Source organism: Pseudomonas costantinii, assembly GCF_001870435.1.
In the GTDB taxonomy this organism is placed as follows: domain Bacteria; phylum Pseudomonadota; class Gammaproteobacteria; order Pseudomonadales; family Pseudomonadaceae; genus Aquipseudomonas; species Aquipseudomonas costantinii.
On sequence record NZ_MDDR01000034.1, the window covers coordinates 1 to 452,488 of the forward strand.

At 59.8% G+C, this 452,488-nt stretch carries 422 protein-coding genes, 3 tRNA genes, 3 rRNA genes, 1 other RNA gene, 1 pseudogene and 1 riboswitch (1 of these 431 cut by a window edge); of the genes and pseudogenes, 209 read left to right on the plus strand and 221 right to left on the minus strand.

The features are described 5' to 3' along the window. Positions 1 to 9: 9 nt before the first annotated feature. The 6 genes from rrf to tyrS all read right to left on the minus strand — a co-directional run bounded on the left by rrf (position 10) and on the right by tyrS (position 6,984). A 5S ribosomal RNA gene (gene rrf, locus BFL40_RS15430) occupies positions 10 to 125 on the minus strand. A gap of 163 nt (positions 126 to 288) precedes the next feature. Next, positions 289 to 3,180 (minus strand): 23S ribosomal RNA (locus BFL40_RS15435). A 249-nt stretch (positions 3,181 to 3,429) separates the two neighbouring features. Continuing rightward, positions 3,430 to 3,505: transfer RNA gene (locus tag BFL40_RS15440), tRNA-Ala, on the minus strand. 30 nt (positions 3,506 to 3,535) lie between these two features. Next, positions 3,536 to 3,612 (minus strand) — tRNA-Ile (locus BFL40_RS15445). 82 nt (positions 3,613 to 3,694) lie between these two features. Then, a 16S ribosomal RNA gene (locus tag BFL40_RS15450) occupies positions 3,695 to 5,231 on the minus strand. The 16S, 23S and 5S rRNA genes sit together here with 2 tRNA genes alongside, the layout of an rRNA operon. 553 nt (positions 5,232 to 5,784) lie before the next feature. After that, positions 5,785 to 6,984, minus strand: coding sequence for a tyrosine--tRNA ligase (tyrS, locus tag BFL40_RS15455; RefSeq protein ID WP_071484814.1), 1,200 nt, complete (start codon positions 6,982 to 6,984; stop codon positions 5,785 to 5,787). Between the two features lie 208 nt (positions 6,985 to 7,192). On the opposite strand from tyrS, the gene BFL40_RS15460 reads away from it, so the two are divergent. Beyond that, positions 7,193 to 8,605 (plus strand): peptidoglycan DD-metalloendopeptidase family protein, encoded by a 1,413-nt coding sequence (locus BFL40_RS15460; RefSeq protein ID WP_071484815.1) that lies wholly within the window; start codon positions 7,193 to 7,195, stop codon positions 8,603 to 8,605. 3 nt (positions 8,606 to 8,608) lie between these two features. Further along, a complete protein-coding gene (locus BFL40_RS15465) occupies positions 8,609 to 9,700 on the plus strand; it encodes an anhydro-N-acetylmuramic acid kinase (RefSeq protein WP_071484816.1) in 1,092 nt (363 codons plus the stop codon). Positions 9,701 to 9,790: 90 nt separating this feature from the next. Here the strand turns inward: BFL40_RS15465 and erpA are convergent, their stop codons facing one another. Together erpA and argC are read right to left on the minus strand one after the other, a co-directional pair. Further along, the gene (gene erpA / locus BFL40_RS15470) at positions 9,791 to 10,141 is read right to left on the minus strand and encodes an iron-sulfur cluster insertion protein ErpA (RefSeq protein ID WP_003176443.1); all 351 of its coding nucleotides are present in this window, start codon (positions 10,139 to 10,141) and stop codon (positions 9,791 to 9,793) included. A gap of 165 nt (positions 10,142 to 10,306) precedes the next feature. After that, on the minus strand, positions 10,307 to 11,341 hold the full coding sequence (gene argC, locus BFL40_RS15475) for an N-acetyl-gamma-glutamyl-phosphate reductase (protein WP_017138092.1): 1,035 nt from the start codon (positions 11,339 to 11,341) through the stop codon (positions 10,307 to 10,309). A gap of 135 nt (positions 11,342 to 11,476) precedes the next feature. On the opposite strand from argC, the gene hemJ reads away from it, so the two are divergent. The 6 genes from hemJ to coq7 all read left to right on the plus strand — a co-directional run bounded on the left by hemJ (position 11,477) and on the right by coq7 (position 15,922). Beyond that, positions 11,477 to 11,905 carry a protoporphyrinogen oxidase HemJ gene (gene hemJ, locus BFL40_RS15480; RefSeq protein ID WP_071484817.1) on the plus strand — a complete coding sequence of 143 codons (429 nt, stop codon included), beginning with the start codon at positions 11,477 to 11,479 and terminating at the stop codon, positions 11,903 to 11,905. 24 nt (positions 11,906 to 11,929) lie between these two features. Then, a complete protein-coding gene (locus BFL40_RS15485) occupies positions 11,930 to 12,892 on the plus strand; it encodes an NAD(P)H-dependent flavin oxidoreductase (RefSeq protein WP_071484818.1) in 963 nt (320 codons plus the stop codon). A 60-nt stretch (positions 12,893 to 12,952) separates the two neighbouring features. Continuing rightward, entirely contained in the window at positions 12,953 to 13,918 is a 966-nt protein-coding gene (locus BFL40_RS15490) for a DUF805 domain-containing protein (RefSeq protein ID WP_071484819.1), read from the plus strand. 64 nt (positions 13,919 to 13,982) lie between these two features. Next, positions 13,983 to 14,771, plus strand: a complete 789-nt coding sequence (locus tag BFL40_RS15495) for an SDR family NAD(P)-dependent oxidoreductase (protein WP_071484820.1) — start codon at positions 13,983 to 13,985, stop codon at positions 14,769 to 14,771. A gap of 46 nt (positions 14,772 to 14,817) precedes the next feature. Continuing rightward, positions 14,818 to 15,156, plus strand: a complete 339-nt coding sequence (locus BFL40_RS15500) for a histidine triad nucleotide-binding protein (protein WP_071484821.1) — start codon at positions 14,818 to 14,820, stop codon at positions 15,154 to 15,156. Between the two features lie 118 nt (positions 15,157 to 15,274). Next, positions 15,275 to 15,922, plus strand: coding sequence for a 2-polyprenyl-3-methyl-6-methoxy-1,4-benzoquinone monooxygenase (coq7, locus tag BFL40_RS15505; protein WP_071484822.1), 648 nt, complete (start codon positions 15,275 to 15,277; stop codon positions 15,920 to 15,922). A 64-nt stretch (positions 15,923 to 15,986) separates the two neighbouring features. On the opposite strand, the gene BFL40_RS15510 is transcribed toward coq7, so the two are convergent. Continuing rightward, positions 15,987 to 16,409 (minus strand): OsmC family protein, encoded by a 423-nt coding sequence (locus tag BFL40_RS15510; protein ID WP_005792019.1) that lies wholly within the window; start codon positions 16,407 to 16,409, stop codon positions 15,987 to 15,989. 247 nt (positions 16,410 to 16,656) lie between these two features. Between BFL40_RS15510 and crp the strand changes: the two genes are divergently transcribed. Next, positions 16,657 to 17,301 (plus strand): cAMP-activated global transcriptional regulator CRP, encoded by a 645-nt coding sequence (gene crp / locus BFL40_RS15515; RefSeq protein WP_071484823.1) that lies wholly within the window; start codon positions 16,657 to 16,659, stop codon positions 17,299 to 17,301. Here the strand turns inward: crp and BFL40_RS15520 are convergent. From BFL40_RS15520 to BFL40_RS15585, 14 genes are all read right to left on the minus strand, one after another. Continuing rightward, a complete protein-coding gene (locus BFL40_RS15520; protein WP_071484824.1) occupies positions 17,298 to 17,993 on the minus strand; it encodes a lipoate--protein ligase family protein in 696 nt (231 codons plus the stop codon). The two genes, crp and BFL40_RS15520, sit on opposite strands and share 4 nt — an antisense overlap. Before the next feature lie 79 nt (positions 17,994 to 18,072). Further along, on the minus strand, positions 18,073 to 18,909 hold the full coding sequence (gene trpC, locus BFL40_RS15525) for an indole-3-glycerol phosphate synthase TrpC (RefSeq protein WP_071484825.1): 837 nt from the start codon (positions 18,907 to 18,909) through the stop codon (positions 18,073 to 18,075). Continuing rightward, complete coding sequence (gene trpD, locus BFL40_RS15530; protein WP_071484826.1) at positions 18,906 to 19,955, minus strand: anthranilate phosphoribosyltransferase; 1,050 nt, start codon at positions 19,953 to 19,955, stop codon at positions 18,906 to 18,908. Before trpD ends, trpC begins: the two co-directional genes overlap by 4 nt. A 9-nt stretch (positions 19,956 to 19,964) precedes the next feature. After that, entirely contained in the window at positions 19,965 to 20,558 is a 594-nt protein-coding gene (locus BFL40_RS15535; RefSeq protein WP_071484827.1) for an aminodeoxychorismate/anthranilate synthase component II, read from the minus strand. Positions 20,559 to 20,567: 9 nt separating this feature from the next. Then, the gene (gene trpE, locus BFL40_RS15540; protein WP_071484828.1) at positions 20,568 to 22,049 is read right to left on the minus strand and encodes an anthranilate synthase component I; all 1,482 of its coding nucleotides are present in this window, start codon (positions 22,047 to 22,049) and stop codon (positions 20,568 to 20,570) included. Between the two features lie 70 nt (positions 22,050 to 22,119). After that, positions 22,120 to 22,938, minus strand: coding sequence for a phosphoglycolate phosphatase (locus BFL40_RS15545; RefSeq protein ID WP_071484829.1), 819 nt, complete (start codon positions 22,936 to 22,938; stop codon positions 22,120 to 22,122). Then, complete coding sequence (gene rpe / locus BFL40_RS15550) at positions 22,935 to 23,609, minus strand: ribulose-phosphate 3-epimerase (protein ID WP_071484830.1); 675 nt, start codon at positions 23,607 to 23,609, stop codon at positions 22,935 to 22,937. Before rpe ends, BFL40_RS15545 begins: the two co-directional genes overlap by 4 nt. A gap of 83 nt (positions 23,610 to 23,692) precedes the next feature. After that, on the minus strand, positions 23,693 to 24,841 hold the full coding sequence (locus BFL40_RS15555) for an iron-containing alcohol dehydrogenase (RefSeq protein WP_071484831.1): 1,149 nt from the start codon (positions 24,839 to 24,841) through the stop codon (positions 23,693 to 23,695). Between the two features lie 108 nt (positions 24,842 to 24,949). After that, the gene (locus tag BFL40_RS15560; protein ID WP_071484832.1) at positions 24,950 to 25,774 is read right to left on the minus strand and encodes an ABC transporter permease; all 825 of its coding nucleotides are present in this window, start codon (positions 25,772 to 25,774) and stop codon (positions 24,950 to 24,952) included. A gap of 12 nt (positions 25,775 to 25,786) precedes the next feature. After that, entirely contained in the window at positions 25,787 to 27,034 is a 1,248-nt protein-coding gene (locus tag BFL40_RS15565; RefSeq protein ID WP_071484833.1) for an ABC transporter permease, read from the minus strand. 205 nt (positions 27,035 to 27,239) lie between these two features. Beyond that, positions 27,240 to 28,280 carry an ABC transporter substrate-binding protein gene (locus tag BFL40_RS15570; protein WP_071484834.1) on the minus strand — a complete coding sequence of 347 codons (1,041 nt, stop codon included), beginning with the start codon at positions 28,278 to 28,280 and terminating at the stop codon, positions 27,240 to 27,242. Between the two features lie 44 nt (positions 28,281 to 28,324). After that, positions 28,325 to 29,437 (minus strand): ABC transporter ATP-binding protein, encoded by a 1,113-nt coding sequence (locus BFL40_RS15575; protein WP_071484835.1) that lies wholly within the window; start codon positions 29,435 to 29,437, stop codon positions 28,325 to 28,327. A 247-nt stretch (positions 29,438 to 29,684) separates the two neighbouring features. Beyond that, entirely contained in the window at positions 29,685 to 30,314 is a 630-nt protein-coding gene (locus BFL40_RS15580; RefSeq protein ID WP_071484836.1) for a response regulator, read from the minus strand. 18 nt (positions 30,315 to 30,332) lie between these two features. Continuing rightward, positions 30,333 to 32,723 (minus strand): PAS domain-containing sensor histidine kinase, encoded by a 2,391-nt coding sequence (locus BFL40_RS15585; protein WP_071484837.1) that lies wholly within the window; start codon positions 32,721 to 32,723, stop codon positions 30,333 to 30,335. 77 nt (positions 32,724 to 32,800) lie between these two features. On the opposite strand from BFL40_RS15585, the gene BFL40_RS15590 reads away from it, so the two are divergent. Then, complete coding sequence (locus tag BFL40_RS15590) at positions 32,801 to 33,775, plus strand: alpha/beta hydrolase family protein (protein ID WP_071484838.1); 975 nt, start codon at positions 32,801 to 32,803, stop codon at positions 33,773 to 33,775. 85 nt (positions 33,776 to 33,860) lie between these two features. On the opposite strand, the gene BFL40_RS15595 is transcribed toward BFL40_RS15590, so the two are convergent. From BFL40_RS15595 to BFL40_RS15605, 3 genes are read right to left on the minus strand one after another with little or no spacing between them, the layout of a single operon-like run. Further along, positions 33,861 to 34,628: a TerB family tellurite resistance protein gene (locus BFL40_RS15595; protein WP_071484839.1), complete on the minus strand. Its 768-nt coding sequence runs from the start codon at positions 34,626 to 34,628 to the stop codon at positions 33,861 to 33,863. A 1-nt stretch (position 34,629) separates the two neighbouring features. Further along, positions 34,630 to 35,304: an N-acetylmuramate alpha-1-phosphate uridylyltransferase MurU gene (gene murU / locus BFL40_RS15600; protein ID WP_071484840.1), complete on the minus strand. Its 675-nt coding sequence runs from the start codon at positions 35,302 to 35,304 to the stop codon at positions 34,630 to 34,632. Beyond that, positions 35,301 to 36,326, minus strand: coding sequence for an aminoglycoside phosphotransferase family protein (locus tag BFL40_RS15605; RefSeq protein WP_071484841.1), 1,026 nt, complete (start codon positions 36,324 to 36,326; stop codon positions 35,301 to 35,303). Before BFL40_RS15605 ends, murU begins: the two co-directional genes overlap by 4 nt. Before the next feature lie 130 nt (positions 36,327 to 36,456). On the opposite strand from BFL40_RS15605, the gene BFL40_RS15610 reads away from it, so the two are divergent. From BFL40_RS15610 to BFL40_RS15660, 11 genes are all read left to right on the plus strand, one after another. Continuing rightward, the gene (locus BFL40_RS15610) at positions 36,457 to 39,267 is read left to right on the plus strand and encodes an LPS-assembly protein LptD (RefSeq protein ID WP_071484842.1); all 2,811 of its coding nucleotides are present in this window, start codon (positions 36,457 to 36,459) and stop codon (positions 39,265 to 39,267) included. Beyond that, complete coding sequence (locus tag BFL40_RS15615; protein ID WP_071484843.1) at positions 39,242 to 40,582, plus strand: peptidylprolyl isomerase; 1,341 nt, start codon at positions 39,242 to 39,244, stop codon at positions 40,580 to 40,582. The genes BFL40_RS15610 and BFL40_RS15615 overlap by 26 nt, the downstream gene beginning before the upstream one ends. After that, positions 40,579 to 41,568: a 4-hydroxythreonine-4-phosphate dehydrogenase PdxA gene (pdxA, locus tag BFL40_RS15620; protein ID WP_071484844.1), complete on the plus strand. Its 990-nt coding sequence runs from the start codon at positions 40,579 to 40,581 to the stop codon at positions 41,566 to 41,568. The genes BFL40_RS15615 and pdxA overlap by 4 nt, the downstream gene beginning before the upstream one ends. Further along, positions 41,565 to 42,377: a 16S rRNA (adenine(1518)-N(6)/adenine(1519)-N(6))-dimethyltransferase RsmA gene (gene rsmA, locus BFL40_RS15625; RefSeq protein ID WP_071484845.1), complete on the plus strand. Its 813-nt coding sequence runs from the start codon at positions 41,565 to 41,567 to the stop codon at positions 42,375 to 42,377. The genes pdxA and rsmA overlap by 4 nt, the downstream gene beginning before the upstream one ends. Before the next feature lie 105 nt (positions 42,378 to 42,482). Next, positions 42,483 to 42,863: a Co2+/Mg2+ efflux facilitator ApaG/CorD gene (apaG, locus tag BFL40_RS15630; RefSeq protein ID WP_071484846.1), complete on the plus strand. Its 381-nt coding sequence runs from the start codon at positions 42,483 to 42,485 to the stop codon at positions 42,861 to 42,863. Next, entirely contained in the window at positions 42,863 to 43,714 is an 852-nt protein-coding gene (locus tag BFL40_RS15635; RefSeq protein WP_071484847.1) for a symmetrical bis(5'-nucleosyl)-tetraphosphatase, read from the plus strand. Before apaG ends, BFL40_RS15635 begins: the two co-directional genes overlap by 1 nt. 31 nt (positions 43,715 to 43,745) lie before the next feature. Next, the gene (gene glpE, locus BFL40_RS15640) at positions 43,746 to 44,075 is read left to right on the plus strand and encodes a thiosulfate sulfurtransferase GlpE (protein ID WP_071484848.1); all 330 of its coding nucleotides are present in this window, start codon (positions 43,746 to 43,748) and stop codon (positions 44,073 to 44,075) included. Positions 44,076 to 44,360: 285 nt separating this feature from the next. Further along, positions 44,361 to 46,283 (plus strand): PrkA family serine protein kinase, encoded by a 1,923-nt coding sequence (locus tag BFL40_RS15645; RefSeq protein WP_071485344.1) that lies wholly within the window; start codon positions 44,361 to 44,363, stop codon positions 46,281 to 46,283. 114 nt (positions 46,284 to 46,397) lie between these two features. Next, positions 46,398 to 47,669 (plus strand): YeaH/YhbH family protein, encoded by a 1,272-nt coding sequence (locus BFL40_RS15650; RefSeq protein ID WP_071484849.1) that lies wholly within the window; start codon positions 46,398 to 46,400, stop codon positions 47,667 to 47,669. Then, on the plus strand, positions 47,666 to 49,228 hold the full coding sequence (locus tag BFL40_RS15655) for a SpoVR family protein (protein ID WP_071484850.1): 1,563 nt from the start codon (positions 47,666 to 47,668) through the stop codon (positions 49,226 to 49,228). The genes BFL40_RS15650 and BFL40_RS15655 overlap by 4 nt, the downstream gene beginning before the upstream one ends. A gap of 63 nt (positions 49,229 to 49,291) precedes the next feature. Continuing rightward, the gene (locus tag BFL40_RS15660) at positions 49,292 to 50,521 is read left to right on the plus strand and encodes a multifunctional CCA addition/repair protein (RefSeq protein WP_071484851.1); all 1,230 of its coding nucleotides are present in this window, start codon (positions 49,292 to 49,294) and stop codon (positions 50,519 to 50,521) included. Here BFL40_RS15660 and folK read toward each other — a convergent pair. Both folK and folB read right to left on the minus strand, forming a co-directional pair. Further along, positions 50,516 to 51,034 (minus strand): 2-amino-4-hydroxy-6-hydroxymethyldihydropteridine diphosphokinase, encoded by a 519-nt coding sequence (gene folK / locus BFL40_RS15665; protein ID WP_071484852.1) that lies wholly within the window; start codon positions 51,032 to 51,034, stop codon positions 50,516 to 50,518. The genes BFL40_RS15660 and folK overlap by 6 nt on opposite strands. Further along, the gene (gene folB / locus BFL40_RS15670; protein ID WP_026140135.1) at positions 51,025 to 51,378 is read right to left on the minus strand and encodes a dihydroneopterin aldolase; all 354 of its coding nucleotides are present in this window, start codon (positions 51,376 to 51,378) and stop codon (positions 51,025 to 51,027) included. Before folB ends, folK begins: the two co-directional genes overlap by 10 nt. Positions 51,379 to 51,452: 74 nt before the next feature. On the opposite strand from folB, the gene plsY reads away from it, so the two are divergent. Beyond that, positions 51,453 to 52,022 carry a glycerol-3-phosphate 1-O-acyltransferase PlsY gene (plsY, locus tag BFL40_RS15675; protein WP_025857033.1) on the plus strand — a complete coding sequence of 190 codons (570 nt, stop codon included), beginning with the start codon at positions 51,453 to 51,455 and terminating at the stop codon, positions 52,020 to 52,022. Between the two features lie 33 nt (positions 52,023 to 52,055). Here plsY and tsaD read toward each other — a convergent pair whose 3' ends face one another. After that, positions 52,056 to 53,081, minus strand: a complete 1,026-nt coding sequence (gene tsaD, locus BFL40_RS15680) for a tRNA (adenosine(37)-N6)-threonylcarbamoyltransferase complex transferase subunit TsaD (RefSeq protein WP_071484853.1) — start codon at positions 53,079 to 53,081, stop codon at positions 52,056 to 52,058. Between the two features lie 202 nt (positions 53,082 to 53,283). Between tsaD and rpsU the strand changes: the two genes are divergently transcribed. From rpsU to BFL40_RS15705, 5 genes are all read left to right on the plus strand, one after another. Continuing rightward, positions 53,284 to 53,499, plus strand: a complete 216-nt coding sequence (gene rpsU / locus BFL40_RS33050; RefSeq protein ID WP_002551877.1) for a 30S ribosomal protein S21 — start codon at positions 53,284 to 53,286, stop codon at positions 53,497 to 53,499. A 442-nt stretch (positions 53,500 to 53,941) separates the two neighbouring features. Next, positions 53,942 to 55,912, plus strand: coding sequence for a DNA primase (gene dnaG / locus BFL40_RS15690; RefSeq protein ID WP_071484855.1), 1,971 nt, complete (start codon positions 53,942 to 53,944; stop codon positions 55,910 to 55,912). Positions 55,913 to 55,979: 67 nt separating this feature from the next. Next, positions 55,980 to 57,830 carry an RNA polymerase sigma factor RpoD gene (rpoD, locus tag BFL40_RS15695; protein WP_071484856.1) on the plus strand — a complete coding sequence of 617 codons (1,851 nt, stop codon included), beginning with the start codon at positions 55,980 to 55,982 and terminating at the stop codon, positions 57,828 to 57,830. A gap of 135 nt (positions 57,831 to 57,965) precedes the next feature. Then, positions 57,966 to 61,709, plus strand: coding sequence for a bifunctional diguanylate cyclase/phosphodiesterase (locus tag BFL40_RS15700; RefSeq protein ID WP_071484857.1), 3,744 nt, complete (start codon positions 57,966 to 57,968; stop codon positions 61,707 to 61,709). A 15-nt stretch (positions 61,710 to 61,724) separates the two neighbouring features. Continuing rightward, positions 61,725 to 61,801 (plus strand) — tRNA-Ile (locus tag BFL40_RS15705). 102 nt (positions 61,802 to 61,903) lie between these two features. On the opposite strand, the gene BFL40_RS15710 is transcribed toward BFL40_RS15705, so the two are convergent. Together BFL40_RS15710 and BFL40_RS15715 are read right to left on the minus strand one after the other, a co-directional pair. Next, complete coding sequence (locus BFL40_RS15710; RefSeq protein WP_159440220.1) at positions 61,904 to 62,803, minus strand: SH3 domain-containing protein; 900 nt, start codon at positions 62,801 to 62,803, stop codon at positions 61,904 to 61,906. Between the two features lie 34 nt (positions 62,804 to 62,837). Then, the gene (locus BFL40_RS15715; protein WP_439896725.1) at positions 62,838 to 63,680 is read right to left on the minus strand and encodes a phage integrase; all 843 of its coding nucleotides are present in this window, start codon (positions 63,678 to 63,680) and stop codon (positions 62,838 to 62,840) included. A 50-nt stretch (positions 63,681 to 63,730) separates the two neighbouring features. On the opposite strand from BFL40_RS15715, the pseudogene BFL40_RS15720 reads away from it, so the two are divergent. Together BFL40_RS15720 and BFL40_RS15725 are read left to right on the plus strand one after the other, a co-directional pair. Continuing rightward, positions 63,731 to 64,174: pseudogene (locus BFL40_RS15720) on the plus strand (hypothetical protein); the annotation flags it as partial. A 53-nt stretch (positions 64,175 to 64,227) separates the two neighbouring features. Next, a complete protein-coding gene (locus BFL40_RS15725; protein WP_071484859.1) occupies positions 64,228 to 64,998 on the plus strand; it encodes a hypothetical protein in 771 nt (256 codons plus the stop codon). Positions 64,999 to 65,063: 65 nt separating this feature from the next. On the opposite strand, the gene BFL40_RS15730 is transcribed toward BFL40_RS15725, so the two are convergent. Beyond that, the gene (locus BFL40_RS15730; protein WP_071484860.1) at positions 65,064 to 66,302 is read right to left on the minus strand and encodes a hypothetical protein; all 1,239 of its coding nucleotides are present in this window, start codon (positions 66,300 to 66,302) and stop codon (positions 65,064 to 65,066) included. Between the two features lie 603 nt (positions 66,303 to 66,905). On the opposite strand from BFL40_RS15730, the gene BFL40_RS15735 reads away from it, so the two are divergent. The 9 genes from BFL40_RS15735 to pqqE all read left to right on the plus strand — a co-directional run bounded on the left by BFL40_RS15735 (position 66,906) and on the right by pqqE (position 75,797). Further along, positions 66,906 to 67,352, plus strand: a complete 447-nt coding sequence (locus tag BFL40_RS15735; RefSeq protein WP_071484861.1) for an Lrp/AsnC family transcriptional regulator — start codon at positions 66,906 to 66,908, stop codon at positions 67,350 to 67,352. Positions 67,353 to 67,498: 146 nt separating this feature from the next. Next, on the plus strand, positions 67,499 to 69,190 hold the full coding sequence (locus tag BFL40_RS15740; RefSeq protein WP_071484862.1) for a flavin monoamine oxidase family protein: 1,692 nt from the start codon (positions 67,499 to 67,501) through the stop codon (positions 69,188 to 69,190). A gap of 10 nt (positions 69,191 to 69,200) precedes the next feature. Beyond that, positions 69,201 to 69,995, plus strand: coding sequence for a carbon-nitrogen hydrolase family protein (locus tag BFL40_RS15745; protein WP_071484863.1), 795 nt, complete (start codon positions 69,201 to 69,203; stop codon positions 69,993 to 69,995). A gap of 48 nt (positions 69,996 to 70,043) precedes the next feature. Then, positions 70,044 to 72,422 (plus strand): pyrroloquinoline quinone biosynthesis protein PqqF, encoded by a 2,379-nt coding sequence (gene pqqF, locus BFL40_RS15750; RefSeq protein ID WP_071484864.1) that lies wholly within the window; start codon positions 70,044 to 70,046, stop codon positions 72,420 to 72,422. A gap of 158 nt (positions 72,423 to 72,580) precedes the next feature. Continuing rightward, positions 72,581 to 72,655, plus strand: a complete 75-nt coding sequence (pqqA, locus tag BFL40_RS15755) for a pyrroloquinoline quinone precursor peptide PqqA (RefSeq protein ID WP_003194766.1) — start codon at positions 72,581 to 72,583, stop codon at positions 72,653 to 72,655. A 71-nt stretch (positions 72,656 to 72,726) separates the two neighbouring features. After that, complete coding sequence (gene pqqB, locus BFL40_RS15760) at positions 72,727 to 73,638, plus strand: pyrroloquinoline quinone biosynthesis protein PqqB (protein ID WP_071484865.1); 912 nt, start codon at positions 72,727 to 72,729, stop codon at positions 73,636 to 73,638. Positions 73,639 to 73,649: 11 nt separating this feature from the next. Continuing rightward, positions 73,650 to 74,402, plus strand: a complete 753-nt coding sequence (gene pqqC, locus BFL40_RS15765; RefSeq protein ID WP_071484866.1) for a pyrroloquinoline-quinone synthase PqqC — start codon at positions 73,650 to 73,652, stop codon at positions 74,400 to 74,402. Beyond that, positions 74,399 to 74,674, plus strand: a complete 276-nt coding sequence (gene pqqD, locus BFL40_RS15770) for a pyrroloquinoline quinone biosynthesis peptide chaperone PqqD (protein WP_046069808.1) — start codon at positions 74,399 to 74,401, stop codon at positions 74,672 to 74,674. The genes pqqC and pqqD overlap by 4 nt, the downstream gene beginning before the upstream one ends. Continuing rightward, positions 74,667 to 75,797, plus strand: a complete 1,131-nt coding sequence (pqqE, locus tag BFL40_RS15775; protein ID WP_071484867.1) for a pyrroloquinoline quinone biosynthesis protein PqqE — start codon at positions 74,667 to 74,669, stop codon at positions 75,795 to 75,797. Before pqqD ends, pqqE begins: the two co-directional genes overlap by 8 nt. A gap of 5 nt (positions 75,798 to 75,802) precedes the next feature. On the opposite strand, the gene BFL40_RS15780 is transcribed toward pqqE, so the two are convergent. Together BFL40_RS15780 and BFL40_RS15785 are read right to left on the minus strand one after the other, a co-directional pair. Beyond that, on the minus strand, positions 75,803 to 75,961 hold the full coding sequence (locus BFL40_RS15780) for a YqaE/Pmp3 family membrane protein (RefSeq protein ID WP_010207008.1): 159 nt from the start codon (positions 75,959 to 75,961) through the stop codon (positions 75,803 to 75,805). Between the two features lie 182 nt (positions 75,962 to 76,143). Further along, entirely contained in the window at positions 76,144 to 77,406 is a 1,263-nt protein-coding gene (locus BFL40_RS15785; protein ID WP_071484868.1) for an aspartate aminotransferase family protein, read from the minus strand. A 209-nt stretch (positions 77,407 to 77,615) separates the two neighbouring features. Between BFL40_RS15785 and BFL40_RS15790 the strand changes: the two genes are divergently transcribed. After that, a complete protein-coding gene (locus tag BFL40_RS15790; protein ID WP_071484869.1) occupies positions 77,616 to 78,515 on the plus strand; it encodes a LysR family transcriptional regulator in 900 nt (299 codons plus the stop codon). A 241-nt stretch (positions 78,516 to 78,756) separates the two neighbouring features. Here BFL40_RS15790 and BFL40_RS15795 read toward each other — a convergent pair whose 3' ends face one another. The 10 genes from BFL40_RS15795 to bioB all read right to left on the minus strand — a co-directional run bounded on the left by BFL40_RS15795 (position 78,757) and on the right by bioB (position 91,076). Continuing rightward, complete coding sequence (locus BFL40_RS15795) at positions 78,757 to 80,535, minus strand: acyl-CoA dehydrogenase C-terminal domain-containing protein (RefSeq protein WP_071484870.1); 1,779 nt, start codon at positions 80,533 to 80,535, stop codon at positions 78,757 to 78,759. Positions 80,536 to 80,654: 119 nt separating this feature from the next. After that, entirely contained in the window at positions 80,655 to 82,430 is a 1,776-nt protein-coding gene (locus tag BFL40_RS15800; protein ID WP_071484871.1) for an acyl-CoA dehydrogenase C-terminal domain-containing protein, read from the minus strand. A 90-nt stretch (positions 82,431 to 82,520) separates the two neighbouring features. Then, complete coding sequence (locus tag BFL40_RS15805; RefSeq protein WP_071484872.1) at positions 82,521 to 83,813, minus strand: GGDEF domain-containing protein; 1,293 nt, start codon at positions 83,811 to 83,813, stop codon at positions 82,521 to 82,523. Between the two features lie 209 nt (positions 83,814 to 84,022). Then, positions 84,023 to 85,828: a phenylacyl-CoA dehydrogenase gene (locus BFL40_RS15810; protein ID WP_071484873.1), complete on the minus strand. Its 1,806-nt coding sequence runs from the start codon at positions 85,826 to 85,828 to the stop codon at positions 84,023 to 84,025. 258 nt (positions 85,829 to 86,086) lie between these two features. Then, positions 86,087 to 86,368, minus strand: coding sequence for a hypothetical protein (locus BFL40_RS15815; RefSeq protein ID WP_033898084.1), 282 nt, complete (start codon positions 86,366 to 86,368; stop codon positions 86,087 to 86,089). Positions 86,369 to 86,474: 106 nt separating this feature from the next. Then, on the minus strand, positions 86,475 to 87,155 hold the full coding sequence (gene bioD / locus BFL40_RS15820) for a dethiobiotin synthase (protein ID WP_071484874.1): 681 nt from the start codon (positions 87,153 to 87,155) through the stop codon (positions 86,475 to 86,477). Then, positions 87,152 to 87,964: a malonyl-ACP O-methyltransferase BioC gene (bioC, locus tag BFL40_RS15825; protein ID WP_071484875.1), complete on the minus strand. Its 813-nt coding sequence runs from the start codon at positions 87,962 to 87,964 to the stop codon at positions 87,152 to 87,154. The genes bioD and bioC overlap by 4 nt, the downstream gene beginning before the upstream one ends. Next, positions 87,957 to 88,688, minus strand: coding sequence for an alpha/beta fold hydrolase (locus BFL40_RS15830; RefSeq protein WP_071484876.1), 732 nt, complete (start codon positions 88,686 to 88,688; stop codon positions 87,957 to 87,959). Before BFL40_RS15830 ends, bioC begins: the two co-directional genes overlap by 8 nt. After that, a complete protein-coding gene (bioF, locus tag BFL40_RS15835) occupies positions 88,681 to 89,862 on the minus strand; it encodes an 8-amino-7-oxononanoate synthase (protein WP_071484877.1) in 1,182 nt (393 codons plus the stop codon). The genes BFL40_RS15830 and bioF overlap by 8 nt, the downstream gene beginning before the upstream one ends. Positions 89,863 to 90,020: 158 nt before the next feature. Further along, positions 90,021 to 91,076: a biotin synthase BioB gene (bioB, locus tag BFL40_RS15840; protein WP_046035002.1), complete on the minus strand. Its 1,056-nt coding sequence runs from the start codon at positions 91,074 to 91,076 to the stop codon at positions 90,021 to 90,023. Positions 91,077 to 91,168: 92 nt separating this feature from the next. Here bioB and BFL40_RS15845 point away from each other — a divergent pair, with 92 nt between their 5' ends. The 5 genes from BFL40_RS15845 to rarD all read left to right on the plus strand — a co-directional run bounded on the left by BFL40_RS15845 (position 91,169) and on the right by rarD (position 96,916). Then, a complete protein-coding gene (locus BFL40_RS15845; protein WP_071484878.1) occupies positions 91,169 to 91,906 on the plus strand; it encodes a ComFC family protein in 738 nt (245 codons plus the stop codon). Positions 91,907 to 91,963: 57 nt separating this feature from the next. Next, a complete protein-coding gene (locus BFL40_RS15850) occupies positions 91,964 to 92,728 on the plus strand; it encodes a TOBE domain-containing protein (RefSeq protein WP_071484879.1) in 765 nt (254 codons plus the stop codon). 79 nt (positions 92,729 to 92,807) lie between these two features. Continuing rightward, entirely contained in the window at positions 92,808 to 94,706 is a 1,899-nt protein-coding gene (locus tag BFL40_RS15855) for a PhoX family protein (protein WP_071484880.1), read from the plus strand. A gap of 187 nt (positions 94,707 to 94,893) precedes the next feature. After that, a complete protein-coding gene (locus BFL40_RS15860; RefSeq protein ID WP_017138020.1) occupies positions 94,894 to 95,868 on the plus strand; it encodes a serine/threonine protein kinase in 975 nt (324 codons plus the stop codon). Positions 95,869 to 96,031: 163 nt separating this feature from the next. After that, positions 96,032 to 96,916 (plus strand): EamA family transporter RarD, encoded by an 885-nt coding sequence (gene rarD, locus BFL40_RS15865; protein WP_071484881.1) that lies wholly within the window; start codon positions 96,032 to 96,034, stop codon positions 96,914 to 96,916. A 223-nt stretch (positions 96,917 to 97,139) separates the two neighbouring features. On the opposite strand, the gene BFL40_RS15870 is transcribed toward rarD, so the two are convergent. Then, complete coding sequence (locus BFL40_RS15870; protein ID WP_071484882.1) at positions 97,140 to 97,652, minus strand: glycine cleavage system transcriptional repressor; 513 nt, start codon at positions 97,650 to 97,652, stop codon at positions 97,140 to 97,142. A 388-nt stretch (positions 97,653 to 98,040) separates the two neighbouring features. Here BFL40_RS15870 and BFL40_RS15875 point away from each other — a divergent pair, with 388 nt between their 5' ends. Beyond that, on the plus strand, positions 98,041 to 100,218 hold the full coding sequence (locus BFL40_RS15875; RefSeq protein WP_071484883.1) for a malate synthase G: 2,178 nt from the start codon (positions 98,041 to 98,043) through the stop codon (positions 100,216 to 100,218). Positions 100,219 to 100,288: 70 nt separating this feature from the next. Here BFL40_RS15875 and BFL40_RS15880 read toward each other — a convergent pair whose 3' ends face one another. Continuing rightward, positions 100,289 to 100,699 carry a hypothetical protein gene (locus BFL40_RS15880; RefSeq protein WP_071484884.1) on the minus strand — a complete coding sequence of 137 codons (411 nt, stop codon included), beginning with the start codon at positions 100,697 to 100,699 and terminating at the stop codon, positions 100,289 to 100,291. A 120-nt stretch (positions 100,700 to 100,819) separates the two neighbouring features. Beyond that, entirely contained in the window at positions 100,820 to 101,266 is a 447-nt protein-coding gene (locus tag BFL40_RS15885; RefSeq protein WP_071484885.1) for a response regulator, read from the minus strand. A gap of 246 nt (positions 101,267 to 101,512) precedes the next feature. Between BFL40_RS15885 and BFL40_RS15890 the strand changes: the two genes are divergently transcribed. The 8 genes from BFL40_RS15890 to BFL40_RS15920 all read left to right on the plus strand — a co-directional run bounded on the left by BFL40_RS15890 (position 101,513) and on the right by BFL40_RS15920 (position 110,418). Next, positions 101,513 to 103,435, plus strand: coding sequence for a putative nucleotidyltransferase substrate binding domain-containing protein (locus BFL40_RS15890; protein WP_071484886.1), 1,923 nt, complete (start codon positions 101,513 to 101,515; stop codon positions 103,433 to 103,435). Then, complete coding sequence (locus BFL40_RS15895) at positions 103,432 to 104,139, plus strand: 3'-5' exonuclease (RefSeq protein WP_071484887.1); 708 nt, start codon at positions 103,432 to 103,434, stop codon at positions 104,137 to 104,139. The genes BFL40_RS15890 and BFL40_RS15895 overlap by 4 nt, the downstream gene beginning before the upstream one ends. Positions 104,140 to 104,283: 144 nt before the next feature. After that, complete coding sequence (locus BFL40_RS15900; RefSeq protein WP_071484888.1) at positions 104,284 to 104,802, plus strand: RNA polymerase sigma factor; 519 nt, start codon at positions 104,284 to 104,286, stop codon at positions 104,800 to 104,802. After that, positions 104,799 to 105,779: a FecR domain-containing protein gene (locus BFL40_RS15905; protein ID WP_071484889.1), complete on the plus strand. Its 981-nt coding sequence runs from the start codon at positions 104,799 to 104,801 to the stop codon at positions 105,777 to 105,779. Before BFL40_RS15900 ends, BFL40_RS15905 begins: the two co-directional genes overlap by 4 nt. Before the next feature lie 206 nt (positions 105,780 to 105,985). Beyond that, positions 105,986 to 108,415, plus strand: a complete 2,430-nt coding sequence (locus BFL40_RS15910) for a TonB-dependent siderophore receptor (RefSeq protein WP_071484890.1) — start codon at positions 105,986 to 105,988, stop codon at positions 108,413 to 108,415. Between the two features lie 62 nt (positions 108,416 to 108,477). Next, a complete protein-coding gene (locus BFL40_RS15915; RefSeq protein ID WP_071484891.1) occupies positions 108,478 to 109,581 on the plus strand; it encodes a PepSY-associated TM helix domain-containing protein in 1,104 nt (367 codons plus the stop codon). Continuing rightward, the gene (locus BFL40_RS33780; RefSeq protein WP_139213508.1) at positions 109,578 to 109,754 is read left to right on the plus strand and encodes a DUF4175 domain-containing protein; all 177 of its coding nucleotides are present in this window, start codon (positions 109,578 to 109,580) and stop codon (positions 109,752 to 109,754) included. The genes BFL40_RS15915 and BFL40_RS33780 overlap by 4 nt, the downstream gene beginning before the upstream one ends. Positions 109,755 to 109,788: 34 nt before the next feature. Next, positions 109,789 to 110,418 carry a glutathione S-transferase gene (locus BFL40_RS15920; protein ID WP_071484892.1) on the plus strand — a complete coding sequence of 210 codons (630 nt, stop codon included), beginning with the start codon at positions 109,789 to 109,791 and terminating at the stop codon, positions 110,416 to 110,418. A gap of 124 nt (positions 110,419 to 110,542) precedes the next feature. On the opposite strand, the gene creD is transcribed toward BFL40_RS15920, so the two are convergent. From creD to rloA2, 4 genes are read right to left on the minus strand one after another with little or no spacing between them, the layout of a single operon-like run. Continuing rightward, positions 110,543 to 111,916 carry a cell envelope integrity protein CreD gene (creD, locus tag BFL40_RS15925; RefSeq protein WP_071484893.1) on the minus strand — a complete coding sequence of 458 codons (1,374 nt, stop codon included), beginning with the start codon at positions 111,914 to 111,916 and terminating at the stop codon, positions 110,543 to 110,545. A 51-nt stretch (positions 111,917 to 111,967) separates the two neighbouring features. Further along, positions 111,968 to 113,407, minus strand: a complete 1,440-nt coding sequence (creC, locus tag BFL40_RS15930; protein ID WP_071484894.1) for a two-component system sensor histidine kinase CreC — start codon at positions 113,405 to 113,407, stop codon at positions 111,968 to 111,970. Further along, on the minus strand, positions 113,407 to 114,075 hold the full coding sequence (creB, locus tag BFL40_RS15935; RefSeq protein ID WP_071484895.1) for a two-component system response regulator CreB: 669 nt from the start codon (positions 114,073 to 114,075) through the stop codon (positions 113,407 to 113,409). Before creB ends, creC begins: the two co-directional genes overlap by 1 nt. 8 nt (positions 114,076 to 114,083) lie before the next feature. Beyond that, complete coding sequence (rloA2, locus tag BFL40_RS15940) at positions 114,084 to 114,584, minus strand: retropepsin-like aspartic peptidase RloA2 (protein WP_071484896.1); 501 nt, start codon at positions 114,582 to 114,584, stop codon at positions 114,084 to 114,086. Between the two features lie 292 nt (positions 114,585 to 114,876). On the opposite strand from rloA2, the gene yihG reads away from it, so the two are divergent. Continuing rightward, positions 114,877 to 115,764, plus strand: a complete 888-nt coding sequence (gene yihG, locus BFL40_RS15945) for a 1-acylglycerol-3-phosphate O-acyltransferase, YihG family (protein WP_071484897.1) — start codon at positions 114,877 to 114,879, stop codon at positions 115,762 to 115,764. On the opposite strand, the gene BFL40_RS15950 is transcribed toward yihG, so the two are convergent. Continuing rightward, entirely contained in the window at positions 115,761 to 116,330 is a 570-nt protein-coding gene (locus BFL40_RS15950; RefSeq protein ID WP_071484898.1) for a DUF2780 domain-containing protein, read from the minus strand. The genes yihG and BFL40_RS15950 overlap by 4 nt on opposite strands. Before the next feature lie 152 nt (positions 116,331 to 116,482). Here BFL40_RS15950 and BFL40_RS15955 point away from each other — a divergent pair, with 152 nt between their 5' ends. The 6 genes from BFL40_RS15955 to BFL40_RS15980 all read left to right on the plus strand — a co-directional run bounded on the left by BFL40_RS15955 (position 116,483) and on the right by BFL40_RS15980 (position 120,409). Continuing rightward, entirely contained in the window at positions 116,483 to 117,109 is a 627-nt protein-coding gene (locus BFL40_RS15955; RefSeq protein WP_083374567.1) for a sigma-70 family RNA polymerase sigma factor, read from the plus strand. Continuing rightward, a complete protein-coding gene (locus BFL40_RS15960; RefSeq protein WP_071484899.1) occupies positions 117,106 to 117,783 on the plus strand; it encodes an anti-sigma factor in 678 nt (225 codons plus the stop codon). The genes BFL40_RS15955 and BFL40_RS15960 overlap by 4 nt, the downstream gene beginning before the upstream one ends. 398 nt (positions 117,784 to 118,181) lie before the next feature. Beyond that, on the plus strand, positions 118,182 to 118,442 hold the full coding sequence (locus BFL40_RS15965; protein ID WP_235864698.1) for a hypothetical protein: 261 nt from the start codon (positions 118,182 to 118,184) through the stop codon (positions 118,440 to 118,442). 136 nt (positions 118,443 to 118,578) lie between these two features. Further along, positions 118,579 to 118,944 carry a hypothetical protein gene (locus tag BFL40_RS15970; protein ID WP_071484901.1) on the plus strand — a complete coding sequence of 122 codons (366 nt, stop codon included), beginning with the start codon at positions 118,579 to 118,581 and terminating at the stop codon, positions 118,942 to 118,944. A gap of 130 nt (positions 118,945 to 119,074) precedes the next feature. Further along, positions 119,075 to 120,049: a hypothetical protein gene (locus BFL40_RS15975; protein ID WP_071484902.1), complete on the plus strand. Its 975-nt coding sequence runs from the start codon at positions 119,075 to 119,077 to the stop codon at positions 120,047 to 120,049. Continuing rightward, on the plus strand, positions 120,050 to 120,409 hold the full coding sequence (locus BFL40_RS15980; RefSeq protein ID WP_071484903.1) for a hypothetical protein: 360 nt from the start codon (positions 120,050 to 120,052) through the stop codon (positions 120,407 to 120,409). It begins immediately after the preceding gene. A gap of 46 nt (positions 120,410 to 120,455) precedes the next feature. On the opposite strand, the gene fdhA is transcribed toward BFL40_RS15980, so the two are convergent. From fdhA to BFL40_RS16020, 8 genes are all read right to left on the minus strand, one after another. After that, positions 120,456 to 121,655, minus strand: a complete 1,200-nt coding sequence (gene fdhA / locus BFL40_RS15985) for a formaldehyde dehydrogenase, glutathione-independent (protein ID WP_071484904.1) — start codon at positions 121,653 to 121,655, stop codon at positions 120,456 to 120,458. Positions 121,656 to 121,786: 131 nt separating this feature from the next. Further along, positions 121,787 to 122,644 (minus strand): formyltetrahydrofolate deformylase, encoded by an 858-nt coding sequence (gene purU, locus BFL40_RS15990; RefSeq protein WP_005792124.1) that lies wholly within the window; start codon positions 122,642 to 122,644, stop codon positions 121,787 to 121,789. A gap of 126 nt (positions 122,645 to 122,770) precedes the next feature. Continuing rightward, positions 122,771 to 123,403 carry a sarcosine oxidase subunit gamma gene (locus BFL40_RS15995; RefSeq protein ID WP_071484905.1) on the minus strand — a complete coding sequence of 211 codons (633 nt, stop codon included), beginning with the start codon at positions 123,401 to 123,403 and terminating at the stop codon, positions 122,771 to 122,773. Positions 123,404 to 123,481: 78 nt separating this feature from the next. Then, the gene (locus tag BFL40_RS16000) at positions 123,482 to 126,499 is read right to left on the minus strand and encodes a sarcosine oxidase subunit alpha (protein ID WP_071484906.1); all 3,018 of its coding nucleotides are present in this window, start codon (positions 126,497 to 126,499) and stop codon (positions 123,482 to 123,484) included. Beyond that, positions 126,496 to 126,798 (minus strand): sarcosine oxidase subunit delta, encoded by a 303-nt coding sequence (locus BFL40_RS16005; RefSeq protein WP_071484907.1) that lies wholly within the window; start codon positions 126,796 to 126,798, stop codon positions 126,496 to 126,498. The genes BFL40_RS16000 and BFL40_RS16005 overlap by 4 nt, the downstream gene beginning before the upstream one ends. A gap of 15 nt (positions 126,799 to 126,813) precedes the next feature. Further along, positions 126,814 to 128,064, minus strand: coding sequence for a sarcosine oxidase subunit beta (locus BFL40_RS16010; RefSeq protein ID WP_010207084.1), 1,251 nt, complete (start codon positions 128,062 to 128,064; stop codon positions 126,814 to 126,816). A 22-nt stretch (positions 128,065 to 128,086) separates the two neighbouring features. Then, the gene (gene glyA / locus BFL40_RS16015) at positions 128,087 to 129,340 is read right to left on the minus strand and encodes a serine hydroxymethyltransferase (RefSeq protein ID WP_071484908.1); all 1,254 of its coding nucleotides are present in this window, start codon (positions 129,338 to 129,340) and stop codon (positions 128,087 to 128,089) included. Between the two features lie 250 nt (positions 129,341 to 129,590). Further along, on the minus strand, positions 129,591 to 130,319 hold the full coding sequence (locus BFL40_RS16020) for a TraX family protein (RefSeq protein WP_071484909.1): 729 nt from the start codon (positions 130,317 to 130,319) through the stop codon (positions 129,591 to 129,593). A 90-nt stretch (positions 130,320 to 130,409) separates the two neighbouring features. Here BFL40_RS16020 and BFL40_RS16025 point away from each other — a divergent pair, with 90 nt between their 5' ends. From BFL40_RS16025 to BFL40_RS16035, 3 genes are all read left to right on the plus strand, one after another. Beyond that, positions 130,410 to 131,450: a threonine aldolase family protein gene (locus BFL40_RS16025; RefSeq protein WP_071484910.1), complete on the plus strand. Its 1,041-nt coding sequence runs from the start codon at positions 130,410 to 130,412 to the stop codon at positions 131,448 to 131,450. Between the two features lie 184 nt (positions 131,451 to 131,634). Next, a complete protein-coding gene (locus BFL40_RS16030) occupies positions 131,635 to 131,835 on the plus strand; it encodes a hypothetical protein (RefSeq protein WP_071484911.1) in 201 nt (66 codons plus the stop codon). 89 nt (positions 131,836 to 131,924) lie between these two features. Then, on the plus strand, positions 131,925 to 132,458 hold the full coding sequence (locus BFL40_RS16035) for an REP-associated tyrosine transposase (RefSeq protein ID WP_071484912.1): 534 nt from the start codon (positions 131,925 to 131,927) through the stop codon (positions 132,456 to 132,458). 601 nt (positions 132,459 to 133,059) lie between these two features. Here the strand turns inward: BFL40_RS16035 and gbcB are convergent. After that, positions 133,060 to 134,160 carry a glycine betaine monooxygenase reductase subunit gene (gbcB, locus tag BFL40_RS16040; protein WP_071484913.1) on the minus strand — a complete coding sequence of 367 codons (1,101 nt, stop codon included), beginning with the start codon at positions 134,158 to 134,160 and terminating at the stop codon, positions 133,060 to 133,062. 284 nt (positions 134,161 to 134,444) lie between these two features. Between gbcB and gbca the strand changes: the two genes are divergently transcribed. Next, the gene (gbca, locus tag BFL40_RS16045; RefSeq protein WP_071484914.1) at positions 134,445 to 135,740 is read left to right on the plus strand and encodes a glycine betaine monooxygenase oxygenase subunit; all 1,296 of its coding nucleotides are present in this window, start codon (positions 134,445 to 134,447) and stop codon (positions 135,738 to 135,740) included. A 661-nt stretch (positions 135,741 to 136,401) separates the two neighbouring features. On the opposite strand, the gene etfB is transcribed toward gbca, so the two are convergent. The 6 genes from etfB to BFL40_RS16075 form a co-directional block, all read right to left on the minus strand. Continuing rightward, entirely contained in the window at positions 136,402 to 137,172 is a 771-nt protein-coding gene (gene etfB, locus BFL40_RS16050) for an electron transfer flavoprotein subunit beta (RefSeq protein WP_071484915.1), read from the minus strand. A gap of 15 nt (positions 137,173 to 137,187) precedes the next feature. Continuing rightward, positions 137,188 to 138,408 carry an electron transfer flavoprotein subunit alpha gene (etfA, locus tag BFL40_RS16055; RefSeq protein WP_071484916.1) on the minus strand — a complete coding sequence of 407 codons (1,221 nt, stop codon included), beginning with the start codon at positions 138,406 to 138,408 and terminating at the stop codon, positions 137,188 to 137,190. Then, positions 138,408 to 140,366 carry a dimethylglycine demethylation protein DgcB gene (gene dgcB, locus BFL40_RS16060; RefSeq protein ID WP_071484917.1) on the minus strand — a complete coding sequence of 653 codons (1,959 nt, stop codon included), beginning with the start codon at positions 140,364 to 140,366 and terminating at the stop codon, positions 138,408 to 138,410. The genes etfA and dgcB overlap by 1 nt, the downstream gene beginning before the upstream one ends. 137 nt (positions 140,367 to 140,503) lie before the next feature. Next, positions 140,504 to 142,564 carry a dimethylglycine demethylation protein DgcA gene (gene dgcA / locus BFL40_RS16065; RefSeq protein WP_071484918.1) on the minus strand — a complete coding sequence of 687 codons (2,061 nt, stop codon included), beginning with the start codon at positions 142,562 to 142,564 and terminating at the stop codon, positions 140,504 to 140,506. Positions 142,565 to 142,579: 15 nt separating this feature from the next. Then, positions 142,580 to 143,110: a DUF5943 domain-containing protein gene (locus BFL40_RS16070; protein ID WP_016972865.1), complete on the minus strand. Its 531-nt coding sequence runs from the start codon at positions 143,108 to 143,110 to the stop codon at positions 142,580 to 142,582. A gap of 162 nt (positions 143,111 to 143,272) precedes the next feature. Further along, positions 143,273 to 144,250 (minus strand): dipeptidase, encoded by a 978-nt coding sequence (locus BFL40_RS16075; protein WP_003176573.1) that lies wholly within the window; start codon positions 144,248 to 144,250, stop codon positions 143,273 to 143,275. Positions 144,251 to 144,468: 218 nt separating this feature from the next. Between BFL40_RS16075 and BFL40_RS16080 the strand changes: the two genes are divergently transcribed. Both BFL40_RS16080 and BFL40_RS16085 read left to right on the plus strand, forming a co-directional pair. Further along, positions 144,469 to 144,870, plus strand: coding sequence for a lysozyme inhibitor LprI family protein (locus BFL40_RS16080; RefSeq protein ID WP_071484919.1), 402 nt, complete (start codon positions 144,469 to 144,471; stop codon positions 144,868 to 144,870). A gap of 40 nt (positions 144,871 to 144,910) precedes the next feature. Next, positions 144,911 to 145,327 carry a DUF3010 family protein gene (locus BFL40_RS16085; protein ID WP_071484920.1) on the plus strand — a complete coding sequence of 139 codons (417 nt, stop codon included), beginning with the start codon at positions 144,911 to 144,913 and terminating at the stop codon, positions 145,325 to 145,327. A gap of 62 nt (positions 145,328 to 145,389) precedes the next feature. Here the strand turns inward: BFL40_RS16085 and BFL40_RS16090 are convergent, their stop codons facing one another. Together BFL40_RS16090 and BFL40_RS16095 are read right to left on the minus strand one after the other, a co-directional pair. Continuing rightward, positions 145,390 to 146,568: an AAA family ATPase gene (locus BFL40_RS16090; RefSeq protein WP_071484921.1), complete on the minus strand. Its 1,179-nt coding sequence runs from the start codon at positions 146,566 to 146,568 to the stop codon at positions 145,390 to 145,392. A 68-nt stretch (positions 146,569 to 146,636) separates the two neighbouring features. After that, positions 146,637 to 147,581, minus strand: a complete 945-nt coding sequence (locus BFL40_RS16095) for a GlxA family transcriptional regulator (RefSeq protein WP_071485346.1) — start codon at positions 147,579 to 147,581, stop codon at positions 146,637 to 146,639. Positions 147,582 to 147,774: 193 nt separating this feature from the next. Here BFL40_RS16095 and BFL40_RS16100 point away from each other — a divergent pair, with 193 nt between their 5' ends. The 6 genes from BFL40_RS16100 (at position 147,775) to BFL40_RS16125 (ending at position 153,023) form a co-directional block, all read left to right on the plus strand. Further along, complete coding sequence (locus BFL40_RS16100; protein WP_071484922.1) at positions 147,775 to 148,719, plus strand: choline ABC transporter substrate-binding protein; 945 nt, start codon at positions 147,775 to 147,777, stop codon at positions 148,717 to 148,719. A 78-nt stretch (positions 148,720 to 148,797) separates the two neighbouring features. Continuing rightward, complete coding sequence (gene cdhC, locus BFL40_RS16105; protein WP_071484923.1) at positions 148,798 to 149,685, plus strand: 3-dehydrocarnitine:acetyl-CoA trimethylamine transferase CdhC; 888 nt, start codon at positions 148,798 to 148,800, stop codon at positions 149,683 to 149,685. Between the two features lie 144 nt (positions 149,686 to 149,829). Continuing rightward, complete coding sequence (locus tag BFL40_RS16110) at positions 149,830 to 150,795, plus strand: L-carnitine dehydrogenase (RefSeq protein WP_071484924.1); 966 nt, start codon at positions 149,830 to 149,832, stop codon at positions 150,793 to 150,795. A 64-nt stretch (positions 150,796 to 150,859) separates the two neighbouring features. Further along, positions 150,860 to 151,336, plus strand: a complete 477-nt coding sequence (locus tag BFL40_RS16115; RefSeq protein WP_071484925.1) for a thioesterase family protein — start codon at positions 150,860 to 150,862, stop codon at positions 151,334 to 151,336. 12 nt (positions 151,337 to 151,348) lie between these two features. Continuing rightward, on the plus strand, positions 151,349 to 152,509 hold the full coding sequence (locus tag BFL40_RS16120; protein ID WP_071484926.1) for a gamma-butyrobetaine dioxygenase: 1,161 nt from the start codon (positions 151,349 to 151,351) through the stop codon (positions 152,507 to 152,509). A gap of 250 nt (positions 152,510 to 152,759) precedes the next feature. Continuing rightward, positions 152,760 to 153,023: a hypothetical protein gene (locus BFL40_RS16125; protein ID WP_071484927.1), complete on the plus strand. Its 264-nt coding sequence runs from the start codon at positions 152,760 to 152,762 to the stop codon at positions 153,021 to 153,023. Positions 153,024 to 153,064: 41 nt separating this feature from the next. Here the strand turns inward: BFL40_RS16125 and gbdR are convergent, their stop codons facing one another. Continuing rightward, positions 153,065 to 154,168, minus strand: a complete 1,104-nt coding sequence (gene gbdR / locus BFL40_RS16130) for a choline metabolism transcriptional regulator GbdR (RefSeq protein WP_071484928.1) — start codon at positions 154,166 to 154,168, stop codon at positions 153,065 to 153,067. Positions 154,169 to 154,720: 552 nt separating this feature from the next. Further along, positions 154,721 to 156,097 carry an L-serine ammonia-lyase gene (locus BFL40_RS16135; protein WP_071484929.1) on the minus strand — a complete coding sequence of 459 codons (1,377 nt, stop codon included), beginning with the start codon at positions 156,095 to 156,097 and terminating at the stop codon, positions 154,721 to 154,723. A gap of 418 nt (positions 156,098 to 156,515) precedes the next feature. Here BFL40_RS16135 and BFL40_RS16140 point away from each other — a divergent pair, with 418 nt between their 5' ends. From BFL40_RS16140 to choV, 3 genes are all read left to right on the plus strand, one after another. Beyond that, positions 156,516 to 157,463: a choline ABC transporter substrate-binding protein gene (locus BFL40_RS16140; protein WP_071484930.1), complete on the plus strand. Its 948-nt coding sequence runs from the start codon at positions 156,516 to 156,518 to the stop codon at positions 157,461 to 157,463. A 66-nt stretch (positions 157,464 to 157,529) separates the two neighbouring features. Next, positions 157,530 to 158,375, plus strand: a complete 846-nt coding sequence (gene choW, locus BFL40_RS16145; protein WP_017139374.1) for a choline ABC transporter permease subunit — start codon at positions 157,530 to 157,532, stop codon at positions 158,373 to 158,375. Then, the gene (gene choV, locus BFL40_RS16150) at positions 158,372 to 159,550 is read left to right on the plus strand and encodes a choline ABC transporter ATP-binding protein (protein WP_071484931.1); all 1,179 of its coding nucleotides are present in this window, start codon (positions 158,372 to 158,374) and stop codon (positions 159,548 to 159,550) included. Before choW ends, choV begins: the two co-directional genes overlap by 4 nt. Positions 159,551 to 159,676: 126 nt before the next feature. On the opposite strand, the gene BFL40_RS16155 is transcribed toward choV, so the two are convergent. Then, entirely contained in the window at positions 159,677 to 161,611 is a 1,935-nt protein-coding gene (locus BFL40_RS16155) for a BCCT family transporter (protein ID WP_235864777.1), read from the minus strand. 391 nt (positions 161,612 to 162,002) lie between these two features. Between BFL40_RS16155 and betI the strand changes: the two genes are divergently transcribed. From betI to yccS, 10 genes are all read left to right on the plus strand, one after another. Further along, the gene (gene betI, locus BFL40_RS16160) at positions 162,003 to 162,596 is read left to right on the plus strand and encodes a transcriptional regulator BetI (RefSeq protein WP_071484933.1); all 594 of its coding nucleotides are present in this window, start codon (positions 162,003 to 162,005) and stop codon (positions 162,594 to 162,596) included. A gap of 111 nt (positions 162,597 to 162,707) precedes the next feature. Next, positions 162,708 to 164,180 (plus strand): betaine-aldehyde dehydrogenase, encoded by a 1,473-nt coding sequence (betB, locus tag BFL40_RS16165; protein ID WP_071484934.1) that lies wholly within the window; start codon positions 162,708 to 162,710, stop codon positions 164,178 to 164,180. Positions 164,181 to 164,315: 135 nt separating this feature from the next. Then, positions 164,316 to 166,019: a choline dehydrogenase gene (gene betA / locus BFL40_RS16170; protein WP_071484935.1), complete on the plus strand. Its 1,704-nt coding sequence runs from the start codon at positions 164,316 to 164,318 to the stop codon at positions 166,017 to 166,019. Positions 166,020 to 166,175: 156 nt separating this feature from the next. Further along, positions 166,176 to 167,618 carry a TldD/PmbA family protein gene (locus BFL40_RS16175; protein WP_071484936.1) on the plus strand — a complete coding sequence of 481 codons (1,443 nt, stop codon included), beginning with the start codon at positions 166,176 to 166,178 and terminating at the stop codon, positions 167,616 to 167,618. Next, positions 167,618 to 168,934, plus strand: a complete 1,317-nt coding sequence (locus tag BFL40_RS16180; protein WP_071484937.1) for a TldD/PmbA family protein — start codon at positions 167,618 to 167,620, stop codon at positions 168,932 to 168,934. The genes BFL40_RS16175 and BFL40_RS16180 overlap by 1 nt, the downstream gene beginning before the upstream one ends. Positions 168,935 to 169,287: 353 nt before the next feature. Next, positions 169,288 to 170,178 carry an alpha/beta fold hydrolase gene (locus BFL40_RS16185; protein WP_071484938.1) on the plus strand — a complete coding sequence of 297 codons (891 nt, stop codon included), beginning with the start codon at positions 169,288 to 169,290 and terminating at the stop codon, positions 170,176 to 170,178. Between the two features lie 35 nt (positions 170,179 to 170,213). After that, a complete protein-coding gene (gene mdtD / locus BFL40_RS16190; protein WP_071484939.1) occupies positions 170,214 to 171,641 on the plus strand; it encodes a multidrug transporter subunit MdtD in 1,428 nt (475 codons plus the stop codon). Between the two features lie 130 nt (positions 171,642 to 171,771). Further along, a complete protein-coding gene (dbpA, locus tag BFL40_RS16195) occupies positions 171,772 to 173,109 on the plus strand; it encodes an ATP-dependent RNA helicase DbpA (RefSeq protein WP_231501119.1) in 1,338 nt (445 codons plus the stop codon). Positions 173,110 to 173,241: 132 nt separating this feature from the next. Further along, complete coding sequence (locus tag BFL40_RS16200; protein ID WP_071484940.1) at positions 173,242 to 174,420, plus strand: BaiN/RdsA family NAD(P)/FAD-dependent oxidoreductase; 1,179 nt, start codon at positions 173,242 to 173,244, stop codon at positions 174,418 to 174,420. A 203-nt stretch (positions 174,421 to 174,623) separates the two neighbouring features. Further along, on the plus strand, positions 174,624 to 176,807 hold the full coding sequence (gene yccS / locus BFL40_RS16205; protein WP_071484941.1) for a YccS family putative transporter: 2,184 nt from the start codon (positions 174,624 to 174,626) through the stop codon (positions 176,805 to 176,807). A gap of 17 nt (positions 176,808 to 176,824) precedes the next feature. Here yccS and BFL40_RS16210 read toward each other — a convergent pair whose 3' ends face one another. Beyond that, a complete protein-coding gene (locus BFL40_RS16210; RefSeq protein WP_071484942.1) occupies positions 176,825 to 177,562 on the minus strand; it encodes a substrate-binding periplasmic protein in 738 nt (245 codons plus the stop codon). A gap of 198 nt (positions 177,563 to 177,760) precedes the next feature. Between BFL40_RS16210 and BFL40_RS16215 the strand changes: the two genes are divergently transcribed. Further along, the gene (locus BFL40_RS16215; protein ID WP_071484943.1) at positions 177,761 to 178,213 is read left to right on the plus strand and encodes a GNAT family N-acetyltransferase; all 453 of its coding nucleotides are present in this window, start codon (positions 177,761 to 177,763) and stop codon (positions 178,211 to 178,213) included. Positions 178,214 to 178,338: 125 nt separating this feature from the next. Here BFL40_RS16215 and BFL40_RS16220 read toward each other — a convergent pair whose 3' ends face one another. The 3 genes from BFL40_RS16220 to BFL40_RS16230 are packed head-to-tail and all read right to left on the minus strand — an operon-like array spanning position 178,339 to position 181,303. Then, positions 178,339 to 178,635 carry a winged helix-turn-helix domain-containing protein gene (locus BFL40_RS16220; protein WP_071484944.1) on the minus strand — a complete coding sequence of 99 codons (297 nt, stop codon included), beginning with the start codon at positions 178,633 to 178,635 and terminating at the stop codon, positions 178,339 to 178,341. Between the two features lie 19 nt (positions 178,636 to 178,654). Beyond that, on the minus strand, positions 178,655 to 179,155 hold the full coding sequence (locus BFL40_RS16225) for a M48 metallopeptidase family protein (RefSeq protein WP_071484945.1): 501 nt from the start codon (positions 179,153 to 179,155) through the stop codon (positions 178,655 to 178,657). Between the two features lie 42 nt (positions 179,156 to 179,197). Further along, positions 179,198 to 181,303 (minus strand): putative bifunctional diguanylate cyclase/phosphodiesterase, encoded by a 2,106-nt coding sequence (locus BFL40_RS16230; RefSeq protein WP_071484946.1) that lies wholly within the window; start codon positions 181,301 to 181,303, stop codon positions 179,198 to 179,200. Positions 181,304 to 181,614: 311 nt separating this feature from the next. Between BFL40_RS16230 and BFL40_RS16235 the strand changes: the two genes are divergently transcribed. Beyond that, the gene (locus BFL40_RS16235) at positions 181,615 to 182,280 is read left to right on the plus strand and encodes a polysaccharide lyase family 7 protein (RefSeq protein WP_071484947.1); all 666 of its coding nucleotides are present in this window, start codon (positions 181,615 to 181,617) and stop codon (positions 182,278 to 182,280) included. A gap of 68 nt (positions 182,281 to 182,348) precedes the next feature. Here BFL40_RS16235 and fba read toward each other — a convergent pair whose 3' ends face one another. From fba to tkt, 6 genes are all read right to left on the minus strand, one after another. Continuing rightward, positions 182,349 to 183,413, minus strand: coding sequence for a class II fructose-bisphosphate aldolase (gene fba, locus BFL40_RS16240; protein ID WP_003177554.1), 1,065 nt, complete (start codon positions 183,411 to 183,413; stop codon positions 182,349 to 182,351). A gap of 124 nt (positions 183,414 to 183,537) precedes the next feature. Then, positions 183,538 to 183,870, minus strand: coding sequence for an MliC family protein (locus tag BFL40_RS16245; RefSeq protein ID WP_071484948.1), 333 nt, complete (start codon positions 183,868 to 183,870; stop codon positions 183,538 to 183,540). Positions 183,871 to 183,931: 61 nt separating this feature from the next. Beyond that, positions 183,932 to 184,159, minus strand: a complete 228-nt coding sequence (locus tag BFL40_RS16250) for a hypothetical protein (protein WP_071484949.1) — start codon at positions 184,157 to 184,159, stop codon at positions 183,932 to 183,934. A gap of 29 nt (positions 184,160 to 184,188) precedes the next feature. Further along, positions 184,189 to 185,352: a phosphoglycerate kinase gene (locus tag BFL40_RS16255; protein ID WP_071484950.1), complete on the minus strand. Its 1,164-nt coding sequence runs from the start codon at positions 185,350 to 185,352 to the stop codon at positions 184,189 to 184,191. A 17-nt stretch (positions 185,353 to 185,369) separates the two neighbouring features. Further along, the gene (epd, locus tag BFL40_RS16260; RefSeq protein ID WP_071484951.1) at positions 185,370 to 186,425 is read right to left on the minus strand and encodes an erythrose-4-phosphate dehydrogenase; all 1,056 of its coding nucleotides are present in this window, start codon (positions 186,423 to 186,425) and stop codon (positions 185,370 to 185,372) included. A 138-nt stretch (positions 186,426 to 186,563) separates the two neighbouring features. Then, positions 186,564 to 188,561 (minus strand): transketolase, encoded by a 1,998-nt coding sequence (gene tkt / locus BFL40_RS16265; RefSeq protein ID WP_071484952.1) that lies wholly within the window; start codon positions 188,559 to 188,561, stop codon positions 186,564 to 186,566. A gap of 259 nt (positions 188,562 to 188,820) precedes the next feature. Between tkt and BFL40_RS16270 the strand changes: the two genes are divergently transcribed. From BFL40_RS16270 to BFL40_RS16290, 5 genes are all read left to right on the plus strand, one after another. Further along, positions 188,821 to 189,816, plus strand: a complete 996-nt coding sequence (locus BFL40_RS16270; RefSeq protein ID WP_071484953.1) for an ArsR/SmtB family transcription factor — start codon at positions 188,821 to 188,823, stop codon at positions 189,814 to 189,816. Between the two features lie 19 nt (positions 189,817 to 189,835). Then, positions 189,836 to 191,026 carry a methionine adenosyltransferase gene (gene metK / locus BFL40_RS16275; RefSeq protein ID WP_071484954.1) on the plus strand — a complete coding sequence of 397 codons (1,191 nt, stop codon included), beginning with the start codon at positions 189,836 to 189,838 and terminating at the stop codon, positions 191,024 to 191,026. Between the two features lie 221 nt (positions 191,027 to 191,247). Next, positions 191,248 to 191,595, plus strand: a complete 348-nt coding sequence (locus tag BFL40_RS16280; protein WP_071484955.1) for a hypothetical protein — start codon at positions 191,248 to 191,250, stop codon at positions 191,593 to 191,595. Positions 191,596 to 191,690: 95 nt separating this feature from the next. Further along, positions 191,691 to 193,355 carry an NAD-dependent DNA ligase LigB gene (gene ligB, locus BFL40_RS16285; protein WP_071484956.1) on the plus strand — a complete coding sequence of 555 codons (1,665 nt, stop codon included), beginning with the start codon at positions 191,691 to 191,693 and terminating at the stop codon, positions 193,353 to 193,355. Positions 193,356 to 193,426: 71 nt separating this feature from the next. After that, the gene (locus tag BFL40_RS16290; protein ID WP_071484957.1) at positions 193,427 to 193,822 is read left to right on the plus strand and encodes a DUF1090 domain-containing protein; all 396 of its coding nucleotides are present in this window, start codon (positions 193,427 to 193,429) and stop codon (positions 193,820 to 193,822) included. 6 nt (positions 193,823 to 193,828) lie between these two features. Here the strand turns inward: BFL40_RS16290 and BFL40_RS16295 are convergent, their stop codons facing one another. Then, positions 193,829 to 194,278 carry a c-type cytochrome gene (locus BFL40_RS16295; RefSeq protein ID WP_071484958.1) on the minus strand — a complete coding sequence of 150 codons (450 nt, stop codon included), beginning with the start codon at positions 194,276 to 194,278 and terminating at the stop codon, positions 193,829 to 193,831. A gap of 129 nt (positions 194,279 to 194,407) precedes the next feature. Between BFL40_RS16295 and mltA the strand changes: the two genes are divergently transcribed. After that, on the plus strand, positions 194,408 to 195,592 hold the full coding sequence (gene mltA / locus BFL40_RS16300) for a murein transglycosylase A (protein ID WP_071484959.1): 1,185 nt from the start codon (positions 194,408 to 194,410) through the stop codon (positions 195,590 to 195,592). A 64-nt stretch (positions 195,593 to 195,656) separates the two neighbouring features. On the opposite strand, the gene BFL40_RS16305 is transcribed toward mltA, so the two are convergent. Next, the gene (locus tag BFL40_RS16305) at positions 195,657 to 196,043 is read right to left on the minus strand and encodes an MAPEG family protein (RefSeq protein WP_071484960.1); all 387 of its coding nucleotides are present in this window, start codon (positions 196,041 to 196,043) and stop codon (positions 195,657 to 195,659) included. 197 nt (positions 196,044 to 196,240) lie between these two features. On the opposite strand from BFL40_RS16305, the gene BFL40_RS16310 reads away from it, so the two are divergent. After that, on the plus strand, positions 196,241 to 197,506 hold the full coding sequence (locus BFL40_RS16310) for a cation:proton antiporter (RefSeq protein ID WP_071484961.1): 1,266 nt from the start codon (positions 196,241 to 196,243) through the stop codon (positions 197,504 to 197,506). A gap of 42 nt (positions 197,507 to 197,548) precedes the next feature. Here the strand turns inward: BFL40_RS16310 and BFL40_RS16315 are convergent, their stop codons facing one another. Further along, entirely contained in the window at positions 197,549 to 199,411 is a 1,863-nt protein-coding gene (locus tag BFL40_RS16315) for a DUF3857 domain-containing transglutaminase family protein (protein ID WP_071484962.1), read from the minus strand. 303 nt (positions 199,412 to 199,714) lie between these two features. Between BFL40_RS16315 and BFL40_RS33065 the strand changes: the two genes are divergently transcribed. From BFL40_RS33065 to BFL40_RS16330, 3 genes are read left to right on the plus strand one after another with little or no spacing between them, the layout of a single operon-like run. Next, positions 199,715 to 200,074, plus strand: a complete 360-nt coding sequence (locus tag BFL40_RS33065; protein ID WP_074851626.1) for a GtrA family protein — start codon at positions 199,715 to 199,717, stop codon at positions 200,072 to 200,074. Further along, entirely contained in the window at positions 200,055 to 201,041 is a 987-nt protein-coding gene (locus tag BFL40_RS16325; RefSeq protein WP_074851628.1) for a glycosyltransferase family 2 protein, read from the plus strand. Before BFL40_RS33065 ends, BFL40_RS16325 begins: the two co-directional genes overlap by 20 nt. Continuing rightward, complete coding sequence (locus tag BFL40_RS16330; protein WP_071484964.1) at positions 201,041 to 202,456, plus strand: ArnT family glycosyltransferase; 1,416 nt, start codon at positions 201,041 to 201,043, stop codon at positions 202,454 to 202,456. Before BFL40_RS16325 ends, BFL40_RS16330 begins: the two co-directional genes overlap by 1 nt. Positions 202,457 to 202,495: 39 nt before the next feature. On the opposite strand, the gene BFL40_RS16335 is transcribed toward BFL40_RS16330, so the two are convergent. Together BFL40_RS16335 and BFL40_RS16340 are read right to left on the minus strand one after the other, a co-directional pair. Further along, positions 202,496 to 204,403 carry a patatin-like phospholipase family protein gene (locus BFL40_RS16335; protein WP_071484965.1) on the minus strand — a complete coding sequence of 636 codons (1,908 nt, stop codon included), beginning with the start codon at positions 204,401 to 204,403 and terminating at the stop codon, positions 202,496 to 202,498. A 99-nt stretch (positions 204,404 to 204,502) separates the two neighbouring features. Then, positions 204,503 to 204,895: an acyl-CoA thioesterase gene (locus tag BFL40_RS16340; protein WP_016977737.1), complete on the minus strand. Its 393-nt coding sequence runs from the start codon at positions 204,893 to 204,895 to the stop codon at positions 204,503 to 204,505. A gap of 198 nt (positions 204,896 to 205,093) precedes the next feature. Next, a riboswitch (S-adenosyl-L-homocysteine riboswitch) is annotated at positions 205,094 to 205,201 on the plus strand. Between the two features lie 21 nt (positions 205,202 to 205,222). Between BFL40_RS16340 and ahcY the strand changes: the two genes are divergently transcribed. The 9 genes from ahcY to BFL40_RS16385 all read left to right on the plus strand — a co-directional run bounded on the left by ahcY (position 205,223) and on the right by BFL40_RS16385 (position 215,499). Then, entirely contained in the window at positions 205,223 to 206,632 is a 1,410-nt protein-coding gene (ahcY, locus tag BFL40_RS16345) for an adenosylhomocysteinase (RefSeq protein ID WP_071484966.1), read from the plus strand. A 69-nt stretch (positions 206,633 to 206,701) separates the two neighbouring features. Continuing rightward, the gene (gene metF, locus BFL40_RS16350; protein ID WP_071484967.1) at positions 206,702 to 207,547 is read left to right on the plus strand and encodes a methylenetetrahydrofolate reductase [NAD(P)H]; all 846 of its coding nucleotides are present in this window, start codon (positions 206,702 to 206,704) and stop codon (positions 207,545 to 207,547) included. A gap of 120 nt (positions 207,548 to 207,667) precedes the next feature. Beyond that, a complete protein-coding gene (locus tag BFL40_RS16355) occupies positions 207,668 to 208,459 on the plus strand; it encodes a substrate-binding periplasmic protein (protein ID WP_071484968.1) in 792 nt (263 codons plus the stop codon). A 222-nt stretch (positions 208,460 to 208,681) separates the two neighbouring features. Further along, a complete protein-coding gene (gene rhlE2 / locus BFL40_RS16360) occupies positions 208,682 to 210,574 on the plus strand; it encodes an RNA helicase RhlE2 (protein ID WP_071484969.1) in 1,893 nt (630 codons plus the stop codon). Between the two features lie 222 nt (positions 210,575 to 210,796). Beyond that, positions 210,797 to 211,780 (plus strand): AraC family transcriptional regulator, encoded by a 984-nt coding sequence (locus BFL40_RS16365; protein WP_071484970.1) that lies wholly within the window; start codon positions 210,797 to 210,799, stop codon positions 211,778 to 211,780. A gap of 167 nt (positions 211,781 to 211,947) precedes the next feature. Further along, the gene (locus BFL40_RS16370; protein WP_071484971.1) at positions 211,948 to 212,982 is read left to right on the plus strand and encodes a DUF1254 domain-containing protein; all 1,035 of its coding nucleotides are present in this window, start codon (positions 211,948 to 211,950) and stop codon (positions 212,980 to 212,982) included. Between the two features lie 72 nt (positions 212,983 to 213,054). Further along, positions 213,055 to 213,897, plus strand: coding sequence for a MipA/OmpV family protein (locus BFL40_RS16375; protein WP_071484972.1), 843 nt, complete (start codon positions 213,055 to 213,057; stop codon positions 213,895 to 213,897). A 14-nt stretch (positions 213,898 to 213,911) separates the two neighbouring features. Further along, positions 213,912 to 214,727: an acid phosphatase gene (locus BFL40_RS16380; RefSeq protein WP_071484973.1), complete on the plus strand. Its 816-nt coding sequence runs from the start codon at positions 213,912 to 213,914 to the stop codon at positions 214,725 to 214,727. Positions 214,728 to 214,740: 13 nt separating this feature from the next. After that, complete coding sequence (locus BFL40_RS16385; RefSeq protein ID WP_071484974.1) at positions 214,741 to 215,499, plus strand: hypothetical protein; 759 nt, start codon at positions 214,741 to 214,743, stop codon at positions 215,497 to 215,499. Positions 215,500 to 215,565: 66 nt separating this feature from the next. Here the strand turns inward: BFL40_RS16385 and BFL40_RS16390 are convergent, their stop codons facing one another. Both BFL40_RS16390 and BFL40_RS16395 read right to left on the minus strand, forming a co-directional pair. Continuing rightward, positions 215,566 to 216,162 carry a YceI family protein gene (locus BFL40_RS16390; RefSeq protein WP_071484975.1) on the minus strand — a complete coding sequence of 199 codons (597 nt, stop codon included), beginning with the start codon at positions 216,160 to 216,162 and terminating at the stop codon, positions 215,566 to 215,568. Positions 216,163 to 216,194: 32 nt separating this feature from the next. After that, positions 216,195 to 216,746 (minus strand): cytochrome b, encoded by a 552-nt coding sequence (locus tag BFL40_RS16395; protein ID WP_071484976.1) that lies wholly within the window; start codon positions 216,744 to 216,746, stop codon positions 216,195 to 216,197. 272 nt (positions 216,747 to 217,018) lie between these two features. Here BFL40_RS16395 and BFL40_RS16400 point away from each other — a divergent pair, with 272 nt between their 5' ends. After that, a complete protein-coding gene (locus BFL40_RS16400; RefSeq protein WP_071484977.1) occupies positions 217,019 to 218,425 on the plus strand; it encodes an adenosylmethionine--8-amino-7-oxononanoate transaminase in 1,407 nt (468 codons plus the stop codon). 36 nt (positions 218,426 to 218,461) lie between these two features. Next, positions 218,462 to 219,181: a 16S rRNA (uracil(1498)-N(3))-methyltransferase gene (locus tag BFL40_RS16405; protein WP_071484978.1), complete on the plus strand. Its 720-nt coding sequence runs from the start codon at positions 218,462 to 218,464 to the stop codon at positions 219,179 to 219,181. Between the two features lie 85 nt (positions 219,182 to 219,266). On the opposite strand, the gene BFL40_RS16410 is transcribed toward BFL40_RS16405, so the two are convergent. The 3 genes from BFL40_RS16410 to BFL40_RS16420 are packed head-to-tail and all read right to left on the minus strand — an operon-like array spanning position 219,267 to position 221,796. Further along, on the minus strand, positions 219,267 to 220,169 hold the full coding sequence (locus BFL40_RS16410; RefSeq protein WP_071484979.1) for a transporter substrate-binding domain-containing protein: 903 nt from the start codon (positions 220,167 to 220,169) through the stop codon (positions 219,267 to 219,269). A gap of 24 nt (positions 220,170 to 220,193) precedes the next feature. Next, positions 220,194 to 220,544, minus strand: coding sequence for a RidA family protein (locus BFL40_RS16415; RefSeq protein ID WP_071484980.1), 351 nt, complete (start codon positions 220,542 to 220,544; stop codon positions 220,194 to 220,196). A 10-nt stretch (positions 220,545 to 220,554) separates the two neighbouring features. Continuing rightward, positions 220,555 to 221,796 carry a D-amino acid dehydrogenase gene (locus tag BFL40_RS16420; protein WP_071484981.1) on the minus strand — a complete coding sequence of 414 codons (1,242 nt, stop codon included), beginning with the start codon at positions 221,794 to 221,796 and terminating at the stop codon, positions 220,555 to 220,557. Positions 221,797 to 221,904: 108 nt separating this feature from the next. Between BFL40_RS16420 and BFL40_RS16425 the strand changes: the two genes are divergently transcribed. Then, on the plus strand, positions 221,905 to 222,807 hold the full coding sequence (locus tag BFL40_RS16425) for a LysR family transcriptional regulator (protein WP_071484982.1): 903 nt from the start codon (positions 221,905 to 221,907) through the stop codon (positions 222,805 to 222,807). Between the two features lie 21 nt (positions 222,808 to 222,828). Here the strand turns inward: BFL40_RS16425 and trhA are convergent, their stop codons facing one another. Beyond that, positions 222,829 to 223,446 (minus strand): PAQR family membrane homeostasis protein TrhA, encoded by a 618-nt coding sequence (trhA, locus tag BFL40_RS16430; RefSeq protein ID WP_071484983.1) that lies wholly within the window; start codon positions 223,444 to 223,446, stop codon positions 222,829 to 222,831. 153 nt (positions 223,447 to 223,599) lie between these two features. On the opposite strand from trhA, the gene BFL40_RS16435 reads away from it, so the two are divergent. Genes BFL40_RS16435 through BFL40_RS16445 form a run of 3 tightly spaced genes read left to right on the plus strand, consistent with a single transcriptional unit; the run spans position 223,600 to position 225,666 of the window. Further along, the gene (locus tag BFL40_RS16435) at positions 223,600 to 224,166 is read left to right on the plus strand and encodes a chromate transporter (RefSeq protein WP_071484984.1); all 567 of its coding nucleotides are present in this window, start codon (positions 223,600 to 223,602) and stop codon (positions 224,164 to 224,166) included. Next, positions 224,166 to 224,708, plus strand: a complete 543-nt coding sequence (locus BFL40_RS16440; RefSeq protein WP_071484985.1) for a chromate transporter — start codon at positions 224,166 to 224,168, stop codon at positions 224,706 to 224,708. Before BFL40_RS16435 ends, BFL40_RS16440 begins: the two co-directional genes overlap by 1 nt. 37 nt (positions 224,709 to 224,745) lie before the next feature. Further along, positions 224,746 to 225,666, plus strand: coding sequence for a LysR family transcriptional regulator (locus BFL40_RS16445; protein WP_071484986.1), 921 nt, complete (start codon positions 224,746 to 224,748; stop codon positions 225,664 to 225,666). A 115-nt stretch (positions 225,667 to 225,781) separates the two neighbouring features. Here the strand turns inward: BFL40_RS16445 and madM are convergent, their stop codons facing one another. The 18 genes from madM to pilG form a co-directional block, all read right to left on the minus strand. Further along, positions 225,782 to 226,546, minus strand: a complete 765-nt coding sequence (gene madM, locus BFL40_RS16450; protein WP_071484987.1) for a malonate transporter subunit MadM — start codon at positions 226,544 to 226,546, stop codon at positions 225,782 to 225,784. 1 nt (position 226,547) lies between these two features. Continuing rightward, entirely contained in the window at positions 226,548 to 226,961 is a 414-nt protein-coding gene (gene madL / locus BFL40_RS16455) for a malonate transporter subunit MadL (RefSeq protein WP_071484988.1), read from the minus strand. A gap of 67 nt (positions 226,962 to 227,028) precedes the next feature. After that, positions 227,029 to 227,928 carry a malonate decarboxylase subunit epsilon gene (gene mdcH / locus BFL40_RS16460; protein WP_071484989.1) on the minus strand — a complete coding sequence of 300 codons (900 nt, stop codon included), beginning with the start codon at positions 227,926 to 227,928 and terminating at the stop codon, positions 227,029 to 227,031. Then, positions 227,925 to 228,521 carry a malonate decarboxylase holo-ACP synthase gene (locus BFL40_RS16465; protein ID WP_071484990.1) on the minus strand — a complete coding sequence of 199 codons (597 nt, stop codon included), beginning with the start codon at positions 228,519 to 228,521 and terminating at the stop codon, positions 227,925 to 227,927. The genes mdcH and BFL40_RS16465 overlap by 4 nt, the downstream gene beginning before the upstream one ends. Then, entirely contained in the window at positions 228,515 to 229,291 is a 777-nt protein-coding gene (gene mdcE / locus BFL40_RS16470; RefSeq protein WP_071484991.1) for a biotin-independent malonate decarboxylase subunit gamma, read from the minus strand. The genes BFL40_RS16465 and mdcE overlap by 7 nt, the downstream gene beginning before the upstream one ends. Next, on the minus strand, positions 229,288 to 230,130 hold the full coding sequence (locus BFL40_RS16475) for a biotin-independent malonate decarboxylase subunit beta (RefSeq protein WP_071484992.1): 843 nt from the start codon (positions 230,128 to 230,130) through the stop codon (positions 229,288 to 229,290). The genes mdcE and BFL40_RS16475 overlap by 4 nt, the downstream gene beginning before the upstream one ends. Further along, a complete protein-coding gene (locus BFL40_RS16480; protein WP_071484993.1) occupies positions 230,123 to 230,422 on the minus strand; it encodes a malonate decarboxylase subunit delta in 300 nt (99 codons plus the stop codon). Before BFL40_RS16480 ends, BFL40_RS16475 begins: the two co-directional genes overlap by 8 nt. Continuing rightward, positions 230,422 to 231,270 (minus strand): triphosphoribosyl-dephospho-CoA synthase, encoded by an 849-nt coding sequence (locus BFL40_RS16485; protein WP_071484994.1) that lies wholly within the window; start codon positions 231,268 to 231,270, stop codon positions 230,422 to 230,424. The genes BFL40_RS16480 and BFL40_RS16485 overlap by 1 nt, the downstream gene beginning before the upstream one ends. After that, positions 231,271 to 232,941, minus strand: a complete 1,671-nt coding sequence (mdcA, locus tag BFL40_RS16490) for a malonate decarboxylase subunit alpha (RefSeq protein ID WP_071484995.1) — start codon at positions 232,939 to 232,941, stop codon at positions 231,271 to 231,273. Positions 232,942 to 233,280: 339 nt separating this feature from the next. Further along, a complete protein-coding gene (locus BFL40_RS16495; protein ID WP_071485348.1) occupies positions 233,281 to 233,502 on the minus strand; it encodes a DUF6124 family protein in 222 nt (73 codons plus the stop codon). Between the two features lie 113 nt (positions 233,503 to 233,615). Beyond that, a complete protein-coding gene (locus tag BFL40_RS16500; RefSeq protein WP_071484996.1) occupies positions 233,616 to 234,035 on the minus strand; it encodes a hypothetical protein in 420 nt (139 codons plus the stop codon). Further along, positions 234,013 to 234,396 carry a polymorphic toxin type 44 domain-containing protein gene (locus tag BFL40_RS33070; RefSeq protein ID WP_083374569.1) on the minus strand — a complete coding sequence of 128 codons (384 nt, stop codon included), beginning with the start codon at positions 234,394 to 234,396 and terminating at the stop codon, positions 234,013 to 234,015. Before BFL40_RS33070 ends, BFL40_RS16500 begins: the two co-directional genes overlap by 23 nt. A 228-nt stretch (positions 234,397 to 234,624) precedes the next feature. After that, positions 234,625 to 235,080 carry a chemotaxis protein CheW gene (locus BFL40_RS16505; RefSeq protein ID WP_071484997.1) on the minus strand — a complete coding sequence of 152 codons (456 nt, stop codon included), beginning with the start codon at positions 235,078 to 235,080 and terminating at the stop codon, positions 234,625 to 234,627. Continuing rightward, positions 235,073 to 240,892 (minus strand): Hpt domain-containing protein, encoded by a 5,820-nt coding sequence (locus BFL40_RS16510; protein WP_071484998.1) that lies wholly within the window; start codon positions 240,890 to 240,892, stop codon positions 235,073 to 235,075. The genes BFL40_RS16505 and BFL40_RS16510 overlap by 8 nt, the downstream gene beginning before the upstream one ends. A 115-nt stretch (positions 240,893 to 241,007) precedes the next feature. Then, on the minus strand, positions 241,008 to 243,059 hold the full coding sequence (locus BFL40_RS16515) for a methyl-accepting chemotaxis protein (protein WP_071484999.1): 2,052 nt from the start codon (positions 243,057 to 243,059) through the stop codon (positions 241,008 to 241,010). Beyond that, entirely contained in the window at positions 243,056 to 243,580 is a 525-nt protein-coding gene (locus BFL40_RS16520) for a chemotaxis protein CheW (protein WP_071485000.1), read from the minus strand. Before BFL40_RS16520 ends, BFL40_RS16515 begins: the two co-directional genes overlap by 4 nt. Before the next feature lie 12 nt (positions 243,581 to 243,592). Then, on the minus strand, positions 243,593 to 243,958 hold the full coding sequence (pilH, locus tag BFL40_RS16525) for a twitching motility response regulator PilH (RefSeq protein ID WP_014720320.1): 366 nt from the start codon (positions 243,956 to 243,958) through the stop codon (positions 243,593 to 243,595). A 46-nt stretch (positions 243,959 to 244,004) separates the two neighbouring features. Beyond that, complete coding sequence (pilG, locus tag BFL40_RS16530; RefSeq protein WP_003176671.1) at positions 244,005 to 244,412, minus strand: twitching motility response regulator PilG; 408 nt, start codon at positions 244,410 to 244,412, stop codon at positions 244,005 to 244,007. Between the two features lie 238 nt (positions 244,413 to 244,650). On the opposite strand from pilG, the gene gshB reads away from it, so the two are divergent. The 7 genes from gshB to BFL40_RS16565 all read left to right on the plus strand — a co-directional run bounded on the left by gshB (position 244,651) and on the right by BFL40_RS16565 (position 250,702). Then, a complete protein-coding gene (gene gshB, locus BFL40_RS16535; protein WP_071485001.1) occupies positions 244,651 to 245,604 on the plus strand; it encodes a glutathione synthase in 954 nt (317 codons plus the stop codon). Between the two features lie 77 nt (positions 245,605 to 245,681). Next, positions 245,682 to 246,587, plus strand: a complete 906-nt coding sequence (locus tag BFL40_RS16540; RefSeq protein ID WP_071485002.1) for an energy transducer TonB — start codon at positions 245,682 to 245,684, stop codon at positions 246,585 to 246,587. Between the two features lie 222 nt (positions 246,588 to 246,809). Continuing rightward, positions 246,810 to 247,379 carry a YqgE/AlgH family protein gene (locus BFL40_RS16545; RefSeq protein ID WP_071485003.1) on the plus strand — a complete coding sequence of 190 codons (570 nt, stop codon included), beginning with the start codon at positions 246,810 to 246,812 and terminating at the stop codon, positions 247,377 to 247,379. Continuing rightward, positions 247,379 to 247,816 (plus strand): Holliday junction resolvase RuvX, encoded by a 438-nt coding sequence (ruvX, locus tag BFL40_RS16550; RefSeq protein WP_071485004.1) that lies wholly within the window; start codon positions 247,379 to 247,381, stop codon positions 247,814 to 247,816. Before BFL40_RS16545 ends, ruvX begins: the two co-directional genes overlap by 1 nt. An 82-nt stretch (positions 247,817 to 247,898) precedes the next feature. Continuing rightward, positions 247,899 to 248,405, plus strand: coding sequence for a bifunctional pyr operon transcriptional regulator/uracil phosphoribosyltransferase PyrR (gene pyrR / locus BFL40_RS16555; protein ID WP_071485005.1), 507 nt, complete (start codon positions 247,899 to 247,901; stop codon positions 248,403 to 248,405). Positions 248,406 to 248,429: 24 nt separating this feature from the next. Continuing rightward, the gene (locus BFL40_RS16560) at positions 248,430 to 249,434 is read left to right on the plus strand and encodes an aspartate carbamoyltransferase catalytic subunit (RefSeq protein WP_071485006.1); all 1,005 of its coding nucleotides are present in this window, start codon (positions 248,430 to 248,432) and stop codon (positions 249,432 to 249,434) included. Then, positions 249,431 to 250,702: a dihydroorotase gene (locus BFL40_RS16565; protein WP_071485007.1), complete on the plus strand. Its 1,272-nt coding sequence runs from the start codon at positions 249,431 to 249,433 to the stop codon at positions 250,700 to 250,702. The genes BFL40_RS16560 and BFL40_RS16565 overlap by 4 nt, the downstream gene beginning before the upstream one ends. A 132-nt stretch (positions 250,703 to 250,834) precedes the next feature. Here the strand turns inward: BFL40_RS16565 and BFL40_RS16570 are convergent, their stop codons facing one another. Beyond that, positions 250,835 to 251,263, minus strand: a complete 429-nt coding sequence (locus BFL40_RS16570) for an NINE protein (RefSeq protein ID WP_071485008.1) — start codon at positions 251,261 to 251,263, stop codon at positions 250,835 to 250,837. A 249-nt stretch (positions 251,264 to 251,512) separates the two neighbouring features. On the opposite strand from BFL40_RS16570, the gene BFL40_RS16575 reads away from it, so the two are divergent. Beyond that, positions 251,513 to 252,151 carry a C40 family peptidase gene (locus BFL40_RS16575; protein WP_071485009.1) on the plus strand — a complete coding sequence of 213 codons (639 nt, stop codon included), beginning with the start codon at positions 251,513 to 251,515 and terminating at the stop codon, positions 252,149 to 252,151. A gap of 85 nt (positions 252,152 to 252,236) precedes the next feature. Here BFL40_RS16575 and BFL40_RS16580 read toward each other — a convergent pair whose 3' ends face one another. Next, complete coding sequence (locus BFL40_RS16580) at positions 252,237 to 253,271, minus strand: type IV pilus twitching motility protein PilT (RefSeq protein WP_071485010.1); 1,035 nt, start codon at positions 253,269 to 253,271, stop codon at positions 252,237 to 252,239. A gap of 57 nt (positions 253,272 to 253,328) precedes the next feature. On the opposite strand from BFL40_RS16580, the gene BFL40_RS16585 reads away from it, so the two are divergent. The 9 genes from BFL40_RS16585 to BFL40_RS16625 all read left to right on the plus strand — a co-directional run bounded on the left by BFL40_RS16585 (position 253,329) and on the right by BFL40_RS16625 (position 259,961). Then, positions 253,329 to 254,015 (plus strand): YggS family pyridoxal phosphate-dependent enzyme, encoded by a 687-nt coding sequence (locus BFL40_RS16585; protein WP_071485011.1) that lies wholly within the window; start codon positions 253,329 to 253,331, stop codon positions 254,013 to 254,015. A gap of 33 nt (positions 254,016 to 254,048) precedes the next feature. Further along, entirely contained in the window at positions 254,049 to 254,867 is an 819-nt protein-coding gene (proC, locus tag BFL40_RS16590) for a pyrroline-5-carboxylate reductase (RefSeq protein ID WP_071485012.1), read from the plus strand. A 24-nt stretch (positions 254,868 to 254,891) separates the two neighbouring features. Next, entirely contained in the window at positions 254,892 to 255,479 is a 588-nt protein-coding gene (locus tag BFL40_RS16595; RefSeq protein WP_071485013.1) for a YggT family protein, read from the plus strand. Between the two features lie 125 nt (positions 255,480 to 255,604). Then, on the plus strand, positions 255,605 to 256,744 hold the full coding sequence (metX, locus tag BFL40_RS16600) for a homoserine O-succinyltransferase MetX (protein WP_071485014.1): 1,140 nt from the start codon (positions 255,605 to 255,607) through the stop codon (positions 256,742 to 256,744). 7 nt (positions 256,745 to 256,751) lie between these two features. Then, positions 256,752 to 257,372: a methionine biosynthesis protein MetW gene (gene metW, locus BFL40_RS16605; protein WP_071485015.1), complete on the plus strand. Its 621-nt coding sequence runs from the start codon at positions 256,752 to 256,754 to the stop codon at positions 257,370 to 257,372. A gap of 21 nt (positions 257,373 to 257,393) precedes the next feature. Beyond that, entirely contained in the window at positions 257,394 to 257,828 is a 435-nt protein-coding gene (locus BFL40_RS16610) for a DUF4426 domain-containing protein (RefSeq protein ID WP_071485016.1), read from the plus strand. Continuing rightward, positions 257,825 to 258,421, plus strand: coding sequence for an RdgB/HAM1 family non-canonical purine NTP pyrophosphatase (rdgB, locus tag BFL40_RS16615; RefSeq protein WP_065871952.1), 597 nt, complete (start codon positions 257,825 to 257,827; stop codon positions 258,419 to 258,421). The genes BFL40_RS16610 and rdgB overlap by 4 nt, the downstream gene beginning before the upstream one ends. Continuing rightward, a complete protein-coding gene (gene hemW / locus BFL40_RS16620) occupies positions 258,418 to 259,620 on the plus strand; it encodes a radical SAM family heme chaperone HemW (protein WP_071485017.1) in 1,203 nt (400 codons plus the stop codon). Before rdgB ends, hemW begins: the two co-directional genes overlap by 4 nt. Positions 259,621 to 259,637: 17 nt before the next feature. After that, the gene (locus BFL40_RS16625; protein ID WP_010207241.1) at positions 259,638 to 259,961 is read left to right on the plus strand and encodes a DUF3392 domain-containing protein; all 324 of its coding nucleotides are present in this window, start codon (positions 259,638 to 259,640) and stop codon (positions 259,959 to 259,961) included. A 139-nt stretch (positions 259,962 to 260,100) separates the two neighbouring features. Here the strand turns inward: BFL40_RS16625 and trmB are convergent, their stop codons facing one another. The 4 genes from trmB to BFL40_RS16645 all read right to left on the minus strand — a co-directional run bounded on the left by trmB (position 260,101) and on the right by BFL40_RS16645 (position 262,366). After that, positions 260,101 to 260,826 (minus strand): tRNA (guanosine(46)-N7)-methyltransferase TrmB, encoded by a 726-nt coding sequence (trmB, locus tag BFL40_RS16630; RefSeq protein WP_065923853.1) that lies wholly within the window; start codon positions 260,824 to 260,826, stop codon positions 260,101 to 260,103. Between the two features lie 9 nt (positions 260,827 to 260,835). Beyond that, positions 260,836 to 261,630, minus strand: coding sequence for a thiazole synthase (locus tag BFL40_RS16635; protein WP_071485018.1), 795 nt, complete (start codon positions 261,628 to 261,630; stop codon positions 260,836 to 260,838). A 67-nt stretch (positions 261,631 to 261,697) separates the two neighbouring features. After that, positions 261,698 to 261,898 (minus strand): sulfur carrier protein ThiS, encoded by a 201-nt coding sequence (gene thiS, locus BFL40_RS16640; protein WP_015886354.1) that lies wholly within the window; start codon positions 261,896 to 261,898, stop codon positions 261,698 to 261,700. Between the two features lie 90 nt (positions 261,899 to 261,988). Further along, complete coding sequence (locus BFL40_RS16645; protein ID WP_071485019.1) at positions 261,989 to 262,366, minus strand: DUF423 domain-containing protein; 378 nt, start codon at positions 262,364 to 262,366, stop codon at positions 261,989 to 261,991. 74 nt (positions 262,367 to 262,440) lie between these two features. Here BFL40_RS16645 and mtgA point away from each other — a divergent pair, with 74 nt between their 5' ends. Continuing rightward, the gene (gene mtgA, locus BFL40_RS16650) at positions 262,441 to 263,163 is read left to right on the plus strand and encodes a monofunctional biosynthetic peptidoglycan transglycosylase (protein WP_071485020.1); all 723 of its coding nucleotides are present in this window, start codon (positions 262,441 to 262,443) and stop codon (positions 263,161 to 263,163) included. 100 nt (positions 263,164 to 263,263) lie between these two features. Here the strand turns inward: mtgA and rpoH are convergent, their stop codons facing one another. From rpoH to ftsY, 4 genes are all read right to left on the minus strand, one after another. Continuing rightward, positions 263,264 to 264,118 carry an RNA polymerase sigma factor RpoH gene (gene rpoH / locus BFL40_RS16655; RefSeq protein ID WP_003176698.1) on the minus strand — a complete coding sequence of 285 codons (855 nt, stop codon included), beginning with the start codon at positions 264,116 to 264,118 and terminating at the stop codon, positions 263,264 to 263,266. A gap of 129 nt (positions 264,119 to 264,247) precedes the next feature. Next, positions 264,248 to 265,270: a permease-like cell division protein FtsX gene (ftsX, locus tag BFL40_RS16660; protein WP_071485021.1), complete on the minus strand. Its 1,023-nt coding sequence runs from the start codon at positions 265,268 to 265,270 to the stop codon at positions 264,248 to 264,250. Next, the gene (gene ftsE / locus BFL40_RS16665; RefSeq protein ID WP_003213784.1) at positions 265,267 to 265,938 is read right to left on the minus strand and encodes a cell division ATP-binding protein FtsE; all 672 of its coding nucleotides are present in this window, start codon (positions 265,936 to 265,938) and stop codon (positions 265,267 to 265,269) included. Before ftsE ends, ftsX begins: the two co-directional genes overlap by 4 nt. Continuing rightward, on the minus strand, positions 265,935 to 267,356 hold the full coding sequence (gene ftsY / locus BFL40_RS16670) for a signal recognition particle-docking protein FtsY (RefSeq protein WP_071485022.1): 1,422 nt from the start codon (positions 267,354 to 267,356) through the stop codon (positions 265,935 to 265,937). Before ftsY ends, ftsE begins: the two co-directional genes overlap by 4 nt. A 338-nt stretch (positions 267,357 to 267,694) precedes the next feature. Here ftsY and BFL40_RS16675 point away from each other — a divergent pair, with 338 nt between their 5' ends. From BFL40_RS16675 to BFL40_RS16690, 4 genes are read left to right on the plus strand one after another with little or no spacing between them, the layout of a single operon-like run. After that, positions 267,695 to 269,050: a M16 family metallopeptidase gene (locus BFL40_RS16675; RefSeq protein WP_071485023.1), complete on the plus strand. Its 1,356-nt coding sequence runs from the start codon at positions 267,695 to 267,697 to the stop codon at positions 269,048 to 269,050. Next, positions 269,043 to 270,533 (plus strand): M16 family metallopeptidase, encoded by a 1,491-nt coding sequence (locus tag BFL40_RS16680; RefSeq protein WP_071485024.1) that lies wholly within the window; start codon positions 269,043 to 269,045, stop codon positions 270,531 to 270,533. The genes BFL40_RS16675 and BFL40_RS16680 overlap by 8 nt, the downstream gene beginning before the upstream one ends. Beyond that, the gene (gene rsmD / locus BFL40_RS16685) at positions 270,533 to 271,144 is read left to right on the plus strand and encodes a 16S rRNA (guanine(966)-N(2))-methyltransferase RsmD (RefSeq protein ID WP_071485025.1); all 612 of its coding nucleotides are present in this window, start codon (positions 270,533 to 270,535) and stop codon (positions 271,142 to 271,144) included. Before BFL40_RS16680 ends, rsmD begins: the two co-directional genes overlap by 1 nt. A gap of 26 nt (positions 271,145 to 271,170) precedes the next feature. Beyond that, entirely contained in the window at positions 271,171 to 272,166 is a 996-nt protein-coding gene (locus BFL40_RS16690; protein WP_071485349.1) for a hydrolase, read from the plus strand. Positions 272,167 to 272,223: 57 nt separating this feature from the next. Here the strand turns inward: BFL40_RS16690 and BFL40_RS16695 are convergent, their stop codons facing one another. Together BFL40_RS16695 and BFL40_RS16700 are read right to left on the minus strand one after the other, a co-directional pair. Continuing rightward, positions 272,224 to 273,078 carry a sulfurtransferase gene (locus BFL40_RS16695; protein WP_071485026.1) on the minus strand — a complete coding sequence of 285 codons (855 nt, stop codon included), beginning with the start codon at positions 273,076 to 273,078 and terminating at the stop codon, positions 272,224 to 272,226. A gap of 33 nt (positions 273,079 to 273,111) precedes the next feature. After that, the gene (locus tag BFL40_RS16700; RefSeq protein ID WP_071485027.1) at positions 273,112 to 273,783 is read right to left on the minus strand and encodes a TetR/AcrR family transcriptional regulator; all 672 of its coding nucleotides are present in this window, start codon (positions 273,781 to 273,783) and stop codon (positions 273,112 to 273,114) included. Positions 273,784 to 273,930: 147 nt separating this feature from the next. Here BFL40_RS16700 and BFL40_RS16705 point away from each other — a divergent pair, with 147 nt between their 5' ends. From BFL40_RS16705 to BFL40_RS16725, 5 genes are all read left to right on the plus strand, one after another. Continuing rightward, a complete protein-coding gene (locus tag BFL40_RS16705) occupies positions 273,931 to 275,358 on the plus strand; it encodes a coniferyl aldehyde dehydrogenase (protein WP_071485028.1) in 1,428 nt (475 codons plus the stop codon). A 28-nt stretch (positions 275,359 to 275,386) separates the two neighbouring features. Then, positions 275,387 to 275,932 carry a twin-arginine translocation pathway signal protein gene (locus BFL40_RS16710; protein WP_071485029.1) on the plus strand — a complete coding sequence of 182 codons (546 nt, stop codon included), beginning with the start codon at positions 275,387 to 275,389 and terminating at the stop codon, positions 275,930 to 275,932. Between the two features lie 85 nt (positions 275,933 to 276,017). Then, complete coding sequence (locus tag BFL40_RS16715; RefSeq protein ID WP_071485030.1) at positions 276,018 to 277,613, plus strand: GMC family oxidoreductase; 1,596 nt, start codon at positions 276,018 to 276,020, stop codon at positions 277,611 to 277,613. 113 nt (positions 277,614 to 277,726) lie between these two features. Further along, positions 277,727 to 278,206, plus strand: coding sequence for a pantetheine-phosphate adenylyltransferase (gene coaD, locus BFL40_RS16720; RefSeq protein ID WP_003176711.1), 480 nt, complete (start codon positions 277,727 to 277,729; stop codon positions 278,204 to 278,206). 102 nt (positions 278,207 to 278,308) lie between these two features. Next, positions 278,309 to 278,560: a YfhL family 4Fe-4S dicluster ferredoxin gene (locus tag BFL40_RS16725; protein ID WP_008364838.1), complete on the plus strand. Its 252-nt coding sequence runs from the start codon at positions 278,309 to 278,311 to the stop codon at positions 278,558 to 278,560. Positions 278,561 to 278,693: 133 nt separating this feature from the next. On the opposite strand, the gene mutM is transcribed toward BFL40_RS16725, so the two are convergent. Next, the gene (mutM, locus tag BFL40_RS16730; RefSeq protein ID WP_071485031.1) at positions 278,694 to 279,506 is read right to left on the minus strand and encodes a bifunctional DNA-formamidopyrimidine glycosylase/DNA-(apurinic or apyrimidinic site) lyase; all 813 of its coding nucleotides are present in this window, start codon (positions 279,504 to 279,506) and stop codon (positions 278,694 to 278,696) included. 21 nt (positions 279,507 to 279,527) lie between these two features. Further along, complete coding sequence (locus tag BFL40_RS16735) at positions 279,528 to 280,340, minus strand: HDOD domain-containing protein (RefSeq protein WP_174555601.1); 813 nt, start codon at positions 280,338 to 280,340, stop codon at positions 279,528 to 279,530. Between the two features lie 294 nt (positions 280,341 to 280,634). On the opposite strand from BFL40_RS16735, the gene BFL40_RS16740 reads away from it, so the two are divergent. The 3 genes from BFL40_RS16740 to ilvD all read left to right on the plus strand — a co-directional run bounded on the left by BFL40_RS16740 (position 280,635) and on the right by ilvD (position 285,269). Continuing rightward, positions 280,635 to 281,831: a class I SAM-dependent rRNA methyltransferase gene (locus BFL40_RS16740; RefSeq protein WP_071485033.1), complete on the plus strand. Its 1,197-nt coding sequence runs from the start codon at positions 280,635 to 280,637 to the stop codon at positions 281,829 to 281,831. 149 nt (positions 281,832 to 281,980) lie between these two features. Then, complete coding sequence (locus BFL40_RS16745; RefSeq protein ID WP_071485034.1) at positions 281,981 to 283,180, plus strand: MFS transporter; 1,200 nt, start codon at positions 281,981 to 281,983, stop codon at positions 283,178 to 283,180. A gap of 247 nt (positions 283,181 to 283,427) precedes the next feature. Further along, the gene (gene ilvD / locus BFL40_RS16750; RefSeq protein ID WP_071485035.1) at positions 283,428 to 285,269 is read left to right on the plus strand and encodes a dihydroxy-acid dehydratase; all 1,842 of its coding nucleotides are present in this window, start codon (positions 283,428 to 283,430) and stop codon (positions 285,267 to 285,269) included. 185 nt (positions 285,270 to 285,454) lie between these two features. On the opposite strand, the gene BFL40_RS16755 is transcribed toward ilvD, so the two are convergent. Next, complete coding sequence (locus BFL40_RS16755; protein ID WP_071485036.1) at positions 285,455 to 286,513, minus strand: HAD family hydrolase; 1,059 nt, start codon at positions 286,511 to 286,513, stop codon at positions 285,455 to 285,457. A gap of 241 nt (positions 286,514 to 286,754) precedes the next feature. On the opposite strand from BFL40_RS16755, the gene BFL40_RS16760 reads away from it, so the two are divergent. Continuing rightward, positions 286,755 to 288,146 carry an L-cystine transporter gene (locus BFL40_RS16760; RefSeq protein WP_071485037.1) on the plus strand — a complete coding sequence of 464 codons (1,392 nt, stop codon included), beginning with the start codon at positions 286,755 to 286,757 and terminating at the stop codon, positions 288,144 to 288,146. A gap of 53 nt (positions 288,147 to 288,199) precedes the next feature. On the opposite strand, the gene BFL40_RS16765 is transcribed toward BFL40_RS16760, so the two are convergent. Further along, complete coding sequence (locus BFL40_RS16765; protein ID WP_071485038.1) at positions 288,200 to 288,712, minus strand: dihydrofolate reductase; 513 nt, start codon at positions 288,710 to 288,712, stop codon at positions 288,200 to 288,202. A gap of 90 nt (positions 288,713 to 288,802) precedes the next feature. Here BFL40_RS16765 and BFL40_RS16770 point away from each other — a divergent pair, with 90 nt between their 5' ends. Both BFL40_RS16770 and BFL40_RS16775 read left to right on the plus strand, forming a co-directional pair. After that, positions 288,803 to 290,182: a DUF2868 domain-containing protein gene (locus BFL40_RS16770; protein WP_071485039.1), complete on the plus strand. Its 1,380-nt coding sequence runs from the start codon at positions 288,803 to 288,805 to the stop codon at positions 290,180 to 290,182. Continuing rightward, the gene (locus tag BFL40_RS16775) at positions 290,175 to 291,542 is read left to right on the plus strand and encodes a DUF3482 domain-containing protein (RefSeq protein WP_071485040.1); all 1,368 of its coding nucleotides are present in this window, start codon (positions 290,175 to 290,177) and stop codon (positions 291,540 to 291,542) included. The genes BFL40_RS16770 and BFL40_RS16775 overlap by 8 nt, the downstream gene beginning before the upstream one ends. Here BFL40_RS16775 and BFL40_RS16780 read toward each other — a convergent pair. From BFL40_RS16780 to BFL40_RS16810, 7 genes are all read right to left on the minus strand, one after another. After that, on the minus strand, positions 291,539 to 292,093 hold the full coding sequence (locus BFL40_RS16780; RefSeq protein WP_071485041.1) for a phosphonate degradation HD-domain oxygenase: 555 nt from the start codon (positions 292,091 to 292,093) through the stop codon (positions 291,539 to 291,541). The genes BFL40_RS16775 and BFL40_RS16780 overlap by 4 nt on opposite strands. After that, entirely contained in the window at positions 292,090 to 293,220 is a 1,131-nt protein-coding gene (locus BFL40_RS16785) for a TIGR03364 family FAD-dependent oxidoreductase (protein WP_071485042.1), read from the minus strand. Before BFL40_RS16785 ends, BFL40_RS16780 begins: the two co-directional genes overlap by 4 nt. 124 nt (positions 293,221 to 293,344) lie before the next feature. Continuing rightward, on the minus strand, positions 293,345 to 294,361 hold the full coding sequence (locus BFL40_RS16790) for a putative 2-aminoethylphosphonate ABC transporter substrate-binding protein (protein ID WP_071485043.1): 1,017 nt from the start codon (positions 294,359 to 294,361) through the stop codon (positions 293,345 to 293,347). A gap of 24 nt (positions 294,362 to 294,385) precedes the next feature. Beyond that, complete coding sequence (locus BFL40_RS16795; RefSeq protein WP_071485044.1) at positions 294,386 to 296,110, minus strand: putative 2-aminoethylphosphonate ABC transporter permease subunit; 1,725 nt, start codon at positions 296,108 to 296,110, stop codon at positions 294,386 to 294,388. A 1-nt stretch (position 296,111) separates the two neighbouring features. Beyond that, positions 296,112 to 297,176: a putative 2-aminoethylphosphonate ABC transporter ATP-binding protein gene (locus BFL40_RS16800; protein WP_071485045.1), complete on the minus strand. Its 1,065-nt coding sequence runs from the start codon at positions 297,174 to 297,176 to the stop codon at positions 296,112 to 296,114. Positions 297,177 to 297,415: 239 nt separating this feature from the next. Beyond that, positions 297,416 to 298,279: a LysR family transcriptional regulator gene (locus tag BFL40_RS16805; RefSeq protein ID WP_071485046.1), complete on the minus strand. Its 864-nt coding sequence runs from the start codon at positions 298,277 to 298,279 to the stop codon at positions 297,416 to 297,418. A gap of 16 nt (positions 298,280 to 298,295) precedes the next feature. After that, positions 298,296 to 300,584 (minus strand): heavy metal translocating P-type ATPase, encoded by a 2,289-nt coding sequence (locus BFL40_RS16810; RefSeq protein WP_071485047.1) that lies wholly within the window; start codon positions 300,582 to 300,584, stop codon positions 298,296 to 298,298. A gap of 84 nt (positions 300,585 to 300,668) precedes the next feature. Between BFL40_RS16810 and cadR the strand changes: the two genes are divergently transcribed. Continuing rightward, on the plus strand, positions 300,669 to 301,118 hold the full coding sequence (gene cadR, locus BFL40_RS16815) for a Cd(II)/Pb(II)-responsive transcriptional regulator (protein ID WP_071485048.1): 450 nt from the start codon (positions 300,669 to 300,671) through the stop codon (positions 301,116 to 301,118). Here cadR and BFL40_RS16820 read toward each other — a convergent pair whose 3' ends face one another. Next, positions 301,119 to 301,952, minus strand: coding sequence for a thymidylate synthase (locus BFL40_RS16820; protein ID WP_071485350.1), 834 nt, complete (start codon positions 301,950 to 301,952; stop codon positions 301,119 to 301,121). 51 nt (positions 301,953 to 302,003) lie between these two features. Then, positions 302,004 to 302,816 carry a prolipoprotein diacylglyceryl transferase gene (lgt, locus tag BFL40_RS16825; RefSeq protein ID WP_071485049.1) on the minus strand — a complete coding sequence of 271 codons (813 nt, stop codon included), beginning with the start codon at positions 302,814 to 302,816 and terminating at the stop codon, positions 302,004 to 302,006. Between the two features lie 215 nt (positions 302,817 to 303,031). Between lgt and BFL40_RS16830 the strand changes: the two genes are divergently transcribed. Next, positions 303,032 to 303,778: an NRDE family protein gene (locus BFL40_RS16830; protein WP_071485050.1), complete on the plus strand. Its 747-nt coding sequence runs from the start codon at positions 303,032 to 303,034 to the stop codon at positions 303,776 to 303,778. Between the two features lie 109 nt (positions 303,779 to 303,887). Here the strand turns inward: BFL40_RS16830 and ptsP are convergent, their stop codons facing one another. After that, positions 303,888 to 306,167 (minus strand): phosphoenolpyruvate--protein phosphotransferase, encoded by a 2,280-nt coding sequence (gene ptsP / locus BFL40_RS16835; RefSeq protein WP_071485051.1) that lies wholly within the window; start codon positions 306,165 to 306,167, stop codon positions 303,888 to 303,890. 22 nt (positions 306,168 to 306,189) lie between these two features. Continuing rightward, positions 306,190 to 306,669, minus strand: a complete 480-nt coding sequence (locus BFL40_RS16840; RefSeq protein WP_003176750.1) for an RNA pyrophosphohydrolase — start codon at positions 306,667 to 306,669, stop codon at positions 306,190 to 306,192. Between the two features lie 143 nt (positions 306,670 to 306,812). Here BFL40_RS16840 and BFL40_RS16845 point away from each other — a divergent pair, with 143 nt between their 5' ends. Further along, positions 306,813 to 307,469 (plus strand): histidinol-phosphatase, encoded by a 657-nt coding sequence (locus BFL40_RS16845; RefSeq protein ID WP_071485052.1) that lies wholly within the window; start codon positions 306,813 to 306,815, stop codon positions 307,467 to 307,469. Between the two features lie 93 nt (positions 307,470 to 307,562). On the opposite strand, the gene BFL40_RS16850 is transcribed toward BFL40_RS16845, so the two are convergent. The 4 genes from BFL40_RS16850 to ilvA are packed head-to-tail and all read right to left on the minus strand — an operon-like array spanning position 307,563 to position 311,252. Further along, positions 307,563 to 308,030 (minus strand): DUF2269 family protein, encoded by a 468-nt coding sequence (locus BFL40_RS16850; protein WP_071485053.1) that lies wholly within the window; start codon positions 308,028 to 308,030, stop codon positions 307,563 to 307,565. Continuing rightward, positions 308,027 to 309,274, minus strand: coding sequence for an SDR family oxidoreductase (locus BFL40_RS16855; protein WP_071485054.1), 1,248 nt, complete (start codon positions 309,272 to 309,274; stop codon positions 308,027 to 308,029). The genes BFL40_RS16850 and BFL40_RS16855 overlap by 4 nt, the downstream gene beginning before the upstream one ends. 9 nt (positions 309,275 to 309,283) lie before the next feature. Beyond that, complete coding sequence (locus BFL40_RS16860; RefSeq protein WP_071485055.1) at positions 309,284 to 309,697, minus strand: DUF2269 family protein; 414 nt, start codon at positions 309,695 to 309,697, stop codon at positions 309,284 to 309,286. Positions 309,698 to 309,737: 40 nt separating this feature from the next. Beyond that, on the minus strand, positions 309,738 to 311,252 hold the full coding sequence (gene ilvA, locus BFL40_RS16865) for a threonine ammonia-lyase, biosynthetic (protein WP_071485056.1): 1,515 nt from the start codon (positions 311,250 to 311,252) through the stop codon (positions 309,738 to 309,740). A 136-nt stretch (positions 311,253 to 311,388) separates the two neighbouring features. Between ilvA and rpiA the strand changes: the two genes are divergently transcribed. After that, positions 311,389 to 312,060, plus strand: coding sequence for a ribose-5-phosphate isomerase RpiA (gene rpiA / locus BFL40_RS16870; RefSeq protein WP_071485057.1), 672 nt, complete (start codon positions 311,389 to 311,391; stop codon positions 312,058 to 312,060). Here the strand turns inward: rpiA and BFL40_RS16875 are convergent. The 4 genes from BFL40_RS16875 to BFL40_RS16890 form a co-directional block, all read right to left on the minus strand. After that, complete coding sequence (locus tag BFL40_RS16875) at positions 312,050 to 312,967, minus strand: SdiA-regulated domain-containing protein (RefSeq protein ID WP_071485058.1); 918 nt, start codon at positions 312,965 to 312,967, stop codon at positions 312,050 to 312,052. The genes rpiA and BFL40_RS16875 overlap by 11 nt on opposite strands. A gap of 119 nt (positions 312,968 to 313,086) precedes the next feature. After that, positions 313,087 to 314,010 carry an SdiA-regulated domain-containing protein gene (locus tag BFL40_RS16880; protein WP_071485059.1) on the minus strand — a complete coding sequence of 308 codons (924 nt, stop codon included), beginning with the start codon at positions 314,008 to 314,010 and terminating at the stop codon, positions 313,087 to 313,089. Positions 314,011 to 314,227: 217 nt separating this feature from the next. After that, a complete protein-coding gene (locus tag BFL40_RS16885; RefSeq protein ID WP_071485060.1) occupies positions 314,228 to 314,893 on the minus strand; it encodes a fumarylacetoacetate hydrolase family protein in 666 nt (221 codons plus the stop codon). 22 nt (positions 314,894 to 314,915) lie between these two features. Then, positions 314,916 to 316,310 (minus strand): D-2-hydroxyglutarate dehydrogenase, encoded by a 1,395-nt coding sequence (locus tag BFL40_RS16890; RefSeq protein ID WP_071485061.1) that lies wholly within the window; start codon positions 316,308 to 316,310, stop codon positions 314,916 to 314,918. 205 nt (positions 316,311 to 316,515) lie between these two features. Here BFL40_RS16890 and serA point away from each other — a divergent pair, with 205 nt between their 5' ends. Then, positions 316,516 to 317,745 (plus strand): phosphoglycerate dehydrogenase, encoded by a 1,230-nt coding sequence (serA, locus tag BFL40_RS16895; protein ID WP_003176761.1) that lies wholly within the window; start codon positions 316,516 to 316,518, stop codon positions 317,743 to 317,745. A 67-nt stretch (positions 317,746 to 317,812) separates the two neighbouring features. Here the strand turns inward: serA and BFL40_RS16900 are convergent, their stop codons facing one another. Beyond that, a complete protein-coding gene (locus tag BFL40_RS16900) occupies positions 317,813 to 318,253 on the minus strand; it encodes a DUF4399 domain-containing protein (protein WP_071485062.1) in 441 nt (146 codons plus the stop codon). 134 nt (positions 318,254 to 318,387) lie between these two features. On the opposite strand from BFL40_RS16900, the gene BFL40_RS16905 reads away from it, so the two are divergent. Continuing rightward, positions 318,388 to 318,879, plus strand: coding sequence for a transporter substrate-binding domain-containing protein (locus BFL40_RS16905; protein ID WP_071485063.1), 492 nt, complete (start codon positions 318,388 to 318,390; stop codon positions 318,877 to 318,879). A gap of 3 nt (positions 318,880 to 318,882) precedes the next feature. On the opposite strand, the gene BFL40_RS16910 is transcribed toward BFL40_RS16905, so the two are convergent. Together BFL40_RS16910 and BFL40_RS16915 are read right to left on the minus strand one after the other, a co-directional pair. Beyond that, positions 318,883 to 319,371, minus strand: a complete 489-nt coding sequence (locus BFL40_RS16910) for a 2-thiouracil desulfurase family protein (protein ID WP_071485064.1) — start codon at positions 319,369 to 319,371, stop codon at positions 318,883 to 318,885. A 2-nt stretch (positions 319,372 to 319,373) separates the two neighbouring features. Further along, positions 319,374 to 320,006, minus strand: coding sequence for a 2OG-Fe(II) oxygenase (locus BFL40_RS16915; RefSeq protein WP_071485065.1), 633 nt, complete (start codon positions 320,004 to 320,006; stop codon positions 319,374 to 319,376). 131 nt (positions 320,007 to 320,137) lie between these two features. On the opposite strand from BFL40_RS16915, the gene BFL40_RS16920 reads away from it, so the two are divergent. Beyond that, positions 320,138 to 320,890, plus strand: coding sequence for a DUF2059 domain-containing protein (locus BFL40_RS16920; RefSeq protein ID WP_071485066.1), 753 nt, complete (start codon positions 320,138 to 320,140; stop codon positions 320,888 to 320,890). Between the two features lie 16 nt (positions 320,891 to 320,906). Here the strand turns inward: BFL40_RS16920 and bipL are convergent, their stop codons facing one another. Then, the gene (bipL, locus tag BFL40_RS16925; protein WP_071485067.1) at positions 320,907 to 321,848 is read right to left on the minus strand and encodes a phospholipase BipL; all 942 of its coding nucleotides are present in this window, start codon (positions 321,846 to 321,848) and stop codon (positions 320,907 to 320,909) included. Positions 321,849 to 321,959: 111 nt separating this feature from the next. On the opposite strand from bipL, the gene BFL40_RS16930 reads away from it, so the two are divergent. The 4 genes from BFL40_RS16930 to BFL40_RS16945 all read left to right on the plus strand — a co-directional run bounded on the left by BFL40_RS16930 (position 321,960) and on the right by BFL40_RS16945 (position 324,637). Then, on the plus strand, positions 321,960 to 322,538 hold the full coding sequence (locus BFL40_RS16930; protein ID WP_071485068.1) for a DUF6436 domain-containing protein: 579 nt from the start codon (positions 321,960 to 321,962) through the stop codon (positions 322,536 to 322,538). 97 nt (positions 322,539 to 322,635) lie between these two features. Then, on the plus strand, positions 322,636 to 322,992 hold the full coding sequence (locus BFL40_RS16935) for an EamA family transporter (protein WP_071485069.1): 357 nt from the start codon (positions 322,636 to 322,638) through the stop codon (positions 322,990 to 322,992). Next, complete coding sequence (locus BFL40_RS16940; protein WP_071485070.1) at positions 322,992 to 323,402, plus strand: DMT family transporter; 411 nt, start codon at positions 322,992 to 322,994, stop codon at positions 323,400 to 323,402. The genes BFL40_RS16935 and BFL40_RS16940 overlap by 1 nt, the downstream gene beginning before the upstream one ends. Beyond that, positions 323,402 to 324,637: a DegT/DnrJ/EryC1/StrS family aminotransferase gene (locus BFL40_RS16945; RefSeq protein WP_071485071.1), complete on the plus strand. Its 1,236-nt coding sequence runs from the start codon at positions 323,402 to 323,404 to the stop codon at positions 324,635 to 324,637. Before BFL40_RS16940 ends, BFL40_RS16945 begins: the two co-directional genes overlap by 1 nt. On the opposite strand, the gene BFL40_RS16950 is transcribed toward BFL40_RS16945, so the two are convergent. Together BFL40_RS16950 and BFL40_RS16955 are read right to left on the minus strand one after the other, a co-directional pair. Further along, positions 324,634 to 325,518: a hypothetical protein gene (locus BFL40_RS16950; RefSeq protein ID WP_071485072.1), complete on the minus strand. Its 885-nt coding sequence runs from the start codon at positions 325,516 to 325,518 to the stop codon at positions 324,634 to 324,636. The two genes, BFL40_RS16945 and BFL40_RS16950, sit on opposite strands and share 4 nt — an antisense overlap. Beyond that, positions 325,515 to 326,600, minus strand: coding sequence for a GNAT family N-acetyltransferase (locus BFL40_RS16955; RefSeq protein WP_071485073.1), 1,086 nt, complete (start codon positions 326,598 to 326,600; stop codon positions 325,515 to 325,517). Before BFL40_RS16955 ends, BFL40_RS16950 begins: the two co-directional genes overlap by 4 nt. A 220-nt stretch (positions 326,601 to 326,820) precedes the next feature. Between BFL40_RS16955 and BFL40_RS16960 the strand changes: the two genes are divergently transcribed. After that, on the plus strand, positions 326,821 to 329,184 hold the full coding sequence (locus tag BFL40_RS16960) for a penicillin acylase family protein (RefSeq protein ID WP_071485074.1): 2,364 nt from the start codon (positions 326,821 to 326,823) through the stop codon (positions 329,182 to 329,184). 3 nt (positions 329,185 to 329,187) lie between these two features. Here BFL40_RS16960 and BFL40_RS16965 read toward each other — a convergent pair whose 3' ends face one another. Further along, entirely contained in the window at positions 329,188 to 330,153 is a 966-nt protein-coding gene (locus tag BFL40_RS16965) for a GlxA family transcriptional regulator (RefSeq protein ID WP_071485075.1), read from the minus strand. A gap of 263 nt (positions 330,154 to 330,416) precedes the next feature. On the opposite strand from BFL40_RS16965, the gene BFL40_RS16970 reads away from it, so the two are divergent. Continuing rightward, the gene (locus tag BFL40_RS16970) at positions 330,417 to 331,058 is read left to right on the plus strand and encodes an HD domain-containing protein (protein WP_071485076.1); all 642 of its coding nucleotides are present in this window, start codon (positions 330,417 to 330,419) and stop codon (positions 331,056 to 331,058) included. A gap of 45 nt (positions 331,059 to 331,103) precedes the next feature. Here the strand turns inward: BFL40_RS16970 and BFL40_RS16975 are convergent, their stop codons facing one another. The 8 genes from BFL40_RS16975 to BFL40_RS17010 all read right to left on the minus strand — a co-directional run bounded on the left by BFL40_RS16975 (position 331,104) and on the right by BFL40_RS17010 (position 340,256). After that, positions 331,104 to 331,988 carry an ABC transporter permease subunit gene (locus BFL40_RS16975; protein ID WP_071485077.1) on the minus strand — a complete coding sequence of 295 codons (885 nt, stop codon included), beginning with the start codon at positions 331,986 to 331,988 and terminating at the stop codon, positions 331,104 to 331,106. Continuing rightward, on the minus strand, positions 331,985 to 332,905 hold the full coding sequence (locus BFL40_RS16980) for an ABC transporter permease subunit (protein ID WP_071485078.1): 921 nt from the start codon (positions 332,903 to 332,905) through the stop codon (positions 331,985 to 331,987). Before BFL40_RS16980 ends, BFL40_RS16975 begins: the two co-directional genes overlap by 4 nt. Next, positions 332,902 to 334,044 (minus strand): ABC transporter ATP-binding protein, encoded by a 1,143-nt coding sequence (locus BFL40_RS16985; RefSeq protein WP_071485079.1) that lies wholly within the window; start codon positions 334,042 to 334,044, stop codon positions 332,902 to 332,904. The genes BFL40_RS16980 and BFL40_RS16985 overlap by 4 nt, the downstream gene beginning before the upstream one ends. A 72-nt stretch (positions 334,045 to 334,116) precedes the next feature. Then, the gene (locus tag BFL40_RS16990) at positions 334,117 to 335,211 is read right to left on the minus strand and encodes a polyamine ABC transporter substrate-binding protein (RefSeq protein ID WP_071485080.1); all 1,095 of its coding nucleotides are present in this window, start codon (positions 335,209 to 335,211) and stop codon (positions 334,117 to 334,119) included. 152 nt (positions 335,212 to 335,363) lie between these two features. After that, the gene (locus BFL40_RS16995) at positions 335,364 to 336,458 is read right to left on the minus strand and encodes a polyamine ABC transporter substrate-binding protein (protein WP_071485351.1); all 1,095 of its coding nucleotides are present in this window, start codon (positions 336,456 to 336,458) and stop codon (positions 335,364 to 335,366) included. Positions 336,459 to 336,655: 197 nt separating this feature from the next. Continuing rightward, on the minus strand, positions 336,656 to 338,020 hold the full coding sequence (locus BFL40_RS17000) for an aspartate aminotransferase family protein (protein WP_071485081.1): 1,365 nt from the start codon (positions 338,018 to 338,020) through the stop codon (positions 336,656 to 336,658). A gap of 58 nt (positions 338,021 to 338,078) precedes the next feature. Further along, on the minus strand, positions 338,079 to 339,437 hold the full coding sequence (locus BFL40_RS17005; RefSeq protein WP_071485082.1) for a glutamine synthetase family protein: 1,359 nt from the start codon (positions 339,435 to 339,437) through the stop codon (positions 338,079 to 338,081). 39 nt (positions 339,438 to 339,476) lie between these two features. Then, complete coding sequence (locus BFL40_RS17010) at positions 339,477 to 340,256, minus strand: gamma-glutamyl-gamma-aminobutyrate hydrolase family protein (RefSeq protein ID WP_071485083.1); 780 nt, start codon at positions 340,254 to 340,256, stop codon at positions 339,477 to 339,479. Between the two features lie 278 nt (positions 340,257 to 340,534). Here BFL40_RS17010 and BFL40_RS17015 point away from each other — a divergent pair, with 278 nt between their 5' ends. Beyond that, positions 340,535 to 341,911 carry a glutamine synthetase family protein gene (locus tag BFL40_RS17015; protein WP_003213894.1) on the plus strand — a complete coding sequence of 459 codons (1,377 nt, stop codon included), beginning with the start codon at positions 340,535 to 340,537 and terminating at the stop codon, positions 341,909 to 341,911. A gap of 209 nt (positions 341,912 to 342,120) precedes the next feature. Next, positions 342,121 to 342,756 (plus strand): TetR/AcrR family transcriptional regulator, encoded by a 636-nt coding sequence (locus BFL40_RS17020; protein ID WP_071485084.1) that lies wholly within the window; start codon positions 342,121 to 342,123, stop codon positions 342,754 to 342,756. A gap of 40 nt (positions 342,757 to 342,796) precedes the next feature. On the opposite strand, the gene BFL40_RS17025 is transcribed toward BFL40_RS17020, so the two are convergent. The 8 genes from BFL40_RS17025 to BFL40_RS17060 all read right to left on the minus strand — a co-directional run bounded on the left by BFL40_RS17025 (position 342,797) and on the right by BFL40_RS17060 (position 349,935). Next, positions 342,797 to 343,012 carry a TOBE domain-containing protein gene (locus tag BFL40_RS17025; RefSeq protein WP_003213899.1) on the minus strand — a complete coding sequence of 72 codons (216 nt, stop codon included), beginning with the start codon at positions 343,010 to 343,012 and terminating at the stop codon, positions 342,797 to 342,799. A 27-nt stretch (positions 343,013 to 343,039) separates the two neighbouring features. Then, complete coding sequence (gene ssuB, locus BFL40_RS17030; RefSeq protein ID WP_071485085.1) at positions 343,040 to 343,846, minus strand: aliphatic sulfonates ABC transporter ATP-binding protein; 807 nt, start codon at positions 343,844 to 343,846, stop codon at positions 343,040 to 343,042. Beyond that, complete coding sequence (ssuC, locus tag BFL40_RS17035; protein ID WP_071485086.1) at positions 343,843 to 344,631, minus strand: aliphatic sulfonate ABC transporter permease SsuC; 789 nt, start codon at positions 344,629 to 344,631, stop codon at positions 343,843 to 343,845. Before ssuC ends, ssuB begins: the two co-directional genes overlap by 4 nt. A gap of 9 nt (positions 344,632 to 344,640) precedes the next feature. After that, complete coding sequence (gene ssuD / locus BFL40_RS17040) at positions 344,641 to 345,789, minus strand: FMNH2-dependent alkanesulfonate monooxygenase (RefSeq protein WP_071485087.1); 1,149 nt, start codon at positions 345,787 to 345,789, stop codon at positions 344,641 to 344,643. Positions 345,790 to 345,814: 25 nt separating this feature from the next. After that, positions 345,815 to 346,783: a sulfonate ABC transporter substrate-binding protein gene (locus tag BFL40_RS17045; protein ID WP_071485088.1), complete on the minus strand. Its 969-nt coding sequence runs from the start codon at positions 346,781 to 346,783 to the stop codon at positions 345,815 to 345,817. Positions 346,784 to 346,877: 94 nt separating this feature from the next. Beyond that, positions 346,878 to 347,471: an NADPH-dependent FMN reductase gene (ssuE, locus tag BFL40_RS17050; protein WP_071485089.1), complete on the minus strand. Its 594-nt coding sequence runs from the start codon at positions 347,469 to 347,471 to the stop codon at positions 346,878 to 346,880. 209 nt (positions 347,472 to 347,680) lie between these two features. Continuing rightward, positions 347,681 to 348,319 (minus strand): peroxiredoxin, encoded by a 639-nt coding sequence (locus BFL40_RS17055; RefSeq protein ID WP_071485090.1) that lies wholly within the window; start codon positions 348,317 to 348,319, stop codon positions 347,681 to 347,683. Positions 348,320 to 348,591: 272 nt separating this feature from the next. Further along, positions 348,592 to 349,935 (minus strand): OprD family porin, encoded by a 1,344-nt coding sequence (locus tag BFL40_RS17060; RefSeq protein ID WP_071485091.1) that lies wholly within the window; start codon positions 349,933 to 349,935, stop codon positions 348,592 to 348,594. Between the two features lie 370 nt (positions 349,936 to 350,305). Here BFL40_RS17060 and tauA point away from each other — a divergent pair, with 370 nt between their 5' ends. Next, positions 350,306 to 351,292 (plus strand): taurine ABC transporter substrate-binding protein, encoded by a 987-nt coding sequence (gene tauA, locus BFL40_RS17065; RefSeq protein WP_071485092.1) that lies wholly within the window; start codon positions 350,306 to 350,308, stop codon positions 351,290 to 351,292. 64 nt (positions 351,293 to 351,356) lie between these two features. Here the strand turns inward: tauA and argA are convergent, their stop codons facing one another. Further along, positions 351,357 to 352,655: an amino-acid N-acetyltransferase gene (gene argA, locus BFL40_RS17070; RefSeq protein WP_071485093.1), complete on the minus strand. Its 1,299-nt coding sequence runs from the start codon at positions 352,653 to 352,655 to the stop codon at positions 351,357 to 351,359. A 135-nt stretch (positions 352,656 to 352,790) separates the two neighbouring features. Continuing rightward, positions 352,791 to 353,939 carry an acetylornithine deacetylase gene (gene argE / locus BFL40_RS17075; RefSeq protein ID WP_071485094.1) on the minus strand — a complete coding sequence of 383 codons (1,149 nt, stop codon included), beginning with the start codon at positions 353,937 to 353,939 and terminating at the stop codon, positions 352,791 to 352,793. A 158-nt stretch (positions 353,940 to 354,097) separates the two neighbouring features. Here argE and BFL40_RS17080 point away from each other — a divergent pair, with 158 nt between their 5' ends. Next, positions 354,098 to 355,465 carry a CYTH domain-containing protein gene (locus tag BFL40_RS17080; protein ID WP_071485095.1) on the plus strand — a complete coding sequence of 456 codons (1,368 nt, stop codon included), beginning with the start codon at positions 354,098 to 354,100 and terminating at the stop codon, positions 355,463 to 355,465. Between the two features lie 28 nt (positions 355,466 to 355,493). On the opposite strand, the gene BFL40_RS17085 is transcribed toward BFL40_RS17080, so the two are convergent. Continuing rightward, positions 355,494 to 355,964, minus strand: coding sequence for an Lrp/AsnC family transcriptional regulator (locus BFL40_RS17085; RefSeq protein WP_010207358.1), 471 nt, complete (start codon positions 355,962 to 355,964; stop codon positions 355,494 to 355,496). Positions 355,965 to 356,091: 127 nt separating this feature from the next. Between BFL40_RS17085 and BFL40_RS17090 the strand changes: the two genes are divergently transcribed. The 6 genes from BFL40_RS17090 to BFL40_RS17115 all read left to right on the plus strand — a co-directional run bounded on the left by BFL40_RS17090 (position 356,092) and on the right by BFL40_RS17115 (position 361,344). After that, positions 356,092 to 356,430: an ACT-like domain-containing protein gene (locus BFL40_RS17090; protein WP_071485096.1), complete on the plus strand. Its 339-nt coding sequence runs from the start codon at positions 356,092 to 356,094 to the stop codon at positions 356,428 to 356,430. A 70-nt stretch (positions 356,431 to 356,500) separates the two neighbouring features. After that, positions 356,501 to 358,204: a GspE/PulE family protein gene (locus BFL40_RS17095; RefSeq protein WP_408003978.1), complete on the plus strand. Its 1,704-nt coding sequence runs from the start codon at positions 356,501 to 356,503 to the stop codon at positions 358,202 to 358,204. A gap of 77 nt (positions 358,205 to 358,281) precedes the next feature. After that, the gene (locus tag BFL40_RS17100; RefSeq protein WP_071485098.1) at positions 358,282 to 359,202 is read left to right on the plus strand and encodes an SPFH domain-containing protein; all 921 of its coding nucleotides are present in this window, start codon (positions 358,282 to 358,284) and stop codon (positions 359,200 to 359,202) included. Positions 359,203 to 359,212: 10 nt separating this feature from the next. Further along, positions 359,213 to 359,659: an NfeD family protein gene (locus BFL40_RS17105; RefSeq protein WP_071485099.1), complete on the plus strand. Its 447-nt coding sequence runs from the start codon at positions 359,213 to 359,215 to the stop codon at positions 359,657 to 359,659. Positions 359,660 to 359,727: 68 nt separating this feature from the next. Beyond that, positions 359,728 to 360,042, plus strand: a complete 315-nt coding sequence (locus BFL40_RS17110) for a DUF2388 domain-containing protein (protein WP_071485100.1) — start codon at positions 359,728 to 359,730, stop codon at positions 360,040 to 360,042. 162 nt (positions 360,043 to 360,204) lie between these two features. Further along, positions 360,205 to 361,344, plus strand: a complete 1,140-nt coding sequence (locus BFL40_RS17115; protein WP_071485101.1) for a DegT/DnrJ/EryC1/StrS family aminotransferase — start codon at positions 360,205 to 360,207, stop codon at positions 361,342 to 361,344. 41 nt (positions 361,345 to 361,385) lie between these two features. Here the strand turns inward: BFL40_RS17115 and gcvH are convergent, their stop codons facing one another. The 9 genes from gcvH to BFL40_RS17160 form a co-directional block, all read right to left on the minus strand. Continuing rightward, positions 361,386 to 361,769: a glycine cleavage system protein GcvH gene (gcvH, locus tag BFL40_RS17120; RefSeq protein ID WP_071485102.1), complete on the minus strand. Its 384-nt coding sequence runs from the start codon at positions 361,767 to 361,769 to the stop codon at positions 361,386 to 361,388. Positions 361,770 to 361,821: 52 nt separating this feature from the next. After that, entirely contained in the window at positions 361,822 to 362,904 is a 1,083-nt protein-coding gene (gene gcvT / locus BFL40_RS17125; RefSeq protein WP_071485103.1) for a glycine cleavage system aminomethyltransferase GcvT, read from the minus strand. Positions 362,905 to 363,061: 157 nt separating this feature from the next. Next, positions 363,062 to 364,678, minus strand: coding sequence for an ABC transporter permease (locus BFL40_RS17130; RefSeq protein ID WP_071485104.1), 1,617 nt, complete (start codon positions 364,676 to 364,678; stop codon positions 363,062 to 363,064). A 180-nt stretch (positions 364,679 to 364,858) separates the two neighbouring features. Beyond that, the gene (locus BFL40_RS17135) at positions 364,859 to 365,863 is read right to left on the minus strand and encodes an extracellular solute-binding protein (RefSeq protein ID WP_071485105.1); all 1,005 of its coding nucleotides are present in this window, start codon (positions 365,861 to 365,863) and stop codon (positions 364,859 to 364,861) included. 97 nt (positions 365,864 to 365,960) lie between these two features. Further along, entirely contained in the window at positions 365,961 to 367,178 is a 1,218-nt protein-coding gene (locus tag BFL40_RS17140; protein ID WP_162843050.1) for a 2-octaprenyl-3-methyl-6-methoxy-1,4-benzoquinol hydroxylase, read from the minus strand. A gap of 9 nt (positions 367,179 to 367,187) precedes the next feature. Then, positions 367,188 to 367,673: a DUF4442 domain-containing protein gene (locus BFL40_RS17145; protein ID WP_071485107.1), complete on the minus strand. Its 486-nt coding sequence runs from the start codon at positions 367,671 to 367,673 to the stop codon at positions 367,188 to 367,190. Beyond that, positions 367,666 to 368,853, minus strand: coding sequence for a 2-octaprenyl-6-methoxyphenyl hydroxylase (ubiH, locus tag BFL40_RS17150; RefSeq protein ID WP_071485108.1), 1,188 nt, complete (start codon positions 368,851 to 368,853; stop codon positions 367,666 to 367,668). The genes BFL40_RS17145 and ubiH overlap by 8 nt, the downstream gene beginning before the upstream one ends. Next, the gene (gene pepP, locus BFL40_RS17155; RefSeq protein ID WP_071485109.1) at positions 368,850 to 370,172 is read right to left on the minus strand and encodes a Xaa-Pro aminopeptidase; all 1,323 of its coding nucleotides are present in this window, start codon (positions 370,170 to 370,172) and stop codon (positions 368,850 to 368,852) included. Before pepP ends, ubiH begins: the two co-directional genes overlap by 4 nt. Before the next feature lie 20 nt (positions 370,173 to 370,192). After that, positions 370,193 to 370,750, minus strand: coding sequence for a YecA/YgfB family protein (locus BFL40_RS17160; RefSeq protein WP_017739071.1), 558 nt, complete (start codon positions 370,748 to 370,750; stop codon positions 370,193 to 370,195). A gap of 138 nt (positions 370,751 to 370,888) precedes the next feature. On the opposite strand from BFL40_RS17160, the gene BFL40_RS17165 reads away from it, so the two are divergent. From BFL40_RS17165 to BFL40_RS17180, 4 genes are all read left to right on the plus strand, one after another. Beyond that, a complete protein-coding gene (locus tag BFL40_RS17165; RefSeq protein ID WP_003177365.1) occupies positions 370,889 to 371,098 on the plus strand; it encodes a TIGR02449 family protein in 210 nt (69 codons plus the stop codon). After that, positions 371,095 to 371,412 (plus strand): cell division protein ZapA, encoded by a 318-nt coding sequence (locus BFL40_RS17170; protein WP_057723387.1) that lies wholly within the window; start codon positions 371,095 to 371,097, stop codon positions 371,410 to 371,412. The genes BFL40_RS17165 and BFL40_RS17170 overlap by 4 nt, the downstream gene beginning before the upstream one ends. Positions 371,413 to 371,442: 30 nt before the next feature. Continuing rightward, positions 371,443 to 371,621: non-coding RNA, 6S RNA (gene ssrS, locus BFL40_RS17175), on the plus strand. 57 nt (positions 371,622 to 371,678) lie between these two features. After that, entirely contained in the window at positions 371,679 to 372,308 is a 630-nt protein-coding gene (locus BFL40_RS17180) for a 5-formyltetrahydrofolate cyclo-ligase (RefSeq protein WP_071485110.1), read from the plus strand. Positions 372,309 to 372,314: 6 nt separating this feature from the next. Here the strand turns inward: BFL40_RS17180 and BFL40_RS34110 are convergent, their stop codons facing one another. After that, positions 372,315 to 372,464 (minus strand): hypothetical protein, encoded by a 150-nt coding sequence (locus BFL40_RS34110; protein WP_010207387.1) that lies wholly within the window; start codon positions 372,462 to 372,464, stop codon positions 372,315 to 372,317. Between the two features lie 195 nt (positions 372,465 to 372,659). On the opposite strand from BFL40_RS34110, the gene BFL40_RS17185 reads away from it, so the two are divergent. The 4 genes from BFL40_RS17185 to BFL40_RS17200 all read left to right on the plus strand — a co-directional run bounded on the left by BFL40_RS17185 (position 372,660) and on the right by BFL40_RS17200 (position 378,047). Continuing rightward, a complete protein-coding gene (locus BFL40_RS17185; RefSeq protein ID WP_071485111.1) occupies positions 372,660 to 373,109 on the plus strand; it encodes an EVE domain-containing protein in 450 nt (149 codons plus the stop codon). 140 nt (positions 373,110 to 373,249) lie between these two features. Beyond that, complete coding sequence (locus tag BFL40_RS17190) at positions 373,250 to 374,215, plus strand: HlyD family secretion protein (protein WP_071485112.1); 966 nt, start codon at positions 373,250 to 373,252, stop codon at positions 374,213 to 374,215. Further along, positions 374,212 to 376,929: a ribosome-associated ATPase/putative transporter RbbA gene (rbbA, locus tag BFL40_RS17195; protein ID WP_071485113.1), complete on the plus strand. Its 2,718-nt coding sequence runs from the start codon at positions 374,212 to 374,214 to the stop codon at positions 376,927 to 376,929. Before BFL40_RS17190 ends, rbbA begins: the two co-directional genes overlap by 4 nt. Further along, entirely contained in the window at positions 376,929 to 378,047 is a 1,119-nt protein-coding gene (locus BFL40_RS17200) for an ABC transporter permease (RefSeq protein ID WP_071485114.1), read from the plus strand. Before rbbA ends, BFL40_RS17200 begins: the two co-directional genes overlap by 1 nt. Before the next feature lie 132 nt (positions 378,048 to 378,179). Here the strand turns inward: BFL40_RS17200 and BFL40_RS17205 are convergent, their stop codons facing one another. After that, positions 378,180 to 378,587: a flagellar basal body-associated protein FliL gene (locus tag BFL40_RS17205; RefSeq protein ID WP_016973073.1), complete on the minus strand. Its 408-nt coding sequence runs from the start codon at positions 378,585 to 378,587 to the stop codon at positions 378,180 to 378,182. Positions 378,588 to 378,737: 150 nt separating this feature from the next. Between BFL40_RS17205 and BFL40_RS17210 the strand changes: the two genes are divergently transcribed. The 3 genes from BFL40_RS17210 (at position 378,738) to glpT (ending at position 381,912) form a co-directional block, all read left to right on the plus strand. Continuing rightward, positions 378,738 to 379,715 carry an NADPH:quinone oxidoreductase family protein gene (locus BFL40_RS17210; RefSeq protein WP_071485115.1) on the plus strand — a complete coding sequence of 326 codons (978 nt, stop codon included), beginning with the start codon at positions 378,738 to 378,740 and terminating at the stop codon, positions 379,713 to 379,715. Between the two features lie 76 nt (positions 379,716 to 379,791). Beyond that, positions 379,792 to 380,403 carry a flagellar basal body-associated protein FliL gene (locus BFL40_RS17215; RefSeq protein WP_071485116.1) on the plus strand — a complete coding sequence of 204 codons (612 nt, stop codon included), beginning with the start codon at positions 379,792 to 379,794 and terminating at the stop codon, positions 380,401 to 380,403. A gap of 171 nt (positions 380,404 to 380,574) precedes the next feature. Further along, the gene (gene glpT / locus BFL40_RS17220; protein ID WP_053258586.1) at positions 380,575 to 381,912 is read left to right on the plus strand and encodes a glycerol-3-phosphate transporter; all 1,338 of its coding nucleotides are present in this window, start codon (positions 380,575 to 380,577) and stop codon (positions 381,910 to 381,912) included. Here glpT and BFL40_RS17225 read toward each other — a convergent pair. Beyond that, complete coding sequence (locus tag BFL40_RS17225) at positions 381,909 to 382,565, minus strand: gamma-glutamylcyclotransferase (protein ID WP_071485117.1); 657 nt, start codon at positions 382,563 to 382,565, stop codon at positions 381,909 to 381,911. The two genes, glpT and BFL40_RS17225, sit on opposite strands and share 4 nt — an antisense overlap. 41 nt (positions 382,566 to 382,606) lie before the next feature. Continuing rightward, a complete protein-coding gene (locus BFL40_RS17230; protein WP_071485118.1) occupies positions 382,607 to 384,994 on the minus strand; it encodes a TonB-dependent receptor plug domain-containing protein in 2,388 nt (795 codons plus the stop codon). A 327-nt stretch (positions 384,995 to 385,321) separates the two neighbouring features. On the opposite strand from BFL40_RS17230, the gene BFL40_RS17235 reads away from it, so the two are divergent. Then, a complete protein-coding gene (locus tag BFL40_RS17235; protein WP_071485119.1) occupies positions 385,322 to 385,804 on the plus strand; it encodes a sn-glycerol-3-phosphate transporter in 483 nt (160 codons plus the stop codon). Here the strand turns inward: BFL40_RS17235 and BFL40_RS17240 are convergent. From BFL40_RS17240 to BFL40_RS17260, 5 genes are all read right to left on the minus strand, one after another. Further along, positions 385,801 to 386,769, minus strand: coding sequence for a CDP-6-deoxy-delta-3,4-glucoseen reductase (locus tag BFL40_RS17240; RefSeq protein ID WP_071485120.1), 969 nt, complete (start codon positions 386,767 to 386,769; stop codon positions 385,801 to 385,803). The two genes, BFL40_RS17235 and BFL40_RS17240, sit on opposite strands and share 4 nt — an antisense overlap. After that, positions 386,769 to 388,235: a 4-hydroxy-3-polyprenylbenzoate decarboxylase gene (gene ubiD, locus BFL40_RS17245; RefSeq protein WP_053258591.1), complete on the minus strand. Its 1,467-nt coding sequence runs from the start codon at positions 388,233 to 388,235 to the stop codon at positions 386,769 to 386,771. Before ubiD ends, BFL40_RS17240 begins: the two co-directional genes overlap by 1 nt. Before the next feature lie 156 nt (positions 388,236 to 388,391). Continuing rightward, positions 388,392 to 389,651 carry a transcription termination factor Rho gene (gene rho / locus BFL40_RS17250; RefSeq protein ID WP_003176825.1) on the minus strand — a complete coding sequence of 420 codons (1,260 nt, stop codon included), beginning with the start codon at positions 389,649 to 389,651 and terminating at the stop codon, positions 388,392 to 388,394. 234 nt (positions 389,652 to 389,885) lie between these two features. Beyond that, positions 389,886 to 390,215 carry a thioredoxin TrxA gene (gene trxA, locus BFL40_RS17255; protein ID WP_015886460.1) on the minus strand — a complete coding sequence of 110 codons (330 nt, stop codon included), beginning with the start codon at positions 390,213 to 390,215 and terminating at the stop codon, positions 389,886 to 389,888. A 121-nt stretch (positions 390,216 to 390,336) separates the two neighbouring features. Next, on the minus strand, positions 390,337 to 391,032 hold the full coding sequence (locus BFL40_RS17260; protein WP_071485121.1) for a FadR/GntR family transcriptional regulator: 696 nt from the start codon (positions 391,030 to 391,032) through the stop codon (positions 390,337 to 390,339). Positions 391,033 to 391,287: 255 nt separating this feature from the next. Here BFL40_RS17260 and BFL40_RS17265 point away from each other — a divergent pair, with 255 nt between their 5' ends. The 4 genes from BFL40_RS17265 to BFL40_RS17280 are packed head-to-tail and all read left to right on the plus strand — an operon-like array spanning position 391,288 to position 394,130. Next, positions 391,288 to 392,073, plus strand: coding sequence for a transporter substrate-binding domain-containing protein (locus BFL40_RS17265; protein ID WP_071485122.1), 786 nt, complete (start codon positions 391,288 to 391,290; stop codon positions 392,071 to 392,073). Between the two features lie 17 nt (positions 392,074 to 392,090). Continuing rightward, complete coding sequence (locus BFL40_RS17270) at positions 392,091 to 392,759, plus strand: amino acid ABC transporter permease (RefSeq protein WP_071485123.1); 669 nt, start codon at positions 392,091 to 392,093, stop codon at positions 392,757 to 392,759. Continuing rightward, positions 392,756 to 393,406 (plus strand): amino acid ABC transporter permease, encoded by a 651-nt coding sequence (locus tag BFL40_RS17275; RefSeq protein ID WP_071485124.1) that lies wholly within the window; start codon positions 392,756 to 392,758, stop codon positions 393,404 to 393,406. The genes BFL40_RS17270 and BFL40_RS17275 overlap by 4 nt, the downstream gene beginning before the upstream one ends. Then, the gene (locus BFL40_RS17280) at positions 393,393 to 394,130 is read left to right on the plus strand and encodes an amino acid ABC transporter ATP-binding protein (RefSeq protein WP_071485125.1); all 738 of its coding nucleotides are present in this window, start codon (positions 393,393 to 393,395) and stop codon (positions 394,128 to 394,130) included. The genes BFL40_RS17275 and BFL40_RS17280 overlap by 14 nt, the downstream gene beginning before the upstream one ends. Here the strand turns inward: BFL40_RS17280 and BFL40_RS17285 are convergent. The 4 genes from BFL40_RS17285 to BFL40_RS17300 all read right to left on the minus strand — a co-directional run bounded on the left by BFL40_RS17285 (position 394,102) and on the right by BFL40_RS17300 (position 398,621). Then, positions 394,102 to 394,653, minus strand: coding sequence for a DUF1120 domain-containing protein (locus BFL40_RS17285; RefSeq protein WP_071485126.1), 552 nt, complete (start codon positions 394,651 to 394,653; stop codon positions 394,102 to 394,104). The genes BFL40_RS17280 and BFL40_RS17285 overlap by 29 nt on opposite strands. Then, positions 394,643 to 397,081, minus strand: a complete 2,439-nt coding sequence (locus BFL40_RS17290; RefSeq protein ID WP_071485127.1) for a fimbria/pilus outer membrane usher protein — start codon at positions 397,079 to 397,081, stop codon at positions 394,643 to 394,645. Before BFL40_RS17290 ends, BFL40_RS17285 begins: the two co-directional genes overlap by 11 nt. Positions 397,082 to 397,151: 70 nt before the next feature. Next, a complete protein-coding gene (locus BFL40_RS17295) occupies positions 397,152 to 397,868 on the minus strand; it encodes a fimbria/pilus chaperone family protein (protein ID WP_408003958.1) in 717 nt (238 codons plus the stop codon). A gap of 105 nt (positions 397,869 to 397,973) precedes the next feature. Continuing rightward, the gene (locus BFL40_RS17300; protein ID WP_071485128.1) at positions 397,974 to 398,621 is read right to left on the minus strand and encodes a DUF1120 domain-containing protein; all 648 of its coding nucleotides are present in this window, start codon (positions 398,619 to 398,621) and stop codon (positions 397,974 to 397,976) included. A gap of 482 nt (positions 398,622 to 399,103) precedes the next feature. Between BFL40_RS17300 and ppx the strand changes: the two genes are divergently transcribed. After that, the gene (ppx, locus tag BFL40_RS17305) at positions 399,104 to 400,606 is read left to right on the plus strand and encodes an exopolyphosphatase (protein WP_071485129.1); all 1,503 of its coding nucleotides are present in this window, start codon (positions 399,104 to 399,106) and stop codon (positions 400,604 to 400,606) included. Between the two features lie 81 nt (positions 400,607 to 400,687). On the opposite strand, the gene ppk1 is transcribed toward ppx, so the two are convergent. Then, positions 400,688 to 402,910, minus strand: coding sequence for a polyphosphate kinase 1 (ppk1, locus tag BFL40_RS17310; RefSeq protein ID WP_071485130.1), 2,223 nt, complete (start codon positions 402,908 to 402,910; stop codon positions 400,688 to 400,690). Between the two features lie 18 nt (positions 402,911 to 402,928). Then, positions 402,929 to 403,942, minus strand: coding sequence for a porphobilinogen synthase (hemB, locus tag BFL40_RS17315; protein WP_071485131.1), 1,014 nt, complete (start codon positions 403,940 to 403,942; stop codon positions 402,929 to 402,931). Between the two features lie 208 nt (positions 403,943 to 404,150). Between hemB and BFL40_RS17320 the strand changes: the two genes are divergently transcribed. After that, the gene (locus tag BFL40_RS17320) at positions 404,151 to 404,786 is read left to right on the plus strand and encodes a DedA family protein (RefSeq protein WP_071485132.1); all 636 of its coding nucleotides are present in this window, start codon (positions 404,151 to 404,153) and stop codon (positions 404,784 to 404,786) included. Here the strand turns inward: BFL40_RS17320 and BFL40_RS17325 are convergent. Next, on the minus strand, positions 404,767 to 406,002 hold the full coding sequence (locus BFL40_RS17325) for a sterol desaturase family protein (protein WP_071485133.1): 1,236 nt from the start codon (positions 406,000 to 406,002) through the stop codon (positions 404,767 to 404,769). The two genes, BFL40_RS17320 and BFL40_RS17325, sit on opposite strands and share 20 nt — an antisense overlap. Before the next feature lie 116 nt (positions 406,003 to 406,118). On the opposite strand from BFL40_RS17325, the gene elbB reads away from it, so the two are divergent. Then, positions 406,119 to 406,784 (plus strand): isoprenoid biosynthesis glyoxalase ElbB, encoded by a 666-nt coding sequence (gene elbB / locus BFL40_RS17330; RefSeq protein ID WP_071485134.1) that lies wholly within the window; start codon positions 406,119 to 406,121, stop codon positions 406,782 to 406,784. A 54-nt stretch (positions 406,785 to 406,838) separates the two neighbouring features. On the opposite strand, the gene BFL40_RS17335 is transcribed toward elbB, so the two are convergent. Continuing rightward, positions 406,839 to 408,734, minus strand: a complete 1,896-nt coding sequence (locus tag BFL40_RS17335; protein ID WP_071485135.1) for an FTR1 family protein — start codon at positions 408,732 to 408,734, stop codon at positions 406,839 to 406,841. A 255-nt stretch (positions 408,735 to 408,989) separates the two neighbouring features. On the opposite strand from BFL40_RS17335, the gene BFL40_RS17340 reads away from it, so the two are divergent. Genes BFL40_RS17340 through BFL40_RS17355 form a run of 4 tightly spaced genes read left to right on the plus strand, consistent with a single transcriptional unit; the run spans position 408,990 to position 412,134 of the window. Beyond that, positions 408,990 to 410,384, plus strand: a complete 1,395-nt coding sequence (locus tag BFL40_RS17340) for a COG3014 family protein (RefSeq protein WP_071485136.1) — start codon at positions 408,990 to 408,992, stop codon at positions 410,382 to 410,384. Positions 410,385 to 410,395: 11 nt separating this feature from the next. Next, positions 410,396 to 410,767, plus strand: coding sequence for a YcfL family putative periplasmic lipoprotein (locus tag BFL40_RS17345; protein WP_071485137.1), 372 nt, complete (start codon positions 410,396 to 410,398; stop codon positions 410,765 to 410,767). Between the two features lie 35 nt (positions 410,768 to 410,802). Then, positions 410,803 to 411,390 (plus strand): penicillin-binding protein activator LpoB, encoded by a 588-nt coding sequence (lpoB, locus tag BFL40_RS17350; protein WP_071485138.1) that lies wholly within the window; start codon positions 410,803 to 410,805, stop codon positions 411,388 to 411,390. A 3-nt stretch (positions 411,391 to 411,393) separates the two neighbouring features. Further along, positions 411,394 to 412,134 carry a penicillin-binding protein activator LpoB gene (locus BFL40_RS17355; RefSeq protein WP_071485139.1) on the plus strand — a complete coding sequence of 247 codons (741 nt, stop codon included), beginning with the start codon at positions 411,394 to 411,396 and terminating at the stop codon, positions 412,132 to 412,134. 78 nt (positions 412,135 to 412,212) lie between these two features. Here the strand turns inward: BFL40_RS17355 and BFL40_RS17360 are convergent, their stop codons facing one another. The 3 genes from BFL40_RS17360 to BFL40_RS17370 all read right to left on the minus strand — a co-directional run bounded on the left by BFL40_RS17360 (position 412,213) and on the right by BFL40_RS17370 (position 415,416). After that, complete coding sequence (locus BFL40_RS17360) at positions 412,213 to 412,845, minus strand: LysE family transporter (protein WP_071485140.1); 633 nt, start codon at positions 412,843 to 412,845, stop codon at positions 412,213 to 412,215. 88 nt (positions 412,846 to 412,933) lie between these two features. Next, positions 412,934 to 413,506, minus strand: coding sequence for a mechanosensitive ion channel family protein (locus BFL40_RS17365; RefSeq protein ID WP_071485141.1), 573 nt, complete (start codon positions 413,504 to 413,506; stop codon positions 412,934 to 412,936). Then, entirely contained in the window at positions 413,506 to 415,416 is a 1,911-nt protein-coding gene (locus BFL40_RS17370) for an ATP-binding cassette domain-containing protein (protein ID WP_071485142.1), read from the minus strand. The genes BFL40_RS17365 and BFL40_RS17370 overlap by 1 nt, the downstream gene beginning before the upstream one ends. 50 nt (positions 415,417 to 415,466) lie before the next feature. Here BFL40_RS17370 and BFL40_RS17375 point away from each other — a divergent pair, with 50 nt between their 5' ends. After that, entirely contained in the window at positions 415,467 to 415,931 is a 465-nt protein-coding gene (locus BFL40_RS17375; RefSeq protein WP_071485143.1) for a TIGR02444 family protein, read from the plus strand. Here the strand turns inward: BFL40_RS17375 and BFL40_RS33100 are convergent. Continuing rightward, complete coding sequence (locus BFL40_RS33100) at positions 415,928 to 417,076, minus strand: AlgP family protein (RefSeq protein WP_074851638.1); 1,149 nt, start codon at positions 417,074 to 417,076, stop codon at positions 415,928 to 415,930. The genes BFL40_RS17375 and BFL40_RS33100 overlap by 4 nt on opposite strands. Positions 417,077 to 417,268: 192 nt before the next feature. Between BFL40_RS33100 and BFL40_RS17390 the strand changes: the two genes are divergently transcribed. Continuing rightward, positions 417,269 to 417,946: an FKBP-type peptidyl-prolyl cis-trans isomerase gene (locus BFL40_RS17390; RefSeq protein ID WP_071485146.1), complete on the plus strand. Its 678-nt coding sequence runs from the start codon at positions 417,269 to 417,271 to the stop codon at positions 417,944 to 417,946. A gap of 53 nt (positions 417,947 to 417,999) precedes the next feature. On the opposite strand, the gene BFL40_RS17395 is transcribed toward BFL40_RS17390, so the two are convergent. The 7 genes from BFL40_RS17395 to BFL40_RS17425 form a co-directional block, all read right to left on the minus strand. Further along, entirely contained in the window at positions 418,000 to 418,458 is a 459-nt protein-coding gene (locus BFL40_RS17395) for an Rsd/AlgQ family anti-sigma factor (protein ID WP_071485147.1), read from the minus strand. Positions 418,459 to 418,666: 208 nt separating this feature from the next. After that, positions 418,667 to 419,188 carry a disulfide bond formation protein B gene (locus BFL40_RS17400; protein WP_071485148.1) on the minus strand — a complete coding sequence of 174 codons (522 nt, stop codon included), beginning with the start codon at positions 419,186 to 419,188 and terminating at the stop codon, positions 418,667 to 418,669. Between the two features lie 236 nt (positions 419,189 to 419,424). Continuing rightward, complete coding sequence (locus BFL40_RS17405) at positions 419,425 to 420,666, minus strand: heme biosynthesis protein HemY (protein ID WP_071485149.1); 1,242 nt, start codon at positions 420,664 to 420,666, stop codon at positions 419,425 to 419,427. 5 nt (positions 420,667 to 420,671) lie between these two features. Further along, positions 420,672 to 421,787 (minus strand): uroporphyrinogen-III C-methyltransferase, encoded by a 1,116-nt coding sequence (locus tag BFL40_RS17410; protein WP_071485150.1) that lies wholly within the window; start codon positions 421,785 to 421,787, stop codon positions 420,672 to 420,674. A gap of 40 nt (positions 421,788 to 421,827) precedes the next feature. Then, complete coding sequence (locus BFL40_RS17415) at positions 421,828 to 422,577, minus strand: uroporphyrinogen-III synthase (RefSeq protein WP_071485151.1); 750 nt, start codon at positions 422,575 to 422,577, stop codon at positions 421,828 to 421,830. Further along, positions 422,574 to 423,515 (minus strand): hydroxymethylbilane synthase, encoded by a 942-nt coding sequence (gene hemC, locus BFL40_RS17420; protein WP_071485152.1) that lies wholly within the window; start codon positions 423,513 to 423,515, stop codon positions 422,574 to 422,576. Before hemC ends, BFL40_RS17415 begins: the two co-directional genes overlap by 4 nt. 138 nt (positions 423,516 to 423,653) lie before the next feature. Further along, positions 423,654 to 424,400 (minus strand): LytR/AlgR family response regulator transcription factor, encoded by a 747-nt coding sequence (locus BFL40_RS17425; RefSeq protein WP_071485153.1) that lies wholly within the window; start codon positions 424,398 to 424,400, stop codon positions 423,654 to 423,656. Between the two features lie 544 nt (positions 424,401 to 424,944). Between BFL40_RS17425 and argH the strand changes: the two genes are divergently transcribed. Continuing rightward, a complete protein-coding gene (gene argH / locus BFL40_RS17430) occupies positions 424,945 to 426,339 on the plus strand; it encodes an argininosuccinate lyase (RefSeq protein ID WP_071485154.1) in 1,395 nt (464 codons plus the stop codon). A gap of 111 nt (positions 426,340 to 426,450) precedes the next feature. On the opposite strand, the gene BFL40_RS17435 is transcribed toward argH, so the two are convergent. After that, entirely contained in the window at positions 426,451 to 427,110 is a 660-nt protein-coding gene (locus BFL40_RS17435; protein WP_071485155.1) for a glutathione S-transferase family protein, read from the minus strand. 126 nt (positions 427,111 to 427,236) lie between these two features. Between BFL40_RS17435 and BFL40_RS17440 the strand changes: the two genes are divergently transcribed. From BFL40_RS17440 to BFL40_RS17450, 3 genes are all read left to right on the plus strand, one after another. Further along, positions 427,237 to 427,521, plus strand: coding sequence for a hypothetical protein (locus tag BFL40_RS17440; protein ID WP_071485156.1), 285 nt, complete (start codon positions 427,237 to 427,239; stop codon positions 427,519 to 427,521). A 152-nt stretch (positions 427,522 to 427,673) separates the two neighbouring features. Beyond that, the gene (locus tag BFL40_RS17445) at positions 427,674 to 427,928 is read left to right on the plus strand and encodes a TIGR02647 family protein (RefSeq protein ID WP_014720451.1); all 255 of its coding nucleotides are present in this window, start codon (positions 427,674 to 427,676) and stop codon (positions 427,926 to 427,928) included. Between the two features lie 167 nt (positions 427,929 to 428,095). Beyond that, positions 428,096 to 430,936, plus strand: a complete 2,841-nt coding sequence (locus BFL40_RS17450; RefSeq protein WP_071485157.1) for a class I adenylate cyclase — start codon at positions 428,096 to 428,098, stop codon at positions 430,934 to 430,936. A gap of 21 nt (positions 430,937 to 430,957) precedes the next feature. Here BFL40_RS17450 and rnk read toward each other — a convergent pair whose 3' ends face one another. The 3 genes from rnk to cyaY all read right to left on the minus strand — a co-directional run bounded on the left by rnk (position 430,958) and on the right by cyaY (position 432,071). Beyond that, entirely contained in the window at positions 430,958 to 431,371 is a 414-nt protein-coding gene (rnk, locus tag BFL40_RS17455; protein ID WP_071485158.1) for a nucleoside diphosphate kinase regulator, read from the minus strand. A 131-nt stretch (positions 431,372 to 431,502) separates the two neighbouring features. Further along, positions 431,503 to 431,721, minus strand: a complete 219-nt coding sequence (locus BFL40_RS33105) for a DUF1289 domain-containing protein (RefSeq protein ID WP_074851640.1) — start codon at positions 431,719 to 431,721, stop codon at positions 431,503 to 431,505. 2 nt (positions 431,722 to 431,723) lie between these two features. Then, positions 431,724 to 432,071 (minus strand): iron donor protein CyaY, encoded by a 348-nt coding sequence (gene cyaY / locus BFL40_RS17460; RefSeq protein ID WP_071485159.1) that lies wholly within the window; start codon positions 432,069 to 432,071, stop codon positions 431,724 to 431,726. A 237-nt stretch (positions 432,072 to 432,308) separates the two neighbouring features. Here cyaY and lptM point away from each other — a divergent pair, with 237 nt between their 5' ends. The 6 genes from lptM to BFL40_RS17485 are packed head-to-tail and all read left to right on the plus strand — an operon-like array spanning position 432,309 to position 436,889. Continuing rightward, the gene (lptM, locus tag BFL40_RS33115) at positions 432,309 to 432,470 is read left to right on the plus strand and encodes an LPS translocon maturation chaperone LptM (protein WP_074851643.1); all 162 of its coding nucleotides are present in this window, start codon (positions 432,309 to 432,311) and stop codon (positions 432,468 to 432,470) included. Between the two features lie 13 nt (positions 432,471 to 432,483). After that, on the plus strand, positions 432,484 to 433,731 hold the full coding sequence (lysA, locus tag BFL40_RS17465; RefSeq protein WP_071485160.1) for a diaminopimelate decarboxylase: 1,248 nt from the start codon (positions 432,484 to 432,486) through the stop codon (positions 433,729 to 433,731). Positions 433,732 to 433,734: 3 nt separating this feature from the next. Next, a complete protein-coding gene (gene dapF, locus BFL40_RS17470) occupies positions 433,735 to 434,565 on the plus strand; it encodes a diaminopimelate epimerase (RefSeq protein WP_071485161.1) in 831 nt (276 codons plus the stop codon). Positions 434,566 to 434,578: 13 nt separating this feature from the next. Further along, entirely contained in the window at positions 434,579 to 435,295 is a 717-nt protein-coding gene (locus BFL40_RS17475; RefSeq protein ID WP_071485162.1) for a DUF484 family protein, read from the plus strand. A 2-nt stretch (positions 435,296 to 435,297) separates the two neighbouring features. Beyond that, positions 435,298 to 436,197 carry a tyrosine recombinase XerC gene (xerC, locus tag BFL40_RS17480; protein WP_071485163.1) on the plus strand — a complete coding sequence of 300 codons (900 nt, stop codon included), beginning with the start codon at positions 435,298 to 435,300 and terminating at the stop codon, positions 436,195 to 436,197. Then, a complete protein-coding gene (locus BFL40_RS17485; protein WP_071485164.1) occupies positions 436,194 to 436,889 on the plus strand; it encodes an HAD family hydrolase in 696 nt (231 codons plus the stop codon). Before xerC ends, BFL40_RS17485 begins: the two co-directional genes overlap by 4 nt. Positions 436,890 to 436,997: 108 nt before the next feature. Here BFL40_RS17485 and sutA read toward each other — a convergent pair whose 3' ends face one another. The 4 genes from sutA to glnK form a co-directional block, all read right to left on the minus strand. Beyond that, entirely contained in the window at positions 436,998 to 437,330 is a 333-nt protein-coding gene (sutA, locus tag BFL40_RS17490) for a dormancy-specific transcriptional regulator SutA (RefSeq protein ID WP_071485165.1), read from the minus strand. 103 nt (positions 437,331 to 437,433) lie between these two features. Then, positions 437,434 to 437,859, minus strand: a complete 426-nt coding sequence (locus tag BFL40_RS17495) for a secondary thiamine-phosphate synthase enzyme YjbQ (RefSeq protein WP_071485166.1) — start codon at positions 437,857 to 437,859, stop codon at positions 437,434 to 437,436. A 212-nt stretch (positions 437,860 to 438,071) separates the two neighbouring features. Next, positions 438,072 to 439,412 carry an ammonium transporter gene (locus BFL40_RS17500; protein WP_071485167.1) on the minus strand — a complete coding sequence of 447 codons (1,341 nt, stop codon included), beginning with the start codon at positions 439,410 to 439,412 and terminating at the stop codon, positions 438,072 to 438,074. 34 nt (positions 439,413 to 439,446) lie between these two features. Then, complete coding sequence (gene glnK, locus BFL40_RS17505; protein ID WP_002555808.1) at positions 439,447 to 439,785, minus strand: P-II family nitrogen regulator; 339 nt, start codon at positions 439,783 to 439,785, stop codon at positions 439,447 to 439,449. Between the two features lie 420 nt (positions 439,786 to 440,205). Here glnK and BFL40_RS17510 point away from each other — a divergent pair, with 420 nt between their 5' ends. Both BFL40_RS17510 and BFL40_RS17515 read left to right on the plus strand, forming a co-directional pair. Beyond that, entirely contained in the window at positions 440,206 to 440,466 is a 261-nt protein-coding gene (locus BFL40_RS17510) for an accessory factor UbiK family protein (protein WP_038843546.1), read from the plus strand. A 155-nt stretch (positions 440,467 to 440,621) separates the two neighbouring features. Next, the gene (locus tag BFL40_RS17515; RefSeq protein WP_071485168.1) at positions 440,622 to 442,118 is read left to right on the plus strand and encodes a YifB family Mg chelatase-like AAA ATPase; all 1,497 of its coding nucleotides are present in this window, start codon (positions 440,622 to 440,624) and stop codon (positions 442,116 to 442,118) included. Here the strand turns inward: BFL40_RS17515 and BFL40_RS17520 are convergent. After that, positions 442,115 to 442,699 carry a TetR/AcrR family transcriptional regulator gene (locus BFL40_RS17520; RefSeq protein WP_071485169.1) on the minus strand — a complete coding sequence of 195 codons (585 nt, stop codon included), beginning with the start codon at positions 442,697 to 442,699 and terminating at the stop codon, positions 442,115 to 442,117. The two genes, BFL40_RS17515 and BFL40_RS17520, sit on opposite strands and share 4 nt — an antisense overlap. Positions 442,700 to 442,811: 112 nt before the next feature. On the opposite strand from BFL40_RS17520, the gene BFL40_RS17525 reads away from it, so the two are divergent. Continuing rightward, complete coding sequence (locus tag BFL40_RS17525; protein ID WP_174555577.1) at positions 442,812 to 443,726, plus strand: ABC transporter six-transmembrane domain-containing protein; 915 nt, start codon at positions 442,812 to 442,814, stop codon at positions 443,724 to 443,726. A gap of 3 nt (positions 443,727 to 443,729) precedes the next feature. Here BFL40_RS17525 and BFL40_RS17530 read toward each other — a convergent pair whose 3' ends face one another. Both BFL40_RS17530 and BFL40_RS17535 read right to left on the minus strand, forming a co-directional pair. Continuing rightward, positions 443,730 to 445,706 (minus strand): methyl-accepting chemotaxis protein, encoded by a 1,977-nt coding sequence (locus BFL40_RS17530; RefSeq protein ID WP_071485170.1) that lies wholly within the window; start codon positions 445,704 to 445,706, stop codon positions 443,730 to 443,732. 177 nt (positions 445,707 to 445,883) lie between these two features. Continuing rightward, positions 445,884 to 446,804, minus strand: a complete 921-nt coding sequence (locus tag BFL40_RS17535; protein ID WP_071485171.1) for a LysR substrate-binding domain-containing protein — start codon at positions 446,802 to 446,804, stop codon at positions 445,884 to 445,886. A 150-nt stretch (positions 446,805 to 446,954) separates the two neighbouring features. On the opposite strand from BFL40_RS17535, the gene BFL40_RS17540 reads away from it, so the two are divergent. After that, positions 446,955 to 448,358, plus strand: a complete 1,404-nt coding sequence (locus BFL40_RS17540) for a NorM family multidrug efflux MATE transporter (protein ID WP_071485172.1) — start codon at positions 446,955 to 446,957, stop codon at positions 448,356 to 448,358. A gap of 74 nt (positions 448,359 to 448,432) precedes the next feature. Here BFL40_RS17540 and BFL40_RS17545 read toward each other — a convergent pair whose 3' ends face one another. After that, the gene (locus BFL40_RS17545; RefSeq protein ID WP_071485173.1) at positions 448,433 to 450,097 is read right to left on the minus strand and encodes a putative bifunctional diguanylate cyclase/phosphodiesterase; all 1,665 of its coding nucleotides are present in this window, start codon (positions 450,095 to 450,097) and stop codon (positions 448,433 to 448,435) included. 269 nt (positions 450,098 to 450,366) lie between these two features. On the opposite strand from BFL40_RS17545, the gene rep reads away from it, so the two are divergent. Both rep and BFL40_RS17555 read left to right on the plus strand, forming a co-directional pair. Further along, complete coding sequence (gene rep, locus BFL40_RS17550; RefSeq protein ID WP_071485174.1) at positions 450,367 to 452,376, plus strand: DNA helicase Rep; 2,010 nt, start codon at positions 450,367 to 450,369, stop codon at positions 452,374 to 452,376. A gap of 57 nt (positions 452,377 to 452,433) precedes the next feature. Then, positions 452,434 to 452,488, plus strand: partial view of a xanthine phosphoribosyltransferase gene (locus BFL40_RS17555; protein ID WP_071485175.1) — the beginning only. 518 nt of this gene lie beyond the right edge of the window; 55 of the gene's 573 nt are visible here — the first part of the coding sequence; its start codon is at positions 452,434 to 452,436; its stop codon lies beyond the right edge, outside the window.

Genomic DNA, 452,488 nt, shown 5'->3' on the forward strand with positions numbered 1-452,488 from the left:
GGAATTTAATCTTGACGATGACCTACTCTCACATGGGGAAACCCCACACTACCATCGGCGATGCATCGTTTCACTACTGAGTTCGGGATGGGATCAGGTGGTTCCAATGCTCTATGGTCGTCAAGAAATTCGGGTACTGAGTCGTGACAAGAATGCCTCGCTTCAGCAAATTGGGTATGTGACAGCTTTCGGTGTTTTGTGAGATTCGAACTTTCGGTTCTATCGTCTTCACACACCGCAATCTGCTGCTCTGTATTAAAGAGCCGACGCAAATTGCTTGGGTGTTATATGGTCAAGCCTCACGGGCAATTAGTATTGGTTAGCTCAACGCCTCACAGCGCTTACACACCCAACCTATCAACGTCGTAGTCTTCGACGGCCCTTCAGGGAACTCAAGGTTCCAGTGAGATCTCATCTTGAGGCTAGTTTCCCGCTTAGATGCTTTCAGCGGTTATCTATTCCGAACATAGCTACCCGGCAATGCCACTGGCGTGACAACCGGAACACCAGAGGTTCGTCCACTCCGGTCCTCTCGTACTAGGAGCAGCCCCTCTCAAATCTCAAACGTCCACGGCAGATAGGGACCGAACTGTCTCACGACGTTCTAAACCCAGCTCGCGTACCACTTTAAATGGCGAACAGCCATACCCTTGGGACCGGCTTCAGCCCCAGGATGTGATGAGCCGACATCGAGGTGCCAAACACCGCCGTCGATATGAACTCTTGGGCGGTATCAGCCTGTTATCCCCGGAGTACCTTTTATCCGTTGAGCGATGGCCCTTCCATACAGAACCACCGGATCACTAAGACCTACTTTCGTACCTGCTCGACGTGTCTGTCTCGCAGTCAAGCGCGCTTTTGCCTTTATACTCTACGACCGATTTCCGACCGGTCTGAGCGCACCTTCGTACTCCTCCGTTACTCTTTAGGAGGAGACCGCCCCAGTCAAACTACCCACCATACACTGTCCTCGATCCGGATAACGGACCTGAGTTAGAACCTCAAAGTTGCCAGGGTGGTATTTCAAGGTTGGCTCCACGCAGACTGGCGTCCACGCTTCAAAGCCTCCCACCTATCCTACACAAGCAAATTCAAAGTCCAGTGCAAAGCTATAGTAAAGGTTCACGGGGTCTTTCCGTCTAGCCGCGGATACACTGCATCTTCACAGCGATTTCAATTTCACTGAGTCTCGGGTGGAGACAGCGCCGCCATCGTTACGCCATTCGTGCAGGTCGGAACTTACCCGACAAGGAATTTCGCTACCTTAGGACCGTTATAGTTACGGCCGCCGTTTACCGGGGCTTCGATCAAGAGCTTCGCGTTAGCTAACCCCATCAATTAACCTTCCGGCACCGGGCAGGCGTCACACCCTATACGTCCACTTTCGTGTTTGCAGAGTGCTGTGTTTTTAATAAACAGTCGCAGCGGCCTGGTATCTTCGACCGGCATGAGCTTACGGAGCAAGTCCTTCACCCTCACCGGCGCACCTTCTCCCGAAGTTACGGTGCCATTTTGCCTAGTTCCTTCACCCGAGTTCTCTCAAGCGCCTTGGTATTCTCTACCCAACCACCTGTGTCGGTTTGGGGTACGGTTCCTGGTTACCTGAAGCTTAGAAGCTTTTCTTGGAAGCATGGCATCAACCACTTCGCTAACTAAAAGTTAGCTCGTCATCAGCTCTCGGCCTTAGAATCCCGGATTTACCTAAGATTCCAGCCTACCACCTTAAACTTGGACAACCAACGCCAAGCTGGCCTAGCCTTCTCCGTCCCTCCATCGCAATAACCAGAAGTACAGGAATATTAACCTGTTTTCCATCGACTACGCTTTTCAGCCTCGCCTTAGGGACCGACTAACCCTGCGTCGATTAACGTTGCGCAGGAAACCTTGGTCTTTCGGCGTGGGTGTTTTTCACACCCATTGTCGTTACTCATGTCAGCATTCGCACTTCTGATACCTCCAGCAAGCTTCTCAACTCACCTTCACAGGCTTACAGAACGCTCCTCTACCGCATCACTTACGTGATACCCGTAGCTTCGGTGTATGGTTTGAGCCCCGTTACATCTTCCGCGCAGGCCGACTCGACTAGTGAGCTATTACGCTTTCTTTAAAGGGTGGCTGCTTCTAAGCCAACCTCCTAGCTGTCTAAGCCTTCCCACATCGTTTCCCACTTAACCATAACTTTGGGACCTTAGCTGACGGTCTGGGTTGTTTCCCTTTTCACGACGGACGTTAGCACCCGCCGTGTGTCTCCCATGCTCGGCACTTGTAGGTATTCGGAGTTTGCATCGGTTTGGTAAGTCGGGATGACCCCCTAGCCGAAACAGTGCTCTACCCCCTACAGTGATACATGAGGCGCTACCTAAATAGCTTTCGAGGAGAACCAGCTATCTCCGAGCTTGATTAGCCTTTCACTCCGATCCACAGGTCATCCGCTAACTTTTCAACGGTAGTCGGTTCGGTCCTCCAGTTAGTGTTACCCAACCTTCAACCTGCCCATGGATAGATCGCCCGGTTTCGGGTCTATTCCCAGCGACTAGACGCCCTATTAAGACTCGCTTTCGCTACGCCTCCCCTATTCGGTTAAGCTCGCCACTGAAAATAAGTCGCTGACCCATTATACAAAAGGTACGCAGTCACCCAACAAAGTGGGCTCCCACTGCTTGTACGCATACGGTTTCAGGATCTATTTCACTCCCCTCTCCGGGGTTCTTTTCGCCTTTCCCTCACGGTACTAGTTCACTATCGGTCAGTCAGTAGTATTTAGCCTTGGAGGATGGTCCCCCCATATTCAGACAAAGTTTCTCGTGCTCCGTCCTACTCGATTTCATGACTAAGAGATTTTCGCGTACAGGGCTATCACCCACTATGGCCGCACTTTCCAGAGCGTTCCGCTAATCTCAAAGCCACTTAAGGGCTAGTCCCCGTTCGCTCGCCACTACTAAGGGAATCTCGGTTGATTTCTTTTCCTCAGGGTACTTAGATGTTTCAGTTCCCCTGGTTCGCCTCTTACGCCTATGTATTCAGCGTAAGATAACCATCTTATGATGGCTGGGTTCCCCCATTCAGACATCTCCGGATCAAAGTCTGTTTGCCGACTCCCCGAAGCTTTTCGCAGGCTACCACGTCTTTCATCGCCTCTGACTGCCAAGGCATCCACCGTATGCGCTTCTTCACTTGACCATATAACCCCAAGCAATCTGGTTATACTGTGAAGACAACATTCGCCGAAAATTCGATAATACTCAAAACTGAGTAACTCACAAATTTTACCTTAGCCTGATCCGTTACCAGTGAAAGTAACGTTCAGTCTATCTTTCTATCACATACCCAAATTTTTAAAGAACGATCTAATCAAAGACTAGAAATCAACATTCACCATCAACCTGATGGAATGCTCATTTCTAAGCTTTCATAACGTAGAAGCAGTAGTGGTGGAGCCAAACGGGATCGAACCGTTGACCTCCTGCGTGCAAGGCAGGCGCTCTCCCAGCTGAGCTATGGCCCCGTATTTCTACAGGCGTTTCCCACACAAAATTGGTGGGTCTGGGCAGATTCGAACTGCCGACCTCACCCTTATCAGGGGTGCGCTCTAACCAACTGAGCTACAGACCCAATTTCGGGCTGCTTCTTATCGTCTTCTTCAATGAATCAAGCAATTCGTGTGGGAACTTATGGAGCAGCTGATGTCGTCGATTAAGGAGGTGATCCAGCCGCAGGTTCCCCTACGGCTACCTTGTTACGACTTCACCCCAGTCATGAATCACACCGTGGTAACCGTCCTCCCGAAGGTTAGACTAGCTACTTCTGGTGCAACCCACTCCCATGGTGTGACGGGCGGTGTGTACAAGGCCCGGGAACGTATTCACCGCGACATTCTGATTCGCGATTACTAGCGATTCCGACTTCACGCAGTCGAGTTGCAGACTGCGATCCGGACTACGATCGGTTTTATGGGATTAGCTCCACCTCGCGGTTTGGCAACCCTCTGTACCGACCATTGTAGCACGTGTGTAGCCCAGGCCGTAAGGGCCATGATGACTTGACGTCATCCCCACCTTCCTCCGGTTTGTCACCGGCAGTCTCCTTAGAGTGCCCACCATTACGTGCTGGTAACTAAGGACAAGGGTTGCGCTCGTTACGGGACTTAACCCAACATCTCACGACACGAGCTGACGACAGCCATGCAGCACCTGTCTCAATGTTCCCGAAGGCACCAATCTATCTCTAGAAAGTTCATTGGATGTCAAGGCCTGGTAAGGTTCTTCGCGTTGCTTCGAATTAAACCACATGCTCCACCGCTTGTGCGGGCCCCCGTCAATTCATTTGAGTTTTAACCTTGCGGCCGTACTCCCCAGGCGGTCAACTTAATGCGTTAGCTGCGCCACTAAAAGCTCAAGGCTTCCAACGGCTAGTTGACATCGTTTACGGCGTGGACTACCAGGGTATCTAATCCTGTTTGCTCCCCACGCTTTCGCACCTCAGTGTCAGTATTAGTCCAGGTGGTCGCCTTCGCCACTGGTGTTCCTTCCTATATCTACGCATTTCACCGCTACACAGGAAATTCCACCACCCTCTACCATACTCTAGTCAGTCAGTTTTGAATGCAGTTCCCAGGTTGAGCCCGGGGATTTCACATCCAACTTAACAAACCACCTACGCGCGCTTTACGCCCAGTAATTCCGATTAACGCTTGCACCCTCTGTATTACCGCGGCTGCTGGCACAGAGTTAGCCGGTGCTTATTCTGTCGGTAACGTCAAAACAGTTACGTATTAGGCAACTGCCCTTCCTCCCAACTTAAAGTGCTTTACAATCCGAAGACCTTCTTCACACACGCGGCATGGCTGGATCAGGCTTTCGCCCATTGTCCAATATTCCCCACTGCTGCCTCCCGTAGGAGTCTGGACCGTGTCTCAGTTCCAGTGTGACTGATCATCCTCTCAGACCAGTTACGGATCGTCGCCTTGGTGAGCCATTACCTCACCAACTAGCTAATCCGACCTAGGCTCATCTGATAGCGCAAGGCCCGAAGGTCCCCTGCTTTCTCCCGTAGGACGTATGCGGTATTAGCGTCCGTTTCCGAACGTTATCCCCCACTACCAGGCAGATTCCTAGGCATTACTCACCCGTCCGCCGCTCTCAAGAGAAGCAAGCTTCTCTCTACCGCTCGACTTGCATGTGTTAGGCCTGCCGCCAGCGTTCAATCTGAGCCATGATCAAACTCTTCAGTTCAAACATCTTTGGGTTTTTAAGAAACCCTAAACTTGGCTCAGCAATCGTTGGTTACATCTTTGATTTCTCGCGGAGTAACTTGTGATGCTGATAATCTTGTTGACTATCAGTCTGACTCCACAAGCACCCACACGAATTGCTTGATTCAGTTGTTAAAGAGCGGTTGGTTAAGATCTTTCGTCTCAACCGAGGCGCGCATTCTACAGCAGCCTCATTTGCTGTCAAGTGATTATTTTCAGAAGCTTTCGAAGATTTCTTCAACAACTTCAACCACTTGCGCCTCCGATCTCTCGTTAGCGGGAGGCGAATTCTACAGCGTTACACGCTGCTGTCAACACCTCTTTTTCTCCGCTTTCGACCGAGAGGATCGAAACGTTAATAGAGCCAAACTACATTGCTCTACCAACTCCTTCTGGGCCTCGATGAACTGAAGCAACTCGCTATCGAAACCTACATAACTCTTTGTTTACCAAGGAGTTTTCCGTTTCGACTGCGCCGGAAGTGGGGCGAATTATAGACAGATATAAATCGCCGTCAACACCTAATTTCAGTCTTATTCGGATTTGAGCGTAATACGCGCAAATGCCTTCTTCCCAGCCTGGCAAACATGGGTCGCGCCCAGTTCGTATATAAAGGTGCGATCCACAACCTCACCATCTATACGCACACCACCGGAACTCAGCAGGTCACGCGCCACCGCCGAGTTCTTCACCAGGCCCGCCTTATTAAGGACAGCAGCGATCGGCATTGCCTCTGCAGCGGACAACTCGATCTCCGGCAGATCATCCGGCAACTCGCCATCCTTCATACGGTTACCCGCAGCGCGATGAGCATTGGCCGCAGCCTCTTCACCATGGAAGCGCGCAACAATCTCTTCAGCCAGCTTGATCTTTACGTCACGCGGATTGGCACCCGCCTCGACGTCAGCACGCAGTGCATTGATCTCGTCCATCGAGCGGAAGCTCAACAGTTCAAAGTAACGCCACATCAGCGCATCAGGAATAGAAACCAGCTTGCCGTACATCACACCGGGCGCTTCCTGTATGCCTACATAGTTACCCAAGGACTTGGACATCTTCTTGACGCCGTCCAACCCCTCCAGCAACGGCATGGTCAGAATGCACTGAGCCTCCTGCCCATACGCACGCTGCAGCTCACGCCCCATCAGCAGGTTGAACTTCTGATCGGTGCCGCCCAACTCAACGTCAGCACGCAACGCCACCGAGTCATACCCTTGAACCAGCGGGTAGAGGAACTCGTGAATAGCAATTGGCTGATTGGTGGAGTAGCGCTTATCGAAGTCATCACGCTCGAGCATGCGCGCGACGGTGTACTGGGAGGTCAGGCGGATAAAGTCAGCCGGCCCCATCTGATCCATCCAAGTGGAGTTGAACGCCACTTCGGTCTTGGCCGGATCGAGAATCTTGAATACCTGAGTCTTGTAGGTCTCGGCATTATCGAGAACCTGCTCACGGGTCAGTGGCGGACGCGTTGCGCTCTTACCACTCGGATCACCGATCATCCCGGTGAAGTCACCTATAAGGAAGATGACCTGATGCCCCAGCTCCTGGAACTGGCGCAGCTTATTAATAAGCACGGTATGGCCCAGGTGAAGATCCGGCGCCGTCGGATCAAAGCCAGCCTTGATACGCAGGGGTTGGCCACGCTTGAGCTTTTCGATCAGCTCGGCCTCGACCAACAGTTCTTCCGCACCACGTTTTATCAGCGCTAGCTGCTCTTCAACCGACTTCATAACAGACCCGCAAGGCTCAGATTCAAAAGGGAACCAACCATACAAGATCAGGGACTAATTACAAGTTTTGCCCTGCGCACGGACACCGTTCAGCAAGCCCAGCGTTCGCGAGCTTGCGCCACAGATGATTTGGTTATATTTTATACAGTTATTTCATCTTCATCATGTCATTCATCTTTTCCATTTCATCTTCAAAGTCAAATTACTTATGACCACAGAACCGTCTAAAGCGCCGCCGCTTTACCCGAAGACCCACCTGCTCGCTGCAAGTGGTATCGCCGCTCTTCTCAGCCTGGCACTCCTGGTATTCCCTTCCAGTGACGTAGAAGCCAAACGAACATCCCTGAGCCTTGACCTGGAAAGCCCAGTTGAACAACTGACACAAGATCAAGACGCCTCCGACGCGCAACAAGCCACAAATGCCCCCATTGACTCCCCCTTTGCACAGATAGAAAGCACTCCCGAAGACACTCAACAAGCCACCCAAAAGCAGCCTTCGGCAGTCGCCACCAAGAATCCCCAGCACCGCGAAGTGATCGTAGCTAAAGGCGATACGCTATCAACGCTGTTCGAAAAAGTCGGCCTGCCCGCCGCCACTGTGAATGAGGTGCTGGCCAGTGATAAACAAGCCAAGCAATTCACCCAGCTCAAACACGGCCAAAAGCTTGAGTTCGAATTGGCACCCAACGGCCAATTGAACAACCTGCACAGCAGTATCAGCGACCTCGAAAGTATCACCCTGACCAAGGGCGCCAAAGGCTTTGCGTTCAACCGCATCACTACCAAGCCCGTGATGCGCTCCGCCTACGTACACGGCGTGATCAACAGCTCACTATCACAATCGGCAGCGCGCGCAGGCCTGTCCCACAGCATGACCATGGACATGGCCAGCGTGTTTGGCTACGACATCGACTTCGCCCAGGACATTCGCCAAGGCGACGAATTCGATGTGATCTATGAGCAGAAAGTCGCCAACGGCAAAGTGGTCGGCACCGGCAGCATTCTCTCCGCTCGCTTCACCAACCGTGGCAAGACTTACACCGCCGTTCGCTACACCAACAAACAAGGCAACAGCAGCTACTACACCGCCGACGGCAATAGCATGCGCAAGGCCTTCATCCGTACACCGGTGGACTTCGCTCGTATTAGCTCGCGTTTCTCCATGGGTCGCAAGCATCCAATTCTGAACAAAATTCGCGCGCACAAAGGTGTCGACTATGCTGCACCACGTGGCACGCCTATCAAGGCGGCCGGTGACGGCAAGGTGCTGCTGGCCGGGCGTCGCGGAGGTTACGGCAATACCGTGATCATCCAGCACGGCAATACCTACCGCACGCTGTATGGCCACATGCAAGGGTTCGCCAAAGGCGTATCGACAGGCAGCAACGTGAAGCAAGGCCAGGTGATCGGCTATATCGGCACCACCGGCCTCTCCACTGGACCGCACTTACACTATGAGTTCCAAGTCAACGGCGTCCACGTCGACCCGTTGGGCCAGAAGCTGCCCATGGCTGATCCGATTGCCAAAGCCGAACGCGCGCGCTTCCTGCAACAAAGCCAGCCGCTGATGGCACGCATGGACCAGGAGCGCTCCACACTTCTGGCTTCGGCGAAGCGTTAAGGTATGCCGTTCTATATAGGAGTGATGTCCGGGACCAGCCTTGATGGCTTGGATATCGCCCTGATTGAACAAGGCTCGGCGATCAACTTGATCGCCACCCACTACATCCCGATGCCTGACAGCCTACGCGCCGAGTTACTAAGCCTGTGCGCCAGCGGCCCAGACGAGATCGCCCGCTCGGCCATCGCCCAACAACACTGGGTAACACTCGCCGCCCAGGGCATCCATGCTTTGCTGGGCCAACAGAGCCTCAAACCTCAAGACATTCGTGCAATTGGCAGCCACGGGCAGACCGTCCGCCACGAACCCGCACGCGGCTTTACCGTACAGATCGGTAATCCTGCGCTGCTCACTGAGCTGACAGGCATCACCGTGGTCAGCGACTTCCGTAGCCGCGACGTAGCCGCCGGCGGCCAGGGCGCCCCTTTGGTGCCTGCCTTTCATGAGGCGTTGTTTGGTGAGCGTATCGGTAACCGCGCCGTATTGAATGTCGGCGGGTTCAGTAACCTCAGTCTGATCGAGACAGGAAAGCCTGTAGCCGGCTTCGACTGCGGCCCAGGAAACGTCTTGTTGGACGCTTGGATCCACCAACAACGCGGTGAGCTCTTTGATCGCGACGGTCAGTGGGCCGCCAGTGGCAAGGTCACACCTCTGCTACTCAACGCCCTGCTCAGCGACCCATTCTTTGTGACCAAAGGCCCAAAAAGCACCGGACGCGAAGTCTTCAACCTGGGATGGCTGCAACAACACCTTGGAAAACTGCCTACCCTCCAGTCTCAGGACGTACAAGCCACTCTGCTTGAACTGACCGCCCTGACCATCGTTGAGTCCCTGCAAACTGCACAATCCGAAACCGAAACGCTGTTGGTCTGCGGCGGCGGCGCCCACAACACCACGCTGATGAATCGCTTGGCGGCGCTTCTACCGTCCACACACGTCGGCAGCACCGCCACTTACGGCGTGGATCCTGACTGGGTCGAGGCCATGGCCTTCGCCTGGCTGGCTCATTGCTGTCTGGAAGGTATTGCCTCCAACCGCCCTAGCGTCACAGGGGCACGCGGGCTTCGGGTACTGGGCGCGATCTACCCTGCCTGACTGCCCCCCAGAATCCGCAGACAGCAAAACGCCGCTTGGCCTATGAAAGCCAAGCGGCGTTTTCTTATCCGCTGTGAATCAGGCTGTCGATCAGATCGAGAACGAAGACCCGCAACCACAGGTAGTGGTGGCATTAGGGTTCTTGATCACGAAGCGCGAGCCTTCCAGACCTTCTTGGTAATCCACCTCGGCGCCTGCCAAGTATTGGAAACTCATCGGATCTACGACCAGGCTCACGCCCTCGCGCTCGACGATGGTGTCGTCATCGGCCACATCTTCATCGAAGGTAAAACCGTACTGAAACCCTGAACAACCGCCGCCCGTAACAAATACGCGCAGCTTCAAGCGATCATTACCCTCTTCATCGACCAGGCTCTTCACCTTGTGCGCAGCACCGTGGGTGAATTGCAAAGCCGTGGGGGTGAAGGATTCAACGCTCATGCTGATAATCTCCCGGCGTACCGCCGCCATATGCGTAATGGGCGGCATTATCCGCTTCTCCTAGAAAAGCGGTCAACTATTGTTACGGTATATCAATCTGCACTGCTGCCATTAAAAACACAAAAGGCCCGATCAACGGGCCTTTTGCGTCACCACTAAACAGCCTTAAGGCAGCATACCTGCGTGGGACAGGCCCAGCTTCTCATCCAGGCCGAACAAGATGTTCAGGTTCTGCACCGCTTGCCCCGACGCGCCCTTGACCAAGTTATCGATCACCGACAGTACCACCACCAGGTCGCCATCCTGCGGACGGTGCACGGCAATACGGCACACGTTGGCGCCACGCACGCTGCGGGTTTCCGGGTGGCTGCCGGCAGGCATCACGTCGACGAACGGTTCGTTGGCGTAGCGCTTTTCAAACAATGCTTGCAGGTCTACGGAACGATCGACCACGGTGGCGTACAACGTGGAGTGAATACCCCGGATCATCGGCGTCAGGTGCGGCACGAAGGTCAGGCCCACATCCTTACCGGCGGCACGACGCAAGCCTTGACGGATTTCCGGCAGATGGCGATGCCCTTTTACCGCATAGGCTTTCATGCTTTCCGACGTCTCGGAGTACAGCGAACCTACCGCGGCACCACGACCGGCGCCACTGACGCCCGACTTGCAGTCGGCGATCAAACGCGAAGTGTCCGCCAGTCCGGCTTCGAGCAACGGCAAGAAACCCAACTGTGTGGCCGTCGGATAGCAACCCGGCACGGCAATCAGGCGTGCTTGCTTGATCTGCTCACGATTGACTTCCGGCAGGCCATACACCGCCTCTTCCAACAATTCAGGAGCGCCGTGTGGCTGGCCGTACCACTTGGCCCACTCATCAGCGTCCTGCAGGCGGAAGTCGGCCGACAGGTCAATAACCTTGGTGCCGGCAGCCAGCAGTTCGCCAGCTAGCGCATGGGCAACACCGTGAGGCGTGGCAAAGAACACCACATCACAAGCGCCAAGGGTCTTGATGTCCGGAACGCTGAACGCCAGGCCGTCATAGTGGCCTCGCAGGTTCGGGTACATATCGGCAACGGCCAGCCCGGCCTCGGATCGGGAAGTGATGACCACCACCTCAGCTTGCGGATGTTGAGCCAACAAACGCAGCAATTCGACACCGGTGTAACCCGTGCCGCCGACGATACCGACCTTGACCATAAACCTGCCCTCAACGAACCCACTGGAAAGCCGTCGATAATAGGGGCCGTATCGTCCTGCGACAACCGTCAACGTGACGTACGGGCGCATGAGCCACTACTATCTTCGTCACCGTGAACCTGGGAATAACTAAAAATGCTTTATCTATGGGTCAAAGCCTTCCATATCGTCAGCATCGTCTGCTGGTTTGCCGGGCTGTTCTACTTGCCACGCCTGTTCGTCTACCACGCCCAAAGTGAGGACACCGTCAGCAAAGAACGCTTCAGCGTCATGGAGCGCAAGCTGTATCGCGGCATCATGGGCCCGGCGATGATCGCCACGCTGGTATTCGGCATCTGGCTGATCTACCTGAACCCCAGCATTTTTCAGTCCGGCGCCTGGATCCACGCCAAGCTGACCCTGGTGGTGCTGCTCATCGGCTACCACCATATGTGCGGCGCACAGGTAAAACGCTTTGCCCGTGGCGAAAACACCCGCAGCCATGTCTTTTATCGCTGGTTCAACGAAGTACCAGTTCTGATATTGCTGGCTATCGTAATTTTGGTCGTGGTCAAACCGTTCTAACTTCAATCACACGGGGTACCTCCAATGTCGCTGCCCGCTTTGCTTGAACAACGTCTGCGCCTGCCCGTGGTGGCTGCGCCGATGTTTCTGATTTCCAATCCGCAACTGGTCCTGGCGTGCTGCCGTAATGGGGTGGTCGGGAGTTTTCCGGCGCTCAACCAGCGTGAAAGCAGCGGCTTCAAGGCCTGGCTGGAGGAAATCGAAGCGGGCCTGGCGCAACTGGACAACCCCGCGCCGTATGCCGTCAATTTGATCGTGCACAACAGCAACCCACGGCTGGAAGCTGATTTGGCGATCTGCGTCGAGCACAAAGTCCCGATCGTCATTACCAGCCTGGGTGCGGTGAAGGAGTTGGTAGATGCTGTTCACAGCTACGGTGGCCTGGTGTTTCACGATGTCACCACCCGGCGCCACGCAGAGAAAGCCGCCGAAGCCGGTGTCGACGGTCTGATCGCCGTGGCCGCCGGCGCCGGGGGCCATGCCGGTACCTGGAGTCCGTTCTCGTTGATCGCCGAGATCCGCCAATTTTTCGATAAAACCCTGCTGCTGGCTGGTTGCCTCAACCACGGGCACGAGATTCTCGCCGCTCAAGTGCTCGGAGCAGACCTGGCGTATTTCGGCACGCGCTTTATCGGTACCACTGAAAGCCACGCCCCGGATGCCTATAAGGAGATGCTGCTCACATCGCGCGCCGCCGATATCGTGCACACTCCTGCGGTCTCCGGCGTACCCGCCAGCTTTATGCGCCAGAGCCTGGAAAACGCTGGTTTCGACCTCGCAGCCCTGCAGGGCAAAGGTGAAGTCAACTTCGGCTCCAAGCTCAAGCCGCTAAGCGATGAGGCCAAGGCCTGGAAAACAGTATGGTCAGCCGGCCAGGGCGTCGGTGAAATTGATGACTTGCCGAGCGTCGATGAACTCATTGCCCGACTGGATGCCGAATATCGCAAGGCACGCGAGCAGGCGACACAGTTACAATGGCCGCGCTGACAACCGCCAGGCCCGCAGCTGGCCTGCACTCCCCCCTGATTAAGTGACAAGGACGCCCGCATGAGCGACAACCGTTTCAAGATTGTGTTTGATGGGGCCTTGCTCCCGGGTGTCGAAAGCACCACTGCCAAGCTCAACCTCGCTGAACTGTTCAAAAGCGATGTGGCAGCCATTGAGAAGCTCTTTACCGGTCGCCCGGTTGCGCTCAAGCGCGACCTTTCCCGCGCCGATGCCGAAACCTACCTCACCGCGCTGAAAAACGCCGGGGTCGATGCACGTATCGAAGCTGAACAGCCCGTGGCCTTCAGCTTGGCAGAAGCTCACGAGACCGATTCCAATGCCTCTGACTTCTCGCGCCCTGCCGCTTCGCCCTATGCTCCGCCGCGTGCGGCCGTAGGGGACCACACTGAAGAGCACTCAACGCTCAAGATCTTCACGATCCACGGGCGCATCGGCCGCCTACGGTATCTCGCCTGGACGCTGGTGTTGACCCTCGCGATGCTCGTAGCTGGGGGCATCATCAGCACCGTTAGCTTTGCCGTAGCCACCGCGTCACCGACGGCAGGCGCCATCCTCGGCGTGCTGCTGGGTCTAGCGTTGTGCGTGGCAATTGTCTGGGTCAGCGTGCAAATCGGCGTGCAACGTCTGCATGACCTTGGTTGGTCGGGCTGGTTGTGGTTCCTGCACTTGGTGCCGCTGGTAAACAGCGTCTTCCCGATCCTGCTGCTGGTGTTGCCGGGTAATGCAGGCGCCAACCAATATGGCGCGCCACCTCCGCGCAACTCCACTGCAGTAAAAGTGTTGGCGGCCCTGTGGCTGGCGTTTATTCCAGTCGTGCTAGCCATCGTGGTGACGCTGGGTATGAACGGCTATCTGAACCAACTCGAAGCCAATATGGACAGCAGCTACGAAAGCAGCTCCATTACCTCCGATGACGCCACCGATCAAAGCGTCATCGTTGATGAAGAAGAAGGCCCGCAAAGTGCTGACGACGCAGCCGAACCTGTAGACTCTCCAAAACAGTGAAGAAACGCCCGCCCGCCTGTGATGCCTCTGTCACAGGCCCGGCGGCGTTGCGATGGAGAAAGGCATGACCCGTTACGCTCTGATCACCGGTGCCTCCAGCGGCATCGGCCTGGCCTTGGCCGAAGCCCTGGCCCGTCGCGGCCGCAGCTTGATTCTGGTGGCCCGCCAGCGTGATCAGTTGGAAAGCATTGCAATCGAATTGACTCAACGCTTCGGCGTCGAGGTGCTGTTTCGTGCCTGTGACCTGGGCGAACCACTGCGTCTGTCCGGGTTTCTGCTGGAGCTTGAAGAAGGCGAGCGGCAGATCGATCTGCTGGTCAACTGCGCCGGCATGGGTACCAGCGGGCCGTTCCTGGCCCAGGATTGGATGACCGAACAGGACCTGATCGAGATCAACATCCTGGCCCTGACCCGCATGTGCCATGCCCTTGGTAACGCCATGGCACTGCATGGCGGCGGGCAGATTCTCAACGTTGCCTCGGTTGCCGCCTTTCAGCCTGGCCCCTGGATGAGCAGCTATTACGCCAGCAAGGCTTATGTGCTGCACTTCTCCGAAGGCTTGCGCGAAGAGTTGAAGACCTGCGGCATCAAGGTCTCGGTCCTGTGCCCCGGCCCTACGCGCACCACCTTCTACCGCACCGCGCAAATGGACACTGCCAAGCTCGATCGCAGCGACAAGCTGATGAGTCCGGAAGAAGTCGCGCTCTACACCGTACGCGCCCTGGAAAAAAACAAAGCCATCATCATCCCCGGGCGGCGCAACCGCTGGATTGCCTTCAGCCCGCGTTTTAGCCCTCGTTGGCTGACCCGCAAGATTGCCGGTGCCATCAACAAGGCCTATTGCCCGCGCTGACCGCCTGAGTACACTCACCCTGCACTTTCATAATGGAGAAACAGCTGTGGATACTCTGTTCACCAAGATCATCAACAGAGAAATACCCGCGGATATCATCTACGAGGACGACCAGGTCCTGGCGTTCAAGGATATCTACCCAGCGGCCCCCGTGCATTTCCTGGTAATTCCGAAGAAACACATCCCCACCCTCAATGACCTGACTGAAGAAGATAAAGCTCTGGCCGGACATATCTTGTTCACCGCTCAGCGCCTGGCGCTCGAGCAAGGTTGTGAAGAAGGCTTTCGCCTGGTGATGAACTGCAATCCAAAAGGCGGGCAGACCGTTTATCACATCCATATGCACGTTTTGGGTCAGCGTCAGATGAACTGGCCGCCGGGCTGATGTAGCCTGCTGCACCGGGTCGCGCCCCAAGGCTGCGACCTAATGCCCTTGGCTCAGCGCAAACGCGTCACCCTCTCTTGCGGTAAACTGGCCGCCGAGATTCTTCCCGGAGGTCAGCATGACTACCCAACGTCACTACTCGCCGATTGACCGTCTGTTGCTGCAAGCCGACATGGCCATGCGCACGTTGTTGCCGTTCAGCGGCCAACCGTACCGTCCGTCGCCCGCCATCGTGCAGCCTGACGCACAAATGAGTGAGACCGACACCCGCCACGTCGCCGGTCTGATGCGCATCAACCATACCGGCGAAGTCTGTGCCCAGGCGCTGTATCAGGGCCAGGCGCTGACCGCCAAACTGCCGCAAGTGCGAGCAGCGATGGAGCATGCGGCTGAGGAAGAAATCGATCACCTGGCCTGGTGCGAGCAACGCATTCGCCAGTTGGGCAGCCACCCCAGCGTGCTGAACCCACTATTTTATGGTTTGTCGTTCGGCATCGGTGCCGCTGCCGGCTTGATCAGCGACAAGGTCAGCCTCGGTTTTGTCGCGGCGACGGAACACCAGGTTTGCAAACACCTGGATGAGCACCTGGAACAACTGCCGGCCGAAGATGAAAAGTCCCGGGCCATTCTTGAGCAGATGCGCATTGATGAAGAACACCACGCAGAAAGCGCGCTGGATGCCGGTGGCTTCCGCTTCCCGGCGCCGGTGCGGTTTGGCATGAGCCTGATGGCTAAGGTCATGACCAAAAGCACCTATCGAATCTGAGTGCATTGAATCTGATCCACAAAAAAGGGCGCTATCAAAGCGCCCTTTTCTTTTGCCGTGTGCGTCAACCCAACTCGATGATTTCGTAGTCATGGGTGATTGCAACACCCGCAGCACCGAGCATGATCGACGCCGAGCAATACTTCTCAGCCGACAACTCGATGGCACGCTTGACCTGGGCTTCTTTCAGGGCCCGGCCCTTCACCACGAAATGCATGTGGATCTTGGTAAATACCTTGGGATCTTCAGTCGCGCGCTCGGCTTCCAAGAAGGCTTCGCAGCTTTCCACGGCCTGACGGGATTTCTTCAGGATGCTGACCACATCGAAATTGCTGCAACCGCCTACACCCAGCAGGAGCATTTCCATCGGGCGTACGCCCAGGTTACGGCCACCGGCTTCCGGCGGGCCATCCATGACCACTACATGGCCACTGCCCGACTCACCGAGGAACATGGCCTCGCCCGCCCATTGGATGCGTGCCTTCATCGCCCAGACTCCACTGCTTAAAAAGGGTCGCCAGCTTAGCACAGGGCCTTGGAGCAACAGCGCCCTACATGAAAGCGATCAATGACAGCCTTTGCCAGATAAATACCTCAATCGAGGCAGAATGTGTCTGTTAAGCTGGCGCCAAATCAATGGCGCATTGCCATCCTTTGTACGGCGTGTATCAATGCCGACACCGCTTGGAAAAAATAAATCCAACCACACCGTGCAGTCTTTTCGGGATACAACCATGGTTGCTCTTACTCCCACACCCAAGATCAAGAATCTCGACAAGCTGTTGATGCACTGCCAACGTCGGCGTCACCCGGCCAAGCACAACATCATTTGCGCAGGCGAACGCTCCGAAACACTGTTCTTCATTATCAAGGGTTCGGTGACCATCCTGATCGAAGATGAAGACGGCCGCGAGATGATCATCGCGTACCTCAATACCGGGGATTTCTTTGGGGAACTGGGGCTGTTTGAACAAGCAGGCAAAGAACAGGAACGCAGCGCCTGGGTGCGGTCCAAGGTCGAATGCGAAGTGGCTGAGATCAGCTATACGAAATTTCGCGAATTAGCCCAGCACGATCCCGACATCCTCTATGCCCTGAGCGGGCAGATTGCCCAGCGCTTACGGGACACAACACGCAAGGTCGGTGACCTGGCGTTCTTTGATGTCACCGGCCGCGTCGCTCGCTGCTTACTGGAATTGTGCAAGCAACCCGACGCCATGACTCACCCCGACGGCATGCAAATCAAGGTCACGCGCCAGGAAATCGGACGCATTGTCGGCTGCTCACGGGAAATGGTCGGTCGCGTGCTCAAGGACCTGGAAGAGCGCAATCTGGTACACGTCAAAGGCAAGACGATGGTGGTGTTCGGTACGCGTTAAACCGGCAGAAAACTCGCCAGCATCTGACGGTACAACGTATCGAGTCGGGTGATCGCATCAGGGGCGGGGAAGGCTTCGTGCAGGGCGATATGGCTGTCGGCACGCACTCGTTGCTCAAGGCCACAGGCCTCATTGAAGCGATTGACCGCTGCAATTAATTCCTCACGGTCGTTCTCCAGTAGCAAAGCACCGTGCACCAAACCCACCGGGCGACCACCGCTTTGCCGCCAGCGCTGGGCGGTGCCCACCATCTTGCGACCGTTAAGGTTGACGTTGTAGCGACCATCGCAAAACGCGCCGTCGATTTCACCGACCGAGGCATCGCCACCCAGCTCGATCAACACGTCGCAGATCGGCTGGCACAAGCGCTGGTAACCGGTTTCGATCCGTCCCTGATCGCCTTCGCTACGCGGCGGTGCGTAAACCAGGGCGATGTTGACGGTAGCGGCGGATTGCGGCACTGGCTCACCGCCGGTTTCCCGCAACAACACCGGCCAACCAGCATCTGCCGAAACTTGGCTGGCAGCGTCGAATGCCGGCAACCGGCTCAAACGGCGCGGCATCACTAACGCTTGATCGTTGGGTTGCCAGAACAGCAGGCCGAATTCCTGCTCACCCGCGCAAACGGCAGCCAGCAGCGCCTGTTCGGCAGCAAGGCCAGCCTCAACAGTCATCGACACCGGCTTAACCATCAATACCTACCTATCTGAACAAACACAGGACCAAATGTGGGAGCTGACTGGCCAGCCCTCACACTGACCGTATTTCAAATCAATCTAATGTCGAACCGCTGACTGCACCGCCGCGCTCAGGGAAGAACAGACGCTGCAGTTCCGCCCCCGGGTTCTCAGCGCGCATGAAGGTCTCGCCCACCAGGAACGAATACACCCCGCTGATTTCCATCAACTCCACGTCGGCGCGGTTGACGATACCGCTTTCAGTGATCACCAAACGGTCTCGCGGAATACGCGGCAGCAGGTCAAGAGTGTTTTCCAGGCTGACTTCGAAGGTATGCAGGTTACGGTTGTTGACCCCCACCAGCGGCGTGTCGAGGGTTTTCAGTGCACGTTCCAACTCGTCACCGTCGTGCACTTCTACCAGCACATCCAGGCCGACGCTTTTGGCCACGGCTGCCAACTCGGCCATCTTCACGTCATCTAGAGCAGAAACGATCAACAACACGCAGTCGGCGCCCAGGGCGCGGGCTTCGACGATCTGATATGGGTCAACCATGAAATCCTTGCGGATCACCGGCAACTTGCACGCGGCGCGAGCTTGTTGCAGGAACAGGTCGGAACCCTGGAAGTAGTCGATATCGGTCAGCACGGACAGGCAGGTCGCCCCGCCCTTCTCATAGCTGACGGCGATGTCGGACGGCACGAAGTGCTCGCGAATCACACCCTTGCTCGGCGAGGCCTTCTTGACCTCGGCGATCACCGCTGGCTGCTTGAGCTTGGCTTGGGCAATCAAAGCCTTGGCAAAGCCGCGCGGCGCATCGGCGATCTTCGCCTGGTTTTCCAGTTCAGCCAGGCTCACGCGCGCACGGCGCTCGGCGACTTCTTCAGCCTTGCGGGCCAGGATCTTTTCCAGAACGGTCGGCACACTCATCCTTCATTCTCCATCTTGAATACGGCGGTGAATGCTCCCAGCTCTTCGAGCTTCTCGCGAGCCAGACCGGTGTGCAGCGCATCGTGGGCCAAGGCGACACCTTCCTTCAAACTATAGGCGTGGTCTGCCGCGTAAAGTGCCGCGCCAGCATTCAAAACAATCATTTCCGCAGCTTTTTGACCGTTTTCGGTCTTACGGCGACCCAGTGCATCACGAATCAACTCAAGCGAAGCCGCCGGGCTTTCCACCGACAGGCCATGCAGGCTCTGGCTTTTCATGCCGAGGTCTTCGGGTTCGACCCAATATTCAGTGACCTGATCATTTTTCAGCTCCGCCACAAACGTCGGTGCCGCCAGGCTGAATTCGTCCAGGCCATCTTTCGAATGCACCACCAGCACATGCTTGCTGCCCAGGCGCTGCAACACTTCGACCAATGGCCGGCACAGTGCCTGGCTGAACACGCCGACTACCTGGTGTTTCACACCGGCCGGATTCGTAAGCGGGCCGAGCATGTTGAACAGGGTGCGCAGACCGAGGTCCTTGCGCGGGCCGGCGGCGTATTTCATCGCGCCGTGATGGGACTGGGCAAACATGAAACCAATGCCGACGCTGTCGATGCAACGTGCCACTTGTACCGGCGTCAGGTTCAAATAGATCCCGGCGGCCTCCAACAAATCGGCACTGCCGCTGTTGCCGGACACCGCACGGTTGCCGTGCTTGGCCACGGTGCAACCGGCAGCCGCGACCACAAAAGAAGAAGCCGTCGACACGTTGAAAATATTCGCACCGTCACCGCCGGTGCCGACCACGTCGACGACGCCGTCGAGGGTCTTGAGCTCAACCTTGTCCGCCAGCTCACGCATCACCGATACAGCACCGACAATCTCGTCGATGCTCTCGCTCTTCATGCGCATCGCCATCATGAAGGCGCCGATCTGCGCGTCAGTGCATTGACCGGTCATGATCTCGCGCATCACATCGCTCATTTCAGCGGTGCTCAGGTCCAGATGGCCGACGATACGGCTCAGGGCAGTCTTGATATCCATGGAGAGTCCTTAGCGCGTGCCGCCGCTCTGCTTGAGAAAGTTGGCGAACAGCTCGTAGCCCTGCTCGGTCAGGATCGATTCAGGGTGAAATTGCACCCCTTCGATATTCAGTGTCTTGTGGCGCAGGCCCATGATCTCGTCGACCGAGCCGTCTTCCAGCTGGGTCCAGGCGGTCAGCTCCAGGCAATCGGGCAGGGTTTCGCGCTTGACCACCAACGAGTGGTAGCGGGTTACCGTCACCGGCAGGTTCAGCCCGTGAAATACGCCCACATCATTATGGAACACCGGGCTGGTCTTGCCGTGCATCACCTGGCGCGCACGCACCACGTCACCGCCAAACGCTTGGCCGATGGACTGGTGGCCCAGGCATACGCCCAGGATCGGCAATTTACCGGCGAAATACTTGATGGCCTCAAGGGAGATGCCCGCCTCGGTCGGCGTGCAAGGACCAGGCGAAACCACTATGCGCTCCGGGTTCAGGGCGGCAATTTCAGCCACGGTCAGTTCGTCGTTGCGCACCACCTTGACCTCGGCACCCAACTCGCCCAAGTACTGCACAACGTTGTAGGTAAAGGAATCGTAGTTATCAATCATCAGCAACATGGTGAAACCTCAAGAATTGGGGGTCTGTTCAGCCAGCGCAACAGCGCGGAACATCGCGCGACGCTTGTTCAGGGTTTCTTCCCATTCGAGGGCCGGCACCGAGTCGGCGACAATCCCACCACCCGCCTGCACATGCAGCTCGCCGTCCTTGATCACCGCCGTGCGGATCGCAATGGCCGTGTCCATGTTGCCGTTCCAGGCGAAATAGCCCACGGCGCCGCCATACACGCCACGCTTGACCGGCTCCAGTTCGTCGATGATTTCCATCGCGCGAATTTTCGGTGCCCCGGACAAAGTGCCCGCCGGCAGAATCGCCCGCAGCGCATCCATCGCGGTCAAACCGGCTTTCAACTCACCGGTGACGTTGGACACGATGTGCATCACGTTGGAATAACGCTCGATGACCATCTTCTCGGTGAGCTTCACTGAGCCGATTTCCGAGACACGCCCGGTGTCATTGCGGCCCAGGTCGATCAGCATCAGGTGCTCGGCGATTTCCTTATCGTCGCTCAACAGGTCTTCTTCCAGCGCCAGATCCGCCTCTTCGGTCGCGCCACGCGGGCGAGTACCGGCGATCGGGCGCACGGTGATCAGATTGTCTTCGACGCGCACCAGCACTTCCGGCGAACTGCCCACCACGTGGAAGTCACCAAAGTTGAAGAAGTACATGTACGGCGTCGGGTTGAAGCAGCGCAGCGCGCGATACAGATCGATCGGCGCGGCCTTGAAGTCGATGGACATCCGTTGTGACGGCACCACTTGCATGCAGTCACCGGCGAGGATGTATTCCTTGATGGTATCGACCGCGCGCTCGTAGTCATTCTGGGTAAAGCTGGAGCGGAACACCGGATCGGCAGCCGGCGGACGGCTGAGGTCCAGGCCGCGACGTGGGGTGATCGGCTGGCGCAGCTTTTCCAGCAGGGCTTCAAGGCTGGCCAGGCCTTGCTCAAACGCGTCCGCCTGAGACGGGTCGGCGAGGACAATCGCGTGCATCTTGCCGGCGAGGTTGTCGAACACCACCACCGCGTCGGAGACCATCAGCAAAATGTCCGGCACGCCCAGTGGGTCCGGGTTAGGGCATTTGCCCAGGCGCTTTTCCACGTAGCGCACGCAGTCGTAACCAAAGTAACCCACCAGGCCGCCGTTAAAACGCGGCAAGCCAGGAATGGTCGGCACGTTGTAGCGCGCCTTGAAGGCCTCAACGAAGGCCAGCGGGTCTTCTACATCGTGGCTTTCGATCTCGACGCCGTCATGGGTAATGCTCACATGGTGGTCGTGAACACGCATGACCGTGCGGCACGGCAGGCCGATGATCGAATAACGGCCCCACTTCTCACCGCCCTGTACCGATTCGAGCAGATAGGAGTTGGGCTCGTCGGCCAGTTTCAGGTAGATCGACAACGGCGTATCGAAGTCGGCCAGGGTTTCGCAGGCCAGGGGGATACGGTTATAGCCGGCAGCGGCCAAACGCAGGAATTCTTCGCGGATCATGAGGTGCCTCGTGGCTTGAGGGTCTAACAGTCAGGTATGCAAACGTGCCGCAGAGCGCGGCCAGGATCAGTCAGGCGCGCCAACGCCAGCGGGCCAGGGCCTTGATGACTTTCATCCAGAGTTTGCGAGTGACCACCACGATGGAATTTCCAGAAGGGGACGGATCGGTATCGGGCAACGTTATCTCAGCGCCCGCTCCCAAGCAACCGGGGATTAGCAGTCGCAGGTCATCAATGACCAGTGCCGGAGACTCTTCGGCGATCGGCCGACCATGGTTATAGCCGTAACTCAAGGCTACGCACTGCACGCCAGCCGCTTTTGCCGCCAGCACATCACTGCGCGAATCGCCGACAAACAACGACTGGGAGGCCGGGATATTGGCCATTTTCATCACAAAGAACAGCGCCGCCGGGTCGGGTTTCTTCTGCGGCAAGGTATCGCCACCGATGATCCAGCGAAAATAACGGCCGATTTTCATATGGTCCAACAGCGGCGCGACGAAGCGCTCCGGCTTGTTGGTGATCAAGGCCATTTCCACGCCTTGCTTGTGCAACCACTTGAGTGTGTCGCGCACGCCGGGGTAAACCACGGTCAGTTCGTGGCCGTCTTCATAGGCGGCATTGAACAACTCAAGGGCGTGTTCAGCCTCGACTTCATCGACACCTTCGGCGTCGATGTGATTGGCCAAGGCCCGGCGCACCAACATATGCACGCCGTTACCCACCCACTCACGCACCGACTCGATCCCCGCAGGCTTGCGCCCCAGCTTGAGCAGCATCTCGTCCACCGCTGCTGCCAGATCCGGCACCGAGTCGATCAAGGTACCGTCCAGATCGAACATCACCAGCCGTGGCAGTTTGCCGGGGAACAGCTGCTCAAAGCCGCTCATGGACGCGCCAGCGCCAGTTCGGCACGCATCTTGTCGATGACTTCCTGGTAGTCCGGGGCGTTGAAGATCGCCGAACCGGCCACGAAGGTGTCAGCGCCAGCCGCTGCGATTTCGCGGATATTGTTGACGTTGACCCCACCGTCGATTTCCAGGCGGATATCACGACCCGAGGCATCGATCAGCGCGCGGGCTTCGCGCAACTTATTGAGGGTGCCGGGGATGAATTTCTGCCCGCCGAAGCCTGGGTTGACGCTCATCAGCAAGATCATATCGACCTTGTCCATCACGTACTCGAGCACGCTCAGCGGGGTGGCCGGGTTGAACACCAGGCCCGCTTTGCAGCCGCCTTCGCGGATCAATTGCAGGGTGCGGTCAACGTGCAGCGTGGCTTCCGGGTGGAAGGTGATGTAGGTCGCGCCGGCTTCGATGAAGTCACCGACGATGCGGTCTACCGGGCTGACCATCAGGTGCGCATCAATCGGCGCGGTGACGCCGTACTTGCGCAGTGCCGCGCACACCATCGGGCCGATGGTCAGGTTGGGCACGTAGTGGTTGTCCATGACATCGAAGTGCACGAAGTCGGCACCGGCGGCCAATACCTTGTCCACTTCTTCACCCAGGCGGGCGAAGTCGGCGGAGAGAATCGATGGAGCAATGACGAAGGGCTGCATGACGCACCTTTTTGAGCTAAATCACGATGGCGCGCATTGTATACCTCATGCTTTGCTACGCGCACCGTGACCTCACTCAACGGTTAGTAAGCGGCCCGGTAGATTTTTTCGATATCCGCCGCACTGAGCTTGCGTGGGTTGTTGCGCATCAGGCGCTCGATACCCGCGGCTTCCGTGGCCATGGCCGGGATCGCGTCCTCTGGAACCCCGAAGCTGCGCAGCCCCGCCGGGATCTCGACTGCGGCACACAGTCGCGTCATCGCCTCGACGGCCTGGTCGGCGGCATCATTGACGCTCAAACCCGTGACATTCACGCCCATGGCCTGGGCAATGTCCTGCATGCGCTCGACACAGGCCAGCTTGTTCCAATGCATCACATAGGGCAGCAACAGCGCATTGCTCACGCCGTGGGCGATATTGAATCGCCCGCCCAACGGGTACGCCAACGCATGCACCGCCCCCACTCCGGCGTTACCGAAGGCCATACCGGCCATCAGGCTGGCGGTGGCCATGTCATCGCGGGCCTGCAGATTGGCCGGGTTGGCGTAGGCCTTGGGCAGTGCATTGGCGATCAGCTTGATCGCCCCAATGGCCAACGCATCGGTGATCGGCGAAGCATTCAGCGACAGATAGGACTCGATGGCATGCACCAGCGCATCCACGCCACTGGCGGCGGTGACACTGCGCGGGCAAGTCAGGGTCATTTGCGGGCTGATCAGCGCGACATCCGGCAGCAGGTAGTCGCTGACAATGCCTTTTTTCAGTTGCGCGACCTTGTCGGAAAGGATCGCCACATTGGTCACCTCCGAGCCGGTGCCGGCCGTGGTCGGGATCGCGATCAACGGCGGGCCCTTGCGCGGCACCTGGTCGACGCCAAACAGATCCGCCAGGGCGCCGTGGTAACCGGCATACGCGGCGACACTCTTGGCAATGTCGATTGCACTGCCGCCGCCCACACCGATCAGGCCATCATGTCCGCCTTCGCGGTACACGCGCATGCAGTCTTCGACGATGGCAATTTCCGGGTCGGGCAGCACGCGGTCGAAGATTTCGTAAGTACGCTCACCCAGGTGTTCGAGCGCCAGCGCCACGGTACCGGACTTGACCAGCGCGGCGTCGGTGACGATCAGCGGGTTATCCACATCCAGGCGCGTCAATTCGGCGGCCAGTTGTTCAATGGCGCCGGAGCCGGTGAGCAGTTTGTGGGCGATCTTGAATGAGGAGGTACTCATGTGCGCGGCCTCTTGTTAATGATGGGCTGGCACAAGAGTAGCTGGGGATTTCAAGTTGCCTACCATTCATACACTGAATGGCTCCCACATTTGATCCAGTTTCAGGCTTTAGACCTGGGCGGTACGCAGTTTTTCGCTGCGCCCACGCAGCCATTCCAGAGTCAGCAACAGCAACACCGAGAAGGCAATCAACAAGGTCGCGGCAGCGGCAATCGTCGGGCTGAGGTTCTCACGAATACCGCTGAACATCTGACGCGGCAGGGTCGCTTGCTCGGGGCCGGCGAGGAACAGCGTCACCACCACTTCATCGAACGAGGTGGCAAAAGCAAACAGCGCCCCGGAAATCACCCCGGGTGCAATCAGCGGCAAGGTCACCCGGCGAAACGCGGTCAACGGCGAAGCGCCCAGGCTGGCCGCCGCCCGTACCAGGTTATGGTTGAAACCCTGCAAAGTGGCCGACACGGTGATGATCACAAACGGTACACCCAGCACCGCATGCACCACGATCAACGAGAAGAAGCTGTTGCCCAGACCCAGCGGCGCAAAGAACAAGTAACTCGCCACGCCGATGATCACCACCGGCACCACCATCGGCGAAATCACCAAGGCCATCACCAACGCCTTGCCGGGAAAATTCCCACGGGTCAGGCCAATTGCCGCCAAGGTGCCAAACACCATGGCCAACACCGTGGCCGCCGGGGCGACGATGATGCTGTTCTTCAGGGCCCGCATCCACTCGGCCGAGCCGAAGAAGTCCTGATACCAGTGCAGCGAGAAACCTTGCAGCGGATACACCAGGAAACTGCCGCTGTTGAACGACAACGGGATGATCACCAACACGGGCAATATCAGGAACAGCAGGATCAAGCCGCAGAGAATCCGCAAACTGTAGAACCACACCCGTTCGATGGGCGACATATAAGGGCTCAGCATCGCAAGGTCTCCTCAGCTCAGGCGCAGGCGGCTGGCGCCCACCAGCCGGTTATAGATCAGGTACAGCAACACGGTCGCCAGCAGCAGCAAGCCGCCCAACGCCGTCGCCATGCCCCAGTTGATGCTGGTGTTGGTATAGAAGGCCACGAAGTAGCTGACCATCTGATCGTTCGGGCTGCCCAGCAACGCCGGGGTAATGTAGTAACCAATCGCCAGGATGAACACCAACAGGCAACCAGCGCCCACACCGGCATAGGTTTGCGGGAAATACACGCGCCAGAAGCTGGCAAACGGGTGACAACCCAGGGAAATCGCCGCGCGCATGTAGGTCGGCGAGATACCTTTCATTACGCTGTAGATCGGCAAAATCATGAACGGCAGCAGGATGTGCACCATGGAGATGTAGACCCCGGTGCGGTTGAACACCAACTCCATGGGTTTATCGATCAAACCCATGCCCATCAGCGCGCTGTTGATCAGGCCACCGGATTGCAGCAACACAATCCACGCCGCCACCCGTACCAGAATCGAGGTCCAGAACGGCAACAGCACCAGAATCATCAGCAAGTTACTTTTGCGCGCCGGCAAGTTGGCCAGCAGGTAGGCCAGGGGATACGCCAGCAGCAGGCAGATAAACGTGATGACCAAGCCCATCCAGAAAGTACGGGCGAAGATATCCAGGTAGATCGCCTGATCCGGGGTAGCCGGGGCCACTTCGCCCAGGTCGTCGATACGGTGATCGACGGCCGCCAGCAGGTAGTAGGGCGTGAGGTTACTGGTATTACGCCGGATCGCCTGCCAATACGCCGGGTCGCCCCAGCGTTCGTCGAGGGTTTCCAACGCTTCTTTATAAGAGGCAGGCGCTTCGGTAAACGGCAGCGCCCGCGCGGTTTTGGTCAGCAGGCTGCGATAGCCGGCCAGTTCCATGTTCAAGCGCTTGGACAGATCGCCCAAGGTCTGATTCTTGCGAGCCTCGCCCAGGTCCTCGCTAAGGGCCTGATACACCGGCTCACCCGGCAAACCACGACCGTCCCAGGCCTTTACCGCCACCACGGTACGCGGCAAACCGCCCACCACTTCCGGGTTGCCGACGCTCTTGTAGAGCAGCGCAACAATCGGCACCAGGAACACCAGCAGCAAGAACAGCACCAGCGGCGCAATCAAGGCCTGGGCCTTCCAGCGATTGAGCCGCTCGGCACGCGCCAGGCGCTGCTTGAGGGTGGGGCTGTTGACCTCGTTCGAGGGAACGGCGATGGCCATGGCTAACTCCGGAATACTAAAAATAACGACATTTTTGCGATGTACAGCAAACCCTGTGGCGAGTGGGCTTGCCCCGCGTTGGGGTGCGAAGCAGCCCCATTAAATCCACCGCGCTCTGTCAGCCAGAACGCGGTGCCTGGTTTTAGGGCCGCTACGCAGCCCAACGCGGGGCAAGCCCGCTCGCCACAACAACCTCGCACGCTGGTTACTTGGCAGCCCAGGAGTTGAAACGCTGCTCCAGTTGCTCACCGTTATCCGCCCAGAAGCTCACGTCGATCTGCACCTGGTTGGCGATGTTTTCCGGGGTGGTCGGCATGTCCTTGAGGATGTCCTTGGCCAGCAACGGTACGGCTTGGGTGTTGGCCGGGCCGTAGGCGATGTTTTCCGAATAGGTCTTCTGCTGCTGCGGCTGTACCGAGAAGGCGATGAATTTCTTCGCCGCTTCGGCGCGGTCCTTGGCGAGGCCTTTAGGGATGGCCCAGGCGTCGAAATCGTAGATGCCGCCGTTCCATACCACTTTCAGGTTGCTTTCTTTTTGCACGGCAGCGATGCGGCCGTTGTAGGCCGAGCTCATGACCACGTCACCAGAAGCGAGGTATTGCGGCGGTTGGGCACCCGCTTCCCACCACTGAATGTACGGCTTGAGCTCATCGAGTTTCTTGAAGGCGCGGTCCTGGCCATCTTTACCGGCCAGCACTTTGTAGACATCCTTCGGCGCCACGCCGTCGGCCATCAGAGCGAATTCCAGGGTGTACTTGGCGCCTTTGCGCAGGCCGCGTTTACCCGGGAATTTTTTCACGTCCCAGAAATCTGCCCAGCCCCCAGGTGGCGCCTTGAGTTTGTCGGCGTTGTACGCCAGCACGGTCGACCATACAAAGAAGCCCACGCCGCATGGCTGGATCGCGCCCTTCACGTAGTTCGCGTTATCGCCAAACAGTTTCGGGTCCAGCGGCTCAAACATGTCTTCGTCGCAGCCACGGGACAGCTCCGGCGATTCCACTTCCACCAGGTCCCAGGACACGCTCTTGGTGTCGACCATGGCTTTGACCTTGGCCATTTCACCGTTGTACTCACCCGCGATGATTTTGCCGTTACCTGCGCTTTCCCACGGTGCGTAGAAGGCCTTGACCTGTGCCGCCTTGTTCGCACCACCAAAGGACACGACCGTCAGGTCCGGGCCTGCCATGGCCTGTGTCGCGCCCATCAAGCTGATAGCCAGGGCGGAATATTTAAGGGATCTCAACATTGTTGTTCTCTCCACGTGCAGGGTTGGTGAAGCCATGGGGGCGATTAATTCGCCTCTAGAAGTGGGTCGAGTGCGCGAACGTGCTCGACTTGCCAGCCAATCGGTACCACGTCGCCGACCGCCAACGCTGGGTCCAGCTCGGCAATCGGTTGTTTCACAAAAAAATCGGCCTTGCCGCAGACTTCCAGGCGCACGCGCACGTGGTCGCCCAGGTAGATAAATTCCGCCACCCGCCCAGAGAAGCGGTTGACGCAGCTTTCGCTGGAACCATTGAGGCTGACGCGCTCCGGGCGCACCGACAGCGTCACCGGGCCGCCGACCTGACCGACATTCACCGCCAGCGCCTCGACTTTCTCGCCCCGTGCCAGTTCCACCACGCAGCGCTCGCCGGTATGGCTGTGCAGACGCCCATTGAGGCGGTTGTTCTCGCCGATGAAGTTGGCGACAAAGGTGTTCTTCGGCTCTTCGTACAAGGTGCGCGGCGCGGCAATCTGCTGGATCTCGCCCTGGTGGAACACCGCCACGCGGTCGGACATAGTCAAGGCTTCGCCCTGGTCGTGGGTCACATACACCACCGTCACGCCGAGGCGCTGGTGCAGGTGTTTGATCTCCATCTGCATGTGCTCACGCAGTTGTTTGTCGAGCGCACCGAGGGGTTCGTCCATCAACACCAACTGCGGCTCGAACACCAACGCCCGAGCCAGCGCAACGCGCTGTTGCTGGCCGCCGGACAGCTGCGCCGGGTAGCGCTGGGCGAAGGCGTCGAGCTGGACCATGCTCAACACGCGTTTGACCCGCTCGCTGATATCGGTCTTGCTCAAGCCCCGTACTGAGAGCGGGAACGCCAGGTTCTCAGCAACAGTCATGTGCGGGAACAGCGCGTAATTCTGGAACACCATGCCGATGTCACGCTTGTGCGGCGGCACGTTGTTGATGGAGCGCCCGGCCAGCAGGATTTCACCCGCGGTCGGCGTTTCAAAGCCGGCGAGCATCATCAAGCTGGTGGTCTTGCCCGAACCGGACGGCCCGAGCAGGGTGAGGAACTCGCCCTTGCGGATTTCCAGGTTGAGGTCTTTGACGATCAGGTTCTCGCCGTCGTAGCTCTTCTGCACGCCACGAAAGCTGACCAGCACATCATTTGAATCCACCTCGCTCATACCCGCACCTTTGTGTTTTGGACTGCTGTGGCACAAGCGTAGTCCAGGCCGGATCCCCCGGAAATCGGGGGCCGGGAGAGAATTGCATCAGCCGGTTGGAAGGTTTGGGGTAGGGATTGCCCTACAGCGATGGCGGGGATGGAACAGTGCGCCAACAGCGGGCGCCTGAAATGGGTTCAGCGTCTGTAAAACAGGTCGCAAACAGACATGATCGTTCCCACGCTCCGCGTGGGAACGATCTATGCGGTTAGAGGAGTTTGTGTTCCATCGCGTACTTCACCAGTTCAGCCAAGGAGGTGATATTGAGCTTTTGCATCAACCGCGCCTTATGGGTGCTGATGGTCTTGCTGCTCAGCGCCAGTTGCTGGGCGATGTCGTTGACGTTGGCCCCCTGGGCCAGGCGCTCGAACACCGAGAACTCGCGCTCCGACAGCAGCGAATGCAACGGCCGCGCATCAGTCAGGCCGACTTCGAAGACCATGCGATCCGCCAAGTCCGGGTCGATATAACGCCCTCCCGCCGCCACCTTGCGAATCGCCGTCAGCAACAGGGCCGGATCGCTGTCCTTGGTGGCATACCCCGCCGCACCGACCTTCAAGGCGCGAGCGGCCATTTGCGCTTCATCGTGCATCGACAGCACCAGGATCGCCGGAGGGTTGCTCAGCGCCCGTATCCGCGCGATGGCTTCCAGACCGTTGACGCCAGGCATCGAGATATCCAGTAACACCACCTCACACTGCACATGGCGCAAGGTTTCCAGCAACTGCTCGCCATTGGCAGCCTCGCCGACCACCAGCAGGTCTTTGGCCAGGCCGATCAATTGCTTGATGCCTTCGCGGACGATGGCGTGGTCTTCGGCTACCAATACGCGAATCACAAGGGCTTCCTCTTATCGTTATGCATCCAACGGCACCGTGACACTCAAGGTAGTGCCCTCCCCCAACTCGCTGTCCAGGCTCAACTGCCCGCCCATGATCAGCACGCGTTCGCGCATGCCGACCAGACCAAACGACACCGGACGCCCCTGGGCCTGGATGAAACCGACGCCGTCATCGCTGATGGTCAGCCGCAGGTTGGTGCCCTCCATCGCCAGCGTCAGCTCGACAGTATGCGCCTGGGCATGGCGCATCACATTGGTCAGCGCCTCCTGCAAAATACGGAACAGGCCGATGGCCTTGGCATCGCTCAGGGCCGGCAGGTTATCCGGTACTTGCACCAGACAGGGGATTTGCGTGCGGGCTTCGAAGCGACGGGCTTGCCATTCGATGGCCGAGGCGATCCCAGCGTCAAGAATCGGCGGGCGCAACGCCGTGGCTACGTCGCGAACCAACTGGAACAACTGGGCAATCAGGCGCTTCATGCTGTTCAAGCGTTCATGCAACCCAGGGTCGAGTTGTGCATAGGCCAACTCGCACATCGAGGTTTCCAGTTTGAGCACGGTGAGCATCTGCCCCAGCTCATCGTGTACTTCCCGGGCAATGCGCGCCTTCTCCTCTTCACGCACGGTTTCAAGGTGGGCCGACAGTTCGCGCAATTGCGCACGAGAGGCATCCAGCTCCAACTCGATACGCTTGCTCTCGCTGATGTCCCAGACAATCCCGTCCCAAACCACCGTGCCGTCTTCCAGGCGGCGGGTCACGGCCTTGATATCGGCCCACCGCTGCTGGCCAAGCCGAGTGAGAATGCGGCCTTGCCACGACCAATTGCTTTCAGTCTCGATGGCTTGGTCCTGGGTGCGGTGATAACTGGCGCGGTCATCGGGATGCACCAGGCTGCGAATACCGATGGCCGGGTCACTGAGCACCGCAGGCGAATAGCCCACCAGCCCCTCGCTGCCCTGGCTGATGTAAGCGAACTCGATGGCTTCACTGCGAGGCAAGCGCTCCAGGCGAAACACCAGCCCCGGCACATTAGCGGCGATGCCCTGCAACCGCGCCTCACTTTCCTGCAACGCGGCCAAGGCACGGCGCCGCTCGGTGACGTCGTTGAGGTAAACCACCAAGTACTCACCGCCGCCATAACGCAAAAAGCTCAAGGACACATCGGCGGGCAGAATGCTGCCATCGGCGCGCAGGCAATTGGTGGCAAAACTCTGCGGTCCGTCTTCGCTGGCGCGAGCGCGCTTCCACAGGTTGAGCCAGCGGTCCATGGTGAGGGTTGGGTCGAACTCGATCAGCGGGCGCTCAATCAACGCGCCAGGCTCGTAACCCAGCATGGTTTCGGCGGCGAGGTTGGCGTAGCGAACGTGGCTGTCCCAGTTGACCCAAAGAATGCCGACGGTGCTTTGATCAATCGAAAACTGCGTCAAGCGCAGTGCTTCAGCACCGGCAGCGCGGGCAGCACTCTCTTCCCGGGCGGCCAGCAGGTTGTGTTCCAGCACTCTTTGCTGGCGGCGCTGCCAGAACACCACTGCCAGGCTGGCAAGCAGAAACAGGCCCAGCAGCAGACAGAGGTTTTGCCACAGCCCCGGGGATTCCGAGAGCCGTGGATACTTGGGTTGCAGCCATCGGCCGTGCAGTTGATCGAGGTCGCGAGCGGGTATTGCACGCAAGGCACTTTGCATGATGGTCGCCAATTCCGGCCATTCCCGACGCGTAGCCACCCGCAACAATTGCGGCAGGCCGATGTCGCCGACTACCGCCAACCCGGCAAACTCAGCCTCGCCTGACAGCCGGCTCAACTGCGCCTCATCCACCACGGCGTAACGCGCCTGCTGACTCACCAACAACTGCAAAGCCTGGCGTTCCATAGGTACGCCTTGCAGGTTCAGATTGGGATAGGTACTACGCAAGTAATCAGCCACGGCGCTGGGCATGCGCACAGCGACGCGGGATTGCTCATCGAGTTTTTCCAGCTCTACCGCGCCACCGCCTTCGCGGATACCGACAATATGCTGGGGCACGCGCATATAAGGGTCGGTGAACAACCACAGGCGCAAGCCGGCCGGGGTTTGTTGCAAGCCAGGGGCAATGTCGACCTCGCCGTCGCGCACGGCAGCTTCCAACTGCTCCTGGTTGGGAAAGTTGCGCCACAGAAGCTCAATGTTCAGTGCCTTGGCCAACCACTGCATCAACTCGACATTAGCCCCGGACAACCGCTGCAGGCGTCGATCGTATTGCGCGTAAGGCGCCTGCAATACCAAACCCACGCGTAATTCCGGATGCTGGGCCAGCCACTCACGCTGCTGCGCATTGAGCTGCGCCTGCGGTGCAACAGGCGCAGGCGCGGCACTCGCCATCAAGGCAAAGCACAAACAGCCGATAACCAGCAGACAGCGAAAACCCATGATCCACGTCTCACATCACTGACAAATACTGATCAACCCATTAGGCTGCCGGAATCACTTCTGGCCGGAAATTAACGATGCCACATCGAAACCGTTCGGCACTGCCAGCATTGTGCCTGTCGCTGCTATTTACCAGCGCCTTTTCTGTTCAGGCCGCTGACACCCCCGCACCCGCCGCCGAAAAACCCGTTGAACGCCAGGCCCTGCCCGAACGCAGCCAGGAGGAAGCCAACGCCCTCGAACGGCAGATTCCGCAACACGAACAGCAACAACTGCAAGCCGGCAGCGACTCATTCCTGGCCCTGTGGAAACCGGGCAACAGCGCCGAACCCGAAGGCGTGGTGATTATCGTACCGGGCGCCGGGGAAAGTGCTGACTGGCCGCAAGCAATCGCACCGTTGCGAAGCAAATTACCGGACGCCGACTGGGGCACCCTCAGCCTGTCGTTGCCGGACATGAGCATGGACACGTTGCCGCCTCGCGTTATCGAAGCGCCCAAGGCCGCCGTCGACACCAGCAGCAAAAACGGCAGCACAGCCGCCAAACCCATCGAACAAGCCGCGAGCGCCGAAGGCGAAGGCACTGACCCGGCGGTGGTGCCAGGTGCGGATGAACAGGACAAGACCGACGCCAAGCGCATTTTCAGCCGTATCGACGCTGCCGTCGCCTTCGCCCAGACCCAGAGCGCCCGCAGCGTGGTGCTACTCGGCCATGGCACTGGCGCCTGGTGGGCCGCACGCTACCTGAGCGAGAAACAACCGGCTCAGGTACAAAAGTTGGTGATGGTGGCTGGCAAGACGCCTGCGGGTCGACAGCCGGACCTGCAACAACTGGCTCCGACACTGAAAGTGCCTACGGCGGATGTCTTCTACCAAGACAGCGCCCTAGACCGCAAAAACGCACTGGCGCGCGTCCAGGCTGCCAAGCGTGCGAAGAATGACGGCTATAAACAGGTGTCACTCAAGACCTTGCCCGGCAATAGTTCAGCCGAGCAGGAGCAGTTGTATCGTCGGGTTCGCGGCTGGTTGAGCCCGCAGGCCGCGGCCGACTGACTTGAAGTTGATAAACCGATCAAATGTGGGAGCTGGCTTGCCTGCTCCCACATTTGATCGGGTTATCACTGTCAGATTGTGACTACTAACGAAAATCCCGGTGCTCGCGAATCAACGCATAGGCGTTGTGCAGCTCGCGTGTTCGCTCGGTCGCCTCACGCACCTGCGCGGGGCTGGCGCCACTGCCGGCAACCTTGTCCGGGTGGTGGCGACTGAGCAGCCGACGATAAGCACGCTTGATCACTGACGGCTCGGTGGTGGACGTGACCCCCAGAATCCGCAACGCTTCCTGATAGGCGCCGCCGCGGCTGGCCAGCGGCTTGCGCTCCGGCGCGTAGTCGGCGGCTAATGCCTGGAGCTGGTGCGGCGTCCAGCCGAGCCACTTCCCCCACAAATTGATCAAATCACGCTCGGCGTCATCCGCCCTGCCGTCCGCCCAGGCCATGCGCCAGCACGCACGCAACACCCCTTCCGCCGCATGGGGTTGAGCCTTGAGCACCCGCAGATAGGTGCGCACCCGGTCGGAACCGGATTTGCCCCGATTGAATGCCGAGATAGCACGACGCTGGGCCGACTCGGTCATGTCCAACGAGCGCATCTCTTGCCGCGCCTGCTGGATATGCCCATCCACGACCCGACCATTACTTTTGGCCAGACGCCCCAACAGCACAAACAACAGTTCGTCATTGCGCAATGCCGGACGCCCGCCAAGGCGTTCGCGCAACTGCGCCCAACTTTGCAACTGAAGGCGGCGGTCCAGCGCCTGTCCCAACAATGCACCCAACAATGCCCCCGGAATACTGGCAATGGCAAAGCCAACTCCGGCGCCGATCAGCGTCCCTGGCCACAACATCCTACTGCCCCGCTGACAGCAAGGTTTCGACCTGCGCCAGACGCTCCAGCGTGCCGACATCAATCCAGCGTCCTGTCATGTGTTCCCCCGTTACCAGACCTTTCGCCATGGCCGCCCGTAACAGCGGCGCGAGCTTGAAGGCACCGGCACTGCAACCCGCGAACAATTGGGGGTCGAGCACTGAAATGCCACTGAAGGTCAGGTTATCGGCGCCGGGCGCGGCATCATGAAGAAAACCGTTACTCAGATAAAAGTCGCCACCGGTCGGCGCATGCTCAGGCATGTCGACCATGACCAAATGGGCAAGCCCTTCCAACGGCTTATTGAGACTGGCGAAGTCGTAGTCAGTCCAGATGTCGCCATTGACCAGCAGGAACGGTTCGTCCCCCAACAACGGCAACGCCTTGAAAATCCCACCACCGGTTTCCAGTGGCTCGCCCTCGGGCGAATACTGGATACGCAAGCCAAATTGCGAACCGTCACCCAGGTAGCTTTCGATCTGTTGGCCAAGCCAGGCATGGTTGATAACGATATCGGTGAAGCCGGCCTTCGCCAGCGCTTCAAGGTGATATTCGATCAGCCGCTTGCCGCCGGCCTGCACCAGGGGCTTGGGCGTGTGCAGGGTGAGCGGGCGCATCCGCTCACCTTTGCCCGCCGCCAGGATCATGACTTTCATACGCCCGCCTCGACAGGTTGGCGCAAGCTGGTGAGCAATTCACCCAGCTCGCGAAGCTCAGGCCGGTTGGCGAGTACCGCTTCTATATAAGTAAAGAAGCGCGGCACGTCCGCCAGATAACGTGGTTTACCGTCGCGATGACAGATGCGCGCAAAGATGCCGATCACCTTGAGGTGACGCTGCACGCCCATCAGGTCGCCGGCACGCAGGAATTCTTCGAAGTCAGCCTGCACCGGGATGCCCAGTTGCGCGGCGCGCTGCCAATAACCGAGTTGCCACTCACGCACGCGAGCCTGGGGCCAACTGAGGAACGCATCCTTGAACAGGCAAGTGATGTCGTAGGTTACCGGACCGTAGACCGCATCCTGAAAATCCAGCACGCCGGGGTTCGGCTCGCTGATCATCAGGTTGCGTGGCATGTAGTCACGATGCACCAGCACTTTGGGCTGGGCCAATGCGCTGTCGATCAGATGGTCGCTGACGCGCTGCCAGAGGGCCTGCTGCTGAGCATCGAGTTCGATGCCCAAATGCCGGCGAACGTACCACTCCGGAAACAATTCCAGCTCACGGCGCAACAAGGCGACGTCATAGCTGGGCAACGGCGCGTGCATCGGCAATTGCTGAAATGCCAGCAACGCGTCGATGGCATCGGCAAACAATTGATCGGCGTTTTGCTCGTCAATCACGTCCAGATAGGTTTTTCTGCCCAGGTCATTGAGCAAAAGAAAGCCGCGAGGCAAATCTTCTGCATAAATTTTTGGCACATTAATTCCCGATTTCGCGAGTAAATCGGCGATATCGACGAAAGGTTTGCAGTTTTCCTGGGGTGGGGGCGCGTCCATGACGACGAAAGATTGACCGCCTCCCTCCCACCGGAAGTAACGCCTGAAACTCGCGTCGCTGCTGGCCGCGGTCAACGTGGCCGGGGGGACGACACCCCAGCCTTGAGCGTTGAAAAGGATCGGTAACTGCTCATCCAGCCAGACTTGCAGCTGTTGTAAACGTAGATCTTGCTCGGGCATTACAAGGGTCTCCGACGGCGCTAGCCGTCAAGCGGGTCATGCTTTATTATCACGCATCTTTTTCAGACCATCGAGAGGCGTGCGGCCCACACCGCGGGCAGATGGCACGCAGGAAGCCCGGACTAATAAGATGGCATTGAAATCCCCCGCGTTTCGTAGAAAATTTCCGTTGCTGGTAACTGGCAGTCTGCTGGCCATGCAACCTTTCGCCACCTCATTCGTGGTCGCCGCGGAACAGTATGACTGCTCAGTCTCTGCTTCGGGTGCCTGGAATTGCGCGCCGAAAACCGCCGCCGCCCCATTGCCACCGCGCCCGGTGCATGATGGCTCTGCCGTCAGCTCAGCCAATGGCACGCCGCAAGGCGAAGCCGGCAGCGCCGAGGCCGTGCCGCAGACCGCGCTGGTTACCGAAACCAAGGGCCGCGGCCTGCGTTCGCGCAGCGCCGACTACAGCCACTTGGACTGGGTGCCTCGCGAGAAGCTGACCGCAGCCCAACTGGCCGAAACCGGTCCTTATTGCTCCGGCGCGTACATCGAGCCGACTCGTCCTGGCATGAACGACAAGACGGACAAGAGCGATGCACCGACCTTCATCGGTGCCAAGGCCTCTCGTTATGAGCAGGAACAACAAATCGCGACCCTGGCCGGTGACGTTGTCATGCGCCAAGGCAGCATGCAGCTGGAGGCTCAGGAAGCCAGCCTGTATCAGGCCGAGAACCGTGGCGAGTTGAACGGCAACGTTCGTCTGCGTGACAACGGTGCCCTGATCGTGGGTGACCATGCCCAGGTCCAGCTCGATACCGGCGCCGCCCAGATCGACAACGCCGAATACGTGCTGCACAAGTCGCGCATTCGCGGTAACGCGCTGTACGCCAAGCGTGCCGAAAACGCGATCATCCGTCTCAAGGACGGTACGTACACCACCTGCGAGCCAGACAGCAACGCCTGGCAGCTCAAGGGCAACAACATCACGCTGAACCCGGCCACCGGTTTCGGTACGGCGACCAACGCGACGTTGCGGATCAAGAACATCCCGATCCTCTACACCCCGTACATCTATTTCCCGATCGACGACCGTCGTCAATCCGGCTTCTTGCCGCCGAGCTTCAGCACCGCCAGCAAAACCGGCTTTACGCTTGTCACCCCGTACTACTTCAACCTGGCGCCGAACTACGACGCCACGTTGTACCCGCAATACATGACCAAGCGCGGCATGATGATGGAAGGCGAGTTCCGCTACCTCACCAAGTCCAGCGAGGGCCAGTTCGGCGGCGCTTACCTGAACGACGACAGCGACGAGCGTAAAGGTCAGAGCGACTACGAAAAAACCCGCTACATGCTCAATTGGCAGCACAAAGGCGGGTTGGATTCGCGGGTGTCGACCCAAGTTGACTACACCAAGATCAGCGATCCTTACTTCTTCCAGGATCTCAAGACTTTCGAGGAAGGTGTTCAACCCCGGGACTTCGTCAACCAACAGGGCTCCGTTACCTATCGCGGCGACTCCTACCAGGCGCGCCTGAACCTTCAGGCCTACCAACTGGCGACGATTTCCCAGATCACCCCGTATGACCGGCTGCCGCAGATCACCTTCAACGGGATGCTGCCGTACCATCCGGGTGGCTTGAACTTTACCTACGAGACTGAAGCTGTTCGGTTTGAACGCAGTCTGGAAAACGGCACGTTTACTGATGAGAACGGCCTCGTGTCACCGCGTCTGGACACCTACGTTACAGGCCTGACCCGTGCAAACGGTACTCGCTTGAACGTTGCGCCAGCGGTCGAGTACCCAATGAACTGGACCTACGGCTTTGTTACGCCGAAGCTCAAGTATGTTTACACCAAGTACGATCTGGACCTTGACGGTACAGGTAAAGACCAGATCGTTGCGGCTCAAGCGGCGGCTGCCACAGCGGGCACTCAATATGCAGGCGGGGAGTTCAAAAGCTCCCAAGACCGTGCAATTCCAATCGCCAGCATCGACAGCGGCCTGTACTTCGACCGCACTACCAACTGGTTCGGCAAAGACTATAACCAGACACTGGAACCGCGTGCCTACTATCTCTATGTGCCTAACAAGGACCAGAGTGATATCCCGGTATTCGACTCCAGCGAATACACATTCAGCTACGCCTCTCTGTTCCGTGACAACCGCTTCAGCGGCTCCGACCGGATCGGCGACGAGAACAAGCTGTCCCTGGGCGTAACCAGCCGCTGGATCGAAGACAATGGCTTTGAGCGTCAACGTGTCAGTGTCGGCCAAGCGTTGTACTTCAAAGATCGCGAAGTTCAGCTTCCAGGCATTCTGGCCAGCCAACGCGCAGACGCACAATCCAATGTCTCGCCGATCGCTTTGGACTACGAGTTCCGCTTCAACCGCGACTGGCGCGCTACTGCTGACTACAACTGGGACACCGAGAGCCACAGCCCTCGTTCCGGCAGCGCGATGTTCCACTACCAACCGGAAGACAACCCGAACAAGGTCGTTAACGTCGGTTACCGCTATCGCAACGACCAAGTGGTGTACAACCAGCTGACTGGCCAATGGCAGTTTGGTGGTGACTATGGCACTGCGGGTCAACCGAACTTCGTGAAGGATTACTACAAAATCCAGCAACACGACTTCTCGATGATGTGGCCGATCGTTCCCCAGTGGAACCTGATCACCCGCTGGCAGTATGACTATGCCCGCAACCGCACCCTGGAAGCCTTCGGTGGTTTCGAATACGACAACTGCTGCTGGAAACTGCGCGTGATCAACCGTTATTGGGTTTCCAACGACGAATATACCCAGATCGCCCCGTTGAACGAAAAGGGTGACCACGGGCTCTTCTTCCAGATCGTCCTCAAAGGACTCGGCGGCCTGACCGGCGCCAAGGTAGAGAGCTTCCTCGACAAAGGCATTCAAGGTTATCGTGAACGTGAAGATCAAGCTTTCTGATTGTCTGCGCCCGCTAGTGCTGGGCGCGCTGTTCCTGGGGACCGCATCGGCACACGCTGCAGTTCAACAGCTGGATAAAGTGGCGGCCATCGTCGATAACGACGTGATCATGCAGAGCCAACTGGACCAACGGGTCAAGGAAGTTCAGCAAACCATCGCCAAGCGCGGTGGTGGCGTGCCCCCTACCAGCGTGCTGGAACCACAGGTTCTGGAGCGCCTGATCGTCGAAAACCTGCAACTGCAGATCGGCGAGCGCTCCGGCATCCGTATTTCGGACGAAGAGCTGAACCAGGCCGTTGGCACCATCGCTCAACGCAACAACATGAGCATTGATCAGTTCCGCGCGGCCCTGGCCCACGACGGCCTGTCCTATGAGGACGCCCGTGACCAGATCAAGCGTGAAATGATCATCAGCCGTGTGCGTCAGCGCCGTGTGGCCGAGCGGGTTCAGGTGTCCGAGCAAGAAGTGAAGAACTTCCTGGCTTCTGATCTGGGCAAGATGCAGCTCTCCGAAGAACTGCACCTGGCCAATATCCTGATCGCAACACCGGACAGCGCCAGCGCTGAGCAGCTCAATGCAGCCGCCGCGAAAACCCAGGCTGTTTATGACCGCCTGAAAGCCGGTGCCGACTTCGCCCAGACGGCGATTGCCGTTTCCGGCAGTGACAACGCCTTGGACGGCGGCGATATGGGCTGGCGTAAAGCCGCTCAACTGCCGCCTCCGTTTGACCGTGAGTTGAGTGCAATGGAAGTGGGTGGCATTACTCAGCCGGCCCGCACCCCAGGTGGCTTCATCATCCTCAAGTTGCTGGGCAAACGCGGTGGCGAGACCTCGCTGAAAGACGAAGTGCATGTTCGTCACATTCTGGTCAAACCAAGCGAAATCCGCACCGAAGCGCAAACCAAGGAACTGGCCCAGAAGATCTATGACCGCATCGAAGGCGGTGAAGATTTCGCCACGTTGGCCAAGAGTTTCTCGGAAGACCCGGGCTCGGCCCTCAACGGCGGCGACCTGAACTGGATCGACCCGAAAGCGTTGGTACCGGAGTTCCAGGATGTCATGGCCAAGACCCCGCAAGGCGTGCTGTCCAAGCCATTCAAGACTCAATATGGCTGGCACGTGTTGGAAGTTCTTGGTCGCCGCGCGACCGACAACACCACCCAAGCCCGTGAACAACAAGCACTGACCGTATTGCGTAACCGCAAGTACGACGAAGAGCTGCAAACCTGGTTGCGTCAGATCCGTGACGAAGCCTACGTGGAAAACAAGCTGCCAGCCGCCGAGCAAACAGGCGCTAATCAGGCAGCCCAGTGAAACCCCAGCGTTTCGCGGTGACACCCGGCGAGCCAGCCGGCATTGGTCCAGACCTGTGCCTGCTACTCGCCTCGCAACCCCAGCCACACCCCCTGATTGCCATTACCAGCCGCGACCTGCTCCTAGAGCGGGCCGCGCAACTGGGCGTGGCCGTCAACCTGCTGGACGTGGCACCGGGCAACTGGCCCGACCTGCCGGCACCAGCAGGCAGCCTGTATGTGTGGGATACCCCGCTGCAAGCCAAGGTAGTCGCCGGGCAACTGAACAAGGCGAATGCGGCGTTTGTACTGGAAACCCTGACCCGCGCAGGGCAAGGCTGCATCGACGGCGATTTCGCCGGCATGATCACGGCCCCGGTGCACAAGGGCGTGATCAACGAATCCGGTATCGCCTTTTCCGGCCATACCGAATTTCTCGCCGAGCTGACCAACACCCCGCAAGTCGTGATGATGCTGGCGACACGCGGCCTGCGCGTTGCCCTGGTGACCACGCACCTGCCGCTACGCGATATCGCCGATGCCATCACCGCCGAGCGCGTGGAGCGCGTCACGCGCATCCTGTACACCGACCTGCAACAGAAATTCGGCATTGCCCACCCACGCATCCTGGTCTGCGGGCTTAACCCACACGCCGGTGAAGGCGGCCACCTGGGCCATGAAGAAATCGACATCATTGAACCGACATTAGAGCGTCTGCGCCAAGAAGGCATGGACCTGCGTGGCCCACTGCCTGCGGACACTCTGTTTACCCCCAAATATCTGGAGCACTGCGACGCAGTGCTGGCGATGTACCATGACCAGGGGCTGCCCGTGCTGAAATACAAAGGTTTCGGCGCCGCAGTCAACGTGACACTGGGCCTGCCGATCATCCGCACCTCCGTCGACCATGGCACTGCCCTGGACCTGGCGGGCAGCGGCAAGATCGATACCGGCAGCCTGCACGTGGCCCTGGAAACCGCCTATCAGATGGCCGAGACCCGTATATGACTGAGCATTACCAACACCGGGCGCGCAAGCGCTTCGGGCAAAACTTCCTGCACGACGCTGGCGTGATCGACCGCATCCTGCGCTCTATTCATGCCAAGCCCGAAGACCGCTTGCTGGAAATCGGCCCAGGCCAGGGCGCACTGACCCAAGGCCTGCTCAACAGCGGCGGGCAACTGGACGTAGTTGAACTGGACAAGGACCTGATCCCGATCCTCAACCAGCAGTTCGCCGACAAGCCCAATTTCAACCTGCACCAGGGCGACGCACTGAAGTTCGACTTCAACAGCCTCAATGCCGCGCCTAACAGCCTGCGGGTGGTAGGCAACCTGCCGTACAACATCTCCACGCCGCTGATTTTCCACCTGCTGAACAACGCAGGGATCATTCGCGACATGCACTTCATGCTGCAAAAAGAGGTGGTTGAGCGTTTAGCGGCGGGTCCTGGCGGTGGTGATTGGGGTCGCCTGTCGATCATGGTTCAGTACCATTGCCGCGTGGAACACTTGTTCAACGTTGGCCCTGGCGCGTTTAATCCGCCACCCAAGGTCGACTCGGCCATCGTGCGACTAGTGCCGCATGCCGTACTGCCTCACCCGGCCAAGGATCACAAGTTGCTGGAGCGCGTGGTACGTGAAGCGTTCAACCAACGCCGCAAGACCCTGCGCAATACGCTCAAGGCACTGCTGAGCAACGCTGAAATCGAAGCCGCCGGCGTCGATGGCAGCCTGCGCCCTGAGCAACTGGACCTGGCCGCGTTCGTGCGCCTGGCCGACCAACTTGCCATCCAGCCTGCACCAGTCGCGGACTGAAGCCTGCCGCGCCAGGCCAGACAGCATGTCTGGCCTAGCGCCCACCTCATGGCCTAGACTGATCCGCATCTGCTGTCCCCCGCTTTTGCTTTTAAGGCCTCTTGCATGTCAGATCCTCGCTACCAGATCGACGTCAGCGTCGTCACCCGCTTCCTCGCGGACCAATCGCAACCTGAACAGAACCGTTTCGCCTTTGCCTACACCGTCACGGTGAAGAATAACGGGCTGGTGCCGGCCAAGCTGCTGTCGCGCCACTGGGTGATCACTGACGGTGACGGCCAGGTCGAGGAAGTGCGCGGCGCCGGCGTGGTAGGTCAGCAACCCTTGATCGACATCGGCGCCAGCCATACCTACAGCAGCGGTACAGTGATGACCTCTAAAGTCGGCACCATGCAGGGCTCATATCAGATGAAGGCCACCGATGGTCAACTGTTCGACGCCATCATCGCGCCCTTCCGCCTCGCTGTGCCTGGAGCCTTGCACTGATGGCGACGTACGCGGTCGGCGACCTGCAAGGCTGCCTGGAACCCCTAAAGTGCTTGCTGGAGCGGGTTGCCTTCGACCCGGCAAGCGACCGCCTATGGTTAGTGGGTGACCTGGTCAATCGTGGCCCTGAGTCCCTGGAAACCCTGCGCTTCCTTTATAGCCTGCGCGATTCCCTGGTCTGCGTGCTGGGCAACCATGATCTGCACCTGCTGGCGGCCGGCAATAACATTGAGCGCCTGAAAAAGACCGACACCCTGCGGGAAATTCTTGAAGCGCCCGATCGTGCAGAGTTGCTGGACTGGCTGCGCCGACAAAAGATCATGCATTACGACGAAGGCCGAAACATGGCGTTGGTCCATGCTGGCATCCCGCCCCAGTGGACACTGAAAAAGGCCCTCAAGTGTGCCGCCGAAGTTGAGAGTGCCCTGGCCGATGACAACCTGTACACCGCCTACCTGGATGGTATGTACGGTAACGAGCCAGTGAAGTGGGACAACGACCTCACCGGCGTAACCCGCCTGCGCGTCATCACCAACTACTTCACACGCATGCGCTTCTGCACCGCCGAGGGCAAGCTGGACCTCAAGAGCAAGGAAGGCGCCGACACCGCGCTGCCCGGCTACAAGCCGTGGTTCGCCCACAAGGAGCGCAAGACCCGCGACACGAAGATCATCTTCGGTCACTGGGCGGCCCTGGAAGGCAAATGCGAAGAACCTGGCGTGTTTGCCCTCGACACCGGTTGCGTGTGGGGCGGTACCATGACACTGATGAACATCGACACAGGTGAGCGCCTGAGCTGCCAGTGCGATTCCCCCCTTTCCGCCACACTGCCGGTTGCCGCCAAGCGCTAGACGCAGCAGCAGCCATGCCCAAGGAGCCGCCATGAGCGAATTCAAACGTATCCCTCCCGAACAAGCCCAGGCCCTGCGCGAGCAAGGAGCCGTGGTAGTCGACATCCGCGATCAGCCTACTTATGTTGCCGCTCATATCAGCGGCGCCCGGCATGTGGACAACCACAATATCGCCGACTTCATCCGCGCTGCCGACCTTGACGCGCCAGTGATCGTGGCCTGCTACCACGGCAATTCCAGCCAGAGCGCGGCAGCCTATCTGATCAGCCAGGGCTTCTCCGACGTCTATAGCCTGGACGGTGGCTTTGAGCTGTGGCGTACGACCTATCCCGCAGAAATTGCCTCCGGCGATTCGCAATAATTTTTTTCACACCCCGCTACCCCGCGTGACGCTTGGGCTCGCGCCGTTTCTGACGAACGGCGCAGCCAAACTAATTGCGCATCGCGCCTTGACCTCCCGGATTCCGAACTATCCTTAAGCGCAGGCCATCCAAATCAGGGGAGAGCCGGTACACCGGCGTGCGGGTCATCGGTAGCGTTTGAGGGTGTTCTGGGGGGAAAACGGCCATTGGCGATCACCAATGACTGCCAGCATCGACTGATTGATCCGGCGTCGGCTCCACGTATCGAGCGAGGTGACGACGTCATGAGTATCTTTAGCCACTTCCAACAACGCTTCGAGTCCACACAGCACGAAGAACTCTCGCTGCAAGAGTATCTGGACCTGTGCAAAAAGGACCGCAGTACCTACGCGTCTGCCGCCGAACGTCTGCTATTGGCGATTGGCGAGCCGGAGCTGGTGGAAACTGCCAACAATTCGCGCCTGTCGCGAATATTTTCCAACAAGGTGATCCGCCGCTACCCGGCCTTTGAAGACTTCCACGGCATGGAAGAATGCATTGACCAGATCGTCTCCTACTTCCGCCATGCCGCCCAAGGCCTGGAAGAGAAGAAACAGATCCTCTACCTGCTCGGCCCCGTCGGCGGCGGTAAGTCGTCCCTGGCTGAAAAACTCAAACAACTGATCGAGAAGGTGCCCTTCTACGCCATCAAGGGCTCACCGGTCTTCGAGTCGCCCTTGGGGCTGTTCAACGCCACGGAAGATGGCGCAATTCTCGAAGAAGACTTCGGTATCCCACGGCGCTACCTCAACACCATCATGTCGCCCTGGGCCACCAAGCGCCTGGGCGAGTTTGGCGGCGACATCAGCCAATTTCGCGTGGTGAAGCTCTACCCGTCGATCCTCAACCAAATCGGCGTAGCGAAAACCGAACCCGGTGACGAGAACAACCAGGACATTTCAGCCCTGGTGGGTAAGGTCGATATCCGCAAACTCGAAGAATTCCCACAGAACGACGCCGACGCCTACAGCTACTCGGGGGCACTGTGCCGGGCCAACCAAGGCCTGATGGAATTCGTGGAGATGTTCAAGGCACCGATCAAGGTGCTGCACCCACTGCTGACCGCGACCCAGGAAGGTAACTACAACAGTACCGAAGGCCTGGGCGCGATTCCGTTCACCGGGATTCTGCTGGCCCACTCCAACGAATCGGAATGGCACACCTTCCGCAACAACAAGAACAACGAGGCCTTCATCGACCGGATCTACATCGTCAAGGTGCCGTACTGCCTGCGAGTCAGCGATGAGATCAAGATTTACGACAAGCTCCTGTTCAACAGCTCGCTGGCCAAGGCCCATTGCGCACCCGATACGCTGAAAATGCTTGCGCAGTTCACCGTGCTGTCACGCCTCAAAGAGCCGGAAAACTCGAACATCTACTCGAAGATGCGCGTGTACGACGGCGAAAACCTCAAGGACACCGACCCCAAGGCCAAGTCGATCCAGGAATACCGCGATACGGCGGGCGTGGATGAGGGCATGAACGGTCTGTCGACACGCTTTGCGTTCAAGATTCTCTCCAAAGTCTTCAACTTTGACCCCCACGAAATCGCCGCCAACCCGGTGCACCTGCTCTATGTGCTGGAACAGCAGATCGAACAGGAGCAGTTCCAGGCCGAAACCCGCGAACGCTACCTGCGCTTCCTCAAGGAGTACCTGGCGCCGCGCTACATTGAGTTTATCGGCAAGGAAATCCAGACCGCATACCTGGAGTCCTACAGCGAGTACGGCCAGAACATCTTCGACCGCTACGTGCTGTACGCCGACTTCTGGATCCAGGACCAGGAATACCGCGACCCGGAAACCGGCGAAATCCTCAACCGCGTGGCCCTTAACGAGGAACTGGAGAAGATCGAAAAACCCGCCGGCATCAGCAATCCGAAGGATTTCCGCAACGAGATCGTCAACTTCGTACTGCGCGCTCGGGCCAACAACAATGGCAAGAACCCTACCTGGCTCAGCTACGAGAAGCTGCGGGTGGTCATCGAGAAGAAAATGTTCTCCAACACCGAGGATCTGCTGCCGGTCATCAGCTTCAACGCCAAGGCCAGCAAGGAGGATCAGCAAAAACACAACGACTTCGTTACCCGAATGGTCGAGCGTGGCTACACCGACAAACAGGTACGCCTGCTTTCCGAATGGTACCTGCGGGTTCGTAAATCACAGTAAGGCAGCGACAGGCGTGCACTGCCGGGCCCCAGGCCTGGCAGTTGACCGCTTGTCTCTAAGCTTCCAGCTCGCAGCTTGAAGCTTGTAACGTGAAGCTGCCCGGAGGGCTCCCCCATGAGCTATGTGATCGACCGACGCCTCAATGGCAAGAACAAGAGCACGGTAAACCGCCAGCGTTTCCTGCGGCGTTACCGTGACCACATCAAAAAGGCCGTTGAAGAGGCCGTCAGCCGCCGCTCCATCACCGACATGGAGCATGGCGAGCAAATCAGCATTCCCGGACGGGACATCGACGAGCCGGTGCTGCACCACGGCCGGGGCGGCAAACAGACCGTCGTGCACCCAGGCAACAAAGAGTTCACCACCGGCGAGCATATTCAGCGTCCGCAGGGTGGCGGTGGAGGCAAAGGACCGGGCAAGGCCGGTAACTCCGGCGAAGGCATGGACGAGTTCGTGTTCCAGATCACCCAGGAAGAATTCCTCGAATTCATGTTCGAGGACCTGGAATTGCCCAACCTGGTCAAACGCAACCTGACCGGCACCGACACCTTCAAGACCGTACGCGCGGGCATCAGCAACGAGGGTAACCCGTCGCGTATCAATATCATCCGAACCCTGCGTTCGGCCCATGCCCGGCGTATTGCTCTGTCGGGCAGCAGCCGTGCCAAATTGAAACTAGCCAAGGAAGAACTGGCGCGCCTGAAACGCGAAGAGCCGGACAACTTCGGCGATATTCAGGAAATCGAGGCCGAAATCGAGAAACTCAGTGCGCGTATTCACCGCGTGCCGTTCCTTGACACCTTTGACTTGAAATACAACCTGCTGGTCAAACAGCCCAACCCCAGCTCAAAGGCGGTGATGTTCTGCCTGATGGACGTTTCCGGCTCGATGACCCAGGCCACCAAGGACATTGCCAAGCGCTTCTTCATCTTGCTGTACCTGTTTCTGAAACGGAACTACGACAAGATTGACGTCGTATTCATCCGCCATCACACCAGCGCCCGGGAAGTAGACGAGGAAGAGTTCTTCTATTCGCGGGAAACCGGCGGCACCATCGTGTCCAGTGCCTTGAAGCTGATGCAAGAGATCATGGCCGAGCGCTACCCGGCCAATGAGTGGAATATCTATGCCGCCCAGGCCTCCGACGGCGACAACTGGAACGACGACTCACCGATCTGCCGCGACATCCTGATCAATCAGATCATGCCGTTCGTGCAGTACTACACTTATGTAGAGATCACCCCCCGTGAGCACCAGGCCCTATGGTTCGAATACGAACGCATCGGCGAAGCCTTTGCCGATACTTTCGCTCAGCAGCAACTGGTCTCGGCCGGCGATATCTACCCGGTCTTCCGTGAACTCTTCCAGCGCAGGTTAGTGACATGACTGCCAAAGCGCATAAGCGCCAGCCCATTTCCACGGGGTCCGAGTGGACCTTTGAACTGATCCAGGCCTATGACCGGGAAATCAGCCGTATTGCGGCGGGTTATGCCCTGGACACCTACCCCAACCAGATCGAAGTGATCACCGCCGAACAGATGATGGACGCCTATGCCTCCGTCGGCATGCCCTTGGGCTATCACCATTGGTCCTATGGCAAACACTTCCTCAGCACTGAAAAGTCCTATACCCGCGGCCAGATGGGCCTGGCCTACGAGATCGTCATCAACTCCGACCCCTGCATCGCCTACCTGATGGAAGAGAACACCATCTGCATGCAGGCATTGGTGGTAGCTCATGCGTGCTACGGACACAACAGCTTCTTCAAGGGCAATTACCTGTTCCGCACCTGGACCGATGCCAGCTCGATCATCGACTACCTGGTATTCGCCAAGCAGTACATCATGCAGTGCGAGGAACGCCATGGCATCGACGCGGTGGAGGACTTGCTCGATTCCTGCCACGCCCTGATGAATTACGGGGTCGATCGCTACAAACGTCCGTATCCGATTTCCGCCGAAGAAGAACGCCTGCGCCAGAAGGAGCGTGAAGAGCATCTGCAGAAACAGATCAACGACCTGTGGCGCACTATTCCAAAACGCGCCGGCAAGAACAGCGACAAAGACAATGCTCGCTTCCCCGCCGAACCTCAGGAAAACATCCTGTATTTCCTGGAAAAACACGCGCCGCTACTAGAGCCTTGGCAACGGGAAATCGTGCGTATCGTGCGCAAGATCGCTCAGTACTTTTATCCACAGCGCCAGACCCAGGTGATGAACGAAGGTTGGGCGACGTTCTGGCACTACACCTTGATGAATGACCTGTATGACGAGGGCCTGGTCACCGACGGTTTCATGATGGAGTTCCTCACCTCCCATACCAGCGTGGTGTTCCAACCGGGCTTCGACAGCCCGTATTACAGCGGTATCAACCCCTACGCGCTGGGCTTTGCCATGTACCGCGACATCCGACGCATGTGCGAACACCCAACCGAAGAAGACCGCCGCTGGTTCCCGGAAATTGCCGGCAGCGATTGGCTGTCGACCATCAAGTTCGCCATGAGTAGCTTCAAGGACGAGAGCTTCATCCTGCAGTACCTGTCACCTCAAGTGATTCGGGACCTCAAACTGTTCAGCATCCTGGATGACGACCTCAAGGACGATCTGGTGGTACCGGCCATCCATGACGAACCCGGCTACCGCACCATCCGCGAAACCCTGGCGGCGCAGTACAACTTGGGCAACCGTGAACCTAACGTTCAGATCTACAGTATCGATGTACGCGGTGACCGCTCGCTGACCCTGCGTCACCAGCAGCACGATCGCAAACCCCTGGGTGAATCCACCGAGGAAGTGCTCAAACACCTGCATCGGTTGTGGGGGTTCGACATTCACCTGGAAACCCTGCAGGGCGATCAAGTGATGAAGACCCACCATGTTCCACCGCGCAGCGATCACAACGACAACGACTACGGCCGCCTGGACCTGGCCGTCGTTCATCTCTGAAACAGCAAAGCCTCCATTGGTCAGGCACAGGCGGTATCCTGTGCCGCTAATGGAGGCTTTTTCATGAAAATCTACAAAGTCGGCGGTGCCGTGCGTGACCGCTTGCTGGGCATCAAGGTCACCGACATTGATCGCGTCGTCGTCGGTGCGACCACCGAAGAGATGCTCGCCAAGGGCTTCAAGCCGGTCGGAGCTGACTTCCCTGTGTTCCTGGACCCGAAAAATGGCGACGAGTACGCCCTCGCCCGTACCGAGCGCAAGAGTGGCCGGGGTTATGGCGGCTTTGTGTTTCACGCAAGCCCCGAAGTCACGCTGGAAGAAGACCTGGTTCGCCGCGACCTGACCATCAACGCCATGGCGGAAGACGATGACGGCAATCTGACCGACCCCTATCACGGCCAGAGCGATCTGGAGGCGCGTATTTTACGCCACGTTTCCCCCGCGTTCGCCGAAGATCCCTTACGAGTACTGCGCGTAGCGCGCTTTGCCGCGCGTTACGCTCACCTAAGCTTTACAGTCGCACCAGAAACATTGGAGCTGATGCGCCAGCTCAGCGAATCCGGTGAACTGGAGGCCCTGACCCCAGAGCGCAGTTGGAAAGAAATCTCCCGGGCCCTGATGGAAGACCAGCCCCAGGTGTTTATCCAAGTGCTGCGGGACTGTGACGCGCTGAAAACCTTGATGCCGGAAGTGAATGCGCTGTTCGGCGTACCGCAGCCCGAAGCTCACCACCCCGAAATCGACACCGGCATACACACCTTGAGCGTGCTGGAACAGGCCGCCCTGTACGCCCAGCCGCTGACCGTTCGCTGGGCCTGTCTGCTGCATGACCTGGGCAAGGGCCTGACACCTGTGGATAAGTTGCCGCAGCATATTGCCCACGAACACACCGGCTTGAAGCTGATCAAGGCAATCAATGAACGGTTCAAAGTGCCACGGGATTGCCAGGAACTGGCATTGCTGGTGGGCCAATATCACACCCACGGCCATCGCGCGCGGGAGCTCAAAGCTTCGACGTTGCTGGAGTTGCTACAGAGTTTTGACGTTTATCGTCGGCCGCAGCGCTTTGAAGAGTTTGTGGTGGCGTGTGAAATGGATGCACGGGGCCGCAAGGGCTTTGAACAACGAAGTTATCCACAGGCCGATTATTTACGCGGGGCGGCACAGGTGGCGCGTGAAGTGGCAGTGGCGCCACTGCTGGAACAAGGTTTCAAAGGCCCTGAGTTGGGCGAGGCACTCAAGCGCGAACGGCTCAAGGCGCTGAAAGCCTACAAAGAACAACGCGCCCTATAGGAGCGCGTCCGGAGTGAGTTGCTGGCCCTGCCACTCAAAGCCGACAGGCGCCAGCACTTGATCGATCTGCGCATCGCGCCACAGCTCAGCCAGGGTCTTGCCCACCTCAGGGTGCACACGATCCGGCGCCATCAACGACAGCGGCCACAGTACGAAGGCGTTTTTCAGGATCTCTGCTCGTGGCAGGATCAAACCGTCGAAATTCCCCACCAGTTCGCCGTAGAGCAACACATCAATATCCAACGGCAGGCCTTTGCGATCAGGGGCATAGCGGCCATTGTCGGCCTCGATGAACTTCAATCGGCGATCCAGCTCCATCAACGGCAGGTCGGTGCAAGCCGACACCACTAGGTTGAAGAACGGCCCGCTCTTGATGCCCACCGGCTGACTTTCGAACACCGCCGAGCAGCGCACATCGGTCAAAAAACTCGCCAGCGCATCCAGGCCGGCGCGCAAATGGGTCTCGCGCTCGATATTGCTGCCAAGGCCAAGGTAAACCTGAGTTAGCGACATCCGCGCTCGATCTCCACGCCCACGCCCTTGGCGGCCGGTACAGCGCCTGGCTTGGTCAACTTGAGGTGCAGCCAGGGAATCTGGAATTCGCTCATTAACACTTCAGCCAAGCGTTCGGCGAAAGTTTCCACCAGTTGGTACTGGGACTGCTCGGCAAAGGCCTGAATACGCGCGGACACGCTGGCATAATCCAGCGCCAGAGTCAGGTCATCACCGGCCGCGGCCGGGCGATTATCCCAGGCGAAACTCAGGTCCAGGCGCAGGCATTGCTTGATGCCGCGCTCCCAGTCGTAGGCCCCAATCACGGTGTCGACTTCCAGGCCTTCGATAAACACTCTGTCCAAGCACTCTTCTCCGCAGCACGACAAGGGCGCGATGCCCCGTTAGAATCAGGGCGTCCTCGCCCGGAATAGTTAGCATGTTTTGGTCACTGGCGATTCTCGCCTACCTGCTCGGCTCGCTGTCCTTCGCCATTTTGCTCAGCCGCCTGACGGGAAATCCCGACCCGCGAATGAGTGGTTCAGGCAATGCCGGCGCCACCAATATGCTGCGCCTGGCCGGCAAGAAACTTGCCGTGCTGACGTTGCTGGGCGATGTGTGCAAGGGCCTGTTGCCCGTGCTGATCGCCAGCCTCGCCGGCCTTACCCTGCAACAACAGGCTTGGATCGGCGTATGTGCCGTCCTCGGCCATCTGTTTCCACTGTACTTCCGCTTTCGCGGTGGCAAAGGCGTCGCCACGGCAGCCGGCATGTTGCTGGGGATTTACCCTCCAGCAGCGTTGCTGGCCGTGCTGGCCTGGCTGCTGACGTTCTACCTGACCCGCACCAGCTCGCTGGCCGCGCTAATCGCCACACCGCTCACCCTGCCGTTGCTGGCCTGGCAGGAGCCAGCAGCGCTATTGCCGATGAGCGTGCTGACGCTACTGATCGTCTGGCGCCACCGTGGCAATTTACGCGACCTGTTTGCCGGGCGCGAACGGCATTTTTAAATACGCTCTATGAACCCAGCTCACGCCAGAGCGCTACAACGGTGACAACTGCTCCATCGGCCAGCGTGCCTGCACGCTGATCGCCAGGCTTTCATGTTGCCCAGCCTGTAATCGCTGGCAACCGGCATAGGCGATCATTGCGCCGTTGTCGGTGCAGAACTCGGGGCGCGCATAGAACACATCGCCCTTCATATCACCGAGCATTTTTTCCAATGACGTACGCAAGGCCTTGTTGGCGCTGACGCCACCCGCGATCACCAGACGCTTCATACCCGCCTGCTTCAGGGCCCGCTTGCACTTGATGGTCAAAGTCTCCACCACGGCCTGCTGGAACGCCAGCGCGATGTCGCAACGGGCTTGCTCACTGTCGTCCCCGGCGCTGACGCTCTGCTGCCAGGTATTCAACGCGGAGGTCTTCAGACCGCTGAAGCTGAACATCAGGCCCGGGCGATCGCACATCGGGCGCGGAAACGTATAGCGGCCTTGAACGCCCTTCTCGGCAAGACGCGCAATTTCCGGGCCGCCAGGGTAATTGAGGCCCATCATCTTCGCGGTTTTGTCGAAAGCTTCGCCTGCGGCGTCATCCAGGGACTCACCCAGAAGAGTGTATTGGCCGATTCCATCGACCTGAACCAACTGCGTATGGCCACCCGAAACCAACAAAGCGACGAACGGGAACTCTGGCGGTGTTTTTTCCAACATAGGCGCCAACAAATGGCCTTCCATATGGTGAACACCGAGCGCCGGGATACCCCAGGCAAAGGCCAGCGCCTGGGCGCAAGAGGCCCCAACCAGCAGGGCTCCGACCAATCCGGGGCCTGCGGTGTAGGCAATCGCATCGATCTCGGTCGGTACGCAGCCGGCCTCGTCCAGAACCTGGCGAATCAATGGCAGCATGCGCTTGACGTGATCACGGCTGGCCAGCTCCGGCACTACGCCGCCATAGGCACGGTGCAGGTCGATCTGACTGAACAGCGCATCGGCCAAAAGCCCGCGTTCACTGTCGTAAAGTGCGACACCGGTTTCGTCGCAGGAGGTTTCAAGTCCCAGTACTAGCATGGGTTTGCGCCTTGTAGAGGCTGAATTCGAAGGCGCGCATAATAGTCGCCACTCCCCCTCCCGACTAGCGGTTTTCGATCAGAGGCTTTGCATTCCGGCCAATGAGGGGTTAACATCCGCAACCCTTAAAAACCGACGACCTCAGCCGCGAATTTTTTGCGACGAGAACGTTGATCCCGGTAATGAAAGAAGGTAGCTCTGGATGCCAGCCGTCAAAGTTAAAGAGAACGAACCCTTCGACGTAGCTCTGCGTCGTTTCAAGCGCTCCTGCGAAAAAGCCGGTGTACTGGCTGAAGTTCGTAGCCGCGAATTTTACGAGAAGCCAACTTCTGAGCGTAAGCGTAAAGCAGCAGCCGCTGTTAAGCGTCACGCTAAGAAAGTTCAGCGCGAACAGCGCCGCGCCGTTCGTCTGTACTAATACACAGACGTTCGTAGCAAGCTTCTGCCAAGCCCGGCCCTCAGCCGGGCTATTGGCATTTGCGGACATCGCTTGATGCTTCATCGTCGACGCCGCACACGCGACCGAGACAACTGCTTCACACGTCAGGACTGGCTCTTTTGCCAGCGGTGCACGTCTCTTCTGACGAGCCTAACAAGGCTACTGACGAGCACACTTATTCCTTAGCAGACGATCACCGTGTCGGCTGTGCCCATCGATGAACTTCCGAGACCTGCATGGGTCAACCCCGGAGGCCAGGGCAACATTTCTACACCGAACACTGAGAGAAACTAACGTCAGTGAATATTCGGCAGATACACTTCCTGACAGCCCAAGCAGACGATTGATGGTCGAGCCACTCGATACGTGCGCTTGAGCACTTCACGGGCCCTCATTTACACGCAGTGATGACGAGAACGCCATGGCCGGGCTGATTCCCCAGAGCTTTATTGACGACCTTCTGAACCGCACCGACATCGTCGATGTTGTCAGCTCGCGCGTGCAATTGAAAAAAGCCGGCAAAAACTACACCGCCTGCTGCCCGTTCCATAAAGAAAAGACCCCATCGTTCAGCGTCAGTCCCGACAAGCAGTTCTATTACTGCTTCGGCTGCGGCGCGGGCGGCAATGCCCTCGGCTTCCTGATGGACCACGACAACCTGGACTTCCCCCAGGCCGTCGAAGACCTGGCGAAAGCCGCCGGCATGGAAATCCCCCGCGAAGAAAGTGGTCGCCCGCACAAACCGCGACAACCCACCGATTCGCCGCTGTACCCGCTGCTGACTGCAGCTGCCGACTTTTACCGTCAGGCACTTAAAAGTCATCCACAGCGCAAGGCCGCCGTCGACTACCTCAAAGGCCGAGGCCTTACGGGTGAGATCGCCCGAGACTTTGGGCTCGGCTTCGCGCCGCCTGGCTGGGACAACCTGTACAAGCACCTGAGTAGTGACACACTTCAGCAAAAGGCCATGATCGACGCCGGCCTGCTGGTGGAAAATGCCGAAACCGGCAAGCGTTATGACCGCTTCCGTGACCGCGTGATGTTCCCGATCCGCGACAGCCGCGGACGGATCATCGCCTTTGGCGGACGGGTATTGGGAGACGACAAACCCAAGTACCTGAACTCCCCGGAAACCCCGGTATTTCACAAAGGCCAGGAACTCTACGGCCTGTTCGAAGCGCGCAAAAACAACCGAAACCTCGATGAGATCATCGTGGTCGAAGGCTATATGGACGTGATCGCTCTCGCCCAACAGGGTTTGCGCAACGCCGTGGCAACCCTCGGCACAGCCACCAGCGAAGAACACTTGAAGCGCCTGTTTCGCGTAGTGCCCAGCGTGCTGTTTTGCTTCGACGGCGACCAAGCCGGCCGCAATGCCGCCTGGCGCGCGCTCGAAGCCACGCTGTCGAGCCTGCAGGATGGGCGCCGCGCACGCTTTCTGTTCCTGCCCGAAGGTGAGGACCCGGACACCCTGGTGCGCTCCGAAGGCACCGACGCGTTCCGCGCACGCATCAACCAACATGCGCAGCCGTTGGCGGATTATTTCTTCCAGCAATTGACCGAAGAAGCCGACCCGCGCTCCCTCGAAGGCAAGGCCCATATGGCCACCCTCGCGGCACCGCTGATTGACAAGGTCCCAGGTGCCAACCTGCGCACCCTGATGCGCCAACGACTACTGGAAATCACAGGCTTGAGCGGTGAGGCCGTCAGCCAACTGGTGCACAGCGCACCGCAAGACGCACCACCCGCCTATGACCCAGGCATGGATTACGACGCCATGCCGGACTACGCCGACTTCCACCAACCGCAAGACGCCTACGCACCCCAGCAGGAATGGACACCGAAGAAACCCGGCGCCGGCGGCAAGAAATGGGACAAGAAACCCTGGAGCAAGAACGGAAAGCGCGGTGACCGCGATGAAGCCTACGCACCGCGAACGCCTGTCGCCGTAGAAGCCCCAACACTCATTGCGCTACGAACGCTTATCCACCACCCGCAGCTGGCGGGCAAGGTTGAGAGCGCCGACCATTTTGCCAACGAGAGCAACACCTACGCCCAGGTGCTGATCGCCCTGATCGAGGCGGTACAAAAAAATCCTAAGCTAAACTCAATTCAATTGATGGCTCGTTGGCATGGCACCGAACAAGGGCGCCTCCTGAAAGCACTCGCGGAAAAGGAGTGGCTAATTGACGGCGATAACCTTGAACAACAGTTTTTAGACACCATTACTAGGTTATCTGCGGGTCAGCACACGCAGACCCTCGATGAACTCATCAAACGAGCAAAGCAGCCGGGATTATCGGCTGAAGAGCAAATTCAGATAGCAAAACAGATGCGCGACCTCTTAAAACAGAACGTTTGCGTATCAAACCCGACCTCAGCTGGCGTGTGAGGTCATAGCTCGGGTATAATCCTCGGCTTGTTTTTTGCCCGCCAAGACCTTCAGTGGATAGGGTGTTATGTCCGGAAAAGCGCAACAGCAGTCTCGTATCAAAGAGTTGATCGTTCTCGGTCGTGAGCAGGGTTACCTGACTTACGCGGAGGTCAACGACCACCTGCCTGAGGATATTTCAGATCCAGAGCAGGTGGAAGACATCATCCGCATGATTAACGACATGGGGATCAACGTATTCGAAGCTGCGCCAGATAAGGATTCCCTTATGCTGGCGGACGCCGATACCGACGAGGCTGCCGCTGAAGAAGCTGCTGCCGCGCTGGCTGCTGTGGAGACCGATATCGGTCGTACCACCGACCCTGTGCGCATGTATATGCGTGAAATGGGTACCGTCGAGCTACTGACACGCGAAGGCGAAATTGAAATCGCCAAGCGTATCGAAGAGGGTATCCGTGAAGTGATGGGCGCAATCGCGCACTTCCCTGGCACGGTTGACCATATTCTCTCCGAGTACACCCGCGTCACCACCGAAGGTGGCCGCCTGTCCGACGTTCTGAGCGGTTATATCGACCCAGACGATGGCATTGCGCCGCCTGCTGCCGAAGTACCGCCGCCTGTCGATGCGAAAGCCGCGAAAGCGGACGATGACTCGGAAGACGACGACGCTGAAGCCAGCGGCGACGACGAAGATGAAGTCGAAAGCGGTCCAGACCCGATCATCGCTGCCCAGCGTTTCGGTGCGGTTTCCGATCAAATGGAAATCACCCGCAAGGCACTGAAAAAGCACGGTCGCGCTAACAAGCAGGCAATTGCCGAGCTGGTGGCCCTGGCTGAGCTGTTCATGCCGATCAAGCTGGTCCCGAAGCAATTCGAAGGCCTGGTTGAGCGCGTTCGCAGTGCCCTTGAGCGTCTGCGCGCCCAAGAGCGGGCAATCATGCAGCTCTGTGTGCGTGATGCACGCATGCCGCGTGCTGACTTCCTGCGCCAGTTCCCGGGCAACGAAGTTGACGAAAGCTGGTCCGACGGCCTCGCCAAAGGTAAAGGCAAATACGCCGAAGCCATTGGTCGCCTGCAACCGGACATCCTTCGTTGCCAGCAAAAGCTGATCGCACTGCAAACCGAGACCGGTTTGACGATTGCCGAGATCAAGGACATCAACCGTCGTATGTCGATCGGTGAGGCCAAGGCCCGCCGCGCGAAGAAAGAGATGGTTGAAGCGAACTTGCGTCTGGTGATCTCCATCGCCAAGAAGTACACCAACCGTGGCCTGCAATTCCTCGACCTGATCCAGGAAGGCAACATCGGCTTGATGAAGGCTGTGGACAAGTTCGAATACCGTCGCGGCTACAAGTTCTCGACTTATGCCACCTGGTGGATCCGTCAGGCGATCACTCGCTCGATCGCCGACCAGGCTCGCACCATCCGTATTCCGGTGCACATGATCGAGACGATCAACAAGCTCAACCGTATTTCCCGGCAGATGTTGCAGGAAATGGGTCGTGAACCGACCCCGGAAGAGCTGGGCGAACGCATGGAAATGCCTGAGGATAAAATCCGTAAGGTATTGAAGATCGCTAAAGAGCCGATCTCCATGGAAACCCCGATTGGTGATGACGAAGACTCCCATCTGGGTGACTTCATCGAAGACTCGACCATGCAGTCGCCAATCGATGTCGCCACTGTTGAGAGCCTTAAGGAAGCGACTCGCGACGTACTGTCCGGCCTCACTGCCCGTGAAGCCAAGGTACTGCGCATGCGCTTCGGCATCGACATGAATACCGACCACACCCTTGAGGAAGTCGGTAAGCAGTTTGACGTGACCCGTGAGCGGATCCGTCAGATCGAAGCCAAGGCGCTGCGCAAGTTGCGCCACCCGACGCGAAGCGAGCATCTGCGCTCCTTCCTCGACGAGTGATACCAGAACCCCCGGCCCAGGCCGGGGGTTTTGCTTTCTACAGATTACTTTCTATAGATTAAATGCCTCGCAACACCCCTCCCCCGTAATGCCCGTCTACACTCGAAACATTCCCCGTGCCATAACGAGACCGTTATGCCCAGACTGCCGACCGTGATACTGCTGTCGTTGCTGACCTGGACCGCAACGGCTCGCGCGTTGACTCTTACTGATGATGAGCGTGGCTGGTTGACGGACCATCAGGAACTGCGCCTGGGGGTGGATGCCTCTTGGCCACCCTTCGAATACCGTGACGAAAATGGTCGTTATCAAGGCCTGGCCGCCGACTATGTGCGCCTGATTCAGGACCGCCTGGGCGTCAAGATAAAGCTGATCGAGCCCGTTAACTGGACCGCCGTACTCGAGCAAGCCAAAAACAATCAGTTGGACCTGCTGCCCGGCATCATGTCCACACCGGAGCGTCAAAGCTTTTTGGCCTTCACGCGCCCGTATCTCGACTTCCCCATCGTCATCCTCGCCCATGAAGGCGGCGCCAAACCGCGCAACCTCAAAGACTTGTATGGGCTCAAGATTGCCGTGGTAGAAAACTACGCCCCCCACGAATTGCTGCGCACCCATCACCCCGACCTCAACCTGGTGGCCATGCCCAACGTCAGCTCGACGTTGCAGGCCCTGGCTACGGACGAAGTGGATGCGGTGGTCGGTGACCTGGCCTCCAGCGTCTGGAGCCTGCGCCAGCTCAAACTCGATGGTTTGTACGTCAGCGGCGAAACGCCCTACCGCTATCAGTTGGCAATGGGTGTACCGCGGGATGAGAAAATACTGGTGGGAATTCTGGACAAGGTTCTCGCTGACCTCAGCCCAGATGAAACCGACGCTATCCAGCAACACTGGGTAGGCAGCCTCTCCGATCACCGTACGTTTTGGGCCGACTTGTTGACGTACGGCCTGCCAGCGGTACTACTGCTGAGCACCGTGCTGGTCATCGTGATTCGAATCAACCGTCGACTCAGTTCGGAAATTTCCCGTCGGGTCGCACTTGAGCAAGAGCTGCGCAGCAGCGAATACCACTATCGCGGCCTGGTGGAAAGTCTATCCGCCATCGCCTGGGAAGCCAGCATCAGCGATTTCACCTACAGCTACGTGTCGCCCCACGCCGAAGACCTGCTGGGCTACCCTCGCGCCCACTGGCTGATTCCCGGCTTCTGGCGCAACATCATCCACCCCGCCGACCTGGCGCGAGCCGAGGCCTACTCCTATCAGGAAACCCGCGCCAACCGCGATTACAGCCTCGATTATCGGGTAATCACCGCCGACGGCCGCTGCTTGTGGGTGCGCGACATTGTCAGTCTGATCGAGCACGGCCATGAGCCGGTGCTACGCGGCTTGATGATCGATATCAGTGAAACCAAACGTACCGAAGAAGCACTACAGCTTTCCGAGCAGAAATTTGCCTCGGTGTTCCAGCAATGCCCGGACATTCTGGTGATCGCCCGGTTGTCAGATGGCTGCCTGCTTGAAGTCAACAAGGCATTCGAGGACCAGATTGGCCTGACCGCCGAAGAGGTCGTGGGTAAAACCGCCACCGAACTGAATATCTGGGGGATTCAAGGCGTCGGCCCCGAGCTGCTACAACAGGTACAAACCACCAGCATCCGCAACCTGGAAATGCCTTTTCTGCGCAGCAATGGGCAAGCGTTCACCGGACTGATTTCAGCGGAGCCGTTCCAACTCGATACCACCGAGGCCCTGGTAGTGGTCGTTCGTGATATCACCCAACTCAAGAAAACCCAACAACAGTTGCAAACTTCCGAAGAGAAATTCGCCAAGGCCTTCCATGCCTCACCCGACGGTTTGCTATTGAGCCGTCAGCGCGATGGGCTGCTGATTGAAGTGAACGAGGGCTTCAGCCGTCTGACCGGATACCCCAGCGCAGCGTCCCTCGACCAATCGACCTTGGACCTGGGTATCTGGGTCGACCTCAACGAACGCAAACACATGCTGGAACTGATGCAGCGCGACGGCTTTGTCTGCGACTTCATCTGCCATATCCGCCGCGCCGATGGCCTGATTCGCCTCTGCGAGCTGTCCAGCCGTCCACTGCCCATCGGCGAAGAAGATTGCATGCTGACCATTGCCCGGGACATCACCGAGCGCCAGATGATGCAGGAAAAGCTCCAACAAGCCGCCACCGTGTTCGAAAGCACCGCCGAAGGCGTGTTGATCACCGACACCCGGCAGAACATCAGCGCCGTTAACCGCGCGTTCAGTGAGATCACCGGTTACAGCGAAGCCGAAGCCCTCGGCCACACCCCTCGCCTGCTCGCCTCTGGCCTGCACGACAGCGCGTTCTACGCAGCGATGTGGCATCAACTGACGGCCCAAGGTCATTGGCAGGGTGAGATTTCAAACCGCCGCAAGAACGGCGAGTTGTATCCCAGTTGGCTGACCATCAGCGCCGTGCGCAACCGCGACCAACTGATCACGCACTTTGTCGCCGTGTTTGCCGACATCTCCAGTCTCAAGCACGCGCAGGCACGCCTTGATTACCAGGCGCACCACGACCCGCTCACTGGCCTGCCCAACCGCACCCTGTTTGAAAACCGACTGCTGGCAGCTCTAAACAACCAACGGGAAACCGGCAACCAAGGCGCCGTGCTGTTTCTCGACCTGGACCGCTTCAAACACATCAATGACAGCCTGGGTCACCCGATCGGCGACCTGCTGCTCAAGGACATCGCCGTACGCCTCAAGGAACAACTGCGTGATATCGACACCGTTGCACGCCTGGGTGGCGACGAATTCATCATCCTGCTACCCGGCCTTCAACAAGCCAGCGATGCCCAGCACCTGGCCAATAAACTGCTCGCGTGTTTCACCCCTCCCTTTCAGGCGGGCGAGCACGAGTTCTTTATCAGCGCCAGCATCGGCACCAGCTTGTACCCCCAAGACGGCACCGACGTCGCCACCCTGGTCAAAAATGCCGACGCCGCGATGTACCGCTCCAAGGCCAAAGGCCGCAACCGGGTTGAAAGCTACACCCGGGACCTCACGGCCCAGGCCAACGAACGCGTGGCACTGGAACACGAACTGCGTCGCGCCATTGAGCGTGAAGAGTTGAGCCTCTTTTACCAACCGAAACTGAGTCTGCTGACACAAGAGCTGATTGGCGCCGAAGCGCTGATCCGCTGGCATCACCCGACCTTTGGAGACGTTCCGCCCGAGCACTTCATCGCGTTGGCCGAAGAGAATGGCATGATCCTGCAGATTGGCGACTGGGTACTGGAGCAGGCGTGCCGACAAATGAATATATGGAAAGACGCCTTCGATGACTTCGGACCGCTGTCGGTGAACCTTGCCGGAGCACAACTGCGTCACCCCAATCTGCTGACGCGCATCAAACAGTTGCTACGCGATTACGCTCTCGAGCCAGGCAGCCTGCAACTGGAGATCACCGAAAACTTCATCATGAGCCAGGCCGAAGAGGCGCTGGAGGTGCTGCATCAGCTGAAACGCCTGGGCGTCCAACTGGCGATTGATGATTTCGGCACCGGCTATTCATCCCTCAGCTACCTCAAGCGTCTGCCGTTGGATTTCCTCAAGATCGACCAGTCCTTCGTCCGCGGCCTGCCCGACGACCCTCACGATGCCGCCATCGTGCGCGCCATCATCGCCCTGGGCCACAGCATGCAATTCACCATCATCGCCGAAGGCGTGGAAAACTCGGCGCAGCAAGCCTTCCTCGCCGCAGAGGGCTGTGAACAGATGCAAGGCTACATCGTCAGCCTGCCCCTACCACCGGAGCTTTTTGCCGCAACCTTCCTTCACATGCGTGTTTCAGACTTTTCGGATAGCACAGCGGAGAAACCATCGCTATAATCCGCGACCTACTGAGGGCCTATAGCTCAGTTGGTCAGAGCAGAGGACTCATAATCCTTTGGTCCACGGTTCAAGTCCGTGTGGGCCCACCAACTCCAAAGCCGCGCATTGCGCGGCTTTTGTCGTTTCTGGCGGCTGAGAAAATTGATCAATCAGATTGCAAAAAGCGGACTCCGTCCACAAGACGTCCACAGTCATTTTTTATCGGGTTTTTTGAACGCTACAAATTTCTTATAGATCCACCCTTGCATTCGCACGCCATCCAGCTCCAGGGACACCTTTATCCAACCGTTGTTTTCAGGGTCATCAAGCGGGGTGAAGGTCTGTAAAGGCTGTACTTTACCCAACGATTCTGAGCTAGAGGCAGGCTCAGCCCGAAGGTTAACGTTCGCACTTTTAACCAGCCACACACCGTCTTGGGCAATATCCTGACCTTTCTGCGCCCTACATAAAGATGTATAGACACTCCACCCCTTAGGCTCAGGAGGCAAAACTCTACAGACGACTCCAACTAAGCCGTCAAGAGCAACAGCCTTCTCCGCAATATAAAAACCCTTTACAAGCAAAGAAGAAGCATTACTACCAGCCAAAGTTAAAAGTAAGCCGAATATGCGTAAAGCCACCTGTAGATTACTTAAGCCTAAATGTTCTCTATCTCTTACCAGCTTAAGGATTTTCTTTTTTAAAGGACCTGACGCCGTGGAGCTTACCCTACCAGAAAACAGTATCTCCACATCAATCGTATCAGAGTAGTTATGAACATCTGCCACTTCAACAACTGAGATATCCGAGGTCAGCATTCTAAACTGAGGAGACTCCTTGAACGCTCTAAATGTTTTAAAGGAACCTGTTAAGTTGTCAAAGGCGCGGGGCAGCGTTACGAGCAGATTGCTGCCCTCTATCATGGAACTCCATTTTTCCGCTACCGCCCTAAGTTCATCGCTAGACGCCAATTTATGCCACTCTTCTTGATTCAACTCCAACTCAAGAAGAGATGCACCCAATATACTCAATGGGACAGCCTCTAAAACCTTACGCAATGGCACTTTCAGTTTGATCTTTTCTGAAGCTTGCGAAGGCGCAATGGAGTCCATAAGAAATGACTTCCTTATCCAATTACTTTCTGACTTATCCCCCATCACTACTCCTTAGAAATTTATTAGCCATAGGATTCAGCCTTACAACCTCAGCCATGTGGCCAGGGCTAAAATGAGCGTACTTTTGCGTCATTGCCAATGTCGCATGCCCCAACACCCTTTGTAATGTCAGGATATCTCCACCATTCATCATGTAATGGCTAGCAAAAGTGTGGCGGAGGACATGAGTCATTTGACCATCGGGCAGCTCTAGACCTATCGCGTCAACCGAGCGACGAAACGTATTGTAGGCAGGCGTAAATGGGAGCCTTTCCCTCAACCGCTTTTCAAGGTCGCTCGAAATAGGCACAGACCTGTTTTTACTGGATTTGGTTTTGTTGTAATGAATTAATCCGTGGCGCACCTGACGCGCCAGCAAACTTTCAGCCTCACCCCACCTTGCACCAGTCGCCAAACATATCTGCGCGATGAGACAAGCATCGGAGTCGCGTTGATGAAGATCTCCCAAGAGGGCAACTATTTGGTCGTCCAATAGATAGACCATCTCAGTTTCGTCAAATTTAAGCTTACGGACTTTGGCTAGCGGGTTATCGGTTTCCCATTCACCGAGACGTCCCAACTCATTAAACATAGCCCTTAGGTACACCAACTCATGATTGAGCATGTTGGCGCTGGTCGGCTTGGCGTCCTCACCGTCCTTTGCAAATCCTCTGCCAGGAGTTTGTCGCGAGTGCCGCCCTTCTGCACGCTCTGCACGGTACTGAGCAAAGTCGGCAGCGTTAAATGACGAAGCCTTCGGATTACCCATTCGCAAAATCATGTTGCGTAGCAACGACAACCGTTGCTCATCCGTCTTCAAGTTCTGGCCATGCACCGTGTACCAACGCTCAGCCAAGTCTAATAATTTACGGGTATCGTGCTTGGGTGGACGACCATTCTACAGAGTCAGTGGGTGGGATCAAGACGATCGAGGCGCTGGGCGCGCTCAAGCTGCTGTCTGGCGGATCTGCGAGCCTGGCGGCGGTGGATGATCTGCACCAGGCGACTGGGCGGGATTTGAACCTGGTGGTGGGGCAGAAGCATAACGCCACGGTGGGTGGGGATATGGAGGAAAGGATTCAGGGGATGCGAGAGAGCGTGGCGGCGGTCGGTCAGCGTCTAGTCGCGCCCAAGACCTGGTTGGGGGCCGAGGGCGTGAACGTTCTACAGGTGCTATGTGAATTGCTCGACCTAGTACAGCAGATGAATGTCCAGTTGGCGAACCATGTTCATGGTCCAACTCCTGTACCAAATAGCTCAGGTGATTTTATTAAGGTAGGAGCAGAGGTGGTAAAAATTTCGGAGAAGTTGAAAGCAATCACCTTGTGAAGATATAGTCGTTGGTGCGATTGAAAAACACGGATCTAATCCTGGAGTGACAAATGGATCTTTATGGGGTGAAGGATTATCTTGAGCGTGCAAAAAAACTATTGAATGATTCAGGTCAGCATTCATTTAAGTATGCTTGTCTTGAGCTTAGGTTTTGCCTGGAAATTATAGCTTATCGGCAACTTGAGCAGTTCGGAGATGAAATTCCAGGAAGTATTGTTGGGCAATGGAAGCCAGATCAAATTATTAGGAAGCTTGCTTCGTTTAGCCCTGAGTCGGAGTTTGATGGGGTGCTAAGTATTGGATCTTCTAATTCTGTTGATACCCTCCCTGATGAGTGGGAGGAGGCCGCAGAAAGTAAGGCGATTAGGTGGAGGGTATTCAGAAAGCATTATAATAAGCTTGGCTCGTATTTGCATGCGCCCATGAAGTTTAAGGACGGGGAGCGCCATGTTCCTTCTGGAAATTTGGATGAGATTATATCTGACATAGAACATGTGTTGTCTGCGACTGTTATTTTGGCCGTGAAAAGCATAATTAACGCGGTCTGTGAGTGTGGCGAGGCCGTTTGTATTGGGCAGTTTGAATTTGAGGATGATGAGTTAGTTAGATGTAATAATAAGTCGTGTGGCCTGTTTTGGAAAAAAGTAACGCGTGAAGATGGTGGGCAGGTATTGCAACATGCTAAGGCAGTGGTGTTCAGATGCGGTTGTGAAGCAACAATGTCTGTTCCTGTTGATAGGGTATGGGATCGTTTTAGTTGTAGGGGGTGTCACGCTACCTATCGACTGAATTTGGGATTATCAAAGGTAGTACGATTGTAGAGTTACTAAAGCCGTCATCTGACGGCTTTCAATAATGTTCGGAGGGTCTAGGGTTTTAAGGCGTATTAAGACCTGTGTCGTGTCAGGCTGATTGGTAGTCCGTCCATAATGGTTCCATGTTTTAATTGGTATTCAAGCATTGAAAGTTTTTCAATTTTGTTGGTTTCATAATTTATTAAGAAATAAATTGGAAGTTCAAGGTTTGTAGTTATTGAATTGCTTGCTAGTAGTACTTTGTGTGTCCCTGCCCCATACAGTTTTGCGTTAAAATATATATCCCTTCCGCCGAGGGTGGAAGGGATAGCCATTAGCATTGCACAATGGCATTTTTCCGGGGTATTGCCGAACAAGTCTGAAATGGTTTTTTCTGTATTCTCGCCAAAAGAAGAAAATGGTAGTTCTGGAAGTCCTGTTAATATAGAACTTTTAACTTGGTCAAATTCTGCATAGCTTGCTGCCATTACTCCGAATGTATGAATGAAAAGGTTTAGGCCTATCTTGGCAATGGCGCGTTCAGACTCGGGTATGTCCACAGTCATTTCTATTTGTACTAATGGGTTGTTGATGGTATTTGGTTGAGCATCAATATGTTTGTTTTGGATGCTCGGGAGCGTTCTTCTCATGCTTCTTAGGAGTGTGGCGTGAGTTTCGCTGTTTTGCGTTTTTAGTACTACTTGTCCTTTGAGTCTTTGGAAGAATCTAGATTCATAATTTTTGCTTTTGTCCGACGGCGTTGCTGACCATATTCCTGTGGATGGCGGCTTGTTGAGAGTTTCTTGCTTGGATAAGTTGTATTTGTCATCTTTCCACTCATACGTAGTAATTTCGAATGTTTTGGGATCGATCTTTTTGATTATGTTTGTTATTGGGCTGTTTAAGGAGGTTTCGAGGGCCTTATATAGTTTTAATAAGTGTGGGGAGTCCTGCGCGACATAGTGTATTTTTCCACCTTCGAATATGCATTGGGCTAATATCGTCTCTATTCCATGTTTGTCGTCTTCGGCTTCTAGCAGCCTTCCTGATTCGTCTATGATGAAGTGATTTCTAGTTTCAATCGTTGGCTTGGATGTATGTGCGCCTCTTTCTCTTGTTTTTGACTGCATGAATTTTCTACCGAGACCTGTCGGTGATCTTCGCATTAACGAAAGCTCAAGGCCTGAAAAGACTTTTGTGTTGCAGTTGGCACATACTGAATCAATAAGGATGAAGTTGTTATCGTCTCCACCCATGCCTGCGGGAAATACATGCTCGTCGGAAAATGGGCCGAGGCTAGCGCAGTAAACACACTTCTTTTTATCGTCCACTTTGAACTCCATTCTGCGCAGTTGTTTTTTAGGTGTATCACACTTTAGTTTGATTCAGATCTGTCTCGGTTTGTACGTCTGAGGTTGATGGTACTAAAGTAATCATTGTTATCAATACAATCCTTTTGTGATCAACTCGCTGGCGGCTATCGGCTAAAAGCTGGACCAACAGAAAAATCTCTGTGAAAAAGCACTTATCCCCCTCCCGCCGACGGGCTTTGCGTTGGCTTTTTGTGCAAACCATCAAGGTGATGCAATCAGGGCTCCAGACTAGGCCGGCCGTGGGACGTCATGGGGAATGGTGATTGCACGATGTGAGAGGTTTTGCAAAGGGGAGCAACGGATGTTGCAGAAGGCCGTCCACAAAGCGTCCACACTAGCCGTAAATCTATTCGGCACATATGAACAAAAACACAATAAAATCTACGATTTACGGGTTTTCCCCAATAGGGATTGGGCTTTTATTCGGGCTCATAATCCTTTGGTCCACGGTTCAAGTCCGTGTGGGCCCACCAATTCGAAAGCCGCGCATTGCGCGGCTTTTGTGTGTCTGGAAGTCTGTAACATGTAGCCCCTCTTGCCGCCCGCACTGGAGCTCTCCCTTTGCCAGTCCTAGATGAAATCGACCGCCAACTGATCGCCGCCCTGCAGATCAACGCCCGCGAAAGCGTGGCCATGCTTGCTCGGCAGTTGGGTATCGCACGCACCACGGTGACGTCGCGCCTGGCACGCCTGGAGAAAACCCAGGTGATTACCGGTTATGGCGTGCGTCTCGGCCAACGTATCGTCGATGGGGGGTTGCAGGCCTATGTGGGGATCACGGTGCAAGCGCGCTCGGGCAAGGAAGTACTGCGCAAGCTGAGTGCCATGGCTCAAGTTCAACAACTGTGCGCCGTGAGTGGCGAGTTCGATTACGTGGCGTGGCTACGCACTGACTCACCGGAACAACTTGATCAGTTGTTGGACCAGATCGGCAGCGTCGACGGTGTGGAGAAAACCACCACTTCGATCATCCTCAGCAGCAAACTGGATCGCGGCCAACCAATCTGACCACAAACCTCGTCATTTTGGCTTAAAACAATCCAATTCGACGACACTTTGCGTCTTATTAACGAACGCAACGCCCCCTAAACTGGCTGCCATCTTTTCCTATACTCTGCGGGACGTGCCCCGCCGAGTTGCCAGCCAGGTCAGCCATGAACGCATTCAACAAAAACAATCGCCACCCTGCAGACGGTAAAAAACCCATCACCATCTTCGGCCCGGATTTTCCGTTTGCCTTTGATGACTGGATCGAACACCCGGCAGGCCTGGGCAGTATCCCGGCCGCCAACCATGGTGCCGAAGTGGCGGTTGTCGGTGCCGGGATTGCTGGCCTGGTTGCCGCCTACGAACTGATGAAACTTGGCCTCAAACCCGTGGTGTACGAAGCCTCGAAGATGGGCGGTCGCTTGCGCTCCCAGGCGTTTGAAGGCGCCGAGGGCATCATCGCCGAGCTGGGTGGCATGCGTTTCCCCGTGTCGTCTACAGCGTTCTACCACTATGTAGACAAGCTGGGCCTGGAGACCAAACCGTTCCCCAACCCGCTGACCCCGGCCTCCGGCAGCACGGTGATCGACCTGGAAGGCCAGACTCATTACGCACAAAAACTCTCCGACTTGCCGGTGTTGTTCCAGGAAGTCGCCGATGCCTGGGCTGATGCCCTGGAAGCCGGTTCGCAGTTCGGCGATATCCAGCAAGCCATCCGCGACCGCGATGTGCCACGCCTGAAGGAACTCTGGAACAAACTGGTGCCGTTGTGGGACGACCGCACGTTCTATGACTTCGTCGCCACCTCCAAGGCCTTCGCCAAGTTGTCCTTCCTGCACCGCGAAGTGTTTGGCCAGGTGGGTTTCGGCACTGGCGGCTGGGACTCGGATTTCCCCAACTCCATGCTGGAAATCTTCCGTGTGGTGATGACCAACTGCGACGATCACCAGCACTTGGTAGTCGGCGGCGTGGCGCAAGTGCCCATGGGCATTTGGCGCCACGTGCCGGAGCGCTGCGCCCACTGGCCGGCAGGCACTAGCCTCAGTTCATTGCACCGAGGTGCGCCACGGGCGGGCGTGAAGCGCATCGCCCACGCACCGGGTGGCCGTTTCGCGGTGACCGACAACTACGGCGACACCCGCGAATACGCCGCCGTGCTGACCACCTGCCAGAGCTGGCTGCTGACCACCCAGATCGAATGCGACGAATCCCTGTTCTCGCAAAAGATGTGGATGGCCCTGGACCGCACCCGCTACATGCAATCGTCGAAGACCTTCGTGATGGTCGACCGCCCGTTCTGGAAAGACAAAGACCCGGAAACCGGCCGCGACCTGATGAGCATGACCCTCACCGATCGCCTGACCCGCGGCACTTACCTGTTCGATAACGGCGACGATAAACCGGGCGTGATCTGCCTGTCGTACTCGTGGATGAGCGACGCGCTGAAAATGCTGCCGCAGCCCATCGATAAGCGCGTGAAGCTGGCCCTCGACGCGCTGAAAAAGATCTACCCGAAAGTCGACATCAAGGCACGCATCATCGGCGATCCGATCACCGTGTCCTGGGAAGCCGACCCGCATTTCCTCGGGGCCTTCAAAGGCGCGCTACCCGGCCACTATCGCTACAACCAGCGGATGTATGCGCACTTTATGCAGAAGGACATGCCCGCCGAACAACGTGGGATTTTTATCGCTGGGGACGACGTTTCCTGGACTCCTGCCTGGGTGGAGGGCGCGGTGCAAACCTCACTGAACGCCGTGTGGGGCATCATGACCCACTTCGGCGGTGGCACTCACCCTGAGAACCCGGGGCCGGGTGATGTGTTTGACGAAATCGGGCCAATCGCCCTGGCCGATTAAGGAGTTGAGCATGCGTGTCGCCCTGTACCAATGCCCACCACTGCCGCTGGATGTCGCCGGTAACCTCAAGCGCCTGCACCAGCTCGCGCATGAGGCATCGGGTGCCGATGTGCTGGTGCTGCCGGAGATGTTCCTCACTGGTTACAACATCGGCGCCGCAGCTGTCGGCGCTCTGGCCGAAGCGCAAGACGGGCCATCAGCACTGGCAATTGCCGAACTGGCAATAAGCGCCGGGCTGGCGATTGTGTACGGTTATCCGGAGCGGGCCGAGGACGGGCAGATCTACAACGCGGTGCAGTTGATCGATGCCCATGGCCAGCGCCTGTGCAACTACCGCAAGACTCATTTGTTTGGCGATCTGGACCACTCAATGTTCAGTGCCGGCGAGGGTGATTTCCCGTTGGTGGAATTGAACGGCTGGAAACTGGGATTCCTGATCTGCTACGACCTGGAGTTCCCGGAAAACACCCGTCGCCTGGCCTTGGCCGGTGCCGAGCTGATCCTGGTGCCCACCGCCAATATGGTGCCGTTCGACTTTGTCGCCGACGTAACCGTGCGGGCGCGGGCCTTTGAAAATCAATGTTACGTGGCCTACGCCAACTACTGCGGGCATGAAGGCGCGATTCAATACTGTGGGCAAAGCAGCATTGCCGCGCCGGATGGTCAGCGCATCGCGCAAGCGGGCCTGGATGAAGCCTTGATCGTCGGCACGCTGAATCGCCAATCGATCATCGATGCCCGCGCCGCCAATCACTACCTGCAAGACCGCCGCCCTGAGTTGTACGGCGCGCTGTACAAGCCCTGACCCGGCGGGTTTGCTAGCATAGGCACTTCCTACGTTTCGGAAGTGCCCATGCCTGCGCCGGCCCACCCTCATCACCTTCACCTGACCCTGGCCAATGGCCTGCGTGTTTCCTTGCGCCATGCGCCGCGGTTGAAGCGTTGCGCCGCCGTGTTACGGGTTGCCGCCGGCAGCCATGACGTGCCTTTGGCGTGGCCAGGACTGGCGCACTTTCTGGAACATCTTCTGTTTCTCGGTACCGAGCGGTTTCCCACGAGCGAAGGGTTAATGGCGTACGTACAGCGCCAGGGTGGGCAGGTGAATGCCAGCACCCGTGAGCGCACCACAGACTTCTTCTTTGAACTGCCGGTTTCCACCTTTGCGGATGGGATGGAACGGTTGGCGAACATGCTGACCCATCCGCGCCTGACGGTCGAAGACCAACTGCGTGAACGTGAAGTACTGCACGCAGAGTTTGTCGCCTGGTCCCAAGATGCCACGGCGCAGCAGCAGGTTGCACTGCTGGAAGGTCTGGCGGCTGATCATCCGCTGCGAGGCTTTCATGCGGGCAACCGCGACAGTCTGCCGGTTGAGCGTGAGGCATTTCAGCTAGCATTGCGGGATTTCCATCTGCAGTTTTACCAGAGCGGGCAGATGACCTTGAGCCTTGCTGGCCCGCAGCCGCTGGAAGAACTGGAGGCCTTGGCACTGCAATTCAGCGAAGCCTTGATCTCTGGGCCCCACCGCCCACAGACCGCGCCACCTGCACTGATGCAAGGCCAGGCACGGGGTTATCAACACCACGCCAATCACCATCTGCATCACGTCATTACCTGTGATGTGCCCCGTGAAGCGCTGGACTTCCTTTGCATCTGGCTCAACGCCTCAGCACCCGGCGGGTTGCTGGCTGAATTGAAAACACAGCAGTTGGTCACCGACCTGCAAGCCACTGTGCTGTACCACTTCGCCGGGCAGGCGGTACTGGATATCGACTTTACGCTCAGCCCCCAAAGCCAATCGGCGACGCAGATCGAGACGCTGCTGCACGACTGGCTGAGCTTTTTTGCACGCAGTGATTGGACTTCACTGCGGGAAGAGTTCGCCCTGCTGGCTGCTCGTCAACAACACATCCAAGGCGCCTTGGCGTTGGCTCGACATGACAGCAAAGAGCTTTCAGAACAGGACGTCGCTGCCCTCCAGGCCCTGCTTGATTCACTGCACCTGCCGCCGTCCGAACATCTGTGGCAACTACCACCGAACAACCCGTTCCTGCGCCCACCGATTAAAGAAGAACGCGCCGGCCTTATTCGCGGTCAGACCAGCGCCCACCGGGGTTTGCGAACCTTTGCCCAGGATCGCTCTCGGGGACGGCGGGAGGTGTCGGCGCTGACATTCAGCCAGGCATTGGCGGATGACACCGATGAAGGCGCGCTGTACCTGCAATGGCGGTTTGATTCAGCCGTACCCGCCGGGCTCGAGAACACGTTACAGCCGTTGGCCGAAAATGCCCGTCAGGCGGGCGTCGAGTTGTCCTTCGAAATCACCACCCACGACTGGCTGGTAAAAATGGTCGGTCTTCACGAGACCATTCCGGCAGTGCTCGAAGAGCTTGCGCGTAGTCTGAGCCTATCCGGTGAACGCCAGCCACCATCCACTTCGGCGCCGATGATCGCGATCCGAGAACTGCTTAAGGCGTTGCCGGTTTGCTGTGCCGGCGTTCATTCCGAGTCCCGTGAGGCACCAGAGCCGTGGACCACTGCACGCTGGCAAGGGCTGGGGACAGGTTTGCCTGCCGCGTGTGAAGCGGCTATCAAAACCGCAGCAGCGCGGCTGCCTGGGCAGCCAGCAAATATCGAATACAAGCCCCAAGCCCTCGACGACGGCCAGCACCGCTGGCACGAGGTGAAAACCGATTCCAGCGAAGCCGCCCTGCTCCTGTTTTGCCCAACCCCGACTCAATCCTTGGCCGACGAGGCAGCATGGCGCCTGCTCGGGCATTTGCTCCAAGGACCGTTCTACCAACGTCTGCGCGTTGAACTGCAACTCGGCTACGCCGTATTCAGCGGTATCCGACAGATCAACGGGCAAACCGGCTTACTGTTTGGCGTACAGTCTCCCAGCGTTTCCCTGACCGGGATCGTCGATCACCTGCAAACCTTTCTACGGCAACTGCCGTCGTTGATCGAGAGCACTGCCGACTTGGGCAACCAAACCCTGGCCCAGCAATTCACGGCCCAGGTACTGCCTATCGCCCAAGCCGCCGATCTGCTTTGGCACGCACAGTTGGCCGGTCATCCGTCGGGCTATCTGGGTCAACTTCAACAGTTGATCCAAACCCGCACACGCGAGGATTTGCAGCGTGCAGCCCAGAAACTGAACGACGCCACAGGTGGCTGGCGCTGCGTGGCCAATAGCCCGCGTATCACCGATACCTGGCAAACGACAGGCTGATCGTTGCCAACCCTGCAATAGGCTTTTTCCACCAAGACAGCGCTAACTTGGAAAGAATTGAGTAATATTCCTGCGTACCATCTGAACATCTCCGACTGGAGGTGGACTATATGTATTACTTGGTAGTGAAAGCCCCATCCCTTGGTAGGAGTATGAATATGACCTGGTCCAAACCTGCTTACACTGATCTGCGCATCGGTTTCGAAGTCACCATGTACTTCGCCAGCCGCTGATTGGCTGAGTAATACAACGCCTCGGCTTGCCCGGGGCGTTTTTGTTTTGAGCTTTGCTTGATGGAGCGACCATGTTTGTCCAGATTCTAGGTTCCGCCGCCGGCGGTGGCTTCCCGCAGTGGAACTGCAACTGCGTGAACTGCGCAGGCTTTCGCGACGGCAGCCTGCGGGCCCAGGCGCGTACCCAGTCGTCCATCGCGATCTCCGACGATGGTGTTAACTGGGTGCTGTGCAATGCTTCGCCGGATATTCGCGCGCAACTACAGGGCTTCGCCCCGATGCAACCCGGCCGCGCGCTGCGTGATACCGGCATTAGCGCAATCATCCTGATGGACAGCCAGATCGACCACACCACTGGCCTCTTGAGCCTGCGCGAAGGCTGCCCGCACCAGGTGTGGTGCACCGACATGGTCCATGAAGACCTGAGCACCGGCTTCCCGCTATTCACCATGCTCACGCACTGGAATGGCGGCCTGGCCTGGAACCGCATCGAGCTGGACGCCAGTTTCACCATCCCGGCCTGTCCGAACCTGCGCTTCACCCCTCTGCCGTTGCGCAGTGCAGCGCCGCCCTACTCGCCGCACCGCTTCGACCCGCACCCGGGCGATAACATCGGCCTGATCGTCGAAGACCTGCGTACCGGCGGCAAACTGTTCTACGCCCCAGGCCTGGGCAAGGTCGACGCGCCGCTGCTGGAAATCATGGCCGGCAGCGATTGCCTGCTGGTCGACGGCACGATGTGGGATGACGACGAAATGCAGCGCCGTGGCGTCGGCACCCGCACCGGCCGAGAGATGGGCCACCTGGCGCAGAACGGCCCCGGCGGCATGCTTGAAGTGCTCGAACAGTTGCCGGAGCAACGCAAGGTGCTTATCCACATCAACAACACCAACCCAATCCTCGATGAAGATTCCCCCGAGCGAGCGGACCTGGTGCGGCGCAATGTCGAAGTGGCTTACGACGGCATGAGCATTGAATTGTAGGAGCAGACGAAGTGACTGACACACCGCTGACCACCACCGAATTCGAAGCAGCCTTGCGGGCCAAGGGCGCCTTCTACCATATCCATCACCCGTACCACGTGGCGATGTACGACGGTCGCGCCACCCGCGAGCAGATCCAGGGCTGGGTCGCCAACCGTTTCTACTATCAGGTGAACATCCCCCTGAAAGATGCCGCGATCCTGGCCAACTGCCTGGATCGGGAAATCCGCCGCGAGTGGATTCAGCGTCTGCTCGACCATGACGGTGCGCCCGGTGAAGACGGCGGTATCGAAGCCTGGTTGCGTCTGGGCCAGGCCGTCGGCCTAGACCCCGACCAGTTGCGCTCCCAGGAACTGGTGCTGCCCGGTGTGCGGTTTGCGGTGGATGCCTACGTCAACTTCGCCCGTCGCGCCAGTTGGCAGGAAGCCGCCAGCAGCTCTTTAACCGAGCTGTTCGCCCCGCAAATCCACCAGTCGCGCCTCGACAGCTGGCCTCAGCATTACCCGTGGATCGACCCGGCCGGGTATGAATATTTCCGCACCCGCCTGGGCCAGGCCCGCCGCGATGTGGAGCACGGTTTGGCGATCACACTGCAGCACTACACCACCCGTGAGGGCCAGGAACGCATGCTGGAAATTCTCCAGTTCAAACTGGACATTCTGTGGAGCATGCTGGATGCCATGAGCATGGCCTATGAACTGAACCGCCCGCCCTATCACAGCGTGACCGAGCAGCGGGTCTGGCATAAAGGGATCACCCTATGAGCTTTGATCGCAGCAAAAAACCGACCTGGCGCCAGGGCTACCGCTACCAGTACGAGCCCGCGCAAAAAGGCCATGTGTTGCTCTACCCTGAAGGCATGATCAAGCTCAACGACAGCGCCGCGTTGATCGGTGGTCTGATCGACGGCGAGCGCGACGTCGCAGCGATTATCGCCGAGTTGGATAAGCAGTTCCCCGGCGTGCCTGAACTCGGTGAAGACATCGAGCAATTCATGGAGGTCGCCCGTGCTGAGCACTGGATCACCCTTGCCTGAAAAACCGGCCATCGGCCTGCCGCTGTGGCTGCTCGCCGAGCTGACCTACCGCTGCCCGCTGCAGTGCCCGTATTGCTCCAACCCGCTGGATTTCGTCGAGCAGGGCAAGGAGCTGAGCACCGAGCAGTGGATCAAGGTATTTCGCGAAGCACGGGAAATGGGCGCCGCACAGTTGGGCTTTTCCGGCGGTGAGCCGCTGGTGCGCCAGGACCTTGCCGAACTGATCGCCGAGGCGCGCAAGTTGGGTTTCTACACCAACCTGATCACCTCCGGCATCGGCCTGACCGAGCAGAAGATCAGCGACTTCAAGAAGGCCGGGCTGGACCATATCCAGATCAGCTTCCAGGCCAGCGACGAGCAGGTGAACAACCTGCTGGCCGGCTCGAAAAAAGCCTTTGCACAAAAGCTGGAAATGGCCCGCGCGGTGAAGGCGCATGGTTATCCGATGGTGCTGAACTTCGTCACCCATCGGCACAATATCGACAAGATCGACCGCATTATCGAGCTGTGTATTGCCTTGGAGGCAGACTTCGTCGAGCTCGCCACCTGCCAGTTCTACGGCTGGGCACAGCTCAATCGTGTGGGGCTGTTGCCGACTCAGGAACAACTGGTGCGCGCCGAACGCATCACCAACGAATACCGCGCCAAGCTCGAAGCCGAAGGCCACCCGTGCAAGCTGATCTTCGTTACCCCGGATTACTATGAAGAGCGCCCAAAAGCCTGCATGAATGGCTGGGGCAGCATTTTTCTCACAGTGACACCGGACGGCACCGCCCTGCCCTGTCACGGCGCCCGACAGATGCCGGTGCAATTTCCCAATGTGCGCGACCACAGCATGCAGCACATCTGGTACGACTCGTTCGGTTTCAATCGCTTTCGCGGCTACGACTGGATGCCCGAGCCGTGCCGCTCATGCGATGAAAAAGAAAAGGACTTCGGCGGCTGCCGCTGCCAGGCGTTCATGCTGACGGGGGACGCGAGCAATGCCGACCCGGTGTGCAGCAAGTCCGAGCAGCACGGCATCATCCTTCAAGCACGGGAAGACGCCGAACACGCCACTCAGACCATCGAGCAGTTGGCCTTTCGCAACGAGCGCAACTCACGGCTCATCGCAAAAAGCTAAGGGCCTCAGCGCTTGGCAATGATGTACACCGCGTGGATGATGCCCGGAAAGTAACCGCACAAGGTCAACAGGATATTCAGCCAGAACGCACCGGCGAAGCCGACTTGCAGAAACACGCCCAGTGGCGGCAGCAGAATGGCGATGATGATACGAATGATATCCATGGGTCAGCTCCAAAAATCGGCTCGTGTGAGCCGTGTAGTTAATCGACCTTGGTGGTTCGTGTGGGTTCAGTGAAATATGGGCACTGCTCCATCCTTTTATCCACAGACAAAAAAACGCCTCCAGCCAAAAAAATCAGGCTGGAGGCGCCGCGTATGCCGCGAGACGGTTCAGGAAATTGGGGTTAAACGGCGATGCCTTTGCGACAGTGCAGTTGGGCAGTGCGTACACGGGAAAAGGCGCGGGCAAGACGTAGGAGCATTTCGTCGATGTGGTTTTTGCTGACGTTCAGGGCAGGAGTAAAGCGCAAGCAATTGGGCTGTGGGGCGCTGAGGATCAAGCCTTCGTGTAGCGCGGCCTTTACCACAGCATCCGCAGAATCGTCGGACAGTGTCAGGCCCCACATCAGTCCATTGCCACGCAGTTGCCCGTGGTCGTAACGGTAGGCCTGGCGCGCAAGACCTTCTCCCAGGTACAGGCCTGATTCGCGTATCTGTTCAAGAAAGCCGCTTTCCAACACCGCGTCGAGTACTGCGACACCGGCCGCTGCCATCAGCGCATTGCCGTGATGCGAGCCTTCCAGCTCACCTACTTCGAAGCAACAGGCCTTGCCGCGCGCCAGCAGCGCTGCCAAGGGCACGCCGCCGCCCAGGCCTTTGCCGAGGGTGATGATGTCAGCGCGCACGCCGTATTGTTCTTCCACAAGCAAGGTGCCACACCGACCGATGCCCGTTTGCACTTCATCAAAGATCAGCAGGATGCCCAGTTCACGGCACAGGCGTTCAACGCCTTTGAGGTAGTGCTCGGTCGCTGGGATCACGCCGGCGGCACCCTGGATCGGCTCCAGCAGGATGGCGACCGTGTGTGCATCGACGGCGGCGTGCAAGGCAGGAAGATCGTTGAAAGGTACGTGGCTGAAGCCCGGCATTTGCGGCTCAAACCGATTCTCACAGGTACCCGCCGACGCGGCCATCGCGGCAAAACTGCGACCATGGCAGCCACCACTGGCCGTAATGATGTGGTGAGCGCCGCCGCGATGCAGTTGGCCCCATTTTCGCGCCAGCTTGATCGCCGCCTCACAGGCTTCCGCGCCACTGTTGAGCAGGTACGCCTGGTCGCTTGCGGTGCGATGGCACAGACGGTCGACAAGATTGAGTTGAGCCCGGTTGTACAAGCCAATCCCAGGATTGATCACCGCTTGCATCTGCTCGGCCAAGGCATTGAGCAATACCTGCGGGCTGTGCCCGAGGCTATTGGCGCCGCCGCCTTGACTAAAGTCCAGGTAGGCACGGTCGTCACTGTCCGAAAGCCAGGAGCCCTGACCTCGAACGAAGACTTGAGGTGGACGCGCCACCGTGGGCATCAGGCATTCGCTGGAAAGATCATCACGCGGTGCATCAAGGACCAGATCGTCCAGGCTTGGCGCGGGGCGACGGAATAGATTCACAGCTCACCCCCGATGGCAACCGGACCTTGGTCGGTAAACCCTGCAAAGCCTGACGGGAGGTTTTTTGCCTTGCCTATGTAAATGCCATCAACATAAACGCTATTCATTGCCCGATCCGGCCCTGTAAGCCCTGCGAATAGGCGCTAGACTAGGCGCCTCTGGGGCCACCGGCCATTTCGATTTTCCAGCTTTTTCGATAAGTAAGTCTTATGGATTTCAAGCAACTGCGTTATTTCGTCGCGGTGTATGAGGAAGGCCACGTGGGCCGTGCTGCCGAGCGCCTTTCGATCTCCCAACCGGCCTTGTCGCAACAGATTCGCCAGTTGGAGCAGAACCTGGATGTCAGCTTGTTCGAGCGCAGCAGCAAGCGCCTGTTACCCACGTTGGCGGCCCATACCTTATACAACCACGCGTTGCCGTTGATTGATGGCATGCAGCAAGCCGTCGAAGCCTTGCGCAACTTCAAGGGCCAGGCGATGCGCACCTTGGCCATTGGCGTGCTGCAAACCGTGCACACCAGCCTGGTGCCGCAAATGCTGGAACGCGTGCGCAAGGCCCAGCCACATTTGGTGGTGCAGATCTACGAATTGACGGGGCTGGAAATTGAACGACGACTGCTCAACGGCTCGCTGGATATCGGTATCAGCTACCTGCCACCCCGTCAGCCGGGGTTACACGGCGTACTGCTGTATGAGGATGAGTTGAAGGTGGTCATCCCCGAGGACCATCCTCTGCGGGAATTCAAGAAGGTCTCGCTGAAACAGGCGGCCGAGTTGCCGATGCTGTTGCTGGGGGAAGAGTTTCAAGTACGGCAGATCTGGCAAGGCCAGTTGTCCAACCTGGGTCGGCGTCCGCAGGTGCAAGCGGAGCTGAATACCATGGTGGGGATTCTCGACAGCCTGCCCCACACCAAACTGGCAACGGTGCTGCCCGGGCGCTCCCAAGACGAGCACAACAGCAAGGCATTGCTGTGGAAACCCTTGAGTGAACCCAGGGTGCCGCTGAAAGTGGGGCTGGTATGCCGCGATGTGCAGCGCCAGCAGGCGACGGTGGCGTTGCTGCGCACGTTGCTGGAAGACGTGATGAATGCCCCTCAGGCACAGCCCTGAGTTTCAGTGCCCTGACTTTTTCGCAGGCAAAAGAAAACCCCGCCGAAGCGGGGCTTTGCAGACTGTTTCCCTGACATCCATTTCACTCCGCCATCCTGGCAGAATCCTACGTGTCCCTGTTGTTGCTTTGCGCTTCCTGCGCGACGTCCATGTGAAGTAGATTATCCGTGGATCCAATTCGGCGATAGAGGACGAATAGCAGCACGTCACGTAAGAGAATGCTTACACGTCCTCATCGTCCTTAAAACAGTGCCTCATCCAGCAAAAACAGCGATTCGCTACCGGCTTTTACCGAAGCACTCAGCGAATGAATACGCGGCAGCAGGCGGGCAAAGTAGAAGCGTGCAGTACCCAGTTTGCTGGCGTAGAAGTCTTCCTCAGCCTCCTTGCCCAGTGCCGCCTTGGCCATACGCGCCCACATATAGGCGTAGGCCATGTAGCCAAAGGCGTGCAGATACTCCACGGAAGCCGCGCCGATTTCATTCGGGTTGGTCTTCGCGCGGTCCAGTACCCAGGCCGTCAACTCATCCAGGTTATCCACCGCCGCGCTGAGCGGTTGAGTGAATTCGCCCAATTCGGCGCCTGCCGAGGCAATGAACGCGCGGATCTCGTCAGCGAACAAGGTGTAGAACGCGCCGCCGCTGCCGACGATCTTGCGCCCCATCAAGTCCAAGGCCTGAATGCCGTTGGTACCTTCGTAGATCTGAGTGATGCGTACATCACGCACCAGCTGTTCCTGGCCCCACTCGCGAATGTAGCCGTGGCCGCCGAACACTTGCTGGCCCAATACGGTGGTTTCCAGGCCCAGGTCGGTCAGGAACGCCTTGGCGACTGGGGTCAGCAATGCCACCAGGTTGTCGGCTCGCTCGCGGGCAACGGCATCTTCGCTGAACTTGGCAATGTCCAATTGCGTGGCCACATAGGTGGAGAATGCACGGCCGCCTTCGTTCGCCGCCTTCATGGTCAGCAGCATGCGGCGCACGTCCGGGTGCACGATGATCGGGTCAGCGACTTTGTCTTTGGCCTGGGCACCGGTCGGGGAACGGCTCTGCAGGCGATCCCGCGCGTATTCAATTGCGTTCTGGTAGGAGCGCTCGCCGGACGCCAAACCCTGGATACCCACGCCAAGACGCTCGTAGTTCATCATGGTGAACATCGCCGCCAAACCACGGTTAGGCTCGCCCACCAAGTAGCCCACGGCTTCGTCGAAGTTCATCACGCACGTAGCAGATGCCTGAATACCCATCTTGTGTTCGATCGAACCGCAGGTCACCGGGTTACGCGCGCCCAGGCTACCGTCGGCATTGACCATGAACTTCGGCACCAGGAACAACGAAATGCCCTTGGGCCCGGCCGGCGCGTCCGGCAGCTTGGCCAGTACCAAGTGAATGATGTTTTCAGTGAGGTCGTGCTCACCGCCGGTGATAAAAATCTTGGTGCCGCTGACCTTGTAGGCCCCGTCCGCCTGAGGCTCGGCCTTGGTGCGAATCATCCCCAGGTCGGTACCGGCATGCGACTCGGTCAGGCACATGGAACCGGCCCACACACCCGAGTACATATTCGGCAGGTAGGTGGCTTTGAGTGCTTCACTGGCGTGAGTGTTGATCGACACACAGGCGCCGGAGGTCAGCATCGGGTACAGGCCGAACGCCAGGCTCGACGAGTTGATCATCTCTTCAACCTGAGCCGACACCGCCTTGGGCATGCCCATGCCACCGAAAATCGGATCACCGCCTACACCCACCCAGCCGCCTTCGGCGTAGGTTTTGTAGGCCTGTGGAAAACCGTCCGGCGTGCTCACCGCACCGCCTGCCCAATGGCAGCCTTGTTCATCGCCGCCGCGGCTGAGCGGAGCGATGGATTTGGCGGTGACTTTGCCGGCCTCTTCGAGAATTGCCTCAACGGTTTCGGCGTCAACGGTGTCTGCCAATGCCGGCAATTGGGCCCAAGTTTTGGCGACCTCAAATACTTCGTTGAGGACGAAGCGCATATCACGCAGCGGCGCTTTGTAATCAGCCATGGCAAACCTCGTGAGAACGTGAAAAGTGATTCGATAGGATCGGTTTTACAGACTCCGAGTGTACCCGAACAACTTTTCAGACACATAGGGTCCACTTGTGACTAGTTGGTATTTTTAAGTCACAGTAGCGCAAACGCCTCCGCAGGCAGACTCATCAGGCACTCACTGCCCGCTTCGACAGCGGCCCGGTGGGTCGCGGTGCGCGGCAGCAAGCGCTTGAAGTAGAAGTCACAGGTAGCAAGCTTGGCCTTGGCAAACTCGGCGTCATCGACCTGCGCCTGAGCTGCGATCGCCATGCGCAGCCACAGGTAGGCCAGGATGATGTAACCGCTGTACATCAAATAATCCACCGCCGCTGCGCCCACTTCATCGGGATTTTTCATCGCCGCCATGCCGACCTTTAGCGTCAACTCGCCCCATTGCTGGTTCAGTTGATTAAGCTGCTCCACATGGGCCATGAGCTGCGGATGTTCGGCGTTCGCCGCGCAGAACTTATGCACAATCCTGGTAAACCCACGCAGTAGCTTGCCTTGGCTACCGAGCACTTTGCGACCCAGCAGGTCGAGGGCCTGGATGCCATTGGTGCCTTCATAGATCGGCGCAATCCGGCAATCACGCACCAACTGTTCCATGCCCCACTCGCGAATAAAACCATGGCCGCCAAACACCTGCATGCCGTGATTGGTCACCTCAAGCCCAGTCTCGGTCATGAAGGCTTTGCAGATGGGCGTAAGGAACGCCAACAGGTCTTCGGCTTCCTGGCGCTGAGCGGCGTCGCTGCTCAGGTGCGCGGTGTCGAGCAATTGCGCAGTGAAATAGGTCAGCGCGCGGTTGCCCTCGTTGAAGGCTTTCATGGTCAGCAACATGCGGCGCACATCGGGGTGCACGATAATCGGGTCGGCGGCTTTATCCGGAGCCTTGGCACCGGTCAACGAGCGCATTTGCAGGCGGTCGTTGGCGTATTTGATCGCCCCCTGGAAACTCGCCTCCCCATTGCACAGCCCCTGCATCCCCGTGCCCAGGCGTGCATGGTTCATCATGGTGAACATGCAGTTGAGGCCTTTGTTCGCCTCACCAATCAGGAAGCCCTTGGCGCCGTCGAAGTTCAGCACACACGTCGCCGAAGCCTTGATGCCCATTTTGTGTTCAATGGAGCCGCAGTGCACCGCGTTGCGCGCGCCGGTATCCGCATGGAACTTGGGCACGATAAACAGTGAAATCCCCTTGGTGCCCGCGGGTGCGTCCGGCAGCTTGGCCAGCACCAGGTGGATGATATTGGCGCTCATGTCATGCTCGCCGGCCGAGATAAAAATCTTGCTGCCGGTGACCGCATAGCTTCCATCCGCCTGGGGCACAGCGCGGGTCTTGATCAGCCCCAGGTCGGTGCCGCAGTGGGCTTCGGTCAGGCACATGGTGCCGGTCCACTCACCGGCGGTGAGCTTGTTGAGGTAGGTGGTTTTCTGCTCTTCAGTGCCGTGGGCGTGGATCGCCGACATCGCACCGTGCGTCAGGCCCGGATACATGCCCCACGAGGTGTTGCTGGAACCGATCATTTCGCTCAGCACCAAGCCCAGGGAGAGTGGTAAGCCCTGGCCACCGTAGGCCGGGTCCGCCGCCACGCCATGCCAGCCACCTTCCACGTACTGGGCGAAGGCTTCCTTGAAACCCTTGGGCGTGGTGACCACGCCGTTGTCGAAATGGCAGCCTTCTTCATCGCCGCTGCGATTGAGCGGCGAGAGCACGTTCTCGCAGAATTTCGCGCCTTCCTCAAGGATCGCACTGACCATGTCCGGGCTGGCATCGGTCGCGCCCAGGGCAGCGTAGTGGCCGTGGAAATCAAACACGTTGTCGATCAGAAAGCGCATGTCGCGCAGGGGAGCTTTGTACTCAGGCATGGCAATGTCTCCGGCAGCAGATGGTTTCAACCTACTGCCGGTCACGGCCTCAAACAATCACTGTAGAACCGCTGAATACACCACCATCACTCAACCGGCAGCGCTCTCCATCCGCACTGCGCCACGGCGGGTTTGCCCGGCGGCGACCACACAGTTACGCCCCGCGCCCTTGGCGGCGTACAGCGCCTGGTCGGCGGATTTGAGCACTTCTTCAGCGGTGCGCTGCTCGGCCTGGCGCTCGGCTACGCCGATGCTGACGGTCACCGACACACTCGATGCACCGCTGCCCGCCCGGCGTTGACGGCCCTGATGATCGTCCTGGGGTCGACTGTCCAAGTTGCGCAACTTGATGTCGTAGTTGGCGATGATTTCGCGGATCTCTTCCAGGTGCGGCATGCATTCATCGAGGGTCTTGCCGGCAAACACCACTGCAAATTCTTCACCGCCATAACGGTATGCCCGGCCGCCGCCATTAACCTTGGACAGCTTGCTCGCCACCAGCCGCAACACCTGGTCGCCCACGTCGTGACCGTGCGTGTCGTTAAAGCGTTTGAAGTGGTCGACATCACTCATCGCCAGTACATAGTTGCGCCCCAGGCGCTGCATACGCTCGTTGAGCGCACGCCGCCCCGGCAAGCCGGTCAGCTCGTCGCGGAACGCCATTTGATAGGCCTCGTGGGCAACGCCGGCAGCGATCATCAGCATTACCTGGCTGCACATGATGTTCAGGGTGAACGGCAGGATGAAGGTTTGCGGCAACATCCAGAACAACCCCAGCAGACCAACCAGTTGCGCGGCATGCAGCGGGCGCGGCTGGTACCAGTACTGGGCGGCCAGGGTCAGGAAGCCAATCAGGAACATTGGGTATGAGAGCTGGATCAGGCTCATCCAGCGGCCATGCAGCGCCGGCCAACGAATCTCCGCCAACCAGTTAAGCACGGCCTGGGGAAAACTCTGCTCCAGGGCCAGTGCTACGCTGCCCACCGCGAGCAATACCGCGCAACGCGCGACAAAATCGCGGAACAGATGGGTTTTTTCCTGCCACAGCGCATAGATGCTGAACAGTAGCGGTAGCAGCAGGCAGCACAGGTGGAACACCACGGCCGCGTCTTCGCGCACGCGGCCATTGTCGCGGTAGAAATCGGTCTGGGTATCCAGCAGGAAGTAGACGATATACACCGTGATCATCAGAAACAGTTCACGCTGGCGCCGATAAACCGCGCAGTACGAACCGCCGAGCAACAGCACCAAGGTCGGCAGCACGTTGAACAGCGAAGTAAAGAATACGTTGAGGTCCTTGACGTACGCAGCCGAGAGCCCGGCCAGCAACAGCAGTAATGAGGGGAGAAAATGACTGAAACGTACAGCGGACACGCGTGACAAGGGTAAAACTCCGACCCGCAAAAAAGATGATGGCACTATGCCTCTTCGCGGACAGTTAAGCACAACCTGCCTGCCATGTATCACATTGCCATCACTTTAACGGCAGCCGCCGGCAATCCCTGAGCGCTTTACTGTGGTTTTTTATCGCGCACAAAAAAGCCGCCACTCCGGTAAGGGAGCGGCGGCTCTTGAGGTGAACCCGGTAAGGCTTAGTAACCCAGGCCGAAGTCTTCCTCTTTCATGTCCATCAGGTTGTTGGCGCCCGACAGCATAGTGGCCACGTGGGTACGGGTACGCGGCAGGATGCGCTGGAAGTAGAAGCGCGCGGTCTGCAGCTTGGCGGTGTAGAACGCCTCTTCGGTGGTGCCGGCAGCCAGTTTCTCAGCAGCCAGGCGTGCCATGTCGGCCCAGAAATAAGCCAGGCAGGCGTAGCCGGAGTACATCAGGTAGTCCACCGAGGCGGCACCGACTTCTTCACGGTCCTTCATGGCAGCCATGCCGACCTTCATGGTCAACTCGCCCCACTCTTTGTTCAGTGCAGCCAGCGGTGCAACGAACTCTTTGACGCCGTCATTGCCTTCGTTGGCCTGGCAGAACTTGTGGACGATCTTGGTGAAGCCCTTGAGCGCTTCGCCCTGGGTCATCAGCACTTTACGGCCGAGCAGGTCCAGCGCCTGGATGCCGGTGGTGCCTTCGTACAGCATCGAAATGCGGCTGTCGCGAACGTTCTGCTCCATGCCCCACTCGGCGATGAAACCGTGGCCGCCGTAGATTTGCACGCCGTGGTTGGCGGATTCAAAACCCACTTCGGTCATGAACGCCTTGGCGATCGGCGTCATGAACGCCAGCAGCCCGTCAGCCTGTTTCTTGGCCTCGTCGTCGGTGCCGTACTTGACGATGTCCACTTGCTTGGCGGTGAAGTACACCATCGCACGGTTGCCTTCGGCGAAGGCTTTCATGGTCAGCAGCATGCGGCGTACGTCGGGGTGCACGATAATCGGGTCGGCAGCCTTGTCCGGCGCTTTCGGGCCAGTCAGGGAGCGCATTTGCAGGCGGTCACGCGCGTATTTCAGGCCACCCTGGAAGCCGATTTCAGCGTGGGACAGGCCTTGCAGCGCAGTGCCCAGGCGAGCGGTGTTCATAAAGGTGAACATGCAGTTCAGGCCTTTGTTCGCCGGGCCGATCAGGAAACCGGTGGCCGCGTCGAAGTTCATCACGCAAGTGGCGTTACCGTGGATGCCCATCTTGTGTTCCAGAGAGCCACAGGTCACGGCGTTGCGCTCACCCACCGAACCGTCGGCGTTTGGCAGGAACTTGGGCACGATAAACAGCGAGATGCCTTTGGTACCGGCCGGTGCATCCGGCAGGCGTGCCAGCACGATGTGGACGATGTTGTCGGCCATGTCGTGTTCGCCGGCCGAGATGAAGATCTTGGTGCCGGAGACTTTGTAGGAACCATCAGCCTGAGGTTCGGCCTTGGTACGCAGCATGCCCAGGTCGGTGCCGCAGTGAGGCTCGGTCAGGCACATGGTGCCGGTCCACTCGCCCGACACCAACTTGGTCAGGTAAGCCTCTTGCTGCTCGGGGGTGCCGTGCTCGGAAATGGTGTTCATCGCGCCATGGGACAGGCCCGGGTACATGCCCCACGACCAGTTGGCTTCGCCGACCATTTCGCTGACGGCCAGGCCCAGGGACTCCGGCAAGCCTTGGCCGCCGTGCGCCACGTCGTGGGCCAGGCTTGGCCAGCCACCTTCGACGAATTGTTTGTAGGCTTCTTTGAAACCAGTAGGGGTCTTAACGCCTGACTCACTCCAGGTACACCCTTCGATGTCACCCACGCGGTTCAACGGTGCCAGCACTTGCTCACAAAACTTGGCGCCTTCTTCGAGAATGGCGTCAACCATGTCCGGGGTAGCGTCCTGGCAAGCCGGCAGGCTCTGATAGTGCGCTTCATAGCCGAGCAGTTCGTCACGAACGAAGCGAATATCACGCAAGGGGGCCTTGTAGTCAGGCATAGCGATAAACCTCTGCTGATGTATCTGGGATGAACAACCGCGTGGATTTGTTGTGGCGGTCAAACAGGTGTTTGAAACATACGTTTACGACCTTGGGTTGTCAAGCATCGTCCAGACGCCATTTGTCCTGACACGAATCAACACCAGGCACAGCAAGGCCTGCGGCAAGACGCCACGTGATTTGAGAAGTGTAGAAGTTCAAGAGGACGACACAGGCCAGCTCCCACAGGAGAGCCGGCATGCAGGGTAGAAAGGGGGTTAAGCGTAGGTGTCGATCAAGGTGCCGAGCATTTCATCCGAAGCTTTGGCGACTTTTGCCCCCAGCTCCACTTGAAACTTGCCTTGGGCCATTTCGACCATATTGCTGGCCGAGTTTGAAGGCTGAGCGCGATCATTGGCTTGCAGACGGTCGCTCTGGGCGTCCGAGGGCTGGGTAGTCGCGGCGCTGGCGATCTTGCCGGCGGCCTGGTCGACGCGGCTCTGCCCGGTCTGAATACTGCTCAGGCCCGAATAAAACGCGCTGCTTCCAGAGATTTCCATGGCGTAAGCCTGCCTTTAGAGAATCGTGAGGCTGAATTGAAGCAGACATCCTGGCAAAAGGCCCGTCAAAAACACTAATGGCATATTGCCTTAGTGATAGCCAAAATCAGTCAAGCAGGTCCAACACCAAGTACTCGGCCACCGCTTCGGCCCCGGCATGCTTGAGTTTCGGCACGCGTCCAAGGCACGGCGCCGGCAAGCGTTCAGCCAGGGTGGCGAGGTTTTCTTCCAGACGAGAGGTCTTGGGGTCGATGATATTCGCTACCCAACCGGCCAACGGCAAACCGTCGCGCGCGATGGCTTCTGCCGTCAACAGCGCATGGCTGATGCAGCCCAAACGCACGCCCACCACCAGGATCACCGGCAACTTGAGCGCCATGGCCAGGTCCGACAGATTGTCCTGATCGGCCAATGGCACACGCCAGCCGCCCGCACCTTCGATCAAAGTGAAGTCCGCCTGCCGCGCCAGAATCTGCTGCATGGGTTTCAACAGCGATTGCACCGTCAACGCAACGCCTGCCTCCCGCGCCGCCAAGTGAGGCGCAATGGCGGGCTCAAACGCTACCGGGTTGACCTCGGCATACGTCAACGGCAACGAACACTCAGCCAATAGCGCCAAGGCATCACTGTTGCGTAACCCCTTGGGCGTTACCTGGCACCCCGAGGCCACCGGTTTTCCGGCGGCGGTGCTTTTACCCGAGAGCCTTGCGGCATGCAGCAGGCCGGCGGCGATGGTGGTTTTGCCGACATCGGTATCGGTGCCGGTGATGAAATAAGCGGCGCTCATAGAGGTTTCTCCAGTACGGCGTACACCACTTGATAAGTGGCTGGCAGGCCCTGGGCCTGACGGAACTGCTCGTATGCGTCCACCAGTGCAACAATCCGCGCGCGGCCCGTCAACCCTCCCGGGCGACCCGGGTTGAGGTTGTGTGCACCCAATGCTTTCAGTTCGTGGGTCAGGCTGCGCACATCCGGGTAATGCAGCACATGCGGACGCCGCTCCAGGCTCACCACTCGCAAGCCGCTGGCCGCACACAGCTGTTGATATGTTTCGAACGTGCGAAAGCGGTTGACGTGAACCAAGCCATCCGCAGCGCGCCAGCTTTCGCGCAACTCGTCCAGAGTACCCACGCACAGGCTCGCGAACGCCAATACACCACCGGGTTGCAGCACGCGATAAGCCTCGCTCAGCACTGCGTCGAAATTCGCACACCATTGCACCGCCAGGCTGGAGAAAATCAGCCCGCAGCTATCACCCTGCAACGGAAGACGCTCGGCATCACCGGCGATAAAATGCTCGGCTCCGCCCAATGGCCGCGCGTGATTGAGCATGCCTTCGGCAATATCCAGCGCCACGCCCTGACTGGCCGGTAACCGCTCACTCAGCACACGGCTGAAAAAACCCGTGCCACAGCCCAAGTCCAGCCAGCGTTGCGGCGCGATGGCCACCGGCAAACGAGCCAGCAGCTCATTACCCACTGCGCGCTGTAAATCGGCCACGCTGTCGTAACTGGCAGCAGCGCGGGAAAAGGACGCCGCCACCTGACGCTTGTCCGGCAAGGCGCCCGGCAATGAAGGGTGGGATAAATCAGTCATCAACGTACTCATGCAAAAAAGCCTGGATGGCCCCCGCTACACCGTGAGGGTCTTCCAGAAGAAAAGCGTGACCAGCCTGTTCAATCAGGCCGATTTCTACATCGGGCAGCAGGGTCAGTAAACCAGCGGCAGCTTCGGCGGGCACCAGCCCATCCATGCCGGCGAATAGATGCAGTTGCGGGCCGCGATAGGCGAGCAAGGCTTCGCGTGTATCGAGCTGGGCGAGCAGCTCAAGGCCAGGCATCAACACGCTGGAAGGTGCATTCGGCGCACCGCTGACCAGCAAACGCGACAACCCACGGGGGTCTTCGGCGCCCTTGGCACACAGCAGGCCAAAACGTTTGAGAGTGACTTGCGAATCAGCGTGACAACCCGCAAGAAACGCATCGAATGTTTCGGCAGGCATCGCACTCGGCCAGCCGTCATGGGCGACAAAACAGGGGTTACTGGCCAAGGTCAGCAGACCGCAGCACCGCTCACCGCGCCGCGCCGCCAGCTCAGAGGCGAGCATGCCACCCAGGGACCAGCCGCCCAGCCAGGCGTTGTCCGGCAGCGTGGCGTCGAGTTCATCGAGCCATTCATCCAGGTCACTGGAGTCCAGCGCCGGCAGCGGCTCGATCTGCACCTGCAAGTGTTCGTCGAGGCCCTGCAATGCAGCGGCCAAAGGCTCCAGCGGTGACACGCCGAGGCCCCAGCCGGGCAGCAATATCAGTCGATCACGCATGGTCGGGCTCCGTGGCGCCTAACAAGCGGAAACACTCTTCCAATGCGTTTAACAATAGCTGCACCTGCGCCTCGCTGTGGGCCGCCGTTAATGTCACGCGCAAACGCGCACTGCCGGCAGGTACGGTGGGTGGGCGGATCGCGGTGACCATCAGGCCGCGCGCGCGCAGCATCTGCGACAACCGCACGGCCTTGGCGCTGTCGCCAATCAGGATTGGTTGAATCGGCGTGAAACTGTCCATCAGGTTCAGGCCGAGCTGCTCGGCACCCTGGCGGAACTGGCGGATCAAGCCATTGAGGTGCTCGCGACGCCAATGTTCGGTGCGCAGCAACTCCAGGCTTTTCAAGGTGGCGCAGGCCAGCGCAGGCGGTTGGCTGGTGGTGTAGATATACGGCCGGGCGAATTGGATCAGGCTTTCGACCAGCTCTTCACTGCCAGCCACAAACGCCCCGGCGGTGCCGAATGCTTTGCCCAGGGTGCCGACCAATACCGGCACATCCTCCTGGCTCAAGCCAAAATGCTCGACGATCCCACCACCGTTGGCACCCAACGGGCCAAAGCCATGGGCGTCATCCACCATCAGCCAGGCGCCTTTGGCCTTGGCTTCGCGGGCCAGCGCAGGCAAATCGGCAAGGTCGCCGTCCATGCTGAATACACCGTCGGTGACCACCAACGTATTGCCGGTAGCCTTCTCTAAACGTTTGGCCAGGCTGTCGGCGTCGTTGTGCAGATAGCGGTTGAAACGCGCGCCGGACAGCAGGCCCGCATCCAATAGCGACGCATGATTAAGGCGATCTTCCAGCACCGTATCTCCCTGCCCCACCAACGCCGTGACCGCGCCGAGGTTGGCCATGTAGCCGGTGGTAAACAGCAGCGCACGCGGGCGACCGGTGAGGTCAGCCAGGGCTTCTTCCAGTTCATGGTGCGGCGTGGCATGCCCGACCACCAAGTGCGAAGCACCACCGCCCACGCCCCAACGGGAAGCGCCGGCGCGCCAGGCTTCGATCACTTGCGGGTGATTGGCCAAGCCCAGGTAATCGTTGTTGCAGAACGCCAACAACGGCTGGCCGTCCACCACCACTTCCGGGCCTTGGGGGCTGTCCAGCAAAGGGCGTTGGCGATAGAGGTGTTCGGCACGGCGGGCAGCGAGACGCGCGGCGAGATCAAAAGACATGCAGGCCTCGGATTAGCAGATTCAACTCGGTCAAACATGTGGGAGCGGGCTTGCTCGCGAATGCGGTGGGTCAGTCAGCACATGCATCAACTGAAAGACCGCCTTCGCGAGCAAGCCCGCTCCCTCATTTGGACCGCATTCCAATAGAGAGATAGACGTCAAACAGCAGCGTTATAGAACTGCTCGCTACTCTTCTGCTCCACCAGCGCCTGTTCAATCGCCGCCTGATGCACTTCATCAGCGTGCTCTTCACGGGCTTCCGGCAAGATCCCCAGGCGCGAGAACAGTTGCATGTCCTTGTCAGCCTGCGGGTTGGCGGTGGTCAGCAGTTTGTCGCCGTAGAAAATCGAGTTGGCGCCAGCGAAAAACGCCAGGGCCTGCATCTGTTCATTCATCGCCTCACGGCCCGCCGACAGGCGCACGTGGGATTGCGGCATCAGGATGCGCGCCACGGCCAGCATGCGGATGAAGTCGAACGGGTCGATGTCTTCGGCGTTCTCCAGCGGTGTACCGGCGACTTTCACCAGCATGTTGATCGGCACCGACTCGGGGTGCTCCGGCAAGTTGGCCAGCTGGATCAGCAGGTTGGCGCGGTCATCGAGGGACTCGCCCATGCCGAGGATGCCGCCCGAACAGATCTTCATGCCCGAGTCACGCACGTAAGCCAGGGTTTGCAGGCGCTCGCCATAGGTGCGAGTGGTGATGATCGAGCCGTAGAACTCCGGCGAGGTGTCGAGGTTGTGGTTGTAGTAATCAAGCCCGGCTTGGGCCAGGGCTTCAGTCTGGTCCTGGTCAAGGCGACCGAGGGTCATGCAGGTTTCCAGGCCCATGGCCTTCACGCCTTTGACCATCTGCAACACGTAGGGCATGTCTTTGGCCGACGGATGCTTCCAGGCGGCGCCCATGCAGAATCGGGTAGACCCGATGGCCTTGGCGCGAGCAGCCTCTTCGAGGACCTTCTGCACTTCCATCAGCTTTTCTTTTTCCAGGCCAGTGTTGTAGTGGCCCGACTGCGGACAATATTTGCAATCTTCCGGGCAGGCGCCGGTTTTGATCGACAGCAAGGTCGACACCTGCACGCGGTTGGCATCGAAATGCGCGCGGTGCACGGTCTGCGCCTGGAACAACAGGTCATTGAAAGGCTGCACAAACAGCGCTTTGACTTCGGCTAAGGACCAATCGTGACGCAGGGTGGCAGTGGTGCTGGCGCTCATGGGCGATTCCTTGATTATGCTTGGGCAAACGCTGCGGGAAGGGCAATACCCACAGACACGACACGGATGCTCGGCATATTTAAGGAAGATTCATGCACTGTCAACCAAGACACAAACACAAGGTTTACATCTGGTTAAAAAGCAACCAAGCCTGTTTAGTCTGCGATGAAGCCACCGAATCAGCCGATTCTGTGTGCAACGTCTGCGAAACCGAACTGCCTTGGCTGATGGCGCAATGCGACGTGTGCGCCCTCCCGTTGCCGATGGACGGTTTGATCTGCGGCCAATGCCAGAAACAACCGCCGGCCTTTAAACAAGTGATCGCACCCTGGACCTACAGCTTTCCTATCGACACATTGATCAGCCGCTTCAAGCACCAAGCGCGCTGGCCGCTCGGTCATATGCTGGCGCGCCTGCTGGAGCAACACCTGCAACATCGTTTCGATAACGCCGAACTCACCCGCCCCGACTTCCTGCTGCCTGTGCCGATGGCACGTAAGCGTCTACAGGAGCGCGGCTTTAACCAGGCGATGATGTTGGCTCGCTGGCTCAGTGAAAACCTCAATATCCCCCACGATGAACACCTGTTGTTACGCCCCCATGAAACCGTCGCGCAACAAGCCCTCGACGCCAAGACACGCAAGCGCAACCTGCTCGCTGCATTTGCCCTGGCACCCGGCGCCCAAGTGCAAGGCCAGCACCTGGCACTGGTGGACGACGTCCTCACCACCGGTGCCACCGCCCACAGCCTGGCCCGCCTGTTGATGGACGCCGGGGCGCGCCAGGTCGACGTCTACTGCCTGGCCCGCACACCAAAACCTGGCACATGACTTGACTCCCTTGCGTCACGCCTGCAACGTCCGCTGACCTTATCGAAGCGTATCCCCATGTCTCTGCCGACCTCTCTCAGCCAACACATCATCCGCCGCCCCCAGCGCATCGCCTTGCTGGCACACATCGCCGAACAGGGCTCGATCACCCGCGCCGCGAAAAGCGCCGGTTTGAGTTACAAGGCCGCCTGGGACGCCATTGATGAGCTGAACAACCTCGCACAAAAGCCGCTGGTGGAGCGCAGTGTCGGCGGCAAAGGCGGCGGCGGCGCCAAGCTGACGGCCGAAGGTGAGCGCGTGCTACGCCTCTACCAGCGCCTGCAAGTGGTACAGGCCCAAGTGCTGGGTTCGGATGAAGCGGCCAGCGACTTCAACCTGCTGGGCCGCTTGATGCTGCGCACCAGCGCACGCAACCAACTGCACGGCCAGGTCATTGCAATCGAACAACACGGTCGTAACGACTTGATTCGCCTGCAACTGGCCGGCGGCTTGACCCTGGATGCGCAAATCACCCACGACAGTACGCAGCGACTGGAACTTGAGATGGGCGTCGAAGTGGTCGCCTTGATCAAGGCTGGTTGGCTGGAATTGCTCGCCATCGAGCAAGCTGCAACACCTGGACACAATTGCATGAGCGGTGTCATCGAGACGATTCTCGACGCCGATGACGGCCCCAGCGAGGTGCGCATCACCCTGCCCAACGGCCAGGTTTTATGCGCCCTGGCGCAGCCTGCCGCGCTCACGGCTCTGGGCGCCGAAGAAGGCCTGCCGATACAGGTACAGTTTTCCGCCAGCAATGTGCTGCTCGGCACACCGGTGTAGCCGGCGCCCGCCTTCTAACTGCAACAATTTCGTCACGCGTGCTCCTTAAGGTGTCTGCAAAAACCGCAGGGAGCCTGAAATGAGCCTATTAGAAGAAAACCAAGCCACCGACCTTGAGCAGATGGTCGGCCTCACCCGTCGCCGTTTTATCGGTGCCGGTGCCCTGTGCGGTGCCGCAATGTTCCTGGGCGGCAACCTGCTGACCCGCAGCGCCCTGGCCGTCAACGCCGCCTCCGCCAGCCCGTTGCTGGGCTTCGCCAGCATCGCCGCCGCCACCAGCGACGCCATCACCCTGCCGCCCGGTTATAGCGCCTCGGTGCTGATCAGTTGGGGCCAACCGTTGCAAAAAAATGCCCCGGCCTTCGACCCGTCCGGCAACGGCACGGCCAAGGCCCAGGAGCAGCAGTTCGGTGACAACAACGACGGCATGAGCCTGTTCGCCTTTCCCGGCGACGACAACCGCGCGCTGATGGCGATCAACAACGAGTACACCAACTACCGCTACCTTTTCGCCCACGGCGGCGCGCCGCAATCGGCCGAAGACGTGCGCAAGGCCCAGGCCAGCGAAGGCGTGTCGGTGATCGAAGTACGCCGCAAGGGTGATACCTGGCAGTTCGTCCAGGACTCGCGCTACAACCGCCGCATCCACGGTAACTCGCCAATCCGCCTGAGCGGCCCGGCGGCTGGCCACGAGTGGCTGAAAACCAGCGCGGACAAGTCCGGCAAAAAAGCCCTCGGCACCTTCCAGAACTGCGCCAACGGCAAGACGCCGTGGGGCACTTATCTGACCTGCGAAGAGAACTTCACTGACTGCTTTGGCAGCAGTAACCCACAGCAAAGCTTCGATGCCGGGCAGAAACGCTACGGCGTAGTGGCGGCCAGCAAAGACATCAACTGGCATCAGCACGACCCGCGCTTCGACATGGCCAAGAACCCCAACGAGCTCAATCGCCATGGCTGGGTGGTGGAAATCGACCCGTTCGACCCGCAATCCACTCCGGCCAAACGCACGGCCCTGGGCCGCTTCAAACACGAAAACGCCGCCCTCGCTGAAACCCGTGACGGCCGCGCGGTGGTGTACATGGGCGACGACGAGCGCGGGGAGTTCATCTACAAGTTCGTCAGCCGCGACAAGATCAACCACAAGAACCCCAAGGCCAACAAAGACCTGCTTGACCACGGCACGTTGTTTGTCGCGATCTTCGACGCAGGCGACGGCAACGTCGACCATCCCAAGGGCAAGGGTCAATGGGTCGAACTGACCCATGGCAAAAACGGCATCGACGCCAACAGCGGTTTCGCCAACCAGGCCGAAGTGCTGATCCACGCACGCCTGGCCGCCAGCGTGGTGAAAGCCACGCGCATGGACCGCCCGGAATGGATCGTGGTCAGCCCCACCGACGGCCAGGTTTACTGCACCCTCACCAACAACGCCAAGCGCGGCGAAGACGGCCAGCCGGTGGGTGGCCCCAACCCTCGCGAGAAGAACGTCTACGGCCAGATTCTGCGCTGGAAAGCCAACGCCGATGACCATGGCGCTTCGGATTTCAGTTGGGACCTGTTTGTAGTGGCCGGCAACCCGGGCGTGCATGCCGGTACGCCGAAAGGCGGCTCGTCGAATATCAACCCACAGAACATGTTCAACAGCCCCGACGGCTTGGGTTTCGACAAGGCCGGGCGCCTGTGGATTCTTACCGACGGCGACTACAGCAACGCGGGCGACTTCGCCGGCATGGGCAATAACCAGATGCTGTGTGCTGACCCAAGCACCGGGGAAATCCGTCGTTTCATGGTTGGGCCGGTGGCGTGCGAGGTGACGGGCATCAGCTTCTCGCCGGATCAGAAGACACTGTTTGTGGGGATTCAGCATCCGGGCGAAACCGGTGGTTCGACCTGGCCGGAGCACCTGCCGAATGGCAAGCCGCGCTCGTCGGTGATGGCGATTCGACGGGATGACGGCGGCATCGTCGGCGCCTGATAAAATCAGACGGTTCTACACGCCGTAGCAGCTGTCGAGCTTAAGCGAGGCTGCGGCGGGCGCGCCGCCGATCCAGGCCTGACGCAGCCTCGCTTAAGCTCGACAGCTGCTACGAGCAAGTTATCTCGGCGCGTGTGCGTTACCATACCGGGCCGGACGCGGCGCCCTGCTGCGCGCAGGAGTTCGCATGGCCCATCCGTTTGAAACACTCACCCCCGACTTGGTACTCGACGCCGTCGAAAGCATCGGTTTCCTCAGCGATGCTCGCGTTCTGGCGCTCAACAGTTACGAAAACCGCGTCTATCAGGTGGGCATCGAAGACTCCGAGCCGCTGATCGCCAAGTTCTACCGGCCGCAGCGCTGGACCAACGAAGCGATCCTCGAAGAACACCGCTTCACCTTCGAGTTGGCCGAATGCGAAGTGCCGGTGGTCGCCCCGATGATTCACAACGGCGAAAGCCTGTTTGAACACGCAGGCTTCCGCTTCACCCTATTCCCTCGCCGTGGTGGCCGTGCGCCGGAGCCGGGCAATCTTGACCAGCTCTATCGCCTTGGGCAGTTGCTCGGCCGTTTGCATGCGGTGGGCTCCACACGCCCGTTCGAACACCGCGAAGCCTTGGGGGTAAAGAACTTCGGTCACGATTCCCTGAATACCTTGCTGGAGGGCAACTTCATTCCCAAAAGCCTGCTGCCCGCCTACGAGTCGGTGGCCCGCGACCTGCTCAAGCGTGTGGAAGAGGTGTACAAGGCCACGCCGCACAAGAACATCCGCATGCACGGCGATTGCCATCCCGGCAACATGATGTGCCGTGACGAGATGTTCCATATCGTCGACCTGGACGACTGCCGCATGGGCCCTGCGGTGCAGGATCTGTGGATGATGCTCGCCGGTGATCGTCAGGAATGCCTCGGCCAGCTGTCGGAACTGATGGACGGCTACCAGGAGTTCCATGACTTCGACCCACGCGAACTGGCGCTGATCGAACCCTTGCGCGCACTGCGCCTGATGCACTACAGCGCCTGGCTGGCACGGCGCTGGGATGACCCGGCGTTCCCCCACAGCTTCCCGTGGTTTGGCAGCGAGCGGTATTGGGGCGATCAGGTGTTGGCGCTGCGTGAGCAACTCTCCGCGCTCAATGAAGAACCCCTGAAACTCTTTTAACTGCTTTGATCGTTCCCACGCTCCGCGTGGGAATACATCCTGTGACGCTCCGCGTCACGCGGCCAAGAGCGTCCAAAAGCGGCATTCCCACTCCGAGCGTGGGAACGATCAATAAACCCATCTACAATCGCGCTTTGTTAGCTGCCTAAGCAAGGATTCCGCAATGCAAGCCGCCAACCCCCGCAAGGGGTACATTCTGGGCCTGAGCGCCTATGTCATCTGGGGTCTGTTCCCGCTCTACTTCAAAGCCATCGCCAGCGTCCCGGCCGCCGAAATCATCGTGCACCGTGTGTTGTGGTCAGCGCTGTTTGGCGGCTTGCTGTTGACGGTCTGGAAGCACCCGGGCTGGTTTCGCGAACTGCGTGACAACCCCAAGCGCCTGGCGATTCTGGCACTCAGTGGTTCGTTGATTGCGGGTAACTGGCTAACGTACGTATGGTCGGTGAACAGCGGCCGCATGCTGGAAGCGAGCCTGGGTTACTACATCAACCCGCTGGTGAATGTGCTGCTGGGCATGCTAATCCTCGGCGAACGCCTGCGCCGCCTGCAATGGGTGGCCGTCGTGCTGGCGGCGGTCGGTGTGGCGCAACAGGTTTGGCAAGTCGGCAGTTTGCCGTGGGTGTCGCTGGTGCTGGCGCTGACCTTCGGCTTCTACGGTTTGATCCGCAAGCAAGCGCCGGTCAAGGCGCTGCCGGGGCTGGTGGTGGAAACCTGGATGCTGGTGCCGATCGCCGTGGCGTGGTTGCTGTTCAACCCCTCGGCCCACAGTGCGCAGCTGGAATTTTGGAGCACGTCCGAAGCCTGGTGGCTGGTGGCGGCAGGCCCGGTGACGTTGATCCCGCTGGTGTGTTTCAACGCCGCCGCGCGGCATTTACCGTACACCGCCCTGGGCTTTTTGCAGTACGTAGCGCCAACCCTGGTACTGCTGGAAGCCGTGCTGCTGTTCGGCGAACACCTGGCGCCGAGTACGCTGATCGCCTTCGCGTTTATCTGGGCGGGGCTGGTGGTCTACAGCCTGGATGCCTGGCTGACCGTGCGAAAACGCTGATCAAATAATGTACAAACCTCTGCAAGCCACGACCACTGTGGCTTGCAGACATCCACCCCAAGGTTATCCACAACCTGATCCCCGCCATTTGTGCACAAGCCTTTGAAACTGCTCGTTTTTTGCTCAGCTTGCGGAGAAGTCCGGCCGACGTGGCCTGGCGCCGGGTCTCTACAGGTTATCCACAGGCCCATGCAAGATTTCCATGCATAACCTGTGTGGGCCGTTATTCCTCGTGGTGCAACTCCACCATCAAGTCATCGGCCAGGGTTTCCAGGGACAGTTGCAAGGTATCCAGGGATAACGCTGCCGGCACCTGCAACACTGCCTCGGCGGTAAACAACGGATCACCGCTCATGGGCGCCGGGCGCACATCCGTGCTCAGGCTTTCCAGGTTCACGCCCTGTTTGCTCAACAGCGCCGTAATCTCGCGCACGATGCCCGAGCGGTCGTTGCCCACCAGCGTCATAAGGATCGCCTTGGACGCTGCGGCCTGCCCCGTGCTGCCCTCGCCCACCAGCACGCGGATGCCGTGTGTGGATAAATCTTCCAGCGCGTCCACTAAGGCCTGACGGCTTTCTGTAGGAACACTGACGCGCAATATCCCGGCAAACTGCCCGGCCATGTGCGCCATGCGGCTTTCCAGCCAGTTGCCACCGTGGGCGGCAATATTCTGCGCAATGCGTTCAACCAAGCCGGGTTTGTCGGCAGCGATAATAGTGAGTACAAGATGGTCCATGGCGAAGCCCTCTGAATTCAATCTACAAGGTGGACTCGGGAGCCCTCGAAAACAAATCGTGTACCATTTTTATATTTATCTGGAACAATCTGATAGTTTTTTGAGAACATCCCATTCCCCACTGTGACCGAATGTCACAGGAGGGTCGCTAAACGACGTATTTAGTCAAATTTTCACAACCGCAAGTCATCATGTAGTATGCCCAATCGCGCACTACATAACGTTAGGTCGATGTCTGCCAAGGCACCAACGTATCGCGATAACCCGCCAGCCCAGCCGCCTGCATGGCATGTACTGGGGGATCGGGTTCGTGGTTTAAATGGCCAGAGGCTTCATTGGTAAATTGAAAAGCTGAAAAGCGCATAAGCTCCGCAGAGTGAGGCAAGAGATGACTGAACACGTTCAAGTCGGTGGCCTGCAGGTCGCCAAAGTCCTGTTCGACTTCGTGAACAACGAAGCCATTCCCGGTACCGGCATTACTGCCGACCAGTTCTGGGCCGGCGCCGACAAGGTCATCCATGACCTGGCACCGAAGAACAAAGCCCTACTCGCCAAACGCGACGATTTCCAAGCGCGGATCGACACCTGGCACCAGACCCACGCCGGCCAGGCTCACGACCCGGTGGCCTACAAAGCCTTTCTGCAAGATATCGGATACCTGCTGCCAGAAGCCGCAGATTTCCAGGCCTCGACCCAAAACGTCGATGACGAAATTGCCCGCATGGCTGGCCCACAGCTGGTCGTTCCGGTGATGAACGCCCGTTTCGCCCTCAACGCCTCCAATGCGCGCTGGGGCTCGCTGTATGACGCGCTGTATGGCACCGATGCCATCAGCGAAGCCGACGGCGCCGAAAAGGGCAAAGGCTACAACAAGGTGCGTGGCGACAAAGTCATCGCCTTCGCTCGCGCCTTCCTCGACGAAGCCGCGCCGTTGGCAGCCGGTAGCCACGTCGACTCCACCGGCTACAAAATCGTTGATGGCAAGCTGGTTGTCAGCCTCAAGGGCGGCAGCAACAGCGGCCTGCGCAGCGATGCGCAACTGATCGGCTACCAGGGCGAAGCCGCCCAGCCGACCGCGATCCTGCTCAAGCACAACGGCTTGCACTTCGAAATCCAGATCGACGCCAGCACCCCGGTCGGCCAGACCGACGCCGCCGGCGTCAAAGACGTGCTGATGGAAGCCGCACTGACCACCATCATGGACTGCGAAGACTCCGTCGCCGCCGTCGATGCCGATGACAAAGTGGTGATCTACCGCAACTGGCTCGGCCTGATGAAGGGCGACCTGGCCGAAGAAGTGGCCAAGGGCGGCAAGACCTTTACCCGAACCATGAACGCCGACCGCGTTTACACCGGTGTGAATGGCAAGGACGTGACGCTGCACGGCCGTTCGCTGCTGTTCGTGCGCAACGTTGGCCACTTGATGACCATCGACGCGATCCTCGATAAAGACGGTAACGAAGTGCCGGAAGGTATTCTCGACGGCCTGCTCACTAGCCTGGCGGCGATCCACAGCCTCAACGGTAAAAGCAGCCGCAAGAACAGCCGCACCGGTTCGGTGTACATCGTGAAACCGAAGATGCATGGCCCCGAAGAAGCCGCGTTCACCAACGAGCTGTTCGGCCGCATCGAAGACGTGCTGAACCTGCCACGCAACACCCTCAAAGTCGGGATCATGGATGAGGAGCGCCGCACCACGGTCAACCTCAAGGCCTGCATCAAGGCGGCCAGCGAGCGCGTGGTGTTTATCAACACCGGCTTCCTCGACCGCACCGGCGATGAAATCCACACCTCCATGGAAGCCGGCGCGATGGTGCGCAAGGCGGCTATGAAGGCAGAGAAATGGATCGGCGCCTACGAGAGCTGGAACGTCGATATCGGCCTGAGCACCGGCCTGCAAGGTCGCGCGCAGATCGGTAAAGGCATGTGGGCAATGCCCGATCTGATGGCGGCGATGCTCGAACAGAAAATCGCCCACCCACTGGCTGGCGCCAACACTGCCTGGGTTCCATCGCCTACGGCGGCGGCTCTGCACGCGCTGCACTACCACAAGGTTGATGTATTCGCTCGCCAGGCCGAATTGGCCAAGCGCGAACGTGCGTCGGTGGACGATATCCTGACGATTCCTCTGGCCACTAACACCGATTGGTCCGACGAAGAAATCCGCAACGAGCTGGACAACAACGCCCAGGGCATCCTTGGCTACGTGGTCCGCTGGATCGACCAGGGCGTTGGGTGCTCGAAAGTGCCGGACATCAACGACGTCGGCCTGATGGAAGACCGCGCCACCCTGCGCATCTCCAGCCAGCACATCGCCAACTGGTTGCGCCACGGTATCGTCAACGAAGCCCAAGTGATGGAAAGCCTCAAGCGCATGGCGCCGGTGGTAGACCGTCAAAACGCCGGTGACGCTCTGTATCGCCCACTGGCTCCGGACTTCGACAGCAACATCGCCTTCCAGGCAGCGGTGGAGTTGGTGATTGAAGGGACCAAGCAGCCTAACGGCTACACCGAGCCGGTGTTGCACCGCAGGCGTCGTGAGTTCAAGGCCAAGAATGGCCTGTAATTAGCGGCTGAAACGCAAAAAGGCTCCTGGATGCGAATCCAGGAGCCTTTTTTATGCCGTAGGGCACAAGCTACTGCGCGAATGTAATGTTGAAGCCGCCATTGAGCAAAACCGTATTTTCGCCCTGCCCGAGGACCACCCCGGTCAGATCGCCTTGATGATTGAGCCCCGTGGCCGTAACGATAAACTGCCCAAAACTTGCACCACTGAAGACCTCGCCGCTGGACGTGGTGTAGGTAATTTCAGTGCCAACGTTTTTTTGGGAATAGATGAAAGCACCCGCCTCTGTATCCGGTGGAAATGCATAGCTGAATTCGAGTTTTTCGCCCTTATCACTCAGCACTTCAAACCCGGAAGACGGCCCATTTACGCCGGCAACCATGAGCGAATCGGCATCGCCTTTATCAGGCAGCTTCACTAAAAAGAAGGTTTGATTTGGGTCGAACGTATTTGGCGACTTGGTTGCTTTTGCAGTACTCATAAATGGGCTCCTGTTCCAGAGTTATGAGCCACTGGCAAAGGTCCAGAACGCTCCAACCCAGTACACCGTCTTCCCATTTTCCTGCCTACTGTCAACGTTGACAGGCTCGACCAGCGGTCGCTACTGCGCCATCCCCAACTCACGCTTGACCATCTTCGCCAACTTCACGCTATCGATCGGCTTGAGCAGAAAATCAACCACACTCAAATGCATCGCATCAATCACATCCGGCGCCTCCGCGTCACCCGACATAACAATGATCGGTAACGCCGCGCGGGTAGAGCCACGCACCTGGCGAATCAACTCCAGGCCGTTGCTCGGCGCCATGCGCAGGTCAGTGATCAGCAAGCCAATGGAACTGCTGGAGTTCAACAAGTCCCACGCTGACTCGCCGCTGTCGGCGGTCATGCAGCGAATGCCGTCCAGGCCCAGGATTTCCGCCAGTAACTCGCGCGCGTCCTTGTCGTCATCGACAATCAACACGCGCTGTGGCGGTAAATCGGGCTCCAGCATCACGGCGCTCAGCGCCTCGCGCTCGGCATCACTCAAAATATCGTGGTCGGACATACGTTTCTCAGCAGTTCTCATCAATCTCCCAGCACACTCGTCAGACATCTGCAGAAGGGCGAACAATGTGCACTTCGTCGGAAAGTTTGCCTAGTGGGCGTTCTACGGGGTTTGGACGATGGTCATATAAGGTTTTTCCCTAGCCATGAATCGTTTTAGCGCTACCTAGACTTACGTCCAATGGGCACCCGGCGCAGGGGGGTCGACCATGAAGGACGATAACGACAAGAAACTGCGGTCACTGTTATGAGTAAAGCTGATGCTTTCGCGCAGGCGGGGAAAACCGCCGTGTTACAGAACATTCACGGCACCCTGCAATTCCTGCAACGCTTCCCACCGTTCAACCAGATGGAAAACGCACACCTGGCGTTTCTGGTGGAGCAGTGCCAACTGCGCTTCTATGGCCCCGGCGACAGCATCCTCAAGCCGTCGGGCGGACCGGTAGAGCACTTTTACATCGTCAAGCAGGGCCGCGTGATCGGCCAACGCCCGGATTCGGCCGAAACCACCTTCGAAATCACCACCGGCGAGTGCTTCCCCCTCGCCGCGCTGCTGGGTGAACGCGCGACCCGCACCGAGCACAAGGCCGCCGAAGATACGTTCTGCCTGCAACTGAACAAGCCGGCCTTTATCAAGCTGTTCGCCCTTTCCAACCCGTTTCGTGATTTCGCCCTGCGCGGCGTCAGCAGCCTGCTGGACCAGGTTAACCATCAGGTGCAGCAAAAAGCCGTGGAAACCCTCGGCACCCAATACTCGCTGAACACCCGCCTCGGCGAATTGGCCATGCGCCATCCAGTCACCTGCAGCCCGCACACGCCGCTGCGCGAGGCGGTGACGCTGATGCATGAGCAGCAAGTGGGCAGCATTGTGATTGTTGACCCGGACAAAGCGCCCTTAGGGATTTTCACCCTGCGTGACCTGCGCCAGGTGGTGGCGGATGGCACCAGTGATTTCAATCAGGTCATCGAAAGCCATATGACCCAGGCACCGTTTTTTCTGACGCCGGACCACAGCGCCTTCGATGCCGCCATCGCCATGACCGAGCGGCATATCGCCCATGTGTGCCTGGTCAAGGATCAGCGCCTGTGTGGCGTGGTGTCGGAACGCGATCTGTTTTCCCTGCAACGGGTCGACTTGGTGCACCTGGCCCGCACCATCCGCAACGCGCCACGGGTGGAAAACCTGGTGGCGATCCGCGGTGAGATCGGCCAATTGGTGGAGCGCATGTTGGCCCATGGCGCGTCGTCCACCCAGATCACCCACATTATTACGCTGCTCAACGATCACACCGTGTGCCGAGTGATCGAGCTGACCCTGGCCGATAAAGGCGACCCCGGCGTGCCGTTCAGTTGGCTGTGTTTCGGCAGCGAAGGCCGCCGCGAGCAAACACTGTTTACCGACCAAGACAACGGCATCCTGTTCGACGCCAAGGATGCCGCCGACGCCGCCGATATTCGTGGCCGGTTGTTGCCGCTGGCGCAGCAGATCAACCAGAGCCTGGCGCTGTGTGGGTTCAGCCTGTGCAAGGGCAATATCATGGCGGGCAACCCCGAGCTGTGCCTGTCGCGGGCCGAATGGGCACGGCGTTTCGGGGCGTTTATCCGCGAGGCGACGCCGGAGAACCTGCTGGGTTCGAGCATCTATTTCGATTTGCGGGTGGTGTGGGGCGACGAACAGGGCTGCGAACAACTGCGCCAGGGCATTCTCGATCAAGTGGCGGATAACCGGCTATTTCAACGCATGCTGGCCGAGAACGCCTTGCGCCAGCGCCCGCCTGTAGGGCGCTTCCGCGAATTCGTGCTGACGCGCAAAGGTGGAGAAAAGGCCACCCTCGACCTCAAGGTGCAAGGCCTCACACCCTTTGTTGACGGCGCGCGCCTGCTGGCCCTGGCTAATGGCATCCACGCCAACAACACCCTGGAGCGCTTGCGCCAGTTGGTAGCCAAGGAAGTGATTGAACCCCTGGACGGTGCCGCCTATGAAGAGGCGTACCACTTTATCCAGCAAACCCGCATGCAGCAGCACCAGTTGCAAACCCGCGAGAACCAGCCGTATTCCAACCGCGTCGATCCCGACAGCCTCAACCATCTTGACCGGCGGATCCTGCGTGAGTCCCTGCGCCAGGCCCAGCGCCTGCAAAGCAGCCTGACCTTGCGGTATCAGTTATGAGCTTGTTCAGTTGGTTGCGAGCGAAAAAACCCGGGCTCAACTCGGCGCAACAGCAACGCCTGGAGCAACTGCCAAAACCCGCAGCGCTGGGGGGCAGTGCCTTGCGCAGCCAGCGCTGGGTAGTGGTGGACCTGGAAACCAGCGGTCTGAACCTCAACCGTGACCAGGTGTTGTCTATCGGCGCCGTGGTGATAGAGGACGGCGCCGTGGATTTCTCACAAATGTTCGAACGCACCCTGCAACGGTCCGAAACAAAACTCAGCCCCAGCGTGCTGATTCACGGCTTGGGCCCCAGTGCGATCGCCGCCGGCAGTGACCCGGTCGAGGCGCTGTTGGACTTTATGGAGTTTGTCGGCGACAGCCCGCTGTTGGCATTCCATGCGCCGTTCGATCAACACATGCTGTGCCGGGCGCTCAAGGACAGCCTGGGTTATCGCTTGGCCCATGCGTTTCTCGACGTCGCCGACATTGCCCCGCTGCTGTGCCCCGACGCGAATATCCGTGAAGCGGGCCTCGACGACTGGATCACCTACTTCAAGCTGCATGTAGGCGAGCGCCATCACGCCAGCGCCGATGCACTGGCCACGGCGGAGCTGATGCTCATCCTGTTTAGCCGTGCAAGCCGGCAGCAAATCGATAGCCCTCAAGCACTGCAAGAGCGCTTGAGCCAATGGAACCGGCGCAAACAAGCGCCCTCTTTCTAGCGGACGCAGAGCGTCCAGAGAGGCATTCCCACGCAGAGCATGGGAACGATCGCCCGACAGACGCCAATTGCGCACACCCGACGCCTCTGACACAATCGCGAATAATTCTCGTTAGTTTAAACTTCTAGTTTATTTGGTGATGCCTTGTCGTCGGTCCAGAACCCACACAGTGAGCTTGTTGGCGCGTTGTATCGCGACCATCGTGGCTGGCTGTTGGCGTGGCTGCGACGCAATGTGGCCTGCCCAAGCCGCGCCGAAGACCTGAGCCAGGACACGTTCGTGCGCCTGCTGGGCCGTGACGAGTTGCGCGAACCCCGCGAGCCCCGGGCGTTTCTGGTGGCGATCGCCAAAGGGCTGTTGTTCGACTATTTCCGTCGCGCGGCACTGGAACAGGCCTACCTCACCGAGTTGATGCTGATCCCGGAAAGCGAACACCCCTCACCGGAAGAACAGCAACTGATCCTCGAAGACCTCAAGGCCATCGATCGCCTGCTTGGCAAGCTGTCGAGCAAAGCCCGCGCCGCTTTCCTCTATAACCGTCTCGACGGTATGGGCCACGCACAAATCGCACAGCGCCTCGGTGTATCGGTGCCGCGCGTGCGCCAATACCTGGCCCAGGGCATTCGCCAGTGCTACATCGCCCTGTATGGCGAGCCGCAGTGAGCGTGATCAGCGCCAAGCCGGTGTCGGCTCGCGTATTGGATGCCGCGATTGCCTGGCAGCTGTCCCTCGATTCGGGCGACGGCAGCGCGGTGGAACAGGAAGAATTCGCCAAATGGCTGGCCAGCGATGAAGAACACGCCCGTGCCTGGCGCCAACTGGGCATGCTCGACCAGCGTTTCAGCGTGGCCTGCGGCCCCGCGCGGGCGGCGTTGTTGCAGTCACGCGAAGGCATTCGCCAGCGTGTGCGTAAGCTGGGCAGCGGCTTGGCGAGTATTGCGCTGGTATGCGGCCTGGCGTTGTTTGCCGGCGAGCGTTACGTGCCGATCCACTACTGGCTGGCTGACCAACGTACCGCCACGGGCGAACAGCGCACGCTGAAACTGTCGGACGGCACCTTGATCAACCTCAATACCCACAGCGCCATCGATGTGCGCTTTGATGAAAAGCGCCGGCTGATCGTGTTGCAGGAAGGCGAAATCCTCATCGAAACCGGCCATAACGATGCGCGGCCGTTCTACGTGCAAACCCGCGACGGCAGCCTGAGAGCGTTGGGCACACGGTTTATCGTCAAGCGCGAAGACGACGCCACCCGCCTGAGCGTGCTGCAGTCCGCCGTGGCCGCCCAGCCTGAGGCATCGCACCAGGAGCAGATTTTCAAGGAAGGCCAGCAAGTGCTGATGCGCAGCGACGGCCTCGGCCCTGCGCTTGCCGTCACCCCCGCCACCGACGCCTGGACGCGCGGCATGCTGGTAGTCGACAACGCCCGCCTGGGCGATGTGGTCGAGGAGTTGAGCCGTTATCGCACCGGTTATTTGGGTGTGGATAAAACCGTGGCCGACCTGCGCATCACCGGCAGCTTCCCGCTGCACGACACCACCCTGGCGCTCAATGCCCTGTTGCCGACATTACCGGTGCAGATTGAGCAGCACACGCCGTGGTGGGTGACGGTGGTCGCAAAAACACATACCTCTCCGTAGCAGCTGTCGAGCGCCAGCCAGGCTGCGTCGGGCGCACTCGGCTCAGGATATGTGTCGCGACTGACGCAGCCTCGCTGACGCTCGACAGCTGCTACGTCAGAGGTATTTGTGCTGACAAAGAATTTATTTTCACCCAGCCCTATCACTTTTCGATTCTCGTCCGGCACCTAGGCAATTGAGAAATATTTTCATTCAGGAGCCGCCCTATGTCCCGCACGCTAGACACCTTGTTGCGCCCCAGTCTGTTAGCCATGGCCATCGCCCTCAGCGCGCCGCTGACGAGTACCGCGCTGATCGCCGCTGAACAGGCCTCCAGCGTGCGCGCCTACAACCTGCCCGCCGCGCCGTTGGCCACCACCCTCAATCAGATCGCCAGCCAAGCCGGCCTGGCGCTGACCCTGAGCCCTGCGCTGGCGTCGGGCAAGACCTCGGCACCGGTCAAGGGTCAGTTCGATGCACAAGGTGCGTTGCGTGAGGCGTTGCGTGGGACCGGGTTGCAGTTGGAGCAGAGCAGTGCGGGGACTTACACGTTGGTGGCCATTCCGGAAGGCGTGGTGGCTTTGCCGCAGACCAATATCGTTGCTCAAGGCAACGCAGAAAGTGCATGGGGCCCGGTGACAGGCTATCTGGCGACGCGTACCGCCGCCGGCACCAAAACCGACACCGCACTGGTCGAAGCGCCACGCTCGATTTCCGTCGCCACCCGCGAGCAAATGCAGGACCGCAACGTCCAGAACCTCGACGATGCAGTCAAGTACATGCCGGGTATCGTGTCCGCCAGTTACGGCAGCGACACCCGTTACGATTGGATGCGTGTGCGCGGTTTTGAACCGACTCAATTCCTCGACGGTTTGCCTCTGCCTCGCGGCGTGTACGCCAACCCGAAAGCCGAAACCTGGAACCTCGACCGTCTCGCTTTGCTGCGTGGCCCGGCCTCGTCGGTCTACGGCCAAACCCCACCGGGTGGTCTACTGGACATGGTCAGCCGCCGTCCCAGTGCAGAGTCGAGCAATGCCATCCAGGTGCAATACGGCAGTGACAATTATCGCCAGATCAACTTCGCCAGCACCGGCAAAATCGATGATGAAGGTCAGTTCCTCTATGGCCTCAGCGGCGTGGTGCGGGATGCTGGCACTCAGGTCGATCACATCGACAACAAGCGCTACAACATCGCTCCCAGCCTGACCTGGAACATCGACACCGACACCAAGCTGACGCTGCTCTCGCAGTTCACCCGTGACGATACCGGTGCTACCAGCCAGTTCCTGCCGATCGTGGGCACCAAAATCAAATCGCCGTTGGGCGAGGTGTCCCACCACAAGAACCTGGGCGATCCGAACTACGAGTACTACGACCGTACCTACTACGCACTGGGCTATGCCTTCGAACATCGCTTCAACGATACCTGGCAGTTCAAGCAGAACCTGCGTTACACCAAGTCGGAGCTGGCCTTCCAGCAACTGACCGTGGGCTCCTATGCCTTCGCTCCAGTGGACGCTGCCGGCAATATCAGCCGCTCGTCTACCAACGTCGACGAAAACATCGGCCAGTTCGCGGTCGACAACAATTTCCAGGCCGACTTCGCCACAGGCGACATCACCCACACCGTGTTGCTCGGCCTGGACCATCAGCGCACTGACACCTCCTATCTGTCGATCTTCGGTGGCGCCGGGACGGTGAACATCTTCAACCCGGTCAACACCCAGCCGGTTGTGCGCCCGGCGCGCTCCACGGCTTACTACGACTACAACCAGAAAACCATCCAGACCGGTCTCTATGCCCAGGATCAGATGGCTCTGGATAAGTGGCGCCTGACCCTGGGCGGCCGTGAAGACTGGGTGCACCAAGGCACTACTTACTTCAACAAGAACGATGCGACCAATACCGACCGCAGCAAGAACTTCAGTGGCAACGCGGCGCTAAGTTATGTGTTCGACTCGGGCTTTGTGCCGTACCTGTCCTACGCCGAGTCGTTCCAACCCGCGAGCAACGCCAGTGCCTCGCCAACCCAGTCGTATAAACCCACCGAAGGCAAGCAGTGGGAGTTGGGGGTCAAGTACCAACCACCCGGCTCCAACACCCTGTTGAGTGCGGCGGTCTACGACCTGACCCAGAAAAACGTGCTGGTCACCAGCTTCCAGTCCGGTGGCGTGTCGGTCACCGACCAGACCGGCGAAGTGAAGGTTAAGGGCCTTGAATTGGAAGCGGTGTCTGACGTGACCGAGAACCTCAAGGTCATCGCCGCCTACACCCTGGCCAAGTCCGAGGTGCAAACGGGCCAATACAAAGGCAACCGCCTGCAACTGATGCCCGAGCAGCAAGCCTCGCTGTGGACGGACTACACCTGGCATGCCGGTGTGCTCGACGGTTTCGGCATTGGCTTCGGAGCCCGCTACACCGGCAACACCTACGGCGACCAGGCTAATACCTGGCTGGGCAAAGCCAATGCCTACACCGTGTTCGACGGTGCCATACATTACGACCTTGGTCGCCTGAACAACAGCCTCAAAGGTGCGTCGGTAAAACTCAACGCGACCAACCTGTTCAACAAGGACTACATCTCCACCTGTGATGGGTCCTACTGCTACTTCGGCGACCAACGCAGCGTAGTCGCCAGTGCCACCTATCAGTGGTAATCCGCTGAGTTAACAACCAGGCCGTCCTCCGGGGCGGCTTTGGTGTGTCTGAAGGCTAGAAAATGAAAAGCAAAACCATCCGCCGCTGGTCCTTCATCCATACCTGGACCAGCCTGATCTGCACGGTATTCCTGCTGCTGCTCGCCCTCACCGGCCTGCCGCTGGTGTTTCACCACGAGATCGATCATCTGCTGGGCAACGAGCCCGAGCTTGCGCAGATGCCCGCCGACACGCCGCAGCTCAACCTTGAGCAACTGGTCAACGCCGCCCAAGCCCATCGCCCCGGCGAAGCCATGCAATACCTGGCGTGGGACGAAGACGACAAGAACGGCGTGATCGCAATCATGGCCGCCACCGCCGGCACCGAACCCAACTCATCACACACCTTCATGCTCGATGCGCGTACTGGTGAAGCTGTGGAAACCCCGGCGGCCAACGGCGGATTGACGCTGTTCCTGCTGCGCCTGCATGTGGATATGTTCGCCGGCCTGCCGGGCAAGTTGCTGCTGGCGTTCATGGGGATTTTGTTTGTGGTGGCGATTGTCTCGGGCACGGTGCTCTACCTTCCGTTTATGCGCCGCTTGAATTTCGCCACCGTGCGCACAGACAAATCCACCCGCCTGCGCTGGCTCGACCTGCATAACCTGATCGGCGTGGTCACGCTGACCTGGGCGCTGGTGGTGGGCGTGACCGGGGTGATCAGCGCCTGCGCCGACCTGATCATTGCCGCCTGGCGCCAGGACAGCCTCAGCGCGATGATCGAGCCGTACAAAAATGCGCCGCCGCTGACCCTGCGCGCGCCGGCTACCGACCTGCTGACCATTGCCGCCAAGGCCGCACCCGGCATGCAGCCGGACTTTATCGCCTTCCCCGGCACGCGCTTTTCCAGCGAACACCATTACGCAGTGTTCATGAAGGGCAGCACCCACCTGACTTCGCACCTGCTCACCCCGGTGTTGATCGACGCCAGTACCCTGGCCGTCACCGCCATCGCCGAACGACCGTGGTACATGGACGCGATGGGCATGTCCCAGCCGTTGCACTTTGGCGACTACGGCGGCATGCCGATGAAGATCCTGTGGGCGGTGCTGGATGTGCTGACCATCATCGTGCTGGGCAGCGGGGTTTACCTGTGGATAGTTAGGCGTAAGGCGAACAAGGTATGAAGCCGCGCCAGTCGAATTTCTGGAAGGTGTTTGGCATTCCGCTGGGGATTGGCTTGCTCAGCGCGGCCGGCTTGTTTGCGGCGCTGCTGGGGGATGGAGTGTGGGATTCGTTGAGTTGGGTCGGGTTAGGAATTCCCGCTGCAATGGGTACTTGGGCGTTGTTCAAACGGTGAGATAGATTAGCGCAGCCCTTTCAGAGGAATCCCCATGTCCGCTCCCAGCATGACCTTGTTCCACAACCCTGCCTCACCCTTCGTGCGCAAAGTCCGCGTGCTGCTGGCCGAAACCGGCCAGCAGGATCGCGTAATCCTGCAAGGCTGCATGCCGACGCCGGTCAATCCCGATGCGCAACTGGTGCAAGACAACCCGGTGGGCAAGATCCCGGCCCTGCGCTTGGCCGACGGCAGCGTGCTGCATGACAGCCGGGTGATCCTCGATTACTTCGACCACCAGCATGTCGGCAACCCACTGATACCCCGCGACGGCTCGGCGCGCTGGCGCCGCCTGACCCTGGCCTCGATGGCCGACGGCATCATGGATGCCGCCGTGCTGGTGCGTTACGAGACGGCCATGCGCCCGGCGGATAAACAGTGGGACCAATGGATCGACGAGCAGCGCAACAAGATCCGTCGCACCCTCGCCGAGCTGGAACAGGACGCCATCGCCGAACTGACCAGCCATTTCGACATCGCGGCCATCAGCGTGGCCTGTGCCTTGGGCTACCTCGACTTCCGCCATCCTGACCTGCAATGGCGCTCGGCCAACCCCAAGCTTGCACAGTGGTATGCCGAGGTCAGTCAGCGACCTTCGATGCTGCAGACCCAACCGCCTGTCTAACCTGCTGAACACGGTACCCTTGTGGCGAGTGGGCTTGCCACAGGGAGCCGATTCGCCACGAAAAATAGCGCATTAATCCTCGCCACCAATTGCGTCCTCACTTGCTGATCTTCCCGTAACCCGATCATTGCACCGCCTCCAGGTCAAACTGCAGCGGCTCGGTCGCCTTGCGCTTGCCCACGCCATACCAATCCAATTTGCGCGTCAGCACCATCACCGTACCCAACAGGCCAAACAACAACAGCGAGCCCATCAGCAGCGCGTAATCCTCGGCGCTCAATAGCCCATACAACAAGCCATACAACGCCGCCAACCCTGCAGAAAAACCCAGGCCATGGCTGATGCTGCGCAGCACATGGCACACGTAGAAACCGATCAACAACACGCAGGCACTGGCGGAGATGAGGTAGGCCATGGCAAACCCTATGTGCTCGGACAACGACAACAACAGCAGGTAGAAGAACGCCAAGGCAACCCCGACCAACGCATATTGGATCGGGTGCACCGCCAGGCTCTTGAGCACTTCGAACAGGAAGAAGCCGGCAAAGGTCAGGGCGATAAACAGCAGTGCGTATTTGATCGCGCGGTCAGCCTTGAGGTACTGGTCCACAGGGTCGATAAAGTTCACACCGAAGCTTCGGTTGTTGAAGTCGTTACAGCCCTGCCCGTCCAGACAGGTTTGCAGGGCTTGTTCGAGGTTGGTGGAGAAGAATGAGGTCTGCCAGTTGGCGGTAAACCCCTTGTCAGTGACTTCTCGCTGAGCTGGCAAGAAATTGCCGATAAAGCTTGGGTGCGGCCAGTTGGAGGCGAGCGATACCTGGCTGGTCTTGCCCACCGGCACCACTTGCAGTTGTTCAGTGCCTTGCAGGCGCAGGTCGAAGGCGAAATCCACCACGTACGGCTTTTTGCTGTCCTGCTCCGGCAGCGCCACGTGTACACCCTCACCCAACCAATCCACTTGGGAACCCGGTTCGAACTCCAGACGCTGGCTGCCCAGTTCAAGCTTCAGTGCGTTTTCGATGCCACGAATATCACTGATACCCACCGCCAGAAACGCCGGCTCAAAACGGTAATCGGCAAAGTCCTCCGTGATACCCAACTGCGCAGGCATCTCGAAACGCCCACTGATGCGGTTGTCGGCATGGAACAGCCGCGCCTGGTAAATGCCTCGTGCGCGCAGTTCGGTCTGCACCTTGCCGTCGAGTTCAAAACGGTCCGGCAGGAAATACAGACGACCGCGCTCTTCACGGGTTTGCTCGTAGCGTTTGTTGAGCTTTTCATTGAGCTTCCACTCGCGGACGGTCTTGCGATACGGCACCACCATCACCGGGCCGGTGAGGCGCTGGCTGTAGCTGGAGCTGCGGGCGATATCCATCAAGACGCCGTCACGCAGTTGCTGGCGGTCGCTGATGATGCCGTTGATCATCAGCAACGGAATCAGCAACAGCAGGATCAGCAGCGCAATCGCGCCAAGTTTGAAAAGCAAGCTGCGGTTCATGGGTCTCTCCCTGTTTTGATGGGCAGAGAGTGAGCCGCGCTTATGGGAGATTTATGTGGGTAATGTGGAGACTGTGTGGAGTTGCAGCACCACTTGCACGCCGCCGGGCACGTTGCCGATCTGCAACGCGCCGCCGTGCAGCTTCATCACTTCTTCGACAAAGTTGAGGCCCAGGCCAGTGCTTTTGCGGCCGCTGGCCGGACGTGGCAGGGAATAGAAACGCTCGCTCAGGCGCGGCAGAGCGTAGTCGGGAATCGGCGCAGCCTGGTTGAACAGGCTGACCTGCACATCGTTGTGCCGCGTTTGTGCACTAAATTTCAACGCCCCACCGGGTGGCGTGAAGTCCAAGGCGTTATCCAGCAGATTGCCCAAGGCCTGGCGCAGCAGGAAGGGTTCGCCGAACACCTTCACATCGGCAGCAATCGTCTGCTCGACGTGCAAGCCGGCGCCTTCAATTCGCGCGCATTGCGCCTTGAGCACATCGTCAACCATGGCCGCCAGCGAGATGCTCGCCTGCTCTTCCAAGCCCTGGCGTTGCTCCACTTGCGCCAGGTTCAGCAGACGCTCGATCAACTGCTGCAAGCGCGCACTTTCACTGTCGATATTGCCGACAAACCGCTGCTGCTGCTCGCGGGTCATATCGCCCTGCAACAGCTCCGCCGCGCCGCGAATCGCCGCCAGTGGGCTTTTCAATTCATGGGTCAGGGTGTGTACGTAATGCTCAACGTAGGCCTTGCCCTCCAGTTGCGTGCGCATGTGCTCCACGGCAGTGGACAGTTGCTTGAGTTCGCCGCCACGGTAGTGCGGCAACTCGGCACGCCGACCTTCGCTGACGGCCTCGGCGTAGGCCGTCAACCGACGCAGGGCAACGCTCAGCCACCACGACAACAGCGCGCCCAACAACAAGCCCAGAATCACCAGCCCGGAGCCATACCACAGCAGGCGGCGCTCGGTACGGTCGACATAGGGCTGCAACGAACTGTTGGGCTTGGCCACGGTGACCACGCCGATGATCTGGCCGTTATCGCGAATCGGCGCACCCACGTGCATCACCGACGAAGCGGGGTCATTCAGTTCATTGCGAGTAGAACGGGCACCGTATTCGCCGCGCAAGGTCAGGTAGACGTCGTTCCACTTGGAGTAATCCTGGCCCACCGCTTCGCCCGTGGAATCGAGCAACACGATGCCCTTGGCGTCGGTCACGTAGATGCGGTGGTTGACCTGGTTTTTCGGCAAGCCCCAAATGCTCGCGCCGGGCTGGCGATTGCCGTAAGCCTTGAGCCACTCGGGCCAGTTACTCTGGCCAAGGGTGCCGTTCTTCACGTCATCGCGCAGGATTTCGGCCAAAAGATTGGCCGTGTCCACCAAGGTTTCTTCAGTGGACTGCCGCACGCCGGGGCGGATTTCCTTCATCACCGTGTTGAGTACAAAGTAACCGGTCAGGCCGATAAACAGCGCATACACCAGGAAGATCCGCAGCCCCAGGCGCATCAGCTGTTGCTCGGGCTGTAGCTGTAGCCGAGGCCGCGATGGGTCTGGATAGGCTCGGCATCGGCGGCCACGCCTCGTAACTTGCTGCGCAGGCTTTTGATATGGCTGTCGATATTGCGCTCGTAACCCGCATCGGCAGGAACGCCCACCGCATCGAGCAATTGCTCACGGCTGAACACCCGCTCGGGTTGCTCCAGCAGGCTTTGCAGCAGGCGGAACTCATGGCGGGTCAGGCTCAAAGGCTGAGCGCGATAGTGGATCTGCATGCGTTCCAGGTCCACCTGAAACACGGCGGGCGCAACGCCGGGGCTGACGCGCTTGAGGATCGCCCTGACCCGTGCCGCCACTTCCCGTGGGCTGAACGGCTTGACCACATAATCGTCAGCGCCGATCTCCAACCCCACCACCCGGTCGATTTCACCGTCCCGAGCGCTGAGAAACATCACCGGCACGTCGCTGAACCGCCGCAGTTGCTTGCAGGTTTCAAAGCCAGTGATATCCGGCAGGCCAATGTCGAGGATGATCAGGTCGGCCGGCGTCTGGCGCTGATGGGCCAGCGCCTCCTGGCCGAGGCTCAGCCAGGTGGTGGTAAAGCCCTCGCCTTGCAGGGCGAATATCAGCGTGTCGGCTATCGCCGCTTCGTCTTCGACAATCAGGATATGCGGCATGGGTTCAATCAGCAGTCCGGTTTATCAGCGGTGTAGCGACGGGCCGGATTTACCGCCGCGCCGAATTCACGCAGGGCCTTGGCGCCGATCAGCAAAGGGTAGTTAAAGCTGCTGCGATCGGTGAGGTTGACCTCGACCGTGCGCTTGATGTTGCCCAGGCACATTTCCAAATCGATCACCGGACGCTTGGCCACCGTGGCTTCGTCCTTGTCGTCGTCTTCGTCGGCGCGGCTCTTGATCTTGCTGATGCGCGACACCTTGTGCTCAAAGACTTTGTCGCTCGCATCCTTGCCGCCAAGACGGAAGCGCACCCAATCGTCGCCGTCACGCTGGAAGGTTTCGATGTTACGGGCCGACAGCGACGCGGTCAGCGCGCCGGTGTCCATCTTGGCCTTGAAGGTTTGGCCGATCTCCGGCAATTGGATGTATTCGTAGCGACCGTAGAGGGTCGGCTCGGCGGCCATGACCGGCAGGGCAACCAGGGCGAACGCGGCAAGGAGCAGTTTCACGACGTGATTTCCTCGAAAGAAGTAGGCGGATTCTAGACCGCAAAAGCCGCACTTAGTTAGTTCGCCGAGCATTTAGATCGTTCCCACGCTCTGCGTGGGAATGCAGCCCTGGACGCTCCGCGTCCACTCTAAAAGCATGACGCAGAGCGTCACAGGAGGCATTCCCACGCAGAGCGTGGGAACGATCAAGCCTACGGGGCACATTGTGAAACATTCGTGCGGCAAATTGCGATTTGGCCTCTAGACTCAGCTCTCTTATCATGGCCCGCCCACAAGATCCCAAGAGTTGCTTATGCGCCGCCTGCTCACCGGCTGTTTTGTCACCCTGCTGCTATTGCTCAATACCTTGGTGCTGTTCGGGCCATTGATGGTCTTTGCCCTGCTCAAGCTCGTGGCCCCCGGGCGCTTTCGCGACTACGCCTCCTGGGCGGTGATGTGGATCGCCGAAACCTGGGCCGAGATCGACAAACTTATATTCTCGCTGTGCATCCCGACTCAATGGGATATTCGCGGCGGCGGCGACCTGCGCGGTGACACCTCCTACCTCGTCATCAGCAACCACCAATCCTGGGTGGATATTCCGGCGCTGATCCAGACGCTTAACCGGCGTACACCGTTTTTCAAATTCTTCCTGAAAAAAGAGCTGATCTGGGTGCCCTTCCTGGGCCTTGCCTGGTGGGCATTGGACTACCCGTTCATGAAGCGCTACACCAAGGCCTTCCTGGCCAAGCACCCGGAACTGGCGGGGCAGGATTTGAAGATCACCCAGCAAGCGTGCGAACTGTTCAAGCGCCAGCCGGTGACGGTGGTCAATTACCTGGAAGGCACGCGGTTCAATGAGACAAAACGCAAGCAGCAGGACTCGCCGTTTGCGCGGCTGCTAAAGCCCAAGGCGGGCGGCGTGGCGTTTGTGCTGGCGGCGATGGGCGAACAGCTGGACGCGATCCTCGACGTGACCGTGGTCTATCCGCAGCAAAAGATTCCGGGGTTCTGGGACTTGATCAGCGGCGCGGTGCCGAAAGTGATCATTGATATCCGCACCCGTGAGCTGGATCCGGCGTTGTGGCAGGGGGATTACGAAAACGATCCGGTGTTTCGCCAGACCGTCCAGAACTGGGTAAACCAGCTCTGGATGGAGAAAGATGCGCGCATCGAACAACTGCGCGCAGGCAGTCGTTAGCCGCCAGTACCCCAGGCCTGGGCCAGCTTGCCCAGTACCGAACTGCTAGCGCCCTGGCCACCCAGGTATTGCAGGATCACCGGGGCAAATTTGCCCACCATACTGTTGTCCATGCCCAGGGCACCGAACGCCGTGTTCAGGTCGCCGGTGTTCTTCACGTTACCCAATAGGCCGTCCAGGCCACTGGTCTTGCTGCCGCCGCTCTGGCCGAGCATCCCGCTCAAGGCGCCGAGGCTCCCCAGGGAGTTGCTTCCCGACAGTTTATCCAGGCCGGGCACGCTCTTGCCCAGTTGCGAATAGTCAGTACCGCTCAATTGGTTCTTGGCCAGGCCCAGCATGGCGCCTGTACCGCCGACGGCTTGCTCTGGGGTGACGTTCAGTTGCGAAGTCAAGGCGCTCAGCAGGCCGGCAGTCTGGGAGCTCGGCGCTGCGGCAGCGGCCTTGTTGTTGCCCTGGGCGCCGGAAACGGCATTGGTCACGTCATCGAGGCTGAAACCTGCGGCAAACACCGGGCTGGCGGCCACGGTCATCAGGCAGGACAGGGCAAAACCGCGTGAAATCTTCATCAAGACAACCTCTGATATGTAGGAGCTAAAAGCAGGCGTTTGACTGACAGTCCCGAAGGATTGTTCCCCTCTACAGATTAGTTCAGATAACACCGCATCCAAATGACCTGCCCCAGCGTATATCAGGCATGCACCGCCCGGAGTTGGATGGAATGAATGCCCAAGCTGGACTACCCTCTGCCTACCGTGCGCAGTCCCGCCGCCCTCGTTTGAGCGCTTGGAGAAGCCCTATTTCCATCAACGATGCTGACCCGTTGCGGCCCCTGTTAGCCCAATGCGCCCTGGGCAACCGCCAGGCATTCGAAACCCTCTACCGTAGCGTTTCACCACGGCTGCACGGTGTTGCATTCCGATTCATGGGGCGCTCGGACCTGGCCGAAGAGGTGTTGCAGGAAGCCTTCGTACGCATCTGGTACAACGCCTCGCGCTACGAGGCGCACCTGGCGGCACCGATGACCTGGATGGTCAACATCACGCGCAACCTGGCCATCGACCAATTGCGCAAACATCGTGAACAACCGTTGGCCGACGGCCAGCAAGACGCCCTGCTCGACGACAGCCCCAGCGCCCACGAGCAACTCGACAACGAGCGCGAAGCCCGCGCCCTCAATCGCTGCCTTGAAACCCTCGACGGCATGCAGCGCCAATCAATCACCGTGGCTTACTTCCAGGGCCTGTCGTGCTCGGAACTGGCCAACCACTTGGCGGCGCCGCTGGGCTCAGTCAAATCCTGGATTCGCCGCGGCATGGAACGCCTGCGCAGGTGCCTTGAATCATGAACTACCAAACCACCGCCCTGCGCCGCGCCCTGGCCGCCGACTACGCCATCGGGTTGATGCCCACCACCGCCCGTCGGCGCTTTGAAAGCCTGCTGCTGGATGATGCCGCGCTGCGCGTCGAACTCGGTCATTGGCAAGATGCCCTCGCCAGCCTGACCGGCGCCTTGCCTGAGCGGCCGGTGCCGGACTACGTATGGGCGGGCATCAAGGCCCGCATCGAACCGCAAGTGCTGCATGTGCCGGAGAAGAAGCCGTTCTGGATGAATTTCCGACTGCTGGCAGCCGCATGTGCTGTCGTCGTCGCAGTGCTGGTGGGCGTGCTTTATCAGCGTGATATCGGCGCCGAGTACAACGCCACGCTGGTTGCCGCCAACCAGCAACCGGCGTTGCAGATCCAGGCCTTTGCCGATTACCTGCAAGTCGAGCCGCTGACGCTGGCGGCGCTGGAACCGACGCGCGTCCTGGAATTGTGGGCCATTCCCGCTGGAGGCAAACCGATCTCACTGGGCTTGGTGCCTAGCGCCGGTAAGGGTCGGATTCAGTTGAGCAAAGCACAACAGGCGTTGCTGACCGCACCTCTGACGCTCGCCGTCAGCCTGGAGCCGCAAGGTGGTTCGCCGACCGGGCAGCCGACAGGGCCAGTGTTGTATCAAGGCGCACTGGCTTCTCGCTGACACCGATACCTGTGGGAGCTGGCTTGCCTGCGATGGCGGCGGGTCAGCCAAGGAAAGGTTGACTGGCCCACCGCCATCGCAGGCAAGCCAGCTCCCACATTGATCTCCATTGGCTGAGCGACTTGCTCCCGGCGCAGGATGACGCTTATAGTTCGGCGGTCGTCCACATGGCGACACGGGTTTGGCGACCCGATAGAAATAATGCATGCAAAAGCACCTGCTCCTTTGCAGGTTTTTTTGCACGCGTAAAGCTGCTCTATGGCGGCTGTGCGCGGGAGACCTTCGGGTCTGCCGGCCTTTGCTTTATTTCACCGGTTCGCCAACCTGCGTACAGCTGCCACCCATTCGTTTGGCGACGTGTGAGTGGTAGCCCCATTCTCTGAAATGAAGGTTAAAACATGAACCGATACATGCCGCTCACCGGCCACGACAGCACCACCCCGTCCTTGCTCATCGACACCCAAGTCCCGCTTGACGTCCTCCACGACGCCGCCGTCTACCGCATCCGCGCGGTCACTCAGGTCATGGAAAACCTTGCGTTCCGCGAAGGCCTGAACACCGACACCCTCGTCCTCCAGGACTTCGCCCTGCTCTGCGCCATTCCGTTGCGCGATGGGTGCGACTTGCTGGATGTGATCAGCCGGCGCTTGCAGGCTTAATCCGCAGAGGCAAAAGGGCGACTCCGTGTCGCCCTTTCCCATTCCTGAAATACCCGAGTCCTCGGAACCCTGGCGTCATTACAGCCCACCCAAGACTGCCTCTATCAGGCATACCCACTCAGGAGCTGTAACCCTCATGATCGGATTGATCCCCAGCGTTTCTTCTGTATTCAGCGCTATCAGCAGCCAGCAACCCCGCACACAAGCCGTCGATATTGGCCAATGCCCTGCCCCCCGCGATATCCAATCCAAAGCCTACACAGACCCTGACCTACCCCCGCCGTACGGTGAGGGTTATCAATACACCGCCTCTGCCAACGGCAAGACATGGACCGGGCAAACCGCCGCAACCAGCGACGACTACCTGGCCCCGGAGTACGAACTCAAGGCGGAGGAAATCAACGAACGAGATGGCAAAGTCCATTGTGACTACGGTGGCAAGCGCTTGATAAAAAATGGTGAGGTGGCTGATCCCTACCTGCGGCTCACCGCACTTAAGTGACCCACATTGTCAGGAGGATACGAAACTTGCGTAGTCCATTTCTGAAACATTAATAACGCCCCTGCACGCGTCTTACCCCGCCTGTAGCGCCTTCTTATAGTCGAGCGCCACAGACTTGGAGTCAGACGTGATGCAGGGACCCTACGCGTTTATCAACGACCGCCCACGACCTTATCCGCAGCTAAAATTGAGCCTTTCGCTCAGCCCTCACACACAAACAAAGTTCGACACCCTCAACCAGCACATCCGCAACGTCGTGGTACTGCCAGGGCAGTTGGTGATCATCGGCGATAGCCGCACGGCATCCTGTACTGCTGAAGAAGCGCAATTGATGCGCTCGGCGGCGAACATCAAACAGGCGTTGCTGGCGCATTCAGCAGCCGATCAATTCCTGATCAAAAACTATGATCAATTGCAGGCCATCATGGCCAACGCCTCTATCGGTATCGGGAGTGCCAGTAGCGCCTGGAGCAAGCACCTGGAGGCCATCGAAAAAAACCTCAAGGAAATCGACGATTTGCATAAGCAGTACTTGAGCAAAGGCACTACGGCTGCAAGGGATGAGTTTCTGGTCAAACGCCGGGTGCTGTTTGCGAGGCTGGATGGGCAGCTGTCTGGCATGGCGCGTTCTGGTACAGGCCTGAAAAATGAGGGTTCGATTAAGAAAATGCTGGGCATTTCCAGCAAAAGTTACTGGCAGCACGGGGAAATTCGAGGGTATGAAGAGACCGTCAAACGGGTAGCCAAGGCTTCGCAGATGTTGAAGAAGGGGACCTATATTGGTATCGCGCTGGATGTTGGAGCGACGGCGCTGGAAATAACCGAAGCGTGCTCCACAGGGCGTGAACAGGAGTGTACGAAAGCGAAATATGTTGAAGGAGTCAAGCTGGTGGGTGCCGTTGGTGGCTCATATTGGGGAGGGAAAGCTGGGACCGCTATCGGGACGGGCGCTTGCGTGGTTGTTTTTGGTGTACCGACGGCAGGTATCGGAGTTTTGGCATGCGCCATCGTCGGCGGTGCAGCAGGCGGGCTTGCCGGGGGCGCGCTGGGAAGTGGGCTAGCCGAATACGCAGGCAACTTTATCTACAAGACGGTGAGTAATTAAATGTTCTGGGGCTACCTTGGCATGGGCTCACTCGCCTTGATGTTGCTCAGTATTCCACTCACCTATTGCGCCATGTACAAAAAACTTGATGCAGCAGAACGGTATGTGCAGTACAGCGTCTTCCTGGTCATGAACAAACATATATTTCGTAATACCCATTTTGAGGGAAGACCACAACGCGTCTTCGCCATGGGCACCATCATTCTTATCCCGAAAGTGCTCCAATGGAGGCGCTTGGTACTTGTTGAGGACGTTGAAAAAATCCCCCTGCACCTCAAGTGCTGGATGGTCGTACCCACACTCGCCACCTACATATCTTTTACCGTCATGTTTATTAGTTGGCTTTTTATAAAAGACTAATCCTTGATAAAACAAGGGCGACCCCTGGGTCGCCCTTATCTAACAACTACGCCGCACTAAACAACTTATGCGGATCAATCACAAACTTCTTCGGCACACCCGCATCAAACTCGCCATACCCACGCGGCGCGTCATCCAGGCTGATCACTTCCACCCCGACGATGTCAGCAATGTGGATACGGTCCCACATGATCGCCTGCATCAACTGGCGGTTGTACTTCATCACGGGGGTTTGCCCAGTGTGGAAGCTGTGGGATTTAGCCCAGCCCAAACCGAAGCGAATGCTCAGGCTGCCCATTTTCGCGGCCGCATCGACGGCACCTGGATCTTCGGTGACGTACAGGCCCGGGATACCGATCTTGCCCGCCACACGCACCACGCCCATCAGCGAGTTGAGCACGGTGGCCGGGGCTTCCGCCTTGACACCTTCATGGCCATGGCCGCGCGCTTCGAAGCCCACGCAGTCAACAGCGCAATCCACTTCCGGCTCGCCCAGCAGTGCAGCGATCTGTTCGTGCAGCGGGGTGTCTTTGGACAGGTCGGCAATTTCAAACCCTTGAGCCTTGGCGTGGGCCAGGCGGATCGGGTTGACGTCGCCGATGATCACTACCGCAGCGCCCAGCAGGCGTGCGGAGGCGGCAGCGGCCAGGCCGACAGGGCCGGCGCCAGCGATGTACACCGTGCTGCCCGGCCCAACACCCGCAGTGACGGCGCCGTGGTAGCCGGTCGGCAGGATGTCGGAGAGGCACGTCAGGTCGCGGATTTTCTCCATGGCCTTGTCGCGGTCCGGCAATTTCAGCAGGTTGAAGTCGGCGTAAGGCACCAGCACGTATTCGGCTTGGCCGCCGGTCCAGTCGCCCATGTCCACGTAGCCGTAGGCACCACCGGCGCGGGCCGGGTTGACGGTCAGGCACACGCCGGTGTGTTGTTCTTTACAGGAGCGGCAGAGGCCGCAGGCTACGTTGAACGGTACGGAGACCAGGTCGCCGATTTTCAGGTTTTCGACGCCGCTGCCCTTCTCGATCACTTCGCCGGTGATCTCATGACCGAGCACCAGGCCGGTCTGGGCGGTGGTGCGGCCGCGCACCATGTGTTGGTCGGAGCCGCAGATGTTGGTGGAGACCACGCGCAGGATGACGCCGTGTTCAATCTTCCTGCCACGGGGGTCCTGCATTTTGGGATAGTCGATTTTCTGTACTTCGACCTTGCCGCTGCCGAGATACACGACACCACGATTACCAGACATGCTTTCACCTCGCTGTTGTTTTTATGAAACCGCGTTGCCCAGGCAGGCAGCGCGTAAAGTGCTCGGGTACAGATGCTGTTTTTACGTTGTTTGTAAGGGCCTCACCGCAGGCAAGCCAGCGATGGCGGCCGTCAGAGCACCACCGTCCGATTAGCGTTCAAAAACACCCGGCGCTCAATGTGATACCCCACCGCGCGAGCCAATGTCAGCCCTTCAATATCCCGCCCCTTGGCAATCAAATCCTCGGGATAGTGGCTGTGATCCACCACCTCCACGCCTTGGGCGATGATCGGGCCTTCATCCAGGTCGTTGTTGATGTAATGCGCCGTGGCGCCAACCAATTTCACGCCCTTGTTGTAGGCCTGGTGATACGGCTTGGCGCCCTTGAACCCCGGCAGCAACGAGTGGTGAATGTTGATGGCTTTACCATCCAACTTGCGGCACAGCTCCGGCGACAACACCTGCATGTAGCGCGCAAGAATCACCAATTCGGCACCGGTGTCTTCCACCACTTGCCACACCTGACGCTCCTGGGACGGCTTATCGTTGGGGTCGAGGGGGAAATGGTAGTAGGGAATCTGGTGCCAGTCGGCCAACGGCTTCAGATCAGGGTGGTTGGAGACCACCGCGACCACGTCCATCGACAGTTGGCCGATGCGCTGGCGATACAGCAGGTCGTTGAGGCAGTGATCGGCCTTGGAGACCATGATCACCACTTTTGGCCGGTAGTTCGGCGCCGTCAGCTCGAAAATCATGCCAAATGCTTCACCGCGTGTGGCCAGGCCATCGCGGAAGGCTTGTTCGTCGAAACCGTCGGGCTGACGGAATTCCACGCGGATAAAGAACCGGCCCGAAAGCCGGTCATCGAACGAGTGGTGCTCGGTAACGTAGCAACCCTGTTCGAACAGATAGCGGGTGACCGCGTCCACCGTGCCGAGCACGCTGGGGCAGTCGGCGGTCAAAATCCATGTATCGGGTGCGCGGCTCATTGTACGTAACTCCTAGATCGTTCCCGCGCTCTGCGTGGGAATGCCGCCATGGACGCTCTGCGTCCGCTCTTGGGACGCGGAGCGTCCCGGGATGCATTCCCACGCTGAGCGTGGGAACGATCATCTTCAGGCTTGGACACTCAGGCCGAATTCGGCCGAGGCATCTTGCAACCACAACCACCAGTAGTCCGAGAAGCTGCGACGGATCAGCAGTTCCCAGGTGTCTTCAGCCGTGTGGCGGATCACCAGTTGGGACTTGGCGAACACCGTGCCCACCGCCTTGCCCACCGGGAAATTGTTAGGGTGCACGTCATAGCTGGTGGACTTCATCAGCACATCGCGCACATTCGGACCGCTGAGCTCAAGGATCTGCTGACCGCCGCTGACGTTGACGATCTGGATATGCAGGTCGCCCAGAGCCACACGCAGGTTTTGCTCGGCGACGAACTCTTCACCGCTTGGCACGATCAGCAACCACTCATCCGGGCCGAGCCATTGCAGGCTGGTTTCACCTTTGATGATGACTTGCAGGGCGCCGGGCAATTCGATGCCCAAGGCTTTGTGCACACCGGCAGCGAAGGCTGCGTCATGACCATCGCCACGAATGGTCAGGTGGCCGAGGAGTTTCTTTTCACGCACGGTTACGCCGGCGTTCTTGCGGCCCTTGCCGACCAGGCTGGCGAGGTCGGCATGGTGCAGCGACGACTCGGCCTTGGCCCCGGTGGTTGGGCGTTGTTGGTAAACATTGGCTGCTGTCATAAAGCACCTGTTCTGAATTGATCGTTCCCACGCTTTGCGTGGGAATGCCGCCATGGACGCTCTGCGTCCGATCGGGTGTCAGATGTTCTGGCGATCGCCTTTGGGGTCAAAGAACACCGAAGACACAATTTCCGCCTCGATCACGCTGCCATCCGCTTGCGGCGAAAACACCCGCTCGCCGATGCGCTTCAAGCCGCCCTTCACCACCGCCATCGCGAACGAATAGCCGAGGGAGTTATGGGCATAACTTGAGGTGACGTGGCCGACCATCTTCATCGGAATCGTCTGCTTCGGATCCAGCACCAACTGCGCGCCTTCCGGCAGCCATACGGTCGGGTCGATCGGTTTAAGCCCGACAAGCTGCTTACGCTCTTCACGCACGCAGTCTTCACGGTTCATCCCGCGCCAGCCGATCCACGAGAACGGTTTGGTACGGCCGACACACCAGCCCATATTCAGGTCGTCCGGGGTCATCGAGCCGTCGGTGTCCTGGCCGACGATGATGAAGCCCTTCTCGGCCCGCAGTACGTGCATGGTTTCGGTGCCGTACGGGGTCAAGTTGTACTTCTTGCCCGCCGCGACGATCTGCTCCAACACACCCATGGCGTAGTCGGCCTGCACGTTGACTTCGTACGACAGCTCACCGGTAAACGAGATCCGGAATACCCGCGCCGGCACGCCGCCGACCAGGCCTTCTTTCCAGGTCATGAACGGGAAGCCGTCCTTGTCCAGGTCGATGTCGGTGACCTCACTCAGCAGCTTGCGGCTGTTGGGGCCGGACAGGGTCATGGTCGCCCAGTGGTCGGTGACCGAGGTGAAGTACACCTTAAGGTCTGGCCATTCGGTCTGTTGGTAGATTTCCAGCCACTGCAGCACACGGGCGGCGCCGCCAGTGGTGGTGGTCATCAGGAAGTGGTTGTCGGCGATGCAGGCGGTCACGCCGTCGTCGAAGACCATGCCGTCTTCTTTGCACATCAGGCCGTAACGCGCCTTGCCCACGTCGAGCTTGGTCCAGGCGTTGCTGTAGATGCGGTTGAGGAACTCGCGCGCATCCGGGCCCTGAATGTCGATCTTGCCGAGGGTGGACGCATCCAACAGGCCGACGCTGTCGCGCACGGCCAGGCATTCGCGTTTCACCGCCGCGTGCAGGTCTTCACCGTTGCGCGGGAAATACCATGGGCGCTTCCATTGGCCGACGTCTTCAAACTCGGCGCCGTTTTTCACGTGCCAGGCTTGCAGTGCGGTGTAGCGAACGGGTTCGAAGATGTGCCCACAGTGACGGCCCGCGACAGCGCCGAAAGTCACCGGCGTGTAGTTGGGACGGAACATGGTGGTGCCCATCTGCGGGATGGTCACGTTCAGGGAGCGAGCGGCAATGGCCAGGCCGTTGACGTTACCCAGCTTGCCCTGGTCGGTACCGAAGCCCAGCGCGGTGTAGCGTTTGACGTGCTCGACCGACTCGAAACCTTCGCGGGTCGCCAGTTCGATGGCGGCGGCAGTCACGTCGTTTTGCAGGTCGACAAATTGCTTCGGCGCCCGTGCAGTGGCTTTTTCGTGAGGCACCTGGAACAGCGCCAACGTCGGCTCTTCCAAACGGCTCAGGGCTTTGGGCAGTGTGCCTTCCACTGGCGCAAAACCGGCTTCGCTGGCTGCGCGCACGCCGCCTTCAAAACCGTCCGCCAGGGAATCGCCGAGGCCATAGACGCCGTTGATGCCGCCGACGCACACGCGTTTTTGCGGTGCTTCGCCCGGTACGAAACCGAGGATGTCTTCACGCCAGGTCGGCTTGCCGCCCAGGTGCGAGGCCAAGTGAACCACCGGGCTGTAGCCGCCGGAACTGGCGACCAGATCGCAATCCAGCCACTCGCCGGGGCTGGTGACTTTGTGGGCTTTGACGTCAATCGCCGCCACACGGGCGCCGGTCACGTGCTTGCTGCCACGGGCCTCGATCACGGCACTGCCGGTGAGGATACGGATGCCTTTGGCGCGAGCTTCTTCAACCAGAGCACCGCGTGGGTTGTGCCGTGCATCGGCCACGGCCACCACGTTGAGGCCTGCATCGAACCAGTCCAACGCGACGCGGTAGGCGTGGTCGTTGTTGGTCGACAGCACCAGTTTTTTACCCGGGGCCACGCCGTAGCGACGCACGTAAGTAGACACTGCACCGGCGAGCATGTTGCCCGGCACGTCGTTGTTGCCGTACACCAGCGGACGCTCGCATGCACCGGTCGCCAGCACCACGCGCTTGGCGCGCACACGATGAATACGCTGACGCACCACGCCAATCGGCGCACGGTCACCGAGGTGGTCGGTGAGGCGTTCGTGAATGGTCAGGAAGTTATGGTCGTGGTAGCCGTTGACGGTGGCGCGGGGCAGCAGCACCACGTCCGGCAGGGCTTTGAGTTCAGCAATCACACTGGCGACCCATTCGGTGGCCGGCTTGCCGTCGAGGCTTTCGCGGGAGTCCAGCAAGGACCCGCCGAACTCTTCCTGCTCGTCAGCGATGATCACCCGAGCGCCACTGCGCGCAGCCGCCAAGGCAGCCGACAGACCGGCTGGGCCTGCGCCAACAATCAGCACGTCACAATGACGGTTGAAGTTGTCGTAGGTGTCCGGGTCGTTCTCGGTCGGCGAGCGGCCAAGACCTGCGGCCTTACGAATGTACTTCTCGTACGTCATCCAGAACGATTGCGGGTACATGAAGGTTTTGTAGTAGAAACCCGGCGGCATCAGCTTGCCGCCGACCTTGCCGAGAATGCCCATCACGTCATTGTTGACGTTCGGCCAGCCGTTGGTGCTGGTGGCGACCAGCCCTTGGTACAACGCCTGTTGCGTGGCGCGCACGTTAGGAATCTGGGTAGCTTCGGTAGCGCCGATCTGCAACACCGCGTTCGGCTCTTCCGCACCGGCGGCAAAGATGCCGCGCGGGCGCGAGTATTTGAAGCTGCGGCCGATGATGTCGACACCGTTGGCCAGCAGGGCTGCGGCCAGGGTGTCGCCTTCAAAGCCTTTGTAGCTCTGGCCGTTGAAGGTAAACGTCAGGACTTTATTACGGTCGATGCGGCCACCGTTGGACAGGCGATTGATCTGGCTCATACCTTCTCTCCAGAAGCCTTGGCGGTGAATTGCGGCTTGGTACCGATCTTGTAGGTTTCAAGAATTTCGTAGGTCAGGGTGTCGCGCGTCGCGTTGAAGTACTGGCGGCAACCGGCGGCGTGAATCCACAGTTCGTGGTGCAGGCCACGCGGGTTATCGCGGAAGAACATGTAATCGCCCCACTCTTCATCGGTGCAGGCGTTCGGGTCCAGCGGGCGCGGGATGTGCGCTTGGCCGGACGCGTGGAATTCCTCTTCGGAGCGCAGTTCGCCACAGTGAGGACAGAAGATATGCAACATAGGGAATTTCTCCTGTTAGTGGGCGACGGCCGCAGCGCCGTGTTCGTCGATCAACGCACCGTTGTGGAAACGGTCGATGGAGAAAGGTGCCGCCAACGGGTGCATTTCACCCTTGGCGAGGCTGGCGGCAAACACGTTGCCTGAGCCCGGGGTAGCCTTGAAGCCACCGGTGCCCCAACCGCAGTTGAAGAACATGTTCGGCACCGGGGTCTTGGAGATGATCGGGCAGGCATCCGGCGTGGTGTCGACGATGCCGCCCCACTGACGGTTCATGCGCACACGCGACAGCACCGGGAACATCTCGACGATGGCCTGGATGGTGTGTTCGATCACCGGGTACGAGCCGCGCTGGCCGTAGCCGTTGTAGCCGTCGATACCGGCGCCGATCACCAGGTCGCCCTTGTCGGACTGGCTGATGTAACCGTGCACGGCGTTAGACATGATCACGCTGTCGATAATCGGCTTGATCGGCTCCGACACCAGCGCTTGCAGCGGGTGGGATTCGATCGGCAGGCGGAAGCCCGCGAGCGAGGCCATGTGCCCGGAGTTACCGGCGGTCACCACGCCGACGCGCTTGGCGCCGATAAAGCCTTTGTTGGTTTCGACGCCGATGCACACACCGTTTTCCTTGCGGAAGCCGATCACTTCGGTCTGCTGGATCAAGTCCACGCCGAGTGCGTCGGCGGCGCGGGCAAAGCCCCAGGCCACGGCATCGTGACGGGCCACGCCGCCGCGACGTTGCACGGTGGCGCCGAGCACCGGGTAGCGGGTGTTTTTCGAGCAGTCGAGGTACGGGATCTCGTCAGCCACTTGTTTGGCGTTGAGCAGTTCGCCGTCCACGCCGTTGAGGCGGTTGGCGCTGACACGGCGCTCGGAATCACGGATGTCTTGCAGGGTGTGGCACAGGTTGTACACACCGCGCTGGGAGAACATCACGTTGTAGTTCAGGTCCTGGGACAGGCCTTCCCACAGTTTCATCGCGTGTTCGTACAGGTGCGCCGACTCGTCCCACAGGTAGTTGGAGCGCACGATGGTGGTGTTGCGCGCGGTGTTACCGCCGCCCAGCCAGCCTTTCTCGACCACAGCCACATTGGTGATGCCATGTTCTTTAGCCAGGTAGTAGGCGGTCGCCAGACCATGCCCGCCGCCGCCGACGATGACCACGTCGTAGACCTTTTTAGGGGTCGGCGTGCGCCACATCTTCTGCCAGTTTTCGTGGTGGCTGAGTGAGTGCTTGAAGAGGCCGAAGCCCGAGTAGCGTTGCATAGTCATTACTCCAAAACCGCGCTCAGCGATAAACCGGGAAATCAGCGCACAGGGCAGACACGTGCTCTGCCACGTTAGCCTCGACATCGGCGTCACCGAGGTTGTCGAGGATGTCGCAGATCCAGCCGGCCAGTTCGATGCACTGCCCCACTTTGAAACCGCGCGTGGTCACCGCCGGGGTGCCGATGCGCAGGCCCGAGGTCACGAACGGCGATTGCGGGTCGTTCGGCACGGCGTTCTTGTTGACGGTGATGTGGGCGCGACCGAGGGCGGCGTCCGCCTCTTTGCCGGTGAGGCCCTGACGGATCAGGCTGACCAGGAACAGGTGGTTGTCAGTGCCGCCGGACACTACATCGTAGCCGCGTTTGATAAACACGCCGGCCATGGCCTGGGCGTTGTCGATCACTTGCTGCTGGTAAACCTTGAAGCCTGGCTCCTGGGCTTCCTTGAAGCACACGGCCTTGCCGGCGATGACGTGCATCAGCGGGCCGCCTTGAGCACCGGGGAACACGGCAGCATTGAGTTTCTTTTCAATTTCTTCGTTGGACTTGGCCAGGATCAGGCCGCCACGTGGACCGCGCAGGGTCTTGTGGGTGGTGGTGGTCACCACGTCGGCATAAGGCAGCGGGTTCGGGTACAGGCCAGCGGCAACCAGGCCGGCAACGTGGGCCATGTCGACGAACAGCAGCGCACCCACCTTGTCGGCGATTGCACGAAAGCGTGGGAAATCCAGGGTCTTGGAGTAGGCGGAGAAACCGGCCACCACCATCTTCGGCTTGTGCTCAACGGCCAGGCGCTCGACTTCGTCGTAGTCGATCAAGCCGGTGTCGGTGTTGATGCCGTACTGCACGGCGTTGTACAGCTTGCCCGAGGACGACACTTTGGCGCCGTGGGTCAGGTGACCGCCATGGGCCAGGCTCATGCCCAGGATGGTGTCACCGGCGTTCAACAGGGCCAAGTACACGGCGCTGTTGGCGGAGGACCCGGAGTGCGGCTGCACGTTGGCGTAATCGGCGCCGAACAGCTGCTTGGCGCGCTCGATGGCCAGGGCTTCGACCTTGTCCACGTGCTCGCAGCCACCGTAGTAGCGCTTGCCCGGGTAGCCTTCGGCGTATTTGTTGGTCAGGCCGCTGCCTTGAGCTTCCATCACGCGTTTGCTGGTGTAGTTCTCTGACGCGATCAGCTCGATATGATCTTCCTGACGCTGCTCCTCGGCATTCATGGCCGCCAGCAGTGCGTCGTCATATCCCTGGATCTGGTCTTTTTTGCTGAACATCGCGTCTCTCCCAGCCTTTCGTATTGTTAAGGCCCGTGCAGGGCCCTTTGATGCGATGGTAGGGCTGGCGCAGAGAGGTCAAATGCCTACGGACGCCACGCAAAGGTGCGTTTACGACATGGCGCGAACAACACCGAAACAAATGTGGGAGTGGGCCTCTGTAGGAGCCGGCTTGCCGGCGATGACATCACTGCGGTTCTGTTGGTAGACCGAGGTGCCTGGATCGCCGGCAAGCCAGCGCCTACAAGGGTTAGGTGGCGATCTGGCGGATGAGTAGCAGCAGCAGGAAATGCAGGGGGTAGAGGGCGTAGGCCCAGCGGCGCATAGCCGGGGGTGAGGCGGTTTTGGCGTGTCGCAACAGGACCAATCCCGCCAATGGCGCGATCAGACATGTTGCCAGTCCCAATAGCGCCACGGGCGTGCCGCTATCGAGCAAAATCTGCCATTGGTTGGCCGCTAAACAGACCACCCCCGGCAACACGCTGAAATACCAAGGACGACGAAATACCAACAACATCGCCAGCGGCAATAACACACCGAAAAAACCGAACATCAGCTGCGCGGAAAACACAGCGGCTATTGTGAGCGCGATCAGCGCCAATCCTCGATCAAAAATCGCCTTCTGCTGCCATCCTCTGGCAACCAGCAAGCCCAGCGCCAAGGTCGGCAGCACGTTCAACGTATCGGCATCGTCGATAAACAGTCGGTAGGGCACTTCGCTGATCACGCTGAACAACAGCAGCCAACCCAAATAACGCCATTGGCCCGTCACCGGTGCGTGTCGGGCCCGGTGCAAATTGGCCGCAATCGCCAGGCAAAACCACGGGAACGCCAAGCGTCCCGGCACATACAGGCCATCCAGGCTCAAACCGACATACCGCAGGTGATCCAGCACCATACTCAATAGCGCCAGCCACTTGAGCAAATCCAAAGCGCCGTCGCGGACGCGCCCGACAGGAATCGTTTCAGTACCGTGCATAATTCCCCAGTGACTTTGCATTTACAGTGCGTGCGCACCCCAGACAATCTTGGTTACAGTGCGCACCAACATCGACCACAGGAATGGGCCATGACCGACAAGAGCCAACAATTCGCCAGCGACAACTATTCCGGTATCTGCCCGGAAGCCTGGGCCGCCATGGAACAAGCCAACCATGGCCATCAACGCGCCTACGGCGATGATGAGTGGACCCACCGCGCCTCCGACGGTTTCCGTAACTTGTTCGAAACCGACTGCGAAGTGTTCTTCGCCTTCAACGGTACCGCGGCCAACTCCCTGGCACTGTCTTCGCTGTGCCAGAGCTACCATAGCGTGATTTGCTCGGAAACCGCCCACGTCGAAACCGACGAATGCGGCGCGCCGGAGTTTTTCTCCAACGGCTCCAAGCTGCTCACCGCGCGCACCGAAAACGGCAAGCTGACCCCGGAATCGATCCGCGAGATCGCGCTCAAGCGCCAAGACATTCACTACCCGAAACCGCGCGTGGTCACCCTGACCCAAGCCACGGAAGTCGGCAGCGTGTATACCCCGGATGAAATCCGCGCCATCAGCGTCACCTGCAAGGAACTGGGCCTGAACCTGCACATGGACGGCGCGCGCTTTTCCAATGCCTGCGCGTTCCTCGGCTGCTCGCCTGCGGACCTGACCTGGAAAGCCGGTGTGGACGTACTGTGTTTTGGCGGCACCAAAAACGGCATGGCCGTAGGAGAGGCAATCCTGTTCTTCAACCACAAGCTGGCTGAAGACTTTGACTATCGCTGCAAACAGGCGGGCCAGTTGGCGTCGAAAATGCGCTTCCTCTCCGCCCCCTGGGTAGGTCTGCTGGAAAACGACGCCTGGCTCAAACACGCACGCCACGCCAACAGCTGCGCGCAACTGCTGAGCAGTTTGGTAGCGGATATTCCGGGGGTGGAATTGATGTTCCCGGTGCAGGCCAACGGCGTGTTCCTGCAACTCTCGGAATCGGCCATCGCCGCGTTGACGGCCAAGGGCTGGCGCTTCTACACCTTCATCGGCAAAGGCGGCGCGCGGTTTATGTGTGCGTGGGATACCGATGAAGAGCGTGTAAGAGAATTGGCGGCAGATATTCGGGAAGTGATGGGCGCTTAAGCGTGACGAATAATGGCGGATTGCCGAGACTGTTATTGGGTGTTTCCGACAGCCTATAGCTTCATTTTCATCGACTAGCCTCTTGGAACCCGAAAGGAAAAGGCCGCTGCAGAGGCCTCCTTTCGGGAACAACTGCCTGCCGAATATTCGGCCGGAAACGGAAATCCAGCAGAGGGCTACACCCATGGAATACTTGAGCAACGGCAACAGCCTGCGAAGCGGCGGCATTGACAGCACCACCGTCATCGACTGGGATGAGTTCAGGAAGTACGCAAAAATCGGCGACACCATCCAAGAGCCATCAAGGACGCTGAAGATCTACGATAAAGTCTATGAATTGACAACATCAGGCCAGCACTTCGTCGTTCACATCTACGCCCAATAACCCTTCATCCGATCATTCCCACGCTCTGCGTGGGAATGCCTCCTCGGACGCTCCGCGTCCAAGCCGCACCCCGATTCAAGGATGAACACGTGGGCAGAAGCCGCTACACCATCACCGAGCCCGAAAAGCCGCACTTCCTGACTTGCACTGTCATGGAGTGGCTACCGTTATTTACCCGCGACTACATCGTTGGTCATCTTTTAGAGTGCTGGCGCTATCAGCAACGCCACGAAGCGCTGAGTCTCTACGGCTATGTCGTCCTGGAAAACCACTTGCACTTCGTCGCCCAGGCGCCAGATCTGGGCAAATGCGTTAGCCAATTCAAATCCTTCACTGCCCGCACGATTATCGATGACTTGCAGAGCAAAGCTGCGGAGCGGGTGTTGCAACGCCTGCGTTTCAGCAAACGCGCACACAAGTCGGATCGGGTGTACCAACTTTGGCAAGAGGGTTCACATGCCGAGTTGGTATACAGCGAGGCAGTGATGCGCCAGAAACTCGATTACATCCACCACAACCCGGTGAAACGGGGTTACGTGGATCTAGCCGAACACTGGCGTTACTCAAGCGCTCGCAACTATGCAGGAATGGATGGACTCATCGAAATACAGCGCTGGTCCTAAAGATCGTTCCCACGCTCTGCGTGGGAATGCAGCCCGTGAAGCTCCGACTCACAACATGCGCAAGGCATAAGTCGTGCGTGAAAGCGGGACGCGGAGCGTCCCAGGAGGCATTCCCACGCGGAGCGTGGGAACGAGCAATCCACCTACCCGATCGTTCCCACGCTCTGCGTGGGAATGCAGCCCGTGACGCTCCGCGTCACAACATACGCAAGGCATAAGTCGTGCGTGAAAGCGGGACGCGGAGCGTCCCAGGAGGCATTCCCACGCGGAGCGTGGGAACGAGCGAGGCACCGCAAACCTTATCGTTCCCACGCTCTGCGTGGGCATGCAGCCCGTGACGCTCTGCGTCACAACATACGCAAGGCACAAGTCGTGCGTGAAAGCGGGACGCGGAGCGTCCCAGGAGGCATTCCCACGCGGAGCGTGGGGACGAGCAATCCACCTACCCGATCGTTCCCACGCTCTGCGTGGGCATGCAGCCCGTGACGCTCTGCGTCACAACATACGCAAGGCACAAGTCGTGCGTGAAAGCGGGACGCGGAGCGTCCCAGGAGGCATTCCCACGCGGTGCGTGGGAACGATCGGTCATCGGGTGAGAAGGTTAGAATTCGATGCGCACGTCACCCTTGGGCACGCTGCAGCACGACAGGATGTAACCCTCGGCTTCATCTTCCTCGGTAATCCCGCCGTTGTGATCCATCACAACCTCGCCACCCAGCTTCATCACCTTGCACGTCCCGCAAATGCCCATGCCGCAGGCTTTCGGGATCAACAAGCCAAGCTTGGCCGCCGCTGCGTGCACGGTTTCGCCCGGCGCCACACGAATGCTTTTGCCCGACGCAATAAACTCCACCTGGTGCAGATCCGCCAGGTCGACTTCCGGCGCGTCGGCAGCTTGTTCGGCTTGCTCCACCGCATCGGCACGCGCTTCCGGCGGCGTAGCGCCAAAGGATTCCTCGTGATACCGCGCCATGTCGAAACCGGCCGCTTCCAGCAAGCGCTTCACCGCGCTCATATACGGCGTAGGACCGCAGCAGAACACCTCGCGCTCGAGGAAGTCCGGCACCATCAATTCCAGCATTTTGTGGTTCAGGTAGCCGCGATACCCCGCCCAAGGCTCGCCCAGACCGTGCTTCTCGCAAATCAGGTGCAGGCTGAAGTTGTCGATCCGCGACGCCATATGCTCCAGTTCGCGGTGATAGATGATGTCTTTCGGCGAACGGGCGCTGTGGATAAAAGTCATGTCGACATTGGCGTTGGTGTCATAGAACCAACGCGCCATGGACATCACCGGCGTGATCCCCACGCCGCCGCTGAGGTACAGCACTTTCGGGCTAGGGAAGTCGATGGCATTAAACAGCCCGACCGGCCCGTGCACCGCCAGCTCCTGCCCCTCGTGCAGCGTGTCGTGCAGCCAATTGGAAACCTTGCCACCCGGTACGCGCTTGATGGTCACCGAGAAGCTGTAAGGCACCGACGGCGAGCTGGAAATGGTGTAAGACCGCATGATCGGCTGGCCTTCGATTTCCAGCTCCAGGGTGACGAACTGCCCAGGCTTGAAAAAGAACATGATCGGCTGGTCGGCCATGAAGCAGAAGGTGCGCACGTCCCAGGTTTCCTGGATGACTTTGACGCAACGGACGATGTGCCGACCATTGGCCCAGGTCTGGGTGGTTACCGGGTTCAGGAAATTGTTGGACATGCTTGTTCTCCGTAGCCGTAGGTCGGCCTTATGGTGGCGATTCTGCGTAACGCGAGAACCGCCCATTTACCTATCTGCGACATTCACATACTTATCGCGACCAGCCCCCATACCACGGGGGTTGCGCGTCGGGATCAGAGTGGGCCATGTCGCTAATGGACAAGGTTCTGGCCTTTGCCGGGCCCACACTCGCACCCAACGAAGACACCTTCTTTACGCCTTGCTGCAAAACCTGATCAGCCACTATTCGCCGGCCACACAGAATGGCCATGAGGACACACACGATGGACGTCACCGCAACCTTAAGCTTGGGCGATCCGCTGGAACCCGCACGCAAGGCCACCGCGCAAATGCTGCAAGAGCGCGAGCGCACCTTTTCGCTGCCGCAGCCGTTTTACTCTGATGAGCGGCTGTTTGATATCGACATGCAGGAGATCTTCCAGAAAGAGTGGTTGATCGCCGGTATGACCTGCGAGATCCCTGCCAAGGGCAACTACATCACCCTGCAAATCGGCAAAAACCCGATCATCGTGATCCGTGGCGCCGACGGTGTGGTGCATGCCTTCCACAACGTGTGCCGCCACCGTGGTTCGCGCTTGTGCACCAGCGACAAGGGCAAGGTCGCCAAACTGGTCTGCCACTACCACCAGTGGACCTACGAGCTGGACGGCCGCCTGCTGTTCGCCGGTACCGAGATGGGTGCCGACTTCGACATGAAGCAGTACGGTCTCAAGCCTGTGAACGTGAAGACCGCAGGCGGCTACATCTTCATCAGCCTGGCCGAAAATCCGCCGGCCATCGATGACTTCCTGTCGACGCTGAACCATTACATGGAACCGTACGACATGGAGAACACCAAGGTGGCGATTACCACCACCTTGTTCGAAAAAGCCAACTGGAAGTTGGTGCTGGAAAACAACCGCGAGTGCTACCACTGCAACGCGTCGCACCCGGAACTGCTGAAAACCCTGCTGGAATGGGACGACGTCACCGACCCGCGCGCCGACCAGGCCTTCAAAGACCATGTGGCCGCCTCGGCTGCTGCCTGGGACGCTGAAAAGATCCCTTACGCCCACGCCAGCTTTGGCCTGCGTAACCGCATCGTACGGATGCCGCTGCTCAAAGGCACCGTGTCGATGACCCTGGACGGCAAACAAGGCTGTGCCAAGCTGATGGGCCGCATCAAGAACCCGGACCTGGGCTCGATGCGCATCCTGCACTTGCCGCACTCGTGGAACCACTGCATGGGCGACCACATCATCGTGTTCACCGTGTGGCCGATCAGCGCCCAGGAAACCATGGTCACTACCAAGTGGATCGTGCACAAGGATGCTGTAGAAGGTGTGGACTACGACGTAGAACGCATGCGCCAGGTGTGGGACGCCACCAATGACCAGGACCGTCGCCTGGCCGAAGAGAACCAGCGCGGGATCAACTCCACCGCTTACCAACCAGGCCCGTACTCCAAGACCTATGAGTTTGGCGTGGTGAACTTTGTGGATTGGTACAGCGAGCGTCTGCTGAGCAACTTGGGTGCCGCGCCGGCGCCTTATCTCAAAGGCGTAGCCGTACACGAGTAACGCGTTGATCGTCAGGGTTCTGGGCTGTACAAAAAACACCCAGAACCCTGCCCCCCCTTTGCCACCCTGCCCTCCAGCCTTTACCCAACAACTTATCCACAAGTCCACCCACAGCAATTGTGGGCAAGTACATCCCCCGCCCAAAATTAGCTGAAGGAAATCCGTGACTTATTCAAATTTCCGGGTTTCACCAGCATCTGATCACTTATTAACCAACCCTTCGAAAGCCATGGTTTACGTGACCTGTAGCGGTACGCGAACACCTTATCCACAGAAGCACCAACAGACTTTGGGGGCAACTTCAGCAGCGCTGTGGAAAACCACGTCAAACCTTCATAAACCGGGGTATTCAGGGATTTAAGTCGGCAAATAGCACGAATTGATCATATTTCAACCAACTCACTGAAAGCCTTTGTTTATATGGTCTGTAGCCGATAGCGAACATCTTATCCACAGAAGCGCCAACAGACTTTGGGGGCAAGTCTGCGCAGGGGATTGTAGTTATTCGTGGAAAAAACCAAGGAAAAACCGTCAGTTAGCCTGGTTGTTTTTCGTACAGGGGGCTGCAGGGCTTGATATACAAGGGATGTGGACAGCCGCGAACAGGTTATCCACAGGCGGATCAACAGGGATTGTGGGTAATCCACAATCCCACATTGGGTTAGCGCACCACTCCTTCTTCGATGAGTAGCTTGAGAATGGCTTCAGCACCGGCTTCCGGGCTGAGGCCCTTGAGCACCTGCCCACCGCCGCCACTGGCTTTGGCGGTGGCGGCCTTCATGCGATCAGCCCCGCTTTTGGCCTTGATCACCTTGAGACGCTTGGGTCGAGGCTTGGCGGGTTGCAGCACCGCACCTGTGAATAACTCGTCTTGTTCAGTCTCAACTTCATGGGCCGCCAGCTCACCACGTTGCGCCGGGCCGTAGGCACTTTGCCGAGGCTTGGGCGCAGCGTTATCCACTGTCGCCAGAAACGGCAAACGCACCTTCAAGCGCCGTCGCTGACCGCGCGGCAAGGCTTGCAGCACATGGGCCACACCGCCGTCGATGGACTCTACTTGCGCCAGCCCGACAATCAGCGGCCAGCCCAGTTGCTCGGCCAGCAGGAACGGCAACATGCCCGAGCCTTCGCCGGTTTCCGCCTGGCTACCAGTGAGCACCACCTGGGCGCCGGCTTCGCGTAAATAATCACTGAGCACCGGCAAGGCATCAGCACCTGCCGGTTGTTCCAGCACATGCAATTGCGGCAAGCCCATGCCCAGGTAGCTACGCAAGGTCGGTTCGGCGATGTTGCCGGCGTGTAGCACCTGCAACTTATCCCCAGCCATTTGCAGGCCCAACTCGACGGCGCGTGCATCCTGCTCGGCGCGACGCGGGCGTCCGGAGGTGGGGTGGGCGCCGATGGAAACCAGGCTGATTACGTGGGTGTTCATGGCCATTTCCTTTGCTTAAGCCGCATCGCGCTTGGCGCCGTTGCGGTAGGCCTCGACCGCAACGATCAAGGCTTGCAGAATCGCGGCGCTTTCGCCGATCACCGACAGGTCGGCACGCTTGATCATGTCGCAGCCCGGGTCGAGGTTGATTGCCACCACCTTGTCGCAGGCACCGATGCCTTGCAGGTGCTGGATGGCCCCGGAGATTCCCACGGCCACATAGACCCGCGCCGTAACCCAGGTGCCGCTGGCGCCGACCTGGCGATCACGCGCCATGAAGCCGTCGTCCACCGCCACTCGAGAGGCGCCCTCTGTAGCGCCCAAGGCGGCCGCGGTCTGGTGGAACAGCGCCCAGTCCTTCACGCCGTTACCACCCGAGAAAATGAACTCGGCTTCGGCCATGGGAATCGCCGCCGGGTCCACCGCCACCGCACCGAGGTCTTCGATACGCGGCAAGCTGCGGGCCAGAGGTGTGGATAACTCCACGGGCAACACTTCGTGACGGGTTTCGCTCACCGGTTCGGCGCATTCCACTGCGGCGAGAATCAGGCGTGGCAGTGGTCGGGCCAAATCCTCCTGACCCGCACCCGCGCGGCCAATGCACTCCTCGCCCTTGATCTGCCACACCCGTGTGGCCGGACGCTCCTTGAGGCTCGCGGCAAAACGTCGCCCCAGCTCGCCACCACCGCTGCGGCTGTCCGGCAGTAACCAATGACGCGGGTTGAACTGGTTATCCACAGCCCGCAGGCCCTGGACGCGTTGCTCCGGTGAATAACCGTCGAACGCGTGCCCCTCCAGCACCAGCAGGCGATCGACGCCCGCCGTCGCAAAGGCACTTTCTTTGTGTTCGCCAAACACCACCGCCAGCACCGCGCCGTCGCTGCCCGCGAGTTGCCGCGCCAGGCCGAGCAAGTCACGGTCGTGGCTGCTCAGGCGGCCACCGACCATGTCCGGCACCACGTTGATGTAGAACGCAGGTGCTAGAACCTGATGCAGCGGCAATTGCACTTCCACTGCCGCCGTGCGCTTAGCCGCGCCGCCCTGCTGGGCGCCGCTGCGGTCGATACGCTTGATGCCGTTGGGGCCGATAAAACCGACGCCATGTACGTTTTTTCGAATGACGCCGTTTGGCCCCATCCAACTGTGGAGCGCCGGTTGCATCGCTGCGTGCAGTGGATGCAGGCGGTTACGGGCGATCCATTCGGCCCGTGGGTCACGGCGGATAATGTCGCTCATCAATGCACCTCCGCAGGTTCACGTTTGATAGGTGCTCTGGCCGGTGCGGCGTCTTCGAGCAAGGCGTCAGCCACCAGTTCGGCGATGTCCTTGATCAATGGGCGCGGTTCGACCACGCCCTCCAGCATCGCGGTGCACTGTGGGCAACCTACGGCCACCAGCTCGGCGCCGGTTTCGCGGATGTCTTCCATGCGCATGTCCGGGATACGTTGCTTGCCGGGAATATCGGTGATCGGCGCGCCGCCACCGCCACCGCAGCAGCGCGAGCGGAAACCGGAGCGTTGCATTTCCTTGACCTCGATACCCAGCGCTCGCAGCACTTGGCGCGGCGCCTCGTATTCGCCGTTGTAGCGGCCCAGGTAACAAGGGTCGTGATAAGTCACGCTATTGCCCTTGTGCTGGCCCAGGTTCAGCGCGCCATCGTCGATCAGTTCGGCCATGAAAGTGCTGTGATGCTGCACGAGGTAGTTGCCGTTGAAGGCGCCGTACTCGTTTTTCAGCACATGGAAACTGTGCGGATCGCAGGTGACGATGCGCTTGAAATTGTACTTGGCCAGGGTCTGGATATTGCGCGAGGCCAGCAGTTGGAAGGTGGCTTCATCACCCAGGCGGCGGGCGACGTCGCCGCTGTCGCGCTCCTCCAGGCCGAGCACGGCGAAATCAACCTTGGCAGCTTTCAGCACTTTGACGAACGCGCGCAGGGTGCGCTGGTTACGCATGTCGAAGGCACCGTCGCCAACCCAGAACAACACGTCGGTGGTGCCCGTGTCACTGAGCAACGGCAGGTTCAAATCCGCCGCCCAGTTCAGGCGACCACCGGGCGCGAAGCCGCCAGGGTTGTCGGTGGCTATCAGGTTTTCCAGGACTTCGGCGCCCTTGTTCGGGGTCGCGCCCTTTTCCAGGGTGAGGTGGCGGCGCATGTCGACGATGGCGTCCACGTGCTCGATCATCATCGGGCACTCTTCCACGCAGGCGCGGCAGGTGGTGCAGGACCATAGGGTTTCGGCGTCCACCAGACCGTTGACGATCGGCTGGTGCGGGTTGCCGCTGTGTTCGCCAATGGGTTTGCCCCCGCCATTAATTGATGGATAGGGGCTGCCGGCGAACTTGGCATCAGTACCGCCTGCCAGGCCGACCACCATGTCCTGAATCAGCTTTTTCGGGTTCAGCGGCTGGCCGGCGGCGAACGCCGGGCACGCGGCTTCGCACTTGCCACACTGCACACAAGCATCAAAGCCCAGCAGTTGGTTCCAGGTGAAGTCCTTGGGTTTTTCCACGCCCAATGGCGCGGTTTTATCGCTGAGGTCCAACGGTTTCAAACCGGTGGAGCGGCCGCCGCCAAAGCGCTCGGCGCGGCGGTGCCAGGCCAGGTGCAAGGCACCGGCGAAGGCGTGTTTCATCGGGCCGCCCCAGGTCATGCCGAAGAACATCTCGGACACGCCCCACAGCACGCCCACGCTCAGCAGCGCGGCCAACAACCAGCCGCCGAAGTCAGCAGGCAGAATCCCCGCCACCGGCAACGTCACCAAGAAGAAGCTCACCGAGAATGCCATCAGGCTTTTCGGCAGCCGCATCCACGGGCCTTTCGACAGGCGTGATGGCGGGTTGCGGCGACGCAGGTAGACAAAGGTGGCGCCGACAAACATCAATACCGAAGCCAGCAACAAGGCGTAGCCGAGGATACGGTTGTGCAGGCCGAAACCGTGCACCAGGATTGCCAGCAACGCCGACAACACAAAGCCCAACGCGGTGGCGACGTGGGTGTTGGCGATGTATTTGTCACGGGCGACCACGTGGTGCAGGTCGACCATGTAGCGCTTGGGCATGGCCAACAGGCCGCCGAGCAAGTCGACTTTGGAGGCACGGCCACGGCGCCACATGTTCACCCGGCGCAACGCGCCGAGTACAGCTAGGCCCAGTGCCGCAAACAATAGAATAGGAAGCAGGGTGTTCAACATGGTGAAGCTCCCACAATGATCGTTCCCACGCTCTGCGTGGGAATGCATCCTGTGACGCTCTGCGTCACGACCTTAAGAGCGGACGCAGAGCGTCCAGGGCAGCATTCCCACGCAGAGCGTGGGAACGATCAGATGCATCAGAAATCCTTGCACAGACGCAGGGCGTCATAGATCGCAGCGTGAGTATTACGCTGCGCCACGCAGTCACCGATGCGGAACAGCAAGTACCCGTCGCCCGCCTCGCTCAGGCAAGGTTGTGGCTTGATCGCGAACAGTGCCTCGACGTCGATTTGGCCCTTGTTACGCGAGCCTTCCTTGAGGGCGTAGTAGATGGCTTCATCCGGGCGCACGCCGTTCTCGACGACCACCTGGTCCACCACCCGCTCCTCTTTGGCGCCGGTGTATTCGTTCTCCAGCACCGCCACCAACTTGTCGCCTTCGCGGTAGACCTTTTCCAGCATCATGTCGCCGGTCATGATCACTTCTTTGGGGTACATGCTGCGGTAGTAAGTCGGGAATGACGTACCGCCAATGGCCACGCCTGGCTTGATATCGTCGGTGACGATTTCGACCTGGCTGCCCTTGTCCGCAAGGAAATCCGCCACCGACATGCCGGTAAATTCGCAAATGGTGTCGTACACCAACACGTTCTTGCCCGGTGCCACCTTGCCGTCGAGTATGTCCCAGCTGCTGACGATCAAGCCTTCGGCCGCGCCCCAGTGTTCGTTCTGCTCGACGTTCGGATTGCCGCCCACTGCCAGCACGACCACGTCCGGACGCAGGTCCAGGATCGTGTCGGCATCGGCCGCCACGCCCAGGCGCAGGTCGACTTTCAAGCGTGCCAATTCCAATTGGAACCAGCGGGTGATGCCCGCGATCTGGTCGCGTTGTGGGGCTTTGGAAGCCGTAGTGATCTGCCCGCCGATAAACTCTTTCTTCTCGAACAGCGTCACGTCGTGACCCCGTTCAGCAGCCACGCGCGCGGCTTCCATCCCGGCTGGGCCGGCACCCACCACCACAACTTTGCGTTTTGGTCCGGTGGATTTTTCGATGATGTGCGGCACGCCCATGTATTCACGGGAGGTCGCGGCGTTCTGGATGCACAGCACGTCCAGCCCTTGGTACTGGCGGTCGATGCAGTAGTTGGCGCCGACGCACTGTTTGATCTGGTCGATCTGGCCCATCTTGATCTTGGCGATCAGGTGCGGGTCTGCGATGTGCGCACGGGTCATGCCGACCATGTCCACATAACCGCCTTCCAGAATGCGCGTGGCCTGGTTCGGGTCCTTGATGTTCTGCGCGTGCAGCACCGGAACCTTGACCACTTCCTTGATACCGGCCGCCAGGTGCAAAAACGGCTCCGGCGGATAGCTCATGTTGGGAATCACGTTGGCCAGGGTGTTGTGCGTGTCGCACCCCGAACCCACCACGCCGATGAAATCGAGCATGCCGGTGTCGTCGTAATACTTGGCGATCTGCTTCATGTCCTCGTGGGACAGGCCGTCCGGGTGGAACTCGTCACCGCACAGGCGCATGCCCACACAGAAATCGTCGCCCACTTCGGCGCGCACAGCCTTCAACACTTCCAGGCCGAATTTCATGCGACCTTCAAAGGTGCCGCCCCATTCGTCGGTACGCTTGTTGACGCGCGGGCTCCAGAACTGGTCGATCATGTGCTGGTGCACGGCAGACAGTTCCACGCCGTCCAGGCCACCGGCCTTGGCGCGTTTGGCGGCGCTGGCGTAGTTGCCGATCACGCGCCAGATTTCTTCCGGCTCGATGGTTTTGCAGGTGGCACGGTGCACCGGCTCACGCACGCCCGAAGGCGACATCAGGGTGGGCCAGTTGAAGCCGTCCCAACGCGAGCGACGGCCCATGTGGGTAATCTGGATCATGATCTTGGCGCCATGCTTGTGCATGGCGTCGGCCAGATTCTGAAAGTGCGGGATGATGCGATCGGTGGACAGGTTCACCGAACTCCACCATTCCTGCGGGCTGTCGATGGCCACCACGGAGGAACCACCGCAGATCGCCAGGCCGATACCGCCCTTGGCTTTCTCTTCGTAATACTTCACGTAGCGGTCAGTGGTCATGCCGCCGTCGGTGGCATACACCTCGGCGTGGGCGGTACTGAGCACGCGGTTGCGAATGGTCAGTTTGCCGATCTGGATCGGCTGGAACATTGCTTCGAAAGCCATGGCACGGTCCTCGGCTTACAACGGCTTGACGGTGAACAGGCCGTCATCGTGGCCCTCTTCGGAGCCTCCGTAGACTTGTTCGGCGACAGTGCGGATCTTGCTGCCACGCGCTTGCAGAATCTGGTCCATGGCACCGGCAAACCAGCCGGTGAACATGTAGTCGACTTTACGCCCGACCTTGCCGTACACGTAGACGAATGCCGAGTGTTCGAGCTTGACGCTGGCGGTGCCTTTGTCGAGGTCGATGTCCTGGATCTTGAACAGGCCCCAGCCGCGTTGCGACAGGCGCTTCATGTAGTGTTCGAACACCGCGACGCCTTCAAGGCCGTGGCATTCAGCTTCTTTTTCACACCAGTGCCAGGCGGACTTGTAGCCGGCCTTGTAGAGGATTTCGGCGTACGCATCAGCGCCCAGAACTTCTTCGATACCGATGTGGTTGTTGACGAAGAAATGGCGCGGCACGTACAGCATCGGCAGGGCGTCGGAAGTCCAGACACCGGTTTCGCTGTCGACTTCGATAGGCAATTGCGGGGCGATTTTGGCCATGGAAACTTAACTCCAGAAAATTCGTTGTGTTGTTCGTTCCGTAGCAGCTGTCGAGCTCCAGCGAGGCTGCGTCGGGCGCGCCACTGATCCAGAACCGATTCACGCCTGACGCAGCCTCGCTTAAGCTCGGCAACTGCTACGGGATCGTTGTTGAGAGGTGGCTTATTCGCCCCAGACGTCTTTCAAGACGTTGACCCAGTTCTCGCCCATGATCTTGCGCACCACGCGCTCACTGTGGCCGCGCTTGAGCAGGGTCTCGGTGAGGTTGGGGAACTCGCCCACGGTGCGGATGCCCAGCGGATTGATGATCTTGCCGAAGCTGGTCAGGCGGCGGGCGTAGCCCTTGTCATGGGTCAGCATTTCGAAGAAATCCTGGCCATGGCCCTGGGTGAAGTCGGTGCCGATGCCGATGGCGTCTTCGCCGACGATGTTCATGGTGTATTCGATGGCTTCGGCATAATCGTCGATGGTCGAATCGATGCCCTTGGCCAGGAACGGCGCAAACATGGTCACGCCGACAAAACCGCCGTGGTCGGCGATGAACTTGAGTTCTTCATCGGACTTGTTACGCGGGTGCTCTTTAAGCCCGGACGGCAGGCAGTGGGAGTAGCACACCGGCTTTTTCGATTCGAGGATGACTTCTTCAGAGGTTTTGGAACCGACGTGGGACAGGTCACACATGATGCCGACACGGTTCATCTCGCCGACGATCTCGCGACCGAAGCCCGACAGGCCACCATCACGCTCGTAGCAACCGGTGCCGACCAGGTTCTGGGTGTTGTAGCACATCTGCACCACACCCACGCCGAGCTGCTTGAAGATCTCGACGTAGCCCAATTGGTCTTCAAACGCATGGGCGTTCTGGAAGCCGAAGATGATGCCGGTCTTGCCCAGTTCTTTAGCGCGGCGGATATCGGCGGTGGTTTTCACCGGGATCACCAGGTCGCTGTTCTCACGGATCAGGGTCTGGCTGGCCACGATGTTATTGATAGTGGCCTGGAACCCTTCCCACACCGACACGGTGCAGTTGGCGGCGGTCAGGCCCCCTTTGCGCATGTCCTCGAACAGGTCACGGTTCCACTTGGCAATGATCAGCCCGTCGATAACGATGCTGTCGGCGTGCAATTCGGCTGGGCTCATCAGGCGTCCCCTTATTGGCGATTCATGCGCCGAATCGTCTGCCGGCGCTTTGGGGCCAGCATATGCCCAGGGGCAGACAGAGCCGGGTGCAAAAACGACAAGGGAATTGCCGAAAGCGTCAATCCGCGACAAAGGGCATCAAGACACGTCTGACTGGCGGCTGTTCTTTGTCTTACGCTTGAGCCAGAATTCCGCATCACCTGATATGAGACGGCGCAATGAAATCGATTTTCCTGGCTTTGGCACTCATCGCAACCGGCGTCCACGCGGCCGAAGACACCGACAACACGCCGTGCGATGGCATCGAAAACGACAAACAAACCCTGGAATGCGCCACCTACAACAAAACCACCGCCGAGCAATTGCTCAAAGATAACTATCAGGGCCTGCTGGAACGCATGGGTTCGACCTATGGCAGCAACAAGTCGCAACTGGCGGACATTACCGCTCGTCTGAAGGATGCCCAGCAGAAGTGGGAAAAATTGCGTGACGCCGATTGCGCGGTGGATACCTTCCCGGCGGTGACTGGCACCAAGCCCTATGCCATTGAGCAGAATGATTGCTTGGCGCGGATGAGTGATGAGCGGTCGGAGTTTTTGGAGTCGATTGGGCAGGAATAAGCGACAATCCCTACCCCTTTCATCTGAAACAAGGCCATTCATGACCATCTGCGGCATCGAAATCAAAGGCAGCGAAGCCATCATCGCCGTCGCCTCCCTGGACACCCAGGCGCTGACCCATGTCGCCCTGGCCACCAAGAAAATTGCCCTTGAAGACGACGATGAAGCCGCCAACGTCAAAGCTTTCGCCGCCCAGGTGAAGGCGTTCGTGCAGGCAAACGCCATTACCCGAATCGCGATCAAGAAGCGCAGCAAGAAAGGCGAATTCGCCGGCGGCCCGACCACGTTCAAGATTGAAGGGATATTTCAGCTGCTGGACGAAGTTGAGGTGACGCTGCTGTCGCCGCAGACGATTAATGCGCAGAGCAAGAAGCACAATTTTGAATTGCCGGGGACGCTGAACAAGTATCAGCATGAGGCGTACAAAGCGGCGTGTTCGGCGCTGGTAAAGAAATAAGCAGCACTGTAGTTCAATGTGGGAGCTGGCTTGCCTGCCCCCACAGTTGATCTGTGTTGTATTCAGTTGGGCGTACGGCGCTTGTGCTGCAGCCAATCGCCAAACGATTTGTCTTCCAGTGCATAACCACCCCGGCCGGACTTCCACACCAATTCCTTGTCTCGCAGCGCATCAATACAAGCCTGAATGGTCTGGGTTCCCGGTATCACGTCGCTGCCCATGTCTTCCAGCGCCTTACTGACCGCCGTAAGGGTACTGTCGGTAAACGGCGCGAAAGGCTCGTTGCCTTGCGAACGCTCCACAATCACTTCCAGCACGGCACGCTGGGGGATGGTCAGGGCGTTCCAGGCGCTTTCGAATTCAGTCCATACGCCCGCACGCAACAATTCAGCACGACTGTGCAGCAGTTGGCCCAGGTTACTGGCCTCGCCCAACTCCAACGCGACTTCGCCGATGATGGTCCGCAGCATCTCGGGGCGACGGCCCACCAGTTCGAATGCCTCGTCGATATCCGCCGCGCTGAACTGATTGTCTTTGGCCAAGTGCGCATTGAGATGCCCGGTATAGGCCTGGGTGAACTCTTTGCCCAGCAACGGAAACGGCGTGATGCTGGAGCCGAAAAACGGCTGGCTTTTGCCCAACACCAAATGGGCCAGCTTGTCTCGATTGGAGCCGGTGAACACGAGATGCAAGCCGCTGCCTTCCTCGTCACGGCCTTGGTTGAGCTGATCCCGGGCAGCCTTCAACGCAAACATCGCATTGATACCTGATTCGCTAGTTAATGCGTGCTGCGCTTCGTCAATCACCAGCACTACGGGTTTGTCCGCTGCGCTGTGGAGCAACTCCAAGGCTTGGGTCAACGTCGCACCGACGGGCAATTGTGGCTTGCTAAAGTCCCAGGACAGGGTACGCAGAAAACTCAGTTTCTCGATTCCAATGTTCTTGGCCAGTTTGCGAATGCCCTTTTCATAGGGAACCAGAGCAGCCGCAATAGCGCTGGCGATCAACTCCGCGGGATCTTTCTCTTTGTCGGCCCACAGATCGACATACACGGTCAGCCAACCCCGTAGTTGACACTCCGGGATCAGGTCTTCGCGCAAAAAGGTGCTTTTGCCGGTGCGCCGAGGCGCTGCGAGAAACAGGCCGGAGGTGAAATCCTGAATACCGGCCCCCACCAAACCGTCGGCAATACTGCTTGCCAGGGCGGGGCGACGGAACACAAAGCCGCTGTTCTTGGACATGGGTTTATACTCAATTATTGAAATCACTATAAATTATAGCTACGAGTATAATTAACTATAATTGGCTGTCAAACCACCTCCCGTCGCCGATCCTCCCTCGGACACTTCGCAAACCGTGCTCTATAGCTGCGGGTGAAATACGACGGTGATTCAAACCCGCACGCGATGCTCACCTCCAGCACGCTCAAATCACTCTGACGCAAGAGCTGACGGGCTTTTTCCAGGCGCAGGCCGAGGTAGAAGTTACTCGGCGTGTCGTTCAGGTGCAGACGAAACAGCCGCTCCAACTGACGCCGCGTGACCTTGATCGCTTCAGCCAGAGCCAGGGTGCTCAGCGGCGGTTCAGTGTGTTGCTCCATCTCACCGATCACCTGCACCAACTTCTTGTTGTTGATGCCGTAGCGCGTGGCGATTTGCATGCGCTGGTGGTCTTTGCGCGGGCGAATACGGCCGAGTACGAACTGTTCGGAAACCTGGATCGCCAAGTCCGCGCCGTGGGCCTGGGCGATCAGGTCGAGCATCAGGTCAATGGACGCGGTACCGCCGGCGCAGGTGATACGGCGGCGGTCGATCTCGAACAGTTCCTGGGTCACGCTGAGGTGCGGATACGATTCCTTGAAGGCGTCGATGGCTTCCCAATGTAGCGTGAGGCGGTGGCCGTCGAGCAGCCCTGCTTCGGCAAGCACGCAGGCGCCGGTGTCGATGGCGCCCAAGGTTACACCGTCGTGGTCAAGGCGGCGCAGCCAGTGTTCCAGGGCGGGCGTGGCGAACTTCAACGGTTCGAAGCCTGCGACCACCATCAGCGTCGCCCCTTTTTTCAGCGGCTCCAGCGCGGCGTCGGCGTTGACCGACATGCCATTGCTCGCCAACACCGCGCCGCCATCGGCGCTCAACACGTGCCAGCGGTACAACTCGCCACGAAAGCGGTTGGCCACCCGCAGCGGTTCAAGGGCGGAGATAAAGCCGATGGCCGAGAACCCCGGCATCAGCAAAAAGTAGAAATCCTGGGACATGGTGGCGCTCTCGTAGGACGGGCAGCGTGGCACTGTGATACGCCAGTTCAATCCGTCATTCAAGAGGACAGGTCGCTGCAGTGCAAGAGCTGGTCGCCGCCGTGCGTTTTGCCGCAACCCAAGCTGCGTAACTTGGCCTCACGGCGCACAAAGACGCCGGCCCCCACAATAACGACCTGCCGAGGGATCCACCATGAACCGACTGATCAGCCGCTGCGTGCTCACACTCAGCGCCAGCGCCATTTTGAGCACCAACGTCATGGCAGCGGATGCCGCATCTTGCCAAAACGTGCGCATGGGCGTGGTGAACTGGACCGACGTAATCGCCACCAGCGCCATGACCCAAGTGTTGCTCGACGGCCTCGGCTACAAGACCAAACAAACCAGCGCGTCCCAGCAAATCATCTTCGCCGGTATCCGCGACCAGCGCCTGGACTTGTTCCTCGGCTACTGGAACCCGCTGATGACCCAGACCATCACGCCGTTTGTCGATGCCAAGCAAGTCAAAGTCCTCGAAAAACCGAGCCTGGAAGACGCCCGCGCGACCCTCGCCGTGCCGACTTACCTGGCGGATAAGGGCCTGAAAACCTTCGCCGATATCGCCAAATTCGAGAAAGAGCTGGGCGGCAAGATCTACGGCATCGAACCGGGTTCGGGCGCCAACACCCAGATCAAGGCAATGATCACCAAGAACCAATTCGGCCTGGGCAAATTCCAGCTGGTGGAATCCAGCGAAGCCGGCATGCTCGCCGCCGTCGACCGCGCGGTACGCCGTAAGGAAGCCGTGGTGTTCTTCGGCTGGGCGCCGCACCCGATGAACGTCAACGTTGCGATGACCTACCTCACCGGCAGCGACGACGCCCTGGGCCCGAACGAAGGCATGGCCACCGTGTGGAGCGTCACCTCGCCGACCTACGCCGAGCAGTGCCCCAACATCCACAAGCTGCTGACCAACCTGACCTTCACCGCCGCCGACGAGAGCCGAATGATGCAGCCGTTGCTGGATCACAAGGACGCCATCGAGTCCGCCAAGCAGTGGCTCAAGGATCATCCCCAAGACCAGCAGCGCTGGCTGGAAGGCGTGACCACCTTCGACGGCAAACCCGCTGCAGCCAACCTGCAATTGACCAGCAAATAACCTGATTCGAATCACCGTTTCGCAGCCGCCCCTGGCTGCGAACGGCACCACTACGCCCGCCCGTAAGGAACCTGCCTCATGAACCACGACGTCATCATCACCTGCGCACTCACCGGTGCTGGCGACACGACCAGCCGAAGCCCACACGTGCCGGTCACTCCCAAGCAAATCGCCGCAGCGGCCGTGGAAGCCGCCAAGGCCGGCGCCACGGTTGTGCATTGCCACGTGCGTGACCCTGAAACCGGCAAATTCAGCCGCGACGTGGCCCTGTACCGCGAAGTGATGGAGCGCATTCGTGAGGCCGACGTCGACATCATCGTCAACCTCACCGCCGGCATGGGCGGTGACCTGGAGATCGGCGGCGGCGAGAACCCAATGGAGTTCGGCCCCAACACCGACCTGGTGGGCCCGTTGACCCGCCTGGCCCACGTGGAAGAGTTGTTGCCGGAAATTTGCACCCTGGACTGCGGCACCCTGAACTTCGGCGATGGCGACACCATTTACGTGTCCACCCCGGCGCAACTTCGTGCTGGCGCCAAACGTATTCAAGAACTGGGCGTAAAAGCCGAGCTGGAAATTTTCGACACCGGCCATCTGTGGTTCGCCAAGCAGATGATCAAGGAAGGCCTGCTCGACAACCCGCTGTTCCAACTGTGCCTGGGCATTCCGTGGGGCGCACCGGCCGACACCACCACCATGAAAGCCATGGTCGACAACCTGCCCGCCGACGCGGTGTGGGCCGGTTTCGGCATCGGTCGCATGCAAATGCCGATGGCAGCGCAAGCGGTGCTGCTGGGCGGCAACGTGCGGGTGGGTTTGGAAGACAACCTGTGGCTGGACAAAGGCGTGCTCGCCACCAATGGCCAACTGGTGGAGCGTGCCAGTGAAATCCTCAGCCGTCTGGGCGCGCGGGTCATGACCCCTGCCGAAGGCCGCGTGAAGATGGGCCTCACCAAACGCGGATAACTTTCTGGAACACCACTGAACCCTGTGGGAGCCGGACTTGCCCGCGATGGCGGTGTGTCAGCTGATACCTCTGGTGACTGATCCACCGCCATCGCAGGCAAGCCAGTTCCCACAGGTGATTACCGAACTCTTTAGGAATTTGCCATGAGCTTTATCACCGAAATCAAAACCTTCGCCGCCCTGGGCAGCGGTGTTATCGGCAGCGGTTGGGTGTCCCGCGCCCTGGCCCACGGCCTGGACGTAGTCGCCTGGGACCCGGCGCCTGGCGCCGAAGCTGCCTTGCGCAAACGCGTCGCCAATGCCTGGGGTGCCCTGGAGAAACAAGGCCTGGCGCCGGGTGCGTCCCAAGATCGCCTGCGCTTTGTCAGCACCATCGAGGAGTGCGTGAAGGACGCCGACTTCATCCAGGAAAGCGCCCCGGAACGCCTGGAACTGAAGCTGGAGTTGCACAGCAAAATCAGCGCGGCGGCCAAGCCCAATGCGTTGATTGGTTCAAGTACTTCGGGCCTGCTGCCGAGTGAGTTCTACGAGGGTTCGACCCACCCGGAACGTTGTGTGGTCGGCCACCCGTTCAACCCGGTTTACCTGCTGCCGCTGGTGGAAGTGGTGGGCGGCAAAAACACGGCGCCGGAAGCGATTCAAGCGGCGATCAAGGTGTATGAATCCCTTGGGATGCGCCCGCTACATGTGCGTAAGGAAGTGCCTGGTTTTATCGCCGACCGCTTGCTCGAAGCGCTGTGGCGCGAGGCGCTGCACCTGGTGAATGACGGTGTGGCGACGACTGGCGAGATCGATGATGCGATTCGATTTGGCGCGGGGTTGCGCTGGTCGTTCATGGGCACCTTCCTGACCTACACCTTGGCGGGCGGTGATGCCGGGATGCGGCATTTCATGGCGCAGTTTGGTCCGGCGCTGCAGTTGCCGTGGACGTACTTGCCGGCGCCGGAGCTGACGGACAAGTTGATCGATGACGTGGTGGACGGCACCAGCGATCAGTTAGGCAAGCACAGCATTTCGGCGCTGGAGCGCTATCGTGATGATTGCCTGCTGGCGGTGCTGGAGGCGGTGAAAACCACCAAGGCCAAGCACGGCATGAGCTTCGCTGAATAACCCTGTGGGAGCTGGCTTGCCAGCTCCCACATTTTTGACCGAGTACCGATCCGGAATTTATGTGATGCCTGTATTGACTACTTACACCACCACAATCCAGCCCGACTGGGTGGACTACAACGGCCACCTGCGCGATGCGTTCTACCTGCTGATCTTCAGCTACGCCACCGACGCGCTGATGGACACCCTGGGCCTCGATAGCGAAAACCGCGAAGCCAGCGGCCATTCGCTGTTCACCCTGGAGCTGCACCTGAACTATCTGCACGAAGTAAAACTGGGTGCTGAGGTCCAGGTGCACACCCAACTGATCGCCCACGATGCCAAGCGCCTGCACCTCTATCACAGCCTGCACCTGGCGGGCGATGAGAAGGAACTGGCAGGCAATGAACAAATGCTGCTGCACGTCGACCTTGCCGGCCCGCATTCGGCACCGTTTACCGAGGCCACGCAGGAAAAACTCATCGCCATCACTGCCGAGCAGGCAGACCTGCCCAGGCCCGCCCTCCTCGGCCGAGTGATTGGACTGCCACCCAAAAAATAACAAGGAGCCGCCATGCAAACCGCCGCCGCTGTAGCCGATTTTCGTACTTACCCGTTGATCAGCGCCCTCGCCGGCGTGCAGGTTTTGGAGGATCAGATTCGTGTGCGATGGGCCGATGGCCGGGTCAGCCCGTTTCATCATCAGTGGCTGCGGGATAACTGCCCCTGCCCGGAATGCGTGTACAACGTGACCCGCGAGCAGGTATTGGAGATCGTCGATGTGGACGAAAATCTAAGGGCTATCAGCGCGCGTATTGATCAGGGTTTTCTGAGTGTGGAATGGAGCGGCGGCCATCACAGCCAATACGACCCCGGCTGGTTGAGGGCTCACGCCTACGATGATGATTCCCGTGCCGAACGCAAGTCGGCAAAACCTAAATCCAAGCTTTGGGACAACCGTTTTGAGCTGCCGGTGTTTGACTACGCGGCGGTAATGGAAGACCCAAAAGCCCTGCTGAAATGGCTGCTGGCGTTGCGTGACTCCGGCCTCACACAAATCCGTGGCGTGCCCACCGAACCCGGCTCCCTGGCACTGATCGCCAAGCGCATTTCCTTTATCCGCGAGAGCAACTTTGGCGTGCTGTTCAACGTGCAATCCAAGGCCAATGCCGACAGCAATGCCTACACCGCATTCAACCTGCCGTTGCACAGTGATTTGCCGACACGGGAGCTGCAACCGGGGCTGCAATTCCTGCATTGCCTGGTGAACGACGCCGACGGTGGCGAGAGTATTTTTGTCGATGGGTTTGCCATCGCCAATGCGCTGCGCACAGAAGACCCGGAGGCGTTTCGCGCCCTGTGTGAAATCCCGGTGGAGTTTCGTAATAAAGACCGTCACAGCGACTATCGCCGCCTCGCACCGATCATTGCGCTGGATGCCTTGGGGGAAGTGGCGGAGATCCGCATGGCCAACTTTTTGCGCGGCCCGTTCGAGGCGCCGGTGGAGCAGATGCCGTTGCTGTATCGCGCTTACCGACGCTTTATCGCGATGACGCGGGAAGATCGTTTCCGCCTGGTCAAACGCCTGAATCCGGGCGAGCTGTGGTGCTTCGATAACCGCCGCACTTTGCATGCACGTAATGCTTTCGACCCCACTTCCGGCGCGCGACATTTCCAGGGCTGCTACATCGACCGTGATGAATTGTTGTCGCGGATTCTGGTGCTCCAGCGCTAAAAAAAAGCCCCGATCAAGCCGTGACAAGATCGGGGCAGAGTGCTTTGTGTGAGCGTTACATCCCGAGGGTGACCAAACCTTCAAGTTGCTTGCTTGGCATTCAGTGTGCCTATTACTTCTGTCGGTAAATGGCCCGAAAACGACCTGCTCATAGCCATCTGAGCCATTCGCTGATTCCGCCCTTGCCGATCGGCCGATGGCCTACCAGAATCGAAGTCAACCCCCCGCTCCCTACACCAGGATAAACGTCATGATGCACGCGGATTTGATTGACCAGGATGACCTGCTGGGCCAACTGCGCTCACTGGGTTTTGAGGTCTCCAGCGGTGCCACCGCCGAGCAAGCCTGCGAGTGCGCGGTACGCGGTTTGAGCCCCGCGCGGGCCAAGGCACTCAAGGGTATGGTCGAACAGATGTACACCGGCAGCGCGACCATTTTGCCGGCCGTGCGTCAGGCGATCGATAAACAGTTGTTGCCGGCTTTGGTGCAGTTCAGGCAGAGCTCTGGCGCCTGATACGCCCCGTGGCGAGCGGGCAAGCCCGCTCGCCACAAGGTCTAGAGCCTTACACTGGCGAACGTCGACTCATTACGCGCCTGACTCAACGCCGACAGCGGCCCGGACAACGGTGACAGCACCAGCGCTTGCGGAATCGGCATCATCGCCACTTGCTGCGCGGTGTTGGAGCCTACGCGCTCATCCCGTGGCGGAATGCCAAAGTATTCGCGGTAACACTTGGAGAAATGCGGCGTGGACACAAACCCGCACACCGACGCAACTTCGATGATCGACATCGGCGTTTGCTTGAGCAACTGCCGCGCACGGATCAGGCGCAACTTGAGGTAGTAACGCGATGGAGAGCAATGCAGGTACTTCTGGAACAACCGCTCCAACTGGCGACGCGACACGGCGACGTACACCGCCAGCTCGTCCAGGTCGATCGGTTCTTCCAGGTTGGCTTCCATCAGCGCGACGATTTCCTGCAGCTTCGGCTGGTTGGTACCGAGCATGTGCTTGAGCGGCACACGTTGGTGATCCTGTTCGTTGCGGATGCGCTCGTACACAAACATCTCGGAGATCGCCGCCGACAATTCACGGCCGTGGTCGCGGCTGATCAGGTGCAGCATCATGTCCAGTGGCGCAGTGCCGCCGGAGCTGGTGAAACGGTTACGGTCGAGGGTGAACAGGCGTGTGCTCATGACCACTCGCGGGAAAGCTTCCTGCATCGACGCCAGGCATTCCCAGTGCACGCTGCAATCAAACCCATCCAGCAGACCGGCGCAAGCCAAGGCCCAACTGCCAGTGCACACCGCGCCGAGGCGACGGGACTGGCGCGCCTGGCTTTGCAGCCACGACACGTGTTCACGGGTGACGGTGCGCTGGATACCCACGCCGCCGCACACAATCACAGTGTCCAGGGCCGGGGCTTTGTGCATGGAGGCATCGGGGGTGATTTGCAGACCGTCGCTGGCCCACACCTGGTTTCCGTCGACACTCAAGGTCGTCCAGCGGTACAGCTCACGGCCGGACAGCTGGTTGGCCATGCGCAACGGTTCCACGGCCGACGCCAGGGAAATCAGCGTGAAATTGTCCAGCAGCAAAAAGCCGATGGATTGAGGCGCACGGTTCTGGGGTTGGGCCCCGGAGTTGAACGACGTCATCGCGGTATCTCCTCACACAAAGCGGGTGATGGCCTCAGGCGAGGCTCTTGTTATTGCGCTCTTCATCCAGCGTGGAGAGAGGCTTTGAATTGATAGAGCAAATGCCATGCCTAAAGTTGAATGGCCGTCCAATAACTCCTGAAAACGACCTGATGACGCGTCTATATAAGCCCACGTGGGAAGTGCGGGATATGGCTTGAAAAGGATGCATGGACAGCCCTGCTCAAGGGGTGTGAGCAGATCGGTAGCACTTGTGGGAAGGCGCTTTGAGGCTATGGGAAAAGTCTGTCACCGCTCGCACGGGTGACGGGTGGTCAAACGGGAAATCGTTTGGGAGCTACTTATCTGTTTGCGACGCGCTAAAAGGTGGCGCGTTTGGATCCGGGTGTTCACTTTATGAGCAATTCTGATCGTTCCCACGCTCTGCGTGGGAATGCATTCCGTGACGCTCCGCGTCACCACTGCGCAGGACTCAAGCCCTACATCGCTACTTGGACGCGGAGCGTCCGGGGCGGCATTCCCACGCAGAGCGTGGGAACGATCATCACTGACTCAACACTCCACGGCACTCACCGCCAACCCGCCACGCGATGTTTCCTTGTACTTGTCATGCATATCCGCCCCGGTATCACGCATGGTGCGGATCACTCGGTCCAGGGAGATAAAGTGCTGGCCGTCACCCCGAAGCGCCATCTGCGCCGCGTTGATCGCCTTCACCGCCGCAATCGCATTACGTTCAATGCACGGCACTTGCACCAGCCCGCCCACGGGGTCGCAGGTCAGGCCGAGGTTGTGCTCCAGGCCGATTTCGGCGGCGTTGCACAGTTGCTCCGGCGTGGCGCCGAGGATCTCAGCCAGGCCGGCGGCAGCCATGGCACATGCGGAACCGACTTCGCCCTGGCAGCCGACTTCGGCGCCGGATATCGACGCGTTCTTTTTACACAGAATCCCCACCGCCGCCGCACCCAGCAGGTAATCGACCACGTTGGCTTCAGTCACCTCTTCACTGAACTTCATAAAGTAGTGCAATACCGCCGGGATAATCCCCGCCGCGCCATTGGTAGGCGCCGTGACCATACGACCACCGGCAGCGTTTTCTTCATTCACCGCGAGGGCGAACAGGTTCACCCACTCCATGGCGCTCAAGGTAGAGCCGATCACATTGGGCTTGTTCAATTCCTGCAAGCTGCGGTGCAACTTGGCGGCGCGGCGGCGCACGTTCAAACCGCCAGGCAGGATGCCTTCGTGCTTGAGGCCCTGCTCCACACACGCTTGCATCGCATGCCAGAGTTTCATCAGGCCGCTGCGAATTTCCTCTTCAGAGCGCCAGACCTTTTCATTGGCCAGCATCAATTCGGCCACGCGCAGGTTATGGGTCTTGCACAGCTGCAACAGCTCAACCGCGCTGGAAAAGTCGTAGGGCAACTCGGTGCGGTCCATATCGGCCACCCCGCTTTGCGCCTGGGCTTCATCCACCACAAAACCGCCGCCGACTGAATAGTAGGTGTCGCGGTGCAACTCGCCGTCATCGCCATACACCACCAACGTCATCGCGTTGGGGTGGAACGGCAGGTTTTCATCGAGCAGGCGCATGTCGCGCGCCCATATGAATGGCACTGGAAAGCGTCCGTCCAACAGCAAGGTGTCGGTTTCGCGCAGGGTATGAATACGGATACCGATTTGCGACGGGTCGATTGCGTCCGGCCACTCCCCCATCAACCCCATGATGGTGGCGGTGTCGCTGCCGTGGCCGATGCCGGTGGCGGACAACGAGCCATACAGCTGTACTTCGACGCGCCGCACGTGTTCCAACACATCACGCTCACGCAGTGCCTGGACGAACAACGCCGCGGCGCGCATGGGGCCGACGGTGTGAGAACTCGAAGGCCCAATGCCGATCTTGAACAGGTCGAAAACGCTGATAGCCATAGCCTTGAAACTCCGCAGGTGAACAGGCCAGGCACCAACAAGCTGCTACGCTCAGTTCGCCCAGATGGCGGCATCATCAAGCTTTTACCTGCCTTCGCGGCGTCTCACACCGACGCACCCATGCTCACCAGCGTCGCTCCCGTGCGATCGGGCGTTTTGGCCGTTTTTAGCGGTGCAGATCGGTAAAAACTGCAGTTTGGCCTTTGAAAAAATCTGTAAACGACGTCACCAACACTGGATACGACCATCCCTGTACTGGATACGACGCCCCCTGTAGGCGTCAGATTTTCACTGGTACATGATCAGTCTCGACTCGTTTGCAAGGCACCGTGCCAGAGCTGTCGTCGCACGCTCCAACCGCAACACTTAATAAAGCGCGGCGAATGCCGCCAGAAAAAACACACAGGAGTCTACCCCCATGAAAGGTTCACCCTCGTTGTTGTTGGCCGCCATGCTGAGTCTGCCAGTCCTGGCGCACGCTGCAGAACCGGCACAATGTCAGACCGTCAACTTCTCCGATGTCGGCTGGACCGACATCACCGTCACGACCGCAACCACCAGCGAAGTCCTCAAGGGTCTGGGCTACAAGCCGCGCACCACGATGATTTCGGTACCGGTGACCTACAAGTCGCTGGCTGACGGCAAGAACATGGACATCTTCCTCGGCAACTGGATGCCGACCATGGAAAACGACATCAAGCAGTACCGTGATGCCGGCACCGTGGAAACCGTGCGCGCCAACCTGGAGAACGCCAAGTACACCCTGGCGGTGCCCGAGGCGCTGTACAACAAAGGCCTTAAAGACTTCGCCGATATCGCCAAATTCAAGGACGAACTGGGCGGCAAGATCTACGGTATCGAGCCGGGTAACGACGGCAACCGCACCATCCAGACCCTCATCGACAAAGATGCCTTCGGCCTGAAGACCGCAGGTTTCAAAGTGGTCGAGTCCAGCGAAGCCGGGATGCTCTCGCAAGTGGAACGCGCCTCCAAGCGCGACCAGGCCATCGTGTTCCTCGGCTGGGAACCGCACCCGATGAACACCCGCTTCAAGATGAAGTACCTGACCGGGGGTGACGATTCGTTCGGCCCCAACTACGGCCAGGCCACCATCTACACCAACGTCCGCAAGGGCTACACCCAGGAATGCAGCAACGTTGGCCAGTTGCTGAAAAACCTGTCGTTCACGCTGAACATGGAAAGCACCCTGATGGGTAAAGTCCTGGACGACAAACAGAAGCCGGATGTAGCGGCCAAGGCTTGGCTCAAAGCCAACCCGCAAGTGCTCGACACCTGGCTCGCCGGTGTCACCACCGTTGATGGCAAACCAGGTCTGGAGGCCGTAAAAGCTTATCTCGCCAAGTAATCGCTGACCCCGGGCCGGTGCGCTGGCCCGGGATGTTTTCCCCTTCGCATGTGGACATTCACTACCATGCTGACTGAACAGAAAATCCCACTAGGCCAGTACATCGCTGCCTTCGTCGAATGGTTGACCAAACATGGTGCCAACTACTTCGACGCAATCGCATCGACTCTGGAAACGATGATCCACGGCGTGACATTCGCGCTGACCTGGTTCAATCCGCTGGCATTGATCGGTCTGATTGCGCTGCTGGCTCACTTTATTCAACGTAAATGGGGCCTGACTGTTTTTGTCATCGCCTCCTTCCTGCTGATCCTGAACCTGGGGTACTGGCAGGAAACCATGGAGACCCTCGCGCAGGTGCTGTTCGCCACCCTGGTCTGCGTGGTCATCGGTGTGCCGCTGGGCATTGTTGCCGCGCACAAACCGTTGTTCTACACCATGATGCGGCCGGTGCTCGATCTGATGCAGACCGTACCGACCTTCGTCTACCTCATCCCTACCCTGACCCTCTTCGGGCTGGGTGTGGTGCCTGGGCTGATTTCCACGGTGGTGTTCGCGATTGCCGCGCCCATCCGTCTGACCTACCTGGGTATCCGAGACGTTCCGCAAGAGTTGATGGACGCCGGCAAGGCCTTTGGCTGCTCGCGCCGTCAGTTGCTCTCGCGCATTGAACTGCCCCACGCCATGCCGAGCATTGCTGCCGGCATTACCCAATGCATCATGCTGTCGTTGTCGATGGTGGTGATCGCGGCCCTGGTGGGTGCCGACGGCCTCGGCAAGCCGGTGGTCAACGCACTGAACACCGCCGACATCGCCCTGGGCTTTGAAGCCGGCCTGGCAATCGTGTTGCTGGCCATCATGCTCGACCGCATCTGCAAACAACCCGACGCTAAAGTAGGGGGTGATGCATGAGCATTATCCGATTCGACAAGGTCGACGTGATCTTTTCCAAAGACCCACGCGAAGCGCTCAAGCTGCTGGACCAGGGCATGAGCCGTAACGAGATCCTGAAACAGACCGGGCAGATTGTCGGCGTTGAAAAAGCCAGCCTGGACATTGAGAAAGGCGAGATCTGCGTGCTGATGGGCCTGTCGGGCTCCGGCAAGTCGAGCTTGCTGCGCTGCATCAACGGCCTCAACACCGTGAGCCGTGGCCAGCTGTTTGTGGAGCATGAAGGTCGCCAGATCGACATCGCATCCTGCACCCCCGCCGAACTGAAAATGATGCGCACCAAGCGCATCGCCATGGTGTTCCAGAAGTTCGCGTTGATGCCGTGGCTGACCGTGCGCGAGAACATCAGCTTTGGCCTTGAGATGCAGGGCCGCCCTGAGAAAGAACGACGCAAGCTGGTGGACGACAAGCTGGAGTTAGTGGGTTTGTCACAGTGGCGCAATAAAAAGCCGGACGAACTGTCCGGCGGCATGCAGCAGCGCGTCGGCCTGGCCCGTGCGTTGGCGATGGACGCCGATATCTTGCTGATGGACGAGCCCTTCTCCGCCCTCGACCCACTGATTCGCCAAGGCCTGCAAGATGAGCTGCTGGAGCTGCAACGCAAGCTGAGCAAGACCATCGTGTTCGTGAGCCACGACCTCGACGAGGCGCTGAAGCTGGGCAGCCGTATCGCAATCATGAAAGACGGCAAGATCATCCAGTACAGCGTGCCGGAAGAGATCGTGCTGAACCCTGCGGATGACTATGTGCGCACATTCGTCGCCCATACCAACCCGCTGAACGTACTGTGCGGTCGCAGCCTGATGCGCACCCTGGACAACTGCAAGCGCATCAACGGTTCGGTGTGCCTTGATCCAGGTGGTGATTCGTGGCTGGACCTGGCCGAAGGCAACACCATCAAGGGTGCCCGACAGAATGGTTCGGTGCTGAACCTGCAGAACTGGGCGCCAGGGCAAGCGGTTGAAGGTTTGGGCCGGGTACCGACGCTGGTGGATTCCAATATCGGCATGCGTGATGCGTTGCAGATTCGGTATCAGACCGGGAATAAGCTGGTGTTGCATGACAACAACAAGGTGGTGGGGATCTTGGGGGACAGCGAGCTCTACCATGCCCTGCTGGGCAAGAACCTGGGCTAGCGCTGATCGTTCCCACGCTCCGCGTGGGAATGCATCCTGTGACGCTCCGCGTCACGACTTCAAGAGCAGACGCAGAGCGTCCGGGGCGGCATTCCCACGCAGAGCGTGGGAACGATCATTCAGCGACTAGCTATAGACACGGCCAAGGAGCTGCCGATGGCTTTCAAACTGATCGAGCACGTCCCGGGTGATCTGTTCCTGGGCAAAGCCCATCAGGTCGTATTCCTGAGGCCCGTTGTGCAGGTAAACCTCGGCACGGTAGTAACGCGTACGCTCTTCTTCAGGCAAGTCATTCGGTGCCGACGAGTAAGCATCCAGGCTCACTTCGTAGACAAACGGATTGCCCTCTTCCATCTCGATCCGCACACCAATGCAGCGCTTGGACTTACCGAGCAAGGTCTGCACTTCCAGCCCCTGATCACGCAGCGCAATCGCCGCTTCTTCCAGCGCAGGCGTTACATGCTTGTCCATAAACCGTTGCACGGTGCCTTGGCTCGGTTGCAGGTCCAGCGCGGTCAAGCGCTCGCTGAAACCACGGCGGCCACGCTCAGCCAATTGCGCCTGCTCCTGCTCGATCGCCACATCTTGGCGCATGGCCTTGTGCAAACCGAACATGAACAAAATCAACACCACCGAGAACGGCAGTCCCGCCAACACCACCATGGTTTGCATGGCTTCGAAGTTACCGGCGAACAGCAAGCCGATAGTCACCAGGGTGATCACCGCCGACCAGAAGATCCGCAACCAGTGCGGCGCATCCTCGTCCACGTTGCCGCCTTTGCAGGAAAGGTTGGCCATCATCACCGCGCCGGAATCCGCCGGGGTCAGGAACAACACAAAGCCCACGAAGATCGACACGCCGATAACAATTTTCGACGCTGGGTAATGTTCAAGCAGTTGGTAGATGGCCATGGACGGTTGTTCCAGCGCCGTCTTGCCCAACTCCACCGCACCGTGATTCAGCACCAGGTCCAATGCCGAGTTACCGAAGATCGACAACCACGCCAAGGTGAAGCCCAGCGGGATCAGCAGTACGCCGGCCACCAGTTCACGCACCGTGCGACCACGGGAAATACGCGCGATGAACATGCCCACGAATGGGGCCCAGGAAATCCACCACGCCCAGTAGAACAGAGTCCACAGGCCCATCCAGCGCTCGGTCTTGTCGGCGTCGCCTTCGTACACGTAGAGGTCGAAGGTTTTCAGCACGATGCCGTTCAGGTAATCGCCGGTGTTTTGCACCAAGCCATTGAGCAGGTGCAGGGTCGGGCCGAACAGCAGCACAAAAATCAGCAAGCCGCTGAACAGCACGATGTTGAGGTTGGACAGGCGGCGAATGCCGTTTTCCACACCCGACACGGCGGCGATGGTCGCCACGGTGCTCATCACGATGATCACGATCAGCAGGTTGGTATTGCTGTGCGCCATGCCGAACAGGTTTTCCAGGCCGGACGACACTTGCATCGAACCGATACCCAGGTTGGTCACCAGGCCCAGCAGGGTCACGAACATGCCGAAACCGTCCACCGCGTGGCCGGCCGCGCCTTTCACCCAACGCTCGCCCACCAGCGGGTACAGCGCCGAACGCAAGGCCAGCGGCTGGTTATGGCGGTACGCGAAGTACGCCACGGCCAGGCCGACCAAGGCGTAAATTGCCCAGCCGTGCAGGCCCCAGTGCAGGAACGTCAGTTGCAACGCCTGGCGTGCCGCGCCATTGCTGGCGGCCGCACCTTCAGGCGGGTTGAAGTAGTGGTCCAGCGGCTCGGACGCGCCGAAGTACAGCAGCGAGATGCCGATGCCCGACGAGAACAACATACCGGCCCAGGCGCCGTAGCTGAAGTCCGGGGTGTCGTCCTTGCTGCCCAGTTTCAACTTGCCGTAGGACGAAAACGCCAGGCCGACCACAAACACGAGGTAGGCGGCGATGACCACCATGTAGTACCAGCCAAAGCTTTTGGAAAGCCAGGCCTGCGCTACGCCGAGCATGCGCCCGGCCTCCTGCGGGGCGATGATCAGAATGGCGGTCAACAACAGAATCAGCGCGGTGGAGGTGTAGAACACCCAACCGTTGACCCGTACCTTTTCCGGCGGGGTCTTTATAAGAGAGGCAGAACTCATGGCGCAGATGCTCCAGGCAGTGCGAGAGAGAAACACAAGGCAACGGTTATCCCGGAACATCGATTTTTCGGCAGTCGACGGACGGGTGTTATAAAGACACCCCGAAAATTCTTGAGCCCCGCCGAAGCGATGGCCAGGCCCTGATATGGCCTGTTTCAAGGGTTTTTGCAGGTGTCAGATGTCACAGCTCGCAGGTAGGAAATATCTGTAGGCAGCGACCATTTGTCGCAGATCTTATTCTTTGTTGATTGAACGTTCAATCAAAACAAAATAGACTGGCCCTCAAGCCGACGGACGTTTATCGCCCATCGGCAGGCCTAAGGAGAGGTGCTACATGCCCAAGGTCGGTATGCAACCCATACGCCGTCAGCAGTTGATCGAAGCCACGTTAACGGCCATCGATCAGGTCGGGATGGGAGATGCCAGCATTGCGCTGATCGCCCGTTTGGCCGGCGTCTCGAACGGCATCATCAGTCACTACTTTCAGGACAAGAACGGCCTGATCGCAGCGACGATGCGTTACTTGATGAACGCGCTGATCGACAACGTCCACGAACGCAGGCGTGCCCTGAAGGATGACAGCCCACGGGCGCACCTCCAGGTGATTATCGAAGGCAACTTCGACGCCAGCCAGGTCAACGGCCCGGCAATGAAAACCTGGTTGGCCTTCTGGGCCGCCAGCATGCACCACCCGTCATTGCACAGGTTGCAGCGGATCAACGATCAACGTCTGTATTCCAACCTGTGCTGCCAGTTTCGCCGAGTGCTGCCGCTGCCGCGCGCACGCAAAGCAGCCCGAGGCCTGGCGGCCCTGATCGACGGTTTGTGGTTGCGCGGCGCCCTGTCGGGAGACGCTTTCGACACGGAGCAGGCGCAACGGATCGCTTACGAATACATGGATTTCCAATTGGCCAAGCAGGTGAGTTAGAGCACACACAACCGCTCAACCCCTGAACTGCTGTCGATCAGTGTTGCCAGAACCTTATGGCCTCATTTTTCGGCGGTTAACGCCAACCACTTATGCACTTGCGAGGACTTTATGGCCCGTTTCGAACTGCAAAAACTCTACATTGACGGCGGCTACAGCGACGCTGGCAGCGATGCCACCTTCGAAGCCATCAACCCGGCTAACGGTGAAGTTCTCGCCAAAGTGCAACGTGCGACCAAAGAAGACGTTGAGCGCGCGGTTGTCAGCGCCGAAAAAGGCCAGAAAATCTGGGCCGCGATGACCGCCATGGAGCGTTCGCGCATCTTGCGTCGTGCCGTTGAAATCCTGCGCGAGCGCAACGACGAACTGGCCGCCCTGGAAACCCTGGACACTGGTAAAGCCTTCTCCGAAACCAAATACGTCGACATCGTCACCGGCGCTGACGTGCTGGAATACTACGCAGGCCTGGTACCCGCCATCGAAGGCGAGCAGATCCCGCTGCGCACCACGTCTTTCGTCTACACCCGCCGCGAGCCGCTGGGCGTTGTGGCCGGTATCGGCGCGTGGAACTACCCGATCCAGATCGCCCTGTGGAAATCCGCTCCTGCCCTGGCGGCCGGTAACGCGATGATTTTCAAACCGAGCGAAGTCACCTCGCTGACCACCCTGAAACTGGCCGAGATCTACACCGAAGCCGGCGTTCCAGACGGTGTGTTCAACGTCCTGACCGGCAGCGGCCGTGAAGTCGGCACCTGGCTGACCGAGCACCCACGCATCGAAAAAATCTCCTTCACCGGCGGCACCGACACCGGCAAGAAGGTGATGGCCAGCGCTTCCAGCTCCTCGCTGAAAGACGTGACCATGGAACTGGGCGGCAAGTCCCCGCTGATCATTTTCGACGACGCCGACCTCGATCGCGCCGCCGACACCGCGATGATGGCCAACTTCTACAGTTCCGGCCAGGTCTGCACCAACGGCACTCGCGTGTTCGTTCCAAAGCACCTGCAAGCCGCCTTCGAAGCCAAGATCGTTGAGCGCGTTGCACGCATTCGCGTCGGCAACCCGGAAGACGAAAACACCAACTTCGGCCCGCTGGTCAGCTTCGCCCACATGGAAAGCGTGCTGGGTTACATCGCCAAAGGTAAAGAAGAAGGCGCCCGCCTGCTGTGCGGCGGCGACCGTCTGACCGATGGCGACTTCGCCAAAGGCGCGTTCGTGGCACCCACCGTGTTCACCGACTGCACCGACGAGATGACTATTGTCCGCGAAGAAATCTTTGGCCCAGTGATGAGCATCCTCACCTACGAGACCGAAGAAGAAGTGATCCGCCGCGCCAACGACACCGACTTCGGCCTGGCCGCGGGCCTGGTGACCAAGGACCTGAACCGCGCCCACCGCGTGATTCATCAGTTGGAAGCCGGTATCTGCTGGATCAACGCCTGGGGCGAGTCCGACGCAAAAATGCCGGTCGGTGGCTACAAGCAATCCGGTGTTGGCCGTGAAAATGGCATCAGCTCGCTGAACAACTTCACCCGCATCAAATCGGTACAGGTTGAGCTGGGCGACTACGCCTCGGTGTTCTAAGCAACCCCACTCACCCCCCGTAGCAGCTGCCGAGCGCAAGCGAGGCTGCGTAGCGATCTCAAGGTCTGCTACGCAGCCCAACGCAGCCTCGTTCCTCGGCAGCTGCTACGACCAACTTTTACGAGGGTGCATTTCATGTCCCAAGAATACGACTACATCATTGTGGGTGCCGGCTCCGCCGGTAACACCCTGGCGACCCGTCTGACTGAAGACGAAGGCGTCACCGTCCTGCTGCTGGAAGCCGGCGGCCCAGACTATCGTTTTGACTTCCGCACCCAAATGCCGGCCGCCCTGGCGTTCCCGCTGCAAGGCCGCCGCTACAACTGGGCCTACGAAACCGATCCGGAGCCACACATGGACGGCCGCCGGATGGAATGCGGTCGTGGCAAGGGCCTGGGTGGCTCTTCCCTGATCAACGGCATGTGCTACATCCGTGGCAACGCCATGGACTACGACAACTGGTCGAAGCTGCCGGGCCTGGAAAGCTGGACTTACCTGGACTGCCTACCGTATTTCCGCAAAGCCGAAACCCGCGACATCGGCCCGAACGATTGGCACGGCGGCGATGGCCCGGTCAGCGTGACCACGCCAAAGGCCGGCAACAACCCACTGTTCCACGCCATGGTTGAAGCGGGCGTGCAAGCCGGTTACCCGCGCACCGTCGACCTGAACGGTTACCAGCAAGAAGGCTTCGGCCCGATGGACCGTACCGTCACGCCTAAAGGCCGTCGCGCCAGCACCGCGCGCGGTTACCTGGACACCGCCAAGAAGCGTTCCACGCTGACCATCGTCACCCACGCCCTCAGCGATAAAGTGCTGTTTGAAGGCAAGCGTGCCGTTGGTGTGCGTTACCTGATCGGTGCCGCCGAAGAGCGCGTTGAAGCCCGTGCGCGCAAAGAAGTCATCGTGTGCAGTGGCGCAATCGGTTCGCCGCAGCTGCTGCAACGCTCGGGTGTAGGCCCGTCGCAACTGCTGGAAAGCCTCGACATCCCGGTAGTCCACGACCTCCCTGGCGTTGGCGAAAACCTGCAGGATCACCTTGAGCTGTACCTGCAATACGCGTGCACTCAACCGGTGTCGCTGTACCCGTCGCTGCTCTGGTACAACCAGCCGGCCATTGGTGCCGAGTGGCTGTTCAACGGTACCGGCATCGGCGCCAGCAACCAGTTCGAAGCGGGCGGTTTTATCCGTACCCGTGAAGAATTCGAATGGCCGAACATCCAGTACCACTTCCTGCCGGTCGCGATTAACTACAACGGCAGCAACGGGGTGAAAGAGCACGGCTTCCAGGCGCACATGGGTTCCATGCGTTCGCCGAGCCGTGGTCGTATCCAGCTCAAGTCGAAGAACCCACGGGACTACCCGAGCATCCTCTTCAACTACATGGCCACCGAGCAAGACTGGCAGGAGTTCCGCGATGGCATCCGCCTGACCCGTGAAATCATGCAGCAGCCGGCACTGGACCAATACCGTGGCCGTGAAATCAGCCCAGGCATCGACGTGCAAACCGATGAGCAACTGGACAAGTTCATCCGCGAACACGCCGAAACTGCGTTCCACCCGTCCTGCTCGTGCAAGATGGGCACCGACGACATGGCGGTTGTGGATAGCGAGGGCCGTGTACATGGCATGCAAGGCCTGCGTGTGGTTGATGCGTCGATCATGCCGATCATCACCACCGGTAACCTGAACGCGCCGACGATCATGATCGCCGAGAAAATCGCCGACAAGATCCGTGGCCGCAAGCCGCTGCCGCGCAGTACTGCGGATTACTACGTAGCGGGCGATGCGCCGGTGCGTGGCAAGCCGTTGCGTGAAGTAGGGCCTACCGCGCAGTAACCGAAACCGATCATTCCCACGCTCCGCGTGGGAATGCATCCTGTGACGCTCCGCGTCACAACCTTCAAGAGCGTCCAGGACGGCATTCCCACGCAGAGCGTCGGAACGATCACCTATGCTAGCCTCTGAGGCTGCGCTGCGCTCACGGAGGTCCCAATGTTCGACGCCCACCCCATTCTCAAACAGCATTTCAGTGCCCTGCGCACCGCTGCCGAATTCTTCTCGCTGCGCTATGTACGCGAATCCGGCCAGTACCTGTCGGTCCGCAAGAACGTCGCCGAACCGCCACACCTGAACCACGACGAGGGCGTCATGCTCACCGTGCGTCTCAACGGGGTGGAGGCCTACGCCGCGACCAACGACATTTCCCTTTCAGGCCTGCAAGCCGCGCTGGGGCGCGCCGAGCAACAAGCCCGCCTGATCAAGCCCCATGCCTTGCTCGATCTGCGCGACCAACACGTCTCCAGTGACGTCGCCGACTACCTGTCGCCCGACCTCGACCAACCCTTCCCATCCCTGAGCGACTGCTACCAATTACTCGGCAGTGAGTCGGCTGCCGTGCCGAAAGACGAGCGCCTGGTGAATTGGGAAGTCAGCCTCGGCCTGACCCACGTCGAGCAGATCTACCTCAACAGTGCCGGCGCCGAACTGCGCCAGGCCCAGCGCTTCGTGTTCCCAGGGGTCAATGTCACGGCCTACGACAACAACGACAGCCAGACCCGCACCCTCGGCGGCAGCAACTTCGGCCAACAAGGCGGCTTTGACGTGATTCGCCGCTTCGGCCTGATCGGTGCTGCGCCACGGGTCGCCGACGAAGCCCTGCAATTGCTGCTCGCACCGAACACACCCCAAGGCCCGCGCGACCTGCTGTTGATGCCTGACCAGATGATCCTGCAGATCCACGAATCCATCGGCCACCCGCTGGAACTGGACCGCATCCTGGGCGATGAGCGCAATTACGCCGGTACCAGTTTTGTGAAGGCCAGCGATTTCGGTCACCTGCAATACGGCTCACCGTTGCTCAACGTGACCTTCGACCCGGATATCCCCGAACAGCTCGCCAGCTACGGCCATGACGACGAAGGAACCGCCGCCCGCAAACAATTCCTGATCCGCGAAGGGCTGCTGCTCAAACCGCTGGGTGGCGCGCTGTCGCAATACCGTTCGGGTATGAGCGGCGTGGCCAACAGCCGTGCCAGCAGTTGGAACCGACCGCCGATCGATCGCATGGCCAACCTGAATATCGAGGCGGGTGACAAGAGCCTCGCGCAGCTGATTGGCGGCATCGAGAACGGCATCCTGATGTCGACCAACCGTTCGTGGTCTATCGATGATGCGCGCAACAAGTTCCAGTTCGGCTGCGAATGGGGCCAGTTGATTGAAAATGGCGAGCTCAAGGGCGTGGTGAAAAACCCCAACTACCGCGCAATTTCCGCGCAGTTCTGGCGCAACCTCAGCGCCGTCGGCGATGCCAGTACCTTCAAGGTCCTGGGCACACCGAACTGCGGCAAAGGCGAACCCAACCAGGTGATCCGCGTCGGCCACGCCTCGCCGGCCTGCGTGTTCAGTAACGTCGATGTATTTGGGGGAGATGCCTGATGAACAACTTCAAGGCATTGGTGAATTGGCTCAAGCACGCCATCACCGACAAGGAACAATTTCACCTGGGCTACGCGGATGAATCCTCAGAGTTCGTGCGTTTCAACCACGCACAGGTGCGTCAGGCGGGCCAGGTGCAACAAGCCAGCCTCAATCTGAAACTGATCAACGATGGGCGCCATGCCGACCTGGGCATCACCCTCTCCGGCGAGCCGGAACTGGATCGCCAGCGCCTCGCCGATGGCTTGCAGCAGTTGCGTGAAACCTTGCCGCTGCTACCGCCGGACCCGTATCTGCTGCTGAACCACAACGCCTGGCAAAGCAACAATGAACAAACGCAGCCACTGCCGGAACTGGCCCAGGTTCTGGAAGACATCAGCCAGGCTGCAGACGGCGTGGACCTGGTGGGTTTCTACGCTGCCGGTCCCATCAGTCGTGGCTTTGCCAGTTCGAACGGAGCGTTTGGCTGGCATCAAGCCAACAGTTTCAACTTCGATTTCAGCCTGTTCCACGCCAATGGCGAAGCAGTGAAAGCCAGCTACGCCGGGCACACCTGGAACAGCGCCGAATTCACCACGCGCTTGCAGCAGGCTCGCGAACAGTTGGAGTTCCTCGGTCGCCCACTGCACAAACTGGCACCCGGGCAATACCGCGCCTACCTCGCCCCGGCAGCGCTGGAAGAAATCATCAGCATCATCACCTGGGGTGGTTTTTCCGCCCAGGCCATCGCCAGTAAAAGCAGCTCGCTGCAACGCCTGTACGCCGCAGAGCAGTCGCTGAGCCCACTGGTAACTCTCGATGAGCGAATCAGCGGATCCCTGAGCCAAGCGTTTTCCACCGAAGGCTACCCGCGCGGTGATGTCACGCTGATCAACGCGGGAGAGGCCGAAGGCCAACTGATCAATTCACGCAGCGCCGCCGAATACGGCCTGAGCACCAACGGCGCGAGCAGCGATGAATCCCCCAGTGCCTTGCAGATGGCGGCGGGCACCCTGGCCCAGGCCGATATCCTCAAGCAGTTGGGCACCGGGCTGTACATCAGCAACCTGTGGTACCTGAACTACTCCGACCTGCCGGCCGCGCGCCTGACCGGCATGACGCGCTTCGCCACATTCTGGGTGGAAGACGGCGAGATCAAGGCGCCGGTCAGCACCATGCGTTTTGATGACAGCGTCTATAACCTGCTCGGTTCCCAGCTCGAAGCCCTGACCGCTGATCGGGAACTGCTGCTATCGGCCAGCACTTACAGCCAGCGCAATACCGCTTCCAATCTATTGCCGGGGGCCTTGGTCAAACGCCTGACTTTGACCCTGTAAATATTGCGACGTAGCAGCGATCGAGTAGAACGAGGCTGCGTTCGACTGCTCAGCCGTTGTAAACCTGGCACCTCTTGGTGTCAGGCAGACCGCAACGCAGCCTCGCCAAGGCTCGACAGCTGCTACGCAATACTCCCTCCTACAGGGGAATACCCTGCGCTGCGACGAACCTTCCCTTCCTCCACGATTTGGCCGTTCGGCCTGTTGTTCCTCCGCAGATTCCTCGTTATAACAGTGAGTGGCACCTAGCCACGTCCGTGCGGTAACAATAATTCCTACCCCGCCGCCCTTAACCCACTTGAGACCAAGTGATGCATGACCTTGCCCGGGAAAGGGCAAGCTGGAGCGTTGACATGAACCATGGAAGTTTTGTCATTGAGAAGCTGTACAAGCACTACAACGTTCACATAGAGCAGTTGGGTAACGATCCGCAAAAGAAAACCGTCCTGATGGTCAATGGGGCGCTGTCCACCACCCGCTCGTTTGCGCGCACCAGCAAATGCCTGTCGGAACACTTCAATGTGCTGCTGTTCGACCTGCCGTTCTCCGGCTACTCGCGCGAACACAACACCGACCTGGACCTGGTGACCAAGGACGACGAGGTGCAAATCCTGCGCGCCCTGGTGGAGCGCTTCCAGGTCAACCATCTGGTGTCAGCTTCCTGGGGTGGCATTTCCACACTGCTGACCCTGGCCGACAACCCGCCCTCAATCGAAAGCTCGGTGGTAATGGCCCTGGCGCCTAACCTCAACCAGGCGATGCTCGACTATGTGGAGCGCGTGCGGGTGCTGATCGAGGCCGATGACAAGTCCGCCGTCGGACACTTGCTCAACGAAACGGTCGGCAAATACCTGTCGCCCCGCCTCAAGCGCAATAACCATCGGCACCTGTCGACCATGGCCACCACCGAGTACCGCCAGGCGCGCTTTCATATCCACCAAGTACTGGCGCTGGGCGATGGCAACTACCTGCCGGCACTCACCCAAATTGAAACGCCGGTGCATTTCCTCAACGGCACGCTAGACGAATACACCCCAGCCGCCGAGGCACTGTTGTTCAAGAAATACGTGGGGCGCAGCAGCTTTGCCGTCGCCGAACACACCGGCCATTTGCTGGACTTGGAGTCCCGCGAGGCTGCGTTGGCGGTGCACCGTGCGTTGTTGGATTTCCTGGTCGGCAAGGACGCGGCGTTGTCAGATATAGACGAACCGCCAGTGGGAAAAGGAGCGACGAATGGCGCATAATCGCCAACACATAGCCTGCTAACAAAAGGGTTCACATGCCGAATCGCGCCCCTCTCGATGCCAAGACCGCCCGCTGGCTCCCCTGGGTGGTCGCGATTGCCTTCTTCATGCAGTCGCTGGATGGGACGATTCTCAACACAGCACTGCCGGCCATGGCCCGGGACCTCGCGGAAAACCCGCTGCGCATGCAAGGGGTGGTGATCGCCTACATGCTCACCGTCGCCTTGCTGATCCCCGCATCGGGCTGGGTTGCCGACCGCTTCGGCACCAAGAAAATCTTCTTTGGCGCAATCATGCTGTTCAGCATCGGCTCGCTGCTGTGCGCCCTGTCCAGCAGCTTGACCATGCTGGTGGGCGCCCGGGTGATCCAGGGTTTGGGCGGCGCGCTGATGCTGCCGGTCGGGCGGCTTGTGGTGTTACGCGCTTATCCCCGATCCGAGCTGGTGCGGATCATGGGCTTCATTACCATCCCCGGCCTGCTCGGCCCGTTGCTTGGCCCGACCATGGGCGGATGGATGGTGCAATACCTGACCTGGCACTGGATCTTCCTGATCAACCTGCCGGTGGGCATGGTCGGCTGCTACGCCGTGTGGAAACTCATCCCTGACCTGCGCGGCAGCGAGCGCACGCGCTTTGATAGCGTGGGTTTCTTGCTGTTTGGCGCGGCGATGGTACTGATCACCATCGCCATGGAAGGCCTGGGCGAGTTGCACCTGCCGCACCTGCGGGTGATGTTGTTGCTGTTCGGCGGGCTGGCGTGTCTGGCGGCGTACTGGCTGCGCGCGGCTCATATCGATAACCCGCTGTTCTCGCCGGTGCTGTTCAAGACCCGGACCTTTGCCGTCGGCATTCTCGGCAACCTGTTCGCGCGGTTGGGCAGCGGCGCCTTGCCCTTCCTGGTGCCGCTGCTGTTGCAGGTAGCGTTGGGTTATTCGCCCTCGGAAGCCGGGATGAGCATGCTACCGCTGGCGGCGGCGGCAATGTTTGCCAAGTCCATCGCCCGCACCTTGATTGAGCGCCTGGGCTATCGCATCGTGCTGACCGGTAACACCTTGTTCCTTGGGATCATGCTGGCCAGCATGGGCCTGGTCAGCGAGCACACGCCCTACCCGCTGCTGCTGTGCATGCTGGCGGTCCTGGGGGCGATCAACTCCCTGCAATTTACCGCGATGAACACCGTCACCCTGATTGACCTCGACGACGCCCAGGCCAGCAGCGGCAACAGTTTGCTGTCGGTAGTGGCGCAACTGTCCTTGAGCCTGGGGGTGGCCTGCGCCGGTGCGCTGCTCGGCGGGTTTACCCTGGAGACCGGCAACGATGGGGTGGAAAGCGTGCTGGGCGCCTTCCAGTTGACCTTCCTCACGGTCGGCATCATGGCAATGCTGGCGGCGGCGATCTTCCTGCAACTGTCGCCCACCGACGGCAAAAGTGTGGTCAGCCGCGAGCACGATATCGAGCATTAACAGGCTTCCCGTCTAGAACTTGCAGGGAAAATCCTTCGAGACTGGTACACTGCGCAACATTTTGTTTTGCAGAGCCAGTCCCGTGACTACCATCGCCACCGCTTTTAATACTTTGCCGCTGTCCGCCGCCATGCTGGCTAACCTCGACTCGCTGGGTTATGTCGAGATGACGCAGATCCAGGCGCAAAGCTTGCCGGTGATCCTCAAAGGGCTGGACCTGATTGCCCAGGCCAAGACCGGCAGCGGCAAGACTGCCGCGTTCGGCATCGGCCTGTTGAACCCGATCAACCCGCGCTACTTCGGCTGCCAGGCCCTGGTGATGTGCCCGACGCGTGAACTGGCCGACCAGGTTGCCAAGGAAATCCGTCGCCTGGCCCGTGCCGAAGACAACATCAAGGTGCTGACCCTGTGCGGCGGCGTGTCCCTCGGGCCGCAGATCGCTTCCCTGGAACATGGCGCCCACGTCATCGTCGGCACCCCGGGCCGTATCCAGCAGCACCTGCGCAAAGGTTCGCTGGTACTGGACGGCTTGAACACGCTGATCCTCGACGAAGCGGATCGCATGCTCGACATGGGCTTCTACGACGCCATCGAAGACATCATCAGCAAGACTCCGCCGCGCCGCCAGACCCTACTGTTCTCGGCCACCTACCCGGTGAGCATCAAGCAGTTGGCCTCCAAGTTCATGCGTGCGCCGCAACAGGTGAAGGCCGAAGCGTTCCACTCCGATGACCAGATCGAGCAGCGTTTCTACGAGATCTCGCCAGAAGAGCGCATGGACGCCGTGACCAAAGTGTTGGCGCATTTCCGTCCGGCCTCGTGCGTAGCGTTCTGCTTTACCAAGCAGCAAGTACAGGAAACCGTCGACCACCTGACCTCCAAGGGCATTTCCGCCGTCGGCCTGCATGGCGACCTGGAACAGCGCGACCGTGACCAGGTACTGGCGATGTTCGCCAACCGCAGTACTTCGGTGCTGGTGGCTACCGACGTCGCAGCCCGTGGCTTGGACATTGACTCGCTGGACATGGTGATCAACGTCGAACTGGCCCGCGACTCGGAAATCCACATCCACCGTGTAGGCCGTACCGGCCGCGCGGGTGAAACAGGCATCGCTATCAGCCTGGTGGCACCGTCCGAAGCGCACCGTGCCCAGGCCATCGAACAGTTGCAGAAATCGCCGCTGAACTGGGACCAGTTGGACAACCTCAAGCCGCAGAGCGGTGGCCCGCTGCTGCCGCAGATGAGCACCCTGTGCATCGCCGCCGGGCGTAAAGACAAGGTTCGCCCAGGCGACATCCTCGGCGCGTTGACCGGTGAAGCCGGCATCCCGGGTGCCCAGGTCGGCAAGATCGCGATCTTTGACTTCCAGGCGTTCGTGGCCGTGGAGCGCGGGATCGCCAAGCAGGCGTTGCAGCGTTTGAATGACGGCAAGATCAAAGGCCGTTCGTTGCGCGTGCGTATCCTCTGAACCTGATCGTTCCCACGCTCTGCGTGGGAATGCATCCCGTGACGCTCCGCGTCACAAAGCGGACGCTGAGCGTCCATTGCGGTATTCCCACGCAGAGCGTGGGAACGATCTGATTAATGTGAGGATGTTGCTGTGCGCTCGACCGAAGTTGTGATCATTGGCGCCGGCGCCGCAGGCTTGATGTGCGCACTGACTGCCGCCGGGCGTGGGCGCAAGGTGATGTTGATCGACCATGCGAACAAGGCCGGTAAAAAGATCCTGATGTCGGGCGGTGGCCGCTGCAATTTCACCAATATGTACACCGAGCCTGCCAACTTCCTCTCGCACAACGCGCACTTCTGCAAGTCCGCCTTGGCCCGTTACACCCAGTGGGACTTCATTGGGCTGGTGGCCAAGCACGGCGTGCCGTACCACGAGAAGAAGCTCGGCCAGCTGTTCTGCGATAACAAGTCCAGCGACATCCTTGGCATGCTGCTGGACGAGTGCATCCAGACAGGCGTGAGCCTGCACCTGGACACCTCGATCGAGGAAATCGCCAAACTCGACAGCGGCTACCATCTGCAAACCACCCTGGGTGAGCTGCGTTGCGAATCCCTGGTAATTGCCACCGGCGGTCTGTCGATTCCGACCTTGGGCGCCACCGGTTTTGGTTATCAGGTTGCCAAGCAATTCGGCCATGAACTGCTGCCGACCCGCGCCGGGCTGGTGCCATTCACCATCACCGACCAGCTCAAGGATTTGTGCGGCGAGTTGTCCGGCACCTCCGTAGATTGCCTGGTCAGCTGCAACGACCAGAGCTTTCGCGAGAACATCCTGTTTACCCACCGTGGCCTGAGCGGGCCGGCGATCCTGCAGATTTCTTCGTACTGGGAATCCGGTGACACGGTTGAAATCAACCTGCTGCCCGACCACGACGCCCACACCTGGCTGCAACAGCAACAGGTCGAGCGCCCCAACAGCGAGCTGAAAACTCTGCTGGGCGAGATCTTCACCAAGAAAATGGCCAACCTGCTGGCCGAGACCTGGTTCGCGTCCAAGCCGATGAAGCAGTACACCCACGCTGAAATCGCCGACATCGCGCAAAAACTCGGCAGTTGGCAGTTGGTGCCTGCGGGCACCGAAGGCTATCGCACCGCCGAAGTGACGCTGGGCGGGGTTGATACTCGGGAAGTGTCGTCCAAGACCATGGAATCGCTGAAAAGCCCGGGCTTGTACTTTATCGGCGAAGTACTGGATGTGACCGGCCACCTGGGCGGGTTCAACTTCCAGTGGGCGTGGGCCTCAGGCTACGCCGCTGCGCAATACGCCTGACACACTCGGATTGATCGTTCCCACGCTCCGCGTGGGCATGCATCCCGGGACGCTCCGCGGCCCAAGAGCGGACGCAGAGCGTCCATGGCGGCATTCCCACGCAGAGCGTGGGAACGATCATCCAGTATTTGTGATTCCCAGGCTTGCCGTGACGTCACTGATGGCTCAATTTAGCGGCATCGTCCCGGAAGACACCAGACTTCATGTCATCGACCTCGTTCAAGCAGTCCATGCGGCGCCTGTGGGCGCTGGATAAATTCAGCTACAGCGTACGGGTATTCATCGCCCTCACCGGCAGTATGGCGTTGTGTTGGTATCAGGATGAAATGACGCTGCTGATCCCGCTGTTCCTGGGGATTATCGCCAGCGCCCTGGCCGAGACCGATGACAGCTGGCAAGGCCGCCTCAATGCCCTGGCGGTGACGCTGGTGTGTTTCAGCATCGCCGCGCTGTCGGTGGAGCTGCTGTTCCCCTACCCCTGGATTTTCGCGATCGCCCTGGCCCTGGCCAGTTTCTGCCTGACCATGCTCGGCGCCCTTGGCGAGCGCTACGGGGCGATTGCTTCGGCGACGCTGATTCTGTCGGTCTACACCATGATCGGCGTGGACCAGCGCGGTGGCGCCGTCACTGATTTCTGGCATGAGCCGCTGCTGCTGGTGGCCGGTGCCGCGTGGTATGGCGCGTTATCGGTGTTGTGGCAGGCGCTGTTTTCCAACCAGCCGGTGCAGCAGAGCCTGGCGCGCTTGTTCCGTGAATTGGGGCGTTACCTCAAACTCAAATCATCACTGTTCGAACCGATCCGCCAATTGGACGTAGAAGCGCGCCGCTTGGAGCTGGCCCAGCAAAATGGGCGTGTCGTTGCAGCGCTGAATGCGGCGAAAGAAATCATCCTGCACCGCGTCGGCAATGGTCGGCCGGGGTCGAAGGTCAGCCGTTACCTGAAGCTGTACTTCCTAGCCCAAGACATCCACGAACGCGCCAGCTCGTCCCACTACCCCTACAACGCCCTGGCCGAAGCCTTCTTCCACAGTGATGTGTTGTTCCGCTGCCAGCGCCTGCTGCGCCAGCAAGGCAAGGCTTGCCAAGCCCTGGCCGAATCGATCCAACTGCGCCAGCCATTCATTTATGACGACAGTTTCGCCGAAGCCCTGGGCGACCTGAACGCCTCGCTGGAACACCTGCGCATCCAGAGCAACCCGGCCTGGCGCGGCCTGCTGCGTTCGTTGCGCGCCCTGGCCGCCAACCTGTCGACCCTCGACCGCCTGCTCGGCGACGCCAGCAACCCCGACTCCCTGGCCGATGCGACCGACAGCAGCCTGCTGGACCGTGCACCGCGCAATCTCAAGGAAATGTGGACACGCCTGCGCACCCAACTGACCCCGACTTCATTGCTGTTCCGCCACGCCCTGCGCCTGCCGCTGGCGCTGAGTATCGGTTACGGCATGGTGCACCTGATCCACCCGTCCCAAGGCTACTGGATCATCCTCACCACCCTGTTCGTCTGCCAGCCGAACTACGGCGCCACGCGGCGCAAGCTCGGCCAGCGGATCATCGGCACCGCCATCGGCTTGACCGTGGCCTGGGCGCTGTTCGACCTGTTCCCAAGCCCGTTGGTGCAATCGCTGTTCGCTATCGCCGCAGGCCTGGTGTTCTTTATCAACCGCACCACCCGCTACACCTTGGCGACGGCCGCGATCACGCTGATGGTGTTGTTCTGCTTCAACCAGGTCGGCGACGGCTACGGGCTGTTCCTGCCACGCTTGTTCGACACCTTGCTCGGCAGCTTGATTGCGGGCCTGGCGGTATTCCTGTTCCTGCCGGACTGGCAAGGCCGACGCCTGAACAAGGTGCTGGCCAACACCCTGACCTGCAACAGCATTTATCTGCGGCAAATCATGCAGCAATACGCTGCCGGCAAGAGCGACGACCTAGCTTACCGCCTGGCCCGGCGCAATGCGCACAACGCCGATGCGGCGCTGTCCACCACCCTGGCCAATATGCTGATGGAGCCGGGGCACTTTCGCAAAGAGGCGGATGTGGGCTTCCGCTTCCTGGTGCTGTCGCACACCTTGCTCAGCTACCTGTCGGGGCTCGGGGCACATCGCGAAACGCAGCTACCGGCGGAAGTACGCGAGCATTTGATCGACGGCGCCGGCAATACTTTGGCGGCGAGCATCGACGAAATAGCCACAGGGCTGGCCAACAAGCAGCCGATCGCGATTCAGAGCGATGCCGAGGAAGCGATGGCTGCGGAACTGGAGCAGATGCCGGATGAGATCGATGAAGGGCAGCGGTTGGTGCAGACACAGCTGGCGCTGATCTGTCGGCAGTTGGGGCCGTTGCGCACGTTAGCTGCGCATCTGATCAAAGATACCAGCGAGGCTTAAATCGCCATCGCAGGCCGCTACATCCCGTGCTCTTTCATCAATCGTGCATAACTGCCATCAACCTTCATCTTGGCAATCTCCCGGTCGAAACCAGCGACGATCTGCGCATGCTCGGGGTTCTTCAGGCTGACCAGGATATGCAGGCTGTTCTCACTCAACGGCTTATCCAGAAACTCCACCGCGTTACGCACCCGGGGTGACTCGCGCGCCAAGTAGTAGCGGGCGACATACTCATCTTCCAACGTCAGCCTTACGCGCCGCGCCGCGAGCATGCGCACGGCCATGGCGAAGTTATGCACAGGCACTTTCTCCAACTGTGCATCCTGGTCGAACGCCGCCGAATAGGCATACCCGCGCACCACGGCGATGGGCTCGCCGTGCAGTTGTTCCAGGTTCTGATAATCGAGGGTGTCGTCACGGCGCTTGATAAAACGCACACGGTTCAGCAGGTATTCGCCGGAGAACTGCCCCAACTGCGTACGGGAATCGTCGTACCAGGCGTTGATCAGCACGTCGTAGCGGCCATCGCCTACGCCCATCAGCGCGCGCGCCCAGGGCACCTGCTCGAAATCGGTGGCGTAGCCCGCGCGGGCCAAAGCCGTGGTGACGATATCAGTGGCCAATCCACCATTGACCAAGGTCGCATCAGTAAAGGGTGGCCAGGCATCCGCCACCAGGCGCAGGCGCTGTGCGAACGCCGGTTGGGCCAGCAACAACACTGCGATCAAAGCAACGGCACGAGAAAATCGCGGCATGCTCAAGGTCCTTGGCGGGCAGGCGATGGCCTGATAACAGTAGCTCATCAATGAGTCTGCATTGCAGATTACACAAAGAAGCCGGCGGCGATCACACTCAATGATGGCAAATTGACGCCATTCACAAAAATGCCGAATTTAGACAGCGGTGCCCGTCGCGCTTACTATCCGGAACAGACATTAATAAGAGAACTCACCATGACAGTTGATTGGGTCTGCAAACATCACGATGACCTCGGCAAGGAGCAGTTGTACGCGATCCTGCGCCTGCGCAGCGACGTCTTTGTCGTCGAGCAGAAGTGCGCTTATCCGGACCTCGATGGGCAGGATCTTTCAGGTGATACCCACCACTTGATGGCCTGGCAGAACGATGAGCTGGTGGCTTACCTGCGCCTGCTGGACCCGGAGTCCCAAGGCGGCGACGTGGTGATTGGCCGGGTCATCGTTGCGCCGGTGGCGCGCGGCACCGGGCTGGGGCATCAGATGATGGAAGAGGCCCTCAAGGAGATTGGCGATATCTGGCCCGAGACGCCGATCTTTCTGTCAGCCCAGGCACATTTGCAGGGGTATTACGCGCGGTATGGGTTTGTGGTGACGGGTGAGGAATATCTGGAGGATGACATTCCTCACATCGGTATGCGTCGAGCTTAAATTTCGTAGCAGTTGTCGAGCTTTAGCGAGGCTGCGTCGGTAGCACCGCCTGATTGAGTCAGGCTCAGTACCGAGCGCGCCCAACGCAGCCTCGCTGGCGCTCGACAGCGGCTACGGGATAGGTATCAGGGGTAATCCAATACTTGCTTGATCTGACTGAGATTGGCCTCAATCCACCCCCGATCAATCGCCCCCCAACTGTGAATCCGATAGTGCCCGGCATGATTGCGGGCACCGTCTTCCTGCTCGAACACGCACACGATATCCAGGTCGGCCAACGCCGCAATCGTGTCCTGCGCCGTGCGCCGGGGCATGCCGGTGGCCTCGGTCAACGCCGGGACGCTGCTGGCCTGTCGGCTGTCGATCAGGTACGCCACGTACAGGCGGCGATAGAAACTGCTTTTGGTCTTGCTCACGTCCATGGTCGATCGCCTGGTGAGGTTAGGGCTTGCCCTGCAAGTCGCGATACGTGAGGTACACCCGCAGGTCGAATTCCACCTGATGGTAGCCCGGCATCATGTATTCACAGAGTTTGTAGAACGCCTTGTTGTGATCCGACTCCTTGAAGTGCGCCAGTTCGTGCACCACGATCATGCGTAGAAATTCCGGTGCGGCCTCCTTGAACAACGAGGCAATGCGGATCTCTTTCTTGGATTTCAGATTGCCGCCCTGCACGCGTGAAATCGTGGTGTGCAAACCCAAGGCACGATGGGTCAGGTCCAGGCGGTTATCGAACAACACTTTGTCGATGGCCGGCGCGTTGCGCAGGTGTTCCTGCTTCAAGGCCAGAGCGTAGCCGTACAACGCCTTGTCACTCTGCACCGTGTGGCGCTCGGGGTAACGCTGCTCCAGGTAGGCGCTCAACTGGTCCTTGGCGATCAATTGGCGCACTTGCTCCTGGAGAGCTGCGGGGTAAGCCTGGAGGTATTTCAGCGCGGTCATGGGGTCTGCAACAGGGTTCGAATGGGCGCCAGTGTAGCGAATTCAAAGCAGGCGGGGGTGGGCCCAGGCCGTCATTTCCTCGGCCATCAGCGGCTGCGCCGCCCACGGCCCCTGGATAAACGCGCAACCATTGGCCTTGAGCCACTGGGACTGTTTCAGCGTTTCCACGCCCTCAGCGATCACCACCACATCGAAATGCCCGCACAGCTGAATGATGCTGCGGGCCATCGCCGCGTCCCGCACCGAGCCCGGCAGGCGGGCCACCAGCTGTGGGTCCAACTTGAGCGTATCGAACTCAAGGTCTCGCAGATGCGCCAAGGAGCAATGACCGGAACCAAAGTCATCCAGGGCGATACGTATACCGATTTGGCGCAACAACTTGAGCTGCTTGGTCGACTCTTCAAGGTTACTCATCAGACTGTCCTCGCTGATTTCCACCTCCAACTGCTGGCCCTGCAACCCATGTCGTTCAAGTACCTGCTGCAGTTGGCTTGCAAGGTTTGGCATATTGAACTGACTACTGCTCAGGCTCACGCTCAGCACCAGCGCCTCATCGAAAGTGGTTTGCCAGGCTTGGCGCTGGGCCGCGACTTGCTGGTAGATCCAGGCACTCAGTTGGCTGATCAGCCGCGCTTCTTCCAGCAACGGCAAAAACAAACCCGGCGGCACATCGCCAACGCTTGGGTGCTGCCAACGCAACAGCGCCTCGACGCCACGCAAGCGTCCATCCTCCAGTGACACTTGGGGCTGGTACACCAGTGTGAAATCCTTGTTCTTGATGGCGGTACGCACACTGTCTTCGAGCATCAGCCGCGAACGGGCGCGACCGTTCATTTCCTGATCGTAATAGCGATACTGCTGACGCCCTGCACGCTTGGCTTCGTACATGGCGATATCCGCCGCCCGCAGCAGACCGTTCAAATCCGAGCCACATTCCGGGAAGGTCGCAATGCCGATGCTGACCCCCAACATCACATCCAAACCGTCGACCTGCTGACACACAGACACCCGTTCGATGAGTTTTTCCGCAATTTTTGCAGCCTGCTCCGGAAACTCCAACTCCAGCAACGCGGTGAACTCATCCCCGCCCATACGTCCCAGAGTGTCGGAGGAACGTAAACATGTCTGCATTTGCTCCGACACCCAGCGCAGTACCCGATCCCCCGCATCGTGGCCCAGCGAGTCGTTGACCCGCTTGAAACCATCAAGATCCAGGTACAACAACACCAGCGACTGCTCGTTACGCTCGCTGCGCAGCAGGGTGTTCTCCACCACCTGATGGAAACCACGCCGATTCAACAACCCGGTCAGTGGGTCGGTAACGGCCTGGAACTCCAGCTGCTGATGCAAATGGCGCACCTCGGACATGTCCAGCACCGTCACGACCATGGCCTTCTGCTCAGCGGGCAAAGGTGCGCAGGACAAGGCCACCGGCACCTGTTGGCCGCGACCCGTGCGCAAAATGGCATCGTGCTGGCGCCACGTATCACCCTTGCGGTACGCCTCGTACATCGGGAAACCCAACCAGGCGGGCACATGGGGTTTTTGCAGGAAACTCAAGAAACTCTCACCCTGCAACTCAGCCATCGTCGCGTTAAGCAGCCGCGAAATAGCCGGGTTGGCGTACTGAATCACACTGCTCTCGCCCACCACCAGAATGCCCTCGGCGGCGTTGTCCAGCACCGAGGCATTAAAGGCCCGAGCGGACTCCAGGTCCTGGCTAAGGCGCTGCAAAGCCCGGCGATTACGTTGGTGCTCCAGCAGAGCCTGGACCTTGGGCTTGAGGATATGCGGGTCAAAGGGCTTGAACAGGTAATCAATTCCGCCGCTGGCATAACCTTCCAGCACCGCGGCGGGCGATTGAGCATTAGCCGTGAGAAAGATAATGGGCGTCATGCACGTACGCTGGCTGCCACGCATCAGGCGTGCCACTTCAAAGCCATCCATGCCAGGCATCCGCACATCCAGCAATACCAGGTCGACCTCGTGTGCGAGCAGTAATTCCAAAGCTTCCAGCCCGGAACCTGCGGTCATCACCCGCCAGTCTTCACACTGCAAAAGCGCACGCATGCTGATGAGGTTTTCCGGGTAGTCATCGACCACCAGAAGAACCGAAATACCGTCGCCGGGGTGTGGAGCGCAATCCATGCTACGTCTCTTCCTTAAGGAGTTGCACCGGTCACTTCTGATAGAAAAACCGGACAAACATTGAGGCCTCACTCTAGCCCCGGTTCAAAAAAATCAGAAGTAACGTGGCTGCCATCATTGCGCCAAAGCCCAGGAAGCCGACTAACGGTCAGGCCCTACAGCCCACGGTTCATGGGAAACATGGCTTTTTGGCATTCCTCTGACGCCAATAAATTGCCAGCGACTCGTTAACAACCCAGCGAGCACCGCCTATAAAGAACCTGTGCAGCCCTCGGGCTAAAGCCTTCACCCTCTGTAAAAAGGCCAACACCATGATCGACCTTTCCACCTGGAACCTGAGCATCCCTGTCGGCTCGCCACCTGCGACCATCGACACGCCGAAGCTGCTGAGCGGCTTCAAGGATCAATATTTCCAGGCCAAAGGCAGCAACGTGCAATTCTGGACACCGGTCACCGGCACCCGCACCGAAAACGCCATCTACCCCCGCAGTGAACTGCGCGAGACCTATGCCGATGGGCGTCTGCGCAACTGGACCTATCCCGACGCCGACAACTTCCTGCGCGCTACCTTGGCGGTGAATCAAGTGCCCTCCAGCGGCAAAGTCGTCATCGGGCAAATTCACGCCTATGACAGCCAAAAGCCGCTGATCAAGCTGGAGTATCAATTCAAGGAAAAGACTCAGAGCGGCAACATCGTCGCCAAGGTCCGCATGCGCCCGGATGACGGCGAAGGCCGCGTGATAACCATCGCGTCAGATGTACCGCTGGAGAAAAGCTTTACCTACGTGATCAACCTCAATAAGGCCGGGCTACTGAGCGTGTACGCCGCAGACGGTGAATGGAACGAGCGCATTGGCGCAGCGTGGGGCGCCAAGCAGCTGTATTTCAAGGCTGGGGTGTACGTGCAGGACAACAGTGGGAACAGCAAGGAAGGCGCCCGGGTGACGTTTGCGAAGTTGGATATTGATCACGACTGACACAGCCTGATCAAATCCCAGCCACAAAAAAGCCCGCATCACTGCGGGCTTTTTTAAACGACCGAGGCTTAGTTCACCTTAGCGTTCAACTCACCTTTCAAATAACGCTGGTACATCGCTTCCAACGAGATCGGCTTGATCTTCGAAGCATTACCCGCAGTACCAAACGCTTCATAACGCGCGATACACACATCACGCATCGCCGTCACGGTGGCGCCGAAGAATTTACGTGGGTCAAATTCGCTCGGGTTGGTGGCCATCAGGCGACGCATCGCACCGGTGGACGCCAGACGCAGGTCGGTGTCGATGTTGACCTTGCGCACGCCGTACTTGATGCCTTCAACGATTTCTTCAACCGGCACGCCGTAGGTTTCTTTGATGTCGCCGCCGTACTGGTTGATGATCGCCAGCCACTCTTGCGGTACCGAGGAAGAACCGTGCATCACCAGGTGGGTGTTCGGGATGCGTTTGTGGATTTCCTTGATGCGGTCGATGGCCAGCACGTCGCCGGTAGGCGGCTTGGTGAACTTGTAGGCGCCGTGGCTGGTGCCGATGGCGATGGCCAGGGCGTCAACTTGGGTCTTCTTCACAAAGTCAGCGGCTTCTTCCGGGTCGGTCAGCATCTGGCTGTGATCCAGCACGCCTTCAGCGCCGATGCCGTCTTCTTCGCCGGCCATACCGGTTTCCAGCGAACCCAGGCAGCCCAGCTCGCCTTCAACCGACACACCACAGGCGTGAGCCATGGCGACAGTTTGTTGGGTAACGCGGACGTTGTACTCGTAGTCAGTCGGGGTCTTGCCGTCTTCGCCGAGGGAACCGTCCATCATCACCGAGCTGAAGCCCAGTTGGATGGAGCGCTGGCACACGTCAGGGCTGGTGCCGTGGTCCTGGTGCATGCACACCGGGATGTGTGGGAACTCTTCGATCGCGGCGAGGATCAGGTGACGCAGGAATGGGGCACCGGCGTATTTGCGGGCACCGGCCGAAGCCTGGACGATCACTGGGGAGTCGGTCTTGTCAGCGGCTTCCATGATGGCGCGCATCTGCTCAAGGTTGTTGACGTTAAAGGCTGGGACGCCGTAGCCGAACTCGGCTGCGTGGTCCAGCATTTGACGCATGCTGATAAGTGCCATTGTGTTGTCTCTCCCGATCGAGGGTCGTTAATCGTGCAAGCCTGCCGTAGCGGCGGCTGCTATTCAAGTTATTGCAGATCAAGGGGTTGAGCCTTGTGCTGCTGAATCGTTATTGCTGTCAGGCTTACGGCGCTTTGCAGCCACGCCCAATCAAATCGTCGGTGGCGACCCAGTAAATCAGGCCTTCCTCACCTTTTGTGTGAAACGCTAGCTGGTCGTTGCTATACAGCACACCCGAGGCAGCAACGTCCTGCTTGAGGCGGTAAACCTGGTCCGATCCGCCGAGGCGTACATCCACCTCGGAACGGGCCGCGTTGGCAAAGCGCCAGTTGACCTGGGCCTTGCTGTCGCAGGTCCAAGTGGTCCACTTGTCAGCAGGCTCTGCCTTGTTGAACATGTTCATGCTGCTGCATCCGGCCAACAAGGCCAGGGCTGCCAGGGCGAAAACGCCTTTCATTGCCAATCCTCGAACGACAGCCCAAGGGCCGCCACTGCTGTCGGTTAGTTGATCAGACCCATCAAGGGCAACCCTGTTCCTGACCGTTGGGCGCGGCGTCGTATTTCTCCAGCCGCTCGTTGCCGATGCGCTTGTTGATCACCGGCATGGTCTCGGCTTGCCAGTCAGCCTGGTAGCAGCTTTTTTTCTGCGCAGGCCCAGACTTTTCAGCCTCGGACACCGCGTTAGGCGTGCTGCCGCAGCCGGCCAACAGGCCCGCTGCGATCACCAGTGCCAACGACTTGATCATGGGAATGCTCCTTTTCCTGATCGCGAGCCTCAGCCCTTGGCTCGGGTTTCCAGGACTTCAACGGCCGGCAGAACTTTGCCTTCGACGAATTCAAGGAATGCGCCACCACCGGTAGAAATGTAGGAGATCTGGTCAGCAACGCCATATTTATCGATGGCCGCCAGGGTGTCGCCGCCGCCGGCAATGGAGAATGCCGAACTTTCTGCGATGGCCTTGGCCAACACTTTGGTGCCGTTGCCGAACTGGTCGAACTCAAACACGCCGACCGGGCCGTTCCACAGGATGGTCTTGGACGACTTCAGCAGTTCAGCGAAGTTGGCGGCAGTTTGTGGGCCGATATCCAGGATCATGTCGTCAGCAGCCACGTCAGCAATGAGCTTGACGGTGGCTGCGGCGCTTTCAGCGAATTCCTTGGCGACGACCACGTCCACCGGCAGCGGCACACTGACCTTCGCGGCAATGGCGCGGGCGGTGTCCAGCAGATCGGGTTCATACAGGGACTTGCCTACCGGATGGCCAGCAGCCGCCAGGAAGGTGTTGGCAATGCCGCCGCCGACGATCAGTTGGTTGCAGATCTGGCTCAGGCTGTTGAGCACGTCCAGCTTGGTGGAGACTTTGGAGCCGGCAACGATGGCAGCCATCGGTTGGGCCGGTGCGCCCAGGGCCTTGCCCAGCGCATCCAATTCAGCAGCCAGCAGCGGGCCAGCAGCAGCAACCTTGGCGAACTTGGCCACGCCGTGGGTCGAACCTTCGGCGCGGTGAGCAGTGCCAAAAGCGTCCATCACGAACACGTCGCACAGGGCCGCGTATTGCTGGGCCAGTTCGTCGCTGTTCTTTTTCTCGCCTTTGTTGAAGCGCACGTTTTCGAACAACACGATGTCGCCAGCTGCAACAAAGACGCCACCCAGGTAATCAGCCACCAGCGGCACATCACGGCCCAGGGCCTTGCTCAGGTAATCGGCAACAGGCTTGAGGCTGTTTTCGGCGGAGAACTCACCTTCGGTCGGACGACCCAGGTGGGAGCAGACCATCACGGCCGCGCCTTTTTCCAGGGCCAGCTTGATGGTCGGCAGCGAGGCCAGGATTCGCGCATCGCTGGTGACAACACCGTCCTTGACTGGGACGTTGAGGTCTTCGCGAATCAGTACGCGCTTACCTTGCAGATCGAGGTCGGTCATCTTCAACACGGTCATGGGTCGCAGTTCCTGAATTACTGTTGAGGTTGTTTAGAAGCGATGTGCAGATAATGTTCCGCAACATCCAGCATTCGGTTGGCAAAACCCCATTCGTTATCGAACCAGGCCAGGATGTTCACCAGCCTGGGGCCGGAAACGCGGGTCTGGCTGGCATCGACAATCGCCGAATGCGGGTCATGGTTGAAATCACAGCTGGCGTGCGGCAACTCGGTGTAGGCCAGCAAACCTTTGAGCGGGCCGCTGGTGGCGGCGTCGCGCAGGATCCGGTTGACCTCAGAGGCATCGGTGTCGCTGACGGTTTGCATGGTGATGTCCAGGCAGGACACGTTCACCGTCGGCACCCGTACGGCTTTGGCCTGAATTCGCCCGGCAAGTTCCGGCAACAGTCGCTCGATGCCCCGGGCCAGGCCGGTCGATACCGGAATCACCGACTGGAAGGCCGAACGCGTACGGCGCAGGTCTTCGTGGTGATAGGCGTCAATTACCGGCTGGTCGTTCATGGCCGAGTGAATCGTGGTGATCGACACATAATCCAGGCCGATCGCCTGATCCAGCAGGCGCAACAACGGCACGCTGCAGTTGGTGGTGCAGGAAGCGTTGGACACCAGCAGCTCATTGCCAGTCAGGCAATCCTGGTTGATGCCGTAGACGATGGTGGCGTCGACATCCGCCTCGCTGGCCATCGGCTGGGAAAACAGCACACGCGGTGCACCGGCGTCGAGAAAACGCTGGCCATCGGCACGAGTGTGATAGACACCAGAACATTCCAGCACCAGGTCGACGCCCAATGCTTTCCAGTCGATGCCTTCGGGGGTGGCACTGCGCAAGACCTGCACGCAATTGCCATTGATATGCAGACAGTCGCCATCGACCCGCACCTCACCGGGGAACCGGCCATGGGTGGAGTCAAAGCGCGTCAGGTATTCGATGCTGGCCATGTCGGCCAAATCGTTAATTGCAACAATTTCAAACCCGGCCGCCGCCCCTCGCTCGAACAGAGCACGCAAGACGCAACGACCAATGCGGCCGTAGCCGTTGAGTGCAACTTTGTAGGGACGCGGTTGAGGCATGGGGTTCTCGATCAATGTTAGTTCGGTGTTGAATGTTCTGACGCCATCGCGGGCAAGCCCGCTCCCACATTTAGACCGCGATCCAATGTGGAAGCGGGCTTGCCCGCGATAGCGCCAGTACAGACAACGCAGACTGACTTAGTCTTCCAGCAGCTCTTCAGCCTGACCCAGGATATTTTCCAGGGTGAAACCGAACTCTTCGAACAACGCCGGCGCCGGCGCCGACTCACCGTAGGTGGTCATGCCGATCACGCGGCCTTCCAGGCCCACGTACTTGTACCAGTAGTCGGCGTGAGCGGCTTCGATGGCGATACGCGCGCTGACTTGCAACGGCAGAACCGATTGCTTGTAACCGGCGTCCTGAGCTTCGAACACGCTGGTGCATGGGATCGAAACCACACGCACCTTGCGACCTTGCTCGGTCAGCTTGTCGTAGGCCTGAACGGTCAGGCCGACTTCGGAACCGGTGGAGATCAGGATCAGCTCCGGCTCGCCGGCGCAGTCTTTCAGCACATAACCGCCACGGGCGATGTCGGCGATCTGCGCGTCGCTACGCACTTGGTGCTGCAGGTTCTGACGCGAGAAGATCAGCGCCGAAGGGCCGTCCTTACGCTCGATGGCATGCTTCCAGGCCACTGCAGATTCCACCGCGTCGGCTGGGCGCCAGGTATCCAGGTTCGGCGTGGTACGCAGGCTGGTCAGTTGCTCGACCGGCTGGTGCGTCGGGCCGTCTTCGCCCAGGCCGATGGAGTCGTGAGTGTAGACATGGATCACACGCTTCTTCATCAGCGCAGCCATACGCACGGCGTTACGCGCGTATTCCATGAACATCAGGAAGGTCGCACCGTAAGGCACCAGGCCGCCGTGCAGGGACACACCGTTCATGATGGCGCTCATACCGAACTCGCGCACGCCGTAGTACATGTAGTTGCCGCTGGCGTCTTCAGCCGAGACACCTTTGCAACCTTTCCACAGGGTCAGGTTGGAACCGGCCAGGTCAGCCGAGCCGCCAAGAATCTCAGGCAGCAGCGGGCCGAAGGCGTTCAGGGCGTTCTGGCTGGCTTTACGGCTAGCGATGGTCTCGCCCTTGGCCGCAACTTCGGCGATGTAGGCCGAGGCTTTCTCCGAGAAGTCGGCAGGCAGGTCACCGGCGAGGCGACGAACCAGTTCGTTGGCAAGCGTCGGGAACTCGGCGGAGTAGGCAGCAAAACGCTGGTCCCACTCGGCTTCGGTTGCCAGGCCTTTTTCCTTTGCATCCCACTCGGCGTAGATGTCGGCCGGGATTTCGAACGGGCCGTGGTTCCACTTCAGCGCAGCACGGGTCAAAGCGATTTCCGCGTCACCCAGTGGGGCGCCGTGGCAGTCTTCTTTACCTTGCTTGTTCGGCGAGCCGAAACCAATGGTGGTCTTGCAGCAGATCAGGGTCGGCTGCTCGCTCTTGCGCGCGGTGTCGATGGCGGTCTTGATCTCTTCCGGATCGTGGCCGTCAACGTTGCGGATCACCTGCCAGTTGTAGGCTTCGAAACGTTTTGGGGTGTCATCGGTGAACCAGCCTTCGACTTCGCCATCAATGGAGATGCCGTTGTCATCATAGAAGGCAATCAGCTTGCCCAGGCCCAGGGTACCGGCCAGGGAAGCGACTTCGTGAGAAATGCCTTCCATCATGCAGCCATCACCTAGGAACACATAGGTGTGGTGATCGACGATGTCGTGGCCAGGGCGGTTGAACTGCGCGCCCAATACTTTTTCAGCCAGTGCGAAGCCAACAGCGTTGGCCAGGCCTTGGCCCAGGGGACCGGTGGTGGTCTCGACGCCTGGGGTGTAGCCGAATTCCGGGTGACCCGGGGTACGGCTGTGCAGTTGACGGAAGCTCTTGAGGTCATCAATGGTGACGTCGTAGCCGGTCAGGTGCAGCAGCGAGTAGATCAACATCGAGCCATGGCCGTTGGACAGCACGAAGCGGTCACGGTCGGCGAACGATGGGTTGCTCGGGTTGTGTTTCAGGTAGTCACGCCAAAGTACTTCGGCGATATCCGCCATGCCCATCGGGGCACCGGGATGGCCGCTGTTGGCTTTTTGCACGGCATCCATGCTGAGGGCACGAATGGCGTTGGCACGCTCACGACGGCTGGGCATCGCTGATCTCCTGGGGTTTGCTGAAAAGAAACGGAAAAAAGGACCGGCATTTTCCCTCAGCCACCGCCTGCGGGCAATGACAGATAGTCACTTGAGGGTGTTTTTCCTGTGCTTTGGGCGCCATTCCCTTGCAGAAACCGGCCACCGGTTCGTCTAAAGGTTATAGCGGCTGCTTATAACCGCCACTTATCGATCAATATCAAAACTTTTTGATATTGATCTTGCAGGAACTTCCACCCGTCACTAGACTGCTGGCCTTATGAACCTACCCGTGCCCTCCCTACGCCCCGACGACGGCGATGAGCTAGCAGCCTTGTGCAAGGCCGCTGGTGATCCGTTGCGTCTGAACGTATTGCGTGCGCTGGCCAACGACTCTTTCGGCGTACTGGAGCTGGCGCAGATCTTCGCCATCGGCCAGTCCGGCATGAGTCACCATTTAAAGGTACTGGCCCAGGCCGACCTGGTGGCTACCCGCCGCGAAGGTAATGCAATTTTTTACCGCCGTGCCCTGCCCCATACCGACCTGCTCGGCGGCAAGCTGCACGCCGCCCTGCTCGAAGAAGTGGACGGACTGAGTCTGCCGACTGACGTGCAATCGCGTATCAGCCAAGTCCACGGGCAGCGCGCCGCCGCCAGCCAGGACTTTTTCTCACGGGTCGCCGATAAGTTTCGCGCCCAACAGGACCTGATCGCAGGCCTTGCCCAATACCGCGAAAGCGTACTGGCGTTGTTGGACAAACTGAGCTTCAGTCATTCAGCCACCGCCTTGGAAGTCGGCCCCGGGGATGGCGGTTTCCTGCCGGAACTGGCAAGCCGCTTTCAACAGGTCACGGCGCTGGACAACAGCCCGGCAATGCTCGAGTTGGCGCGCCAGCTCTGCGAGCGTGAAGCACTGGGCAATGTCAGCCTGCAGTTGGCGGACGCCTTGAATGACACCAGCCTGCAGGCCGATTGTGTGGTGCTGAACATGGTCTTGCACCATTTCGCTGCCCCCGCCGACGCCCTCAAACAAATGGCCGGTTTGCTGCACCCCGGCGGTAGCCTGCTGGTTACGGATTTATGCAGCCACAACCAGAATTGGGCCAAGGAGGCCTGCGGTGATCTCTGGTTGGGTTTTGAACAGGACGATCTGGCCCGTTGGGCCACCGCTGCGGGACTCGTTCCCGGGGAAAGCCTCTATGTAGGTTTACGTAATGGTTTCCAGATCCAGGTCCGCCATTTTCAGCGACCGGCTGGCGACACTCACCATCGGTAAATATCAGGAAAACATCGAGATGAGCGAATACTCCCTCTTCACCTCCGAGTCCGTGTCTGAAGGGCATCCGGACAAAATCGCCGACCAGATTTCTGACGCGGTGCTGGACGCCATCATTGCTGAAGACAAGTTCGCCCGTGTGGCGTGCGAGACTCTGGTGAAAACCGGTGTAGCGATCATCGCCGGCGAAGTCACCACTTCTGCCTGGGTTGACCTGGAGCAGATCGTTCGTGACGTGATCACCGACATCGGCTACACCAGCTCCGACGTCGGTTTCGACGGTGCGACCTGCGGCGTGATGAACATCATCGGCAAGCAGTCGCCTGACATCAACCAGGGTGTCGACCGTGCCAAACCTGAAGATCAGGGCGCCGGCGACCAAGGCCTGATGTTCGGCTACGCCAGCAACGAAACCGACGTGCTGATGCCGGCACCGATCACTTTCTCGCACCAGCTTGTACAACGTCAGGCTGAAGCCCGTAAATCCGGCCTGCTGCCGTGGCTGCGCCCGGACGCCAAGTCCCAGGTAACTTGCCGCTATGAAGGCGGCAAAGTCGTGGGTATCGACGCCGTTGTGCTGTCGACCCAGCACAACCCGGAAGTTTCCTACGCCGACCTGCGTGAAGGCGTGATGGAACTGATCGTCAAGCACGTACTGCCTGCCGAACTGCTGTCCAAGGACACTCAGTTCCACATCAACCCGACTGGCCAGTTCATCATCGGTGGCCCGGTAGGCGACTGCGGCCTGACCGGTCGCAAGATCATCGTCGACAGCTACGGCGGCATGGCTCGTCACGGCGGTGGCGCGTTCTCCGGTAAAGACCCATCCAAGGTTGACCGCTCGGCCGCCTACGCTGGTCGTTACGTAGCCAAGAACATCGTCGCAGCCGGCCTGGCCGAGCGTTGCGAGATCCAGGTTTCCTACGCTATCGGCGTGGCCCAGCCTACGTCGATCTCGCTGAATACCTTCGGCACCGGCAAGATCAGCGATGACAAGATCGTCAAGCTGGTGCGTGAGATCTTCGACCTGCGTCCTTACGCGATCACCACCATGCTCGACCTGCTGCACCCGATGTACCAGGAAACCGCAGCCTACGGTCACTTCGGGCGCACCCCTGCGCAGAAGACCGTCGGCGACGACACCTTCACCACGTTTACCTGGGAAAAAACCGACCGCGCCAACGACCTGCGCATCGCTGCCGGTCTGTAATCGCTCACGGCACACAAGGCCCCGCCGGGTTTTCCCGGCGGGGCTTTTTATTGCAAGGTGATTTACCGGGCGATCTTCACACTTTTTGGATCCAAACCTTGCGGGCCAAATGATGGCCCTCTAGAATCCGCGCCCTCTCGGGCCATTCACCTTACTTGGATATTGCCCTGCGCCAGCCCGGGATAGCTAAACGCGCAGGCAATCGAACATTGAGGTTTTTCATGCGCATTTCCACGCTCGCCCCTGCCGCCCTTCTGCTCAGCCTGTTCGCCCTGCCAGCTCACGCTGCCGACTTGAGTGCACTGGGTGGCGCCCTGAGTTCCCAACTGGGTGACAAGGCCGGTGACTGCCAACAACAAGCCAAAGACCTGCAAACCAAGATCGATGCGGCCGAAGCCAAGAACGACACACTGACAGTGAAGGCTTTTAAAGCGGCGCAGGATCAGATCAACAAAGGCTGTAACAAACTTTCTGAGTCCCAAACCAAAGTCGACACCAAGCAGCAAACACAAGAAGCCAAGGCGGATAAGAACGATCCGGTGAAAGCCTTGGGCGGCCTGTTCAAGTAAGTAGAAACACCCGGTAAAAAGCCCCGCACTGTCGGGGCTTTTTTGTGGCCGCCAGGATCACTTAGGCTGGGCGTCCCTTCCGAGCAAGGATGCTCATGATGCGTTTACTGATCGCTCTTTTACTCAGCGCCCTGCCTTTTTTTGCGGGGGCAGAAAATTGCCCAGAGGAGGCCCGATCACAGGTCGGCGCCCTGGCCAAGCAAATCAAGCAGTGGGATGACAGTTACCACCGACTCAGCCAATCCCCCGTCAGTGATGAGCTCTACGACCAGGCGCGCCTACGCCTGGCTCACTGGCGCGAATGCTTTCCCCAGCCGACCTTGAAGGCCGACAACCCACTGGCAAGCTCACGTGGCACGCAGCCTCACCCGGTCGTACATACCGGTTTGGAAAAGTTGCTGGATGAACAGGCTGTCGGTGACTGGCTCAAAACCCGACAAGACGTCTGGATACAACCCAAGGTCGACGGCGTTGCGGTGACACTGGTGTATCGCCGAGGTCGATTGAGCAAGGTTGTCAGCCGAGGTGACGGCCTGCGCGGCCAAGACTGGTCAGCCGCCGCGCTTAAGATCCCCGGCATTGTTCAGCAATTGCCGGAGCCCACAGACCTGGTGCTGCAAGGCGAACTCTATTGGCGCCTCGACAACCATGTGCAGTTAGCACAAGGCGGACTAAATGCCCGCAGCAAGGTGGCCGGGTTGATGAACCGCCTGCAGTTGAGCGACGCCGAGGCCGCCGGGATCGGCCTATTCGTATGGGCCTGGCCCGACGGCCCAACGGACTTCACTGAGCGCCTGACCACCCTTTCGCGCTGGGGTTTCATCGACAGCCGACGCTACAGCCAGCCCATCCAGAACATCGCTGAAGCCGCTCACTGGCGTACTTACTGGCACAGCCATCCACTGCCGTTCGCCACCGACGGTGTGGTGTTGCACCAAGCCTTGCGCCTGCCCGCCAAACGCTGGCAGGCCAGCGCACCTTACTGGGCGGTGGCCTGGAAGTACCCGCCTGCCAAGGCACTGGCGCTGGTGCGCAAGGTGCAGTTCAAGATCGGCCGCACCGGGCGCATTACCCCCATTCTGGAGCTCGAGCCGGTGCGACTGGATGATCGGCAGATAAACCGCGTCAGTGTCGGCTCCCTGAAACGCTGGCAAGCGCTGGACATCCGCCCCGGAGACCAGGTGTCGATCAGCCTGGCCGGCCAAGTGATCCCCCGGCTGGACCAAGTGATCCTGCGCAACGAAACACGGGTGCAGGTGCAAGTACCCGATCCTGAGAACTCTCACGCCCTGAGCTGTTGGCAACTGGACCCCGGCTGTGAGGAACAATTGCTGGCACGCCTGACCTGGCTGAGCAGCAACCAGGGCCTGGCCTTGCCACATATGGGGCGCGAAACATGGAACGCATTGATCCAGGCCGGTCTAATCGCAGGCTTTCTCGATTGGTTAACCCTGGATGAGGCAGAGCTTGCTAACATTGATGGCTTCGGTGATCGCAGCCGTGCACGGATGCTCGACAGCATTCACAGCGCTCGGCAGCGACCCTTTGCACAGTGGCTCAAAGCTTTGGGTGTACCGCCTGCGGCACGTAACAACCTGGAGGGTGACTGGCAGACGCTGGTCGCCAAAGACACCCAAGCCTGGCTGGCCACTGATGGCATCGGCCCGGGGCGCGCAGCGCAACTCAGTGCTTTTTTTCGCGCCCCGCAAGTACAGGCCTTGGCCGAAACATTACATGTAGCAGGGATAGACGGGTTTTAAACCCGACCCGACCACCTTTAAACCTACGGCAGAATTCACCCTGCCATCCGATTGCGACCTTGGAGCCCTACATGAAATTCCTAGCCCCGTTTGCCTTGTTGACCGTTGCAAGCTTCATGGCCACGCCATTGTTGGCGGCCGAAGAAGCCCCGCAGCTCACCGGCTGCGCCGCCAAACGCCAAGCCATCAGCACCCAGATCGAGCAAGCCAAAGCCCATGGCAACAGCGAACAACAAGCTGGCCTGGAAAAAGCCCTGAGCGAAGTCACCGCCAACTGCACCGACGCGTCCTTGCGCAAAGAGCGTGAAAACAAGGTGCTCGATGCCAAGCACGAAGTCAGCCGCCGTCAGGCCGACCTCGACAAGGCAATGAAAAAGGGTGACGCGGACAAGATCAACACACGTAAGGACAAGCTCGCCCAGTCCCGCAAAGAACTGCAGGACGCCGTAGAAGAACTCGACAAGTAAAACCGGTCAGTGGTCCCGAAACTGTTTATGACAGGCGGTGCAGGCATCTTCGACTTTCTGCACCGCCGGCCCCAGGTTGCTCGCCTTGTAAGGCTGGACTTGGCTGGCGATCACCAACTCACCGGTGGCCGTTTCAAGGTTTCGGGCCAACTCTTGGAAGCGTGCCTGCTGCTGCCATACGTTGTCTTTGGCGCTGGTATGGTCTTCTTCTCGAACGCTCGGAAAATGCTTCCATGGCTCGTGGGACAACGCATCGAGCTTGACCGCGCCTTCGGCGAATTTCGCGCCGTCGAACGGAATGCGCCCACGCAACATGCCGCCCAAGTCTTCGCCGGTCTTGAGCATTTGCTTGAAGATTGCCTTGCGCTGACCGAGGGGCGAGTTCGGATCGACACCGCCACAGGCGGACAAGGTCAGGCAGGCCAGCAATACAACGGTCAGTCTTTTTAAAATCATGATGGCTTCAAGGTCACGGGAAACGGCGGCCAGTATCCTCGCCCCGCCCATAAAGACCAATAGCCCTATTAATAATAAGGGTTGCACCTCTGCGCAAATGCGCGGGCAATCGCTTCAGGAATTACGTGTATGAACGTCACCTTGAAACCCTGGAGCCGCCGCCTGGCGTGGGCTCTGCCAATGATCGCGCTGCTTGCCGGTTGTGATGGAGGCAAAGACGCCGGCAAAAATGAAATCGTGAAACCCCATGCCGTCGCCACCTATGTGAGTGCACCTTGGGAAGCCTTGCCAACCGTGTCCGACAGCGACTTGCTGGCTGGTTTTGAGTCCTGGCGCAGCGCCTGCCTGCGCCTCAAGGCCGACCCTGTTTGGGGCGCGACCTGTGCAGCTGCGACCACCGTGCCGGGCAATGCCGTTGCGGTTCGTGGTTTTCTCAAGGAGCGCCTGGACGTATTCGGCCTGCGCTCGGCCGACAACACGCCGAACGGTTTGATCACCGGCTACTACGAGCCGGTTTACCCCGGCAGCCTGACCGAAACCGCTACCGCCCATGTACCGGTTTACGGCGTTCCGGATGACCTGATCATCGTCAACCTGGAAAGTATCTACCCCGAACTCAAGGGCAAGCGCCTGCGCGGTCGCCTTGAAGGTCGTGTGCTCAAGCCTTATGACGACGCCAGCACCATCAACGGCCAAGGCTCCACCGCCAAACCGATCGCCTGGCTGACAGACCCAATGGACCTGCAGTTCCTGCAGATTCAGGGTTCAGGGCGTATTCAACTGGCGGGCGGGCGCCAACTGCGCGTGGGTTATGGCGACCAGAACGGCTACCCCTATCGCCCGATCGGCCGCTGGCTGGTGGACCAAGGCGAGCTGAAAAAAGACGACGTGACCATGGGCGCCATCAGCACCTGGGCCAAGGCGCACCCGCAACGTATTCCGCAACTGTTGGCGAGCAATCCCAGCTACGTGTTCTTCAGCGCCCGCCCTGATAGCAATGAAGGCCCTCGCGGTTCGCTGAATGTGCCGTTGACTGCAGGCTATAGCGTGGCAGTGGATCGCAAGGTGATTCCGCTGGGCAGCCTGCTGTGGTTGTCGACAACCAAACCTGATGGCTCGCCCATTTCGAGGCCCGTCGCCGCGCAGGACACAGGCGGCGCGATCACCGGTGAAGTGCGGGCGGATTTGTTCTGGGGCACCGGCCAAGCAGCGGGTGAACTGGCGGGAAATATGAAGCAGCAGGGGCAAATCTGGATGTTGTGGCCCAAAGGCACTGCATTGCCGCAGGTACCGGATGCACCAGCCGGGACCTGACAGACGCTGAAGATCAAATGTGGGAGCGGCCAAGCTCGCTCCCACACTGGATCTGCATTAACCGTCAGATAGAGACAAAGAAGAAACTCGCAATCAACGCCATCCCCACCGCCCACACCAGCGAGCGCAATATCGCCCAGTCCGCCAGGTAGCAAATGACGTACAGCAGGCGACTGGTAATAAACAACACCGCCAGCACATTGATAGTCACCAACGACGCCGTACCGGCCAGGTGCGCAATGATCACCGCCGCCGCAAACGCCGGCGTCACTTCAAAGCTGTTGAGTTGCGCACTGTGGGCACGCTTGGCAACCCCTTCGAGGGTATCCAGGAAAGCACGAGGGTCGTGGTTCTGCCGTAGCCCGAACTTGCCACCGCTGAACTTGGCCACACCCGTGCACAGGTAGGGCAGAAAAATTGCGATCAACACACACCAGAAAGCGACCGTCATCACTGATTCCTTTTGTAGTTTTAGCCAGCGGTTAGAGTTTTAGCACTAAATATTCGAAGCCGCACTCACACGCTACGAGTGCGCGAAGCTGCGAAAGGTTCTATCAAGCTTTTACGCGATACCTTGCAACATCAGGCCGTTGCTGCGGTCCATCCACCCAATGATGATCGTTCCCACCCAACTTCCAAGGACCCCGGATGCTTGAACTTGTCGCCGCCTTCATTTGCCTCACCACCCTGCTCACCTATGTGAACTTCCGTTTTATCGGCTTGCCGCCCACCATTGGCGTAATGGTCACCGCGTTGCTGTTTTCCCTGATCCTGCAAGGCCTGAGCGTTATCGGCTACCCAGGCCTGGAAGAACACATCCAGCAACTGATCGGCCAGATCGACTTCGGCGACTTGCTGATGAACTGGATGCTGTCGTTCCTGCTGTTCGCCGGTGCCTTGCACGTTAACCTGAACGACCTGCGCAGCTACCGCTGGCCCATCGGCCTGCTGGCAACCTTTGGCGTACTGATCGCCACCGTGGTGATCGGCAGCCTGGCGTATTACATCTTTGCCCTGTTCGGCTGGCATGTGAGCTTCCTGTACTGCCTACTGTTCGGTGCACTGATTTCCCCCACCGATCCGATTGCAGTGCTGGGCGTGCTACGCACCGCCAACGCGTCGAAACCCCTGAAAACCACGATTGTCGGTGAGTCGCTGTTCAACGACGGCACAGCGGTGGTGGTGTTTACGGTACTTCTGGGTATCGCGCAGTTGGGCGAGACACCTACCGTGGGCGCCACTGCCATGTTGTTCGCCCATGAGGCCATTGGCGGCGTGCTGTTCGGTGGGCTGATCGGCTACCTGGTGTACCTGATGATCAAGAGCATCGAGCAATACCAGATTGAAGTGATGCTGACCCTCGCCCTGGTGATCGGCGGCTCGGCGATGGCCACCGAACTGCATGTCTCCGCACCGATTGCGATGGTGGTGGCCGGGCTGATCATCGGCAACCTGGGCCGCAAGCTGGCGATGAATGACATGACCCGGCGCTACCTGGACGGTTTCTGGGAGTTACTCGATGACATGCTCAACGCCCTGCTTTTTGCGTTGATCGGCATGGAGTTGTTGCTGTTGCCGTTCAACTGGCTGCACGTATTGGCCGCCAGTTTGCTGGCCGTGGCGATCCTGCTCTCACGCCTGCTGACCGTGGCCCCGGCGATCCTGCTGCTGCGCCGCTGGCGTACGGTGCCACGCGGCACCATCCGCATTCTCACCTGGGGTGGCCTGCGTGGCGGGGTTTCGGTGGCACTGGCCTTGGCCCTGCCACTGGGCCCGGAGCGCGATCTGCTGCTGAGCATCACCTATATCGTGGTGCTGTCGTCGATCCTGCTGCAAGGTTTGAGCATCGGCAAGTTGGTCAAACACGTGACCAAAGATGAGCCGACGCCGCAAACCCAAGCCGACACCCACTGATTGAAACCGGCGGCGAACGCACTTCGCCGCCAGCTCCTCCCTCTAAATGACCTGCACAATGATCTGGCTTTTCAGGTCATTGAACATGGCCTCGATCATTGGCTGCATCGTCTTGAACCATTCAGGGCTGCACACCGCACCAGGGTGGCTGAACTTCAGCGTGCGGGAAACCAATACGGCATTACCGTTGCGTTCATAACTCGCGTCGTAGGTAACATCTGTGCCCTTGAGCGATACGGTCTTGGGCAACGCCAGAATATTCACCGATGAGGGAAACTCGAAGCGGGCCTTCTCGACACTCTCGCTTGCAAAACAGAGGAAGCCCTGCGCCCGCTCCTTTTCTGCGGAAAACACCAACACGTCCTGAGCAATACTGTTTCCCAGGCGACTGAGGGCCTGCACGCCAATCGGCCCCGGCAAGTTGACGAGGTTCTCGGTTCGCCCAGTGAGCGTGGTCTTGAAGCTGGGGGCATCACCCTCCAGCACATCTGTTTGCAGCGTGCCGCTGCCCATTTGCCCATGGCTGCGCAGGGTTTTCTGGATAAGCTGCTCACGCTCCGTCGGCGGGAGAGACTTGACCCCAAAACGCGTCGCTTCCGTACGCCAACCTTCAGCTATGGAGGTTTGCGTGAAGTCCGCCGCGCCTTTTTCATCGATCTTGAACACCAACTCACTGGACACCTTGCCAGGCTGGGTCGCCGGAGTGCGCGCCATCTCGCCGCTACGCGTCAACAGCACCGGTTTGTCCAAATCCAACAGCGGCAGGTAACCCGGCGCGATGGCGCTGGCGGTCGAGTCCAGGTAAAGGTTCAGGCTCGGAACATAGGTGATCGCATGGTTGATCACACCTAACGCCGCCACAGTGGGCAAGGTGTAGGCGTTGCCATAGTTGATCAACGCTGGCGAACTTTCGATGGCGACGGCCTTCAGCAGGGCCTCCAACAGGGCCACATGGTCCTTGCAGTCGCCGTAGAGATTGTCCAACACCGACTGCGCCGAATGCGGCACCACGCCGCCAGCTTCGATATACACCGCCACATAACGGATGTTCTTACGCACCCAATCACTGAGCGCCAAAGCCTTGGCTCGAGGTGTCGGCTGGTCGGCGGTGAGTTTCTGCGCCAACTCGGTGATTTGCGGGGTTACCTCGGTCTTGGCGCGAGCGTCATACGCCTTGGCCATGCCGTTATAGTCCGCGAAGGTAGAGACGGCCAGAAACTGACCATAGTCGGTGTAGGCCACCGCACTGTGCTCCGGTCGGGTTTTTTCGGCCTGCACATAGTCCCAGCGATACACCTTACGCCCGGGCGCCGCGGCCGCAGTGGAGGCTTTGAACCCCCGGACGTCGGCGTACAAGGGTTTGTCAGCCGGTAAATCGTAGGTCCGGCTGTAACGCTCGGTCGGGTTCAAGCTCGTGGTGGCAAAGTCGGTGAACTCATTAGGAAACAACGCGGTCTTGCGTGTTCGCTTGTAGCGCATGCTCAAGCGGTCGCCCACCGCCACCTCAGGGAAAATCACCACCTTGACCCGCGAGTCCTGAAACATTGGCGCGTTGGCCGAAGCCCACTCCTGCTGCTCCTTGATTTGCTCCGCGCCGACCATCACCTTGCGCCCATCAGGTTTCTGGGTGAACGCTTCGACAATCTCCAAGGTGTCCAGGGATCGGTTGTAGCTGAAACTCTGCTGGGCAATGAACCTGATCGCACGTTCTTCGTTGATCAGTAAGACCTTATCGGCGTCCAGCACATAGCTGCCGTCGGCGTTGATCACAAAGCTTTGAGTGTTCTTTTCGATGGTGACGGAACGATCCGCAGCATCGTCTTTAGCCTGCGCCGTGCCGAACACCCCCACTGCCACAACCAATGCGCACCACCTGCGCACCTGCAAAAATTGGAAAGCCCGCATAAAGATCCTTCTTTCATGAATGGAAAACCGCGCAGCAACTTTGCCATTCATTTATGACGAATCAGCTTACGTAACCGAAGCCATGGTCAGTCCATTGCGTCCATTACCACAGGCTTTACTAACACGAAACTTACAGTCTAATTACAGTTTAGTAATGCCTGGACCGTCCAACATATTTTTCACATACATTCATTATCAGCCCGATAGAATCCAACCAGTCGCCTCTACCCGACAGTTAATACACTGACACTTATGACTCAACTACCTTTCAATGATAGTCCGTCGCGCCTGCCTTATTACTTGATGGTTGGCCTACTGGCGACCAGCACTCACTATATAACCCTTCTGTTATTATCCTTTGCACTACCGATATTAGCCTCCACATTGATCGGCGCATTACTGGGAACAATAGTAAGTTACCAAGGCAATAAGCGGTGGACGTTTGTGAAAGCCCCCCACCCGGCCGACGTTCATCAATGGTTGCGGTTTGGTACTACCGCCCTGCTCTATAACCTCGGCAATCTGGCCTTGATGGTATTGCTGCTGAGCTTTTTGCCGCAACATCCCTGGCTGATGCAAATGATCACGACTGCCGCCCTGACACTGATCACTTTCCGAATCAACCAGCATTGGACCTTCCGTCATGAATCTATCAAGACCTGAACGGGTTCCCCGCCCGCTGCTCAGTGTGATTGTCTGCTGTTATAACGAGGCCAAGGTGTTGCCGATCTTTCATCGGCGAGTGATGGCAGTATTGGATACGTTAAGTATTCGATATGAATTACTGTACGTGAATGACGGCAGTCGTGATGGCAGCCAGGCCTTGCTGAGTCACTTCTGTCAAACGCCTGGTGTGCGCTGCCTTAATTTAAGTCGTAACTTTGGCAAAGAGGCCGCCATGGTGGCCGGAATAGATCATGCGCAGGGTGACGCGATTCTATTTATTGATGTTGACCTGCAAGACCCACCCGAACTTATTCCGTTAATGGTCCACCATTGGCTCAGCGGCCGCGACATTGTCAACATGCAACGACGCAGCCGAGTGTCGGACACTTCCGGCAAGCGCATCAGCGCCCATCTGTATTACAAGCTCATGGGTTTTCTGGCCGACAAGTTCGACGTCCCACCAGATGTCAGCGATTTCCGTTTGATCGGCCCGGCGCCTCTGGCTGCCTTGCGCGCCATGCCGGAGCGCACACGGTTTATGAAGGGCCTGATCAGTTGGCTGGGGTTTAACACCATCGAAGTACCCTACGACCGCGAACCGCGAACCGCAGGCCAGACCAAATGGGGCCCCTTGGCGCTGGTTGATCTGGGTATTGAGGGCGTGCTGGCCTTGTCCCGCAAACCCCTGCGTTGGTTCAGTTGGCTCAGCCTGCTGATTTTCATCAGCACCCTGGTTTTCATCATCCAACAGTTCAGCGTCGAAACCCTCAGTACCCACCACTTTATCCTGGCCGTTGCGGCATTCATCGCCTTGGGCACCGCGATGATCGGTGAATACCTGGGCGCTACGTTGAGCGAGGTCAGGCAACGTCCTATCTATTTGCTCAACAGCCAGTTTGGCGAAACGCTCTGCCTGCCCGGGAAGCCCGGCACAACTCCCGCCCTCGAACAAGAAACCACCTGATGATCATGACTCGCCGCACACTCTGGATCGTGTTAGTCGCCATTCTTGGCATTCGTCTGACCAGCCTGGGCCTTTACCCGTTAATGGACACGTCGGAGGCCCGCTACGGCGAAATGGCCCGCAAGATGCTCGTACTGGGAGATTGGGTAACGCCGCTGTTCGATGTTGGCGTACCTTTCTGGGGCAAGCCGCCGCTGTCCTTCTGGACCCAGGCGCTGGGCATGAAACTGCTGGGCATCAATGAGTTCGCCATTCGTTTTCCGGCATGGCTGTTTCATGTCGCCAGTTGCCTGATCATCATCCGCTTTGCCCGTGAAGAGGCGGATGAACGCACCGGGTTGCTGGCGGCGATTATTTTCTCCAGCTCCACACTTGGCTTGCTGTCGGCAGGCGTAGTGCTGACCGACCCGGCGCTGAGCTTTTCAGTCGTGCTGGCCAGCTACGGTTTCTGGCGCGGCGCGGCACGCTACGACCGACGCTGGGCGCTGGCCGGGTTTGCCGGCCTGGGGCTTGGCCTTTTGTCCAAAGGGCCACTGGTGTGCGTGTTGGTGGGCGGGGTGGCGGTGGTTTGGACGCTCTACCAAAAACGGTGGCGAGCCTTTCTGCGACTGCCCTGGGTCACAGGTGTTTTTCTGATGCTCTTGATCGCCGTGCCCTGGTATGTGATCGCTGAACTGCGCACGCCAGGGTTTCTGGACTATTTCCTGATTGGCGAGCACTGGAAGCGCTATGTGGTCAGCGACTGGGCCGGCGACCTGTATGGCAGCGCACACCCCCGGACGGCGGGTGCGATCTGGCTGGATCTGCTGATGGCATTGTTCCCTTGGACGCTGTTGTTGCCCGCGCTGTACTTCGGCTACCGCAGGTTGCTCCAGTCCTGGCCCTACTACAGCTATGTTGCCTTGTGGGCCTTAGTGACACCGGCGTTCTTTACCTTTTCCGGAAACATTCTGTGGACCTACGTCTTGCCCGCACTGCCTGCGTGGAGCTTGTTGCTGGCCGGTGCACTCAATCGCCCTGTCGCAGCCGGCCGGGTGAGGGTTGCTGTAGGACTTGTATTCGGTCTGCTCATGCCGGTTGTGTTGTGGGTGACGGCAGTGGACGGCCGCGCTTTTGAGCGCCCAAATAATCAGCGTGCCCTGGCACAGGCCTGGCAACAACTGCAAAAGGATGAGGCTGGAGCCCTTTATTATTGGGGGCGTCGTTCGTACTCAGGGGAGTTCTATACCGCAGGCCAGGCCAGGCGGTTAAAAGACCCCACCCAACTGCCCGTCGACACGGTGTTCTATGTTGCCCGCCGGGAGCGTGACCTGGATTACGGTACCGAGCCCTTGCAGGCGTTCAACTGCATAGAACGCCTGCGCGCCAGTGAGAGCGTGCTATTTCGGTGCGGGCCGCTCGAGTCATCCCCCTGACGCAGGGCTTGCGGCGTTGCCGGCGACGGTGGCTGCTTACTAAACCCGCATGCGCCAGGCTTTGGCCCTTTCCACCAGCGTGGAGGGCGATAGTTTTTCCGACGCGTTGCTGCGTGCCACATAGTGCTGAATAAGGTCGTCAAGCACCCGATTGACCGTCTCAGGTGTGGTTGCCTTGCCCAAATCACGCTCCGCACGTCGCAGCAACTCGACGTTTGAATCAGGTTGACCTGGCTGGAACAACGCGGGGTAAATCACGTTGCTAATGAAATTTCCAGCAACAACCGCAACATCGCGCCTTTTCATTTCGTCCACTGCTGCGAGCATAACTCGAGACACCGATTCACGCGGGAGCTTGGCAGCGACCTGCAGCACTTGCTGAAAGTTGGCGTTGTCAGGAGCGTTAAGCTGCTTGGCCAACCATTCTGCATAGGCTGGATGAGTGACAAGCGCATCCAGATTACGCAGCGCAGACGCCAAGCGCGGGGTGATTTCCAAGCGGTCATGGGCGTGATTCGCCTCAGCTATCGCCTGGTCGACTTGCACCAACACCTCCTTGGCTTGGCGCCTGAAACGCAGCACATCGCGCGCACCTACATCCTGCGCAAGCGTGCTCTCGACACTGGCAAGCATCTCATCGTCCATGGCGAGCACAGCACTTTCGATAGATTCAAACCTGTGCTGCTCGCGGACCTGGGCTCGATGCCCCAGATGCTCGTTCACGGCTTTGCGAGCGTTATCCTGCAGGCCCTTCTTTGCCTCGTCCGGCAGGGAGAAATTGACGGTCCCACTGAAAAAGCTGCTGTAGTCACCCTGCTCCGTTTTCAAGGGCATCATGACCGTCTGATCGGAATACCTCTTCTTGAGCCTCGCCTGATTAAGCTGTTCATTAGCAGTGAAGCCGACGCCCAGAGCCCTGTCTGCTACGGCACCAGTGTTGGAGCCGCGTGACTGAAGAGGGATTGTTTCGAACGTTAGAATCAATTGTTCGGTGCGGTCCAACGGGCTGTCCGAAAACTGGCGCTGGTAAAGGCCGTCAACCGGCGTGTTGAGCATCAACCCACCGTCCTGGAAAGACGTTTTTTCGCCGTCTACCTGAAAACCGTGCCCTTGCTCCACGGGCGCCTTGAACACCACCGGCAAGGCGGCGGAAATATGCGCGGCACGTGCTATGTCCATGTCCGGGGTCAGGCTGGCATTGAAAACCACCAACTGTGAGCGCCCTTCAAACGTACCGGTACCGGTGATGTTGAGTGCCTTGATAGTCGGGATATGCCGGCTCAACACCTGCAAGTCCATGAACGTCACCACACCGCCGGCGTTGAGTTTGTCCGCGATGGCCCTCACCTCGGGCAGGCTCGCCTTCGATGGAGTCTCGGCGATACGCGCCAGCACCGTGGCGCGTGACTTACTCCGAACCAACTCTTCCAACTGCCCAGCCTCAGTTCCCAGACGAGGCAGCATTGTGAATGCTGTCTGCAATTTTTCGCTGAACTTGCCTAACCATTTACCAGCCGTTGAACCCGCGTCCTGAAGCTTGCGCAAAAGAGGGTTGTCGCTGTTCATCAGGGCAGATAGATCAAGGCTGTTTGACAGGTCAGTGAACTCATCCGCCGTCATGCCACTGGCCAATAACGCGGCAGAGATAGCCCCCGCCGACGATCCGGAAATAGCCCTCACACCGGTCAAGGCGCCGTTTTCTTCAAGTGCTTTGATCGCGCCCGGGTAAGCGACGCCTTTGGCGCCGCCTCCGCTGAGTACCAGTTGTGTGACAGGTGGTGGGGACAAGGCCAGACTGATCCGACCGTTGTCGTCACGACTGAGGGTTACCTTACGCTCACCGGCTTCGTGCAGAAGTACCGTATTCGCAGCGTCTTGCTGCGCCAGTGGCAGCGTCGGTGCATCGCCAATCGCAGACTGGGGGGTAGCGGGGTTGGAAACTTCCATACAGAGGCACTCTCATCAGGATGTAGTCCTGAGTGACGAGAGGGCCTAGGAAGGATCCACGCGGAATGATTTTGTAACGCAAATCAAAGCGCGGTGAAGTTACTCATCCTGAAACTGGTCTTTCACATACTTGATTTCAGTACGGCCGTGAGGCGCGGGCAAGCCGTCTTCACCCAGATTGACGAAGACCATTTTTTCCACGGTCAGGATGCTTTTTCGGGTGATCTTGTTGCGCACTTCACAGGTCAGGGTGATGGAGGTGCGGCCGAACTCGGTAGCGGTGATGCCCAGCTCGATGATGTCGCCCTGGCGCGAGGCGCTGACAAAGTTGATTTCGGAGATGTACTTGGTCACCACACGCTGGTTACCCAGCTGGACAATCGCGTAGATGGCCGCTTCTTCATCGATCCAGCGCAGCAGGCTGCCGCCGAACAGGGTGCCGTTGGGGTTGAGGTCTTCAGGTTTTACCCATTTGCGGGTGTGGAAGTTCATGGTCACTCCAAAGCGTCTTGCCGAATGATGGGAGACATCATGGCAGAGCCCAGGCCCAAGCTCTATGAGCCATTGCCTATCAACCCCATGAGCGATCTTCATGCGGCCGACGGAAAGGCTTGGGAAGTCTGGCGCACACAGCTATAATCGCCCCCGCTTCAAAACGGTCATCTTCGATTGATACCGTTCTCCCGCCACCTGTCCGAGGGGCGCTGCAGCAGGTTCAACCTGTCAGGCTCGGATGGGGCGTTGTCCGGACAGCTACCACCTGGCCTGATACTAAACGCACAACGGCGCCCATTCGCACACTACGAATGGAGGCTCTTCATGAGCGCACTAAACACGCCTGCTGGTTTCACCGACTACAAAGTCGCCGACATGTCCCTCGCTGCCTGGGGCCGTCGCGAAACCTTTATCGCCGAATCCGAAATGCCTGCCCTGATGGGTCTGCGTCGCAAGTACGCCGGTGAACAGCCGCTCAAAGGCGCCAAGATTCTCGGCTGCATCCACATGACCATTCAGACTGCCGTGCTGATCGAAACCCTGGTTGCCCTGGGTGCCGAAGTGCGCTGGTCGTCCTGCAACATTTTCTCGACTCAAGACCAGGCTGCTGCCGCTATCGCTGCTGCCGGTATCGCGGTTTACGCTTGGAAAGGCGAAACCGAAGAAGAGTACGAGTGGTGCCTGGAGCAAACCATCCTGAAAGATGGCGCGCCATGGGATGCCAACATGATCCTCGACGACGGCGGCGACCTGACCGAGCTGCTGCACAAGAAATACCCGCAGATCCTGGACCGCGTCCACGGCGTGACCGAAGAAACCACCACCGGCGTTCACCGCCTGCTGGACATGCTGGCCAAGGGCGAGCTGAAAATCCCGGCCATCAACGTCAACGACTCGGTGACCAAGAGCAAGAACGACAACAAGTACGGCTGCCGTCATAGCCTGAACGATGCCATCAAGCGCGGCACCGACCACCTGCTGTCGGGCAAGCAAGCCCTGGTGATCGGCTACGGTGACGTGGGCAAGGGTTCGTCCCAGTCCCTGCGTCAGGAAGGCATGATCGTTAAAGTCTCTGAAGTTGACCCGATCTGCGCCATGCAAGCCTGCATGGACGGTTTCGAAGTGGTTTCGCCGTTCATCAACGGCCAGAACGACGGCACCGAAGCAAGCATCGACAAGGCCCTGCTGGGCAAAATCGACCTGATCGTGACCACCACCGGTAACGTGAATGTTTGCGACGCGAACATGCTCAAAGCCCTCAAAAAGCGTGCTGTTGTCTGCAACATCGGCCACTTCGACAACGAGATCGACACCGCTTTCATGCGCAAAAACTGGGCATGGGAAGAAGTGAAGCCACAGGTACACAAGGTTCACCGTACCGGTGCTGGCGATTTCGACCCACAGAACGACGACTACCTGATCCTGCTGGCTGAAGGCCGTCTGGTTAACCTGGGCAACGCCACCGGTCACCCAAGCCGCATCATGGACGGCTCGTTCGCCAACCAGGTTTTGGCTCAGATCTTCCTGTTCGGTCAAAAGTACGCTGACCTGTCGCCAGCCCAGAAAGCCGAGCGCCTGACCGTGGAAGTACTGCCGAAGAAACTCGACGAAGAAGTGGCCCTGGAAATGGTCCGCGGCTTCGGCGGCGTGGTGACTCAACTGACCAAGACCCAGGCCGACTACATCGGCGTGACGGTTGAAGGTCCGTTCAAGCCGCACGCTTACCGCTACTGATCGGCTTGGCTACCTGCCCCTCCGGGGGCGGGTTTGCCTTCAGGCTTTCGAGCTCCCAAGGGTATTACCATGTCCCAAGACCGTCGCTACAGCTTCGAGTTCTTCCCGACCAAGACCGATGCTGGGCATGAAAAACTGATGGCCACTGCCAAGCAGTTGGCCAGCTACAACCCCGACTTCTTCTCCTGCACCTACGGTGCCGGCGGCTCGACACGTGATCGCACGATCAACACCGTGTTGCAGCTGGAAAGCCAAGTCAAAATCCCCGCCGCTCCGCACTTGTCGTGCGTGGGCGACAGCAAGGACGACCTGCGCAGCCTGCTGACCCAATACAAACAAGCTGGCATCAAACGCATCGTCGCCCTGCGTGGTGACCTGCCGTCCGGCATGGGCATGGCCAGCGGCGAGCTGCGCTACGCCAATGACCTGGTGGCCTTCATCCGCGAGGAAAGCGGTGATCACTTCCATATCGAAGTGGCGGCTTACCCGGAGATGCACCCCCAGGCACGCAATTTCGAAGACGATCTTAAGAATTTCGTGCGCAAGGCCAACGCCGGCGCCGACAGCGCGATCACCCAGTACTTCTTCAACGCCGACAGCTACTTCTACTTCGTCGAGCGTGTACGGGCCATGGGCGTGAACATCCCGATCGTGCCGGGCATCATGCCAATCACCAACTACAGCAAGCTGGCGCGGTTCTCCGACGCTTGCGGCGCTGAAATCCCACGCTGGGTGCGCAAGCAACTGGAAGCCTATGGCGATGACGTCAAGAGCATTCAGGCGTTTGGCGAGCAGGTCATCAGCGAAATGTGCGACCGCTTGCTGCAAGGCGGCGCACCCGGGTTGCACTTCTACACCCTGAACCAGGCTGAACCTAGCCTCGCCATCTGGAACAACCTCAAGCTGCCACGCTAAGGTTTGCCCAGTGGTACCAAGGCCCTCGTCATTACGAGGGCCTTTGTATTCCTCTCCCCCCGCCCGCTAATGCTTGTGCCAGAGCTTCTCTTTAACGCGGGAGCGTCGTAACCTCAGGGCATGCCCGTCATTCTCAAGCTGTTGACCGCCGTGCTTTTTACTTGCCTGAGCCTTACCGCTTACGGCGAGAAACTGCGCATTGTCACCGAGCCCTGGGCGCCTTATGTATACGATGACAAAGGCACCATGCTCGGGCTGGACTATGAAGCGACAGTCATTGTGTTCCAACGCCTGGGCGTGGACGTGGAGTGGCAATTCCTGCCCTGGAAACGCTGCCTGGCGATGCTTGACCAGGGTCACGCCGATGGCGCACTGGATATTTTTCACAGCCACGATCGTGACACCTTGTTGCTCTACCCCAGCGAGCCGTTGTCGGAGGTCGAGTTCGTGCTGTTCTACGCCAACGAGCGCCCTCACCCGGCCGAAACCCTCGATGACCTGCGCGGCCTGACCGTCGGTACCTCGCCGGGCTATCTCTATGGGGACTCCTTCAGCGAATCGACCCTGTTCAACCGCGAGCCCGCCCCCAGTCATGAAGCCAACTTCGGCAAATTGTCGCTGGGACGCATCGATCTGGTGCTCACTGACCGCCGAGTGGGGCAGCATGTGATCAAGGCTCTGGGCCTGGAAGGCAAGGTCAGCCAGGCGCCGTTCGTAGTCAGCCGCCAACAGCAATTCCTCGCCGTGCGCCGTGGCGCGGGCATGGACCTGTTGGTGCAGCGCTTTGCCGCCGAACTCAAGCGTTTCAAGCAAGAACCGGCCTACGCCGCCTTGAGTGCCAAATATGGTGGAATCCAAGCAATCACGGCGCCCAAACACACCGTTGAGCAGCAGGAAAGCAGCGCGCCGTGATTGCTCTGTTATACTCCGGCCTTTCCGCCAGGCTTACGCCCGGCCGCTGAGGTCTTGAAAAAGGCACCCAACCCCGCTACAGCGCAGCTTTACAGCCCGCGCGAGCCGGTGGAGTGCCCGCCAGACGCAGCAGGACCGGACGGGATTGCGTTCCTCTAAGCGCCATTCACGCCCGGCAAGATTATCCCTTTGGGCCAAGCCCTAACTAAAACAGGATTACTCATGTCCTTTGCTTCCCTCGGTCTCTCCGAGGCTTTAGTCCGCGCCATCGAGGCAGCGGGCTATACCGAGCCTACTCCGGTGCAACAGCGGGCTATTCCCGCCGTGTTGCAAGGTCGCGACCTGATGGTTGCGGCTCAGACAGGTACTGGTAAAACCGGTGGTTTCGCCCTCCCGATTCTGGAGCGGTTGTTCCCCAACGGTCACCCGGACAAATCCCAGCGTCACGGCCCGCGCCAACCGCGCGTATTGGTCCTGACCCCTACCCGCGAACTCGCAGCGCAAGTGCACGACAGCTTCAAGCTGTATGCTCGCGACTTGAAGTTCGTCAGCGCCTGCATCTTCGGCGGCGTCGGCATGAACCCGCAGGTTCAGGCCATGTCCCGTGGTGTTGACGTGCTGGTGGCATGCCCGGGTCGTTTGCTCGACCTGTGCGGCCAAGGCAGCGTCGATCTGTCCCACGTAGAAATCCTCGTGTTGGACGAAGCCGACCGCATGCTCGACATGGGCTTTGTCCATGACGTGAAAAAGGTTCTCGCCCGCCTGCCGGCCAAACGTCAGAACCTGCTGTTCTCGGCAACGTTCTCCCAAGACATCACCGCCCTGGCCGGCAAGCTGCTGCACAACCCGGAGCGCATCGAAGTCACGCCGCCGAACACCACGGTCGAGCGTATCGAGCAACGCGTATTCCGCCTGGCGGCCAGCCACAAGCGTGCGCTGCTGGCGCACCTGATCACCGCCGGCGCCTGGGAACAGGTGTTGGTGTTCACCCGCACCAAGCACGGCGCCAACCGTCTGGCCGAGTACCTGGACAAGCACGGCCTCACCGCCGTCGCGATCCACGGCAACAAGAGCCAAAACGCGCGCACCAAAGCCCTGGCCGACTTCAAGGCCGGTTCCGTGCGCATCCTGGTCGCCACCGATATCGCCGCCCGCGGCCTGGATATCGACCAACTGCCACACGTGGTCAACTTCGAGCTGCCGAACGTCGATGAAGACTATGTGCACCGTATCGGCCGTACTGGCCGTGCCGGTCGTTCGGGTGAAGCCATCTCCCTGGTAGCACCGGACGAAGAAAAGCTGCTGAAAAGCATCGAGCGCATGACCAAGCAGAAAATCGCCGACGGCGATCTGATGGGCTTCGATGCCAGCGCCGTGGAGGCCGAGAAGCCAGAAGCGCGCGAGCGTCCGGATGTGCGTAACCCTCGCAACCCACGCGGTCCGAAGGGCGATGGCCCGAACGGCGGCGGTGGTGGCGGTGGTCGTCGCGACAAGGGCAAAGACAAGGGCGGCAAGGAAAAAGCGCCTACCAACGGCCGTGGCGAACGCCCAGCCCGCGAGCAGAAGCCCCGTGAAGGCACCCCGGCCCGCGAACAGCGCCAGCCGAGCCAGCCGCCACGCGCCGCAGCCGACCGTGCACCGGACGAGTTCCTCGACGACGACGTGGATAACTTCGGTAACCGCGTTGACTACGTGCCACAGGCCAAACCGGCCCAAGGCCGTGGCCGTCGCCCAGGTGCCCCGGCACAGGGCGCTGGCGCAGGTACTGGCGCACCACGCGGCGGTCAGCCACAAGGCGCTCGCCAAAATGGCCCGCGTAACAGCAGCGGCGGCACCACCGGTACCCCGCCTGCCAAGCGCAACGGCCCGCGTAATGGCGCGCCACGTGACGGTCAGGCTCGTCGTGAAGACTCGCGCAGCAACAACCGCCGCCCAGCCCGTGACGATCAGCCACGCTCGTCTGAACCGGCCGTGCAGAACCCGCGCGGTGGCCCAGCGCCGAAGATTATCCACAAGGAGTCGAAAGCCGACCGCTTCCCGACACCTGAGCAGCTGGATCAACTGCCAGGCCGCCCTCGTGGTGAAAAACCAGCGCTGCTGACCCGCAACCGCTAGTTAAACAAAAAGCCCCGGCTCTCACGAGCCGGGGCTTTTTTGTGGCTGCGTTGCGCGCGGACTCCGCCGCAATCGACAGGTGTATTGTCGGGCCCTCGACCATCGTGTCTACTGTGCCATCAACAGTGCCATTATTTGCTAGCGCTGTTTGACCCAAAAAGCCCAAGGAATCATGGCTGAGACGATACCGCTGCGTATGGTCTTTAAACGGTGCGAATACCCATGACGAATGCTACGCCATCCATCAAGCTCAGCACGCTCCGGCAAATAGCCCCCTACCTGAGCATGCGCGGGGTGTCACCGCTGGAGTTCTTTCGGCGCTTTGGTATTGCCCCTCAGGTGTTTCAAAACCCTGAAGCATGGGTACCGCGAGCGGCCTGTTTTCATATCGCCAACGAAATGGCCGCTGTCGCACAAGATCCCTTCGGCGGTGCGACGGTAGGGCACCTGACCGAAATGCGCTCAACCGGTGTATGGGGCGAGTTGATATTGGGCTCGACCAATCTCGCCCAGGCCTGTGCGTCGGCGGCGGTCCATACGGATTTGCTGCATCAAGGAAGCGAAGTAAAGATTCTCACTGAAGGCCGTACGACGAAACTGATCCAGCAATTTACCGGACAACACGGAGCTGATCCGAAACAAGTCATTTTCGGCACCCTTGCGGTACTTAGAAAGGTACCGCTCATGTCCGGCGCGCCCGGCGCCATACGCGTCCATCTAAAAAATCCGAGGGAGCGCGGAGACGAGGCGCTTGAGGAATACCTGGGCCCGAACCTCGTAATGAACGCTGACTACAACATGATCGAATTCGATCGTGAGTTGCTTGAAATCCCCCTGCAGCCTGTTCGAGATACTGCCTGGAAAACCACCCAAGCCTTGGAGTCGACCTCTGACGCAGCGGACGTGCTCGCCAAGCAAATATCGGATCAGCAACAATCCAAACTTCTCTCTATTTCAAGAACGATTGGACTGTCTGTTCGAACGTTGCAACGTCGCCTCGAACATTGCGGCATCGACTTCGACGCGTTACGTGACGAGACACGCCGCAGCGAGGCCTTTCAGTTACTGGCCAGCGGTAAATACAGCGCGACTGAAATTGCCTATATGGTCGGCTACAGCGATCCGGCGCACTTTACGCGCGCCTTCAAGCGCTGGACCGGGAGCCCTCCGTCGCACTATCGCTCTGTCTTGAAACTTGATCGTTAACCGACTCGCCTAACTTCTCGCCCCCTCCTACCCAATCATTTGGCCCCTCTCACGGTCGGCGTTCGCGTACACACTCGCTTTGCTTTTGGCACCAAATGGCAAGTTTCCTTCGAGGCGCTCTTATACAGTCAAAAAGGTAACGCCAACTTATAAGACCAGAGGTTTACATGTCCCATTTATCCACGGCCCGCATCCTCGCCATGGCGCTGGCAGCGTTTGGAAGTGCGAACGCTCAATCATCCCCAGAGACGACGATACCGGTTGGCGTGGATAATTTTGTCCGTGCCGAGTCCGATCTCTACTTGGGAAAAATGGTCGCCAGTGGCAGTTTGGGCCGGTTTGTTCATAGCCGCGAAGCCGTGCCCATCGACGCTCAGAATGTGGTCCGGATGAATCGGGACACGCTCTATTCGTCAGCTGTTTTCGATCTCGATGCAGGCCCCGTCACGATCACCTTGCCTGAGGCCGGTGGGCGGTTCATGTCGATGGCGGTGATCAATGAAGATCACTACGTCCCCATCGTCACTTACGGCGCCGGCCGCCGAACCCTGACAAAAGAGGCCGTCGGCACACGCTATGTATTTGTTGCAGTGCGCACGTTCTTCGATCCCGCAGATCACAAGGACCTTGAAAAGGTGCATGCACTGCAGGATGCAATCACGGTCAGCCAAGCCAAGGTGGGGGAGTTTGTAGTACCCAAATGGGACCAGCCGAGCCAGGCAAAGGTGCGTGAGGCCCTGGAAGTCCTGGGCTCGACGATTCCCGACTACAACCAGTCCTTTGGCCCCAAGAGCGCGGTCAATCCGATCCACCACCTGATCGGCACCGCGACAGGTTGGGGTGGCAACCCGGCCAAGGACGCTATCTACCTCGGCGGTGTGATGCCGCACAACGATGGGAAAACCGTTTACCAACTTAAAGTTGGAGATGTCCCGGTGAAAAGTTTCTGGTCTGTCAGTGTTTATAACGCCGACGGTTACTTCCAGAAGAACCCCTATGACGCCTATTCGTTGAACAACCTCACCGCCAAGAAAAGTGAGGATGGCTCGATGGTCATCCAGTTCGGCGGTTGCGACGGGAAGATCGCTAACTGCCTGCCGACGACACCCGGTTGGAACTACACGGTCAGGCTTTATCAGCCGAGCGAACAAATACTGAATGGCCAATGGCGCTTCCCGAAGCCGCAGCCCGTCGCGCGCTAATGACTAACTTGCGAACTCTATAACTAAGTACTCACGCCAATACGTTTGGTTTTACACCCAAGGACATAAGCAATGACAACCCTCGGTGGTTCAAACTTTCTCAAGCATCCGGTGACGCTCATTACAGGTGCGACGCTCGCATTTGCGATGGCGTTTCCGGTACACGCAGACGACTCAAGTGAGCCCTCCGTGACCGTCGGTGGCGGGCTCGCCGTTGGCCCGCTATACGAAGGTTCCTCACACTACGCCGCGTTTCCATCACTGAAACTCAAAGCGGTTTTGCCGACCGAAAACTGGGGCAAGTTTACTGCGTCCTTTCCGGAAGGGCTGCGTTGGGATTTACCGGGGCTGTCCCCTTTCGGGATCGCCCTGCTGCTGGGTTACGACCAGGGTCGCAAGGAAAGAATCCACACCCTGGGCGGTCGTGATGACTACTTGAAGGGTATGGGTAACCTGGACAGCACTGCCCTGGTCGGGGCGGAAGCGTATTGGATGCTGCCGGCCGGTCGCCTGTTTGTACGCGGCCTGCAAGCCAGCCAGAGCCGCGATTACGGTGGCGAGAGCCTGGGGCGTACCGCCTACCTGGAAGCCGGATACGCCACCGCCTATGCGCTGTCTTCGACATTGACCCTGGACTCGACCCTGTACGGCACCTGGAGCAATGACAAAGACATGATGGCGCGCTTCGGCGTCACCGCCCAACAAGCGGCACGCACCGGCTTCGAGGAATACCACCCGGGCGGCGGGATGCGCGATGTGACCTTGAAGCTGGGCCTCACCTGGCAATGGCAGCCACAGCTGGCACTGGAAGGCGGCATCAAGACCTACGCCCTGGTCTCCGATGCCCGCAACAGCCCGCTGACGGGTGAAAACGTGGGCGCAGGCGCCTACCTGAATGCCCTTTACCGGTTTTGATAAGGGAACACTCGATGAAAACAGTACATAGGCAGTTGGGGCTGGTCGGCCTGCTCTGGTCGGGGCTGGTACTTGCCGACGATGCAGCCACCAAGGTCACGGACCCTCACTTCAAACTTGCCCCAGGCTATCTGAACTCGGCGGACTTGCCGCTGCGCCTGGCGTTGCTGGGCGCCCCGCCAAAACCCGACTCTGCGGCGCTTGCACGGGATGAGGAAGCACGGCGTGCGGCACTGTCGCTACGTGGCACAGCCCGGGAGAAACTCGCGGCAACGGATGCGGAGCTGTCATTCCCAGGCCCGGCGCAAGCATTCTCCTGCGCGATGGGCACGCCGATCACCGAGAAAACCACCCCGCACCTTTATACCTTGATGCAGCGCACCCTGACGGATGCAGGCGGCTCCACCTATGCCGGGAAAAATGCCTACAACCGTACTCGCCCATTCGTGGTGCATAACGAAGGCACCTGTCGCAAAGACATGGAGCCGCTGCTACGCACGGATGGCTCCTGGCCGTCCGGCCACTCCGCTGCCGGTTGGGCCTGGGGGCTGTTGCTGGCCGAGGTTCAACCTGCACGCGCCACCGAGCTGATGACCCGCGGGTTGTCTTTCGGCCAGAGCCGGGTCATCTGCGATGCACACTGGCAGAGCGACGTGGATGCAGGCCGCATCATGGGGGCTGCAACGGTAGCGAGCCTGCATAGCAATCCGGCGTTCCTGGCGGACCTCGCAGCCGCAAAGGAGGAGGTCAAGGCGGCTCAAAAAGCAGGCCTGAAGCCTACAGAAGACTGCGCGGCCGAGGGCGTGGCGCTCTCGCTGACTCAGCACTGATCGGAGAAACACCATGACGCACAGTCACAACGCACGCCAGGCACTGCTGGCTGGCGCCTTGGCGGCAGCCGCGTCCAGTTTGCCGATGGGGGCCATGGCGGCAGACAGCGATAGCTGGACGTTCAATGGCGGGCCTTACGTGTGGGGCGCCGGCATCCGTGGGCATGTGGGGCATAGCAGTACCGGAACCCAGTTTATAAAGTCCGATTTCTCTGACATCGCAAAGACGGTCGATATGTCGGTGATGCTGATGGGCGAGGCTCGTCGAGGCCCCTACAGCCTATTGGCCGACCTGATGTACATCGACACCGACACCCGCAACCGCCTGCCTGCGGGCGCCAAACTTGAGGTAGAAAGCAAGACAGCCTCCGGGTTCCTGGGGGGCGGCTACACCGTGTTGGGCGATGATAACCGCCGGTTGGATGTCGCCGGTGGAGTGCGCGTCTGGTACAGCGGCACCACCCTCACCTTCCATGGCGGGCCGCTTGGCGGTTTATCGGGTTCTGACAATGCGACGTGGGCAGACGCCATGGCAGGACTGCGCGGGCACTATGCCGTGAACGATCGCTTCTGGCTGTCGTCCTGGGGCATGGCGGGTGGCGGGCAGTCACGGGAAGATTGGGACCTGGCAGCGTTGGCAGGCTGGGAGTTCTGGCCTGGGTTTTCGGCAGTGGCCGGTTACCGGGCCATGGGGGTGAATTACCGCCATGATGGCTTTGTCTACGACATCGTCCAGAAGGGCCCTCTACTGGGGATCAGTGGACGGTTCTGAGGCAGTAAGCGCCCACAAAAAAGCCCCGGCCTGGGAAGGCCGGGGCTTTTTGTCAGCCGCGAAATATTACTTCGCTTTGACACCTTCAAACGTTACATACAGCTCAACAGTGTTGGACGCTGGGCCCAGGTCCATCTGCTTGCCGAAGTCCTGACGGTTGAAGCTGGTAGTGCCTTCAAAGCCTGCACGGTAGCCGCCCCATGGATCCTTGCCTTCACCCAGGAAGGTGGCCTTGACCACGATTGGCTTGGTCACGCCGTGAAAGGTCAGGTCGCCGGTTACGTCGGCAGTGACTTGGCCAGCAGCATTTTTGCCGGTGGTTTTAACACTGGTGGAGACGAACTTGGCATCGGCAAACTTGCCAACGTCCAGGAAGTCTTTGCTGGAAATGTGCTTGTCACGTTCAGCGTGGTTAGTGAATACGCTGGCGGTACGTACGTTGAACTCAATTTTGCTGTCTTCAGGCTTGGCAGCATCGAAGCTGAACTTACCGTCCAGGTCCTTGAAGGTACCGGTGATGAAGCTGTAGCCCAAGTGGCTGATCTTGAAGTCGACGAAGGCGTGCTGGCCTTCCTTGTCGACAACATAATCAGCGGCCATCACCGAACCTGCAGACAGCAGAGCAGAACCGATTGCCAGAGCGGCGAGAGTCTTTTTCAACATGCTTTCTATTCCTTGTGAGTCGAGGTTGAACATCAAGCTTTGCGCCCCAGCATTCGAGTGAGGGTCACATCACGGTCAATAAAGTGGTGTTTCAACGCGGCCACACCGTGCAAACCGGCGAAGACCACCAACACCCAGGCGAGATACAGGTGCACCACGCCTGCGGTGTCTGCCTGGTCCGGTAGCCCGGAAACCACGGCAGGAATCTCAAACAGGCCAAACACCGGGATACCGACACCGTCTGCGGTGGAAATCAGGTAACCGGCAATCATCACGGCAAACAGCCCGAGATAAAGGAAAGCGTGGCCAAATGCGGCACCGATACGGGTCATACGGCTGTAGCTGGCAAGCGGCGGTGGCGGCGGACTGACCAAGCGCCAGACGATACGCACCAGCATGATGGCAAACAGCGTAATGCCAATGCTCTTGTGCAGGTCCGGCGCGTCTTTGCGCCAAGCGCTGTAGTAATCGAGGCCAACCATCCACAAGCCCAGGGCGAACAGACCAAACACCACCAAGGCTACGCCCCAGTGCAAAACGATGCTGACCCAACCATAGCGGGCCGGTGAATTGCGTAACTGCATGTACTTAATCCCGTAAGAGCTGCATCCAAGACTAGCGATTTACCTATCGAATTAAAGCGGAAAATTTCGCTTTGAAATATCGAGAAATACGATCTTGAGGGTATGAAGCGTAAATTAACAACGGATTAAGGACTATCCAGAAGAAACGTGACAGACCGTCCTGTGTTTACTGCCTATTCGCATGTAATGGGTTGTGACACAGCCGCCCATTGCATAGGCTTGCGCGATTGTTCCGCCCGTGCACCTCGCGGGCCGCTTCGAGGAGACTCTAGATGGGCTTGAATAACCAGTGGATGCAACGCGACCTCGCCGTGCTGTGGCATCCCTGCACCCAGATGAAAGACCACCAGCAACTGCCGCTGATCCCGATCAAGCGCGGTGAAGGCGTGTGGTTGGAAGACTTCGAAGGCAAGCGCTACCTCGACGCCGTCAGTTCCTGGTGGGTCAATGTGTTCGGCCACGCCAACCCGCGCATCAACCAGCGCATCAAAGACCAGGTCGATCAACTGGAACACGTGATCCTCGCTGGTTTCAGTCACCAGCCGGTGATCGAACTGTCCGAGCGCCTGGTAAAGATGACGCCCGAAGGCCTGACCCGCTGTTTCTACGCCGATAACGGGTCATCGTGCATCGAAGTCGCGCTGAAGATGAGCTTTCACTACTGGCTCAACCGCGGCCTGCCGAATAAAAAGCGCTTCGTCACCCTGACCAATAGCTACCACGGCGAAACCATCGCCGCGATGTCGGTAGGCGACGTGCCGCTGTTTACCGAGACCTATAAGGCGCTGCTGCTCGACACTATCAAAGTACCCAGCCCCGATTGCTACCTGCGCCCCGACGGCATGAGCTGGGAAGAGCACTCGCGCAACATGTTCCTGGCCATGGAACAGACCCTGGCCGAGCACCACGACACCGTCGCTGCCGTCATCGTCGAACCGCTGATCCAGGGCGCCGGCGGCATGCGCATGTACCACCCGGTGTACCTCAAGTTGCTGCGTGAGGCCTGCGACCGCTACGGCGTGCACTTGATTCACGATGAAATCGCCGTGGGCTTCGGCCGCACCGGCAGCATGTTCGCCTGCGAACAAGCCGGCATCCGCCCGGACTTCCTGTGCCTGTCCAAGGCCCTGACCGGCGGTTACCTGCCGTTGGCCGCCGTGGTCACCACCGACGATGTCTACGACGCCTTCTACGACGACTACCCGACCCTACGCGCCTTCCTGCACTCCCACAGCTACACCGGTAACCCGCTGGCGTGTGCGGCGGCACTGGCGACCCTGGATATTTTCGAAGAAGACAACGTCATCGAAAACAACAAGGCACTGGCCCAGCGCATGGCTACAGCCACCGCGCATTTGGTGGACCACCCCCACGTGTCGGAAGTACGCCAGACCGGCATGGTGCTGGCCATCGAGATGGTCCAGGACAAAGCCACCAAGACCGCCTACCCCTGGCAGGAGCGCCGTGGTTTGAAGGTGTTCGAACACGCCCTGGAACGCGGTGCGCTGTTGCGGCCATTGGGCAGCGTGGTGTATTTCCTGCCGCCTTATGTGATTACGCCGGAGCAAATCGACTTCCTGGCGGAAGTAGCCAGCGAAGGGATTGATATCGCCACCAACAGCAGCGTCAGTGTTGCAGTGCCGAAGGACTTTCACCCAGGCTTCCGTGATCCGGGTTGATTCACTGCACCCCCTACACTTTTCCAGAGAACAGAAATGAGACTGTCCCGTTTTTTCACCGACACCCCGCTGAGCCTCGGCGACCACGAATTGCCCGAAGCCCAGGCGCACTACATCAGCCGCGTGCTGCGCATGACCGAAGGCGACGCCGTGCAGTTGTTCGACGGCTCCGGCCAGGAGTTTTTGGGCAGCTTGCTGGAAGTCGGTAAGAAACGCGTCACCGTGCAACTCACGGAAAGTTTCGCTGGCCAGACTGAATCACCGCTGCACATCCACCTCGGCCAGGGTCTGTCCCGGGGCGAGCGCATGGATTGGGCGATTCAGAAAGCCACTGAACTGGGGGTCAACGAGATCACGCCGATTTTCAGCGACCGCTGCGAAGTACGCCTCAAGGACGAACGCGCCGACAAACGCCTGCTGCACTGGCGCCAGGTGGCGATCAGCGCCTGCGAGCAATGCGGGCGCTCCACGGTGCCGGTGATTCACCCACCGCTGTTGCTGGCGGACTGGTTGAAACAGGCCGAGGCGGACTTGAAGTTGGTGCTGCACCCGGTGGCCGAGCCGATGGTCAGCCATGCCAAGCCTGCCAGCCTGGCATTCCTGATCGGGCCTGAAGGTGGGCTGACCGACAATGAAGTCGAAACAGCACAAGGCGCCGGTTTCCACGCCGCCCGACTCGGCCCGCGCGTGCTACGCACCGAGACGGCGCCGGTGGTGGCATTGGCGGTCGCGCAACAGCTGTGGGGCGACTTCTAACCCCCCTTCCTTTGCAAACCCAATCAAAAATGTGGGAGCGGGCTTGCCTGCTCCCACATTTGGGTTGGGTTACCACGCCATCACATCACTCCACCGGATCGCTCACCGGCGTGGCAATAATCGCCTTCAACTCGCTGGTCATTGGGAATTCCAGGTTTAAGCCCTTGGGCGGAATCGGCTGTTCAAACCAGCGCTGGTAAATCCCGTTGATCTCGCCCGAGCGGTACAGATCACCGAGTGTCTCGTTGACCACCGCGAGAAACTGCGGATCGTCCTTGCGCACCATGCAGCTGTAGATTTCCCGCGATTGCTCCTCGCCCACCACCACCCAATGGTGCGGGTCCTTGGCCTTGGCGCGCTCGCCGTAGAGCAAGGCGTCATCCATGTAAAACGCTGCCGCGCGGCCGGTCTCGAGCATCTTGAACGCTTCGCCGTGGTCCTTGGCGCTGATCACGAACATATTGGCCTTGTGCTCGGCGTTGTAGCTCTTTAGAAAACGCTCATTGGTGGTGCCGGCGGTGGTCACCACGTTCTTGCCCGCAAGGTCGGCGAAGCCTTTGATGCCGCTGTCCTTGGCGGTGAGCAACTGGCCCTTCACGTAGATAAAGCCGTAGGAAAACGCCACCTGTTTCTGACGCTCGGCAGTCACCCCGGTGGAGCCGCACTCCAAATCCACAGTGCCGTTCTGCACCAGCGGGATACGGGTTTGGGAGGTCACCAGGTTGTACTTCACGCTGAGATTCGCCACCCCGGTTTTCTGCTGGATGCGCTCGACGATCTTGCTCGCCAACTCCACCGAATAGCCCATGGGTTTGCCACTGTTATCCCCCACATAGGAAAACGGCACCGACGCATCGCGATAGCCCAGCGTGATGGACTTGGCGCTGGCGATCTTGCCCAACGTGCCGTCCAAAGGGGTTTCAGTTGCCTGAACCTGTGCGCCGAACAAAAGCCCCAGGGTGCAGCCGGTCAACAGGATTTTTTTCATTGTTATTCTCCGTTGGTCTTTCAGTTATTTACGTACAGCGATCACGCTGATTTCCACCAGCACACTTGGCCGCGCCAGCTCCGCTTGCAGGGTGGTGCGCGTGGGCGCCATGCCGGGCGAAAGCCACGCGGACCAGACCTCGTTCATTGGTGCAAACCCATCGCCGATGTCCTTCAGGTAAATGGTCGCATTGAGCAGATGATCCTTGTCGCTGCCCGCCAGGGCCAACAGCGCATCGATCTTGGCCAGGACTTCTTGGGTTTGTGTGGCCACATCCTGGCCTTCGCCCGGCACCTGGCCCGAGAGGAACACCAAGTCCTTGAAGGTCACAGCCCCGCAAAGCCGTTCGTTGCTGTTGATTCGGTTGATAGTCATGGATGCATCCTCAAGCGGCGCGGGGCGCCAGGCCCTGCATATCAATGGAAGGAACCTGTTGACCGATCAGTTCGGCCAGCAGTTGGCCGCTACCGCAGGCCAGGGTAAAACCCAGCGCACCGTGGCCCAGGTTCAGCCACAGGTTGCGATAGACACTGGCGCCAATCAGCGGCACGCCCGTCGGGGTTGCGGGGCGCATGCCGGCCCACTCCACCGCGTGGGCGTAGTCGCCGGCCAGAGGGAACGTCTCCAGCGCCTGGCGTTTCATCAGCGCCAGGCGCTTGGGCTCAAGGCTTGCGTCAAAGCCGACGATGTCCACCATCGCTGCCACCCGCAATTGCTCGCCAATACGCGCATACACGATCTTGCGGTCATAGTCAGTGATGCTCACATTCGGCGCCTGGTGCTGCGCGCCAATCGGCACGCTCAGGCTATAGCCCTTGAGCGGATACAGCGGCAGCGACAAGCCCGGCAACCCCAGTTCAGCACTGCGATGCCCGGCCGCCAGCACCAGATGTTCGATCGGCATCACCTCATCGCCCACCTCGATGGCCTGCACCGCACCGTTGGCGTGGCGAATCCCGGTGACCTTGCGGCCCATCAAAAAACGGCAGCGCCCGGACGCCTCCAGCCGCGCCGCCAATCGCTGGCAAAACGCATGACAATCGGCCACTTCTTCATTCGGCGTGTAGATGCCGCCGACAAAACCACCCTCCGCCAGCGCCGGTTCCAGACGTGAGCACTCGGCGGCAGACAGCACCTGCTGTTGCAGGATATCGGTGACCTTGCTGCGTGCATGTTCAAAAGTGCCGGCATTGCGGAAAGTCACCAGTTTGCCGTTGCGCCGCCAGTCGAAACCGTCCAGGCGATCGTCCTCGCGCCATTGCTGCAAGGTGCCTTGGCTCAGGGCCGCCAGGCGCAGCAAGTGGGCGGCATTGCGCTTATTCACCGAGCCACGGCACGCGCCGAGAAAGGCGGCCATCCAGCGCCATTGCTGGGGGTCGAGGCGCGGGCGCAGCTTCAGGGGCGAATCACCCCGCAGCAACCAACCAATCGCCTGCAGTGGTACACCGGCATCCGCCAGCGGCGCGACATAGCGGTAAGACAGCTGCCCACCGTTGGCAAAACTGGTTTCGCTGCCCAGGCTGCCGCGCGCTTCGATCACCGTCACTTCATGGCCGGCACGTACCAACGCGTAGGCGCTGGCCAAGCCGATGACGCCACCGCCGATGATGCACACTTGCTTGGCCATCCCAGCCACCCGCCGTTGAATTAAGAGGTCTCAAGCGTAGGGGCAGGTGACAGGCCACCGACAATGAATAAAGATGGGTCGCCTATAAACAAAGGTTATGGACGTGCCATGCGCTTGCGTCATATCGAAATCTTCCAGGCTATCCGCCAGACCGGCTCCGTCAGCGCCGCCGCGCAATTGCTGCATGTGTCACAACCGGCGGTGACCAAGGTCTTGCAGCACGCGGAGTTACAGCTGGGTTTTCCGCTGTTTCTGCGGGTGCGCGGCAAGTTGCAACCCACGCCGGAAGCCCTGGCGCTGGAAAGCGAAGTCGAGAAAGTCACCGAGAGCCTGCAAGGCGTGCGGCGCCTGGCCAAGAGCTTGCGTCGAATGCCCGAGCAAAGTGTGCGCATTGGTGCGATTCCAGCGTTGGCGCTGTCGCTGCTGCCACCTTCGATTCTGGAATGGAAGCGCGACTACCCGGACATGGCCTGCGAACTGTCCAGCGATCACAGCCGCGAGTTGGTGCAGAAGCTGTTGATGCGTGAGATTGACCTGGCGCTGACGCTCAACTTCTCCGGCCACCCCGGTTTGACCACGCAAGTGCTGGCCAATGGTGTGCTGGTGGCGTTGGCCTCAAAGGGTTATTGGACTGAGGCCGAACTGAGCAGGCCACTGCCACTGGCCGACTTGGCAGGCACGCCGCTGATTGGTCTTTCCAGCGCCGACCCATTGGCGGCAAAACTCGACAGCTACCTGGAAAACGTTGATCCACCGCCGCGCGTCACCCTCTCGGTGCAGACCTACTCGCTGGCCCGCGCCATGGTGGAATCAGGCGCCGGCCTGACGGTCATCGACCCCTTCACTGCTCTCGGCGCGTCGACGGCGACCACCTGCATCCGCACGCTCACCCCGCCGCTGCCGATCACCCTGTACGCCCTGACCCGCGCCAATGAGCCGCCGCCGCATATGCTCGCCAACCTGCTGCAAATTTTCGGGAAACGCGCCCAAGCGTTATTGGAACGTTTGTAATAACACCAAAGCTCCCACAGGTCAGAGCACGTACCGCATGATCGCCACGAAATGCAGCAAGCTGCCGCCGATCACAAATAAATGCCAGATCCCATGGGAATGCCGCAAGCGATCCTCCAGGGCAAAAAAGATGATGCCGACGGTGTACAGCACACCACCAGACGCCAGCCAGACAAACCCCGCCGTGCCCAGCGCGGCGATCAGCGGCTTGACCGCCACCAGCACGATCCAGCCCATCACCGCGTAAATCACGATGGACAAGATCCGCGCCTCGGAGCGCGGCTTGATCTCTTGCAGGATGCCAATCACCGCCAGCCCCCACACGATACCGAACAGCGTCCAGCCCCACGGCCCTCTCAAGGTCACCAGGCAAAACGGCGTGTAGCTGCCGGCGATCAACAGGTAGATCGAAAAGTGATCGACCTTCTGCATGATCGCTTTTCTTCGCCCGCGCACGCTGTGGTACACGGTCGACGCGCTGTACAGCACCAACAACGTAAAGCCATAGATCGCCACGCTGACGATCTTCCAGGGGCTGCCATCCAGGCTCGCCACCACCAACATCCACACCGCGCCCGCACAGGCCGCAACCGCCCCGAGCAAATGGCTCCAGGCGTTGAATCGTTCCCCGTGATACATGTGTCACTCACCTCGAATAACCGTTACCACATGGTTTGCCACGTGCATTCTGACGCCAGTCACGCTTGAGCAGGTAACACGCTTTTCTTCATTTGCCCAAAGGCACTGCGCAAACGATGATTGCCAGCATCGCCGTTGTCCCGGAAAGCCCCCATGCCCGAGCTCGAACCCACACCGCCGCACCCCAGCCTATGGCAGTTGTTTTACAACTTTGCCATGGTCGGCCTGCTCGGCTTTGGCGGCGTGATGCCCTGGGCACGGCAGATGATGGTCGACCGCAGGCGGTGGGTCAGCGAGCAAGGCTTCAACGAATTGCTCACCACCGGCCAGTTCTTCCCCGGCCCCAATATCGCCAACGTCGGCATCATCTACGGCCGACGCCTGCACGGCTTGCCGGGTGCAGTTGTGACCGTCTTCGGGCTGTACCTGTTCCCCTCGCTGATCACCGTGCTCGCCGGGTTCGCCTATGCCAAGTGGTGGAGCCACGACGTGGTGCAGCAGATCTTCGGCGCGGTGATGCCGATTGCCACCGGCTTGATGCTCGGGACGACGTTGCGCCTGCTCAAGGCCATGCCCAGGACGATCGCCAACTACAGTGCTTTCGTGTTGACCTTTGTGTTGATGGCGGTCTTCGTGCTGCCGCTGTGGATGGTGCTGCTGATCAGCATCCCCAGCTCCCTGGCCTTGAGCTTTATGGGCTCAAAAGAGGTGGCCGGCTGATGCAAACCGTCCTCCTTCACCTGATGATCCAATGCGCGCTGTGGTCGCTGATGGCGATTGGCGGCAACACCGTGGCCATCGGTGACATCCACCGCTACACCGTCGTCGATATGCGTTGGATCACCGACGCTCAATTCGTCGCCTTCTTCGCCCTGTCCCAGGCCCTTCCGGGCCCCAATGGCATGTTTCTGGTGTTTATCGGCCAACAGGCGGCGGGCCTGCCCGGCGCGCTGGTGGCATTGACCGCCAAACTGCTGCCCTGTTCGGTGCTGACCTATTTCGGCGCAGGCTGGTTGGAGCGCCACACCCAGACGCCGTGGGTGCAGCGCGTCAAACGCAGTCTGTTGCCCATCTCCATCGGCCTGATCCTTGCCTCGACCTACATCTTGTTGAACAGCCTGGAAAACAACGCAACCAGCCTGGTACTGACCCTGGCCAGCGCCGCCGTGGTGTATTACACGCGCTTGAACGCGATCTGGTTGATCATCCTCGGCGTGCTGCTGGGCCTGTGCAGTTCTTGGCTGGGAGCGGGCTGGTTTTAGGGGCACAATCGACAGCATTCGAATAAGAGCCGCGACCATGCTGATCGACGAAGAATTCACCCTCAAGAAGCTGGAAATCTTCCTGGCGTTCATGCGTACCGGCAACCTGGCCCGCGCCGCCGCCGAGCTGCAAACCAGCAATGTCAGCGTGCACCGCGCCATCCACTCCCTGGAAAACGCCCTGCGTTGCCCACTGTTCAAACACGAAGGCCGCAACCTCACGCCGCTGGAAAGCGCCTATGTCCTCGAAGAGCGGGCACAGAAACTGGTGGCGGATGTGGTCGACAGCGTGCGCCTGACCCGCGAAGCCGCCGGTTTCTCCGCCGAGCGTTTCAAGTTGGGCTCGTTGTATTCGTTGACGGTCAAGACCGTGCCGCAACTGATCATGGGCCTGAAAATCCGCCGTAGCGAACTCAATATCGACCTGATCCTGGGCTCCAACTTCGACCTGCTCTACAAGCTCAAGAACATGGAAGTCGACGCGATCCTCATCTCCCTCGACGAGCGCGCCAACGACCCCGATTGCGAGCAGATCGCGCTGTTTACCGACGACATCTTCCTCGCCACCCCGGCCGACTCACCCTTCGACCGCGAACAGGAAATCGACCTCGCCGACGTGCGCGATGCCACCTTCATCACCCTCACCCAAGGCTTCGCCACGCACCAGGATGGCAACCGCGTGTTCAAGCAGGCGGGGTTCGAACCGAAGGTAGCGATGCAGGTGAACGACATCTTTACCCTGTTGAGCATGGTCAGCTCGGGGGTGGGTTATGCGCTGCTGCCGGGGCGGATTGCGGCGGTGTATGAGAACCGGGTGAAGCTGATACCGCTGCAACCGAGGTATCGGTTGCAACAGCATATTGGGGTGGTGTTTTTGAAGGCCAAGGAACGTGACCCGAACTTGCTGGCGTTGTTGGCGGAGTGTCGGATGTATGCCAATCGGCAAATTGCCCCGTAGCAGCTGTCGAGCCTTGGCGAGGCTGCGTCAGCAGCACCGCCGAGTCGAGCCAGGCGCTGGACCGAGTCGAGCCCTACGCAGCCTCGCCAAGGCTCGACAGCTGCTACGGGAGTAATTAACCGACTAAACCACGCACGATGAAGTACAACACCGAAGGCCCCAACAAACACCCAAGCCCAGTGTGGAACGTCGCCGTCAGCGCGCCATACGGCACCAACCGACGATCCGTGGCGGCCAGGCCTGCGGTTACGCCGCTGACGGTGCCGGCCAACCCACCAAACACCATCGCCGAGCGCGGGTTATCCAGGCCCATCCAACGCGCCGCCACCGGCGTACCGACCATCACCAGGATCGCCTTGATCAACCCGGTGGCAATCGACAGCGCCATCACATCCGAGGTCGCGCCAATCGCCGCACCGGTCACCGGGCCGACGATGTAGGTCACGGCGCCCGCGCCGATAGTGGTCATGCTGATCGCATCGCGATAACCAAAGGCCCAGGCCATGCTCGCGCCGACGATAAACGGCAGCACTGTGCCCAGCAGCAGCGCAATCACACCGATCAACCCGGCTTTGCGCGCTTCGGTGGCTTGCACTTCGAACGCCGTGGCGACGATGGCGAAATCACGCAGCATCGCACCGCCCATCAGGCCGATACCGGAGAACAGCGCCATATCGGCCAGGCCTTTTTGCCCGCCGGTAAGCGTGCCGCCAACCCAGGCCAGCACCAGCCCGATGACGATGGCAATCGCCGAGCCATGAATGCGCCCAAACGTCAGGCGCTTGGACAGCACCACAGAGATCCACATCACCACGCCGACGAAGGCAAAGGCGGTGACCAGGCCGTTATTCTCCAACCCTTTTTCGATGAGTGCCCACATATCAGCGGCCTCCCACGACAGGAGTCGGCGTGATCTGCGGCTCTTCAGCAGGCAACGGTTCGCCTTTGTGAGTACGGCTGATCAGCGCGATGGTGCAACCACAGACCACCACCGAACCAATCGCCGCCAACACCGCCACCGGGCCACCGTGCAAGGCGGTAACCACGTTCTGTTGCGCAGCCATCGCCACCACCACGGGGATGTACATGGCGCCCCAGAAGCCGACGCCCATCTCGCAGTCCTTGGTCATGCCACCGCGCTTTTGCATCCACAGGCGGGCGCAGATCAGCAGGATCATCGCGATCCCTACCCCGCCCACATTGGATTTAACGCCGAGCAACACGCCGAGCATGTCGCCCAGGATCACGCCCGCCAGCATGCAGATCGCCAGCAATGCCACACCGTAGATAATCATTGTTGTTGTCCTCAAAGTGCTCGATCGAAATTGTTGTTTTTGTGCTTCGAAAGCCTTGGGTGGTGCTTTATCGGTGGCGGCGCGCCTCCTCTTGCAGCAGGGCCTGCAAGGTGTCCAGGCGTGCGCCTTCGCAGGCGATCACCGTGCCTTGTTCAAACACGCGGCGTGACAAGCCGGTGAGCACGGCACCCGGAGGCAGTTCGATTTGCAGGCGCACGCCACGCTCGTAGGCGCTTTGCACGGTGCCGCGCCAGTCGACGACGCGGCACATATTGAAGGCCAGGTCGTCGCGCAACTGGTCTGGGTTGTGGATTGGACGTGCGCGGGTGCTGCTCAGGTAGGTGATACGCGGCGTCTTGAGCGTGACAAAGGCTTGCGCCAATGCCTGGGCGGGTTGCTCCAGCAATGCGCAGTGGGACGGCACGCTCACGGCCAGGCGCTTGGCGACGCCGTTGCCTTTGATGCGCTGGGCAACACGCTTCATGGCGTCGTCGCTGCCGGCGATCACGGTTTGGTTGTCGGCGTTGATATTGGCCAGATAAACCGGCGTTTGTGGGCTGTGGACTTCGGCCAGCAACTGTTCGACTGTGGATAACTCAGGGCCGATGATCGCGGTCATTCCGTAGCCGTGTGGATAAGCGCTTTGCATCAGTTCGCCGCGCAAGCTGACCAGTTTCACGGCGTCTGCAAAATCCAGAGCGCCCGCGATCACCGCGGCCGGATAGGCACCAATGGACAACCCCGCGACGAAATCCGGGGTGTGTTGCAGCAGGCGGGCGTTAGCCACACCGGCGATCAACAGGCAAAGCTGAACGGCACGCGTCGACTCAAGGGCTTTCGCGGAATCGAGTTGGCGAACATCTTCGCCCAAGGCATTACTGGCCTCATCCAACACATCGGCGGGCAACGACTGGAGCATGCCCGGCCGCTGGGCGCCTTGCCCCGGAAACACCAAAAGGCTGCTCATGCCACGGCCTGCCAGGGGTCGAGTACCAAATGTGCGCCGCTGGCGGTTTTCAGCAGTACCCGGCGTGATCCCCCAGCCCATTCGCGCAAGGCGACGGCGCCAAACGGGGTTTGTAGTTGCAGGTCCACGGCGCACGGCGCTGTGTCCAGGATTGCCAACAGATCCTTTGCATCACCTCGACTCAGCGTTTCAGGCGTGCGCAGAATCAAATCCAGATCACTCTTGGCATGCAGCGCTTCAATACCTGTGGCCAACTCAAAACCTGCGCTGCCCGTGACGCCCCAAGTCTCCTGCGCCAGCACCGGTCGCAGTTGAGCAAGCGCTTGCAATGCAGGCAGATCCCGTGGAGAGACAGCGTCGCGCAAGGCTTCCGGTGCCACTCGCCGCTGAATCGCCGTTGCAGGCATCACTGCCGCAAAACGCTGCTCACGCAAGTGCCCACGCACGCCGACCGCCACAAAGCCCGGCTCGGCGATGGCGCGGCGCACCACCACCGGATGACCGGCGCGGATGGCCTCGATCGCCCAAGCCGGAGCATCGGCGGGCAGATGCGCCGGGGCCATGCCCCAGAGCAAATCGTGGGCGTTCACCATTGCTCCCGCAGTAGCTGGCGGACATGGCTAGAGGCGGCACGGTTGGTGGCGCCCAGGCGACTGCTCAAATCAGGCCCGCTCGCTTCAACATCCTGAATCGCTTGCACCAGGCAATCGCTGACCCGCGCCACATCGTCCTGCGTGGGCTGTTCAATCTGGCTGACCGTCAACGTCTCCCAGAGCAAACCGAGGCTGGCATAACTGTCGATGTCATACGCCATGGGCGGCACACTGGCGGCCAGGGCTTCCAGCTCTTCGATGCTGCGCAAAGTCACTCGCGCGGCCGAGGCCTTGCCCATGGCATGCACCATCACACCGGGGTCGCGCAAAGCGATCAGGCGGTTGGCCTGGTAGCCGTGGGCGAGGAACGCACCGGACATCGCCTTGCCCACCAGCAGCGCAATCACCGGGTGTCCGGCAAGGCGAGCGCGGGCGTAACTGTCGGCGGCGGCGGCCAGGGCTTGATGGATGCCGAGGGCTTCTTCGCGACGGCCATAGGCTTGGCTAGGTACGTCGACGATGGCGATGATGGGACGCTTGTCACCCAGGGCGATAGCTTCGTCCACGGCTTTGGCCAGGCCCCACCCCTCGAGCAAACCAACCTCGCCATTACGGGCGCGGGGGAAGCGGTTTTGTGGATCGGTGACGACAGCGATAAAGCGCACGCTTTGCTGGTCCAGTGCGCCGTCGGCCACTTTCAGCGAATCCGGTAACCCCTCAACGGGCGTTGCGCCTGCGCTCAATGCGTTGAACCACTGCAACCCTCTCATGAGCGTTCTCCTTGATACAGGTTGCGGACCGTCGCCGGATCGATTTGCGGTGCGGCGTCCAGTTCGGCCAGCCGCGCCAGGTAGAACTCGGCCTGACGGCTGCGTTGTTGCGCGGGCAAGCCTTGTTGCAGCAGCGCGGTGACCGTCTGTTGAATCTGCGCCACATCGTCCGCTACATACCGGTCAGCCAAGCCGCTGTTGAAACGTTGCTCACCACCGGTGAGGCTCCAGATAAATGGCCGATCGCGGGAGTCGTACTCTTCAAGGCCCGCCTCCTGTTCGATCACTTGCGGACCATTGAGGCCCACGCGCGCTTCACGGGTCACCACCAGGTAGCTGCAAAGACCCGCAGCGATGGACATGCCGCCAAAACAACCGACGCTGCCCGCCACCACGCCGATCACCGGTTGGTATTGGCGCAGGTCGACAATCGCCGCGTGGATATCGGCAATGGCCGCCAGGCCGAGGTTGGCCTCCTGCAAGCGCACGCCACCGGTTTCCAACAGCAACACGGCGCGGGTGGGGATGCCGTTGCGGTTATCTTCCGCCGCCAGCTCAAGGGCGCCCGCGATTTTTGCGCCGCCCACTTCACCAAGACTGCCACCTTGAAAATTGCCTTCAATTGCAGCGATCACCACCGGCAAACCGTCGATGCTGCCCTTGGCGATTACCACCCCGTCATCCGCCTGAGGCACCACGCCTTGGCGGCTGAGCCAGGGCGACATCACGCGTTGAAACGGGTCGATCAATTCGCGATAAGAACCCGCATCCAGCAAAGCCTTGGCCCGCTGCCGAGCGCCCAGTTCAACGAAGCTGTGTTTAGCGAGCAAGTCAGTCATGGCCGATCTCCTCGAAACCCTGCTCCAGACGCAAACGCACCACGCCGGGCGTGGCACCGAAATCGTGGATATCAATCTTCAACGCCGGTGGCGTCTGCTCCAGGAAGATGCGTTCGAACAGGTGCTGCCAACGTTGCTCGGCACCATTCACCGAGGTCTGCACCTGGATGGTCAGCGTGCCAGCGGTGCCCGGTTCCAGTAGCACCTCCAGGTCGCCCGAGCCGACACAACCCACCAGCGCACGGCCCTTCGGCGGCTGCCCGGCGGGGAATTCAAAGGATAAGGTTTCCATCAAAACGCTCCGTCGAGGCGGTCGATAAACAGGCAGGCGGCCAACAGGTCGGCGGCGCCGCCGGGGGAGGCATTCAGGGCCAGCAGTTGTTGGTCGAGTTCGTGCAATTGGCGGCGACCGGCAAGGGTTGCGCTGCCACCCGCGTCCAGCACCGATTGTGCGCCGAGCTGCATGGTGCGCAGGCCTTCTACGCCTGAGCGGTAAAGCACACAGGTGTCGGCGAGGTCCGTCATGATCGCGAGCAAGGCATCCAGGCGCGCGTTTTGCTCACCGGCGTTTTGCTGGCGGCTTTTGTGCAGTTGCGGCAGGCCGCGTTGCAGCACCGAGGGGAAGCCCAACTGAGCTTCTTCACGGGCACCGCGTGCGCCGTAGCGTTGGGCAACCTGAGCACCGTGGCTCATCGGTTGCGGGGCGTAGCGGTCGTTTAGCAGGGCCAGTTTTGCAGCTCTTAGGGAGACGGCGCTGGCATGGATGGCGTGTGGTTCCAGTGCCGTTGCTGCCGTCAGCAAACCGAGTGCCCAAATTGCGCCGCGATGGGTGTTCACGCCGTTGGTGGTGGTGAGCATCGCTTGCTCACCTTCACGACCGATTCGTCCGAGGGCTTCGCGCAGCGGCAAACCGACTTCACCGAGCTCGATAGCTGCTTCGGCCATTTCCTTGAACATCGGCCACAGCGACAACGCCGACGCGTGCATCAGGCCCAGGTGCAAATCGCTATGGGCGCCGTTGCCACGACGGTCCACCAAGGCGGGTTTGGGCGACAGGTCGGCTTCGTCGATCAGCGCGTCGACGGCCATGTCCGCCAAGCGATCGGCGAGGCTGAGTTCATGCAATTTAAGGGCGCGCATTTACCAGCTCCTGAACTTGGCGGGCGGGTTGTACAAGCCACCGGACCACTCCACCAAGTCGGCCACGCTTTTGGCGGCCAACAGTTCACGGGTGGCGTCGGTGCGGCGGATACCAAGGTCTTCGGGCAAGGCAATCAGGCCTTCACGGCGCATGCGCGCGGTGTCCTTGGGGTTGTGGCGCATGCCGATGGCGGTCACCCCGGCGACGGCGGCGATCATCGCCTGTCGCTCTTCCAGGGAGCGCGCCTTGTACAGGTAGGCAATGCCTTCTTCAGTGAGCAGGTGCGTGACGTCGTCGCCGTAGATCATGATCGGCGCCAGCGGCATGCCGCTTTTGCGCGCGACTTCCACCGCGTCGAGGGTTTCGACGAACGTGGGCTTGCCGCCTTCCTGGAAGGTTTCGACCATTTGCACCACGAGCTTTTTGCCGCGCTCCAACAAGGCTTCCGGCGCATCGCCGTGGCGCATATCCAGCCACGCTGGGGTGCCGTGGCGACGACCGCGTGGGTCATGGCCCATGTTCGGCGCGCCACCAAAACCGGCGAGGCGGCCACGGGTCACGGTGGAAGAATGGCCATCACCATCGACTTGCAGCGTGGCACCGATAAACAGGTCCACCGCATATTGGCCGGCCAGTTGGCAGAACATCCGATTGGAACGCATCGAACCGTCGCGGCCAGTGAAGAACACGTCCGGGCGTGCGGCAATGTAGTTTTCCATGCCCAGCTCGGTGCCGAAGCAATGCACACTTTCCACCCAGCCGCTTTCGATAGCAGGGATCAGGGTTGGGTGCGGGTTGAGGGTCCAGTTGCGGCAGATCTTGCCTTTCAGGCCGAGGGATTCGCCGTAGGTGGGCAGGATCAATTCGATGGCAGCGGTGTTGAAGCCGATCCCGTGGTTCAGCGACTGCACATTGTGTTTTTCGTAGATGCCTCGGATCGCCATCATCGCCATCAGCACGTGCACCGGCTTGATATGGCGCGGGTCGCGGGTGAACAGCGGCTCGATGTAGAACGGCTTGTCGGCCACCACCACAAAATCCACCCAGCTCGCCGGGATGTCGACGCGAGGCAAGTCAGTGACGTCGTCCACCAACTGGTTAACCTGCACGATGACGATGCCATCGCTGAAGGCGGCGGGTTCGATCAGCGCCGGGGTATCTTCGGTACTGGCGCCGGTGTAGATGTTACCGGCGCGGTCGGCCATGAAACCGGCCGAAAGCACGACGTTGGGGATCAGGTCCACCACCAGCCGCGCATAGAGTTCGATGTAAGTGTGGATCGCGCCGATTTCCAGCAGGCCGTCTTCCAGCAACTGGCTGATGCGCAGGGATTGGGTGCCGGCGAAGGAGAAGTCCAGCTTACGGGCGATGCCTTTTTCAAACAGGTCCAGGTGCTCGGAACGGCCGACACTGGGCATGATCATGTGCAAATCGTGGAGCTTGGCCGGGTCGGCCTTGGCCAGGGAACGCGAGAGGAAATCCGCCTGTTTCTGGTTGTTGCCTTCCAGCACCACCCGATCGCCGGGGAGGATCAGCGCTTCCAGCGCCTCGACGATTTTGTCACTGGGCAACACCGCCCCGTCGGCAAACGCTCTGACCAGCCCGAGCCGCCGCTGCTTCTCGTCGCGCCGCCGCGTCCAGCGCGAGTCGGGGGTGATTGTTGTTGTCATGGTCGCTCCACGGGGTTTGCTGTCGTGGGCTGTACCTTAGGAGTGAAATGGGAGGGTATCAATCAAGCATGGTGGCGAATCGTTACGACTGGAGTAATAGTCCGTCAATGAATGCTGGATTGGGCCCAAATAGAGATTAATGTGGGAGCTGGCAAGAGTCCCAAAAAGGGAACGATGAGTCCCTATTTTGATCGTTCCCACGCTCTGCGTGGGAATGCCGCCTGGGACGCTCCGCGTCCCGCCAGCCAGTGCAAGGCTCAAGCCCTGCGCAGTTGTGACGCGGAGCGTCACGGGATGCATGCCCACGCGGAGCGTGGGAACGATCAGCACGATGAGTCCCTATTCGGGATCGATTTGAGATTCCGGCGAAGGGCTGAATTGTTCCAGCGCTCTGTCGACCAGCAACTGCCCCAACTCTGCCATTTGCTGGATCGCCAACAACATCGAGCGTTGTGAGCATTCCAAGTCGAAAGCAAGGTTGCAGGTCATGGCATTCAGCGAAGACAAGGTTTCAGTGTTTTGGTTGGGTTTTTTGATCGTTCCCACGCTCTGCGTGGGAATGCCGCCTGGGACGCTCCGCGTCCCGCCAGCCAGTGCAAGGCTAAAGCCCTGCGCGATGGTGACGCGGAGCGTCACTGGATGCATTCCCACGCGGAGCGTGGGAACGATCAGCATCACAACGCCATTTCCACCTTCACAATCCCAAGACCTTCGAGGGCATAACTGCTGTACTCGTACACTCCCCCCTGAATAGTCAAACGCAGAACACCGTCGTCCTCAGTCACTTGTACTCCGGGCTCTTTTGTTTTCAGAAAAGGGTGTGCTGACACCAGCTCAGTGAGTATCGCCTCATCACTCCCCAGGTCCTTATGGACGTAGTAACGGTAGGAAAAGCCCACCGTCGCACCACCCTGATTATCGCGCGCGCCATAAATCGAGGTGCCGTTCCCCAAGGAATGCTTCAACACCACTTCGTCCAGGTCTGGTGTCCCGGATGACATGATCCAACTGCCCCCAATGTAGATCAGGCAAACCACCAGCAGACAATTTCGCAGGATGGGGACGAGCGCCTTAATGGCCTTGAGAAATTGCATACTCAATACCTCTCCTTATCCAATATTGGTCTCGCGGGTCATCACCGAAAGGATCACCACCCCACCATGATCCGAAGTCCGGTCGTGTGGTTTTTGCAAACGTTTGAGCGACACCTGCAGCACGTAACAGCAGATGTTCTGGAATACCCAGCACCGTACCCGTAGCGCCGTAATTGAAGTTACCAAAAGCCTCGTACTGACGCCCCCGCGTCTTGTAATTCCATGGCCCGGCAGCCCTGACCTGAGAGTAGAACCAGGAATAGGCGAATGCCGAGCCTGACGTGAGATGAATACTCTTGCACTTGGCTGTCGCCATATTTTCGAGAATTGAAACACCGGGCGGCATTAACGGTACGGCCATTTGCTAGTCCTTGCTGGCAGTGAGGAGCGCAGAACCTAGCACCCCACTTAGGACTGAACATCCCACCCAATCCAGATACAGAACTCACCTACAGCAACTCCATCCTCTTCCGACACTTGATCATTCCCACGCTCCGCGTCCCGCCAGCCACTGCGAAGCTTAAGTCCTGCGCACTGGTGACGCGGAGCGTCACTGGATGCATGCCCACGCGGAGCGTGGGAACGATCATCAGGCCAAGCCGGACTCGACCAACAGGGCTTCCAACCCCACCAAGTCCGGGACCTTCGCCACATGCTCGCCCACCTGCACCGCCGCCAGCTCCAGCGGGCACAACGGAACATCCACATAGCTCAACTGGCTATCGAGTTTGTAAGACCGTGGAATCCCCTGAATCACCATCGCGATAAACTTCAACGTCGGCCGCCCGCCCAGCGTGTTCAGCACCACGATCCGCGAACGCTCCCCCGTCACACTCGCCTCACCGCAAACCGCTTCAAAGCTGATCAACGGAATTTGCCGATTACGCCAGGTCACTTGCCGCAGATACCACGGCGGCGCATCGCTGGCGGGCTCTCCACGCTGGAAGTCGATCAGCTCGGCAATGGCGACGTTGGGCAGCACCAGGTGTCGGTCAGCCAAGGGCAACAGCAGGCCGGTGAGTTGGCTGGTGCGGTGGTCAAGCATGGGACTTGCTCCAATAGGCGATGCTTTCCAGCAGCACCGACTCTTGATACGGCTTGCCGAGGTAGTCGTTGACGCCGATGGCCATGGCGCGGTCGCGGTGTTTCTGGCCGGTGCGCGAGGTGATCATGATGATCGGCAGGCGCATCAGCCTTGGGTCATTGCGAACCTGGATGGCCACTTCAAAGCCGTCCATGCGCGGCATTTCAATGTCGAGCAACATCAGGTCCGGGGTGTGTTCTTCGAGCACGGCGATGGCGTCGATACCGTCCTTGGCGGTGAGTACGTTCATGCCGTTGCGCTCCAGCAGGCGGCTGGTGACTTTGCGCACGGTGACCGAGTCGTCCACCACCAGCACCAGCAACGGGCGCTTTTTCAGCGGGTCGTTGAGGATCAGCGGTGCGTCGACCGTCTGGGCCGGCAACGCCGGTTGCCGTGCGCGGATATGCGCCAGCAGGTCGATGATCAGCACCACGCGGCCATCGCCGAGAATGGTCGCGCCAGACAAGCCCTGAACTCCGGCAAACTGCGGCCCCAGCCCCTTGACCACAATCTCCCGTGTACCAGCCATGGCATCCACATGCACCGCCACGCGCCGCTCATTACACTGCACCAGCAGCACCGGAACCGGCTGGTACTGGCCCAGCAGTTTCGGACGCACAACGGTGTGCAGCAGGTCGCCGAGGTAAAACAACTCGTAGCGTTGGCCTGCATATTCATAACGCGGTGGGTCTTGCTGATAGTGACCCGCCAGCTCATGGGGCAGTACACGCACCAAGCCTTCAATGGTATTGAGCGGGATCGCGTATTGGTCGTCCGCGCACTGCACCATCAGCGCCCGATTGACCGACACAGTGAACGGCAGCCGAATACGGAAGTGCACACCCTCGCCCGGCGTCGAATCAATGAACATCGAACCACCGAGTTGGCGCACTTCTTCATGCACCACGTCCATGCCGACGCCGCGCCCGGAGATCTGTGTAATTTTTTCAGCCGTGGAGAACCCCGGCTGCAGGATGAACTGCAACACGTCGCGGTCGCTGATCTCTTGATTGGGGTCGAGCAAGCCGCGCTTGATCGCCTTGCGTCGCACCGCTTCCAACGGCACACCGGCGCCGTCGTCGCGCATGTCGAAAACGATGTCGCCGCCTTCGTGGGTCAGGTCCAGGGTGATGCGACCCCTCGTAGGTTTGCCGGCCAACAACCGCGCATCGCGGGATTCCAGGCCATGGTCGACGGCATTGCGCAGCATATGTTCGAGTGGCGCCACCATGCGTTCCAGCACGTTACGGTCCATCTCGCCCTCGGCGTTGCCGACCACGAACTCCACGTCTTTGCCCAACTCCTCCGCCACCTGACGCACGATGCGCTTGAGGCGCGGCAGCATGCGCTCGAAAGGCACCATGCGCGTGCGCATCAGGCCTTCCTGCAACTCCGTGTTGATGCGCGCCTGTTGCTGCAACAGGTTATGCGCATCCTGATTGCGGCGGTCGAGAGTTTCCTTGAGGTCCAAAAGGTCAGAGGCCGATTCGGACAGCGCGCGCGACAGCTGCTGCAACTGTGAATGGCGGTCCATCTCCAGCGGGTCGAATTCTTCATAACCCAGGCGCTCGGCCTCGGCCTGCTGGCGACTGAGGATGCGGCCTTGGGTTTCGGTGTCGAGACGGCGCAGTTGGTCGCGCATGCGCTCGATGGTGGTTTCCACTTCATTGAGGGCGATGCGTGCGTCGTTGACTTGCTGCTCGATTCGCCCTCGAAAGATCGACGTTTCACCGGCCAGGTTGACCAAGTCGTCGAGCAAATCAGCGGAGATTTTCACCATGTCCGCAGCCGGATCGATCGCCGCTTCCACCTTGCCTGCCGGTAACGCTACCGGCACTACCGGCTCATCGCTGGGGTGAACCAGGCTTTTGATGCGCCCGATGAGCTTCTCTACCGAGCCCACCGGCAAGCCGTCCGCCACCGCATCGACCATCTGCGCCAGGCGGTCATGACAGCCTTGCAGCAGCGCGAACAGTTCGGGGGACGGCGCGAGCAAACCGGCAGACAGCCCTTCGTAGAGAAACTCCAGCTCATGGGCCAAATCGCCAATCGGCCCGATTTCGACCATGCGCGCGCCACCCTTGAGGGTGTGCAAGTCGCGCAGCAGGGTTTCCACTTCCTGGCGATTGTTCGGCTCGGCCTGCCAGCGCTGTAGCGCACTGCTTGAGCTGTCGAGAATATCGGCGGCTTCTTCGAGGAAGATATCCAGCAATTCGGGGTCGGGGCCCTGCGCTTGTGGGGCCGCAGTGGGTGCCGTCGGTGTGCTGCTCTGACGCAACGCACGCACCTTGGTAACCAGTTCGGCGCTGTCGCTCAGCGGCTGGTGGTGTTGGAGTTCCTCCAACTGCAATGCCAGCCGCTCATGGCTGGCCATCAGTACTTGGGACAGCTCGGGAGAGTAGCTGTATCGACGGTCTACCAAGCCTTCGTAAAGGCATTCCAGTTCATGGGCCAGGTCGCCAATCGGCCCAATTTCTGCCATGCGCGCGCCGCCCTTGAGGGTGTGCAGATCCCGCTGTAACGAAGACAACGGCGCCGCGTTGTCAGGGTCCAACAACCAGCGTTTGAGGGACTGCCCGGCGCTGTCGAGGATATCCACGGCCTCTTCCAGGAATATCTCGACGATCTCATCGTCAATCGCCGTGTCCTGGTCCAACTTCGCCGTGGCGGCACTCAGCTCGGAGATGCTCAGGGCGCGACTACCGTCGCTTTTTATCAGGCCGGTAGCGGAGGGGTCCAAGGCTTCATCCAGCAGTTCGCGCAATGCTTTTACACGCGCGGGTGCCGGGCTGATTTCCTGGCCTGCCGCCAGTTGGTCAAGCATGTTGATCAGCGCTTCATGGGCCTGTTCGGCCTCATGGAAAAACCGCTCGCTGACCGCCAGGCTACTTTCTTCCACGGCGCCATACAGGTCGAGCAAGGCTTCGCACAGTTCGTCGATGGAGTGCAGGTCCGCGACGTGCGCGCCCTCTCCCAGCGTGGTCAACTCGTCCAGCAGTGCGGTCAGTTCCTGACGCTCGCCGGGGTGCTGTTGCCAGCGGCGCAGCAGGCTTTCGGCATCGAGCAGAATGTCCATGCCCTGGGCCAGGAAGTTGGCGATCAACTGCGGGTCGCGCTTGATGCGCAGGCCGGTGTTCGGTGCGTCGAGCAGCGCTGCAAGCTGGGTATCGAGCAGGCTTTGGGTGCGGTTGATCAGGCCTGCAGCGCCTTTGATGGGCGCCAGGGGATCGCTGTCCAAGTCGCGCAGCCCATGCTGAAACAATCCCTCAGCTTCCAGCAGCAACTCCACTTCGTCCAAGTCCAGCGGCAGGCGATGGGCCTTGTATTCACGGGTCAGGTGGTCGAGTGGGCGCGCCAGTTCGGCGATGGGCAACACGCCGGCCATATAGGCGCTGCCCTTGAGTGTGTGCAGAGCGCGTTGCAGTTCATCGCTGACTTGCAGCGGCACGTGCTCGGCGGCCTGTTGCAGGAAGTGGTTGATACTGTCCAGATGGCTCTGGGCTTCGTTGCGGAAGATCTCCAGCAGCATCGGGTCGTGGGGCTCAGCGTCCGGGGCTTGAGTTTCACTGGCCAAGGCGTGGGCGCGGGCGGCCAGGGCGTCGACTTCATCGCGCTGGCGTTGGTCGTCGATCGCAAAGTCGGCAATCAACTCCGGCAGCAGGGCCACCGCGTCATCCAGTACCTGCTGCACCTCGGGGCCGAGGGCCACGCTGCGTTCCAGCACACGGTTCAGCAGGTTTTCGATGACCCACGCAAACTCCGCCAGCACCAAGGCGCGGACCATACGACCACTGCCTTTCAAGGTGTGGAACGCGCGGCGCATTTCGCCCTGGGCGGTTTTATCTGCGCTGTTAGGCAAGTTGCGGTGCAGCACTTCAAGCACTTCGTCGGTTTCTTCGAGGAAGACTTCGCGCAGTTCATCGTCGATGGGTTCTTCACCGACCGGTGGCGGTAGCAGGCTGCCGGGACGGTGCAGGGCCGGAGGGTTCAAGCGCGACGTGGGATTGGCCAACGCGTCGAACTGGGATTGGCTCGGCGTGATCTCGGTCGACAAGGCACCATCCGGCGCAACCAGCGCCTGGCGCCAAGGTTTTTCGGCGGGCAGATAACCGAGTGCAGCCAAGCCTTGGGTGGCTAATTCCAGCACCCGTTCACCCGCTGCGTCGGGGTCCTGAAGCATGCGCTCCAGGTAGTACTCCAGGCTGCTGATCACATCAGCGAAATGGCCCAGCTGCGCCTCGGACGGCGCGACGGCGCTAGCCATCAACTGGTCGTCGACGTAATCGGTGCAGCCACGCATCAGGCTGGCGGCCCGTGGCAGGGGAATCATTGCCAGGGCGCCGCGTACCTGGCTCAGCAACTCCGGCAGGGATTCGAGGCGCAGCCGGTCCCAGTCGGCTTCAACGCAGTCGATGACCAGCTCTTTGGCTTGCCGCAGGCATTGGCAGGATTCGCGGATCACCAGCTGGTGAATCTGGGTCAGGTCGGTGGTGGGCAGGCGACTTTCTTCGCGGCTTTCCGGCTCGACGGTACCGACCATCCCGGCCAGCGTGGCCTCGACGTAAAGCAAGGCGCCGGCGACGTCCATCAGCACAGCATCGTTGGGGTCGCGCTGCCCCTGGACCAGGCTCAGCACAACGGCAAGCTGGTCGATGATGACCTTGCGCGGCTGGCCGAAACCCAGCACCGCCAGGGTATCGGCGATCTGGCGCAGCGGGGCCAGTAAGGCGTCCAGATCGTTGGTGTGCTGTCGATCACTGCGCACGAACAGATCAAGGCGCTCTTTTACTCGCACTAACTCTTCGCATAACGCACCCAGTACCGAGCCCATCGCATTGCGATCCGGCCCTGCAAGGCGCGCGCGTTCGGCATCGACCACGGCGCTGTCGGGCAAGGCTTCATCGAGACCGTAACGTTCTTTGAGGCTTTGCATGCGCGGCGTCGGCCGGGTGACTTTGGCGACGTAGAACAACAAGCTTTTGAGCAATTCATCCGGCGCAGGCTGGTTGATGCCGCCGATGCCTTGGGCCAGCAAACGCTTGAGTTGCTTGTCGCTGGCTTTGAGCAGGCTGCGCAGCGCCGGACTGTTGGCAATCACGCCGGTGAGCATGCCCTCGACCAACGCCGAGGTGACTTGCCACAACGGCAACAGCGGCGCGCCTTGGCACAAGGCTTCAAGGCGCGCGAACACCCGCGCCATGTCTTCCAGGTTGCTCGGGCCGTGGTCTTCACGCAGCAGACCGGCCAAGGCTTGTTGCAGCAGTTGATGCCATTGACGCAATTGTTCGTGAAGCTCAGGCAGCGCACGTTGCGCCAAGACCTCATCGGGCAGCGGCGCAATCAACAGCAGTTGTGGGCTGAACAGGCTGGTCTCCGACAGCAGGCTTTCGCCGCGCGCGCTGCGCAGGTCGTTGAGCAGCGGCAACACCACCAGCGGCAAGTCGCGACGGGCGCTGTGCACGCGGTCGAGGTACAGCGGTAATTGGCCCAGGGCCTGTTGCAACAGGCGGATGCTTTCATCGCGCTGGCTGACGCGCCCGGCCTGGAGCGCCAGGGCCAGCTCTTCGAGCTCTTCGGCCAGCAAGGCTGCACCGTAGAACTCGACCATCAACAGCGCGCCATGCACTTGGTGGACGCCGGCCAGGCACTCGCCGATGGCCTCGCCGTCGCCTGTTTCGACAAATGTGTCCAGCGCCGAACGGGCCTGTTTCAGGGTTTCGGCAATGTCGCCCTTGACCCATTCCAGGGCCACGTAGTCGTGCCGATCAACCATAACTGCTCCGCTTAGAATTCGTGGATTGCTGGTGTTGCTTGCCGAATCAGGATCCCCTGCAAATGGAGATCAAATGTGGGAGCGGGCTTGCTCGCTCCCACATGTGGACTGCATTTCAATCATCTACCTGCTTGGGGGGCGGGAGGGTGAAACCTGACACCGACCTGCGCAACTGACTGGCCATTTTCGCTAGATTGCCGATGCTCTCGGCAGTCGCAGTCGAGCCAGAAGACGTCTGCGTGGTGATCTGTTGAATCACATTCATCGTCAAGGAAATCTGCCCCGCCGACGAGGTCTGTTGCTGCGCCGCATTCGAAATACTCTGGATCAGCGCCGCCAAGGTTTTCGACACGCCCTCAATCTCTTCCAGCGCCACCCCGGCGTCCTGCGCCAGGCGTGCACCGCGTACCACTTCGGTGGTGGTCTGCTCCATGGAGATCACCGCTTCGTTGGTGTCGGTCTGGATCGCCCGCACCAGGGTTTCGATTTGCCGCGTGGCAGCCGACGAACGCTCAGCCAACCGCTGCACTTCATCGGCCACCACCGCAAAGCCGCGCCCGGCATCCCCAGCCATGCTGGCCTGGATCGCTGCGTTGAGGGCAAGGATGTTGGTCTGGTCAGCGATGTCATCAATCAGGCTGACGATGTCGCCAATCTCCTGAGACGATTCGCCGAGGCGCTTGATGCGCTTGGCCGTGTCCTGGATCTGTTCACGAATGTTGTCCATGCCGTGGATGGTGTTGTGCACCACCTCGTTGCCCTTGTTGGCAATTTCCACCGAGCGCTCCGCCACCGCCGAAGATTCAGCAGCGTTGGCCGACACTTGGTCGATGGATTGGGCCATCTGGTTGATCGCCGTGGAGGCTTCGGCAATCTGTTGCGCTTGATGCTCGGACGCCTGGGCCAAGTGCATGGCGGTGGCCTGGGTGTCCTGCACCGCACCGGCAACTTGCCCGGCGGTGAGGTTGATAGTCGCGACCAGGTCGCGCAGTTGGTCCACTGAATAGTTGATGGAATCGGCGATGGTGCCGGTGAAGTCCTCGGTCACAGAGGCAGTCACCGTGAGATCACCGTCGGCCAGGTCTTCGATTTCATCCAGCAGGCGCATGATTGCGTTTTGGTTTCGCTCGTTCTTCTCGGCGGTTTCATGCAGTTGGCGGTTGGTCTCGCGCACCATCACCAGGCCGATCAAAATGATCGACGTTAACGCTAACAGGCCCAGCACATAGCCGCCGATGGTGTCGAAACTGCGCCCGCTGGCGAGGTTTTCAAAACCTATGGCCAAGTGTGAAGCTTCATCGAGCAGGGTTTGAGAGAGGTTGAAAATATTGCTCGCCGAGGCGCGCACCTGGAACAACTGCGGCGAGGTTTCGAGGATTTCATCCACAGAGCCGGAGACAAACTCGAACAACTCGGCAATTTCCTTCAGCCGTGCACGCGCGTCAGGGTCTTCGACCTGGGCGATACGCAAGCCGGGGTTGCCCTGAAGCATGCCGTTAAGCACCTGGCCGAAACGGTTGGCATCACGGCCAAAGGCATCGGCGGCTTGCACAGAGGCTTCGTCGCCGGCGAGCACGCTATTGACCGCACCCAGGATTCGTTCAGCCAGCAACGATTGGCGCTGGGCCAATACCACTTGGCTGGCCGGTGCGCCGCGTTGCAGCAGGATATCGACGACTTTCTCCGACTCCATCTGCAATTGCGGCACGGTTTCAGCGAGGGTGGCAGCCACTTGATGCAGGGACAGCACCGTCTGCTCGCTGGCGAGGATTGCGTCGGTGTTTTTCAGCAACGCTTCCCAGTCGGTCTGCACCGCGCGCATTTCGGCACGCACCGCGTTGGGCGCAGCCGGCAAGCCGGTCTCGCTATCACCTTTTTTCAGGTAGCCCCAGCGCTGGGCGAAGTCGTTGCGCGCATCGCTCAAGAGTTTGAACGCGGCGGCCTTGCCGGCGGCCGCTTCAGTGGCGTTCTTGGCGATGCGCTGGGACAGCACTCGCAGCTCACCGGCGTGGCCGATGTACTGCTTGTCATAGGTGGACTGGGTGTTGAGGTACGCGAAGTTGGCGAACAACAGCATGATGAACACGATCAATGCGATAAACAGCACGATGATCTGCGAACGGCTGCGCGAGGCGGCCTGGGGTTTGGGCGTAGTAGCGGTGGTCATGCGGCGACATCCATGAAGCCTGGGGCCTGGGCCAAAGCGAAGGGACTGAAGACCTGCCACAGCTGATCGCCGTCGAACTGGCCCTGGATAAACGGCACGCCGGGAGTGGCGCTCGCCAACAAGGCGTCTTGTGCGAAATGCTGCATGCCCACCACCTCGTCCACCAGCAGCCCGACAAACAGATCGTTGAATTCCACCACCAGCACCCGCCGTTGCTTGTGCGTCTTGGACAGCTCAAGGCCGAGAAACCCGCCCAGATCCATCACCGGCAGCAGGCGACCACGCAGGTTGGCCACGCCCTTGACCCAAGGTTTGACACCCGGCATCAAAGTGCAGCGCGGTTCATGCAACACCTCGGCGACTTCGCCCATGGGCGCCACATACCCATTTGGCCCCAGGCGAAAGCCGATCCCGCTCCAACGCTGCTGGCGGGTTTCCTGGGACGGCAGGTCGGCGGCCAACAGGCGGCAGCGGCGGTCGATGTCCAGCAGCAGCTCGAAGGCAGTTTGCGACTCGGTCATGATGGCGTGCCGTCAGCCGGCCAACACCTTGTTCAGGGTGGCGATCAGGGTTTCTTCGTCCACCGGCTTGGTCAGGTAGTCCTTGGCGCCCTGGCGCGCCCCCCAGATCTTGTCGGTTTCCTGGTCTTTGGTGGTGATGATGATGATCGGGATGCCGTTGGTTTCCGGCTCTTTAGAGAGCTGGCGGGTGGCCTGAAAGCCGTTGAGGCCGGGCATCACGATGTCCATCAAGACCGCATCGGGCTTTTCCTGGCGGGCCAGGGCCACGCCGTCGGCGCCGTTTTCGGCTTTCAGGACCTGATGACCATGCTTTTCCAGCATGCCGGTCAGTTTGTACATTTCGGTCGGCGAGTCGTCGACGATCAGAACACGTGCCATGATTTTCCCCACTACTTTGGTGGACACCGGCCCTTGTGAGGCGGTGTCAGTGTGCTTGTTCTACTGCAGCGAAGCCGGGCACGTAGGCCTTGATCGCGCTCAGTAGTTCTTCCTTGCTGAAAGGCTTGGTCAAAAACTGATCGACACCCACGATGCGCCCCTTGGCCTTATCGAACAGGCCGTCCTTGGAGGACAGCATGATCACCGGGATCGACTTGAACGCCGGGTTGTTCTTCACCAGGGCGCAGGTCTGATAGCCATCCAGGCGCGGCATCATGATGTCGACAAAGATAATGTGCGGGTGATGATCAACAATCCGGGCCAGGGCATCGAAACCGTCAATGGCCGTGATGACATCGCACCCCACGTTCTTCAACAGCGTTTCGGCGGTGCGTCGGATCGTTTTCGAATCGTCGATCACCATCACTCTCAAGGCGTTGGAATGCTGTTCCATATCTGCTCTACCATCGCCACAGCGAATCGGTTTTCGGTGTGTACTGCCTGATGTCTCACAGGATGAGCGCCACAAGCCTTGGAATTCAAGGGCTGCTGCGCCGTGCCAGTCTTTTTAGCACAGTCTCGGGGAGCAATCTATCGAGCGGCCTGCCCGGTGGTTTTTCCTTGACCCACAACAGCCGCAGCGCCACTCTGACGCCACTTTTATGCGCCCTTATTTGCCAGAGGAAATCCCCATGAGCGTTCGCGTCGGCATTGTCATGGACCCTATCGCCAGCATCTCCTATAAAAAGGACAGCTCGCTGGCCATGCTCCTGGCCGCCCAGGCCCGCGGCTGGACCCTGTTCTATATGGAGCAACGCGACCTTTACCAGGGTGACGGCGAGGCTCGCGCACGCATGCGCCCGCTGCAGGTGTTCGCCAACCCTGAGAAGTGGTTCGACCTACAGGACGAAATCGACAGCCCGCTGAGCGACCTCGACGTGATCCTGATGCGCAAGGACCCGCCGTTCGACATGGAGTTCGTCTACTCCACCTACCTGCTGGAGCAGGCCGAACGTGCTGGCGTGCTGATCGTCAACAAGCCGCAAAGCTTGCGCGACTGCAATGAAAAGCTGTTCGCCACGCTGTTTCCACAATGCACGCCGCCGACTGTGGTCAGTCGCCGCGCCGATGTGCTGCGTGAATTCGCCGCCAAGCACGGTGATGTGATCCTCAAGCCGCTGGACGGCATGGGTGGCACCTCGATTTTCCGTCATCGCGCCGGCGACCCGAACTTGTCGGTGATCCTGGAAACCCTGACGGCCCTGGGCACCCAACAGATCATGGGCCAGGCTTACATTCCGGCGATCAAGGACGGCGACAAGCGCATCCTGATGATCGACGGTGAGCCGGTGGATTACTGCCTGGCGCGTATTCCGGCAGCCGGCGAGACGCGCGGCAACCTGGCGGCGGGTGGTCGAGGTGAAGCCCGTCCGCTGACGGACAAGGATCGCTGGATTGCCGCACAAGTCGGCCCAACCCTGCGGGAAAAAGGTCTGCTGTTTGTGGGACTAGACGTAATTGGTGAGAACCTCACTGAAATCAACGTCACCAGCCCGACCTGTATTCGCGAGATCGACAATGCATTTGGCACGAACATCGGCGAAATGCTGATGGCCGCGATCGAACGCAAGCTACAAGCCAAGTGACATAGAACAGCCGGACACACACCAACATTGCGTTATCATGCGCCACCTGTGAAACGCGCGATGTTGGTTTTCTTGTCATGACACTCCCGTCCGATCTGCCTCCCGAACTCTCCCACAGCGGCGTGCGCCCGGCTGATCGGCTCGGATTTACTCTGTTCCTGGCGGCATTGATCCACCTCGCCTTGCTCCTCGGCCTGGGCTTCACCTTTGCCGAGCCCAAGCAGATCACCCAGACCCTGGAAATCACCCTCGCTACGTTCAAGAGTGAAAAGAAGCCCGAGAAGGCGGATTTTCTCGCCCAGGACAACCAGCAGGGCAGCGGCACGCTGGACAAAAAAGCGGTGCCCAAGACCACCGAAGTGGCGCCCTTCCAGGACAACAAGGTCAATAAAGTCACCCCGCCGCCGATGCCCAAGCCCGAGGTCAAGCAGGCCGCGCCAAAGGCTGCCGTAACCACTGTCGCGCCCAAACCGCAAAAAGCCCCGACCCAGCGCGAGAAAGCCAAGACCGAGCCGCAACCCGAGCCCGTGAAACCGGCGCCAACCTTCGACAGCTCACAGCTCTCCGACCAGATCTCCAGCCTGGAAGCCGAACTGGCCAATGAACAGCAACTGTACGCCAAGCGCCCGCGCATCTATCGCCTGAACGCCGCCTCCACCATGCGCGACAAAGGCGCCTGGTATAAGGACGAGTGGCGTAAGAAGGTCGAGCGCATCGGCAACCTCAACTACCCGGACGAGGCTCGGCGCCAGCAGATCTATGGCAATTTGCGCTTATTGGTGTCGATCAACCGCGATGGCTCGTTATATGAAGTGCAGGTGCTGGAGTCCTCCGGCCAGCCATTGCTGGACCAGGCCGCCCAGCGCATCGTGCGCCTGGCCGCGCCCTTTGCCCCGTTTACCGGGGACCTGAACGATATCGACCGCCTGGAAATCATCCGCACCTGGAAGTTTGCCAGGGGTGATCGGCTGTCCAGCAATTGATCGTTCCCACGCTGCGGCAGCGGCTGCGGGCTGTTGTGGCGAGCGGGCTTGCCCCGCGTTGGGCTGCGAAGCGGCCCCCATATGGCCACCGCGTTCTGCTTGAAAAACCACAGCGCCAGATTTTAGGGCCGCTTCGCGCCCCAACGCGGGGCAAGCCCGCTCGCCACAATTAGCGTCCGCCGCAGCTTGTCAGTTCGCCCCTCCAACGCCACACTAGTGGACATGAAAAATGTCAGCCCGACCTACCTCAAGCACCAATTCCTGATCGCCATGCCCCATATGGCCGACCCGAACTTTGCGCAAACCTTGACCTACATCGTCGAGCACACGGCCAATGGTGCCATGGGGTTGGTGGTGAACCGCCCGCAAGAGCTGAACCTGGCGGATATCCTTGAGCAACTGCGACCGGAGATCGACCCTCCGGCCCGTTGCCAGAACATACCGATCTACATTGGCGGGCCGGTACAGACCGATCGCGGTTTTGTACTGCACCCCACCGGGCCGAAGTTCCAGGCCACGGTCGACCTGGAGGGCGTGTCGTTGTCCACCTCCCAGGACGTGTTATTCGCCATCGCCGACGGTGTCGGCCCTGAGCAAAGCGTGATCACCCTCGGCTACGCCGGTTGGGAAGCCGGGCAACTGGAAGCCGAACTGGCCAGTAATGCGTGGCTGACCTGCCCGTTCGACGCCGACATCCTGTTCAACACCCCCTGCGAACTGCGCCTGGAAGCGGCGGCCGCCAAGCTGCGGGTCAACCTCAACCTGCTGACCAGCCAGGCAGGGCACGCCTGATGGCCTTGCGTCTGATCCTCGGTTTTGACTACGGCACCAAACAAATCGGCGTTGCGGTCGGCCAGGTCATTACCGGCCAGGCCCGCGAGCTGTGCACCTTGAAAGCCCAGAACGGCGTGCCGGACTGGAACCAGGTCGAAGCCCTGATCAATGAGTGGAAGCCCGACGCGGTAGTGGTCGGCCTGCCCCTGAACATGGACGGCACCCCCAGCGACATGTGCCTGCGCGCCGAAAAGTTCGCCCGCCGCCTCAATGGCCGCTACAACCTGCCCTTCTATACCCACGACGAACGCCTGACCACCTTCGAGGCCAAGGGCGAGCGCCGTGACCGTGGCGGGCAAAAGGGCAGCTACCGGGACAACCCCGTGGACGCCATCGCCGCCGCCTTGCTGTTGCAAGGTTGGCTGGATGAAAACACTGCTTTATTTGAATCCTGACTGACGCGGCTTGCCGCGTCTTTTTACGTTTGAGCCCGGACCTTGCCGATACCCCGCCGCGCAAGGCCTTGAAGGAGCCACCATGAGCCTGCCCAATCCCAGCGAACTGATCAGCCAGATGGCGACGAGCCTCACGGCCCACCTGCAACACCGCGCTATCAGCGAGCCGCGCTTTATCGGCATCCGGACCGGCGGTGTGTGGGTAGCCCAAGCGCTCCTGGAAGCACTGGGCAGCGACTCGCCGCTGGGCACTTTGGATGTTTCCTTCTACCGCGACGACTTCAGCCAGAACGGCCTGCACCCGCAAGTGCGCCCTTCTGCCCTGCCGTTCGAGATCGAAGGCCAGCACTTGGTGCTGATCGATGACGTGCTGATGAGCGGCCGCACCATCCGTGCCGCCATGAATGAACTGTTCGACTATGGCCGCCCGGCCAGCGTAACCCTGGTCTGCCTGCTGGACCTGGACGCCGGCGAATTGCCGATCAGCCCGGATGTGGTTGGCGCGACGCTGTCCCTTGAAGCCCACCAGCGGGTAAAATTGTCCGGTCCCACGCCGCTCGAACTCGAACTGCAAGACCTTGCCCTTTAAACCGCCTTGTACAGAGTCCCCGCGATGACGCCTCTAGATGCCAAGCGCCCGCTGCAGCTCAATGCTCAGGGCCAGCTGCAACACTTCCTGTCCCTCGACGGTTTGCCCCGCGAACTGCTCACTGAAATCCTCGACACTGCCGACTCGTTCCTCGAAGTCGGCGGCCGGGCGGTGAAGAAGGTCCCGCTGCTGCGCGGCAAGACCATCTGCAACGTGTTCTTCGAGAACTCGACCCGCACCCGCACCACCTTTGAACTGGCGGCCCAACGGCTGTCGGCCGACGTGATCACGCTGAACGTGTCCACCTCGTCGGCGAGCAAGGGCGAAACCCTGCTCGACACCCTGCGCAACCTGGAGGCCATGGCCGCCGACATGTTCGTGGTACGCCATGGCGACTCCGGCGCCGCGCATTTCATCGCCGAGCACGTGTGCCCGCAGGTGGCGATCATCAACGGCGGCGACGGCCGTCACGCCCACCCGACCCAGGGCATGCTCGACATGCTCACCATCCGTCGGCACAAGGGCAGCTTTGAAAACCTCTCGGTGGCCATCGTCGGCGACATCCTGCACTCGCGGGTCGCACGCTCGAACATGCTGGCCCTGAAAACCCTGGGTTGCCCGGACATCCGCGTGATCGCGCCAAAAACCTTGCTGCCGATCGGCATCGAGCAGTACGGCGTGAAGGTCTACACCGACATGACCGAAGGCCTCAAGGATGTGGACGTGGTGATCATGCTGCGCCTGCAACGCGAGCGCATGTCGGGTGGGCTGCTGCCGAGCGAAGGCGAGTTCTACCGCCTGTTCGGCCTGACCACCGCGCGTTTGGCCGGTGCCAAGCCGGATGCCATCGTGATGCACCCTGGCCCGATCAACCGCGGGGTAGAGATTGAGTCGGCAGTGGCCGACGGCCCTCAATCGGTGATCTTGAACCAGGTCACCTACGGCATTGCCGTGCGCATGGCGGTACTGTCCATGGCCATGAGCGGGCAAACCGCGCAACGTCAATTCGAGCAGGAGAACGCCCAGTGAAGCTCAGCATTCTCGGCGCCCGTGTCATCGATCCGGTCAGTGGCCTGGATCAAGTTACCGATCTTCATCTGGAAGCCGGCAAAATCATCGCCATCGGCGCCGCCCCCAGCGATTTCAGCCCCAGCCAGACTATCGACGCCAAAGGCCTGGTGGCCGCGCCTGGCCTGGTGGACTTGAACGTCGCTCTGCGCGAGCCGGGTTACAGCCGCAAAGGCAACATCACCAGCGAGACCCGCGCCGCTGCGGCCGGTGGCGTGACCAGCCTGTGCTGCCCGCCCCACACCAAGCCGATCCTGGACACTTCGGCCGTGACCGAGCTGATCCTCGACCGCGCCCGTGAAGCCGGCAATTGCAAAGTGTTCCCCATCGGCGCCCTGAGCAAAGGCCTGGAAGGCGAACAACTCGCCGAGTTGATTGCCCTGCGCGACGCTGGTTGTGTGGCCTTCGGCAACGGCCTGGAAAGCTTCCGTAGCACCCGCACCCTGTGCCGTGCCCTGGAATACGCGGCCACCTTCGATTTGACGGTGATCTTCCACTCCCAGGACCGTGATTTGGCTGAAGGCGGCCTGGCCCATGAAGGCGCTGTCGCCAGCTTCCTTGGCCTGCCGGGCATCCCGGAAACCGCTGAGACGGTGGCCCTGGCCCGCGACCTGCTGCTGGTGGAACAAAGCGGCGTGCGCGCGCACTTCAGCCAACTGACCAGCGCTCGTGGCGTGGCCCTGATTGCTCAGGCTCAGGCGCGTGGCCTGCCGGTGACGGCGGATGTGGCGCTCTACCAGCTGATTTTGACGGATGAGGCACTGATCGACTTCTCCAGCCTGTATCACGTGCAACCGCCACTGCGCACCCGTGCCGACCGTGACGGTTTGCGGGCGGCAGTGAAGTCGGGTGTGGTCTCGGCAATCTCCAGCCACCACCAGTCCCACGAACGGGATGCCAAGCTGGCACCGTTTGGCGCGACTGAGCCGGGTATCAGCAGCGTCGAGCTGTTACTGCCGTTGGCGATGACCTTGGTGGAAGATGGCTTACTGGACCTGCCGACGCTGCTGACGCGCCTGAGTGCCGGCCCCGCCGAGGCATTGCGCCTGCCAGCGGGCAAGTTGGCGGTGGGTTCGCCGGCGGATCTGGTGCTGTTTGACCTGGCCAGCTCCACGGTTGCCGGGGAGCACTGGCTGTCCAAGGGTGAAAACTGCCCGTTCATCGGCCATAGCCTGCCGGCGACGGTGCGCTACACCTTGGTGGATGGGCGAATCAGCTACCAGGCCTGATAACGGTAATGATCGTTCCCACGCTCTGCGTGGGAATGCATCCTCTGACGCTCTGCGTCATGGCCTCAAGAGCGGACGCGGAGCGTCCAGGGCGGCGTTCCCACGCAGAGCGTGGGAACGATCATGGCGCGCTCAGCGCCCGGCGTTGCGCTCGGCATTGCGGATCGAGATCTGGGTATTCAACGTCCAGAAGTCATACAGCACCCCAATCAGGAACAAACCGCCGGTCAGCAGGTAGATCAGACCGGTGATCCATTTGCCCTGGTACATACGGTGCAAGCCGAACACACCCAGGAATGCCAGCAGTATCCACGCCACGTTGTATTCGATCGGCCCGGCGGTAAAACGCAGGTCCGCTTCACGGTCCATGGCCGGGATCAGGAACAAGTCGATCAGCCAACCAATGCCCAGCAGGCCAAAGGTGAAAAACCAGATGGTCCCGGTAACCGGCTTGCCGTAATAGAAGCGATGCGCCCCGGTAAAACCGAAAATCCAGAGCAGGTAACCGATCACCTTGCTGTGGGTGTCTTGCTGCGAAACATCCTGTCGATAGGTGTTCATGAAGTACCTCTTTTGCCTCGATAGATAAAATTTTTCATTTTCTTTGTGACTTTTTTACGGGCGCCCGACGTACGGTGAATGGTATCTTCCCTCCCGCAAAGCCTTACACCGCCTGACTTGTGTAGGACAATTGTGGCGATTCGTCGCGTTTTTCCTGAATTTGACCCCAAGGTTCAGTCGACAAACGGCCTGAGAACGACACAAAAACCTGTTATAAAGTTGCGCGCAAACCTTAAAGAGCCACGCCTAATGCGACCATTTTTCAAGACATGGCTAACCATTTGCCTATTAATGCCACTGGCCGCCCACGCCACCAATCGTGAGCAACGACTTCCGAACGTTAATGGTTTCACCCCTAAAGTTCATAGCACTCCCAGCACTGCCAAATCGGTAAAGCCAACCGTTAACCGCCCGACTCAAGTGAGCAAGGCCCACCACGGTAAAACGCTTCACACCCAACTGGCCGTGAACACCAAGCAAAGCAGCAACGTCCTCAGCCGCGCAGTCAACGTGCTCGGTACTCCTTATCGTTGGGGCGGCAGCAGCCCAAGTAAAGGGTTCGACTGCAGTGGTTTGGTGAAATATGCATTTAATGACGTTAAAGCGGTGGATTTGCCACGCACGTCCAACGCCATGGCTGCCGGCCACGGGCTGAAAGTTGACCGCAAGGACCTGAAACCGGGCGACCTGTTGTTCTTCAAGCTGAAGAGCCGCCAGGTCAACCACGTTGCCATCTACCTGGGCAACGACCGCTTTATCCACGCACCGCGTCGTGGCAAGTCGGTCAGCATCGACACGCTGAAAAAACCGTTCTGGGACAAGAACTACGTAATTGCCAAGCGAGTTCTGCCTAAAGAGCACAGCAACCTGCGGGTAGTGCAGCGCTAATCTGACAAGCACCCGGCTCCCTGATTTGGAATACCGCCCAATGTGGGAGCTGGCTTGCCTGCTCCCACATTGATATCAGCCTCCTTTAGAAATCAGTCGGCACCCTCGCCTTCTCCCGCGCGTCCTCCCGGCTGATCAGCCCCTCGCCGACCAGAGCCTTCAAGCTCATATCCAACGTTTTCATCCCCAACGCGCCACCGGTCTGAATCGCCGAGACCATCTGCGCCACCTTGTCCTCGCGAATCAGGTTACGGATTGCCGGCGTACCCAGCATGATTTCATGGGCTGCCACCCGCCCGCCGCCGATCTTCTTCACCAGCACCTGTGAAACCACAGCCTGCAGCGACTCCGACAGCATCGAACGCACCATCGCTTTTTCCCCCTCCGCAAACACATCCACCAGCCTGTCCACGGTTTTTGCGGCCGACGTGGTGTGCAGAGTGCCAAATACCAGATGCCCCGTCTCAGCCGCCGTCAGCGCCAGGCGGATGGTTTCCAGGTCACGCAGCTCGCCAACCAGAATCACATCAGGGTCTTCGCGTAGTGCCGAGCGCAGCGCAGCCGAAAAGCTATGGGTATCGCGGTGTACCTGCCGCTGGTTGATCAAGGCGGTTTTCGGCTTGTGGATAAATTCGATGGGATCTTCCAGGGTGAGGATGTGCTGGCGGCGATGCCTGTTGAGGTAGTCAATCATCGCCGCCAGGGTGGTGGACTTTCCGGAGCCGGTGGGCCCGGTCACCAGCACCAGGCCGCGCGGCAATTGGGCAATACGCTTGAACACCTCTCCCAGCCCGAGACTTTCCAGGCTTTGGACCTCTGCCGGGATGATGCGAAAAACCGCGCCCATGCCGCGGCTCTGCTGGAACACATTCGCCCTGAACCGCGCCACGTCGGGCAGCTCGAAGGCAAAATCCGTTTCAAGAGATGTTTCGAAATCCTTTTGTTGATGCCGGCTGAGCAACGGGCTTAATAAGTCCGCAACTTGCAGGGGCGAAAGCACTGGCCAATCCAGAGGCCATACCTCGCCATCAACACGCAGCATCGGCGCCAGGCCGGCCGACAAATGCAGGTCGGAGGCGCCACGGCGCACGCTGACCGTCAGCAATTCAGTGATATCCATAGGGCTTTCCATTTCCAGTAGAATGCCGCGGACTCCATATCCACGGGCGCATCTTGAATGTCGACGATAGCAGACAACATTGGCCTGGTTAGCGAGCGGATCCGTGCCGCGGCCCACGCCGTGCAACGTGACGAAAACAGCATCCACCTGCTGGCCGTGAGCAAGACCAAACCCGCACAAGCCGTGCGCGAAGCCTATGCCGCCGGGATGTGCGACTTTGGCGAAAACTACCTGCAGGAAGCCTTGGGCAAACAGGCCGATTTAACCGACCTGCCCTTGAGTTGGCACTTCATCGGCCCCATTCAATCGAACAAGACTCGTGCGATCGCCGAGAACTTCGCTTGGGTACATTCCGTGGACCGCCTGAAAATCGCACAACGCCTGTCCGAACAACGCCCGGCCGACCTGCCACCGCTGAACATCTGCATCCAGGTCAACGTCAGTGGCGAAGCCAGCAAGTCCGGTTGTACACCCGCCGACCTGCCGGCCCTGGCCAATGCAATCAGCGCCCTGCCACGTTTGAAGCTGCGTGGTTTGATGGCGATCCCCGAGCCGACTGAAAATCGAGCTGAGCAAGATGCAGCCTTCGCCGCCGTACGCGACCTGCAGGCCAGTTTGAATCTGCCGCTCGACACACTTTCCATGGGCATGAGCCACGACCTTGAGTCGGCCATCGCTCAAGGCGCCACCTGGGTGCGGATCGGAACCGCCCTGTTTGGTGCCCGCGACTACGGCCAGCCATGAAATGGCTGACTTTCCTCTGAATAAGGACCTGTCATGAGCAGCACCCGTATTGCTTTTATCGGCGCCGGTAACATGGCGGCCAGCCTGATCGGTGGCCTGCGGGCCAAGGGCCTGGAGGCCGCGCAGATCCGCGCCAGCGACCCGGGCGCCGACACCCGCGACCGCGTCAGCGCCGAACATGGCATTGAAACCTTTGCCGACAACGCCGAGGCCATCCAGGGCGTTGATGTGATCGTGCTGGCGGTCAAGCCACAAGCCATGAAGGCGGTGTGTGAAAGCCTGCGCCCGAGCCTGCAACCGCACCAACTGGTGGTGTCGATTGCCGCCGGTATCACCTGCGCCAGCATGAACAACTGGCTTGGCACCCAGCCAATCGTGCGCTGCATGCCCAACACCCCGGCGCTGTTGCGCCAAGGTGTAAGTGGTTTGTACGCCACCGCTGAAGTGACGGCTGCGCAACGCGATCAGGCTCAAGAGCTACTGTCCGCTGTGGGCATCGCCCTGTGGCTGGAACAGGAGCAGCAACTGGACGCGGTCACCGCCGTTTCCGGCAGTGGCCCGGCGTACTTCTTCCTGCTGATCGAGGCCATGACCGCTGCCGGCGTGAAACTCGGCCTGCCGCAGGAAATCGCCAAGCAACTGTCCGAACAAACCGCACTGGGCGCCGCGAAAATGGCTGTTTCCAGCGATGTGGATGCCGCCGAACTGCGCCGTCGCGTGACATCCCCAGGCGGCACCACGCAGGCGGCCATCGAATCGTTCCAGGCCGGGGGCTTTGAAGCCCTGGTTGAAAAAGCACTGGGTGCCGCAGCACATCGTTCTGCCGAAATGGCCGAACAGCTGGGCAAATAGTCGTCCCCTTCAAAGGAATCAAACATGCTAGGAATCAATGACGCTGCCATTTTCATCATCCAAACGCTGGGCAGCCTGTACCTGCTGATCGTGCTGATGCGTTTTATCCTGCAACTGGTGCGGGCGAACTTCTACAACCCGCTCTGCCAGTTCGTGGTGAAGGCCACCCAACCGCTGCTCAAGCCACTGCGCCGGGTTGTCCCGAGCATGTTCGGGCTGGACATGTCATCGCTGGTGCTGGCGCTGCTGCTGCAGGTCCTGCTGTTTGCGGTGATCCTGCTGCTCAATGGCTATCAGGCCACCACCTTGCTGCTGTTGCCATGGGCACTGATCGGCATCTTCTCGCTGTTTTTGAAGATTATCTTCTGGTCGATGATCATCAGCGTGATCCTGTCGTGGGTTGCTCCCGGCAGCCGCAGCCCGGGTGCCGAGCTGGTTGCCCAGATTACTGAGCCGGTGCTGGCGCCGTTCCGTCGGTTGATCCCCAACCTGGGCGGCCTGGATATCTCGCCGATCTTCGCGTTTATCGCGATCCAGTTGCTGCAAAGCTGGGTAATCCCACGCCTGGCCTTCTACGCGTTCATGCCCAAAGAACTGTTCGGTCTGATCTGATTCAGGTCTATCGAAGATCGTTCTCGCGGATTGCGCGAGAACGATCTAAGCAACTCCCCGCCTTTGCTTGCCGCTAGGTGCAGCGGTCTTTAGACTTACGCCTCATTTAAACGAGAGCAGGGTCGATGCCAGCTGCCTTCCCCCCCGATTCTGTTGGACTGGTCGTGCCCCAAGTGGCGCACTTCAGCGAACCGCTGGCCCTGGCCTGCGGTCGTTCGCTGCCTGCCTATGACCTGATCTACGAGACCTACGGCCAACTGAACGCCTCGGCGAGCAATGCCGTGCTGATCTGCCACGCCCTGTCCGGCCATCATCACGCCGCCGGTTTCCACTCCGTCGACGAGCGCAAGCCCGGCTGGTGGGACAGCTGCATCGGCCCCGGCAAGCCCATCGACACAGACAAGTTCTTTGTGGTCAGCCTGAACAACCTCGGCGGCTGCAACGGCTCTACCGGCCCCAGCAGTGTTAACCCGGAAACCGGCAAACCGTTCGGCGCCGACTTCCCGGTGCTGACCGTGGAAGACTGGGTGCACAGCCAGGCACGCCTGGCCGACCTGTTGGGCATCAACCAATGGGCCGCCGTGATCGGCGGCAGCCTGGGCGGTATGCAGGCGCTGCAATGGACCATCACTTATCCTGATCGCGTGCGCCACTGCCTGGCGATCGCCTCGGCCCCCAAGTTGTCGGCACAGAACATCGCCTTCAACGAAGTTGCGCGCCAGGCGATCCTCACCGACCCCGAGTTCCACGGTGGGTCGTTCCAGGAAGCGGGCGTGATCCCCAAGCGCGGCTTGATGCTGGCGCGGATGGTCGGGCATATCACTTACCTGTCCGATGACTCCATGGGCGAGAAATTCGGCCGTGGCCTCAAGAGCGAGAAGCTCAACTACGACTTCCACAGCGTCGAGTTCCAGGTGGAAAGCTATCTGCGCTATCAGGGCGAGGAGTTTTCCGGGCGTTTCGACGCCAACACCTACCTGCTGATGACCAAGGCCCTGGACTACTTCGACCCGGCGGCGAATCACGACGACGACCTGGCGAAAACCTTCGAGGGCGCCACGGCCAAGTTCTGCGTGATGTCGTTCACCACCGACTGGCGCTTCTCGCCGGCCCGCTCCCGTGAGCTGGTGGACGCACTGATGGCTGCGCGCAAAGACGTCTGCTACCTGGAGATCGATGCTCCGCAAGGCCACGATGCCTTCCTGATCCCGATCCCGCGCTACTTGCAGGCCTTCAGCAACTACATGAACCGCATAACTTTGTGAGAACGCCATGAGAGCCGACCTGGAAATCATCCAAGACTGGATCCCCGCCGGCAGCCGTGTGCTCGACCTTGGCTGCGGTGATGGTGAACTGCTGAGCTGGCTGCGGGACAACAAACAAGTCACCGGCTATGGCCTGGAAAACGACCCGGACAACATCGCCCAGTGCGTGGCCAAGGGCATCAACGTAATCGAGCAGGACCTGGACAAGGGCCTCGGCAACTTTGCCAGCAACAGCTTTGACATCGTGGTGATGACCCAGGCCCTGCAAGCGGTGCACTACCCGGACCGCATCCTCGACGAAATGCTCCGCGTCGGCCGCCAGTGCATCATCACCTTCCCCAACTTCGGCCATTGGCGCTGCCGCTGGTACCTGGCCAGCAAAGGCCGGATGCCAGTCTCGGATTTCCTGCCGTACACGTGGTACAACACGCCCAACATCCACTTCTGCACCTTCGAAGACTTCGAAGCCTTGTGCGGCGAGCGTGAAGCCAAGGTGATCAATCGCCTTGCCGTTGATCAACAACATCGCCACGGTTGGGCGAGTAAGCTATGGCCTAATCTGTTGGGCGAAATCGGAATTTATCGGGTCAGCAGCCCTGGCCTGACCGACCACAAGATTGCCGTCTAATCATTTTCAAGAGGGACGCTTATGAGTCGTTTGGCTATTTTTCTATTGACTGCACTGCTTGGCGCCAACGCCATGGCCGCCGACGTTATCGACCCTAACCGCACGAAAGAATTTGGCGATATCACCGTGCGCTACAACACCTTCACCTCCAGCTTCCTGCAACCGGAAACCGCCCAGGCAGTGGGCGTGGTGCGCAGCAAGAACAAGGGTTTGATCAACGTGTCCGTGTTCAAGGGCGTGACACCCGTGGTGGCGCAAGTGACCGGCACCATCAAGGACTCGCTCGGCAAGAGCGAAGTGCTGACATTCAAGCAGATCACCGAAAAAGGCGTGACCAACTACCTCGCGCCCTACTCGGTGCCGCAGCAGGAATTCAAGACTTTCACCATCAATGTTGAAACCGGCGGCAAGGCTCACGGTTTCAGTTTTGTCCAAGAACTATTCCCGGCCGAATGATGAACCTCACCCAACTCGTACTGGCCAGCCATAACGCCGGCAAACTCAAAGAACTGCAGGCCATGCTCGGTGAATCCGTGCAACTGCGCTCGATTGGCGAGTTCAGCCAGGTCGAGCCTGAAGAAACCGGCCTGTCGTTTGTCGAAAACGCCATCCTCAAGGCTCGTAACGCTGCACGTATTTCCGGCCTGCCGGCGCTGGCGGATGACTCGGGCTTGGCGGTGGACTTTCTCGGCGGCGCCCCGGGTATCTACTCGGCGCGGTATGCCGATGGCAAAGGCGACGCGGCCAACAACGCCAAGCTGCTGGACGCCCTCAAGGATGTGCCGGACGCGATGCGCGGCGCGCAATTCGTTTGCGTGCTGGCTCTTGTTCGCCACGCCGATGACCCACTGCCAATTCTCTGCGAAGGCTTGTGGCACGGTCGCATCCTGCACGCGGCCAGCGGTGAGCATGGCTTTGGCTACGACCCGTTGTTCTGGGTACCCGAGCGCAATGTCTCCAGCGCCGAACTGAGCCCGGCCGACAAGAACCAGATCAGCCACCGCGCCCGCGCAATGGATTTGCTGCGCCAACGCCTGAGCTTGAAATGACCCAGAACACCTCTGCGCAGCCGCTGATCCACGGCGGCGCGCAAACACCTCGGGCGGCCCTGCCCCACCTGCCGCCCCTTGCGCTGTATATCCATATCCCGTGGTGCGTGCGCAAATGCCCTTATTGCGACTTCAACTCCCACACCGCGAGCAAAGTGCTGCCGGAAGAAGAGTATGTGGACGCATTGCTGGCCGACCTTGATCAAGACCTGCACGCGGTTTACGGCCGCGAACTGAGTTCGATCTTCTTCGGTGGCGGCACGCCCAGCCTGTTCAGCGCCGCCGCGCTGGGCCGCTTGCTCAAGGGCGTGGAAGCACGTATTCCGTTTGCCAGCGATATAGAAATTACCCTGGAAGCTAACCCCGGTACCTTCGAACAAGAGAAGTTCGTGGCGTACCGCAAGCTGGGCATCAATCGCCTGTCCATCGGCATCCAGAGCTTTCAGCAAGAAAAGCTCGAGGCCTTGGGCCGAATCCACAACGGTGACGAAGCGGTGCGCGCTGCTGATATGGCGCGCCAGGCCGGGTTCGATAACTTCAACCTGGACCTGATGCACGGCTTGCCCGATCAGTCCCTGGAAGATGCCCTGGGCGATCTACGCCAGGCGATCGCTCTCAAGCCGACGCATTTGTCGTGGTACCAACTAACCCTGGAACCCAACACCGTGTTCTGGAACCAGCCGCCCGCGCTGCCGGAAGACGACACGTTGTGGGATATCCAGGAAGCCGGTCAGGCACTGCTGGCTGAACACGGTTACGCGCAATACGAAGTATCGGCCTATGCCCAACCGGGACGCCCGGCGCGGCATAACCTGAATTACTGGAGCTTTGGCGACTTTATCGGCATCGGCGCAGGCGCCCACGGCAAGCTCAGCCACCCCGACGGGCGCATCGTGCGCACCTGGAAAACCCGAGCACCAAAGGACTACCTCAACCCTGCCAAAAGCTTCCAGGCCGGGGCGAAAGAACTGACCAACGAGGAACTGCCATTCGAGTTCCTGATGAACGCTTTGCGCCTGACCGAAGGCGTCGACGCCAAGCTCTACGCCGAGCGTACCGGGCTGGAACTGGCGAGCCTCGACGAAGGCCGCCGTGATGCAGAACAAAGTGGCTTAATGCAGGTCGAACCGTCACGCCTGGCGGCCACCGACCGCGGGCAACTCTTTCTCAATGACCTGTTGCAGAAGTTTTTGAGCTGACGCTCTAAGGAATTCGAATGGATTTGGTACTCGACCTGCTCGCCACCGTATCCCGCTGGAGCCGTAGCAACCTGTCGGAAATCTCCCTGGCCCTTGTCGGCTGTCTGCTGGTGCTGTTCGGCGCCGACATCAAGGGCTGGGTGGAAGCCCGCCTGGGCAGCGTCGCCGGTGCGTTGCGTGTACCGTTGATGGCCCTGCTGTGCATGATCGGCAGCGGTGCGGCGCTGATCTATGCCACGCCGTGGATTGTGCGGGGCTTGAGCCAGTTCAATAACTACAGCCTGGCGCCAGTGCTGGTGGTGGTGCTGGTGTTGATTGGGGTTGTGGCTGACCGCCGCTGATCGTCCTGATCCTGATCGTTCCCACGCTCTGCGTGGGAATGCCGCCTCGGACGCTCTGCGTCCAGCTGTCGATGCGGTGACGCGGAGCGTCACAAGATGCATTCCCACGCGGAGCGTGGGAGCGATCATTTCTAGCTGATTAAGCCAACTTCTCGAATTTCAGATCCCACACGCCATGCCCCAGTCGCTCACCGCGACGTTCGAACTTGGTGATCGGGCGCTCAGCCGGGCGTGGCACGCATTTGCCGTCTTGCGCCAGGTTGCGGTAGCCAGGCGCGACATCCATCACTTCCAGCATGTATTCGGCATACGGTTCCCAGTCGGTGGCCATGTGCAAAACGCCACCCACTTTCAGCTTGCTACGCACCAGCTCCGCGAAGGAGGCCTGGACGATGCGGCGCTTGTGGTGGCGGGATTTGTGCCATGGGTCAGGGAAGAACAGCATCAGGCGGTCGAGGCTGTTGTCGGCGATGCAGCGGTTGAGCACTTCAATCGCGTCGCAGTCATAGACCCGCAGGTTAGTCAGCCCTTGAGTCAGCACGCCGTTGAGCAGCGCGCCGACACCCGGGCGGTGCACTTCCACACCGATGAAATCCTGCTCCGGCGAGGCCGCAGCCATTTCCAGCAGGGAGTGACCCATGCCGAAGCCGATTTCCAGGGAACGCGGGGCCGAACGGCCGAACACCTGGTCATAGTCCACCGGCGCGTCGGCCAGGGGCAACACGAACAGCGGCGTGCCTTGCTCCAGGCCCTTTTGCTGGCCTTCGGTCATGCGGCCGGCGCGCATCACAAAACTCTTGATGCGGCGGTGCTTGGACTCGTCGCCTTCTTCCACAGTGTTCGGCGTTTCGTTTGATTCAGTCATCAATGGCTCTTACTTGATCAGACCATCCAGCGGCGAGGAGGCGCTGGCGTAGAGTTTTTTCGGCATGCGACCGGCGAGGTAGGCCAGGCGGCCCGCGACGATTGCGTGTTTCATGGCTTCAGCCATCATGATCGGCTGCTGGGCATGGGCGATGGCCGAGTTCATCAGCACCGCGTCGCAGCCCAGCTCCATGGCGATGGTAGCGTCGGAGGCAGTACCTACGCCCGCATCCACCAATACTGGGATTTTGGCTTCTTCGAGGATGATCTGCAGGTTGTACGGATTGCAGATGCCCAGACCGGAACCGATCAAGCCGGCCAGCGGCATCACCGCGATACAGCCGATTTCCGCCAGTTGGCGCGCGATGATCGGGTCATCACTGGTGTAGACCATCACGTCAAAGCCTTCCTTGACCAGGGTTTCGGCGGCCTTGAGGGTTTCGATCACGTTGGGAAACAGGGTTTTCTGGTCGGCCAGCACTTCCAGCTTCACCAGGTTGTGGCCGTCGAGCAGCTCACGGGCCAGGCGGCAGGTACGCACGGCTTCGATGGCGTCGTAGCAACCGGCGGTGTTTGGCAGGAAGGTGTAGCGATCCGGCGATAGGACTTCAAGCAGGTTCGGTTCGCCTTCGATCTGGCCGAGGTTGGTGCGGCGCACGGCGAAGGTCACGATCTCAGCGCCCGAGGCTTCAATGGCCAGGCGGGTTTCTTCCATGTCGCGGTACTTGCCGGTGCCGACCAGCAGACGGGACTGGTAGGTACGACCGGCCAGGACGAAGGGCTTGTCGTTACGAACGATGCTCATGGGAAATCCTCGAAATGGGGTGAGGTTCTGCAGAATTCGGGGTGGCGCACAGGCACCGGGCAGGCAACTAGCCGCCGCCGATGGCGTGGACCACTTCGACCTGGTCACCTTCGGTGAGGGCGGTCTCGGCGTGCAGGCTACGCGGGACGATATCCAGGTTGAGTTCCACTGCGACACGACGTCCGGTCAAGTCCAGACGGGTCAGCAGGGCCGCAACGGTTTCACCGTCGGGCAGTTCAAAGGATTCGCCGTTCAACTGAATGCGCATGCCGTGGGCCGCCATCGTTTTTAGGGGCCAGCATTCTAGCCCGATCAGCCTGGATGACCCAAGTCCTCTGGTCAGCTATAAACAGGAAGCTCAGACGGTTTGCAGGCGCCAGGCCGCGAGGCCTAGAAAGAACCAGCCGAGCAGAAACGCCAGGCCGCCGAACGGCGTGATGATGCCCAACTTGCTGAAACCCGTCAGCGTCAACACATACAGGCTGCCGGAGAACAGCAGGATGCCAACGGCAAAGGAAATACCCGCCCAGTTGACCAGTCGGCCAGGAATATGCACGGCCAGCAACGCCACGCCGAACAGCGCCAGGGTGTGTACCAGTTGGTAGGTGACGCCGGTATGGAAGATCGCCAAGTACTCGGCGCTCAACCGATTTTTCAGCCCGTGGGCAGCGAAAGCACCAAGAGCCACACCGGTAAAGCCAAAAAAGGCAGCCAACATCAGAAAGCCACGCAACATGAGGAACTCCAATCAGACTCTAAGGGCCGGGTCTGTATAATGGCCCGCTCAACGGGTTCGGCCAAGCCATCTCTATGCTGCGTCTCCTCTTCAAGCGTTTTCTCAAAGTCGTGAAATGGTTTGCCATCGGCAGTGTGTTGCTGGTGCTGCTGTTCCGTGTCGTGCCGCCACCGTTCACTGCGCTGATGATAGAGCGCAAGATCGAATCCTGGGTCGACGGCGAACCTATTGACCTGCAGCGCACCTGGGTATCCTGGGACGAGATCTCCGACGATCTCAAGGTCGCGGTGATGGCCGGTGAAGACCAACGCTTCCCCCAACATTGGGGCTTCGATTTCAGCGCGATACAGGCAGCTATCCTGCACAACGAGCGCGGCGGTTCGATTCGGGGCGCCAGTACGTTGAGTCAGCAAGTGTCGAAAAACCTGTTCCTCTGGGCTGGCCGCAGTTATCTGCGCAAAGGCCTGGAGGCTTGGTTTACCGGGCTGATCGAAGTGTTGTGGCCCAAGCAGCGGATTCTTGAGGTGTACCTCAACAGCGTGGAATGGGATGAAGGCGTGTTTGGCGCCGAAGCGGCGGCGCGGCATCACTTTGGCGTGAGCGCCAAAGCGCTCTCCGCTCAGCAGGCCAGCTATCTAGCAGCGGTGCTGCCTAACCCGCGGGTGTGGAGTGCCAGCCATCCGACGGCGTATGTGGTAAGACGGGCGGCGTGGATTCGTCAGCAGATGAGTCAGTTGGGTGGGGATGGTTACCTCGTGGAACTGAACAACTCCCGCAAAGCTCCCTGGTCAGACTAAGCACACTGATCGTTCCCACGCAGAGCGTGGGAACGATCAGGCTGAAAACAAAAATGCCCCGATCTTTCGACCGGGGCATTTTTTGTTTTATCGCAGCGTTTTAGGCGGCAATCGACAACTTAAGCTTGTTCATCGCGCTTTTCTCAAGCTGACGAATCCGCTCGGCCGACACGTTGTACTTCTGCGCCAGGTCGTGCAGCGTGGCCTTTTCTTCCGCCAGCCAGCGCTGGTAGAGGATGTCACGGCTGCGGTCGTCCAGCACTTCCAGCGCTTCGTGCAGGTTGTGGTTGGAGTTGTCGCTCCAATCGGCGTCTTCCAGTTGTCGCGCCGGGTCGTACCGGTGGTCTTCCAGGTAGTTGGCCGGCGATTGGAAGGCGCTGTCGTCGTCCGCTTCGGCGGCCGGGTCGAACGCCATGTCATGGCCGGTCAGGCGGCTTTCCATCTCGCGCACTTCACGCGGTTCCACACCAAGGCTTTCGGCCACACGGTGGACTTCCTCGTTGTTCAGCCACGCCAAGCGTTTCTTCTGGCTGCGCAGGTTGAAGAACAGCTTGCGCTGGGCCTTGGTGGTCGCGACTTTCACGATGCGCCAGTTGCGCAGGATGAACTCGTGAATTTCAGCCTTGATCCAGTGCACAGCAAACGACACCAGGCGCACGCCCATTTCAGGGTTGAAGCGCTTTACAGCCTTCATCAGGCCGACGTTGCCTTCCTGAATCAGGTCAGCCTGGGCCAGGCCGTAGCCGCTATAGCTACGGGCAATATGTACAACAAAACGCAGGTGGGCGAGCACCATCTGCCGAGCCGCCCCCAAATCCTGCTCATAGTAGAGACTCTCGGCCAGTTCACGCTCCTGCTCCGGCGTCAGCAATGGAATGCTGTTGACGGTGTGCACATAAGCCTCCAGGTTCGCACCCGGGACCAGAGCATAAGCAGGTTGCAAAGAAGTGGTCATACGAAAAAACCTCCGACTCACATAACTCGTGCAGTTCAGCACTGCGAAAATTGACCGGAAACCGTAGGACAAGTTCCCTAAACCACTGACACGGCCAATACAAACGTAACCACATTAATCTGACATTAACTACTTCGGCGCCAGCTCACGTAAATGCCGTGCGACCGCAATCCAAGCCCCGATATACCCCAACAACACCGCGCCAAGCAAGAGGCTCAGACCATCGGCGACCGGGACACCGGCCAGGGCGAAATCACTGCCGTACAAACCGGCGAGCCCTATCACCGCGTCGTTCAGCCAGTCCAGGCCAAATGCCAGCACGCCCCAGGACAAAATCCCGGCACCAAAGCCATAAAGCGCGCCCATGTACAGAAAAGGACGACGCACATAGCTGTCCGTGCCGCCGACCAGTTTAATCACTTCTATCTCGGTGCGACGGTTTTCAATATGAAGACGAATGGTATTACCTATCACCAAAAGTAATGCAGACACCAACAACACCGTCAGGCCGAACACGAAGCGATCACCCAATTTGAGGATTGCCGCCAGACGCTCGACCCAGACTAGATCAAGTTGCGCCTGTTGCACCTTGGGCATCTCTGCGAGTTTTTGTCGCAGGGCCTCAAGCGCTGGCTTGTCGACTTCATTCGGGGTTACCAACACCACACCCGGCAGCGGGTTCTGCGGCAGCTCTTTAAGCGCCTCGCCCAAGCCGGACTGCTGCTGGAACTCCTCAAGGGCCTGATCGCGGCTGATGTACTCGGCATCCGCTACGCCCGGCAGGTTCTTGATGTCATCGCGCAAAGACTCACCGTCTTTGGCGCTGGCATCAATGTTCAAATACAGGGAAATCTGCGCCGCACGCTGCCAGGAACCACCCAGGCGCTCCACATTATTAAGCAGCAACGACAAACCCATCGGCAGGCTCAGGGCCACGGCCATCACCAAGCAGGTGAAAAAGCTGCCGATCGGCTGTTTGCCCAGGCGACGCAGACTGTCGACCAGGCTGGCGCGATGGCTTTCGACCCAGGCGCGCAGCAGCGTGCCGAAGTCCGGGCCGTCATCTTCGTCGCGTTTTTTCTTCTGCGGTTGCGGATCTGCCGGTTTCGGCGCCACGCGCTCGGAAACCTTGGGGCTACGTGTTGCACTCATACCCCAGCCTCCCCGTCACCGATCAGGCGGCCGCGTTGCAGGGTCAGCATGCGGTGGCGCATACGGGCGATCAGCGCCAGGTCGTGACTGGCGATCAAGACGCTGGTACCCAGGCGGTTGATATCTTCGAATACACCCATGATCTCGGCCGCCAGGCGCGGGTCGAGGTTACCGGTGGGTTCGTCCGCCAGCAGCAAGGCCGGGCGGTGGACAATGGCGCGGGCGATGCCGACGCGCTGTTGCTGGCCGGTAGACAAGTCGCCGGGGTAAAGGTCGGTCTTGTCCGAGAGCGCCACGCGCTCCAGGGCCGAATCCACACGCTTGACGATCTCGGCCTTGGACAGCCCGAGAATCTGCAACGGCAAGGCGATGTTGTTGAATACCGTGCGATCGAACAGCAACTGGTGATTCTGGAACACCACGCCGATCTGGCGGCGCAGGAACGGAATCTGCGCATTGCTGATGGTTGCCAAGTCCTGGCCCGCCAGCAGCAGCTTGCCGGTAGTCGGGCGCTCCATGGCCAGCAGCAGACGCAACAGCGTACTTTTGCCGGCACCCGAGTGGCCGGTTACAAACAAAAATTCGCCGCGACGCACTCGAAAGCTCAGCTCATGCAAGCCGACATGCCCGTTGGCGTAGCGTTTACCGACCTGTTCGAATCGAATCATGAACGCTCCCGCTCGGCAAAAAGTGCCTGTACAAAGGGTTCGGCTTCAAAGGTGCGCAGGTCGTCGATACCTTCACCGACGCCGATATAACGAATCGGCAACCCGAACTGTTTGGCCAGGGCGAAAATCACGCCGCCCTTGGCCGTGCCGTCGAGCTTAGTCAAAGCCAAGCCAGTCAGTTGGACCGTCTGATTGAATTGCTTGGCTTGGCTGATTGCGTTCTGGCCGGTGCCGGCATCCAGCACCAGCAATACTTCGTGCGGGGCGTCGGCGTCGAGCTTGCCGATCACGCGGCGCACTTTCTTCAGCTCTTCCATCAAATTGTCTTTGGTGTGCAAGCGACCGGCGGTATCAGCGATCAGCACGTCAATGTTGCGTGCCTTGGCGGCTTGCACGGCGTCGAAGATCACCGAAGCGGAGTCGGCACCGGTGTGCTGGGCGATCACCGGGATCTTGTTGCGCTCACCCCAGACTTGCAGTTGCTCTACGGCGGCAGCGCGGAAGGTGTCGCCGGCGGCGAGCATGACTTTCTTGCCTTCCAACTGAAGTTTCTTGGCCAGTTTGCCGATGGTGGTGGTTTTGCCTGCACCGTTGACGCCAACTACCAGGATCACGAACGGCTTGTTCGGGGTGATCACCAGCGGAGCTTCCACCGGTTTGAGCATTGCAGCCAACTCGGCCTGCAGGGATTTGTAGAGCGCGTCGGCGTCGGTCAGCTGCTTGCGCGCGACCTTCTGGGTCAGGCTCTGGATAATCACAGCGGTGGCTTCGACGCCCACGTCTGCGGTCAACAGGCGGGTTTCGATGTCTTCCAACAGTTCGTCATCGATGACCTTCTTGCCCAGGAACAGGCTGGCCATGCCTTCGCCGATGCTGGCGCTGGTTTTGCTCAGGCCTTGCTTGAGACGGGCGAAGAAGCCGGTTTTGCTCGCTTCAGTGGGCGCGGCGACGGGCTCTGGTTCGACGGACGGCTCGATAACAGCGGGAGCGGCAGCAACGACAACAGGTGCTGGTGCTGGCTCTACAGCGACAGGCGCAGGCATCTCAACCGCAACGGCCACCGGTTCAACCACGACCGGAATCGGCGGCGTCACATGCTCAGCCTGCACATCCTCAACCAATGCTACAGGCTCTTCGGGCACCGGCAGTTCCGGCCACGGCTTGTGCTCAGCCGTGGGCGCAGGCTCTGGTTCAACCTCTGCGACCGGCTGCAATACCGGCTCAGCCATCGGCAACACGACCGGCGCCGGGGTTTGCGCAACCGGTTCGGCTTCCAATACAGGCTCAGGGATAGGCTCAGGCTGAACCTGCGGCTGTTCGACGACGGTTTCCTGCGGCTTTTTGCGCAGCCATCCGAACAGGCCTTTTTTCTCGCCAGCCGCAGCTGGGTTCTTCTTGTCGTCGTTGGAACCAAACATGGAGGACGGCTATCTCAAAGTAGCGATGCGCCAGGGCGCCTCGGTAAATAAATTCGATGCAGAACAGACTGCTTTAACGCTCGCTTGTTCATGCGCAACATTTTGTAAGGCGTAAATAAAGGCCTTAACGAATCGTTTCAATAAAGGACTGAAGCAATAAAATCGGCGAAAAGTGGAAGATCGTCGGGGAAACCCACCCTCTACTCCAACATTCCTACGACTGGATCCAGGACAAGACGACGACCGCAGTGGCCGTCCCTAAATCGGATCAGTATCCTAGCACCTCCTCGCCCGCCGACGCTAAGACCAAGCGGGCAGCTCAACAGGTTTAAAAACGAATGAATGCTCTAGCCCGCTGCGCCGCAGGCCTGCTGCTCAGCACAGTTTGTCTGCCCCTTTCAGCCTTGGCTGCCGACCCACAACCCACCCATGAATTCACCCTGGATAACGGCCTTAAAGTGGTCGTGCGCGAAGATCATCGCGCGCCAGTGGTGGTCTCCCAGGTCTGGTACAAGGTCGGGTCAAGCTACGAAACGCCGGGCCAGACTGGTTTGTCCCACGCCCTGGAACACATGATGTTCAAGGGCAGCGCCAAGGTCGGCCCAGGCGAAGCCTCGCTGATCCTGCGCGACCTGGGCGCCGAAGAAAACGCGTTCACCAGTGACGACTACACCGCTTATTACCAGGTGCTGGCCCGTGATCGCCTGGGTGTCGCCTTCGAACTCGAGGCAGACCGCATGGCCAGCCTGCGCCTGCCGGCCGACGAGTTCAGCCGCGAAATCGAGGTCATCAAGGAAGAACGCCGCCTGCGCACCGACGACAACCCAATGTCCAAGGCCTACGAGCGCTTCAAAGCCATGGCCTACCCGGCCAGCGGCTACCACACGCCGACCATCGGCTGGATGGCCGACCTCGAGCGCATGAAAGTCGAAGAACTGCGCCACTGGTACCAATCCTGGTACGTGCCGAACAACGCCACCCTGGTGGTGGTCGGCGACGTGACTCCGGACGAGGTGAAGAACCTCGCCCAGCGTTACTTCGGTCCAATCCCCAAGCGTGACGTACCACCCGCCAAGATCCCGCTGGAACTGGCAGAGCCCGGCGAGCGCTTGCTGACCCTGCATGTAAAAACTCAACTACCGAGCGTGATTCTGGGCTTCAACGTACCGGGCCTGGCCACCGCCGAAGACAAACGCTCGGTGCAAGCCCTGCGCCTGATCTCGGCCTTGCTGGATGGCGGCTACAGCGCGCGCATTTCGGAGCAACTGGAGCGTGGTGAAGAGCTGGTCTCCGCCGCCTCCACCAGCTACGACGCCTATACCCGTGGTGACAGCCTGTTCACATTGAATGCCACGCCGAACCAGCAGAAGAAAAAGACCATTGCCCAAGCCGAAGCCGGCCTGTGGCGTTTGCTGAATGAGCTGAAAGCCAAGCCGCCGACCACCGAAGAACTGGAGCGCATCCGCGCCCAAGTGATTGCCGGTGTGGTCTACCAGCGCGACTCCATCACCAGCCAGGCCACGGCCATCGGCTCGCTGGAAACCGTCGGCCTGTCCTGGAAACTGATGGACACCGAATTGGCCGACCTGCAAAGCGTGACTCCGGAAGATATCCAGAAAGCTGCCCGCACCTATTTCACCCGCGAGCGTCTGAGCGTCGCCCATGTTTTGCCTGAGGAGACCGCTCATGAGTGATCGTAAAAGCAGCCGCCTGATCTTTCCCGGCCTGATCGCCGTCACCCTGATCGCCGCGAGCGCCGTGTACTTCCTGCGTCCGAGCGAGTCCGTTGCCAGCCAAGCGCTGGACAAGGCTGAGTCGAGTAACAAACTGCAGTCCCTGGCGGAGCTGGACGGCAAAGCGCCGACCAACCGCAAGCTTGACGTGCAAACCTGGACCACCGCCGAAGGCGCCAAGGTGCTGTTCGTCGAAGCCCACGAATTGCCGATGTTCGACATGCGCATCCTGTTCGCCGCCGGCAGCAGCCAGGACGGCAACACCCCGGGCCTGGCGCTGATGACCAACGCCATGCTCAATGAGGGTGTGCCGGGCAAGGACGTCAGTCAGATCGCCAGCGGATTTGAAAGCCTGGGCGCCGACTTCGGCAATGGCGCTTACCGCGACATGGCGCTCGTGTCCCTGCGCAGCCTGAGCGACAGCGCTAAGCGCGACGCGGCCTTGGCGCTGTTTGACCAGGTGATCGGCAAGCCGACCTTCCCCGCCGACTCCCTGGCGCGAATCAAAAACCAGATCCTCGCCGGCTTTGAATACCAAAAGCAGAACCCGGCCAAACAAGCCAGCCTTGAGCTGTTCAAGCGCCTGTACGGCGACCACCCTTATGCGCACCCGAGCGAAGGCACCGCTCAGAGCATTCCGGCGATTACCCTCGCACAGTTGCAGGCGTTTCACGCCAAGGCGTATGCAGCGGGTAATGCGGTGATTGCAGTGGTCGGCGACCTCAGCCGTGCCGAGGCTGAAGCCATGACGGCCAAGGTGTCTGCATCGCTGCCCAAAGGCCCGGCACTGGCGAAGATTGCCCAGCCGACTGAGCCAAAGGCCGGCCTGAGCCATATCGAGTTCCCGTCCAAGCAAACGCACCTGCTGTTCGCTCAACTGGGCATCGACCGCGCCGACCCGGATTACGCGGCGTTGTCCCTGGGTAACCAGATCCTCGGTGGCGGTGGCTTCGGCACTCGCTTGATGAGCGAAGTGCGCGAGAAGCGCGGCCTGACCTACGGTGTGTACTCCGGCTTTTCGCCGATGCAGGCGCGCGGCCCGTTCATGATCAACCTGCAAACCCGCGCCGAAATGAGCGACGGCACCTTGCGTCTGGTCCAGGATGTATTGGCCGACTACCTCAAGACCGGCCCGACGCAAAAGGAGCTGGATGATGCCAAGCGCGAGCTGGCCGGCAGCTTCCCACTGTCCACCGCGAGCAACGCCGATATCGTCGGGCAACTGGGCGCCATGGGTTTCTACAACCTGCCGCTGAGCTATCTGGAAGATTTCATGAAACAATCCCAGGCCCTGACCGTAGAACAGGTCAAAGCTGCAATGAATAAACACTTGAGCGCCGACAAGATGGTCATCGTGACCGCCGGCCCGACGATTGCGCAAAAGCCACTACCGCCCCCCACTGATAAACCTGCCGAGCAGCCGCTCGGGGTTCCGGAGCATTAATGGCCAGTTCATTTCGCCCAAAAAAACCTGTCCACAACGTACATAACGGTGTGGGCCAACTGCGCATCATTGGCGGCGAATGGGGCAGCCGCAAGCTGAGCTTCCCCGACGTGGTGGGCCTGCGCCCTACGCCGGATCGCGTGCGTGAAACCTTGTTCAACTGGCTCGCACCGCACATCGGCGGGGCCAAGGTGCTTGATCCGTTTGCCGGCAGCGGCGCGCTGTTCCTGGAAGCACTGTCCCGTGGTGCAGCCATGGGGCAGGCGCTGGATGCCAGCAATGTGGCGGTTTCCAGCCTCAAGGAACACCTGGGCACCTTGCGCTGCACCACCGGCCAGGTACAAACCGCCGACGCACTGCGCTACCTGGAAACCCAACCAGCCAGCGAATACGACGTGGTGTTCCTCGACCCACCGTTCAACCAGAACCTGCTGCCGACCGTGTGCGCCCTGCTGGAAGAGCGCCAATGGCTGGCGCCGGACTCGTGGATCTACACTGAAAGCGAGACTGCGCCGTCTACCCTTGCCCTGCCGGGCACGTGGCGCCTGCACCGGGAACAGAAGTCCGGTCGGGTGTATTACGCGTTGTGGCACCGTTTGGTCGAGAGCTGATTGGCGGCCAGGGCACCGAGAAACTCATGACCCCTTCCGTCGACTTGTTCAAACCCGCTTTCGGCCTCGGCAACCCCCACCTGCAAACGTTGTGGGGGCCGCTGTGGCGTCCCACCACCCATATCGAGCGCCAACGCGAGCGCCTGTGGCTGGAAGACGGTGACTTTCTCGACCTCGACTGGCATGGCCCCCATGACGCGCAAGCGCCGTTGGTGCTGGTGCTGCACGGGTTGACCGGCTCTTCCAACTCGCCCTACGTGGCCGGCCTGCAAAAAGCCCTCGCCACCCGAGGCTGGGCCAGCGCCGCGTTGAATTGGCGTGGTTGCTCAGGCGAGCCAAACCTCCTGGCGCGCAGTTATCACTCGGGTGCCAGCGAAGACTTGGCAGAGGCGATTGCACATCTGCGCGCCAAGCGACCGCTGGCACCGCTGTATGCGGTGGGGTATTCGCTGGGAGGCAATGTGCTGCTCAAGCACCTGGGGGAAACCGGTGGAGCGTCGGGGCTGCAAGGCGCAGCTGCGGTGTCGGTGCCGTTTCGTCTAGATCAATGCGCGGATCGTATCGGGCTGGGGTTCTCGCGGGTGTATCAAAAGCACTTTATGCGCGAGATGTTGGCGTATATCCGCGTCAAACAAAGTCGGTTTTTACAAGATGGTCGGGCTGATGGGCTAAAGACCCTTGAAGACTTGGGCTCACTGGAAAAGATGCGCACATTCTGGGACTTCGATGGGCGGGTGACCGCGCCGCTGCACGGGTTCCTCAGCGCCGAAGACTATTACCGCCGCGCGTCGAGCCGTTACTACCTGGGCGATATCCGCACGCCGACCTTGATTATCCAAGCGGCGGATGACCCGTTCGTGTTCGCTCACAGCCTGCCCGAGGCCAGCGAACTGTCGGATTGCACCGAGTTCGAATTACTGGCCAAGGGCGGGCATGTCGGGTTTGTCGACGGTTCGCTGAAGCGCCCGAGTTACTACCTTGAGCGCCGCATTCCCCAGTGGCTACTGACCCAACACGGTTAATGTGGGAGTTGGCGTGCCAGCTCCCACATTTGATTGGGTTTTCACCTCCGGGATTTTTTAATCGCCGGTAGCGATTTCCCGCGCCGGATCAGTAATCCACTCGCTCCACGACCCCGCATACAACTTACCCAACGGATAACCCGCCAGGCTCAGGGCGAACAGGTTATGGCACGCCGTCACGCCTGAACCGCAATAGGCCACCAGCTCATCCGGCGAGCGGCCTTGCAGTTGGGCAGCAAAGCGTTGCTTGAGCTGGTCGGCCGGGAGGAAGCGGCCATCGCTGCCCAGGTTTTCATTGAACGCGGCACATTGTGCGCCGGGGATATGCCCGGCGATCGGATCGATAGGCTCCACTTCACCGCGAAAGCGTGGCTGAGCGCGGGCATCGATCAACGTCAGGCCCGGCTGGCCCAGACGTTTTTGCAGGTGCTCGGCGTCCAGCAGCAGGCGATTATCCGGCGTACCGGCAAACGTCCCCGGCTCGATCACCGGCGTATCCAGACTCAATGGGAAACCGGCGCTGTGCCAGGCCTTGAGGCCACCGTCCAGAATAAACACACCATCGCGCTTACCCAGCCAAGCCAGCAGCCACCAGGCGCGGGCGGCATAGGCGCCAGGGCCGTCGTCATACAGCACGATGTCGGTGTCGGCGCTGATGCCCCAGGCCCGTAGCTGCCGAACCAAGGCGTCCGCTGTCGGCAACGGGTGACGACCGGTCACACCTTTGATCACCGGACCGCTGAGATGGCGCTCCAAGTCGGCGTATTGCGCGCCTTCGATATGCCCTTCGGCGTAGCTGCAACGCCCGTAATCCGGGTCTTCCAGGGCAAAGCGACAATCAAGGATCACCAGCCCGCCGCGCTGTTGGCGCTCGGCCAGTTGCTGGGGGCTGATCAGTTGGGCAAGCGGCATGACGGACTCCTGTGAACAGATTCGGGAAAGGTCCTACTTCACTTCTTCCAGTGCCTGGTTTAACGGCACGTAAAACTCTTTGAACAGTGCATCCACCGCCTCTTTTGCCTGAGGCGTAACGAACCCCGCCTCCAACACCAACACCTGATACACCCCGCGCTTGATGGCTTCGGCGCTCAAGTGGGCGGAATTTTCATTGGTGGTACACAGGAAGCGCACCCAAGAGGTGAGGATGATCCAGGCGTTCAGGGTTAGAGCTTCAGTTTGCACCGAGTCCATATTGAGGATGCCGGCATCGACAAACCCTTGGTAGATGGCGTTGCCCTGGATCAGGCAGCGCTGGGAAAACCGCCGGTAGCCGGTGGCCAGCTCGGGGTCGCTTTCCAGCAGGTGTTCGAGGTCACGGTGCAGAAAACGGTAGCGCCACATGCCAGCCAGCACAGCCTGCAAGTAGAAGCGTTTGTCTTCGACGGTAACGGCACGGCCCTGGGGTGGGCGCAGGAAAGTGTCCACCAAGGCTTCGTATTCGCGAAACAGCACAGCGATGATCGCCTGCTTGTTAGGGAAGTGGTAGTACAGGTTACCCGGGGAGATTTCCATATGGGCGGCGATGTGGTTGGTGCTGACACTGCGCTCGCCCTGCTGGTTAAAAAGCTCCAGGCTGGTTTGCACAATGCGCTCGCTGGTCTTTACTCGTGGTGCCATAGGGGATCAGCTTCTGTACACGTGATGGGGCATCTTACGGCCTATCCTTGCCAGGATAAATCCGCATGTTGCTGCAATGTTATTTGACAATTTAGAGCAACAGCTCTAATAAATGAACCATTCAAATAACAATCGGGAACATGCGCCATGTCTGCCAACGTTGCCTACCTGCAAGATTCCCAGGCGCTGGATCAACTTCAGGACCTGTTCGACGCTCAACGCCGCGCCTATGCGGCCAACCCAATGCCGCCTGCCGCGCAACGCCAGCAATGGCTCAAGGCCCTACGCGACGTGCTCAGCGACGAACGCCAGGCGTTGATCAATGCGATCAGCCAGGACTTCAGCCACCGCAGTGCAGACGAAACCCTGTTCGCCGAACTGATGCCCAGCCTGCATGGCATTCACTACGCCAGCAAACACCTCAAGGGCTGGATGAAACCGTCCCGCCGTGCTGTAGGCATCGCCTTTCAACCTGCATCGGCCAAAGTCATCTATCAACCGCTGGGGGTTGTCGGGGTGATCGTGCCTTGGAACTACCCCCTGTATTTGGCCATCGGCCCACTGGTCGGCGCGCTGGCAGCGGGCAACCGGGTGATGCTCAAACTCAGTGAATCCACACCCGCCACCGGCGAACTGCTCAAGGCATTGCTGGCGAAGATCTTCCCCGAAGACTTGGTGTGCGTGGTGCTGGGCGAGGCGGAAGTGGGCATGGCGTTTTCCAAGTTGCGCTTCGATCACCTGCTGTTTACCGGCGCTACCAGCATCGGCAAGCACGTAATGCGCGCCGCCGCCGAGCACCTGACACCGGTCACCCTGGAATTGGGCGGCAAGTCGCCGGCCATCGTCTCGGCCGACGTACCGCTCAAGGACGCCGCTGAACGCATCGCCTTCGGCAAAGCCCTGAACGCCGGGCAAACCTGCGTGGCGCCAGATTACGTACTGGTGCCTGAGGATCGCGTCGAGGGTTTCGTCGAGGCCTACACCAAAGCGGTTCGCGGGTTTTATCCGACCCTGGCCGACAACCCGGACTACACCGCCATCATCAATGAACGGCAACTGGCCCGGCTCAATGCTTACGTCAAAGACGCCACCGATAAAGGCGCCACCCTGATTCCGCTGTACGACCAGGGCCAGGCGCGGCGTATGGCCCACAGCCTGCTGCTGAATGTCAGCGATGACATGACCGTGATGCAGGACGAGATCTTCGGCCCGGTGCTACCGATCGTGCCTTATCGCGGGCTCGACCAAGCGTTTGCCTACATCAACCAACGCCCTCGCCCCCTGGCCCTGTATTACTTCGGCTACAACAAGGGCGAGCAGAACCGCGTGCTCCACGAAACCCATTCCGGCGGCGTATGCCTGAACGACACGCTGCTGCATGTGGCTCAAGACGATATGCCGTTTGGCGGCATCGGCCCGTCAGGCATGGGGCATTACCACGGCCATGAAGGGTTCCTGACGTTCAGCAAGGCCAAGGGTGTGTTGGTGAAACAGCGCCTGAACGCGGCGAAGCTGATCTACCCGCCTTATGGCAAATCGATCCAGAAGTTGATCCAGAAGTTGTTTATTCGCTGATACCGCCACCCTCGGGACAATAAAAACAATGAACCCCAGCCTGACTGATTCACCCGCGCTGTCGCGGCGCGGCGTCTTGAAAATCGGCCTGTGCGCCAGCGCCTTCCTGGCCACCGCCGGGCTGGGCGCCAGCCTCAGCGGATGCTCCAGCAGCACACCGGCCAGTGGCTTTGCCATGCTACGCAGCAGTGACTTGCCGTTCTTGCGCGCGGTGATCCCCGTATTGCTGGAAGGCGCAGCCAGCGCCCAGGAAGTGGCCGCGGGCATTGAAGACACCCTGAAAAAACTCGACTACAGCCTGCAACACCTGTCGCCGGAGATGTTCAAGCTCACCCAGCAACTGTTCGACGTATTGGGCATGAGCATCACCCGTGGCCCGTTGACCGGTATCTGGGGCAGTTGGGAAAACGCCAGCAGCGAACAGATCCGCAACTTCCTGCATCGATGGGAAAACAGCTACCTCAACCTGCTGCGCATGGGCCAGGGCTCGCTGCTTAAGCTGGTGATCATGGCCTGGTACTTCCGGCCCGCGTCCTGGGTGCATTGCGGTTATCCCGGCCCGCCCAAAATCTAGCCCTGATAACCCGATCAAATCTGGGAACTGGCTTGCCTGCTCCCACATTGGCTGCAACCTCGTACAAAAATAAGAGAGCAACCCCATGCCCGTACCCGATCTGTTCCGCGACGGCCTGGCCCGTGGCTGGAAAACCCACAATGGCGCAGCCTTAGACAGCGACCTGACCCTGGAAGCCGACGTGGCAATCATCGGCAGCGGCGCCGGGGGCGGCACCACCGCCGAGATTCTCAGCGCCGCCGGCTACAAGGTATTGCTGATTGAAGAAGGCCCGCTCAAGACCAGCAGCGACTTCAAACTGCTGGAGGATGAGGCCTACGCCAGCCTGTACCAGGAAGGTATCGGCCGCATGAGCAAGGACGGCGCGATCACCATCCTGCAGGGCCGGGCGGTGGGCGGCACCACCTTGATCAACTGGACCTCCAGCTTCCGCACCCCGGATGCCACCCTCACCCACTGGGCCAGCGAGTACGCAGTAAAAGGCCACAGCAGCGTCGAAATGGCGCCGTGGTTCGAGAAAATGGAACAGCGCCTGGGCATCGCACCCTGGGCCATGCCACCGAATGCCAACAACGATGTGATCCGCAAAGGCTGCGAAAAGCTCGGTTACAGCTGGCATGTGATCCCGCGCAATGTACGCGGTTGCTTCAACCTGGGTTATTGCGGCATGGGGTGCCCGGTCAACGCCAAGCAGTCGATGCTGGTGACCACCATTCCGTCTACCCTGGAGAAAGGCGGCGAGCTGTTGTACCTGGCCCGCGCCGAACACCTCAAATACAGCGGCGACACCATCAGCAGCCTGGAATGCGTGGCGATGGACGAACGCTGCGTGGCGCCTACCGGGCGCAAGATCACGGTCAAGGCCAAGCATTACGTGCTGTCCGGCGGCGGGATCAACAGCCCGGCGCTGCTGATGCGCTCAGACGCGCCCGACCCACACTCGCGGCTCGGCAAACGCACATTTCTGCACCTGGTGAACTTCTCCGCCGGGCTGTTCGACGAGGTGATCAACCCGTTCTACGGTGCGCCGCAGTCGATCTATTCCGACCACTTCCAATGGCAGGATGGCACCACCGGCAAAATGTCTTACAAGCTTGAGGCCCCGCCCTTACACCCAGGATTGGCCAGCACCCTGTTCGGCGGCTACGGCGCGCAGAACGCGCTGGAGATGAGCCAATTGCCGCATACCCACGCCATGCTCGCGCTGCTGCGCGACGGTTTCCACCCAGACAGCCCGGGTGGCACTGTGGAGTTGCGCGGAGACGGCACGCCAGTCCTCGACTATCAGGTTTCGCCCTACGCCTGGGACGGCCTGCGCCGGGCATTCCATACCATGGCCGAGATTCAACTCGCGGCGGGCGCCAAGTCGGTCAAGCCGCTGCATCACGATGCGCGTTACGTGACCACCCTGGCCGAGGCACGCAGCATGATCGACGGCCTGAGCCTGGAATTGCACCGAACCACGCTGGGCAGTGCCCATGTGATGGGTGGTTGTGCAATGGGCGAAGACCCGAAAAACGCCGTGGCCGACAGCCTCGGCCGGCATCACCAACTGCGTAACTTGTCGATCCACGATGGCTCGTTATTCCCCACCAGCATTGGGGCTAACCCGCAATTGTCGGTGTACGGGCTGACCGCGCAACTGGCGACAGCCTTGGCCGAACGTCTGAAAACAGCGTGAAAAACACGCCATTCGTGCTGTCTATAGTGCTTTCTTCTGCATAAGTTGACTTGGCCGACCGGGATGGCTGCGATACCATCCGGTTCCCCAACGGACTCCGCCAGGACGACGCGATGAACCGAGTGTTGTACCCAGGTACCTTCGACCCGATTACCAAAGGCCATGGCGATCTGGTCGAACGCGCCTCGCGCTTGTTCGACCATGTGATCATCGCGGTCGCGGCCAGCCCCAAGAAAAACCCGCTGTTTCCTCTGGAACAGCGCGTGGAGCTAGCACGCGAGGTCACCAAGCACCTGCCTAACGTGGAAGTGGTGGGCTTTTCGACGCTGTTGGCGCACTTCGCCAAAGAGCAGAACGCCAATGTGTTCCTGCGTGGCCTGCGCGCGGTGTCGGACTTCGAATATGAATTCCAACTGGCCAACATGAACCGCCAACTGGCGCCGGACGTGGAAAGCCTGTTCCTCACGCCGTCGGAACGTTATTCGTTCATTTCCTCGACATTAGTCCGCGAAATCGCCGCTTTGGGCGGGGATATCACCAAGTTTGTGCACCCGGCTGTGGCGGATGCACTGACGCTGCGCTTCAAGAAGTAAGACCGCTCAATCGGCGCCTGCTCGCACTGCGGGCGCCAATGCGGCACAATTGCGCGCATTAGTTTTCAGATGCCTTGGCTGACTGCCCTGGCAGGAGTTTCCATGTCCCTGATCATCACCGACGATTGCATCAACTGCGACGTCTGCGAACCCGAGTGCCCGAACGCCGCGATTTCCCAAGGCGAAGAGATCTACGTGATCGACCCCAACCTGTGCACCCAGTGTGTCGGCCACTACGACGAACCCCAGTGCCAGCAGGTGTGCCCGGTAGATTGCATTCCGTTGGATGAAGCCCATCCGGAATCGGAAGAGCAGTTGATGGAGAAGTACCGGAAGATTACCGGTAAAGCTTGAAGCTTTGTGGTGGCTGGTTGGGCCTCATCGCAGGCAAGCCAGCTCCCACATTGGATGGCATTCTCATGTTGGAACTCGGTCAACTGTGGGAGCTGGCTTGCCTGCAATGGCGATATCAGCCATCACACAGCAATCAGCTCTGGCATTTGGGGCAAAACACACTCGCCCTCTGCCCCAACACCACGTTGCGCAACTCACTCCCGCAGACCTTGCACGCCTCACCGCCCCGGCCATAGACGAACAGTTCCTGCTGGAAATACCCCGGTTGCCCATCGCCGCCAATAAAGTCTCGCAACGTGGTGCCGCCGCGCTCGATGGCCGCTGCGAGAATGCGCTTGATCTCGATCGCCAACTTCAAATAACGCCCACGGGAAATGCCCTTGGCTTCCCGGCGCGGGTCGATTCCCGCCGCAAACAGCGCTTCCGTCGCATAGATGTTGCCAACGCCCACCACCACCGCGTTGTCCATGATGAACGGCTTCACCGCCATCGAACGCCCACGGGACAGCTGGAACAAACGCTCGCCATCAAACAGGTCGGTCAACGGCTCCGGCCCCAGGCGAATCAACAGTTCGTGGTTGTACGGGTCCAGGCTCCAGAGCATTGCACCGAAGCGCCGCGGGTCGGTGTAGCGCAGGGCCAAGCCCGATTCCAACTCTATGTCCACATGTTCATGCTTGGCAGCCGGCAGGCCGACTTCCACCAGTCGCAAGTTTCCCGACATGCCCAAGTGGCTGATCAAGGTGCCCACTTCGGCATTGATCAACAGGTACTTGGCCCGCCGCTCCACCAGTACGATGCGTTGCCCGGACAGGCGCACATCCAGGTCTTCCGGGATCGGCCAGCGCAAGCGCCGTTCACGCACCACCACGCGGCTGACGCGCTGGCCTTCCAAGTGCGGCGCAATCCCGCGCCGGGTGGTTTCGACTTCTGGTAACTCGGGCATGTGTACCTCTTGAATTAAGGGTCAGTGCGCGCCCAGTTCGCGGATCGACAACTTCATGCTTTCAAAGTCGTAGTCCGACAGGCCCACGTAATCCAACACCATGTGGCCAATCGCATCCCACTCATGGTCCACCGCCTGGTTGCCCAGCACCCGGTAGGAAGAGCAGATGTGCTCAGCCATTTTCAGGATTGCCAGCAGGTTTTTAAGCTGCGGGTTACGCGACGACTCATCGCTGAAAATCGCCAGGGCATTGTGGTGGTTGGCGATGGCGTCGGTCACATGCTCCGGCAGGCGCCAGGATTTGGCGGTGTAGTAGCCGACCACGGCATGGTTGGTATTGAACGCCTTGTTCTCGGTATCGACCACACGGCAGTCGGGGCCGGCATTCGCGTAGGCCTCTTCGAGCACCGCCATGTAATTAGGAAAACGCTTGAGCATCAGCGGCACGCCGCAATCGTGGAACAGGCCCAAGGCGTAAGCCTCGTCCACTGCTTGCGAGCCGGTGCGCTTGGCCAGGGTGAGGCAGGTCATGGCCACATCCTGGGCGGTGTCCCAGAAGCGGTTGAGCGTGACGATGGTGTCGTCGCTCATCTCGCCCTTGATCGACTGGGCGTTGATCAAGTTGATGATCGAACGGCTGCCCAGCAGGTTCACCGCACGCTGGATCGAAGCAATCTTGTTGCTCAGGCCGTAATACGGCGAGTTGACGATCTTCAGCAACGCGCCGGACAGGCCCGGGTCCTGGGCAATCAACCGCGCAATCACTTCCAGATCCGGGTCGGGCATGTACTGCTCCATCTGCAAATCCACCATGATTTGCGGTTGAGGCGGCACGCTGATGCCTTGCAGGGCCTGCTGGATTTGTTCGGCGGAAAGCTCTTGGGACATAAGTACTTACTCTGGACTAGGCGCGGATTCTAACCTCTATACGAAACGAACTGACACCTCAAAAGCCGGATTGCAGCCGGACCAAATGTGGGAGCTGGCTTATGTGGGAGCTGGCTTGACTGCAATGGCATCACCGCCGTACGTCAGATACACCGCGCCGCCTGCATCGCAGGCAAGCCAGCTCCCACATGAACCAGTGTGCAACAGGTATACTCCCGCTCTTTTTTCCGGAGCGACGTCATGTCCCTGCCAAGCCTGCGTCTCAAAGCCAACGCCGATCGTCGTTTGCGCAACGGCCACCTGTGGGTCTACAGCAACGAAATCGACGTGGCCGCCACCCCACTTCATGGCTTCCAGGCAGGCGACCAGGCCATCCTGGAAGCGGCCGGCGGCAAGACCCTGGGCATCGTGGCCATGAGCCCGAACAACCTGATCTGCGCACGCCTGCTGTCGCGCGACATCAAGCTGCCTTTGGACAAGTCGCTGCTGGTACACCGCATTAACGTCGCCCTGTCCCTGCGCGACCGCCTGTTCGACAAGCCGTTCTACCGTCTGGTCTACGGCGATTCCGACCTGTTGCCGGGCCTGGTGGTCGACCGTTTCGGCGACATCCTCGTGGTACAGATCGCCTCGGCGACCATGGAAGCCCATAAAGAAGACGTGATCGCCGCCCTGACCCAAGTGCTCAAGCCGAGCGGCATCCTGTTCAAGAACGACTCCGCCGCGCGCGACGCCGAAGGCCTCAACCGCTACGTCGAAACCGTGTTCGGCCTGGTGCCGGAGTGGGTTGCGCTGGAAGAAAACGGCGTGAAGTTCGAAGCGCCAGTCATCCAGGGCCAGAAAACCGGCTGGTTCTACGACCACCGCATGAACCGCGCCCGCCTGGCCCCGTATGCCAAAGGCAAGCGTGTACTCGACCTGTACAGCTACATCGGCGGCTGGGGCGTGCAAGCTGCAGCCTTCGGCGCCAGTGAAGTGTTCTGCGTCGACGCCTCGGCTTTCGCCCTCGACGGCGTCGAGCGCAACGCAGCACTGAACGGCGTTGCCGAGAAAATGACCTGCATCGAAGGCGACGTCTTCGAAGCCCTGAAAGAACTGAAAGCCAGCGAAGAACGTTTCGACGTGATCGTCGCCGACCCACCGGCCTTCATCAAACGCAAAAAAGACATGAAGAACGGCGAAGGCGCCTACCGCCGCCTGAACGAGCAAGCCATGCGCCTGCTCAGCAAGGACGGCATTCTGGTCAGCGCTTCGTGCTCCATGCACTTGCCGGAAGACGACCTGCAAAACATCCTGCTGACCAGCGCCCGTCACCTGGACCGCAATATCCAGATACTGGAACGCGGCGGCCAGGGCCCGGACCACCCGGTGCACCCGGCGATTGCCGAGACCCGTTATATCAAGAGCATTACGTGCCGGTTGTTGCCGAATAGCTGATGGCTCGACTCACTGTGGGAATGGGCTTGCCCGTTCCTACAGTGGCAACCTGCAAGACGATGGGAAAAACCTCCCGCACTACTTTTGATTGAATTCCATTTTTCGCAGACTAGTATCGGTTTCTGGTTTTATTCCGGAAAACAAAAACAATGTCTGAGTCCTCCTATTCGCCTCCACTGAGTGGCGACGTAAAACGCCAACAACGCTCTCGCTTCGCCCTCATCACCTGCATTTCTCTGATCAGTTTTTTCCCGATCAATATCCTGCTGCCCTCTTTTCCAGCCCTTGCCGCCAGATTCGATACGCCAACCTCAGAGATCGCACTGTCCATCAGCCTGTTCACGCTGGTGTTTTCTATCTCTCAACTGGTCGCCGGCCCGCTTTCGGATAAATGGGGTCGCAAGGAAGTCCTGATCGGCTGCATCACGCTGTCGATTATCGGGGCGGTCGGTTGCGCGATGGCGTCGGGCTACCTGACCTTCCTGCTGTTTCGCAGCGTGCAGGCCATGGGCTGTGGGTTCTTCGTACTGGGCCACGCGTTGGTAGAAGACCTGTTCGACGAGCAGGACCGCGCCCGAGTACGCCTCTATTACATGACCCTGAGCGGCTCATTCGTCGCGCTGTCACCGCTGATAGGCTCGTGGCTGCAAACCACCTTCAACTGGCAAGGCAGCTTCTACGGCTTTGCGCTGATGGCGTTGGGCATGTTGATCCATGCTCTCTGCATCCTGCCGTCGAAGTCCGCAAGCCCGCACCGCTCCTCTGTATCGATCATCGGCACGCTGAAAGCCGTAGCGGCCAACCGGGACTTCCTGCGCTACTGGTGGATCGCCGCACTGGTGTTCGCCTGCTATTTCGCCCTTATCAGTGTGACGCCGCTGATTTTCATGGATGCACTGAAGCTCTCCGAATATCAGTACGCCATGGTGCTGATGGTGTACGGCGTGGCGTATCTGTTCGGAGGCGTGGCGGCGTCTTTTTTGCAGAAACACATCTCGCTGTCCCGGCAAATCAACACCGGTCTCGGGTTGTTGAGCCTTGCGGGTGTGCTGCTAACGCTGATCATCAGCTTGGATGCCATCACCACCGTGAGCCTGCTAATCCCAATGCTGATCAGCGCCCTGGCCGTCACTCTGGTTCGGCCCGCCGCGATTTCGGCGGCGATGTTGTTGTTCTCCAGCAGCGCAGGCACGGCGGCGTCGGCGGGGAACAGCATCATGTTCCTCACGGCAGCCATCAGCAGTGCGGCCCTTGCACAAACCGGCAGCCATTTGCTGATGACCATTGCCATCAGCTTCATCGTTTTCAGCCTGTGGGGCTGGTTGACGAATGCACGGGTCGGTCGCTAATGCCCTGCCACACGTCCCGTAAGCGCTATCTCCACGCTTAGGGCCATTCCCTCCCGCCGCCAGCGGTGTAGAATCGACGCTATTCATCGCCAGTCATCCCCCGGCGGGTTTATGAGCTCGAGGCCCGAGCGTGCGGCGATCCCGCGACGCGAGTGGCAACTTCCGGACACACGGCCATTTCTGAGTGTTCCTGACGTCAATAGAAGCTCACTCCCTTTTGATACCGATTAGCCGCCCGGAGTGCTCCATGCCAGATTACCGCTCGAAAACATCCACCCACGGCCGCAACATGGCCGGCGCCCGCGCACTGTGGCGTGCCACGGGGATGAAAGATGACGACTTCAAGAAGCCGATCATCGCGATTGCCAACTCATTTACCCAGTTCGTACCGGGCCACGTTCACCTCAAGGACCTGGGCCAACTGGTCGCCCGCGAGATCGAACGCGCGGGCGGCGTGGCGAAAGAATTCAACACCATCGCCGTGGACGACGGCATCGCCATGGGCCATGACGGCATGCTGTACTCCCTGCCGAGCCGCGAGATCATCGCCGACTCCGTGGAATACATGGTCAACGCCCACTGCGCCGACGCCATCGTGTGCATTTCCAACTGCGACAAGATCACCCCCGGCATGCTGATGGCCTCCCTGCGCCTGAACATCCCGGTGATCTTCGTCTCCGGCGGCCCGATGGAAGCCGGCAAGACCAAGCTCGCGTCCCACGGACTCGACCTGGTCGACGCCATGGTCATCGCCGCCGACTCCAGCGCTTCTGACGAGAAGGTCGCGGAATACGAGCGCAGCGCTTGCCCAACCTGCGGTTCGTGCTCAGGCATGTTCACCGCCAACTCGATGAACTGCCTGGTGGAAGCCCTGGGCCTGGCCTTGCCGGGCAACGGTTCCACCCTGGCCACCCACAGCGACCGCGAACAGCTGTTCCTGCAGGCCGGCCGCACCATCGTCGAACTGTGCAAGCGTTACTACCACGACAACGATGAGTCGGTGTTGCCGCGCAATATTGCCAACTTCAAGGCGTTCGAAAACGCCATGACCCTGGACATCGCCATGGGCGGTTCCACCAACACCATCCTGCACTTGCTGGCCGCGGCCCAGGAAGCCGAGATCGATTTCGACCTGCGCGACATCGACCGCCTGTCCCGTCACGTGCCGCAACTGTGCAAGGTCGCGCCGAACATCCAGAAGTACCACATGGAAGACGTGCACCGCGCCGGTGGGATCTTCTCGATCCTCGGCTCGCTGGCCCGTGGCGGCCTGCTGCACACCGACCTGCCGACCGTGCACAGCAAGACCCTCGCCGAAGGCATCGCCAAGTGGGACATCACCCAGACTGACGACGAAGCCGTGCATCACTTCTTCAAGGCCGGCCCGGCGGGCATCCCGACGCAGACTGCGTTCAGCCAGTCGACCCGTTGGGAAACCCTGGATGACGACCGTGAAAACGGCTGCATCCGCAGTGTCGAGCACGCTTACTCGCAAGAAGGCGGCTTGGCCGTGCTGTACGGCAACATCGCCTTGGACGGCTGCGTGGTGAAAACCGCCGGTGTGGACGAGTCGATCCATGTGTTCGAAGGTCGCGCCAAGATCTACGAAAGCCAGGACAGCTCGGTACGCGGCATCCTCGCCGACGAAGTGAAAGAAGGCGACATCGTCATCATTCGCTACGAAGGTCCGAAAGGCGGCCCGGGCATGCAGGAAATGCTCTACCCGACTTCCTACCTGAAATCCAAAGGCCTGGGCAAAGCCTGTGCCCTGCTGACCGACGGCCGCTTCTCCGGTGGCACTTCGGGCCTGTCGATTGGCCACGCTTCGCCAGAAGCCGCTGCCGGCGGTGCGATTGGCCTGGTGCAGGACGGCGACAAGGTGCTGATCGACATTCCGAACCGCTCGATCAACTTGTTGATCAGCGACGAAGAGCTGGCCGCGCGCCGGGTCGAGCAGGACAAGAAAGGCTGGAAGCCGGTCGAGAAGCGTCCGCGCAAAGTCACCACCGCGCTGAAGGCTTACGCCCTGCTGGCCACCAGTGCCGACAAAGGTGCGGTGCGTAACAAGGCGATGCTCGACGGCCTGTAAGGCTCGCCCATAAAAAATGCCCCGCCAAGTGCGGGGCATTTTTTTGACTGTGGACTATCGTTCCCACGCTCCGCGTGGGAATGCATCCAGTGACGCTCCGCGTCACGACCTTCAAAAAAGCAGACGCAGAGCGTCCAGGGCGGCATTCCCACGCAGAGCGTGGGAACGATCAGTCTTAAGACTCTTTACTGGATTTCGTCAGGCTTCACGATCACCCAGTTCTTGTCCGCCGTCACCGGCAACCCTTCTTTGGCTTGCGCGGCCGCGTGTTTGGCCATCATGCCGTTCAGCTGCGTCATGTACTTGTCTTTGCGGTTGACCCACAGGTGCACGCCGCCCTTGGCCACGTCCACATCGTGGAACAGCATATAGCCGTCGCTGGTTGGGGTATCACCGCCTACCAGTACCGGTTTTTTCCATTCGTCGATGTAGGTGAGGATCGCCGCGTGCTTGCCGGCCATCCAGGTCGCCGGGGTCCACAGGTACGGGGTCAGCTCCAGGCCGAGGTTGGCTTTCTCGTCATATTTGCCGGCGGTGATCTGTTTACGCGCGGTGGTCAATTCACCGGTCTTGCGGTCCTTGAGCAGGGTGCTTACGCCGATGACGTTCTCCGGTTTGACGTTGTAGCCGTACTTCGGATCGGCGGCGACCATGCGCACCAGCTCCTCGGATGCGGCGGTCATCACGTACACCTCGATGCCGTTTTCCATCAGCTTGTTGTACAGCTCGGCCTGGCCGGTGAAGACCTTCGGCGGCTGCACGTCCATGTTCTTGACCACATCACCGTCGTAATAGGTGACCGGCACCGGCTTGCCGGACGCCATCATTTCGTCGACGTAGCCTTTGAGTTCCTTGAGGGTGAAGCCGGAAAAGATCTGCGCGACCCATGGGTAGCAGACCATGTCGTCGACTTCGCAGAGGCGGTAGTAGTAGCTGAACAGGCTTTCCTTGTGGTCGGCGGTGTCCTTGAACGGCATCAGCTTCAGGGAAGGGTCCATGGTGTCGCGGGTGATCAGGCCTTTGTTTTCCAGGTAAGGCAGCAAGGACTCTTCGAGGTCGTAGCGGTAGCTGGTGTTGTCCATGTCGAACACCGCGAAGTTACCCTTGTTGGCGTTGGCGGCGATCATTTCGTTCAGTTGCTTGGCGGCAGGCGCCGGCCAGTGCTTCAACTCGGTGGCGGCAATGGCTTGGCTGACGAGGCCAAGACAGAAGGCGGCGGCAAGCAGTTTCGGCGCGAGCTTCATAAGCGTTTTCTCCCTGAGTGAAAGACATCGACGCTAACAAATCTGTATGACAGTTATCGCCCGAGCACGACCGCTTACGTCGTGATTGCGTCAACGACATACGCCTGAACGTCAAACGCTTATTCCAAAAACGACAGTCACCATTCCATATCGGTATTAAATCAATATATTTCAAGCTGTTAGGCTTTCCGGTTCGCAATCGCAGGCTCACGCGATTGGCTGCCTTCTCAACGGAGCTTTAATGAATCTGCCCCTGATTCTCAACTTACTGGTGTTCGTGGCCCTGTTGCTGGGCCTGGCACAAACTCGTCGTACCCACTGGAGCCTCGCCAAGAAGGTTTTATTCGCCCTCGTCCTCGGCGTGGTATTTGGTACCGTGCTGCACACGATTTACGGTGATGGCAACCCGGTCCTCAAGGCCTCCATCGGCTGGTTTGACCTGGTCGGTAACGGGTATGTGCAGTTGCTGCAAATGATCGTGATCCCGCTGGTATTCGCCTCGATCCTCAGTGCCGTGGCGCGTCTGCATAACGCTTCGTCCCTGGGCAAGATCAGCTTCCTGACCATTGGCACTTTGCTGTTCACCACTGCGATTGCGGCGCTGATCGGTATCGGTCTGACCAACCTGTTCGGCCTCACCGCCGAAGGCCTGGTGGCCGGCACCCAGGAAATGGCACGCCTGCAAGTGATCCAGAGCGATTACGCGGGCAAGGTCGCCGACCTGAATATCCCGCAATTGCTGCTGTCGTTCGTCCCGGCGAACCCGTTCGCCGACCTGGCCCGCGCCAAGCCGACGTCGATCATCAGCGTGGTGATTTTCGCTGCGTTCCTGGGGGTTGCCGCGTTGCAACTGCTCAAGGATGACGTGGAAAAAGGCCAAAAAGTGCTCAACGCCATCGACACCCTGCAAGCCTGGGTAATGCGCCTGGTGCGCCTGGTGATGAAGCTGACCCCTTACGGCGTATTGGCGCTGATGACCAAGGTGGTCGCCGGCTCCAACCTGCAAGACATCATCAAGCTCGGCAGTTTCGTCGTGGTGTCCTACCTGGCGTTGGGCCTGATGTTTGTGGTGCACGGCCTGCTGCTGTCGCTTGCCGGGATTAACCCGCTGCGCTTCTTCCGCAAGGTGTGGCCGGTGCTGACCTTTGCCTTCACCAGCCGTTCCAGCGCGGCGGCGATTCCGCTGAGCATTGAAGCGCAGACCCGCCGTTTGGGTATCCCGCAATCCATCGCCGGTTTCGCCGCTTCGTTCGGCGCGACCATCGGCCAGAACGGCTGCGCCGGGCTCTACCCGGCCATGCTGGCGGTGATGGTTGCGCCGACGGTGGGCATCAACCCGCTGGACCCGCTGTGGATCGCGACACTGGTGGCGATTGTGACCCTGAGTTCGGCCGGTGTGGCAGGTGTGGGCGGCGGTGCGACGTTCGCCGCGCTGATCGTACTGCCGGCCATGGGCTTGCCGGTGTCACTGGTGGCGCTGCTGATTTCCGTTGAGCCGCTGATCGACATGGGCCGTACGGCGCTGAACGTGAACGGTTCGATGACGGCGGGCGCGATTACCAGCCAGATCATGGGGCAGACGGATAAGGTGTTGTTGGATGCCGATGAGCATGCTGAGTTAGCTCAGGCCTAGAGCCCTAGATCGTAGATCGTTCCCACGCTCCGCGTGGGAACGATCTTATGTTCTTAGGCTTTTTCCCAAACCTCGAAGTTGTACGCCGGCTTGTCACCCTCAGCCGGGTTCTCCAGGTTCGACACCAGCTTCCACTGGCCCCGATCAAACTCCGGAAACCATGCATCCCCTTCCGGGCTCAACGCCACCCGCGTCAAATACAGGCGGTCCGCCTGCTCCAGCCCCTGCGCATACAACTGCGCACCACCGATCAGCATCAGCTCATTCACGCCCTGCTCCAGCGCCCACGCCTCAGCGCGCTCCACCGCCGCTTCCAATGACGGAAAAACTTCCGCACCTTCAAGCTTAAGATCGGTCTGACGGCTGACCACAATGTTCAAGCGCCCCGGCAACGGTCGCCCCAGGGAGTCCCAGGTCTTGCGCCCCATGATGATCGGCTTGCCGAGCGTGGTGGCCTTGAAATATTTGAAATCCCCCGGCAAATGCCAGGGCATGCTGTTGTCGACGCCGATCACACGGTTTTCACCGAGGGCTGCGATCAGGCTTAAAGGGAGAGTATTTTTCATGGCGACGAGAATACCAGAGCCACGCGCGGCATACCCCAACCGGCTGAACAGCGGTTATGCTCAGACCTCACTTGCTCAACAGGACGGCGCGTGACTGCACTGAACCCCCTGCACAAACTCTGGCTGACAGAAACCGTGCGCCTGCGTGAAGAACACGCCGGCCCCCTGGAAGACCTGGAAGCCAACCGCCTGGCCCGCACGGCCGGTGGCGACTTACCGACGCGCATTCAACAGCGCGCCCTGCACCTGGCCGAGCGCGATGGCCTGACCGCCGCCCTCACCCGCTGGCTGCAAGGTGCGCGTTTGGCGCTGGTGCTGCTGGCGGTGGTGGCCATTGTCAGCGGTGCCGGGCTGGCGTTTGCCGCGCTGGGTAACGGTTTGACCCCGGTGAATGTGTTCTGGGCCCTGGGCAGTCTGCTCGGCTTGAACCTGATCCTGCTGACAAGCTGGGCCCTGGGCCTGTTGTTTGCCGGTGAACACGGCGCCAGCCTGGGGCGACTGTGGTTGTGGCTCAGCGAAAAACTTGCCCGAGATGCCAAGGCCGCACAGTTGGCACCCGCGCTTTTGCTGTTGCTGCAACGCCAGAAGCTCAACCGCTGGGCCGTCGGCATACTGGTCAACAGCCTGTGGTTGCTCGCGTTGCTCAGTGCGATGGTGATTCTGCTGACGCTGCTGGCCACTCGGCGCTACGGCTTTGTGTGGGAAACCACCATCCTTGGCGCCGATACCTTTGTCGCCGTGACCCAGGCCCTCGGCACCTTGCCCGCCCTGCTGGGCTTCAACGTGCCGACGGTCGAGATGATCCGCGCCAGCGGCGACTTCGCCCTCAATATCGAAAGCGCCCGACAAGCCTGGGCCGCGTGGCTGGTAGGCGTGTTGCTGGTCTACGGCCTGCTGCCCCGGTTGATCCTCGCCCTGCTGTGCCTGTGGCGCTGGAAACGCGGGCGCGCCGCACTGCGCCTGGACCTCAACCTGCCCGGTTACAGCCAACTGCGCGAACGCCTGATGCCCAGCAGTGAACGGCTTGGGGTCAACGATGCGGCGCCGGAGCAGTTGCACCACGTCAGCGGCGGCGTCAGCGAATTGGAAAGCGACGGCGCCCTGCTGGTGGCGATCGAGCTGGATGATCAACACCCCTGGCCGCCCAAACTGCCGCACAGTGTAAAAAACGCCGGTATTCTCGATAGCCGCGAATCGCGCAACAAACTGCTGGAACAACTCACCCGCTTCCCACCTGCGCGCCTGGCCATCGCCTGCGACCCGCGCCGCTCACCCGACCGTGGCAGCCTGGCGCTGATCGCCGAGCTGGCGCGCAGTGCCACCGCCACCCGCGTGTGGCTGCTGCAAGCCCCGCCCGGCCAGGCGCTGGATGCCGAGCGCCTGGGCGACTGGCACGCCGCGCTGCAACAACTCGAGTTGCCCTTCGCCGACTGCGCGCCGCTCAATTGGTTGGAGACCGGTCATGACTAAGCCACTGAAACTCGCCGTGGTCGGCCACACCAATGTCGGCAAAACCTCGCTGCTGCGCACGCTGACCCGTGACGTGGGTTTCGGCGAGGTGTCCCATCGCCCCAGCACCACGCGGCATGTCGAAGGCGCGCGTTTGTCGGTCGACGGAGAAGCCTTGCTGGAGCTGTACGACACACCGGGCCTGGAAGATGCCATCGCCCTGCTCGATTACCTGGAACGCCTGGATCGCCCCGGCGAACGCCTCGACGGCCCGGCACGCTTGGCGCGCTTCCTGGAAGGCAGCGAAGCGCGCCAACGGTTCGAACAGGAAGCCAAGGTGCTGCGCCAACTGCTGGCCTCCGACGCCGGCCTGTATGTGATCGACGCCCGCGAACCGGTGCTGGCCAAGTACCGCGATGAGCTGCAAGTGCTCGCCAGTTGCGGCAAGCCATTGCTGCCGGTGCTCAATTTCGTCAGCAGCAGCGACCACCGCGAGCCGGACTGGCGTGAGGCCCTGGCGCGCCTAGGCCTGCATGCGTTGGTGCGTTTCGACAGCGTGGCGCCGCCCGAAGACGGCGAACGTCGGCTGTATGAAAGCCTGGCCCTGCTGCTGGAAAATGCTCGGCCGCAGCTGGAGCGGTTAATTATTGACCAGGAAGCCCAACGCCAGGCCCGCCAGCAAAGCGCCGCGCGGTTGATCGCCGAGCTGCTGATCGACTGCGCCGCCTGCCGCCGCAGCGTGGTCACAGAAGATGAACCGCAAGCCATCAGTGACTTGCGCAAAGCCGTGCGCCAACGTGAGCAAAAGTGCGTTGAAGCCTTGCTCAAACTGTTCGGCTTCCGCCCGCAGGATGCCGCCGCCAGCGACTTGCCGCTGCTGGATGGCCGCTGGGGCGATGACTTGTTCAACCCGGAAACCCTCAAACAACTTGGCGTACGCGTCGGTGGCGGAATCGCCGCAGGTGCAGCGGCCGGTGCCGGTGTGGACCTGCTGGTCGGTGGCCTGACCCTCGGCGCCGCCGCCCTGGCTGGCGCGATTGCCGGTGGTGCGCTGCAAACTGCCCGCAGCTACGGCAGCCGCCTGCTGGGCAAGATCAAGGGCCAACGCGAGCTGACCGTCGACGACAGCGTGTTGCGCCTGCTCGCCCTGCGCCAACGCCAGTTGCTCAAGGCTCTGAACCTGCGTGGCCACGCGGCGATGCACAGCATCAAGGTCGACACACCCCAGGACAAAACCTGGCGTGAAGGCAAACTGCCGGACGCACTGCACAAAGCTCGCGCCCACCCGCAATGGTCGTCGCTCAACCCCCACGCCAAACTCAGCCAAGCTGAGCGCCAGGAGCAGGTCGAAGCCCTGGCCCAGCGCCTCGACGAAACCTAAGCCACCAACACTCGCCGGGCCTTGGCCTTGAGCACTTCCAGGTCGAGCACCGGCACGTGCATTTCCTTGGCCTGTTCGTCCCAGTGGCGCATGCGCAAACTCACGGCGCAGAGTGGGTCCTGCTCGAAGGACTGGGCTTCCTCGGCGTTCATGACGCCGCCCTGGTAAGCCAGGGTGCGGCGGCTGGCTTCGCTCAGGCGGGCGTAATAGCCTGGCTGGCTGAACGTCAGGTAGCGCTTGGCTTGCACGTGATACTCCACCAGCTTTGCCAAGCGTTCGCTGAACCCCACACGGCGCAAATAATCCGCACCCAGCCGCTCATGGCTGACAACGCCATAACCGCCCATGTTCTCGCCGCCCTGGCCGCAAAGATGCCCGATGTCGTGGAAAAACGCGGCCAGCACCACTTCATCGTCAAAGCCTTCGGCCATCGCCCGTTGCGCCGCCTGGGACATATGTTCGATCTGCGACACCGGCTCGCCGATGTAATCCGCCGTACCGTGCCGCTCGTACAAATCGAAGACTTCGGCAATCGCCCGCTCTCGGTTCATGCCGTCGCACCCCACAATGCACGGATGTTTCGCTCGGCCATCGCCGGCCCCACGCTCATGCCCACGCCGGTGTGCATCAACGCCGCACTCACCCCCGGCGCAGCGCGCAGGAACGAAAACGGCCCGAGCCCACGCGAGCCATAGACGCCCTGCCAACGCTCCACCACCTGGATTTTGCAACCCAGGGTCTGCTCGGCCAATTCGATCATCCAGTCATCGACCTGCTCGGCATTGAACGGCGACGCATCGCTGCCGTAGTCATGGGAGTCGCCGATAATCAGCTCGCCATGGGGCGTCGGACTGATCAGCAGGTGAATCCCATGCTCATGCAAATACGGCGCTTCACGCAGGATTTGCGCCTGCACCGGCGCGGCTTCCGGCAGATCGGCAAAGGCGCCGTAGTGCACGCAACTCAATCCGGTCAGCAAGGCGTGTTGCAGGTTGAGATTGACCGCTGGCCGGGCACGCAGCATTTGCAGGCGACAAATACTCGGGTTGAGTTCGGCCATCGATTCGGCCAGCAGGGTTTGGTAATCGTGGCCGGAGCAGACGATGATCTGCTCACCACGAAAGCTGCCTGCCGTGCTGTGCAACTGGCCCGGTTCAACGTCGCGTACCAGGGTGGAAAAGTGAAACTCCACCTTCAACTCACTGCGAAGGTAGTTGATCAGCGCCGGGATCGCCTCCCGCGAATACAGCTGTTGGTCGTCCTTGCCATGCAACGCGGCGCGGTGATGGCGGAACTGGCCGCCATACAAGTCCTTCATCGCCGCGCCTTGCAGCAGTTCGACGTTGTAGCCGTGCGCTTGGGCGCGACCGGCGCAGAAGGCTTCCAACAGATGCTCTTCGGCCTCGGTGCGGGCGAACAGGTACGAGCCATTGCGCTTGAGCTGCAGGCCTGCAACCTGCGCCCAATGGCCCCAGATATCACGGCTTTCCCGCGCGAGGTCGAGCATCGGCCCGGGCGGTTGACCGGTGACCAACGCCTGGCCAAAGTTGCGTACCGAGGCGCCCAACGGTGTGGCGCTGCGCTCGAATACCTTGACCTTGAGGCCGCGCTTGGCGGCCGCATAGGCGTGGGACAAGCCGAGGATGCCGGCGCCGACAATTAACAGATCACTACTCATGCATTCCTCTCGCTCCCCACGCTCCGCGTGGGAATGCATCCTGTGACGTTATGCGTCACGTTTTTCAAGAGCGGACGCAGAGCGTCCTGGCCGGCATTCCCACGCGGAGCGTGGGAACGATCAGTTACTGTTTTTCCGACTTGCCGTCATAGCGCTTGCGCCATTCAGTCAGGATGCTGTCGCGGTTTTTCGAGGCCCAGGCGAAGTCGTTCTTGATCAGCCGCTGCTCGTAGTCAGCCGGCAATTCGGTCTGCGGCTTGGCAATGCCAGGCTGGGCAAGAACAGCGAAGTTGTCCTTGTACAGCTCCATCGCCGCAGGGCTTGCGGAGAAGTCGGCGAGTTTTTTCGCGGCATCCGCGTGGGCTGTGCCCTTGATCACGGCCGTCGCTTCGATGTCCCAACCCAGGCCTTCTTTCGGCAGGATGATGTCCAGCGGTGCGCCCTGGCGCTTGAGTTGAACCGCCGGGTATTCGAACGAAATACCAATCGGGAACTCACCGGATGCCGCCAGCTTGCACGGCTTGGAACCGGAGTGAACGTACTGGCCGATGTTCTGGTGCAGGTCGTCCATGTACTGCCAGCCCTGCTTCTCGCCGAAGGTTTGCAACCAGGCGCTCACGTCCAGGAAGCCGGTGCCGGATGACGCCGGGTTCGGCATCACGATCTTGCCTTTGTACTCAGGCTTGGTCAGGTCTTGCCAGCTCACGGGTTTGGTCAGGCCCTGTTTCTCGGCCTCGACGGTGTTGAAGCAAATGGTGGCGGCCCAGACGTCCATGCCGACCCAGGCTGGCGGGTTGGCGGGGTCGCGGTAGTTCTTGCCAATCTTGTCCAAGTCCTTGGGCGCGTAGTTGTCCAACATGCCCTGCTGGTCGAGGATCGCCAGGCTCGACGCGGCCAGGCCCCACACCACATCGGCTTGCGGGCGATCTTTTTCCGCCAGCAGCTTGGCGGTGATGATGCCGGTGGAGTCGCGTACCCATTTGATTTCGACGTCGGGGTTCTGTTTTTCAAACGCTTGCTTGTAGGTCTTCAACTGCTCGGCTTCAAGGGCCGTGTACACGGTCAACTCGGTTTTGGCGGCGAAGGCATTCAGGCTGAACGCAGTGAGCACAGCAGCGGCTAACGCCAGGGGCTTGAACATGGTGCATTCCTCTAAAGGGCAGGTTTATTGACCGGGCGCGGTTTGGCGCCAAGCTTGGGAGCGGCGCAACGCGCCACGTGATGCCCACGCCAGCAGCAGCGAAACGCCGGCTGAGGTGAACAGGATCAGGGTGGACATGGCCGCGGCGCCGCCCACATTGCCGGCGTCGTCCATGTTCAACACGGCGACGGCGGCGAGGATGGTGTCGGGGCTGTAGAGGAAGATGGCGGCCGACACGGTGGTCATCGCCGACACAAACAGGTAGCGCACGATGTCCAGCAACGCCGGCAGGCAAATCGGCACAGTGACGCGCAAATAGTGGCGGTACAGCGGCGCCTTGAGCGACAGCGCGGCGGCTTCGAACTCGGCGTCCAGTTGGCGCAGGGCCGTGGTGGCGGTCATCTGTGCGGTGGTCAAATAGTGAGCAATGGTGCACACCACCAGCAGGGTCATGGTCCCGTAGAACACATGCAGCGGGTTGCCATTGAGATTGAAAAAGAACACGTAGCCCAGGCCCAGCACCAACCCCGGCACGGCCATCGGCACAAAACTGAGCATGCGCAGCGCCAGGTTCAGGCCTTTCTGGCCCTTGGTCTTTTCCATCAAGTAGGCGCCGGTGAAGATCAGCACGCTGCCGACCAACGCCGTACACAAGGCCATGCTCAGGCTGTTGCGATAGGCCAGCCAACCGCCACCGGCCGTGTCTTCGAACTGGTAGTGGTTGAGCGACAGCGACAGGTTGTAAGGCCAGAACTTCACCAGCGAGGAATACACCGCCATGCCGAACACCAGCAACAACACCGCGCAGATCAGCAGCACGATGGCCAGGTAGCAGCCGTCTCGCAGCCGCGACGGTGCCGGTTGGAACACCTGGGCGCGGCCACTCATGGAGTCGCCGTGACGGCGGCGCAGCCAGGCATCGACACCAAAGCTGAACAGCGCGGGCAACAACAACACCATGCCGATCAACGCACCGCGACCGAACTGTTGCTGGCCGACCACCGCTTTGTAGGCCTCCAGCGCCAGCACCTGATAATCCCCACCGACCACCACGGGCACCCCGAAGTCGGTGATAGTCAGGGTGAACACCAGGCAAAACGCCGCAAACACCGCCTGACGCGTGGCCGGCCAAGTGATGCTGCGAAATGCCCGGGCCGGGCTGGCGCCCATGCTTGAGGCGGCGTCGAACAGACGCGCATCCGCCAATGACAACGCCGACAGCAGAATCATCAAGGCATGCGGAAAGGTGTAGATCACTTCGCCAAGCACAATCCCCCAGAAGCCGTAGATATTGTCCGAGAGTAACCCGCGCAACATGCCCTGGTTACCGAACAGGTAAACCAGCGCAATCCCCGGCAGCATCGACGGCGCCATCAACGGCAGCAGCGACATGCCGCGCCAGATCGCCTTGCCGGGAATCAACGTGCGTTGCAAGGCGTAGGCAAACAGGTAGGCCAGGGGTACGACGATGGCCGCCACGCTGAGGGAAACTTTCAGGCTATTGCCCAGCAGCCAATGGAAGTTGTCGCTGGTGACCAATTCCCGCGCCGCCGCCAAGCCGCCGCCTTGCCCGGCTTCACTGCTGAAGCCGCGCCAGAAGATCGCCAGCAACGGCAGTAGCACGGCCACGCCCAGCAAACACAGCCAGAGCAGCTTGCCGCCGACGACAAAAATGCGGTCGCCCCATTCGGCGCGGGAAACCTGGCGAGCCACGTGGTCGGGTATCGGCAAAGTCATATCGGCGGCCATCTCAGGCAAATACCTGCAGGCTGCGCGGCGGCAAGGCCACCCAGATGTCCTGGGCACCCAGGCGCGGCATGGCCTCCGGGGCCAGCTCGGCCAGCAACGGGTGGCCGGGTAATTGCTCCAGTTCAAAGCTCATGCGACAGCGGTTGCCGAGAAAGGTGATCTCGCGGACCTTGGCCGGGAACAGGTTTTCTTCATGCACCGGCGGATTCACGCTGATGGCTTCCGGGCGACAGAACAAACGGCCGGATTTAGCCACACCCGCATCGTCGGCCAAGCGCATGTTCATCCCGCCGACCTGGGCGTGGCTCGCGCTGTTACGGCTGAATGGCAGCCAGTTGCCCTGGCCGACAAACTCCGCCACGAACGGCGTGGCCGGGCGGTCGTAGATTTCCTGAGGCGTGGCGTATTGCTCGACCTTGCCGTTATTCATCACGGCGATACGGTCGGCCATCAACATGGCTTCGTCCTGGTTGTGGGTAACCATCAGCGTGGTGATGCCCAGGCGCCGTTGCAGTTGGCGCAGCTCGGTACACAGATGCTCACGGACGCGCGCGTCGAGGGCCGACATCGGTTCGTCGAGTAATAACAGCGAAGGTGCCGGCGCCAGGGCCCGGGCCAACGCGACACGTTGTTGCTGGCCGCCAGAGAGTTGGCCGGGGTATTTCTTTTCGCTGCCGACCAGACCTACCAGTTCAAGCATCTGGCCGACGCGCTTGCGCACTTCATCACGGCCACTGCCGGTGAGGCCGTAGCCGATGTTCGCCTCGACGGTAAGGTTGGGAAACAGCGCGTAGGACTGGAACAGAATCCCGTAGTCCCGCGCCTGAGGTGGCAGCAGGGAAACATCCCGGTTGCCCAGGCGAAGTTCACCGCTGTCCTGACGCTCCAGGCCGGCGATGCAGCGCAACAAGGTGGTCTTGCCGCAACCGGACGGGCCCAGCAGGCACACCAGCTCACCGGCGGCGACGTCCAGGGACACGTTGTCCAGCGCGGTAAAGGCGCCGAAGCGTTTCTGGATACCGCGCACCGTCATTGGCGCGCCGGGTTGGGTCAGGGCTGTGTTCATGGAGGCACCTCATCAAACTGATGAAGGCCATGCTAGGCAGGCAATGCGTCCCTGGTGTGGCAGAAAGGCAAAAGGGAGCGATAGTGGTATTCGTGGATTTGTGTAGGACTGATCGTTCCCACGCTCTGCGTGGGAATGCATCCTGTGACGCTCCGCGTCACGACTTCAAGAACGGACGCAGAGCGTCCAGGGCGGCATTCCCACGCAGAGCGTGGGAACGATAGTATTCACAGCGCTCGCTAAAGGGGCGACATTTCCTGTGCCAAGCCTAGAAAAGCCGCAGGAAGACGTGCGCCTTTGCGCTCCTTGAGGCAGTACAAATACTCAGGAATCTGCGGCGCATTCTCGATCGTCAGCACCCGCAACTGCGGATCGTGGGGTACTTCCTGGCGAGCGATAATGCTGATGCCGATGTTACGCAGCACCGCTTCACGAATCGATTCCCGGCTACCGATCTCCAGCAACGGCCCGTAACTCACACCTGCGCCCTGCAACATTTCTTCGGTCAGCCGTCGCGTAGTGGAGCCCGCTTCGCGCATCAACAGCGTATGCCCGGCAAGCGCGCTTAACGGTACATGGTCAAGCTTGGCCAACGGATGGTTGCGATGCACCGCCAGCACCAACGGGTCGGTGCCGAGCACGCGGCGAATCAAGCGAGGGTCTTCTACCAGTTGCGAGGACGCGGCGACATCCACGCGGTAATCATCCAGCGCTTCGAGCACCTGTTGGGAGTTGCCGATTTCTACCGACACCTCCACGTGCGGCAGGCGCTCGCGAAAGGCTTTGACCAAATCGAGGATGTAATACGGCGCCGTCGCGGCAATCCTTAAAGCACCTTGGACCTGGCCGGTGTTGCGCAGGAAAAACTCGATATCCGCTTCCTGTTGCAACAGCGCCTTGACCATCGGCAGCAGACGCGCGCCGTCGTCGCTGACGGTGAGGCGACGGCCGCCGCGGTAGAACAGCTCAACGCCGTATTGGCTTTCCAGGTTGCGAATCTGGGTGGTGACCGTGGGCTGGCTCAGGCCGAGTTTTTTCGCCGCCTGGGTAATGCTGCCCAGGCGGGCGACCATAAAAAACGCCTTCAACTCGGCACTCAGCACACCACCCTCTCATCGTCTATTTGCGCAATAGGCGCAGGCCATTGAATACCACCAGCAGGCTCACGCCCATGTCCGCGAACACCGCCATCCACATGGTGGCCATGCCCAGGAAAGTGACCGCGAGGAAGATCGCCTTGATCACCAACGCCAGGGCGATGTTCTGCTTGAGGATACTCGACGTTTGCCGCGACAAACGAATGAAAGCCGGAATCTTGCGCAAATCATCGTCCATCAGCGCCACGTCGGCGGTCTCAATGGCGGTGTCGGTGCCCGCGGCGGCCATGGCAAAACCGATCTCGGCACGGGCCAATGCCGGGGCGTCGTTGATGCCGTCGCCGACCATCCCCACGCGGTGGCCTTTGCCGTAGAGGGCTTCGATGGCTTGCAGCTTGTCGGTAGGCAGCAGGTCACCCTGGGCCTGGTCGATGCCGACCTGGGCTGCAATTGCCTGGGCGGTGTGGGTGTTGTCGCCGGTGAGCATCAGGGTCTTGATGCCCAAGCCGTGCAGTTGCTGGATGGCTTCGCGGCTGCTGTCTTTGACCGTGTCAGCCACGGCGAACAATGCCAGCGGGCCGGATTTGTCGAGCAACAGCACCACCGACTTGCCTTGTTTCTCCAGGGCGAACAGCTTTTCTTCGAGCGCTGGCGAGCACAGGCCGAGGTCTTCCACCAGGCGGTGGTTACCCAGATAGTAGGTTTCGCCGTTGATATCGCCGCGCACACCGCGACCGGCCAAGGCCTCGAAGTTATCCACAACGTGGATGGGCAGTTTTTTATCCACAGCCGCGTTGGCGATCGCCAGCGACACTGGGTGATCCGAACGCCCGGCCAAGCTGGCAGCGAGTGCCGGTGCTCGGTCTTCCAGGTTGGGGAACAGCGCCAGGTAATCGGTTTGCACCGGTTTGCCGTGGGTGATGGTGCCGGTCTTGTCGAGGGCCAGGTAATCGAGCTTGTAACCGCCCTCCAGGTACACGCCGCCCTTGATCAGGATGCCTCTGCGCGCCGCTGCCGCCAAGCCGCTGACGATGGTCACCGGGGTGGAGATCACCAACGCGCATGGGCACGCAACCACCAGCAGCACAAGGGCGCGGTAGATCCAGTCGAACCAGGCGCCGGCCATGAACAGCGGCGGAATGACTGCCACGCCCAGGGCAAACAGAAATACGGCCGGGGTGTAGATTTTCGAGAAGCTGTCGACAAAGCGCTGGGTCGGCGCCCGCGCGCCTTGGGCCTGCTCCACGGCGTGAATGATCCGCGCCAAGGTGGAGTTGTTGGCGGCTGCGGTGACTTTGTACTCCAGGGAGCCGGCCTGGTTGATGGTGCCGGCGAAGACTTTATCGCCCACCGTCTTTTCAATCGGCAGGCTTTCACCGGTGATCGGCGCCTGGTCGATGGTGGATTGACCGGCGGTAACTTCACCGTCCAGGCCAATGCGCTCGCCGGGCTTTACACGCACAATCGCGCCAAGTTCAATGCTTTTGACTTCCTGTTCAACCCAGGAACCATCAGCCTGCTGCACCGTGGCCTGTTCCGGGGTCATCTGCATCAAGCCGCTGATGGCGTTACGCGCACGGTCCAGGGATTTAGCTTCGATCAACTCGGCCACAGTAAACAGGAACATCACCATCGCCGCTTCCGGCCACTGGCCAATCAGCACAGCGCCAGTCACCGCGATGCTCATCAACGCGTTGATGTTCAAGTTGAGGTTTTTCAGGGCAATCCAGCCCTTTTTGTAGGTGGTGAGGCCGCCACTGAGGATCGACACCAGCGCCACCAGCGCAATCACCCAGGTCGGTGCGACACCAGTGAAATGCAACACTTCGGCACCCAACGCGCCTACGCCGGACAGCGCCAACGGCCACCAGTGTTTCTTGGCAGGTGGCGCGGCGGCCGGAACGCCTTCTTCGATCGGATCGGCCTGCATCCCAAGGGATTTGATGGCCTCGACGATCGGTGCGGTAGTCGGCAAGTCATGGGTGACGCCGAGAATGCGGTTGATCAGGTTGAATTCCAGTTGCTGCACACCGGCGAGCTTGCCCAGTTTATTCTGGATCAGCGTCTGCTCGGTGGGGCAGTCCATGGCTTCGATGCGAAAGGTGCTCAAACGCGAGCCGGCGGTCGGCGCTTCGCTCAGCGTCACCACGGCAGGCGCCGCGTCACTGGAGCAGCAGGAGCCGCCATGGCTGGCGTGGTCATGCTTTTTGACAGGCGTCAGTTTGGCGCCGTGATCGTGGCTATGATCATGCTTGTGATCATGATCGTGCTTGTGATCATGCTTTTTCGGGGTGTGAATGGAATCGCTCATGGGTCGCGTCCGTAAAGGTGCCTGTTGCCAAGTAAAGACCCTGTAGCCACTATAGGGTCAAGCACCCATTTGGAGATTGCTGCGATGAAGATCGGCGAATTGGCCAAACTGACCGACTGTCAGGTGGAAACCATCCGTTATTACGAGAAGGAAGGCCTGCTGCCGCCGCCGGCGCGCACCGACGCCAACTACCGCGTGTACACCCAGGCGCATACCGAGCGGCTGATCTTTATCCGCAACTGCCGCAGCCTCGACATGACGCTGGAAGAAATCCGCAGCCTGCTGGGGCTACGCGACAGCCCCCAGGACCAGTGCGAAAGCGTGAATGCGTTGATCGACGAACATATCCACCATGTGAAAGCGCGGATTGATGGGCTGTTGGCGTTGCAGGAACAATTGCTGGACCTGCGCCAACGCTGCGGCGGCGGCCCGGATCTGGATCAGTGCGGAATTTTGCAGCGGCTGGAAGTCAGCGGGAGTGTTGCGGCCAGCGAGGCTGAGCCCTCACATGTAGGGCGCAGCCATGGGCATTGATCAAATGGCCACGTCAGCCTTGATGCTTGGGTCGGCGTCGTAGCCCACGATTTCAAAGTCTTCGAACTTGTAATCGTAAATCGAGGCGGGCTTACGCTTGATCACCAGTTCCGGCAACTTCTTCGGCGTGCGCGCCAGCTGAGTCTGGATCTGTTCCATGTGGTTGCTGTAGGCGTGGGTGTCGCCGGTGGTGACGATGATCTCGTGAGGGATCAGGTCGCATTGTTGGGCCAGCATATGGGTCAGCAACGCCAGGGCGGCAGTGTTGTACGGCAGGCCGAGGAACACGTCGGAGCTGCGGATATACAACTGCATCGACAGATGGCCGTCGTGCACGAACGCCTGGTACAGCAGGTGGCAAGGCGGCAGGGCTTGCTTGCCGTTGCGCGCGTTTTCCTGAGGGCTCTTGGTTTCGTCGGGCAGGTATTCGACGTTCCAGCCGTGGAACAGGATTCGACGGCTGTTAGGGTTGGTCTTCAACGTCTCGACCATGTAGTCGATCTGGTTGATCTTGCCGCCGTCCTTGGTCGGCCAGGCGGTCCACTGCTCGCCGTACACCGGGCCCAGGTCACCGTCTTCAGTGGCCCATTCGTCCCAGATTTTCACGCCGTTTTCGTTGAGCCACTTGATGTTGGTGTTGCCACTCAACATCCAGATCAACTCGTTGGCGATGCTTTTGAAGTGAAGCTTCTTGGTGGTCAGCAACGGGAAGCCGTCGGCCAAGTTATGCCGATACTGACGGGCGAACACGGCCTTGGTGCCGGTGCCGGTGCGATCGCCCTTGGTCAATCCATTGGTCACGACGTCGTTCAGTAGTTCGAGATATTGCTTCATGTGTTTACCCGTATCGTTGAAGCCGAAGCGCTCACGCTTCGGCATTCGAATTTAAAGCGCGGTGTTCTTGATGCCTTGCGGGCGATTGTAAGCCCACCACAGCAGGCCCAAGCCAGCGATGATCATCGGCAGGCTGAGAATCTGACCCATGGTCAACCAACCCCACGCCAGGTAGCCCAGCTGTGCATCCGGCACGCGGACGAACTCGACGATAAAGCGGAAGATCCCGTAGAACAACGCGAACATGCCCGACACGGCCATGGTTGGGCGTGGCTTGCGCGAGAAGAGGTACAGAATCAGGAACAGCGCCACACCTTCCAGGGCGAACTGGTAGAGCTGCGACGGATGGCGCGGCAATTGCGCCGGGTCGCTGAACGGCGGGAACACCATGGCCCACGGCACATCGCTCGGTTTGCCCCACAATTCGGCGTTGATGAAGTTACCGATACGTCCGGCGCCCAGACCAATCGGCACGAACGGCGCGACGAAGTCCATCAGTTGGAAGAACGACTTGCCGTTGCGTCGACCGAACCACCAAGCGGCGATCATCACGCCAACAAATCCACCGTGGAACGCCATGCCGCCCTTCCACACTTCGAAGATCAGCGTCGGGTTGGCGATATAGGCCGGCAAATCGTAGAACAACACATACCCCAGGCGCCCGCCGACGATCACCCCCATCGACATCCAGAACACCATGTCGGAGAGCTTCTCCTTGGTCCAGGTCGGGTCGAAGCGGTTCAGGCGCCGGGAAGCCAGCAGCCAGGCACCACCGATGCCGATCAGGTACATCAACCCGTACCAGTGGATTTTCAGCGGACCGATGGCCAAGGCCACCGGGTCGATCTGCGGGTAAGGCAGCATTGCGACTCCTCGTTAAATCATTCGTTAGGCGAGCGGACCATGCCCGGACGCGATTAAGCCTGCGTTACATCGAGAAACTTATTCGCCGAGGATGCTCACGGCCATCCACAAAGACCGGCATGTTAACGGATGGAAGGCATGCGACCCAACTGGATACGATGGAACGCCTGCGCCGGTATGGGTAGAGTGGGGAAAAACACAAAAGGGATCACCTGATGTGCCTGATTGTTTTCGCCTGGCGGCCGGGCCACGCCCAACCGCTGATCGTCGCGGCCAACCGTGATGAGTTCTACGCCCGCCCCAGCCTGCCGCTGGCCCAGTGGCCGGATGCACCACAGGTCTACGCCGGCCGGGATCAGGAAGCCGGTGGTACCTGGCTTGGGGTAAATGCCGATGGGCGTTTTGCCGCCCTGACCAATATTCGAGATCCGCACCAACCTCCGGCGCGCAAGTCACGCGGGGAACTGGTGGCGCGTTTTCTCAGCGGTTCTTTGCCCATTGATGAATATTTGGCCGACGTTAACGGCCGTTCGATTGAATATGCCGGGTTTAACCTGCTGGTGGGCACGCGGGATGAGCTGTGGCATTACAACGCCAATGAGACCGAGCCTACGTTGCTGAAGGCGGGGGTATATGGGTTATCCAATGCCGGGCTGGATACGCCGTGGCCAAAGTTGCTCAAGGCCAAGGCGGCGCTGAATGAGCTTTTGGGGGACCCACAACCAGAGGCTTTACTGGGAATTTTGAGTGATCCACAGACAGCACCATTTGCCGACTTGCCGGATACCGGCGTGGGGTTGGCCACGGAGAGTTTGTTGTCGAGTGTGTTTATTGCCAGCCCAAGTTATGGGACGCGGGCGAGTACGGCGCTGATTGTGAATGCCGACGGGACGCGGCAGATGGTGGAGCGTAGCTTCGGGCCACATGGGGGCCGGCTAGGTGAGGTGGATATAAAAATCTGACGTAGCAGCTGTCGAGCCCGAGCGAGGCTGCGTTGGCGGTGTACCTGGCACACCGCAACGCAGCCTCGCTCGGACTCGACAGCTGCTACGCGCGCGTAACAAGGGCTGATTACAGGGTTTTTGCCGAGCCCGGATTGATCATCCGCGTCAGCCCCAGGTTCTTCAGCGCCAATTGCAGCGAGCTGTGGATAACTTGCGGGTTGTCGATGGTCATCAGCTCGGCCAACAAGTCCTTGGCCATGCTCAGTTCGACCTGGCGCAGCATCCACTTCACCTTCGGCAAGTTAGTGGCGTTCATCGACAGGCTGTCAAAGCCCATCGCCATCAACAGCACCGCCGCCGCCGGGTCGCCGGCCATTTCACCGCAGATACTCACCGGCTTGCCTTCGGCATGCGCGTCGCGCACCACGTGCTGCAGGGCTTGCAGCACTGCCGGGTGCAGGTAGTCGTAGAGGTCGGCTACCCGTGGGTTGTTGCGGTCCACGGCCAGCAGGTATTGGGTCAGGTCGTTGGAGCCGACCGACAGGAAGTCCACCTGCCGCGCCAATTCCTTGGCCTGGTAAACCGCTGCCGGAATTTCGATCATCACGCCAATCGGCGGCATCGGTACGTCGGCGCCTTCGTCGCGCACTTCGCCCCAGGCCCGGTGGATCAGGTGCAAGGCCTCTTCCAGCTCGTGGGTACCGGAGATCATCGGCAATAGGATGCGCAGGTTATTCAGGCCTTCGCTGGCCTTGAGCATGGCGCGGGTCTGGACGAGAAAGATTTCGGGGTGGTCGAGGGTAACGCGAATGCCGCGCCAGCCAAGGAAGGGGTTGTCTTCCTTGATCGGGAAATACGACAGTGACTTGTCGCCGCCGATGTCCAGGCTGCGCATGGTCACCGGTAACGGGTGGAAGGCGGACAGTTGCTCGCGATAAATCGCCAGCTGCTCCTTCTCACTCGGGAAACGCTGGTTGATCATGAACGGCACTTCGGTGCGGTACAGGCCCACCCCTTCGGCGCCGCGCTGCTGCGCACGAGCCACATCGGCAAGAAGGCCGGTGTTGACCAGCAATGGCACGCGGTGGCCGTCGAGGGTTACGCAGGGCAGTTCGCGCAACGAATCGAGGCCCAACGCCAGTTGTTTCTCTTCTTCCACCACCTCGGCGAACTGCTTGCGCAGCACGTCACTGGGGTTGGTGTAGACCTCGCCGCGATGGCCATCGACGATCATGTCGATGCCGTCGACCTTGGCATACGGCAGGTCCACCAGGCCCATCACCGTCGGGATGCCCATGGCCCTTGCCAGGATCGCAACGTGGGAGTTACCCGAACCGAGTACCGAAACCAGGCCCACCAGTTTACCTTCCGGCACTTCGCCGAGCTGGGTGGCCGTCAGTTCTTCACTGACCAGGATGGTGTTGTCGGGGAAGACCATGTTGGTGGTGCGGTCTTCCTGCAGATAGGCCAGCAGACGGCGACCGAGGTCACGCACATCCGAGGCCCGCTCACGCAGGTAGTCGTCATCCATCATTTCAAAACGGTTGACGTGATCGGTGACCACTTGGCGCAGCGCGCCCTGGGCCCACTGGCCGGTCTTGATCACGGTCTTGACTTCGTTCCCGAGGGACGCGTCGTCGAGCATCATCTGGTACACGTCGAACAGCGCGCGCTCTTCGGGGCGCAACTGGGTGGCCAGCTTGTTCGACAGGTTGCGCATGTCGGCGCGCACGCCTTCCAGAGCGGTCTTGAACAGTTTTATTTCGGCGTCAATGTCTTTGACGGTCTTGTCCGGCACCACATCCAGATCCGCTGCCGGCAACATGACCACTGCCGTACCGACCGCAGCGCCCGGCGAGCCCGGCACGCCAACGAACTTGGCTTCCTGGATGCCCTTGCCCTCGCGCCCCAGCCCGCGAATCGAACCAGTGGCTTCGGCGTGGGCAATTACCCCGGCCAGTTGCGCGCTCATGGTCACGAGGAAGGCTTCTTCACCTTCGTCGAACTGGCGGCGCTCTTTTTGCTGGATGACCAACACGCCGACGACGCGGCGGTGGTGAATGATCGGGGCGCCGAGGAACGAGGCGTAGCGCTCTTCGCCGGTTTCGGCAAAGTAGCGATAACGCGGGTGATCGGCCGCGTTTTCAAGGTTCAGGGGTTCTTCACGCGTCCCCACCAAGCCCACCAGACCTTCATTGGGCGCCATGCTGACCTTGCCGATGGAGCGCTTGTTCAGGCCCTCGGTGGCCATCAACACAAAACGGTTGGTCTCGGGGTCCAGCAGGTAAACCGAGCAGACCTGGCTGCCCATGGCTTCCTTGACGCGCAACACAATAATCCCCAACGCCGCCTTGAGATCCTTGGCGGAGTTAACTTCCTGGACGATCTTGCGCAGCGTATTGAGCATGGCTCGGGGTCGAACTCCGTCGTCAGTCGCGCGCTAAAAGGCGCGGGGCAAGCTCTTTGAGAGCGCGACGATAAACTTCGCGCTTGAATGTCACCACCTGGCCCAACGGGTACCAATAGCTGACCCAGCGCCAGCCATCGAACTCCGGTTTACCGGTCAAATCCATCCGCACCCGCTGCTCGTTGGAGATCAGGCGCAGGAGAAACCATTTCTGTTTCTGGCCGATGCACAGCGGTTGGCTGTGAGTACGCACCAGGCGTTGCGGCAAACGATAGCGCAACCAGCCGCGAGTACAGGCCAGAATTTGCACATCTTCGCGCTCAAGGCCAACTTCTTCGTTCAACTCACGGTACAAGGCGTCTTCAGGGGTTTCGTCGGGGTTGATTCCGCCTTGAGGAAACTGCCAGGCATCTTGGTTGATTCGGCGAGCCCATAGCACCTGTCCGGCATCATTCGTAAGAATAATCCCGACATTAGGACGGAAACCATCGGGGTCGATCACGGCAACAACCTCGCAAACGCATGTCGCCGCATTGTTCCACAAAGGTTCATCAAGCGGCAACGAGGCTTCTTACCTTATGTGCACTCTTGTGAAAAGACCGTATTCTGGACGCCTTTTTACAGACTTTTCAGCGAGTAACTGCAATGCGCCTGGCTTTATTCGACTTGGACAACACCCTTCTCGGCGGTGACAGCGATCACGCCTGGGGCGATTACCTCTGTGAACGCGGGATTCTCGACCCAGTGGCCTACAAGGCCCGCAACGACGAGTTCTACCAGGACTACCTGGCCGGCAAGCTGGACAATGCCGCCTATTTGAACTTCAGCCTGGAAATCCTCGGCCGCACCGAGATGGCCCAGTTGGATGAATGGCACCGTGACTTCATGCGCGACTGCATCGAACCATTGATGCTGCACCAAGCCGAGGAACTGCTGGCCAAGCACCGCGCCGCTGGCGACAAACTGGTGATCATCACCGCGACCAATCGCTTCGTGACCGCGCCGATTGCCGCACGCCTGGGCGTCGAAACCCTGATCGCCACCGAGTGCGAGCTGGAAAACGGCCGCTACACCGGGCGCAGCACCGATGTGCCGTGCTTTCGCGAAGGCAAGGTGACGCGCCTGAATCGTTGGTTGGAAGAAACCGGGTACAGCCTGCAAGACAGCTACTTCTATAGCGACTCGATGAATGACTTGCCGCTGCTGGAGCAGGTGACGCATGCGGTGGCGGTGGATCCGGATCCGAATCTGCGGGCTGAGGCTGAAAAACGTGGCTGGCCGGTCATCACCCTGCGCGGCTGATGGCCCCATCGCAGGCAAGCCAGTGCCCACAGAGGAATGCATTCCAAATGTGGGGCTGGCTTGCCTGCGATGAAGTCACCTCGGTCTCAAGCCCTACATCGGCTTGGCCACCATCAAATAGAAAATCGCCATAAACGCTAAAAATGCCGGCCAACCCAGGCCAAACCACCAACGCATATAGGTCGCCGCCTCTATCGGCATTGCGGTGCCGTCGCGCAACGCCTGTTCCGCCATCTTGTGCACACGAATCTGCAACCACACCACCGGCAGCCAGCAGAGCCCCGCCAGGCAATACAGGCCAATTGTCCATTGCAGCCAACTCTGCTGCAGCGACCAACCCGCCAGGTACATCAAGCCGACACCACTTAACGGCTGAAACACCGCCGTGGTCGCAGTAAACGCCCAGTCGGCGAATACCAGGTGCTTGAAGGTCACGGCGATCACTTCAACTTTACCGCTGCGCCAAGCGCGCAACGCGTAGTAGGCCGAGCCCGCGCCCAGCCCGAACAGGATGGTCGACGACAGGATATGCAGGGTTTTCAGCAGCAGGTATGCGTTCACCGGGGTTCAGTCCAAAGAAGCCAAAGGGTCGCCACCATCAGTACCAGGTTCTTGGCGACGGCAGCGTAGGGATCAAACCAGTAGTGGGGCAGGATTAAGCTGATAAACACGGTGTAACTGGCCATCAGCACCAGTTGCAGCATCAAGACCTGCCTGCGCCAGCGCGCGACCAGCAGCCCAATGCCTAACAAGCCATCACACACTGCCCCGCCGATCACAGCCAATGCCGCCCAGGCGCCTTGCACACCCGCCTCGGCCATGATGCGCAGGCCCCAGTCGTAACCTGGGCCGAGGCAAACCGCTGCGGTGCCCAGCCAGATCAACACCAATACCATCAACATCAGCGGGCGGATTGTACGCTGGCTGCTCACGACCGCCGTCGGCCAGTCCTGCAGGCGCGATGACAGCGGCGCTGCCGTGTAGCCGCAGACTGAGGCCAGCACGCGGGGATCGGCCACATTGTCCTGCTGTGCCAGGGCGATACTTTGTCGGTTCAATGCCCGCCAACCCAGGCGATCGCCCAGCCAACCGCCCAAGCCCAGCAGCGGCAGTTGCAGGTAACGCCCCGGCCCCCAGCCTTGGGCTGCGCGCAACTGGTCAATGAGCTGGGACAGCCGCATCGGCTCAGGCCCCACCAGCGGCAAGATCATCGATTCACCTGGCCACTGGCGCAACAGGGCCAGCACCGCACCGACCAGATCGTCGATGTGAACAGGTTGTGCATAGGCCTTGAGGTCCAGTAGCGGGATCAGCGGCCAGGGCGAAAGCCCAGCGAGCCAGGCGCTGCTCGTACCGCCCTCGCCCACCACCAATGAAGGCCGCAGCACCACAGACGTCATGCCCAGGCCGAGCAAATAGTCGTCCGCCAAACCTTTGCTGGCGAGAAACGGCACGCTGGAGTGCGCCGAGGCCCCCAAAGCAGAGATCTGCAGCACCCGGACACCGCGCTGAGCTGCCAGATCAAATAGCGTACGAGCGCCCTGATCCTGTACCCGGCTCAATTGGGCCGCATCCACGCTCAGCAGACCCGCCGCATTGATCAATAAATCAACAGATTCAGGAAAGATGAAGTGCGAGGGATCAGCAGCCAGCAGGCCGAGGTCCAGTGAACGCCACTCCACCCCTGGCCAATCCTGGCTTCGAGGTTCACGGCAGGTGGCTATCACGCAGTGCCCCGCTTGCTGCAAGGCACGCAACAGATGGCGGCCCACAAACCCTGTGGCGCCGACCAAGAGAACGTTCATGAGGATCCTTTAGACGGGCTTCGCGCCCATCAACCCCGCAATCGCCACAAACCCCACCAGGCTGACCACCGCCAGCACCAAGGTGAAATTCAGGCTGCCGCCGCCGCCCAACCGCAGGCGATTAAGCCGCGCCACCAGCCAGAACCAGGCCAGCGCTGCCACGGTGTAGAGGATGCTGGAGCCCAGAATCCAGGTTTGCCCCAGCGGCCAGCCGATCAAATGCACCAACCACCAGCCGGTAAACGGCATGCTCACAAGACAAATGCCCATCAACAGCCACACAAATACCCACGGGCGTTGCACGGTAGCCGCCGGGCCGGCGCTGCGTTTGCGCCAGGCCAGTACCGCCAGGCCGAGGCCGCTAAGCAGCAACAACACGGTGGCGGTGATGTGAATAACCTTGAGGGTGGTCAGCGTTTCCATGGTCTCGATTCCTTATAGGCCGCTCAGTCAGCGTAGTCGCTCAACCGAGGAACAACTGGTACGCCGGGTTTTCGCTTTCATCCCAGTAGGGGTAGCCGATTTGCGCCAACGCGGCCGGCACCAGATGGCGCTCGTCTGCCGGCACTTGCAGGCCCGCCATTACGCGGCCATCGGCGGCGCCGTGGTTGCGGTAGTGGAACATCGAGATATTCCAGCGCCCACCCAGCTTGTTGAGGAAGTTGAACAGCGCGCCCGGTCGCTCCGGGAATTCGAAGCGGAACACCAACTCGTCGCTGACTTTAGCCGCATGTCCACCGACCATATGGCGGATGTGCAATTTGGCCAGTTCGTTTTCGGTCAGGTCCAGCACTGGGAAACCCTGGCTGGTAAGGCTGGCGATCAGCGCACTGCGCGGGTCGTTTTCCGGATGGGTCTGCACGCCGACGAAGATGTGCGCCTCGCGGCCGGAGTGGAAGCGGTAGTTGAATTCGGTGATCTGGCGCTTGCCCACCGCCTCGCAGAACGCCTTGAAGCTGCCCGGCTTCTCGGGGATGGTCACGGCGATGATCGCTTCACGGCCTTCACCCAGCTCGGCGCGCTCGGCCACATGGCGCAGGCGGTCGAAGTTGACGTTGGCGCCGGAGTCGATGGCCACCAATGTTTGCCCGGTGACGCCACGGGTTTCCACATACTTCTTGATGCCCGCCACACCCAGTGCGCCTGCCGGTTCAGTGATGGAGCGGGTGTCGTCGTAGATGTCCTTGATCGCCGCACAGATTTCGTCGGTGCTGACGGTGATCACTTCATCCACATAGTCCTTGCAGATATCGAAGGTGTGCTGACCGATCTGCGCCACCGCCACGCCATCGGCAAAGATGCCGACAGTCGGCAACACCACGCGCTCGCCCGCCGCCATGGCGGCTTGCAGGCAGTTGGAGTCGTCCGGTTCAACACCGATGATTTTGATTTCCGGGCGCAGGTATTTGACGTACGCCGCGATACCGGCGATCAGCCCACCGCCGCCCACCGGCACGAAAATCGCGTCCAGCGGCCCCGGGTGCTGGCGCAGAATCTCCATTGCCACGGTGCCCTGCCCGGCAATGGTGTGCGGATCATCGTAGGGATGAATGTAGACGTAACCTTTTTCATCGACCAGTTTCAGCGAGTAGGCCAGGGCTTCCGGGAAAGAATCACCGTGCAGCACCACTTTACCGCCACGCGAGCGCACGCCTTCGACCTTGATCTCCGGGGTGGTCTTGGGCATCACGATAGTGGCCTTGACCCCCAGCACCTTGGCCGCCAGGGCCAGGCCCTGGGCATGGTTGCCGGCAGAAGCAGTGACCACGCCGCGCGCACGTTCTTCGGTGCTCAACTGGGTCAGCTTGTTGTAGGCGCCGCGAATCTTGAACGAGAACACCGGCTGCAAGTCTTCACGCTTGAGCCAGACCTTGTTACCCAGCCGCTCGGAGAGCTGGCGAGCGGTCTGCAATGGGGTTTCTACGGCAACGTCGTAAACGCGCGAGGTGAGGATCTTTTTGACGTACTGTTCAAGCATCGGAAAGCATCACTGAGCGGGTTGGGCAGGGCCAAGGAGTCTAACCCGGCTTTTGGCCGGGCGACCACACGAATCCAGAGGTTTTGTTGGGTTATACTCGCCACCCTCTTTACTCCCCGCCAGTTCCGGAGCCCGCATGACCCAGGATCAACTCAAACAGGCAGTGGCCCAGGCCGCCGTCGATTTAATCCTTCCTAAACTCGACGACAAGAGCATCGTCGGTGTCGGCACCGGCTCCACCGCCAACTGCTTTATCGACGCACTGGCCCAGCACAAGGGCGCGTTCGACGGCGCGGTTGCCAGCTCCGAAGCCACCGCTGCGCGCCTCAAAGGCCACGGGATTCCGGTGTACGAGCTCAATACCGTGAGCGACCTGGAGTTCTACGTCGACGGCGCCGATGAAAGCGACGCGCACTTGAACCTGATCAAAGGCGGCGGCGCAGCCCTGACCCGCGAGAAAATCGTCGCGGCCGTGGCCAAGACCTTTATCTGCATCGCTGACGCCAGCAAGCTGGTACCGGTACTCGGCGCGTTCCCACTGCCGGTGGAAGTGATTCCGATGGCCCGCAGTCACGTGGCACGCGAGCTGGTGAAACTGGGCGGCGACCCGGTGTACCGCGAAGGCGTGTTGACCGACAACGGCAACATCATCCTCGACGTGTTCAACATGCAGATCACCAACCCGGTGGAGCTGGAGCGCCAGATCAACGCGATCGTCGGCGTGGTCACCAACGGTCTGTTCGCCGCGCGCCCGGCTGACGTGCTGTTGCTGGGTACTTCCGAAGGCGTGAAAACCCTCAAGGCGTGACAGGCTTCTTGAACACGTAAAAAAGGTTCGGCTCGCTGACGAGGTACAAAGTGCCCTCGTCGTCCATAGCGATCCCTTCGGCCTGAGGCACGCGTTTACTCAGGCCATGGCGCCCGTTGAGCAGAGAAAGACTGCTCAACGGGCGACCGTCGATATCCAGTTCCAGCACCAGAAACGACTCATCGGACAGCGCCAGCAGATGGCCGCTGCGCTCGTCGTATTGCAGGCTCGACAGGTCACGCACAAACAGCCCGGCGTCGCGCTTGGGGTTGTTGATGACATGTACCGAGTAGGTTTTTTCCGGCTTGAAATGGGGAAAACCGCGAACCTCATAGATCAGCATCGGGTCGCGCTCTTTGGCCACAAACAAGCGCTTGCCCACCGAGTCGTACGCCAGGCCCTCGAAGCCCTTGTTACCACCGATATGCACGCCCAAGGTCATCTGCTCCGCATCGGCGGCGTCGAGGAATTGGGTGTCGTCATTCACATGCACTTTGATCAGCCGCTGCTGGCGCTCATCGCTGATGACGTAGATGTTGTCGCTGATGAACTCCACCGCCTCGGCATCGCCAAAGCCCACCAAGGGAATGCGCCGCAAGATCTTACCGTCCAGGGACAGCTCGATCAGCTCGGCGTTTTTATTGGTGACGGTAAATAGGCTTTTGCGCACCGGGTCGTAGGTGAGGGCCGAGACGTCATCACTGAGCCCCTCGATAACCTTGGCTTCCAGGTTGACCCGATAATCCGCCAGGCCGATGGAGCGCTCATCAGCAGGCTGGCGCCATGCCTGGAGGTTGAACCAACCCCGCTCAAACAGGCGAAAGTGCTGTGCGACCACTCCGGCGGCAACCAGAGCGATCAGCAACAGCACAAAAAACGCGGGTTTGGGGCGGGCAAATCGACGCATCAGGAAAGCTCAAAGTCAAAAGTGGCGAATGAATATCACGCCTGTCTGAATTTAAACTTAAACGCAGCCTGGTGTCTGGCGAATGCCGCTCATAGGAAAATATCCGACGTAATAGCGGGTTATTTCTGCTTCTCGAAGCGGTAGAACAGGTTCGGCTCACTGACCATATACAACGTGCCGCCCTCATCCATGGCCACGCCTTCCGCACGGGGGATGGTGTGCTTGAGCCCGTTGAAACCACCAAGCAGGGTAATGAAGCTGACTTGCTCGCCCTTTTCATCCAGCTCCAGCAACAGATGCGAGTCTGCCGACAACACCAGTAAGTGACCGGTGCGCGGGTCGATAGCCAGCGCTGAAAGGTTGCGCATGTCCAGCCCAGTGCCGGCGACCTTTTGCTTGTCGCCCGTCAGCGTGCTGCCATCGCTTTTCCAGGTGAACAGCGCGGGTGGGCGCTCTTCGCCGAGGACCATCTGTTGATTGCGCTTGTCCCAAGTGACGCCTTCAAAGGCTTTGTTCTGGTTCTTGGACGGGCCCAGGTCGTAGCTCTTGAAGTCAGCGAAATTCAGCTGCTGGGTGTCGGCGTCGACCTTCACCATGGTCAGGGTGTGCATGCGCTCATCGACGATGGCCATCAGGCCGTTTTCCATCACCGTCACGCCTTCCGGGTTGCTCCAACCCTTGAGCGGCATCTTGCGCAGCACGTCGCCTTGCAGGGTCAACTCAACGAGGAATGGGTTTTTGCCCATGACGGAAAACAGGGTTTTGGTCTGCGGGTTATAGGACAGGTCCGACGCCTCATCCTTCTCCATGCCGGGCAGCAACTTGGCGTCGATGACCGCACGATAGTCCGGAAGCCATACGCTCGCTTGCCGTTCGGCCGGCGTTTCAAAGCGCTCCTTTACCCACAACACACCGCGATCATCCCAGTGCATGGCCCAGGAAACGCCATACGCAATCACCCCGGCCAGCAACAGCCAGGAATACCAGCGCAGGGCAAAACGTGAACGGGGCTTGGGTGTAACGGAGGGTAGAGGCACGACCATTGAGCGCTTTTCCGAAAAGTCAGCGTTAGTTGATAGCACAGGATCAACAGGCCTGCGCGCAGGAGGCCGGGAATTATCCGGACGAGGTGTGAAAAAAATGCAAAAGAGCGCCGGCACAGAGGGCGTTCCCTACGCTCCGCGTCACGGTTTCAAGAACAGACGCAGAGCGTCCGGGGCTGCATTCCCACGCAGAACGTGGGAACGATCAGCGTGGGAATCAGCGAACGCTGCTTTCGAAGCGGCTCACACCCGCCAGTTCCAGCACCAGCTCATCACCGACATTCAACGGGCCCACGCCGGCCGGGGTGCCGGTGAGGATCACGTCGCCAGCCTGCAGCGAGAAGCAGCCCGCCATATGCTGAATCATCGGGATGATCGGGTTGAGCATCTGCGAGCTATTGCCGTCCTGGCGCACTTCGCCATTGATGGTCAGGCGAATGCCGATATCGGTCACATCCGGGAACGTGCTGCCGACCACGAACGGTGCAATCACCGCCGCACCGTCGAAGGACTTGGCGATTTCCCACGGCAGGCCCTTGGCTTTCAGCTCGGCCTGCTTGTCACGCAGGGTCAAGTCCAGGGCCGGGGCGAAGCCGGAGATGGCGTCCAGCACTTCTTCACGGCTTGGCTTGGTCGACAAAGGCTTGCCGATCAATACCGCAATTTCCGCTTCGTAATGCACCGAACCGCGCTCGGTAGGGATGGCAAAACCGCCTTCCAACGCCACCACACAACTGCCCGGCTTGATGAACAGCAACGGTTCAGTCGGCACCGGGTTGTCCAGTTCCTTGGCATGTTCGGCGTAGTTACGCCCGATGCATACCACTTTACCCAGGGGGAAGTGGATGTTGGTGCCGTCGACATACTTGTGCTGGTAGCTCATGGAACGACTCCTTCAGGGGCGGTTAAACAGCGAAGATCTTGCCTGGGTTCATGATCCCGTTCGGGTCGAACACCGCTTTCACTGCTTTCATGTACTCAATTTCAACCGGCGAACGACTGTAGGTCAGGTAATCACGCTTGGTCATACCCACACCGTGTTCGGCGGAGATCGAGCCGTTGTACTTCTGAACGGTTTCGAACACCCACTTGTTCACGGTGGCGCACTTGGCGAAGAACTCGTCCTTGCTCAGGTTTTCCGGCTTGAGGATGTTCAAGTGCAGGTTGCCGTCGCCGATATGGCCGAACCAGACGATTTCAAAGTCCGGGTAGTGTTCGCCGACGATCGCATCAATTTCCTTCAAGAATGCTGGCACTTTGGAGACGGTGACCGAGATATCGTTCTTGTAGGGGGTCCAGTGGGAAATGGTCTCGGAGATGTACTCGCGCAGTTTCCACAGGTTGTGCAGTTGGGTTTCGCTCTGGCTCATCACGCCGTCCAGCACCCAGCCCTGCTCCACGCAGTGCTCGAAGGTTTCCAGGGCGTGGTTGGCGACTTCTTCGGTGGTGGCTTCGAATTCCAGCAGCGCGTAGAACGGGCAGTCGGTTTCGAACGGCGCTGGCACGTCGCCACGGCCGAGGACTTTGGCCAAGGCCTTGTCGGAGAAAAACTCGAAGGCAGTCAGGTCCAGCTTGCTCTGGAACGCGTGCAGCACCGGCATGATCGAGTCGAAATCAGTAGTACCGAGCACCATGGCGGTGAGGTTTTTCGGCGCACGGTCCAGGCGCATGGTGGCTTCAACCACAAAGCCCAAGGTGCCTTCGGCGCCGATGAACAGCTGACGCATGTCGTAGCCGGTGGCGTTCTTGATCAGGTCGCGGTTCAGTTCCAGCACATCACCTTTGCCGGTGACCACTTTCATGCCGGCTACCCAATTACGGGTCATGCCGTAGCGAATAACCTTGATCCCGCCGGCATTGGTGCCGATGTTGCCGCCAATTTGGCTCGAACCGGACGACGCGAAGTCCACCGGGTAGTACAGGCCTTTTTCTTCAGCGACGTTCTGCAATTGCTTGGTGACCACGCCCGGCTGGCACACGGCGGTGCGGTCGGTGAGGTTCACGTCGAGGATCTGGTTCATGTAGTCGAACGACACGACCACCTCGCCATTCGCCGCGACCGCTGCCGCCGACAAACCGGTACGACCACCGGATGGCACCAGCGCCACCTTGTGTTCATTGGCCCAACGGACAATGGCCTGCACCTGCTCAGTGGTCTTGGGGAAGACAATGGCGGTAGGCGCGGGTGCGAAGTGCTTGGTCCAATCCTTGCCGTAAGCCTCCAGGGAGTCTGCATCGGTCAGCACTTTGCCAGGCTCAACCAGGGTCTTTAGCTCATCAATCAGGGCAGGATGGGTCATCGACAGAACTCTCGAACAATTCATGGTCATCCTGAGAACGCTTCACGTCGCAGGAATAGGTGTTTAGCGGGGCGCGTATGCTAGCATACCGCCCCCGCAGGACAGAGCCCAAGGGCGTTTCTGCGGTGACGGCTTTCCTGCCGTCCGGGTCAGCTTACGCGATCCGATTCCCTGCCATTTTTCTCCGGGATACAGGTTTACGCAGATGAGCAAGACTTCTCTCGATAAGAGCAAGATCAAGTTCCTTCTTCTGGAAGGCGTCCACCCATCGGCCGTCGACGTCCTGAAGGCCGCCGGGTACACCAGCATTGAGTACATCACCAGTTCTCTGCCGGAAGCCCAGTTAAAGGAAAAGATCGCCGACGCGCACTTTATCGGCATTCGCTCCCGCACTCAGTTGACCGAAGAAATCTTCGATCACGCCAAGAAACTCGTGGCAGTCGGCTGTTTCTGCATCGGCACCAACCAGGTCGACCTCAACGCTGCGCGCGAACGCGGCATCGCGGTGTTCAACGCACCGTACTCCAACACCCGTTCCGTTGCAGAACTGGTGCTGGCCGAGGCGATCCTGCTGCTGCGTGGCATTCCTGAGAAGAACGCTTCCTGCCACCGTGGCGGCTGGATCAAGAGCGCGGCCAACTCCTTCGAAATCCGCGGCAAGAAGCTGGGTATCGTCGGTTACGGTTCGATCGGTACTCAGTTGTCGGTCCTGGCTGAAGGTCTGGGCATGCAGGTGTTCTTCTACGACACCCTGACCAAACTGCCATTGGGCAACGCTACCCAGGTGTCGAGCCTGACCGAGCTGCTGGGCATGTCCGACATCGTGACCCTGCACGTTCCGGAAACCGCTGAGACCCAGTGGATGATCGGCGAGAAGGAAATCCGCGCCATCAAGAAAGGCGGCATCCTGATCAACGCTGCACGTGGCACCGTGGTTGAGCTGGACGCCCTGGCCGACGCGATCAAGGACAAGCACCTGATCGGCGCCGCTATCGACGTGTTCCCGGTGGAGCCTCGCTCCAACGACGACATCTTCGAAAGCCCGCTGCGTGGCCTGGACAATGTGATCCTGACCCCGCACATCGGCGGCTCCACCGCTGAAGCCCAAGCCAACATCGGCCTGGAAGTGTCGGAAAAGCTGGTCAAGTACAGCGACAACGGTACGTCGGTATCGTCCGTGAACTTCCCGGAAGTGGCCCTGCCGGCTCACCCTGGTAAGCACCGCCTGCTGCACATCCACCAGAACATCCCTGGCGTGATGATGGAGATCAACAAGGTCTTCGCGGAAAACGGCATCAACATCTCCGGTCAGTTCCTGCAGACCAACGAGAAGGTCGGCTACGTGGTCATCGACGTCGACGCCGAGTACTCGGACCTGGCGCAAGAGAAGCTGCAGCACATCAACGGCACTATCCGTAGCCGCGTGTTGTTCTGATGCTTTAACCGCTGCACAAAAAATGGGAGACCCGCAGGGGTCTCCCATTTTTTTGTCTGAACAAATCTTACTTTACGTTAACCGTGATCACTTTCGAGGCTACAGTTGGGTTGAACTGCATGTGCAGTTTGTCGCCAGCTACCAGTTGCAGCGTGTGCTTGCCTGGGGTGAGGGTCAGCTCGGTTTCGGTTTGCGCCTTGCCATAGTGGATCACGGTGTCGGTGGCAGGGATCGGCGCGCTGGCGTCCGGCAGTTCTTTCTGGTCGACCAGCAGGTGGTGGTGGCCGGTGCCTGGGGTCTGGTCAGTGGCCGGGGCCAGTTTCAGGCCCTCCATGCCGAATTTGACGGTGAAGGTTTGATCGACGGTGGCGCCGTCTTTGGGCGAGACGATAAATACTTTGGCGCCTTCTGGCGGCGCGCTGCGCGGGATGCCGTCAGCGGCGGTAGCCAGCATCGAGGCACCGAGCAGCAGGCTGGCAATCGTTGCACGGGACAATAGAGCTTTCATTCGCTTCTCCAGTTTCTGCAGGAAATCTGTTGGGTTATGACAACTTCGCGACAAATTGCTGTCCAAGGCACTCAACACCATAGCAAAGCGATGCTGACTGGCGCCTCGCACATATGAATTCTTTAGGAGTGACCATGCGCTTTTCGCCTGGCCTTGTACTTTTGCTTCCCCTTCTGAGCCCTTTGGCTCATGCCGAGCTGATCGATGATGTGTTTGATCGTGGCGAACTGCGCATCGCTTTGGAGGCCAACACCCCGCCGTTTAACTTCAAGGACGGCGACAAGCTCACCGGTTTTGAAGTGGAACTGGGTGAACAATTGGCCAAGGAAATGGACGTACGCCCCTCGTTCATCACCACCGATGACACCGACATGCTGCCAGGCGTAGAAACCGGCAAATACGACGTGGCCATCAACCATATCGCTATGACTGCCGAGCTGCAGGATCGGTTCGATTTCAGCGAGGCTTATCACGAGAAACCGGAATTGGCGATCCCCTTCCAGAAGGGCAACCCGGCGTTCAAGAACAGTTTGGACAAGGCGTTACAGCACGTTAAGGCTGATGGCCGATTGAAGGCGCTGACGCAGAAGTGGTTTGAGCACGAGCCCGCAAGCAAAGTCGAGTGATGTTCAATGTGGGAGCTGCATCAGGGCCGCTGCCGCCTCAGGTAGTTCCAGCTCACTGAACACCAACACCCCATGGCGCTTGAGCAACGCCGCCGTCACGCCTTCGCCGCTGACCTTCACACCAGAGAACGTGCCGTCATAGGTCAGCAAGTTGCCGCAGGACGGGCTGTTAGCCTTGAGGATGGCGATGCGAATGCCGTGGCGTTGCACCAACGCCAGCGCCTGGCGGGCGCCATCGAGGAAGGCGGCGCTGAAGTCTTCGCCATCAGCCGTCAGCACCTGGGCGCGGCCCTCCCACACGTCAATACCTTGCCCGCCGGGAATTTCGGCGGAAGGCCTGGGAGTGGGCAAGCCGCCCGACACTTCCGGACAGATGGCAACCACCCGCCCCTCAGCCTGCCACGCCGCCAATTGATCGAACGGGCCACTGGCCCCGCCGTCGTAGCGCACCTTGTGCCCGAGCAGGCAGCGGCTGATCAGAATTTTTTCCATGCTTAGAACGGCTCGTTACCGCGCCGGCGAAACCAGCCGGTCAGGGACAGGCGTTCGCGCGTAGCAGGCAGGACTTCGTGGGGCACCTCACCCGACAGGAACACCACCAGGCAACCGCCGGTGGGCACCACGTCGTACTCGGTACCGTCCTTGAGGTACATGCGCAACTGACCACCCTGTTCGGGCAGCCAAGCGTCATTCAAGTAGACCACCGCTGAGACCATACGACGGTCATCGTCGCGAAAGCGGTCCACATGCTTGAGGTAAAACGCCCCCGGTGGGTACATCGCAAAATGGCTTTCAAAATCTTCCAGCCCAAGGAACAAGCTGCGATTCATCGCTTGGCGCAGGCTGTCCATCAAGCCCATGTAGGCATCGCAGACACCGGCATCGCCCTCTTCCAGCCACTGGATGTGGTCACCGCGAATACCCTCGCGAATCTCCTGCGCCGGCCCGCGCCCCACCGCAGCGGGAGCTAATTCACCTTCAGCCGCACGTTTACGGCACTCAGCCGCCAGTTCCAGGGTCAGAGCCTGGGGCAGGAAGCCGTTCTGCTGCGACCAACCTTTTTCGGCCAGGTCGTCGACGATGCGTTGCAGCAGCGGGTGATCGAGGGATATTTGCATGGCGCGCATAGTATCCATACGCCTGTGAATCCGACAGAGCCGCCGAGCGTCTGAACACACTTTAGTCAGGTGACTGATAGGATTTCTCGACAAATCCTACGCCTGACACGGACAATAGTGGCCGACTGACAGGAGTCCATATGCGTCGTTTGTTTTTTTCCGTTCTGATGTTCTGCGTTTTGCCCGCTTGGGCAGACGGCCATGACCAGTTGTACAAGGTCGCCGGCTGGGCCGAACAACGTGCGCATTTCAATGACGCCCTCAGTGCCGCCCAGCAACGCTACCGCAATAGCCTGCCCCCAGCGGTGTACCAGGCATTGGTGGACAACAGCAACAAACGCTTCGCCGCCCAGGCCGTGGACCAACGCGCCGAGGCGCAACTGCGCAAAAACCTGGCGGACCCGAAACCGGCCCTGGCGTTTTTCCAGTCGCCCCTTGGCCGTAAGATTGTCGCCGCCGAGTTGCTGGCCACCCGCCGCGACCAACTGGCGAAAAACGCCCAAGGCCTGCCGCACATCGAAGCAGATGCCACCCGCAGCTTGATCATCGGCCACTTGGCCCAAGCCCTACCGGCCCGTGAAGCCGGTGCGGAAGTCAGCCTGGCGATTGCCGGTGTGGCCGCCGACAGCCTGAGCCAAATGATCCCCGGCCTGCTGGGCGGTGGCCAAGCCCAGGGCATGCTGAACGGCCAACGTGAACGCCTGATGCAGCAGATCGGCAATGACCTGAACAACACGCTGCTGTACGTCTATCGGGATTTGTCCGACCCGGAGCTGGAAGAATTCGCCACGTTTGCAGAGTCGCCGGAGGGTAAGGCCTATTACCAGGCAGCGTTGGCGGCCATTCGCGCGGGTTTGGCGGTCGGCCAGAGCACCTCCAGCCTGTCGCAGTAAAAAATGTGGGAGCGTGTTACTTCAGGTGGTCGGTCAGGAACTTGAAGTATTCCTGGCGAATCTCGGGAATTTCATTCGCCAAATGGTGCCTGCCACGCGCCAGCATCAACACCTCAGGCTGGTCGAACTTGCCCCGCAGCACCTGCAAGTTGTGCTGCCAGTCTACCGTCATGTCCTCCTCACCCTGCACGATCAGCGGCCGCCGTGGGCTGCGCGGTGCGGCTTCGATACGTTTGATCCAACGTGCCAGGGCGCCCACCCAGGCGGTCGGCAACTGGCGTGGCTGTAACGGGTCGGCTTCCAGAAAAGGCTTGAACGTGGGGTCGTTGGTGTTTTCGCTGAAACGCCGGGCGATGCCTTTCACGAAAGGCCGCAACAGGTAATAGCTGAGCTGCGACCACCCCCACGCACGCGGCCGCACCAAGGGTGACAACAGGAAGGTTTTGCCCTGGGCCGGGCTGTCGGCACCGTGGTTGAGCAAATGGTCCACCACCACTGCGCCGCCGGTACTTTGCCCGAACAGGTGCCAGGGTTGCGGCAGTTGCAACGCCAGGGCCTGGGCGAACAGCGCCTGCACCACGTGCTGGTACACCGCAAAGTCATCGATGCTGGCGCGCGCGCCGCTGGACAGGCCATGGCCCGGCAGGTCGCAGGCAATCACCACGAAACCCTGGTCCAGCGCCCAGTCGACCACATTGCGGTACAACCCCATATGGTCGTAGAACCCGTGAAACATAAACATCGTCGCCACAGGCACCGGCGGCCACCACACCTGCGCCACCACCTGGAACCCATCCACCTCGAAACGCCCCAGGCGGCTCGCCGCCGGTACTTTGCGCGCGGCCAGGTCCAGCCCATAGAAGCGCTGGTAGACCCGCGCCTCCGCAGAAAGCGGCTGAGCATCAACTAAGAGCCGCAAGCTTTCGCGCAGATGATCAGGGTCAAAGGTGACAGGCATAAAAGGTTCCAGACTTGAGCCGCAGCGCACGGTGAAGATGAATATCGAGCTGCGATATTCATCTGTCAGGGCAAGCATGGCAAGCTACGCGACCTTCGAGGATTGATCTGAATGCGACAGCCCTACCGCACCGCCTTGTTTGCCGGCCTGATCCTGGTCATCTGCACCGGCGTGCTGTGGGCGGCGTATGACTGGTTCCAGGGCCGCTACCTGCGCACATTCAGCGAACACACGGCGGTGTTCTCCGGCGATGCCTTGCGCCTGCCCGACGAACTTGCCGGCCCTGGCCCGATCCGCCTGGTGCACTTCTGGGACCCGGCGTGCCCGTGCAATGTCGGCAACCAACAACACCTGGGTGAGTTGGTCGAGCAGTACGCGCCCAAAGGCGTCGAGTTCTATGCCCTGCAAAAAGCCGGCAGCCACGGCCAGTTGCCCGACAACCTGCGCAACATGAAAACCCTCAGCGCCCTACCAGGTGCCGACCGGCTGCCGGCCACCCCGGCCGTGGGTATTTGGGATCGCACGGGGAAACTCGCGTATTTCGGCCCATACAGCGAAGGGCTAACGTGTAATTCCAGTAACAGCTTTATCGAGCCGATCCTGAAAGCCCTGGAGGCCGGGCGCGAAGTCGATGCCACCCATACCTTGGCGGTGGGCTGCTATTGCCAGTGGAGCAAGGCGTCAAACTGAACACAGGCTGTTCGATGGGTAAACTTCAATCACCCGATCGACAGGCTGCTGTATCGTACGCAGCCAGTGGAATTGCAAGCAGACAAAATAGGGACACATGAGCCAGTTAACTATCATCCTCTGGATACTGAACGTTATCGTCGATACGGCAGGCCAGTTGGCGTTTAAAGCGGCCGCCTCGTCCAGCGCGGAACATTCCGGGCTGGCCCACTGGAAGCACATGCTCAAGCGCCCGTGGATCTGGATTGGCATCATCTGCTACGTCTTCGAATTCGTACTGTGGCTAGCTTTCCTGACGCTGGTACCGTTGTCGGTCGGCGTGATGCTGGGCTCCATCAATATTGTCGTGATCATGATTGCCGGCCGTTTCCTGTTCAAGGAAACCCTGAGCAAATGGCGTTTAATCGGCATCATGCTGATCGCTTGTGGCGTGACCGTCGTAGGGTTTGAATAATGAAACGTTTCTATATCCTGGGTTTTCTGGCGCTGATCATTTTCGACACATTGGCGCAGGTCAGCTTCAAGTTCGCCTCGGTCCATGCCGAACCCCTGACCATGGACGCTGCCTGGCTGGTACGCGTGTTTGGCGCACCGTGGATCTACGGCGCTTTCGTGGGCTACATCGGCGCGTTCTTCACCTGGATGACTTTGCTTAAGTACGCCCCGGTGGGTCCTGCGTTTGCGGCGTCCCACCTGGAGCTGATCAGTGTGACGCTGATCTCTATCTGGCTGTTCGATGACACCTTGACCCTGCCAAAAGTCATCGGGGGCGCGCTGATTATTGCGGGCATTCTCTGCCTGGCGCGCAGTGAAGACGAAGAAGGTAAAGTCGTCGGCGCCGGCCGCTCGGAGACACTCGCGTAATGATCCGCCTTGTCGGCCCACGGGAGATTCCGCCCACCGCGGGGCTACCCCTGCGCTGGCGGGACTTGCTCGGCCTCTCGGGCGACCTGGCCCCCTCGCTGGCTCGCCAACTCTCTATCCCGTTACCTGCATTGCCCTGCTCCGGCACCGCCGCGTTGATCATCGCGCTGCGGGTCTTGCAGCAGCGCATGCCGGGCCGCACCCGGCTGATCGTGCCGGCCTACACCTGCCCGCTGGTGGCATTGGCCGTCCATTACTGCCCGCCGTTGCAGGTCGTACCCTGTGACTTGCAACCCAACAGCATTGATCTGGACGAGCAGCAACTGGCGCAGTTGTGCGACGAAAGCACGCTGGCGGTGGTGGTCACCCATCTGGCCGGGCGCGTGGCCGATGTCGATACGGCCAAGCGCATTGCCAACTCAGTCGGCGCAGCAATCATCGAAGACGCCGCGCAAGCCATGGGCGCGCTCGACGATGGCAACAGCGTCGGGCTGAAAGGCGACGTGGGCTTTTTCAGCATGGCGCTGGGCAAAGGCCTGACGACGGCGGAAGGCGGTGTGTTGTTCAGCCGCGACCCGGTGTTGCATCAGGCACTGCACCGCCAGTGCCAAAAGGACCTGCCCTTCAGCCTGCGCTGGGAGCTGCAACGTAGCGCCGAACTGTGGGGTTACGCCCTGGCTTATCAACCGCGCGGCTTGTATTACGTGTATGGCAAAGCACTGCGCGCGGCATTGGCACAGGGCGATGAAGTGGCCGCCGTAGGCGACGATTTTTCGGTCAACGACATCCCGCTGCACCACTTGGGTGGCTATCGCCAGAAGGTCGGCGCCGCCGCGCTGGCTCGTTTGCCCGATCATTTGCAGCAAGGCCGCGCCCGGGCGTTACGCCGTGCGGCACGCTTGAACGCCTTGCCCGGCGTCTCGGTCTTGATGGACCGGCCAGGGCAGCAAGGCACCTGGCCCTTCCTGATGGTGATGATGCCCTCTGCGCACGCGCGTGATGCGGCAATGGCGCAGCTGTGGACGTCCGGGCTCGGGGTGACGCGCCTGTTTATCCACGCATTGCCGGACTACCCCGACGTGGCCCCGCTGTTACAGCCTGGCGGCGATATCACCCAAGCCCAGGCATTCGCCACCCGCACCCTGTCGATCAGTAACAGCCATTGGCTGACGGACGAACACTTCGAACAAGTACTGGCTCAGCTAAAGATTATCGTCACCCGGCAAAGCGACTAACCACCCGCCACCCAGCCCTGATTGATCAGCGCCACCAAACGCGCGTTCAGCTCGTTCTGCTGCTGTTGCCAGATCTGCACTTGCGCCTCAGGCAACTCCTCTTGGCCATCGGACGCACTCAACCAACGCTTGAACTTGCTTTCGTAGTGGTAAGCCGACACATCACCGGTGATGTCCGCGCCAATGATTTTGCCCTGGCAGGCGCTGATCAGGTCATTCAAATGCTGCTCGAGGAATTCACCCTGGTCCCAGTTGGTGTTCACGACCTCCGGGCTCAGCACGTCTTTATCGATGGACAGGTAAACCGGCAGTGAACGATCGAACTGCGCGAGGAACGCACGCATCAGATCATCCGCATTGCTGAAGGCGCGATTGCTGCGACCGGCGCCGATCCAATTCATCCAGCGCGTATCGACGTTGACGTTCCAGTAGGTCAGCTTGCGCTTGACCAGCGGCGACCAGTGATTCTCCCACGCATGGCCCAGGCCAATATCCTGTGAACCAATGCCCAGCACATGCACGTGCTCAACCTGCGGCAAACGGCTGGCCCAGTAGACCCACGAACCACAATGGATGCCGAACGGGTAGCGCATGTTGTCGGGGTGGTTGTCGCAAATGATCAGTTGGAACTTCTGCTGCGTGGGCAGACGGTTCAACAACAGCTGGCTGAGGTGGTGATAGTCGCCGCTGCCGGTGAACACACACCCATAGTCGCTGGGCATCTGTGCATGCAGGGCGTTCTCCAGCTCCTTGAACTGCGCCCAGCGGCAGCCGAAGCGGATTTTTTCCTGCCACGCCTGCAACGGCAGGGTAATCGCGCCGGGGATGTCACTGACGGCGCCATCGAAATCGAGAATCAGCGGCGGTCGGGCCTGGCTCATGACGTTTTCTCCTGGTGCCACTGCGTGTCGCTTTCAAAGTGGTGACGGAAATGATTGAGCACCCGACGCAACAAGGGGTTGCGCACCGCGACCAGATGCCGCGTAAAGGTGAACTGGGCGCCGAGGCCCGCCTTGACCTGCGGATCGGTCCAGCCTGCGACGTAAAACTGCAGGCCCTTTTCCAACGCGTACTCCAGGTTCACAAACCAACTGACGAAGTACAGGTTGTGCTTGAGTGCCAAGTCGTAGTTCAAGCCGATGTATTTATCGAGCAACTTGCCGTTTTGCTCGTAGCACAGGTTGTAGCCCACCAACTCATCTTCGTGCCAATAGAAGAACACGTGCCCGCCACTGCCGGCATCGGTCAGCAATTGGGTAAAGAACTCAGGGGTGAGCAGGTCAAAGTGGATTTCACTCTGGTCGTACACCGCTTTGTACAGACGGTATAAATCCTGCTGCCATTGCTGATCGTTGAAACGCGCATCGCCCGTGTTGAGCGTTTCGATGCGCAACTGCTCGCGGCTGCGCAGCTTGCGCCGGATGTTGCGGCGGCGGCTGTGGGACAAGCGCGACAGGTACTCATCAATGTTCTGGAAGTCGATGGGCACGTAGGCCAGCGCCTGACCCTCCACATTGATGAAGCCGCGCTGGGTGCAGGCCTCGATCAGCGCCTGTGCATACAGGTTGTCCTCAGCACTCAGCAACGGAGAGTTGACCGGCAGGTCTTTGAGAATGGTGAGCTTTCTGTGCGGCACACATTCGGTTTGCAGCCATTGCGCCAGGTCTTGCGGCTCGACGCCACGCGGAAACACCGAATATTCAGTGACCGTGGTGCCAATAAAGCACGTGTCGATATGCAGCCACGCACTCCACACACCGTACCCCGGCCAGCCACGCAGGCGCGCACGGAACGCATCATCTGCCGTAGTCAGCAAGTCGAACCGGGTGAAGAAGTAAGGCAGCCCCTGTTTCGATAGCTGCGCATCAAAGCCAGCGGGCGGATGTTGCACAAAGCTGTCGACCAGCGATTGCGCTTCCATGCAGCAGGCATAAGTCACCTTGGCCTGGCTGGGGTCTGTCATAAACTGGATTCCGAAATTAAGAGCAAAGACACACCAAACGGGGCCTGGCCAATCTGGGTAACGCGGGTTTTCAGTGCCGATGGGGTGATCATAACGGTTTTGGTACCCGCACCGACAATTCAACGCCCACACAAGGCTGAGCATTTTGTCGCTCACCACCGGCCAAACCCACTAGACTGCGCTGATCTTCAAGGTGACTGCCCCCTCTAAAGGACCACCCATGAAACGCATCCTGACCGTGCTCGCTATCCTGCTCGCCGCCCTGTTGGCGGGTGCCGGCTGGTATGTCTACAGCAAGCAACCCACCCGCCAGGGCGTCGAAACACTGGCCAACCTGCAAAGCTCGGTCACGGTGCGCTACGACGACCGTGGTGTACCGCATATCCGCGCCGAGAACGAGACCGACCTGTATCGCGCCCTCGGCTATGTGCATGCCCAGGATCGTTTGTTCCAGATGGAAATCATGCGACGCCTGGCCCGGGGCGAACTGGCCGAGGTGTTGGGGCCAAAGCTGCTGGAAACCGACAAGCTGTTTCGCAGCCTGCGCATTCGCGAGCGAGCCTTGAGTTACGTGGAACACATGGACCACGGGTCTGCCGCGTGGAACGCCCTGCAAGCCTATCTGGACGGGATCAACCAGTATCAGGACAGCCACGCCAGCCCGATGGAATTCGACATTCTGGGCATCCCCAAGCGCCGGTTCACCGCCGAAGACACCATCAGCGTCGCCGGTTACCTGGCCTACAGCTTTGCCGCCGCGTTTCGTACAGAACCGGTTCTGACCTACGTGCGCGACAACCTGGGCAGCGACTACCTGAAAGTCTTCGACCTGGACTGGCAACCCAAAGGCGCGCTCAACCTGGCCGCCAGTGATTGGCAGACCCTCGGTGCCCTCGCCTCCCTGAGCGATCAGGCCTTGGCCGAAAACGGCTTGCCACAGTTCGAAGGCAGCAACGCCTGGGCTATCAGTGGCAGTCGCACCAAGAGTGGTAAGCCGCTGCTGGCGGGCGACCCGCATATTCGTTTCTCGGTGCCATCAGTCTGGTACGAAGCGCAGCTGTCGGCGCCGGGTTTTGAGCTGTATGGCTATCACAACGCGCTGGTGCCGGTGGCGTTCCTGGGGCACAACCTGGATTTCGGTTGGAGCCTGACCATGTTCCAGAACGATGACCTCGACCTGATTGCCGAAAAGGTCAACCCGGAGAATGCCAACCAGGTCTGGTACCACGGCCAATGGGTCGATATGAGCAGCAGCGAGCAGCAGATTGCGGTCAAGGGCCAGGCGCCGGTCACGCTGACCCTGCGCCAATCCCCCCACGGCCCGATCATCAATGACGTGCTCGGCGAGAATGCCGGCAAGACGCCGATTGCCATGTGGTGGGCGTTCCTCGACACCGAAAACCCGATCCTTGAAGGCTTCTACCAGCTCAACCGCGCCGACACGTTGGCCAAGGCACGCGCTGCGGCCGCCAAGGTGTCAGCACCGGGCCTGAATATTGTGTGGGCGAATGCCAAGGGCGATATCGGCTGGTGGGCCGCCGCGCAATTGCCGATCCGCCCAGCCGGGGTCAACCCTGCGTTTATCCTCGACGGCAGCACCGCCCAGGCCGACAAACTGGGCTTCTACCCCTTCAGCGCCAACCCTCAGGAAGAGAACCCGGCGCGTGGCTACGTGGTATCCGCCAACGCACAGCCCGCTTCGCCCACCGGCATGGAGATCCCTGGCTATTACAACCTGGCTGACCGCGGCCAGCAGTTGAACACACAGTTGAGCGACAAGAGCGTGAAGTGGGACGTGAACAACAGCCAAGCCTTGCAGTTGGGCACCACCACCGCCTACGGCCCCCGCCTGCTGGCGCCGTTGTTGCCGGTATTGCGTGAGGTGGTCAAGGACCCTGCGCAGTTGAAGCTGGTAGAACAATTGGCGACCTGGAAAGGCGACTACCCGCTGGACTCCACCAGCGCCACGCTGTTCAACCAGTTCCTGTTCAACCTCACCGACGCCGCCTTCCATTCGAAGCTGGGCGACAACCTGTTCAAGACCCTGCTCGGCACCCGTGTGATCGACGCCGCGTTGCCACGCCTAGCCGCCTCACCGGATTCACCGTGGTGGGACGGCAAGCGCGCCAATACCGTCAAGCTCGCCTGGGATAACAGCCTGACGCACCTTAAGGCCACCTTCGGCGATGACCCGAGCCAATGGCAGTGGGGCAAGGCGCACACCCTGACCCACGGCCACCCGCTGGGCATGCAGAAGCCGTTGGACATCGTCTTCAACGTCGGCCCGTTCCCGGCCCCCGGCACCCACGAAGTGCCGAACAACCAATCGGCAGCGATTGGCCCGGCGCCCTGGCCGGTCACCTACGGGCCGTCGACGCGTCGCCTGATCGACTTCGCCGACCCGGCCCACGCGCTGACCATCAACCCGGTGGGTCAAAGCGGCGTGCCGTTTGACCGGCATTATGGCGACCAGGCGCAAACCTACATTGAGGGTGGATACGAGCAGGCGCATTTCAGTGATGAAGAAGTGACGGCGAATACGCGCGGCACCCTCAAGCTATTGCCGGCCAGGTCTGCGCAATAGCGGTTACACCGGCGCCGCAAAGTTGAGCCGGAACTGTTGCGGCGTCACCCCCAGCCGGCGGTTGAACACACTGCGCATGTGCTGGGCGTCGCGAAACCCGCATTGATAGGCCACAGTCTTCAGCGGTGCGTGGCTGCTTTCGAGCATCACCCGCGCCGCATCCACTCGCGCCCGCTCGACAAACTCCGCTGGGGTTATGCGCGCCTCACGGGCAAACACCCGGGAGAAATTGCGCGCGCTCATATTGGCCGCCTTGGCCAGGTCGGCGATGGTCAAATCCCCAGTCAGGTTCGCCAGCACATACAACTGCACCAGCGCCACCGCCGAGGTGGTTTCGGCGTGGGGCGTGAGAAATGGGCTGAACTGCGACTGCCCACCCGAACGCTGGGTGAACACCACCAAACGCTTGGCCACGCTCAACGCCACTTCCGGGCCGTGGTCCTGGGCCAGCAAGTACAGCGACAAATCGATGCCCGCCGTAACCCCGGCCGAGGTGTAGAGGTTGCCGTCCTGCACGTAGAGGCGGTCGGCTTCGACCTGGGCCGAGGGGCACAAACGCGCCAGGCCTGCGGCATCGTTCCAATGGGTAGTCACGGTTTTTCCATCGAGTAATCCGGCGCGCGCCAGCATGAAGGCGCCGTTGCAGATCGAACCGAAGCGCTGCGCACGGGCGGTGGCGCCACGCAACCAATCATCAAACTGGGCACCGAAATCCTCGAAGGGTAAGTGTGGGCCGCCGGCGACCAGCAGCAGGTCGTAGGCTTGCAGGGCGTCGGTGTAATGCCGGTGGGCCTGCAATGACAAGCCGTTGGAGGCCGCCATGCTGCCATGACCGAAGCCAATGACTTCCAGTCTGTAATGGTCTTCAGGTGCCAGGAAACGGTTGGCCTCGCAGAACACATCCATAGGGCCGGTCACGTCCAGCGACTGGACGCCGGGGAAAATCAGGATGGCGACGGTTCTATGCATGGAGAAACCTTTTATATCTGGGCGGATGCAAAACCCTGTGGGGGCCGGGCTTGCCCGCGATGCAGGCGACTCGACCCATCAGGTATACCGAGGTGATGCTATCGCACGCAAGCCAGCGCCCACATTTGACCGTGTATGCCCTTGGCACGAAGTACAACCACATTGGCCGGGATCGCACCCTCGCCGCGATAGCCCCGTCACGGGTGCGCGACCAGACTGGACTCATCGGCGCCACCCCTGGCGCTTTGTTGAGGAGTACGACCATGAGCACCACCATCGCCGGCATCCAGATTCCGGACAGCGCCCTGGCCAAGGCCACCACCGAATACATTCGCGACGTCGAATCCGACCTGCTCTACCACCACTCCCGCCGGGTGTTCCTGTTCGGTGCGTTGAGCGGAGAACGCAAGCAGCTGGCCTACAACCCGGAGCTGCTGTACGTCGGCGCGATGTTCCATGACCTGGGCCTGGTCGAAGGCCATCGCAGTGACGACGAGCGTTTCGAAGTGGACGGTGCCAACGCCGCCGCCGCCTTCCTCAAGCCTTACGGCCTGAGCGATGACGATATCGAACAGGTGTGGTTGTCCATCGCTCTGCACACCACACCGGGCGTGCCGCAGCATCTGCGCCCCACCGTGGCCTTGGTAACGGCTGGTGTTGAGATGGACGTGCTGGGTATGGACTACGCTGCGTTTTCCACCGTGCAGCGCGAAGCCGTGGTGCATGCGCATCCACGCGGTGAGGGGTTCAAGGAGTGCATCATCTGCGCGTTTGCCGACGGCTTGCGCCATCGCCCACAGACCACGTTTGGCAACGTGAAGACCGATGTGCTGGTGGATCAGGAGCCGGGGTTCAAACCGATGAACTTTGTGGAGGTGATTCGCAAGTCGCCGTGGGCTGCCTGACCAGATCGTTCCCACGCTCTGCGTGGGAACGATCATCTGGGTCAGTTAGATCGGTGCTTGTACCCGACGCGCATCCGGCTGTTGCCAGCCATCCGCCGCCGCTTCTTCGATCGCTTGCTGGATAGCTTTCTTGCGCATCTCTTCGGCACGACGGCTGAAGAACCACACCAGGAAGGTCACCAACGACACCGCCAACAGAATCAAGCTGGCCACGGCGTTGATCTCGGGTTTAACCCCAAGGCGCACGGCCGAGAACACTTCCATCGGCAAGGTAGTCGAGCCCGGGCCAGACACGAAGCTCGCCAGTACCAGGTCATCCAGCGACAGCGCGAACGACATCATGCCGCCCGCAGCCAACGATGGCGCGATCATCGGAATGGTGATCAGGAAGAACACCTTCCACGGCCGCGCCCCCAGGTCCATCGCCGCTTCTTCAATCGACAGGTCCAGCTCACGCAAACGCGCCGACACCACCACCGCCACATACGCCGCACAGAACGTGGTGTGGGCAATCCAGATGGTGACGATGCCACGCTCTTGAGGCCAGCCGATCATCTGCGCCATCGCCACAAACAGCAGCAACAGCGACAGACCGGTGATCACTTCCGGCATGACCAACGGCGCCGTCACCAGGCCGCCAAACAGCGTACGGCCCTTGAAGTGGGTGATACGGGTGAGCACGAAAGCTGCCAGCGTACCCAAGGCCACCGCAGCGACCGCCGTGTAGCAGGCGATTTCCAGGGAGCGACCCACCGAGCCCATCAACTGGGTGTTGTCCAACAGGCCAACGTACCACTTGACCGACCAACCGCCCCACACCGTGACCAGTTTGGATTCGTTGAACGAGTAGATCACCAGAATCAGCATCGGCAGGTAGATGAACAACAACCCCGCCACCAGCATGAAGCTTGAGAAACTGACGCGCTTCATATCTTGCCCTCCATCTCTTTGGCTTGGCTGCGGTTGAACAGGATGATCGGCACGATCAGGATCGCCAACATCACCACCGCCAGGGCAGACGCCACCGGCCAGTCACGGTTGTTGAAGAATTCTTGCCACAGCACTTTACCGATCATCAGGGTTTCCGGGCCGCCCAGCAGTTCCGGGATCACGAACTCGCCGACCACCGGAATGAAGACCAGCATGCAGCCGGCGATGATGCCGTTCTTGGACAGCGGCACGGTGATTTTCCAGAAGCTGTTGAAGGTGCTCGAACCCAGGTCCGATGCGGCTTCCAGCAAGCTCTGGTCATGCTTCACCAGGTTGGCGTACAGCGGCAGGATCATGAACGGCAGGTACGAATAGACCACGCCGATATACACCGCAATGTTGGTGTTGAGGATCTGCAGCGGTTCGTTGATCAACCCGATGGACATCAGGAAACCATTGAGCAAACCGTTATTGCTAAGGATGCCCATCCACGCATACACGCGGATCAGGATCGCGGTCCAGGTCGGCATCATGATCAACAGCACGAGGACGGTCTGCATTTCCTTGCGCGCTTTGGAAATGGCGTAGGCCATCGGGTAGCCGATCAGCAGGCATAACAGCGTGCTGAAAAACGCCATCTTCAGCGAGCCCAGGTACGCGGCGATGTACAACTCGTCGTCGCCGAGCATCGCGTAGTTGGCCAGGTTGAGCACCAACTGCAGTTTCTGCTCAACGAAGGTGTAGATCTCGGTGTAAGGCGGGATCGCCACGTCGGCTTCGGCAAAGCTGATCTTCAAGACGATGAAGAACGGCAGCATGAAGAACAGGAACAACCAGAGAAAAGGGATCCCGATGACCGCATGGCGGCCCGAGGGGGTTATTCGTTGCAGCTGGCGCTTGAACTTCTTCATGTTCATGAGCGAAGTACCACGCCGCTGTCGTCTTCCCACCATACGTAAACCTGGTCACCCCAGGTCGGCCGCTGACCACGGCGTTCGGCGTTGGCGACGAAGGACTGCACCAGCTTGCCGCTCGGCAGCTCTACGTAGAACACCGAGTGCCCGCCCAGGTAGGCGATGTCGTGCACTTTGCCGCTGGACCAGTTGTGTTCGCAGGTCGGCATGTCGGCGGTGACCAACAGCTTTTCCGGACGAATCGCGTAAGTCACCGACTTATCCTGCACCGACGTGCTGATGCCGTGGCCCACGTAGATGTTGCGGTCCAAATCTTTGCAGGTGATGGTCGCGTGGCCTTCGGCGTCGTCGATCACTTCACCTTCGAAGATGTTGACGTTGCCAATGAACTCGCACACCAGGCGACTGGTAGGTGTCTCGTAAATATCGATCGGACTGCCGATCTGGGCGATCCAGCCCAGGTGCATGATCGCGATACGCTCGGCCATGGTCATGGCCTCTTCCTGGTCGTGGGTCACCATCACGCAGGTCACACCCACGCGCTCAATGATCTCCACCAGCTCAAGCTGCATCTGCGAACGCAACTTCTTGTCGAGGGCGCCCATCGGCTCATCGAGCAACAGCAGTTTCGGGCGCTTGGCCAGGGAGCGGGCGAGTGCCACACGCTGACGCTGACCACCGGACAACTGGTGCGGCTTGCGCTTGGCGTACTGGCTCATCTGCACCAGCTTGAGCATCTCTGCCACGCGAGCATCGACTTCAGCCTTGGGGATCTTGTCCTGCTGCAGGCCAAACGCGATGTTCTGCGCCACGGTCATGTGCGGGAACAAAGCGTAGGACTGGAACATCATGTTGATCGGCCGCTCATAAGGCGGCATATCGGTGATGTCCTCACCGTCGAGATAGATGCGACCTTCCGTTGGGCGCTCGAAGCCTGCGAGCATGCGCAGCAAGGTGGATTTGCCCGAACCCGAACCGCCGAGCAAGGCGAAAATCTCACCTTTCTTGATTTCCAGGGACACATCGTCCACGGCGATCGTCTCGTCGAATTTCTTCGTGACCCGGTCGATTTTGACCAACACCTTTTTCGGTGTCTGGTCGCCCTCGAGGGCTTTCTTATAGGCGCCGGAGGCAACTGCCATTTACGAAACTCCCAACAAAATTTGCAGTTTGCCCAAAACGGGCAAAACCTTGGATAGTTTGAGCTTTAAGCCTTACTTGCCCGTCTTGACCTTGGTCCAGCTACGGGTCATCAAACGCTGCACTTTCGGGGGTAACTCGAAGTTGACGAACGTACGGTCGAGTACCGCCTGCGGTGGGTAAACCGCTGCGTCGGTGCGTATCGATTGCTCCATCAGTTTGTCCGCCCCTGGGTTAGGGTTGGCATAACCGACGTAATCACTGACCTGAGCGATCACCTCAGGTTGCAGTAAATAGTTGATGTAGGCGTGGGCCTCTTTGACGTTGGTGGCATCCGCCGGGATCGCCAGCACGTCAAACCAGAGGTTGCCGCCTTCTTTCGGAATCGCGTAGGCGATGTTTACGCCTTTGCCTGCCTCTTTCGCACGGGCCTTGGCCTGGAACACATCACCTGAAAAACCGGCCGCCACGCAGATGTTGCCGTTGGCCAGGTCCGAGATGTATTTGGAAGAATGGAAGTAGGTCACATAAGGCCGCACTTTCAGTAGTTTTTCTTCGGCCTTCTTGTAGTCGTCCGGGTTGGTACTGTTGGGATTGAGGCCCATGTAATTGAGCACCGCCGGCAGCATTTCATCCGCCGAGTCCATGAACGAAACGCCGCACGTGGCGAGCTTTTTCATGTTTTCCGGTTCGAACAGCACGGCCCAGGAATCGATATGGTCGATGCCCAGCACGGCTTTGACTTTGTCGACGTTGTAACCAATGCCGTTGGTACCCCACAGGTACGGCACGGCGTATTGATTACCCGGGTCGTTTTTCTCCAGACGCTTGAGCAGCGCCGGGTCGAGATTGGAATAGTTAGTCAGCAATGACTTATCGAGCTTCTGGAACGCCCCGGCCTTGATCTGCTTGCCGAGGAAGTGGTTGGACGGCACGACCACGTCATAACCGGTACGCCCGGCGAGCAACTTGCCTTCCAGGGTTTCGTTGGAGTCAAACACGTCATACACCGGCTTGATGCCCGTAGCCTTTTCGAAGTTGGCCAGGGTGTCGGTGCCGATATAGTCCGACCAGTTATAAATATGCACAGTCGGTGCGGCCTGCACGCTGATAGCCAGCGTGATACCTGCACCCACCAGCATGGCTTGGCGGAAAAAAGAAATTGGCAAGTGGAGGTCCTCTTAAATAGTTGGGCCTTAAAGTTGTTGCCCGGCAACAAAACCGGCGCGCAACTTACCCTCGATAAACCGATCCGGCAAAACTTTCTGTCATTTAATGTGTGGCAGGGGCAGTCAAACTGCCCCCCCACAGGTTTCAGGGCTTATTTACCCGATTTGATTTTGGTCCAGCTGCGTGTCATTTCACGCTGAGTTGCAGCCGGCAAGTCAGCAATGGCATAGAGCTTGGCTTGCACATCCGCTGACGGGTAAATACCCGGGTCGCTGGTGATATCTTTGTCGACCAGTGCGGTGGCTTTCTCGTTACCGTTCGGGAAACGTACGCTGTTGGTAATAGCGGCCATGACTTCCGGCTTGAGCAGGTAGTTCATGAACTTGTAGGCCGCGTCGACGTTTTCGGCATCTTTAGGGATGGCGACCATGTCATAGAAGCTACCAGCGCCTTCTTTCGGAATGTCGTAGGCAACCTTGACTTTGCCACCGGCTTCGGCCGCGCGGGACTTGGCCTGTTGCACGTCACCCGAATAACCCACGGCTACGCAGATGTTGCCGTTGGCCAGGTCGGAGATGTACTTGGACGAGTGGAAGTAGCCGATCGAAGGGCGCAGCTTGAGGAACAGGGCCTCGGCTTGCTTGAGGTCTTCTTTCTTTTGCGTGTCGGTCGGCAGGCCCAGGTAATGCAGCGCTACCGGCAGCATTTCGGTTGGCGAGTCGAGGAAGCTCACACCACAGCTTTTAAGCTTGGCGAGGTTTTCCGGCTTGAGGATGGTGTCCCAGGATTCGATCTTGTCGATACCCAGCGCGGCCTTGACCTTCTCCGGGTTGTAGCCGATGCCGATCGAGCCCCACATGTACGGGAAGGCGTGCTTGTTGTCCGGGTCGCTGACCGACACGGCTTTAAGCAGGGATTTGTTCAGGTTGCCGTAGTTGGCCAGTTTGGACTTGTCCAGCTCCTGGTAGACACCGGCCTTGATCTGCTTGGCGAGGAAGTTGTTCGACGGCACGACGATGTCGTAACCGGACTTGCCTGCCAGCAACTTGGCTTCCAGGGTTTCGTTGCTGTCGAAAACGTCGTACACCACTTTAATGCCCGACTCTTTTTCAAAGTTGGCGATGGTGTCCGGTGCAATGTAGTCGGACCAGTTGTAGACGTGCAGTACTTTATCGTCTGCCTGGGCCGCGCCCGCCATTGCGCCCATCAGGGACAAGGCGAGGAGGGTCTTGCCAGCGTTCTTCAAACCTAATGCCTTCATTTGGTGATGCTCCAATTTTTTCTTTTTTGGGCCACGTTCTTTAGTCGTCTCACGGCCCTTCCAAAGGGCAACAAAACAGGGCGACAGTCTGGCAAGTTCGCAGGCCGGCTTTCAACCAAAGCCTGCATTTATACAACTACCCAGACGCAGCGCCCGAAGCCGCTGCGCACTGAGCCTAGCACTTAGCCCTGCAATGCCGCCAAAGTCAGGTCCAGGCACTGGCGAGCCTTAGTCACCAGCTCGTCGATTTCAGCCTTGCTGATCACCAGTGGCGGCGAAATGATCATGGTGTCGCCCACGGCGCGCATGATCAGGCCATTCTCGAAGCAGAACGTACGGCAGATCATGCCAACGCCACGGCCTTCGTAACGTTTGCGCGTGGCCTTGTCTTTGACCAACTCAATCGCACCGAGCATGCCCACACCGCGAACTTCACCCACCAACGGGTGATCAGCCAGTTCCCTCAAACGCTTCTGCAAATACGGTGCCGTTTCGTCGTGAACACGGTTAACGATCTTTTCATCGCGCATGATGCGGATGTTTTCCAGGGCCACCGCCGCTGCCACCGGGTGGCCCGAGTAGGTGAAGCCGTGGTTGAAATCACCGCCTTCATTCAGCACTTCAACCACTTCGTCGCGAACGATCAGGCCACCCATTGGGATATAACCCGAGGTCAGGCCCTTGGCGATGGTCATCATGTGTGGCTTGAGGTCGTAGAAATCGCTACCGAACCACTCACCGGTTCGGCCAAAGCCGCAGATCACTTCATCGGCGACGAACAGGATGTCGTACTTGGCGAGGATTTCCTTGATGCGCGGCCAGTAGGTCTCTGGCGGCACGATCACGCCACCGGCACCCTGGATCGGCTCGGCAATAAAGGCACCGACGTTGTCCACGCCCAACGCCAGAATCTTCTCTTCCAGCTGGTTGGCAGCCCACACCCCGAACTCTTCAGGGCTCATGTCGCCACCTTCGCCGAACCAGTACGGCTGGGCGATATGGGTGATGCCCGGGATCGGCAAGTCACCCTGTTCATGCATATAGGTCATGCCGCCCAAGCTGGCGCCGGCCACAGTGGAGCCGTGGTAGCCATTCTTGCGGCTGATGATGATTTTCTTGTTCGGCTGGCCCTTGATCGCCCAGTAGTGGCGGACCATGCGCAACATGGTGTCGTTGCCTTCGGAGCCGGAACCCGTAAAGAACACGTGGTTCATGCCGGCAGGCGCGATGTCGGAAATGGCCTTGGCCAGCTCCAGCACCGGCGGGTGAGCCGTCTGGAAGAACAGGTTGTAGTACGGCAGCTCTTTCATTTGCTTGGCGGCGGCGTCAGCCAGTTCATCGCGACCGTAACCGATCGCCACGCACCACAGGCCGGCCATGCCGTCGAGGATCTTGTTGCCTTCGCTGTCCCACAGGTAAACGCCGTGGGCTTTGGTGATGATCCGTGGGCCTTTCTCTTTCAATTGCTTGAAGTCGCTGAACGGCGCCAGGTGATGATCGCTGCTCAAAGCTTGCCATTCACGGGTTTGCGGGTTGTTGCTGGACATACCAATCTCCTAGACATTTCAGGTGAGGGCAGGCCGTTCCCACGGCCCGCCCGGCGCATCAGACGGCGAAGAGCAGGAATTCCCGCTCCCACGAACTGATCACGCGCTTGAAGTTTTCATGCTCGGCCCGCTTGACCGCGACGTAGCCTGTGATGAATTTTTGACCCAGGTATTTCTCGATGGTCTTGCTGTTCTCCATACGTTCCAGGGCGTCTTCGATGGTCAACGGCAGGCGCAGGTTGCGTCGCTCGTAACCACGACCCACCACGGGCGCGCTCGGGTTATGGCCTTCGACCATGCCGATGTAGCCACACAGCAAACTGGCAGCAATCGCCAGGTACGGGTTGGCGTCGGCGCCCGGCAGGCGGTTTTCCACGCGGCGGTTCTGCGGGCCGGCATCCGGTACGCGCAGGCCAACGGTACGGTTTTCTTCGCCCCATTCCACGTTTACCGGCGCCGAGGTGTCCGGCAGGAAGCGGCGGAACGAGTTCACGTTAGGGGCAAACAACGGCAGCAATTCAGGGATGAATTTCTGCAAGCCGCCAATGTGGTTGAGGAACAGCTGGCTCATGGTCCCGTCTTCATTGGAGAAGACGTTCTTGCCAGTAGCGATGTCGATGATGCTCTGGTGCAAGTGCATCGCGCTGCCAGGCTCGCCGGTCATCGGCTTGGCCATGAAGGTGGCGGCCACGTCGTGCTTGAGCGCGGCTTCACGCATGGTGCGCTTGAACACCAGGATCTGGTCGGCCAGGGACAATGCATCGCCGTGACGGAAGTTGATTTCCATCTGCGCCGTGCCGTCCTCGTGGATCAGGGTGTCGAGATCCAGCTCCTGCAGCTCGCACCAGTCGTAGACGTCTTCGAACAACGGGTCGAATTCGTTGGCCGCTTCTATAGAGAAGGACTGACGACCGGTTTCCGGGCGACCGGAACGGCCAATTGGCGGTTGCAGCGGGAAGTCCGGGTCTTCACAGCGTTTGGTCAGGTAGAACTCCATCTCCGGCGCCACGATGGGCTGCCAGCCTTTGTCGGCGTAGAGCTTGAGGACTTTCTTGAGCACGTTGCGCGGCGACAACTCGATCGGGTTGCCTTGCTTGTCGTAGGTATCGTGGATCACCTGAGCGGTGGGCTCGATGGCCCAAGGCACCAGGAATACCGCGTTCTGGTCCGGGCGGCAGATCATGTCGATGTCGGCCGGGTCGAGCAATTCGTAATAGATGTCGTCTTCGACATAGTCGCCGGTCACGGTCTGCAACAGAACGCTCTCGGGCAGGCGCATGCCTTTTTCAGCAATGAACTTGTTGGTCGGCGAAATCTTGCCCCGGGTGATCCCGGTCAAGTCGGCGATCATGCATTCGACTTCTGTGATCTTGTGGTCTTTCAACCAATCGGTGAGCTGGTCGAGGTTGTTACTCATAAATGCCTCTGGGCTGTGTTTCCTGACATCCATTAAAGGTCAGGCGTTGGTTGACGCAGCATCCGCGTCGCGTTGCATCGCCCGCTTTCGACAGGCCATGCCAAATGCCTGAAAGATCGCGAGGTAGTGCGGGTTAGAGCTTACCTGCCATTCGGGGTGCCATTGCACTCCTAAAGCAAAAGCCTTGCCTGCACTGTAAGAAAAAGCTTCGATCAACCCATCGGGCGCGGTCGCTTCGACCTGCAAGCCGGGCGCCAGGCGATCAACGCCCTGGCTGTGAATCGAGTTGACCTGAATCGTCTGCGGCAACCCCAGGCTTGCCAATACCCCATTCGGGGAGATGGTCACGGCGTGCGCCGGGCCGTACTGGATGTCCAGTGGCTGGGTGTCGTCTTCGCGGTGATCCATCATGCCCGGCACTTCGTGAACCTTCTGGTGCAGGCTGCCGCCAAAGGCCACGTTCATTTCCTGGAAGCCACGGCAAATACCCAGCACTGGAACGCCCGCCGCAACCGCGGCGCGCAGCAACGGCAGTGTGGTTTGGTCCCGTGCAGAATCATGAGCAGTCCCAGGCGCGCTGGCCGGACCGTCGTAGTGAAAGGGTTCGATATTGGAGGGAGAGCCGGTAAACAGGATGCCATCCAGGCCGTCAAGAATATTGGCCGGGTCGAGCAAATCCCCCAGGGACGGAATGATCAATGGCAAGCCCTTGGCAGCGACTGCGACTGCGCGGACGTATTTGTCACCACTGATATGATAAGCATGCAGACCGACCTGTTTGGAGCAGGCGGTGACGCCGATTAACGGCAGGCGAGACATGAAGCACCCCGGTATTATTGCTGTTATGGGTTTGAATCGAGCTTAGCCTTGTTCATTTTTTTACACAACACCCCCGTAAAAAATACAACACGGCCCGCTCAAGCCTGCTAGTCCCAAGCCCTTCAAACCCAAAAAATCGCCCCAAAAAGCCTCAAAAAAGGCCTCAAGGCGCTTTTTTAGGGCAAAAAAGGCCTCGCTTGACTTCGGCAAGCCGTTCGGGTTGACTGAAACCAGAAAAGATCAATGATTGATATTTTTAACAACAAAGGTGTTGCATCATGTCGGTACCCCCGCGTGCCGTTCAGCTTAACGAAGCGAACGCGTTCCTTAAGGATCATCCTGAGGTTCTGTACGTAGACCTTCTAATTGCGGATATGAATGGTGTGGTGCGCGGTAAGCGCATCGAACGCACCAGCCTCCACAAGGTTTACGAGAAGGGCATTAACCTGCCTGCCTCTTTATTTGCCCTGGATATCAACGGCTCAACGGTGGAAAGCACCGGCCTGGGTCTGGATATCGGTGATGCTGACCGAATCTGTTATCCGATCCCTGACACCCTGTGTAATGAGCCTTGGCAAAAGCGCCCAACCGCGCAACTGCTGATGACCATGCACGAGCTTGAGGGTGAACCCTTCTTCGCCGATCCTCGCGAAGTCCTACGGCAAGTTGTCAGCAAATTCGACGATCTTGGCCTGACCATCTGCGCTGCCTTCGAGCTTGAGTTCTACCTGATCGACCAGGAGAACGTGAACGGCCGCCCACAACCGCCCCGCTCGCCGATCTCCGGCAAACGCCCGCACTCGACACAGGTCTACCTGATCGACGACCTCGACGAATACGTCGACTGCCTCCAGGACATTCTGGAAGGTGCCAAAGAGCAAGGCATCCCGGCCGACGCCATCGTCAAGGAAAGTGCCCCGGCGCAGTTCGAAGTGAACCTGCACCACGTCGCCGACCCGATCAAGGCGTGCGATTACGCGGTACTGCTCAAGCGTCTGATCAAAAACATCGCCTACGACCATGAGATGGACACCACCTTCATGGCCAAGCCTTACCCAGGCCAGGCAGGCAACGGTTTGCACGTACACATTTCGATCCTGGACAAGGACGGCAAGAACATCTTTGCCAGCGAGGATCCCGAGCAGAACGCCGCATTGCGTCACGCGATCGGCGGTGTGCTGGAGACCCTACCCGCCCAAATGGCGTTCCTGTGCCCTAACGTAAACTCCTACCGTCGTTTCGGCGCACAGTTCTACGTGCCGAACTCGCCGTGCTGGGGCCTGGATAACCGCACCGTGGCGATTCGCGTACCCACTGGCTCCTCGGATGCCGTACGTATCGAACACCGTGTGGCCGGCGCCGACGCCAACCCTTACCTGCTGATGGCTTCGGTCCTGGCAGGCGTGCACCACGGCCTGACCAACAAGATCGAGCCTGGCGCACCGGTGGAAGGCAACAGCTACGAGCAAAACGAGCAGAGCCTGCCGAACAACCTGCGTGATGCCCTGCGTGAGTTGGACGACAGCGAGGTGATGGCCAAGTACATCGATCCTAAATACATCGATATCTTCGTCGCCTGTAAGGAAAGTGAGCTGGAAGAGTTCGAACACTCCATCTCCGACCTTGAGTACAACTGGTATCTGCATACCGTGTAAGCGGTGGCAGCAATAAAAAATGCCGCAGGCTTAGGCCTGCGGCTTTTTTTTGCGCTGCAATCTCGTTCCCACGCTCCGCGTGGGAATGCAGCCAGGGACGCTCTGCGTCCCAAGAGCGGACGCGGAGCGTCCAGTAAGGCGTTCCCACGCAGAGCGTGGGAACGATCATCAGGTCGCGTACAATGCCCGCTGCCTTGTAGGAGACATCCATGACCACCCGCCCCGCCGCCCCTCGCAAACCCCGCGCCCGCAGCCAGGCCCGGATCGACGCGATCCTCGACGCCGCCCGCACCTTGCTGGCGTCCGAAGGCGTGGCGAGCTTGTCGATCTACAGCGTGGCCGAACGCGCGCAGATTCCGCCGTCTTCGGTGTATCACTTTTTCGCCAGTGTGCCGGCGTTATTGGAAGCGTTGACGGCTGATGTGCACGCGGCGTTTCGCGCGGCCATTCAAGCACCTATCGACCATGACTCGCTCAAGCACTGGCGGGATCTGTCCTACGTCGTCGAACATCGGATGCTCACCATCTATAGCAACGATGCCGCCGCACGCCAGTTGATCCTGGCCCAGCATGGGCTTACCGAAGTGACCCAGGCGGATCGTCAGCATGACCTGGAGTTGGGGGATTTGATGCTGGCTGTGTTCAGTCGTCACTTTGAAGTGCCGACCTTGCCCAGCGATGTCGACGTGTTCGCTCTGGCGCTGGAACTCAGTGACCGCGTTTACGCGCGCTCGGTACACCAGCACGGGTTGATCACACCGCGAATGGCCGAGGAAGGCATGCGGGTGTTTGATGCGTATGTGGGGCTTTATTTGCCGGCGTATTTGCCTAAGCGCCCAATATGATCGTTCCCACGCTCCGCGTGGGAACGATCCTGTGAGGCGATCACAACTTGGCGATCGACACCTCGGTAGATTTCACAAAGGCAATCACTTCACTGCCGATCACCAGTTCCAGCTCTTTAACCGAGCGGGTGGTGATCACGGAAGTAACGATGCCGGACGCAGTCTGCACGTCGATTTCCGACAGTACGTCGCCTTCGACGATTTCCTTGATGGTGCCTTTGAACTGGTTACGCACGTTGATGGCTTTAATAGTCATGGGTTCTTCCTTCGTGGGACAAGTGAGTTATTGAGCCCAACGCAATTGCGTAGGCAGCGGTGAAACAGGTTCAGGTTCCGGCGGCGTGCCGGGCAACGACAGCACACGGTTAAGTACTTCGGCTTCCAGCGCAGCAAGGCGATGTGAACCTCGGGCGCGTGGGCGCGGCAGGTCAACGATCAGGTCGAGACCGACTTCGCCGTTTTCGATCAGGATCACCCGGTCGGCAATGGCCACGGCTTCACTGACGTCGTGGGTCACCAGCAGCACGGTGAAGCCGTGCTTGCGCCAGAGGTTTTCGATCAGTTGCTGCATCTCGATGCGAGTCAGGGCATCCAATGCACCCAACGGCTCATCAAGTAACAGCAGGCGCGGCTGGTGAATCAACGCACGAGCCAAGGCCACGCGTTGTTTCTGGCCACCGGACAAAGCCGCCGGCCATTCATTGGCGCGCTCGACCAGGCCCACGGCTTCCAGAGCCTCCAACGCCTTGGGGCGCCAGTTGCCCTTGAGGCCCAGGCCAACGTTGTCGATGATTTTTTTCCACGGCAGCAGGCGCGCTTCCTGGAACATCAACCGCGTGTCTTCAATCGCTTCGCTCAACGGCGCGGAACCAGCCAATAGCTCGCCGCTGCTGGCTTTGTCCAAACCGGCCAACAGGCGCAGCAAGGTACTTTTGCCACAACCGCTGCGGCCGACCACGGCCACAAACTGGCCCGCAGGGATATGCAGATCAATCTCTTTGAGGACTTCCCGCGCACCAAAGGCCTTGCGCAATTTGCGCACCGCCAGCGGAATACCTTTCAACAGGCGCGGTGGTTGTTGAGCCGTCATGCCGCACCTCCTTTATTCACTTGGTAAGCCGGGTGCCAACGCAACCACACACGCTCCAGACCGCGAGCGGCCAGATCGGCCAGCTTGCCGAGGATCGCGTACATGACGATGGCGAGTACCACCACGTCGGTTTGCAGGAACTCACGGGCGTTCATTGCCAGATAACCGATGCCGGAACTGGCCGAGATGGTTTCCGCCACGATCAGCGTCAGCCACATAAAGCCCAGGGCAAAGCGCACGCCCACCAGAATCGAAGGCAGCGCCCCCGGCAAGATCACCTGACGGAACAGGCTGAAACCGGACAAGCCATAGCTGCGTGACATTTCCACCAGCGCCGGGTCGACATTGCGAATGCCGTGGTAAGTATTCAGGTAAATCGGGAACAGCGTGCCGAGGGCGACCAGGAAAATCTTCGCGGTCTCGTCAATGCCGAACCACAGGATCACCAGCGGAATCAGCGCCAGGTGCGGCACGTTGCGGATCATCTGCACCGAGCTGTCGAGCAAGCGCTCGCCCCACTTGGACAAGCCAGTGATAAAACCCAAGGCCAGGCCGATGCTGCCACCGATCACGAAGCCCAGGCCCGCACGCCAGCCGCTGATGGCCAGGTGCGTCCAAATCTCGCCGCTGCGTACCAGCTTCACACCGGCCTCAATCACCGCGCTTGGCGCAGGCAAAATACGCGTCGATAACCAACCCGCCGACACCGACAACTGCCACACCGCCAGCAACAAAATCGGCAACACCCAAGGCGCGACGCGATGGCTTAATTTTTCAAAGTCCATAATGGCGCCTCAGCTCTGCGACGCTGCTTTGGGAAGAATGTCGTTGGCGACCATCTCGCCGAACGGGCTGACGTAACCGGCGCTTTTCGGCAGCTCGGGACGTTCGATATCCAAGTGCGGGAACAACAACTCGGCAACCCGATACGACTCTTCCAAGTGGGGGTAACCGGAAAAGATAAACGTATCGATGCCAAGGGCTGCGTATTCCTTGACCCGCGCCGCAACCGTTGGGCCATCGCCCACCAGTGCAGTACCCGCGCCGCCACGCACCAGACCGACGCCGGCCCACAGGTTGGGGCTGACCTCCAGGTTGTCGCGGTTGCCTCCATGCAAGGCAGCCATGCGTTGCTGGCCGACGGAATCGAAGCGCGCCAGGGAGGCCTGGGCACGGGCGATGGTGTCGTCGTCCAGATGGGAGATCAGTTTGTCTGCGGCTTTCCAGGCTTCATCGTTGGTTTCGCGCACGATCACATGCAGGCGAATGCCGAAGCGCACGGTGCGACCAAGCTTGGCGGCCTTGGCGCGAACCTGTTCGATCTTTTCGGCGACAGCGGCTGGCGGCTCGCCCCAAGTCAGCACCATTTCCACCTGTTCGGCTGCCAGGTCCTGCGCCGCTTCGGAGGAACCGCCGAAGTACAACGGCGGACGTGGTTGCTGAATCGGCGGATAGAGCAATTTGGCGCCTTTGACGCTGATGTGCTGGCCGTCGTAATCCACCGTTTCGCCTTCCAGCACGCGGCGCCAGATACGGGTGAATTCTACCGATGCCTGATAACGCTCTTCGTGGCTGAGGAACAAACCGTCACCTGCCAACTCTTCCGGGTCACCGCCGGTTACCAGGTTGAACAAGGCGCGGCCGCCGGACAGGCGGTCCAGCGTCGCGGCCTGACGTGCAGCCACCGTCGGGGAAATGATCCCGGGGCGCAGCGCGACAAGGAATTTCAAGCGCTGGGTCACGGGGATCAGCGAGGCGGCTACCAACCACGAATCTTCGCAGGAGCGACCGGTAGGAATCAGCACCCCGCCGAAACCAAGACGGTCAGCGGCTTGGGCGACTTGCTGCAAATAACCATGGTCGACGGCGCGAGCGCCTTCGGCGGTGCCAAGGTAATGGCCGTCGCCGTGCGTAGGCAGGAACCAAAAAATATTGAGGCTCATGGAGTTGTCTCCTGAAGAAATCGGATTACGGCGCTTTGGCAACGGCGGCGGGTGGTGTCCAGATCACGTCCTTGATGTTCAAGGGCTTGGGGATCAATTTGAGTTGGTAGAACGTGTCGGCGATTTTCTGCTGGGCGGCGACCACTTCCGGGGTCAGGAACAGCGCGCCATAGCCTTGGCGTTTCACCGAGGTCAGGGTGATATCAGCTGGCAGGCCAAGCAGCGGTGCGACTTGTTCGGTAACGTCCGAAGGGTTGGCCTTGGACCATTCGCCCACCGCGCGTACTTCTTCCACCAATGCCTTGATCACTTCCGGGTGCTGTTCGGCGTAAGGCTTGGTGGCCAGGTAGAACTGGTGGTTATCGGCGATGCCGGTGCCGTCACGCAGGGTGCGGGCTTGCAGTTGTTTCTCGGCGGCTGCCTGGTATGGGTCCCAGATCACCCAGGCATCGACACTGCCACGCTCGAACGCGGCGCGGGCATCGGCGGGCGGCAGGAATACGGTCTGCACGTCGGTGTATTTCAAACCGGCATCTTCCAGCGCACGCACCAGCAGGTAGTGCACGTTGGAGCCTTTGTTGAGCACAACTTTCTTGCCCTTCAACTCGGCCACGGATTTGATCGACGAGTCTTTCAGCACCAGGATCGCTTCACTGGTCGGCGCTGGCGGCTCGTAGGCGACGTAGAGCAAATCTGCACCTGCGGCCTGGGCGAATACCGGTGGGGTTTCGCCGGTGACACCGAAGTCGATGGAGCCGACGTTCAGGCCTTCGAGCAATTGCGGGCCACCGGGGAATTCAGTCCATTGCACCTGCACGCCCTGTGCGGCCAAGCGCTTTTCCAGGGTGCCCTTGGCTTTGAGCAGAACCAGGGTGCCGTACTTCTGATAACCGATCCGCAGAGTCTCGGCGGCCTGGGCTTGAATGATGGCGCCGAAGGACACAGCCGCAGCAAACAGTGCGACCAGACCACGACGCAAGATGACAGTGCGCATGGCGCTCTCTCCAAATAGTGCGATTAGGGGGTTGGCTGCACCTGCTTGGCCGTTGGCGGCTGAGTAAGGTGAGTACTACAAAATCCGGTAAGGCTTAAATGCTCCAGCGAGCACTCAACAAACGTTCATTCAACACATGGGGATCAAGCGGTTTCGGTCGGCGGGCCATGGCGCTGTAGAACGTCTCCAGGGCCTCGTGCAAACGGTGCTCAAGGATCGGCACCAACTGGGCCTGGGCACTGCCTTCGGCGTAAGCGATCTGGCTGTCTTCGGCGAAAATGCCGTGGAGCAACTCCTGGGCTTTGAGGGCCGACAACACAGGCTTCAAGGCGTAATCCACTGCCAGCATGTGGGCGATGCTGCCACCGGTGGCCATCGGCAACACGATCTTGTGAGCCAAGGCGCGCTCGGGTAGCAGGTCGAGCACGGTTTTCAACGCGCCGGAGAACGAGGCCTTGTACACCGGCGTGGCGATTACCAGGCCATCCGCGTTAGCCACCTGTTGCAGCAGGTCGATGACCTTTGGGCTATCGAAGCGGGCGTGCAGCAAGTCTTCGGCCGGGAAGTCCCGTATCTGATAACTCACCACTTCCACGCCTTTGTCTTGCAGCCACTGACGGGTTTTATCCAGCAAGACCCCGGAGCGGGAACGCTGGCTGGGACTGCCTCCAAGTGTTACGACCAGCATGTAGGAAATTCCTTGAGCAAGTGTCGGCGGTTCGCTGTGTGGCGATGTCACCAAGATGGAACAGACCCTATCAGCATATTTATATATCTTTAAATCTCATTTTTTCATTTGTTTATTCTATAAATGCATATGAGCTTTATAAAACTCCAGGCGAAAAAAAAGGCCGTCGAAACGGCCTGAAAACCCCTGCTATGTGATCCCTTGAAACCTCAGCGATTCGGTTGTGGGGTCAGCCGCAGATACGGCTTCACCGCCCGATAACCCTTCGGAAAGCGCTTCTTGATCTCTTCTTCGTCCTTGAGCGACGGCACGATCACCACTTCATCACCGTCCTGCCAGTTGGCGGGGGTGGCGACCTTGTGGGTGTCGGTCAGTTGCAACGAGTCAATGACCCGCAGGATTTCGTGGAAGTTGCGGCCAGTGCTGGCCGGGTAGGTAATCGTCAGGCGAATCTTTTTGTTCGGGTCGATCACGAACAGGGAACGCACGGTGAGGGTGTCACTGGCGTTCGGGTGAATCAGGTCGTACAGGTCCGATACCTTGCGGTCGGCATCGGCCAGGATCGGGAAATTGACGATGGTGTTCTGAGTTTCGTTGATGTCTTCGATCCACTTGTGGTGCGAGTCCACCGGGTCTACCGACAGGGCAATGGCCTTGACGCCGCGCTTGGCGAATTCGTCCTTGAGCTTGGCGGTAAAACCCAGTTCGGTGGTGCACACCGGGGTGAAGTCCGCCGGGTGGGAAAACAGCACACCCCAGCTATCGCCCAACCATTCGTGGAAACGAATCTTGCCGGCGCTGGAATCCTGTTCGAAGTCGGGGGCGATGTCGCCCAGTCTTAGGCTCATGGTGTGGCTCCTGGTGAGTGCTTATGGAGCCCACTGTGCATCGGTTGAGGATTATTTAAAAAGAATAAATATCGATTTATTTAGACGATAAACGAATATTAAAAATCTGTTCATTGGACTTGGCAACAGGCGAGGATCAACATCCGCTTCAAGGTTCGAGAAGGCCTTGAGACGCTGTGAAAAGAGGGTATTCGGGAAGGGCTTGCGGGGGTTGAGCCCGACTTGAAAGCAAGACACCTTGCCCGGCATTGCGCCGGGCAAGGTTTACAGTCTTACAACAGCGGGATCGAGTAGCTGACGATCAGACGGTTTTCGTCTTGGTCGCGGGTAGCAACGTCGGTACGCCACATGGCGTTCTTCCAAGCAACGCCGAGGTTTTTCAGCGGGCCTTCTGGAACAACGTAAGCCAGGGTGATATCACGTTCCCACTCGGACTTGTCGCCGGTAGTGGTCTGGATATTGGTACCTTTCAGGTAAACCACGCCAGCGGTCAGACCAGGCACGCCGATTTTGGCGAAGTCATACGCGTAACGAGCTTGCCAGGTACGCTCGCCGGCACGGGCGAACTTCTGGATTTGCATGTCGGTGGTGGTGCTGTTCGACGAGCCGTCACCTTGGTTCAGCCAAGGGAAGTCGCTGTCGCCCTTGGTGTACTGATAACCGCCACCAAAGGTGTGGCCGTTAACCGAGTACAGAGCCAGGTAGCTGTACAGGTCGTTGTCGACCTTGCCGCTGGTAGCTGGTTTGGCACCATCGGTGTAGTAACCGGAGGTGTAGTAGCTGGCGGTATTACCGTTAGCGCCGTTGTCACGGCTGCGGTAGTAGCGCAGGTCACTTTTCAGCACGCCAGGGCCGATTGCCCAGTTGTGTACCAGACCCAGGAAGTTCTGGGAGTAGAAATCTTTCAGCTCGCCGAAGTAGTACGAAGCGGTCAGATCCTTGGTGATCTTGTAGTCAGCACCGGCGTAGTAGAACTTGTTGCTGAACTCACCGGTCAGGTAGTTCGAGCTCTTGTTCGCACCAGCAATCGACAGGTTTTCGTTGTTGCTGGAGTTACGGCCCTTGGCGCTTTCGATCTGGCCAGCGGTCAGGGTCAGGTCTTTGATATCGTTCGAAACGATTTCACCGCCCTGGAAAGTTTGCGGCAGCAGACGACCGTCGTTGGTCTTGATGACCGGGTTGTTTGGCTGCAGAGTGCCCAGTTTCAGCACGGTCTGGGAGATCTTGACCTTACCGGTCACGCCCAGGCTGGCGAACTCATTGGCCGCTTTGTTGCCGTCGGATGGGAACACGGTGCCGCCCGCAAGCGAACCGTTGTAGTTACCGTGGTTGGCAGCGCTGGAATCCAGACGCACGCCGTACAGGCCGATAGCGTCAACACCGAACTGAACGGTACCTTGAGTGAAGCCCGAGATGAAGCGCAGGTCAAAGCCTTGGCCCCATTCTGCGTTCTTGCTCCGGCTGGTCGCCGTTGGAGCACCATCACGGTTGTCCGTGTTGATGTAGAAGTTACGCAGCCCCAGTGTGGCCTTGCTGTCTTCGATGAAACCGGCGGAGTTTGCCTGTTGGGCAATCGCAGCTACAGCCACGGCCAACGCCAATGTTGACTTCTTCATGTACCGCTCCTCTCATTTCTAATTTTTGTATTTCTTCGGTCTCGGGTCTGACGCCCTTGATCCACAGATGCGCGATTAGCGCCGGATAGTGACTGACAAGTCAATCGTAACCTTGTGTGTCTACTACCTTCGTCTAACCGCAGTTAATTTGGTCCCTGCAGGGTAATGAGTTTTTCATACACCCAAAAAGAATTGTTTCATCCTTTTTCATACGATTAAGGAATAAGGCTTTCCATGAAGCGAGCCGATCAGAGTAGACCATCCGCTCCATAAGCTAATGCCGAAAAGGTATTTATTAGCCTTTTTTTAGATCGATTAGTGTGGCCGTACTGTTGCATACGTCACCCACGATCAAAAAGGCGACGCCATCATGGCCAAAGGCACATCCTCCCGTCAATTTGTTACAGTTTTTGTATCACTAATACTTTCTTTTGGTGTCAAAGCGGCCGACTTGACTATCGGCTACCAAACCGGCATCGACCCCAGCAAAGTCCCACAGGCCGATGGCCTCTACGAAAAGGCCATTGGCGAGAAGATCGCCTGGCGCCGGTTCAACAGTGGGCCGGAAGTTGTGACCGCCATCGCCTCCGGCGATGTGCAAATCGGCAATCTGGGTTCCAGCCCCCTTGCTGCGGCGGCTTCACGCAATCTACCGATCGTGGCGTTTATCGTATCGGCGCAGATCAATGCTTCTGAAGCTTTGGTGGTGCGCAACGGCAGCGGCATCAACAAACCGGAAGACCTGGTGGGTAAAACCATCGCCACACCCTTCGTCTCAACCTCTCATTACAGCCTGCTCGGCGCGCTGAAGCACTGGGGGCTGGACACTAAAAAAGTCAAAGTGGTGAACCTGCAACCGGCCGAAATTGCCGCCGCGTGGAAACGTGGCGATATCGACGGTGCGTTCGTGTGGTCACCGGCCCTGGGGGAGATTCGCAAGACCGGAAAAACCCTGACAGACGCGGCCCAGGTGGGTCAGTGGGGCGCGCCGACATTCGAAGTGTGGGTGGCGCGCAAGGATTTCGCGGAAAAACATCCTGACGTAGTGGCCAAGTTTGCCAAGGTCACCCTCGACTCGTTCGCCGACTATGCCGCCCATAAAAACAGCTGGACGGTGGATTCCGAACCGGTGCAAAAGATCGCTAAATTGACAGGATCGAATGCCACGGACATTCCCGAACTGTTGGCCGGCACTACATTCCCAGACGCCCAGGCACAGCAAACCGATGCGCTGCTCAAAGGCGGCACGGCGAAGGCGATTGGGGAGACGGCAAAGTTTTTGAAGGAGCAAGGGAAGGTTGAAACGGTGTTGCCGGATTATTCGGCCTTTGTGACCGACAAATTTATCAGCCACTAAACAGTTCAAATGTGGGAGCGGGCTTGCTCCCACATTTGGACCTGCTGCGTTTCCGAAGCCAGTCTTACAACGACTTCTCAAAAATCTTCGAGTTACGCTGATAGTTGTACAGCGACGCCCGCGCCGATGGCAGGCGATCAACACTACTCGGCACAAAACCGCGCTCACGGAACCAGTGAGCGGTACGGGTGGTGAGAACAAACAACGTCTTCAACCCCTGTGCCCGAGCGCGCGTCTCGATACGCTCCAGCAACTCATCACCGCGCCCGCCGTGGCGGTACTCCGGGTTGACCGCCAGGCACGCCAACTCACCTGCATCCGAATCCGCGATCTGATACAGCGCTGCACAGGCGATGATCATGCCCTCGCGTTCCACCACGCTGAACTGCTCGATCTCACGCTCCAGCACTTCTCGCGAGCGCCGCACCAGAATGCCCTGCTCTTCCAATGGGCTGATCAAGTCCAGCAAACCGCCGACATCCTCAATCGCCGCTTCGCGCACCAGTTCGAATTGCTCCTGGGCCACCAGCGTGCCGCCGCCGTCCCGGGTGAACAGCTCGGTGAGCAAGGCGCCGTCTTCGGCGTAACTCACGATATGACTGCGCCCTACCCCGCCACGGCAGGCCTCGGCAGCGGCATCGAGCAGTTCAGCTTGATAGTTGCTGCCCAAACGTTGCAGGTGCGCCGGCACTTGTTGCGGGCGCAGCTCACGCACCAGACGACCATGTTCATCAATCAGGCCCAAGTCAGCACCAAACAACAGCAGCTTGTCAGCACCCAGGTCGATGGCGGCACGGGTGGCGACGTCTTCGCAGGCCAGGTTGAAAATTTCGCCGGTGGGCGAATAACCCAGCGGCGACAACAGCACGATTGAGCGCTCGTCCAGCAGGCGGTTGATACCCTTGCGGTCGACGCGGCGCACTTCGCCGGTGTGGTGATAGTCCACGCCTTCCAGCACGCCGATCGGCCGGGCGGTCACCAGGTTGCCGCTGGCCACCCGCAAACGGGAGCCCTGCATTGGCGACGAGGCCATGTCCATCGACAAGCGCGCTTCGATAGCAATGCGCAGGTGACCGACCGCGTCGATCACACACTCCAGCGTCGCGGCATCAGTGATGCGCAAGCCTTCGTGGTAAGCCGGGGTCAGGCCGCGCGCTTCAAGGCGGGTTTCGATTTGTGGACGGGAGCCGTGAACCAGCACCAGTCGCACACCCAGGCTGTGGAGCAGCACCAGGTCGTGGACGATATTGCCGAAGTTCGGATGTTCCACACCGTCGCCGGGCAGCATGACCACGAAGGTGCAGTCCCGGTGAGCATTGATGTAGGGCGAAGCATGACGAAGCCAATTAACGTATTCGGGCATAACACCTGGGCCTGTAATAAAAAGCAGCCGAAAAAGGATCAATCGTGAAAGCGCACAACGGGCTGATGGTTATCGTCGGAACAGGCTTGGCGACACGCTCGCTCTCCTTTTATGTACGAATGGGCTGGGGTTAATTTATGCAGGTTTCAGGCAGTAATGTTCGATCAGTTCCCGCAATAGACGCACTGTAGGCGTCAAGCGTGACATTTCAAGGTACTCACCCGGCTGGTGGGCGCAGGCGATATCGCCAGGGCCGAGCACCAGGGTTTCACAACCAAGGCGCTGAAGATAAGGCGCTTCGGTGCCGAACGCTACTGCTTCGGCACGATGCCCGGTCAATCGCTCTGCAACCCGCACCAGCTCGGCATCTTCCGGCTGCTCGAAGGGTGGGACTTCGGGGAATAGCGGCGCGTAGTCGATCTTTACTTTATGGCGCTCGGCCAGAGGTTCGAGCTTCTGCCGGATAGCGTCGCGCAGCACCTGGGGGTCCATGCCCGGCAAGGGACGCAAGTCGAATTCCAGGGAGCACTGGCCGCAGATGCGATTGGGGTTGTCACCACCGTGTATGCAACCGAAGTTCATGGTCGGTTGCGGCACGCTGAATTGCGGGTTGCGGTACTCACGCTGCCAGGCCAGGCGCAGTCCACGCAGTTCACCGATGGCATCGTGCATGGCTTCGAGGGCACTGTGGCCCAGGCTTGGGTCCGACGAATGGCCGCTTTGGCCGAGGATGTCGATGCGCTCCATCATCACGCCTTTGTGCAGGCGGATCGGCTTGAGGCCGGTCGGCTCGCCGATTACCGCCGCGCGACCCAACGGGCGCCCTGCCTCGGCCAGCGCGCGCGCGCCGGACATCGAGCTTTCTTCATCGCAGGTGGCGAGGATCAGCAGTGGTTGCTTGAAGGGTTGATTCAGCAACGGCAGCACCGCTTCAATCGCCAAGGCGAAAAAACCCTTCATGTCGCAGCTGCCCAGTCCTACCCAGCGGCCGTCAACTTCCGTCAGTTTTAGCGGATCGGTCTTCCAGAGCGCGGCGTCATAAGGAACCGTATCGCTGTGGCCTGCCAACACCAGCCCACCGGGGCCACTGCCGAAACTGGCCAGCAGGTTGAACTTGCCGGGGCTGACTTGCTGGATGTCGATGGCGAAACCCAAATCGCCCAGCCAACTGGCGAGCAAATCGATCACCGGGCGGTTGGTCTGGTCGAGAGACGCTTGGGTACAACTGACCGAAGGCGCGGCAATTAATGCGGCGAACTGCTCTTTCATGGACGGTAACGGCATGCGCGGTCTCTCAACTTCCCGGATGAGCCCCACTATAGAGCCATCTGCACGACACAATAAACCGTTGCGGCGCGTTGCCGGGCTCAGTCCTGTACACTGCACGACCTTGGCAGCCACTCTTTTCCCCGGCTGCGCTCCCGATCCTGGATTTTCCGGCCATGCAGAAAGAAACCGAAATCAAGCTCCGCGTCAGCCGCGAAACACTCGCCGCGCTGCGTGAGCACCCGTTACTGAAAAAACGCAACAAAAGTGGCTGGGAACGCCGTGAGTTGATGAACCAGTATTTCGACACCCCTGAGCGTGACCTGGCCCAGGCCAAAGTCGCCCTGCGCCTGCGCAAGGACGGTGACGAAATCATCCAGACCCTCAAGACCCGTGGTCAGAGCGTCGCCGGCTTGTCGGAACGCAACGAGTACAACTGGGACCTGCCCAAAGCCAAGCTCGACGTGAAGAAACTCGACGGCGAGTGCTGGCCCGAGCAACTGGCCGAGCTGGACAAAAAGACCCTCAAGCCGATTTTCACCACCGACTTCGTGCGTGAACGCGCCGAAATCGCCTGGGGCCGTGGCAAGACCAAGGTAGTGATTGAGGCCGCCCTGGACTTGGGCCATGTGGTGGTCGGCAAGCAGAAAGAAGAAATCTGCGAGCTGGAACTGGAACTGCGCGAAGGTGAACCGGCCGCCCTGCTGGAACTGGCCGCCGAACTGGCCGCCACCCTGGCGCTGATGCCGTGCGATATCAGCAAGGCCGAGCGTGGCTATCGTCTGTACGACGCCAGCAGCTACTCCCTGAGCCTGCCTGCACCGCAGATCCACGCAGAAATGCCGTTGGACGACGCCTTCGCCGCCATCATGTGGCACCTGCTGGGCAGCAGCCAGCGCCTGGCCGAGCAATACCGTTTCAACGGCCACTGGCGCCTGTTGCAGGACTGGGTCGACAACCTCGGCGAACTGCGTGCCCTGATCGGCAGCCTCGGCCAGGCCGCACCGCGTCAATCCACCAGCGAACTGCGCAGCGCACTGGATGCGTTGCTGGAAGACTGGCGCCCACTGGTGCAAGCCGGTGACGACGACGAAGACATCCGCAAAGCCGCACCGGAACAGTTCGCCGAAGAACTGGACGACGTGCGCTGGGGCCTGTTTTCACTGAACACCTCGCGCTGGCTGCTGGCCCGTACCTGGACCGCTGACCGCAATGTGCGTGGCAACCGCCAGGGCGCCGCGCAAATCACCAACTGGCTGCCGCGCCTGCTGGCCGACGACGCCGTCGCCCTGCAACTGCCGCGCTACCAGCAACAACCGGAAGACCTGGCTGAGCAACTGCCGCGCATCGAACGCATCCAGGCCTGGCTGCACCACGCACGCCAGGTGGTGGACATCCCTGAGCTGGACCGTTTGTACGGCGAGTTGAACAAGTTGGTGCAACTGGCCAACCAGCCGATCACCGATGAGTCGCTGGATGCACGTATGCATCAGGCGATTGCGGTGTATCAGAATCGCGCCTGGAAAACGCTACTGCGCCTGTAAGGACACCGCCGCGATTAGGCCAAGCCTGTCAGCGCAACACTGGCAGGCTGGTGGTGGACTTGATCTCCGATAAAGCCACGATCGAGTTGACCTCCTGAATCCCCGGCACCATCGACAGCTTCTCGAAGAAAAACCGCTCGTACGCCTCAATGTCCGAGGTGACGATGCGCAGCAAAAAATCCACCGCCCCCATCAGCACATAGCACTCCAACACTTCCGGAAACCCGCGAATCGCGTCGGTGAACTCCGTGAAGTTGGATCGGCCATGGGCGTTGAGTTTGACCTCGGCAAAAATCTGCGTATTGAGGCCGATCTTCTTGCGATCCAGCAGGGTGACTTGGCCGCGAATCACGCCCTCTTCCTTAAGCCGTTGGATACGCCGCCAGCACGGCGATTGGGACAGGCCGACTTGTTCGGCGATCTGTGCGCTTGAGAGCGAGGCGTCCTCTTGCAGCAGGGCCAGAATGCGGCGATCGTAGGCGTCCAACTCACTGTGCATAAAAATACCTTTTATGATGCTTAGTACGAATTAATTGATTCGATTAACGTTCAATAAGGCCCATCTTAGATAAGAAATCTCCGGTGGCGAATGTAAAAATTTCTCCAGTCAAACCTGGAGAGCCAGCATGCACGCCGTCGAAACTACCCTCCCCGCTACCCGCGTCGATGCGTGGGCCGTCAGTAGCGCCCATTGCCAGGCGCATTATCAGATCGTCGCCGAGGCGGAGCCGGATGTGCTGTGCCGGGTGCTCAACTATTTCGCACTGCAATTCCTGACGCCGCAGCGGGTTAATGTGAGCCGGGAAGAAGACCTGCTGAGCATTGATATCGTAATGGACAGCCTGAGCTGGCATCGCGCCCAAGTGATCGGTGAAAAGATTCGAAACCTGATCAGCGTGTGCTCGCTGGAGATGTGGCCGGCTGATTCTGTGCGGCCTGAGCCGGTGGTGGCCGTCGCTCAGTAAAAGCCTGCAATACACGCAGAGAGGAGGAACGTCTGGGGCTGACTAGCCTGTGATTACACCCAACGCCCCCCTGGAAGTCTTCATGCCCGCTGCTTTGCAAGATCGCCGATTGGAACTTCATCAATTGCTACCGACGTTGGTCAAGCAAGGGCTGATTACACCGGATGTGGCGCAGAAGTTATCGACATCTTCCTCCACCCAGCATCCCCTGGAATGCATCGCCGCTGAAGGGCCTTGCCTGGAAACCCTGACGCAGTGGCTCGCCCAGCACGCCGGGCAACCTTATCTACGTATCGACCCGCTGAAGATCGACGTGGCGACAGTGGTGCCACTGATGTCCCACGCCTTCGCCCAACGCCACGCCATCCTTGCGGTGGCCGTGGATACACAGACCGTCACCGTCGCCAGTGCCCAACCCTATACCTGCGGCTGGGAAGCCGGACTGGCGCAAGTGCTCAAGCGCTCGATCAAACGTGTGGTCGCCAACCCCCAGGATATTCAACGTTGCATCGACGAGTTCTACCGACTGGCCAAATCGGTCAGCGGCGCGGATCAAAAGGTGCCGGCGGCCGGCAATGTCGAACTGCTCAACCTCGGCGCCAGCGATAAGGAGCCGGATGCCAACGATGCCCACATCGTCAACATCGTCGACTGGCTGTTGCAGTACGCCTTTGACCAACGGGCCAGTGATATCCATATCGAGCCGTGCCGCGATCAGGGTCGCGTACGTTTTCGCATCGACGGGCTGCTGCACGACGTCTATCAGTTTCCGCCCCAGGTCACGATGGCGGTGGTCAGCCGCCTGAAAAGCCTTGGCCGGATGAATGTGGCGGAGAAACGCAAACCCCAGGACGGCCGGATCAAGACCAAAAGCCCGACGGGCGTCGAAGTGGAATTGCGCCTTTCAACCTTGCCGACGGCGTTTGGCGAAAAACTGGTGATGCGGATTTTCGACCCGCAGGTGCTGCTCAAGGATTTTGACCAGTTGGGCTTGTCCGTCGATGACCAGCAGCGCTGGCACGTCATGACCGGCCAGGCCAACGGCATTATCCTGGTCACCGGCCCGACCGGCTCGGGCAAGACCAGCACCCTCTACACCACCCTCAAGCAACTGGCGACCCGTGAGGTCAACCTGTGCACGGTGGAGGACCCGATCGAAATGGTCGAGCCCGCCTTCAACCAGATGCAGGTGCAGCACAACATCGACCTGACCTTCGCCAGCGGCATCCGCGCGCTGCTGCGCCAAGACCCGGACATCATCATGATCGGTGAGATTCGCGACCAGGAAACCGCAGAGATGGCGATCCAGGCCGCGCTGACCGGGCACTTGGTGCTATCGACCCTGCACACCAACGACGCCCCCAGCGCCATCAGCCGTTTGCAGGAACTGGGCATTGCTCATTATTTGATCAAAGCTACGCTTATAGGAGTGATGGCACAGCGCTTGGTGCGGCTTTTGTGCCCCCACTGCAAACGCATGGTGACTGAGTTGGAGACTGCCCATGAGGCTATCGGCTGCGTCGAATGTCGTGACAGCGGTTATCGCGGTCGAGCAGGGCTCTACGAAATCATGGTCATGGACGAGGCGCTCAAGGCGCTGATCACCCCCGGCGCCGATGTGCAGGCTCTACGCCGGGCGGCACTTGAGCAAGGCATGAGCAGCCTGCGAATGGCCGGCATCGACAAAGTGAAAGCCGGACTGACAACGATGGCGGAAGTATTACGAGTAACGCCTGGGGATTCAGAAACAAATCCTTTGATTGTTACGCCGTGAAAACGTCCTTATCCGTGACCAGACCGTTACACTCGGTCGAACGTCGTTTTACTGACACCATCAGATAGGGAATCGCTATGCAGATCGGAACCGTACTGCTTCTTTTCGTGGGTTTGGCCGTGGCCATCCTGTTCATGGGCTTTAAAGTGGTGCCTCAGGGCTACCAGTGGACCGTCGAGCGTTTCGGCCGCTACACCAATACCCTCAAGCCCGGCCTCAACATCATCATCCCGGTCATGGACCGCATCGGTCGCAAGATCAACGTGATGGAAAGCGTGCTGGATATTCCGCCCCAGGAAGTGATCACCGCCGACAACGCCACCGTGCAGATCGACGCCGTGTGCTTCTTCCAGGTGGTCAATACCGCCCAGGCTGCCTACGAGGTCAACAACCTCGAACATGCAATCCGTAACCTGTTGCAAACCAATATCCGTACCGTTCTCGGCTCCATGGAACTGGATGCAATGCTGAGCCAGCGTGACGGCATCAACGAAAAACTGCTGCGTACCGTCGATGAAGCGACGGCGCCGTGGGGCATCAAGATCACCCGGATAGAGATCAAGGACATCAGCCCGCCTGCCGACCTGATGGCGGCCATGTCCGGCCAGATGAAAGCCGAGCGGATCAAGCGTGCACAGATTCTCGAGGCCGAGGGCCTGCGGGCATCGGCGATCCTGACTGCCGAAGGCAAGAAGCAGGCACAAATTCTTGAGGCTGAAGGCGGTCGTCAGGCAGCCTTCCTGGAATCCGAAGCCCGTGAGCGTCAGGCCGAAGCAGAAGCCCGCGCCACTCAAGTGGTGTCGGAAGCGATTGCCATGGGTAACGTGCAGGCGATCAACTACTTTGTCGCCCAGAAGTACATCGACGCACTGGGCAAACTGGCTTCAGCCAATAACAGCAAGGTGATCCTGATGCCACTGGAAGCCAGTCAAGTTATCGGTGCTGTTGGCGGTATCGGTGAGATCGTCAAAGCGACGTTCGACAACAAGAAAGGCTGAGGCAATCGCCATGTGGGACTTCCTGCAGCATCTGTCCTTTTGGGATTGGTTGGCACTGGGTACGGTGCTGTTGATTCTTGAGGTGTTCGGCGCCGGCGGTTACCTGCTGTGGATGGGCATCGCCGCCGCCGCCGTGGGCGTGATCAAGTTCCTGGTCCCGCCGCTCGGGTTGGAGTGGCAACTATTGCTATTCGCCGTGTTGTCGATCTTGACCGCGGTGTATTGGTGGAAACGCCAGCGCAGCAGCGCAAAGGTCAGCGACCAGCCCGGGTTGAACATGCGCGGCTCGGAACTGATCGGACGCACCTTTGTGGTGCATCAGGCGATCATCGACGGCCGTGGAAAAATAAAAGTCGGCGATGGTGTATGGATGGCGACCGGCCCGGACAGCCCCGTAGGTGCCCAAGTCCGTGTGATTGGTCAAAACGGGGTAGTTTTGCAAGTTGAAACTGTTTAGTCAGGATTGAACTCGGCAGGGTTAACTACAATCAAAAAGTACAGTTAACCCACCCGGAGTCACCCATCATGCGTCTCAAATATGCTGTCGCGGCCCTCGCTGTGCTTTCCCTACCTGTCGGTTCAGCCATGGCCGACAGCTTCTGGCGCAATGTCATCTCCTCGGGCGCCACTACCGGCTCGACGTACCTGACCTTCAAGGACCACAAGCTGGTGGTCGCCGCCCAAGACGACGCCGGCAGCTTTGTTGCCAGTGACGGCGGCATTCGCGGCCCTTACCTGGAAGCTGCCATGCAGAAAGTCCGCGCCGATAACCCAGGCCTCAAAGCCACAGACATGGAGCTGGCCAACGCCATCCTCGCGAAAAACGCTGTAACCGAGTAACTGAGCCCCATAAAAAATGCCGCTTTTACCAGCGGCATTTTTTTGCCTGTACCATGACGATTCATTCACGCGCGACAGGCTATATTCAGTCGAACCGTGTAACCATGCGGTACTGATACGTCTATTACTCATCGCCTATCTGAAACGGATGCCTTCTTCGTCATGAGCCAACAGCCCTTTCTGCCGTTTTCCAAACCTACCATTGATGAAGCCACCATCTCGGCGGTCGGCGATGTACTGCGCTCGGGCTGGATCACCAGCGGGCCTAAAGTGCAGGCATTCGAAGCTCAACTGTCAGAATACTTTGGCGGCCGGCCAGTGCGCACGTTCAACTCCGGCACCTGCACCATGGAGATCGCTTTGCGCATCGCCGGTATCGGGCCTGGGGATGAAGTCATCACCACGCCGATCTCCTGGGTTGCCACGGCCAACGTGATTCTGGAAGTCGGCGCCACACCGGTGTTTGCCGATATCGACCCGGTCACCCGCAATATCGACCTGGCCCAGGTGGAAGCCGCAATCACCCCGCGTACCAAGGCGATCATCCCGGTATACCTGGCAGGCCTGCCGCTGGACATGCCGATGCTTTACGCACTGGCTAACAAGTACAACCTGCGCATCGTCGAAGACGCCGCCCAGGCCCTGGGTTCCAGCTGGGATGGTGAGCGTATCGGCGCAACCGGCGACTTCGTGTCGTTCAGTTTCCAGGCGAACAAGAACATCACCTCTTCCGAGGGTGGTTGCCTGGTGCTGAACAACGCCGAAGAAGCACGCTTGGCAGAAAAGTATCGCCTACAGGGCGTTACCCGCACCGGCTTCGACGGCCTGGACGTGGATGTGTTGGGCGGCAAGTTCAACATGACCGATATCGCAGCAGCCATCGGCTTGGGCCAATTTGCCCATATCGAGAAGATCACTGCGCACCGCCAGAACCTGGCGCGACACTACTTCAAGTGCTTCGGCAGTGACTTTGAAGAGAAATACGGCGCGCAACTGCCGCCGGCGGACTTCGAAAACAGCAACTGGCACCTGTTCCAACTGGTGCTGCCGGAGCGTCAGGATGGTTTGCCGGCGCGCGCTACTTTCATGGAGCAGATGCAAGCCCATGGCGTCGGCATTGGCTACCACTACCCGCCGATCCACCTGCTGAGCCTGTATCGGGCACGGGGATTCAAGGAAGGCATGTTCCCGGTGTCTGAGCGTGTAGGGCGTTTGATCGTGTCGTTGCCGATGTTTACGGCGATGACAGAAGCGGACGTCGAGCGTTCTGTAGCGGCGGTAAAAGCGGTATTGCAGCGCTGAGAAGTGTTGCTGGAGCCGGGTAACCGGCTCCAGCAGCAGCATCACTCGCCAATGGCAGCTTTGTAGCCAGCGGCATCCAGCAGTTTTTCCAGATCCGCCAGGTTGCTCGGCTTGAGCTTGAAGATCCAGGCGCCATACGGATCGGAGTTCAACAGCTCCGGCTCAGCGCTCAGGGCTTCGTTCACCGCGATCACTTCGCCGGCAATCGGCGAGTAGATATCTGAAGCGGCTTTCACCGATTCAACCACCCCAGCCTGATCGGCCGCGCCAAACACGTTGCCGACTTCGGTCAGCTCAACGAACACCACGTCACCCAAGGCTTCTTGAGCATGGTCGGAGATACCGACGGTCACGGTACCGTCGGCTTCCAGACGGGCCCATTCGTGACTTTCGGCAAAACGCAGGTCGGCAGGGATATCGCTCATAGTCTGTGTCCTCAAGAAGAAATGTCAGCGGCCTTTGGCCTGCCGTAAATAGTTAGATCAAGGTTTTGCCATGGCGCACGAAGGTCGGTTTGACCACTCGAACCGGGTACCACTTGCCGCGGATTTCCACTTCGGCCCGATCGGCAGTGGCCGTCGGTACACGCGCCAGGGCAATAGATTTGCTCAGCGTAGGAGAGAAACTACCACTGGTGATCTCCCCTTCGCCAACATTGGCGATACGAACCACTTGATGGGCGCGTAAAACTCCACGCTCCTCCAGCACCAACCCGACCAGTTTGAACTGCACACCCGCCGCCCGTTCTGCTTCCAGCGCAGCACGGCCAATGAAATGGCGCCCAGCAGGCTCCCAGGCAATGCTCCAGGCCATATTGGCCGCAAGGGGTGAAACGTTCTGATGGATATCCTGGCCATACAGGTTCATACCTGCTTCCAGACGCAAGGTGTCGCGGGCACCAAGGCCAATGGGTGATATACCGGCGCCGACCAGATCGTTGAAAAATCCCGGCGCCTGATCGGCAGGCAAGACAATTTCCAAGCCGTCTTCGCCGGTATAACCCGTGCGGGCGATAAACCAATCGCCGTCGGCCTGGCCCTCAAAGGGTTTGAGCTGGTGAATCAGGGTGCCTCGAGACTGGGTGACCAACTCGGCGATTTTCTGCCGAGCGTGCGGGCCTTGAATGGCGAGCATGGCCAACTCGGGCCGCTCATGCAGTTGCACCGAGTAGCTGCCCAGCTGCGCCTGCATCCAGTCCATATCCTGGTCTCGCGTAGCGGCGTTGACCACCAGCCGGTAACCGGTTTCAGTGCGGTAGACGATCATGTCGTCCACCACGCCGCCCTGCTCGTTGAGCATGGCGCTATAAAGCGCACGGCCGCAGCCATGCAAACGATCGACATCATTGGCCAGCAGGTGCTGGAGCCATTCCTTGGCCTGAAGGCCTGTGACATCGATCACGGTCATATGAGATACATCGAACACCCCGCAGTCGCGTCGCACCTGATGGTGTTCTTCAACTTGCGAGCCGTAATGCAGAGGCATATCCCAACCGCCAAAATCGACCATTTTCGCGCCGAGGGCGAGATGCAGGTCATACAGAGGCGTACGCTGTCCCATGGGTTTCTCCTTCCGGGCTTGGCGAAGGTGCGCGGAGCTGCTGTTTGCGCCTGAACACCTTGAATTACAAGGCCTGCAGCCACGCCCAGCGACCCGCTCCGAAAGACGAAGCGCACCGAATGCCGCGCATTGTAGCCGCAAGCCGTAGGACTGGCACCTAACCGATTTGCCGTGCGGAGCGTCGGATCAGGCCGATCACCGGCAGCAGGCCTACCAACACAAGTGTCAACGCAGGTAGAGAAGCTCGCGCCCACTCACCCTCACTGGTCATTTCAAAGATCCTTACCGCCAGAGTGTCCCAGCCAAACGGGCGCATCAGCAGGGTCGCGGGCATTTCCTTGAGCACATCGACAAAGACCAGCAACGCTGCGCTCAAGGTCCCGGGGAGCAAAAGTGGCAGATACACTTTGCAAAACAGTCGTGGGCCACTCACGCCAAGACTGCGCGCTGCTTCCGGCAACGATGGACGAATTCGTGCCAGGCTGTTTTCCAGTGGTCCGTAGGCCACCGCCAGGAAACGCACCAAATACGCCAGCACCAACGCACACAGGCTACCCAGCAACAACGGCTTGCCCGCACCACCCAGCCAGCCCGACAGCGGCACTACCAGTTCACGGTCCAGGTAGCTGAACGCCAACATGATCGACACCGCCAGCACTGAGCCCGGCAAGGCATACCCAACGTTGGCCAGGCTGATGCCGGAGCGAATCGCCCGGGTTGGCGCCAGGCGGTTGGCGAAAGCCAGTATCAGCGCCACGCTGACCGTGATCAGTGCCGCGATAGCGCCCAAGTAAAGGGTATGAACGATCAAGCCGGTATAGCGCTCATCGAGATCGAACCGGCCACGCTGCCAGAACCAGGCAATCAGTTGCAGCATCGGGATAACAAAAGCACAGGCAAACACCAAGCCGCACCAGCCACTGGCCGCTGCCGCCTTGAGCCCCCGCAAGTGATACAACGCCTTGCCCCGTGGCCGCTCACTACTCGGCCGGCTCGCACCTCGGGCACGCCGTTCGCCGTACAGCACCAGCATCACCACCAACAGCAACAGACTGGCGAGTTGGGCTGCGCTGGAAAGGCTGAAAAACCCATACCAGGTCTTGTAGATCGCAGTGGTGAACGTGTCGAAGTTGAACACCGAGACAGCCCCGAAATCTGCCAGGGTTTCCATCAAGGCCAACGCCACCCCGGCACCAATCGCCGGCCTCGCCATGGGCAGGGCTACACGCCAGAACGCTTGCCATGGTGATTGCCCCAGCACGCGTGCCGCTTCCATCAAGCCTTTGCCTTGAGCGAGAAACGCGGTGCGGGCCAGCAGATAGACGTAGGGATAGAACACCAGCACCAACACGATGATCACGCCGCTGGTGGAGCGCACGCGCGGCAGGCGCAAGCCGCTGCCGAACCATTCGCGCAGCAGGGTTTGCACCGGGCCTGCGAAGTCCAGCAGGCCGACAAACACAAAAGCCAGCACGTAGGCGGGAATCGCAAAGGGCAGCATCAACGCCCAGTCGAGCCAGCGCCGCCCGGGAAACTCACAGAGGCTGGTGAGCCAGGCCAGGCTGACGCCCAACAGCGTCACGCCAACACCAACGCCCAACACCAGGGTCAAGGTATTGCCCAGCAAGCGTGGCATCTGGGTTTCCCAGAGGTGGGACCAGATTTGCTGGTCGATGTTTTGCCAGGACAGCAACAGCACGCTCAGTGGCAGCAGCACCAAGGCGGCGACGGTGAAGACTGGCAGGTACCAGCGGCGTTGGGCGGGGTGAGCCAAGGGTGATTCTCAGTAGACGAACATCTTGAAGTCGCCGCTAACCAGTGTGGAAGCGGTCTTGTGTGGGAGCCGGGCTTGCCCGCGATGCAGGCGCCTCGGTATAGCCGTCATACCGAGGTGACGCTATCGCAGGCAAGCCAGCTCCCACACAAGCCCGCGCCCACATTTAGATCTGCGTACTTAGTTCCAGCCAGCCCGATCCATCAACCGGATCGCCTCAGCCTGACGCTTGCCCGCTACTTCCACCGGCAGGGTATCCGCCACGAACTTGCCCCAGGTCGCCACTTCCGCCGACGGTGGTACCGCCGGATTGGCCGGGAACTCCTGGTTCACGTCGGCGAAGATTTTCTGCGCTTCAGGCGTGGTCATCCACTCCACGAGCGCCTTGGCCGCTTCCGGGTGCGGTGCGTGCTTGGTCAGGCCAATGCCTGACAAGTTTACATGCACGCCACGGTCGCCCTGGTTCGGCCAGAACAGCTTCACCGCCAGGTCCGGCTTCTGCTTGTGCAGGCGGCCGTAGTAGTAGGTGTTGACGATGCCCACGTCGCACTGCCCGGCGTTGATGGCTTCCAGCACCGCTATGTCATCGGAGAACACATCGGTGGACAGATTGTTGACCCAACCTTTAACGATTGCTTCGGTCTTGGTCGCGCCGTGGGTTTCGATCAGCGTGGCGGTCAGCGACTGGTTGTAGACTTTTTTCGCCGTGCGCAAGCACAAACGGCCCTCCCACTGCTTATCGGCCAACGCTTCGTAGGTGGTCAGATCCCCCGGTTTTACCCGGGCAGTGGAGTAGGCGATGGTTCGTGCGCGCAGGCTCAAACCGGTCCAGGCATGGGCCGATGAGCGGTATTGCAGGGGAATATTTTTGTCGATCACCTCGGAGGTGAACGGTTGCAGGATGCCCATTTGCTCAGCCTGCCAGAGGTTGCCGGCGTCGACAGTGAGCAGCAGGTCGGCCGTGGCGTTTTCGCCTTCGGCCTTGATGCGCTGCATCAGCGGGGCTTCCTTGTCGGTGATGAACTTCACCTGCACGCCGGTCTTTTTGGTGTAGGCGTCGAACACCGGCTTAATCAGTTCGTCGATGCGCGAGGAGTAGACCACCACTTCATCGGCCGCCTGCACGGTGGTGCTTCCGATAAGGGTGAGTGCCAGGGCAGTCAGGAGGCGCTTGGGTGCCAACATGGGTGCGGTCTCTCTCATTTGCAAAAAGAGGGCAAATGATAAGGACTCACATTTGGTAGCGCTCGGCGGAGGCGTTACCAGATGTTGCGCGACAGCCTCAGGGCTTGGCCAACTCCGGCAAATCTCCAGTCAAGCCGAGGGCTTGGCGCACAAACACCGCCTTGGCTTCCGGCATCTGGTCGACCATTTTCAACCCGGCATTGCGCAGCCAGCGCAACGGCAACTGATCGGCCTGGAACAACCGCTCAAAACCTTCCATCGCCGCCATCAACGCCAGGTTATGCGGCATGCGTCGACGCTCGTAGCGGCTCAGCACTTTCACATCCGCCAGGCGCTCGCCGCGCTCGGTCGCAGACAACAGCACCTCGGCCAGTGTCGCCGCATCGAGAAAACCCAGGTTTACACCCTGCCCCGCCAATGGGTGGATTACGTGGGCCGCGTCACCGATCAACGCCAGGCCTTCGGCCACGTAGCGCTTGGCGTGACGTTGACGCAACGGCACACAGACACGCGGATCAGCGCTGATCACCGTGCCCAACCGCCCTTCAAAAGCCCGCTCCAGCTCACGACAGAAGTGCTCATCGTCCAGCGCCATCAGGCGTTCGGACTCAGTCGGCGTGGTCGACCAGACGATCGAACACCAATCCTCTTGCCCGTCCCGCGCCAGCGGCAGAAACGCCAGCGGGCCGGTATCGGTAAAGCGCTGCCACGCCGTGCGCTGGTGCGGTTGACTGCTGCGCACGCTGGTGACGATGGCGTTATGCAGATAATCCCATTCACGTGTCGCTGTGCCCGTCAGGCGGCGCACGGCAGAGTTGGCGCCGTCGGCGGCAACCACCAGCGGCGCGCGTAACTGTCGGCCATCGGCCAGGGTCAGCAGCCAGTCATCGCCAGAGCGACGCATCTGCTCCAGGCGCGCATTGGCCAACAGACCTAAGTCACAGTCGTGCAGACGGTCGAGCAAGGCATCCTGAACCACACGGTTCTCGACGATATGCCCCAGCACTTCGGCATGCACGCTGGCCGCCGAAAAATGAATCTGCCCGGTGCCGCTGCCGTCCCACACCTGCATCTCGCCGTAAGGGCTGGCGCGCCGCGCCACGATGCCGTCCCATACACCAAGCCGCTCGAGGATACGTTGGCTGGCAGCCGACAAGGCGCTCACACGGGGCTCAAAGGCTGAGTCATGGTCAAACGGCTTGACGCTCAGCGGGCTGCCGTCGAGCAGCAGCACCTGCAGGCCACTGCCCTGCAACGCCAGCGCCAGGGCGCTTCCGACCATTCCGGCCCCGACAATCAGCACATCTGCGCGCATGTCCATGCTTTAAGCCTGTCTCGCTGGCGGCTTGCGCCGCACGTAAAGGGTTTTGTCGACCCGCGCCACCAGAGTGCCGGAGCCGTCATGAATCTCGACCTTGAGGTGGGGCAAGTACTTCTCGCCACCTTCAGTCTGTCGACGAATCTCATCCAGCAAGGCCTCGTCGATGAAAAATTCGGCGTACACCGGGCCTTTGCCCGGTGAGATGAAGTCGATGCTCGCGGCCTTGTCCCACACGATGTAGTCGCGGCCCAGGTTCTCCATCAACAGCAGCATGTAGAACGGGTCGACCATCGAATACAGGCTACCGCCGAACTGGGTGCCGACATAATTGCGGTTGTACCAGCCCAGGCCCATGCGCACTTTGGCATGGCGAAAGTCGGCACTGAGTTCCTGCACCCGCACACCCGCACCGAGGTATGGCGGGTACAGGCTCAGGAACCAACGCAACAGCCGCGCCTTGCCCAGACGCTGGGTCAGCCAGTTACGCATCAGGACGCGTGCCCAGGCCCATGGCCTGCCGGGCGAACCAGCGCTTGGCCGGCGGTAACAAATCCAGGCCGAGCAAGCCCATGTTGCGGCCCAGCGCGACCAACGGCTGGGCGCTGCCGAACAGGCGCGTGACCTGGTCAGAGAAGCCCACGGTGAGTTTCTGGTCCAGACGCTGACGCTCGCGATAGCTTTGCAAAGTCGCCAGATCACCCGGCACCTGCGGCCCAGCCAGCAGGGCCTCGGCCAAGGCATTGGCGTCGCGCAGGGACAGGTTGAAACCCTGGCCGGCAATCGGGTGCAGGCTGTGGGCGGCATTGCCGAGGATCGCCAGGTGGGAACGCACTTGCTCTTCGGCTTCCACCAGGGTCAACGGATACAGGTGACGCGCGCCAACTTGTTTCAGGGTGCCCAGGCGATAACCGAACACGCCCTGCAACTCGCTGAGAAAGCTGCGTTCGTCGAGGCTGGCCAGGCGCTGGGCGTCCATGCCGATGCGCGTCCAGACCAGGGCGCAGCGGTTGTCGGGTAACGGCAGCAAGGCCATCGGCCCTTCATCGGTGAAACGCTCGAACGCCTCGCCGTTGTGGGCTTCGCTCGGGGTGATGTTGGCGATCAATGCGCTCTGGTTGTACGGGCGGGTTTTCACACCAATGCCGAGTTGCTCGCGCAAACCGGAGCGGCCACCGTCGGCCAATACCGCCAGATCACATTCAAGAACCGTTTCATCGTTGAGGGTCAGGCGATAGCCATCGGGCAGTGGCTCCATGCGCGTGACTTCCGCCGGGCAACGCCAGCTGACCACGTCTTTATCCAGACCCTGCCACAGGCATTGGCCCAGCCAGGCATTTTCCACCACATAACCGAGCGCCGGCACGCCCTCCTCCATGGCGGACAGGCGCGCGGTGGAGAAGCGCCCACGGTCCGACACATGAATCTGTTTGATCGGCTCGGCGCGGCGTGAGATGTCTTGCCACAGGCCCAAGCGCTGATAAATCTGACGGGCGCCAAACGACAACGCCGAGGAGCGAGCATCGTAACTAGGCTGGTAACTGTCGCCGGGGGCGAAGGGCTCGATCAGCACGATCTTCCAGCCTCGCGCCTTGGCCCCGGCCTGCAAGGCCAACGCCAGGCTGGCGCCCACCAGGCCGCCGCCGATAATCGCCAGGTTGACCCGACTCATCGGGCACCCGCCATCAGCGCTTCAATCTCGGCGACGGTTTTAGGCGCGCCGACGGTCAGAATTTCACAGCCTTGCTTGGTCACCACAACGTCGTCCTCGATGCGTACGCCAATGCCACGCCATTTCTTTGCCACACTCTGGTTGTCCGGCGAGATGTAGATCCCCGGCTCCACGGTCAATGCCATGCCGACCTCCAGCACGCGCCATTCACCGCCGACCTTGTACTCGCCCACATCGTGCACATCCATACCCAGCCAATGGCCGGCGCGGTGCATATAGAACGCTTTGTAGGCTTCGCTGGCGATCAACTCGTCGACGTCGCCCTGCAACAGCCCCAACTTCACCAACCCAGCAGTGATGACTTGCACCGTGGCCTCATGGGCTTGGTTCCAGTGCTTGTCGGGGGCGATCTCGGCAAAGGCAGCTTCCTGGGAAGCCAGCACGATTTCATAGATCGCCTTCTGTTCCGGCGAAAACTTGCCGTTGACCGGCCAAGTGCGGGTGATGTCGCTGGCGTAGCAGTCGATCTCGCAACCGGCGTCGATCAGCACCAAATCGCCCTCTTTGAGCACTGCGTCATTCTGCTGATAATGCAGGATGCAGCTGTTACGCCCGGCGGCAACGATGGAGCCATAGGCCGGCATCTTCGCGCCGCCCTTGCGGAACTCGTAATCCAGTTCGGCTTCCAGGCTGAATTCATGCAACCCGGCGCGACTGGCCTGCATTGCCTTCACGTGGGCAGCACAGGAAATTCGCGCGGCCTCGCGCATCACCTTCACTTCTGCCGCCGATTTATACAGGCGCATGTCGTGCAGCAGATGATCCAGGGCAACGAATTCGTTCGGCGGCTGGGCGCCCAGATGCGCTTTAGAGCGGATCACGTTGATCCACTCCATCAGATGCCGGTCGAATTCGGCGTTGCTGCCCATGGCCGAATACACCCGGTCGCGACCTTCGATCAGGCCGGGCAGGATGTCGTCGATATCGGTGATAGGGAAAGCATCATCGGCGCCAAAGTCACGGATCGCGCCTTCGGTACCGGCGCGCAGGCCATCCCACAACTCGCGTTCGGCATTGCGCTCGCGACAGAACAGCACGTACTCGCCATGCTGACGGCCGGGCATCAGCACAATCACCGCTTCCGGCTCGGGGAAACCGCTCAGGTACTGGAAATCGCTGTCCTGGCGGTAGACGTGCTCGACATCACGATTGCGAATCGCCACGGCGGCGGCAGGCAGGATCGCGATGCTGTTGGGTTCCATCTGCGCCATGAGCGCCTTGCGGCGACGGGTGTATTCCGCTTTCGGGATATGGATCATGGGCAGATGGGCTTCCTTTCTTAGTGCAGCGACGGCTTGGGTGCGGCTGGCTCAGCGGATTTCTTGGTCTCGGTGAACAGCAACAGCGGCGCGACGCGCAGGTATTCCATCACTTCCATGTAGTCGCCTTCGCCATCTTCGGATTCTTCCAGGGCATCTTGCACCTGGGAGATGGCCGCCAAGTCTTGCAACACTTCCTTGGCGTCGGTGCTCAGCTCCAGGCCACCGGCGTTCACGCCAAAGCCGTGGAGAAAGCCCTGGCACCATTGGCCCAGTGCTGCAGCGCGTTCGGTGAGCGGCGCGTCGTCGGTCGGCAGCAGCAGAACCACGGTGACGTCATCACCGGTGAGCTCGCCCTTGACCATTTCCTGCAGGCCGATCAGCGCATTACGCACATTCTCGGTGGGTTCGGTTTCCAGCAGCTCGGCCACATCAGCCAACCAGTTGTCGGCATCAAAGCCAACGCCGGTGCAGCTGCGGCCCAGCAATACGCCGTGCAGCTCGGCAGGCGAGCAAGGGTGACCGCTGGTGCTCAGCAGTTTTGAAAAAGCATCGTACGGGGAGTTCTGAATAGGCATGGTGAGCTAGGCGCCAGACGGCGCAATGTCTAGAATGAAGCGCTGTATCCTAGCACCGGCAGACGTACCAAGACTATCGAGGGCGTCAGATCGTTTATCCTGCAGTTGCCATTCATCAGACAAATCCAGTGGAACCCAATGGAAGACACCGACCTGCAAGCGCTGATGGCCAGACTCGAACTGCTAATTGATCGGGTCGAGCAACTTAAGAGTCAAAACGGACTCCTATTAGCTCAGGAAAAGACCTGGCGCGAGGAACGCGCTCACCTCATTGAAAAAAACGAAATCGCCCGGCGTAAGGTCGAATCGATGATTTCGCGCCTGAAGGCCCTGGAGCAAGACTCATGAGTTCAAGCAATAGCGTTACCGTGCAGATCCTCGACAAAGAATATTCGATCATCTGCCCCCAGGAAGAACGCAGCAACCTGGTGAGTGCTGCCCGCTACCTGGACGGCAAGATGCGTGAAATCCGCAGCAGCGGCAAAGTGATCGGTGCCGACCGCATCGCCGTGATGGCCGCGCTGAACATCACCCACGATCTGTTGCATAAGCAGGAACGGCCTGACGTGCAGGCCAGCGGCTCGACGCGTGAGCAAGTGCGTGACTTGCTGGAGCGCGTGGATCTGGCACTTTCCACCGATTCAGACGCACCCAAGGGCTGATTGCCGAGTCTGTTTAAGGTATACTCGCCCCACTCCCTGGCGTGTTTGCCAGTCGGCGATGTCCCTGAGCCGATTCGCACTACCCTGGAAGTTGCACGTTGGGCTGGTGTGCATGTCCGCTAGACGGAAAGCCTTAAAGCCTACTGCATCTTCCACCTTGAACTTTCGGGTTCAAGGGCTAAGTCGACAGCGGCTCTGTCGGGGAGCCTGAATTCCCAAACTCAATGCCAGTCTCAGGACTGGCATTGTTTTATGAGCCGAAAACCATGACCGAACCTGCGCCGCTCTCCCGTCCGCAACTTCGACGCATGTTGCGCAAAGCCCGCCGCGAACTGACGCCAAGCGAGCAGCGCCAGGCAGCCCAAGGCCTGTATCGGCAACTGGCACAGCACCCGCTGTTTCGCCGGGCCAAACATATCTCTTTATACCTACCGACGGACGGTGAAATCGATCCGCGCTTGCTGCTGCGCGCCGCACAGCGCCGTGGTAAGGCCACCTATCTGCCGGTGCTCAGCGCCTGGCCCCGGACCAAGATGGTGTTCCAGCGTGTACGCCCTGGGGATAAGTTGCTGCCCAACCGCTTTCGCATTCTTGAGCCTAAGGTCAATGCCAACCGCCAACGCCAAGTCTGGACGCTGGACCTGGTGTTGTTGCCGCTGGTGGGGTTTGATGCTGCTGGCGGACGTTTGGGCATGGGCGGCGGTTTCTATGACCGCAGCCTGGCGTACCTGGCTCGACGCAAAAGCTGGCGCAAACCGACGCTGCTGGGCCTGGCCCATGAATGTCAGAAGGTTAATCGTTTGGCGCAGGCGAGCTGGGACGTGCCGCTGGCTGGCACCGTCACCGATAAAAAGTGGTATGTCGCACAGACGCCACTGGAAAATGTGGCGCCTTGAAGGGCGTTAGCGCTTGAACGGTTGTGGCTGCTGCTGAGCCAGTTCAACGGGCGCATCGGTCTTGTTCGACCACAAGCTCTGCGCATACCCGGTGGTCACGACGCCCAGACCAAACAAAATAACCAAAATCCATAGTAAATCCGGTTTACGTTGCATCGATTGCCCCCCTTCAGGCACCTCGTACACGATGACAACAACGTTCCAAAGTAGTCCGTTGCAGCTGCGTCAAGCTTAAAACCCCGGCATTCTGCGGTAACGTGAACCAACACGCAAACCTTGACGCCAACCGACCGTCGGTTTGTCATCAAATTGCCCGACAACTTGCCCAATGCCTTTTTGAGGAGCCCAAAAATGGCCTACTGGCTGATGAAATCCGAGCCCGACGAACTCTCTATCAAAGGCCTGGAAAAGCTCGGCGAAGCGCGCTGGGATGGGGTACGCAACTATCAGGCGCGCAACTTCCTAAGAGCCATGGCCGTCGGCGATGAGTTTTTCTTCTATCACTCCAGCTGCCCCGAGCCGGGCATTGCCGGGATTGGGAAAATCATCGAGGCCGCTTATCCGGACCCCACCGCACTGGAGCCGGGAGGCCACTACTTCGACGCCAAGGCCAGCCCAGAGAAAAATCCCTGGAGTGCGATCAATGTGGCGCACGTTAAAACCTTTCCAAAGGTGCTGGGCCTGGGCTATCTGAAACAGCAAACCGCGCTCGCCGAGTTGCCACTGGTGCAAAAGGGCAGTCGGCTGTCCGTGATGCCGGTGACCGCCGAGCAATGGGCAGCGGTGCTCGCCCTGCACTGATAAAGCAGAACCCTGCGGTCACGCCTCTGGCGCATGCATCTGTGCGCCAAGCGCGTTAGGCTTGCGCTTCATTTGACCGGTATCAAGGGCCTTCGGGCGACATCGGTCAAACTAGGACGCTAATGCCGCAGGATGCAGCCATGTCAACGAACCACCACACACCCCGTCTTTTTGCCGTCGCACTGATCGCCTTGTTGTTGGGTGCCGGTGGCTTCGGTTATTGGCGATCCACCCAGGACCGCCTGCCCGAAGGCCTGAGCATGGGCAATGGCCGCCTGGAATCCACCGAAGTACAGATCGCCGCCAAGATCCCCGGGCGCCTGGCCGAAGTGCGGGTGGATGAAGGCGACAAGGTGCTCAAGGGCCAACTGCTGGCGCGCATGGACACTCGCACTCTTGAGGCCCAGCGCGCCCAGGCCGAGGCCGAAGTGCTGCGTGCCAAGGAAAACTTCGCGGCCGCCGAGGCCAATGTGCAGTTGCGCCAAAGCGAGCAGTTGCTGGCCAACCAGGAACTCAAGCGCACCCAGGAGCTGTACAAGCGCGGCTTCGCCAGCACGCAGTTGATCGACCAACAGCAAGCCCGCCAGAACACCGGCAATGCGGCGGTGATCGCAGCGCAAGCTCAGGTCAACTCAGTGAAGGCCTCCATCGGCGCCGCCCAGGCCCAAGTGGCCCAGCTCACCAGCGAAATCGATGACAGCAGCCTGCGCGCGCCCATCGACGGCATTATCCAACTGCGCCTGGCTGAACCCGGCGAAGTGCTCGGCGCGGGCGGCCGAGTTTTGCTGCTGATCGACCCCAACGATCAGTACATGAACCTCTACCTGCCCGCCTCCGTCACCGGCCGCCTGACCGTCGGCAGTGAAGCGCGTATTCTCCTCGACGCGCTGCCCCAACAACCGCTGCCCGCCAAGATCAGTTTTGTCGCCGCCAAATCGCAGTTCACCCCCAAGGAAGTGGAGACCCGCGATGAGCGCCAGAAACTGGTGTTCCGCGTCAAACTGCGCCTGACTCAACCCAGCGCCGTACCGCAAGCCAAACCGGGCATGCCCGGCGCCGGCTACGTGCGCACGGCTGACATCGCCTGGCCGGCCAATCTGCAATGACCGGCTTGGCACTGCACGCCACGGGGATCAACCACCGCTACGGCAAGCAACAGGCACTGGTCGACATCGCCTTCAGCCTGCCGGCCGGTACCCGCTGTGGGTTGATCGGCCCGGATGGCGCGGGTAAATCGAGCCTGCTGGGTTTGATCGCCGGGGTTAAAAAGCTTCAGGTCGGTCAACTGGAGGTGCTCGGCGGCTCCATCGAAAACCGCCGTCACCGCAACAGCCTGTATCCGCGCATTGCCTTCATGCCGCAGGGGCTGGGCGGCAACCTGTACCCCGAACTGTCCATCAGCGAGAACATCCGCTTTTTCGCCACGCTATTTGGCCTGTCGAAAGCGGACTGCGACCAGCGTATGCACAATCTGCTGCTGGCCACCGACCTCGCGCGGTTTGCCGAGCGCCCCGCGGGCAAGCTCTCCGGCGGGATGAAGCAGAAACTCGGCCTGTGCTGCGCGCTGATCCACGACCCGGACCTGTTGATCCTTGACGAACCGACCACCGGCATCGACCCGCTGTCGCGTCGACGGTTCTGGGAACTGGTCGAAACCGTACGCCGCGAGCGGCCGCAACTGACACTGCTGGTGGCCACGGCCTACATGGAAGAAGCCGAGCAATTCGAACATTGCTTGATGCTCGACCGCGGCAAACTGATCGCCGACGGCCTCAGCAGCGAGCTGGCAACAGCAACACCCAGCGGCAAACTGGACGAAGCCTTCACCCACTTCCAAGGCGACAGTGCCCACAACAGCCAACCGCTGGTGATCCCGCCACGCGAAGGCGGCAACACCGATATCGCCATCGAAGCCCACGATCTGACCCTGCGCTTTGGTGATTTCACGGCGGTGAACAAGGTCAGCTTTGCCATCGGCCGGGGCGAGATTTTCGGTTTCCTCGGCTCCAATGGCTGCGGCAAGACCACCACCATGAAAGTCCTCACCGGGTTAATGCCGGCCACCGAAGGCAACGCGATATTGCTGGGCAACCCGGTGAATGCCAAGGACCTGGCGACCCGCAAGCGCGTGGGCTTCATGTCGCAAAGTTTCTCGCTGTACGGCGAACTCAGCGTGCGCCAGAACCTGGTACTGCACGCGCAACTGTTTGATCTGCCCAAAGCCGACAGTGGCCCGCGTATCGACGAACTGATCCAACGCTTCGACCTCGGTGACATAGCCGAGCAACCGTCTGGAGAACTGCCCCTCGGCCTGCGCCAGCGCTTGTCATTGGCCGTGGCGGTGTTGCATCGCCCCGAAGTGCTGATCCTCGATGAACCCACCTCAGGCGTCGACCCGGCAGCGCGGGATGATTTCTGGCGGCTGCTGATCGAGCTGTCCCGCGAACAGGGCGTGACGATCTTCCTGTCCACCCACTTTATGAACGAGGCCCAGCGCTGCGACCGCATCTCCTTGATGCACGCGGGCAAGGTGCTGGCCTGCGACACACCGGACGCACTGCAACAGCAGTTCCACGGCGACACTCTGGAGGCCGCATTCGTCACCTGCCTGGAACAGGCCCAAGGCGAAGCCGAACCCTCCGTGCCGAGCAAAACCGTCAGCGAAACCAGCACACCGCCGATCAGCAAACGGGGTTTCAGCCTGTCCCGGTTATTGGCCGTAGCCAGCCGCGAAGGCAAAGAACTGCTGCGTGACAAAGTGCGCATGGCCTTCGCCCTGCTCGGGGCGATGTTCATGATGGTGATCTTCGGCTACGGGATTTCCCTGGACGTGGAAAAACTCGCCTTCGCCGTCTATGACCAGGACCAGACCCCACAGAGCCGTGCCTATCTGGAAGCCTTCCGCAGTTCGCGCTACTTCGCCGAGCAGTCGCCCATTCGCGACGCGAACGAACTGCACCGGCGCCTGCAACGCTCGGAAATCAAACTGGCCCTGGAGATTCCGCCCGGTTTTGGCCGCGACCTTTATGCCGGTCGCCAGCCCACGGTGGCCGCGTGGCTCGACGGCGGCATGCCGTTTCGCGCGGAAACCAGCCGCAACTATGTAGAAGCGGTGCACCAAGGCAACCTCCAGCAACTGGCCGAACTCAGCAGCCTGCCGCTGAACAACAGCGTCGCCGCCAAGCTGGAAACCCGCTTTCGCTATAACCAAGACGTCGTCAGTGTGAATGCTATCGGCCCAGGCGTGATGGCGCTGATCCTGGCATTTATTCCGGCGATGCTCACCGCGCTGGGCATCGTGCGGGAAAAAGAGCTGGGCTCGATCACCAACTTCTACGCCACACCCCTGACTCGCCTGGAATTCCTGCTGGGCAAACAGGCGCCGTATCTGGCCGTGAGCCTGGTCAACCTGGCGCTGCTGGTGGCGATGAACCGCTGGCTGTTCGGCGTGCCGTTCAAGGGCAGCGGCCTGACGCTGGCATTCGGCGGGCTGTTGTACGTGCTGGCCACCACCAGCATGGGCTTGCTGATTTCCGCGTTCACCCGTACCCAGATCGCCGCGATCCTCGGCACCATGATCATCACCAGCCTGCCGACCATCCAGTTCTCCGGGCTGATCGTGCCGCGTTCGTCCCTGGAAGGTGCCGCCGCACTGATGGGTATGCTGTTTCCGGCCGGGCACTTTTTGGATATCGCGGTGGGTACCTTTACCAAGGCTCTGGACCTGCGCCAGTTGTGGCCGCAATGCCTGGCGCTGTTCGGTTTCTTTGTCGGGTTCACCGGGCTGAGCCTGATCATGCTCAAGAAGCAGGAGGCCTGATGCACAAGCTCGCTCACATCCTGCGCCTGGGCATCAAGGAACTGACCAGCCTGCGCCACGACAGCGTGTTGCTGTTGTTTCTGTTCTACGCCTTCACCGTCGCCATCTACATGCCCGCCGCCGGTTCGGTGATTGGTGTTCACAACGCCAGCGTGGCCTTTGTCGATGAAGACCACAGCCCGCTGTCTCGGCAGATGGCCGAGGCGTTGCAGCCCCCCGAGTTTCAGCCGCCCGCGCCGCTGGCCTACGACCAGTTGGACAAGGTCATGGACAGCGGCGAGTACACCTTCGTGGTCAACGTGCCGGCGAACTTCCAGGCCGATCTGTTGGCCGGGCGCCAGCCGGGCGTGCAGGTGAACGTTGATGCGACAGCGATGAGCCAGGCGTTCATGGGCGCAGGCTATATCGGGCGGATTTTTCAGCGCGAGCTGCTGAGTTACAGCAGCCAAACCGACGCCGCCAGCAAGATGCCTGCCCGGCTGACGACCCGTGCCCTGTTCAATACCAACCTGGAAGGCGGCTGGTTTTTGGCGGTGATCCAGATCGTCAACAACATCACCATCCTCGCTATCGTGCTGACCGGCACCGCACTGCTGCGCGAGCGCGAGCACGGCACGCTCGACCATTTGCTGGTGCTGCCGCTGACCGCGCTGGAAATCATGCTGGCGAAAATCTGGAGCAACATGCTGGTGGTGGTGCTGTGTACCTGGCTGTCGCTGGAGCTGGTGGTCAAAGGTTTGCTCGGCGTGCCGTTGGCCGGGTCCTTGAGCCTGTTCTTGTTTGTGACGGCGCTTTACCTGTTTGCCAGCACCGCGTTGGGGATCTTCCTCGCCACCCTCGCCCGCTCGACGCCGCAATTCGGCTTGCTGGCGATCCCGGTGATTATCCCGATGCTGTTGCTCTCCGGCGGCAGCACGCCGCTGGACAGCATGCCCGAGTGGTTGCAGTGGGTGATGCAGGGCTCGCCGTCGACGCACTTTGTGAGTTTGAGCGCGGCGATTTTGTTTCGGGATGCGGGCGTGGGTGTGGTGTGGCCGGATTTGCTGGCGTTGGCAGGGATTGGCTTGGTGTTTTTTGCGGTGGCGCTGGCCAGGTTCAGGAAAAGTCTCGCCTCCTGACATGACCGGCGTAGCAGCTGTCGAGCTTTAGCGAGGCTGCATCGGCCGCGGTACGGTCTTGAACCGAGTTGCGCCCGACGCAGCCTCGCTAAAGCTCGACAGCTGCTACGAGTGGTTTAGGGTCTCAGTGGACTACTGGATGATGAGGTTGTTGAACAACAGATCTTCCACCACCGGCTTGCCGGTCTCGTCATTCATCACTTGCTGAGTCTGCTTCAAGGCTTCCTGTCGCAGTTTTTCTTTGCCTTCGACAGTACTCATGGCCTCGTTGGTCTGCTGGGTAAACAGCGCCACCAACTGGTTACGGATCAGCGGATCGTTGGCTTTGACCGCAGCGGCGGCTTCAGGCCCCGTTACGCGCAGGGCGATGTCGGCTTTGAATACCTTGAGCTTCGCCGTGCCATCCAGACCGTAGTTACCCACGAATGGCGGGGTCAGGCTGATATAGCTGACCTTCGGCGCCTCGCCTTCTTTCGCTTCTTCGGCCTGGGCTGCCATCGGCAAGGTCAGGGCCAGCATCAACAGGATCCACGCTTTCACAGTTCATTCCTCGAATTCGATTGCCGGGTAGCATAACGCTAGCAAGGCTGAGCACAAGCTTATGGCGACTTATCAGGCCCGGGCATGCTCGTTGACCCACGGGCGTACCCTCCTACACTTATCGGCCACGACGCCAAAAGGAATAGTCCGATGAAAGCTGTGCTGTGCAAAGCCTTCGGCCCCGCCGAAACCCTGGTGCTGGAAGAGATCGCCAGCCCGGAGATCAAGAAAAACGAAATTCTGCTGGACGTGCACGCAGCCGGGGTCAACTTCCCGGACACCCTGATCATCGAGGGCAAATACCAGTTCAAGCCGCCCTTTCCGTTTTCACCGGGTGGCGAGGCGGCGGGCGTGGTCAGTGAAGTGGGCGAAAAGGTCAGCCATCTTAAGGTTGGCGACCGGGTGATGGCGCTGACGGGCTGGGGCAGCTTTGCCGAGCAGGTCGCGGTGCCGGGCTACAACGTGCTGCCGATCCCGCCGAGCATGGATTTCAACACGGCCGCCGCGTTCAGCATGACTTACGGCACTTCCATGCATGCCCTGAAACAACGGGCCAACCTGCAACCCGGTGAAACCCTGCTGGTACTCGGCGCTTCCGGTGGCGTGGGCCTGGCTGCCGTGGAAATCGGCAAAGCCATGGGCGCCCGAGTGATCGCCGCTGCCAGCAGCGCCGACAAGCTCGCTGTGGCCAAGGCAGCCGGCGCCGATGAGTTGATCAACTACAGCGAAGCCAGCCTCAAGGAGGAAATCAAACGCCTGACCGACGGCAATGGTGTCGATGTGATCTACGACCCCGTGGGCGGCGATCTGTTTGACCAGGCCATCCGTGGCATCGCCTGGGGCGGCCGCCTGCTGGTGGTGGGCTTCGCCAGCGGGCGCATTCCCGAGCTGCCGGTCAACCTGGCCCTGCTCAAGGGCGCGGCGGTGGTCGGGGTGTTCTGGGGTTCGTTTGCCCAGCGCCAGCCGCAGGACAATGCGGCGAACTTCCAACAGTTGTTCACTTGGTATGCCGAGGGCAAGTTGAAGCCGCTGGTGTCGCAGGTTTACCCGCTGGAACAGGCCGCCCAGGCGATCAATGATCTGGGCCAGCGTAAAGCCGTCGGCAAGGTGGTGGTTCAACTACGCTGACCGTTGTTTCATTTTGCCCACGCAGGGCCTTGGCGCATGATCGCGCCAAGGCACTCAATTAAAGGCAGGAAGGGTCATGGTTACACGGTTGCGTACGCTGTTGCTGGGGGTATTGATGGTGCTGTCGGCACAAGCCTTCGCCCACAAAAAGGACGAAGCCCTCGGCCTGAGCAATGTCACGGTACTGATCGTGCGCCATGCCGAGAAACCCGACCAAGGGCCGCTACTCAACGCTCGCGGCGAACAGCGCGCAGCGGCGTATGCCAGTTATTTCGACCCGTTGCAGTTAAACGGCATCTCCATAGTCCCTCAGCGGCTGATTGCTACCCGTGACAGCAAGGACAGCGCCCGACCGCGCCTGACCCTGACACCGCTGGCCCAACGCCTCCAATTACCGATCGAACAGCCCTACGCCGACGATGAAGTCGACAAGTTGGTCAAGTCCCTGCGCAAGTCCAACCAGGTGAAAACCGTATTGATTGCCTGGCACCACGGGCATATCGACAAGTTGATCGCCGCGTTTGGCGGGGATGGCCCGGCGCTGACCGGCATGAAGAAGTGGCCGGAAAGCGTGTATGACTGGTTGATCGTGCTGCGCTTCGATGACCAGGGCCAATTGATCGAATCCCGCAGCCAGAAAGTCCAGGAGCACTTGCTCCCCGGCGATATCGCGTCGAATACCCCGTAGCCATTACCCGCGACCTAAAACGCCCTCGAATTACCCCTAAGCGACATGTTCGTAAAAGAACATGCAATTGCTCTCATTTCCTGTGCTCGCAGATAAGAGGCGGTGCTATTTTCGGTAACGAAACTGTAACATTCGCATCCGCAGTCAAAACAAGAAATTTGGAGCTCTTGAATGTTTGCTTTCTTTCGACCTGCCGCACACCAGGCGCCCCTGCCTGAAGAAAAAATAGACAGCACTTACCGACGACTGCGCTGGCAGATCTTCGCCGGTATTTTCTTCGGTTATGCCGGGTACTACCTACTGCGCAAAAATTTCTCCCTGGCCATGCCCTACCTGATCGACGAGGGTTACACCCGTGGTGAACTGGGCCTGGCGATGTCGGCGATCGCGATCGCCTACGGCTTGTCCAAGTTTTTGATGGGCCTGGTGTCCGACCGCTCCAACCCGCGCTACTTCCTACCCTTCGGCCTGCTGATATCGGCTGGGGTGATGTTCATTTTCGGTTTCGCACCTTGGGCAACGTCCAGCGTGACCATGATGTTCATTTTGCTGTTCATCAACGGCTGGGCCCAAGGCATGGGCTGGCCGCCGAGCGGGCGGACCATGGTGCACTGGTGGTCGCAGAAAGAACGCGGCGGCGTGGTGTCGGTATGGAACGTGGCGCATAACGTCGGCGGCGGCCTGATCGGCCCGCTCTTCCTGCTGGGAATGGCCTGGTTCAACGACTGGCACGCAGCGTTCTACGTGCCGGCGACCGTGGCCTTGGCGGTGGCGGCGTTTGCCTTCATCACCATGCGCGACACCCCCCAGTCGGTGGGCCTGCCACCGATCGAGCAATACAAGAACGATTACCCGGAAGGCTACAACGCCAGCCACGAAGACGAATTCAGCGCCAAGGAAATCTTCGTAAAGTACGTGCTGCGCAACAAAATGCTGTGGTACATCGCCTTCGCCAACGTCTTCGTCTACCTGCTGCGCTACGGCGTATTGGACTGGGCGCCGACTTACCTCAAGGAAGCCAAGCACTTCGACGTGGATAAAACCTCGTGGGCGTACTTCTTCTACGAGTGGGCAGGTATTCCGGGCACGCTGCTGTGCGGCTGGATGTCGGACAAGATCTTCCGTGGCAACCGAGGCCTGACCGGCATCGTGTTCATGGCCTTGGTCACCGTGGCGACCTTGGTGTATTGGCTCAACCCACCAGGCAACCCGATGGTCGACATGATCGCGCTATTCTCCATCGGCTTCCTGATCTACGGCCCGGTGATGCTGATCGGCCTGCAGGCGCTGGAACTGGCACCGAAAAAAGCCGCCGGCACCGCGGCGGGCTTCACGGGCTTGTTCGGTTACCTGGGTGGTTCGGTGGCAGCGAGTGCGGCCATGGGCTACACCGTTGACCACTTCGGCTGGGATGGTGGATTTGTGTTGCTGGTTGGCGCGTGCCTGTTGGCGATCGCATTCCTGATCCCAACGCTGTGGCATACCAACAGCGTCAGCTCAGCGCGTTAATCGCTGCCTGAACAATCCTTGGTACAACGCTTGAGCCGCGCCTCCAGGTTTTTATCTGGCATGGCGTGGCTACGCAGGGCGTTAACGGTCTGCTCGACATAATCGCGCGTGGTGCCGTAACGCCCGCAAGCACTTTCCAGTACGTGGTTCAGTACTTCATCGGGCAAATTGCCGGCGTAGCTTGGCAAATGCCGCTCCAGTACAAACCCTAACGCCTGCACCTGACTGCCATCTTCCAGACGGCAGCTGAGCCAGTGTGGCCGGTAGGACGGATATGGCATCTCGCGGCGCCACAATGCGTAAAGCGAGGCTTCCAGCTGATCTTCCGGCAAACGGTAGGCAAACCCGCTGCAAGAGCCGCCACGATCCAGACCAAATACCAAACCCGGCAACTCCGGCGTACCCCGATGCTCGTGAGACCACAGGTACAGGCCCCGGTGATAACCGTGGACCCGTGCCCGCACCCGCTCGGTCGACGAGCATTCAGGGCGCCAGATCAGTGAGCCATAAGCGAATAGCCAGACCGGCCCACCCTTATGCCGACTCATGGTGGCCTGCATCGAGCTCATCAACTGTTCGTGAGTGAGTTGCGGCCCAAGATCGAGCCGCGGAGGGTAAGCCAATTGCAAAAGATCGGATTCAATAACGGTCATGGCGGATCGCTTAGGTCTCCTTTTTTGAAAATAAAGAGCTACTACCAGTTATAGGCGACTTTACCGTAATAGAACGCGCCGCTGTAACCGTACGGCGAAAAAGTGCTATAGGCGAGGTTGCCGCCACTGCTGGCAAATGCATTGACCTTTTCCGGGTATTTGTCGGTGATGTTGTCGCCACCCAGGGTGAAGGTCCAGTTCTTCAGCTTGTAGTCCGCCGACAAGTCCAGCACCCAGGCAGCCTTGAAGGTCTGATCGTTGATCTTGTCCGCCTGGTAACTGGTGAACTCACCATAGCGCACCAGGTTGCTGTGCAGCGCCCAATTGCCGAAGGTGAAATCGTTACCCAGGCTCAGTTTGTGCTGCGGCGTGGTGTCGCCCAGCAAACCGATACGCTCGCGACGGTCCACCCGCACCAGATTCGCGCCCAAGCTATCCAGAATGGCCGGGTTGGCCTTCACATCCGTCACCTTGGTGTGGTTGTAGTTGTAGCCCACCGTGCTGTTCCAACGGATGCCGTTATCGAACTGGTAGCGATAGTTGGCCACCAGGTCGACACCGTCGGTGCTGGTGTCGGTGGCGTTGGTGAAGTAACGGGCGGTGGTGTAGTTGATGTTGCCGACACCATTGGCTTGCAGATAAGCCACCGTTGCCGGGTTGAGATTGAGGTTGGAGGACAGGCTGATGCGGTCGCGGATGTCGATGCGATAAACGTCGAGCGTCACGGTCAGGTCATCAGCAGGCTCCAGTACCAGTCCAAGGCTGTAGTTGCGCGACTTTTCGGCTTTCAGGTCCTCGGCGCCGAGCAAGCGGGCTACCTTGCTGTTAGCCGGGAAGGTGCCGGCCTCCTGAATGGTGCTGCCGATCAACTGCGACGAGGTATAGGCAAAGTTTTGCTGGGCCAATGATGGCGCGCGGAAACCGTTGGAAATGCTGCCGCGCAAGGCCACTTGCGGGGTGAAGTCGTAACGGGCCGACAGCGAACCGCTGACGTTGGAGCCGAAGTCGCTGTAGTCCTCATGTCGCACGGCCGCCGAGGCGCTGAGTTTTTCGGTGAAATTGGTTTCCAGGTCCAGGTACTGGGCCCAGTTGTGGCGCGAGCTGCTGCCGGCGTCGGCATCCCGGAAACCACCAAGGCCCGAGCTGCCGGTCTGGTAGTAGGACGCTGGTTCACCCGCTTCAATTTCATAGCCCTGGTGCAGGTATTCGCCACCGAAGGCCACGGAAACCGGGTATGGCAGGAAGCCCACATCGAATTCGCGGGACAGGTCCAGGCTGACTTGCTTCTGGTCGTTACTCAGCGTGCCGTTGTCGAATTTGCGCGGCGTGGCCAGGCCGAGGGAGGTGTTGATGGTTTCGGTGCTCAACGCGTACTGGTTCTTGCCGTAGTTGGCCGACAGATCGTAGTGCCAGTCATAGGCCAGCAAGCCGCGCAAACCCACCACCAGCGAGGTGTCTTCGAGGTCGCCCTTGATCAGCGGCAGGTAGCCGTTAGGGTTGAGCGCCCGGATGTTGTTGGACGCATTGCTCGCCCGGTAGAACGCCGCTGTCTCGCCGCGCCGCTTGCTGTAGCCGCCGAAGGAGTAGAGCTCAGCAGCATCGTTGAAGGAATATTCGGAGTTGAACTGGAATTTGCCTTCATTGGTAGCCGGCTCGCCTTGACGGAAAACGCGCTGGCCATAGGTGGTGGAGCCTACGCTGGCGGGGCGAAAATCATCCCCGGCGCGGTTGGTGTAATCGTTATCGGCGCCTTCGCCCGACAGGTTGATAAAGCCATTGTCGCCCAGCGCGAAGCCAGTATTGCCAGCCACCGTGCGCTGTATACCGTCACCCTTTTTGTACTCGCCAAACTTGGTGGAGATCGAGCCGCCATGGTCATCGTGCTTGAGGATCACGTTGATCACCCCGGCAATCGCATCGGAACCGTAGCGTGCGGACGCACCATCGCGCAGCACTTCTATATGGTCCACTGCCGACAGCGGGATCGCATTCAGGTCTGCCGGTGCCGAGCCACGCCCCACGGCACCGCCGAGGTTGACGAAGGCACTGGTGTGGCGGCGTTTACCGTTGACCAGCACCAACACCTGATCCGGCGACAAGCCACGTAACTGCGCAGGCCGCACCAATTCGGCGCCATCCACCAGGCTTGGGCGCGGGAAGTTGATCGACGGAATCAGGCGCGCCAACACCGCCCCCAGCTCATCGGAGCCGTTGCTGCGCAGGGTATCGCCGGAAATCACATCGATGGGCGACAGCGAAGCACTGGCGGTACGCTCTTGGGCGCGGGTGCCGGTGACGATCACAGTGTCGAGCTTTGGTGCGTCGGCTGCGGCTGTTTCGGCCGCCAAGACGGGATTGAATCCAACAGCGGTCAGCAAATTGGCCGACAAAATCGCTGTGTACAGCACGTGTTTCTTGTAGCTCCCCATACCGCTCCCCTTGGAATCAAAAATCAGAACTTCAATGCTCTGAGTTCATAAGATCGATCCGGCTGGCGGGCGGTGGCGGTCAGTTATTGGTTATTGGCAAATAGTCGGTAGTCCGTTGAGATATAGCTTAAAGATATTTATGTAACAAATTAAATACCTTTAAGGAATAAGCGAAAGCATAAGCCCGACGCCCCATCCGTCAGGATTTGCAGCAGCAATCCCGGTACTTTCAGCCCCGGTTCAGCCTGTGCGTGTACCGAGCCGTCAAAATAGCGCACATCACGACCCACCTAGCCGCCCACCAAACCGACTATCGAGGTCGCACCCATGAAGAAATTTCGATTGCCTGGCCTGTTGTTCCTGGCCCAAGCCACCACCGCACTGGCCGCCGAAGCGCCGCCGGCCAATGACGACAAAGGTTTTTGGTACGCCCAGACCAGCGTTTACACGCGACACTTTTCACCGGACCCAAAGCACAACAACAACCAGGACCTGATCAACCTGGAACGCAATGAAGCGTCAGGCTTTGTGTATGGCGGGGCTACATTTCGCAACTCGTTCAGCCAGCGCTCGTACTACGCCTACGCGGGCAAGCGCTATGACATGACCGACTATCCGGTGTATTTGAAACTCACGGGCGGGGTGATCCAGGGTTATCGCGGCAAGTACCGCGACAAGATCCCGTTGAACCGTTTCGGCATTGCGCCGGTGATCATTCCGTCCGTGGGTGTCCACTTCGGGCCAGTGGCGGCGGAAGTGGTGTTGCTGGGGTTCAATGCGGCGATGATCACGACCGGCGTACGCTTTTAGGGGCGAGGCGCGTAGGCGAACACATCGGCGCGCATCTGGTGCGCGTCCATACCGGCGTCGACCAGTGCATCCAAGGTGCCATAAATCATCGCCGGTGAACCACTGGCGTAAACGTGCACGGCCCTGAGGTCGGTGATGTCTTCACACACTGCCTCATGCAGCAGCCCACATCGCCCTTCCCAACCACAGAGGTCACTGACGACTTTGTGCAGGAACAGGTTGGGCAGTTGCAACCACTGCTCCCAGTGTTCGATCTCGTAGAAATCTTCCGGACGGCGCACGCCCCAGTACAAGTGCACCGGGTGCTTGAAGCCGGAGGCGCGGCAATGCTCAATCAGGCTGTGCATCTGTGCCATGCCGGTGCCGGCGGCGATCAGTACCAACGGCCCATCCGGCAGTTCGGCCAGGTGGGTGTCACCAAACGGCAGCTCGATGCGAGCCATCTGGTTGCGTTGCAGTTGGTCCAGCAGGTTACGGGCGCTGTCCTCGCGGACCAGCACATGCAACTCCAACTCACGCCCGGCGTGGGGCGCCGAAGCCAGGGAGAACGCCGACTTCTCGCCATTCTCCCGTTCGATCATCAGGTACTGCCCAGCGTGGTAGCGCACCGCCTTACCGGCCGGGGCCCGCAGGCGCACACGCCACACATCGCCGCCGACTTCCACGCACTCACTCAATTGGCACGACAACTTGCGCAACGGCAACTCTCCCGGCGCCAACACGCCATCCCACAACACAATGCAGTCCTCCAGCGGCTCGGCGATGCAGGTGTAAAACTCACCATGGTCGCGCACCTCACCGGCTTGCTGCACCCGCCCCTCTACCAGCAACGCCGCACAGACATGGCACACACCGTTGCGACAGGCCTGAGGGCACTCGTAGCCCAGGCGGCGCGCACCTTCGAGGATTCGCTCGCCAGGGACGAGTTCCAGTACCGCGCCGGAAGGTTGCAGGGTTACACGCATCAATCTATTCCCAATTCTTTCCAAATTGCATCGACACGAGCAGTCACGGCTTCATCCTTGACGATCACCCGACCCCACTCCCGAGTGGTTTCACCCGGCCATTTATGGGTGGCATCCAGGCCCATCTTCGAGCCCAGGCCCGACACCGGCGAGGCGAAGTCGAGGTAATCGATCGGCGTATTGTCGATCATCACCGTGTCGCGCTTGGGGTCCATGCGCGTGGTGATGGCCCAGATCACGTCGTTCCAGTCCCGGGCATTGATGTCGTCGTCGGTGACGATAACGAACTTGGTGTACATGAACTGTCGCAAAAACGACCACACACCGAGCATTACCCGCTTGGCGTGGCCTGGATACGACTTCTTCATGGTCACGATAGCCATGCGGTACGAGCAGCCTTCCGGCGGCAGGTAGAAGTCGGTGATTTCCGGGAACTGCTTTTGCAGGATCGGTACGAACACTTCGTTCAGCGCCACCCCCAGAATAGCTGGCTCATCCGGCGGACGACCGGTGTAGGTGCTGTGGTAGATCGGCTTGATCCGGTGGGTGATGCGCTCGACGGTGAACACCGGGAAGCTGTCGACTTCGTTGTAGTAGCCGGTGTGGTCGCCGTAAGGGCCTTCATCGGCCATCTCGCCCGGATGAATCACGCCTTCCAGGATGATTTCAGCGGTGGCCGGCACTTGCAGATCGTTGCCACGGCACTTCACCAGCTCGGTCCGGTTGCCACGCAACAGGCCGGCGAAAGCATATTCAGAGAGGCTGTCGGGCACAGGAGTGACAGCGCCGAGAATGGTCGCCGGGTCAGCACCCAGGGCGACAGAGACCGGGAACGGCTTGCCAGGGTGTTTTTCGCACCACTCACGGAAGTCCAGCGCGCCGCCACGGTGGCTCAGCCAGCGCATGATCACCTTGTTGCGGCCGATCACTTGCTGACGGTAGATACCGAGGTTCTGGCGATCCTTGTTCGGGCCTTTGGTGACAGTCAGCCCCCAAGTGATCAGCGGACCCACATCGCCGGGCCAGCAGGTCTGCACCGGAAGCATGGCCAGGTCGACGTCATCGCCTTCGATGACCACCTCCTGGCACACCGCGTCCTTGACCACCTTGGGTGCCATGGCAATGATCTTGCGGAAGATCGGCAGCTTCGACCAGGCATCCTTCAAGCCCTTGGGCGGCTCGGGCTCCTTGAGGAAGGCCAGCAGCTTGCCGATCTCGCGCAGCTCGCTGACCGACTCTGCGCCCATGCCAAAGGCCACACGGTCGGGCGTACCGAACAGGTTGCCAAGCACCGGGATATCAAAGCCGGTCGGGTTCTCGAACAGCAGCGCCGGGCCCTTGTTGCGCAGGGTACGGTCGCAAATCTCAGTCATTTCCAGCACCGGGGAAATCGGCACCTGGATACGTTTCAACTCTCCGCGCTGCTCAAGTTGCTGCACGAAATCCCGAAGATCCTTGAATTTCATTAACCATGCCACCCGTAAAATAGGCGTACATCCTACCTGCTCTGAGGGCGGCTGGCAGCTTATCGCGGTGCATTTGGCTGTGTGACGCGCTTAAAAAGCGGGCGAAAAAAAATGGCGCCCCTGAGGGCGCCATTTTTTCGGACCTGAAACGTCGTATTACTTACGCTTCATCGACAAGAAGAACTCGTCGTTGGTCTTGGTGGTTTTCAGCTTGTCGATCAAGAACTCGATGGCGGCAACTTCGTCCATCGGGTGCAGCAGCTTGCGCAGGATCCACATGCGCTGCAGTTCGTCGTCGGCAGTCAGCAACTCTTCGCGGCGAGTGCCGGAGCGGTTGATGTTGATGGCCGGGAACACACGCTTTTCAGCGATACGACGGTCCAGGGGCAGTTCCATGTTGCCGGTACCCTTGAACTCTTCGTAGATCACTTCGTCCATCTTCGAGCCGGTTTCAACCAGCGCGGTGGCGATAATGGTCAGCGAGCCGCCTTCTTCGATATTCCGCGCAGCGCCGAAGAAACGCTTTGGCTTCTCCAGGGCGTGGGCATCGACACCACCGGTGAGTACCTTGCCGGAGCTCGGGATCACGGTGTTGTAGGCACGGGCCAGACGGGTGATCGAGTCGAGCAGGATCACCACGTCTTTCTTGTGTTCGACCAGGCGCTTGGCCTTTTCGATCACCATTTCAGCAACCTGCACGTGGCGGGTTGGCGGCTCATCGAACGTCGAAGCAACCACTTCGCCGCGCACGGTGCGCTGCATTTCGGTTACTTCTTCCGGACGCTCATCGATCAACAATACGATCAGATGAACTTCTGGGTTGTTACGCGCGATGTTCGCTGCAATGTTCTGCAGCATGATGGTCTTACCGGCTTTCGGCGGTGCGACGATCAGGCCGCGCTGGCCTTTACCGATCGGGGCGCACAGGTCGATTACACGACCGGTCAAGTCTTCAGTGGAACCGTTACCGGCTTCCATCTTCATGCGCACGGTCGGGAACAGCGGGGTCAAGTTCTCAAAGAGAATCTTGTTTTTCGCGTTCTCTGGACGATCGAAGTTGATCGTGTCGACCTTGAGCAGGGCGAAATAACGCTCGCCTTCCTTTGGAGGACGGATCTTGCCAACGATGGTGTCACCGGTGCGCAAGTTGAAGCGACGGATCTGGCTCGGCGAGACGTAGATATCGTCTGGGCCGGCGAGATAGGAAGCGTCTGCAGAGCGGAGGAAGCCGAAGCCGTCCTGGAGAATCTCCAGCACGCCATCACCGGAGATTTCCTCGCCGCTTTTCGCGTGCTTTTTGAGCAGGGAGAAAATCACGTCCTGCTTGCGCGAACGGGCCATATTTTCTATGCCCATCTCTTCGGCCAATTGGAGCAGGTCGGTAATCGGCTTTTGCTTGAGTTCAGTCAGATTCATATAGGAATGACGTAATCATTTATGGAGGGGGGAAATTAAGCTTTGGGCTTAATGAGGCCGCGCCGCAGAGAAGGCGACAGGATCGCGTACTAATCGAAAAGGAATGCGTCGGCGACGGCTTGCAGGGGGCAGTGGAGAAACCAGTGCGGGGCCGAATGTACCACCTGAGTTTCGGAGCGTCTAGCCCTGTTTCACGAAAAAGCCCCGCTATTTGCGGGGCTTTTTTGACGACGCTTAGATGTTCGCGTCGAGGAAAGCTTGCAGCTGAGACTTCGACAGCGCGCCGACTTTAGTGGCCTCGACGTTGCCGTTCTTGAACAGCATCAGGGTCGGGATACCACGCACGCCGTGCTTGGCCGGGGTTTCCTGATTGTCGTCGATGTTCAGCTTGGCAATGGTCAGTTTACCTTCGTAGGTTGTTGCAATGTCGTCCAGAACAGGGGCGATCATTTTGCAAGGGCCACACCATTCAGCCCAGTAGTCAACCAGCACCGGGCCAGCAGCCTTGAGTACTTCGGCCTCAAAGGTCGCGTCGGTGACGTGCTTGATAAGATCGTTGCTCATGGATGTCTCCGGATTGTAAGCAAAAAAAACGTGGCCCATCATAGCCGCCCTTCCCCCGTTCAGGAAGCCGCCTCTGATTGAGTCTTGCTATGACGGTGCATGAGTTTGGGTATAGCCCAACTCACGGCGTAACGGGAGTCACAAAGGCTATGCCCGTGCGCAACGCCGCATTGCGCACGTGTTCCTGCATGGATTTCTGCGCCGCCGTACTGGCGCGCCGGGCCAGGGCACGCAGGATCTTGCGGTGCTCCTGCCAGGTCTCCATGGCCCGCTCCGGTCGGATGAACGGTAGCTTCTGACTCTCCAGGAACACCTCGGCGCTGGCACTCAGAATGCTCACCATCGCCTGGTTACCGCTGGCCAGCAGGATGCGCTGGTGGAATTCGAAGTCCAGCCGCGCGGCGGCTTCAAAATCGCCAGCCTTGAGTACCTTGCGCATCGCCTCGACATTGTCCTCCAGGCTGTCCAGCTCATCGATCGTCAGCGTCATCGCCGCCAACCCTGCTGCAAAGCCCTCAAGCGCATAGCGCAGCTGGAAGATATCCAGCGGCGTAGCCTGCGCTGCAAAGGGCCAGGCAAATGCAGGCGACTCCTGCGCCACCTGCACAAACACGCCTTTGCCTGGCTGCACGCTGACCACACCCAAGGCACTCAAGGACGACAATGCTTCGCGCAACGACGCCCGACTGACGCCCAATTGCACCGCCAGGTCGCGCTGGGATGGCAGTGCATCGCCCGCTGCGAAGCCCTGCTCCTTGATCAGTTTGCGGATGGCCTGCAGGGCCGCTTCCGGTACGGCTTGGGCGATGGAATTCATAAAAAGCTCGAGGCTCCAGACAACTGAGCGGCTAGTTGTAAAGCTATTCACGGCTGGCGGCAAGCCACGCCCCAAAGGCGCCCGCAGGGTTTTGTCGACGCTCGAAAAAGGTGCGAAAAGCCCAGCCACTGTTCAGACCAGTAAGACCACCTCAACTCAACAAATCCCGGGCTTGCAGACGATCAGAGCGGTGCTGGCATGGGCTGTGCACTGAGCAAATCCAGAAAATTCCTTCGCCCTTCTCGGAGAGTTGCCATGACCAAGCGCTGCAGCGCCCTGCTCACTGCCCTGTTTGCCAGCCTGATGCTGAGCCAGGCACCCGCCCAGGCCAACGGTCTGGACGATATCGTCGCCCGTGGCACCCTCAAGGTCGCCGTGCCTCAGGACTTCCCACCGTTCGGCTCGGTTGGCCCCGACATGAAGCCACGCGGACTGGATATCGACACGGCCAAGCTGCTGGCCGACCAGCTCAAGGTCAAGTTGGAGCTGACTCCGGTCAACAGCACCAACCGCATCCCGTTCCTCACCACCGGCAAGGTCGACTTGGTGATTTCCAGCCTGGGCAAGAATCCTGAGCGGGAAAAGGTCATCGATTTCTCCAAGGCCTACGCACCGTTCTACCTGGCGGTGTTCGGCCCGCCCGATGCAGCCATCAGCACCCTCGACGACCTCAAGGGCAAGACCATCAGCGTGACCCGCGGCGCCATCGAAGACATCGAACTGACCGCCGTAGCGCCCAAGGAAGCGACCATCAAGCGCTTCGAAGACAACAACTCGACCATCGCCGCCTATCTGGCCGGCCAGGTCGACCTGATCGCCAGCGGCAACGTGGTGATGGTGGCAATCAGCGAGCGCAGCCCAAAACGTGTGCCCGTGCTGAAAGTGAAGCTCAAGGACTCGCCAGTGTATGTGGGCGTGAACAAGAACGAGCCGGCGCTGCTGGAGAAGGTCAACCAGATCCTGGTGGCCGCCAAGGCTGACGGCAGCCTGGAAAAGAACGCGATGCAATGGCTTAAAGAGCCGCTGCCCGCAGATCTTTGAAGCAACGGAGCTGATTCATGGCGTATCAATTTGACTTTGTGCCGGTGCTGGCCAATACCGATTTGCTGTTGCGCGGCGCCCTGTTCACGCTTGAACTGACGGCCATCGGCGCGATCCTGGGGGTTGCCCTGGGCACCGTCGGCGCCGTAGTACGGGCGTGGAAGATCCAGCCGTTCGCCTGGTTTTTCGGCGTGTATGTCGAGTTGATCCGCAACACACCGTTCTTGGTGCAGTTGTTTTTCATCTTCTTCGGCCTGCCGTCCCTGGGGCTGAAAATCACCGAATGGCAAGCCGCCGTGCTGGCGATGGTGATCAACCTGGGGGCTTACTCCACCGAAATCATCCGCGCCGGCATCCAGGCCATTCCTCGCGGGCAACTGGAAGCGGCAGCGGCGCTGGCGATGACGCGCTTCGAAGCGTTCCGCCACGTGGTGCTGCTACCCGCTTTGGGCAAGGTGTGGCCGGCCCTGAGCAGCCAGATCATCATCGTGATGCTTGGCTCGGCGGTGTGTTCGCAGATCGCCACCGAAGAGCTGAGCTTTGCCGCCAACTTTATCCAGTCACGTAACTTTCGCGCATTTGAAACCTACGCCCTGACCACCCTGGTGTACCTGTGCATGGCGTTGATGATTCGCCAGTTGCTCAACTGGGTCGGCCGTCGCTACGTGATGAGGAACAGCCGATGAGTGATTTTTCCTTCTGGGACATCGTGCGCAACCTGCTCACCGGCCTGCAATGGACCCTGTTGTTGTCGCTGGTAGCGTTTGTCGGCGGTGGCCTGATCGGCTTGCTGGTGATGACGATGCGCATCAGCAGCAAAGCGTTCCCACGCAATATCGCGCGCACCTATATCGAACTGTTCCAAGGCACGCCGCTGCTGATGCAGCTATTCCTGGTGTTTTTCGGCATAGCCCTGCTGGGCATCGATATCTCGCCCTGGCTGGCAGCGGCGATTGCGCTGACGCTGTTTACCAGCGCCTACCTTGCCGAGATCTGGCGCGGCTGCGTCGACTCCATCGCCCACGGGCAGTGGGAAGCGTCGGCCAGCCTCGCCCTCAACCCGCTTGAACAATTGCGTTACGTGATCCTGCCCCAGGCGCTGCGAATTGCCGTGGCGCCCACCGTGGGTTTCTCGGTGCAGGTGGTCAAAGGCACCGCCGTGACCTCGATTATCGGCTTCACCGAATTGACCAAGACCGGCGGCATGCTCGCCAACGCCACCTTCGAGCCGTTCATGGTTTACGGCCTGGTGGCTCTTGGTTATTTCCTGCTCTGCTACCCCTTGTCCCTCAGTGCCCGCTACCTGGAAAGGAGACTGCATGCCTCTGCTTAGAATTTCTGCCCTGCATAAGTATTACGGCGATCACCACGTACTCAAGGGCATCGACCTGACGGTTGAAGAAGGCCAGGTGGTGGCAATCATTGGCCGCAGCGGCTCGGGCAAATCCACCCTGCTGCGCACCCTCAATGGGCTGGAGTCCATCAACGACGGCGTGATCGAAGTGGATGGCGAATACCTCGACGCCGCCCGCGCCGACCTGCGCAGCCTGCGGCAGAAAGTCGGCATGGTGTTCCAGCAATTCAACCTGTTCCCACACCTGACGGTGGGCGAAAACGTCATGCTTGCGCCGCAGGTGGTGCAAAAAGTGCCCAAAGCAAAAGCCGCACAGCTTGCCAAGCAGATGTTGGAGCGCGTTGGGCTGGGGGAAAAGTTCGACGCCTTTCCCGATCGCCTGTCCGGCGGCCAACAACAACGCGTAGCCATTGCACGTGCACTGGCCATGTCACCCAAGGTGCTGTTGTGTGACGAAATCACCTCAGCCCTGGACCCGGAACTGGTCAATGAAGTGCTCAGCGTGGTGCGTCAACTGGCCAAGGACGGTATGACCTTGATCATGGTGACCCACGAAATGCGCTTCGCCCGGGAAGTCGGGGACAAGCTGGTGTTCATGCATCAAGGCAAGGTGCATGAAGTGGGCGACCCCAAGACGTTGTTCGCCAACCCCAGAACACCCGAGTTCGCCAACTTTATTGGTTCGGTGGAACAGGCAGGCTGACCAGTTCGAAACTGCCCTGCCCTTCCAGTCGGGTTTCGCTGCGCACTTCCAAGGCCGCAGAGGGCAGCTCGGTGTCGATATCAACCTGGGCGGTCAATCGCCGGCCAACCACCGGCAACCCTGCCGCTCGCGCCACCAGGGTCTGACCGGGCAGCAACTGCCCGCTGGCAGGCTCTCCGGGTAAGTGTGTAGCCGCCCACTCGACGGCACGCCCATCCATTTGGGCATGTTTGAGGCTCAGGCGAAAACGCCCTTGGCGACCAAACCGAAACCCCTGCCCATCTGCTGAAACCCCGATAAAGCGCAACGCCATTGCCGCAGGCTCAGTGCAAAGAACGTTCACGTGCAACGCGCGAGTACCCAATGCCAGAGAAGCTCTTTCAACGGGGTCCTCCCTACGGATAACACCATAGTCAATGCGCGGCTGGCTCACCGACAACCGGCAGTTTTCAGCCCATGCGTCAGGCGCGGCGAGCACCGTGCAGAGCACCACCAAGGGCAGGCTTTTAAGCTTAACGGCCATGGCACACCGCCGACGTGGTTTCATAGAACTTGTCATTATCAGGCTGGGTCTCGGGGTGGATGCGCAGCAGGCAGGTAGAAGAATCCGGCAACGAAACCCGCAAGCTTTGCGACTCACTGACGTCATTCAGAAAAATCATGCCCTCACCCACCACGCTGGTCAGGAAGCGATCGCCCTTGCCGAATACCGAGGCACCTTGGGGTAAGGGCCGGCCTTGCTGATCATTCGCACTGATCAACATACGGCGCACTGTCACCACATCGAAATCCACGGTATTGAAGGAGCCACGGCCCGCAGCAAGCACCTGGGTGCCGTTTTTCAGGTCGACGCGCTTGGGCAAGGATTGGGTTTGCACTTCGACTCGGCTGTTGGTGTAAGCCGGCAAGCTTGCGATCACTGCTTGCCCGCTGAAATCGGTCCATACCGGGCCGTGTGGGGTCTCGACTTTTGCTGAGCCGATGCCCCCCACCGAGGCGATGCCAAACGTGTCCTGCACGGCATAAGGCGAAAATGTCAGCCCGCCTTGGTGAGCCACCACGCCGCCTTGCAACTGCCCCGTATAGCTGGTGCCCAGCGGGTCGCGACTGACACCCAGGCCGACCCGGGTATAACGCGGCAGCAGGTCCACATGCCCCCGAACCGATTGCTCCCGGGCACTGAGGTCGCGCTCGACACCCACCTCATAGTTCACATACTCATTCACCCGTTCACTGAGCGCTGTACCGGTGCGTGACTGGCCTCCACGACGGCTGATGTAACTGTTCACGCGACGATCACCCCCCAGGGGCACGCTGACCTGCAAGCGCAAGGAGAGGTCATCGTCCAAGGCCGTATCGCGCCGGCTGCCTGCCTGCGTGGCGTCACGGCGAGGCCGGGTACCACCCACCTGCGAGTCAGCGATCAACGCGACATCGGCGTAGCGCAGTGATGTGTTCCACGAGGCAAACACATGCTCGGCCGTTTGCCCGTCAAATTGAGAGCTGCGGGTATAACCCAGGGAGAACACGCCCAGCGTAGGATCGGCCCAGCTCATGCCCGCCGTGTACTGATTTTTGAAGCGCGAGCCCAGTTCATCGGCCCTGGACGACCGTCCCGCTTCAAGTACCTCGCGATAACCCTGGGTCTGGGTGGTCGCACTAAAGTTGACGTCGACATTGGCATACACCGGACTGCTCACGGACACGCTGCTGCGCGACCCGGACACTGCGTTTTTGCTGTCCCTGGACAGGTTTTGACGGGCCCCTACGGAAACTCGCTGGAAAAATACGCTGCTCAGGGTGCCACCTGCCGACCAGTATTCATCGGTGCCCAACAAGCCAAAGCCCGCAGACGAGTCGCGCCCCACCCCCCAAGTGCCGCTGCCCATTGCGACCATCGGTGACGGGCCGTCTTCGCCAGCATTTTTGCGCAGCTTGCCAACCGAAAAATAATAACCAGGCGCTGCCGGAACAGCCCCGGCGAAAGACGCCGCCGGCACCACAAAGCTGCGCCTTGCGCCACGCACATCGATCACGCTGACTTCAAGGTCACTGGTGCCATTGAGCAGAGGTAACCCCGTCAGCCGGAAGGGGCCTTCGGGTACCAGGGTGGTGTGGATCAACACGCCGGACTGACGCACCTCAACCCGTGACTGGCTCTGGGCAAGGCCTTCGACCACCGCATTGTTGCTACCCGCTGGCATGCGTGCCTGACCATCGGGGGAGAACTGCAGGCCGGACAGCTGGATGCCGCCAAACAGCGGGTTGTTGCTGGAAAGCTGGCCCACCTGGAAAGTCGATCGCAACGCGGCAATATCCCGCTGGGCATACGCGTACAGGTGCTCGGTACGAGCTTTGCCGTTGTCAGACACATAGAACTGACGGCTGCGAACAATCCAGTCTTCAAGGTTAAAGCCCGCCTCGGTGTAGGCCGACACAAACCGACTGGGCCCACTACGCGAGCGGCTGTCGAAACCCAACACGTCATAGTTGAACAACGCGGCCGTCCCGCCCGTGGAAAAACGCCCGGCCTCCCACTCGGGTTCACGCAATGACCCGGTCGGGACCACCAGCGCCACCTCATCAGTTCCCGGACGCAACCTCACCATCGTCGTCGGGAATGCGCCGAGGAAGTCATGGCAGGCCTGGTCTGGCGCGGCACCTTCCTGAATAATTCCTCCGGGTTTCACCAGCCCGGCTTTCTCCAGCAACCCAGGGGTGAAACACAACCGGCCCTGTTGGTCGAACCGCGCATCCACCAGCCCAAGCGGATTTCCATTGACCCGCAGCCCCACCACCTGGACGCCTTCGCGAAAGCGTGCCGCACTGCGAAAGTAATCGGAAACCTTCGGGTCAATACCATGGGTTGTGAGTGCGGCAAGATCGAAACCATCCCCAAGCTCCAGCGCAGATACCAGGCCGGGCAAACTCCATAGCGCCGTAAACCCCATGAGCAGCGAAGGCCTGCTGGGCCATAGAGACGCCACAAGGCTGTTACTCGACGGGGCTTTCATGAGTCGATCAACCCTCATCGGTATTGATCGGAGCGCGGTAGCTATCTACCGAAAACCCATAGACCGTGGCCGGCTGGATCTCGGCCTCAGCCACGTCGCTCAAGAGACCGTCGACCTTCGCCGCCAGCGCCTCACCCGGCAAGATGTAGGTACGCGGCAATGTGGCCAGGACTCCTTGCGGCAGCAACTGTACGTCCGGCGCCAGCCGCACAACATAGGCGCTGTCATTATGAACCGTAAGACGCTGCCCTACCTGCCTCCACTTCAGTAACTCCCAAGGCGTGTGGTGCCGAGGCAAGCCTTGTGGATGCAAGATCAGCGGCAAATTCTGGCGGAGGGTGATTCCGATGGTCGCGCCATCCGCAGAGCGCGCCTGGGGGATTCCCTCGAAAGACACGCGCTTGAGCCGTTGAGTCTTAAGCGGCTCTTTCAAAGTGCTGATGAAACGCACCAATTGCGTATCACCCGCCTCCACACGCGTGATGGGCGGTGTGACAATCAGTAGCGGCTCCAGGTCCTCGGGTACGTTTTCCACAACCGAATGAAGCAGCGCCGGCCCTGCATCGGTATTCTTGATGTTTATTGTGGCTTCGCCGTCTTCTTCATAGAGCACTACCACTGTTGTTTCCGGCTGCATACCGTCTGCCACGGCAACAGCGGCAAAAAACACACAAACACTTGCACTCCAAAACAACGCACTACTTATTATTGATAAACCACGCACTCAATATTCCCCGCAACCGATGAAGTTGACCATTGGCAGTCAAACGCCCACAGAAAAACAGCCAACAAGAAATAGTCAGTTTCTGGATTGGCTGTTTTCAGTTGTTTAGATGTAACTCAGTACCAGCGTGGCGCGCCCATCAATGGAAATATCTCGACTCAGGTCCAAGTCCTGAGCTCTGTTGATGACAGCCTTCACCGCAATTGTGCCCGTCAATTGGGTAATGGAAGCGGGTGTAAGGATGGTGCTATTGCGCCACGAGTACTGACTTGGCGATTGAGCAACTTTGCCATCACTGATCTGCCAGGCGCCCGCGCCTGTACGCATGATGGGGTACAACGCCACACCGGAAGACCGCAGGTCCCTGAGGGTAACCGAGTAGCCACCGGTTCTCCGATTCAACGCCGACCCCAAACCAAAGTTCTGCGCTTCGGTAAAGCCCGCACCCAGGATACCTGTGACCTTGCTGCCCGCCTGTAGATCGGTAAAGGTGATCCCGAACTTGGCCGGGGTGGCGCCGCAATTGACGACCAGGGAAGTGGTCCTCTCTTCGCGCGGGTTAAACGCCGCCTGGGACAATTCACCGGAACGAATCGTGCCGTAATCGATAATGCCACTACCCGCCAGACTAAGGTTACAGGCAGCGGGCGTAATCGTGCCCCTGACGACCAATTGGGCACTGGTAGTTGCCTGGGCACTCAGGGCCGAAGCCAGGCATACGACACCGAGGGTCAATCCAACAATATTCTTCATGTTTGTCCTGTCACTAAAAGTTATCAGGCGCTCTTTATTTGTGTCTTGGCGACTCCATCGCCCAATGCTTTATCTTCCGGGACATGCACAACTATAAATAAATAACACCCAGGCAAAATCGCCGAGTGACAGTCTGTCGCTTTGGCACTTCACTAAAGAATCAGACAACACGTCAGTCATTGTGGGAGTTGTAAAAATAAACAGTCGCCCTAACCCGGCGACAACGTAGTCCAGAACAAAGTAACGAAGAGAACATCGACTTCCGCACTGTAGGTGAATTCAGAAGCAGCCTTACAACAGTACATAGTTAAAACCGCCTACAGCATCAGCGGCGTTATTCACCGAAAGCTTACAAACCCACCCTACATTTCCCATAGGAATTCCCCACAGACAGCCTCAGGGAAATTACTGAAGCACAACGCGTTGGCGCCAGCGGTCGATCGTGGCACGATGGTCAGGTTATCGACCGAGACCCCCAAACCATGCCGCAATCCCAAGCCAAGAATCTGTCCCTGATCGCCGCCATCGACCTGGGCTCCAACAGCTTTCACATGGTCGTGGCCAAGGCCCAGAACGGCGAAATCCGCATCCTTGAGCGGCTCGGCGAGAAAGTACAACTGGCTGCCGGGATAGACGACGAGCGCCAGCTCAATGAAGAATCCATGCAGCGCGGGCTCGATTGCCTCAAGCGTTTCGCCCAATTGATCAACGGCATGCCCCTGGGCGCTGTGCGAATCGTCGGCACCAACGCCCTGCGTGAAGCACGCAACCGTGGCGAGTTCATCCGCCGCGCCGAGGAAATCCTCGGGCACCCAGTAGAAGTCATCTCCGGCCGTGAAGAAGCGCGCCTGATCTACCTGGGCGTGTCCCACACCCTCGCCGATACCCCAGGTAAACGCCTGGTAGCCGACATCGGCGGCGGCAGTACCGAATTCATCATCGGCCAGCGTTTCGAGCCTTTGCTGCGTGAAAGCCTGCAAATGGGTTGCGTCAGCTTCACCCAGCGCTATTTCAAGGACGGCAAAATCACCCCGGCACGCTATGCCCAGGCCTACACGGCAGCGCGCCTGGAGATCATGAGCATCGAGCATGCCCTGCATCGCCTGACCTGGGATGAAGCGATCGGCTCGTCCGGCACCATCCGCGCCATCGGCCTGGCCCTCAAGGCCGGCGGTCATGGCACCGGTGAGGTTAACGCCGAAGGCCTGGCGTGGCTCAAGCGCAAGCTATTCAAGCTGGGAGATGCGGAGAAAATCGACTTCGACGGCATCAAGCCCGACCGCCGCACCATCTTCCCGGCAGGCCTGGCGATTCTTGAAGCGATCTTCGACGCCCTCGAACTGCAGCGTATGGACCACTGCGACGGCGCTCTGCGCGAAGGCGTGCTCTATGACCTGCTGGGCCGCCATCACCACGAAGATGTGCGTGAGCGCACCCTCACCTCGTTGATGGAGCGTTATCACGTCGACCTGGAACAAGCGGCCCGCGTGGAGCGCAAAGCCCTGCATGCCTTTGATCAGGTGGCCGCGGATTGGGACCTGGAAGACGGCGTATGGCGTGAGCTGCTCGGCTGGGCGGCCAAGGTGCATGAAGTCGGCCTGGACATCGCCCACTACCATTACCACAAGCATGGTGCTTACCTGATCGAGCACTCGGACCTCGCCGGTTTTTCCCGCGAAGACCAACAGATGCTCGCCCTGCTGGTGCGTGGCCATCGCCGCAACATCCCCAAGGACAAGTTTGCCGAGTTCGGCGACGAAGGCATCAAACTGATTCGCCTGTGCGTGCTGCTGCGCTTTGCGATTCTGTTCCACCACATCCGTGGCACCCAGGAAATGCCCCAAGTGACCCTGCGCGCCCACGGCGACAGCCTGGACGTGGTGTTCCCGAAAGGCTGGCTCGATGAAAACCAACTGACCCAGGCGGACTTCGCCCAGGAAGCGGAGTGGCTGACGCGGGTGGGGTTCAACCTGAACTTGCGCTAATAACCCAAGAGGCCAGAGGGGCTGGTTGTGGCAAGCCCGCTCGCCACACAAGCCTGCTCCCACATGGGTTGGCGCAGGCTGCTAGTTCACCGAAAGAATCGGGCTGCCCAACTTCTCCAGCAACGTCGCCTGGGCACTGCGTGGGTTCTGGTTGCCGGTCGGCGTGTTGCGCACGTAGCGGCCATCCGACTGCAAGCTCCAGCTGTGGGTGTTATCGGTGAGATAACTTTCCAGCTCCTTCTTGACCCGCATGATCAGCTTCTTGCCTTCCACCGGGAAGCACGTCTCTACGCGCTTATCGAGGTTGCGCTCCATCCAGTCGGCACTGGAGAGGAACATTTGCTCTTCGCCGCCGTTGAGGAAGTAGAACACCCGCGTGTGCTCCAGGAAGCGGCCGATAATCGAGCGCACATGGATGTTATGCGAGACCCCGACAATGCCCGGGCGCAGGCAGCACATGCCACGCACCACCAAGTCGATACGCACGCCGGACTGGCTGGCCTTGTACAGCGCGCGGATGATCTTCGGATCGGTCAGCGAGTTGAACTTGGCAATGATGTGCGCCGGCTTGCCATCGAGGGCGAACTGGGTCTCGCGGGCAATCATGTCGAGCATGCCCTTCTTGAGCGTGAACGGCGCGTGCAGCAGCTTCTTCATGCGCAAGGTTTTGCCCATGCCGATCAACTGGCTGAACAACTTGCCGACGTCTTCGCACAAGGCGTCGTCGGACGTCAGCAGGCTGTAGTCGGTGTAGAGCTTGGCGTTGCCGGCGTGATAGTTGCCGGTGCCCAAGTGGGCGTAACGCACGATCTCGCCCGCCTCACGACGCAGAATCAGCATCATCTTGGCGTGGGTCTTGAAGCCGACCACGCCGTAGATCACCACCGCACCGGCCGCTTGCAGGCGGCTGGCCAGTTGCAGGTTGGATTCTTCGTCGAACCGCGCACGCAGCTCGATCACCGCGGTGACTTCCTTACCGTTACGCGCAGCATCTACCAAGGCATCGACGATTTCCGAGTTGGCGCCGGAACGGTACAGCGTCTGGCGTACGGCCAATACATGCGGATCCTTGGCGGCCTGGCGCAGCAGGTCGACCACCGGGGTGAAGGACTCGAACGGGTGCAGCAACAGGATGTCCTGCTTGCTCACCACGCTGAAAATGTTCTCGCTGTTTTGCAGCAGTTTCGGGATCTGCGGCGTGAACGGTGTGTATTGCAGCTCCGGATGGCTGTCCAGACCCGTGATGCTGAACAGACGCGTCAGGTTCACCGGGCCGTTGACCTGGTACAGCTCGGTCTCGCCCAGGTTGAACTGCTTGAGCAGGTAGTCCGACAGATGTTTCGGGCAGGTGTCGGCCACTTCCAGGCGCACCGCGTCTCCGTAGCGCCGCGAGAACAGCTCACCGCGCAGGGCACGGGCCAAGTCTTCGACGTCTTCGGAATCCAGCGCCAAGTCGGCGTTACGGGTCAGGCGGAACTGGTAGCAGCCTTTTACCTTCATGCCCTGGAACAGGTCATCGGCGTGCGCATGAATCATCGACGACAGGAATACATAGTTGTCGCCAGCGCCACCCACCTCTTCCGGTACCTTGATAATCCGTGGCAGCAAGCGCGGTGCCGGGATAATCGCCAAACCGGAGTCGCGACCAAAGGCGTCGATACCTTCCAGCTCAACGATAAAGTTCAGGCTCTTGTTCACCAGCAGCGGGAACGGGTGAGTTGGGTCGAGGCCGATCGGGGTGATGATCGGCGCGATCTCATCGCGGAAGTAACGGCGCACCCAGGTCTTGATCTTGGTGGTCCAGTGACGACGGCGAATGAAGCGGACCTGATGTTTTTCCAGTTCCGGCAGCAGGATGTCGTTGAGGATCGCGTATTGGCGGTCCACATGGCCGTGCACCAGTTCGCTGATGCGCGCCAGGGCCTGGTGCGGCTGCAGGCCATCGGCGCCGGCTTGTTCACGGGCAAAGGTGATTTGCTTCTTGAGGCCGGCGACGCGGATCTCGAAGAACTCGTCCAGGTTGCTGGAGAAGATCAGCAGGAACTTCAGCCGCTCCAGCAACGGGTAGGACTCATCCAGCGCCTGCTCCAGCACGCGGATGTTGAATTGCAGTTGTGACAGCTCGCGGTGGATGTACAGGCTGCTGTCATCCAGGTTGGTCACCGCGGCCACCGGGGCAGGCACCGGTGCCTCGGCCACCACGGCAGGCGATGCCGGCTCCAGCTCGGGCGGGGTCTCGGTGACGGGTTCAACCACCGGGTGAGCGTCTTTTACGGCAACTTCGGAGAGTCCTTCGGTATTCATCGAGTGTTCCTGTGAGGGCTATTGTTGCTCTCTAAGCAATTGGGCAGCGCGGACGGCGAAGTAGGTCAGAATGCCATCAGCGCCAGCACGTTTAAAGGCAGTCAGGGATTCGAGGATCACCCCTTCACTCAACCAACCATTCTGGATCGCGGCCATGTGCATGGCGTATTCACCGCTGACCTGATAGACAAAGGTCGGCACCTTGAATTCCTCTTTGACCCGGTAAAGGATGTCCAGGTACGGCATCCCAGGCTTGACCATCACCATGTCAGCGCCTTCGGCCAAGTCGGCCGCCACTTCGTGCAGGGCTTCATGGCTGTTGGCCGGGTCCATCTGGTACGAAGCCTTGTTGGCCTTGCCCAAGTTCAGGGCTGAGCCCACCGCATCGCGGAACGGGCCGTAATAGGCGCTGGCGTACTTGGCCGAGTAGGCCATGATCCGCACATTGACGTGGCCGGCCAGCTCCAGGGCTTCGCGAATCGCCTGGATGCGGCCGTCCATCATGTCCGAGGGCGCAACGACTTGAGCGCCTGCTGCTGCGTGGGACAACGCTTGCTTGACCAGCGCATCGACAGTGATGTCGTTCTCAACATAGCCTTCTTCGTCAAGAATGCCATCCTGCCCGTGGGTAGTGAACGGGTCCAGGGCCACGTCGGTGATCACACCCAGCTCCGGGAAACGCTCACGCAGGGCGCGAGTGGCGCGCTGGGCAATCCCTTCCGGGTTCCAGGCTTCGGCAGCGTCGAGGGATTTCAGTTCGGAGGGCGTGACGGGAAACAGCGCCAGGGCCGGAATCCCAAGCTCAACCCACTTCGCCGCTTCTTCAAGCAGCAGATCAATGGTCAAGCGCTCCACACCCGGCATCGACGCCACAGCTTCCCGCCGATTTTCACCGTCGAGCACAAACACCGGCAGGATCAGATCGTTCGTCGTCAGCACGTTTTCACGTACCAGACGGCGAGAAAAATCATCACGGCGGTTGCGGCGCAAACGGGTGGCGGGGAACAGGCGATTGGCAGGGGTAAAGCTCACGACAGACTCCTGAGCCCGCGTTGACGGGCGAGCGTTGCAGTTATAAGCGGCCATTATGACGAAGGAATGACAGTTGTGCTTATCGATGCGACCTGTAGTCGCATTCGTCGTTTATCCACGGATTGTTCACTTCGTGACACATCTCGATACTTTCATGAATGTCCACGAAGGCGTAGGCTGCGCGTTCATTTCGCCAGCACCCTAGACCATGCTTCAACAATTTCTGCATGACTTCGGCTACTTTGCCCTCTTCCTCGGCACGTTCTTCGAAGGCGAGACCATTCTGGTTCTCGCAGGCTTCCTGGCGTTCCGTGGGTACATGGATATCAACCTGGTGGTGGTCGTTGCCTTTTTCGGCAGCTACGCCGGCGACCAGCTGTGGTACTTCCTGGGGCGCAAGCACGGCCGCAAACTGTTGGCGCGCAAGCCGCGCTGGCAATTGATGGGCGACAAAGCACTCGAGCATATCCGCAAGCATCCGGATATCTGGGTGCTGAGCTTCCGCTTCGTTTATGGATTGCGCACGGTGATGCCCGTGGCGATCGGCCTGTCCGGCTACCCGCCGTTGCGCTACTTGATCCTCAACGGGATTGGCGCCGCGGTCTGGGCCGCTGCCTTGGGCGCTGCGGCATACCACTTCGGCGCGGTGCTGGAAGGCATGCTGGGCAGCGTCAAGAAGTACGAGCTGTGGGTACTGGGCGCACTGCTGTTGCTGGGCTTCGGCCTGTGGTTACGTCGCAGGATCAAGAATGCGCGCGCCACCCGCCTGGCATGCGCCGACGCAAAGGCTCGGCTCGCTGCCGAACCGAGCCCGGTAGACGCGCCTAAGACGCCAATCGAGTAAGCCGGCCTCTGCAGCAGTAGAGACCGATCACGCTGAGCAGGCTGTAACTGAACAGGCCCAGCCAGCCTAAACTGCTGGCCGGCCACAACCCGACCAGCGGTGCCAGCCACACCAGTGGCACATTCAGCCCCAGGCGCACCAGCTCAGCCTTCAGCGCCCACGGGCGGTTCTCCAGAGCCACGCCCAACGTAAACAACCCCAACGCCATCGCACTCCAGCCCAGGACCAGCGCCGCCGTGGGCAGCCCCTCGCCGAAATTCATCAAATAGCTGCCAAACCCCACATACGCTGCAAATTGCAGGGCGATGTAGAGCTGCTGACGCGCATCCAGCGGTACTTCAAATTTGCGGAACTGGCTCAGGTCCGGCTTGGCCATCGGGTATTTGGCCTTCACGTCCGCCGGACGCCAGCCGGTGCGCATGAACCAAATGCGCAGCTTGTCCCACCAGCTCTCCGTGCGCCGAGCATCATTCCACAGCTGTGCATAAAACTGCAGGTTGGCCCACAACGGGTTCCAACTGGCCAGAGGCGTAGTCACGCCAAAGATCACCGGTTCGTTGTCGTCTTCTTCCTGGAAGGAGCCGAACAGGCGATCCCAAATAATGAACACGCCGCCGTAGTTGCGATCCATGTAAAGAGCGTTCTGTGCATGGTGAGCCCGATGATTCGACGGCGTGACGAAGAACCATTCGAACCAGCCGAGCTTGGGCACGTGGCGCGTATGCACCCAGAATTGGTACAGCAGGTTCAGCGAGGCCACGCTGATAAACACCACCAACGGCACACCGAGCAAGGCCAGGGGCAAATAGAAAATCCAGCTCAACAGAAAGCCGGTGCTGGTCTGGCGCAGGGCCGTGGAGAGGTTGTAGTCCTCACTCTGGTGGTGCACCGAGTGCGCGGCCCAGAGAATGTTGCGCTCGTGGCCCATACGATGCAGCCAGTAGTAGCAAAAATCGTAGAACACAAAGGCAAACACCCAGGTCCACACACTGTGGGCCGACAGTTCGATCAGTGCCAGGTGCTTAAGGGCGAATGCGTAGGTCAGCAGCCCCACACCTTTGGTCAACAGCCCCGTGGTGGTAGACAGCACGCCGGTGCTGAGGCTGTTGATGGCATCCGCCACCCGATAGTTGCGCTCGCCGCGCCAGCGGTCGGCGAGTAGCTCGACCACGATCAAGGCAATAAAAAACGGTACCGCGTAAGGCACGAAGTCCATGGGCTAGTCCGATGTATTTTTGTTACATCAAGATTAGGTGTAGCGGCAGGAGATCCCATTGGCAACAGGTGACAAATTAGTAGACATTTAACGCCATGACCCCAGGAGAAATGCCCATGAGCAAAAAAATTGCAGTGATCCTTTCCGGCTGTGGCGTGTACGACGGCGCAGAGATCCACGAGAGCGTGATCACCTTGCTGCGCCTGGACCAGCGCGGCGCTCAGGTCCAATGTTTTGCGCCGGATATCGCGCAACTACACGTGATCAACCACCTCACCGGAGAAGAGATGCCCGAGTCGCGCAATGTGCTGGTGGAATCGGCGCGCATCGCCCGGGGTGAGGTGAAGGACATTCGCGAAGCCAACGCCGAAGACTTCGACGCACTGATCGTGCCCGGTGGGTTTGGCGCAGCGAAAAACCTGTCGAACTTTGCCGTGGAAGGCGCGGCTTGCAGCGTCAACCCGCAAGTACTGGAGTTGGCCGAAGCCTTTGCCGAAGCGGGCAAACCTGTGGGGTTGATCTGCATCTCGCCGGCATTGGCCGCGAAGATCTACGGCCCGGGCGTGACCTGTACCATCGGCAATGACGCCGACACTGCCGCCGCCCTGGACAAGATGGGCGCCACCCACCGCGAATGCACGGTGGAGGACATTGTCGAGGACAAGGCGCGCAAGCTGGTGAGCACGCCGGCCTACATGCTTGGCAAAAGCATCAGCGAAGTCGCGTCAGGCATCAACAAGCTTGTAGATCGGGTGTTGGAATTGACCCACACGAACGATTGATCAAGTAGCCGAACACTTAATGGTGGTGAGCGGACTTGCCCCGCTCACCACAGACTATGCCGCCACCCGGCGTTTCTCAGTCAGGCGACTGCGGCCATACAGCACCACAATCGCCAGAATGGCCACGGCCTGCGCACTCAGCGAGTACGCATCGGCGTGAATGCCCAGCCAGTCGAAGTCAAAGAACGCCACCGGCCGCGTGCCGAAGATGCCGGCTTCCTGCAACGCCTTCACGCCATGCCCGGCAAACACCACCGACAACGCACACAGCAGCGCCGCGTTGATGCCGAAGAACAATGCCAGCGGCAACTTCGCCGAACCCCGCAAGATCACCCACGCCAGGCCCACCAGCAGCACCAACGCCGTGGCGCCACCCGCCAGCACCGCGTTGTGCCCAGCCGGACCGGCTTGCAACCACAGGGTTTCGTAGAACAGGATCACTTCGAACAACTCGCGATACACCGAGAAGAACGCCAGCATCGCAAAGCCGAAGCGCCCACCGCCGCCCACCAGGCTGCTCTTGATGTAGTCCTGCCAGGCTGCCGCGTGGCGTCGGTCGTGCATCCACACGCCCAGCCACAGCACCATGACGCTGGCGAACAACGCCGTGCAGCCTTCAAGCAATTCGCGCTGGGCGCCGCTGACGTCAATCACATACGCCGCCAACGCCCAGGTCCCCAGGCCGGCCAACAACGCCAGACCCCAGCCGACGTTAACGCTGCGCACCGCCGATTGCTGGCCGGTGTTACGCAGAAACGCGAGGATCGCCGCCAGCACCAGAATCGCTTCCAGGCCTTCGCGCAACAGAATCAGCAAGCCGGAGATGTAGCTCAACGACCAGCTCAGGCCATCACTGCCGAGCAAGCCGGCGGATTCGGTGAGCTTGCCCTTGGCTACGTCCAGGCGCTGCTGCACTTGCTCGAGCGGCAGGCCGTCCTGCAACGACTGCCGGTAAGCCATCAGGGCTTTCTCGGTGTCTTTACGTACGTTGGCATCGACGTTGTCCAGAGAGCTTTCAACCAGCTCAAAGCCTTCCAGGTAAGCCGCTACCGACAGGTCATAAGCTTGCTCATGATCACCGTTGCGGAATGCGGCAAGGCTTTTGTCCAAAGTGGCGGCGGTGTAGTCGAGCAACTGCGCCGGGCCACGTTTGACCTGTGGCGGTTGGGCGCGCTGGGCGCGGAAGGTCACAACAGCGGCTGGGCCGTTTGCGGCGAGAACTTCATTAGGGGTCTGACGTGCCAGGTCGGCGAGGTTGAAAGACTGTTCGCCTTTGGCGGCGGCCGGGTCGGCTGTGAAGCCGGCGATGTAGGTCGCCAGGTCCCAGCGCTGGCGGTCATCCAACTGGTCGGCAAAGGACGGCATATCGGTACCTTCAACACCCAGGCCCAGGGTGTTGTAGATCGCGTAGAGGCTCAGGCGGTCCAGGCGTGCGGCATCGCGCAGGTTAGCGGGCGGCGGCGTCATGCCCGTGCCTGCTGGGCCATCACCGGCGCCGGCAGTGCCGTGACAAACCGAGCAATGCTGGGCGTAGAGCGGTGCGCCGCGCGTTGGGTCAGGCGTAATCGCCGGGGCCTGGCTGACTTCGTACGCCACTGCCAGCTTGGCGCCTAACTGACGAGCTTGATGTGCGACGGCTACGCCGTCTTCGTGGGCCGTCACCGCCGCCAGTAGTTCATCGACGCCTTTTACCAACGCGGCACGCTCGGGTTTTTCCGGTAATTGCGCAACCAAACCCTGCAAAACCCCCAGAAACTCCACCTGTTCGCGGTATTCCGACTCATCAACCACCTTGCCCGCTTCCACCGTGGGAGGGTAGTCAGCGCCAATGTAGTCCAGCAAATGCAGGGCTTGCGGGGCGCCCTCGGCGGTTGCTGCCAGCAGATTGAAGCTGCACGACATCAGGACCGGCAGGATCAGCCAGACCAGGAAACGAAAGGGGGCAATCATGAATGAATCTCAAAGGTAAATACGAAGTAACACATTGTTTAACGTTAAGGAGTTTGACTCAAGCCGTTAGTGATTTTGTGTTTGGAATACCGTCACAAATGATGGCACTCACGACCTTACGCGAAGCAAAAAGCCATTGTTTTGCCAGTAACGGCGCCTATAATGCCGCGCCCTGTTATTTCGAAAGGGAATTTATATCCTCGTTCTTATGAGGAATATGCACATCGCTTGATTACTTTCAGGGAAGACGTTTGCATGGCATTTCGCGCCTTAGCCCCGCTCACGCTCGCGGCGGTTACCTTGCTCTCCGGTTGCTCGATGTTTCGCAGCTACGACACCGAACTGCAAGCCACTAACCAGCAACTGGCCACCGGCAATGTCGACGGCGCCCTGACCCTGCTGGAAAAAAACAACACCGGCGAAGACAAAGACCTGCTCTATTTCTTTGAGAAAGGCGAGTTGCTACGGGCCAAGGGCGACCTCACCGGCAGCCAGACCGCCTGGCGCAGTGCCGATGTGCAAGTCTTCAGATGGGAAGAGTCGGTCAAGTTCGACAGCGAGAAATACCTGGCCCAATTCGGCAGCTTCCTGGTCAATGACAAAGTGCGTCGCTACGAAGGCTATGACTACGAAAAAGTCATGCTAACCACCCAGATGGCTCTGAATTTGCTGGCCCTGAATGACTTCGACGGCGCCCGCATCGAGATCAAGAAGACCCACGAGCGTGAAGCGGTGATCGCCGACCTGCGCGACAAGGAATACCTCAAGCGCGAAGACGAAGCCGAGCGCCAGGGCGTTAAAACCCAGATGAAGGACCTGCGCGGCTACCCGGTAGAAGCGCTGGACGCGCCGGAAGTGGTTGGCCTGAAGAACAGCTACCAGAGTGCGTTCAGCCACTACCTGGCAGGCTTTGTCTACGAAGCCATGGGTGAAAAAGACCTGGCCGCACCGGGTTATCGCAAAGCTGCCGAATTGCGCCCTAACACGCCGCTGCTGGAGCAGGCGTTGCTGGACCTGGATAAATCCAAGGTCGGCGCCGATGAAACTGACGTGCTGATCGTGGTCCAGAGTGGCCTGGCACCGGCCCGTGACTCAATTCGCCTGCCACTGCCGATCCCGATAGACGGCCACCTGGTGATCACGCCGCTGTCGTTCCCAGTGATCAAGGCCGATACGTCCACCGCCACCTTCGCCCAAATCGGCGTGGACGGTAAGCAACAGAACCTCACCGCCCTCAACAGCACCACCGCCATGTCCCGCCGCGCCCTGCGTGACGACATGCCGGGGATCATCTTGCGCACCACCGTGCGTGCGGTCAGCCGAGGCGTGGCGCAAAACAACCTGAACAAGACCAACCCCATGGCAGGCCTGGTGCTGGGCATCGCCTCGGCGGTGACCGAAGGCGCCGACACTCGCACCTGGCGCACCCTGCCGGACATGACCCAAGTAACGCGCCTGCGCCTCAAGCGCGGCGAGCATCAGGTCAGCCTGCCCAACGCCCTGGGCGGCACGCTGGTGACGGTCAAAGCCGACCAGCGCTACCAGGTGATCACCCTGCGCGTAGTCGGCAACCAAGTGTTCGCCGGCGGCTTGGCCGCCCATGTGGTGCCGAGCGCCGCAGGCCAGGCCATCGCCCTCAAACAACCTTAAAGGAGCACGCTATGCGTCATTTCATTCTCAGCGCCCTGGCGCTGATCCTGCTCGCCGGCTGCGCTACCCCGCCGCCACCCGAGCCCGGCAGCGCCGCCAGCAAAGTTGTGGTGATGGGCCAATTCAAGGGCATCGCCGTCGGGGCCATTCGTGTTGCCCGCGAGAACGGCTTCCTCACCGCCAAGGTGCAGTTGAGCAACACCACCAGCAGCAACCGGATGATGTACTACCGCTTTGCCTGGCTGGGCGCCGACGGCTTCCCGGTTGGCGATGAAGAAACCTGGAAAGTGCTGACCTTGTACGGCAACCAGGCGACCTTCCTGCCGGCCATCGCCAATTTGCCGCAGGCCGCGGACTTCCGTCTCGAAGTTAAAACCCCTTGAGCCGCCCCCTTCTTAAGCTCCAGAGAGATTTCCCCATGTTTGCACGCTTCTCGATGATCGCCGTAGTTGCCCTTCTGGCCAGCGGCTGCTCCAACACTTCGCCGGTACTCGGCGGCAAAAATATCAGCTACGGCGACACCAAGGCCGTGGAATTGGTGACCAACGAGTTCGGTTCCACCGACCTGCAAATGATCGCCGAAAGCATGACCCGCTCCCTGGCTCAGTCCGGCATCCTCCAGGGCCGCCCGGTGGTGCAGGTGTATGACGTGAAGAACAAGACCAGCGAGTACATCGACACCCGCGAGATCACCACGTCGATCAAGACCCAGTTGATGAAGACCGGCACCGCGCGCTTCGCCAGCGACAACACCGACATGCAGAGCCAGGTCGACCAGCTCAAGTTGCAGAACCAGAGCGGTCTGTACAAGAAATCCACCGTCAGCAAGACCGGCAACATGGTCGCCGCCAAGTACCGCCTGGAAGGCTCCATCAGCTCCATCGTCAAGCGCAGCTCGGACTACAAGGACGTGTTCTACAAGTTCAGCCTGCAGCTGATCGACGTCGAGAGCGGCCTGGCCGAATGGATGGACGAGAAAGAAATCCGCAAGACCACGGAGCGCTAAGCAATGCGTGCATGGATCGGCATGATCGGCCTGCTGTGCGCCTTTGGCGCCTCGGCCGCCCCGAAGATCGCGGTGACTGACCTGGCCTACGAGGCGCGGGTCGAGGAGTACATCCACAGGGTCGCCGCCAGTAACAACTTCCAGGCCAGCGCCTATAACGCCAGCGGCGCGTCGAGCTACAGCGAGTACGAGAGCCGCACCAGCTACATCGAACAGACCGAGCTGCGTAAGTTCAGCGGTGACATCAAGGGCGAGATCCTCAAGTCGCACCAGTTCCAATTGGTGCAGGGCACGCCTTACACCGCCGACGCCAAGGGTGATGTCTATGACGTGATCAAGCGCATCAAGGCCGGCAACTTCAAGGGTGCGGACTACGTGCTGTTCGGCACGCTGTCTGATATCGACTTCACCCAGGACATCAACGCCCTGGACCACACAAACAGCTATTCGGCGGTGCTGGGCCTGACGCTGGTGGCGGATTTCAGCCTGATCAACACCCGCACCTTCGAAATCACCTCGGCGTTTACCGCCATGGGCGAAGGCCAAGACACCAAGCTGGTGAACAACCGCGACGTGCGCGTCAGCCTGAACCGCCCGCGCGTGGTGCGGGAGGTGTCGAAAGCGCTGGGTGAGGATGTGGCGCGGCAGTTGGCGGAACAGTTGGGTGGCGGCTACCAAGCCCCAGGCAAGCCTGCGTTGCGCAATAACCTGCCAAGGGATGAAGCGCCGAAGATTTTGCGCTGAACCCGAATCTAAAAGGCTACACAAAACAAATGTGGGAGCGGGCTTGCTCGCTCCCACATTTTTATCCGTTTTCGTCAGTTACGCCGTTGCGCGATGCAAGCTGGCCAAGAAACCCGCAGCGCCCACGAACAACCCCGCAAACGTACGGTTCATGCGTTTTTGCTGCTTAGGCGTGCGCAACAGGCGCAACACCTTCGACGCCAGCCCCGTATAACCCGCCATCACGATCATATCGACGCAGATCATCGTCGCGCCCAGGATCAGGTACTGGATCAACAGTGGCGCCTGCGGGTTCACGAACTGCGGCAGCACCGCCAGCATAAACACCAGCGCCTTTGGGTTGCTCGCATTGACCAGAAAGCCACGGAACATCATCGCCATCGGCTTGCCGATCGGACGTACCGCCGCGTCATCGGCCATGTCCATGGGCAGGGCACGCCATTGCTTGATAGCCAGGTACACCAGGTACGCCACGCCAAACCATTTGATCGCATAGAACGCGGTAGAAGACGCCGCAAGAATGGCACCCAGCCCGCCCGCCACCACGGCAATCTGCATCGCCAGGCCAATTTGCAAGCCCAGGGCGTTCCAGTAGCCGCGCAGGAAACCGTATTGCAGGCCGCTGGACATCGAGGCGATGGCGCCGGCGCCAGGAGAAAGGGAGATGATCCAACTGGCCAGGAAAAAGGCCAGCCACGTATCGAGTGCCATTGCACACCTCAGGAAGGAGTTTGCTGTTGTGCCCTAAGCTAACTCCGCCGACCAAAGGCTGGCTATAGATTTTTACAGGATGTGAATGCTAGCGGTCGCCTGGGAACACGTGGGTGCCTGGCCAACGTCGCACAGAGCGCTGGAAGAACATGCTGTTAGGTACCTGCACCATCGCGCTGTCAGTGCCGGCCTCTTCCACTTCGATGAGTGTGGTGTAGAGCAAGTTGATCGCCACCACGCGGCCCTTCACGCCCGGTTTGTCGACGGTATCCACCAGTTCGACAATGTCACCGAGACGAAATGGCCCGACGGTAAAGATCAAAATCGCACACAGCAAGTTGGACAGCACCGACCACATGGCAAAAAACGCCACAGCGGCGACTGCGACAAACCCCGACAGCGCCGTCCACAACACGGTGGCGGACACGCCCAGGCGCTCAAGCACAAAAATCAGCGCGCTGCCCATGATCAGCCAGCGCAGGCCGCCGCGCAGCGGCATCAGCAACTGCGGCGGGAACGGGTAGCGCTCACCCAGGCGATTCAGGCCTTTAGCCACGAAGCGCTGGGCGAAGTAACCGGCCAGCAGTATCAGCAAGATCTGCACACCCACCCAGATCGGTGCGATCCATTGTGCCGGCAACGGCAATTGCAGCGCTTCCATCAGGACAGCGCCTCCAGCTCCGCTTGCAAGGTTTCCAGCAGCTCAAGGGCCTCCATCCAGGTTTCCTCCAACTGGCCTTCACGCACCTTGAGTTTGGCCTGCTCGGCCAGCAAGTCGCGCAACTCATCCTTACGCGCAGCCTCGTATACAGCGCTGTCGCCCAAGCTGGTTTCGATCTTGGCCAGGCGCTCATGCACCTTGCCCAGCTCAGCTTCCAGCTTGTCGGCTTCGCGCTTATGCGGCGCCAACTGCTGACGCAGTGCGGCGGCGGCTTGGCGCTGGGCTTTCTTGTCGGTCTTGTCCGGGTTGACCGGCGTGTTGCTGACCGGCGCGTTGCGCAGGCGGTAATCCGTCAGCCAACGTGCGTAGTCGTCCAGGTCGCCGTCGAACTCTTCGACTTTACCGTCGGCCACCAGCAGGAAGTTGTCGGTGGTGCTCTTGAGCAAGTGGCGATCGTGAGACACCACCAGCACCGCACCGCTGAATTCCTGCAAGGCCATGGTCAGCGCCAGACGCATTTCCAGGTCCAGGTGGTTGGTCGGTTCGTCGAGCAGCAGCAAGTTCGGGCGGTCCCAGGCAATCAACGCCAGGGCCAGGCGGGCTTTTTCGCCACCGGAGAAATTCAGTACCGGCTCATCGATACGCGCACCACGGAAGTCGAAACCACCGAGGAAGTCGCGCAGGGTCTGCTCGCGTTCGGTCGGCGCCAGGCGCTGCAGGTGCAGCAGTGGGCTTGCCTTGGAGTCGAGGGAGTCAAGCTGATGCTGGGCGAAGTAGCCCACCACCAGGTTCTCGCCACGGGTCAGGCGACCGGCCAGGGGTTGCAGCTCACCTGACAGGTTCTTGATCAACGTCGACTTGCCTGCACCGTTGGGGCCGAGCAAACCGATGCGCGCACCCGGCGTGAGCTGCAGCTTGACCTTCTCCAGGATGGTTTTGTCGCCATAACCCAGGCGCGCATCGGAAAGATCCAGCAACGGGCTGGAGATCTTCACCGACTCGCGAAACACGAAGTCGAACGGCGAATCGACGTGGGCCGCCGACAGTTCTTCCATGCGCTCCAACGCCTTGATCCGGCTCTGGGCCTGACGGGCCTTGGTGGCCTGGGCCTTGAACCGGGCGATGTAGCTTTCCATGTGCGCACGTTGCACTTGTTGCTTCTCGTAGGCCTGTTGCTGCTGGGCCAGACGCTCGGCGCGCGCGCGTTCAAACGCGGTGTAGCCACCCCGGTAGAGGGTGATTTTCTTTTGTTCGACGTGGGCAATGTTATCGACCACGGCGTCAAGGAAGTCCCGGTCGTGGGAAATCAGCAGCAAGGTGCCTGGGTAGCTCTTGAGGAACTCTTCCAGCCACAGGATCGCATCGAGGTCCAAGTGGTTGGTCGGTTCGTCGAGCAGCAACAGGTCCGACGGGCACATCAGTGCCTGGGCCAAGTTCAGACGCATACGCCAGCCACCGGAGAAGTCGGCGACCGGACGGTCCATCTGTTCGTTGGTAAAACCAAGGCCTGCGAGCATTTTGCGGGCACGCGCATCGGCAGTGTAGCCGTCGGCACTGTCGAGTTCCGAGTGCAGGCGGGCCTGAGCGGCGCCGTCGTGGGCTTTCTCGGCCTCGGCGAGGTCGTGTTGCACCTGGCGCAGGCGAAGGTCGCCATCGAGCACATAGTCGATCGCAATGCGGTCCAGGGTGTCGATCTCCTGGCGCATATGGGCGATGCGCCAGTCGGCCGGCAGCAAGCAGTCCCCGGAATCAGGGGTCAGCTCACCCAGCAACAGGGCGAACAACGTGGATTTGCCGGCGCCATTGGCACCGATCAAGCCGGCTTTGTGACCGGCGTGCAGGGTCAGCTCGGCGTCTTCGAGAAGACGTTGCGGGCCACGCTGTAATGTTAGGCTTTGAAGTCGGATCATAATGGCGGCGGAGTCTACCAGCTTCGTTGGCCGCTGGCTTGGGTAGGAATATGTGCGCTGACCTGTGGAGCTTTGCCCTCTCGACCTACGCCCGCTCAGGGTGCGAAGCCGCTTGCCTGCGCTTGCAGGAGCAGGGGGCGGATGTGTGCTTGTTGCTTTGTGGCGCGTGGCTGGAGCAGCGGGGCGTGGCGCCGACACCCGAACGCATCCAGGCGCTGAAGCAGATCGCCGGGCCTTGGCAGACGCGCGTGATCGAACCGTTGCGGCAGGTGCGCGTGCAATGGCGAGCAATGGCACAACAGGATGAGCAATTGGCGGCGTTACGGGAGCGGGTCAAAGCCCTGGAGTTGGGTGCCGAACGGCAGTTATTGACGCGCCTGGAAGCGCTGGCACAGGTATGGCCGACAGGTGAGGTGAGGGGTCAACAAAGATGGCTTGAAGGCCTGGCGACCGAAGCCGCCAACCTTGACCACGACGCGCTGCAGTTACTGCGCGTCGTGGCCACCAACACTTAGGAAGCGCTGGTTGGAGTGGTGCTTGGCGCTACCGGTGCAGGCGTGCTGCTGGCCGATGCGGTTGGAGCGGTGGATGCTGCCGGGGTAACAGCCGGGGCTGCTGGCTTGGCCGGGGCTGCTTTTGTAGCAGCAGGCTTAGCGGCCGGTTTTGCAGCAGCAGGTTTAGCGGCTGGCTTGGCGGCTGGTTTTGCAGCAGCAGCTTTGGCAACTGGCTTGGCGGCTGGTTTCGCAGCAGCAGCTTTAACAACTGGCTTCGCGGCTGGTTTTGCAGCAGCAGCTTTAGCAACTGGCTTGGCGGCTGGTTTCGCAGCAGCAGCTTTAACAACTGGCTTCGCGGCTGGTTTTGCAGCAGCAGCTTTAGCAACTGGCTTGGCGGCTGGTTTCGCAGCAGCAGTTTTAGCAACTGGCTTGGCGGCCGGTTTTGCAGCAGCCGTTTTAGCAACTGGCTTGGCGGCTGGTTTTGCAGCAGCAGTTTTAGCAGTTGGCTTGGCGGCTGGTTTCGCAGCAGCAGTTTTAGCAGCTGGCTTGGCGGCTGGTTTTGCAGCAGCCGTTTTAGCAGCGGGCTTGGCGGCCGGTTTTGCAGCAGCCGTTTTAGCAACTGGCTTGGCGGCTGGTTTTGCAGCAGCCGTTTTAGCAGCTGGCTTGGCGGCTGGTTTCGCAGCAGCAGTTTTAGCAGCTGGCTTGGCGGCTGGTTTTGCAGCAGCAGCTTTCGCAGGAGCCTTCGAAGCTACAGCTTTTGCCGGCGCACGAGTGCCCAGGACTTTAGCTACGGCTTCCTTCACACGACCAACGCCCTGGGCCAGTTTCAGGCTTTCCTGAGCATCTTTTTTGAGTTGGGAAATGTAAGTGCGGGTTTCAGCTTGGCGATCCTTGAGAGCGTCCAGCAGACCTTCAAGTTCTTTGACAGCGTCTTTGGCCTTGGCTTGAGCCTTGGCCTTGCCGGCAGTGGCGGCGTCTTGCAGTTTGGTGCGGGATTTGTGCAGCTTTTCTTGCGCTTTACCGCGTTGTTTTTCCAGTTTGGCGAGCAGTTTTTCTGCATCGGCCAAGGCTTGGGAACAAGCGCTTTCCAGATGTTCGAGCAGGCTGCCCGAAAGTTGTTGGAGTAAGTGCAACGGGGTATTTACAGGCTTCTGTTTGGCCGACATGGTTTACCTCCTGGCTGACGTGGGTGCGGCTCATACTAGCCCTCTGCTCTTACCGCCGCTAGGGCATGTTGACAGTATCGTTTGCCTTGCGTTGCACCGTAAGAAAATTCTTATCGATATAACGAAAAACCACGGCACTTTTTACGTACTCACACTGGCATAATCCGTCGCACTTTCGGCGGGAGAATGCTCATGTCGCGTTACCTTTTTCTAGTGCTTGGCTTGGCAATTTCGGTGGCCAATGCGAGCGAGCAATCACCGTCCAAAACCACTGCCCAAGACCCGCACGATCTCGCGTACAGCCTGGGCGCAAGCCTCGGTGAGCGTTTGCGCCAGGAAGTCCCCGACCTGCAGATCCAGGCCCTGCTCGACGGCCTCAAGCAGGCCTATCAAGGCAAGCCACTGGCGCTGGACAACGCACGCATCGAGCAGATCCTCGCCCAACACGAAGCACAAAGCGCAGCCGAAACGCCTGTTGCGCAGAGCGAAAAAGCACTCGCCATCGAACAGCAATTTTTAGCTAAGGAAAAAGCAGCAACCGGTGTGCGTGAATTGTCGGATGGCATCCTGCTCACAGAGCTGACACCTGGCAACGGCAGCAAGCCGTTGGCCAGTGATGAGGTGCAGGTGAAATACGTGGGGCGGTTGCCCGATGGGGCCGTCTTCGATCAGAGCACACAGCCTCAATGGTTTCGCTTGGACAGCGTGATCAGCGGCTGGAGTAGTGCACTGCAACAGATGCCAGTAGGCGCGAAATGGCGCCTGGTGATTCCATCCGCCCAAGCCTATGGCGCAGACGGTGCGGGCGAGTTGATCCCGCCGTATACACCGCTGGTATTTGAGATCGAATTGCTCGGCACTCGCCACTGACCCAATAAAAAACGGTGCGCCATGCGCACCGTTTTTTATCTCGCCAGCAAGCATCAAGCCTGGGTGGCGGACTCTTCCTTGTGGGCGTTGTGCAGTACTTCGATCAGGCAATCTTCCAATTCGAAACGCTCGTGAAGTAGTCCACCCAACTCTTTGAATTTTTCAGCAACACACTCACCGGCGTCACACAGGTCGTTGAAGGCCAGCAGCTTTTCGGTAATTACATCGATGCGCGGGTAAATAGTCTCGGCCAGTTCCAGACCACGCTTATCGTTAAAAGCTTTCGCCTCACCAGTCAGCTGCTCGTAAATTTCGAAATGGCCGGTAGACACGTAGTCCACCAATAGGCCACAGAATTCCTGCAACGGCTCGCGGTTCTCAGCCAGTGCCTCGGGCTTCGCGCCGAGAGCATCAAAGGCCCGAACCAGTTCGTGACGTGCCTTCAACCAGCTGTCGATCAGCTTGTGCACCCCACCCCAGCGTTCCTGAGCATTCTGACAACTTTCCAGCATGATGATCTCTCTTCCCTATAGGGGCGCTGCTGCCCTGTGCCCGCGCAACACTTCAAGGATAAAGCAGCAGGCGAACACGGCCGCGTCTGACAACGGATTCAATAACGCGTGCGGGCCAGATTATGCCCGCATGACTATGGCTTCAAGGTACGCAGGAGAGAAAGTTCATACAAGTGTTTAATCCCCTCCTACAAATTGCGACCTGCTTTTAGTGCCTCGCTAGGCCCAAACAGCAGTTCAGTAACAGCCTTGAAAACTGTATGGCACCCAAGATCAGCATCGCCACGAAGAACAACAGGCTCCACTCGGGAAGGCTCAGGTCAAACAGTGTCCAGTTGATCTCAACGCAATCGACAGTGCCTTTGACCGTCAATTGCAGTGCTTGCCAAAGCGAGAGGTTTTCAATCATGTATTGCAGACTGGGCCAGCAATCCGCTGCTTGTTCCGACGCGGCATTTTGTAGCAGTACCTGGCGCACCGCAGTGATGGCCCCAAACAACGCACAGCTCATGCTCGCGAGTCCGTAGAGGTAGACCGTAGAACGCTTTGGGCCATGGGCCGCAGCAGCCAGATTGATCAGCGTGAAAATCGCCAGAAAGATGCGTTGCACCTGGCAAAGGAAACAAGGGCGTAGCTGCGCGCCGTACTCAAGATAAAAAGACGCACCCAACGCCAGCGCACCAGCCATGAACGCCAGGAGAAACAAGGAGCGTGAAGGGGCCAAAGACATTGTTATCCGTACCGCAAGAGATAGGCCGTTACGGTAGAGGAAAGGCCTTACCCCTTTCAATACGCGCTAGAGCAGACAATTCCGCAAGAGCATAGGGATATCCCGTCAGAGCCCGGATGACTTAGAGCAGCTAACAGTAGGAATTTACTTCATAACGCTTTAACCCCAGCCGTTGCCCAACAACGAAGGGTTGGCTCTCAGAAGGGTCCGAGCCAACCTTCGCCTTATTTCCTACCTCAAACCCGAGCAGGCACTGGCAACGGAGACGCCAGCAAACGGCTATCCAAAAGACCCAGGCCTTCCTGGAACAATTGGTTACTGCGCTCAGTGTCGCCCAATTGGGCCAGCAGACGCGCCAGCTCAGCACAAGCTTCAGGATTACGCTGCACTTGCAGACTGCTTTCCAAGTAGTCCCGCGCCTTGCCCCACAAACTGTTTTGCAGGCAAAGGCGGCCCAGGGTCAGCAACAGGCTGGCATCCCCCGAATGGTCCTTGAGCCAGCCTTCGGCAAATTTCAACTGCCGAGCCGGGTCACCACCGCGCAACAAGCCATACAGCCGGATCAGATGGCTGTCATAACCACGCTTGATGGCAACACGCAGCACTTCCTCGGCCTTGGCATCCGCGCCCAGTCGACGCAACTGCTCAGCATAAGCCACCACCAATTGTGGCTCCTGGCGCTGGGCGGAAGTCAGTTGCTCCCAAGCCCGCTCAAGGGACTGCAACCCCGCCTCGCCTTGCACTTCACGCTGAGCGGCCAGGCTCAGGTTTTCACCCCAGGCGCGGCGCTCCAGTTCGGCCAGCTCGGTGGCAGGAAGCACCTTGTCCTTACGCAACTCCGGCAACAAGCGAATCACCGACGACCAATCGCCCCGCTGCTGATACAGCCGCTGCAACTGGCGTAAGACTTGTGGGTTATGGGGGTGACGTTCGTGCATCGCCTGCAAGGTGACCAGTGCCCCGTCAGTATCGCCACGGTCCATCTGCAATTGTGCATGGCTCAAAGCGATTGCCAATTCCGCATGGGGCTGGCGCTCCAGGGCGCGCTCCAGCAAACCATCAGCCTCCTCATAACGGCCCTGTTCATTGGCTGCACGTGCTGCGCCGAGGTAATACAGCAATGGGTGGCGCTCCGCTTCTGCGGCACGCTGCAAGTGGCGTTCGGCACTGGCCCAGCGGCCTTCGGCGAGGTCCCTCTGGCCCTGTTCGATCGCAATCTGTACGCGGCGGCTGCGGTTGCGCCGCGACCACGGATTGACCACGCCACCGGAGGTGGTGACCAGACTCAACAAAACGCGGACCAGGTAGATCGCCAGGCCTACGGCAAACACTGCCACCAGCGTGGCCCAAAGGCTCGACTCGTAATGCAGCAGATGGGGATAAGTAATCAGCACGTAGCCGGTGTGTTTCGAAATGCCCACGGCCAGTGCCAGGGCGATCGCAATTGCCAGCACCAGGATCACATAGAAACGTTTCATCTGCTCTACTCCTGGGTCGCCGGCGTGCCCGCCGACGCCTTGGCTTCATTGGCAGACAGATGGCGACGGTCAAGGTAGGCCTGCACAGCAGCCAAACTGGCGGCCAGGTCCGGGGTGACCACGGAGACGGCCTTGGGCTCAAGCTCGGCAATACGCGCCAACATCGCCTTGCTCTGCGGGTTGTCCTGATTGAAGTTGTCCTGCAGCACGCTGCGCGCTTCGCCCAGGGAACGGCTGTACACCGCCGTTTCACCATTAAGCGCGGCCCATTGCGCTTGTTCCAGGGCCAGGCTCAGGGCCAGGCGTACCTGGTTCAAGCCTTGGCCCGCGAGCAACGGGCGAATGTTATCGTCAGGGTTGAAGTCGATGCGGAAGTAGCGAGAAATTTGCTCCCACCACTGGCTCAGGCGATTTTCCGTATCGGTGGTCGGGCGCCCTTGGGAGGCTGGCTCGGTGAGCTGGTATTCCGGGGCGATTGCCGCCAGTTGCACGACCTGATCGCGCAGGGCCGCCAGTTGCAGGTATAGGCCAGTGCGGTCTGGTTGCTCGGTACTACGCAACGCGGCAAGGCTCTTGGCCAATTGCTCACGGGCGGCGTAAGCACCTGGATCGCTCTGTTCGCGAAGAATTTCGTCAGCGCCCTGGACCAGCGACTGGGCGCTGTTGATGTCCTGCAGGGCGGACAAACGCAAGCTGGCCAGACGAATCAGGTGCTCGGCTTCGGCCAGGCGCCAGTCCTGGCGGCTGGCACCCAACACAGTTTCCAGACGCTGGCTCAAGCGCTGCTGATCGCCCTGCAATTGGGCTACCAGGCGGCGGCGCTCCTCCAGCTCATCCGCGGCGGGCAACTGTGCCAGGCGTGCTGTCAGCTGTTGCTGGCTCTGCTTGAGGGATTGGGATTGGTCATCGAGAGCCTGCACTCGGCCCAGCTGTTGTTGGCTGCCGGCTTGCAGGGCGCGGACCTGCCAGATCCCCCAACCGCCGGCGGCCACACCTGCGGCGCCGAGCAACAAGGCTACGATTGCCAGGCCATTGCCACGGCGTGGCGCGGTGACCGGTGACTCAACCGGCGCATCAAGTGCGGGTTGGGCTTCATCTTTAGGCAAGGCTGTTTCGCTCACGTATCCGTCCTTTGCGTATCAGAGAGTGGGGGCGGCAGCCTTACAAGACAGCGCTGCGCAACGCCACTAACAAAGCCGCGGCACTCGCGCCGCGACAATCCACAACTTTTTCTGCACCAGCAGCTCGCGCCATCTCATAGACACGTGGGCTGGGCACGAACAGTGGCAACTGCGCCACCTCTGGCCAATCGGTGCCGGCAAGGGCTTGCAAGTGCAAAAAACCCTGCCCACTGCTGACCACCAGGCCGTTCAAGCGTTCCAACCGGATGCGCTGCATTAGCACCCCAGCGCCGTAAGCCGGAAGGAAGCGGCGATACAACTCCACATAGTCGACACTAGCACCTTGCTCGCACAAACGCTCAGCCAGCAGCTCTCGACCGCCCTCTCCGCGCAAGATCAGCACTCGGGCACCAGGGCGTGCGATAGCGGCGCGCAAGGCAGGCAATGCGAGCAAGGCCTCGCTGTCATCGCCGGTTTGCGGATAGTGAACGTTGAGGCCGTGATCGGCCAGTACCTGCGCGGTTGCAGCGCCGACGCTGAACCATGGCAACGGCGGCCAGGGTTTAACAAGCTGCTGCAAGGCGAGGCGCGCGGCCGGCTTGCTCACCACGATCACCGCACAATAGCTGCCCAGGTCCCGGAAGACAGAATGTTGCTCAGCGGTAACGGGTAACGGCTCAATCTCGAGCAAAGGCAGGCTGCTACTGAAAATACCGGCTTCGGACAACGACGCCGCCAGGGCCATTGATTCCTCGGCAGGCCGCGTCAGCAGCACGCGCCAGTCGATCACTGTGGACCGGCCTCGCCGTAGACTTTTTGCAGAATGGCACCAGCGCCCTTTTCCAGCAGTTCTTCTGCCACCTGGATACCCAAGGCCGTTGCATCACGCTGGGGCCCACGCACCTGCGCGGTGAGCAGCGTGCCGCCATCCGGGTCCCCTACCAAGCCACGTAGCCAAAGGTTTTCGCCTTCGAGCACAGCGTAACAGGCAATCGGCACCTGGCAGCCACCGTTGAGGTGTTTGTTCAAGGCGCGCTCGGCCGTAACACGGACTTCAGTGTCGTGATGATCAAGGGGTTTGAGCAGGGCGTGGATTTCACTGTCGGTGGTGCGACATTCGATGCCCACTGCACCCTGCCCGCCTGCGGGCAAACTGTCTTCGACACTGATCGCAGAGGTGATACGGTCTTCGAAGCCCAGACGGATCAAACCGGCCGCCGCGAGGATGATCGCGTCATACTCGCCAGCGTCCAGCTTGGCCAGGCGGGTGTTGACATTACCGCGCAGGAAACGGATCTGCAGGTCCGGGCGACGGGTCAGCAACTGCGCCTGACGACGCAGGCTGGAGGTGCCGACAATACTGCCCAGGGGCAGGTCATCCAAGGATGCATAAGTGTTGGAAACGAAGGCGTCGCGTGGATCTTCGCGCTCGCAGATGCAATACAAGCCCAGGCCTTCAGGGAAGTCCATCGGCACATCTTTCATCGAATGCACGGCGATGTCGGCTTCGTTTTCCAGCAGAGCGGTTTCCAGCTCCTTGACGAACAAACCCTTGCCGCCAATCTTCGACAGTGGCGAGTCGAGCAGCTTGTCGCCGCGACTGACCATGGGCACCAGGGACACTTTGAGTCCCGGGTGAGCCTGCTCAAGACGTGCTTTGACGTATTCGGCCTGCCACAAGGCCAGGGCACTTTTACGGGTGGCGATGCGGATTTCGCGAGAGGACATGGATCAATCCGTACTGAATAGATACGGCAGATAATAACAGCTCAGGCAAACACGCTTTGATTTGAATCAGCAAGTGCGGGGCCTCCCTGGCCGCGTCGCACCGGGATAAGGAATACAGGCCTCGCCACAGCCCTCGGGCTAAAGCTGCTGCATCATCTTGCGTACACCGGCGACATGACGTCGGCTGACGATCAAGGCGTCGCCGTTAAGCCCTTTCAAAAACAACTGAAAGTGCCCCAGGGGCGTGCGCTGCAGGCGTTCTATTCGCTCGCGGGCCACCAGCGCGTTGCGGTGGATACGCACGAAACGGTCGCCAAACTCATCCTCAAGGGCCTTGAGCGGCTCATCGAGCAATACTTCGCCAGCCTCGTGACGCAGGGTCACGTACTTGTGATCGGCAATAAAGTAGACCACCTGGCTTAGGGGAATCAGCTCAATGCCTTTGCGGGTCCGTGCGCTGATGTGACTGCGCGGCCCGTTACCACTCTGGGCGGCGGGCAGGGTCAAGGCAGCGAGCTGGACGCGGTTGGGGCGCTCGGCCTTTTTCAAGGCTTTGAGTAAAGCATCGCCAGCCACTGGCTTGGACAAGAAGGCAACGCCACTGTCCTCCAGCGTTTGCGCAGGAAACTCATCCTGGGAAGCGCACAACACCACGGCAGGTGGTGATTCGCGCTCGCTCAGGCGAGCCGCGACTTGCAGGCCATCCAGGCCCGGCAGGCGGATATCGAGCAACACCACATCCGGCTTAAGGCTGTCGATCAGCGCCAACGCCTCCTCTCCGTTGGTGGCGCTCGGCTCAAGGACTGTATAACCCTCGAGTTCACTGACCAAACGGCTCAGTCGCTCGCGGGCTTGGGGTTCGTCATCAACGATCAGGACATTCATATAGCGCTGGATTCCTGCGTGAGTCTCGCACAAGGATAGCGTAGACAGGTGCGGTGACTTGCGTCACAGCGATCCACGCTAAGACTAGTGCGAGCGGCAAAAAGTGCCCTGAGAGCGGCACCCATATTTACCCGGACCTGTTCAACTGCGCCCAAAACCTGCTGCCTTCGGGCATTGTCGTAGGGTTTGCTGATACACAATCCGAATACCCCCCTTTAAATGGATAGTCTGGGCTTCGACCGCATCACCCGACTTTGGTGCATTCACACACTATCAGTCCAACTGTAGACGCTCGCTGAGACGATATTGCTCATTCGTCAAATATCGTTTCAATAAACACCCTTTGTTTATCTCATAGGTCGAGCGCCATACCTTTCCTTCGGTTTTCCCCAGTCTCTTCCCGGACGCGTTCGTCGGCAAGGCACTTAGCCATCCTTCGCACAAATAAAAATGCCGACCACCCGCAACACCGCCTCCACGGGCAACCCTGTTATTATCGGCGGCACACCTCCACGCCTCTTTTAAGCAGATCACGAGCGAATCCATGAGCACCGACAAGACCAACCAGTCCTGGGGCGGCCGCTTCAGTGAACCCGTCGACGCCTTCGTCGCCCGCTTCACCGCCTCCGTCACCTTCGACCAGCGCCTGTATCGCCACGACATCATGGGCTCCATCGCCCACGCCACGATGCTGGCCAAGGTCGGCGTGCTGACCGACGCCGAACGCGACAGCATCATCGACGGCCTGACCACCATTCGTGGTGAGATCGAGGCCGGCACGTTCGACTGGCGTGTCGACCTGGAAGACGTGCACATGAATATCGAGGCCCGCCTCACCGATCGCATCGGTGTGACGGGTAAGAAGCTGCACACCGGTCGCAGCCGTAACGACCAGGTAGCCACCGATATTCGTCTGTGGCTGCGCGATGAGATCGACCTGATCCTGTCCGAAATCACCCGCCTGCAAAAGGGTTTGCTCGAGCAGGCCGAGCGTGAATCGGGCACCATCATGCCCGGCTTCACCCATCTCCAGACCGCGCAGCCCGTGACCTTCGGCCACCACCTGCTCGCCTGGTTCGAAATGCTCAGCCGTGACTACGAGCGCCTGGTGGATTGCCGCAAGCGCGCCAACCGCATGCCGTTGGGCAGCGCCGCGCTGGCCGGCACCACCTACCCGATCGACCGCGAATACACCGCGCAACTGCTGGGTTTTGACGCCGTAGGCGGCAACTCGCTGGATGGCGTGTCCGACCGTGACTTCGCCATCGAGTTCTGCGCCGCCGCCAGCATCGCGATGATGCACCTGTCGCGTTTCTCCGAAGAGCTGGTGCTGTGGACCAGCGCGCAATTCCAGTTCATCGACCTGCCGGACCGCTTCTGCACCGGCAGCTCGATCATGCCGCAAAAGAAAAACCCCGATGTGCCGGAACTGGTACGCGGCAAAAGCGGCCGTGTATTCGGTGCGCTGATGGGCCTGCTGACCCTGATGAAAGGCCAACCCCTGGCCTACAACAAGGACAACCAGGAAGACAAAGAACCGCTGTTCGACGCCGCCGACACCCTGCGCGACTCTCTGCGAGCCTTCGCCGACATGATCCCGGCGATCAAGCCCAAGCACGCGATCATGCGTGAAGCGGCCTTGCGTGGGTTCTCCACCGCGACTGACCTGGCGGACTACCTGGTACGCCGCGGCCTGCCATTCCGTGACTGCCACGAAATCGTCGGCCATGCCGTGAAATACGGCGTGGACACCGGTAAAGACCTGGCGGAAATGAGCTTGGAAGAGCTGCGCAAGTTCAGTGACCAGATCGAGCAGGACGTGTTTGCCGTGCTGACCCTGGAAGGCTCGGTGAATGCTCGTAATCATATCGGCGGGACTGCGCCGGCGCAGGTGAAGGCTGCCGTAGTACGTGGCCAGGAATTGCTCGCCAGCCGCTAAAAGCTTCGCAAGCAAGCCCGCCCCACACAGGAAACCGAGTACTTCCAGACAACTCGGTCAAAGGTGGGAGCCGGGCTTGCCCGCGATGGCGCCATCACAGGCGCCAACGATCTATTTTTTCGCCGCAACCATCGCCATAAACGCCGGCATCGCCGCTTCCCTGTCCGCTGCCACCTTCTGGGCGTTGGGCATGGAATGCAGTCGTTCCAGCAACGCCTTGGCCGCCGGCAACTCTGCCAACAAATCCAGGCCAAACAGCTTCTCGCCCACAGCACAGGCGAGGTTCACGCTGTACATGAAATACAGATCGGCAATCGTGAAGCTTTCCCCCGCCACATACGGCGCAAACTTGCCGTGTCGGCCCAAAGAACCGATCCCCAGCAGCAACTCAGCCTTGGATTTCTCCTTGATGGCCTCCGGCACCGGCATACCGAAAAACGCCTCGGCGAAACATGCGCGCGCAGGCAACTCGATGTACAGCTCGATTTCCCGGCACAACGCCAACACTTGGGCGCGCTGGAACGGCTCGGCAGGCAGCAATGACGGACCCTCCTGGGTTTGCTCGATGTACTCGAGAATCACGCTGGTTTCGTTGATAAAGCCCTGTTTGACGCCCAGAACCGGCACTTTGCCTCGCGGGCTCACTGCCAGGGCTTCTGGGGTCTGGCCCGCATAAAACGGCACCTCTTCAAAGGGCAGCCCTTTCTCCAGCAGCGCCAGTTTGACCATGTTGTAGTAGTTACTGACCGAAAATCCGTAAAGCTTGAGCATTGCGAATGCCTCCAGGCCGGGTGTGGGGTTGGCTGCAAGAGTTATAGATCCGAAGGCCCGACCTGACCAGCAGCATCACCTGCCTGAATGGGGGTAGACTGGCGCCCTTTCCTTGAGGAGCCTGCCATGAGCGAGCCAACCGATATCGACAACGACGAAGAAGAGTTCACCGAAAGTACGCTGACCCAGGCCATCGAAAACCAGATCGAAAGCGACAACCCGCCTGCCGCCAAGGCCACCTTCAACAAGCTGACGCTGGTGGGCTACGAGCGCGAAGACATTCTGAATCTCATGGCGCATGTACTCGCCGTAGAAATCGACAAGATGCTGGAAGACGATCGCGCATTCGATACCGAATGGTATGAAACAGCACTGCGGGCCCTGCCCGAGTTACCACCCGAAAACGACTGAATCGGGCACCTTCGTGGCCTGGAAGCCGGCTTCCTCGCCACAAACCTGCGCCATATCAAGACCCAAGAGTTTCTCACTGGACAGCTCGGCAAAGTGCGTTCACCTTATGCCCTGCTAGCCTCTAATAAATTCTTAGAAAGTCTGGAGTCCTTATGTCGTATACCCCTGAGTTGGTTGCCGAACTGGAAATCCTTGTACTCTTCCCATTGGACAGCACCAAGGAAGGTCTGAAAGTCCACCAGACCGCCGCTCCCACTGCTATCGCCGCTGCCAAACGCCTCCACGCGAAAGGACTTATCGACCAGCCGGACGGGGGCTATTTGACCAGCCTCGGTCGTGACGCTGCAGAGCAGGCCCAAACCCTGCTGACCATCCTGACCACAGCCAATACCAAAGAAGCTGCCTGACACCTGATACCGCCCATGGAGTCCGCCACTTGCGGATTCCGAGGGCGTTGCGGTGGACCGCACAAAATTCTGACGCCAAAAACAATTCCCTCTAAACCTCCTACGCTTCTGAATGTAAACTCCTACACGGCCGCCCATGTCGGGCCCTGCGAGCCACCGAGTTCGACATGACCCGCACCCATGAAATCCGCCCCGACCTGGACGAAGGCATCGACCGCAAGGTGCTGTCCCAGTTACGCGCGCGCTTCATGGCCCTCAACGAAGGCCGCATGGCCCGAGCCGTCGAGGGGCTGACGCCACGCCAACAAAGCGTGCTGACCCTGCTACCGCTGTTTTTCCACGTCAATCACCCGCTGTTACCTGGTTATGTCTCCGGCAGCACGCCTGCGGGCTTGTCGAGTTTCGAACCCGACGCCCAGGCACTGACCGAAGCCCAGCGCCTGACCCGCTCATTTTCCTACAAGCCGCGCCATGGCAACCCGCCGCGGCCGATCCACGGCCTGTTCTTGATGGGCAGCCTCGGCACCCTGGCTCAGGCGGATCAGAGCGATATGGATGTGTGGGTGTGCCACGCACCCAACCTGAGCGAAAACGAGTTGGCCGAGCTGCGCAAAAAGTGCCAACTGCTGGAAGCCTGGGCCCTGACCATGGGCGCCGAAGCGCACTTCTTCCTGATCGAGCCGACACGCTTTGTACTGGGTGAACGTGACACACAACTGGGCTCCGACGACTGCGGCACCACTCAGCATTACTTGCTGCTGGATGAGTTCTACCGCACCGCCATCTGGCTGGCCGGACGCACGCCGATCTGGTGGCTGGTGCCGGTGTACGAAGAAAACCGCTACGCCGAGTTCACCCACACGCTGATCTCCAAACGCTTTATCCGCGCCGATGAAACCCTTGACCTCGGCCACCTGGCACACATCCCCCCGGGCGAATTCATTGGCGCCGGGCTGTGGCAACTGTTCAAGGGCATCGAGTCACCGTACAAATCGGTGCTCAAGCTGCTGCTGACCGAGGTCTACGCCAGCGAACACCCGAACGTGCATTGCCTGAGCCTGCGCTTCAAGCGGGCAGTCTTCGCCAACCAAATGGACTTGGATGAGCTGGACCCGTACATCGTGGTCTACCGTCGCATCGAGGAATACCTCAAGGCACGCAACGAGCCGGAACGCCTGGAACTGGTACGGCGCAGCCTGTACCTGAAGGTCAACCGCAAGCTCAGCGCGGGCCAGCGCACCACCAGTTGGCAGCGCTTGCTGCTGGAGCGACTGGCCCATGAATGGGGCTGGGACCAGCGCCAACTGGCCCTGCTGGACAGCCGCAGCCAGTGGAAAGTGCGCCAGGTAGCTTCCGAGCGCCGCGCGCTGGTCAACGAGCTGAATTACAGCTATCGCTTCCTGACCCAGTTTGCCCGCACCGAGCAGACCGTCAGCCTGATCAACAAACGCGATCTCAATGTGCTGGGCCGGCGCCTGTACGCAGCCTTCGAACGCAAGGCCGGCAAGGTCGAATTCATCAACCCAGGCATCGCCCCAGACTTGGCCGAAGACACCCTGACCCTGGTGCAATCGCCCAATCGCAAGGAGCCAGGCCAGCACCATTGGGGCTTGTACAACGGCAACCTTACGGCCTTGGAGTGGGAGCACTTCGCGCCGATCAAGCGCAGCCGCGACCTGCTGGAAATGCTCACCTGGTGCCATCGCAACGGCGTGATCGACAGCAGCACCCGCCTGGCGCTGCATCCGGGCGTCAGCGACATGACCGAATTCGAGCTGTTCAACCTGCTGGGCAGCCTGCAACAAACCATCGCATTGCCCTTGGCCAGCGTCGATGAGGAACGCCTGCTGCGCTCGGCGGTGCCGGAAGAAGTGTTGTTGCTGATCAACGTCGGCGTCGACCCGCTTAAGCATCATCGTGACCTGAACATACTGATGACCACCGAGCGTACCGATTCCCTGAGCTATGCAGGGGTGCGCGACAACTTGGTGCTGACCCTGGACCAAGTCACGCTCAACAGCTGGAACGAGGTAATGGTCAGCCGCTACGACGGCCCCCACGCGCTGCTCGACTGCCTACGCGACTACCTTAACCAGCTGCCGCCGGATCATCTGCCGCGGCTGCGGGTGCGCTGTTTCTGTCATAACCGTGCGCAATTCATTGCCCAACGTGTAGAGGAAATCTTCGATACCGCACAGAACCTGCTGCTTGGCCGAGGCAATCACCGTTACGTGCTCCAGGTGCAGCAGCACTATCACGTAATGGAGTTGACGCCAGGCCAAGCCACCCATCTGTCGCTGCCAACCCAGGATGCGCTGATTGCCTACCTCAGCGAAGAACTGGCCAGCTACAGCCCTTTGCACCTGGACGCCATGGCCCTGGAAGACCACGACCTGGCGCTGCTGCTGCCCATGGGCCTGGCCGATTGTGTGCAGGTGTTCTACCGCGTCAACGAGGGTTTCGCCGAGCTGTACGTGCTGGATGAGTTCAACGCGCTCTGGCAACAGCGCTTGCCGTTTCATGACGAACAGAGCCTGTTAGCACCATTGCAGCGCTTTTTGCAGTCGATCATCTATCGCCGAGGGGCGCTATCACCCCTGGACACGCAACAGCCGTTGGGCGAAGTGCAAACTTTGTATTACCAACTATTGCCGTCGGGCAGCACGCGCGCGCGCGGCATCGAACCGCGGCCAACCCCGCAAAACCCGGCCAATAAACCGTTTTATGACGTACAGGCAATTATCGGTAAGGCCGCACCGGGTAAGGTGGGCATCACCCTGTACTGCAATCAGCGGGAGTTTTCCGAACTGGAGTTTGGCGACCAGTTGTTTGCTGTGGTCGCCCAGGAAATCGTCGGACAACGTCGGGAAAGCGAGCGTTACCGCTGCTACATCACCGACCTGGACTTGTCGGGCCTGCTCGGTGACGTGCAAAGCCCGAGCAATCTGTACCTGCGCTACAAAGCCGAGCTGGAAGTGTCGCTCAATAAAGCGCTGAGCCAGATTTAGAGCAGCTCTTTAGAGACTCTTTTAAAGAGGGAAAGCGCCACCGTCTTTCGGCTGACCTTCAACGCTGAGCAGCTCAAGCTTGAGGGTCTTGCCACCCGGTGCGGGCCAGTCGATATGCTGACCCACTTGCAGGCCCAGCAATGCGCTGCCCACCGGCGCCAGGATCGAAATCTTGCCTTCGTCGGCATTCGCGTGTTTCGGGTAAACCAGGGTCAGGTGGTAGTCCTTGCCACTACTTTGTTCACGGCAATGCACGCTGGAGTTCATGGTCACGACTCCCGCAGGCACTTCATCGTGGCCAACCACATCTTCGGCGCGGTCAAGTTCGGCTTGCAACGCTTCAACACCTGGAGACTCGTCGCCCAAGCGGTCGATCAGTTGCTCCAGACGCTGCACGTCAAGACGGGTGAGGATGATGGACGGTGCGGTGCTCATGGTTCAGGCAGACTCCTTTTTTCTGCACAAAAAAGCAAAACCCCGCCAGGAAAAGGCGGGGTTCTCACGGGCCTCGATGAGTTGAGGCGTACCCGGACACTAACACAGCGTCACAAATAAACAAGACGACCTCAGGCGCGGGCCCTGCGCTGCTCAGCCTCGGCACAGATCATCCGGCGCCGAGTATCGTCAGCGGAGCGCCATTCCCGGATGTCTTCCACGTGACGAAAGCATCCGAGGCACACTTTCTGCTCGTCCAGGCGACACAAACTGATACAAGGTGACGGCACCGCCGGGCTGACATTGCTGAACAACGGCTTGGGCGGGCGTACAGGTGCAGGCTGGGTCACAATCAGTTCTCGTCGGGGTTGAGCTCATCGAAGCCCAGCTCGACACCGGCTTGTTCCTGGACCAGGCGTGCAAGCATTTCGCTCAGCAACTCATCGCTGGTATCGCACTGCCAATTGTTGTCTTCTTCGTTGTAGTCGAAGTGAAAACCACCGGAACGTGCTGCCAGCCACAGCTGACGCAACGGTTCCTGACGACTGAAGATCAGTTGGGTGCCGTTTTCAAACTTGACGGTCAGCACGCCGGCCGAGTTTTCCAGGTCCACGTCCAGGCCGCTGTCGTCAAAAATGTCTTCCAACTTCTCCTGGGTCGCATCCACCAGGTCGTGAAAACGGGCTTCGGTCAAACTCATTGTGGCAACCTCAAAAGTGTCTGGTTTTGCTCAAGCGCCGCACGATACGGGCGAGTCTCGCCGATTGCAAAGGATACCGATTCATCACGGATGACGGCATGAAATATCCTCAGCGGGCGTAGTACGCCTCCCAACTATCTCGGCAAACCCCCGCCAGACGGGTATTCCGGCGCATAGGCAAGCTGGCAGGTGGTCGGTATACTCGGGCGCAATTAATGCATATTCAAGGATTTCGCCATGAAGCGCCTGATCTCTTCCCTTGCTGCGCTCGTCGCGGTCGCTTGCCTCGTTAGTGCCTGTGGTCAAAAAGGCCCGCTGTACCTGCCCGATGACAGCAAAGACCCGAATGACCAGGCGCAAACGTCGCAATCCAAAGCGCATAAGCACGACACCTACTAAGTAAGGGAAACCCATGGACGCTTTTAACTACCGGGACGGCGAGCTGTTCGCGGAAGGCGTGGCGTTGTCCGCGATTGCCGAGCGCTTTGGTACCCCGACCTATGTGTACTCCCGTGCGCATATCGAAGCCCAGTATCGCTCTTTCACCGACCCACTGAACGGCGTACCGCACCTGGTGTGCTACGCAGTCAAGGCCAACTCCAACCTGGGCGTACTCAATGTCCTGGCGCGTCTGGGCGCCGGTTTCGACATCGTGTCCCGAGGCGAGCTGGAACGTGTATTGGCTGCTGGCGGCCAGGCTGACAAGATCGTGTTCTCCGGCGTCGGCAAAAGCCGCGACGACATGCGCCGTGCCCTGGAAGTGGGCGTGCATTGCTTCAACATCGAATCCACCGACGAGCTCGAGCGCCTGCAAGTAGTTGCCGCCGAGATGGGCGTTCGCGCGCCGATCTCCCTGCGCGTCAACCCGGACGTCGACGCCGGCACCCACCCGTACATTTCCACCGGTCTCAAAGAGAACAAGTTCGGCATCGCCATTGCCGACGCCGAGGACGTGTACATCCGCGCCGCCCAGTTGCCGAACCTGGAAGTGCTGGGTGTCGACTGCCATATCGGCTCGCAACTGACTACCCTGCCACCGTTTATCGATGCCCTCGACCGCCTGCTGGCGCTGATCGATCGCCTCGGCGAATGCGGCATCTACCTGCACCACATCGACCTCGGCGGCGGCGTAGGCGTACGTTATCGCGATGAAGAGCCGCCGCTGATCGCCGATTACATCCAGGCCGTACGCGAGCGCACCGAAGGCCGCGGCCTGACGCTGATGTTCGAGCCGGGCCGTTATATCGTCGCCAACGCCAGCGTGCTGCTGACCCAGGTCGAGTACCTCAAGCACACCGAGCACAAGGATTTCGCCATCGTCGACGCGGCGATGAACGACCTGATCCGCCCGGCGCTGTACCAGGCGTGGATGGATGTGACTGCCGTCAAGCCACGCGCTGGCGAAGGCCGCAGCTACGACATCGTCGGCCCGATCTGCGAGACCGGCGACTTCCTGGCCAAGGAACGTCAGTTGACCCTGGAAGAAGGCGACCTGCTGGCCGTGCATTCGGCCGGTGCCTACGGGTTTGTCATGAGTTCCAACTACAACACCCGCGGCCGTGCCGCCGAGGTGCTGGTGGACGGTGATCAAGCGTTTGAAGTGCGTCGCCGTGAGACGGTAGCCGAGTTGTATGCTGGCGAAAGCCTGCTGCCGGAGTAAGCCATGCTGCTGCGTTTTACCAAGATGCACGGGCTGGGCAATGATTTCATGGTCCTGGACCTTGTCAGCCAACACGCGCACATCCTGCCCAAACACGCTAAACAGTGGGGCGACCGTCACACCGGCATTGGTTTCGATCAATTGCTGATCGTCGAAGCACCGAGCAACCCGGAGGTGGATTTCCGTTACCGGATCTTCAATTCCGACGGTTCCGAAGTGGAACAGTGCGGCAACGGTGCGCGCTGCTTCGCCCGCTTTGTGCTGGACAAACGCCTGACCGCCAAACGGCAGATTCGCGTCGAGACCAAGAGCGGTGTGATCGAGCTGGATATCCGCAGCGACGGCCAGATCAGCGTCAACATGGGCGCGCCACGCCTGGTGCCGGCGGACATTCCGTTTCAAGCCACCGAGCAGGCGACCCACTACGCACTGGAAGTTGATGGTAAAACTGTCGATATCGCCGCCGTGTCGATGGGCAACCCCCATGCTGTGCTGCGGGTCGACGACATCAATAACGCGCCAGTCCATGAGCTGGGGCCGAAGATCGAACATCACCCGCGCTTTCCGGCACGGGTCAATGTGGGTTTCCTGCAGGTGATCGACCGTTCCCGCGCGCTATTGCGCGTGTGGGAGCGCGGCGCCGGCGAAACTCAGGCTTGCGGCACCGGTGCTTGCGCCGCGGCCGTGGCCGCGATCAGCCAGGGGTGGATGGATTCGCCCCTGTTGATCGACCTGCCCGGCGGACGTTTGTCCATCGAATGGGCAGGTCCTGGTCACCCGGTGATGATGACCGGGCCGGCCTCGCGTGTATACGAAGGACAGGTCCGTCTATGAGTGAGCGAATCCAATGACCGATAAGCCTCAAGTACCCGCCGAAGCATCCCCGAGCGAAAGCCTGGAGGCCGCTGCTGTCGCGGCGTACCTTGAGGCTAATCCGGACTTTTTCGTCGAACACGAAGAACTGCTGACCGCCCTGCGTATCCCTCACCAGCGCGGCGATACCGTGTCGCTGGTGGAGCGGCAGATGAAGATTCTGCGCGAACGCAATATCGAAATGCGCCATCGGCTCTCGCATCTGATGGACGTTGCTCGCGACAACGATCGCCTGTTCGACAAGACCCGTCGCCTGATTCTTACACTGATGGACGCCAGCAGCCTGGAAGAAACGGTAATCGCCGTGGAAGACAGCCTGCGCCAGGACTTCCAGGTGCCTTTTGTCAGCCTGATCCTGTTCAGCGACAACCCGATGCCGGTGGGCCGCTGGGTCAGCGGTAGCGACGCGCAAACCGCGATTGGCGGCCTGCTTTCCGAAGGCAAGACCATCAGTGGCACCCTGCGCGAGCATGAATTGGACTTCCTTTTTGGCGCAGAGCAGCGCAAGCAGATCGGCTCCACCGCCGTAGTCGCCCTCAGCCATCAAGGCCTGCATGGCGTGCTGGCCATTGCCAGCCGTGACCCTGCGCACTACAAAAGCTCGGTGGGCACGCTGTTTCTGACCTACATCGCCGAAGTGCTGGGCCGCGTCTTGCCGCGCTTCACCACCGCCCTGCGCGCGGTGCGCTAGCCATGGAACGGCAACTGGACGCTTACTGCGCTCACCTGCGCAGCGAGCGCCAGGTGTCGCCCCATACCCTGGAAGCTTACCGGCGGGACTTGAACAAGGTTCTGGCGTACTGCGAAAAACAACAGATCGCCAGCTGGAAGGCCCTGGACATCCAGAGCCTGCGCAGCCTGATCGCGCGACTGCACCAGCAAGGCCAGTCCTCGCGCAGCCTGTCCCGCCTGCTGTCAGCGGTGCGCGGCCTCTATCATTACCTGAATCGCGAAGGCCTGTGCGACCACGACCCAGCCAATGGCCTGGCCCCGCCCAAGGGCGAGCGGCGCCTGCCCAAGACCCTGGACACCGACCGCGCCCTGCAACTGCTGGATGGCGCCGTCGAGGATGACTTCCTGGCCCATCGCGACCAGGCGATTCTTGAGCTGTTCTATTCTTCGGGCCTGCGCCTGTCGGAGCTGACCGGCCTGAACCTCGACCAACTCGACCTGGCGGACGGCCTGGTGCAAGTGCTCGGTAAAGGCAGCAAGACCCGCGTGCTGCCGGTCGGCAGGAAAGCGCGAGAAGCCTTGCAATTGTGGCTGCCGCTACGCCTCCTGACCAACCCGGCGGACGACGCGGTGTTTGTCAGCCAGCAAGGCCGACGCCTCGGGCCGCGAGCCATTCAGCTACGCGTCAAGCTGGCCGGCGAACGCGAGCTGGGGCAGAACCTGCACCCGCATATGCTGCGGCACTCCTTCGCCAGCCATATGCTGGAATCGTCCCAGGACCTGCGCGCGGTGCAAGAACTGCTCGGCCACTCCGATATCAAGACCACGCAGATCTACACCCACCTCGACTTCCAACACCTGGCAACGGTGTATGACAGCGCCCATCCACGGGCCAAACGCATCAAGGGCGGCGACTCATGAGTATCAAGCTGATCACCTTCGACCTGGACGACACCCTCTGGGACAACGTACCCGTCATCATCAGCGCCGAAGCGTCGATGCGTGAATGGCTGGCGACCCATGCTTCCAAGGTCGGCGACTTACCCCTGGAGCATTTCGCCAGCCTTCGCCAGCAGGTGTTGGAACGCCATCCTGAGCTCAAATACCGCATCAGCATCCTGCGCCAACGTGTGCTGATGCACGCGTTTGAAGAAGCGGGTTATCCACAGCCTGAGGCCACGCAAATGGCTGATGTGTGTTTCGAGGCGTTCATTCACGCCCGACACCAACTCACTGTATTCCCCGAAGCAGAACCCATGCTTCAAGCGCTGCGCCAACATTACCGGTTGGGGGTGATCACCAATGGCAACGCTGATGTGCAGCGCGTTGGTCTGGCGGACTACTTCCACTTTGCCCTGCGCGCTGAAGATATTGGTATCGCCAAGCCAGATGCGCGATTGTTTCAAGAGGCGTTACAGCGCGGCGGTGTGGACGCGAGTCAGGCGGTGCATATCGGCGATCACCCAGGCGATGACATCGCCGGTGCGCAGCAGGCGGGGCTGCGAGCGGTGTGGTTTAACCCGATGGGTAAGCCGTGGGACGCGGAAAAGCGTCCGGATGCCGAGATTCGCAACTTGGCTGAGTTACCAACACTGCTGAGCAGTTGGCAGTAACGCTATAGCGGCAACACATTTGATAGGTGGTGACCTGTAGGCGTTTGTTCCAAGCATGAAAAAGCCCGCAGCGACGGCGGGCTTTTTCTTACAAGCAGGTGGCTGACCTCAGATAGGTCGGCTGCCGTACTTGTTATCCGGCTTCTTCGGTGGATCAGCCACCACGTTAGCCTCGACTTCCTGCACTCTGCCGCCTTTAGCGAGGAATTCCTCCATCGCACGGGCCAGCGCATCGCGCTCTTTGTTCTTGGCTTCAACGCTCGGCAACTCATCTACCGAAACAGCGGCCTTGGCTTTGCCTTTGGCTACTTTGGCAGGTGCGTCATCGCCACCGTCATCGCCCTCGTCAGCAACGTCTTCGACTGCCGCCTCAAGACCCTCTTCGGTCTCGTCGTCGTCACCTACTTCGAGTTCGTCGTTTTCCAGATCATCGTCGCTCATGTTCTACCTCATGACTTGCGAAAAGCAGATTAGTTATAGCCCAGCTTCACCATCTGTCGAAGGTTGCCGGAAAAAAATCAACATCCACTGGATAACCAGTGGCTTATGCCCCATCACCGTGCAAGGTGGCGAGGACTTTACGAGCACCGCCATGATCACGGTGCTCGCCCAGATAAACACCTTGCCAAGTCCCCATCGCCAAGCGGCCGGCCTTGACCGGCAAACTCAGCTGGCAGCCCAGGAGACTGGCCTTGAAGTGCGCCGGCAGATCATCCGGACCTTCGTCGTTGTGTTCAAACCCTGCCCGGCCTTGCGGCACCAGCGAATTGAAAAAACGCTCAAAGTCACGGCGAACCGCCGGGTCGGCATTCTCGTTGACGGTCAACGAGGCCGAGGTGTGCTGCAGCCACAGATGCAACAGGCCCACGCGACAAGCCTTCAATTCAGGCAAGCCGGCAAGCAACTCATCGGTCACCAAGTGAAAGCCCCGGGGCTTAGCCCGCAGGGTTATCAGGGTCTGTTGCCACATACAGTTCTCCGCCCATCGGCGCGCATTCTAGCGCGCTCAGGGAAAAAACAAAGTGCCGAATACGCCTACATGCCTGTAAGACATTCGCACACTGAAAAGTACCGAGTGCACTCCATCACAAACTCTATGCAAAAACCGGTACAGCACCTTACGACTGACAAACACCAGACAAAAAAATGCCCGGCAAGCCGGGCATGTTTTTTTTCGCGTACTTACAAGTTGTAGCCGCGTTCGTTGTGTTGCGCCAGGTCGAGGCCGACTGCCTCTTCTTCGTCGGTAACCCGCAGGCCGATGACCGCATCCAGCACTTTGAGGATGATGAAGGTCACAATAGCCGTGTAGATCACGGTGAAGCCGACGCCCTTGCACTGGATCCAGACTTGCGCCGCGATGTCAGTGGTCGCCGCGTTGAAACCGCCCAGCGAAGGGGCAGCGAACACGCCGGTCAGGATCGCGCCGAGGATACCGCCGATACCGTGCACACCGAAGGCGTCCAGGGAGTCGTCGTAGCCCAGTTTGCGTTTCAAGGTAGTGGCGCAGAAGAAGCACACCACGCCCGCCGCCAGACCGATCACCAAGGCGCCCATCGGGCCCACGGTACCCGCGGCTGGAGTGATTGCAACCAGGCCGGCAACCACGCCTGAGGCAATGCCCAGTGCGCTTGGCTTACCGTGGGTGATCCACTCGGCGAACATCCAGCCCAGTGCGGCAGCAGCGGTCGCGATCTGGGTCACCAACATTGCCATACCGGCAGTGCCGTTGGCCGCAGCAGCGGAGCCGGCGTTGAAGCCGAACCAGCCGACCCACAGCATGGCCGCACCCACCAGGGTGTAACCCAGGTTATGCGGTGCCATTGGCGTGGTCGGGAAGCCTTTACGCTTGCCGAGTACCAGGCACGCCACCAGGCCAGCCACACCGGCGTTGATGTGCACCACGGTGCCGCCTGCGAAGTCCAGCACGCCCCAGTCGCCCAGCAACGAACCCGGACCGCCCCACACCATGTGGGCAATCGGTGCGTAGACCAGGGTGAACCAGACGCCCATGAAGATCAGCATCGCGGAGAACTTCATACGCTCGGCGAACGCACCGACGATCAGCGCAGGGGTAATGATGGCGAACGTCATCTGGAAGGTGACGAACACCGCCTCAGGGAACAGCGCCGCAGGGCCAGTAATGCTCGCTGGGGTCACACCCGACAGGAACAACTTGGACAGGCCACCGACAAACGAGTTGAGGTTGACGACGCCCGCTTCCATACCGGTGGTATCGAACGCCAAGCTGTAGCCGTAAACGAACCACAGGATGGTGATCAGACCGGTGATGGCAAAGCACTGCATCATCACGGAAAGAATGTTTTTGGAGCGAACCATGCCGCCGTAGAACAGCGCCAGGCCCGGAATGGTCATGAACAGTACCAGCGCGGTGGATGTGAGCATCCACGCCGTGTCGCCGGAATTGAGGACTGGAGCAGGGGCTGGGTCCGCCGCCAATGCCAGGGCCGGCATTACGAGGGACAACAGGGCTCCTAGCCCTGCGAATTTACGCAGAGTCATATTGTTTTCTCCTGGGGCGTTGGGGTTTGGCGGCTTAGATTGCGTCGGTATCGGTTTCGCCGGTACGGATGCGAATAGCCTGTTCCAGATTGACCACGAAGATCTTGCCGTCACCAATTTTGCCGGTGTTGGCCGCCTTGGTTATCGCCTCGATAACCCGGTCAAGATCCTTGTCGTCAATGGCGACATCAATCTTCACCTTCGGCAGGAAATCGACCACGTATTCCGCGCCGCGATACAGCTCGGTGTGACCCTTCTGCCGACCGAAGCCTTTGACCTCAGTAACGGTAATGCCCTGCACGCCGATCTCGGACAACGACTCGCGTACATCGTCCAACTTGAACGGCTTGATGATGGCAGTGACTAGCTTCATGAAAACTCTCTCCCGAATTGGTGGACTTGCCCCAGGAAAACAAACCCGTCTCAAGTCTAAGCGCAGTGCCTGGCTTTGTAACGCTTCGTCGCCTTGGCATTTGCCATTGCGACGTTCGCTAACCACTGGTGACGAAACACCTACCCCGCTCCGTCGGCGCACTGCATCGTCACAGCGACTGCATCAGTGCATGGGTCATGATCGTCTAAGCAGAAACCTTGCCAGCTCCGTAAAAATCACTGAAATCAGTCCTTTGCCCACTTATGCCCACCTTCGGGGCTCATTGATGACTGCAATGCGCACAAAAACAGTGCATCGCCGCCCAGCCCTCTGCGCGAAAAGCGTGCGCTTGATGAGGTGAAAAAGACTATAGACGCTGCGTGATACACTGCCCGCCAACAGTTTTCCGGAATATTTCCCATGCTCGCGCCCAAAGACCTCCTCGATGCCCTGAGCGGCCATGCCTCTCGCCTGTTCAGCGGCGACACCCCGCTGCCCCGCAATGAAATCGAAAGCCAGTTCAAGGCGCTGCTGCAAAGTGGCTTCAGCAAGCTCGACCTGGTGAGCCGGGAAGAGTTTGATAGCCAGATGGTAGTGCTCGCCCGCACGCGTGCGCGGTTGGAAAGCCTGGAGGCCAAAGTCGCAGAGCTTGAGGCCAAACTGACACCACCCGCTGAATAAACGCGATCAATGTGGGAGCTGGCTTGCCAGCTCCCACACAAGCGCTGCATTCCTGCCTTGGATACGTTCTGTAAAACCTCACCCGCCTCGCTTTTCCCTACCTCGTCTACCCTTGAAAAACCCGCAGGAAGCGGCCCGCCACTCAAGGAACGAGCATGTCCCTCGCCATCGTCCACAGCCGTGCCCAAATTGGCGTCGAAGCCCCTGCCGTTACCGTTGAGGTGCACATGGCCAATGGTCTGCCCTCCCTGACGCTGGTCGGCCTGCCGGAAACCGCGGTCAAGGAAAGCAAGGACCGCGTGCGCAGTGCCATCCTCAACTCCGCGCTGCAATACCCGGCCCGTCGTATCACCCTCAACCTCGCGCCCGCCGACCTGCCCAAGGACGGCGGGCGTTTTGATTTGGCGATTGCCTTAGGGATTCTCGCAGCCAGCGTGCAGGTGCCGGCGTTGATGCTTGATGACGTTGAATGCCTGGGGGAGTTGGCGCTGTCCGGCGAGGTGCGGGCGGTGAAAGGTGTGCTGCCGGCAGCGCTGGCGGCACGCAAGGCCGGGCGCGCCGTGATAGTGCCTCGGGCCAATGCAGAGGAAGCGTGCCTGGCATCGGGGTTGAAGGTGATTGCCGTCGATCACTTATTGCAGGTGGTGGCGCACCTGAATGGGCAGGTGCCGATTGAGCCCTACAAGTCCGACGGCTTGCTGTATTTGAACAAGCCCTACCCGGACTTGAGCGAAGTACAAGGGCAGTTAGCAGCCAAGCGCGCGTTACTGATCGCGGCGGCGGGTGCGCACAACCTATTGTTCAGCGGACCACCAGGCACCGGCAAAACCCTCCTCGCCAGCCGCCTTCCCGGGCTATTACCACCCTTGAGCGAGCAGGAAGCGCTGGAGGTGGCCGCGATTCAATCGGTGGTCAGCCTGGCGCCGCTGAGCCATTGGCCGCACCGTCCGTTCCGCCAGCCACACCACTCAGCATCCGGACCTGCGCTGGTCGGCGGTGGGTCAAAGCCACAACCGGGGGAAATAACCCTGGCCCATCACGGCGTGCTGTTTCTGGATGAATTGCCGGAGTTCGATCGCAAAGTTTTGGAGGTGCTGCGCGAGCCGCTGGAGTCCGGTCATATCGTGATTTCCCGCGCCCGCGACCGCGTGAGTTTCCCGGCCCGTTTTCAGCTGGTCGCGGCAATGAACCCCTGCCCTTGCGGCTATTTGGGCGAACCCAGTGGACGCTGCCGCTGCACGCCGGAACAGATCCAGCGCTATCGCAACAAACTCTCCGGGCCATTGCTGGATCGGATCGACCTGCACCTCACCGTCGCCCGGGAAACCACGGCACTCAACCCGCCCCAGCAACCTGGCGACAACACGGCGAAGGCGTCGGCGGAGGTTGCCGAGGCTCGGGAGCGCCAGCAAAAGCGTCAGGGCTGTGCCAATGCCTTCCTGGATCTGCCGGGGTTACGCGCGCACTGCAAACTGGCGAAAGCCGACGAAGGCTGGCTGGAAAGTGCCTGCGAGCGGCTCACACTATCGCTGCGCGCGGCCCATCGGTTGCTCAAAGTGGCGCGTACCCTGGCCGACCTTGAGCAGGTTGAGAACATCGCCCGGCATCATTTGGCGGAAGCACTGCAATATCGGCCGGCGGCGGTCGGTTAGAGCGCCTCGGGAAAGCCCAGCAGCAACCTCGCTACTTCCATCACCTCGTCCAGCGCGGCCTCTGCCGACTCGCTGGAAGGTTTGAGCATCAGGTCATCGGCGTAGCCCATCGCCACGGCAAAGATCTGGCGGGCGGCGCGTTTCGGCGAATCACAACGGAAAACGTGCGCAGCGACACCCCGCTCGATCACCTCGGCGAGCATGCCTTGCCATTGGGCGTTGATCACCAGATAAGCCTGGGCCATTTGCGGGTCGTGCATCGCCTCGTCCCACGCATCCAGCCACAGCGCCCAGCCAGCATCGGCCGTGCACGGCAGGCAATCGTACAAAAACCCTATCAGCGCTTCGTGCGGTGGCAGGTCTACCAATGGCGCGCGCACTTCATCCAGTTGTTCATTGGCAAAGCGCACAAAGGCTTCGCGGCGCAGTTCATTCCAGTCGCTGAAGTAGTGATAGACGTGGCTTCGCGACAGCCCGGCGTGCTCGGCCAAATCACGGGTGGAGACATCGGCGAAACCCTTACTGCGAAACAACTCCAGGGCGGCAGCGATGATCTGGTCTTTACGGTCGATACGCGACATGGGCAATTCCTTCGGGCACCGGCAGATAAGCGGCGCTTGCTTTTTGAGCGATCGCTCAAGGATACTTGAGCAGTCGCTCAATAATAGCGCCTATCACTCCTTTGGTGAACCCATGTCATCCGCTACACCACAAATTCTGATCGAAGAAAGTAAGAAAATCGGCCAGCAATCCGCCGGCCAGACCCTCAAGGCGATTGCCAAGGCCTACCCCGGCAAGCTGTTCTGCACGCTGTCGCTGGTGGCGCTGGAGAATGCGTTGTTGCTGGCCTACCCACTGTTTGCCGGGTTCGCGGTGGATTCAATTATCCGTGGCGATGCCAGCAGCGCGCTGTTCTACGCCTTAGTGGTCATGGCGTTCTGGGTGGTCGGGGCTGCGCGGCGGGCGCTGGACACCCGCACGTTCACGCGGATCTACGCCGACCTTGCGGTACCGGTGATTCTTAACCAGCGCCAGCAAAATCACAGCACCTCGAAATCCGCGGCACGGGTGGTGCTCGCGCGGGAGTTCGTCGACTTCTTTGAAAAGCACGTGCCGATCATCGCCACGGCGCTGGTGTCGATTATTGGTGCGGCGGTGATGTTGATCGTGATTGAGCCATGGGTAGGCATGGCGTGCCTGGCCGCACTGTTGCTGTGCATCACGTTACTACCACGCTTTGCCCAGCGTAATCAGGAGTTGCACGAGCGTCTGAATGACCGCCTGGAGAAAGAAATTGGCCTGGTGGAAAAAGTGGGCGCACCGACCTTGCACCGCCACTACCACGTGTTGTCACGCCTGCGCATCTGGCTTTCAGACCGCGAGGCCGCGGCGTACCTGTTTCTCGGCGCGTTGGCAGCCCTGCTGTTTGTGGTCGCGATCAGCCAGTTGGCCCTGTCGCCAGCGGTCAAGGCTGGCCACATCTACGCGGTAATGACCTACCTGTGGACCTTCGTCACCAGCATGGACGAAGCGCCAGGGATGGTCGATCAACTGGCGCGCCTGAAGGACATTGGCAAGCGCGTGGACCCCGGCCTCGGCGACCACTAAACCTCAACGAAACCGATCCACCTCATGCCGCAAATCGGCCGCCAAGGTTTCCAATTCCTTGGCGGTAATGGCCAGGTTCGACACCACTTCGCGCTGTTCGCTGTTGGCCAGCGCGATGCTTTGCAGGTTGCTGCTGAGCACGTTCGCCGTGCTGCTCTGTTCCTGGGTTGCCGTGGTGATCGCTGCAAATTGCTGGCCGGCCGAGCGGCTTTGCTCGTCGATACGCGCCAGCGCCGAAGCCACGTCGGCATTGCGCGACAGGCCCTCCTGCATCAGCACATTGCCGTGTTCCATGGTGCTGATGGCGTTGCCGGTTTCCTGTTGGATGCTTTGGATCATCCCGGAAATTTCGTCGGTAGCCTGACGGGTACGCGACGCCAGGTTGCGCACCTCGTCGGCGACCACAGCAAAACCACGGCCCTGCTCACCGGCTCGGGCGGCTTCGATGGCAGCATTCAGGGCCAGCAGGTTGGTCTGTTCGGCGATCGAGGTGATCACGCCGACGATTCCGCCGATCTCCTGGGAGCGTTGACCCAGGGTGTTGATCACTGTGGCCGTGCTGTTCAGTGCGGTGGCGATATGTTCCAGCGACGACGACGCCTCTTGCATTGAGGTTCGGCCAATGCGGGTCTGTTGCGCGTTCTCCTGGGCCAGTCGCTCGGTATTGCCCATGTTGTCGGCGATGTTCAACGAGGTGGCGCTGAACTCTTCAACCGCGCCAGCCATGCTGGTGATCTCGCCGGATTGCTGCTCCATGCCTTCATACGCACCGCCCGACAAACCGGACAGCGCCTGGGCACGGCTGTTGACCTCTTCGGCCGCCTTGCGGATATGCGAGACCATGGTCGACAGCGCTTCGCCCATCTGGTTGAAACTGCGCGCCAACTGGCCGATTTCATCATGGCTGGACACGCTCAACCGTGCGCTCAAGTCGCCCGCACCCAGGGCTTCTGCCTGTCGCACCAGGTCACTCAGGGGCTGCAATTTACTGCGAAGCAACCAGACCGCCGCGCCCACCGCCAGCAACATCGCCAACACGCTGCCAATCACCAGGCGGATACCCACCGCCCAAGTGACCGCACGGATTTCAGACTTCGGCATGGTTGCCACCACCGCCCACGGGCCGCCCTCGAATGGCACCGAGACGCTGTAGAAATCTTCGCTCTTGTCGCTCCAGAAGCGCCCTTCGCCAGGCGTCTTAGCCAAATCCAGCATCACCGGGACCGCCTGATCCAGCGCCTGCACGCCCGCCGGCGGCACCAGCCAGTGTTTCTGCTCATCCAGCAAGGCCAGGGAACCGGTCTGGCCGATACGGAAGCGCTTGAGGTTATCGAACTGGGCTTTTTGCGCGTCGGTGTAGTCGAAACCGACAAACAGAACCGCGATGACCTTGCCGGCACTGTCACGCACCGGCGTGTATTGAGTCATGTAGGAGCGTTCGAACAACACCGCCCGGCCGACATAACTCTGCCCGGCCAGCAGGCGTTGATAAGCCGGATGCTGGTGATCCAGCGCGGTACCGATGGCACGGCTGCCATCCTGTTTGGTCAGGGACGTACTGACGCGGATGAAGTCTTCACCATTACGCACAAACACCGTGGCCACGCCGCCTGACGTGTCCTTGAACTCATCGACTTCATCGAAATCGTTGTTCAGCAGATCGCTGCCCAGGTACAGGCTCGGAGTCTGCACGCCAGCCACTGCCACCTGCTGGTCCGCCCGCACACTTAAGCCTGCGCCGAAGCGCTTTTCAAACAACCCGCTCAAACGCTGAGTACTCTCGCGCAAGGTGCTGTGGAACGTGTTGAGTTGGTCGGCGAGCAAACGCGCCTCGCTGGCCAAGTGTTCCTCTCGGGTGTCGAGGTTGGCGGAGTCGAGGGAACGCAAGGCAAAGACGGTACTGCCGCTGATAACGACAGCCAAAATCACGGCCAAGGCAAGGCCTAACTGGGAGGCGATCCGAGCGCGAGGTTGAGACATGACAGCTCCTGGCCGAGGCCAGGATCATCCTGATCTCATAGCGCTGCTCGGCAAATTATCGGGTGGGAAGCGTTAGTGCACGATGGTTCCAACACCCCTTCTTCGGCGGGCGTGGTCAATACTTGAGCGATTCACAGGGGCATCGCGCAAACGATTGCACGAACGCTCTCTATCAGCTCAATCCAGGCGCTCAACCCGAGGCAATTCCATGGCGTTGACTTCACCCTGAAGAAACTCCGCCAAACGCCTCAGACGCTCACCGCCAGGTCGGGTTTTCGGCCACACCAGATAGTAATTTTCGCCACTGGCCACTGCTGTCGGCCACGGCAGGCTCAATCGCCCCTGGGCCACGTCTTCGGCCACCATCAGCAGGTCGCCCATGGACACGCCGTAACCCCGCGCCGCTGCGATCATGCCCAGCTCAAGGGTATCGAACACCTGCCCGCCCTTGAGCGATACCTGGGACGACAACCCCATACGCTCCAGCCAATTGCGCCAATCGCGGCGGTCGGGCGTGGGGTGCAGCAACTCGGCGGTCGCCAGGCGTGCGGCATCCCAAGGCCCGTCATTCAGCAAGTTCGGTGCGCCCACCGGGATCAGCAATTCGGGAAACAGGTAGCAGGCCTCCCAGTCCGCCGGAAAGTGCCCGTAGCTCAGCAGCACTGCGCAGTCGAAAGGCTCCTGGTTGAAGTCCACTTCATCCACGCTCATCCACGCACTGGTCAGTTGCACCTCATTGCCAGGCTGCAAAGCCCGAAAACGACTCAGGCGCGCCAACAACCAACGCATGGTCAGGGTCGACGGCGCCTTCATACGCAGGATGTCGTCTTCGGCATTCAAGGTATGGCAAGCCCGCTCCAGCGCGGCGAAACCCTCACGCACGCCGGGCAGCAGCAGGCGCGCCGCTTCGGTGAGCTGCAAGGTGCGGCCGCTGCGCTGGAACAGGCGGCAGGCGAAATGCTCTTCAAGCGTGCGGATATGTCGGCTGACCGCACTTTGTGTAATCGACAGCTCTTCCGCCGCCCGCGTGAAGGAGTTGTGCCGGGATGCCGCCTCAAATGCGCGCAGGGCATACAGCGGAGGGAGACGACGAGACATTTAGAAAATTCCTACAGGGCAGTACCGCACCCTAGCAGATTCAATAGACATGAGTTTTAGTCATGCCAACGATCGCTTTTATCCTTTTGTGAAATGCGTCGAGAGCGCCGAGAATCAACCCTTCCCCAACCCTCTGACTTTTTGAGCGTGATGATCATGCAGCATCCTGCACGTACCGAACTCTGGGCCATTCTACGGCTGTCGGGGCCGTTGATTGCCTCACAGTTGGCGCACATGCTGATGGTGCTGACCGACACCCTGATGATGGCCCGCCTGAGCCCCGAAGCCCTGGCCGGTGGTGGCCTCGGCGCGGCGAGTTATTCGTTCGTGGCGATTTTTTGCATCGGCGTGATTGCTGCCGTGGGCACCCTTGTGGCGATTCGGCATGGCGCCGGCGACATCGAAGGTGCCACCCGCCTGACCCAGGCTGGGCTTTGGCTCGCCGGGTTGATGGCGCTGGCGGCCGCTGTGCTGCTATGGAACCTCAAGCCCGTGCTGCTGATGTTCGGCCAGACCGAAACCAACGTGCACGCCGCGGGGCAATTCCTGACGATTCTGCCATTCGCCCTGCCCGGCTACCTGAGCTTCATGGCCTTGCGTGGCTTTACCAGTGCCATCGGCAAGGCCACCCCGGTGATGGTGATCAGCCTGTGCGGTACGGTGCTCAACTACCTGCTCAACCATGCTTTGATCGAGGGCATGTTCGGCCTGCCGAAACTGGGTTTGATGGGCATCGGCCTGGTGACGGCTATCGTCGCCAACAGTATGGCGTTGGCGTTGATGTGGTACATCCGCCATGACCGCGCCTATGCGGCTTACCCACTCGGCAAAGGCCTGTTGCGCCTCAACACTCAGTATTTGCGCGAGCTTTGGCGCCTGGGCCTTCCGATTGGCGGTACTTATGCGGTGGAAGTCGGGTTGTTTGCCTTCGCGGCGCTGTGCATGGGCACCATGGGCAGTACGCAGTTGGCTGCGCACCAGATCGCCCTGCAAATTGTCTCGGTTGCGTTCATGGTACCGGCGGGGATGTCGTACGCGGTGACCATGCGCATCGGCCAGCATTACGGCGCCGGGCAGTTGCTGCATGCGCGCATGGCGGGTCGGGTCGGCATAGGGTTTGGCGCAGCGGTAATGTTGGGATTTGCTGCGGTGTTGTGGCTATTTTCCGACCCTCTTATCGGACTATTCCTCGACCATAACGACCCAGCCTTCCATGACGTCATCGTTTTGGCCGTCAGCCTGCTGGCCGTAGCGGCCTGGTTTGAATTGTTCGACGGCGTGCAGACCATCGCCATGGGCTGCATCCGTGGGCTGAAAGACGCCAAGACCACCTTCCTGGTTGGATTGGGTTGCTATTGGCTGATCGGTGCACCGGCCGCCTGGTTGATGGCTTTCACCTTGGGTTGGGGGCCGACCGGCGTGTGGTGGGGTTTGGCGCTGGGCCTGGCCTGCGCAGCCGTCAGCCTGACTTGGGCGTTTGAGGCGAAGATGAAGCGGATGATTCGACGGGAGCCGGAAACTCATGGCTCGTTTCAGGCCGTACAGGCGGAGTAAAGGTCTACTCAGTCAGAACATGTGGGAGCAAGTCCGCTCCCACATTTTTGATTGGGCTTACAAAGCTGGAAGGCCTAGCCCAATAGCGCCTGCTGGCTTTTGCCGAACGTCAGGTATTCCACCAGTTCAGGCAACGGCAACGGCTTGCTGATCAAATACCCCTGAGCCTGATCGCAACCAAATAAGCGCAACAACGCCAACTGCTCGGGCGTTTCCACACCTTCGGCCACCACCTCCAGGTTGAGGTTGTGAGCCAGGTTAATCATGGCGTGTACCAGCTTGCGGTTTTCTTCGCGCTCTTCCATACCGCCGACAAAGCTCTTGTCGATCTTCAACAACGCTATCGGCAGGCTGTTGAGGTGCACGAACGACGAAAAACCGGTGCCGAAGTCATCCAGGGAAAACCGCACACCGAGGCGACCAAGGGCATCCATGGTCTGCTTGACCAGGTCACTGCGGCGCATCACGGCGGTTTCGGTCAGTTCAAACTCCAGCCACTGCGCCTCCACGCCACGCTCGGCAATCAGCCGGCTAAGGGTCGAGAGCAACTGGCTGTCCTGAAACTGGCGAAACGACAGGTTGACCGCCATGTGCAGCGGCGGCAGGCCTCGTTCACGCAGGTCTTGCATGTCGCGCAGGGCCCGGGAGATGACCCAGTAACCCAGTGGCACAATCAAACCACTCTGTTCGGCCAGCGGCACAAATTCGCTGGGCGGCAACAGGCCGCGTTCACCGTGACGCCAGCGCACCAGGGCTTCCAGGCCAACGATATGCCCGTCGTCCAGGTCCAGCCGCGGCTGGTAGTGCAGTTCCAGCTCGTCACGGCGCAAGGCGCGGCGCAGTTCACTTTCCAGATCGGCCAGGCTGCGCGCGTTGCGGTTGATACGTTCGTTGAAGATATGAAAGGTGCAGCCTTGGGTGCTCTTGGCTTGCTGCATGGCGATATGCGCGTGCCACATCAAAGGGTCGGCACCGGCGCGGGCACGGGCATGTGCGACGCCGAGGCTGCAACCGATCAGCAGGCTTTCGCCATCCACCCAATAAGGTTCGGCCATGGCCTCGGTGATGCGCTCGGCCATCCATTCGGCACGCTGGGGCGCACGACGGGTATCAATCAGCAGGGCGAATTCATCGCTGCCCAGACGCGCCAGTTGATCCCCGGCTTCGAGTTGGCTCTTGAGCCGCGAGACCACTTGCAGGATCAACCGATCGCCGGCCTGGTGGCCGAGGGCGTCGTTTGCATGCCGAAAATTGTCGAGGTCAAGATGCCCGAGGGCCAGGCCGCGCCCTTCGTTCTCTGCCAGCCGCGCCGTCAGCAAGGTCTGGAAACCCTGGCGATTGGCGATACCCGTGAGCGGATCCTGTTCGGCCAGGCGCTGCAGGGTGTTTTCCAGCACACCCCGCTCGCGAACATGGCGCAAGCAGCGGCGTAATGTATCGATATCCAATACATTACGGATCAACCAATCGCTGACACCCAGCGGCGCAACCAATGGTTCCTCTTCCAACAGCAATACGCACGGCAAGCTGCAGCGGCCGGGGCCAGGTTGCAAACTGGGCGTGGTCAATAGAACGGCACTGTGGTCGTCATCGAACAGACGACTCACCGAGTCCCAGTTGGGCGCGCTGATCAGCACAGCCCCATCGCCCATCGGCGCCAGGCACTCGCGCAACAACGCTGCCCACGCTGGCTCATCGGCCAGTAGCAGCAAACGCAAGGGTTCGACAGGCGTAGACAAGCTAGCTCCCTAGACTCTGCAAGATTTCGTTGGCGGCGGGCATTATGACGTGCGACCTGATAATCACCAATGATAAGGGTTATCAAATACACGAGCTGCGGGCATTAGTCGCAGCCTAAGTCACAAAAAGCCCCCCACATCCTGCGGCAAAGTATCAAAACCGGCAAATTTAGATCGAGTGGTACGTCACACTGTCGTTCAGTGAGAGCAGAATCCTGCGAGCCTGTTAAAATGCCCGCCCTTTTGATCAACGACTCCCTGAACTCTGTATGTCCCGACTCAATCCCCGGCAGCAAGAAGCCGTGAACTACGTCGGCGGCCCTCTATTGGTGCTCGCCGGTGCAGGCTCCGGCAAGACCAGCGTGATCACCCGCAAGATTGCGCACCTGATCCAGAACTGCGGCATCCGCGCCCAGTACATCGTCGCCATGACCTTTACCAACAAGGCGGCGCGAGAAATGAAAGAGCGCGTCGGCACGCTGCTCAAGGGTGGCGAAGGCCGTGGCCTCACGGTGTGTACCTTCCACAACCTGGGGCTGAACATCATCCGCAAGGAGCATGTGCGACTGGGCTACAAGCCGGGCTTCTCGATCTTCGACGAGACCGATGTGAAGTCGCTGATGACCGACATCATGCAGAAGGAATATGCAGGCGACGACGGCGTGGATGAGATCAAGAACATGATCGGCGCCTGGAAAAACGATCTGATCCTGCCGCCCCAGGCCTTGGAAAACGCGCGCAACCCCAAGGAACAGACCGCCGCCATCGTCTACACCCACTATCAACGTACGCTCAAGGCGTTCAATGCGGTGGACTTCGACGACCTGATCCTGCTGCCGGTAAAGCTGTTCGAGGAACACGCCGACATCCTCGAAAAGTGGCAGAACAAGGTGCGCTACCTGCTGGTGGACGAATACCAGGACACCAACGCCAGCCAGTACCTGCTGGTGAAAATGCTGATCGGCAAACGCAACCAGTTCACGGTGGTAGGCGACGATGACCAGTCGATCTACGCCTGGCGCGGCGCTCGTCCGGAAAACCTGATGTTGCTCAAGGACGACTACCCGTCCCTGAAAGTGGTGATGCTGGAGCAGAACTACCGCTCCACCAGCCGCATCCTGCGTTGCGCCAACGTACTCATCTCCAACAACCCCCACGAGTTTGAAAAACAACTGTGGAGTGAGATGGGTCACGGCGACGAGATCCGCGTGATCCGCTGCCGCAACGAAGACGCCGAAGCCGAACGCGTGGCCGTCGAATTGCTGACCTTGCACCTGCGCACCGATCGACCGTACAGCGACTTCGCCATCCTGTATCGCGGTAACTACCAGGCCAAGCTGATCGAGCTGAAGTTGCAGCACCACCAGATTCCCTATCGTCTGTCAGGCGGCAACAGCTTTTTCGGACGCCAGGAAGTAAAAGACCTGATGGCCTACTTCCGCCTGATCGTGAACCCGGATGATGACAACGCCTTCCTGCGCGTGATCAACGTGCCGCGTCGGGAAATCGGCTCCACGACCCTGGAAAAGCTCGGCAACTACGCCACTGAACGCAAGATCTCGATGTACGCCGCCACCGACGAAATCGGCCTGGGCGAACACCTCGACACGCGCTTCACTGATCGCCTGTCGCGCTTCAAGCGTTTCATGGACAAGGTGCGTGAGCAGTGTTCCGGCGAAGACCCCATCAGCGCGCTGCGCAGCATGGTCATGGACATCGACTATGAAAACTGGCTGCGCACCAACAGTTCCAGCGACAAGGCCGCGGATTACCGCATGGGCAACGTCTGGTTCCTGATCGAGGCGTTGAAAAACACGCTGGAAAAGGACGAAGAAGGCGAGATGACCGTCGAAGACGCCATCGGCAAGCTGGTGCTGCGCGACATGCTTGAACGCCAGCAGGAAGAGGAAGACGGCGCCGAAGGCGTGCAGATGATGACCTTGCATGCGTCCAAGGGCCTGGAATTTCCCTACGTGTTCATCATGGGCATGGAAGAGGAAATCCTCCCACACCGCTCCAGCATCGAAGCCGACACCATCGAGGAAGAACGGCGCCTGGCCTACGTGGGCATCACTCGCGCGCGTCAGACCCTGGCCTTCACCTTTGCCGCCAAGCGCAAGCAATACGGTGAGATCATCGATTGTGCCCCCAGCCGGTTCCTCGACGAGCTACCGCCGGACGATCTGGCCTGGGAAGGCAATGACGACACCCCGACTGAGGTGAAGGCCGTTCGCGGCAACACCGCCTTGGCGGATATACGCGCGATGTTAAAGCGCTAGAATCGACTACTTTTTAATCTACTTTCGGCGCCTGTTGCGTCAACAGAGGAAGCTTTCGTGGAAGCACTGCACAAGAAAATTCGCGAAGAAGGCATCGTGCTTTCCGATCAGG

What these genes read in the sequence shown, in the direction of transcription:
- dgcA (WP_071484918.1), bottom strand. Translation starts at nt 142,564, where the DNA reads ATGGCTTTCGAAGCAATGTTCCAGCCGATCCAGATCGGCAAACTGACC.
- dbpA (WP_231501119.1), top strand. Translation starts at nt 171,772, where the DNA reads ATGCTGGCTAACCTCGACTCGCTGGGTTATGTCGAGATGACGCAGATC.
- BFL40_RS16765 (WP_071485038.1), bottom strand. Translation starts at nt 288,712, where the DNA reads ATGAAAAATACTCTCCCTTTAAGCCTGATCGCAGCCCTCGGTGAAAAC.
- BFL40_RS16090 (WP_071484921.1), bottom strand. Translation starts at nt 146,568, where the DNA reads ATGTCCAAGAACAGCGGCTTTGTGTTCCGTCGCCCCGCCCTGGCAAGC.
- BFL40_RS15605 (WP_071484841.1), bottom strand. Translation starts at nt 36,326, where the DNA reads ATGCCCGAGCAAGATCTACGTTTACAACAGCTGCAAGTCTGGCTGGAT.
- BFL40_RS17370 (WP_071485142.1), bottom strand. Translation starts at nt 415,416, where the DNA reads ATGATCCGACTTCAAAGCCTAACATTACAGCGTGGCCCGCAACGTCTT.
- ssuD (WP_071485087.1), bottom strand. Translation starts at nt 345,789, where the DNA reads ATGAGCCTCAATATTTTTTGGTTCCTGCCTACGCACGGCGACGGCCAT.
- BFL40_RS33065 (WP_074851626.1), top strand. Translation starts at nt 199,715, where the DNA reads ATGGTTGGCCTACTGGCGACCAGCACTCACTATATAACCCTTCTGTTA.
- pyrR (WP_071485005.1), top strand. Translation starts at nt 247,899, where the DNA reads ATGAGCCTGCCCAATCCCAGCGAACTGATCAGCCAGATGGCGACGAGC.
- BFL40_RS16280 (WP_071484955.1), top strand. Translation starts at nt 191,248, where the DNA reads ATGCGCATTTCCACGCTCGCCCCTGCCGCCCTTCTGCTCAGCCTGTTC.
- BFL40_RS15565 (WP_071484833.1), bottom strand. Translation starts at nt 27,034, where the DNA reads ATGGCCATCGCCGTTCCCTCGAACGAGGTCAACAGCCCCACCCTCAAG.
- BFL40_RS16185 (WP_071484938.1), top strand. Translation starts at nt 169,288, where the DNA reads ATGAACCATGGAAGTTTTGTCATTGAGAAGCTGTACAAGCACTACAAC.
- metW (WP_071485015.1), top strand. Translation starts at nt 256,752, where the DNA reads ATGAGAGCCGACCTGGAAATCATCCAAGACTGGATCCCCGCCGGCAGC.
- BFL40_RS17360 (WP_071485140.1), bottom strand. Translation starts at nt 412,845, where the DNA reads ATGGCACTCGATACGTGGCTGGCCTTTTTCCTGGCCAGTTGGATCATC.
- BFL40_RS17335 (WP_071485135.1), bottom strand. Translation starts at nt 408,734, where the DNA reads ATGATTGCCCCCTTTCGTTTCCTGGTCTGGCTGATCCTGCCGGTCCTG.
- BFL40_RS17405 (WP_071485149.1), bottom strand. Translation starts at nt 420,666, where the DNA reads ATGAAACGTTTCTATGTGATCCTGGTGCTGGCAATTGCGATCGCCCTG.
- BFL40_RS16710 (WP_071485029.1), top strand. Translation starts at nt 275,387, where the DNA reads ATGAACCCCAGCCTGACTGATTCACCCGCGCTGTCGCGGCGCGGCGTC.
- BFL40_RS16785 (WP_071485042.1), bottom strand. Translation starts at nt 293,220, where the DNA reads ATGAGTAGTGATCTGTTAATTGTCGGCGCCGGCATCCTCGGCTTGTCC.
- BFL40_RS16250 (WP_071484949.1), bottom strand. Translation starts at nt 184,159, where the DNA reads ATGATCAAGTCGTTGGCACTGGTGATCGCAGCGGGCCTGTTGGCCGGC.
- BFL40_RS15970 (WP_071484901.1), top strand. Translation starts at nt 118,579, where the DNA reads ATGATCGGATTGATCCCCAGCGTTTCTTCTGTATTCAGCGCTATCAGC.
- BFL40_RS17320 (WP_071485132.1), top strand. Translation starts at nt 404,151, where the DNA reads ATGCTTCAACAATTTCTGCATGACTTCGGCTACTTTGCCCTCTTCCTC.
- BFL40_RS16020 (WP_071484909.1), bottom strand. Translation starts at nt 130,319, where the DNA reads ATGCACGGTACTGAAACGATTCCTGTCGGGCGCGTCCGCGACGGCGCT.
- BFL40_RS16900 (WP_071485062.1), bottom strand. Translation starts at nt 318,253, where the DNA reads ATGAAAGCTCTATTGTCCCGTGCAACGATTGCCAGCCTGCTGCTCGGT.
- BFL40_RS15570 (WP_071484834.1), bottom strand. Translation starts at nt 28,280, where the DNA reads ATGTTGAGATCCCTTAAATATTCCGCCCTGGCTATCAGCTTGATGGGC.
- BFL40_RS15890 (WP_071484886.1), top strand. Translation starts at nt 101,513, where the DNA reads ATGAGTAAAGCTGATGCTTTCGCGCAGGCGGGGAAAACCGCCGTGTTA.
- BFL40_RS17530 (WP_071485170.1), bottom strand. Translation starts at nt 445,706, where the DNA reads ATGTCTCAACCTCGCGCTCGGATCGCCTCCCAGTTAGGCCTTGCCTTG.
- BFL40_RS15915 (WP_071484891.1), top strand. Translation starts at nt 108,478, where the DNA reads ATGAAAAGCAAAACCATCCGCCGCTGGTCCTTCATCCATACCTGGACC.
- BFL40_RS15880 (WP_071484884.1), bottom strand. Translation starts at nt 100,699, where the DNA reads ATGAGTACTGCAAAAGCAACCAAGTCGCCAAATACGTTCGACCCAAAT.
- fba (WP_003177554.1), bottom strand. Translation starts at nt 183,413, where the DNA reads ATGGCACTTATCAGCATGCGTCAAATGCTGGACCACGCAGCCGAGTTC.
- BFL40_RS16585 (WP_071485011.1), top strand. Translation starts at nt 253,329, where the DNA reads ATGTCGACGATAGCAGACAACATTGGCCTGGTTAGCGAGCGGATCCGT.
- BFL40_RS17210 (WP_071485115.1), top strand. Translation starts at nt 378,738, where the DNA reads ATGAAAGCTGTGCTGTGCAAAGCCTTCGGCCCCGCCGAAACCCTGGTG.
- BFL40_RS16510 (WP_071484998.1), bottom strand. Translation starts at nt 240,892, where the DNA reads ATGGTTGATCGGCACGACTACGTGGCCCTGGAATGGGTCAAGGGCGAC.
- BFL40_RS16890 (WP_071485061.1), bottom strand. Translation starts at nt 316,310, where the DNA reads ATGACCCATCCTGCCCTGATTGATGAGCTAAAGACCCTGGTTGAGCCT.
- BFL40_RS16125 (WP_071484927.1), top strand. Translation starts at nt 152,760, where the DNA reads ATGATGCACGCGGATTTGATTGACCAGGATGACCTGCTGGGCCAACTG.
- murU (WP_071484840.1), bottom strand. Translation starts at nt 35,304, where the DNA reads ATGAAAGTCATGATCCTGGCGGCGGGCAAAGGTGAGCGGATGCGCCCG.
- BFL40_RS16910 (WP_071485064.1), bottom strand. Translation starts at nt 319,371, where the DNA reads ATGGAAAAAATTCTGATCAGCCGCTGCCTGCTCGGGCACAAGGTGCGC.
- BFL40_RS16080 (WP_071484919.1), top strand. Translation starts at nt 144,469, where the DNA reads ATGAAATCGATTTTCCTGGCTTTGGCACTCATCGCAACCGGCGTCCAC.
- BFL40_RS17090 (WP_071485096.1), top strand. Translation starts at nt 356,092, where the DNA reads ATGCACGCCGTCGAAACTACCCTCCCCGCTACCCGCGTCGATGCGTGG.
- metK (WP_071484954.1), top strand. Translation starts at nt 189,836, where the DNA reads ATGAGCGAATACTCCCTCTTCACCTCCGAGTCCGTGTCTGAAGGGCAT.
- BFL40_RS16935 (WP_071485069.1), top strand. Translation starts at nt 322,636, where the DNA reads ATGAGCCAGTTAACTATCATCCTCTGGATACTGAACGTTATCGTCGAT.
- betA (WP_071484935.1), top strand. Translation starts at nt 164,316, where the DNA reads ATGTCCCAAGAATACGACTACATCATTGTGGGTGCCGGCTCCGCCGGT.
- BFL40_RS17485 (WP_071485164.1), top strand. Translation starts at nt 436,194, where the DNA reads ATGAGTATCAAGCTGATCACCTTCGACCTGGACGACACCCTCTGGGAC.
- BFL40_RS17135 (WP_071485105.1), bottom strand. Translation starts at nt 365,863, where the DNA reads ATGTTGGCACCCAAGCGCCTCCTGACTGCCCTGGCACTCACCCTTATC.
- yihG (WP_071484897.1), top strand. Translation starts at nt 114,877, where the DNA reads ATGCGCCGCCTGCTCACCGGCTGTTTTGTCACCCTGCTGCTATTGCTC.
- BFL40_RS15635 (WP_071484847.1), top strand. Translation starts at nt 42,863, where the DNA reads ATGGCGACGTACGCGGTCGGCGACCTGCAAGGCTGCCTGGAACCCCTA.
- pilG (WP_003176671.1), bottom strand. Translation starts at nt 244,412, where the DNA reads ATGGAACAGCATTCCAACGCCTTGAGAGTGATGGTGATCGACGATTCG.
- ilvD (WP_071485035.1), top strand. Translation starts at nt 283,428, where the DNA reads ATGCCAGATTACCGCTCGAAAACATCCACCCACGGCCGCAACATGGCC.
- mdtD (WP_071484939.1), top strand. Translation starts at nt 170,214, where the DNA reads ATGCCGAATCGCGCCCCTCTCGATGCCAAGACCGCCCGCTGGCTCCCC.
- BFL40_RS16400 (WP_071484977.1), top strand. Translation starts at nt 217,019, where the DNA reads ATGGGCTTGAATAACCAGTGGATGCAACGCGACCTCGCCGTGCTGTGG.
- BFL40_RS15545 (WP_071484829.1), bottom strand. Translation starts at nt 22,938, where the DNA reads ATGAGCGGCTTTGAGCAGCTGTTCCCCGGCAAACTGCCACGGCTGGTG.
- BFL40_RS16885 (WP_071485060.1), bottom strand. Translation starts at nt 314,893, where the DNA reads ATGAGCTACCAGCACAAGTATGTCGACGGCACCAACATCCACTTCCCC.
- BFL40_RS16675 (WP_071485023.1), top strand. Translation starts at nt 267,695, where the DNA reads ATGAATGCTCTAGCCCGCTGCGCCGCAGGCCTGCTGCTCAGCACAGTT.
- BFL40_RS17235 (WP_071485119.1), top strand. Translation starts at nt 385,322, where the DNA reads ATGAAGAAATTTCGATTGCCTGGCCTGTTGTTCCTGGCCCAAGCCACC.
- dapF (WP_071485161.1), top strand. Translation starts at nt 433,735, where the DNA reads ATGCTGCTGCGTTTTACCAAGATGCACGGGCTGGGCAATGATTTCATG.
- BFL40_RS15830 (WP_071484876.1), bottom strand. Translation starts at nt 88,688, where the DNA reads ATGCGTGATCGACTGATATTGCTGCCCGGCTGGGGCCTCGGCGTGTCA.
- BFL40_RS16930 (WP_071485068.1), top strand. Translation starts at nt 321,960, where the DNA reads ATGCGACAGCCCTACCGCACCGCCTTGTTTGCCGGCCTGATCCTGGTC.
- BFL40_RS15510 (WP_005792019.1), bottom strand. Translation starts at nt 16,409, where the DNA reads ATGAAGGCACGCATCCAATGGGCGGGCGAGGCCATGTTCCTCGGTGAG.
- bioB (WP_046035002.1), bottom strand. Translation starts at nt 91,076, where the DNA reads ATGAGCGCCAGCACCACTGCCACCCTGCGTCACGATTGGTCCTTAGCC.
- BFL40_RS16725 (WP_008364838.1), top strand. Translation starts at nt 278,309, where the DNA reads ATGTCCCTGATCATCACCGACGATTGCATCAACTGCGACGTCTGCGAA.
- BFL40_RS16290 (WP_071484957.1), top strand. Translation starts at nt 193,427, where the DNA reads ATGAAATTCCTAGCCCCGTTTGCCTTGTTGACCGTTGCAAGCTTCATG.
- BFL40_RS16945 (WP_071485071.1), top strand. Translation starts at nt 323,402, where the DNA reads ATGATCCGCCTTGTCGGCCCACGGGAGATTCCGCCCACCGCGGGGCTA.
- BFL40_RS17215 (WP_071485116.1), top strand. Translation starts at nt 379,792, where the DNA reads ATGGTTACACGGTTGCGTACGCTGTTGCTGGGGGTATTGATGGTGCTG.
- BFL40_RS15740 (WP_071484862.1), top strand. Translation starts at nt 67,499, where the DNA reads ATGAACGCATTCAACAAAAACAATCGCCACCCTGCAGACGGTAAAAAA.
- ftsE (WP_003213784.1), bottom strand. Translation starts at nt 265,938, where the DNA reads ATGATTCGATTCGAACAGGTCGGTAAACGCTACGCCAACGGGCATGTC.
- BFL40_RS15595 (WP_071484839.1), bottom strand. Translation starts at nt 34,628, where the DNA reads ATGTTGTGGCCAGGGACGCTGATCGGCGCCGGAGTTGGCTTTGCCATT.
- gcvH (WP_071485102.1), bottom strand. Translation starts at nt 361,769, where the DNA reads ATGAGCGATATCCCTGCCGACCTGCGTTTTGCCGAAAGTCACGAATGG.
- BFL40_RS16810 (WP_071485047.1), bottom strand. Translation starts at nt 300,584, where the DNA reads ATGAGCGATTCCATTCACACCCCGAAAAAGCATGATCACAAGCACGAT.
- BFL40_RS17445 (WP_014720451.1), top strand. Translation starts at nt 427,674, where the DNA reads ATGTCGTATACCCCTGAGTTGGTTGCCGAACTGGAAATCCTTGTACTC.
- BFL40_RS17425 (WP_071485153.1), bottom strand. Translation starts at nt 424,400, where the DNA reads ATGAATGTCCTGATCGTTGATGACGAACCCCAAGCCCGCGAGCGACTG.
- BFL40_RS17100 (WP_071485098.1), top strand. Translation starts at nt 358,282, where the DNA reads ATGCAGATCGGAACCGTACTGCTTCTTTTCGTGGGTTTGGCCGTGGCC.
- BFL40_RS15855 (WP_071484880.1), top strand. Translation starts at nt 92,808, where the DNA reads ATGAGCCTATTAGAAGAAAACCAAGCCACCGACCTTGAGCAGATGGTC.
- BFL40_RS17535 (WP_071485171.1), bottom strand. Translation starts at nt 446,804, where the DNA reads ATGTCTCGTCGTCTCCCTCCGCTGTATGCCCTGCGCGCATTTGAGGCG.
- BFL40_RS16180 (WP_071484937.1), top strand. Translation starts at nt 167,618, where the DNA reads ATGAACAACTTCAAGGCATTGGTGAATTGGCTCAAGCACGCCATCACC.
- BFL40_RS16485 (WP_071484994.1), bottom strand. Translation starts at nt 231,270, where the DNA reads ATGCGCGCCCTTAAATTGCATGAACTCAGCCTCGCCGATCGCTTGGCG.
- BFL40_RS16830 (WP_071485050.1), top strand. Translation starts at nt 303,032, where the DNA reads ATGTGCCTGATTGTTTTCGCCTGGCGGCCGGGCCACGCCCAACCGCTG.
- coaD (WP_003176711.1), top strand. Translation starts at nt 277,727, where the DNA reads ATGAACCGAGTGTTGTACCCAGGTACCTTCGACCCGATTACCAAAGGC.
- BFL40_RS15895 (WP_071484887.1), top strand. Translation starts at nt 103,432, where the DNA reads ATGAGCTTGTTCAGTTGGTTGCGAGCGAAAAAACCCGGGCTCAACTCG.
- BFL40_RS15460 (WP_071484815.1), top strand. Translation starts at nt 7,193, where the DNA reads ATGACCACAGAACCGTCTAAAGCGCCGCCGCTTTACCCGAAGACCCAC.
- BFL40_RS16005 (WP_071484907.1), bottom strand. Translation starts at nt 126,798, where the DNA reads ATGTTGCATATCTTCTGTCCTCACTGTGGCGAACTGCGCTCCGAAGAG.
- gshB (WP_071485001.1), top strand. Translation starts at nt 244,651, where the DNA reads ATGAGCGTTCGCGTCGGCATTGTCATGGACCCTATCGCCAGCATCTCC.
- BFL40_RS16635 (WP_071485018.1), bottom strand. Translation starts at nt 261,630, where the DNA reads ATGAGCATCGTTCGTAACGACAAGCCCTTCGTCCTGGCCGGTCGTACC.
- BFL40_RS17475 (WP_071485162.1), top strand. Translation starts at nt 434,579, where the DNA reads ATGACCGATAAGCCTCAAGTACCCGCCGAAGCATCCCCGAGCGAAAGC.
- BFL40_RS17500 (WP_071485167.1), bottom strand. Translation starts at nt 439,412, where the DNA reads ATGACTCTGCGTAAATTCGCAGGGCTAGGAGCCCTGTTGTCCCTCGTA.
- epd (WP_071484951.1), bottom strand. Translation starts at nt 186,425, where the DNA reads ATGCCTCAACCGCGTCCCTACAAAGTTGCACTCAACGGCTACGGCCGC.
- rsmD (WP_071485025.1), top strand. Translation starts at nt 270,533, where the DNA reads ATGGCCAGTTCATTTCGCCCAAAAAAACCTGTCCACAACGTACATAAC.
- BFL40_RS16790 (WP_071485043.1), bottom strand. Translation starts at nt 294,361, where the DNA reads ATGTTCAAGCCCCTGGCGTTAGCCGCTGCTGTGCTCACTGCGTTCAGC.
- BFL40_RS15920 (WP_071484892.1), top strand. Translation starts at nt 109,789, where the DNA reads ATGTCCGCTCCCAGCATGACCTTGTTCCACAACCCTGCCTCACCCTTC.
- BFL40_RS16625 (WP_010207241.1), top strand. Translation starts at nt 259,638, where the DNA reads ATGGATTTGGTACTCGACCTGCTCGCCACCGTATCCCGCTGGAGCCGT.
- BFL40_RS17230 (WP_071485118.1), bottom strand. Translation starts at nt 384,994, where the DNA reads ATGGGGAGCTACAAGAAACACGTGCTGTACACAGCGATTTTGTCGGCC.
- BFL40_RS17225 (WP_071485117.1), bottom strand. Translation starts at nt 382,565, where the DNA reads ATGACCGTTATTGAATCCGATCTTTTGCAATTGGCTTACCCTCCGCGG.
- ppk1 (WP_071485130.1), bottom strand. Translation starts at nt 402,910, where the DNA reads ATGAATACCGAAGGACTCTCCGAAGTTGCCGTAAAAGACGCTCACCCG.
- BFL40_RS17020 (WP_071485084.1), top strand. Translation starts at nt 342,121, where the DNA reads ATGACCACCCGCCCCGCCGCCCCTCGCAAACCCCGCGCCCGCAGCCAG.
- BFL40_RS16465 (WP_071484990.1), bottom strand. Translation starts at nt 228,521, where the DNA reads ATGGTGAACGCCCACGATTTGCTCTGGGGCATGGCCCCGGCGCATCTG.
- BFL40_RS17160 (WP_017739071.1), bottom strand. Translation starts at nt 370,750, where the DNA reads ATGCCTATTCAGAACTCCCCGTACGATGCTTTTTCAAAACTGCTGAGC.
- BFL40_RS16095 (WP_071485346.1), bottom strand. Translation starts at nt 147,581, where the DNA reads ATGTCCCAGGATTTCTACTTTTTGCTGATGCCGGGGTTCTCGGCCATC.
- BFL40_RS16380 (WP_071484973.1), top strand. Translation starts at nt 213,912, where the DNA reads ATGAAAACAGTACATAGGCAGTTGGGGCTGGTCGGCCTGCTCTGGTCG.
- BFL40_RS16515 (WP_071484999.1), bottom strand. Translation starts at nt 243,059, where the DNA reads ATGACCACCGCTACTACGCCCAAACCCCAGGCCGCCTCGCGCAGCCGT.
- rpsU (WP_002551877.1), top strand. Translation starts at nt 53,284, where the DNA reads ATGCCAGCCGTCAAAGTTAAAGAGAACGAACCCTTCGACGTAGCTCTG.
- BFL40_RS16405 (WP_071484978.1), top strand. Translation starts at nt 218,462, where the DNA reads ATGAGACTGTCCCGTTTTTTCACCGACACCCCGCTGAGCCTCGGCGAC.
- madL (WP_071484988.1), bottom strand. Translation starts at nt 226,961, where the DNA reads ATGATTATCTACGGTGTGGCATTGCTGGCGATCTGCATGCTGGCGGGC.
- lysA (WP_071485160.1), top strand. Translation starts at nt 432,484, where the DNA reads ATGGACGCTTTTAACTACCGGGACGGCGAGCTGTTCGCGGAAGGCGTG.
- bipL (WP_071485067.1), bottom strand. Translation starts at nt 321,848, where the DNA reads ATGCCTGTCACCTTTGACCCTGATCATCTGCGCGAAAGCTTGCGGCTC.
- BFL40_RS16110 (WP_071484924.1), top strand. Translation starts at nt 149,830, where the DNA reads ATGAGCTTTATCACCGAAATCAAAACCTTCGCCGCCCTGGGCAGCGGT.
- BFL40_RS16070 (WP_016972865.1), bottom strand. Translation starts at nt 143,110, where the DNA reads ATGGCCAAAATCGCCCCGCAATTGCCTATCGAAGTCGACAGCGAAACC.
- BFL40_RS17265 (WP_071485122.1), top strand. Translation starts at nt 391,288, where the DNA reads ATGACCAAGCGCTGCAGCGCCCTGCTCACTGCCCTGTTTGCCAGCCTG.
- BFL40_RS16245 (WP_071484948.1), bottom strand. Translation starts at nt 183,870, where the DNA reads ATGAAAGGCGTTTTCGCCCTGGCAGCCCTGGCCTTGTTGGCCGGATGC.
- mutM (WP_071485031.1), bottom strand. Translation starts at nt 279,506, where the DNA reads ATGCCCGAGTTACCAGAAGTCGAAACCACCCGGCGCGGGATTGCGCCG.
- BFL40_RS17170 (WP_057723387.1), top strand. Translation starts at nt 371,095, where the DNA reads ATGAGTTCAAGCAATAGCGTTACCGTGCAGATCCTCGACAAAGAATAT.
- BFL40_RS16340 (WP_016977737.1), bottom strand. Translation starts at nt 204,895, where the DNA reads ATGAACTTCCACACCCGCAAATGGGTAAAACCTGAAGACCTCAACCCC.
- BFL40_RS16255 (WP_071484950.1), bottom strand. Translation starts at nt 185,352, where the DNA reads ATGACCGTGTTGAAGATGACCGACCTCGATCTGCAAGGTAAGCGCGTA.
- argC (WP_017138092.1), bottom strand. Translation starts at nt 11,341, where the DNA reads ATGGTCAAGGTCGGTATCGTCGGCGGCACGGGTTACACCGGTGTCGAA.
- BFL40_RS16755 (WP_071485036.1), bottom strand. Translation starts at nt 286,513, where the DNA reads ATGAAGCTCGCGCCGAAACTGCTTGCCGCCGCCTTCTGTCTTGGCCTC.
- BFL40_RS15560 (WP_071484832.1), bottom strand. Translation starts at nt 25,774, where the DNA reads ATGCTGAGCCCTTATATGTCGCCCATCGAACGGGTGTGGTTCTACAGT.
- etfA (WP_071484916.1), bottom strand. Translation starts at nt 138,408, where the DNA reads ATGAGCGACATTATCCGCCGTGACCCACGGGCCGAATGGATCGCCCGT.
- pqqD (WP_046069808.1), top strand. Translation starts at nt 74,399, where the DNA reads ATGAGCTTTGATCGCAGCAAAAAACCGACCTGGCGCCAGGGCTACCGC.
- fdhA (WP_071484904.1), bottom strand. Translation starts at nt 121,655, where the DNA reads ATGTCTGGTAATCGTGGTGTCGTGTATCTCGGCAGCGGCAAGGTCGAA.
- BFL40_RS16100 (WP_071484922.1), top strand. Translation starts at nt 147,775, where the DNA reads ATGAACCGACTGATCAGCCGCTGCGTGCTCACACTCAGCGCCAGCGCC.
- BFL40_RS15780 (WP_010207008.1), bottom strand. Translation starts at nt 75,961, where the DNA reads ATGGATATCATTCGTATCATCATCGCCATTCTGCTGCCGCCACTGGGC.
- BFL40_RS15815 (WP_033898084.1), bottom strand. Translation starts at nt 86,368, where the DNA reads ATGGAAATCTCTGGAAGCAGCGCGTTTTATTCGGGCCTGAGCAGTATT.
- BFL40_RS16960 (WP_071485074.1), top strand. Translation starts at nt 326,821, where the DNA reads ATGAAACGCATCCTGACCGTGCTCGCTATCCTGCTCGCCGCCCTGTTG.
- BFL40_RS17055 (WP_071485090.1), bottom strand. Translation starts at nt 348,319, where the DNA reads ATGAGCCTAAGACTGGGCGACATCGCCCCCGACTTCGAACAGGATTCC.
- BFL40_RS16505 (WP_071484997.1), bottom strand. Translation starts at nt 235,080, where the DNA reads ATGCTTGACCACCGCACCAGCCAACTCACCGGCCTGCTGTTGCCCTTG.
- BFL40_RS16445 (WP_071484986.1), top strand. Translation starts at nt 224,746, where the DNA reads ATGCTGATCGACGAAGAATTCACCCTCAAGAAGCTGGAAATCTTCCTG.
- yccS (WP_071484941.1), top strand. Translation starts at nt 174,624, where the DNA reads ATGTCATCGACCTCGTTCAAGCAGTCCATGCGGCGCCTGTGGGCGCTG.
- BFL40_RS17375 (WP_071485143.1), top strand. Translation starts at nt 415,467, where the DNA reads ATGTGCGCTGACCTGTGGAGCTTTGCCCTCTCGACCTACGCCCGCTCA.
- rhlE2 (WP_071484969.1), top strand. Translation starts at nt 208,682, where the DNA reads ATGTCCTTTGCTTCCCTCGGTCTCTCCGAGGCTTTAGTCCGCGCCATC.
- crp (WP_071484823.1), top strand. Translation starts at nt 16,657, where the DNA reads ATGGTTGCTCTTACTCCCACACCCAAGATCAAGAATCTCGACAAGCTG.
- BFL40_RS16305 (WP_071484960.1), bottom strand. Translation starts at nt 196,043, where the DNA reads ATGACGGTCGCTTTCTGGTGTGTGTTGATCGCAATTTTTCTGCCCTAC.
- serA (WP_003176761.1), top strand. Translation starts at nt 316,516, where the DNA reads ATGAGCAAGACTTCTCTCGATAAGAGCAAGATCAAGTTCCTTCTTCTG.
- BFL40_RS17355 (WP_071485139.1), top strand. Translation starts at nt 411,394, where the DNA reads ATGCGTGCATGGATCGGCATGATCGGCCTGCTGTGCGCCTTTGGCGCC.
- BFL40_RS16030 (WP_071484911.1), top strand. Translation starts at nt 131,635, where the DNA reads ATGGAATACTTGAGCAACGGCAACAGCCTGCGAAGCGGCGGCATTGAC.
- BFL40_RS17115 (WP_071485101.1), top strand. Translation starts at nt 360,205, where the DNA reads ATGAGCCAACAGCCCTTTCTGCCGTTTTCCAAACCTACCATTGATGAA.
- rpiA (WP_071485057.1), top strand. Translation starts at nt 311,389, where the DNA reads ATGACCCAGGATCAACTCAAACAGGCAGTGGCCCAGGCCGCCGTCGAT.
- BFL40_RS16795 (WP_071485044.1), bottom strand. Translation starts at nt 296,110, where the DNA reads ATGGCCGCCGATATGACTTTGCCGATACCCGACCACGTGGCTCGCCAG.
- BFL40_RS17060 (WP_071485091.1), bottom strand. Translation starts at nt 349,935, where the DNA reads ATGAAGAAGTCAACATTGGCGTTGGCCGTGGCTGTAGCTGCGATTGCC.
- BFL40_RS17005 (WP_071485082.1), bottom strand. Translation starts at nt 339,437, where the DNA reads ATGAGTAACAACCTCGACCAGCTCACCGATTGGTTGAAAGACCACAAG.
- gbdR (WP_071484928.1), bottom strand. Translation starts at nt 154,168, where the DNA reads ATGACGTCGTTCAACTCCGGGGCCCAACCCCAGAACCGTGCGCCTCAA.
- ftsX (WP_071485021.1), bottom strand. Translation starts at nt 265,270, where the DNA reads ATGAGTGCAACACGTAGCCCCAAGGTTTCCGAGCGCGTGGCGCCGAAA.
- BFL40_RS17340 (WP_071485136.1), top strand. Translation starts at nt 408,990, where the DNA reads ATGGCATTTCGCGCCTTAGCCCCGCTCACGCTCGCGGCGGTTACCTTG.
- argA (WP_071485093.1), bottom strand. Translation starts at nt 352,655, where the DNA reads ATGCCCGAATACGTTAATTGGCTTCGTCATGCTTCGCCCTACATCAAT.
- BFL40_RS16395 (WP_071484976.1), bottom strand. Translation starts at nt 216,746, where the DNA reads ATGCAGTTACGCAATTCACCGGCCCGCTATGGTTGGGTCAGCATCGTT.
- BFL40_RS16370 (WP_071484971.1), top strand. Translation starts at nt 211,948, where the DNA reads ATGTCCCATTTATCCACGGCCCGCATCCTCGCCATGGCGCTGGCAGCG.
- BFL40_RS16545 (WP_071485003.1), top strand. Translation starts at nt 246,810, where the DNA reads ATGAAAAATGTCAGCCCGACCTACCTCAAGCACCAATTCCTGATCGCC.
- ftsY (WP_071485022.1), bottom strand. Translation starts at nt 267,356, where the DNA reads ATGTTTGGTTCCAACGACGACAAGAAGAACCCAGCTGCGGCTGGCGAG.
- ruvX (WP_071485004.1), top strand. Translation starts at nt 247,379, where the DNA reads ATGGCCTTGCGTCTGATCCTCGGTTTTGACTACGGCACCAAACAAATC.
- cadR (WP_071485048.1), top strand. Translation starts at nt 300,669, where the DNA reads ATGAAGATCGGCGAATTGGCCAAACTGACCGACTGTCAGGTGGAAACC.
- BFL40_RS15520 (WP_071484824.1), bottom strand. Translation starts at nt 17,993, where the DNA reads ATGGTTAAGCCGGTGTCGATGACTGTTGAGGCTGGCCTTGCTGCCGAA.
- BFL40_RS16475 (WP_071484992.1), bottom strand. Translation starts at nt 230,130, where the DNA reads ATGACTGACTTGCTCGCTAAACACAGCTTCGTTGAACTGGGCGCTCGG.
- BFL40_RS15870 (WP_071484882.1), bottom strand. Translation starts at nt 97,652, where the DNA reads ATGGACCATCTTGTACTCACTATTATCGCTGCCGACAAACCCGGCTTG.
- BFL40_RS17435 (WP_071485155.1), bottom strand. Translation starts at nt 427,110, where the DNA reads ATGCTCAAGCTTTACGGATTTTCGGTCAGTAACTACTACAACATGGTC.
- BFL40_RS16025 (WP_071484910.1), top strand. Translation starts at nt 130,410, where the DNA reads ATGACCGACAAGAGCCAACAATTCGCCAGCGACAACTATTCCGGTATC.
- rsmA (WP_071484845.1), top strand. Translation starts at nt 41,565, where the DNA reads ATGACTGAGCATTACCAACACCGGGCGCGCAAGCGCTTCGGGCAAAAC.
- BFL40_RS17145 (WP_071485107.1), bottom strand. Translation starts at nt 367,673, where the DNA reads ATGCGTAACTGGCTGACCCAGCGTCTGGGCAAGGCGCGGCTGTTGCGT.
- BFL40_RS16420 (WP_071484981.1), bottom strand. Translation starts at nt 221,796, where the DNA reads ATGGCCAAGCAAGTGTGCATCATCGGCGGTGGCGTCATCGGCTTGGCC.
- BFL40_RS15575 (WP_071484835.1), bottom strand. Translation starts at nt 29,437, where the DNA reads ATGAGCGAGGTGGATTCAAATGATGTGCTGGTCAGCTTTCGTGGCGTG.
- BFL40_RS16215 (WP_071484943.1), top strand. Translation starts at nt 177,761, where the DNA reads ATGACAGTTGATTGGGTCTGCAAACATCACGATGACCTCGGCAAGGAG.
- BFL40_RS17010 (WP_071485083.1), bottom strand. Translation starts at nt 340,256, where the DNA reads ATGTCTCGCCTGCCGTTAATCGGCGTCACCGCCTGCTCCAAACAGGTC.
- elbB (WP_071485134.1), top strand. Translation starts at nt 406,119, where the DNA reads ATGAGCAAAAAAATTGCAGTGATCCTTTCCGGCTGTGGCGTGTACGAC.
- BFL40_RS16235 (WP_071484947.1), top strand. Translation starts at nt 181,615, where the DNA reads ATGATCGACCTTTCCACCTGGAACCTGAGCATCCCTGTCGGCTCGCCA.
- BFL40_RS16950 (WP_071485072.1), bottom strand. Translation starts at nt 325,518, where the DNA reads ATGAGCCAGGCCCGACCGCCGCTGATTCTCGATTTCGATGGCGCCGTC.
- BFL40_RS33780 (WP_139213508.1), top strand. Translation starts at nt 109,578, where the DNA reads ATGAAGCCGCGCCAGTCGAATTTCTGGAAGGTGTTTGGCATTCCGCTG.
- BFL40_RS16120 (WP_071484926.1), top strand. Translation starts at nt 151,349, where the DNA reads ATGCAAACCGCCGCCGCTGTAGCCGATTTTCGTACTTACCCGTTGATC.
- BFL40_RS16520 (WP_071485000.1), bottom strand. Translation starts at nt 243,580, where the DNA reads ATGACCGAGTCGCAAACTGCCTTCGAGCTGCTGCTGGACATCGACCGC.
- BFL40_RS16410 (WP_071484979.1), bottom strand. Translation starts at nt 220,169, where the DNA reads ATGAAAAAAATCCTGTTGACCGGCTGCACCCTGGGGCTTTTGTTCGGC.
- BFL40_RS16940 (WP_071485070.1), top strand. Translation starts at nt 322,992, where the DNA reads ATGAAACGTTTCTATATCCTGGGTTTTCTGGCGCTGATCATTTTCGAC.
- BFL40_RS16575 (WP_071485009.1), top strand. Translation starts at nt 251,513, where the DNA reads ATGCGACCATTTTTCAAGACATGGCTAACCATTTGCCTATTAATGCCA.
- BFL40_RS17185 (WP_071485111.1), top strand. Translation starts at nt 372,660, where the DNA reads ATGGCCTACTGGCTGATGAAATCCGAGCCCGACGAACTCTCTATCAAA.
- BFL40_RS16385 (WP_071484974.1), top strand. Translation starts at nt 214,741, where the DNA reads ATGACGCACAGTCACAACGCACGCCAGGCACTGCTGGCTGGCGCCTTG.
- mdcH (WP_071484989.1), bottom strand. Translation starts at nt 227,928, where the DNA reads ATGAGCAGCCTTTTGGTGTTTCCGGGGCAAGGCGCCCAGCGGCCGGGC.
- BFL40_RS17045 (WP_071485088.1), bottom strand. Translation starts at nt 346,783, where the DNA reads ATGCGCACTGTCATCTTGCGTCGTGGTCTGGTCGCACTGTTTGCTGCG.
- BFL40_RS17290 (WP_071485127.1), bottom strand. Translation starts at nt 397,081, where the DNA reads ATGGGGTTTACGGCGCTATGGAGTTTGCCCGGCCTGGTATCTGCGCTG.
- pepP (WP_071485109.1), bottom strand. Translation starts at nt 370,172, where the DNA reads ATGATCCATATCCCGAAAGCGGAATACACCCGTCGCCGCAAGGCGCTC.
- trpD (WP_071484826.1), bottom strand. Translation starts at nt 19,955, where the DNA reads ATGGATATCAAGACTGCCCTGAGCCGTATCGTCGGCCATCTGGACCTG.
- ssuC (WP_071485086.1), bottom strand. Translation starts at nt 344,631, where the DNA reads ATGGACTTTGAAAAATTAAGCCATCGCGTCGCGCCTTGGGTGTTGCCG.
- argH (WP_071485154.1), top strand. Translation starts at nt 424,945, where the DNA reads ATGAGCACCGACAAGACCAACCAGTCCTGGGGCGGCCGCTTCAGTGAA.
- rdgB (WP_065871952.1), top strand. Translation starts at nt 257,825, where the DNA reads ATGATGAACCTCACCCAACTCGTACTGGCCAGCCATAACGCCGGCAAA.
- BFL40_RS16705 (WP_071485028.1), top strand. Translation starts at nt 273,931, where the DNA reads ATGTCTGCCAACGTTGCCTACCTGCAAGATTCCCAGGCGCTGGATCAA.
- BFL40_RS16230 (WP_071484946.1), bottom strand. Translation starts at nt 181,303, where the DNA reads ATGGATTGCGCTCCACACCCCGGCGACGGTATTTCGGTTCTTCTGGTG.
- BFL40_RS15950 (WP_071484898.1), bottom strand. Translation starts at nt 116,330, where the DNA reads ATGAAGATTTCACGCGGTTTTGCCCTGTCCTGCCTGATGACCGTGGCC.
- mdcA (WP_071484995.1), bottom strand. Translation starts at nt 232,941, where the DNA reads ATGACAACAACAATCACCCCCGACTCGCGCTGGACGCGGCGGCGCGAC.
- BFL40_RS16800 (WP_071485045.1), bottom strand. Translation starts at nt 297,176, where the DNA reads ATGAACACAGCCCTGACCCAACCCGGCGCGCCAATGACGGTGCGCGGT.
- cdhC (WP_071484923.1), top strand. Translation starts at nt 148,798, where the DNA reads ATGAACCACGACGTCATCATCACCTGCGCACTCACCGGTGCTGGCGAC.
- BFL40_RS15810 (WP_071484873.1), bottom strand. Translation starts at nt 85,828, where the DNA reads ATGCCTGACTACAAGGCCCCCTTGCGTGATATTCGCTTCGTTCGTGAC.
- BFL40_RS16310 (WP_071484961.1), top strand. Translation starts at nt 196,241, where the DNA reads ATGCTTGAACTTGTCGCCGCCTTCATTTGCCTCACCACCCTGCTCACC.
- BFL40_RS15965 (WP_235864698.1), top strand. Translation starts at nt 118,182, where the DNA reads ATGAACCGATACATGCCGCTCACCGGCCACGACAGCACCACCCCGTCC.
- lpoB (WP_071485138.1), top strand. Translation starts at nt 410,803, where the DNA reads ATGTTTGCACGCTTCTCGATGATCGCCGTAGTTGCCCTTCTGGCCAGC.
- BFL40_RS16500 (WP_071484996.1), bottom strand. Translation starts at nt 234,035, where the DNA reads ATGCAATTTCTCAAGGCCATTAAGGCGCTCGTCCCCATCCTGCGAAAT.
- BFL40_RS34110 (WP_010207387.1), bottom strand. Translation starts at nt 372,464, where the DNA reads ATGCAACGTAAACCGGATTTACTATGGATTTTGGTTATTTTGTTTGGT.
- rho (WP_003176825.1), bottom strand. Translation starts at nt 389,651, where the DNA reads ATGAATCTGACTGAACTCAAGCAAAAGCCGATTACCGACCTGCTCCAA.
- BFL40_RS17000 (WP_071485081.1), bottom strand. Translation starts at nt 338,020, where the DNA reads ATGTCCAGCAACAACCCGCAAACCCGTGAATGGCAAGCTTTGAGCAGC.
- BFL40_RS16985 (WP_071485079.1), bottom strand. Translation starts at nt 334,044, where the DNA reads ATGGCAGTTGCCTCCGGCGCCTATAAGAAAGCCCTCGAGGGCGACCAG.
- BFL40_RS15655 (WP_071484850.1), top strand. Translation starts at nt 47,666, where the DNA reads ATGACTGCCAAAGCGCATAAGCGCCAGCCCATTTCCACGGGGTCCGAG.
- BFL40_RS17260 (WP_071485121.1), bottom strand. Translation starts at nt 391,032, where the DNA reads ATGAATTCCATCGCCCAAGCCGTACCGGAAGCGGCCCTGCAGGCCATC.
- BFL40_RS16905 (WP_071485063.1), top strand. Translation starts at nt 318,388, where the DNA reads ATGCGCTTTTCGCCTGGCCTTGTACTTTTGCTTCCCCTTCTGAGCCCT.
- choV (WP_071484931.1), top strand. Translation starts at nt 158,372, where the DNA reads ATGAGCATTATCCGATTCGACAAGGTCGACGTGATCTTTTCCAAAGAC.
- BFL40_RS16225 (WP_071484945.1), bottom strand. Translation starts at nt 179,155, where the DNA reads ATGACCGCGCTGAAATACCTCCAGGCTTACCCCGCAGCTCTCCAGGAG.
- glpT (WP_053258586.1), top strand. Translation starts at nt 380,575, where the DNA reads ATGTTTGCTTTCTTTCGACCTGCCGCACACCAGGCGCCCCTGCCTGAA.
- BFL40_RS15885 (WP_071484885.1), bottom strand. Translation starts at nt 101,266, where the DNA reads ATGTCCGACCACGATATTTTGAGTGATGCCGAGCGCGAGGCGCTGAGC.
- BFL40_RS16915 (WP_071485065.1), bottom strand. Translation starts at nt 320,006, where the DNA reads ATGCGCGCCATGCAAATATCCCTCGATCACCCGCTGCTGCAACGCATC.
- BFL40_RS17190 (WP_071485112.1), top strand. Translation starts at nt 373,250, where the DNA reads ATGTCAACGAACCACCACACACCCCGTCTTTTTGCCGTCGCACTGATC.
- BFL40_RS15610 (WP_071484842.1), top strand. Translation starts at nt 36,457, where the DNA reads ATGGCATTGAAATCCCCCGCGTTTCGTAGAAAATTTCCGTTGCTGGTA.
- BFL40_RS15590 (WP_071484838.1), top strand. Translation starts at nt 32,801, where the DNA reads ATGCCACATCGAAACCGTTCGGCACTGCCAGCATTGTGCCTGTCGCTG.
- hemW (WP_071485017.1), top strand. Translation starts at nt 258,418, where the DNA reads ATGACCCAGAACACCTCTGCGCAGCCGCTGATCCACGGCGGCGCGCAA.
- rarD (WP_071484881.1), top strand. Translation starts at nt 96,032, where the DNA reads ATGCAAGCCGCCAACCCCCGCAAGGGGTACATTCTGGGCCTGAGCGCC.
- BFL40_RS16210 (WP_071484942.1), bottom strand. Translation starts at nt 177,562, where the DNA reads ATGCCGCGATTTTCTCGTGCCGTTGCTTTGATCGCAGTGTTGTTGCTG.
- BFL40_RS16570 (WP_071485008.1), bottom strand. Translation starts at nt 251,263, where the DNA reads ATGAACACCTATCGACAGGATGTTTCGCAGCAAGACACCCACAGCAAG.
- BFL40_RS17300 (WP_071485128.1), bottom strand. Translation starts at nt 398,621, where the DNA reads ATGAAGAATATTGTTGGATTGACCCTCGGTGTCGTATGCCTGGCTTCG.
- tauA (WP_071485092.1), top strand. Translation starts at nt 350,306, where the DNA reads ATGGCCAAAGGCACATCCTCCCGTCAATTTGTTACAGTTTTTGTATCA.
- hemJ (WP_071484817.1), top strand. Translation starts at nt 11,477, where the DNA reads ATGCTTTATCTATGGGTCAAAGCCTTCCATATCGTCAGCATCGTCTGC.
- BFL40_RS15485 (WP_071484818.1), top strand. Translation starts at nt 11,930, where the DNA reads ATGTCGCTGCCCGCTTTGCTTGAACAACGTCTGCGCCTGCCCGTGGTG.
- BFL40_RS17285 (WP_071485126.1), bottom strand. Translation starts at nt 394,653, where the DNA reads ATGGCCGTTAAGCTTAAAAGCCTGCCCTTGGTGGTGCTCTGCACGGTG.
- BFL40_RS17275 (WP_071485124.1), top strand. Translation starts at nt 392,756, where the DNA reads ATGAGTGATTTTTCCTTCTGGGACATCGTGCGCAACCTGCTCACCGGC.
- BFL40_RS16700 (WP_071485027.1), bottom strand. Translation starts at nt 273,783, where the DNA reads ATGGCACCACGAGTAAAGACCAGCGAGCGCATTGTGCAAACCAGCCTG.
- dnaG (WP_071484855.1), top strand. Translation starts at nt 53,942, where the DNA reads ATGGCCGGGCTGATTCCCCAGAGCTTTATTGACGACCTTCTGAACCGC.
- BFL40_RS15725 (WP_071484859.1), top strand. Translation starts at nt 64,228, where the DNA reads ATGGATCTTTATGGGGTGAAGGATTATCTTGAGCGTGCAAAAAAACTA.
- BFL40_RS15875 (WP_071484883.1), top strand. Translation starts at nt 98,041, where the DNA reads ATGACTGAACACGTTCAAGTCGGTGGCCTGCAGGTCGCCAAAGTCCTG.
- BFL40_RS16610 (WP_071485016.1), top strand. Translation starts at nt 257,394, where the DNA reads ATGAGTCGTTTGGCTATTTTTCTATTGACTGCACTGCTTGGCGCCAAC.
- BFL40_RS15800 (WP_071484871.1), bottom strand. Translation starts at nt 82,430, where the DNA reads ATGCCTGAGTACAAAGCTCCCCTGCGCGACATGCGCTTTCTGATCGAC.
- xerC (WP_071485163.1), top strand. Translation starts at nt 435,298, where the DNA reads ATGGAACGGCAACTGGACGCTTACTGCGCTCACCTGCGCAGCGAGCGC.
- plsY (WP_025857033.1), top strand. Translation starts at nt 51,453, where the DNA reads ATGTTTTGGTCACTGGCGATTCTCGCCTACCTGCTCGGCTCGCTGTCC.
- BFL40_RS17280 (WP_071485125.1), top strand. Translation starts at nt 393,393, where the DNA reads ATGCCTCTGCTTAGAATTTCTGCCCTGCATAAGTATTACGGCGATCAC.
- BFL40_RS16355 (WP_071484968.1), top strand. Translation starts at nt 207,668, where the DNA reads ATGCCCGTCATTCTCAAGCTGTTGACCGCCGTGCTTTTTACTTGCCTG.
- BFL40_RS16295 (WP_071484958.1), bottom strand. Translation starts at nt 194,278, where the DNA reads ATGATTTTAAAAAGACTGACCGTTGTATTGCTGGCCTGCCTGACCTTG.
- BFL40_RS16740 (WP_071485033.1), top strand. Translation starts at nt 280,635, where the DNA reads ATGTCCCTGCCAAGCCTGCGTCTCAAAGCCAACGCCGATCGTCGTTTG.
- glnK (WP_002555808.1), bottom strand. Translation starts at nt 439,785, where the DNA reads ATGAAGCTAGTCACTGCCATCATCAAGCCGTTCAAGTTGGACGATGTA.
- coq7 (WP_071484822.1), top strand. Translation starts at nt 15,275, where the DNA reads ATGACTACCCAACGTCACTACTCGCCGATTGACCGTCTGTTGCTGCAA.
- BFL40_RS16680 (WP_071485024.1), top strand. Translation starts at nt 269,043, where the DNA reads ATGAGTGATCGTAAAAGCAGCCGCCTGATCTTTCCCGGCCTGATCGCC.
- BFL40_RS15790 (WP_071484869.1), top strand. Translation starts at nt 77,616, where the DNA reads ATGGATTTCAAGCAACTGCGTTATTTCGTCGCGGTGTATGAGGAAGGC.
- BFL40_RS15955 (WP_083374567.1), top strand. Translation starts at nt 116,483, where the DNA reads ATGAATGCCCAAGCTGGACTACCCTCTGCCTACCGTGCGCAGTCCCGC.
- BFL40_RS17390 (WP_071485146.1), top strand. Translation starts at nt 417,269, where the DNA reads ATGTCGCGTTACCTTTTTCTAGTGCTTGGCTTGGCAATTTCGGTGGCC.
- trmB (WP_065923853.1), bottom strand. Translation starts at nt 260,826, where the DNA reads ATGACTGAATCAAACGAAACGCCGAACACTGTGGAAGAAGGCGACGAG.
- rpoH (WP_003176698.1), bottom strand. Translation starts at nt 264,118, where the DNA reads ATGACCACTTCTTTGCAACCTGCTTATGCTCTGGTCCCGGGTGCGAAC.
- BFL40_RS16970 (WP_071485076.1), top strand. Translation starts at nt 330,417, where the DNA reads ATGAGCACCACCATCGCCGGCATCCAGATTCCGGACAGCGCCCTGGCC.
- creD (WP_071484893.1), bottom strand. Translation starts at nt 111,916, where the DNA reads ATGAACCGCAGCTTGCTTTTCAAACTTGGCGCGATTGCGCTGCTGATC.
- BFL40_RS15745 (WP_071484863.1), top strand. Translation starts at nt 69,201, where the DNA reads ATGCGTGTCGCCCTGTACCAATGCCCACCACTGCCGCTGGATGTCGCC.
- ilvA (WP_071485056.1), bottom strand. Translation starts at nt 311,252, where the DNA reads ATGCTTGAACAGTACGTCAAAAAGATCCTCACCTCGCGCGTTTACGAC.
- BFL40_RS15555 (WP_071484831.1), bottom strand. Translation starts at nt 24,841, where the DNA reads ATGAGTACCTCCTCATTCAAGATCGCCCACAAACTGCTCACCGGCTCC.
- pqqB (WP_071484865.1), top strand. Translation starts at nt 72,727, where the DNA reads ATGTTTGTCCAGATTCTAGGTTCCGCCGCCGGCGGTGGCTTCCCGCAG.
- hemC (WP_071485152.1), bottom strand. Translation starts at nt 423,515, where the DNA reads ATGTCCTCTCGCGAAATCCGCATCGCCACCCGTAAAAGTGCCCTGGCC.
- BFL40_RS16860 (WP_071485055.1), bottom strand. Translation starts at nt 309,697, where the DNA reads ATGGAAACGCTGACCACCCTCAAGGTTATTCACATCACCGCCACCGTG.
- BFL40_RS16715 (WP_071485030.1), top strand. Translation starts at nt 276,018, where the DNA reads ATGCCCGTACCCGATCTGTTCCGCGACGGCCTGGCCCGTGGCTGGAAA.
- BFL40_RS17440 (WP_071485156.1), top strand. Translation starts at nt 427,237, where the DNA reads ATGAGCGAGCCAACCGATATCGACAACGACGAAGAAGAGTTCACCGAA.
- BFL40_RS17495 (WP_071485166.1), bottom strand. Translation starts at nt 437,859, where the DNA reads ATGTGGCAACAGACCCTGATAACCCTGCGGGCTAAGCCCCGGGGCTTT.
- BFL40_RS16980 (WP_071485078.1), bottom strand. Translation starts at nt 332,905, where the DNA reads ATGAACATGAAGAAGTTCAAGCGCCAGCTGCAACGAATAACCCCCTCG.
- gcvT (WP_071485103.1), bottom strand. Translation starts at nt 362,904, where the DNA reads ATGGGACAGCGTACGCCTCTGTATGACCTGCATCTCGCCCTCGGCGCG.
- BFL40_RS16440 (WP_071484985.1), top strand. Translation starts at nt 224,166, where the DNA reads ATGCAAACCGTCCTCCTTCACCTGATGATCCAATGCGCGCTGTGGTCG.
- apaG (WP_071484846.1), top strand. Translation starts at nt 42,483, where the DNA reads ATGTCAGATCCTCGCTACCAGATCGACGTCAGCGTCGTCACCCGCTTC.
- BFL40_RS15860 (WP_017138020.1), top strand. Translation starts at nt 94,894, where the DNA reads ATGGCCCATCCGTTTGAAACACTCACCCCCGACTTGGTACTCGACGCC.
- ligB (WP_071484956.1), top strand. Translation starts at nt 191,691, where the DNA reads ATGATGCGTTTACTGATCGCTCTTTTACTCAGCGCCCTGCCTTTTTTT.
- metX (WP_071485014.1), top strand. Translation starts at nt 255,605, where the DNA reads ATGCCAGCTGCCTTCCCCCCCGATTCTGTTGGACTGGTCGTGCCCCAA.
- trxA (WP_015886460.1), bottom strand. Translation starts at nt 390,215, where the DNA reads ATGAGCAACGATCTTATCAAGCACGTCACCGACGCGACCTTTGAGGCC.
- BFL40_RS15660 (WP_071484851.1), top strand. Translation starts at nt 49,292, where the DNA reads ATGAAAATCTACAAAGTCGGCGGTGCCGTGCGTGACCGCTTGCTGGGC.
- BFL40_RS16140 (WP_071484930.1), top strand. Translation starts at nt 156,516, where the DNA reads ATGAAAGGTTCACCCTCGTTGTTGTTGGCCGCCATGCTGAGTCTGCCA.
- BFL40_RS17240 (WP_071485120.1), bottom strand. Translation starts at nt 386,769, where the DNA reads ATGCGTGTAACCCTGCAACCTTCCGGCGCGGTACTGGAACTCGTCCCT.
- BFL40_RS16745 (WP_071485034.1), top strand. Translation starts at nt 281,981, where the DNA reads ATGTCTGAGTCCTCCTATTCGCCTCCACTGAGTGGCGACGTAAAACGC.
- BFL40_RS16375 (WP_071484972.1), top strand. Translation starts at nt 213,055, where the DNA reads ATGACAACCCTCGGTGGTTCAAACTTTCTCAAGCATCCGGTGACGCTC.
- BFL40_RS16365 (WP_071484970.1), top strand. Translation starts at nt 210,797, where the DNA reads ATGACGAATGCTACGCCATCCATCAAGCTCAGCACGCTCCGGCAAATA.
- BFL40_RS16595 (WP_071485013.1), top strand. Translation starts at nt 254,892, where the DNA reads ATGCTAGGAATCAATGACGCTGCCATTTTCATCATCCAAACGCTGGGC.
- etfB (WP_071484915.1), bottom strand. Translation starts at nt 137,172, where the DNA reads ATGAACACCCACGTAATCAGCCTGGTTTCCATCGGCGCCCACCCCACC.
- choW (WP_017139374.1), top strand. Translation starts at nt 157,530, where the DNA reads ATGCTGACTGAACAGAAAATCCCACTAGGCCAGTACATCGCTGCCTTC.
- BFL40_RS16820 (WP_071485350.1), bottom strand. Translation starts at nt 301,952, where the DNA reads ATGAAGCAATATCTCGAACTACTGAACGACGTCGTGACCAATGGATTG.
- BFL40_RS15980 (WP_071484903.1), top strand. Translation starts at nt 120,050, where the DNA reads ATGTTCTGGGGCTACCTTGGCATGGGCTCACTCGCCTTGATGTTGCTC.
- BFL40_RS16855 (WP_071485054.1), bottom strand. Translation starts at nt 309,274, where the DNA reads ATGAACGTTCTCTTGGTCGGCGCCACAGGGTTTGTGGGCCGCCATCTG.
- BFL40_RS17015 (WP_003213894.1), top strand. Translation starts at nt 340,535, where the DNA reads ATGTCGGTACCCCCGCGTGCCGTTCAGCTTAACGAAGCGAACGCGTTC.
- BFL40_RS15975 (WP_071484902.1), top strand. Translation starts at nt 119,075, where the DNA reads ATGCAGGGACCCTACGCGTTTATCAACGACCGCCCACGACCTTATCCG.
- BFL40_RS15535 (WP_071484827.1), bottom strand. Translation starts at nt 20,558, where the DNA reads ATGTTGCTGATGATTGATAACTACGATTCCTTTACCTACAACGTTGTG.
- BFL40_RS15850 (WP_071484879.1), top strand. Translation starts at nt 91,964, where the DNA reads ATGTCTCTGCCGACCTCTCTCAGCCAACACATCATCCGCCGCCCCCAG.
- erpA (WP_003176443.1), bottom strand. Translation starts at nt 10,141, where the DNA reads ATGAGCGTTGAATCCTTCACCCCCACGGCTTTGCAATTCACCCACGGT.
- BFL40_RS15795 (WP_071484870.1), bottom strand. Translation starts at nt 80,535, where the DNA reads ATGGCTGATTACAAAGCGCCGCTGCGTGATATGCGCTTCGTCCTCAAC.
- BFL40_RS16115 (WP_071484925.1), top strand. Translation starts at nt 150,860, where the DNA reads ATGCCTGTATTGACTACTTACACCACCACAATCCAGCCCGACTGGGTG.
- BFL40_RS17515 (WP_071485168.1), top strand. Translation starts at nt 440,622, where the DNA reads ATGTCCCTCGCCATCGTCCACAGCCGTGCCCAAATTGGCGTCGAAGCC.
- BFL40_RS17270 (WP_071485123.1), top strand. Translation starts at nt 392,091, where the DNA reads ATGGCGTATCAATTTGACTTTGTGCCGGTGCTGGCCAATACCGATTTG.
- BFL40_RS15845 (WP_071484878.1), top strand. Translation starts at nt 91,169, where the DNA reads ATGCACTGTCAACCAAGACACAAACACAAGGTTTACATCTGGTTAAAA.
- BFL40_RS15490 (WP_071484819.1), top strand. Translation starts at nt 12,953, where the DNA reads ATGAGCGACAACCGTTTCAAGATTGTGTTTGATGGGGCCTTGCTCCCG.
- rpe (WP_071484830.1), bottom strand. Translation starts at nt 23,609, where the DNA reads ATGCAGCCCTTCGTCATTGCTCCATCGATTCTCTCCGCCGACTTCGCC.
- ssuE (WP_071485089.1), bottom strand. Translation starts at nt 347,471, where the DNA reads ATGCTGGTCGTAACACTTGGAGGCAGTCCCAGCCAGCGTTCCCGCTCC.
- BFL40_RS15495 (WP_071484820.1), top strand. Translation starts at nt 13,983, where the DNA reads ATGACCCGTTACGCTCTGATCACCGGTGCCTCCAGCGGCATCGGCCTG.
- BFL40_RS16880 (WP_071485059.1), bottom strand. Translation starts at nt 314,010, where the DNA reads ATGGTCGTGCCTCTACCCTCCGTTACACCCAAGCCCCGTTCACGTTTT.
- ssuB (WP_071485085.1), bottom strand. Translation starts at nt 343,846, where the DNA reads ATGACGGCTCAACAACCACCGCGCCTGTTGAAAGGTATTCCGCTGGCG.
- tyrS (WP_071484814.1), bottom strand. Translation starts at nt 6,984, where the DNA reads ATGAAGTCGGTTGAAGAGCAGCTAGCGCTGATAAAACGTGGTGCGGAA.
- cyaY (WP_071485159.1), bottom strand. Translation starts at nt 432,071, where the DNA reads ATGAGTTTGACCGAAGCCCGTTTTCACGACCTGGTGGATGCGACCCAG.
- BFL40_RS17395 (WP_071485147.1), bottom strand. Translation starts at nt 418,458, where the DNA reads ATGCTGGAAAGTTGTCAGAATGCTCAGGAACGCTGGGGTGGGGTGCAC.
- BFL40_RS16135 (WP_071484929.1), bottom strand. Translation starts at nt 156,097, where the DNA reads ATGGCTATCAGCGTTTTCGACCTGTTCAAGATCGGCATTGGGCCTTCG.
- pqqF (WP_071484864.1), top strand. Translation starts at nt 70,044, where the DNA reads ATGCCTGCGCCGGCCCACCCTCATCACCTTCACCTGACCCTGGCCAAT.
- tkt (WP_071484952.1), bottom strand. Translation starts at nt 188,561, where the DNA reads ATGCCCAGCCGTCGTGAGCGTGCCAACGCCATTCGTGCCCTCAGCATG.
- BFL40_RS16315 (WP_071484962.1), bottom strand. Translation starts at nt 199,411, where the DNA reads ATGCGGGCTTTCCAATTTTTGCAGGTGCGCAGGTGGTGCGCATTGGTT.
- rnk (WP_071485158.1), bottom strand. Translation starts at nt 431,371, where the DNA reads ATGAGCACCGCACCGTCCATCATCCTCACCCGTCTTGACGTGCAGCGT.
- lgt (WP_071485049.1), bottom strand. Translation starts at nt 302,816, where the DNA reads ATGCTGCCTTACCCGCAGATCGACCCGGTGGCCTTGGCCATCGGTCCG.
- thiS (WP_015886354.1), bottom strand. Translation starts at nt 261,898, where the DNA reads ATGCGCATTCAGTTGAACGGCGAATCCTTTGAACTGCCCGACGGTGAA.
- ahcY (WP_071484966.1), top strand. Translation starts at nt 205,223, where the DNA reads ATGAGCGCACTAAACACGCCTGCTGGTTTCACCGACTACAAAGTCGCC.
- BFL40_RS16645 (WP_071485019.1), bottom strand. Translation starts at nt 262,366, where the DNA reads ATGTTGCGTGGCTTTCTGATGTTGGCTGCCTTTTTTGGCTTTACCGGT.
- BFL40_RS16000 (WP_071484906.1), bottom strand. Translation starts at nt 126,499, where the DNA reads ATGAGCCAGATCAATCGCCTGTCCAACGGTGGCCGCATCGACCGTAAT.
- trpC (WP_071484825.1), bottom strand. Translation starts at nt 18,909, where the DNA reads ATGAGTGTGCCGACCGTTCTGGAAAAGATCCTGGCCCGCAAGGCTGAA.
- BFL40_RS16335 (WP_071484965.1), bottom strand. Translation starts at nt 204,403, where the DNA reads ATGGAAGTTTCCAACCCCGCTACCCCCCAGTCTGCGATTGGCGATGCA.
- BFL40_RS17180 (WP_071485110.1), top strand. Translation starts at nt 371,679, where the DNA reads ATGACCGAACCTGCGCCGCTCTCCCGTCCGCAACTTCGACGCATGTTG.
- lptM (WP_074851643.1), top strand. Translation starts at nt 432,309, where the DNA reads ATGAAGCGCCTGATCTCTTCCCTTGCTGCGCTCGTCGCGGTCGCTTGC.
- BFL40_RS16425 (WP_071484982.1), top strand. Translation starts at nt 221,905, where the DNA reads ATGCGCTTGCGTCATATCGAAATCTTCCAGGCTATCCGCCAGACCGGC.
- betI (WP_071484933.1), top strand. Translation starts at nt 162,003, where the DNA reads ATGCCCAAGGTCGGTATGCAACCCATACGCCGTCAGCAGTTGATCGAA.
- glpE (WP_071484848.1), top strand. Translation starts at nt 43,746, where the DNA reads ATGAGCGAATTCAAACGTATCCCTCCCGAACAAGCCCAGGCCCTGCGC.
- BFL40_RS16010 (WP_010207084.1), bottom strand. Translation starts at nt 128,064, where the DNA reads ATGCAACGCTACTCGGGCTTCGGCCTCTTCAAGCACTCACTCAGCCAC.
- BFL40_RS16845 (WP_071485052.1), top strand. Translation starts at nt 306,813, where the DNA reads ATGCGCCTGGCTTTATTCGACTTGGACAACACCCTTCTCGGCGGTGAC.
- BFL40_RS16415 (WP_071484980.1), bottom strand. Translation starts at nt 220,544, where the DNA reads ATGACTATCAACCGAATCAACAGCAACGAACGGCTTTGCGGGGCTGTG.
- BFL40_RS17105 (WP_071485099.1), top strand. Translation starts at nt 359,213, where the DNA reads ATGTGGGACTTCCTGCAGCATCTGTCCTTTTGGGATTGGTTGGCACTG.
- sutA (WP_071485165.1), bottom strand. Translation starts at nt 437,330, where the DNA reads ATGAGCGACGATGATCTGGAAAACGACGAACTCGAAGTAGGTGACGAC.
- BFL40_RS33100 (WP_074851638.1), bottom strand. Translation starts at nt 417,076, where the DNA reads ATGTCGGCCAAACAGAAGCCTGTAAATACCCCGTTGCACTTACTCCAA.
- BFL40_RS16875 (WP_071485058.1), bottom strand. Translation starts at nt 312,967, where the DNA reads ATGCGTCGATTTGCCCGCCCCAAACCCGCGTTTTTTGTGCTGTTGCTG.
- BFL40_RS16480 (WP_071484993.1), bottom strand. Translation starts at nt 230,422, where the DNA reads ATGGAAACCTTATCCTTTGAATTCCCCGCCGGGCAGCCGCCGAAGGGC.
- BFL40_RS15960 (WP_071484899.1), top strand. Translation starts at nt 117,106, where the DNA reads ATGAACTACCAAACCACCGCCCTGCGCCGCGCCCTGGCCGCCGACTAC.
- metF (WP_071484967.1), top strand. Translation starts at nt 206,702, where the DNA reads ATGTCCCAAGACCGTCGCTACAGCTTCGAGTTCTTCCCGACCAAGACC.
- mtgA (WP_071485020.1), top strand. Translation starts at nt 262,441, where the DNA reads ATGCTGCGTCTCCTCTTCAAGCGTTTTCTCAAAGTCGTGAAATGGTTT.
- mltA (WP_071484959.1), top strand. Translation starts at nt 194,408, where the DNA reads ATGAACGTCACCTTGAAACCCTGGAGCCGCCGCCTGGCGTGGGCTCTG.
- BFL40_RS16270 (WP_071484953.1), top strand. Translation starts at nt 188,821, where the DNA reads ATGAACCTACCCGTGCCCTCCCTACGCCCCGACGACGGCGATGAGCTA.
- BFL40_RS15650 (WP_071484849.1), top strand. Translation starts at nt 46,398, where the DNA reads ATGAGCTATGTGATCGACCGACGCCTCAATGGCAAGAACAAGAGCACG.
- BFL40_RS17400 (WP_071485148.1), bottom strand. Translation starts at nt 419,188, where the DNA reads ATGTCTTTGGCCCCTTCACGCTCCTTGTTTCTCCTGGCGTTCATGGCT.
- BFL40_RS16325 (WP_074851628.1), top strand. Translation starts at nt 200,055, where the DNA reads ATGAATCTATCAAGACCTGAACGGGTTCCCCGCCCGCTGCTCAGTGTG.
- BFL40_RS15645 (WP_071485344.1), top strand. Translation starts at nt 44,361, where the DNA reads ATGAGTATCTTTAGCCACTTCCAACAACGCTTCGAGTCCACACAGCAC.
- BFL40_RS15995 (WP_071484905.1), bottom strand. Translation starts at nt 123,403, where the DNA reads ATGACAGCAGCCAATGTTTACCAACAACGCCCAACCACCGGGGCCAAG.
- BFL40_RS16695 (WP_071485026.1), bottom strand. Translation starts at nt 273,078, where the DNA reads ATGCCGCTTGCCCAACTGATCAGCCCCCAGCAACTGGCCGAGCGCCAA.
- BFL40_RS17080 (WP_071485095.1), top strand. Translation starts at nt 354,098, where the DNA reads ATGCAGAAAGAAACCGAAATCAAGCTCCGCGTCAGCCGCGAAACACTC.
- ptsP (WP_071485051.1), bottom strand. Translation starts at nt 306,167, where the DNA reads ATGCTCAATACGCTGCGCAAGATCGTCCAGGAAGTTAACTCCGCCAAG.
- BFL40_RS17110 (WP_071485100.1), top strand. Translation starts at nt 359,728, where the DNA reads ATGCGTCTCAAATATGCTGTCGCGGCCCTCGCTGTGCTTTCCCTACCT.
- dgcB (WP_071484917.1), bottom strand. Translation starts at nt 140,366, where the DNA reads ATGTTGAACACCCTGCTTCCTATTCTATTGTTTGCGGCACTGGGCCTA.
- BFL40_RS17540 (WP_071485172.1), top strand. Translation starts at nt 446,955, where the DNA reads ATGATCATGCAGCATCCTGCACGTACCGAACTCTGGGCCATTCTACGG.
- purU (WP_005792124.1), bottom strand. Translation starts at nt 122,644, where the DNA reads ATGAGCCGCGCACCCGATACATGGATTTTGACCGCCGACTGCCCCAGC.
- BFL40_RS16330 (WP_071484964.1), top strand. Translation starts at nt 201,041, where the DNA reads ATGATCATGACTCGCCGCACACTCTGGATCGTGTTAGTCGCCATTCTT.
- BFL40_RS17525 (WP_174555577.1), top strand. Translation starts at nt 442,812, where the DNA reads ATGTCATCCGCTACACCACAAATTCTGATCGAAGAAAGTAAGAAAATC.
- BFL40_RS17165 (WP_003177365.1), top strand. Translation starts at nt 370,889, where the DNA reads ATGGAAGACACCGACCTGCAAGCGCTGATGGCCAGACTCGAACTGCTA.
- creC (WP_071484894.1), bottom strand. Translation starts at nt 113,407, where the DNA reads ATGCGCCTGGGGCTGCGGATCTTCCTGGTGTATGCGCTGTTTATCGGC.
- bioF (WP_071484877.1), bottom strand. Translation starts at nt 89,862, where the DNA reads ATGTCTTTTGATCTCGCCGCGCGTCTCGCTGCCCGCCGTGCCGAACAC.
- BFL40_RS17520 (WP_071485169.1), bottom strand. Translation starts at nt 442,699, where the DNA reads ATGTCGCGTATCGACCGTAAAGACCAGATCATCGCTGCCGCCCTGGAG.
- BFL40_RS17510 (WP_038843546.1), top strand. Translation starts at nt 440,206, where the DNA reads ATGCTCGCGCCCAAAGACCTCCTCGATGCCCTGAGCGGCCATGCCTCT.
- BFL40_RS15710 (WP_159440220.1), bottom strand. Translation starts at nt 62,803, where the DNA reads ATGGACTCCATTGCGCCTTCGCAAGCTTCAGAAAAGATCAAACTGAAA.
- BFL40_RS16580 (WP_071485010.1), bottom strand. Translation starts at nt 253,271, where the DNA reads ATGGATATCACTGAATTGCTGACGGTCAGCGTGCGCCGTGGCGCCTCC.
- BFL40_RS16965 (WP_071485075.1), bottom strand. Translation starts at nt 330,153, where the DNA reads ATGCATAGAACCGTCGCCATCCTGATTTTCCCCGGCGTCCAGTCGCTG.
- betB (WP_071484934.1), top strand. Translation starts at nt 162,708, where the DNA reads ATGGCCCGTTTCGAACTGCAAAAACTCTACATTGACGGCGGCTACAGC.
- BFL40_RS33070 (WP_083374569.1), bottom strand. Translation starts at nt 234,396, where the DNA reads ATGGCCGTACCGTTAATGCCGCCCGGTGTTTCAATTCTCGAAAATATG.
- BFL40_RS15910 (WP_071484890.1), top strand. Translation starts at nt 105,986, where the DNA reads ATGTCCCGCACGCTAGACACCTTGTTGCGCCCCAGTCTGTTAGCCATG.
- rbbA (WP_071485113.1), top strand. Translation starts at nt 374,212, where the DNA reads ATGACCGGCTTGGCACTGCACGCCACGGGGATCAACCACCGCTACGGC.
- BFL40_RS16560 (WP_071485006.1), top strand. Translation starts at nt 248,430, where the DNA reads ATGACGCCTCTAGATGCCAAGCGCCCGCTGCAGCTCAATGCTCAGGGC.
- trhA (WP_071484983.1), bottom strand. Translation starts at nt 223,446, where the DNA reads ATGTATCACGGGGAACGATTCAACGCCTGGAGCCATTTGCTCGGGGCG.
- BFL40_RS16075 (WP_003176573.1), bottom strand. Translation starts at nt 144,250, where the DNA reads ATGAGCCCAGCCGAATTGCACGCCGACAGCATCGTTATCGACGGGCTG.
- tsaD (WP_071484853.1), bottom strand. Translation starts at nt 53,081, where the DNA reads ATGCTAGTACTGGGACTTGAAACCTCCTGCGACGAAACCGGTGTCGCA.
- BFL40_RS17345 (WP_071485137.1), top strand. Translation starts at nt 410,396, where the DNA reads ATGCGTCATTTCATTCTCAGCGCCCTGGCGCTGATCCTGCTCGCCGGC.
- folK (WP_071484852.1), bottom strand. Translation starts at nt 51,034, where the DNA reads ATGTCGCTAACTCAGGTTTACCTTGGCCTTGGCAGCAATATCGAGCGC.
- proC (WP_071485012.1), top strand. Translation starts at nt 254,049, where the DNA reads ATGAGCAGCACCCGTATTGCTTTTATCGGCGCCGGTAACATGGCGGCC.
- gbcB (WP_071484913.1), bottom strand. Translation starts at nt 134,160, where the DNA reads ATGTCCAACAATTTCCTGAACCCGGTAACCACCCAGACCTGGGCCAAT.
- BFL40_RS16760 (WP_071485037.1), top strand. Translation starts at nt 286,755, where the DNA reads ATGAATCTGCCCCTGATTCTCAACTTACTGGTGTTCGTGGCCCTGTTG.
- BFL40_RS16955 (WP_071485073.1), bottom strand. Translation starts at nt 326,600, where the DNA reads ATGACAGACCCCAGCCAGGCCAAGGTGACTTATGCCTGCTGCATGGAA.
- argE (WP_071485094.1), bottom strand. Translation starts at nt 353,939, where the DNA reads ATGCCGTTACCGTCCATGAAAGAGCAGTTCGCCGCATTAATTGCCGCG.
- gbca (WP_071484914.1), top strand. Translation starts at nt 134,445, where the DNA reads ATGGACGTCACCGCAACCTTAAGCTTGGGCGATCCGCTGGAACCCGCA.
- BFL40_RS16975 (WP_071485077.1), bottom strand. Translation starts at nt 331,988, where the DNA reads ATGAAGCGCGTCAGTTTCTCAAGCTTCATGCTGGTGGCGGGGTTGTTG.
- madM (WP_071484987.1), bottom strand. Translation starts at nt 226,546, where the DNA reads ATGTGGGCACTCATCGAAAAAGGGTTGGAGAATAACGGCCTGGTCACC.
- BFL40_RS16085 (WP_071484920.1), top strand. Translation starts at nt 144,911, where the DNA reads ATGACCATCTGCGGCATCGAAATCAAAGGCAGCGAAGCCATCATCGCC.
- ubiD (WP_053258591.1), bottom strand. Translation starts at nt 388,235, where the DNA reads ATGAAATTCAAGGATCTTCGGGATTTCGTGCAGCAACTTGAGCAGCGC.
- trpE (WP_071484828.1), bottom strand. Translation starts at nt 22,049, where the DNA reads ATGATCCGCGAAGAATTCCTGCGTTTGGCCGCTGCCGGCTATAACCGT.
- glyA (WP_071484908.1), bottom strand. Translation starts at nt 129,340, where the DNA reads ATGTTCAGCAAAAAAGACCAGATCCAGGGATATGACGACGCACTGCTG.
- BFL40_RS15465 (WP_071484816.1), top strand. Translation starts at nt 8,609, where the DNA reads ATGCCGTTCTATATAGGAGTGATGTCCGGGACCAGCCTTGATGGCTTG.
- rpoD (WP_071484856.1), top strand. Translation starts at nt 55,980, where the DNA reads ATGTCCGGAAAAGCGCAACAGCAGTCTCGTATCAAAGAGTTGATCGTT.
- BFL40_RS17140 (WP_162843050.1), bottom strand. Translation starts at nt 367,178, where the DNA reads ATGCGCGCAGATGTGCTGATTGTCGGGGCCGGAATGGTCGGAAGCGCC.
- BFL40_RS17085 (WP_010207358.1), bottom strand. Translation starts at nt 355,964, where the DNA reads ATGCACAGTGAGTTGGACGCCTACGATCGCCGCATTCTGGCCCTGCTG.
- BFL40_RS16540 (WP_071485002.1), top strand. Translation starts at nt 245,682, where the DNA reads ATGACACTCCCGTCCGATCTGCCTCCCGAACTCTCCCACAGCGGCGTG.
- BFL40_RS16920 (WP_071485066.1), top strand. Translation starts at nt 320,138, where the DNA reads ATGCGTCGTTTGTTTTTTTCCGTTCTGATGTTCTGCGTTTTGCCCGCT.
- BFL40_RS17325 (WP_071485133.1), bottom strand. Translation starts at nt 406,002, where the DNA reads ATGGACTTCGTGCCTTACGCGGTACCGTTTTTTATTGCCTTGATCGTG.
- BFL40_RS17450 (WP_071485157.1), top strand. Translation starts at nt 428,096, where the DNA reads ATGACCCGCACCCATGAAATCCGCCCCGACCTGGACGAAGGCATCGAC.
- BFL40_RS17365 (WP_071485141.1), bottom strand. Translation starts at nt 413,506, where the DNA reads ATGGAAGCGCTGCAATTGCCGTTGCCGGCACAATGGATCGCACCGATC.
- BFL40_RS16690 (WP_071485349.1), top strand. Translation starts at nt 271,171, where the DNA reads ATGACCCCTTCCGTCGACTTGTTCAAACCCGCTTTCGGCCTCGGCAAC.
- BFL40_RS15585 (WP_071484837.1), bottom strand. Translation starts at nt 32,723, where the DNA reads ATGGGTTTTCGCTGTCTGCTGGTTATCGGCTGTTTGTGCTTTGCCTTG.
- BFL40_RS16775 (WP_071485040.1), top strand. Translation starts at nt 290,175, where the DNA reads ATGACTAAGCCACTGAAACTCGCCGTGGTCGGCCACACCAATGTCGGC.
- BFL40_RS16390 (WP_071484975.1), bottom strand. Translation starts at nt 216,162, where the DNA reads ATGTTGAAAAAGACTCTCGCCGCTCTGGCAATCGGTTCTGCTCTGCTG.
- bioC (WP_071484875.1), bottom strand. Translation starts at nt 87,964, where the DNA reads ATGACTGATTTATCCCACCCTTCATTGCCGGGCGCCTTGCCGGACAAG.
- BFL40_RS17025 (WP_003213899.1), bottom strand. Translation starts at nt 343,012, where the DNA reads ATGACTATTAAAGCCATCAACGTGCGTAACCAGTTCAAAGGCACCATC.
- BFL40_RS16220 (WP_071484944.1), bottom strand. Translation starts at nt 178,635, where the DNA reads ATGGACGTGAGCAAGACCAAAAGCAGTTTCTATCGCCGCCTGTACGTG.
- BFL40_RS15700 (WP_071484857.1), top strand. Translation starts at nt 57,966, where the DNA reads ATGCCCAGACTGCCGACCGTGATACTGCTGTCGTTGCTGACCTGGACC.
- BFL40_RS16435 (WP_071484984.1), top strand. Translation starts at nt 223,600, where the DNA reads ATGCCCGAGCTCGAACCCACACCGCCGCACCCCAGCCTATGGCAGTTG.
- ppx (WP_071485129.1), top strand. Translation starts at nt 399,104, where the DNA reads ATGCCGCAATCCCAAGCCAAGAATCTGTCCCTGATCGCCGCCATCGAC.
- BFL40_RS17200 (WP_071485114.1), top strand. Translation starts at nt 376,929, where the DNA reads ATGCACAAGCTCGCTCACATCCTGCGCCTGGGCATCAAGGAACTGACC.
- creB (WP_071484895.1), bottom strand. Translation starts at nt 114,075, where the DNA reads ATGCCGCATATCCTGATTGTCGAAGACGAAGCGGCGATAGCCGACACG.
- mdcE (WP_071484991.1), bottom strand. Translation starts at nt 229,291, where the DNA reads ATGAGAGGGTTGCAGTGGTTCAACGCATTGAGCGCAGGCGCAACGCCC.
- bioD (WP_071484874.1), bottom strand. Translation starts at nt 87,155, where the DNA reads ATGAGCGCCGCTTATTTCATCACCGGCACCGATACCGATGTCGGCAAA.
- rep (WP_071485174.1), top strand. Translation starts at nt 450,367, where the DNA reads ATGTCCCGACTCAATCCCCGGCAGCAAGAAGCCGTGAACTACGTCGGC.
- pilH (WP_014720320.1), bottom strand. Translation starts at nt 243,958, where the DNA reads ATGGCACGTGTTCTGATCGTCGACGACTCGCCGACCGAAATGTACAAA.
- ubiH (WP_071485108.1), bottom strand. Translation starts at nt 368,853, where the DNA reads ATGAGTCGGGTCAACCTGGCGATTATCGGCGGCGGCCTGGTGGGCGCC.
- BFL40_RS16175 (WP_071484936.1), top strand. Translation starts at nt 166,176, where the DNA reads ATGTTCGACGCCCACCCCATTCTCAAACAGCATTTCAGTGCCCTGCGC.
- BFL40_RS16780 (WP_071485041.1), bottom strand. Translation starts at nt 292,093, where the DNA reads ATGAACCGAGAGCGGGCGATTGCCGAAGTCTTCGATTTGTACGAGCGG.